The sequence below is a fragment of the Pseudomonas sp. S2_A10 genome (assembly GCF_054668465.1).
On the sequence record NZ_CP162773.1, the window covers coordinates 1,318,608 to 1,778,993 of the forward strand.

The 460,386-nt window shown below is 60.7% G+C and carries 411 protein-coding genes, 1 tRNA gene, 1 other RNA gene, 7 pseudogenes and 1 riboswitch (2 of these 421 running past the window's edge); of the genes and pseudogenes, 207 read left to right on the forward strand and 213 right to left on the reverse strand.

Translation table 11 applies throughout. The features are described 5' to 3' along the window. A protein-coding gene (gene murU / locus AB4N41_RS06145) for an N-acetylmuramate alpha-1-phosphate uridylyltransferase MurU (protein ID WP_252876998.1) crosses the window boundary here: on the reverse strand, positions 1–575 show its 5' portion. The gene continues 97 nt to the left of window position 1, outside the view; the window shows 575 of its 672 coding nt (coding positions 1–575); it begins with the start codon at positions 573–575; the stop codon falls past the left edge of the window. After that, positions 572–1,591, reverse strand: a complete 1,020-nt coding sequence (locus tag AB4N41_RS06150; protein ID WP_095181413.1) for an aminoglycoside phosphotransferase family protein — start codon at positions 1,589–1,591, stop codon at positions 572–574. The genes murU and AB4N41_RS06150 overlap by 4 nt, the downstream gene beginning before the upstream one ends. Positions 1,592–1,721: 130 nt before the next feature. Here AB4N41_RS06150 and AB4N41_RS06155 point away from each other — a divergent pair, with 130 nt between their 5' ends. The 11 genes from AB4N41_RS06155 (at position 1,722) to AB4N41_RS06205 (ending at position 15,818) form a co-directional block, all read left to right on the forward strand. Further along, the gene (locus AB4N41_RS06155) at positions 1,722–4,520 is read left to right on the forward strand and encodes an LPS-assembly protein LptD (RefSeq protein ID WP_095181412.1); all 2,799 of its coding nucleotides are present in this window, start codon (positions 1,722–1,724) and stop codon (positions 4,518–4,520) included. Further along, positions 4,495–5,817, forward strand: a complete 1,323-nt coding sequence (surA, locus tag AB4N41_RS06160; protein WP_177342713.1) for a peptidylprolyl isomerase SurA — start codon at positions 4,495–4,497, stop codon at positions 5,815–5,817. Before AB4N41_RS06155 ends, surA begins: the two co-directional genes overlap by 26 nt. Then, on the forward strand, positions 5,814–6,803 hold the full coding sequence (pdxA, locus tag AB4N41_RS06165; RefSeq protein ID WP_136493051.1) for a 4-hydroxythreonine-4-phosphate dehydrogenase PdxA: 990 nt from the start codon (positions 5,814–5,816) through the stop codon (positions 6,801–6,803). The genes surA and pdxA overlap by 4 nt, the downstream gene beginning before the upstream one ends. Next, positions 6,800–7,618 carry a 16S rRNA (adenine(1518)-N(6)/adenine(1519)-N(6))-dimethyltransferase RsmA gene (gene rsmA / locus AB4N41_RS06170; RefSeq protein ID WP_039757718.1) on the forward strand — a complete coding sequence of 273 codons (819 nt, stop codon included), beginning with the start codon at positions 6,800–6,802 and terminating at the stop codon, positions 7,616–7,618. Before pdxA ends, rsmA begins: the two co-directional genes overlap by 4 nt. A 113-nt stretch (positions 7,619–7,731) precedes the next feature. Beyond that, positions 7,732–8,112 carry a Co2+/Mg2+ efflux protein ApaG gene (gene apaG, locus AB4N41_RS06175; RefSeq protein WP_095181410.1) on the forward strand — a complete coding sequence of 127 codons (381 nt, stop codon included), beginning with the start codon at positions 7,732–7,734 and terminating at the stop codon, positions 8,110–8,112. Beyond that, entirely contained in the window at positions 8,112–8,993 is an 882-nt protein-coding gene (locus AB4N41_RS06180) for a symmetrical bis(5'-nucleosyl)-tetraphosphatase (RefSeq protein ID WP_056786666.1), read from the forward strand. Before apaG ends, AB4N41_RS06180 begins: the two co-directional genes overlap by 1 nt. A gap of 34 nt (positions 8,994–9,027) precedes the next feature. Then, a complete protein-coding gene (gene glpE, locus AB4N41_RS06185) occupies positions 9,028–9,357 on the forward strand; it encodes a thiosulfate sulfurtransferase GlpE (protein WP_095181409.1) in 330 nt (109 codons plus the stop codon). A gap of 295 nt (positions 9,358–9,652) precedes the next feature. After that, positions 9,653–11,575 (forward strand): PrkA family serine protein kinase, encoded by a 1,923-nt coding sequence (locus AB4N41_RS06190; protein WP_016772892.1) that lies wholly within the window; start codon positions 9,653–9,655, stop codon positions 11,573–11,575. A gap of 119 nt (positions 11,576–11,694) precedes the next feature. Beyond that, a complete protein-coding gene (locus AB4N41_RS06195; RefSeq protein WP_039757709.1) occupies positions 11,695–12,966 on the forward strand; it encodes a YeaH/YhbH family protein in 1,272 nt (423 codons plus the stop codon). Next, positions 12,963–14,525, forward strand: coding sequence for a SpoVR family protein (locus AB4N41_RS06200; protein ID WP_024014545.1), 1,563 nt, complete (start codon positions 12,963–12,965; stop codon positions 14,523–14,525). The genes AB4N41_RS06195 and AB4N41_RS06200 overlap by 4 nt, the downstream gene beginning before the upstream one ends. Before the next feature lie 63 nt (positions 14,526–14,588). After that, positions 14,589–15,818, forward strand: coding sequence for a multifunctional CCA addition/repair protein (locus tag AB4N41_RS06205; protein ID WP_252876999.1), 1,230 nt, complete (start codon positions 14,589–14,591; stop codon positions 15,816–15,818). Between the two features lie 85 nt (positions 15,819–15,903). Here the strand turns inward: AB4N41_RS06205 and folK are convergent, their stop codons facing one another. Continuing rightward, the gene (folK, locus tag AB4N41_RS06210) at positions 15,904–16,422 is read right to left on the reverse strand and encodes a 2-amino-4-hydroxy-6-hydroxymethyldihydropteridine diphosphokinase (RefSeq protein WP_122699657.1); all 519 of its coding nucleotides are present in this window, start codon (positions 16,420–16,422) and stop codon (positions 15,904–15,906) included. Continuing rightward, positions 16,413–16,769 (reverse strand): dihydroneopterin aldolase, encoded by a 357-nt coding sequence (gene folB, locus AB4N41_RS06215; RefSeq protein ID WP_016772885.1) that lies wholly within the window; start codon positions 16,767–16,769, stop codon positions 16,413–16,415. The genes folK and folB overlap by 10 nt, the downstream gene beginning before the upstream one ends. Before the next feature lie 74 nt (positions 16,770–16,843). Between folB and plsY the strand changes: the two genes are divergently transcribed. Beyond that, complete coding sequence (gene plsY, locus AB4N41_RS06220; protein WP_041476705.1) at positions 16,844–17,413, forward strand: glycerol-3-phosphate 1-O-acyltransferase PlsY; 570 nt, start codon at positions 16,844–16,846, stop codon at positions 17,411–17,413. 23 nt (positions 17,414–17,436) lie between these two features. On the opposite strand, the gene tsaD is transcribed toward plsY, so the two are convergent. After that, the gene (gene tsaD, locus AB4N41_RS06225; RefSeq protein ID WP_039757706.1) at positions 17,437–18,462 is read right to left on the reverse strand and encodes a tRNA (adenosine(37)-N6)-threonylcarbamoyltransferase complex transferase subunit TsaD; all 1,026 of its coding nucleotides are present in this window, start codon (positions 18,460–18,462) and stop codon (positions 17,437–17,439) included. Between the two features lie 199 nt (positions 18,463–18,661). Between tsaD and rpsU the strand changes: the two genes are divergently transcribed. From rpsU to AB4N41_RS06300, 15 genes are all read left to right on the forward strand, one after another. Then, positions 18,662–18,877 (forward strand): 30S ribosomal protein S21, encoded by a 216-nt coding sequence (gene rpsU, locus AB4N41_RS06230; protein WP_002551877.1) that lies wholly within the window; start codon positions 18,662–18,664, stop codon positions 18,875–18,877. 486 nt (positions 18,878–19,363) lie between these two features. Next, positions 19,364–21,328 carry a DNA primase gene (gene dnaG, locus AB4N41_RS06235; protein WP_150743558.1) on the forward strand — a complete coding sequence of 655 codons (1,965 nt, stop codon included), beginning with the start codon at positions 19,364–19,366 and terminating at the stop codon, positions 21,326–21,328. A gap of 67 nt (positions 21,329–21,395) precedes the next feature. Beyond that, positions 21,396–23,243 (forward strand): RNA polymerase sigma factor RpoD, encoded by a 1,848-nt coding sequence (gene rpoD / locus AB4N41_RS06240; protein ID WP_024014550.1) that lies wholly within the window; start codon positions 21,396–21,398, stop codon positions 23,241–23,243. 125 nt (positions 23,244–23,368) lie between these two features. After that, positions 23,369–27,115: a bifunctional diguanylate cyclase/phosphodiesterase gene (locus AB4N41_RS06245; RefSeq protein WP_252877000.1), complete on the forward strand. Its 3,747-nt coding sequence runs from the start codon at positions 23,369–23,371 to the stop codon at positions 27,113–27,115. A gap of 15 nt (positions 27,116–27,130) precedes the next feature. Then, positions 27,131–27,207: transfer RNA gene (locus AB4N41_RS06250), tRNA-Ile, on the forward strand. Between the two features lie 454 nt (positions 27,208–27,661). After that, positions 27,662–28,123, forward strand: coding sequence for an Lrp/AsnC family transcriptional regulator (locus tag AB4N41_RS06255; protein WP_041476707.1), 462 nt, complete (start codon positions 27,662–27,664; stop codon positions 28,121–28,123). A gap of 223 nt (positions 28,124–28,346) precedes the next feature. Continuing rightward, positions 28,347–30,029: a flavin monoamine oxidase family protein gene (locus tag AB4N41_RS06260; protein WP_024014552.1), complete on the forward strand. Its 1,683-nt coding sequence runs from the start codon at positions 28,347–28,349 to the stop codon at positions 30,027–30,029. Between the two features lie 12 nt (positions 30,030–30,041). Then, a complete protein-coding gene (locus AB4N41_RS06265; RefSeq protein ID WP_252877002.1) occupies positions 30,042–30,836 on the forward strand; it encodes a carbon-nitrogen hydrolase family protein in 795 nt (264 codons plus the stop codon). 38 nt (positions 30,837–30,874) lie between these two features. Beyond that, entirely contained in the window at positions 30,875–33,286 is a 2,412-nt protein-coding gene (gene pqqF, locus AB4N41_RS06270; RefSeq protein ID WP_252877003.1) for a pyrroloquinoline quinone biosynthesis protein PqqF, read from the forward strand. Positions 33,287–33,442: 156 nt separating this feature from the next. Beyond that, positions 33,443–33,517: a pyrroloquinoline quinone precursor peptide PqqA gene (pqqA, locus tag AB4N41_RS06275; RefSeq protein ID WP_003444522.1), complete on the forward strand. Its 75-nt coding sequence runs from the start codon at positions 33,443–33,445 to the stop codon at positions 33,515–33,517. A gap of 81 nt (positions 33,518–33,598) precedes the next feature. Beyond that, complete coding sequence (gene pqqB / locus AB4N41_RS06280; RefSeq protein WP_252877004.1) at positions 33,599–34,510, forward strand: pyrroloquinoline quinone biosynthesis protein PqqB; 912 nt, start codon at positions 33,599–33,601, stop codon at positions 34,508–34,510. Positions 34,511–34,649: 139 nt separating this feature from the next. Further along, a complete protein-coding gene (gene pqqC / locus AB4N41_RS06285) occupies positions 34,650–35,402 on the forward strand; it encodes a pyrroloquinoline-quinone synthase PqqC (protein ID WP_039757691.1) in 753 nt (250 codons plus the stop codon). After that, positions 35,399–35,674, forward strand: coding sequence for a pyrroloquinoline quinone biosynthesis peptide chaperone PqqD (pqqD, locus tag AB4N41_RS06290; RefSeq protein ID WP_056786642.1), 276 nt, complete (start codon positions 35,399–35,401; stop codon positions 35,672–35,674). The genes pqqC and pqqD overlap by 4 nt, the downstream gene beginning before the upstream one ends. After that, positions 35,646–36,818 carry a pyrroloquinoline quinone biosynthesis protein PqqE gene (gene pqqE, locus AB4N41_RS06295; RefSeq protein WP_095181401.1) on the forward strand — a complete coding sequence of 391 codons (1,173 nt, stop codon included), beginning with the start codon at positions 35,646–35,648 and terminating at the stop codon, positions 36,816–36,818. The genes pqqD and pqqE overlap by 29 nt, the downstream gene beginning before the upstream one ends. Further along, on the forward strand, positions 36,784–38,583 hold the full coding sequence (locus AB4N41_RS06300) for an alpha/beta hydrolase family protein (RefSeq protein ID WP_252877005.1): 1,800 nt from the start codon (positions 36,784–36,786) through the stop codon (positions 38,581–38,583). Before pqqE ends, AB4N41_RS06300 begins: the two co-directional genes overlap by 35 nt. A 142-nt stretch (positions 38,584–38,725) precedes the next feature. On the opposite strand, the gene AB4N41_RS06305 is transcribed toward AB4N41_RS06300, so the two are convergent. Continuing rightward, positions 38,726–38,884 carry a YqaE/Pmp3 family membrane protein gene (locus AB4N41_RS06305; protein ID WP_003228885.1) on the reverse strand — a complete coding sequence of 53 codons (159 nt, stop codon included), beginning with the start codon at positions 38,882–38,884 and terminating at the stop codon, positions 38,726–38,728. 192 nt (positions 38,885–39,076) lie between these two features. Beyond that, on the reverse strand, positions 39,077–40,303 hold the full coding sequence (locus AB4N41_RS06310) for an aspartate aminotransferase family protein (protein WP_252877006.1): 1,227 nt from the start codon (positions 40,301–40,303) through the stop codon (positions 39,077–39,079). Positions 40,304–40,472: 169 nt separating this feature from the next. Here AB4N41_RS06310 and AB4N41_RS06315 point away from each other — a divergent pair, with 169 nt between their 5' ends. Further along, a complete protein-coding gene (locus tag AB4N41_RS06315; protein ID WP_150743545.1) occupies positions 40,473–41,387 on the forward strand; it encodes a LysR family transcriptional regulator in 915 nt (304 codons plus the stop codon). 228 nt (positions 41,388–41,615) lie between these two features. Here AB4N41_RS06315 and AB4N41_RS06320 read toward each other — a convergent pair whose 3' ends face one another. From AB4N41_RS06320 to bioB, 10 genes are all read right to left on the reverse strand, one after another. Next, positions 41,616–43,394, reverse strand: coding sequence for an acyl-CoA dehydrogenase C-terminal domain-containing protein (locus AB4N41_RS06320; protein ID WP_041476717.1), 1,779 nt, complete (start codon positions 43,392–43,394; stop codon positions 41,616–41,618). A gap of 157 nt (positions 43,395–43,551) precedes the next feature. Then, the gene (locus AB4N41_RS06325; RefSeq protein ID WP_252877007.1) at positions 43,552–45,348 is read right to left on the reverse strand and encodes an acyl-CoA dehydrogenase C-terminal domain-containing protein; all 1,797 of its coding nucleotides are present in this window, start codon (positions 45,346–45,348) and stop codon (positions 43,552–43,554) included. Positions 45,349–45,438: 90 nt separating this feature from the next. Beyond that, complete coding sequence (locus AB4N41_RS06330) at positions 45,439–46,728, reverse strand: GGDEF domain-containing protein (RefSeq protein WP_039757672.1); 1,290 nt, start codon at positions 46,726–46,728, stop codon at positions 45,439–45,441. A gap of 191 nt (positions 46,729–46,919) precedes the next feature. Continuing rightward, positions 46,920–48,725, reverse strand: a complete 1,806-nt coding sequence (locus AB4N41_RS06335) for a phenylacyl-CoA dehydrogenase (protein WP_024014564.1) — start codon at positions 48,723–48,725, stop codon at positions 46,920–46,922. 274 nt (positions 48,726–48,999) lie between these two features. Beyond that, on the reverse strand, positions 49,000–49,296 hold the full coding sequence (locus AB4N41_RS06340; protein WP_016772865.1) for a hypothetical protein: 297 nt from the start codon (positions 49,294–49,296) through the stop codon (positions 49,000–49,002). Positions 49,297–49,404: 108 nt separating this feature from the next. After that, a complete protein-coding gene (bioD, locus tag AB4N41_RS06345) occupies positions 49,405–50,085 on the reverse strand; it encodes a dethiobiotin synthase (protein WP_041476721.1) in 681 nt (226 codons plus the stop codon). Continuing rightward, positions 50,082–50,891, reverse strand: a complete 810-nt coding sequence (bioC, locus tag AB4N41_RS06350; RefSeq protein ID WP_252877008.1) for a malonyl-ACP O-methyltransferase BioC — start codon at positions 50,889–50,891, stop codon at positions 50,082–50,084. The genes bioD and bioC overlap by 4 nt, the downstream gene beginning before the upstream one ends. Beyond that, positions 50,884–51,615, reverse strand: coding sequence for an alpha/beta fold hydrolase (locus tag AB4N41_RS06355; RefSeq protein WP_236167663.1), 732 nt, complete (start codon positions 51,613–51,615; stop codon positions 50,884–50,886). Before AB4N41_RS06355 ends, bioC begins: the two co-directional genes overlap by 8 nt. Further along, positions 51,608–52,786, reverse strand: a complete 1,179-nt coding sequence (gene bioF / locus AB4N41_RS06360; RefSeq protein WP_252877009.1) for an 8-amino-7-oxononanoate synthase — start codon at positions 52,784–52,786, stop codon at positions 51,608–51,610. The genes AB4N41_RS06355 and bioF overlap by 8 nt, the downstream gene beginning before the upstream one ends. Positions 52,787–52,945: 159 nt before the next feature. Next, complete coding sequence (gene bioB, locus AB4N41_RS06365; RefSeq protein WP_056786610.1) at positions 52,946–54,001, reverse strand: biotin synthase BioB; 1,056 nt, start codon at positions 53,999–54,001, stop codon at positions 52,946–52,948. A 91-nt stretch (positions 54,002–54,092) separates the two neighbouring features. Here bioB and AB4N41_RS06370 point away from each other — a divergent pair, with 91 nt between their 5' ends. From AB4N41_RS06370 to rarD, 5 genes are all read left to right on the forward strand, one after another. Then, on the forward strand, positions 54,093–54,827 hold the full coding sequence (locus AB4N41_RS06370; protein WP_236167665.1) for a ComF family protein: 735 nt from the start codon (positions 54,093–54,095) through the stop codon (positions 54,825–54,827). Positions 54,828–55,013: 186 nt separating this feature from the next. Further along, complete coding sequence (locus tag AB4N41_RS06375) at positions 55,014–55,778, forward strand: TOBE domain-containing protein (RefSeq protein WP_252877010.1); 765 nt, start codon at positions 55,014–55,016, stop codon at positions 55,776–55,778. Between the two features lie 69 nt (positions 55,779–55,847). Continuing rightward, positions 55,848–57,749 carry a PhoX family protein gene (locus tag AB4N41_RS06380; protein WP_064361248.1) on the forward strand — a complete coding sequence of 634 codons (1,902 nt, stop codon included), beginning with the start codon at positions 55,848–55,850 and terminating at the stop codon, positions 57,747–57,749. Between the two features lie 162 nt (positions 57,750–57,911). Then, a complete protein-coding gene (locus tag AB4N41_RS06385; protein WP_252877011.1) occupies positions 57,912–58,886 on the forward strand; it encodes a serine/threonine protein kinase in 975 nt (324 codons plus the stop codon). Positions 58,887–59,080: 194 nt separating this feature from the next. Then, positions 59,081–59,968, forward strand: coding sequence for an EamA family transporter RarD (gene rarD, locus AB4N41_RS06390; RefSeq protein WP_016772855.1), 888 nt, complete (start codon positions 59,081–59,083; stop codon positions 59,966–59,968). A 223-nt stretch (positions 59,969–60,191) separates the two neighbouring features. Here the strand turns inward: rarD and AB4N41_RS06395 are convergent, their stop codons facing one another. After that, complete coding sequence (locus AB4N41_RS06395) at positions 60,192–60,710, reverse strand: glycine cleavage system transcriptional repressor (RefSeq protein ID WP_016772854.1); 519 nt, start codon at positions 60,708–60,710, stop codon at positions 60,192–60,194. Positions 60,711–61,350: 640 nt separating this feature from the next. Here AB4N41_RS06395 and AB4N41_RS06400 point away from each other — a divergent pair. Then, a complete protein-coding gene (locus AB4N41_RS06400; RefSeq protein WP_460138362.1) occupies positions 61,351–63,528 on the forward strand; it encodes a malate synthase G in 2,178 nt (725 codons plus the stop codon). A 264-nt stretch (positions 63,529–63,792) separates the two neighbouring features. Here the strand turns inward: AB4N41_RS06400 and AB4N41_RS06405 are convergent, their stop codons facing one another. Further along, complete coding sequence (locus tag AB4N41_RS06405; protein WP_016772851.1) at positions 63,793–64,239, reverse strand: response regulator; 447 nt, start codon at positions 64,237–64,239, stop codon at positions 63,793–63,795. A gap of 255 nt (positions 64,240–64,494) precedes the next feature. On the opposite strand from AB4N41_RS06405, the gene AB4N41_RS06410 reads away from it, so the two are divergent. From AB4N41_RS06410 to AB4N41_RS06445, 8 genes are all read left to right on the forward strand, one after another. Then, a complete protein-coding gene (locus tag AB4N41_RS06410; protein WP_317633866.1) occupies positions 64,495–66,429 on the forward strand; it encodes a putative nucleotidyltransferase substrate binding domain-containing protein in 1,935 nt (644 codons plus the stop codon). Further along, entirely contained in the window at positions 66,426–67,133 is a 708-nt protein-coding gene (locus AB4N41_RS06415) for a 3'-5' exonuclease (RefSeq protein WP_252877015.1), read from the forward strand. The genes AB4N41_RS06410 and AB4N41_RS06415 overlap by 4 nt, the downstream gene beginning before the upstream one ends. A 347-nt stretch (positions 67,134–67,480) precedes the next feature. Further along, positions 67,481–67,957, forward strand: coding sequence for an RNA polymerase sigma factor (locus AB4N41_RS06420; protein WP_231507548.1), 477 nt, complete (start codon positions 67,481–67,483; stop codon positions 67,955–67,957). Continuing rightward, positions 67,954–68,928, forward strand: coding sequence for a FecR domain-containing protein (locus AB4N41_RS06425; protein WP_252877016.1), 975 nt, complete (start codon positions 67,954–67,956; stop codon positions 68,926–68,928). Before AB4N41_RS06420 ends, AB4N41_RS06425 begins: the two co-directional genes overlap by 4 nt. A 205-nt stretch (positions 68,929–69,133) precedes the next feature. Continuing rightward, complete coding sequence (locus AB4N41_RS06430) at positions 69,134–71,560, forward strand: TonB-dependent siderophore receptor (RefSeq protein ID WP_252877017.1); 2,427 nt, start codon at positions 69,134–69,136, stop codon at positions 71,558–71,560. Between the two features lie 74 nt (positions 71,561–71,634). After that, the gene (locus tag AB4N41_RS06435) at positions 71,635–72,765 is read left to right on the forward strand and encodes a PepSY-associated TM helix domain-containing protein (protein ID WP_150743473.1); all 1,131 of its coding nucleotides are present in this window, start codon (positions 71,635–71,637) and stop codon (positions 72,763–72,765) included. Next, complete coding sequence (locus AB4N41_RS06440) at positions 72,762–72,941, forward strand: hypothetical protein (RefSeq protein WP_041476738.1); 180 nt, start codon at positions 72,762–72,764, stop codon at positions 72,939–72,941. The genes AB4N41_RS06435 and AB4N41_RS06440 overlap by 4 nt, the downstream gene beginning before the upstream one ends. Before the next feature lie 162 nt (positions 72,942–73,103). Beyond that, positions 73,104–73,733, forward strand: coding sequence for a glutathione S-transferase (locus tag AB4N41_RS06445; protein ID WP_252877018.1), 630 nt, complete (start codon positions 73,104–73,106; stop codon positions 73,731–73,733). Between the two features lie 181 nt (positions 73,734–73,914). On the opposite strand, the gene creD is transcribed toward AB4N41_RS06445, so the two are convergent. From creD to rloA2, 4 genes are all read right to left on the reverse strand, one after another. Beyond that, a complete protein-coding gene (gene creD / locus AB4N41_RS06450; protein ID WP_252877019.1) occupies positions 73,915–75,282 on the reverse strand; it encodes a cell envelope integrity protein CreD in 1,368 nt (455 codons plus the stop codon). A 132-nt stretch (positions 75,283–75,414) separates the two neighbouring features. After that, positions 75,415–76,833, reverse strand: coding sequence for a two-component system sensor histidine kinase CreC (gene creC, locus AB4N41_RS06455; RefSeq protein WP_252877020.1), 1,419 nt, complete (start codon positions 76,831–76,833; stop codon positions 75,415–75,417). After that, the gene (creB, locus tag AB4N41_RS06460; protein WP_252877021.1) at positions 76,833–77,513 is read right to left on the reverse strand and encodes a two-component system response regulator CreB; all 681 of its coding nucleotides are present in this window, start codon (positions 77,511–77,513) and stop codon (positions 76,833–76,835) included. The genes creC and creB overlap by 1 nt, the downstream gene beginning before the upstream one ends. 69 nt (positions 77,514–77,582) lie before the next feature. Then, complete coding sequence (gene rloA2 / locus AB4N41_RS06465; protein WP_041476742.1) at positions 77,583–78,089, reverse strand: retropepsin-like aspartic peptidase RloA2; 507 nt, start codon at positions 78,087–78,089, stop codon at positions 77,583–77,585. Positions 78,090–78,368: 279 nt separating this feature from the next. Between rloA2 and AB4N41_RS06470 the strand changes: the two genes are divergently transcribed. Further along, positions 78,369–79,256, forward strand: a complete 888-nt coding sequence (locus AB4N41_RS06470; protein WP_252877022.1) for an acyltransferase — start codon at positions 78,369–78,371, stop codon at positions 79,254–79,256. A gap of 1 nt (position 79,257) precedes the next feature. Here the strand turns inward: AB4N41_RS06470 and AB4N41_RS06475 are convergent, their stop codons facing one another. Continuing rightward, entirely contained in the window at positions 79,258–79,815 is a 558-nt protein-coding gene (locus AB4N41_RS06475) for a DUF2780 domain-containing protein (protein WP_016772837.1), read from the reverse strand. 281 nt (positions 79,816–80,096) lie between these two features. Between AB4N41_RS06475 and AB4N41_RS06480 the strand changes: the two genes are divergently transcribed. After that, positions 80,097–80,405 (forward strand): hypothetical protein, encoded by a 309-nt coding sequence (locus tag AB4N41_RS06480; protein ID WP_056786558.1) that lies wholly within the window; start codon positions 80,097–80,099, stop codon positions 80,403–80,405. A gap of 62 nt (positions 80,406–80,467) precedes the next feature. On the opposite strand, the gene fdhA is transcribed toward AB4N41_RS06480, so the two are convergent. From fdhA to AB4N41_RS06520, 8 genes and pseudogenes are all read right to left on the reverse strand, one after another. Beyond that, complete coding sequence (gene fdhA, locus AB4N41_RS06485) at positions 80,468–81,667, reverse strand: formaldehyde dehydrogenase, glutathione-independent (RefSeq protein WP_016772834.1); 1,200 nt, start codon at positions 81,665–81,667, stop codon at positions 80,468–80,470. A gap of 174 nt (positions 81,668–81,841) precedes the next feature. Continuing rightward, positions 81,842–82,699 (reverse strand): formyltetrahydrofolate deformylase, encoded by an 858-nt coding sequence (purU, locus tag AB4N41_RS06490; RefSeq protein WP_039757644.1) that lies wholly within the window; start codon positions 82,697–82,699, stop codon positions 81,842–81,844. A 215-nt stretch (positions 82,700–82,914) separates the two neighbouring features. Further along, entirely contained in the window at positions 82,915–83,547 is a 633-nt protein-coding gene (locus tag AB4N41_RS06495) for a sarcosine oxidase subunit gamma (RefSeq protein ID WP_126367130.1), read from the reverse strand. A gap of 142 nt (positions 83,548–83,689) precedes the next feature. Beyond that, positions 83,690–86,707, reverse strand: a complete 3,018-nt coding sequence (locus AB4N41_RS06500) for a sarcosine oxidase subunit alpha (protein ID WP_460138363.1) — start codon at positions 86,705–86,707, stop codon at positions 83,690–83,692. Continuing rightward, positions 86,704–87,033 carry a sarcosine oxidase subunit delta gene (locus AB4N41_RS06505; RefSeq protein WP_016772830.1) on the reverse strand — a complete coding sequence of 110 codons (330 nt, stop codon included), beginning with the start codon at positions 87,031–87,033 and terminating at the stop codon, positions 86,704–86,706. The genes AB4N41_RS06500 and AB4N41_RS06505 overlap by 4 nt, the downstream gene beginning before the upstream one ends. A gap of 14 nt (positions 87,034–87,047) precedes the next feature. Next, positions 87,048–88,297 (reverse strand): annotated as a pseudogene (locus AB4N41_RS06510) (sarcosine oxidase subunit beta family protein). A gap of 21 nt (positions 88,298–88,318) precedes the next feature. After that, a complete protein-coding gene (glyA, locus tag AB4N41_RS06515) occupies positions 88,319–89,572 on the reverse strand; it encodes a serine hydroxymethyltransferase (protein ID WP_024014589.1) in 1,254 nt (417 codons plus the stop codon). A 273-nt stretch (positions 89,573–89,845) separates the two neighbouring features. After that, the gene (locus tag AB4N41_RS06520) at positions 89,846–90,556 is read right to left on the reverse strand and encodes a TraX family protein (protein ID WP_252877023.1); all 711 of its coding nucleotides are present in this window, start codon (positions 90,554–90,556) and stop codon (positions 89,846–89,848) included. Positions 90,557–90,682: 126 nt separating this feature from the next. Between AB4N41_RS06520 and AB4N41_RS06525 the strand changes: the two genes are divergently transcribed. The 3 genes from AB4N41_RS06525 to AB4N41_RS06535 all read left to right on the forward strand — a co-directional run bounded on the left by AB4N41_RS06525 (position 90,683) and on the right by AB4N41_RS06535 (position 93,830). Next, the gene (locus AB4N41_RS06525) at positions 90,683–91,723 is read left to right on the forward strand and encodes a threonine aldolase family protein (protein WP_016772826.1); all 1,041 of its coding nucleotides are present in this window, start codon (positions 90,683–90,685) and stop codon (positions 91,721–91,723) included. A 158-nt stretch (positions 91,724–91,881) separates the two neighbouring features. Continuing rightward, positions 91,882–92,367, forward strand: a complete 486-nt coding sequence (locus AB4N41_RS06530; protein WP_056786550.1) for an Hcp family type VI secretion system effector — start codon at positions 91,882–91,884, stop codon at positions 92,365–92,367. A gap of 104 nt (positions 92,368–92,471) precedes the next feature. Next, entirely contained in the window at positions 92,472–93,830 is a 1,359-nt protein-coding gene (locus AB4N41_RS06535; protein ID WP_252877024.1) for a hypothetical protein, read from the forward strand. A gap of 631 nt (positions 93,831–94,461) precedes the next feature. On the opposite strand, the gene gbcB is transcribed toward AB4N41_RS06535, so the two are convergent. Next, complete coding sequence (gene gbcB, locus AB4N41_RS06540) at positions 94,462–95,562, reverse strand: glycine-betaine demethylase subunit GbcB (protein ID WP_016772824.1); 1,101 nt, start codon at positions 95,560–95,562, stop codon at positions 94,462–94,464. Between the two features lie 296 nt (positions 95,563–95,858). Here gbcB and gbcA point away from each other — a divergent pair, with 296 nt between their 5' ends. Continuing rightward, positions 95,859–97,154, forward strand: a complete 1,296-nt coding sequence (gene gbcA / locus AB4N41_RS06545; protein WP_016772823.1) for a glycine-betaine demethylase subunit GbcA — start codon at positions 95,859–95,861, stop codon at positions 97,152–97,154. Between the two features lie 876 nt (positions 97,155–98,030). Here gbcA and etfB read toward each other — a convergent pair. The 6 genes from etfB to AB4N41_RS06575 all read right to left on the reverse strand — a co-directional run bounded on the left by etfB (position 98,031) and on the right by AB4N41_RS06575 (position 105,823). Then, on the reverse strand, positions 98,031–98,801 hold the full coding sequence (gene etfB / locus AB4N41_RS06550) for an electron transfer flavoprotein subunit beta (protein ID WP_095181374.1): 771 nt from the start codon (positions 98,799–98,801) through the stop codon (positions 98,031–98,033). A 9-nt stretch (positions 98,802–98,810) separates the two neighbouring features. After that, positions 98,811–100,031, reverse strand: coding sequence for an electron transfer flavoprotein subunit alpha (gene etfA / locus AB4N41_RS06555; protein WP_252877025.1), 1,221 nt, complete (start codon positions 100,029–100,031; stop codon positions 98,811–98,813). Continuing rightward, complete coding sequence (gene dgcB / locus AB4N41_RS06560; RefSeq protein ID WP_252877026.1) at positions 100,031–101,980, reverse strand: dimethylglycine demethylation protein DgcB; 1,950 nt, start codon at positions 101,978–101,980, stop codon at positions 100,031–100,033. Before dgcB ends, etfA begins: the two co-directional genes overlap by 1 nt. A 153-nt stretch (positions 101,981–102,133) precedes the next feature. Further along, positions 102,134–104,194 (reverse strand): dimethylglycine demethylation protein DgcA, encoded by a 2,061-nt coding sequence (gene dgcA / locus AB4N41_RS06565; RefSeq protein ID WP_252877027.1) that lies wholly within the window; start codon positions 104,192–104,194, stop codon positions 102,134–102,136. A 15-nt stretch (positions 104,195–104,209) separates the two neighbouring features. Continuing rightward, on the reverse strand, positions 104,210–104,740 hold the full coding sequence (locus AB4N41_RS06570) for a 4-vinyl reductase (RefSeq protein WP_039757633.1): 531 nt from the start codon (positions 104,738–104,740) through the stop codon (positions 104,210–104,212). Between the two features lie 105 nt (positions 104,741–104,845). Then, positions 104,846–105,823 carry a dipeptidase gene (locus AB4N41_RS06575; protein WP_024014597.1) on the reverse strand — a complete coding sequence of 326 codons (978 nt, stop codon included), beginning with the start codon at positions 105,821–105,823 and terminating at the stop codon, positions 104,846–104,848. A 231-nt stretch (positions 105,824–106,054) separates the two neighbouring features. Here AB4N41_RS06575 and AB4N41_RS06580 point away from each other — a divergent pair, with 231 nt between their 5' ends. Continuing rightward, entirely contained in the window at positions 106,055–106,456 is a 402-nt protein-coding gene (locus tag AB4N41_RS06580; protein WP_039757631.1) for a lysozyme inhibitor LprI family protein, read from the forward strand. A gap of 47 nt (positions 106,457–106,503) precedes the next feature. Continuing rightward, positions 106,504–106,920: a DUF3010 family protein gene (locus AB4N41_RS06585; RefSeq protein WP_016772815.1), complete on the forward strand. Its 417-nt coding sequence runs from the start codon at positions 106,504–106,506 to the stop codon at positions 106,918–106,920. A gap of 134 nt (positions 106,921–107,054) precedes the next feature. On the opposite strand, the gene AB4N41_RS06590 is transcribed toward AB4N41_RS06585, so the two are convergent. After that, positions 107,055–107,999 carry a GlxA family transcriptional regulator gene (locus AB4N41_RS06590; RefSeq protein ID WP_041476759.1) on the reverse strand — a complete coding sequence of 315 codons (945 nt, stop codon included), beginning with the start codon at positions 107,997–107,999 and terminating at the stop codon, positions 107,055–107,057. A 191-nt stretch (positions 108,000–108,190) separates the two neighbouring features. Between AB4N41_RS06590 and AB4N41_RS06595 the strand changes: the two genes are divergently transcribed. The 6 genes from AB4N41_RS06595 to AB4N41_RS06620 all read left to right on the forward strand — a co-directional run bounded on the left by AB4N41_RS06595 (position 108,191) and on the right by AB4N41_RS06620 (position 113,689). Next, on the forward strand, positions 108,191–109,135 hold the full coding sequence (locus AB4N41_RS06595) for a choline ABC transporter substrate-binding protein (protein WP_024014601.1): 945 nt from the start codon (positions 108,191–108,193) through the stop codon (positions 109,133–109,135). A gap of 120 nt (positions 109,136–109,255) precedes the next feature. Further along, positions 109,256–110,143 (forward strand): beta-keto acid cleavage family enzyme, encoded by an 888-nt coding sequence (locus AB4N41_RS06600; protein ID WP_056786525.1) that lies wholly within the window; start codon positions 109,256–109,258, stop codon positions 110,141–110,143. A gap of 133 nt (positions 110,144–110,276) precedes the next feature. Further along, positions 110,277–111,242 (forward strand): L-carnitine dehydrogenase, encoded by a 966-nt coding sequence (locus AB4N41_RS06605; RefSeq protein WP_460138364.1) that lies wholly within the window; start codon positions 110,277–110,279, stop codon positions 111,240–111,242. Positions 111,243–111,369: 127 nt separating this feature from the next. Further along, positions 111,370–111,846: a thioesterase family protein gene (locus tag AB4N41_RS06610; protein WP_056786520.1), complete on the forward strand. Its 477-nt coding sequence runs from the start codon at positions 111,370–111,372 to the stop codon at positions 111,844–111,846. A gap of 26 nt (positions 111,847–111,872) precedes the next feature. Beyond that, positions 111,873–113,036 (forward strand): gamma-butyrobetaine dioxygenase, encoded by a 1,164-nt coding sequence (locus AB4N41_RS06615; RefSeq protein WP_460138365.1) that lies wholly within the window; start codon positions 111,873–111,875, stop codon positions 113,034–113,036. Between the two features lie 389 nt (positions 113,037–113,425). Beyond that, on the forward strand, positions 113,426–113,689 hold the full coding sequence (locus tag AB4N41_RS06620) for a hypothetical protein (RefSeq protein WP_016772808.1): 264 nt from the start codon (positions 113,426–113,428) through the stop codon (positions 113,687–113,689). 89 nt (positions 113,690–113,778) lie between these two features. Here the strand turns inward: AB4N41_RS06620 and gbdR are convergent, their stop codons facing one another. Both gbdR and AB4N41_RS06630 read right to left on the reverse strand, forming a co-directional pair. Beyond that, a complete protein-coding gene (gene gbdR / locus AB4N41_RS06625; RefSeq protein WP_007949927.1) occupies positions 113,779–114,882 on the reverse strand; it encodes a choline metabolism transcriptional regulator GbdR in 1,104 nt (367 codons plus the stop codon). 547 nt (positions 114,883–115,429) lie between these two features. Continuing rightward, positions 115,430–116,806, reverse strand: a complete 1,377-nt coding sequence (locus AB4N41_RS06630; protein WP_460138366.1) for an L-serine ammonia-lyase — start codon at positions 116,804–116,806, stop codon at positions 115,430–115,432. 435 nt (positions 116,807–117,241) lie between these two features. Here AB4N41_RS06630 and AB4N41_RS06635 point away from each other — a divergent pair, with 435 nt between their 5' ends. The 3 genes from AB4N41_RS06635 (at position 117,242) to choV (ending at position 120,287) form a co-directional block, all read left to right on the forward strand. After that, a complete protein-coding gene (locus AB4N41_RS06635; RefSeq protein WP_016772806.1) occupies positions 117,242–118,189 on the forward strand; it encodes a choline ABC transporter substrate-binding protein in 948 nt (315 codons plus the stop codon). Between the two features lie 77 nt (positions 118,190–118,266). Beyond that, complete coding sequence (gene choW / locus AB4N41_RS06640) at positions 118,267–119,112, forward strand: choline ABC transporter permease subunit (RefSeq protein ID WP_016772805.1); 846 nt, start codon at positions 118,267–118,269, stop codon at positions 119,110–119,112. Beyond that, the gene (choV, locus tag AB4N41_RS06645; RefSeq protein WP_016772804.1) at positions 119,109–120,287 is read left to right on the forward strand and encodes a choline ABC transporter ATP-binding protein; all 1,179 of its coding nucleotides are present in this window, start codon (positions 119,109–119,111) and stop codon (positions 120,285–120,287) included. The genes choW and choV overlap by 4 nt, the downstream gene beginning before the upstream one ends. 269 nt (positions 120,288–120,556) lie before the next feature. Here the strand turns inward: choV and AB4N41_RS06650 are convergent, their stop codons facing one another. Continuing rightward, complete coding sequence (locus AB4N41_RS06650) at positions 120,557–122,497, reverse strand: BCCT family transporter (RefSeq protein ID WP_252878194.1); 1,941 nt, start codon at positions 122,495–122,497, stop codon at positions 120,557–120,559. A 486-nt stretch (positions 122,498–122,983) separates the two neighbouring features. On the opposite strand from AB4N41_RS06650, the gene betI reads away from it, so the two are divergent. From betI to yccS, 9 genes are all read left to right on the forward strand, one after another. Further along, the gene (gene betI, locus AB4N41_RS06655) at positions 122,984–123,577 is read left to right on the forward strand and encodes a transcriptional regulator BetI (RefSeq protein ID WP_008085771.1); all 594 of its coding nucleotides are present in this window, start codon (positions 122,984–122,986) and stop codon (positions 123,575–123,577) included. Between the two features lie 88 nt (positions 123,578–123,665). Then, a complete protein-coding gene (gene betB, locus AB4N41_RS06660; protein ID WP_039757620.1) occupies positions 123,666–125,138 on the forward strand; it encodes a betaine-aldehyde dehydrogenase in 1,473 nt (490 codons plus the stop codon). A 180-nt stretch (positions 125,139–125,318) separates the two neighbouring features. Then, a complete protein-coding gene (gene betA / locus AB4N41_RS06665) occupies positions 125,319–127,022 on the forward strand; it encodes a choline dehydrogenase (protein WP_150636870.1) in 1,704 nt (567 codons plus the stop codon). A 261-nt stretch (positions 127,023–127,283) separates the two neighbouring features. Then, positions 127,284–128,726, forward strand: coding sequence for a TldD/PmbA family protein (locus AB4N41_RS06670; RefSeq protein WP_315434625.1), 1,443 nt, complete (start codon positions 127,284–127,286; stop codon positions 128,724–128,726). Then, positions 128,726–130,063, forward strand: a complete 1,338-nt coding sequence (locus AB4N41_RS06675; RefSeq protein WP_056786510.1) for a TldD/PmbA family protein — start codon at positions 128,726–128,728, stop codon at positions 130,061–130,063. The genes AB4N41_RS06670 and AB4N41_RS06675 overlap by 1 nt, the downstream gene beginning before the upstream one ends. Before the next feature lie 144 nt (positions 130,064–130,207). After that, on the forward strand, positions 130,208–131,635 hold the full coding sequence (gene mdtD / locus AB4N41_RS06680) for a multidrug transporter subunit MdtD (RefSeq protein WP_041476772.1): 1,428 nt from the start codon (positions 130,208–130,210) through the stop codon (positions 131,633–131,635). A 292-nt stretch (positions 131,636–131,927) separates the two neighbouring features. Further along, positions 131,928–133,313: an ATP-dependent RNA helicase DbpA gene (gene dbpA, locus AB4N41_RS06685; protein WP_024014613.1), complete on the forward strand. Its 1,386-nt coding sequence runs from the start codon at positions 131,928–131,930 to the stop codon at positions 133,311–133,313. A gap of 131 nt (positions 133,314–133,444) precedes the next feature. Then, a complete protein-coding gene (locus AB4N41_RS06690) occupies positions 133,445–134,623 on the forward strand; it encodes a BaiN/RdsA family NAD(P)/FAD-dependent oxidoreductase (protein WP_252877032.1) in 1,179 nt (392 codons plus the stop codon). 217 nt (positions 134,624–134,840) lie between these two features. After that, positions 134,841–137,033 carry a YccS family putative transporter gene (gene yccS, locus AB4N41_RS06695; protein WP_095181360.1) on the forward strand — a complete coding sequence of 731 codons (2,193 nt, stop codon included), beginning with the start codon at positions 134,841–134,843 and terminating at the stop codon, positions 137,031–137,033. Positions 137,034–137,144: 111 nt separating this feature from the next. Here yccS and AB4N41_RS06700 read toward each other — a convergent pair whose 3' ends face one another. Beyond that, complete coding sequence (locus AB4N41_RS06700; protein ID WP_041476775.1) at positions 137,145–137,882, reverse strand: substrate-binding periplasmic protein; 738 nt, start codon at positions 137,880–137,882, stop codon at positions 137,145–137,147. Between the two features lie 255 nt (positions 137,883–138,137). Between AB4N41_RS06700 and AB4N41_RS06705 the strand changes: the two genes are divergently transcribed. Further along, entirely contained in the window at positions 138,138–138,590 is a 453-nt protein-coding gene (locus AB4N41_RS06705) for a GNAT family N-acetyltransferase (RefSeq protein WP_150743452.1), read from the forward strand. 123 nt (positions 138,591–138,713) lie between these two features. On the opposite strand, the gene AB4N41_RS06710 is transcribed toward AB4N41_RS06705, so the two are convergent. The 3 genes from AB4N41_RS06710 to AB4N41_RS06720 are packed head-to-tail and all read right to left on the reverse strand — an operon-like array spanning position 138,714 to position 141,691. After that, positions 138,714–139,010, reverse strand: coding sequence for a winged helix-turn-helix domain-containing protein (locus AB4N41_RS06710; RefSeq protein ID WP_016772794.1), 297 nt, complete (start codon positions 139,008–139,010; stop codon positions 138,714–138,716). Between the two features lie 18 nt (positions 139,011–139,028). Next, positions 139,029–139,523 carry a YgjP-like metallopeptidase domain-containing protein gene (locus AB4N41_RS06715; protein WP_252886918.1) on the reverse strand — a complete coding sequence of 165 codons (495 nt, stop codon included), beginning with the start codon at positions 139,521–139,523 and terminating at the stop codon, positions 139,029–139,031. A 44-nt stretch (positions 139,524–139,567) separates the two neighbouring features. Next, positions 139,568–141,691, reverse strand: a complete 2,124-nt coding sequence (locus tag AB4N41_RS06720; RefSeq protein WP_252877034.1) for a putative bifunctional diguanylate cyclase/phosphodiesterase — start codon at positions 141,689–141,691, stop codon at positions 139,568–139,570. 312 nt (positions 141,692–142,003) lie between these two features. Here AB4N41_RS06720 and AB4N41_RS06725 point away from each other — a divergent pair, with 312 nt between their 5' ends. Further along, positions 142,004–142,672, forward strand: coding sequence for a polysaccharide lyase family 7 protein (locus AB4N41_RS06725; protein WP_460138367.1), 669 nt, complete (start codon positions 142,004–142,006; stop codon positions 142,670–142,672). Positions 142,673–142,933: 261 nt separating this feature from the next. Here the strand turns inward: AB4N41_RS06725 and AB4N41_RS06730 are convergent, their stop codons facing one another. The 8 genes from AB4N41_RS06730 to tkt form a co-directional block, all read right to left on the reverse strand. Beyond that, positions 142,934–144,220, reverse strand: coding sequence for a type II toxin-antitoxin system HipA family toxin (locus tag AB4N41_RS06730; protein ID WP_252877035.1), 1,287 nt, complete (start codon positions 144,218–144,220; stop codon positions 142,934–142,936). Next, entirely contained in the window at positions 144,213–144,476 is a 264-nt protein-coding gene (locus AB4N41_RS06735) for a helix-turn-helix transcriptional regulator (protein WP_024014619.1), read from the reverse strand. The genes AB4N41_RS06730 and AB4N41_RS06735 overlap by 8 nt, the downstream gene beginning before the upstream one ends. Positions 144,477–144,622: 146 nt before the next feature. Beyond that, positions 144,623–145,687 carry a class II fructose-bisphosphate aldolase gene (gene fba, locus AB4N41_RS06740; protein ID WP_008081027.1) on the reverse strand — a complete coding sequence of 355 codons (1,065 nt, stop codon included), beginning with the start codon at positions 145,685–145,687 and terminating at the stop codon, positions 144,623–144,625. Positions 145,688–145,938: 251 nt separating this feature from the next. Next, a complete protein-coding gene (locus AB4N41_RS06745) occupies positions 145,939–146,271 on the reverse strand; it encodes an MliC family protein (RefSeq protein WP_460138368.1) in 333 nt (110 codons plus the stop codon). A 57-nt stretch (positions 146,272–146,328) separates the two neighbouring features. Beyond that, positions 146,329–146,550: a hypothetical protein gene (locus tag AB4N41_RS06750; RefSeq protein WP_016772786.1), complete on the reverse strand. Its 222-nt coding sequence runs from the start codon at positions 146,548–146,550 to the stop codon at positions 146,329–146,331. Between the two features lie 34 nt (positions 146,551–146,584). After that, complete coding sequence (locus tag AB4N41_RS06755; RefSeq protein ID WP_016772785.1) at positions 146,585–147,748, reverse strand: phosphoglycerate kinase; 1,164 nt, start codon at positions 147,746–147,748, stop codon at positions 146,585–146,587. Between the two features lie 12 nt (positions 147,749–147,760). After that, complete coding sequence (gene epd / locus AB4N41_RS06760) at positions 147,761–148,813, reverse strand: erythrose-4-phosphate dehydrogenase (protein WP_042606605.1); 1,053 nt, start codon at positions 148,811–148,813, stop codon at positions 147,761–147,763. 166 nt (positions 148,814–148,979) lie between these two features. Beyond that, the gene (gene tkt, locus AB4N41_RS06765) at positions 148,980–150,977 is read right to left on the reverse strand and encodes a transketolase (RefSeq protein WP_150636886.1); all 1,998 of its coding nucleotides are present in this window, start codon (positions 150,975–150,977) and stop codon (positions 148,980–148,982) included. 259 nt (positions 150,978–151,236) lie between these two features. Here tkt and AB4N41_RS06770 point away from each other — a divergent pair, with 259 nt between their 5' ends. From AB4N41_RS06770 to AB4N41_RS06785, 4 genes are all read left to right on the forward strand, one after another. Then, positions 151,237–152,232 carry an ArsR/SmtB family transcription factor gene (locus AB4N41_RS06770; protein ID WP_217849546.1) on the forward strand — a complete coding sequence of 332 codons (996 nt, stop codon included), beginning with the start codon at positions 151,237–151,239 and terminating at the stop codon, positions 152,230–152,232. 18 nt (positions 152,233–152,250) lie between these two features. Further along, complete coding sequence (gene metK, locus AB4N41_RS06775) at positions 152,251–153,441, forward strand: methionine adenosyltransferase (RefSeq protein WP_024014624.1); 1,191 nt, start codon at positions 152,251–152,253, stop codon at positions 153,439–153,441. A gap of 221 nt (positions 153,442–153,662) precedes the next feature. Then, complete coding sequence (gene ligB, locus AB4N41_RS06780; RefSeq protein ID WP_460138369.1) at positions 153,663–155,339, forward strand: NAD-dependent DNA ligase LigB; 1,677 nt, start codon at positions 153,663–153,665, stop codon at positions 155,337–155,339. A gap of 97 nt (positions 155,340–155,436) precedes the next feature. Beyond that, positions 155,437–155,832, forward strand: coding sequence for a DUF1090 domain-containing protein (locus AB4N41_RS06785; protein WP_016772779.1), 396 nt, complete (start codon positions 155,437–155,439; stop codon positions 155,830–155,832). Between the two features lie 165 nt (positions 155,833–155,997). Here the strand turns inward: AB4N41_RS06785 and AB4N41_RS06790 are convergent, their stop codons facing one another. Next, complete coding sequence (locus AB4N41_RS06790) at positions 155,998–156,447, reverse strand: c-type cytochrome (RefSeq protein WP_095181353.1); 450 nt, start codon at positions 156,445–156,447, stop codon at positions 155,998–156,000. Positions 156,448–156,575: 128 nt separating this feature from the next. Here AB4N41_RS06790 and mltA point away from each other — a divergent pair, with 128 nt between their 5' ends. After that, the gene (gene mltA, locus AB4N41_RS06795) at positions 156,576–157,748 is read left to right on the forward strand and encodes a murein transglycosylase A (protein WP_252868409.1); all 1,173 of its coding nucleotides are present in this window, start codon (positions 156,576–156,578) and stop codon (positions 157,746–157,748) included. Positions 157,749–157,838: 90 nt separating this feature from the next. Here the strand turns inward: mltA and AB4N41_RS06800 are convergent, their stop codons facing one another. After that, entirely contained in the window at positions 157,839–158,222 is a 384-nt protein-coding gene (locus AB4N41_RS06800; protein WP_024014628.1) for an MAPEG family protein, read from the reverse strand. Positions 158,223–158,569: 347 nt separating this feature from the next. On the opposite strand from AB4N41_RS06800, the gene AB4N41_RS06805 reads away from it, so the two are divergent. Together AB4N41_RS06805 and AB4N41_RS06810 are read left to right on the forward strand one after the other, a co-directional pair. Further along, positions 158,570–159,739 (forward strand): MFS transporter, encoded by a 1,170-nt coding sequence (locus AB4N41_RS06805; RefSeq protein WP_252877038.1) that lies wholly within the window; start codon positions 158,570–158,572, stop codon positions 159,737–159,739. Positions 159,740–159,963: 224 nt separating this feature from the next. Continuing rightward, complete coding sequence (locus tag AB4N41_RS06810; protein WP_024014630.1) at positions 159,964–161,229, forward strand: cation:proton antiporter; 1,266 nt, start codon at positions 159,964–159,966, stop codon at positions 161,227–161,229. Here the strand turns inward: AB4N41_RS06810 and AB4N41_RS06815 are convergent, their stop codons facing one another. Beyond that, complete coding sequence (locus AB4N41_RS06815) at positions 161,230–162,117, reverse strand: formate/nitrite transporter family protein (RefSeq protein WP_041476959.1); 888 nt, start codon at positions 162,115–162,117, stop codon at positions 161,230–161,232. A 193-nt stretch (positions 162,118–162,310) separates the two neighbouring features. Beyond that, complete coding sequence (locus AB4N41_RS06820) at positions 162,311–162,718, reverse strand: acyl-CoA thioesterase (protein ID WP_071173389.1); 408 nt, start codon at positions 162,716–162,718, stop codon at positions 162,311–162,313. Positions 162,719–162,916: 198 nt separating this feature from the next. After that, positions 162,917–163,015: riboswitch (S-adenosyl-L-homocysteine riboswitch) on the forward strand. 23 nt (positions 163,016–163,038) lie between these two features. Between AB4N41_RS06820 and ahcY the strand changes: the two genes are divergently transcribed. From ahcY to AB4N41_RS06845, 5 genes are all read left to right on the forward strand, one after another. After that, positions 163,039–164,448 (forward strand): adenosylhomocysteinase, encoded by a 1,410-nt coding sequence (gene ahcY / locus AB4N41_RS06825; protein ID WP_016772771.1) that lies wholly within the window; start codon positions 163,039–163,041, stop codon positions 164,446–164,448. A gap of 159 nt (positions 164,449–164,607) precedes the next feature. Then, positions 164,608–165,453, forward strand: coding sequence for a methylenetetrahydrofolate reductase [NAD(P)H] (gene metF, locus AB4N41_RS06830; RefSeq protein ID WP_056786871.1), 846 nt, complete (start codon positions 164,608–164,610; stop codon positions 165,451–165,453). A gap of 73 nt (positions 165,454–165,526) precedes the next feature. After that, complete coding sequence (locus tag AB4N41_RS06835) at positions 165,527–166,609, forward strand: hypothetical protein (protein WP_056786451.1); 1,083 nt, start codon at positions 165,527–165,529, stop codon at positions 166,607–166,609. Positions 166,610–166,696: 87 nt separating this feature from the next. Further along, positions 166,697–167,509, forward strand: coding sequence for a substrate-binding periplasmic protein (locus tag AB4N41_RS06840; RefSeq protein WP_252868412.1), 813 nt, complete (start codon positions 166,697–166,699; stop codon positions 167,507–167,509). A 221-nt stretch (positions 167,510–167,730) separates the two neighbouring features. Continuing rightward, positions 167,731–169,593, forward strand: a complete 1,863-nt coding sequence (locus AB4N41_RS06845; RefSeq protein WP_016772767.1) for a DEAD/DEAH box helicase — start codon at positions 167,731–167,733, stop codon at positions 169,591–169,593. A gap of 250 nt (positions 169,594–169,843) precedes the next feature. Here the strand turns inward: AB4N41_RS06845 and AB4N41_RS06850 are convergent, their stop codons facing one another. After that, a complete protein-coding gene (locus AB4N41_RS06850; protein ID WP_039757580.1) occupies positions 169,844–170,422 on the reverse strand; it encodes a YceI family protein in 579 nt (192 codons plus the stop codon). A 31-nt stretch (positions 170,423–170,453) separates the two neighbouring features. Continuing rightward, positions 170,454–171,005, reverse strand: coding sequence for a cytochrome b (locus tag AB4N41_RS06855; protein ID WP_252877039.1), 552 nt, complete (start codon positions 171,003–171,005; stop codon positions 170,454–170,456). 300 nt (positions 171,006–171,305) lie between these two features. On the opposite strand from AB4N41_RS06855, the gene llpB reads away from it, so the two are divergent. Next, a complete protein-coding gene (gene llpB / locus AB4N41_RS06860; protein WP_252877040.1) occupies positions 171,306–171,803 on the forward strand; it encodes a lectin-like bacteriocin LlpB in 498 nt (165 codons plus the stop codon). A 363-nt stretch (positions 171,804–172,166) separates the two neighbouring features. On the opposite strand, the gene AB4N41_RS06865 is transcribed toward llpB, so the two are convergent. Continuing rightward, a complete protein-coding gene (locus AB4N41_RS06865) occupies positions 172,167–173,930 on the reverse strand; it encodes a flavin monoamine oxidase family protein (protein ID WP_252877041.1) in 1,764 nt (587 codons plus the stop codon). A 224-nt stretch (positions 173,931–174,154) separates the two neighbouring features. Here AB4N41_RS06865 and AB4N41_RS06870 point away from each other — a divergent pair, with 224 nt between their 5' ends. Together AB4N41_RS06870 and AB4N41_RS06875 are read left to right on the forward strand one after the other, a co-directional pair. Further along, the gene (locus tag AB4N41_RS06870; RefSeq protein ID WP_252877042.1) at positions 174,155–175,561 is read left to right on the forward strand and encodes an adenosylmethionine--8-amino-7-oxononanoate transaminase; all 1,407 of its coding nucleotides are present in this window, start codon (positions 174,155–174,157) and stop codon (positions 175,559–175,561) included. Between the two features lie 144 nt (positions 175,562–175,705). Continuing rightward, positions 175,706–176,425 (forward strand): 16S rRNA (uracil(1498)-N(3))-methyltransferase, encoded by a 720-nt coding sequence (locus AB4N41_RS06875; RefSeq protein WP_056786439.1) that lies wholly within the window; start codon positions 175,706–175,708, stop codon positions 176,423–176,425. Between the two features lie 136 nt (positions 176,426–176,561). Here the strand turns inward: AB4N41_RS06875 and trhA are convergent, their stop codons facing one another. Continuing rightward, positions 176,562–177,179, reverse strand: coding sequence for a PAQR family membrane homeostasis protein TrhA (trhA, locus tag AB4N41_RS06880; protein ID WP_039757573.1), 618 nt, complete (start codon positions 177,177–177,179; stop codon positions 176,562–176,564). 141 nt (positions 177,180–177,320) lie between these two features. On the opposite strand from trhA, the gene AB4N41_RS06885 reads away from it, so the two are divergent. Continuing rightward, the gene (locus tag AB4N41_RS06885; protein WP_056786436.1) at positions 177,321–178,241 is read left to right on the forward strand and encodes a LysR family transcriptional regulator; all 921 of its coding nucleotides are present in this window, start codon (positions 177,321–177,323) and stop codon (positions 178,239–178,241) included. Positions 178,242–178,440: 199 nt separating this feature from the next. Here AB4N41_RS06885 and madM read toward each other — a convergent pair whose 3' ends face one another. The 15 genes from madM to pilG form a co-directional block, all read right to left on the reverse strand. Next, positions 178,441–179,205, reverse strand: coding sequence for a malonate transporter subunit MadM (gene madM, locus AB4N41_RS06890; RefSeq protein ID WP_041476796.1), 765 nt, complete (start codon positions 179,203–179,205; stop codon positions 178,441–178,443). Between the two features lie 5 nt (positions 179,206–179,210). Further along, entirely contained in the window at positions 179,211–179,603 is a 393-nt protein-coding gene (gene madL / locus AB4N41_RS06895; protein ID WP_016772756.1) for a malonate transporter subunit MadL, read from the reverse strand. A gap of 67 nt (positions 179,604–179,670) precedes the next feature. Then, positions 179,671–180,591: a malonate decarboxylase subunit epsilon gene (mdcH, locus tag AB4N41_RS06900; RefSeq protein ID WP_252877043.1), complete on the reverse strand. Its 921-nt coding sequence runs from the start codon at positions 180,589–180,591 to the stop codon at positions 179,671–179,673. Continuing rightward, complete coding sequence (locus AB4N41_RS06905) at positions 180,588–181,208, reverse strand: malonate decarboxylase holo-ACP synthase (protein ID WP_252877044.1); 621 nt, start codon at positions 181,206–181,208, stop codon at positions 180,588–180,590. Before AB4N41_RS06905 ends, mdcH begins: the two co-directional genes overlap by 4 nt. Beyond that, on the reverse strand, positions 181,202–181,987 hold the full coding sequence (gene mdcE, locus AB4N41_RS06910; RefSeq protein WP_252877045.1) for a biotin-independent malonate decarboxylase subunit gamma: 786 nt from the start codon (positions 181,985–181,987) through the stop codon (positions 181,202–181,204). Before mdcE ends, AB4N41_RS06905 begins: the two co-directional genes overlap by 7 nt. After that, entirely contained in the window at positions 181,984–182,835 is an 852-nt protein-coding gene (locus AB4N41_RS06915) for a biotin-independent malonate decarboxylase subunit beta (RefSeq protein WP_252877046.1), read from the reverse strand. Before AB4N41_RS06915 ends, mdcE begins: the two co-directional genes overlap by 4 nt. After that, on the reverse strand, positions 182,828–183,127 hold the full coding sequence (locus AB4N41_RS06920) for a malonate decarboxylase subunit delta (RefSeq protein WP_056786420.1): 300 nt from the start codon (positions 183,125–183,127) through the stop codon (positions 182,828–182,830). The genes AB4N41_RS06915 and AB4N41_RS06920 overlap by 8 nt, the downstream gene beginning before the upstream one ends. Beyond that, positions 183,127–183,984, reverse strand: coding sequence for a triphosphoribosyl-dephospho-CoA synthase (locus AB4N41_RS06925; protein WP_252877047.1), 858 nt, complete (start codon positions 183,982–183,984; stop codon positions 183,127–183,129). Before AB4N41_RS06925 ends, AB4N41_RS06920 begins: the two co-directional genes overlap by 1 nt. Continuing rightward, positions 183,984–185,654, reverse strand: coding sequence for a malonate decarboxylase subunit alpha (gene mdcA / locus AB4N41_RS06930; protein ID WP_016772750.1), 1,671 nt, complete (start codon positions 185,652–185,654; stop codon positions 183,984–183,986). Before mdcA ends, AB4N41_RS06925 begins: the two co-directional genes overlap by 1 nt. A gap of 415 nt (positions 185,655–186,069) precedes the next feature. Next, positions 186,070–186,540 (reverse strand): chemotaxis protein CheW, encoded by a 471-nt coding sequence (locus tag AB4N41_RS06935; RefSeq protein ID WP_041476805.1) that lies wholly within the window; start codon positions 186,538–186,540, stop codon positions 186,070–186,072. Next, on the reverse strand, positions 186,533–192,442 hold the full coding sequence (locus tag AB4N41_RS06940; RefSeq protein ID WP_252877048.1) for an Hpt domain-containing protein: 5,910 nt from the start codon (positions 192,440–192,442) through the stop codon (positions 186,533–186,535). Before AB4N41_RS06940 ends, AB4N41_RS06935 begins: the two co-directional genes overlap by 8 nt. 11 nt (positions 192,443–192,453) lie before the next feature. Beyond that, a complete protein-coding gene (locus AB4N41_RS06945) occupies positions 192,454–194,502 on the reverse strand; it encodes a methyl-accepting chemotaxis protein (protein WP_041476807.1) in 2,049 nt (682 codons plus the stop codon). Positions 194,503–194,711: 209 nt separating this feature from the next. Then, complete coding sequence (locus AB4N41_RS06950; RefSeq protein WP_016772745.1) at positions 194,712–195,251, reverse strand: chemotaxis protein CheW; 540 nt, start codon at positions 195,249–195,251, stop codon at positions 194,712–194,714. A 10-nt stretch (positions 195,252–195,261) separates the two neighbouring features. Beyond that, positions 195,262–195,627: a twitching motility response regulator PilH gene (gene pilH / locus AB4N41_RS06955; protein ID WP_016772744.1), complete on the reverse strand. Its 366-nt coding sequence runs from the start codon at positions 195,625–195,627 to the stop codon at positions 195,262–195,264. A gap of 60 nt (positions 195,628–195,687) precedes the next feature. After that, positions 195,688–196,092 carry a twitching motility response regulator PilG gene (gene pilG, locus AB4N41_RS06960; RefSeq protein ID WP_016772743.1) on the reverse strand — a complete coding sequence of 135 codons (405 nt, stop codon included), beginning with the start codon at positions 196,090–196,092 and terminating at the stop codon, positions 195,688–195,690. Between the two features lie 225 nt (positions 196,093–196,317). On the opposite strand from pilG, the gene gshB reads away from it, so the two are divergent. The 7 genes from gshB to AB4N41_RS06995 all read left to right on the forward strand — a co-directional run bounded on the left by gshB (position 196,318) and on the right by AB4N41_RS06995 (position 202,329). Next, a complete protein-coding gene (gene gshB, locus AB4N41_RS06965) occupies positions 196,318–197,289 on the forward strand; it encodes a glutathione synthase (RefSeq protein ID WP_460138370.1) in 972 nt (323 codons plus the stop codon). A 107-nt stretch (positions 197,290–197,396) separates the two neighbouring features. Continuing rightward, positions 197,397–198,296: an energy transducer TonB gene (locus AB4N41_RS06970; RefSeq protein ID WP_024014654.1), complete on the forward strand. Its 900-nt coding sequence runs from the start codon at positions 197,397–197,399 to the stop codon at positions 198,294–198,296. A 135-nt stretch (positions 198,297–198,431) separates the two neighbouring features. Continuing rightward, complete coding sequence (locus AB4N41_RS06975) at positions 198,432–199,004, forward strand: YqgE/AlgH family protein (RefSeq protein ID WP_016772739.1); 573 nt, start codon at positions 198,432–198,434, stop codon at positions 199,002–199,004. After that, the gene (gene ruvX / locus AB4N41_RS06980) at positions 199,004–199,441 is read left to right on the forward strand and encodes a Holliday junction resolvase RuvX (RefSeq protein ID WP_041476809.1); all 438 of its coding nucleotides are present in this window, start codon (positions 199,004–199,006) and stop codon (positions 199,439–199,441) included. Before AB4N41_RS06975 ends, ruvX begins: the two co-directional genes overlap by 1 nt. A gap of 81 nt (positions 199,442–199,522) precedes the next feature. Continuing rightward, positions 199,523–200,029 carry a bifunctional pyr operon transcriptional regulator/uracil phosphoribosyltransferase PyrR gene (pyrR, locus tag AB4N41_RS06985; RefSeq protein WP_016772737.1) on the forward strand — a complete coding sequence of 169 codons (507 nt, stop codon included), beginning with the start codon at positions 199,523–199,525 and terminating at the stop codon, positions 200,027–200,029. Positions 200,030–200,056: 27 nt separating this feature from the next. Beyond that, on the forward strand, positions 200,057–201,061 hold the full coding sequence (locus AB4N41_RS06990; RefSeq protein WP_016772736.1) for an aspartate carbamoyltransferase catalytic subunit: 1,005 nt from the start codon (positions 200,057–200,059) through the stop codon (positions 201,059–201,061). Then, positions 201,058–202,329: a dihydroorotase gene (locus AB4N41_RS06995; protein ID WP_150743563.1), complete on the forward strand. Its 1,272-nt coding sequence runs from the start codon at positions 201,058–201,060 to the stop codon at positions 202,327–202,329. The genes AB4N41_RS06990 and AB4N41_RS06995 overlap by 4 nt, the downstream gene beginning before the upstream one ends. Positions 202,330–202,412: 83 nt before the next feature. On the opposite strand, the gene AB4N41_RS07000 is transcribed toward AB4N41_RS06995, so the two are convergent. After that, positions 202,413–202,847 (reverse strand): NINE protein, encoded by a 435-nt coding sequence (locus AB4N41_RS07000; protein ID WP_016772734.1) that lies wholly within the window; start codon positions 202,845–202,847, stop codon positions 202,413–202,415. 248 nt (positions 202,848–203,095) lie between these two features. On the opposite strand from AB4N41_RS07000, the gene AB4N41_RS07005 reads away from it, so the two are divergent. Beyond that, entirely contained in the window at positions 203,096–203,713 is a 618-nt protein-coding gene (locus AB4N41_RS07005; RefSeq protein ID WP_024014657.1) for a C40 family peptidase, read from the forward strand. 149 nt (positions 203,714–203,862) lie between these two features. On the opposite strand, the gene AB4N41_RS07010 is transcribed toward AB4N41_RS07005, so the two are convergent. Next, positions 203,863–204,897 (reverse strand): type IV pilus twitching motility protein PilT, encoded by a 1,035-nt coding sequence (locus AB4N41_RS07010; protein ID WP_016772732.1) that lies wholly within the window; start codon positions 204,895–204,897, stop codon positions 203,863–203,865. A gap of 56 nt (positions 204,898–204,953) precedes the next feature. Between AB4N41_RS07010 and AB4N41_RS07015 the strand changes: the two genes are divergently transcribed. From AB4N41_RS07015 to AB4N41_RS07060, 10 genes are all read left to right on the forward strand, one after another. Further along, positions 204,954–205,640, forward strand: coding sequence for a YggS family pyridoxal phosphate-dependent enzyme (locus AB4N41_RS07015; RefSeq protein WP_071172225.1), 687 nt, complete (start codon positions 204,954–204,956; stop codon positions 205,638–205,640). A 23-nt stretch (positions 205,641–205,663) separates the two neighbouring features. After that, on the forward strand, positions 205,664–206,482 hold the full coding sequence (gene proC / locus AB4N41_RS07020; protein WP_041476815.1) for a pyrroline-5-carboxylate reductase: 819 nt from the start codon (positions 205,664–205,666) through the stop codon (positions 206,480–206,482). Between the two features lie 11 nt (positions 206,483–206,493). After that, positions 206,494–207,084 carry a YggT family protein gene (locus AB4N41_RS07025; protein WP_039757546.1) on the forward strand — a complete coding sequence of 197 codons (591 nt, stop codon included), beginning with the start codon at positions 206,494–206,496 and terminating at the stop codon, positions 207,082–207,084. Between the two features lie 254 nt (positions 207,085–207,338). Next, positions 207,339–208,478, forward strand: a complete 1,140-nt coding sequence (gene metX / locus AB4N41_RS07030) for a homoserine O-succinyltransferase MetX (protein WP_252877050.1) — start codon at positions 207,339–207,341, stop codon at positions 208,476–208,478. A gap of 7 nt (positions 208,479–208,485) precedes the next feature. Next, entirely contained in the window at positions 208,486–209,106 is a 621-nt protein-coding gene (gene metW, locus AB4N41_RS07035) for a methionine biosynthesis protein MetW (protein ID WP_056786380.1), read from the forward strand. A 26-nt stretch (positions 209,107–209,132) separates the two neighbouring features. Then, positions 209,133–209,567, forward strand: coding sequence for a DUF4426 domain-containing protein (locus AB4N41_RS07040; protein WP_110644428.1), 435 nt, complete (start codon positions 209,133–209,135; stop codon positions 209,565–209,567). Beyond that, positions 209,564–210,160 carry an RdgB/HAM1 family non-canonical purine NTP pyrophosphatase gene (rdgB, locus tag AB4N41_RS07045; protein WP_024014661.1) on the forward strand — a complete coding sequence of 199 codons (597 nt, stop codon included), beginning with the start codon at positions 209,564–209,566 and terminating at the stop codon, positions 210,158–210,160. The genes AB4N41_RS07040 and rdgB overlap by 4 nt, the downstream gene beginning before the upstream one ends. After that, positions 210,157–211,362 carry a radical SAM family heme chaperone HemW gene (gene hemW / locus AB4N41_RS07050; protein WP_056786374.1) on the forward strand — a complete coding sequence of 402 codons (1,206 nt, stop codon included), beginning with the start codon at positions 210,157–210,159 and terminating at the stop codon, positions 211,360–211,362. Before rdgB ends, hemW begins: the two co-directional genes overlap by 4 nt. A 22-nt stretch (positions 211,363–211,384) precedes the next feature. Then, entirely contained in the window at positions 211,385–211,708 is a 324-nt protein-coding gene (locus AB4N41_RS07055; protein ID WP_008083808.1) for a DUF3392 domain-containing protein, read from the forward strand. Positions 211,709–211,846: 138 nt separating this feature from the next. Further along, entirely contained in the window at positions 211,847–212,395 is a 549-nt protein-coding gene (locus AB4N41_RS07060; protein WP_150636923.1) for an RNA 2'-phosphotransferase, read from the forward strand. Positions 212,396–212,524: 129 nt separating this feature from the next. Here AB4N41_RS07060 and trmB read toward each other — a convergent pair whose 3' ends face one another. From trmB to AB4N41_RS07080, 4 genes are all read right to left on the reverse strand, one after another. Next, complete coding sequence (gene trmB / locus AB4N41_RS07065) at positions 212,525–213,250, reverse strand: tRNA (guanosine(46)-N7)-methyltransferase TrmB (protein WP_252877051.1); 726 nt, start codon at positions 213,248–213,250, stop codon at positions 212,525–212,527. Between the two features lie 9 nt (positions 213,251–213,259). After that, the gene (locus AB4N41_RS07070; protein WP_041476820.1) at positions 213,260–214,054 is read right to left on the reverse strand and encodes a thiazole synthase; all 795 of its coding nucleotides are present in this window, start codon (positions 214,052–214,054) and stop codon (positions 213,260–213,262) included. Positions 214,055–214,115: 61 nt separating this feature from the next. Next, positions 214,116–214,316 carry a sulfur carrier protein ThiS gene (gene thiS / locus AB4N41_RS07075; protein ID WP_038861193.1) on the reverse strand — a complete coding sequence of 67 codons (201 nt, stop codon included), beginning with the start codon at positions 214,314–214,316 and terminating at the stop codon, positions 214,116–214,118. A gap of 71 nt (positions 214,317–214,387) precedes the next feature. Beyond that, on the reverse strand, positions 214,388–214,768 hold the full coding sequence (locus AB4N41_RS07080; protein WP_056786365.1) for a DUF423 domain-containing protein: 381 nt from the start codon (positions 214,766–214,768) through the stop codon (positions 214,388–214,390). A gap of 74 nt (positions 214,769–214,842) precedes the next feature. Between AB4N41_RS07080 and mtgA the strand changes: the two genes are divergently transcribed. Continuing rightward, positions 214,843–215,565: a monofunctional biosynthetic peptidoglycan transglycosylase gene (mtgA, locus tag AB4N41_RS07085; protein WP_056786362.1), complete on the forward strand. Its 723-nt coding sequence runs from the start codon at positions 214,843–214,845 to the stop codon at positions 215,563–215,565. A 179-nt stretch (positions 215,566–215,744) separates the two neighbouring features. Here the strand turns inward: mtgA and rpoH are convergent, their stop codons facing one another. From rpoH to ftsY, 4 genes are all read right to left on the reverse strand, one after another. Continuing rightward, complete coding sequence (gene rpoH, locus AB4N41_RS07090; protein WP_016772717.1) at positions 215,745–216,599, reverse strand: RNA polymerase sigma factor RpoH; 855 nt, start codon at positions 216,597–216,599, stop codon at positions 215,745–215,747. Positions 216,600–216,714: 115 nt separating this feature from the next. Continuing rightward, positions 216,715–217,740 (reverse strand): permease-like cell division protein FtsX, encoded by a 1,026-nt coding sequence (gene ftsX / locus AB4N41_RS07095; RefSeq protein ID WP_016772716.1) that lies wholly within the window; start codon positions 217,738–217,740, stop codon positions 216,715–216,717. Then, the gene (ftsE, locus tag AB4N41_RS07100; protein WP_016772715.1) at positions 217,737–218,408 is read right to left on the reverse strand and encodes a cell division ATP-binding protein FtsE; all 672 of its coding nucleotides are present in this window, start codon (positions 218,406–218,408) and stop codon (positions 217,737–217,739) included. Before ftsE ends, ftsX begins: the two co-directional genes overlap by 4 nt. Next, positions 218,405–219,883 (reverse strand): signal recognition particle-docking protein FtsY, encoded by a 1,479-nt coding sequence (gene ftsY / locus AB4N41_RS07105; RefSeq protein ID WP_252877052.1) that lies wholly within the window; start codon positions 219,881–219,883, stop codon positions 218,405–218,407. The genes ftsE and ftsY overlap by 4 nt, the downstream gene beginning before the upstream one ends. A gap of 608 nt (positions 219,884–220,491) precedes the next feature. Here ftsY and AB4N41_RS07110 point away from each other — a divergent pair. From AB4N41_RS07110 to AB4N41_RS07135, 6 genes are all read left to right on the forward strand, one after another. Next, the gene (locus AB4N41_RS07110) at positions 220,492–221,847 is read left to right on the forward strand and encodes a M16 family metallopeptidase (protein ID WP_041476824.1); all 1,356 of its coding nucleotides are present in this window, start codon (positions 220,492–220,494) and stop codon (positions 221,845–221,847) included. After that, on the forward strand, positions 221,840–223,330 hold the full coding sequence (locus AB4N41_RS07115; protein WP_252877053.1) for a M16 family metallopeptidase: 1,491 nt from the start codon (positions 221,840–221,842) through the stop codon (positions 223,328–223,330). Before AB4N41_RS07110 ends, AB4N41_RS07115 begins: the two co-directional genes overlap by 8 nt. Continuing rightward, positions 223,330–223,932: a 16S rRNA (guanine(966)-N(2))-methyltransferase RsmD gene (rsmD, locus tag AB4N41_RS07120; protein WP_212617362.1), complete on the forward strand. Its 603-nt coding sequence runs from the start codon at positions 223,330–223,332 to the stop codon at positions 223,930–223,932. Before AB4N41_RS07115 ends, rsmD begins: the two co-directional genes overlap by 1 nt. A gap of 108 nt (positions 223,933–224,040) precedes the next feature. Continuing rightward, positions 224,041–225,381, forward strand: a complete 1,341-nt coding sequence (locus AB4N41_RS07125; RefSeq protein WP_252877054.1) for a M16 family metallopeptidase — start codon at positions 224,041–224,043, stop codon at positions 225,379–225,381. Then, the gene (locus AB4N41_RS07130) at positions 225,378–226,850 is read left to right on the forward strand and encodes a M16 family metallopeptidase (RefSeq protein ID WP_252877055.1); all 1,473 of its coding nucleotides are present in this window, start codon (positions 225,378–225,380) and stop codon (positions 226,848–226,850) included. Before AB4N41_RS07125 ends, AB4N41_RS07130 begins: the two co-directional genes overlap by 4 nt. A 71-nt stretch (positions 226,851–226,921) precedes the next feature. Beyond that, on the forward strand, positions 226,922–227,929 hold the full coding sequence (locus AB4N41_RS07135; RefSeq protein ID WP_252877056.1) for a hydrolase: 1,008 nt from the start codon (positions 226,922–226,924) through the stop codon (positions 227,927–227,929). A 252-nt stretch (positions 227,930–228,181) separates the two neighbouring features. On the opposite strand, the gene AB4N41_RS07140 is transcribed toward AB4N41_RS07135, so the two are convergent. Together AB4N41_RS07140 and AB4N41_RS07145 are read right to left on the reverse strand one after the other, a co-directional pair. Further along, the gene (locus tag AB4N41_RS07140) at positions 228,182–229,036 is read right to left on the reverse strand and encodes a sulfurtransferase (RefSeq protein ID WP_252877057.1); all 855 of its coding nucleotides are present in this window, start codon (positions 229,034–229,036) and stop codon (positions 228,182–228,184) included. Positions 229,037–229,067: 31 nt separating this feature from the next. Then, complete coding sequence (locus tag AB4N41_RS07145; RefSeq protein WP_252877058.1) at positions 229,068–229,739, reverse strand: TetR/AcrR family transcriptional regulator; 672 nt, start codon at positions 229,737–229,739, stop codon at positions 229,068–229,070. A 147-nt stretch (positions 229,740–229,886) separates the two neighbouring features. Here AB4N41_RS07145 and AB4N41_RS07150 point away from each other — a divergent pair, with 147 nt between their 5' ends. From AB4N41_RS07150 to AB4N41_RS07170, 5 genes are all read left to right on the forward strand, one after another. Beyond that, a complete protein-coding gene (locus AB4N41_RS07150; RefSeq protein WP_252877059.1) occupies positions 229,887–231,317 on the forward strand; it encodes a coniferyl aldehyde dehydrogenase in 1,431 nt (476 codons plus the stop codon). Between the two features lie 29 nt (positions 231,318–231,346). Beyond that, the gene (locus AB4N41_RS07155) at positions 231,347–231,892 is read left to right on the forward strand and encodes a twin-arginine translocation pathway signal protein (RefSeq protein ID WP_150636939.1); all 546 of its coding nucleotides are present in this window, start codon (positions 231,347–231,349) and stop codon (positions 231,890–231,892) included. Between the two features lie 131 nt (positions 231,893–232,023). Then, positions 232,024–233,619, forward strand: coding sequence for a GMC family oxidoreductase (locus AB4N41_RS07160; protein ID WP_252877060.1), 1,596 nt, complete (start codon positions 232,024–232,026; stop codon positions 233,617–233,619). A gap of 115 nt (positions 233,620–233,734) precedes the next feature. Next, the gene (coaD, locus tag AB4N41_RS07165; RefSeq protein ID WP_003229157.1) at positions 233,735–234,214 is read left to right on the forward strand and encodes a pantetheine-phosphate adenylyltransferase; all 480 of its coding nucleotides are present in this window, start codon (positions 233,735–233,737) and stop codon (positions 234,212–234,214) included. A gap of 148 nt (positions 234,215–234,362) precedes the next feature. Beyond that, positions 234,363–234,614 (forward strand): YfhL family 4Fe-4S dicluster ferredoxin, encoded by a 252-nt coding sequence (locus tag AB4N41_RS07170; protein WP_003195146.1) that lies wholly within the window; start codon positions 234,363–234,365, stop codon positions 234,612–234,614. 125 nt (positions 234,615–234,739) lie between these two features. Here the strand turns inward: AB4N41_RS07170 and AB4N41_RS07175 are convergent, their stop codons facing one another. From AB4N41_RS07175 to AB4N41_RS07185, 3 genes are read right to left on the reverse strand one after another with little or no spacing between them, the layout of a single operon-like run. After that, complete coding sequence (locus AB4N41_RS07175; RefSeq protein ID WP_252877061.1) at positions 234,740–235,063, reverse strand: multidrug transporter; 324 nt, start codon at positions 235,061–235,063, stop codon at positions 234,740–234,742. Between the two features lie 56 nt (positions 235,064–235,119). After that, entirely contained in the window at positions 235,120–235,932 is an 813-nt protein-coding gene (gene mutM / locus AB4N41_RS07180; protein ID WP_252877062.1) for a bifunctional DNA-formamidopyrimidine glycosylase/DNA-(apurinic or apyrimidinic site) lyase, read from the reverse strand. A gap of 12 nt (positions 235,933–235,944) precedes the next feature. Then, positions 235,945–236,757, reverse strand: coding sequence for an HDOD domain-containing protein (locus AB4N41_RS07185; RefSeq protein WP_164558347.1), 813 nt, complete (start codon positions 236,755–236,757; stop codon positions 235,945–235,947). A 228-nt stretch (positions 236,758–236,985) separates the two neighbouring features. On the opposite strand from AB4N41_RS07185, the gene AB4N41_RS07190 reads away from it, so the two are divergent. From AB4N41_RS07190 to ilvD, 6 genes are all read left to right on the forward strand, one after another. Further along, entirely contained in the window at positions 236,986–237,525 is a 540-nt protein-coding gene (locus tag AB4N41_RS07190) for a type 1 glutamine amidotransferase domain-containing protein (protein ID WP_064364734.1), read from the forward strand. 163 nt (positions 237,526–237,688) lie between these two features. Beyond that, positions 237,689–238,885 (forward strand): class I SAM-dependent rRNA methyltransferase, encoded by a 1,197-nt coding sequence (locus tag AB4N41_RS07195; RefSeq protein ID WP_236167725.1) that lies wholly within the window; start codon positions 237,689–237,691, stop codon positions 238,883–238,885. Positions 238,886–239,338: 453 nt separating this feature from the next. Next, positions 239,339–240,412, forward strand: a complete 1,074-nt coding sequence (locus tag AB4N41_RS07200; RefSeq protein WP_252877063.1) for a SagB family peptide dehydrogenase — start codon at positions 239,339–239,341, stop codon at positions 240,410–240,412. Further along, complete coding sequence (locus AB4N41_RS07205) at positions 240,409–241,386, forward strand: diiron oxygenase (protein WP_095181321.1); 978 nt, start codon at positions 240,409–240,411, stop codon at positions 241,384–241,386. Before AB4N41_RS07200 ends, AB4N41_RS07205 begins: the two co-directional genes overlap by 4 nt. After that, positions 241,379–242,611 carry an MFS transporter gene (locus tag AB4N41_RS07210; protein ID WP_252877064.1) on the forward strand — a complete coding sequence of 411 codons (1,233 nt, stop codon included), beginning with the start codon at positions 241,379–241,381 and terminating at the stop codon, positions 242,609–242,611. The genes AB4N41_RS07205 and AB4N41_RS07210 overlap by 8 nt, the downstream gene beginning before the upstream one ends. 256 nt (positions 242,612–242,867) lie before the next feature. Next, positions 242,868–244,709: a dihydroxy-acid dehydratase gene (ilvD, locus tag AB4N41_RS07215; RefSeq protein WP_024014684.1), complete on the forward strand. Its 1,842-nt coding sequence runs from the start codon at positions 242,868–242,870 to the stop codon at positions 244,707–244,709. 200 nt (positions 244,710–244,909) lie between these two features. Here ilvD and AB4N41_RS07220 read toward each other — a convergent pair whose 3' ends face one another. After that, positions 244,910–245,965, reverse strand: a complete 1,056-nt coding sequence (locus tag AB4N41_RS07220) for an HAD family hydrolase (protein ID WP_095181319.1) — start codon at positions 245,963–245,965, stop codon at positions 244,910–244,912. A 239-nt stretch (positions 245,966–246,204) separates the two neighbouring features. Here AB4N41_RS07220 and AB4N41_RS07225 point away from each other — a divergent pair, with 239 nt between their 5' ends. After that, complete coding sequence (locus AB4N41_RS07225) at positions 246,205–247,596, forward strand: L-cystine transporter (RefSeq protein WP_150636952.1); 1,392 nt, start codon at positions 246,205–246,207, stop codon at positions 247,594–247,596. A gap of 93 nt (positions 247,597–247,689) precedes the next feature. On the opposite strand, the gene AB4N41_RS07230 is transcribed toward AB4N41_RS07225, so the two are convergent. Beyond that, positions 247,690–248,202, reverse strand: coding sequence for a dihydrofolate reductase (locus AB4N41_RS07230; RefSeq protein WP_095181318.1), 513 nt, complete (start codon positions 248,200–248,202; stop codon positions 247,690–247,692). Between the two features lie 85 nt (positions 248,203–248,287). On the opposite strand from AB4N41_RS07230, the gene AB4N41_RS07235 reads away from it, so the two are divergent. Both AB4N41_RS07235 and AB4N41_RS07240 read left to right on the forward strand, forming a co-directional pair. Continuing rightward, a complete protein-coding gene (locus tag AB4N41_RS07235) occupies positions 248,288–249,661 on the forward strand; it encodes a DUF2868 domain-containing protein (RefSeq protein ID WP_252877066.1) in 1,374 nt (457 codons plus the stop codon). Further along, positions 249,654–251,039 (forward strand): GTPase/DUF3482 domain-containing protein, encoded by a 1,386-nt coding sequence (locus AB4N41_RS07240; RefSeq protein WP_095181316.1) that lies wholly within the window; start codon positions 249,654–249,656, stop codon positions 251,037–251,039. The genes AB4N41_RS07235 and AB4N41_RS07240 overlap by 8 nt, the downstream gene beginning before the upstream one ends. A 162-nt stretch (positions 251,040–251,201) precedes the next feature. Here AB4N41_RS07240 and AB4N41_RS07245 read toward each other — a convergent pair whose 3' ends face one another. The 7 genes from AB4N41_RS07245 to AB4N41_RS07275 form a co-directional block, all read right to left on the reverse strand. Beyond that, positions 251,202–251,759 (reverse strand): phosphonate degradation HD-domain oxygenase, encoded by a 558-nt coding sequence (locus tag AB4N41_RS07245; RefSeq protein WP_016772691.1) that lies wholly within the window; start codon positions 251,757–251,759, stop codon positions 251,202–251,204. After that, positions 251,756–252,889 (reverse strand): TIGR03364 family FAD-dependent oxidoreductase, encoded by a 1,134-nt coding sequence (locus tag AB4N41_RS07250; RefSeq protein ID WP_252877067.1) that lies wholly within the window; start codon positions 252,887–252,889, stop codon positions 251,756–251,758. Before AB4N41_RS07250 ends, AB4N41_RS07245 begins: the two co-directional genes overlap by 4 nt. A 118-nt stretch (positions 252,890–253,007) precedes the next feature. Next, complete coding sequence (locus AB4N41_RS07255) at positions 253,008–254,033, reverse strand: putative 2-aminoethylphosphonate ABC transporter substrate-binding protein (RefSeq protein ID WP_460138371.1); 1,026 nt, start codon at positions 254,031–254,033, stop codon at positions 253,008–253,010. A gap of 37 nt (positions 254,034–254,070) precedes the next feature. After that, positions 254,071–255,795, reverse strand: a complete 1,725-nt coding sequence (locus AB4N41_RS07260; protein ID WP_252877068.1) for a putative 2-aminoethylphosphonate ABC transporter permease subunit — start codon at positions 255,793–255,795, stop codon at positions 254,071–254,073. Beyond that, positions 255,795–256,871: a putative 2-aminoethylphosphonate ABC transporter ATP-binding protein gene (locus AB4N41_RS07265; RefSeq protein WP_252877069.1), complete on the reverse strand. Its 1,077-nt coding sequence runs from the start codon at positions 256,869–256,871 to the stop codon at positions 255,795–255,797. The genes AB4N41_RS07260 and AB4N41_RS07265 overlap by 1 nt, the downstream gene beginning before the upstream one ends. Before the next feature lie 221 nt (positions 256,872–257,092). After that, positions 257,093–257,956, reverse strand: a complete 864-nt coding sequence (locus AB4N41_RS07270; RefSeq protein WP_024014693.1) for a LysR family transcriptional regulator — start codon at positions 257,954–257,956, stop codon at positions 257,093–257,095. 13 nt (positions 257,957–257,969) lie between these two features. After that, positions 257,970–260,225: a heavy metal translocating P-type ATPase gene (locus tag AB4N41_RS07275; protein WP_252877070.1), complete on the reverse strand. Its 2,256-nt coding sequence runs from the start codon at positions 260,223–260,225 to the stop codon at positions 257,970–257,972. An 84-nt stretch (positions 260,226–260,309) separates the two neighbouring features. Between AB4N41_RS07275 and cadR the strand changes: the two genes are divergently transcribed. Continuing rightward, positions 260,310–260,759, forward strand: coding sequence for a Cd(II)/Pb(II)-responsive transcriptional regulator (gene cadR, locus AB4N41_RS07280; RefSeq protein WP_016772685.1), 450 nt, complete (start codon positions 260,310–260,312; stop codon positions 260,757–260,759). Positions 260,760–260,884: 125 nt separating this feature from the next. On the opposite strand, the gene AB4N41_RS07285 is transcribed toward cadR, so the two are convergent. From AB4N41_RS07285 to AB4N41_RS07295, 3 genes are all read right to left on the reverse strand, one after another. Then, on the reverse strand, positions 260,885–261,856 hold the full coding sequence (locus AB4N41_RS07285) for a thymidylate synthase (protein ID WP_122705641.1): 972 nt from the start codon (positions 261,854–261,856) through the stop codon (positions 260,885–260,887). A gap of 50 nt (positions 261,857–261,906) precedes the next feature. Then, entirely contained in the window at positions 261,907–262,722 is an 816-nt protein-coding gene (gene lgt / locus AB4N41_RS07290; protein WP_016772683.1) for a prolipoprotein diacylglyceryl transferase, read from the reverse strand. Positions 262,723–262,801: 79 nt separating this feature from the next. Next, positions 262,802–263,584, reverse strand: a complete 783-nt coding sequence (locus AB4N41_RS07295) for a sulfite exporter TauE/SafE family protein (protein WP_016772682.1) — start codon at positions 263,582–263,584, stop codon at positions 262,802–262,804. A gap of 130 nt (positions 263,585–263,714) precedes the next feature. Here AB4N41_RS07295 and AB4N41_RS07300 point away from each other — a divergent pair, with 130 nt between their 5' ends. Further along, complete coding sequence (locus AB4N41_RS07300) at positions 263,715–264,461, forward strand: NRDE family protein (protein ID WP_252877071.1); 747 nt, start codon at positions 263,715–263,717, stop codon at positions 264,459–264,461. A gap of 209 nt (positions 264,462–264,670) precedes the next feature. Here AB4N41_RS07300 and ptsP read toward each other — a convergent pair whose 3' ends face one another. Further along, on the reverse strand, positions 264,671–266,950 hold the full coding sequence (gene ptsP, locus AB4N41_RS07305; protein WP_041476855.1) for a phosphoenolpyruvate--protein phosphotransferase: 2,280 nt from the start codon (positions 266,948–266,950) through the stop codon (positions 264,671–264,673). 22 nt (positions 266,951–266,972) lie between these two features. Beyond that, positions 266,973–267,452 (reverse strand): RNA pyrophosphohydrolase, encoded by a 480-nt coding sequence (locus AB4N41_RS07310; protein ID WP_003229203.1) that lies wholly within the window; start codon positions 267,450–267,452, stop codon positions 266,973–266,975. A 143-nt stretch (positions 267,453–267,595) separates the two neighbouring features. Here AB4N41_RS07310 and AB4N41_RS07315 point away from each other — a divergent pair, with 143 nt between their 5' ends. Further along, positions 267,596–268,252 carry a histidinol-phosphatase gene (locus AB4N41_RS07315; RefSeq protein WP_252877072.1) on the forward strand — a complete coding sequence of 219 codons (657 nt, stop codon included), beginning with the start codon at positions 267,596–267,598 and terminating at the stop codon, positions 268,250–268,252. Positions 268,253–268,372: 120 nt separating this feature from the next. On the opposite strand, the gene AB4N41_RS07320 is transcribed toward AB4N41_RS07315, so the two are convergent. Then, a complete protein-coding gene (locus tag AB4N41_RS07320; RefSeq protein ID WP_076564472.1) occupies positions 268,373–268,786 on the reverse strand; it encodes a DUF2269 family protein in 414 nt (137 codons plus the stop codon). 41 nt (positions 268,787–268,827) lie between these two features. Continuing rightward, the gene (gene ilvA, locus AB4N41_RS07325; protein ID WP_071172186.1) at positions 268,828–270,342 is read right to left on the reverse strand and encodes a threonine ammonia-lyase, biosynthetic; all 1,515 of its coding nucleotides are present in this window, start codon (positions 270,340–270,342) and stop codon (positions 268,828–268,830) included. 318 nt (positions 270,343–270,660) lie between these two features. On the opposite strand from ilvA, the gene rpiA reads away from it, so the two are divergent. Further along, the gene (gene rpiA, locus AB4N41_RS07330; RefSeq protein ID WP_007913886.1) at positions 270,661–271,335 is read left to right on the forward strand and encodes a ribose-5-phosphate isomerase RpiA; all 675 of its coding nucleotides are present in this window, start codon (positions 270,661–270,663) and stop codon (positions 271,333–271,335) included. Positions 271,336–271,478: 143 nt separating this feature from the next. Here the strand turns inward: rpiA and AB4N41_RS07335 are convergent, their stop codons facing one another. From AB4N41_RS07335 to AB4N41_RS07350, 4 genes are all read right to left on the reverse strand, one after another. Continuing rightward, positions 271,479–272,396 carry an SdiA-regulated domain-containing protein gene (locus AB4N41_RS07335; RefSeq protein WP_056786260.1) on the reverse strand — a complete coding sequence of 306 codons (918 nt, stop codon included), beginning with the start codon at positions 272,394–272,396 and terminating at the stop codon, positions 271,479–271,481. A 183-nt stretch (positions 272,397–272,579) separates the two neighbouring features. Continuing rightward, positions 272,580–273,503 (reverse strand): SdiA-regulated domain-containing protein, encoded by a 924-nt coding sequence (locus AB4N41_RS07340; protein ID WP_252877073.1) that lies wholly within the window; start codon positions 273,501–273,503, stop codon positions 272,580–272,582. A 277-nt stretch (positions 273,504–273,780) separates the two neighbouring features. Continuing rightward, positions 273,781–274,446, reverse strand: a complete 666-nt coding sequence (locus AB4N41_RS07345) for a fumarylacetoacetate hydrolase family protein (RefSeq protein WP_252877074.1) — start codon at positions 274,444–274,446, stop codon at positions 273,781–273,783. Between the two features lie 41 nt (positions 274,447–274,487). After that, entirely contained in the window at positions 274,488–275,882 is a 1,395-nt protein-coding gene (locus AB4N41_RS07350; protein ID WP_024014706.1) for an FAD-binding oxidoreductase, read from the reverse strand. Positions 275,883–276,087: 205 nt separating this feature from the next. Here AB4N41_RS07350 and serA point away from each other — a divergent pair, with 205 nt between their 5' ends. Further along, a complete protein-coding gene (gene serA / locus AB4N41_RS07355) occupies positions 276,088–277,317 on the forward strand; it encodes a phosphoglycerate dehydrogenase (protein WP_024014707.1) in 1,230 nt (409 codons plus the stop codon). 118 nt (positions 277,318–277,435) lie between these two features. Here serA and AB4N41_RS07360 read toward each other — a convergent pair whose 3' ends face one another. Then, positions 277,436–277,861: a DUF4399 domain-containing protein gene (locus tag AB4N41_RS07360; protein WP_039757489.1), complete on the reverse strand. Its 426-nt coding sequence runs from the start codon at positions 277,859–277,861 to the stop codon at positions 277,436–277,438. 135 nt (positions 277,862–277,996) lie between these two features. Here AB4N41_RS07360 and AB4N41_RS07365 point away from each other — a divergent pair, with 135 nt between their 5' ends. Beyond that, the gene (locus AB4N41_RS07365) at positions 277,997–278,560 is read left to right on the forward strand and encodes a transporter substrate-binding domain-containing protein (RefSeq protein ID WP_095181303.1); all 564 of its coding nucleotides are present in this window, start codon (positions 277,997–277,999) and stop codon (positions 278,558–278,560) included. A 224-nt stretch (positions 278,561–278,784) separates the two neighbouring features. Here the strand turns inward: AB4N41_RS07365 and AB4N41_RS07370 are convergent, their stop codons facing one another. Continuing rightward, positions 278,785–279,270, reverse strand: coding sequence for a 2-thiouracil desulfurase family protein (locus tag AB4N41_RS07370; protein WP_236167736.1), 486 nt, complete (start codon positions 279,268–279,270; stop codon positions 278,785–278,787). 2 nt (positions 279,271–279,272) lie between these two features. Next, complete coding sequence (locus AB4N41_RS07375) at positions 279,273–279,905, reverse strand: 2OG-Fe(II) oxygenase (protein WP_252868443.1); 633 nt, start codon at positions 279,903–279,905, stop codon at positions 279,273–279,275. Positions 279,906–280,013: 108 nt separating this feature from the next. Here AB4N41_RS07375 and AB4N41_RS07380 point away from each other — a divergent pair, with 108 nt between their 5' ends. Continuing rightward, positions 280,014–280,745, forward strand: a complete 732-nt coding sequence (locus AB4N41_RS07380; protein WP_024014712.1) for a DUF2059 domain-containing protein — start codon at positions 280,014–280,016, stop codon at positions 280,743–280,745. Between the two features lie 104 nt (positions 280,746–280,849). On the opposite strand, the pseudogene bipL reads toward AB4N41_RS07380, so the two are convergent. Next, positions 280,850–281,796: pseudogene (bipL, locus tag AB4N41_RS07385) on the reverse strand (phospholipase BipL). Positions 281,797–281,895: 99 nt separating this feature from the next. On the opposite strand from bipL, the gene AB4N41_RS07390 reads away from it, so the two are divergent. Together AB4N41_RS07390 and AB4N41_RS07395 are read left to right on the forward strand one after the other, a co-directional pair. Further along, positions 281,896–282,474, forward strand: coding sequence for a DUF6436 domain-containing protein (locus tag AB4N41_RS07390; RefSeq protein WP_150637045.1), 579 nt, complete (start codon positions 281,896–281,898; stop codon positions 282,472–282,474). A gap of 102 nt (positions 282,475–282,576) precedes the next feature. Continuing rightward, positions 282,577–284,988 carry a penicillin acylase family protein gene (locus AB4N41_RS07395; RefSeq protein WP_460138372.1) on the forward strand — a complete coding sequence of 804 codons (2,412 nt, stop codon included), beginning with the start codon at positions 282,577–282,579 and terminating at the stop codon, positions 284,986–284,988. A 200-nt stretch (positions 284,989–285,188) separates the two neighbouring features. Here the strand turns inward: AB4N41_RS07395 and AB4N41_RS07400 are convergent, their stop codons facing one another. The 8 genes from AB4N41_RS07400 to AB4N41_RS07435 form a co-directional block, all read right to left on the reverse strand. Further along, the gene (locus tag AB4N41_RS07400) at positions 285,189–286,079 is read right to left on the reverse strand and encodes an ABC transporter permease subunit (protein ID WP_150742954.1); all 891 of its coding nucleotides are present in this window, start codon (positions 286,077–286,079) and stop codon (positions 285,189–285,191) included. Beyond that, complete coding sequence (locus AB4N41_RS07405) at positions 286,076–286,957, reverse strand: ABC transporter permease subunit (RefSeq protein WP_460138412.1); 882 nt, start codon at positions 286,955–286,957, stop codon at positions 286,076–286,078. The genes AB4N41_RS07400 and AB4N41_RS07405 overlap by 4 nt, the downstream gene beginning before the upstream one ends. A 35-nt stretch (positions 286,958–286,992) precedes the next feature. Next, positions 286,993–288,135, reverse strand: coding sequence for an ABC transporter ATP-binding protein (locus AB4N41_RS07410; RefSeq protein WP_016772662.1), 1,143 nt, complete (start codon positions 288,133–288,135; stop codon positions 286,993–286,995). Positions 288,136–288,198: 63 nt separating this feature from the next. Next, on the reverse strand, positions 288,199–289,296 hold the full coding sequence (locus AB4N41_RS07415) for a polyamine ABC transporter substrate-binding protein (protein ID WP_038860901.1): 1,098 nt from the start codon (positions 289,294–289,296) through the stop codon (positions 288,199–288,201). A gap of 186 nt (positions 289,297–289,482) precedes the next feature. Next, positions 289,483–290,595, reverse strand: a complete 1,113-nt coding sequence (locus tag AB4N41_RS07420) for a polyamine ABC transporter substrate-binding protein (RefSeq protein WP_039757472.1) — start codon at positions 290,593–290,595, stop codon at positions 289,483–289,485. 171 nt (positions 290,596–290,766) lie between these two features. Further along, on the reverse strand, positions 290,767–292,131 hold the full coding sequence (locus tag AB4N41_RS07425) for an aspartate aminotransferase family protein (protein WP_236167738.1): 1,365 nt from the start codon (positions 292,129–292,131) through the stop codon (positions 290,767–290,769). 56 nt (positions 292,132–292,187) lie between these two features. Next, positions 292,188–293,546: a glutamine synthetase family protein gene (locus AB4N41_RS07430; protein ID WP_016772658.1), complete on the reverse strand. Its 1,359-nt coding sequence runs from the start codon at positions 293,544–293,546 to the stop codon at positions 292,188–292,190. A 93-nt stretch (positions 293,547–293,639) separates the two neighbouring features. After that, the gene (locus tag AB4N41_RS07435; RefSeq protein ID WP_252877077.1) at positions 293,640–293,996 is read right to left on the reverse strand and encodes a glutamine amidotransferase; all 357 of its coding nucleotides are present in this window, start codon (positions 293,994–293,996) and stop codon (positions 293,640–293,642) included. 278 nt (positions 293,997–294,274) lie between these two features. Here AB4N41_RS07435 and AB4N41_RS07440 point away from each other — a divergent pair, with 278 nt between their 5' ends. Further along, positions 294,275–295,651, forward strand: coding sequence for a glutamine synthetase family protein (locus AB4N41_RS07440; RefSeq protein WP_016772657.1), 1,377 nt, complete (start codon positions 294,275–294,277; stop codon positions 295,649–295,651). A 284-nt stretch (positions 295,652–295,935) separates the two neighbouring features. Beyond that, positions 295,936–296,568, forward strand: coding sequence for a TetR/AcrR family transcriptional regulator (locus AB4N41_RS07445; RefSeq protein WP_041476873.1), 633 nt, complete (start codon positions 295,936–295,938; stop codon positions 296,566–296,568). A 161-nt stretch (positions 296,569–296,729) separates the two neighbouring features. Here the strand turns inward: AB4N41_RS07445 and AB4N41_RS07450 are convergent, their stop codons facing one another. The 8 genes from AB4N41_RS07450 to AB4N41_RS07485 all read right to left on the reverse strand — a co-directional run bounded on the left by AB4N41_RS07450 (position 296,730) and on the right by AB4N41_RS07485 (position 304,006). Then, positions 296,730–296,945: a TOBE domain-containing protein gene (locus AB4N41_RS07450; RefSeq protein WP_003229256.1), complete on the reverse strand. Its 216-nt coding sequence runs from the start codon at positions 296,943–296,945 to the stop codon at positions 296,730–296,732. Between the two features lie 29 nt (positions 296,946–296,974). Further along, the gene (gene ssuB / locus AB4N41_RS07455) at positions 296,975–297,781 is read right to left on the reverse strand and encodes an aliphatic sulfonates ABC transporter ATP-binding protein (protein WP_252877078.1); all 807 of its coding nucleotides are present in this window, start codon (positions 297,779–297,781) and stop codon (positions 296,975–296,977) included. Then, positions 297,778–298,560: an aliphatic sulfonate ABC transporter permease SsuC gene (ssuC, locus tag AB4N41_RS07460; RefSeq protein WP_027610511.1), complete on the reverse strand. Its 783-nt coding sequence runs from the start codon at positions 298,558–298,560 to the stop codon at positions 297,778–297,780. Before ssuC ends, ssuB begins: the two co-directional genes overlap by 4 nt. 9 nt (positions 298,561–298,569) lie before the next feature. Next, positions 298,570–299,718 (reverse strand): FMNH2-dependent alkanesulfonate monooxygenase, encoded by a 1,149-nt coding sequence (ssuD, locus tag AB4N41_RS07465; RefSeq protein ID WP_016772653.1) that lies wholly within the window; start codon positions 299,716–299,718, stop codon positions 298,570–298,572. A gap of 25 nt (positions 299,719–299,743) precedes the next feature. Then, on the reverse strand, positions 299,744–300,718 hold the full coding sequence (locus tag AB4N41_RS07470) for a sulfonate ABC transporter substrate-binding protein (protein ID WP_252877079.1): 975 nt from the start codon (positions 300,716–300,718) through the stop codon (positions 299,744–299,746). Between the two features lie 89 nt (positions 300,719–300,807). Continuing rightward, on the reverse strand, positions 300,808–301,401 hold the full coding sequence (gene ssuE, locus AB4N41_RS07475; protein WP_041476877.1) for an NADPH-dependent FMN reductase: 594 nt from the start codon (positions 301,399–301,401) through the stop codon (positions 300,808–300,810). A gap of 315 nt (positions 301,402–301,716) precedes the next feature. Then, entirely contained in the window at positions 301,717–302,355 is a 639-nt protein-coding gene (locus AB4N41_RS07480) for a peroxiredoxin (protein WP_041476878.1), read from the reverse strand. Between the two features lie 292 nt (positions 302,356–302,647). After that, a complete protein-coding gene (locus tag AB4N41_RS07485; protein WP_095181290.1) occupies positions 302,648–304,006 on the reverse strand; it encodes an OprD family porin in 1,359 nt (452 codons plus the stop codon). A 363-nt stretch (positions 304,007–304,369) separates the two neighbouring features. Between AB4N41_RS07485 and tauA the strand changes: the two genes are divergently transcribed. Then, positions 304,370–305,359, forward strand: a complete 990-nt coding sequence (gene tauA / locus AB4N41_RS07490; protein WP_150637059.1) for a taurine ABC transporter substrate-binding protein — start codon at positions 304,370–304,372, stop codon at positions 305,357–305,359. 133 nt (positions 305,360–305,492) lie between these two features. Here tauA and argA read toward each other — a convergent pair whose 3' ends face one another. Both argA and argE read right to left on the reverse strand, forming a co-directional pair. Further along, positions 305,493–306,794: an amino-acid N-acetyltransferase gene (gene argA / locus AB4N41_RS07495; protein WP_016772647.1), complete on the reverse strand. Its 1,302-nt coding sequence runs from the start codon at positions 306,792–306,794 to the stop codon at positions 305,493–305,495. Between the two features lie 262 nt (positions 306,795–307,056). Next, positions 307,057–308,211 (reverse strand): acetylornithine deacetylase, encoded by a 1,155-nt coding sequence (gene argE, locus AB4N41_RS07500; protein ID WP_252877080.1) that lies wholly within the window; start codon positions 308,209–308,211, stop codon positions 307,057–307,059. A gap of 156 nt (positions 308,212–308,367) precedes the next feature. Between argE and AB4N41_RS07505 the strand changes: the two genes are divergently transcribed. Continuing rightward, entirely contained in the window at positions 308,368–309,738 is a 1,371-nt protein-coding gene (locus AB4N41_RS07505) for a CYTH domain-containing protein (RefSeq protein ID WP_041476882.1), read from the forward strand. A 106-nt stretch (positions 309,739–309,844) separates the two neighbouring features. On the opposite strand, the gene AB4N41_RS07510 is transcribed toward AB4N41_RS07505, so the two are convergent. After that, a complete protein-coding gene (locus AB4N41_RS07510) occupies positions 309,845–310,309 on the reverse strand; it encodes an Lrp/AsnC family transcriptional regulator (RefSeq protein WP_024014730.1) in 465 nt (154 codons plus the stop codon). A gap of 125 nt (positions 310,310–310,434) precedes the next feature. On the opposite strand from AB4N41_RS07510, the gene AB4N41_RS07515 reads away from it, so the two are divergent. The 3 genes from AB4N41_RS07515 to AB4N41_RS07525 all read left to right on the forward strand — a co-directional run bounded on the left by AB4N41_RS07515 (position 310,435) and on the right by AB4N41_RS07525 (position 313,036). After that, entirely contained in the window at positions 310,435–310,773 is a 339-nt protein-coding gene (locus AB4N41_RS07515) for a hypothetical protein (RefSeq protein WP_460138373.1), read from the forward strand. Between the two features lie 92 nt (positions 310,774–310,865). Then, complete coding sequence (locus AB4N41_RS07520) at positions 310,866–312,650, forward strand: GspE/PulE family protein (RefSeq protein WP_024014732.1); 1,785 nt, start codon at positions 310,866–310,868, stop codon at positions 312,648–312,650. A 65-nt stretch (positions 312,651–312,715) separates the two neighbouring features. Next, entirely contained in the window at positions 312,716–313,036 is a 321-nt protein-coding gene (locus AB4N41_RS07525) for a DUF2388 domain-containing protein (protein ID WP_172667868.1), read from the forward strand. A 186-nt stretch (positions 313,037–313,222) separates the two neighbouring features. On the opposite strand, the gene gcvP is transcribed toward AB4N41_RS07525, so the two are convergent. From gcvP to AB4N41_RS07575, 10 genes are all read right to left on the reverse strand, one after another. Beyond that, positions 313,223–316,096 (reverse strand): aminomethyl-transferring glycine dehydrogenase, encoded by a 2,874-nt coding sequence (gcvP, locus tag AB4N41_RS07530; RefSeq protein WP_252877081.1) that lies wholly within the window; start codon positions 316,094–316,096, stop codon positions 313,223–313,225. Positions 316,097–316,296: 200 nt separating this feature from the next. Next, positions 316,297–316,680: a glycine cleavage system protein GcvH gene (gene gcvH / locus AB4N41_RS07535; RefSeq protein ID WP_252877082.1), complete on the reverse strand. Its 384-nt coding sequence runs from the start codon at positions 316,678–316,680 to the stop codon at positions 316,297–316,299. Between the two features lie 47 nt (positions 316,681–316,727). Then, positions 316,728–317,810, reverse strand: coding sequence for a glycine cleavage system aminomethyltransferase GcvT (gcvT, locus tag AB4N41_RS07540; RefSeq protein WP_460138374.1), 1,083 nt, complete (start codon positions 317,808–317,810; stop codon positions 316,728–316,730). A 155-nt stretch (positions 317,811–317,965) separates the two neighbouring features. Continuing rightward, a complete protein-coding gene (locus tag AB4N41_RS07545; RefSeq protein ID WP_252877083.1) occupies positions 317,966–319,582 on the reverse strand; it encodes an ABC transporter permease in 1,617 nt (538 codons plus the stop codon). Between the two features lie 242 nt (positions 319,583–319,824). Then, on the reverse strand, positions 319,825–320,829 hold the full coding sequence (locus AB4N41_RS07550; protein ID WP_110599906.1) for an extracellular solute-binding protein: 1,005 nt from the start codon (positions 320,827–320,829) through the stop codon (positions 319,825–319,827). 245 nt (positions 320,830–321,074) lie between these two features. Beyond that, positions 321,075–322,292 (reverse strand): 2-octaprenyl-3-methyl-6-methoxy-1,4-benzoquinol hydroxylase, encoded by a 1,218-nt coding sequence (locus tag AB4N41_RS07555; protein ID WP_236167917.1) that lies wholly within the window; start codon positions 322,290–322,292, stop codon positions 321,075–321,077. Between the two features lie 9 nt (positions 322,293–322,301). Next, positions 322,302–322,787, reverse strand: coding sequence for a DUF4442 domain-containing protein (locus AB4N41_RS07560; protein WP_252877084.1), 486 nt, complete (start codon positions 322,785–322,787; stop codon positions 322,302–322,304). Continuing rightward, entirely contained in the window at positions 322,780–323,967 is a 1,188-nt protein-coding gene (gene ubiH / locus AB4N41_RS07565) for a 2-octaprenyl-6-methoxyphenyl hydroxylase (RefSeq protein WP_252877085.1), read from the reverse strand. Before ubiH ends, AB4N41_RS07560 begins: the two co-directional genes overlap by 8 nt. Continuing rightward, on the reverse strand, positions 323,964–325,298 hold the full coding sequence (pepP, locus tag AB4N41_RS07570; protein WP_041476895.1) for a Xaa-Pro aminopeptidase: 1,335 nt from the start codon (positions 325,296–325,298) through the stop codon (positions 323,964–323,966). The genes ubiH and pepP overlap by 4 nt, the downstream gene beginning before the upstream one ends. Before the next feature lie 27 nt (positions 325,299–325,325). Next, positions 325,326–325,886: a YecA/YgfB family protein gene (locus AB4N41_RS07575; RefSeq protein WP_252877086.1), complete on the reverse strand. Its 561-nt coding sequence runs from the start codon at positions 325,884–325,886 to the stop codon at positions 325,326–325,328. Between the two features lie 125 nt (positions 325,887–326,011). Between AB4N41_RS07575 and AB4N41_RS07580 the strand changes: the two genes are divergently transcribed. From AB4N41_RS07580 to AB4N41_RS07595, 4 genes are all read left to right on the forward strand, one after another. Next, positions 326,012–326,221: a TIGR02449 family protein gene (locus AB4N41_RS07580; RefSeq protein ID WP_007911197.1), complete on the forward strand. Its 210-nt coding sequence runs from the start codon at positions 326,012–326,014 to the stop codon at positions 326,219–326,221. Beyond that, on the forward strand, positions 326,218–326,535 hold the full coding sequence (locus tag AB4N41_RS07585; RefSeq protein WP_056791703.1) for a cell division protein ZapA: 318 nt from the start codon (positions 326,218–326,220) through the stop codon (positions 326,533–326,535). Before AB4N41_RS07580 ends, AB4N41_RS07585 begins: the two co-directional genes overlap by 4 nt. Before the next feature lie 30 nt (positions 326,536–326,565). Next, positions 326,566–326,744: non-coding RNA, 6S RNA (gene ssrS, locus AB4N41_RS07590), on the forward strand. Between the two features lie 80 nt (positions 326,745–326,824). Then, positions 326,825–327,430: a 5-formyltetrahydrofolate cyclo-ligase gene (locus AB4N41_RS07595; protein WP_024014742.1), complete on the forward strand. Its 606-nt coding sequence runs from the start codon at positions 326,825–326,827 to the stop codon at positions 327,428–327,430. A gap of 35 nt (positions 327,431–327,465) precedes the next feature. On the opposite strand, the gene AB4N41_RS07600 is transcribed toward AB4N41_RS07595, so the two are convergent. Further along, positions 327,466–327,621, reverse strand: a complete 156-nt coding sequence (locus tag AB4N41_RS07600; RefSeq protein WP_024014743.1) for a hypothetical protein — start codon at positions 327,619–327,621, stop codon at positions 327,466–327,468. 197 nt (positions 327,622–327,818) lie between these two features. On the opposite strand from AB4N41_RS07600, the gene AB4N41_RS07605 reads away from it, so the two are divergent. After that, positions 327,819–328,271, forward strand: a complete 453-nt coding sequence (locus AB4N41_RS07605; protein WP_041476899.1) for an EVE domain-containing protein — start codon at positions 327,819–327,821, stop codon at positions 328,269–328,271. A gap of 141 nt (positions 328,272–328,412) precedes the next feature. Here the strand turns inward: AB4N41_RS07605 and AB4N41_RS07610 are convergent, their stop codons facing one another. Further along, positions 328,413–328,820 carry a flagellar basal body-associated protein FliL gene (locus AB4N41_RS07610; RefSeq protein ID WP_252877087.1) on the reverse strand — a complete coding sequence of 136 codons (408 nt, stop codon included), beginning with the start codon at positions 328,818–328,820 and terminating at the stop codon, positions 328,413–328,415. A 150-nt stretch (positions 328,821–328,970) separates the two neighbouring features. Between AB4N41_RS07610 and AB4N41_RS07615 the strand changes: the two are divergent. The 3 genes and pseudogenes from AB4N41_RS07615 to glpT form a co-directional block, all read left to right on the forward strand. Further along, a pseudogene (locus AB4N41_RS07615) lies at positions 328,971–329,717 on the forward strand (NADPH:quinone oxidoreductase family protein); the annotation flags it as partial. 41 nt (positions 329,718–329,758) lie between these two features. Next, positions 329,759–329,947: a zinc-binding dehydrogenase gene (locus AB4N41_RS07620; RefSeq protein ID WP_460138413.1), complete on the forward strand. Its 189-nt coding sequence runs from the start codon at positions 329,759–329,761 to the stop codon at positions 329,945–329,947. A gap of 257 nt (positions 329,948–330,204) precedes the next feature. Beyond that, positions 330,205–331,554, forward strand: coding sequence for a glycerol-3-phosphate transporter (gene glpT / locus AB4N41_RS07625; protein ID WP_252877089.1), 1,350 nt, complete (start codon positions 330,205–330,207; stop codon positions 331,552–331,554). Here the strand turns inward: glpT and AB4N41_RS07630 are convergent. From AB4N41_RS07630 to AB4N41_RS07655, 6 genes are all read right to left on the reverse strand, one after another. Continuing rightward, positions 331,530–332,198: a gamma-glutamylcyclotransferase gene (locus tag AB4N41_RS07630; RefSeq protein ID WP_024014748.1), complete on the reverse strand. Its 669-nt coding sequence runs from the start codon at positions 332,196–332,198 to the stop codon at positions 331,530–331,532. The genes glpT and AB4N41_RS07630 overlap by 25 nt on opposite strands. A 184-nt stretch (positions 332,199–332,382) precedes the next feature. After that, positions 332,383–333,351 (reverse strand): CDP-6-deoxy-delta-3,4-glucoseen reductase, encoded by a 969-nt coding sequence (locus tag AB4N41_RS07635; RefSeq protein ID WP_056791686.1) that lies wholly within the window; start codon positions 333,349–333,351, stop codon positions 332,383–332,385. Further along, positions 333,351–334,817 carry a 4-hydroxy-3-polyprenylbenzoate decarboxylase gene (gene ubiD, locus AB4N41_RS07640; RefSeq protein WP_039757427.1) on the reverse strand — a complete coding sequence of 489 codons (1,467 nt, stop codon included), beginning with the start codon at positions 334,815–334,817 and terminating at the stop codon, positions 333,351–333,353. Before ubiD ends, AB4N41_RS07635 begins: the two co-directional genes overlap by 1 nt. A gap of 239 nt (positions 334,818–335,056) precedes the next feature. Then, on the reverse strand, positions 335,057–336,316 hold the full coding sequence (gene rho, locus AB4N41_RS07645; protein ID WP_003229334.1) for a transcription termination factor Rho: 1,260 nt from the start codon (positions 336,314–336,316) through the stop codon (positions 335,057–335,059). 247 nt (positions 336,317–336,563) lie between these two features. Continuing rightward, positions 336,564–336,893: a thioredoxin TrxA gene (gene trxA, locus AB4N41_RS07650; RefSeq protein ID WP_003206727.1), complete on the reverse strand. Its 330-nt coding sequence runs from the start codon at positions 336,891–336,893 to the stop codon at positions 336,564–336,566. Positions 336,894–337,013: 120 nt separating this feature from the next. Then, positions 337,014–337,721: a FadR/GntR family transcriptional regulator gene (locus AB4N41_RS07655; RefSeq protein ID WP_056791723.1), complete on the reverse strand. Its 708-nt coding sequence runs from the start codon at positions 337,719–337,721 to the stop codon at positions 337,014–337,016. Positions 337,722–337,977: 256 nt separating this feature from the next. Between AB4N41_RS07655 and AB4N41_RS07660 the strand changes: the two genes are divergently transcribed. From AB4N41_RS07660 to ppx, 5 genes are all read left to right on the forward strand, one after another. After that, the gene (locus AB4N41_RS07660) at positions 337,978–338,763 is read left to right on the forward strand and encodes a transporter substrate-binding domain-containing protein (RefSeq protein WP_016772623.1); all 786 of its coding nucleotides are present in this window, start codon (positions 337,978–337,980) and stop codon (positions 338,761–338,763) included. Between the two features lie 21 nt (positions 338,764–338,784). Continuing rightward, on the forward strand, positions 338,785–339,453 hold the full coding sequence (locus AB4N41_RS07665; RefSeq protein WP_024014752.1) for an amino acid ABC transporter permease: 669 nt from the start codon (positions 338,785–338,787) through the stop codon (positions 339,451–339,453). Then, positions 339,450–340,100 (forward strand): amino acid ABC transporter permease, encoded by a 651-nt coding sequence (locus tag AB4N41_RS07670; protein ID WP_016772621.1) that lies wholly within the window; start codon positions 339,450–339,452, stop codon positions 340,098–340,100. The genes AB4N41_RS07665 and AB4N41_RS07670 overlap by 4 nt, the downstream gene beginning before the upstream one ends. Then, positions 340,087–340,824: an amino acid ABC transporter ATP-binding protein gene (locus tag AB4N41_RS07675; RefSeq protein ID WP_007911148.1), complete on the forward strand. Its 738-nt coding sequence runs from the start codon at positions 340,087–340,089 to the stop codon at positions 340,822–340,824. The genes AB4N41_RS07670 and AB4N41_RS07675 overlap by 14 nt, the downstream gene beginning before the upstream one ends. 122 nt (positions 340,825–340,946) lie before the next feature. Further along, the gene (gene ppx / locus AB4N41_RS07680; RefSeq protein ID WP_460138375.1) at positions 340,947–342,449 is read left to right on the forward strand and encodes an exopolyphosphatase; all 1,503 of its coding nucleotides are present in this window, start codon (positions 340,947–340,949) and stop codon (positions 342,447–342,449) included. A gap of 245 nt (positions 342,450–342,694) precedes the next feature. Here the strand turns inward: ppx and ppk1 are convergent, their stop codons facing one another. Further along, on the reverse strand, positions 342,695–344,920 hold the full coding sequence (gene ppk1 / locus AB4N41_RS07685) for a polyphosphate kinase 1 (RefSeq protein ID WP_101161521.1): 2,226 nt from the start codon (positions 344,918–344,920) through the stop codon (positions 342,695–342,697). Between the two features lie 18 nt (positions 344,921–344,938). Then, the gene (gene hemB, locus AB4N41_RS07690; RefSeq protein WP_041476908.1) at positions 344,939–345,952 is read right to left on the reverse strand and encodes a porphobilinogen synthase; all 1,014 of its coding nucleotides are present in this window, start codon (positions 345,950–345,952) and stop codon (positions 344,939–344,941) included. Positions 345,953–346,159: 207 nt separating this feature from the next. Between hemB and AB4N41_RS07695 the strand changes: the two genes are divergently transcribed. After that, positions 346,160–346,819 carry a DedA family protein gene (locus AB4N41_RS07695; protein ID WP_056791681.1) on the forward strand — a complete coding sequence of 220 codons (660 nt, stop codon included), beginning with the start codon at positions 346,160–346,162 and terminating at the stop codon, positions 346,817–346,819. A 167-nt stretch (positions 346,820–346,986) separates the two neighbouring features. Beyond that, positions 346,987–347,655 carry an isoprenoid biosynthesis glyoxalase ElbB gene (gene elbB, locus AB4N41_RS07700; protein ID WP_460138376.1) on the forward strand — a complete coding sequence of 223 codons (669 nt, stop codon included), beginning with the start codon at positions 346,987–346,989 and terminating at the stop codon, positions 347,653–347,655. Between the two features lie 104 nt (positions 347,656–347,759). On the opposite strand, the gene AB4N41_RS07705 is transcribed toward elbB, so the two are convergent. Both AB4N41_RS07705 and AB4N41_RS07710 read right to left on the reverse strand, forming a co-directional pair. Continuing rightward, complete coding sequence (locus tag AB4N41_RS07705) at positions 347,760–348,215, reverse strand: YaiI/YqxD family protein (protein WP_041476910.1); 456 nt, start codon at positions 348,213–348,215, stop codon at positions 347,760–347,762. A gap of 102 nt (positions 348,216–348,317) precedes the next feature. Continuing rightward, the gene (locus tag AB4N41_RS07710; protein WP_095181268.1) at positions 348,318–350,216 is read right to left on the reverse strand and encodes an FTR1 family protein; all 1,899 of its coding nucleotides are present in this window, start codon (positions 350,214–350,216) and stop codon (positions 348,318–348,320) included. 242 nt (positions 350,217–350,458) lie between these two features. Here AB4N41_RS07710 and AB4N41_RS07715 point away from each other — a divergent pair, with 242 nt between their 5' ends. The 5 genes from AB4N41_RS07715 (at position 350,459) to AB4N41_RS07735 (ending at position 355,228) form a co-directional block, all read left to right on the forward strand. Next, positions 350,459–351,865 carry a COG3014 family protein gene (locus tag AB4N41_RS07715; protein WP_150637080.1) on the forward strand — a complete coding sequence of 469 codons (1,407 nt, stop codon included), beginning with the start codon at positions 350,459–350,461 and terminating at the stop codon, positions 351,863–351,865. Positions 351,866–352,071: 206 nt separating this feature from the next. Next, positions 352,072–353,466, forward strand: coding sequence for a COG3014 family protein (locus AB4N41_RS07720; protein WP_056791673.1), 1,395 nt, complete (start codon positions 352,072–352,074; stop codon positions 353,464–353,466). A gap of 16 nt (positions 353,467–353,482) precedes the next feature. Then, positions 353,483–353,854 carry a YcfL family protein gene (locus tag AB4N41_RS07725; RefSeq protein WP_016772611.1) on the forward strand — a complete coding sequence of 124 codons (372 nt, stop codon included), beginning with the start codon at positions 353,483–353,485 and terminating at the stop codon, positions 353,852–353,854. Between the two features lie 36 nt (positions 353,855–353,890). Continuing rightward, a complete protein-coding gene (lpoB, locus tag AB4N41_RS07730; protein ID WP_016772610.1) occupies positions 353,891–354,478 on the forward strand; it encodes a penicillin-binding protein activator LpoB in 588 nt (195 codons plus the stop codon). Between the two features lie 3 nt (positions 354,479–354,481). Then, positions 354,482–355,228: a penicillin-binding protein activator LpoB gene (locus AB4N41_RS07735; RefSeq protein ID WP_236167750.1), complete on the forward strand. Its 747-nt coding sequence runs from the start codon at positions 354,482–354,484 to the stop codon at positions 355,226–355,228. Between the two features lie 169 nt (positions 355,229–355,397). Here the strand turns inward: AB4N41_RS07735 and rhtB are convergent, their stop codons facing one another. The 3 genes from rhtB to AB4N41_RS07750 form a co-directional block, all read right to left on the reverse strand. Further along, the gene (rhtB, locus tag AB4N41_RS07740; protein ID WP_024014759.1) at positions 355,398–356,030 is read right to left on the reverse strand and encodes a homoserine/homoserine lactone efflux protein; all 633 of its coding nucleotides are present in this window, start codon (positions 356,028–356,030) and stop codon (positions 355,398–355,400) included. Between the two features lie 154 nt (positions 356,031–356,184). Continuing rightward, on the reverse strand, positions 356,185–356,766 hold the full coding sequence (locus tag AB4N41_RS07745; RefSeq protein ID WP_056791670.1) for a mechanosensitive ion channel family protein: 582 nt from the start codon (positions 356,764–356,766) through the stop codon (positions 356,185–356,187). Beyond that, the gene (locus AB4N41_RS07750; protein ID WP_056791667.1) at positions 356,766–358,676 is read right to left on the reverse strand and encodes an ATP-binding cassette domain-containing protein; all 1,911 of its coding nucleotides are present in this window, start codon (positions 358,674–358,676) and stop codon (positions 356,766–356,768) included. Before AB4N41_RS07750 ends, AB4N41_RS07745 begins: the two co-directional genes overlap by 1 nt. Positions 358,677–358,726: 50 nt before the next feature. On the opposite strand from AB4N41_RS07750, the gene AB4N41_RS07755 reads away from it, so the two are divergent. Next, on the forward strand, positions 358,727–359,188 hold the full coding sequence (locus tag AB4N41_RS07755; protein ID WP_236167753.1) for a TIGR02444 family protein: 462 nt from the start codon (positions 358,727–358,729) through the stop codon (positions 359,186–359,188). Here AB4N41_RS07755 and AB4N41_RS07760 read toward each other — a convergent pair. Next, positions 359,185–360,363 carry an AlgP family protein gene (locus AB4N41_RS07760; RefSeq protein ID WP_252877092.1) on the reverse strand — a complete coding sequence of 393 codons (1,179 nt, stop codon included), beginning with the start codon at positions 360,361–360,363 and terminating at the stop codon, positions 359,185–359,187. The genes AB4N41_RS07755 and AB4N41_RS07760 overlap by 4 nt on opposite strands. Before the next feature lie 192 nt (positions 360,364–360,555). Here AB4N41_RS07760 and AB4N41_RS07765 point away from each other — a divergent pair, with 192 nt between their 5' ends. Further along, the gene (locus tag AB4N41_RS07765) at positions 360,556–361,221 is read left to right on the forward strand and encodes an FKBP-type peptidyl-prolyl cis-trans isomerase (RefSeq protein WP_095181262.1); all 666 of its coding nucleotides are present in this window, start codon (positions 360,556–360,558) and stop codon (positions 361,219–361,221) included. Positions 361,222–361,278: 57 nt separating this feature from the next. Here the strand turns inward: AB4N41_RS07765 and AB4N41_RS07770 are convergent, their stop codons facing one another. From AB4N41_RS07770 to AB4N41_RS07805, 8 genes and pseudogenes are all read right to left on the reverse strand, one after another. Beyond that, positions 361,279–361,737: an Rsd/AlgQ family anti-sigma factor gene (locus AB4N41_RS07770; protein WP_056791659.1), complete on the reverse strand. Its 459-nt coding sequence runs from the start codon at positions 361,735–361,737 to the stop codon at positions 361,279–361,281. Positions 361,738–361,918: 181 nt separating this feature from the next. Continuing rightward, entirely contained in the window at positions 361,919–362,470 is a 552-nt protein-coding gene (locus AB4N41_RS07775; RefSeq protein ID WP_041476921.1) for a disulfide bond formation protein B, read from the reverse strand. Positions 362,471–362,686: 216 nt separating this feature from the next. Beyond that, positions 362,687–363,925, reverse strand: a complete 1,239-nt coding sequence (locus tag AB4N41_RS07780) for a heme biosynthesis protein HemY (RefSeq protein ID WP_252877093.1) — start codon at positions 363,923–363,925, stop codon at positions 362,687–362,689. Then, a complete protein-coding gene (locus AB4N41_RS07785; protein ID WP_056791721.1) occupies positions 363,922–365,064 on the reverse strand; it encodes a uroporphyrinogen-III C-methyltransferase in 1,143 nt (380 codons plus the stop codon). Before AB4N41_RS07785 ends, AB4N41_RS07780 begins: the two co-directional genes overlap by 4 nt. Before the next feature lie 84 nt (positions 365,065–365,148). Then, positions 365,149–365,847: pseudogene (locus tag AB4N41_RS07790) on the reverse strand (uroporphyrinogen-III synthase); the annotation flags it as partial. Then, the gene (gene hemC / locus AB4N41_RS07795) at positions 365,844–366,785 is read right to left on the reverse strand and encodes a hydroxymethylbilane synthase (RefSeq protein ID WP_252877094.1); all 942 of its coding nucleotides are present in this window, start codon (positions 366,783–366,785) and stop codon (positions 365,844–365,846) included. The pseudogene AB4N41_RS07790 and the gene hemC, both read right to left, overlap by 4 nt. 137 nt (positions 366,786–366,922) lie before the next feature. After that, positions 366,923–367,669, reverse strand: a complete 747-nt coding sequence (locus AB4N41_RS07800) for a LytR/AlgR family response regulator transcription factor (RefSeq protein WP_016772598.1) — start codon at positions 367,667–367,669, stop codon at positions 366,923–366,925. Next, positions 367,666–367,821 (reverse strand): annotated as a pseudogene (locus AB4N41_RS07805) (sensor histidine kinase); the annotation flags it as partial. The gene AB4N41_RS07800 and the pseudogene AB4N41_RS07805, both read right to left, overlap by 4 nt. Positions 367,822–368,138: 317 nt before the next feature. Here AB4N41_RS07805 and argH point away from each other — a divergent pair. Next, positions 368,139–369,533: an argininosuccinate lyase gene (gene argH / locus AB4N41_RS07810; RefSeq protein WP_130901957.1), complete on the forward strand. Its 1,395-nt coding sequence runs from the start codon at positions 368,139–368,141 to the stop codon at positions 369,531–369,533. A gap of 127 nt (positions 369,534–369,660) precedes the next feature. On the opposite strand, the gene AB4N41_RS07815 is transcribed toward argH, so the two are convergent. Beyond that, entirely contained in the window at positions 369,661–370,320 is a 660-nt protein-coding gene (locus tag AB4N41_RS07815) for a glutathione S-transferase family protein (RefSeq protein ID WP_056791651.1), read from the reverse strand. 123 nt (positions 370,321–370,443) lie between these two features. Here AB4N41_RS07815 and AB4N41_RS07820 point away from each other — a divergent pair. From AB4N41_RS07820 to AB4N41_RS07830, 3 genes and pseudogenes are all read left to right on the forward strand, one after another. Further along, positions 370,444–370,733 (forward strand): annotated as a pseudogene (locus AB4N41_RS07820) (hypothetical protein). Positions 370,734–370,930: 197 nt separating this feature from the next. After that, the gene (locus tag AB4N41_RS07825; protein WP_003229392.1) at positions 370,931–371,176 is read left to right on the forward strand and encodes a TIGR02647 family protein; all 246 of its coding nucleotides are present in this window, start codon (positions 370,931–370,933) and stop codon (positions 371,174–371,176) included. A 182-nt stretch (positions 371,177–371,358) separates the two neighbouring features. Continuing rightward, entirely contained in the window at positions 371,359–374,202 is a 2,844-nt protein-coding gene (locus AB4N41_RS07830; protein WP_252877095.1) for a class I adenylate cyclase, read from the forward strand. Positions 374,203–374,211: 9 nt separating this feature from the next. Here the strand turns inward: AB4N41_RS07830 and rnk are convergent, their stop codons facing one another. The 3 genes from rnk to cyaY form a co-directional block, all read right to left on the reverse strand. Next, positions 374,212–374,631, reverse strand: coding sequence for a nucleoside diphosphate kinase regulator (rnk, locus tag AB4N41_RS07835; RefSeq protein WP_024014769.1), 420 nt, complete (start codon positions 374,629–374,631; stop codon positions 374,212–374,214). Between the two features lie 254 nt (positions 374,632–374,885). Next, complete coding sequence (locus AB4N41_RS07840) at positions 374,886–375,107, reverse strand: DUF1289 domain-containing protein (protein WP_076564524.1); 222 nt, start codon at positions 375,105–375,107, stop codon at positions 374,886–374,888. Positions 375,108–375,110: 3 nt separating this feature from the next. Beyond that, on the reverse strand, positions 375,111–375,443 hold the full coding sequence (gene cyaY, locus AB4N41_RS07845; RefSeq protein WP_056791639.1) for an iron donor protein CyaY: 333 nt from the start codon (positions 375,441–375,443) through the stop codon (positions 375,111–375,113). A 314-nt stretch (positions 375,444–375,757) separates the two neighbouring features. On the opposite strand from cyaY, the gene lptM reads away from it, so the two are divergent. Genes lptM through AB4N41_RS07875 form a run of 6 tightly spaced genes read left to right on the forward strand, consistent with a single transcriptional unit; the run spans position 375,758 to position 380,364 of the window. After that, positions 375,758–375,928, forward strand: coding sequence for an LPS translocon maturation chaperone LptM (gene lptM, locus AB4N41_RS07850; protein WP_016772589.1), 171 nt, complete (start codon positions 375,758–375,760; stop codon positions 375,926–375,928). A 9-nt stretch (positions 375,929–375,937) separates the two neighbouring features. Continuing rightward, a complete protein-coding gene (lysA, locus tag AB4N41_RS07855) occupies positions 375,938–377,185 on the forward strand; it encodes a diaminopimelate decarboxylase (protein ID WP_056791636.1) in 1,248 nt (415 codons plus the stop codon). Between the two features lie 3 nt (positions 377,186–377,188). Next, the gene (gene dapF / locus AB4N41_RS07860) at positions 377,189–378,019 is read left to right on the forward strand and encodes a diaminopimelate epimerase (protein ID WP_041476933.1); all 831 of its coding nucleotides are present in this window, start codon (positions 377,189–377,191) and stop codon (positions 378,017–378,019) included. A gap of 13 nt (positions 378,020–378,032) precedes the next feature. Next, positions 378,033–378,758 (forward strand): DUF484 family protein, encoded by a 726-nt coding sequence (locus tag AB4N41_RS07865; protein WP_252877096.1) that lies wholly within the window; start codon positions 378,033–378,035, stop codon positions 378,756–378,758. Between the two features lie 2 nt (positions 378,759–378,760). Then, positions 378,761–379,660 carry a tyrosine recombinase XerC gene (gene xerC, locus AB4N41_RS07870; RefSeq protein WP_252877097.1) on the forward strand — a complete coding sequence of 300 codons (900 nt, stop codon included), beginning with the start codon at positions 378,761–378,763 and terminating at the stop codon, positions 379,658–379,660. Continuing rightward, complete coding sequence (locus AB4N41_RS07875) at positions 379,657–380,364, forward strand: HAD family hydrolase (RefSeq protein WP_252877098.1); 708 nt, start codon at positions 379,657–379,659, stop codon at positions 380,362–380,364. The genes xerC and AB4N41_RS07875 overlap by 4 nt, the downstream gene beginning before the upstream one ends. A gap of 190 nt (positions 380,365–380,554) precedes the next feature. Here the strand turns inward: AB4N41_RS07875 and sutA are convergent, their stop codons facing one another. The 4 genes from sutA to glnK form a co-directional block, all read right to left on the reverse strand. After that, complete coding sequence (gene sutA, locus AB4N41_RS07880; RefSeq protein WP_056791627.1) at positions 380,555–380,881, reverse strand: transcriptional regulator SutA; 327 nt, start codon at positions 380,879–380,881, stop codon at positions 380,555–380,557. Between the two features lie 101 nt (positions 380,882–380,982). Then, the gene (locus AB4N41_RS07885) at positions 380,983–381,408 is read right to left on the reverse strand and encodes a secondary thiamine-phosphate synthase enzyme YjbQ (RefSeq protein ID WP_110644492.1); all 426 of its coding nucleotides are present in this window, start codon (positions 381,406–381,408) and stop codon (positions 380,983–380,985) included. A 215-nt stretch (positions 381,409–381,623) separates the two neighbouring features. After that, positions 381,624–382,961, reverse strand: a complete 1,338-nt coding sequence (locus AB4N41_RS07890; RefSeq protein ID WP_041476939.1) for an ammonium transporter — start codon at positions 382,959–382,961, stop codon at positions 381,624–381,626. 37 nt (positions 382,962–382,998) lie between these two features. Next, positions 382,999–383,337: a P-II family nitrogen regulator gene (gene glnK / locus AB4N41_RS07895; RefSeq protein ID WP_002555808.1), complete on the reverse strand. Its 339-nt coding sequence runs from the start codon at positions 383,335–383,337 to the stop codon at positions 382,999–383,001. A gap of 394 nt (positions 383,338–383,731) precedes the next feature. Here glnK and AB4N41_RS07900 point away from each other — a divergent pair, with 394 nt between their 5' ends. The 4 genes from AB4N41_RS07900 (at position 383,732) to AB4N41_RS07915 (ending at position 387,698) form a co-directional block, all read left to right on the forward strand. Beyond that, a complete protein-coding gene (locus AB4N41_RS07900; protein WP_007920416.1) occupies positions 383,732–383,992 on the forward strand; it encodes an accessory factor UbiK family protein in 261 nt (86 codons plus the stop codon). A 364-nt stretch (positions 383,993–384,356) separates the two neighbouring features. After that, a complete protein-coding gene (locus tag AB4N41_RS07905) occupies positions 384,357–384,869 on the forward strand; it encodes a BRO-N domain-containing protein (protein WP_252877099.1) in 513 nt (170 codons plus the stop codon). A gap of 194 nt (positions 384,870–385,063) precedes the next feature. Beyond that, a complete protein-coding gene (locus AB4N41_RS07910) occupies positions 385,064–385,609 on the forward strand; it encodes an N-acetyltransferase (RefSeq protein WP_353956558.1) in 546 nt (181 codons plus the stop codon). Between the two features lie 595 nt (positions 385,610–386,204). Continuing rightward, on the forward strand, positions 386,205–387,698 hold the full coding sequence (locus AB4N41_RS07915; RefSeq protein WP_252877100.1) for a YifB family Mg chelatase-like AAA ATPase: 1,494 nt from the start codon (positions 386,205–386,207) through the stop codon (positions 387,696–387,698). On the opposite strand, the gene AB4N41_RS07920 is transcribed toward AB4N41_RS07915, so the two are convergent. From AB4N41_RS07920 to AB4N41_RS07930, 3 genes are all read right to left on the reverse strand, one after another. Next, positions 387,695–388,909, reverse strand: coding sequence for an aldose 1-epimerase family protein (locus AB4N41_RS07920; RefSeq protein ID WP_252877101.1), 1,215 nt, complete (start codon positions 388,907–388,909; stop codon positions 387,695–387,697). The two genes, AB4N41_RS07915 and AB4N41_RS07920, sit on opposite strands and share 4 nt — an antisense overlap. Positions 388,910–389,104: 195 nt before the next feature. Next, complete coding sequence (locus AB4N41_RS07925; RefSeq protein WP_016772578.1) at positions 389,105–391,081, reverse strand: methyl-accepting chemotaxis protein; 1,977 nt, start codon at positions 391,079–391,081, stop codon at positions 389,105–389,107. A 188-nt stretch (positions 391,082–391,269) separates the two neighbouring features. Continuing rightward, on the reverse strand, positions 391,270–392,190 hold the full coding sequence (locus AB4N41_RS07930) for a LysR substrate-binding domain-containing protein (protein ID WP_122698699.1): 921 nt from the start codon (positions 392,188–392,190) through the stop codon (positions 391,270–391,272). 160 nt (positions 392,191–392,350) lie between these two features. Between AB4N41_RS07930 and AB4N41_RS07935 the strand changes: the two genes are divergently transcribed. Then, complete coding sequence (locus AB4N41_RS07935) at positions 392,351–393,745, forward strand: NorM family multidrug efflux MATE transporter (protein ID WP_252877102.1); 1,395 nt, start codon at positions 392,351–392,353, stop codon at positions 393,743–393,745. Between the two features lie 128 nt (positions 393,746–393,873). On the opposite strand, the gene AB4N41_RS07940 is transcribed toward AB4N41_RS07935, so the two are convergent. Next, a complete protein-coding gene (locus AB4N41_RS07940; protein ID WP_056791613.1) occupies positions 393,874–395,547 on the reverse strand; it encodes a putative bifunctional diguanylate cyclase/phosphodiesterase in 1,674 nt (557 codons plus the stop codon). Between the two features lie 272 nt (positions 395,548–395,819). On the opposite strand from AB4N41_RS07940, the gene rep reads away from it, so the two are divergent. Both rep and AB4N41_RS07950 read left to right on the forward strand, forming a co-directional pair. Continuing rightward, entirely contained in the window at positions 395,820–397,829 is a 2,010-nt protein-coding gene (gene rep / locus AB4N41_RS07945) for a DNA helicase Rep (RefSeq protein ID WP_016772574.1), read from the forward strand. Positions 397,830–397,886: 57 nt separating this feature from the next. Then, entirely contained in the window at positions 397,887–398,459 is a 573-nt protein-coding gene (locus AB4N41_RS07950) for a xanthine phosphoribosyltransferase (RefSeq protein WP_016772573.1), read from the forward strand. Between the two features lie 131 nt (positions 398,460–398,590). Here AB4N41_RS07950 and AB4N41_RS07955 read toward each other — a convergent pair whose 3' ends face one another. The 6 genes from AB4N41_RS07955 to dadA all read right to left on the reverse strand — a co-directional run bounded on the left by AB4N41_RS07955 (position 398,591) and on the right by dadA (position 404,712). After that, the gene (locus tag AB4N41_RS07955; protein ID WP_056791610.1) at positions 398,591–400,513 is read right to left on the reverse strand and encodes an acetyl-CoA hydrolase/transferase C-terminal domain-containing protein; all 1,923 of its coding nucleotides are present in this window, start codon (positions 400,511–400,513) and stop codon (positions 398,591–398,593) included. Positions 400,514–400,683: 170 nt separating this feature from the next. Then, positions 400,684–401,097 carry a c-type cytochrome gene (locus AB4N41_RS07960; RefSeq protein ID WP_039757383.1) on the reverse strand — a complete coding sequence of 138 codons (414 nt, stop codon included), beginning with the start codon at positions 401,095–401,097 and terminating at the stop codon, positions 400,684–400,686. Positions 401,098–401,278: 181 nt separating this feature from the next. Next, a complete protein-coding gene (locus AB4N41_RS07965) occupies positions 401,279–401,827 on the reverse strand; it encodes a cupin domain-containing protein (protein ID WP_016772566.1) in 549 nt (182 codons plus the stop codon). 88 nt (positions 401,828–401,915) lie between these two features. Further along, entirely contained in the window at positions 401,916–402,989 is a 1,074-nt protein-coding gene (gene alr / locus AB4N41_RS07970; RefSeq protein ID WP_252877104.1) for an alanine racemase, read from the reverse strand. 93 nt (positions 402,990–403,082) lie between these two features. Next, a complete protein-coding gene (locus AB4N41_RS07975) occupies positions 403,083–403,436 on the reverse strand; it encodes a RidA family protein (protein ID WP_041476645.1) in 354 nt (117 codons plus the stop codon). Continuing rightward, the gene (gene dadA, locus AB4N41_RS07980; protein ID WP_056791607.1) at positions 403,408–404,712 is read right to left on the reverse strand and encodes a D-amino acid dehydrogenase; all 1,305 of its coding nucleotides are present in this window, start codon (positions 404,710–404,712) and stop codon (positions 403,408–403,410) included. The genes AB4N41_RS07975 and dadA overlap by 29 nt, the downstream gene beginning before the upstream one ends. Positions 404,713–404,865: 153 nt before the next feature. Between dadA and AB4N41_RS07985 the strand changes: the two genes are divergently transcribed. Next, positions 404,866–405,354, forward strand: coding sequence for an Lrp/AsnC ligand binding domain-containing protein (locus AB4N41_RS07985; protein WP_010465173.1), 489 nt, complete (start codon positions 404,866–404,868; stop codon positions 405,352–405,354). A 120-nt stretch (positions 405,355–405,474) separates the two neighbouring features. On the opposite strand, the gene AB4N41_RS07990 is transcribed toward AB4N41_RS07985, so the two are convergent. Further along, positions 405,475–405,828 carry a YkgJ family cysteine cluster protein gene (locus AB4N41_RS07990; RefSeq protein ID WP_041476668.1) on the reverse strand — a complete coding sequence of 118 codons (354 nt, stop codon included), beginning with the start codon at positions 405,826–405,828 and terminating at the stop codon, positions 405,475–405,477. Between the two features lie 146 nt (positions 405,829–405,974). On the opposite strand from AB4N41_RS07990, the gene AB4N41_RS07995 reads away from it, so the two are divergent. After that, positions 405,975–407,285 (forward strand): NAD(P)/FAD-dependent oxidoreductase, encoded by a 1,311-nt coding sequence (locus tag AB4N41_RS07995; protein WP_236167768.1) that lies wholly within the window; start codon positions 405,975–405,977, stop codon positions 407,283–407,285. 120 nt (positions 407,286–407,405) lie between these two features. Here the strand turns inward: AB4N41_RS07995 and AB4N41_RS08000 are convergent, their stop codons facing one another. Continuing rightward, on the reverse strand, positions 407,406–407,648 hold the full coding sequence (locus tag AB4N41_RS08000; RefSeq protein WP_041476642.1) for a DUF1127 domain-containing protein: 243 nt from the start codon (positions 407,646–407,648) through the stop codon (positions 407,406–407,408). Positions 407,649–407,823: 175 nt separating this feature from the next. Here AB4N41_RS08000 and AB4N41_RS08005 point away from each other — a divergent pair, with 175 nt between their 5' ends. Both AB4N41_RS08005 and AB4N41_RS08010 read left to right on the forward strand, forming a co-directional pair. Continuing rightward, positions 407,824–409,245, forward strand: a complete 1,422-nt coding sequence (locus tag AB4N41_RS08005) for an aminotransferase-like domain-containing protein (protein ID WP_460138377.1) — start codon at positions 407,824–407,826, stop codon at positions 409,243–409,245. A 61-nt stretch (positions 409,246–409,306) separates the two neighbouring features. Further along, positions 409,307–410,875 carry a phospholipase D family protein gene (locus tag AB4N41_RS08010; RefSeq protein ID WP_217864871.1) on the forward strand — a complete coding sequence of 523 codons (1,569 nt, stop codon included), beginning with the start codon at positions 409,307–409,309 and terminating at the stop codon, positions 410,873–410,875. A gap of 87 nt (positions 410,876–410,962) precedes the next feature. Here the strand turns inward: AB4N41_RS08010 and AB4N41_RS08015 are convergent, their stop codons facing one another. Further along, complete coding sequence (locus AB4N41_RS08015; RefSeq protein WP_252868468.1) at positions 410,963–412,105, reverse strand: MFS transporter; 1,143 nt, start codon at positions 412,103–412,105, stop codon at positions 410,963–410,965. A gap of 260 nt (positions 412,106–412,365) precedes the next feature. Then, the gene (locus tag AB4N41_RS08020) at positions 412,366–413,859 is read right to left on the reverse strand and encodes an aldehyde dehydrogenase (protein ID WP_252877105.1); all 1,494 of its coding nucleotides are present in this window, start codon (positions 413,857–413,859) and stop codon (positions 412,366–412,368) included. Between the two features lie 236 nt (positions 413,860–414,095). On the opposite strand from AB4N41_RS08020, the gene AB4N41_RS08025 reads away from it, so the two are divergent. Beyond that, a complete protein-coding gene (locus AB4N41_RS08025) occupies positions 414,096–414,458 on the forward strand; it encodes a cupin domain-containing protein (protein WP_056791593.1) in 363 nt (120 codons plus the stop codon). 203 nt (positions 414,459–414,661) lie between these two features. Here the strand turns inward: AB4N41_RS08025 and rpmG are convergent, their stop codons facing one another. Beyond that, positions 414,662–414,817, reverse strand: a complete 156-nt coding sequence (gene rpmG / locus AB4N41_RS08030) for a 50S ribosomal protein L33 (protein ID WP_016772554.1) — start codon at positions 414,815–414,817, stop codon at positions 414,662–414,664. A gap of 11 nt (positions 414,818–414,828) precedes the next feature. Continuing rightward, the gene (gene rpmB, locus AB4N41_RS08035) at positions 414,829–415,062 is read right to left on the reverse strand and encodes a 50S ribosomal protein L28 (protein WP_007920377.1); all 234 of its coding nucleotides are present in this window, start codon (positions 415,060–415,062) and stop codon (positions 414,829–414,831) included. A gap of 446 nt (positions 415,063–415,508) precedes the next feature. On the opposite strand from rpmB, the gene AB4N41_RS08040 reads away from it, so the two are divergent. Then, entirely contained in the window at positions 415,509–417,095 is a 1,587-nt protein-coding gene (locus AB4N41_RS08040; RefSeq protein WP_133335679.1) for an ABC transporter substrate-binding protein, read from the forward strand. Between the two features lie 145 nt (positions 417,096–417,240). On the opposite strand, the gene radC is transcribed toward AB4N41_RS08040, so the two are convergent. Next, positions 417,241–417,915, reverse strand: coding sequence for a RadC family protein (gene radC / locus AB4N41_RS08045; protein WP_041476636.1), 675 nt, complete (start codon positions 417,913–417,915; stop codon positions 417,241–417,243). Between the two features lie 133 nt (positions 417,916–418,048). On the opposite strand from radC, the gene coaBC reads away from it, so the two are divergent. The 6 genes and pseudogenes from coaBC to AB4N41_RS08075 all read left to right on the forward strand — a co-directional run bounded on the left by coaBC (position 418,049) and on the right by AB4N41_RS08075 (position 423,723). Next, positions 418,049–419,257: a bifunctional phosphopantothenoylcysteine decarboxylase/phosphopantothenate--cysteine ligase CoaBC gene (gene coaBC, locus AB4N41_RS08050; RefSeq protein WP_016772551.1), complete on the forward strand. Its 1,209-nt coding sequence runs from the start codon at positions 418,049–418,051 to the stop codon at positions 419,255–419,257. 5 nt (positions 419,258–419,262) lie between these two features. Beyond that, positions 419,263–419,718 carry a dUTP diphosphatase gene (gene dut, locus AB4N41_RS08055; RefSeq protein ID WP_041476635.1) on the forward strand — a complete coding sequence of 152 codons (456 nt, stop codon included), beginning with the start codon at positions 419,263–419,265 and terminating at the stop codon, positions 419,716–419,718. A 302-nt stretch (positions 419,719–420,020) separates the two neighbouring features. Beyond that, a pseudogene (locus AB4N41_RS08060) lies at positions 420,021–421,424 on the forward strand (phosphomannomutase/phosphoglucomutase); the annotation flags it as partial. Positions 421,425–421,441: 17 nt separating this feature from the next. Then, positions 421,442–422,347 (forward strand): acetylglutamate kinase, encoded by a 906-nt coding sequence (argB, locus tag AB4N41_RS08065; protein WP_016772548.1) that lies wholly within the window; start codon positions 421,442–421,444, stop codon positions 422,345–422,347. Positions 422,348–422,771: 424 nt separating this feature from the next. Then, complete coding sequence (locus tag AB4N41_RS08070) at positions 422,772–423,344, forward strand: hypothetical protein (RefSeq protein WP_016772546.1); 573 nt, start codon at positions 422,772–422,774, stop codon at positions 423,342–423,344. Beyond that, positions 423,331–423,723: a hypothetical protein gene (locus AB4N41_RS08075; protein ID WP_252877107.1), complete on the forward strand. Its 393-nt coding sequence runs from the start codon at positions 423,331–423,333 to the stop codon at positions 423,721–423,723. Before AB4N41_RS08070 ends, AB4N41_RS08075 begins: the two co-directional genes overlap by 14 nt. 102 nt (positions 423,724–423,825) lie before the next feature. Here the strand turns inward: AB4N41_RS08075 and pyrE are convergent, their stop codons facing one another. Next, positions 423,826–424,470, reverse strand: a complete 645-nt coding sequence (gene pyrE, locus AB4N41_RS08080) for an orotate phosphoribosyltransferase (protein WP_056791572.1) — start codon at positions 424,468–424,470, stop codon at positions 423,826–423,828. Positions 424,471–424,552: 82 nt separating this feature from the next. Here pyrE and AB4N41_RS08085 point away from each other — a divergent pair, with 82 nt between their 5' ends. Further along, positions 424,553–425,332 carry an exodeoxyribonuclease III gene (locus tag AB4N41_RS08085; RefSeq protein ID WP_016772543.1) on the forward strand — a complete coding sequence of 260 codons (780 nt, stop codon included), beginning with the start codon at positions 424,553–424,555 and terminating at the stop codon, positions 425,330–425,332. Positions 425,333–425,400: 68 nt separating this feature from the next. Here AB4N41_RS08085 and gltS read toward each other — a convergent pair whose 3' ends face one another. The 3 genes from gltS to rph form a co-directional block, all read right to left on the reverse strand. Continuing rightward, entirely contained in the window at positions 425,401–426,609 is a 1,209-nt protein-coding gene (gltS, locus tag AB4N41_RS08090; protein WP_056791569.1) for a sodium/glutamate symporter, read from the reverse strand. Between the two features lie 370 nt (positions 426,610–426,979). Next, positions 426,980–427,348, reverse strand: a complete 369-nt coding sequence (locus AB4N41_RS08095) for a DUF4870 domain-containing protein (protein WP_016772541.1) — start codon at positions 427,346–427,348, stop codon at positions 426,980–426,982. Between the two features lie 25 nt (positions 427,349–427,373). After that, positions 427,374–428,096 (reverse strand): ribonuclease PH, encoded by a 723-nt coding sequence (gene rph, locus AB4N41_RS08100; protein WP_027610407.1) that lies wholly within the window; start codon positions 428,094–428,096, stop codon positions 427,374–427,376. 268 nt (positions 428,097–428,364) lie between these two features. Here rph and AB4N41_RS08105 point away from each other — a divergent pair, with 268 nt between their 5' ends. From AB4N41_RS08105 to AB4N41_RS08130, 6 genes are all read left to right on the forward strand, one after another. Then, complete coding sequence (locus tag AB4N41_RS08105; RefSeq protein WP_016770639.1) at positions 428,365–429,228, forward strand: YicC/YloC family endoribonuclease; 864 nt, start codon at positions 428,365–428,367, stop codon at positions 429,226–429,228. Positions 429,229–429,240: 12 nt separating this feature from the next. Further along, entirely contained in the window at positions 429,241–429,861 is a 621-nt protein-coding gene (gmk, locus tag AB4N41_RS08110; RefSeq protein WP_039757364.1) for a guanylate kinase, read from the forward strand. 168 nt (positions 429,862–430,029) lie between these two features. Continuing rightward, entirely contained in the window at positions 430,030–430,293 is a 264-nt protein-coding gene (rpoZ, locus tag AB4N41_RS08115; RefSeq protein ID WP_008030604.1) for a DNA-directed RNA polymerase subunit omega, read from the forward strand. A 57-nt stretch (positions 430,294–430,350) separates the two neighbouring features. Further along, on the forward strand, positions 430,351–432,456 hold the full coding sequence (gene spoT, locus AB4N41_RS08120; protein ID WP_007920338.1) for a bifunctional GTP diphosphokinase/guanosine-3',5'-bis pyrophosphate 3'-pyrophosphohydrolase: 2,106 nt from the start codon (positions 430,351–430,353) through the stop codon (positions 432,454–432,456). A 24-nt stretch (positions 432,457–432,480) separates the two neighbouring features. Further along, positions 432,481–432,861: a RidA family protein gene (locus AB4N41_RS08125; RefSeq protein ID WP_014340863.1), complete on the forward strand. Its 381-nt coding sequence runs from the start codon at positions 432,481–432,483 to the stop codon at positions 432,859–432,861. A gap of 65 nt (positions 432,862–432,926) precedes the next feature. Next, positions 432,927–433,667: a hypothetical protein gene (locus tag AB4N41_RS08130; RefSeq protein ID WP_252868469.1), complete on the forward strand. Its 741-nt coding sequence runs from the start codon at positions 432,927–432,929 to the stop codon at positions 433,665–433,667. Between the two features lie 140 nt (positions 433,668–433,807). Here the strand turns inward: AB4N41_RS08130 and AB4N41_RS08135 are convergent, their stop codons facing one another. Next, the gene (locus AB4N41_RS08135) at positions 433,808–434,665 is read right to left on the reverse strand and encodes an SDR family oxidoreductase (RefSeq protein WP_252877108.1); all 858 of its coding nucleotides are present in this window, start codon (positions 434,663–434,665) and stop codon (positions 433,808–433,810) included. A 188-nt stretch (positions 434,666–434,853) separates the two neighbouring features. On the opposite strand from AB4N41_RS08135, the gene exbB reads away from it, so the two are divergent. From exbB to AB4N41_RS08165, 6 genes are all read left to right on the forward strand, one after another. After that, positions 434,854–435,807 carry a tonB-system energizer ExbB gene (exbB, locus tag AB4N41_RS08140; protein WP_041476629.1) on the forward strand — a complete coding sequence of 318 codons (954 nt, stop codon included), beginning with the start codon at positions 434,854–434,856 and terminating at the stop codon, positions 435,805–435,807. 6 nt (positions 435,808–435,813) lie between these two features. After that, positions 435,814–436,242: a TonB system transport protein ExbD gene (gene exbD, locus AB4N41_RS08145; protein ID WP_016772535.1), complete on the forward strand. Its 429-nt coding sequence runs from the start codon at positions 435,814–435,816 to the stop codon at positions 436,240–436,242. Then, positions 436,239–436,985, forward strand: coding sequence for a TonB family protein (locus AB4N41_RS08150; RefSeq protein ID WP_041476628.1), 747 nt, complete (start codon positions 436,239–436,241; stop codon positions 436,983–436,985). Before exbD ends, AB4N41_RS08150 begins: the two co-directional genes overlap by 4 nt. A 216-nt stretch (positions 436,986–437,201) precedes the next feature. After that, positions 437,202–438,131 (forward strand): hydrogen peroxide-inducible genes activator, encoded by a 930-nt coding sequence (locus tag AB4N41_RS08155; protein WP_024014805.1) that lies wholly within the window; start codon positions 437,202–437,204, stop codon positions 438,129–438,131. 9 nt (positions 438,132–438,140) lie between these two features. After that, complete coding sequence (recG, locus tag AB4N41_RS08160; RefSeq protein WP_252877110.1) at positions 438,141–440,216, forward strand: ATP-dependent DNA helicase RecG; 2,076 nt, start codon at positions 438,141–438,143, stop codon at positions 440,214–440,216. Between the two features lie 79 nt (positions 440,217–440,295). Continuing rightward, positions 440,296–441,696, forward strand: coding sequence for an aminoacyl-tRNA deacylase and HDOD domain-containing protein (locus AB4N41_RS08165; RefSeq protein ID WP_252877111.1), 1,401 nt, complete (start codon positions 440,296–440,298; stop codon positions 441,694–441,696). Positions 441,697–441,784: 88 nt separating this feature from the next. Here AB4N41_RS08165 and AB4N41_RS08170 read toward each other — a convergent pair whose 3' ends face one another. Next, complete coding sequence (locus AB4N41_RS08170; RefSeq protein WP_252877112.1) at positions 441,785–444,349, reverse strand: hypothetical protein; 2,565 nt, start codon at positions 444,347–444,349, stop codon at positions 441,785–441,787. A 188-nt stretch (positions 444,350–444,537) separates the two neighbouring features. Further along, on the reverse strand, positions 444,538–444,921 hold the full coding sequence (locus AB4N41_RS08175) for a hypothetical protein (RefSeq protein WP_056790828.1): 384 nt from the start codon (positions 444,919–444,921) through the stop codon (positions 444,538–444,540). A 368-nt stretch (positions 444,922–445,289) separates the two neighbouring features. On the opposite strand from AB4N41_RS08175, the gene AB4N41_RS08180 reads away from it, so the two are divergent. Then, positions 445,290–445,652 (forward strand): DUF6124 family protein, encoded by a 363-nt coding sequence (locus AB4N41_RS08180; protein ID WP_252877113.1) that lies wholly within the window; start codon positions 445,290–445,292, stop codon positions 445,650–445,652. Positions 445,653–445,711: 59 nt separating this feature from the next. Here the strand turns inward: AB4N41_RS08180 and AB4N41_RS08185 are convergent, their stop codons facing one another. The 4 genes from AB4N41_RS08185 to AB4N41_RS08200 all read right to left on the reverse strand — a co-directional run bounded on the left by AB4N41_RS08185 (position 445,712) and on the right by AB4N41_RS08200 (position 448,707). Then, positions 445,712–446,143, reverse strand: a complete 432-nt coding sequence (locus tag AB4N41_RS08185; protein ID WP_252877114.1) for a hypothetical protein — start codon at positions 446,141–446,143, stop codon at positions 445,712–445,714. 13 nt (positions 446,144–446,156) lie between these two features. Further along, positions 446,157–446,744, reverse strand: coding sequence for a lysozyme inhibitor LprI family protein (locus AB4N41_RS08190; protein WP_252877115.1), 588 nt, complete (start codon positions 446,742–446,744; stop codon positions 446,157–446,159). A gap of 4 nt (positions 446,745–446,748) precedes the next feature. Further along, a complete protein-coding gene (locus AB4N41_RS08195) occupies positions 446,749–447,204 on the reverse strand; it encodes a cell division protein (protein ID WP_252877116.1) in 456 nt (151 codons plus the stop codon). A gap of 138 nt (positions 447,205–447,342) precedes the next feature. Continuing rightward, positions 447,343–448,707 (reverse strand): lysozyme inhibitor LprI family protein, encoded by a 1,365-nt coding sequence (locus tag AB4N41_RS08200; protein ID WP_252877117.1) that lies wholly within the window; start codon positions 448,705–448,707, stop codon positions 447,343–447,345. An 11-nt stretch (positions 448,708–448,718) separates the two neighbouring features. On the opposite strand from AB4N41_RS08200, the gene AB4N41_RS08205 reads away from it, so the two are divergent. Continuing rightward, a complete protein-coding gene (locus AB4N41_RS08205; RefSeq protein ID WP_252877118.1) occupies positions 448,719–448,991 on the forward strand; it encodes a hypothetical protein in 273 nt (90 codons plus the stop codon). Between the two features lie 173 nt (positions 448,992–449,164). Here the strand turns inward: AB4N41_RS08205 and AB4N41_RS08210 are convergent, their stop codons facing one another. The 7 genes in view from AB4N41_RS08210 to tssM are tightly spaced (at most 28 nt apart) and all read right to left on the reverse strand, a layout consistent with a single transcriptional unit that may run on beyond the window. Then, positions 449,165–449,674 (reverse strand): hypothetical protein, encoded by a 510-nt coding sequence (locus AB4N41_RS08210; RefSeq protein ID WP_252877119.1) that lies wholly within the window; start codon positions 449,672–449,674, stop codon positions 449,165–449,167. After that, a complete protein-coding gene (locus AB4N41_RS08215) occupies positions 449,664–452,699 on the reverse strand; it encodes a hypothetical protein (RefSeq protein ID WP_252877120.1) in 3,036 nt (1,011 codons plus the stop codon). The genes AB4N41_RS08210 and AB4N41_RS08215 overlap by 11 nt, the downstream gene beginning before the upstream one ends. Before the next feature lie 16 nt (positions 452,700–452,715). Further along, the gene (locus AB4N41_RS08220) at positions 452,716–453,735 is read right to left on the reverse strand and encodes a tetratricopeptide repeat protein (protein ID WP_252877121.1); all 1,020 of its coding nucleotides are present in this window, start codon (positions 453,733–453,735) and stop codon (positions 452,716–452,718) included. A gap of 5 nt (positions 453,736–453,740) precedes the next feature. Further along, positions 453,741–455,777 (reverse strand): type VI secretion system Vgr family protein, encoded by a 2,037-nt coding sequence (locus tag AB4N41_RS08225; RefSeq protein ID WP_252877122.1) that lies wholly within the window; start codon positions 455,775–455,777, stop codon positions 453,741–453,743. Positions 455,778–455,805: 28 nt separating this feature from the next. Next, the gene (locus tag AB4N41_RS08230; protein WP_236167781.1) at positions 455,806–456,807 is read right to left on the reverse strand and encodes a serine/threonine-protein kinase; all 1,002 of its coding nucleotides are present in this window, start codon (positions 456,805–456,807) and stop codon (positions 455,806–455,808) included. Continuing rightward, positions 456,804–457,532: a PP2C family protein-serine/threonine phosphatase gene (locus AB4N41_RS08235; protein ID WP_041476618.1), complete on the reverse strand. Its 729-nt coding sequence runs from the start codon at positions 457,530–457,532 to the stop codon at positions 456,804–456,806. The genes AB4N41_RS08230 and AB4N41_RS08235 overlap by 4 nt, the downstream gene beginning before the upstream one ends. Further along, on the reverse strand, positions 457,532–460,386 hold the 3' portion of the coding sequence (gene tssM, locus AB4N41_RS08240) for a type VI secretion system membrane subunit TssM (RefSeq protein ID WP_016772512.1). It continues 685 nt past the right edge of the window; only the last 2,855 of its 3,540 coding nucleotides appear in the window; the start codon falls outside the window, past its right edge — the gene reads right to left on this strand; it ends in the stop codon at positions 457,532–457,534. Before tssM ends, AB4N41_RS08235 begins: the two co-directional genes overlap by 1 nt.

Consider the following 460,386-nt stretch of genomic DNA (forward strand, 5'->3'; position numbering starts at 1 on the left):
TCTTTGTCCATGGCCTTGCGCAGCAGAGGCGCGAGCTTGAAGGCGCCATCGCTGCAACCATCGAACAACTGCGGATGCAGCACGGCGATGCCGCTGTAGGTCAGCGTCTGCGCATCAGGCTCGCCGTCCTGCACTTTGCCGTCGATGAGAGTGAAGTCGCCTTTCGGGTGATGCGCCGGATTGTCCGCCAGCACCAGATGCGCCAGGCCATTGATCGGCTGGTGCAGCACGCTGAAGTCGTAATCGGTCCAGATGTCGCCGTTGACCACCAGAAACGCATCGTCACCAAGTAACGGCAGCGCACGGAAAATCCCGCCACCGGTTTCCAGCGGCTCGCCTTCCGGCGAGTACTGGATACTCAGGCCGAAACGCGAACCGTCACCCAGATGATCCTCGATCTGCTGACCAAGCCAGGCGTGGTTGATGACGACTTCGTTGAAACCTGCAGCCGCGAGGGCGTGCAGGTGATACTCGATCAGCGGCACGCCAGCGGCCTGCACCAGCGGTTTCGGCGTGGTCAGGGTCAGCGGGCGCATACGCTCGCCTTTGCCCGCCGCCAGAATCATTGCCTTCATGCCGTCGCTCCAGCACGCAAGCTGCTGAACAGCGCTTGCAGCTCCGCCAGTTCAGGACGGCGGGCGATCACTGCTTCTATATAAGAGAAGAAGCGCGGCACATCGGCCAGATAACGCGGCTTGCCATCGCGATGGCAGATACGCGCGAAGATGCCGATGACTTTCAGGTGACGTTGCACGCCCATCAAGTCGCTGGCGCGCAGGAAGTCTTCGAAATCAGCTTGCACCGGAATGTCCAGTGCCGAGGCTTGCTGCCAATAACTTTCCAGCCAGCCGCGTACACGTTCTTCCGGCCAGCTGAGGAAAGCGTCCTTGAACAGGCAAGTCACGTCGTAGGTCACCGGGCCGTACACCGCGTCCTGGAAGTCCAGCACGCCAGGGTTCGGCTCGCTGAGCATCAGGTTGCGCGGCATGTAGTCGCGGTGCACCAGCACTTTCGGCTGCGCCAGCGCGCTGTCGATCAAGAGCTCGCTGATGTGCTGCCACTGTTGCTGCTGGGCCGCATCGAACTCGACGCCCAGCTCATGCTTGACGTACCACTCGGGGAACAACTCAAGCTCACGACGCAACAAGGCGACGTCGTAACTGGGCAACGGCGCAACCATCGGCAACTGTTGAAAAGCCAACAGCGCTTGCAGGGCATCGTGGAATAACGCGTCGGCATTTTCGCCATCGATGACGTCGAGATAGGTCTTGTTGCCCAGGTCATTGAGCAAAAGAAAACCGCGTTCGAGGTCTTCGGCGTAAATTTTCGGCACATTAATTCCGGATTTCGCCAGCAAAAAAGCGATATCCACGAACGGTTTGCAGTTTTCCTGGGGTGGCGGCGCGTCCATCACGACGAAGCTGCGACCATCGCCCTCCCAGCGGAAGTAGCGGCGGAAACTCGCGTCGCTGCTGGCCGCGGTCAACGTGGCCGGGGGCACGGTGCCCCAGCCCTGCTCGGCAAACAACTTTGCCAACTGCTCATCGAGCCAAACTTTCAGGTGTTGCAAGCGTACATCTTGGTCAGGCATTGCAAGGGTCTCCGACGGCGCTAGCCGTCAAGCGGGTCATGCTTTATTATCCAGCATCTTTTTCAGACCATCGAGAGGCGTGCGGCCCACACCGCGGGCAGATGGCACGCAGGAAGCCCGGACTAATAAGATGGCATTGAAATCCCCCGCGTTTCGTAAAAAATTTCCATTGTTGGTAACCGGCAGTCTGCTGGCTATGCAACCTCTGGCCAGTCAATTCGTTGTTGCCGCCGAGCAGTATGACTGCTCCGTCTCGGCTACGGGTGGCTGGGACTGTGCGCCCAAGTCGCCCGCCGCGGCATTGCCGCCGCGTCCGGTGCATGACGGCAGTGCCGTCAGCGCCGCCGGCGAGCCTGCGGCCGACAAGGGTTCCGACGCCGACACTGGCGCGAAAACCGCACTGGTCACCGAGTCCAAGGGCCGTGGCCTGAAATCCCGTAGCGAAGACTACAGTCACCTCGACTGGGTTCCGCGCGAGAAGCTCACCGCCGCGCAATTGGCCGAGACCGGTCCTTACTGCTCTGGTTCCTATATCGAACCGATTCGTCCTGGCATGAATGACAAGACGAATAAAAGTGACGCGCCGACCTTCATCGGTGCCAAAGCGTCGCGTTACGAGCAGGACACCCAGGTCGCCAGCCTTGCCGGTGACGTGATCATGCGTCAGGGCAGCATGCAGGTCGAAGCCGACGAGGCCAATCTGTATCAGGCCGAGAGCCGTGGCGAACTGGCCGGCAACGTGCGCATCCGCGACAACGGCGCGCTGATCGTCGGCGACCACGCCGATGTACAGCTCGACACTGGTGAAGCCAAGGTCGACAACGCCGAATACGTGATGCACAAATCGCGCATCCGCGGTAACGCGCTGTATGCCAAGCGTGCCGAAAACGCGATCATCCGCTTGAAGGACGGCACGTACACCACGTGCGAACCGAACAGCAACGCGTGGCAGCTCAAGGGCAACAACATCACCTTGAACCCGGCGACCGGTTTCGGCACCGCGACCAACGTGACGTTGCGCGTCAAAGACATCCCGATTCTGTACACCCCGTACATCTACTTCCCGATCGACGACCGTCGCCAGTCAGGCTTCCTGCCGCCGACCATCGGTTCGGGCAGCGACACCGGCTTCATGCTGGTCACCCCGTACTACTTCAACCTGGCGCCGAACTATGACGCCACGTTGTACCCGCGTTACATGAGCAAGCGCGGCATGCTGGTGGAGGGTGAGTTCCGCTACCTGACCAAGTCGAGTGAAGGTCAGTTCGGTGCGGCGTACCTCAATGATGAGAACGACGATCGCAAGCTTCAGTCCGACTACAAAGACACTCGCTATATGTACAACTGGCAGCACAAGGGCGGGCTCGATTCCCGTGTGCTCACAGAAGTTGATTACACCAAGATCAGCGATCCGTATTACTTCCAGGATCTGCAGACCGATCAGATTGGTGTGAAGAGCGATGATTTCGTCAATCAGCAGGGTGCGGTCAGCTACCGTGGCGACAACTACACCGCACGCCTGAATGCTCAGCAATATCAGCTGGCTACCGTTTCCAACATCACACCGTATGGTCGTCTGCCGCAGATCACCTTCAATGGTCAGCTGCCGTACCATCCGGAAGGTCTGAATTTCGATTACGAGACCGAGCTGGTTCGTTTCGATCGCGATCTACGTGATGGCGACTTCATCAATGAAGATGGCATTGCCGAGCGTCGTCTGGACACAAACATCAGCGGTCTGGCCCGCGCTAACGGTGATCGCCTGAATCTGAAGCCGGGCGTCAGCCTGCCGATGAACTGGACCTATGGTTTCCTCAAACCATCGTTGAAGTATCAGTACACGCAGTATCAGCTTGATCTGGATAACACCGGCAAATCCCAGATTGATGCGCTGTCGCCGGAAAACCAGAAGCTTTACGGCAAGTTCGACAGCAACCAGAGCCGCGGCGTCCCGATTGCCAGCATCGACAGCGGCCTGTATTTCGATCGCGATACTTCCTACTTCGGCAAGAATTACCGCCAGACTCTGGAACCACGCCTGTTCTACCTCTATGTTCCCGAGACAGATCAGGAAGACATTCCAGTATTCGACACCAGCGAATATACCTTCAATTACTCTTCGCTGTTCCGCGACAACCGCTTCTCCGGCGCCGACCGTGTAGGCGACGAGAACAAACTATCGCTGGGCGTTACCAGTCGCTGGATCGAAGAAAACGGGTTTGAACGTCAGCGCATCAGCGTGGGCCAGGCGTACTACTTCAAGAACCGCGAAGTGCAATTGCCTGGTATCGATGCGAAAACTCGTGAAGACTCCAAATCCAGTGTTTCGCCGTACGCGCTCGAATATGAATACCGCTGGAACCGTGACTGGCGCGCCACTGCCGATTACAACTGGGATCCGGACAGCCGCAGCCCGCGCTCCGGCAGCGCGATGTTCCATTACCAGCCTGCGGACAACCCGAACAAGGTCATCAACGCCGGTTACCGCTATCGCAACGACCAGGTTCGATACGACCAGAATACTGGTCAATGGTCGGTGGGCGGCGGCGACTACGGCACCCCGGGTCAACCTGGCTACGTGAAGGACTACTACAAGATCCAGCAGCATGACTTCTCGGTCATCTGGCCGATCGTTCCGCAGTGGAACGCCATCAGTCGCTGGCAGTACGACTACAACCGCAATCGCACGCTGGAAGCCTTCGGTGGTTTCGAATACGACAACTGCTGCTGGAAACTGCGCCTGATCAACCGTTACTGGGTCGCCTATGACGAAAACAGTCAGAACGCCCCGGAAAACGAAAAAGGCGACCATGGCATCTTCCTCCAAATTGTTCTGAAGGGACTCGGCGGCCTGACTGGCGCCAAGGTAGAGAGCTTCCTCGACAAAGGCATTCAAGGTTATCGTGAACGTGAAGACCAAGCTTTCTGATTGTCTGCGCCCGGTGCTGCTGGGCGCGCTGTTCCTGGGTACGGCGGCCAACGCCGCCGTACAGTCCATCGATAAAGTGGTGGCGATCGTCGATAACGACGTGGTCATGCAGAGCCAACTGGACCAACGCGTTCACGAAGTTCAGCAGACCATCGCCAAGCGCGGTGGCGGTCTGCCGCCTCCGGGTGTGCTCGATCAGCAAGTGCTCGAGCGTCTGATCGTCGAAAACCTGCAACTGCAGATCGGCGAACGCTCGGGCATCCGCATCACTGACGAAGAGTTGAACCAGGCTGTCGGCACCATTGCTCAGCGCAACAACATGAGTGTCGATCAGTTTCGTGCTGCACTGGCTCGTGACGGCCTGAACTATGACGACGCCCGTGATCAGATCAAGCGCGAAATGATCATCAGCCGTGTGCGTCAGCGTCGTGTGGCGGAGCGTATCCAGGTGTCCGAGCAGGAAGTGAAGAACTTCCTCGCCTCCGACCTCGGTAAGATGCAGCTGTCCGAAGAACTGCACTTGGCCAACATCCTGATTCCGACCCCGGAAAGCGCCAACTCTGAAGCCATTCAGAGCGCTTATCGTCAGGCGATGGATGTATACCAGCAGCTCAAGCAAGGCGCCGACTTCGGTCAGATGGCCGTGGCCAAATCCGGTAGCGACAACGCGCTGGAAGGCGGCGAGATGGGCTGGCGTAAAGCCGCACAACTGCCACCTCCGTTCGATCGTGAGCTGAGCAGCATGGCGGTTGGCGACATCACTCAGCCTGCGCGCACGCCGGGCGGCTTCATTATTCTGAAGCTGCTGGGCAAACGTGGCGGCGAAGCGCAGATGCGCGACGAAGTGCATGTCCGCCACATCCTGGTCAAGCCGAGCCCGATCCGCGACGAAGCCAAGACCAAGGCACTGGTGCAATCGTTGTATGAACGCATCACCGCCGGCGAAGATTTTGCCGAACTGGCGAAAAACTACTCGGAAGACCCGGGATCCGCCCTCAACGGCGGCGACCTGAACTGGATCGACCCGAACGTGCTGGTACCGGAATTCCGCGAAGTGATGGCTTCGACCCCACAAGGTCAACTGTCCAAGCCATTCCAGACCCAATACGGCTGGCACGTGCTGGAAGTCCTTGGCCGTCGCGCCACTGACGGCACCGAACAGGCCCGTGAGCAGCAAGCGATGTCCGTACTGCGTAACCGCAAATACGATGAAGAGCTGCAAACCTGGCTGCGTCAGATCCGTGACGAAGCATACGTAGAGATCAAACTCCCTGGTGCAGACCAGGCAGCGCAGTGAAACCCAAGCGTTTCGCGCTGACACCCGGCGAACCAGCCGGCATCGGTCCCGACCTGTGCCTGCTGCTCGCCTCGCAAGCCCAGCCACATCCCCTGATTGCCATCACCAGCCGCGACCTGCTCCTTGAGCGGGCCGCGCAGTTGGGGCTGGCCGTCAATCTGCTGGATGTCGCGCCGGGGCAGTGGCCAGATGTTCCAGCACCGGCCAACAGCCTGTACGTCTGGGACACGCCGCTCAGCGCACCGGTAATCGCCGGGCAACTGGACAAGGCCAACGCTGCATTCGTCCTCGAAACCCTGACCCGCGCCGGCAACGGCTGCCTGAACGGCGATTTCGCCGGGATGATCACCGCGCCGGTGCACAAAGGTGTGATCAACGAGTCGGGCATCGCGTTCTCTGGACACACTGAATTTCTCGCCGACCTGACGCACACCGCGCAGGTAGTGATGATGCTGGCCACTCGCGGTTTGCGCGTGGCGCTGGTCACCACCCACCTGCCCCTGCGCGAGATTGCCGACGCGATCACCCCTGAACGGCTCGAGCGAGTGACGCGAATCCTGCACGCCGACCTGCAAGACAAATTCGGCATCGCCCGGCCACGCATCCTGGTCTGCGGTCTCAACCCGCATGCCGGTGAAGGCGGCCACCTGGGCCATGAAGAAATCGACATCATCGAACCGACATTAGAGCGCCTGCGCGGCGAGGGCATGGACCTTCGTGGCCCGCTGCCTGCCGACACTCTGTTTACCCCCAAATATCTGGAGCACTGCGACGCAGTGCTGGCGATGTACCACGACCAGGGCCTGCCCGTGCTCAAGTACAAAGGCTTCGGCGCTGCCGTCAACGTGACGCTGGGCCTGCCGATCATCCGCACCTCGGTCGACCATGGCACCGCCCTGGATCTGGCCGGCAGCGGCAGGATCGACACCGGCAGCCTGCAAGTCGCCCTGGAAACCGCCTACCAGATGGCCGAGACCCGTTTATGAACGAGCAATATCAACACAAGGCGCGCAAACGCTTTGGTCAGAACTTCCTCCACGATGCCGGTGTTATCGACCGCATCCTGCGCTCTATCCATGCCAAGGCTGACGATCGCCTGCTGGAAATCGGCCCGGGCCAAGGTGCCCTGACCCAAGGCTTGCTTGGCTCTGGCGCGCAACTCGACGTGGTGGAGCTGGACAAGGATCTGATCCCGATCCTCAACCAGCAGTTCGCCGGCATGAGCAATTTCAACCTGCATCAGGGCGATGCGCTGAAGTTCGACTTCAATACGCTGAACGCCGCACCGAACAGCCTGCGGGTGGTTGGCAACCTGCCGTACAACATCTCCACGCCGCTGATTTTTCATCTGCTGAACAACGCCGGCATCATTCGTGACATGCACTTCATGTTGCAGAAAGAAGTGGTCGAGCGCCTGGCCGCAGGCCCGGGTGGCGGCGACTGGGGTCGTCTGTCGATCATGGTTCAGTACCATTGCCGCGTGGAACATCTGTTCAACGTCGGCCCGGGCGCATTCAATCCGCCGCCGAAAGTCGATTCGGCGATCGTTCGTCTGGTGCCCCACGCGGTTCTGCCGCACCCGGCCAAGGATCACAAGTTGCTGGAGCGCGTGGTACGCGAAGCCTTCAATCAGCGCCGCAAAACCTTGCGCAATACCCTCAAGCAATTGCTCAGCAACGCCGAGATCGAAGCCGCTGGCGTTGATGGCAGCCTGCGTCCCGAGCAACTGGATCTGGCCGCATTCGTGCGCCTGGCCGACCAGCTCGCGATACAGGTCCCGGCAGCTCCCGCCGCCGACTGACTCGCGATGAACGCTATCGGGCAGCACACCACTCTGGTTTACTGCCCGATACTTGCCTAGACTGATTCCCCATCAGCTACGCCCCGCGTTCCGCTTCGTTAAGGCCTTCTTGCATGTCCGATTCCCGTTATCAGGTCGATGTCAGCGTCGTCACCCGCTATCTGCCAGACCAATCGCAACCCGAACACGACCGTTTCGCCTTCGCCTACACCATCACCGTACAGAACAACGGCAAGGTTGCGGCCAAGCTTCTGTCCCGGCACTGGGTGATCACCGATGGTGACGGCCATGTCGAACACGTGCGCGGTGAAGGCGTCGTCGGCCAGCAACCGTCGATCGATGTAGGCAAGAGCCATGTCTACACCAGCGGCACAGTGATGACCACCAAGGTCGGCACCATGCAGGGCACTTATCAAATGCTCGCCGACGACGGCAAACATTTCGATGCAATCATTGAACCGTTTCGCCTCGCCGTGCCCGGAGCCCTGCACTGATGACGACGTATGCCGTCGGTGACCTGCAAGGCTGCCTCGAACCGCTCAAGTGCCTGCTCAAACAAGTTGCCTTCGACCCGGCGCTTGACCGGCTGTGGCTGGTCGGCGATCTGGTCAACCGTGGCCCGCAGTCGTTGGAAACCCTGCGTTTTCTCTTTGGCATGCGTGAGTCGCTGGTCTGCGTGCTCGGCAATCACGACCTGCACCTGCTGGCCGCCGCGAAGAAGATCGAGCGCCTGAAGAAAAGCGACACACTGCGCGAAATCATCGAGGCCCCCGATGGGCCGCAACTGATGGAATGGCTGCGCCAGCAAAAGCTGATGCATTACGACGAAACACGCGATGTTGCGATGGTCCATGCCGGCATCCCGCCGCAGTGGTCGCTGCGCCGTGCGTTGAAGTGCGCCGCCGAAGTCGAGACCGCCCTGCGTGACGACAACGTATTCCCCGCCTACCTTGACGGTATGTACGGCAACGAGCCGGCAAAATGGGACAACGACCTCAAAGGCATTGATCGTCTGCGAGTGATCACCAATTACTTCACACGCATGCGCTTTTGCACCGCCGAGGGCAAGCTCGACCTCAAAAGCAAGGAAGGCCTCGACAGCGCCCCACCCGGCTACAAGCCGTGGTTTCAGCACAAGGAGCGCAAGACCAAAGGCCTGCGCATCATCTTCGGTCACTGGGCGGCGCTCGAGGGCAATATCCACGAGCCGGGCATTTCCGCGCTGGACACCGGATGCGTCTGGGGCGGCAGCCTGACGCTGATGAACGTCGACAGCGGCGAACGCCTGTCATGCAAATGCGACGAGCACGGCGGACTTGCGCCATCAGTCGCCCCACTCACCCCCAACGATTCGCCCGTCAACGCCTCGCGTTAGACTGCGCCTTCAGTAGAGCAACAGGTACTTTGTCATGACCGAATTCAAACGAATCCCCCCGGAACAGGCGCAGGCCCTGCGTGAACAGGGCGCAGTCGTAGTCGACGTACGCGATCCGGCGACCTTTGCCGCGCTGCACATCAGCGGCTCCAAACATCTCGACAACCATTCCCTGCACGCTTTCATTCAAGGCGCCGACCTCGATGCACCGACCGTCGTGGTCTGCTACCACGGCAATTCCAGCCAGGGCGCAGCCGCCTATCTGGTCAGCCAAGGCTTCTCCGACGTTTACAGCATGGACGGCGGCTTTGAGCTGTGGCGTACGACTTATCCGTCGGAAACCGCGCAAGGCACCGCCGAATAATTTTTTGCGCAGCGCAGGCCCCGGCTGCCGTGGGCCTGCGCGCGGCAGACGAACGGTCTGCCACAACTAATTACGTATCTCGCCTTTACCTCTCGAATTCCCAACTATCCTTAAGCGCAGGCCATCCAAAACAGGGGAGAGCCGGTACACCGGCGCGCGGGTCATCGGGAGTAGCTTTCGCGGTTTGTCGACCGTGGGAGAATTCTGGGGGGTAAACAGCAGCTGCCACAGCGACTGCTGCCAGCATCGACTGAGTGATCCGGCGTCGGCTCCACGTATCGAGCGAGGTGACGTCATGAGTATCTTTAGCCACTTCCAACAACGCTTCGAATCCACACGCCAGGAAGAACTCTCTCTGCAGGAGTACCTGGAGCTGTGCAAAAACGATCGCAGCGCCTACGTTTCCGCCGCCGAACGTCTGTTGATGGCGATCGGCGAACCGGAACTGCTCGACACTTCGACCAATTCGAGGCTGTCGCGCATCTTCTCCAACAAGGTGATCCGCCGCTATCCAGCCTTTGAAGACTTCCACGGGATGGAAGAATGCATCGACCAGATCGTCTCGTATTTCCGCCACGCCGCCCAAGGCCTGGAAGAGAAGAAACAGATTCTTTATCTGCTCGGCCCCGTCGGTGGCGGTAAATCGTCCCTGGCCGAGAAGCTGAAACAACTGATGGAGAAAGTGCCCTTTTATGCCATCAAGGGCTCGCCGGTCTTCGAGTCGCCTCTGGGTCTGTTCAACGCCACCGAAGATGGCGCGATCCTCGAGGAAGATTTCGGCATTCCACGGCGCTACCTGAACACCATCATGTCGCCCTGGGCGACCAAGCGCCTGGCCGAATTCGGCGGCGACATCAGCCAGTTCCGCGTGGTCAAGCTGTACCCGTCGATCCTCAATCAGATTGCCGTGGCCAAGACCGAACCCGGTGACGAGAACAACCAGGACATCTCGGCTCTGGTCGGCAAGGTCGATATCCGCAAACTCGAAGAATTCCCACAGAACGACGCTGACGCCTATAGCTACTCCGGTGCGCTGTGCCGGGCCAACCAGGGCTTGATGGAATTCGTCGAAATGTTCAAGGCGCCGATCAAGGTGCTGCACCCATTGCTGACTGCTACCCAGGAGGGCAACTACAACAGTACCGAAGGCCTCGGCGCGATTCCGTTTACCGGCATCCTGCTGGCTCACTCCAATGAATCTGAGTGGCACACCTTCCGCAACAACAAGAACAACGAGGCGTTCATCGACCGGATCTACATCGTCAAAGTGCCGTACTGCCTGCGCGTCAGCGACGAAGTGAAGATCTACGACAAACTGCTTTTCAACAGTTCCCTGTCCAAGGCGCACTGCGCACCGGACACCCTGAAAATGCTCGCGCAGTTCACTGTGCTGTCGCGCCTCAAGGAGCCGGAAAACTCCAACATCTATTCGAAGATGCGCGTCTACGACGGCGAAAACCTGAAAGACACCGATCCGAAGGCCAAGTCGATTCAGGAGTACCGCGATTCGGCCGGTGTCGACGAAGGCATGAACGGACTGTCGACCCGCTTCGCCTTCAAGATCCTCTCCAAGGTGTTCAACTTCGACCCGCATGAAATCGCCGCCAACCCGGTGCACCTGCTCTATGTGCTGGAGCAGCAGATCGAACAGGAACAGTTCCAGGCCGAAACCCGCGAACGCTACCTGCGCTATCTGAAGGAATACCTGGCGCCGCGCTACATCGAGTTCATCGGCAAGGAAATCCAGACTGCTTATCTGGAGTCCTACAGCGAATACGGTCAGAACATCTTCGACCGCTACGTGCTGTACGCGGATTTCTGGATCCAGGACCAGGAGTATCGCGACCCGGAAACCGGCGAGATCCTCAACCGCGTGGCCCTGAACGAAGAGCTGGAAAAAATCGAAAAACCGGCCGGAATCAGCAATCCGAAGGATTTCCGCAACGAGATCGTCAACTTCGTCCTGCGCGCCCGGGCCAACAACAACGGCAAGAACCCGACCTGGCTCAGCTACGAAAAACTGCGGGTGGTCATCGAGAAGAAAATGTTCTCCAACACCGAAGACCTGCTGCCCGTCATCAGCTTCAACGCCAAGGCCAGCAAGGAGGATCAGCAAAAACACAACGACTTCGTTACGCGAATGGTTGAACGTGGCTACACCGATAAACAGGTACGCCTGCTGTCCGAATGGTACCTGCGGGTCCGCAAGTCGCAGTGAGGCAGCTGCAAGCTACAAGCCACAAGCTGCAAGGAGAACGCGCGTGAATCCCCATCCGGGTGAATCGGCCTCTACTTGCAGCTTGCAGCTCAAAACTTGAAGCTCCCCGGAGGGGCCTTATGAGCTATGTGATCGACCGACGCCTCAATGGCAAAAACAAGAGCACGGTGAACCGCCAGCGTTTTCTGCGGCGTTACCGTGACCACATCAAAAAGGCTGTCGAAGAGGCAGTCAGTCGCCGTTCCATCACCGATATGGAGCACGGTGAACAGATCAGCATTCCCGGTCGCGACATCGACGAACCGGTGCTCCATCACGGACGCGGCGGCAAACAGACCGTGGTGCATCCCGGTAACAAAGAGTTCACGGCCGGTGAACATATCGCCCGTCCACCGGGCGGCGGCGGTGGGCGCGGCCCGGGCAAGGCCGGCAATTCAGGCGAAGGAATGGACGAGTTCGTCTTCCAGATCACTCAGGAAGAATTTCTCGAATTCATGTTCGAAGACCTGGAACTGCCGAACCTGGTCAAACGCAACCTGACCGGCACCGACACATTCAAAACCGTACGCGCCGGGATCAGCAATGAGGGCAATCCGTCGCGGATCAACATCATCCGCACCCTGCGCTCAGCACATGCGCGTCGCATTGCCCTGTCTGGCAGCAGCCGCGCAAAGCTTCGCGAAGCCAAAGAAGAACTGGCGCGGCTCAAGCGCGAAGAACCGGACAACTTCGGCGATATTCAGGAACTCGAAGCTGAAATCGAGAAACTCAGCGCGCGCATTCACCGCGTGCCGTTCCTCGACACCTTCGACTTGAAATACAACCTGTTGGTCAAGCAACCCAATCCCAGTTCCAAAGCAGTGATGTTCTGCCTGATGGACGTGTCCGGTTCTATGACGCAGGCCACCAAGGACATCGCCAAGCGCTTTTTCATCCTGCTGTACCTGTTTCTCAAGCGTAACTACGACAAGATCGACGTGGTGTTCATCCGTCACCACACCAGCGCCCGGGAAGTGGACGAAGAGGAGTTTTTCTATTCTCGTGAGACCGGCGGCACCATTGTTTCCAGCGCCCTGAAGCTGATGCAGGAAATCATGGCCGAGCGCTATCCGAGCAACGAGTGGAACATCTACGCCGCTCAGGCCTCCGACGGCGACAACTGGAACGACGATTCGCCGATCTGCCGCGACATCCTGATCAATCAGATCATGCCGTTTGTGCAGTACTACACTTACGTGGAGATCACCCCGCGCGAACATCAGGCCCTGTGGTACGAGTACGAACGCATCGCCGAAGCCTTCTCTGACACGTTTGCCCAGCAGCAACTGGTCTCGGCCGGAGATATCTATCCGGTCTTCCGTGAACTCTTCCAGCGCAGGTTAGTGACATGACCGCCAAAGAGCAGAAGCGCCAACCCATATCCACCGGCTCCGAATGGACATTCGAGCTGATCCAGACCTACGACCGCGAAATCGCCCGGATCGCGGCCCGTTACGCGCTGGATACCTATCCCAACCAGATCGAAGTGATTACCGCCGAGCAGATGATGGACGCCTATGCCTCGGTGGGCATGCCGTTGGGTTACCACCACTGGTCCTACGGCAAACACTTCCTCAGCACAGAGAAATCCTACAGTCGCGGGCAAATGGGCCTGGCTTACGAGATCGTGATCAACTCCGACCCGTGCATCGCCTATCTGATGGAAGAAAACACCATCTGCATGCAGGCGCTGGTGGTGGCTCACGCCTGCTATGGCCACAACAGTTTTTTCAAGGGCAACTACCTGTTCCGCACCTGGACCGATGCCAGTTCAATCATCGATTACCTAGTGTTCGCCAAGCAGTACATCATGCAGTGCGAGGAGCGCCATGGCATCGATGCCGTGGAAGATCTGCTCGACTCCTGCCATGCCCTGATGAATTACGGTGTCGACCGTTACAAACGCCCGTATCCGATTTCCGCCGAAGAAGAGCGCCGGCGGCAGAAGGATCGCGAAGAGCACATGCAGAAGCAGATCAATGATCTGTGGCGCACCATTCCCAAAGGCGCTGACAAATACAGCGACAAGGACAACGCCCGCTTCCCGGCCGAACCGCAGGAAAACATCCTCTATTTCATCGAGAAACACGCGCCGCTGCTGGAACCCTGGCAGCGCGAGATCGTGCGCATCGTGCGCAAGATCGCCCAGTACTTCTATCCGCAGCGCCAGACCCAAGTCATGAACGAAGGCTGGGCAACGTTCTGGCATTACACGCTGATGAATGACCTGTATGACGAAGGCCTGGTGACCGACGGTTTCATGATGGAGTTCCTCACCTCGCACACCAGCGTGGTGTTTCAGCCTGGCTTTGACAGTCCGTACTACAGCGGCATCAACCCCTATGCATTGGGTTTCGCCATGTACCGCGACATTCGGCGCATGTGCGAAGAGCCTACCGAAGAGGATCGCCGCTGGTTCCCGGACATCGCCGGTTCCGACTGGCTGTCGACCATCAAGTTCGCCATGAGCAGTTTCAAGGATGAGAGCTTCATCCTGCAGTACCTGTCGCCCAAGGTGATCCGTGATCTAAAGCTGTTCAGCATTCTCGATGACGACCAGAAAGACGACTTGCTGGTGCCGGCCATTCATGATGAGGGCGGCTACCGCATCATCCGTGAAACCCTGGCAGCGCAATACAACCTCGGCAATCGTGAGCCGAACGTGCAGATTTACAGCATCGATCGGCGCGGTGATCGCTCGCTGACCCTGCGCCATCAGCAGCACGACCGCAAACCCTTGGGCGACTCCACCGAAGAAGTCCTCAAGCACCTGCACCGGCTCTGGGGCTTCGACATTCATCTGGAAACCCTGCAAGGCGACCAGATCATGAAAACCCATCACGTGCCGCCACGCAGTGAACACAGCGAAGGCGATTACGGCCGGCTCGATCTGGCCGTGATTCATCTTTGATCCGGTTCCGGCCTCCGAAAGTCTGACGCAAGGGTTATCCTGTCGGACTGACGGAGGTTTTTTATGCAGGTTTACAAGGTTGGCGGCGCAGTACGTGATCGCCTGTTGGGGTTGCCGGTCGCTGACATCGACAGGGTCGTGGTGGGCGCCACCACGGAGGAAATGCTCGCCAAGGGATACCGCCCGGTTGGCGCCGACTTTCCGGTGTTTCTGCACCCCAAAACCGGTGAGGAATATGCCCTCGCCCGTACGGAACGCAAGAGTGGCCGGGGTTACGGCGGCTTCACCTTCTACGCAAGTCCCGAAGTGACGCTTGAAGAAGACCTGATTCGCCGCGACCTGACGATCAATGCCATGGCCGAGGACGATCAGCTCAACCTGACCGATCCGTACCATGGTCAGCGCGATCTCGAAGCACGAATCCTGCGCCATGTATCCCCGGCATTCGCCGAAGATCCGCTCCGTGTCCTGCGTGTTGCCCGTTTTGCTGCGCGCTACGCAGGATTGGGGTTTACGGTCGCCGATGAGACCATGGACTTGATGCGCCAGCTCAGTGAGTCCGGCGAATTGCAGGCGCTGACTGCCGAACGTAGCTGGAAGGAGATTTCCCGGGCACTGATGGAAGACCACCCGCAGGTGTTCATCCAGGTCTTGCGCGACTGTGGCGCACTCAAAGAGCTAATGCCGGAAGTCGACGCCTTGTTCGGCGTGCCACAGCCAGAGACCCACCACCCGGAAATCGACACAGGCCTGCACACCCTGAGCGTGCTGGAGCAATCAGCCCTGCACAAACAACCACTGACGGTGCGCTGGGCCTGCCTGCTGCATGACCTTGGTAAAGGCCTGACGCCGGAAGAAGAATGGCCCAGGCATATCGCCCATGAGCACACCGGGCTGAAGCTGATCAAAGCGGTCAACGAGCGCTTCAAGGTCCCCAAGGACTGTCAGGAACTGGCGCTGCTGGTCGGCCAGTATCACACCCATGGGCATCGGGCGCTCGAGTTGAAAGCCTCGACGCTGCTGGAGTTGCTGCAAAGTTTCGATATCTATCGCCGGCCACAGCGATTCGAAGAGTTTATCGCCGCGTGCGAGATGGATGCCCGTGGCCGCAAGGGCCTGGAGCAGCGCAGTTATCCACACGCGGATTATTTGCGCGGAGCGGCGAAAGCTGCGCGAGCGGTGGCGGTGCAGCCTTTGCTGGAGCAGGGATTCAAGGGGCCGGAACTGGGCGAAGCGCTGAAGCGGGAACGACTGAAGGCGTTGAAAGCCTACAAAGAGGCGGCGACAGCCTGATAAAAAACTTCGCGAGCAGGCTCGCTCCCACATGAGACCTCGATCCAATGTGGGAGCGAGCCTGCTCGCGAAAGCGCATTTGATATCACCGCAAATCCGAAGGCGTGAGCTGCTCCCCCCGCCATTCGAACGCAACCGGCGCCAACACCTGATCAATCTGCGCCTCGGCCCACAACGTCGCAAAGCTCTTGCCCACCCCCGGATGCACCCGATCCGGCGCAATCAACGACAGCGGCCACAGCACAAAGGCATTTTTCAGGATTTCAGCACGCGGCAGCATCAATCCATCGAAATTACCCACCAGATCGCCATACAGCAGCACGTCGATATCCAGCGGCAGACCTTTGCGATCCGGGGCATAACGACCGTTGTCCGCCTCGATGAATTTCAAGCGGCGGTCAAGCTCCATCAACGGCAGATCGGTGTAGGCCGAGACCACAAAATTGAAGAACGGCCCGCTCTTGATGCCCACCGGTTGGCTCTCGAACACCGCCGAACAACGGATATCCACCAGGAACGTGGCCAGCGCATCGAGACCGGCGCGCAAATGGGTTTCACGCTCGATATTGCTACCGAGCCCGAGGTAGACCTGAGTCAGCGACATCCGCGCTCGATCTCCACACCCACACCACCCTTGGCCGCTGGAACGGCGCCCGGCTTGGTCAGTTTCAGTCGCACCCAAGTGATCTTGAATTCGGCCATGAGCACTTCAACCAGACGCTCGGCGAAGGTTTCGACCAGCTGGAACTGCGCCTGCTCGGCGAAGGCCTGAATGCGCGTGGAAACACTGGCGTAATCGAGCGCCAGGGTCAGGTCGTCACCGGCGGCGGCCGGGCGATTGTCCCAGGCGAAGCTCAGATCAAGACGCAGGCACTGACGGATGCCGCGCTCCCAGTCGTAGGCACCGATCACGGTGTCGACTTCCAGGCCCTCGATAAACACTCTGTCCAAGCACTTCTCTCCGCTGCACGACAAGGGCGCGATGCGCCGTTAGAATCAGGGCGTCCTCGCCCGGAATAGTTAGCATGTTTTGGTTACTGGCGATTCTCGCCTACCTGCTCGGCTCGCTGTCCTTTGCCATTTTGCTCAGCCGCCTGACCGGAAATCCGGATCCGCGAATGAGTGGCTCGGGTAATGCCGGCGCCACCAACATGCTGCGCCTGGCCGGTCGCAAACTGGCGATCCTGACCCTGCTCGGTGATCTGTGCAAAGGCCTGCTGCCGGTGCTGATCGCCTCGGGCGCGGGCCTTTCAGTGCAGGATCAGGCCTGGATCGGCGTGTGCGCCGTGATCGGTCACCTGTTCCCTTTGTACTTTCGCTTTCGCGGCGGCAAAGGCGTTGCCACTGCCGCAGGCATGCTGCTCGGCCTGTATCCACCCGCCGCGCTGCTGGCAGTATGTGCCTGGCTACTGACGTTTTACCTGACCCGCACCAGCTCGCTGGCGGCGCTGATTGCCACGCCACTGACCCTGCCATTGCTGGCCTGGCAGGAGCCGGAAGCCTTGCTGCCAATGAGCGCGCTGACCTTGCTGATTGTCTGGCGCCATCGCGGCAATCTACGCGACCTGTTTGCCGGGCGCGAACGGCATTTCTGACTGCCGTCCATGAGCGTCGCTCATTACAGCGCCGACAACTGCTCCATTGGCCAGCGTGCCTGCACGGTGATTGCCAGACTTTCCTGCTGGCCGGCCTTCAGGCGCTGGCAACCGGCAAATGCGATCATCGCGCCATTGTCGGTGCAGAACTCCGGGCGCGCATAGAACACATCACCCTTCATATCGCCGAGCATTTTTTCCAGCGAAACCCGCAACGCCTTGTTGGCGCTGACGCCGCCGGCAATCACCAGTCGCTTCATGCCCGCCTGTTTCAGGGCGCGCTTGCACTTGATGGTCAAAGTCTCCACCACGGCCTGCTGGAACGCCAGCGCGATGTCGCAACGGGCTTGCTCGCCGTCGTCCCCGGCGCTGACGCATTGCTGCCAGGTATTGAGGGCGAAGGTTTTCAAGCCGCTGAAACTGAAGTCCAGACCCGGGCGATCACACATCGGACGCGGAAAGGTGAAACGTCCTGCGACGCCCTTCTCGGCCAGCTTGGCGATTTCCGGCCCGCCGGGGTAATTGAGGCCCATCATCTTCGCGGTTTTGTCGAAAGCTTCGCCGGCCGCATCGTCGAGCGTCTCGCCGAGCAGACTGTATTGGCCAATGCCGTCGACCTGAACCAACTGCGTATGGCCACCGGAAACCAACAAAGCGACGAACGGGAATTCCGGCGGTTTCGGTTCCAGCATCGGCGCCAGCAAGTGGCCTTCCATGTGGTGCACGCCAAGCGCCGGAATGCCCCAGGCAAACGCCAGCGCCTGCGCGCAGGATGCACCGACCAGCAGCGCGCCGACCAGGCCAGGACCTGCGGTGTAGGCGATTGCGTCGATCTCGGTCGGCACACAGTCGGCCTCGGCCAACACCTGACGGATCAAGGGCAGCATGCGTTTGACGTGGTCACGCGACGCCAGCTCCGGCACCACACCGCCATAGACGCGGTGCAGGTCGATCTGACTGAACAGCGCGTCGGCCAGCAGACCGCGTTCACTGTCATACAATGCGACGCCGGTTTCGTCGCAGGAGGTTTCTAATCCCAGTACTAGCATGGGTTTGCGCCTTGTTTAGGCTGAATTCGAAGGCGCGCATAATAGTCGCCACGTGATGCCCCGACCAGCGGTTTTCGATCAGAGGCTTTGCATTCCGAGCGATGAGGGGTTAACATCCGCAACCCTTAAAAACCGACGTCTTCAAGTGCTCTTTTGCCGCGAGGATGTTGACCCCGGTAATGAATGAAGGTAGCTCTGGATGCCAGCCGTCAAAGTAAAAGAGAACGAACCCTTCGACGTAGCTCTGCGTCGTTTCAAGCGCTCCTGCGAAAAAGCCGGTGTACTGGCTGAAGTTCGTAGCCGCGAATTTTACGAGAAGCCAACTTCTGAGCGTAAGCGCAAGGCAGCAGCCGCTGTTAAGCGTCACGCCAAGAAAGTTCAGCGCGAACAGCGCCGCGCCGTTCGTCTGTACTAATCCACAGACGTTCGTAGCAAGCTTCTTGCCTAAGCCCGGCCCTCAGCCGGGCTAATGGCATTTGCGTAAAACGCTTGATGCTTCACCGTCGACGCCGCCGATGCGACCGAGACAAATCTGCTTCACCGCGTCAGGCCTGGCTCTTTTGCCAGCGGTGCACGTCTTTTCTGACGAGCCTTTCAAGGCTACTGACGAGCACACCCACTGATTCCTCTTACGACGATCAGCCCAAGGCACCTGCATGCGTGCCCGCTTTATTGAGCTATCCGAGGTCGACAACCGGCCGTCAGCGGATTCAGCGCAACACTTTCACATAGTCGAAGACTGATAGGTACTAACGTCAGTGGATTTTCGGCAGATACACTTCCCGACAGCGATCACGCAGACGACACCGGTCGAGCCGCACTTTTTGTGCGTTTCCAGCAATGGCCCGCGTCCGACGGCCTGTCGCAACGGATTTATTGCAGCGCAGACGACGAGAACGCCATGGCCGGGCTGATTCCCCAGAGCTTCATTGACGACCTGCTGAACCGCACCGACATCGTCGACGTGGTCAGCTCGCGCGTGCAATTGAAGAAGGCCGGCAAGAACTACACCGCCTGCTGCCCGTTCCATAAAGAGAAAACCCCGTCGTTCAGCGTCAGCCCCGACAAACAGTTCTATTACTGCTTCGGTTGCGGCGCCGGCGGCAACGCCCTCGGCTTTCTCATGGATCACGACAATCTGGATTTCCCCCAGGCTGTCGAAGATCTGGCAAAAGCCGCCGGCATGGAAATCCCCCGCGAAGAAAGCGGTCGCGAGCGCAAGCCGCGCCAGCCGACCGATTCGCCGCTGTACCCGCTGCTGACCGCCGCCGCTGATTTTTACCGGCAGGCACTCAAGAGTCATCCGTCGCGCAAGGCTGCGGTGGATTACCTCAAGGGGCGCGGGCTGACGGGCGAGATCGCTCGGGATTTCGGCCTCGGTTTTGCGCCGCCGGGCTGGGACAACCTGCTCAAGCATCTGAGCAGCGACACGTTGCAACAGAAGGCCATGATCGAAGCTGGCCTGCTGATCGAGAACGCCGAAACCGGCAAACGCTATGACCGCTTCCGCGATCGCGTGATGTTCCCGATTCGCGATACCCGCGGACGGATCATCGCCTTCGGCGGTCGCGTACTGGGCGACGACAAGCCCAAGTACCTGAACTCACCGGAAACCCCGGTATTCCATAAAGGCCAGGAACTCTACGGCCTTTATGAAGCACGCAAGAACAATCGCAACCTCGACGAAATCATCGTCGTCGAGGGTTACATGGACGTCATAGCCCTCGCCCAGCAAGGCTTGCGCAATGCCGTCGCCACGCTGGGTACCGCGACCAGCGAAGAACACCTCAAGCGCTTGTTCCGCGTCGTCCCGAACGTGTTGTTCTGCTTCGACGGCGACCAGGCCGGCCGCAACGCAGCCTGGCGTGCACTGGAAGCGACCCTGCCGTGTCTGCAGGACGGTCGTCGCGCGCGGTTCCTGTTTTTGCCCGAAGGCGAAGACCCGGACACCCTGGTTCGCGCCGAAGGCACCGATGCTTTCAAGGCGCGCATCAATCAGCACGCGCAGCCGCTGGCCGATTATTTTTTCCAGCAACTGACCGAAGAAGCCGACCCGCGCTCACTTGAGGGCAAGGCGCACATGGCCACCCTCGCCGCGCCATTGATCGACAAGGTGCCGGGAGCGAACCTGCGCATCCTCATGCGTCAGCGCCTGACCGAGATTACCGGCCTGAGCAGCGAGACCGTCAGCCAATTGGTTCAGAGTGCGCCGCAGGAAGCACCGCCCGCCTACGATCCGGGCTTCGATTACGACGCCATGCCGGACTACAGCGACTACCATCAGCCGCAGGCACAGGACATGTATGTGCCGCAGCAGGAATGGACGCCGAAGAAACCCGGCGCCGGCGGCAAGAAGTGGGACAAGAAACCGTGGGACAAGAACGGCAAACGTGGTGGCGATCGCGAACAGCAGCGCCCGCGTACGCCGATTGGCGTTGAATCGCCAACCCTGACGGCACTGCGAACATTGCTCCATCATCCGCAACTGGCCAAGCGCGTCGAAGACGCCGGGCACATTGCCGATGAAAATCAGACCAACGCCCAGCTGCTTGTGGCCCTGCTCGAAGCCGTACAGAAGAATCCCAAGCTAAACTCATTTCAGCTGATCGCGCGATGGCACGGTACTGAACAGGGTCGCTTGCTCAAGGCGCTGGCAGAAAAGGAATGGCTGATTGACGGAGATAACCTTGAACAACAGTTTTTCGACACCATTACTAGCTTGTCCGCCCGCCAACGCGAGCGAAATCTCGAACAGTTACTCAGGAAAGCGCGGCAAAGCGAACTGAGCGTCGAAGAGAAAAATCAACTGCGCGACCTTTTAAGTCGCAATGTTTCCGCATCAAACCCGACCTCAACTGGCGCGTGAGGTCATAGCTCAGGTATAATCCTCGGCTTGTTTTTTGCCCGCCAAGACCTTCAGTGGATAGGGTGTTATGTCCGGAAAAGCGCAACAGCAGTCTCGTATTATTGAGTTGATCAAACTGGGTCGTGAGCAGAAGTATCTGACTTACGCCGAGGTCAACGACCACCTGCCCGAGGATATTTCAGATCCGGAGCAGGTGGAAGACATCATCCGCATGATTAACGACATGGGGATCCCCGTACACGAGAGTGCTCCGGATGCGGACGCCCTTATGTTGGCCGACGCCGATACCGACGAGGCCGCTGCGGAAGAAGCAGCCGCTGCGTTGGCGGCGGTGGAGACCGATATCGGTCGCACCACTGACCCGGTGCGCATGTACATGCGTGAAATGGGTACGGTCGAGCTTCTGACCCGTGAAGGCGAAATCGAAATCGCCAAGCGGATCGAAGAAGGCATTCGTGAAGTGATGAGCGCGATTGCGCACTTCCCAGGCACGGTTGACCACATTCTCTCCGAGTACACCCGCGTCACCACCGAAGGTGGTCGCCTGTCCGACGTCCTGAGCGGTTATATCGACCCGGACGACGGCATCGCGCCGCCTGCGGCAGAAGTGCCGCCGCCGGTTGACCCGAAAGCCGTCAAGGCCGACGACGATACCGACGACGATGATGCCGAATCTTCCGACGATGAAGAAGAAGCCGAAAGCGGTCCGGATCCGGTCATCGCTGCGCAGCGCTTCGGTGCCGTCGCCGACCAGATGGAAATCACCCGCAAGGCCCTGAAAAAGCACGGTCGTCACAACAAGGCAGCCGTTGCCGAGTTGCTGGCCCTGGCCGAGCTGTTCATGCCGATCAAACTGGTGCCGAAGCAATTCGAAGCCCTGGTCGAGCGTGTACGCAGTGCCCTGGATCGCCTGCGTCAGCAAGAGCGCGCGATCATGCAGCTGTGCGTACGTGATGCACGTATGCCGCGCGCCGATTTCCTGCGTCAGTTCCCGGGCAACGAAGTCGACGAAAGCTGGTCCGACGCCCTGGCCAAAGGCAAGAGCAAGTACGCCGAAGCCATCGGTCGCGTGCAGCCGGACATCATCCGTTGCCAGCAGAAGCTGATTGCGCTGGAAACCGAGACCGGCCTGACCATCGCAGAAATCAAGGACATCAACCGTCGCATGTCGATCGGTGAGGCCAAGGCCCGCCGCGCGAAAAAAGAGATGGTTGAAGCCAACCTGCGTCTGGTGATCTCGATCGCCAAGAAGTACACCAACCGCGGTCTGCAATTCCTCGATCTGATCCAGGAAGGCAACATCGGTCTGATGAAGGCGGTGGACAAGTTCGAATACCGTCGTGGTTACAAGTTCTCGACTTATGCCACCTGGTGGATCCGTCAGGCGATCACTCGCTCGATCGCCGACCAGGCGCGCACCATCCGTATCCCGGTGCACATGATCGAGACGATCAACAAGCTCAACCGTATTTCCCGGCAGATGTTGCAGGAAATGGGTCGCGAACCGACTCCGGAAGAGCTGGGCGAACGCATGGAAATGCCTGAGGACAAGATCCGCAAGGTACTGAAGATCGCCAAAGAGCCGATCTCCATGGAAACCCCGATCGGTGATGACGAAGACTCCCATCTGGGCGACTTCATCGAAGACTCGACCATGCAGTCGCCAATCGATGTCGCCACAGTGGAAAGCCTGAAGGAAGCGACTCGCGAAGTGCTGTCCGGCCTCACTGCCCGTGAAGCCAAGGTACTACGCATGCGTTTCGGTATCGACATGAACACCGACCACACGCTCGAAGAGGTGGGCAAACAGTTTGACGTAACGCGTGAGCGGATCCGTCAGATCGAAGCCAAGGCGCTGCGCAAGCTGCGCCACCCGACGCGAAGCGAGCATCTGCGTTCCTTCCTCGACGAGTGATACCAGAACCCCCGGCCCAGGCCGGGGGTTTTGTTTTATGGCAGATTAAATTCCCCGCTCCGCCCTCCCCGTCGCGTACCCCGTCTACACTCGAAACAATCATCCCAAGCCCTGACGAGAGCGTTATGCCCAGACTGGCGCCCGTGCTTTTTCTGCTGTCATTGATGATCTGCACCGCCACGGCTGACGCGCTGACTCTCACCGATGAAGAACGCAGCTGGCTGGCGGCTCACCCTGACTTGCGCCTGGGTGTTGATGCATCGTGGCCGCCTTTCGAATTTCGTGACGACCAGAACCGCTATCAGGGTCTCGCCGCTGACTATATCGACGTGATTCGCCAACGTTTGGCGATCAAGCTGACGCCCATCGAACCGGCAAGCTGGACGGTGGTGCTGGAGCAGGTCAAAAAAGGCAAGATCGATTTGCTGCCGGGAATCATGTCCACGCCGGAACGCCAGAATTACCTGTCATTTACCCGGCCGTACCTCGACTTCCCGATCGTCATTCTGGCCCATGTCGGCGGGGCCCAGCCGCGCAAACTCGACGACCTGTACGGTCTGAAAATCGCCGTAGTGGAAAACTACGCTCCCCACGAACTGCTGCGCACTCACCATCCCGATCTGAATCTGGTGGCCATGCCCAATGTTAGTTCGGCGCTGCAAGCCCTGGCGACCGATGAAGTGGACGCGGTGGTCGGCGATCTGGCTTCCAGCGTCTGGAGCCTGCGCCAGCTCAAACTCGACGGCCTCTACGTCAGCGGCGAAACCCCGTATCGCTATCAACTGGCGATGGCCGTGCCCCGCGACAACAAGATGTTGGTGGGCATTCTCGATAAAGTCCTGGCCGACATGACACCGGCGGAAATCAGCAGCATTCAGGAACATTGGGTCGGTAATGTGCTCGACCACCGCACGTTCTGGTCGGACCTGCTGATGTATGGCCTGCCCGGTCTGTTGTTGTTGATGACGGTGCTGGCCGTGGTGATTCGCATCAACCGTCGCCTGAGCTCGGAAATCTCCCGGCGCATCGACCTCGAACAGGAATTGCGCAGCAGCGAATATCACTACCGTGGCCTGGTGGAGAGTTTGTCGGCGATCGCCTGGGAAGCGCGGATGAGCGACTTCACCTACAGCTATGTTTCGCCCCATGCTGAAGACCTGCTCGGGTATCCACAGTCTCACTGGCTGATTCCGGGTTTCTGGCACAACATCATTCACCCGGCCGACCTGACCCGCACGCAGAACTATTGCAGGGAAGCGCTGCGCCAGGGCCGCGATCACATCGTCGATTATCGCGTGATCACCGCCGACGGCCGCTGCCTGTGGGTGCGCGACATTGTCAGCCTGATCGAGCATGGCCACGAACCGGTGATGCGCGGGTTGATGATCGATATCAGCGAAATCAAACGCACCGAAGAGGCGCTGCGCCTGTCCGAGCAGAAGTTCGCTTCGGTGTTTGAGCAATGCCCGGACATTCTGGTGATTGCGCGCCTGTCCGACGGCTGCCTGCTGGAGGTTAACGAGGCCTTCGAAGAGCAGATCGGCCTCAGGGCCGAGGAGGTGATCGGCCAGACCGCCACCAACCTCAATATCTGGGGCATCCCCGGGGTGGGGCCGGGCCTCTTGCAGCGTTTGCAGGCCGGCAGCATCCGTAATCTGGAAATGCCCTTTCGCCGCAACAACGGCCAATTGTTCACCGGGCTGATTTCCGCCGAGCCTTTCGACCTCGACACCACCCCGGCGCTGGTGGTGGTAGTTCGCGACATCAGCCAGCTCAAGGAAACCCAACAGCAACTGCAAACCTCTGAAGAGAAGTTCGCCAAGGCTTTCCATGCGTCGCCGGATGGCCTGTTGCTGTCGCGCCAGAGCGACGGCCTGCTGTTGGAGGTCAACGAAGGTTTTAGTCGTATCACTGGTTTCAACAGCGCCATGTCGGTGGATCGTTCAACGCTGGATCTGGGCATCTGGGTCAACCTCAACGAACGCAAGCAGATGCTCGATCTGCTAAAGCGCGACGGGTTTGTCCGCGACTTCACTTGCCACATCCGTCGCAGCGACGGGCAGATTCGCCTGTGCGAAGTGTCCAGTCGACCGCTGCCGATCGGCGACGAGGATTGCATGCTGACCATCGCCCGCGACATCACCGAACGCCATCTCATGCAGGAAAAACTGCAGCAGGCCGCGACCGTTTTCGAGAGCACCGCCGAGGGCGTGTTGATCACCGATACTCAACAACACATCAGCGCCGTCAATCGCGCTTTCACCGAAATCACCGGTTACAGCGAAAGTGAAGCGCTGGGCCACACGCCACGCTTGCTGGCGTCAGGGCTGCATGACAGCGCTTTCTACGCGGCGATGTGGCACCAATTGACTGACGAAGGCCACTGGCAAGGCGAGATTTCCAACCGGCGCAAGAACGGCGAGCTGTACCCGAGCTGGCTGACCATCAGCGCCGTGCGCAATCGCGACAAGTTCATCACTCACTTCGTCGCGGTGTTCGCCGATATTTCCAGCCTCAAGCATGCCCAGGCCAAGCTCGATTACCAGGCTCACCACGACCCCCTCACCGGTTTGCCCAACCGCACCTTGTTCGAGAGTCGCCTGCAAATGGCCCTGACCAGCCAGCAGGAAAATGGCGGCCAGGGCGCGGTGCTGTTTCTCGATCTCGACCGCTTCAAACACATCAACGACAGCCTCGGCCACCCGGTCGGCGACCTGTTGCTCAAGGGCATTGCCGTGCGCTTGAAAGAACAATTGCGCGATATCGACACGGTCGCGCGATTGGGCGGTGACGAATTCATCATCCTGTTGCCAGGCTTGCAGCAAGCCAGTGACGCCGACAACATCGCGACGAAACTGCTCAACTGCTTCGGTGCGCCGTTCCAGGCCGGCGAACACGAGTTTTTTATCAGCGCGAGCATCGGCACCAGCCTTTATCCCCGCGACGGCTGCGATGTCGCCACACTGGTGAAAAACGCCGACGCGGCGATGTACCGCTCCAAAGCCAAGGGGCGTAACCGCGTCGAAAGCTACACCCGCGACCTCACCGCCCAGGCCAGCGAGCGCGTAGCGCTGGAACACGAACTGCGCCGCGCCATCGAGCGCGATGAGCTGTTTCTCTGTTACCAACCGAAAATCAGCCTGGTCGACCACAGTCTGGTCGGTGCAGAGGCGCTGATTCGCTGGCGCCACCCAACCTTCGGCGACGTGCCGCCCGAGCATTTCATTCCGCTGGCCGAAGAGAACGGCATGATCCTGCAGATCGGTGACTGGGTGCTCGAAACCGCTTGCCGGCAAATGTTCGAGTGGAGCCGGATCTACCAACCGCTCGGGCCGCTCTCGGTAAACCTCGCTGGCGCGCAGCTGCGTCAGCCGAACCTGTTGGTGCGCATCGAGCAACTGCTCAAGGACAACCGCCTCAGGCCGGATTTACTGCAACTGGAAATTACCGAGAATTTCATCATGAGTCAGGCCGAAGAGGCGCTGGCAGTGCTGCACCAGCTCAAACACCTCGGCGTGCAACTGGCGATCGATGACTTCGGCACCGGCTACTCCTCGCTCAGCTATCTCAAACGCCTGCCGCTGGACATCCTCAAGATCGACCAGTCCTTCGTCCGCGGACTGCCTGACGACCCCCACGACGCGGCCATTGTGCGCGCCATCATCGCGCTCGGCCGCAGCATGCAATTCACCGTGATTGCCGAAGGCGTGGAAACCCAGGCGCAACAACAATTCCTCGCCGCAGAAGGTTGTGAACAGATCCAGGGCTACATCGTCAGCCTGCCGCTGCCCCCGGACGAATTCGCCGCGACGTTTCTGCATATAACCGTATCGGATTTTTCGGATAGCACAGCCGCGAAACCGTCGCTATAATCCGCGGCCTACTGAGGGCCTATAGCTCAGTTGGTTAGAGCAGAGGACTCATAATCCTTTGGTCCACGGTTCGAGTCCGTGTGGGCCCACCAAATTGAAAAGCCGCGCTTGATGCGCGGCTTTTTTGTGGGCGAGTGGTTGGGTTTCGTCTCGGCGGGCGCAATGTTCGGAAGACCTAACCAGAGCTGTAGGAAAGATCCTAAGCTGCGGTTTTGAGCGGTTAGACAAAAATCCGTGTGAGAGAAAGCAAAAAGCCCCGATGCTTGCGCAACGGGGCTTTCTGTAAATCTGAAATATCGGCCTGTCCTTTTACGGTTTCCCGCTTATCCCGCTCACTGGCTAGGAGTGGCTTGCGCCACCGAAATCAACACCCTTTGCTTACAAAGTTCCGGTCTGTGCTGACGTACCGATCATAGCCCTTGAACCTGACAAGAGCAACCGTCACAGCCGTTATCCCTCTCATCGAGCGATGGGTTCCAAATATGCCCCAATGCGCTTGACCCTGTACCATCGGCAATCTCATCGCCCACGCCATCGGAGCCCACCTTGCCAGACACCCGCCAACCCATCCTCGACGAAATCGACCGCCAGCTAATCGCCGCGCTGCAAATCAACGCCCGCGAAAGCGTGGCCATGCTCGCCCGTCAGCTAGGCATTGCTCGCACGACGGTGACGTCGCGCCTGGCCCGGCTGGAAAAGGCCAGAGTGATCACCGGTTATGGCGTGCGTCTTGGTCAGCGTGTGGTCGATGGTGGCTTGCAGGCGTACGTCGGGATCAAGGTGCAGCCGCGTTCCGGCAAGGACGTGTTGCGGCGTTTGAGTGCGATGGCGCAGGTGCAGCAGTTGTGTGCAGTGAGTGGCGAGTTTGATTATGTGGCGTGGTTGCGCACCGACTCGCCGGAGCAGCTCGATCAGCTGCTGGATCAGATTGGCAGTGTCGATGGGGTGGAGAAGACCACGACTTCTATCATTCTGAGTAGCAAGATAGATCGGGGTCAGCCGGTTTAAGATTTTGATCGAGCTTCTCGGGTGAATTTCAGAGCATCTTCGCGAGCAGGCTCGCCCCCACATTTTGGTCGGTATGCAGCCTGCAATCGTCAGTCTGCACAGCAATCAGGCAAAACGACGACACATTGCGTCTTATTAACGCGCTCCACGCTCCCTAGAATGGCTGACATCTTTTCCTATACTCAGACGCGAATCCTGCGTCGGGTCGTCAACAAGGTCAGCCATGAACAAGAACAACCGCCATCCTGCAGACGGAAAAAAACCAGTCACCATTTTCGGTCCGGACTTTCCGTTCGCGTTTGACGACTGGATCGAGCATCCCGCCGGCCTGGGGAGCATTCCCGAGCAGCACCATGGCGCTGAGGTGGCGATTGTCGGGGCGGGCATTGCCGGTCTGGTGGCTGCGTATGAACTGATGAAACTCGGTTTGAAACCGGTGGTGTACGAGGCGTCGAAACTCGGCGGTCGTCTGCGCTCGCAAGCCTTCAACGGTACCGACGCCATCGTCGCGGAGCTTGGCGGCATGCGCTTTCCAGTGTCCTCCACGGCGTTCTATCACTACGTGGACAAGCTCGGCCTCGAAACCAAGCCTTTCCCCAACCCGCTGACCGGTGCTTCGGGCAGTACCGTGATCGATCTGGAAGGCGAAACCTATTACGCCGAAAGCCTGAAGGATCTTCCTGCTTTGTTCCAGGAAGTGGCTGACGCCTGGGCGGATGCGCTGGAAGCAGGTTCGCAGTTCTCCGACATCCAGCAAGCCATCCGTGATCGCGATGTGCCGCGCCTGAAAGAGCTGTGGAACAAGCTGGTGCCGCTGTGGGACGACCGGACCTTTTATGACTTCGTCGCCACCTCGAAAGCCTTCGCCAAATTGTCGTTCCAGCATCGCGAAGTGTTCGGGCAGGTCGGTTTCGGCACCGGCGGCTGGGATTCGGACTTCCCCAATTCGATGCTGGAAATCTTCCGCGTGGTGATGACCAATTGCGACGATCACCAACACCTGGTGGTCGGTGGCGTCGAACAGGTGCCACAGGGCATCTGGCGCCATGTGCCGGAGCGCTGCGTGCACTGGCCGGCCGGCACCAGCCTGAAATCCCTGCACCGTGGCGCACCGCGTTCCGGTGTGAAGAAAATTGCTCATGCACCGGAGGGCCGTTTCGCCGTTACCGACAACAACGGTGACACCCGCGAATACGCCGCCGTCCTGACAACCTGCCAGAGCTGGCTGCTGACCACTCAGATCGAATGCGATGAAACCCTGTTCTCGCAGAAGATGTGGATGGCCCTCGACCGCACGCGCTACATGCAGTCGTCGAAAACCTTCGTGATGGTCGACCGGCCATTCTGGAAAGACAAGGATCCGGAGACCGGCCGCGACGTGATGAGCATGACCCTCACCGATCGCCTGACCCGTGGCACCTATCTGTTCGACAACGGCGACGACAAGCCGGGGGTGATCTGCCTGTCGTACTCGTGGATGAGCGACGCGTTGAAAATGCTCCCGCATCCGGTGGAGAAACGTGTTGAGCTGGCGTTGAACGCGCTGAAGAAGATCTACCCGAAAGTCGACATCGCCGCGCGGATCATCGGCGATCCGATCACCGTGTCGTGGGAAGCCGATCCGTATTTCCTCGGTGCCTTCAAAGGCGCCCTGCCCGGCCATTACCGCTACAACCAGCGCATGTATGCGCACTTCATGCAGGACGACATGCCGGCCGAACAGCGCGGGATTTTCATCGCCGGCGACGACGTGTCGTGGACACCGGCGTGGGTCGAAGGCGCGGTGCAGACTTCGCTCAACGCGGTGTGGGGCATCATGAAACATTTCGGCGGATCCACACATAAAGAGAACCCCGGCCCGGGTGATGTGTTCAAAGACATCGGCCCTATCGCCCTGCCCGAGTAAGAGGATTCCCCGATGCGCGTAGCCGTTTACCAATGTCCACCGCTGCCACTGGACCCCGCCGCCAACCTGCATCGCCTGCATCAAGTAGCGATGGAGGCCAAAGGCGCCGATCTGCTGGTGCTGCCGGAGATGTTCATGACCGGCTACAACATCGGCGCCGAAGCGGTCGGCACGCTGGCCGAGGTCTATAACGGTGAATGGGCGCAGCAGATCGGCCGGATTGCCAAGGCTGCCGGTCTGGCGATTGTCTACGGCTACCCGGAGCGCACCGCCGACGGGCAGATCTACAACGCCGTGCAACTGATCGACGCCCACGGCGAGCGCCTGTGCAACTATCGAAAGTCGCATCTGTTCGGCGACCTCGATCGGTCGATGTTCAGCCCCGGTGACTCCGACTTGCCGGTGGTTGAATTGAACGGCTGGAAGCTCGGCTTCCTGATCTGCTACGACCTGGAGTTTCCGGAAAACGCGCGGCGCCTGGCCTTGGCCGGCGCCGAGCTGATCGTGGTGCCGACGGCCAACATGATTCCGTTCGATTTCGTTGCCGATGTCACCGTGCGTGCCCGCGCCTTCGAAAACCAGTGCTACGTGGCTTACGCCAATTACTGCGGACATGAAGGCGATATCCAGTATTGCGGGCAAAGCAGCATTGCCGCGCCGGACGGCAGCCGCATCGCTCTGGCAGGTCTGGACGAGGCGTTGATCGTCGGCGAACTGGACCGACAACTGATGAACGATTCACGCCAGGCCAATCGCTATCTCAGCGATCGCCGCCCGGAGCTTTACGGCGCGCTCAACCGCCGCTAATCCGCTAGCATGAGCACTTCATTGTTCTGGAAGTGCCCATGCCCGCGCCGACTCATCTCCGCCCCCACTCTGAAACCCTGGCCAACGGCCTGCGCGTGAACCTGCACCACGTGCCCGGTCTCAAGCGCAGCGCTGCCGCGTTGCGCGTGGCGGCCGGCAGCCATGACGTGCCGGTGGCATGGCCGGGGCTGGCGCACTTTCTTGAGCACTTGCTGTTTCTCGGCACCGAGCGTTTTCCCACAGACGAAGGGCTGATGGCCTACGTGCAACGTCACGGCGGGCAGGTGAATGCCAGCACCCGCGAGCGCACCACGGACTTTTTCTTCGAGTTGCCTGTGTCGTCCTTCAGCGCGGGGCTCGAGCGTCTGTCAGACATGCTCGCCCGGCCACGGATGAATCTGGACGATCAACTGCGTGAACGGGAAGTGCTGCAGGCGGAATTTGTCGCCTGGTCGCAGGATCCGACAGCACAGCAGCAGTTTGCCCTGTATGAAGGTTTACCCGCGCAGCACCCGTTGCGTGGGTTTCATGCGGGCAATCGGGACAGCTTGCAGGTCGAATCGCCAGGGTTTCAGTCGGCGCTGCAAGACTTCCATCAGCGCTTTTATCGAACCGGGCAAATGAGCCTGAGTCTGGTCGGGCCACAAAGTATCGATGAGCTTCGGGAGCTGGCGCAGCAATTCGCAGCAGTGTTGCCGATTGGGGATAAAGTTGCCCAGGCCGCACCGCCACCGTTGGCAGTGAAAAGTTATCAACAGGTCGGCGCTCACTCGAACCTGTTATTCGCTTTCGACGCGTTGCCCGAGTCATCCGCCGAGGCGATGGCTTTTCTCTGTCATTGGTTGAATAGCGCAAAACCTGGTGGATTGCTCGCATACCTGCATCAACAGAATCTGGCTGACAGCCTGAAAGCCACGCCGCTCTACCAGTTCGCCGGCCAAGCGCTGCTGCATCTTCAATTCAATGCTGGCGGCGACCGCCTGGATACCATTCGCGAACACCTGCTGGACTGGCTGAGCTTCTTCGCCCGTCAGGACTGGACGCCGTTGCGCGAGGAATACGCCGCCCTGCTTCAGCGCCAGCAGCAAGTCAGCGGCGCATTGCAACTGGCGCGAACCGACATCGAGCAGCAAGCATTCGGCCTGTCCGAATCCGGCGCTGCCGCACTTGAGCACATCCTTCGCGAAATCGGCGTTGTGGATAACTTCAGCGATCATTGGCATCTGCCCGCCGCGAATCCTTTCTTGCGCGCCAGTGAACCGCTGGCCAACGCCGGGCTGATTCGCGGCCAGACCAGCGCCCACCGTGGCCTGCGCACCTTCGCCCAGGATCGCTCGCGCAGTCGTCGCGAGCGATCGCCGATGCAGTTCAGCCAGGCGCTGCCGGACAACAGCGATGAGGGCGCGATTTACCTGCGCTGGCAGGTCGAGACGGCGGCCAGCGCCGATCTGCGCTCAAGATTGCAGCGCAGTCTGCGCCAGACCCGACAGGATGCGTCCGAAGCCGGAGTGGACTTGTCTTTCAGCGCCGCAGGCAACCAATGCCTGCTGAAAATGACCGGACTACAGGAACCGATGCCCAGCATCCTCGAGCATGCGCTGAAATGTCTGACGATGATCGGCGCCGATTCGCCGCGCGACGAGGTGCAGATACCGTCGATGCCGATCCGCCAACTACTCGAAGCGTTGCCAGAGAAATCCCTGCCCACGATTGAAACCAGCGATGACGCCAATCAGCTGTGGACAACTTCGCGCTGGGACGGCCTGGCTCTAGGCCTTAACCAACAAACCCAATCAGCCTTGGGCCTGGCGCTGAGCCGCATTCCCGGCACACCGGACAATCAGCTACCGCAGATACCGATCACCCAAGCCCAGTACCACTGGAGCCAGATCAACACCGCCTCCAGCGAACACGCGTTGCTGCTGATCTGCCCGACAGCCAGCCGCGATATTGCTGACGAAGCGGCGTGGCGCCTTGTGGCTCAGTTGTGCCAGACGCCTTTCTATCAGCGCCTGCGCGTCGAACTGCAATTGGGGTACGCCGTGTTCAGCGCGCTGCGTCAGTTGCACGGCATGACCGCGATTGTCTTTGGCGTGCAATCGCCGACGAACCCGGCGGGCAAGTTGCTCGAATACATGCAGGAGTTCTTCAACAGCATTCCCGCGTTGATCGAAACGCTCGATGAAGCAAACCTCGAGCAACAGCGTCAAAGCCTCGCCGATCAGTTCGACGACACCACACTGTCCACCAAGGATGCCGCCGAACACCTCTGGCAAGGCAAGCTTGCCGGCCATTCGTCGGATTACCGGGAGCAGTTGGTCACGGCGATCCGGCAACTCGATCGCCAGGCTTTGCTGGCCGCTGCGCAGCGCCTGATCAATGCCGAGGGTGGCTGGCATTGCCTGGCCAATGAATCGATGCCGGGCACACCGTGGCAAGCGGCAAACTGATCATTACCGAGGCTGCAAGGAGCTTTCTCAAAGATTCACGGGTCACGGCGTTGAAATTTTGAGTAACATAGCCGCCTAACTAATTGGAACATCACCGTGCTGCCGTGGACTATAACTATGGATAGCGCTATCCCAACCCTCAGAAGGAGACATCTCATGGCCTGGACCAAACCTGCTTACACCGACCTGCGTATCGGCTTCGAAGTCACCATGTACTTCGCAAGCCGCTGAGTTCTGCCTACGCAGAATCGCAGTGCAACGCCTCGGCTCGCCGAGGCGTTTTATTTTCCGCGTTGAAATGATGGAGCGTTCATGTTCGTCCAGATTCTGGGTTCGGCCGCCGGTGGCGGTTTTCCGCAGTGGAACTGCAACTGCGTCAACTGCGCAGGCTTTCGCGACGGCAGCCTGAATGCCAAGGCCCGCACCCAATCGTCCATCGCCATTTCCGATGACGGCGTGAACTGGGTGCTGTGCAATGCCTCGCCGGACATCCGCGCGCAACTGCAAAGCTTCGCCCCGATGCAACCGGGCCGGGCCCTGCGCGACACCGGCATCAGCGCGATCATCCTGATGGACAGCCAGATCGACCACACCACCGGCCTGCTGAGTCTGCGCGAAGGCTGCCCGCATCAGGTGTGGTGCACGGACATGGTTCACGAAGACCTGAGCACCGGTTTTCCCCTGTTCAAGATGCTCACCCACTGGAACGGCGGGCTGGACTGGAACCGTATCGAGCTCGACCAGAGCTTCACCGTAGCCGCCTGCCCGAATCTGCGTTTCACCCCGTTGCCGTTGCGCAGCGCCGCGCCGCCGTATTCGCCGCACCGTTTCGATCCGCATCCGGGCGACAACATCGGTTTGATCGTTGAAGACCTCAACACTGGCGGCAAGCTGTTCTACGCGCCAGGGCTGGGCAAGGTCGATGCGCCGTTGCTGGAAATCATGGCGGGCAGCGATTGCCTGCTGGTCGACGGCACGCTGTGGGATGACGATGAAATGCAGCGCCGTGGCGTCGGCACCCGCACCGGTCGCGAGATGGGCCATCTGGCGCAGAACGGCCCCGGCGGTATGCTCGAAGTGCTGGAGCAGTTGCCCGAGCAGCGCAAGGTACTTATCCACATCAACAACACCAACCCGATCCTCGACGAGGATTCGCCGGAGCGTGCCGAACTGGCGCGGCGTGACGTTGAAGTAGCGTTTGATGGCATGAGTATCGTGCTTTAAGCAATCGAGACCGCTGCGCGGTCTATCGCGAGCAGGCTCACTCCTACAATGGAATGCGATCAACTGTGGGAGCGAGCCTGCTCGCGAAGAGGCCAGCACAGACACCAGAGATTTCCAGGGTTGTTCCCGGAGAACAGACATGACCGACACCCCGCTGTCCCCCGCCGAATTCGAAGCGGCCCTGCGCGCCAAGGGCGCCTACTACCACATCTACCACCCTTACCACGTGGCGATGTACGAAGGCCGTGCGACCCGCGAGCAGATTCAGGGCTGGGTCGCCAACCGCTTCTACTATCAGGTGAACATTCCCCTGAAGGACGCAGCGATCCTCGCCAATTGCCCGGATCGGGAAATCCGCCGCGAGTGGATTCAGCGCCTGCTCGACCACGACGGCGCACCCGGTGAAGATGGCGGCATCGAAGCCTGGCTGCGTCTGGGCCAGGCTGTTGGCCTCGATCCGGACCAATTGCGCTCCCAGGAACTGGTGCTGCCCGGCGTGCGTTTCGCCGTCGATGCCTACGTCAACTTCGCCCGTCGCGCCAGTTGGCAGGAGGCCGCCAGCAGCTCGCTGACCGAACTGTTCGCGCCGCAGATCCACCAGTCGCGTCTGGACAGTTGGCCGCAGCATTACCCATGGATCGACCCGGCCGGTTATGAATATTTCCGCACCCGCCTCGGTCAGGCGCGGCGTGACGTCGAACATGGGCTGGCGATCACCCTCGAGCACTACAAGACCCGCGAAGGCCAGGAGCGCATGCTGGAAATTCTCCAGTTCAAACTGGACATTCTTTGGAGCATGCTCGATGCCATGAGCATGGCCTACGAACTGAACCGTCCGCCGTATCACAGCGTGACCGAACAACGGGTCTGGCATAAAGGAATCATCTTATGAGTTTCGACCGCAGCAAAGTGCCGAGCTGGCGCCCGGGCTATCGCTTCCAATACGAGCCGGCGCAAAAGGGTCACGTGCTGCTCTACCCTGAAGGCATGATCAAACTCAACGACAGCGCCGCACTGATCGGCGGCTTGATTGATGGTGAACGCGATGTCGCGGCGATCATTGCCAAACTCGACGAGCAGTTCCCCGGCGTGCCCGAGCTCGGTGACGACATCGAGCAATTCATGGAGGTTGCCCGTGCGCAGCACTGGATCGAACTTGCCTGATTCGTCAGTGCAAGTACCGCCGAAACCTGAAGTCGGCCTGCCCCTTTGGTTGCTCGCCGAGCTGACCTACCGCTGCCCGCTGCAATGCCCGTATTGCTCGAACCCACTGGATTTCGCCGAGCAGGGCAAAGAGCTGACCACCGAGCAATGGATCAAGGTGTTCCGCGAAGCGCGGGAGATGGGCGCGGCGCAATTGGGCTTTTCCGGGGGCGAACCGCTGGTGCGTCAGGACTTGGCCGAACTGATCCATGAAGCGCGGCAGCTGGGTTTCTACACCAACCTGATCACCTCCGGCATTGGCCTGACCGAGCAGAAAATCAGCGACTTCAAAAAGGCCGGGCTCGATCACATCCAGATCAGTTTTCAGGCCAGCGACGAGCAAGTGAACAACCTGCTCGCCGGTTCGAAAAAGGCCTTTGCGCAAAAGCTGGAAATGGCTCGCGCAGTCAAGGCCCACGGTTATCCGATGGTGCTGAACTTCGTCACCCATCGGCACAACATCGACAAGATCGACCGCATTATCGAACTGTGCATTGCGCTGGAGGCCGACTTCGTCGAACTCGCCACTTGCCAGTTCTACGGCTGGGCGCAGCTCAACCGTGTTGGCCTGCTGCCGACCAAGGAGCAACTGGTGCGCGCCGAACGCATCACCAACGAATACCGCGCCAGACTGGAAGCCGAAGGGCATCCGTGCAAGCTGATTTTCGTCACTCCGGACTATTACGAAGAACGCCCGAAAGCCTGCATGAACGGCTGGGGCAGCATCTTCCTGACCGTCACCCCGGACGGCACCGCCCTGCCCTGCCATGGTGCCCGCCAGATGCCGGTGCAGTTTCCCAACGTGCGCGATCACAGCATGCAACACATCTGGTATGACTCGTTCGGCTTCAACCGTTTTCGCGGTTACGACTGGATGCCCGAGCCATGCCGCTCTTGCGACGAGAAAGAAAAAGACTTCGGCGGCTGCCGCTGCCAGGCGTTCATGCTCACCGGCGACGCCAGTAATGCCGACCCGGTGTGCAGCAAGTCCGAACATCACGGCGTGATCCTCAAGGCCCGCGAAGAAGCCGAGACCGCCACTCAAACCATCGAACAATTGGCCTTTCGCAATGAACGAAACTCACGCCTCATCGCCAAGGGCTGAGCCTTTCAGCGCCGCCCAGGCCGTCGCCGCCGGAACCGACTTCGCCGAACTGCAGCTCGGCGCCCATGGCGTGTTCTGGAATGAATACCGCCCCGAGGATGCCGCGTGCCGAATCTGGCATTGGCGCGATGGCGCAGCGAAACGTCTGACGCCGGACGGTTTCAGCGTGCGTAGCCGCGTTTACGAATATGGCGGTGGTGCGTTTTGTCTGGCGCCTGACGGGGTGGTTTTCGTCAATGAAGCGGATCAGCAGATGTATCGGCAGGCGCTGGATGGCGAGCCGGTTGCGCTGACGTCGACTGACTGCCGCTACGGCGATCTGCAATTCGCCGCTGGCCGGGTATTGGCGGTTGAAGAGCAGCAGGATCGGCATCGCCTGGTGGCAATTGATCTGGCGACCGGTACGCGACAGGTGCTGGCCGAGGGTGCGGATTTTTATGCGTCACCAACGCTCAGCCCCGATGGCCAGCGGCTGGCGTGGATCGAGTGGAGTCGCCCGCATCAGCCGTGGACCTCGACGCGCTTGATGGTCGCGCAAGGCGATTTTTCTGCGCCTCGCTGTGTTGCCGGTACGCAGATGGAGGAGTCGATCCAGCAGCCGCGATTCGACGCTGATGGGCGGCTCTATTGCCTGACGGACCGTGACGGCTACTGGCAGCCGTGGGGCGAAACGACCGATGGCCTGAAAGCGCTGGCCAGCGTCGCGGCCGATCACGCGCCCGCGCCGTGGCAGCTAGGCGGCTGCACGTGGCTGCCTGTCGGTGATCAATTTTTAGCCAGTTGGAGCGAGGATGGTTTCGGTCGCCTGGCCCTTGGAAGTGAAGATTTCAGCGGTGACTACAGCCGCTTCCGCCACTTGGCGATGGATCAACAATTCATCTATTGCATCGCTGCATCGCCGACCAGCCCGTCGGCAGTGATCGCCATTGATCGTGTCTCGCATGCCGTGAAAATCCTCGCTGGCGGCGTGGCTCCATTGCCTGCCGAAGGCATCAGCCGTCCGCAGACCTTGCGTTATCCGAGCGGCTCCGGCGAGGCGCATGGTTTCTTCTACCCGGCCATGAGCGGTGAAGCGAAACCGCCGCTGGTGGTGTTTATCCACGGCGGCCCGACGTCGGCGTGCTATCCGATCCTCGATCCGCGCATCCAGTACTGGACCCAGCGCGGCTTTGCTGTCGCCGACCTCAACTATCGCGGCAGCAGTGGCTATGGTCGCGAATATCGCCAAGCGCTGCATCTGCGCTGGGGCGAGGTGGATGTCGAGGATGCCTGCGCGGTGGTCAGCTATCTCGCTGGCCAAGGTTTGATCGATGGTGACCGCGCGTTCATTCGCGGTGGCAGTGCAGGTGGTTACACCACGTTGTGTGCACTGGCGTTCAGGCAGGTTTTCCGCGCAGGCGCCAGCCTCTACGGCGTCAGCGATCCGGTCGCGTTGGCCCGGGCCACGCACAAGTTCGAGGGCGATTATCTGGATTGGCTGATCGGCGATCCCGAAGGAGATGCCGAACGCTATGCCTCCCGCACGCCACTGCTGCACGCAGACAACATTCGCGTGCCGGTGATTTTCTTTCAAGGTGAACTGGACGCGGTGGTCGTGCCGCAACAAACCCGCGACATGGTCGCGGCGCTGGAGCACAACGGCATCCCGGTCGAGGCGCATTACTACCCTGACGAACGCCACGGCTTCCGCCGCGCGGCCAACCAGGCACATGCGCTGGAGCAGGAGTGGACGTTTTATCGGCGGGTGATGGGGCTAACTGACTGAGCCCTCACTTTGAGACTGCGTCGCTCCAATCGCGGGCAAGCCCGCTCCCACAGGTTATTTGGTGTACACAAAAATTGTGATCACTCATAACACTGTGGGAGCGGGCTTGCCCGCGATAGCTATTGATCAGACGCCACTGGACTCAACGCTTGGCGATGATATACACCGCATGCACGATCCCTGGAATGTAGCCGCACAGCGTCAGCAGAATGTTCAGCCAGAACGCCCCGCCAAACCCGACCTGCAGAAACACGCCCAGTGGCGGCAACAGAATAGCGATGATGATACGAATGAAATCCATGGGGCAGCTCCTGAATGGGGGTTGGCTCACTTGAGCCATACAAGCTAATCGACACGCGCCGTTCGTCAGGGTTCATTACGCTTGCTATTTGATCGCCAGCACCACAAAAAAACGCCCCACGCCAAAAGAATCAGGCGTGGGGCGTGCGTTATACCGCGAGACGGTTCGGGTAATCGGTTGGGGCTGCTCAGCTCACACGGCAATGCCCTTGCGACATTGCACTTGGGCGGTGCGCACTCGCGAGAAGGCGCGGCCCAGGCGCAGGAGCATTTCGTCGATGTTGGCTTTGCTGACAGTGAGGGCCGGGGTGAAGCGCAGGCAGTCAGGCTGCGCGGCGTTCAATATCAGGCCTTCGTGAAGTGCGGCATGGACGACGGCGTCGGCGCATTCGTCGGACAGCGTCAACCCGTAAAACAGGCCTTGGCCGCGCAACTCGCCGTGGCCGTAGCGGTGCGCCAGTCGCGCAAGGCCTTCGCGCAAATGCTGGCCGCTGTCGTTAACCTGCTGGAGAAAGCTGCGGTCATGGATGCTGTCGAGCACTACCAGACCGGCCGCCGTCATTAGTGCATTACCGTGATGAGTGCCGCCCAATTCGCCAACGCCGAAACAGCAGGCCGTGCCCCGCGCCAGCAAAGCCGCCAATGGCAAGCCGCCGCCAAGGCCTTTGCCGAGCACGACGATATCGCCGCGAATGCCGTAGGACTGTTCGGCGAGCAAGCTGCCGCAGCGGCCGATACCGGTCTGCACTTCGTCGAGAATCAGCAGAATGCCCAGGTCACGACACAGTCGCTCGACCCCTTTGAGGTAGTGCCCGGTCGCGGGAATGACCCCGGCATCGCTCTGGATCGGCTCCAGCATGATCGCCACGGTCTGCGCGTCCACCGCCGCATGCAGCGCCGGCAGGTCGTTGAATGGCACTCGATCAATCGTCGCCAGACTGCGGCCATGACAACCCTGCTCAGCCATGATGATCCGCGAGGCGCCGCCGCGATGCAGCTGCCCCCATTTGCGCGCCAGTTTGATCGCCGCCTCACAAGCCTCGCTGCTACTGTTGAGCAGGTACGCCTGATCGCTGGACGTGCTGGCACACAAACGTTCGGCGAGGCTGAGCATGCCGCGATTACGCAGATTGAAGCCTGGATTGATCAGCGCCTGGGCCTGATTGGCGATGGCCTTGACCAGCGCCGTGGGGCTGTGGCCAAGGCTGTTGGCGCCGCCGGCCTGGGAAAAGTCGAGGTAGGCGCGATCGTTGCTGTCCCATAGCCATGAACCCTGGCCGCGAACGAACACTTGATGCGGCCGCTCGACACTGGGCATCAGGCGTTGGGCATTGAGATGGTCGGTCATAGCGGATGGCCCCGCCTCGAAGCAGAGGTCATCCAGACTCGGCGTCTGACGCCGCAAACTGAACAGATTCATGCGGAAAAACCTCGCTGGAGGTTTTTTGAACTGCCTATGTAATCACGAACGAAGCAAATGGAATTCGTCACGCTTTCTGGCCCTGCAAGCCTTGTGAATGCGGTTAGACTAGGCGCGCAAACGGCTTCAGGCCATTTCGATTTCTCAGCCATTTCGATAAGCGCTACTTATGGATTTCAAACAACTGCGTTATTTCGTCGCGGTCTACGAAGAAGGCCATGTCGGCCGTGCGGCTGAGCGCTTGTCGATCTCGCAACCGGCGCTGTCGCAACAGATCCGTCAGCTGGAGCAGAACCTCGACGTAACCCTGTTCGAACGCAGCAGTAAACGCCTGCTGCCGACCCTCGCTGCGCATACGCTGTACAACCACGCGTTGCCATTGCTCGATGGCTTGCAGCGGGCGCGCGAGGCGTTGGGTAGTTTCAAGGGTCAGGCACTGCGCACACTGGCGATCGGTGTGTTGCAAACGGTGCACACCAGCCTTGTGCCGCAGATGCTCGAGCGTGTGCGCAAGGCGCAGCCGCATCTGGTGGTACAAATCTATGAACTGACCGGGCTGGAAATCGAACGGCGTCTGCTCAATGGTTCCCTGGACATCGGCATCAGCTATCTGCCACCGCGCCAACCCGGTCTGCACGGTGTGTTGCTGTACGAAGATGAACTGACGCTGGTCATCCCGGCGGACCATCCCTTGCGCGAGTTCAAGAAGGTCTCGATGCGCCAGGCTGCTGAGCTGCCCATGTTGCTGCTCGGCGAAGAGTTCCAGATCCGACAGATCTGGCAGGCACAACTGACCAGCCTCGGACGACGCCCGCAGGTGCAGGCCGAGTTGAACACTATGCTGGGGATTCTCGATAGCCTGCCGCACACCAGGCTGGCAACGGTGCTGCCGGGACGTTCGCAAAAGGAATATGACGATGAAGATCTGCTATGGAAACCGCTGAGCGAACCACGGGTGCCGTTGCAAGTTGGCCTGGTGTGCCGTGATGTGCAACGCCAGCAGGCCTCGTTGGCATTGCTGCGGACATTGCTTGAAGAGGTGATCGACCGCGAAACGAAGCCGCCCCTTGATCCGCTCGCCTGAAACTTTTCTTCAGGCAAAAGAAAACCCCGCCGAAGCGGGGCTTTGCAGACTGTTTCCCTGACATCCATTTCACTCCGCCACCCTGGCAGAATCCTACGTGTCCGTGTTGTTTACTTTGCGCTTCCTGCGCGACGTCCATGAAATGTAGATTAGCCGTGGATCCAATATACGGATATGGGAGAACAGCAGCACGTCACGTAAGCAAATGCTTACATGACGTCTACAGGATCAAAACTGTGCCGCATCCAGCAGGAACAGCGACTCGCTACCGGCCTTGACCGACGCGCTCAACGAGTGGATACGCGGCAGCAGACGGGCGAAATAGAAGCGCGCGGTGCCCAGCTTGCTCGCGTAGAAATCCTCCTGCGCTTCCTTGCCCAGCGCGGCTTTGGCCATCAACGCCCACATGTAGGCGTAAGCGGTGTAGCCGAACGCTTGCAAATATTCGACCGAGGCCGCGCCGATTTCGTTCGGATTGTTTTTCGCCCGGTCCAGCAGCCACGCGGTCAACTCGTCGAGGGTGTCGACGGCATCGTTCAACGGCTTGGTGAACTCGCCCAGATCAGCACTGGCGGTTGCGGTGAAATGGCGGATCTCGTCAGCGAACAGCTGGTAGAACGCGCCGCCACTGCCAACGATCTTGCGCCCGACCAGGTCCAGCGCCTGAATACCGTTGGTGCCTTCGTAGATCTGGGTGATGCGCACGTCACGCACCAGTTGCTCCTGGCCCCACTCGCGGATGTAGCCGTGGCCGCCGAAGATCTGCTGGCCGTGGACAGTGGTTTCCAGACCCAGGTCGGTCAGGAAAGCTTTCGCTACCGGCGTCAGCAGCGCCACCAGATCTTCCGCGCGCTTGCGGGTGGTCGCGTCTTCACTGAACTTGGCGGTGTCCAGTTGCATCGCCACATACGTGGAGAACGCACGGCCGCCTTCGTTCGAGGCTTTCATGGTCAGCAGCATGCGTCGCACGTCCGGGTGGACGATGATCGGGTCGGCGACTTTGTCCTTGTTCTGCGCGCCGGTCGGCGAACGGCTCTGCAGACGGTCGCGCGCATATTCAACAGCGTTCTGATAAGAGCGCTCGCCCGTGGCCAGGCCCTGAATACCAACGCCCAGGCGCTCGTAGTTCATCATGGTGAACATCGCCGCCAGGCCTTTGTTCGGCTCGCCGACCAGATAGCCGACGGCTTCGTCGAAGTTCATCACGCAGGTCGCCGAAGCCTGGATGCCCATCTTGTGCTCGATCGAACCGCAGTTGGCCGGGTTGCGCGCACCGAGGCTGCCGTCGGCATTGACCATGAACTTCGGTACCAGGAACAGCGAAATGCCTTTTGGACCGGCCGGGGCATCAGGCAGCTTGGCCAGTACCAGATGAATGATGTTTTCGGTGAGGTCGTGCTCGCCACCAGTGATGAAGATCTTGGTGCCGCTGACCTTGTAGGAACCGTCGGCCTGAGGTTCGGCTTTGGTGCGGATGATGCCCAGGTCGGTGCCGGCGTGCGGCTCGGTCAGGCACATGGAACCGGCCCAGATGCCGGCGTACATGTTCGGCAGGTACGCAGCTTTCAGTTCTTCACTGGCGTGGGCATTGATCGACAGGCAGGCGCCGGCGGTCAGCATCGGGTACAGACCGAACGCCAGGCTGGCGGAGTTGACCATTTCTTCGACCTGCGCCGACACGGCTTTGGGCATGCCCATGCCGCCGTAGGCCGGATCGCCGCCAACACCGACCCAGCCGCCTTCAGCATAAGTCTGATAGGCCTGTGGGAAACCGGCCGGCGTGGTGACGGCACCGTCCGCCCAATGGCAACCTTCCTCGTCAGCAGCACGGCTCAGTGGCGCGATGCTTTTGCTGGTGACCTTGCCGGCCTCTTCGAGAATCGCTTCAACGGTTTCGGCATCGACGGTCTCGGCCAGCGCCGGCAGCTCGGCCCAGAGTTTGGCGACTTCGAACACTTCATTGAGGACGAAGCGCATATCGCGCAGCGGCGCTTTGTAGTCAGCCATGGCAAACCTCGCAAGATCTAAACAGGTGGTTCGTGGAATGATGTTTTCGTTGATCCGGAGTGTACCTCAACAACTTTTGCGACACATAGGGTCAACCGGTGACTGATTTGTTATTTTTGGTCACCGGAAAAAGATCGCCGCGATCTTTCGATCTGCTCTACAAAGCAAACGCCTGCGCCGGCAGATTCATCAAACAATCACTCCCCGCCTCGATCGCCGCCTGATGCGCAGCCGTACGCGGCAGCAAGCGCTTGAAGTAGAACTCGCACGTCGCCAGTTTGCCCTTGAGGAAATCAGCCTCACCCTCGCCCGCCTCCAGCTGTGCCTGAGCAACCAACGCCATGCGCAGCCACAGGTAGCCCAGGATGATGTAGCCGCTGTACATCAGATAATCCACCGACGCAGCACCGACTTCGTCCGGGTTCTTCATGGCCGCCATGCCGACCTTCATGGTCAGGTCGCCCCACTGTTGGTTGAGCCCGTTGAGTTGCGCGACGAAGCGGCCCAGCTGCGCATGTTCGGCGTTCGCTGCGCAGAACTTGTGGACGATTTTGGTAAAGCCGCGCAGCAGCTTGCCCTGACTGCCCAGCACCTTGCGCCCGAGCAGGTCGAGCGCTTGAATGCCATTGGTGCCTTCGTAGATCGGCGCAATCCGGCAATCGCGCACCAGTTGCTCCATGCCCCACTCACGAATGAAGCCGTGGCCGCCGAATACCTGCATGCCGTGATTGGTCACTTCCAGCCCGGTGTCGGTCATGAACGCCTTGCAGATCGGCGTGAGGAACGCCAGCAGGTCTTCGGCCTCCTGACGCGCATCGGCATCGCTGCTCAGGTGCGCAACATCGAGCATCTGCGCAGTGAAATAGGTCAGCGCGCGGTTGCCTTCGTTGAAGGCTTTCATGGTCAGCAACATGCGCCGCACATCGGGGTGGACGATGATCGGATCGGCAGGTTTTTCCGGGGCCTTGGCGCCGGTCAGCGCGCGCATCTGCAGGCGGTCGTTGGCGTACTTGATCGCACCCTGAAAACTCGCCTCGCCCAGACACAGCCCCTGCATGCCGGTGCCGAGCCGCGCGTGGTTCATCATGGTGAACATGCAGTTGAGGCCCTTGTTCGGCTCGCCGATCAGGTAACCGGTGGCGGCATCGAAGTTCAGCACGCAGGTGGCTGAAGCCTTGATGCCCATCTTGTGCTCGATCGAGCCGCAGGAAACGCCATTGCGCTCTCCCGCTTCGCCTGCTGCATCGGGCAGGAACTTGGGCACGATAAACAGGGAAATGCCCTTGGTTCCGGCCGGTGCGTCCGGCAGCTTGGCCAGGACCAGATGGATGATGTTGTCGCTCAGGTCATGCTCGCCGGCGGAAATGAAAATCTTGCTGCCGGTGATCGCGTAGCTGCCGTCGGCCCGTGGCACCGCGCGGGTCTTGATGATGCCCAGATCGGTGCCGCAGTGGGCTTCGGTCAGGCACATGGTGCCGGTCCACTGGCCAGCGGTGAGTTTGCTCAGGTAGGTGTCTTTCTGTTCGGCGGTACCGTGAGCGTGAATCGCCGACATCGCGCCATGGGTCAGGCCCGGGTACATGCCCCAGGACGTGTTACTGGAACCGACCATTTCGCTGATCACCAGCCCCAGCGAGCTCGGCAACCCTTGGCCACCGTAAGCCGGATCGGCCGCCAACCCATGCCAGCCGCCCTCGACATATTGTGCGAAGGCCTGCTTGAAGCCTGTAGGCGTTGTAACCACGCCGTTGTCGAAATGGCAGCCCTCTTCGTCGCCGCTGCGATTGAGCGGGGCCAGCACGTTCTCGCAGAACTTCGCGCCTTCTTCGAGGATCGCGCTGATCATGTCCGGGCTGGCGTCATGCGCGCCGAGAGTGGCGTAGTTGGTATGGAAGTCGAAGACGTGATCGATCAGAAAGCGCATGTCGCGCAGGGGAGCTTTGTACTCGGGCATGGTGGCTTCTCCGTCAGCAGATTTGTTCAACCTACTGCTGGCCACCACCCGCGGCAATCACTGTGCAGGCGCTGAATGCGCCGTCATCACTCAACCCGCAGCAGCGTCCATGCGCACCGCGCCACGGCGGTTCTGCCCGAACGCCATGACACAGTTACGCCCGGCGCCCTTGGCGCTGTACAACGCCTGGTCGGCGGACTTGAGCACTTCTTCAGGGGTGCGCTGCTCGACACGTTCGGCGACGCCGATACTCACCGTCACCGACACCGCCGAAGCCCCGGAACCGCTGCGCCGCTGGCGACCTTGCTGATCATCCTGCGGGCGGTTTTCCTGGTTGCGTAACTGAATGCTGTAAGACGCAATCGATTCACGGATCACTTCCAGGTGCGGCATGCACTCCTCAAGGGTCTTGCCTGCGAACACCAAGGCAAATTCCTCACCGCCGTAGCGATACGCCCTACCGCCACCGCTGATTTTCGACAGTTTGCTGGCGACCAGGCGCAGCACCTGGTCACCGACATCGTGGCCATGGGTGTCGTTGAATTTCTTGAAGTGATCGACGTCGCTCATCGCCAGCACATAGTTGCGCCCCAGGCGCTGCATACGTTCGTTGAGCGCACGTCGTCCCGGCAGGCCGGTGAGCTCGTCGCGGAAGGCCATTTGATAGGCCTCATGCGCAACGGCGGCGGCGATCATCAGCATCACCTGGCTGCACATGATGTTCAGGGTGAACGGCAGAATGAAGGTCTTCGGCAGCATCCAGAACACACCGAGCAAGCCAACCAGTTGCGCCGCGTGCAACGGGCGCGGGTTGCGCCAGTATTGCCAGGCCAGAAGCAGGAAGGCCGAGATGAACACCGGATAGGACAACTGGATGAGACTCATCCATGCCCCATGCAGCGCCGGCCAGCGGATCTCCGACAACCACAGCAGCAGCGCCTGTGGGTAACTTTGCTCCAGTCCCAGCGCCACGCTGCCAAATGCCAGCAGCACGGCAAAGCGCGCGACCATGTCCTGAAACAGATGGGTACGTTCCTGCCATGCGGCGAATAATCCGAACAACAACGGCAGCAGCAGGCAGACCAGATGAAACACCACCGCAGCGTCTTCGCGGACCTTGCCGTTGTCGCGGTAGAAATCTGTCTGGGTGTCCAGCAGAAAGTAGGCGATGTACACCGTCAGCATCAGAAACAGTTCGCGCTGACGTCGATACACCGCGCAATACGCGCCACCGAGGAGCAGAACCAATGTCGGCAGGACGTTGAACAGCGATGTGAAGAATACGCTGAGGTCTTTGACGTACGCAGCCGCCAGCCCCGCAAGCAATAACAGCAGTGATGGCAGGAAATGGCTGAAACGTACAGCGGAAGAACGCGGCAAGGGTAAGCTCCGACCCGTCATAGCAAAGAGATGGCATTGTGCCTGCAAAGTGCGGCCAAGCCCATACAATGTGATCCAGATCACACACGGTCTCTGTAACGGCCGGAAGCTCGACTATCTGAGCGATCCGCAAACAAAAAAACCGCTGCCCCCTAACGGGAGCAGCGGTTTTCGTCAGACTGCGTTAAGGCTTAGTAGCCCAGCGCGAAGTCTTCTTCCTTCATGTCCATCAGGTTGCCAGCACCCGACAGCATAGTGGCCACGTGCGTACGGGTACGCGGCAGGATGCGCTGGAAGTAGAAGCGCGCGGTTTGCAGCTTGGCGGTGTAGAACGCCTCGTCGCTGGTGCCGGCAGCCAGTTTTTCCGCAGCCAGACGTGCCATGTCTGCCCAGAAGTAGGCCAGGCAGGCATAACCGGAGTACATCAGGTAATCCACGGAGGCCGCGCCGACTTCTTCGCGATCTTTCATGGCAGCCATACCGACCTTCATGGTTAGCTCGCCCCACTCTTTATTCAGTGCAGCCAGCGGCGCGACGAATTCCTGGACGGCTTCGTTGCCTTCGTTGGTCTGGCAGAACTTGTGGACGATCTTGGTGAAGCCTTTCAGAGCCTCGCCTTGAGTCATCAGCACTTTGCGGCCGAGCAGGTCGAGGGCCTGGATGCCGGTGGTGCCTTCGTACAGCATCGAAATGCGGCTGTCGCGAACGTTCTGCTCCATGCCCCACTCGGCGATGAAGCCGTGGCCGCCGTAGATCTGCACGCCGTGGTTGGCGGCTTCGAAACCGACTTCGGTCATGAACGCTTTGGCGATCGGGGTCATGAACGCCAGCAGTGCGTCGGCCTTCTTCTTCTCTTCTTCATCAACGCCGTATTTGACGATGTCGACCTGCTTCGCAGTGAAGTAGACCATCGCGCGGTTGCCTTCGGCGAACGCCTTCATGGTCAACAGCATACGGCGCACGTCCGGGTGGACGATGATCGGGTCAGCGGCTTTGTCCGGCGCTTTCGGGCCAGTCAGCGAGCGCATTTGCAGGCGATCACGAGCGTATTTCAGACCGCCCTGGAAGCCGATTTCGGCGTGAGCCAGACCTTGCAGTGCGGTACCGAGGCGAGCGGTGTTCATAAAGGTGAACATGCAGTTCAGACCTTTGTTCGCCGGGCCGATCAGGTAACCGGTGGCGCCGTCGAAGTTCATCACGCAAGTGGCGTTGCCGTGGATGCCCATCTTGTGTTCCAGCGAACCGCAGCTCACTGCGTTGCGCGCGCCAATGGTGCCATCGGCGTTTGGCAGGAACTTTGGAACGATGAACAGCGAGATGCCTTTGGTGCCAGCCGGAGCATCCGGCAGACGCGCCAGTACGATGTGGACGATGTTGTCGGCCATGTCGTGTTCACCGGCCGAGATGAAGATCTTGGTGCCGGAAACTTTGTAGGAACCGTCGGCCTGAGGCTCGGCCTTGGTGCGCAGCATGCCCAGGTCGGTGCCGCAGTGCGGTTCGGTCAGGCACATGGTGCCGGTCCATTCGCCGGAGACCAGTTTGGTCAGATAGGCTTCCTGCTGCTCTGGGGTGCCGTGCTCGGAGATGGTGTTCATCGCACCGTGCGACAGACCTGGGTACATGCCCCAAGACCAGTTGGCTTCGCCGACCATTTCGCTCACCGCCAGACCCAGCGACTCAGGCAGGCCCTGACCGCCGTGCTCAACGTCGTGCGCCAGGCTTGGCCAGCCGCCTTCGACGAATTGCTTGTACGCCTCTTTGAAGCCAGTCGGGGTTTTCACGCCGGACTCGCTCCAGGTGCAGCCTTCGATGTCGCCCACGCGGTTCAGCGGCGCCAGTACCTGCTCACAAAACTTGGCGCCTTCCTCGAGGATGGCGTCAACCATGTCCGGCGTGGCGTCTGCGCACGCTGGCAGGCTCTGATAGTGCGCTTCGTAGCCGAGCAGTTCGTCACGAACGAAGCGAATATCACGCAAGGGGGCCTTGTAGTCAGGCATAGCGATAAACCTCTGCTGATGTAACCGGGAATGAACGACCGTGTTGAATTGTTGTGACGGTCAAACAGTTGTTTGAAACATACGTTTACGCCGAAATCTTGTCAAGCATCGATCTTTTGCCGTTCGTCATCACGCTCTCCAAATGCCGGAGACGAGAAATCGCCGCGACTTCACGTAAGCCACGGGCGTTGTAAAAAGATTAGTTGAGCAAGAAGGACTTAAACGAAAAACGCCGCGACAGGGCGCGGCGTTTCGGGGTCTACAACAAATTCGATCAGGCGAAGGTATCGATGATCGTCCCGAGCACTTCGTCGGATGCCTTGGCCACCTTCACACCCAACTCTGCCTGGATCTTGCCCTGCGACAGCTCGACGATATTGCTCGCTAGATCCGATTCTTGTGCGCGATCCACACCGCGCAGGCGATTGACCTGCACTTCGGACGACTGGCTGGTCACCGAACGTTCGATAGTGTTGTTGGCGATCTGGCTGGCGGCCTGATCGACGCGGTTCTGCCCGGACTGAATCGAGCTCAGCCCCGCATAAAAAGCTGTGTTACCGGAGATTTCCATAGTCGCTCTCATCCTTGCAAAGGATCAATGCTCGCCATTGAAGCAGACGCGCCAGCAAAACACCCGTCAAAAACACTAATGGCACAGTGCCTGTTCATAGCGAGAAACTTAATCGAGCAAGTCCAGTTGCAAATGCTCGGCCACCGCTTCGGCGCTCAACGCCTTGAGTTTCGGCACCCGGCCCAAGCACGGCGCGGGGATGCGCTCGGCCAGGGTCGCGAGGTTTTCCTCCAGCCGCGAAGTTTTCGGATCGATGATATTCGCCACCCACCCCGCCAATTGCAGACCATCGCGGGCAATCGCCTCGGCGGTCAGCAACGCATGACTGATGCACCCCAGCCTCACGCCCACCACCAGAATCACCGGCAGCTTCAGCGCAATCGCCAGGTCCGAGAGATTGTCCTGATCCGCCAACGGCACCCGCCAGCCGCCCGCGCCTTCGATCAGGGTGAAATCGGCGTTCATCGCCAGAATCCCGCGCATCGGCGCCAGCAGCGATTGCACCGTCAGCGCCACTCCTGCTTCGCGCGCCGCCAGATGCGGAGCGATCGCTGGCTCGAACGCCACCGGGTTGACCTGTTGATAAGTCAGCGGCAACGAACATTCGGCCAGCAGCGCCAGGGCGTCGGAATTGCGCAAGCCCTTGGGCGTGACGTCGCAACCCGATGCCACCGGTTTGCCCGCCGCCGTGCTCAAGCCTGCCGACCGCGCCGCATGGAGCAATCCGGCAGCAACGGTGGTTTTGCCGACATCGGTGTCGGTACCGGTGACGAAATAGGCTGCGCTCATAGAGGTTTCTCCAACACGGCGTATACCACCTGATACGTTACCGGCAGCCCCGACGCCTGACGGAACCGCTCATACGCGTCGATCAGCCCGAGAATCCGCGCCCGTCCGGTCAAACCGCCCGGCCGCCCGGGATTCAGATTGTGTGCGCCCAACGCCTTCAGCTCATGGGTCAGGCTGCGCACATCCGGGTAATGCAACACGTGCGGCTGATTCTCCAGCGCCAAAATGCGCATGCCACTGCCGGCACATAACTGCTCATAGCGGGCGAAGGCGCGGAAGCGATTGACGTGCACCAGCCCGTCGACCTGCTGCCAACTCTCACGCAACTCGAACAGCGTCCCTGTACAGAGACTAGCAAACGCAAAAATCCCGCCCGGTTTAAGCACGCGCAAGGCTTCGCCGAGCACCGCCTCGAAGTCGGCGCACCACTGCACCGCGAGACTGGAGAAAATCAGATCGAAGCTAGCATCCTGCAACGGCAGCCTTTCGGCATCGCCAGCGATGAAATGCTCAGCGCCACCCAACGGCCGTGCGTGATTGAGCATGCCCTCGGCGATGTCCAGCGCGACACCGCTGCCCTGGGTGAAACGCGAGGCCAGCCCGCGGGTGAAGTAGCCGGTGCCGCAACCGAGATCGAGCCAACGCGACGGCGTGAAGCTCGCCGGCAAGCGCCCGAGCAACTGTGTGCCGACGTCACGCTGAAACTCCGCGACACTGTCGTAACTGGCCGCAGCGCGGGAAAAAGACGCCGCCACCTGGCGCTTGTCGGGCAAGCCCTCAGGCAGCACAAGGGACAGATCAGTCATCAGCGCACTCATGTAGAAAAGCCTGGATCGCGCCCGCGACTCCATGCGGGTCTTCCAGCAGAAAAGCATGGCTGGCCTGTTCGATCAGACCAATTTCGATATCCGGCAAAAGCGCGAACAATGCGCCGGCCGCTTCCGCCGGTACCAGCGCGTCCTGCCCGCCGAACAGATGAAACTGCGGGCCGCGAAACCCCTGCAACGCCTGGCGTGTATCCAGCTGCGCGAGTAGCTCCAACCCTGCCATCAGCGCGGTCGGCGCGGTGGCCGGCGCGCCAGCGAGCAGCAAGCGCGACAAGCCGCGCGGGTCTGGTGAACCTTGCGCACATAGCAGAGCGAAGCGCTTGAGCGTGGTACGCGGGTCGGCCTGACAACCGGCAAGAAACGCATCGAACGTCTCGCCAGGCATCGCGTTCGGCCACTGCTCATGGGCGACAAACGCAGGGTTGCTCGCCAGCGTCAGCAGCCCGCAGCACGCCTCGCCGCGTCGTGCCGCCAACTCAGACGCGAGCATGCCGCCCAGCGACCAGCCACCAAGCCAGACTTCCTGCGGAATGCGCGCATCGAGTTCGTCGAGCCAGTCTTCAAGGTCAGCGGAGTCCAGCTCCGGCAGCGGTTCGATCTCGACTTGCAGATGTTCGTCGAGGCCGCGCAATGCTGCGGCCAGCGGTTCCAGCGGCGACACGCCGAGGCCCCAGCCGGGCAGCAGGATCAGACGATTACGCATGGCTTGGCTCCAACGACAATCGGGCGAAACAATCTGCCAACCCTTCCAGCAACTGTTGCACCTGTGCCTCGCTGTGGGCGGCGGTCAGAGTGACGCGCAACCGCGCGCTGCCGGCCGGCACGGTCGGTGGGCGAATTGCGGTCACCATCAAGCCGCGCTCGCGGAGCATTTGCGACAGCCGCACCGCGCGGCCGGCATCGCCGATCATGATCGGCTGGATCGGCGTGAAGCTGTCCATCAGCTCCAGCCCGATCTGCTCGGCGCCGTGGCGGAACTGGCGGACCAGTGTCTGCAAATGCTCACGGCGCCAGTGTTCACTGCGCAACAGCTCGAGGCTTTTCAGCGTCGCGCAGGCCAGCGCCGGCGGTTGGCTGGTGGTGTAGATGTACGGGCGGGCGAACTGGATCAGGCTTTCGATCAACTCTTCGCTGCCAGCGACAAAGGCCCCGGCGGTGCCGAAGGCTTTGCCGAGGGTGCCGACCAGCACCGGCACATCGTCCTGGCTCAAGCCGAAATGCTCGACGATACCGCCACCGTTGGCGCCCAACGGGCCGAAGCCGTGGGCATCGTCGACCATCAGCCACGCGCCTTTGGCCTTGGCCGCGCGGGCCAGTGCCGGCAAATTGGCGATGTCACCGTCCATGCTGAATACGCCATCGGTCACCACCAGTGTGTTGCCAGTGGCTTTCTCCAGGCGTTTGCCCAGGCTTTCGGCGTCGTTGTGCAGATAGCGGTTGAAACGCGCGCCGGACAACAGGCCTGCGTCCAGCAACGAGGCATGATTGAGCCGGTCTTCGAGCACCGTATCGCCCTGCCCGACCAGCGCGGTGACCGCGCCGAGGTTGGCCATGTAGCCGGTGGTGAACAGCAGCGCGCGTGGGCGCCCGGTCAGATCGGCGAGCGCTTCTTCCAGCGCGTGATGCGGGCTGCTGTGGCCGATCACCAGATGGGACGCGCCACCGCCGACACCCCAACGTTCAGCGCCGGCGCGCCAGGCTTCGATCACCTGCGGATGATTGGCCAGGCCCAGATAGTCGTTGTTGCAGAAAGCGAGCAGCGGCTGGCCGTCAACCACGACTTGCGGGCCTTGCGGCGAGTCGAGCAGCGGGCGGTGGCGATAAAGGTTGTCGGCACGACGGGCAGCAAGGCGTGCGGCGAGATCGAATGACATGCAGGCCTCGATTTTCAAATGACACAGATCCCCTGTGGGAGCGAGCCTGCTCGCGAATGGGCGTCACATCCAACATGGATATTCGCGGCCAAACCGCTTTCGCGAGCAGGCTCGCTCCCACAGGGGTTTTGCATTCCTTCAGCGCAATCCGTGCAGCTTTTAGATGGCAGCGTTATAGAACTGCTCGCTGCTCTTCTGCTCCACCAGCGCCTGCTCGATCGCCGCTTGGTGCACTTCATCCGCGTGCTCTTCGCGAGCCTCCGGCTGGATACCGAGGCGCGCGAACAGCTGCATGTCCTTGTCCGCCTGCGGGTTGGCGGTGGTGAGCAATTTGTCGCCGTAGAAAATCGAGTTGGCGCCAGCGAAAAATGCCAGGGCCTGCATCTGCTCGTTCATCGCTTCGCGACCGGCGGACAGGCGCACGTGGGATTGCGGCATGAGGATGCGCGCGACGGCGAGCATGCGGATGAAGTCGAACGGGTCGATGTCTTCGGCGTTTTCCAGCGGCGTGCCGGCGACTTTCACCAGCATGTTGATTGGCACCGATTCCGGGTGCTCCGGCAGGTTGGCCAACTGGATCAGCAGATTGGCGCGATCGTCCAGCGATTCGCCCATGCCGAGAATGCCGCCGGAGCAGATTTTCATTCCCGACTCGCGTACATAGGCCAGCGTCTGCAGACGTTCGCTGTAAGTACGGGTGGTGATGATGCTGCCGTAGAACTCCGGCGAGGTGTCGAGGTTGTGGTTGTAGTAATCGAGACCGGCCTTGGCCAGCGCTTCGGTCTGCTCCTGATCGAGACGTCCGAGGGTCATGCAGGTTTCCAGGCCGAGGGCTTTCACTCCTTCAACCATCTTCAACACATACGGCATGTCTTTGGCGGATGGATGTTTCCACGCCGCGCCCATGCAGAACCGCGTTGAACCAATGGCTTTCGCGCGGGCCGCCTCTTCGAGGACCTTCTGCACTTCCATCAGTTTTTCTTTTTCCAGCCCGGTGTTGTAGTGCCCGGACTGCGGGCAGTACTTGCAGTCTTCCGGGCAGGCACCGGTCTTGATCGACAACAGTGTCGAGACCTGCACGCGGTTGGCGTTGAAATGTGCGCGGTGCACCGTTTGCGCCTGGAACAGCAAGTCGTTGAATGGCTGTACGAAGAGTGCTTTGACTTCGGCCAGAGACCAATCGTGACGCAGGGTGGCGGTGGTGCTCGCGCTCATGGGCAATTCCTTGGTTATGCTTGGCTGGCGCTGGGGGAAACGGAATACCCACAGGCGCTACACGGATGTTCGGCATATTTAAGGAAGAGCGATGCGCTGTCAACCGCAATACAAGGAGCAGGTTTACATCTGTTTAAAAATCGTACAGACCTGTTTGCTGTGCGATGAGCCCGCAGAAGCACAAATGCCAATGTGCGAGGCCTGTGAAACCGAGCTGCCCTGGCTCGGCAGCCATTGTCAGAGCTGCGCTTTGCCACTGGCGGCGGATGGCCTGACTTGCGGCGAATGCCTGCTAGAGCCTCCGGCCTTCGAACAGGTCGCCGTGCCCTGGGTTTATGGCTTCCCCGTGGACAGTCTGATTACACGGTTTAAACACAACGCGAAATGGCCGTTTGGTCACCTGCTCGCCGACGTTCTCGGCCAATACCTGCAGCATCGCTTCGCCGAGGACTTACCGCGACCTGATGTGTTGCTACCGGTGCCGTTGGCGAATAAACGACTGCGTCGGCGAGGATTCAATCAAGCGGCGATGCTCGCGCGCTGGTTGAGTGTTTCTCTGGATCTGCCCTGTGAAGAACAGCTTCTAAGGCGAGTCATGGACACCGACGCCCAGCAGGATCTCGACGCCAAGGCGCGCAAACGCAATTTGCGCAATGCCTTTGCGCTGGTGCCTGACGCGCAGGTCAGTGGCCGCCATTTCGCGCTGGTTGACGACGTCCTGACTACTGGCGCAACCGCTCAGGCTTTGGCGCGGTTGTTGATGAATGCAGGGGCGGCGCGGGTCGATGTGTATTGCCTGGCCCGTACGCCGAAGCCCGGTACCTGAAGCGAATACAGATATCGTGTGGGAGCGAGCCTGCTCGCGAATGGGCATCACATTCAACAAAGCTGTTGTTGGTCAAACCGCTTTCGCGAGCAGGCTCGCTCCCACAGGGGGCTTTGCGTCAGGCTTGACTCATGCGTTGCAAGTGGCCAACGTCCCTCTCATCGCCCGAGCCAGAAGCGTTCTGATATGTCCCTGCCCACCCTGCTCTCCCAACACATCGTCCGCCGTCCGCAGCGCATTGCCCTGCTGCAACACATCGCCGAGCAGGGCTCGATCACCCGTGCGGCGAAAAGCGCGGGGCTTAGTTACAAGGCGGCATGGGATGCGATTGATGAGCTGAACAATCTGGCGCAGAAGCCTTTGGTCGAGCGCGTGGTGGGCGGCAAGGGTGGTGGCGGCGCCAGACTGTCCAGCGAGGGCGAGCGGGTGCTGCGCCTGTATCAGAAATTGCAGGCGTTGCAGGCGCAGGTGCTGGAAGCGGCGGAAGACGCCAGCGATCTCGACCTGCTCGGGCGCCTGATGCTCAGGACCAGCGCGCGTAATCAGCTGCATGGCACGGTGGCAGCGATTCAGGCGCAGGGTCGCAATGACTTGATCCGCCTTGAACTGGCCGAAGGCATTGCTCTGGAGGCGCAGATCACCCACGACAGCACCGTGCATCTGGAATTGCAGATCGGTACCGAAGTGATGGCGCTGATCAAGGCTGGCTGGCTTGAGTTGCTCGGCGCCGATCAGTCGGCAACGCCCGGACACAATGTCCTGCGCGGCACCATCGAAGCGATCCTCGATGCCGAGGACGGACCCAGCGAAGTGCGCATTTCCCTGCCCAACGGCCAGACACTTTGCGCCTTGGCCGAACCGCTGCACTTGCGCAGCCACGGGCTGGAGGTCGGCAATCCGGTGCAGGTGCAATGTGCGCCGTCCAACGTGCTGATCGGCACGCCGCTCTGATTTGTCTTGCCACAAAAGCGTCATCGACCCGCATTAAGGTGTTGCCCATAACCAAGCAGGGAGCCTGATGTGAGCCTATTAGAAGAAAACCAATCCACTGATCTGGAAAAAATGGTCGGCCTCAGCCGTCGCGGTTTCATCAGCGCCGGTGCCTTGTGCGGCGCGGCGATGTTCCTCGGCGGCAACCTGCTGAGCCGCAGCGTCATGGCCGCCAGCGTCAGCGCCGGCAACAGCCGCCTGCTCGGTTTCGAGAGCATTCCGGCGGCGACCACCGACGCCATCAGCCTGCCCAAGGGCTACAAGTCTTCGGTGCTGATCAGTTGGGGCCAGCCGTTGCACAAGAACGGCCCGGCCTTCGACCCGAGCGGTAACGGCACCGCTGCCGCACAGGAAGTGCAGTTCGGCGACAACAATGACGGCATGAGCCTGTTCGCCTTCCCGGACGACAAGAACCGCGCGCTGATGGCGATCAACAACGAATACACCAACTACCGCTACCTGTATCCACATGGCGGCATGCCGCAGTCGGCTGAGGATGTGCGCAAGGCATTGGCCTGCGAAGGCGTGTCGGTGATCGAAGTGCAGCGCAAGAACGGCCAGTGGCAATTCGTCCAGGGCTCGCGCTATAACCGCCGCATCCACGGCAACTCGCCGCTGCGCATCAGCGGTCCGGCCCGCGGCCACGACTTGATGAAAACCGCTGCCGACAAGCACGGCAAGAAAGTCCTCGGCACGTTCCAGAACTGCGCCAACGGCAAGACGCCGTGGGGTACCTACCTGACCTGCGAAGAAAACTTCACCGACTGCTTCGGCAGCAGCAACGCCCAGCAGCAATTCGATGCCGCGCAAAAGCGCTACGGCGTTGTCGCCAGCAGCAAGGACATCAACTGGCACCCGCACGACCCGCGCTTCGACATGGCCAAGAACCCCAACGAGCTCAACCGTCACGGCTGGGTGGTCGAGATCGACCCATTCGATCCGCAATCGACTCCGGTCAAACGCACCGCGCTGGGCCGCTTCAAGCATGAAAACGCCGCACTCGCCGAGACCGACGATGGTCGCGCTGTGGTGTACATGGGCGACGACGAACGTGGCGAGTTCATCTACAAATTCGTCAGCCGCGATCGCATCAACCATCGCAATCAGAAGGCCAACCGCGACATCCTCGATCACGGCACGTTGTATGTGGCCAAATTCGATGCCGGCGACGGCAACCCTGATCACCCGAAAGGCCGGGGCCAGTGGATCGAACTGACCCACGGCAAGAACGGCATCGACGCCAGCAGCGGATTTGCCGATCAGGCGGAAGTGCTGATTCACGCGCGCCTTGCCGCCAGCGTCGTCGGCGCAACACGCATGGACCGCCCGGAGTGGATCGTCGTCAGCCCCAAGGACGGCCAGGTTTATTGCACCCTGACCAACAACGCCAAACGTGGCGAAGACGGTCAACCGGTGGGCGGGCCGAACCCGCGCGAGAAGAACGTCTATGGGCAAATTCTGCGCTGGCGCACCGACCGCGATGACCATGCCTCGAAGACATTTGCCTGGGATCTGTTTGTGGTCGCCGGCAACCCGGGCGTGCATGCCGGGACGCCGAAGGGTGGCTCATCGAACATCACCCCGCAGAACATGTTCAACAGCCCCGACGGTCTGGGTTTCGACAAGGCCGGACGCCTGTGGATTCTCACCGACGGCGACTCGAGCAACGCTGGCGACTTCGCCGGCATGGGCAACAACCAGATGCTCTGCGCCGATCCTGCGACCGGTGAGATTCGCCGTTTCATGGTCGGGCCGGTGGGTTGTGAAGTGACCGGGATCAGCTTCTCGCCGGATCAGAAAACCCTGTTTGTCGGGATTCAGCATCCAGGCGAGAACGGCGGTTCGACCTTCCCCGAGCATCTGCCCAATGGCAAGCCAAGGTCTTCGGTGATGGCTATTACGCGCGAGGATGGTGGGATCGTCGGCGCCTGATAAACCCTCATCGCTGGCAAGCCAGCTCCCACAGGTCTTGCGCAAAACCTGTGGGAGCCGGCTTGCCAGCGATGGCATCAGCAATGACACCAACCACCTCCGCCGCCATCTGCGCTACCATGCCGAGCCGGACGCAGCAGCCTGCTGCGCGCAGGAGTCAGCATGGCCCACCCGTTTGAAACCCTCACCCCCGATCTCGTCCTGGATGCCGTTGAAAGCATCGGTTTCCTCAGCGACGCGCGCATTCTGGCGCTCAACAGCTACGAAAACCGTGTGTATCAGGTCGGTATCGAAGACTCCGAGCCGCTGATTGCCAAGTTCTATCGTCCGCAGCGCTGGACCAACGAGGCCATACTCGAAGAGCACCAGTTCACTTTCGAACTGGCCAACATCGACATTCCGGTGGTAGCGCCGCTGATCCATAACGGTGAAACCCTGCATGAGCACGCCGGTTTCCGCTTCACCCTGTTCCCGCGCCGTGGGGGCCGCGCGCCGGAGCCGGGCAACCTTGATCAGCTGTATCGCCTCGGCCAGTTGCTCGGGCGCATGCATGCGGTGGGCGGTACCAAGCCGTTCAAGCACCGCGAAGCCCTCGCGGTGCAAAACTTCGGCCATGCCTCGCTGAACACCCTGCTTGAGGGCAATTTCATTCCCAAGAGCCTGCTGCCGGCGTACGAGTCGGTTGCCCGCGACCTGCTCAAACGCGTCGAAGATGTCTACGCCGCTACGCCGCACCAGAACATCCGCATGCATGGTGACTGCCACCCCGGCAACATGATGTGCCGCGACGAGATGTTCCACATCGTCGACCTCGACGATTGCCGCATGGGCCCGGCGGTGCAGGACATCTGGATGATGCTCGCCGGCGATCGTCAGGAGTGTCTTGGGCAGTTGTCGGAATTGATGGACGGCTACAACGAATTCCATGATTTCGACCCGCGCGAACTGGCGCTGATCGAACCGTTGCGCGCCCTGCGCCTGATGCACTACAGCGCCTGGCTGGCGCGGCGCTGGGACGACCCGGCATTCCCGCGCAGCTTTCCGTGGTTTGGCACGGAGCGGTATTGGGGCGACCAGGTGCTGGCCTTGCGTGAGCAGCTGGCGGCACTGAATGAAGAGCCGCTGAAACTCTTCTGATTCAAACCTGAACCCTGTGGGAGCGAGCCTGCTCGCGATAGCGGACGGACATTCAACTTTGATGTTGGCTGACCCAACGCTATCGCGAGCAGGCTCACTCCTACATTTGTCCGGTGTTCACAAATTCACAACTCACTTGCAGACAAATCTCCTTACAATCCCTCCTTTGTCAGCTGCCTGAGCAAGGATTCTGCATGCAAGCCGCCAACCCGCGTCGCGGGTACATTCTGGGCCTGAGCGCCTACATCATCTGGGGCCTGTTCCCGATCTATTTCAAAGCCATCGCCGAAGTCCCGGCCGTCGAGATCATCATCCATCGGGTGCTGTGGTCGGCGCTGTTCGGTGCGTTGCTGCTGATGGTGTGGAAACACCCGGGCTGGCTGCGCGAGTTGCTCGACAATCCCAAGCGCCTGGCGATTCTGGCTCTGAGCGGCACGCTGATCGCGGCCAACTGGCTGACCTACGTGTGGTCGGTGAACAACGGCCGCATGCTCGAGGCGAGTCTGGGTTATTACATTAATCCGCTGGTCAACGTGCTGTTGGGCATGGTGCTGCTCGGCGAACGACTGCGGCGCATGCAGTGGGTGGCGGTCGGGCTGGCTGCCATCGGCGTGGCGCAGCAGGTGTGGCAGGTCGGCAGTCTGCCATGGGTGTCGCTGGCGCTGGCGCTGACCTTCGGTTTCTATGGCCTGATCCGCAAGCAGGCGCCGGTCAAGGCGTTGCCGGGACTGGTGGTGGAAACCTGGATGCTGGTGCCGATCGCGATTGCATGGTTGCTGTTCAATCAGACTGCCACGAGTGTGCAGCCGGCCTTCTGGACCACCTCCGAAGCCTGGTGGCTCGTGGCTGCCGGCCCGGTGACGCTGGTGCCATTGGTGTGTTTCAACGCCGCCACCCGCCACTTGCCCTACACCACCATCGGCTTCCTGCAATACATCGCGCCGACGCTGGTGTTGCTGCAAGCCGTGCTGCTATTTGGCGAGCATTTGTCGTCCAGCACGCTGGTCGCGTTCATGTTTATCTGGGCCGGTCTGGCGGTCTACAGCGTTGATGCGTGGATAAGTTTGCGCCGACGGGCCTGATCAAAAAACGCACAAAGCTCCGCAGGCCACGGTTCTCGTGGCCTGCATCGTTCCTTCCCAAGCTTATCCACAGCGTGATCCCCGCCGTTTGTGCGCAAGTCACTGAATGTTGGCGGTTTTTTGATCAACGGGCGCAAAGCCACGGCCGGCGTGGCGTGGCGGTCTGTCTCTACAGGTTATCCACAGGCAGGTGCACGTTAAACCTGAATAACGCTGTGAACGTTTAAACCTCTGTGCGTAACACCAGTTCGACCATCAGATCATCGGCCAGGGTTTCCAGGCGCGCCTGCAACACATCCAGCGACAGCGTCAGTGGTACCGCGAGAATCGCCTCGGCGTGAAACAGCGGCTCGCTGCTCATCGGCGCCGGGCGCACCTCAGTTACCAGTCGCTCCAGGTTTACGCCCTGCTCGCTCAACAGCCGAGTGATATCGCGGACGATACCCGGCCGGTCATTGCCGACCAGTTCCATGGCGATCGGTTTCCACGTGCAGGACTGCTCCACTCCGCTTTCGGCAATCAATACCCGAATGCCATGGGCCGACAGCGCTTGCAGGGCATCGACCAGTTCGTCGTAAGCCTCCGCCGGCACGCCCACGCGCAGAATCCCGGCGAACTGCCCGGCCATGCGTGACATGCGGCTTTCCAGCCAATTGCCGCCGTGCTCGGCAATGCATTGGGCGATGCGCTCGACCTGCCCGGGCTTGTCCGGGGCGAAAACGGTGAGTACGAGATGGTCCATGGCGCAGCCCTCTTGTCATGACTTTTGTTATCGAAGGGCAAGTATAGGCAAGCGGCTTGATTCAGCCTGACCCAGTGCTGGCAGATGATGACCTGTGGCGAGGGGATTTATCCCCGTCCGGCTGCGCAGCAGTCGTGAGTCCTGCCAATTGGGTCTGCCAGCCGGACCGCAGGGGGCGGCTTCGCCACCCAAACGGGGATAAATCCCCTCGCCACAGATTCGCTCATCGCAAAGGGGGAGACGCCAAATCGCGCCATAGCAGTCAAACAGTAATTATGTGTACAACTTTCGATATTTAGCTGGAACAATCCAATGCTTTTTTGAGAACATCCCGTTCCGCGACGTGACCGCAATGCGTCATGAGGTCGCAGAACGACGTAATTAGTCTGATTTTCACAAGCGCAACTCATCATGTAGTATGCCGCAGCGCGCACTACATAACGCTGGATCGATGTCTGCCCAAGGCCCTTCGCAACCCTGAAAGCCCCGTCAGCAAGGCCTCCAAGCCGTTGATTGGTCCTAGCCCAGCCGCCAGCAATGGCATGTACTGGTCCGCAGGTTTGTGGTTTAAATGGCCGGAAGCTTCATTGTTAAATTGACGAGCTGAAAAGCGAAATAGCTGAGCAGAGTGAGGCAAGCAATGACTGAACACGTTCAAGTCGGTGGCCTGCAGGTCGCCAAAGTCCTGTTCGACTTCGTGAACAACGAAGCCATTCCCGGTACCGGCCTCACCGCCGAACAATTCTGGGAAGGTGCCGACAAGGTCATTCATGACCTGGCGCCGAAGAACAAAGCCCTACTCGCCAAACGCGATGACTTCCAGGCGCGCATCGATGCCTGGCATCAGCAGCATGCCGGCCAGGCGCACGACGCCGTGGCCTACAAAGCTTTCCTGCAAGAGATCGGTTATCTGCTGCCAGAAGCGGCTGATTTCCAGGCGACGACGCAAAACGTCGATGATGAAATTGCCCGCACCGCCGGCCCGCAATTGGTCGTGCCGGTGATGAATGCGCGCTTCGCGCTCAATGCTTCGAACGCCCGCTGGGGCTCGCTGTACGACGCTCTCTACGGCACCGACGCGATCAGCGAAGACGGCGGCGCGGAAAAAGGCAAAGGCTACAACAAGGTGCGTGGCGACAAAGTCATCGCCTTCGCCCGCGCCTTCCTCGACGAAGCCGCGCCATTGGCCGCAGGCTCCCACGTCGATTCGACCGGCTACAGGATCGCTGACGGCAAACTGGTCGTGACGCTCAAGGGCGGCAGCAACAGCGGCCTGCGCGATGACGCTCAGTTGATCGGTTTCCAGGGTGACGCAAACGCGCCGATCGCCGTTCTGCTCAAGCACAACGGCCTGCACTTCGAAATCCAGATCGATGCCAGCACTCCGGTCGGCCAGACCGATGCCGCCGGGGTCAAAGACATCCTCATGGAAGCGGCGCTGACCACGATCATGGACTGCGAAGACTCCGTGGCCGCCGTCGATGCCGACGACAAAGTGGTGATCTACCGCAACTGGCTCGGCCTGATGAAGGGCGACCTCGCGGAATCCGTGTCCAAGGGCGGCCAGACCTTCACCCGCACCATGAACCCGGATCGCACCTACACCGCGCCCAATGGCGGAGAAGTGACCCTGCACGGTCGTTCGCTGTTGTTCGTGCGCAACGTCGGCCACCTGATGACCATCGATGCGATCCTCGACAGCCAAGGCAACGAAGTACCGGAAGGTATCCTCGATGGTCTGGTGACCTGTCTGGCGGCAATGCACAACCTCAACGGCAACACCTCGCGGCGCAACACCCGCACCGGTTCGGTGTACATCGTCAAACCGAAGATGCACGGCCCGGTAGAAGCGGCGTTCACCAACGAGCTGTTCGGGCGCATCGAAGATGTCCTGCGCTTGCCGCGCAACACCCTGAAAGTCGGGATCATGGACGAGGAGCGCCGCACCACGGTCAACCTCAAGGCTTGCATCAAGGCCGCCAGCGAGCGCGTGGTGTTCATCAACACCGGTTTCCTCGACCGTACCGGCGACGAAATCCACACGTCCATGGAGGCCGGCCCAGTGGTGCGCAAGGCGGACATGAAGGCCGAGAAGTGGATCGGCGCCTACGAGAACTGGAACGTCGATATCGGTCTGAGCACTGGCCTGCAAGGTCGTGCGCAAATCGGTAAAGGCATGTGGGCCATGCCGGATCTGATGGCAGCGATGCTCGAGCAGAAAATCGATCACCCACTCGCCGGCGCCAACACTGCCTGGGTGCCATCGCCGACTGCCGCTGCGCTGCACGCGCTGCACTACCACAAGGTTGACGTGTTTGCGCGTCAGGCCGAACTGGCCAAACGTGCCCGTGCCTCGGTGGATGACATCCTGACCATCCCGCTGGCGGTCAACCCGAACTGGACACCAGAGCAGATCAAGAACGAACTGGACAACAACGCCCAGGGCATTCTCGGTTACGTGGTGCGCTGGATCGACCAGGGTGTCGGTTGCTCCAAAGTGCCGGACATCAACGACGTCGGCCTGATGGAAGACCGTGCGACGCTGCGGATCTCCAGCCAGCACATCGCCAACTGGCTGCGCCACGGTATCGTCAGCCAAGAGCAAGTGATGGAAAGCCTCAAGCGCATGGCGCCAGTGGTTGACCGCCAGAACGCCAACGACCCGCTGTATCGCCCGCTGGCACCGGACTTCGACAGCAACATCGCCTTCCAGGCGGCGGTCGAACTGGTGATCGAAGGCACCAGGCAACCGAACGGCTACACCGAGCCGGTGCTGCACCGTCGTCGTCGCGAGTTCAAGGCCGCGAATGGTCTGTAATTTGCGCTGACGCTGGAAGTGAAAAAGGCCCTGATCGAGAGATCAGGGCCTTTTTGTTTGTGAGGTGGGTTGGATTGTTGTGGTGGGCTTGAGATCCATCCCCCCTCACCCCAGCCCTCTCCCCCAAGGGGTAGAGGGGAAAGGGAGCAGATTGGGGAAGTTTCAATTCCTGAGTTCGACTCATGAAATTCAGGTCGGTGTACCTCCAACATTCACCGCGGTCAGTCCCCTCTCCCTCTGGGAGAGGGTTAGGGTGAGGGGCTTCTAGGGCTCAATGCCCAATTCATGCTTCACCAACTCAAGCAACTTGCCCGTATCAATCGGCTTGAGCAGAAAATCCACCACGCTCAAATGCATCGCTTCGATCGCATCTTTCACGTCGGCATCGCCGGAGACGATGATGATTGGCATCGCTGCCCGTACCGATTCACGCACCTGGCGAATCAGCTCGAGGCCGTCGACATTGCCCATGCGCAGGTCGGTAATCACCAGACCGATCGAAGGCTTTTCATCGAGCATTTTCAGCGCGGTTTCACCGCTGGCTGCGGTCATGCAGCGAATGCCGTCCAGCGCGAGTATCTCCGACAACAGCTCGCGGGCGTCCTTGTCGTCGTCGACGATCAGGACACGCTGCGGCGGCAGATCAGGTTCGAGCATGACTGCGCTGAGCGCTTCTCGCTCGGCGTCGCTCAAAATATCGTGGTCGGACATGGCGCTCTCTAAATGTTCAAACAATCCCTGGCAAGTCGTCAGACATCACCGGACAGCGCTTCAATGTGCACTTCGTCGGAATTTTTTCCAAGTGGCTAGCGCAAGCTTTTCCGAGCTTTTGCGTAGGTTATTTCCGAAAATCGGCCAATGGTGGCAAAACCTAGACTTACGTCCAATGGGCACCCTGCCCGCCGGGGTCGACCATGGTGGCAACGATCCGACAACAACAATTCGAAAAAGACTGCGGTAATGGTTATGAGCAAAGCGGACGCCTTCACCCAGGCAGGGAAAACCGCGGTGTTGCAGAACATTCAGGGCACCCTGCAATTCCTCCAGCGCTTCCCGCCCTTCAATCAGATGGAACACGCCCACCTCGCCTATCTGGTGGAGCAATGTCAGCTGCGTTTTTTTGCCCAGGGCGAGAGCATCATCAAACCGGCCGACGGCCCGGTGGAGCACTTTTATATCGTCAAACAGGGTCGGGTGGTCGGCGAACGTCAGCACATCACCAAACCCGGCACCGAAACCACGTTCGAAATCACCACCGGCGAATGCTTTCCGCTGGCGGCGCTGCTCGGTGAACGCGCCACTCGCACCGAACATCTGGCGGGCGAAGACACCTTCTGCCTGCAACTGAACAAACTGGCGTTCATCAAACTGTTCGCCCTTTCCAGCGCCTTCCGCGATTTCGCCTTGCGTGGGGTGAGCAGCCTGCTCGATCAGGTCAACCAGCAAGTCCAGCAAAAAGCCGTGGAGACCCTCGGCACTCAATACTCGCTGAACACCCGTCTCGGTGAACTTGCGATGCGCCATCCGGTGACTTGCAGCGCCGAGACGCCGTTGCGTGAAGCGGTGAAGCTGATGCACGAGCAACAGGTCGGCAGCATCGTCGCAGTGGATGAGCACAAGGCGCCGCTGGGGATTTTCACCCTGCGCGATTTGCGCCATGTGGTCGCCGAAGGTGTCGGTGATTTCAGCGACGCCATCGAACAGCACATGACCCGTTCACCGTTTTATCTGTCGCCGGATCACAGCGCATTCGATGCGGCGATCGCCATGACCGAGCGGCACATCGCTCACGTCTGTCTGGTCAAGGATCAACGCCTGTGCGGTGTGGTGTCCGAGCGTGACCTGTTCTCCCTGCAACGGGTCGATCTGGTCCACCTCGCCCGGACCATCCGCAGCGCGCAACGGATCGAGCAACTGGTGACCTTGCGCGGCGAGATCGGCCAACTGGTCGAGCGCATGCTCGCCCACGGCGCGTCATCGACGCAGATCACCCACATCATCACACTGCTCAACGATCACACGGTGTGTCGGGTCATTGAACTGACCCTCGCCGAAAAGGGCGACCCGGGCGTGCCGTTCAGCTGGCTGTGTTTCGGCAGCGAGGGCCGGCGCGAACAGACGCTGCACACCGATCAGGACAACGGCATCCTGTTCGATGCACGCGATGCCGCGCACGCAGCAGAAATACGCGGCAAGCTGCTGCCGATTGCCCAGCAGATCAACCAGAGCCTGGCGCAGTGCGGCTTTACACTGTGCAAGGGCAACATCATGGCCGGCAATCCCGAGCTGTGTCTGTCGCGGGCCGAATGGGCACGACGCTTCGCGGCGTTCATCCGCGAAGCCACGCCGGAGAACCTGCTGGGCTCGAGCATTTATTTCGACCTGCGCGTGGTCTGGGGCGATGAGCAAGGCTGCGAGCAATTGCGCCGGGGCATCCTCGATCAGGTCGCTGACAACCGTCTGTTCCAGCGCATGCTCGCCGAAAATGCGCTGCGCAATCGCCCTCCCGTTGGGCGCTTCCGTGAATTCGTGCTCGCCCGCAAGAACGGTGAGAAGGCCACGCTGGATCTGAAAATCCAGGGCCTGACGCCGTTCGTGGACGGCGCCCGTCTGCTGGCGCTGGCCAACGGAATCGACGCCAATAACACCCTCGAACGCTTTCGCCAACTGGTCGATAAAGAGGTCATCGAGCCGCTCGACGGCGCGGCGTATGAAGAGGCCTATCACTTCATTCAACAAACGCGGATGCAGCAGCATCAGTTGCAAACCCGGGAGAACCAGCCGTACTCCAACCGCGTCGATCCCGACAGCCTCAATCACCTTGACCGGCGCATCCTGCGTGAATCCCTGCGCCAAGCGCAGCGCCTGCAAAGCAGCCTGACCTTGCGGTATCAGCTATGAGCCTGTTCTCCTGGCTGCGCCCGGCCAGCCCCGTGGTGTCGGCGGACTTGCAGCAGCGGCTGGCGAAGCTGCCGGCGCTTGCCGAGCTGAGCGAATGCAGCCTGCGCGAGCAGCGCTGGGTGGTGCTGGACCTGGAGACCACCGGCCTGAATATGAGCAAGGATCGGGTTCTGTCGATCGGCGCGGTGGTGATCGAGGACGGCGCGATCGATTTCCGTCAGCAGTTCGAACGCACCTTGCAATGCCGCGAATTGAAGCTCAGCCCCAGCGTGCTGATTCATGGCCTCGGCCCTAGTGCAATTGCCGCAGGCAGCGACCCGGCGGAAGCGTTGCTGGAGTTGCTGGAGTTCATCGGCGACAGCCCGGTGCTGGCGTTTCATGCGCCGTTCGATCAGCACATGCTCGGGCGTGCAGTTAAGGAACACTTGGGGCATAAGCTGCAGCATGTGTTTCTGGATGTGGCGGACATTGCGCCGCTGTTATGTCCGCAGGCGCAGATTCGCGAGGCCGGTCTGGATGAGTGGATCGAATGGTTCCGGCTTGAAGTGTTCGAGCGGCATAACGCGAGTGCCGATGCGCTGGCCACGGCGGAGTTGGCATTGATTCTGTTCAGCCGCGCGCGGGCGCAGCAGATTTACAGTCCGTTGCAGTTGCAGCAGCGGTTGAGCCAGTGGAAGCGCAGGCAGCAGGCGCCGTCCTTTTAGAATCATTCAGATCAAAAGCCCCTCACCCCAGCCCTCTCCCGGAGGGGAGAGGGAGCCGATCGTGGTGTCTGAAGCCTTATATCGACCTGAAAGACCGAGTCGATTGAGGAATCGCTGAAAATCGTTCAGGTCGGTGTACCTCCAGAATATCCCCCGATCAGTCCCCTCTCCTTCCGGGAGAGGGCTAGGGTGAGGGGCTGCCCTTGATTCATCACCTGACCAGTGGCCAATTGCTAACCATTCCCACCTCTGCCAGAATCGCGAACTATTCTCGTTAGTTAACATTTCCCAATCGGTGATGTCCGGTGTCGTCAGTGCCCAACCCCCACAGTGAGCTCGTCGGTGCGATGTATCGCGACCATCGCGGTTGGCTGCTGGCGTGGTTGCGGCGCAATGTTGCGTGTCCGCAGCGTGCCGAAGACCTGAGCCAGGACACCTTCGTGCGCCTGCTCAACCGCGACGAACTGGTGACGCCGCGCGAACCTCGGGCGTTTCTGGTGGCGATCGCCAAAGGCCTGTTGTTCGACTACTTCCGCCGCGCCGCGCTGGAACAGGCCTACCTCACCGAACTGATGCTGATCCCCGAAGACGAGCAGCCGTCGGTGGAAGAACAGCAAATGATCCTCGACGACCTCAAAGCCATCGATCGCCTGCTCGGCAGGTTGTCGACCAAGGCCCGCGCAGCCTTTCTGTATAACCGCCTCGACGGCCTCAGCCACGCCGAAATCGCAGACAAACTCGGTGTCTCGGTACCGCGTGTGCGGCAGTATCTGGCCCAAGGCCTGCGCCAGTGCTACATCGCCCTGTACGGTGAGCCGACATGACCGCGGCCAGTTCGCGCCCGGTGCCGGCGCATGTGCTGGACGCGGCGATTGCCTGGCAATTGACCCTCGATTCGAGCACCGCACTGGAGCGCGAGGAATTCGCCAAATGGCACGCGGCCCATGAAGAACATGCCCGCGCCTGGCGTCAGTTGGGCATGCTCGATCACCGCTTCAGCGTCGCCAGGGGCCCGGCCCGAAGTGCGTTGCTGCAATCGCGCGAAGGCATCCGTCGGCGCATGCGAAAACTCGGCAGTGGGCTGGCCAGTGTCGTGGTGATCATCGGGCTAGGGCTGTTTGCCAGCGAGCGCTATCTGCCGCTGGATTACTGGCTCGCCGATCAACGCACCGCCACCGGCGAACAGCGCACCGTGCGCCTGTCCGACGGCACCCTGCTCAACCTCAATACCCACAGCGCGGTCGACGTACGCTTCGATGACAAGCGCCGCTTGATCGTGTTGCAGGAAGGCGAAATCCTCGTCGAGACCGGGCATGGCGATGCGCGGCCGTTTATCGTCGAAACCCGCGAAGGCAGCATGCGCGCGCTGGGCACGCGGTTTCTGGTCAAACGCGAGGACGATGGCACACGGCTGAGCGTGTTGCAGTCAGCGGTGGCGGCACATGCCCAAGCCAACCCGCAAGAACAGATTCTGCGCGAAGGCCAGCAGGTGTTGCTGCGCAGTGACGGGTTGGGCTCGATTGCCGCCCTCGCCCCCGGCGCCGATGCCTGGACCCGGGGCATGCTGGTGGTGGATAACGCGCGGCTGGGCGATCTGCTGCATGAATTGGGGCGCTACCGTCGCGGGCATCTCGGCGTGGCGCCGGAAGTGGCCGATCTGCGCATTACCGGCAGCTTTCCATTGCATGACACCGACAAGGCCCTGAGCGCTTTGCTGCCGACCTTGCCGGTGCAGATCGAGCGGCATACGCCGTATTGGGTCACCGTGGCGAAGGCTGATATCAAGCCTGAGTAATGCGTCGGCAGGAAAATCGCCTTCGCGAACAGGCTCGCTCCCACTTAGGCATGCGATCACCTGTGGGAGCGAGCCTGCTCGCGAAGGCGCCATCAGCCGCACAACCATTTCCAACAAAAAAAGAATTTCCACCCACCCCTATCACTTTTCCAATCTCGTCCGGCACACAGGCAATTGAGAAATATTTCCATTCAGGAGCCGCCGTATGTCCCGTTCGCCAGACACCTTGTTGCGCCCCAGTCTGCTGGCTTTTGCCATCGCTTTCGGCACGCCGCTGATCAGCAGCCCGTTGCTCGCCGCTGAGCAAGCGTCCAGCGTGCGCGCCTACAACCTGCCGGCGGCGCCGCTGTCGACCACCCTGAACCAGATCGCCAGCCAGGGCGGCCTCGCCCTGTCGCTCAATCCTGCGCTGGCCGCCGGCAAAAACTCGGCGCCGGTCAACGGCCAGTACGACGCCGCCGGTGCCCTGCGCGCGGCTTTGCGCGGCACTGGTCTGCAGCTGGAACAGAGCAGCGCCGGCACTTACACCCTGGTGGCCGTGCCGGAAGGCACGCTGGCCCTGCCGGAGACTTCGGTCATCGGCGTGGAAAACTTTGAAAGCGCCTGGGGCCCGGTCGAAGGCTACACCGCGACCCGCACCGCCGCCGGCACCAAGACCGACACCGCCCTGGTCGAAGCACCGCGTTCGATTTCGGTGGCAACCCGTCAGCAAATGGACGACCGCAGCGTGCACAGCCTCGACGACGCGGTGCGCTACATGCCGGGCATCACCGCCAGCAGCTACGGCAGCGACACCCGCGCCGACTGGCTGCGCGTGCGCGGTTTCGAACCGACCCAGTTCCTCGATGGCCTGCCGCTGCCCAAAGGCGTGTACGCCAACCCGAAACAGGAAACCTGGAACCTCGACCGCCTCGCCCTGCTGCGTGGCCCGGCCTCGTCGGTGTACGGCCAGACCCCGCCGGGCGGTTTGCTCGACATGGTCAGCCGCCGTCCGAGCGCTGAGGCCAGCAGCGAAATCCAGCTGCAATACGGCAGCGACAATCACCGCCAGATCAACTTCGCCAGCACCGGCAAGATCGATGAGGCCGGGCAGTTTCTCTATGGCCTCAGCGGCGTGGTGCGCGACAGCGGCACCCAGGTCGATCACGTCGACAACAAGCGCTACAACATCGCGCCGAGCCTGACCTGGAACATCGATGACGACACCAAACTCACCCTGCTGAGCCAGTTCACCCGCGACGACACCGGCATCACCAGCCAGTTTCTGCCGATCCAGGGCACGAAGATCAAATCGCCGCTCGGTGATATTTCCCATCACAAGAATCTCGGCGATCCGGATTGGGAATACTACGACCGCACCTACTACGCGTTGGGTTATGCCTTCGAACATCGGTTGAACGATGTCTGGCAGTTCAAACAGAACCTGCGCTACACCAAGTCGGACCTGTCGTTCCAGTCGCTGACACCCGGTTCCTACCCGTTTACCACCGTGGATGCAGAGGGCAACGTCGGCCGCACCAGCACCAGCGTCGACGAAGACATCAGCCAGTTTGCCGTGGACAACAACTTCCAGGCCGACTTCGCCACGGGTGAGGTTCGCCACACCTTGCTGCTGGGTCTGGATCACCAGCGCAGCAACACCAACTACACCTCGATCTTTGGCGATGGTCTGCAAACCAACGTCATCAACCCGATCTACGGCCAGCCGATCGTACGTCCAGCACGCTCCACCGCGTTTTACGACTACAACCAGAAGACCTACCAGACCGGTCTCTACGTGCAGGACCAAATGGCCCTCGATCAGTGGCGCCTGACCCTCGGCGGCCGTGAAGACTGGGTGCACACCAGCACTGAATTCTTCAACAAGGGCGATGCGACCAACACCCAGCGTGACAAGAAATTCAGCGGCAACGCGGCGCTCAGCTACGTCTTCGATAACGGCTTCGTGCCGTACCTGTCCTACGCCGAATCCTTCCAGCCGACCACCGGCGCCGATGCCACCTCGACCGGCTCGCTCAAGCCAACCGAAGGCAAGCAGTGGGAACTGGGCATCAAATACCAGCCTCCGGGCAGCAAGACCCTGCTGACCGCCGCCGTGTATGACCTGACCCAGAAGAACGTCGCGGTGAACACCTTCGTCAACAACGTTTCGGTGACCAGCCAGACCGGCGAAGTGAAGGTCAAAGGCCTGGAACTCGAGGCCGTGTCGGATGTGACCGACAACCTCAAGGTCATCGCCGCCTACACCCTGGCCAAGTCCGAAGTGCAGAAAGGCGTCGACAAGGGCAATCGTCTGCAACTGATGCCCAACCAACAAGCCTCGCTGTGGACCGACTACACCTGGCACGCCGGCGTGCTCGACGGTTTCGGCATTGGCGCCGGCGTGCGCTACACCGGCAATACCTACGGCGACAAGGCCAACACCTGGCTGGGCAAGGCTGACGCCTACACCGTGTTCGACGCCAGCGTGCATTATGATCTCGGCCGTCTGGACAACAGTCTCAAAGGTGCATCGCTGGCGGTGAACGCGACCAACCTGTTCGACAAGGACTACATTTCCACCTGCGACAGCTTCTACTGCTACTACGGCGACCAGCGCAGTGTCGTCGCCAGCGCCACTTACAAGTGGTAAGCCAGTGAGCTGAAACAGGCCCTGTTCCCAGGCCGTCCGTACCGGACGGCTTTGGTGTTTTTGAAGGTCATGCAATGAAAAGTAAAACCATCCGCCGCTGGTCGTTCATCCACACCTGGACCAGCCTGATCTGCACGGTGTTTCTGCTGATGCTCGCACTGACCGGTCTGCCGCTGATTTTCAGCCACGAGATCGATCATTTGCTCGGCAACGCCCCGGAGCTGCGCGAGATGCCGGCCGACACGCCGCAACTCAACCTGCAGCAACTGGTCGATGCCGCGCAGAAACATCGCCCGGGCGAAGTCATGCAGTACTTCGGTTATGACGACGAAGAGCCGAACGCGGCGTTCGCGATCATGGCCAGGACGGCCGACACCGAGCCGAACTCTTCGCACACCTTCATGCTCGATGCGCGTACTGGCGAAGCGCTGGAAACCCCTTCGGCAAATGGCGGTTTGATGCTGTTCATCCTGCGTCTGCACGTCGACATGTTCGCCGGGCTGCCGGGCAAGCTGCTGCTGGCGTTCATGGGGCTGCTGTTTGTCGTGGCGATCGTCTCCGGCACGGTGCTGTACCTGCCGTTCATGCGCCGCTTGAAATTTGGCACCGTGCGCCAGGACAAGTCGACAAGACTGCGCTGGCTCGATCTGCACAACCTGATCGGCGTCGTCACTTTGACCTGGTGCCTGGTGGTGGGCGTGACCGGGGTGATCAGCGCCTGCGCCGACCTGCTCATCGCCGCCTGGCGCAACGATGCACTGACCACCCTGATCGCGCCGTATCGCGATGCGCCGCCGCTGACTCAACTGGCGCCGGCTACGCGGCTGCTCGACATCGCCGAGGAAGTCGCACCGGGGATGAAGCCGGATTTCATCGCCTTCCCCGGCACACGCTTTTCCAGCGAGCACCATTACTCGGTGTTCATGAAGGGCGGCACGCACCTGACCTCGCACCTGCTGACGCCGGTGCTGATCGACGCCACGACCTTGCAGGTCACCGCCGTGGCCGAACGGCCGTGGTACATGGACGCCATGGGCATGTCGCAGCCGCTGCACTTTGGTGACTACGGCGGCATGCCGATGAAGATTCTCTGGGCGACGCTGGATGTGCTGACGATCATCGTGCTGGCCAGTGGTGTGTATTTGTGGGTGGTGCGGCGCAAGGCGGCCAAGCCTGTATTGGAAGCGGCGGAGGCCTCGGCATGAAGCCGCGTCAGTCGAGTTTCTGGAAGGTTTTCAGCACACCGATCGTGATCGCCTTGCTCAGTGCGGCGGGGCTGTTTGCGGCCTTGCTGGGGGATGGAATCTGGGATGCGTTGAGCTGGGTCGGGCTTGGCGTGCCGGCATTTCTGGCGATAAAAGGTTTTCTGCCGCGAAGCTGAGAATCCCTTGTGGGAGCGAGCCTGCTCGCGAAAGCGCCCGGACATTCAACATCAAAGTCGACTGTCACGACGCCTTCGCGAGCAGGCTCGCTCCCACATGGGTTCTGCGCCGGACGCGAGCAGGCTATGCTGCCCGATCATTGTCCTGATCGAGACCTTGCCATGTCCGCCCCCAGCATGACCCTGTACCACAACACCCTGTCGCCCTTTGTCCGCAAAGTCATGGTGCTGCTGCACGAAACCGGTCAGCAGGATCGTGTCGCGCTGCAGGACTGTGTGCTCAGCCCGGTCAGCCCGAACCCGGCGCTGATTGCCGACAACCCGCTGAGCAAGATCCCCGCCCTGCGCCTGGCCGACGGCAATGTCATCCATGACAGCCGCGTCATCCTCGAATACCTCGATCAGCAGCACGTCGGCAATCCGCTGATCCCCCGGGAAGGTGCGGCGCGCTGGCGGCGCCTGACCCTGGCGTCGATGGCTGACGGGATCATGGATGCCTCGGTGATGGTGCGTTATGAAACTGTGCTGCGCCCGGTGGAAAAACACTGGGACGAATGGCTCGACGCCCAGCGCGACAAGATCCGCCGCGCCCTCGCCGTGCTGGAAAACGAAGCAATTGCCGAGCTGACCAGCCATTTCGATGTCGCGGCGATCAGCGTGGCCTGCGCACTGGGCTATCTGGATCTGCGCTTCCCGGACATGGACTGGCGCGCGGCCAATCCGCAACTGGCCAACTGGTATTTTGAAGTGAGTCAGCGACCGTCCATGGTGGCGACGATGCCCAAGTCTTAGATCTGGGCTGCCTGTTCCGGCCTCTTCGCGAGCAGGCTCGCTCCCACAGTTGACCACATTCCAATGTGGGAGCGAGCTTGCTCGCGAATGCACCAACTCGGTTTCGGAGGTAGTGACGCAATAAGCAGCGTCACCAAAACCTCCGCTTCCCGCTGTTCCTCGCGTAACCCAAGCCACCCGCTCATTGCATCGCCTCCACGTCAAACTCCAGCGGCCTGGCCGGCTTCAAACCAATCCCGTACCAGTCCAGTTTGCGCGTCAGCACCATGAACACGCCGAGCAGACCGAACAGCATCAGCGAGCCCATCAGCAGCGCGTAGTCCTCGGCACTGAGCAAGCCGTACAGCAAGCCATACAGCGCCGCCAGCCCCGCCGAAAAACTCAAGCCATGCCGCGCGCTGCGCAGGACGTGGCTGACATAGAAGCCGATCAGCAACACACAGCCACTCGCCGACAACAGATACGCCAGCGCAAAACCGATGTGTTCCGACAGCGACAACAGCAGCAGGTAAAAGAACGCCAGCGCGACACCGACCAAGGCATATTGCACCGGGTGCACCGCCAGGCTCTTGAGCACTTCGAAGAGGAAGAAACCGGCGAAGGTGAGGACGATGAACAGCAGCGCATATTTGATCGCCCGATCGCTCTTCAGGTACTGATCCACCGGATCGATGAAGCTCACGCCGAAGCTGCGCCCGTTGAGTGCATCACAGTCGCCAGCGACGCAGCGCTCCATCGCCTCTTGCAGGTTGGTGGAGAAAAACGAGGTCTGCCAGTCGGCGCTGAACCCCTGATCGTTGATCTCGCGCTTGGCCGGCAGGAAGTTGCCGACGAAGCTGGGGTGCGGCCAGTTGGCGGCGAGGCTGACACTGCTGGTCTTGCCCACCGGCACCACACGCAGCGAGCCGGTGCCTTGCAGGCGCAGGTCGAAACCGAAGGTCAGTTGCGTGGCTTTGCTGGCGTCCAGCGCCGGCAGGGTCACGTGTACGCCCTCGCCGATCCAGGCCACTTCGCTGCCTGGCACGAAGTCCAGTTGCTGGCCGCCGAGCTCGAGTTTCAGCGCGTTCTCGATGCCGCGAATATCGCTGATCCCCACAGCCAGGAACGGCGCATCGAACTGATAATCGGCAAAATTTTCCTTGATGCCCAACTGCGCCGGCAGGGAAAAATGCCCGTCGATACGGTTATCGGCGTGAAACAGCCGCGCCTCGTAAATACCGCGTTTGCGCAGCTCGGTCTGCACCTGGCCATCGAGCTCGAAACGCTCCGGCAGAAAGTACAGACGCCCGCGCGCTTCGCTGACTTCTTCGTAGCGCTTGTTGGTTTTTTCATTGGTCTTCCAGGTGCGCACCACCTTGCGATACGGCACCACCATCACCGGTCCGGTCAGCTGCTGGCTGTAACTGGAACTGCGCGCGATGTCTTCGAGCACACCGTCGCGCAGTTGCTGACGCTCATCGATGATGCCGTCGATCATCAGCAAGGGGATCAGCAACAGCAGGATCAACAAGGCGATCGCGCCGAGTTTGATGGACAGATTCTTGTTCATGGGACTCTCCCTGTTTGGATGGGAAGAGTCTGGGGATGCGCTGTGGTGGGAGTGTGGGGGGAATATGGAGATTGTGTGGAGAATGCATTCTCCTGTGGGAGCGAGCCTGCTCGCGAAGGCAGCAACTGGGTCTCACGGCAAGCGCAATACCACCTCAACCCCGCCCTCGACATTGCCAATGCGCATCACCCCGCCATGCAACTTGACCACTTCTTCAACGAAGTTCAGCCCCAGCCCGGTGCTCTTGCGTCCGCTGTCCGGGCGCGGCAACGAGTAGAAGCGTTCGGTCAGACGCGGCAAGGCGTAATCGGGAATCGGCGTGGTCTGGTTGAACAGGCGGAACTCGATCTGCTCGCCAACCCGCTCGGCACGCAAGCGCAACAAGCCCTGCGCCGGAGTGAAATCAAGCGCGTTTTCCAGCAGGTTGCCCAACGCCTGGCGCAGCAGAAACGGCTCGCCAATCAACAGCAGATCCTCGCCGATCGCTTGCTCGACACGCAGTTGTTTGCCCTCGATCCGCGCGGCCTGCGCCTTGAGCAGTTCTGCGACCAACAGCGCCAGCGGTACTGCCACCCGTTCTTCCAGCCCTTGGCGCTGTTCGACCTGCGCCAGGTTGAGCAGGCGCTCGATCAACTGCTGCATCCGCGCGCTTTCGCTGTCGATGTTGCTGACAAAGCGCAAACGCTGGACGGCCGGCATCTCGCTTTGCAGCAACTCCGCCGCGCCCCGAATGGCCGCTAGCGGACTTTTCAATTCATGGGTCAGGGTGTGCACGTAGCGCTCGACGTAGGCCTTGCCTTCGAGCTGCGTGCGCATCTGCTCGACCGCCGTCGCCAGTTGCTCCAGCTCGCCGCCGCGATAATGCGGCACTTCCACGCGCCGGCCTTCGCTGACCGCTTGGGCATAACCGGTCAAACGATGTAGCGCACGGCTCAGCCACCATGAGAGCAAAGCGCCGAACAGCAGACCGAGGCCGATCAGTCCGGCGCCGTAAAACAGCAAGCGCCGCTCGGTGCGATCGACGTAGGGTTGCAACGAACTGTTGGGCTTGGCCACGGTGACCACGCCGATGATCTTGCCGTTGTCGCGGATCGGCGCACCGACGTGCATCACTGAAGAGCTCGGATCGTCAGGATCACTGCGGCTGGAGCGCGCGCCGTACTCGCCACGCAGGGTCAGATAGACGTCGTTCCAGCGCGAATAATCCTGGCCGACCGCGACGCCGCTGGAGTCGAGCACGACGATGCCCTTGGCGTCGGTGACGTAGATGCGGTGGTTGACCTGATTTTTCGGCAAACCCCAGATCGTCGCTTGCGGCTGCCGCTCGCCATAGGCGCGGAGCAATTGCGGCCAGCGGTTCTCGCTGAGGGTGCCGGCCTTGAAATCGTCGCGCAGGATTTCTGCCATCAGGTTGGCGGTGTCCACCAGCGTCTCTTCGGTGGACTGACGCACGCCGGGGCGGATTTCTTCCATCACCGTGTTGAGGACGAAATAGCCGGTCAGGCCGACAAACAGCACGTACACCAGAAAAATCCGCAGCCCCAGCGACATCAGCTGTGCCCCGGGCTGTAGCTGTAACCGAGGCCGCGATGGGTCTGGATCGGCTCGGCCTCGGCGCGCACCAGGCGCAACTTGGCGCGCAGGCTTTTGATGTGGCTGTCGATGCTGCGCTCGTAACCGGCATCGGCCGCTACGCCCAGCGCATCGAGCAATTGCTCGCGGCTGAACACCCGCTCGGGTTGTTCGAGCAAGCATTGCAACAAGCGGAATTCATGGCGGGTCAGGCTCAGCGGCTGGCCGCGATAGCTGATCTGTACGCGTTCGGCATCGATGCGAAACAGCGTTGAGCCTGCTTCCAGGGTTGCGCGCGGCGCCATGCGTTTGAGGATGGCTTTGACCCGCGCTGCCACTTCACGCGGGCTGAACGGCTTGACCACGTAATCGTCGGCACCGATCTCCAGACCCACCACGCGGTCGATCTCGGCGTCGCGGGCGCTGAGAAACAGCACCGGCACTTCCGTGAAGCGCCGCAATTGCTTGCAGGTCTCGAAGCCACTGATGTCCGGCAGACCGATATCGAGAATGATCAGGTCGGACGGGGTTTGCCGCTGATGCTCCAGCGCCGCCGCGCCGAGGTTCAGCCACGTGGTGCTGAACCCCTCGCCCTGCAAGGCAAAAATCAGTGTGTCGGCAATCGCCGCTTCGTCTTCGACAATCAGGATGTGCGGCATGGCGTCCGAGCCCGTGGCAGTTAGTGCGCGAACGGTGCCCCAAGCCCGGGGTTACGTCAATCAGACCACTTAGCAGTCAGGCTTGTCGGCGGTGTAACGCCGTGCCGGGTTGACCGCCGCGCCGAACTCACGCAAAGCCTTGGCGCCGATCAGCAGCGGATAGTTGAAGTGGCTGCGGTCGGTCAGATTGACCTCGACGGTGCGCTTGACGTTGCCCAGGCACAGTTCCAGATCGACCACCGGGCGCTTGGCGACATCGCTGCTGTCGCGCTCTTCATCGTCCTCGTCGGAACGGCTTTTGATCTTGCTGATCCGCGCGACCTTGTGCTCGAAAACCTTGTTGCTGGCGTCCTTGGTGGCGAGGCGGAAACGCACCCAGTCGTCGCCATCACGGGTGAAGGTCTCGATGTCCTTGGCCGACAGCGAGGCGGTCAGCGCGCCGGTGTCCATCTTGGCCTTGAGCACTTCGCCACCGATTTCCGGCAGCGCGATGTATTCGTAGCGACCGTACAGCGTCGGCTCGGCGGCCATGACCGGAAGCGCGACGAGGGCAAACAGAGCAAGGAGGGATTTCACGTAAGGGGCTTCCTTGGAAATTGAGGGCGGCAAACTGGGATTTTAGACACGCACCAAGTTATTCGTTCGCTTCTCGGCCCCCTTCGCGAGCAGGCTCGCTCCCACATTGAAATGCATTGCCCTGTGGGAGCGAGCCTGCTCGCGAAGAGGCCAGTGCATTCAGATCCAATCTTGAGCGAAGCATACCCGGCGAAAAGTGAAACATTCGTCAGCGCCGATTTGGCCTGTCGCGCGAAGCTGCTTATCATGGCTCGCCCCTGCCACTTCATAGAGTTGCTTATGCGCCGCCTGCTCACCGGCTGTTTCGTCACCCTGCTGCTGTTGCTCAACACCCTGGTCCTGATCGGGCCATTGATGGTGTTTGCCCTGCTCAAACTGGTCGCACCCGGGCGCTGGCGGGATTACGCATCGGGGGCGGTGATGTGGATTGCCGAGACCTGGGCCGAGATCGACAAGCTGATCTTCCGGCTGTGCATCCCGACGCAATGGGACATTCGCGGCGGCGACGATCTGCGCCGCGACACGTCCTATCTGGTGGTCAGCAACCATCAATCGTGGGTCGACATTCCAGCACTGATCCAGACCCTCAACCGACGCACGCCGTTCTTCAAGTTCTTCCTGAAGAAAGAGCTGATCTGGGTGCCGTTCCTCGGCTTGGCGTGGTGGGCGCTGGATTACCCGTTCATGAAGCGCTACACCAAAGCCTTTCTGGCAAAGAACCCCGAGCTGGCAGGCAAGGATCTGGAAATCACCAAAGCGGCGTGCGAGCTGTTCAAGCGCCAGCCGGTGACGGTGGTGAATTATCTGGAAGGCACGCGCTACACCCTGGCGAAAAGCACCCAGCAGGAATCACCGTTCAGCCACCTGCTCAAACCCAAGGCCGGCGGCGTGGCGTTCGTGCTGGCGGCGATGGGCGAACAGCTCGACGCGATGCTCGATGTGACGGTGGTGTATCCGCAGGAAAAAATCCCGGGCTTCTGGGACCTGATCAGCGGCAACGTGCCGCGAGTGATCATCGACATCAGGACCCGCGAACTCGACCCGACGCTGTGGCAGGGCGATTACGAGAAGGATCCGGCCTTTCGCCAACACGTCCAGAACTGGGTCAACCAGCTCTGGACCGAGAAGGATCAGCGCATCGTCGAGCTGCGCAACGAGCGCGGCTGACTCAAGTGCCGGTGCCGGTGCCCCAGATGCTGCCCAGGCTGCTCAACAGCGAACCACCGACGCCCTGCTGACCGAGATATTGCAGCAACACCGGGGCAAACTGGCCGATCATGCCGCTGTCCATGCCCAGCGCGCTGAACGCGTTGTTCAGGTCGTTAGTGTCTTTGACATTGCCCAGCGCATTTTCAAGACCTGCGGACTTGCCGGACGAACCGAGCAAAGCCCCGAGCGCCGCCAGATTGCCGCTGCCACCGGACAGTTTGTCGATGCCCGGCACTTCCTTGGCCAGTTGCGAGTAGTCGGTGCTGCTCAACTGATTCTTCGCCAGCCCAAGCATCGCACTGGTACCGCCAACGGCCTGCTCCGGCGTGACGTCCAGCGCACTCAAAGCACTCAACAAACCAGCGGTCTCCGAAGTCGGCGCTGCAGCGGCCGCCTTGTCACCACCTTGCATCCCCGCTACCGCACCGGCCACGTCGTTCAAACTGAACCCGGCAAACACCGGCCCGGCGGCCAGGGTCAGGAGCGATGCCAAGGCAAAACCGCGTGAAATCTTCATTCAGACATCCTCTTGGGAAAAGCAGCCGCCGGACAACGGCGACGAAACTGCCGGTTTGACCGGGTATCGGGCGGCATGTTCCTCGCCGCGCATCCCCTTCTCTACGCACTCACCTAAATGAATTGTTCAATCGTTGAATAGCCACTTCACTATTCGACTTCACACTGAAAACCCGACTATTTATTTCGATTGGAACTAACCAACTGTCAGATCTGACAGTTGGCAGTCATAACGATGCAAGTGAATATCTCCACTCCAATTACGTAACGGAGTACGAAAAGATGAAGTTGAAAATTGTCACTGGCGCCCTGCTTGGTCTGACCATGATGAGTACTGCCTATGCTGCAACCTGCCCAACGATATCAGTGACTCATGCGCAAGGCGCCGAAGATGTAACCTTCACTTCTGCCCGACTTAAAGATAAAGACACTGCTAATTCAGTTGTCATCTGCCGATACGAAGGTGAGGCAGACCTTGGCGTCTCGGCTGGCTACAGAAACGACACTCCGGTTCAAGCCACCGGTAGCAATTGGAATGGTGATGAGTGTGCAACCAAGGATGGTGACGCCCGCAAATGCGCCTTTAAATAACTGATCGTGTTCAGAACAAAAAAGGGCAGCCCGATCGGCTGCCCTTCTTACATGGGTAGAACTTACGCCGCACTGAACAACTTATGCGGATCAATCACAAACTTCTTCGGCACGCCCGCATCGAACTCGCCGTAACCTTCTGGCGCCTGATCGAGGCTGATCACTTGCACGCCGACTACTTCAGCGATGTTGATGCGATCCCACATGATCGCCTGCATCAGTTGGCGGTTGTACTTCATCACTGGAGTTTGCCCAGTGTGGAAGCTGTGGGATTTCGCCCAGCCCAAGCCGAAGCGAATGCTCAGGCTGCCCATTTTCGCGGCAGCGTCGACGGCGCCCGGATCTTCGGTGACGTACAGGCCGGGGATACCGATCTTGCCGGCAACGCGCACCACGCCCATCAGTGAGTTGAGCACCGTGGCCGGGGCTTCGGCCTTGACGCCGTCGTGGCCGTGGCCGCGTGCTTCAAAGCCAACGCAGTCCACCGCGCAATCGACTTCCGGCTCGCCCAGCAGCGCGGCGATCTGTTCGTGCAGCGGGGTGTCTTTGGACAGGTCGACGACCTCAAAGCCCTGGGCCTTGGCGTGGGCCAGGCGGATGGTGTTGACGTCGCCGACAATCACCACCGCAGCACCGAGCAAACGTGCGGAAGCGGCAGCGGCCAGGCCGACCGGACCGGCGCCGGCGATGTAAACGCTGCTGCCCGGACCGACGCCGGCAGTAACCGCGCCGTGATAGCCGGTCGGGAGGATGTCGGAGAGGCAGGTCAGGTCGCGGATTTTCTCCATGGCCTTGTCGCGATCCGGCAGTTTCAGCAGGTTGAAGTCGGCGTACGGCACTAGCACGTATTCAGCCTGGCCACCGGTCCAGTCGCCCATGTCGACGTAACCGTATGCGCCGCCGGCACGGGCCGGGTTGACGGTCAGGCAGACGCCGGTGTGTTGCTCTTTGCAGGAACGGCAGCGCCCGCAAGCCACGTTGAACGGAACGGAGACCAGATCGCCGATCTTCAGGTTTTCGACGTCGGAGCCCTTTTCGATCACCTCACCGGTGATCTCGTGCCCCAGCACCAGACCGGTCTGCGCCGTGGTCCGGCCGCGCACCATGTGCTGGTCGGAGCCGCAGATATTGGTCGAGACCACTTTGAGAATGACCCCGTGCTCGATCTTGCGACCGCGCGGGTCCTGCATTTTCGGGTAGTCGATTTTCTGTACTTCGACCTTGCCAGCGCCGAGATACACCACACCACGATTGCCAGACATGCTTTCACCTCGCTGTTGTTTTTATGGAACTGCGTTGCCCCGGTTGGGCAGCGCGTTGAGTGCTCGGGTATTGCTTGTTGGTCTTGCGTTGTTTGTTACGGCCCCTTCGCGAGCAGGCTCGCTCCCACATTGGAATGCATACCCTGTGGGAGCGAGCCTGCTCGCGAAAGCGATCTAGAGAACGACGGTTCTGTTGGCGTTCAAAAAAACTCGTCTTTCGATGTGATACCCAACCGCCCGCGCCAAGGTCAGGCCTTCGATATCCCGCCCTTTGGCAATCAGGTCTTCGGGGTAATGACTGTGATCCACCGCCTCGACGCCTTGGGCAATGATCGGCCCTTCATCGAGGTCGTTGTTGATGTAATGCGCCGTCGCGCCCACCAGTTTCACGCCCTTGTTGTAAGCCTGGTGATAAGGCTTGGCGCCCTTGAAGCCCGGCAACAGCGAGTGATGAATGTTGATCGCCTTGCCGTCGAGCTTGCGGCACAGCTCCGGCGATAGCACCTGCATGTAGCGGGCGAGGATCACCAGTTCGGCGCCGGCTTCTTCGATCACCTGCCAGACCTGACGCTCCTGCGCCGGCTTGTCATTGGGGTCGAGAGGGAAATGGTAGTAGGGAATCTGGTGCCAGTCGGCCAACGGCTTGAGATCCGGATGGTTGGACACCACCGCCGCGACGTCCATCGACAACTGGCCGATGCGCTGGCGATAGAGCAAGTCGTTGAGGCAGTGATCGGCCTTGGAGACCATGATCACCACTTTCGGCCGGTAGTTCGGTGCGGTCAGTTCGAAGAGCATGCCGAACGCCTGCCCGCGCTCGGCCAGCCCGGCGCGGAAGGATTGTTCGTCGAAGCCGTCGGGCTGACGGAATTCCACGCGAATGAAGAAACGCCCGGAGAGGCGGTCATCGAACGAGTGGTGCTCGGTGACGTAACAGCCCTGCTCGAACAGAAAACGCGTGACCGCGTCCACCGTGCCGAGGACGCTGGGGCAGTCGGCGGTCAGAATCCATGTGTCTGGGGCGCGGCTCATGGTGCGGTGACTCCTGTTCGTTGTGCGGGGTGTCAGGTTTTCCCTCACCCTAGCCCTCTCCCAGAGGGAGAGGGGACTGACCGAGGTGTTCTTTCGAGCTACGCCGACCTGAAATAGCGCGTCGAACTCAGGCTCGAAAAACACACAAATCTGCTCCCTTTCCCCCTCTCCCCCTCAGGGGGAGAGGGCTGGGGTGAGGGGGTGGCTTTTGATCTTCAGGCCTGAACGCTCAGCCCGTACTCGGCCGAAGCATCCTGCAACCACAACCACCAGTAATCCGAGAAGCTGCGACGGATCAGCAATTCCCAGGTGTCTTCCGCCGTATGACGGATCATCAACTGCGACTTGGCGAACACCGTGCCCACCGCTTTGCCGACCGGGAAGCTGTTCGGGTGCACGTCGTAGCTGGTCGACTTCATCAGCACCTGACGCACGTTCGGGCCGCTTAATTCGAGAATCTGCTGGCCGCCGCTGACGTTCACGATAGCAATGTGCAGATCACCCAGCGCTTCGCGCAGTTTCTGCTCGGCGGCGAACTCTTCACCGCTTGGCACGATCAGCAGCCACTCGTCCGGGCCCATCCATTGCAGGCTGGTTTCGCCTTTGACGATTACGCTCAGCGCACCGGGCAATTCAATGCCAAGCGCCTTGTGCACACCGGCCGCGAATGCGGCATCGTGGCCATCGCCACGAATAGTCAGGTGGCCGAGGAGTTTCTTTTCCCGCACGATCACGCCGGCGTTCTTGCGGCCCTTGCCGACCAGGCTGGCGAGGTCGGCATGGTGCAGCGACGACTCGGCACGGGCGCCGGTGGTCGGGCGTTGCTGGTAAACATTGGCTGTGGTCATAAAGCACCTTCTGAATTCTGTTGGTTCCTGTGGTTGCTGTGCCGCCGCCTTCGCGAGCAGGCTCGCTCCCACAGGGGAACGCGATCGAATGTGGGAGCGAGCCTGCTCGCGAATAGCCGCCCGCCCACCGCTCCCGAGGTTGTCAGATGTTCTGCCGCTCACCCTTCGGATCGAAGAACACCGAAGAAACAATCTCCGCCTCGATCACGCTGCCATCGGCCAGCGGTGCGAACACCCGCTCGCCCATGCGCTTGAGACCGCCCTTGACCACACCCATGGCAAATGAATAACCGAGGGAGTTGTGCGCGTAGCTGGAGGTCACGTGGCCGACCATGGTCATCGGGATCGCCTGCTTGGTGTTGAACACCAGCTGCGCACCTTCCGGCAGCCATTTGGTCGGATCGATCGGCTTCAGGCCCACCAGTTGTTTGCGCTGTTCCTTGACGCAATCTTCGCGGTTCATGCCACGCTGGCCGATCCACGAGAACGGTTTGGTGCGACCGACACACCAGCCCATGTTCAGGTCGTCCGGGGTCATCGAGCCGTCGGTGTCCTGACCGACGATGATGAAACCCTTCTCGGCCCGCAGCACGTGCATGGTTTCAGTGCCGTACGGGGTCAGGTTGTACTGCTTGCCGGCCTCGACGATTTTCTCCAGCACGCCCATCGCGTAGTCGGCCTGCACGTTGACTTCGTACGACAGCTCACCGGTAAACGAGATACGAAACACCCGCGCCGGCACGTCGCCGACCAGACCTTCTTTCCAGGTCATGAACGGGAACGCTTCGTTGCTCAGATCAATGTCGGTCACGGCGCTGAGCAGCTTGCGGCTGTTCGGCCCGGAGAGGGTCATGGTCGCCCAGTGGTCGGTGACCGACGTGAAGTACACCTTCAGCTCCGGCCATTCAGTCTGGTGGTACAGCTCCAGCCACTGCAGTACGCGCGCGGCGCCGCCGGTGGTGGTGGTCATGACGAAATGGTTGTCGGCCAGACACGCGGTCACACCGTCGTCGAAGACCATGCCGTCTTCCTTACACATCAGACCGTAGCGAGCCTTGCCCACGTCGAGCTTGGTCCAGGCGTTGGTGTACACGCGGTTGAGAAACTCGCGGGCATCCGGGCCTTGAATGTCGATCTTGCCGAGGGTCGAAGCATCGAGCAGGCCAACGCTGTCGCGCACGGCTTTGCATTCGCGCTTGACCGCCGCGTGCAGGTCTTCACCGTTTTTCGGGAAGTACCAGGGACGTTTCCACTGACCGACGTCTTCAAACTCGGCGCCGTTCTTCACATGCCAGGCATGCAGCGCGGTGTAGCGCACCGGTTCGAAGATGTGCCCGCAGTGTCGACCGGCCACGGCGCCGAAGGTCACCGGCGTGTAGTTCGGACGGAACATGGTGGTGCCCATCTGCGGGATGGTCACGTTCAGCGAACGGGCGGCAATGGCCAGACCGTTGACGTTGCCGAGCTTGCCCTGATCGGTGCCGAAGCCCAGCGCGGTGTAGCGTTTGACGTGCTCGACCGACTCGAAACCTTCACGGGTCGCCAATTCGATACCACCGGCGGTGACGTCGTTCTGGAAGTCGACGAATTGCTTCGGTGCACGCGCCGAGTTCTTCTCGTGCGGCACTTGGAACAGCGCCAGGGTCGGCTCTTCGAGACGGCTCAGGGCTTTCGGCAACACGCCTTCGACGGTCTGGAAACCGGCTTCAGCGGCAGCGCGCACGCCACCTTCGAAACCGTCGGCCAGCGAATCGCCCAGCGCGTAGACGCCATTGATGCCACCGACGCACACGCGCTTCTGCGGTGCTTCGCCCGGTACGAAACCGAGAATGTCTTCGCGCCAGACCGGTTTGCCACCGAGGTGCGAAGCCAAGTGAACCACCGGGCTGTAACCACCGGAGCTGGCCACCAGGTCGCAGTCGAGCCATTCGCCCGGACTGGTCACGGCGTGGGCCTTTACGTCAATCGCGGCGACGCGGGCAGCGGTCACACGCTTGCTGCCACGCACTTCGATGACGGCGCTGCCGGTGAGGATGCGAATGCCTTTGGCGCGCGCTTCTTCGACCAATGCACCGCGCGGATTGCTGCGCGCGTCGGCGATGGCGACGACTGGCAGACTGGCATCGAGCCAATCCAGAGCGACGCGATAGGCGTGATCGTTGTTGGTCGACAGCACCAGTTTTTTGCCCGGCGCTACGCCATAACGACGCACGTAAGTCGACACCGCGCCAGCGAGCATGTTGCCCGGCACGTCGTTGTTGCCGTACACCAGCGGACGCTCGTGGGCGCCGGTCGCCAGCACCACGCGCTTGGCGCGGACACGGTGGATGCGCTGCCGCACCTGACCGATTGGCGCGCGGTCACCAAGGTGATCGGTGAGGCGTTCGTGAATGGTCAGGAAGTTGTGGTCGTGGTAACCGTTGACCGTGGCGCGCGGCAACAGCAGCACGTCCGGAGTGTTCTTCAATTCAGCGATGACACTGGCGACCCATTCCATCGCCGGTTTGCCGTCGAGGCTTTCGCGCGAGTCGAGCAGGCTGCCGCCGAACTCTTCCTGCTCATCGGCCAGAATCACGCGGGCACCGCTGCGCGCAGCGGCCAGGGCTGCGGCGAGACCGGCCGGGCCGGCACCGACGATCAGCACGTCGCAGTGCTGGTTCATGTAGTCGTAGGTGTCCGGATCGTTCTCGGTCGGCGAACGGCCGAGGCCGGCAGCCTTGCGGATGTACTTCTCGTAAGTCATCCAGAACGATTGCGGGTACATGAAGGTTTTGTAGTAGAAACCCGGCGGCATCAGCTTGCCGCCGACCTTGCCGAGAATCCCCATCATGTCGTTGTTGACGCTCGGCCAGCCATTGGTGCTGGTGGCGACCAGGCCCTGATACAACGCCTGTTGCGTGGCGCGCACGTTGGGAATCTGCGTGGCTTCGGTGGCACCGATCTGCAGCACGGCGTTCGGTTCTTCGGAACCGGCCGCGAAGATGCCGCGAGGACGCGAATACTTGAAGCTGCGGCCGATGATATCGACGCCGTTGGCAATCAGTGCAGCAGCCAGCGAGTCGCCTTCATAGCCTTTGTAGGTCTGGCCGTTGAAGGTGAAGCTCAGCACTTTGTTGCGGTCGATCCGTCCACCGTTGGACAGGCGATTGGTCTGGCTCATACCTTCTCTCCCAGCGCCGTCGTGGCTGTTTTCGCAGTGCCAGCCTTGTCGGTGAATTGCGGCTTTTCGCCGATCTTGTAGCTCTCGAGAATCTCGTAGGTCACGGTATCGCGGGTGACGTTGAAGTACTGGCGGCAACCGGCAACGTGGTCCCACAACTCGTGGTGCAGACCGCGCGGGTTATCGCGGAAGAACATGTAGTCGCCCCACTCTTCATCGGTGCAGGCGTTCGGATCCAGCGGACGCGGGATGTGCGCCTGACCGGATGCATGGAATTCCTCTTCGGAGCGCAGTTCGCCGCAGTGAGGACAGAAGATGTGCAACATAGGGATTTCTCCTGTTAGTGGGCGACGGCAGCAGCGCCGTGTTCGTCGATGAGCGCGCCGTTGTGGAAACGGTCGATGGAAAACGGTGCGGCCAGCGGGTGCATTTCACCCTTGGCCAGACTCGCGGCAAACACGTTGCCCGAACCCGGTGTGGCCTTGAAGCCGCCGGTGCCCCAACCGCAGTTGAAGAACATGTTCGGTACCGGCGTCTTGGAAATGATCGGGCAGGCGTCCGGGGTGGTGTCGACGATGCCGCCCCACTGGCGGTTCATGCGTACGCGGGACAACACCGGGAACATCTCGACGATGGCCTGGATGGTGTGTTCGATTACCGGGTACGAACCACGCTGGCCGTAGCCGTTGTAGCCGTCGATACCGGCGCCGATCACCAGGTCGCCCTTGTCGGACTGGCTGATGTAACCGTGTACGGCGTTGGACATGATCACGCTGTCGATAATCGGCTTGATCGGCTCGGACACCAGCGCTTGCAGCGGGTGGGATTCGATCGGCAGGCGGAAACCGGCAAGCTTGGCCATGTGCCCGGAGTTACCGGCCGTCACCACGCCGACGCGCTTGGCGCCGATGAAACCCTTGTTGGTTTCGACGCCGATGCACACGCCGTTTTCCTTGCGGAAGCCGATCACTTCGGTCTGCTGGATCAGGTCCACGCCCAAGGCATCGGCGGCACGCGCGAAGCCCCAGGCCACGGCATCGTGTCGGGCGACGCCGCCGCGACGCTGCACGGTCGCGCCCATGATCGGGTAGCGGGTGTTTTTCGAGCAGTCCAGGTACGGAATTTCGTCCGCAACCTGCTTAGCGTCGAGCAGTTCGCCGTCGACGCCGTTGAGGCGGTTGGCGCTGACCCGACGCTCCGAATCACGGATGTCCTGCAGGGTGTGGCACAGGTTGTAGACGCCGCGCTGGGAGAACATCACGTTGTAGTTGAGATCCTGCGACAGGCCTTCCCACAATTTCATCGCGTGCTCGTAGAGGTGCGCCGACTCGTCCCACAGGTAGTTGGAGCGCACGATGGTGGTGTTGCGTGCGGTGTTACCGCCGCCCAGCCAACCCTTCTCGACCACGGCGACATTGGTGATGCCGTGCTCCTTGGCCAGATAGTAGGCCGTCGCCAGGCCGTGCCCGCCGCCGCCGACGATGACCACGTCGTAGACTTTTTCGGGGTGGGCGTGCGCCACATGCGCTGCCAGTTTTCGTGGTGGCTGAGCGAGTGTTTGAACAGGCCGAAGCCGGAATAGCGTTGCATAGTCATTACTCCAAAACCGACTCAGCGATAAACCGGGAAGTCTGCGCACAGGGCCGAGACCTGCTGGGCGACATTGGCCTCGACATCGGCGTCGCCGAGGTTGTCGAGGATGTCGCAGATCCAGCCGGCGAGGGTTTCGCACTGGCTGACCTTGAAGCCGCGCGTGGTCACCGCCGGGGTGCCGATGCGCAGGCCCGAGGTCACGAACGGCGACTGCGGGTCGTTCGGCACGGCGTTCTTGTTCACGGTGATGTGGGCACGGCCCAGCGCGGCGTCGGCGTCCTTGCCGGTCAGGCCCTGACGGATCAGGCTGACCAGGAACAGATGGTTGTCGGTGCCGCCGGACACAACATCGTAGCCGCGCTTGATGAACACGCTGGCCATCGCCTGGGCGTTGTCGATCACTTGTTGCTGATAAGCCTTGAAGCCAGGCTCCAGTGCTTCCTTGAAGCACACCGCTTTACCGGCGATGACGTGCATCAGCGGGCCGCCCTGGGCACCGGGAAAAACGGCGGCGTTGAGCTTCTTCTCGATCTCTTCGTTGGACTTGGCCAGGATCAGCCCGCCACGCGGACCGCGCAGGGTCTTGTGCGTGGTGGTGGTGACCACGTCGGCGTACGGCAGCGGGTTCGGATACAGGCCGGCAGCGACCAGACCGGCGACGTGGGCCATGTCGACGAACAGCAGTGCACCGACCTTGTCGGCGATCTGACGGAAGCGCGGGAAATCCAGAGTCTTCGAGTAAGCGGAGAAACCGGCAACGATCATTTTCGGTTTGCACTCGACGGCCAGACGCTCGACTTCGTCGTAGTCGATCAGCCCGGTGTCGGTGTTGATGCCGTACTGCACGGCGTTGTAGAGCTTGCCCGAGGACGACACTTTGGCGCCGTGGGTCAGGTGACCGCCGTGGGCCAGGCTCATGCCGAGGATAGTGTCGCCCGGCTGGATCAGCGCCAGATACACGGCGCTGTTGGCCGAAGAACCGGAGTGCGGCTGGACGTTGGCGTAATCGGCGCCGAACAGTTGCTTGGCGCGTTCGATGGCCAGCGCTTCGACCTTGTCCACATGCTCGCAGCCACCGTAGTAGCGCTTGCCCGGATAGCCTTCGGCGTATTTGTTGGTCAGGCCGCTGCCTTGCGCCTGCATGACGCGTTTGCTGGTGTAGTTCTCCGACGCGATCAGCTCGATGTGATCTTCCTGACGTTGCTCCTCGGCATTCATCGCCGCCAGCAGTGCATCGTCGTAACCCTGGATCTGGTCTTGCTTGCTGAACATCGCGTCTCTCCCAGCGGCATCTGTGCGCCATTCGTCTCGGTAAGGCACTGGCAATGATGGCAGTGCCCTTTGATGCGATGGTATGACCGGCACAGACAGCTCAAATGCCTGCGCGCGCCACGCAAAGGTGCGTTTACGACATGGCTGGAAATGCTCTCTTCGAAACGCCGGAGATCCACTGTGGGAGCGAGCCTGCTCGCGAAGAGGCCGGCACATCCGACATAGAAGTTGACTGGCAGACCGCTTTCGCGAGCAGGCTCGCTCCCACAGGGGTCAGGCGATGATTTGGCGGATGGCAAGCAGCAGGAAGAAATGCGCGGGATACAGCGCATATGCCCAGCGCCGCATCGGTGGAGGCCGGACATGTCGCCCATGTCGCAACAAGAACATTCCGAGCATCGGCGCAAACACACAGGCCGCCAGCCCAAGCATCGCCACGCTGTTGCCGAAACGCGCCGATTCGAGCAGCACCTGCCATTGGTTCGCCGCCAGACACACCAGCCCCGGCAACAGGCTGAAATACCAGGGTCGGCGGAACACCAGCAGCAGCGCCAACGGCAACAATACGCCGAAGAAACCGAACATCAGTCGTTCTGAAAAAACCGCCGCAACCACCAGCGCGGCCAGCGCGAGCAACCGAGGCACCGACGCTGAGTCCTGCCAGCCGCGCGCCACCAGCAAGCCCAGCGCCAGCGTCGGCATTACGTTGAACGTGTCAGGGTCGGGGATGTAAAAGCGATAAGGGATTTCGCTGATGGCGCTGAACAGCACCAGCCAGCCCAGATAGCGCCATTCCATCTTGCGCGAACCGTCCCGGGCCAGATTCGCCGCCATCGCCAGGCAAAACCACGGAAATGCCAGGCGACCGGGCACATAAAGCCAGTCGGCGGAGAAGCCGACATATCGCAGGTGATCGAGCAACATGCTCAACAGCGCCAGCCACTTGAGCAGATCCAGGGCACCGTCGCGTTGGCTCAGGTGCATAATCGGCCCATAAACTGGTAATTTTCCCCACCCGACATCGCATGTGCTCCCCGGAAGATCTTCGGTAAAGTGCGCATCCTCATTGACCACGAGCCTTCACAAGAGTCTCGATTACGGAAGCCGGCCATGACCGACAAGAGCCAACAATTCGCCAGCGACAACTATTCCGGGATCTGCCCGGAAGCCTGGGCCGCCATGGAACAGGCCAACCACGGCCACCAGCGCGCTTACGGCGACGATGAATGGACCGCCCGCGCGGCCGATCATTTCCGCAAACTGTTCGAAACCGACTGCGAAGTGTTCTTCGCCTTCAACGGCACCGCCGCCAACTCGCTGGCCCTGTCGTCGCTGTGCCAGAGTTACCACAGCGTGATCTGCTCGGAAACCGCCCACGTCGAAACCGACGAATGCGGCGCTCCGGAATTCTTCTCCAACGGCTCGAAGCTGCTGATCGCCGGCACCGAAAACGGCAAGATCACCCCGCAATCGATCCGTGAAGTCGCGCTCAAGCGTCAGGACATCCATTACCCGAAACCGCGCGTGGTGACCCTGACTCAAGCAACCGAAGTCGGCAGTGTGTACACCCCGGAAGAAGTCCGCGCCATCAGCGCAACCTGCAAAGAACTGGGCCTGCACCTGCACATGGACGGCGCGCGGTTCTCCAACGCCTGCGCATTCCTCGGCTGCTCGCCCGCCGACCTGACCTGGAAAGCCGGCGTCGACGTGCTGTGTTTCGGCGGCACCAAGAACGGCATGGCGGTGGGTGAAGCGATCCTGTTCTTCAACCACAAACTGGCCGAAGACTTCGACTACCGCTGCAAGCAGGCCGGGCAACTGGCGTCGAAGATGCGCTTTCTGTCGGCACCGTGGGTCGGCATTCTGGAAAACGACGCCTGGCTCAAATACGCCCGCCACGCCAACCACTGCGCGCAACTGCTGGCAGAACTGGTCAGCGACATTCCCGGGGTCGAACTGATGTTCCCGGTGCAGGCCAACGGCGTGTTCCTGCAACTGTCCGAGCCGGCCATCGCCGCGTTGACTGCAAAGAACTGGCGCTTCTACACCTTCATCGGCAAGGGCGGCGCACGCTTCATGTGCTCCTGGGACACCGAAGAAGAGCGCGTGCGCGAACTGGCGCGCGATATTCGCGAGGTCATGTCGGCCTGATTCCCTCCCAAGTTGCATTCCCATGCTCAGCACGGGAATGCAACCCAGAGGCTGCGCGTCGCGGACCTGCATTTTCAGAATCGGCCTACACCAAGGCCTACAGAAAGCACAAAAATCCCGCCATAGACTGCTTGCTCCCGATTCAAGGAGCGCACGCGATGGCAATTCCCGGCTACATGACGATCACGGGCAAGACCCAAGGGCTGATTTCGGCAGGCTGCTCAACGCCTGATTCGGTGGGCAACAGATATCAGGCGGCACACACCGATGAAATCATGGTGCTGTCGTACAGCCACAACCTCGCCAACCTCGACAACTCTCACCGAGCCACCCACGCGCCGGTCATTGTCACCAAAGTCGTCGACAAATCTTCACCGCTGCTGGCCCAGGCACTGGCCAACCGTGAAGAGATCGACTGCAAGATCAACTTCTACCGAACCTCCCCTCAGGGTCAGCAGGAAAAATACTTTTCTGTCTCGATCGACGGTGCGGTGCTCACCGAACTGAACCTGGATATGCCCCACGTCATTCTGCACAACGACGCGGAACCTCAGGAGCAGGTCGCCATTCGTTATCGTGGCATCAGTTGGGTGCATCACCTCGCCGGGACCAGCGGCCATGCCTCGTGGGGCGAAGAAGGTTGAGCGATCGGCGCCATGGTCTCAGCGACGTTCGACACGTTGCCGGCAAGCTGCTCGCACAGGCACAGACAGTCGGCTCACCTCATCTGGCATTCGGCAGTGCGCGCGTGCAGTTCAATCAGGAGGTCGCGCGCTTCGCCAAGGGCATTGTCGATGATGTCGCCAGCGGCCGCCTTTCAGCGGACATGGGCCTTGACGCCTTTGCACAGGAACAGCGTCATCTTCTGAACCAATCCAGAGTTCTGGTACGCGGCACCAAAGGTGCCGTTCCTGAAGCGGTGAAAAAACGCCCGTTATCGATGCTCAGGCAGCCTGCCTCGCGCTCCGATCCAGACAGGTTGCTGCGCGCGATTCATCAGCAGAACCTCAGGGTGGCGCGCGTTAATAACAGCAGCACCGCGCGCAGCCCTCACCCCGTCAACGACTTGAAGTTCTTCCCCAGCGAGCACTGGCCGCAAGATCGCCCGGCCCCATCTGAGCCGGGGTTTTACATCGTGCCGAAAAGCATTGTCGCCGAGAAGCTTGAGGCACAACTGCTCCCCTCCGCCAACCCGAATGTCATCGCCAGATTCAGAAGTTTGAATCCGACCCCGGACATGATTAAAGCCGGTTCGATGATAGTGCTGAGCGACCCTGACAATCAGCAATGCACATACGAAGAAGCGTTGCTGATGCAGACCGCCCGTTTCGTCAGTGCGACGCTGGAACCACTGACCGTGGAAGAAGCGGATTTCATGGCGCAGCACTATGGCGTGATCCAGACCGCACTCGCCTATGAATCAAAAGTGATCGGGGTCGTCACGGCCATGGCGGCCAATCATCTGGATGGCATAAAAAATGTCCTCGCGGATCTTGAGAAGCTGCATGTTCATACGCTGGACGCAAATGGCAGCCTGAACTCGAAGCCGTTCAAAAAACAACGTGCGCAGTTGCTGGAGAAACTGGACGTCCATCTCAACCGGTTCACGCGGCAAAGCATTGGTCTCCCGGATCACCCGAGCCTCAAGACCGCTCTCGGCATCGATCATCCTCACCTTGTGCACCGCTGGAGAAAGGCTGGCGGCATCGGCCAGAACCCAGGTTATGCCACACATATTCGGGCTATCAGCCAAGCGTCACAGTACGTCAAATATGGCGGCTGGATCGGCACAGCAGTAGGCGGTGGCGCCTCGGCCTTGAAGGTGCAGGATGTGTGCCTGCATGGGAATACCGAGGCGTGTGAAAAGGTGAAATTCACGGAAACCGGAAGCTTTATGGGTGGCATGGTTGGAGGAGCAATCAGCAGTCGCCTCTTGACTGCGCCACTAGCAGCGAAAATTTGTCTGGGAATAGGCGTTCCGACAGGAGGAGTTGGCACCTTGGTCTGCGGTGCAGTAGCGGTGGGAGTCGGATCTCTTGCAGCGGTAATAATAGGTGAAACATTGGGCGAAGATGCTGCTGAGATAATTTACCAAGATACTCGATGAGTCGCCTGACCAAACATTGCCCAGGACAAAACCAGCGAACACTCCAAGCAGAACTAAATAGCGTCTTTCTTTATGAAACCACGAACAAAAATATGCAAAACATGCAGCGCCAAAAATAAAAAGACACTTTCCAAATGTCATGTTTGTGGCTGCAGGTTTGAAAAACGCCTGCCGCAGCCAAGAAAATGGTTTGCCCTTACACCGAGAAGGCGTGGACTTCTGATATGCGACCTGACGACCCTATGCTTGTTTATCGTTGCTGCTCGCGCAATTTACAAACAGAGCATTCAATTACCTTACAGAATTCAGAGAAAAACCCAGTGGTACGAATTTAACGGATTGGAAATAGCAGCCCCCTTGTCAGCAATGTTTATGCTTGCGGTTTTGATGACGACTTTTTCAATCATCATTGGAGACCAAGGCAAACATTTCAATTCAAAGCCATTTGATCGCGTCTTGATTTTCAGCTTCGTCACAACTCCACTGCTTTATTTCAGCGCGTCGTTTTTTGGACACCCCGTCCGGTAGCTCTGGCGCGTAAAAGCGGTAGAACTTCACACAGATACAACATCGATAAAAAACTGCCATGACTTGTCCGTCATGGCAATTAGGAAGCCTTTACTTTTCTTCATTAAAACTCAATCCGCACATCCCCCTTCGGCACGCTGCAGCACGACAGGATAAACCCTTCCGCCTCGTCATCCTCGGTAATCCCGCCGTTGTGTTCCATCTCCACTTCGCCGCCCAGTTTCATCACCTTGCATGTCCCGCAAATGCCCATGCCGCAGGCTTTCGGGATCATCAGGCCGAGCTTGGCGGCGGCGGCGTGTACGGTTTCGCCCGGGCCGACGCGGATGCTTTTACCGGAGGCGGTGAATTCGACCTGGTGCAGATCCGCTGCGTCGATTTCCGGCGCATCGGCGGCTTGTTCGGCCTGTTCCACCGCGTCGGCGCGGGCCTCGGGTGGCGTGGCGCCGAAGGATTCTTCGTGGTAGCGCGACATGTCGTAGCCGGCCGCTTCCAGCAGGCGTTTGACCGCGGTCATGTACGGCGTCGGGCCGCAGCAGAACACTTCGCGCTCGAGGAAATCCGGGACCATCAGTTCGAGCATCTTGTGATTCAGATAACCGCGATAACCGGCCCATGGCTCACCGAGGCCGTGCTTTTCACAAATCAGGTGCAGGCTGAAATTGTCGATCCGCGATGCCATGTGCTCAAGCTCGCGGTGGTAAATGATGTCTTTCGGCGACCGCGCGCTGTGCACGAACGTCATGTCGACGTTGGCGTTGGTGTCGTAGAACCAGCGCGCCATCGACATGCACGGCGTGATGCCGACGCCACCGCTCAGATACAGGACCTTCGGGCTCGGGAAGTCGATCGCGTTGAACAGCCCGACCGGGCCATGCACCGCCAGCTCCTGACCTTCATGCAAAGTGTCGTGCAACCAGTTGGAGACCTTGCCACCCGGCACGCGCTTGATCGTCACCGAGAAGCTGTACGGCACCGACGGCGAGCTTGAAATGGTGTACGAGCGCATGATCGGCTGGCCTTCGATTTCCAGCTCCAGAGTGACGAACTGCCCCGGCTTGAAGAAGAACAGGATCGGCTGGTCGGCCATAAAGCAGAAGGTGCGCACATCCCAGGTTTCCTGGATGACTTTGACGCAACGGACAATGTGTCGGCCATTGGCCCAGGTCTGGGTGGTGACCGGATTCAGGAAGCTGTTGGACATGCTGTTCTCCACGGCCGACTGTCGGCCTCTTGTCGGCGATTCTGCGTATAGCGCAGACCGTGCGTTTACCTATCCGCGACATTGACATACTTATCGCGACCAGCCCTTGAACACCGGGGCTTGCGCGTCGGGAACAGATTGCGCCATGTCGCGCATGGATAAGGTTCCCCCCAGCGCCGGCCCCACACTCGCCCCAACACAAGACGACTTCTTTACACCTTGCGTAGCAACCGTTTTGCAGCACACCTGATCAGCCACTTTCGCCGGCCACGCAGAGGGCCATGAGGATTACATCGATGGACGTCACCGCAAAAATAAGCCTGGGCGATCCGCTGGAACCCGCACGCAAGGCCACCGCACAAATGCTGCAGGAGCGCGAGCGCACCTTTTCCCTGCCGCAACCGTTCTACAGCGACGAGCGCCTGTTCGATATCGATATGCAGGAGATCTTCCAAAAGGAATGGTTGATCGCCGGCATGACCTGCGAGATCCCGGCCAAGGGCAACTACCTGACCCTGCAGGTCGGCAAGAACCCGATCATCGTCATTCGTGGCGCCGAGGGCGTTGTGCACGCGTTCCACAACGTCTGCCGCCACCGTGGCTCGCGCCTGTGCACCAGTGAAAAAGGCAAAGTCGCCAAACTGGTCTGCCATTACCACCAGTGGACTTACGAACTGGACGGTCGCCTGCTGTTCGCCGGCACCGAGATGGGCGCCGACTTCGACATGAAGCAGTACGGCCTGAAACCGGTGAACGTGAAAACCGCTGGCGGATACATCTTCATCAGCCTGGCAGAGAACCCCCCGGCCATCGATGACTTCCTGTCGACGCTTAACCATTACATGGAACCGTACGACATGGAGAACACCAAGGTGGCGATCACCACCACCTTGATGGAAAAGGCCAACTGGAAACTGGTGCTGGAAAACAACCGCGAGTGCTACCACTGCAACGCATCGCACCCGGAACTGTTGAAAACCCTGCTGGAATGGGACGACGTCACCGACCCGCGCGCCGATCAGGCGTTCAAGGATCACGTCGCCGCTTCCGCCGCTGCCTGGGAAGCGGAAAAGATCCCTTACGCTCACGCCAGTTTCGGCTTGCGCAACCGTATCGTGCGCATGCCGCTGCTCAAGGGCACCGTGTCGATGACCCTCGACGGCAAACAGGGCTGCGCCAAACTGATGGGCCGCATCAAGAACCCGGACCTGGGCTCGATGCGCATCCTGCATCTGCCGCACTCGTGGAACCACTGCATGGGCGATCACATTATCGTCTTCACCGTGTGGCCGATCAGCGCCCAGGAAACCATGGTCACCACCAAGTGGCTGGTGCACAAGGACGCCGTGGAAGGTGTCGATTACGACGTCGAGCGCATGCGCCAGGTGTGGGATGCGACCAACGATCAGGACCGCCGTCTGGCTGAGGAAAACCAGCGCGGGATCAACTCCACCGCTTACCAGCCGGGGCCTTACTCCAAAACCTATGAATTCGGCGTGGTCAACTTCGTCGACTGGTACAGCGAGCGGATGTTGAACAACCTCGGGGCAGAGCCTGCGCCTTACCTCAAAGGCGTACCGGTTCAGGGCTGATCAAGAGCAAAAGATCGCAGCCTGCGGCAGCTCCTACAGGTGGAATGCATTCCCCTGTGGGAGCGAGCCTGCTCGCGAAGACGCCCTGACCCACGCTACATCTTCCAGCTGATCAATTTCCGATCAACCACCCTCGCACCCATACCCACCAAGCCCTCCAGCCTTCCGCAAACAAGTTATCCACATACCCGCCCACAGCAAATGGGGGTAACTGTGGATGACTCAAAAAATATCCTGCTGATTTGCAAAGAAAAATCGTGACTTATGCTGAATCGCGGTTTCTCAAAACAATTGATCGTTTTTTGATCACACTCGTACACAACACGTATTCAGAGGCCTGTAGCGGGTAGCGAACATGTTATCCACAGAAGCGCCAACAGAGATCGGGGACAACTTTCAATCTCCTGTGGAAAAACACCTGTGACTGGGGAAAAACCCTTCGCGTTAACAGCTCTTGGCCCCCGGGGATCACATTTGATCAATAATTGATCAAACCCATGTAAGGCCTGCTCCATATGGCGTACAGCTGATAGCGAACATCTTATCCACAGAAGCGCCAACAGAGATTGGGGGCAACTTCTCGATTAATACCGAGGGAAAAGCCCGTTAAATCCAAGAGTTACGCTGATCGTTTTTTGATCTTATGGCTGGAAGGCTTGAATGGCGTAGGGTACGAGCAAGGGCGAACACGTTATCCACAGCTTCGCCAACAGGGATTGTGGGTAAGCAGTACAGATTGGCGGTGAAGAAATGCCAATGTGGGAGCGAGCCTGCTCGCGAATGCGTCGGGTCAGTCGATGCATGTGTCGGCTGACAGTGCGCTTTCGCGAGCAGGCTCGCTCCCACAGGAGTTATTCCATGCCTGGAAGAGGGTGACTAGCGGACAACGCCCTCTTCAATCAGCAGCTTCAGAATCGCCTCCGCCCCAGCCTGCGCGGTAACGCCCTTGAGCACCTGCCCACCGCCACCACTGGCTTTGGCCGTAGCGGCCTTCATCCGGTCGGCGCCGCTCTTCGCCTTGATCACCTTCAAGCGCTTGGGTCGTGGCTTGGCCGGTTGCAGCGTGGCGACGGCCAACAATTGGTCCTCAACAACTTCAACGTCATCGGCGGCCAATTCGCCCCGTCGCGCCGGGCCGTACGCGCTCTGCCGAGGCTTCGGGGCGGCGTTATCCACAGTCGCCAGAAACGGCAGTTTCACCTTCAAGCGGCGTCGCTGCCCGCGCGGCAACGCTTGCAGGACCAGCGCCGAACCGTCATTGATTGATTCGACCTGCGCCAGGCCCACCACCAGCGGCCAGCCCAGGCCTTCGGCCAGGAGGAACGGCAACATCCCCGAACCTTCCCCGGTTTCCGCTTGGCTGCCGGTCAGCACCACTTGCGCCCCGGCGTCGCGCAGGTACGCGGTCAGCGCCGGCAATGCATCGGCGCCAACGGGTTGTTCCAGCACATGCAGCTGTTCCAGGCCCATGCCCAGATAGGCACGCAGGGCCGGTTCGGCAACATCACCGGCATGCAGCACTTGCAGGTTATCCCCAGCCAATTGCAGGCCCAGTTCCACCGCGCGCGCATCCTGATCGGCGCGCCGTGGCCGACCTGAGGTCGGGTGAGCGCCGATTGAAACCAGACTGATAACGTTCGTGTTCATAGGGTTTCCTTACGCCGCATCGCGCTTGGCTTCGTTGCGGTAAGCCGCGACCGCTTCGATCAACGCTTGCAGAATTTCTGCGCTTTCGCCGATCACCGAGAGGTCGGCACGCTTGATCATGTCGCAACCCGGATCGAGGTTGATTGCCACCACCTTGTCGCAGGCGCCAATGCCTTGCAGGTGCTGGATTGCGCCAGATATACCCACAGCCACATAGACCCGCGCAGTGACCCAGGTGCCGGACGCGCCGACCTGGCGATCCCGCGCCATGAAGCCGTCGTCCACCGCAACCCGCGAAGCGCCTTCGGTGGCGCCGAGGGCCGCCGCTGTTTCGTGAAACAGCTGCCAATCCTTGACGCCGTTGCCGCCGGAGAAAATGAACTCCGCTTCGGCCATCGGGATCGCTGCCGGATCCACCGCCACGGCACCAAGATCTTCGATTCGCGACAAGCTGCGCGCGACGCTTGTGAATAACTCCACTGGCAACGCTTCGTGACGAGTTTCGCTGACCGGTTCTGCGCATTCGGCAGCGGCGAGAATCAACCGCGCCACCGGACGCGCCAGATCTTGCAATCCGGCCCCGGCGCGGCCGATGCACTCCTGATCCTTGACCTGCCAGACCCGCGTGGCCGGGCGCTCGCCCAGTGCAGCAGCAAAGCGCCGGCCGAGTTCGCCGCCACCGCTGCGGCTGTCCGGCAGCAACCAGTGACGCGGGTTGAATTGGTTATCCACAGCGCGCAACCCCTGCACCCGTTGCTCCGGTGCATAACCGCTGAATTCCTCGCCTTCAAGCACCAGCAAGCGATCAACGCCCGCGGTTTCGAAAGCGCTTTCCTTGTGCTCGCCGAACACCACGGCGAGCACCGCACCATCGGTGCCGGCCAGTTGGTGAGCAAGGCCGAGCAGATCGCGGTCGTGGCTGCTCAGGCGACCACCGACCATATCCGGCACCACACTGATGTAGAACGCCGGGGCCGGTACCTGATGCAGCGGCAACTGCACTTCAACAGCAGCCGAGCGTTTGACCGCCCCACCCTGCTGCGCGCCGCTGCGGTCAATGCGTTTGATGCCGTTGGGGCCGATAAAACCCATGCCGTGCAGATTCTTGCGGATGACGCCATTGGGACCCATCCAGCTGTGCTGCGCCGGTTGCATCGCCGCGTGCAGCGGATGCAGGCGGTTGCGCGCAATCCATTCGGCGCGCGGGTCGCGGCGGATAATGTCGCTCATCAGTGCACCTCCGCAGGTTCACGTTTGGCCGGGGTGGCAGGCTTGCTTGGCGCGGCGTCTTCGAGCAACGCGTCGGCGACCAGTTCGGCGATGTCCTTGATCAGCGGACGCGGCTCGACCACGCCTTCGAGCATCGCCGTGCACTGTGGACAACCCACCGCCACCAGTTCGGCGCCGGTTTCGCGGATGTCTTCCATGCGCATGTCGGGGATGCGCTGCTTGCCCGGAATGTCGGTGATCGGCGCGCCGCCACCGCCGCCGCAGCAGCGCGAGCGGAAGCCGGACCGTTGCATCTCTTTGACTTCAATGCCGAGGGCACGCAGCACTTCGCGCGGCGCTTCGTACTCGCCGTTGTAGCGGCCCAGGTAGCACGGATCGTGATAGGTCACGCTGTTGCCTTTGTGCTGCCCGAGGTTGAGCGCGCCGGCCTGAATGATCTCGGCCATGTAAGTGCTGTGGTGCTGCACCAGATAGTTGCCGTCGAAGGCGCCGTACTCGTTTTTCAGCACATGGAAACTGTGCGGATCGCAGGTGACGATGCGGTTGAAACTGTATTTGGCCAATGTCTGGATATTGCGTTTGGCGAGCTGCTGGAACGTTGCTTCGTCGCCGAGACGCCGCGCCACATCTCCGCTGTCGCGCTCCTCAAGACCGAGTACAGCGAAGTCGACTTTCGCTGCCTTCAGCACTTTGACGAAGGCACGCAGGGTGCGCTGGTTGCGCATGTCGAAGGCGCCGTCGCCGACCCAGAAGAGCACGTCGGTGGATTTCTTTTCGCTGAGCAGAGTGAGGTTCAGGTCCGCTGCCCAGTTCATCCGCCCGCCCGGGGCGAAACCGCCGGGGTTGTCGGTTGCAATAAGGTTCTCGAGAACTTCGGCACCCTTGTTCGGCGTCGCGCCTTTTTCCAGGGTCAGATGCCGGCGCATGTCGACGATCGCATCGACGTGCTCGATCATCATCGGGCACTCCTCGACGCAGGCGCGGCACGTGGTGCATGACCACAGGGTTTCAGCATCGACCAGACCGTTGACGATTGGTTGATGCGGATTGCCGGAATGCTCGCCGATTGGTTTGCCCGGATACGGGCTGCCGGCGAACTTAGCGTCAGTGCCGCCGGCGAGGCCGACGACCATGTCCTGAATCAGTTTTTTCGGGTTCAGCGGCTGGCCGGCGGCGAAAGCCGGGCACGCTGCTTCGCACTTGCCGCACTGCACGCAGGCGTCGAAACCGAGCAACTGGTTCCAAGTGAAATCCTGGGGTTTTTCCACGCCCAGCGGCGCATCGGGATTGTTCAGGTCCAGCGGTTTCAGACCGGTCGAGCGCCCGCCGCCAAAGCGTTCCGGGCGACGGTGCCAGGCCAGGTGCAGAGCACCGGCAAAGGCGTGTTTCATCGGCCCGCCCCAGGTCATGCCGAAGAACAGCTCCGACACGCCCCACAGCACGCCAACACCGAGGATGACTGCGAGCAGCCAGCCGCCGAAGTTTTCCGGCAGGATCCCGGCAACCGGCAGGGTCACCAGGAAAAACGACGCGGAGAAGGCCAGCAGGCTTTTCGGCAGGCGCATCCACGGGCCTTTCGACAGACGTGCAGGCGGATTGACCCGGCGCAGGTACATGAAGATCGCGCCGACGAACATCACCGCCGACATCAGCAGCAAGGCGTAGCCGAGGATGCGGTTATGCAGGCCAAAACCGTGCACCAGAATGGCCAGCACAATCGACGCCACCGCACCGCCCGCCGTGGCGACGTGGGTGTTGGCAATGTATTTGTCCCGCGCGACGACGTGGTGCAGGTCGACCATGTAGCGCTTGGGCATGGCCAGCAGACCGCCGAGCAGATCGACCTTCGCCGCCCGCCCCCGGCGCCACATGTTCATCCGCCGCAACGCGCCGAGGACAGCAAGGCCCAGGGCTGCGAACAACAGGATTGGAAGAAGGGTGTTCAACATGGTGAAGCTCCCACCAGACAGCCTGGAGAAACACGATCCGCTTTACTGTGGGAGCGAGCCTGCTCGCGAAAGCGCTGGGTCAGTCGACATCAGCGTCAACTGACAGATAGCATTCGCGAGCAGGCTCGCTCCCACAGGGTTTGGTGCAAGCCGTCAGAAATCCTTGCACAACCGCAGGGCGTCATAGATCGCGGCGTGGGTATTACGCTGCGCCACGCAGTCGCCGATGCGGAACAGCAAGTAGCCGTCGCCCGCTTCGCTCAGCGAAGGTTGCGGCTGGATCGCGAACAGCGCTTCGACGTCGATCTGGCCCTTGTTGCGCGAGCCGTCCTTGAGCGCGTAGTAGATTTCCTCGTCCGGGCGTACGCCGTTTTCGACGACCACCTGATCGACCACCCGCTCCTCTTTCGCGCCGGTGTATTCGTTCTCCAGCACCGCGATCAGCTTGTCGCCTTCGCGGTAGACCTTCTCCAGCATCATGTCGCCGGTCATGATCACTTCTTTCGGGTACATGCTGCGGTAATAGGTCGGGAACGACGTGCCGCCGATGGCCACGCCCGGTTTGATGTCGTCGGTGACGATCTCGACCTGGCTGCCCTTGTCGGCGAGGAAGTCGGCCACCGACATGCCGGTGAACTCGCAGATGGTGTCGTAGACCAGCACGTTCTTGCCCGGCGCAACCTTGCCGTCGAGCACGTCCCAGCTGCTGACCACCAGCCCTTCGGCCGCGCCCCAGTGTTCGTTCTGCTCAAGGTACGGATGACCGCCGACCGCCAGCACCACCACGTCCGGACGCAGGTCCATGATGGTGTCGGCATCCGCCGCCGTGCCCAGGCGCAGATCGACTTTCAGCCGCGCCAGTTCCAGCTGGAACCAGCGAGTGATGCCGGCGATCTGGTCACGCTGCGGTGCTTTCGATGCGGTGGTGATCTGCCCGCCGATGAAGTCTTTTTTCTCGAACAGTGTGACGTCGTGGCCCCGCTCGGCAGCCACGCGTGCTGCTTCCATCCCGGCCGGGCCGGCACCAACGATCACCACTTTGCGTTTCGGCCCGGTGGATTTCTCGATGATGTGCGGCACGCCCATGTATTCACGGGAGGTCGCGGCGTTCTGGATGCACAGCACGTCCAGGCCCTGATACTGGCGGTCGATGCAATAGTTGGCGCCGACGCACTGCTTGATCTGGTCGATCTGGCCCATCTTGATCTTGGCGATCAGGTGCGGGTCGGCGATGTGCGCGCGGGTCATGCCGACCATGTCGACGTAACCGCCTTCAAGGATGCGCGTGGCCTGGTTCGGGTCCTTGATGTTCTGCGCGTGCAACACCGGCACCTTGACCACTTCCTTGATCCCGGCGGCCAGATGCAGGAACGGCTCCGGTGGATAACTCATGTTCGGAATCACGTTGGCCAGGGTGTTGTGCGTATCGCAACCCGAGCCGACCACGCCGATGAAATCGAGCATGCCGGTGTCGTCGTAATACTTGGCGATCTGCTTCATGTCCTCGTGGGACAAGCCGTCCGGGTGGAACTCGTCACCGCAGATGCGCATGCCCACGCAGAAGTCGTCACCGACCTCGGCGCGCACGGCTTTGAGCACTTCCAGGCCGAACTTCATCCGCCCTTCGAAGCTGCCGCCCCATTCATCGGTGCGCTTGTTGACGCGCGGGCTCCAGAACTGGTCGATCATGTGCTGGTGCACGGCCGACAGTTCGACGCCATCGAGGCCACCGGCCTTGGCCCGGCGCGCGGCCTGGGCGTAGTTGCCGATCACCCGCCAGATCTCTTCCGGCTCGATGGTTTTGCAAGTGGCGCGGTGCACCGGTTCACGGATGCCCGACGGCGACATCAGGGTCGGCCAGTTGAAGCCGTCCCAGCGCGAGCGCCGGCCCATGTGGGTAATCTGGATCATGATCTTGGCGCCATGCTTGTGCATGGCGTCGGCCAGATTCTGGAAGTGCGGAATGATCCGGTCGGTGGACAGATTGACCGAACTCCACCATTCCTGCGGGCTGTCGATCGCCACCACGGACGAACCGCCACAGATGGCCAGGCCGATGCCGCCCTTGGCTTTCTCTTCGTAGTATTTGACGTAGCGGTCGGTGGTCATGCCACCGTCAGTCGCATAGACCTCGGCGTGCGCGGTGCTGAGCACGCGGTTGCGGATGGTCAGTTTGCCGATCTGGATCGGCTGGAACATTGCTTCGAAAGCCATGGCACGGTCCTCGGCTTACAACGGCTTGACGATAAACAAGCCGTCATCGTGGCCCTCTTCGGAGCCCCCGTAGACTTGTTCGGCCACAGTACGAATCTTGCTGCCACGGGCTTCGAGGATCTGATCCATGGCGCCGGCGAACCAGCCGGTGAACATGTAGTCGACCTTGCGCCCGACCTTGCCGTAGACATAGACAAACGCCGAGTGCTCGAGCTTGACGCTGGCGGTGCCTTTGTCGAGGTCGATGTCCTGGATCTTGAACAGGCCCCAGCCGCGCTGCGACAGGCGTTTCATGTAGTGCTCGAACACCGCGACGCCTTCCAGGCCGTGGCATTCGGCTTCCTTTTCACACCAGTGCCAGGCGGATTTGTAGCCGGCCTTGTAGAGGATCTCGGCGTAGGCTTCAGCGCCGAGCACTTCCTCGATGCCCATGTGGTTGTTGACGAAAAAGTGACGCGGCACATAGAGCATTGGCAGGGCGTCTGAGGTCCAGACACCGGTCTCGCTGTCGACTTCGATTGGCAATTGCGGGGCGATCTTGGCCATGGAAACTTAACTCCAGAAAAATGATGGTTCAGTGTTGGCCGCGGCCCTCACCCCAGCCCTCTCCCGCAGGAGAGGGGGCAGATCGGCGGCGGTCTTGAGAAAGCGTTATTCGCCCCAGACGTTCTTAAGAACGCTTACCCAGTTCTCACCCATGATCTTGCGCACCACACGCTCGGAATGGCCGCGCTTGAGCAGGGTTTCGGTGAGGTTGGGGAATTCGCCGACGGTGCGGATGCCCAGCGGGTTGATGATCTTGCCGAAGCTGGTCAGGCGGCGGGCGTAGCCCTTGTCGTGGGTCAGGTATTCGAAGAAGTCCTGGCCGTGACCCTGAGTGAAATCGGTGCCGATACCGATGGCGTCTTCGCCGACGATGTTCATGGTGTATTCGATGGCTTCGGCGTAATCGTCGATGGTCGAATCAATGCCCTTGGCGAGGAACGGCGCGAACATGGTCACACCGACGAAACCGCCGTGGTCGGCAATGAACTTCAACTCTGCGTCGGACTTGTTGCGCGGATGTTCTTTGAGACCCGACGGCAGGCAGTGCGAGTAGCAGACCGGTTTTTTCGATTCGAGAATGACTTCTTCGGAGGTCTTGGAACCGACGTGGGACAGGTCGCACATGACGCCGACGCGGTTCATCTCGGCAACGATTTCGCGACCGAAACCTGACAGACCGCCGTCACGCTCGTAGCAACCGGTGCCGACCAGATTCTGGGTGTTGTAGCACATCTGCACGATACCGACGCCGAGCTGCTTGAACACCTCGACATAGCCGATCTGGTCTTCGAACGCGTGGGCATTCTGGAAGCCGAAGAGGATGCCGGTCTTGCCCTGCTCCTTGGCGCGACGGATGTCGGCGGTGGTGCGCACCGGCATCACCAGGTCGCTGTTTTCGCGGATCAGTTTCTGGCTGGCAGCGATGTTGTTCACGGTCGCCTGAAAGCCTTCCCACACCGACACAGTGCAGTTGGCTGCCGTCAGACCGCCCTTGCGCATGTCTTCGAACAGCTCGCGGTTCCATTTGGCAATGATCAGACCGTCGATAACGATGCTGTCGGCGTGTAATTCGGCTGGGCTCATCAGGCGTCCCCTTATTGGCGATTCATGCGCCGAATCGTCTGCCGGCGCTTTGGGGCCAGCATATGCCTCGGTGCCGGGGCGACCGGGTGCAAAAACGACAGGGGAATTGCCGAAAGCGTCAATCCGCGACAAAGGGTCGTCAGCCGCCCTCATCGGCTGGCTGTTCAAGCCCGCGCGCTTGCGCCAGAATCTGCCGCAGCCTGCACCTACCAACGGATTAGAGCGACCCCAATGAAATCAATAATCCTCGCCCTGGCACTGATTGCGACCGGCGCCCACGCCGCCGAAGAATCCGAGAACAACCCGTGCGACGCGGTGGAAAACGACATCCAGACCCTGGAATGCTCCGCCTACAGCCGCAGCACCGCCGAAGACCTGCTCAAAGACAACTACGCCAGCCTCAACGAACGCATGCAGACCGCCTACGGCAAGAACCCGACGCAACTGGCCGACATCACCGCCAAACTGAAAACCGCCCAGCAGCAGTGGTTGAAGACGCGGGATGCGGATTGCGCGGTGGAAGCGTTCCCGGCAACGGCGGGGAGCAAGGCGTTCACCATTGCGCAGAATGATTGCGTGGCGCGGATGAGTGATGAACGGTCGGAGTTTTTGGAGTCGATTGGGCAGGAGTGAGTGTTTGAGCTGTAAGCTGAACCTCTTAAGCCAGTCTAAGGATTCCCATGAACATCTGCGGCATTGAAATCAAAGGCAGCGAAGCGATCATCGCCGTGGCGGCGCTCGACGGTTCGACGTTGAGCCACGTCCCTCTCGCCACGAAGAAGATTGCTCTGGATGACGATGACGAGGCGGCGAACGTGCGGCGGTTCGCGGCGCAGGTGGCGTCGTTTGTGCGGGAAAACTCGGTGGACCGGATCGCGATCAAGAAGCGCAGCAAAAAGGGCGAGTTTGCCGGTGGGCCGACGACGTTCAAGATCGAGGGCGTGTTTCAGTTGCTTGATGGTTGTGAGGTGACGCTGCTGTCGCCGCAGACGATCAATGCCCAGGCCAAGAAGCACAATTTCGAGCTGCCCGGGACGTTGAACAAATATCAGCATGAGGCTTACAAGGCGGCGTGTTCGGCGTTGGTGAAGAAATAAGCCTCTCTCAGGCGCCGGAAATTATGTGGGAGCGAGCCTGCTCGCGAATGCAATGTGTCAGGCAACATCAGTGTTGGATGACAGACCGCTTTCGCGAGCAGGCTCGCTCCCACATTGCTTTCATGCAAGCCCATTCACGCCTGCGCGGTACGCCGGTCTTCCCGGGGGCAGCGGGCGAAACGTGCGCGATAGCTGCGGGTGAAGTACGACGGTGATTCAAACCCGCAGGCAATGCTGACTTCGAGCACGCTCATGTCGGTCTGGCGCAGCAACTGCCGGGCCTTTTCCAGCCTTAACCGCAGATAGAAATTGCTCGGCGTATCGTTCAGATGCAGCCGGAACAAGCGCTCCAGTTGCCGCCGGGTCACCTTGATCGACTCCGCCAGTTGCAGCGTGGTCAGCGGTGGTTCGCTGTGCTGTTCCATCTCGCCGATCACCTGCACCAGTTTCTTGTTGCTGATGCCGTAACGCGTGGCGACTTCCATGCGCTGGTGATCCTTGCGCGGGCGTATGCGCCCGAGCACAAACTGCTCGCTGACCTGAATCGCCAGTTGCGGGCCGTGGGCCTGGGCGATCAGGTCGAGCATCAGATCAATCGAGGCCGTACCTCCCGCCGAGGTGATCCGCCGCCGGTCGATCTCGAACAGCTCCTGGGTGACGCTGAGCTGTGGATAAGATTCCTTGAAGGCATCGATCGCCTCCCAGTGCAGGGTCAGGCGATGGCCGTCGAGCAGGCCTGCTTCGGCAAGGACGAAGCTGCCGGTGTCGATCGCACCGAGGGTTACGCCGTCGTTGTCCAGCCTGCGCAACCAGTGTTCCAGCGTCGGCGTGATGAACTTCAGCGGTTCGAAGCCGGCCACCACCAGCAAGGTCGCGCCTTTCTTCAGCGGCTCCAGCGCTGCATCGGCGTTGACCGACATGCCGTTGCTCGCCAATACCGCGCCGCCATCGGCGCTGAGCACATGCCAGCGGTACAACTCGCCGCGAAAACGGTTGGCCACGCGCAACGGTTCGATCGCGGAAATAAAGCCGATGGCGGAGAACCCCGGCATCAGCAAAAAGTAGAAATCCTGGGACATAGGCGCACTCGGTTGGCGGGTCGCGTGGCTCGTTGATACGCCGATTATCGGCGGCGTTCAAGCGCGCAGGTCGCTACAGTGCAAATGCCAGTCGCCGCAGTGCGCTTTCACGGGCCTATAGCTGCGTAACTTGGCCTCACCGGCGCGCAGATGCCGGGAACCACAATAATCGAACTGCCGAGGAACCCGACATGAAACGACTGATCAGCAGCTGCGTTCTTGCACTCAGCGGTACCGCTTTCTTCAGCACCGGCGTGATGGCGGCCGAACCGGCCTCCTGCAAGAACGTACGCATGGGCGTGGTCAACTGGACTGACGTGATCGCCACCAGTGCCATGACCCAGGTCCTGCTCGATGGCCTCGGCTACAGCACCAAACAGACCAGCGCCTCCCAGCAGATCATCTTCGCCGGGATTCGCGATCAGCGCCTGGACCTGTTCCTCGGCTACTGGAACCCGCTGATGACCCAGACCATCACGCCATTCGTCGAGGCCAATCAGGTGAAAGTGCTCGAAGCACCGAGCCTGAAAGATGCCCGCGCCACTCTCGCCGTGCCGACGTACCTGGCCGACAAGGGGCTGAAAACCTTCGCCGACATCGCCAAATTCGAGAAGGAATTGGGCGGCAAGATCTACGGCATCGAGCCAGGCTCGGGCGCCAACACGCAGATCAAAGCGATGATCGCCAAGAACCAGTTTGGCCTCGGTAAGTTCCAGCTCGTCGAATCAAGCGAGGCCGGCATGCTCGCCGCCGTCGACCGCGCCGTACGGCGCAAGGAAGCCGTAGTGTTCTTCGGTTGGGCGCCGCACCCGATGAACGTCAACATTCAGATGACCTATCTGACCGGCAGCGAAGACGCCCTCGGCCCGAACGAAGGCATGGCCACGGTGTGGACGGTCACATCACCGAAGTACGCCGAACAATGCCCGAACATCGGCCGCCTGCTGGCCAACCTGACTTTCACCGCCGAATCCGAGAGCCGGATGATGCAGCCGCTGCTCGATCACAAGGATGCCTTCGAGTCGGCGAAGCAGTGGCTCAAGGATCACCCCGAAGACAAACAGCGCTGGCTTGAAGGTGTGACGACTTTCGATGGCAAACCGGCTGCTGAAAATCTGCAACTGACCAGCAAATAACCCCTCGATTGAAGAGCCCCTCACCCTGACCCTCTCCCCAAGGGAGAGGGGAATTTGACGACGCTTCGCAGCCCCGCAACGGGCTGCGGACAGACCCATCTCGCCTGAAGGAAACGCACCATGAACCACGACGTCATCATCACCTGCGCACTTACCGGTGCTGGCGACACGACCGCCAAAAGTCCACATGTGCCGATCACCCCGAAACAGATTGCCGCTGCAGCGGTGGAAGCGGCCAAGGCTGGCGCCACCGTGGTGCACTGCCATGTGCGCGATCCGCAGACCGGCAAGTTCAGCCGTGACGTGGCGCTGTACCGCGAAGTGATGGAGCGCATCCGCGAGGCGGACGTCGACATCATCGTCAACCTGACCGCCGGGATGGGCGGCGACCTGGAAATCGGACCTGGCGAGAAGCCGATGGAGTTCGGCCCGAACACCGATCTGGTCGGTCCGCTGACCCGTCTCGCCCACGTTGAACAGTTGCTGCCGGAAATCTGCACCCTCGATTGCGGCACGCTGAACTTCGGCGACGGCGACACCATTTACGTCTCCACCCCGGCGCAACTACGCGCCGGCGCCAAGCGCATCACCGAACTGGGGGTGAAGGCCGAACTGGAGATTTTCGACACCGGGCATCTGTGGTTCGCCAAGCAGATGATCAAGGAAGGCTTGCTCGACAACCCGCTGTTCCAGCTGTGCCTGGGCATCCCGTGGGGCGCACCGGCCGACACCACCACGATGAAAGCCATGGTCGACAACCTGCCCGCCGACGCGGTGTGGGCCGGCTTCGGCATCGGCCGCATGCAGATGCCGATGGCGGCGCAAGCGGTGCTGCTCGGCGGCAACGTGCGGGTCGGCCTGGAAGACAATTTGTGGCTGGACAAAGGTGTGCTGGCGACCAATGGCCAATTGGTTGAGCGCGCCACGGAGATCCTCAGCCGCCTCGGTGCCCGGGTGCTCACACCGGCAGAAGGCCGGAAGAAAATGGGCCTGACCCAGCGCGGCTGATCCATCACCCATTTCACCTGTAGGAGCTGCCGAAGGCTGCGATCTTTTGACTTTGATTTTTTAGAAGCAAGATCAAAAGATCGCAGCCTTCGGCAGCTCCTACAGGGCTCTTCGAACTCTTCAGGACATCACCATGCGCTTTATCACCGAAATCAAAACCTTCGCCGCTCTCGGTAGCGGTGTCATCGGCAGTGGTTGGGTCGCCCGTGCCCTCGCACACGGCCTCGATGTAGTGGCCTGGGATCCGGCGCCCGGCGCCAAGGCGGCATTGCGCCAACGCGTGGCCAATGCCTGGGGCGCGCTGGAGAAAAACGGCCTGGCGCCGGGTGCTTCGCAGGATCGTCTGCGCTTTGTCGCGACCATCGAGGAATGCGTGCGTGACGCCGACTTCATCCAGGAAAGCGCCCCGGAGCGGCTGGAACTGAAACTTGATCTGCACAGCAAAATCAGCGCCGCGGCCAAGCCCGATGCGCTGATCGGCTCCAGCACTTCAGGCCTGTTGCCCAGCGAGTTCTACGAGAGTTCGACGCACCCTGAACGCTGCGTGGTCGGGCATCCGTTCAACCCGGTTTATCTGTTGCCACTGGTCGAAGTCGTCGGCGGCAAAAATACCGCGCCGGAAGCGGTGCAAGCGGCGATGCAAGTCTACGAATCCCTCGGCATGCGCCCGTTGCATGTGCGCAAGGAAGTGCCGGGTTTCATCGCCGATCGCTTGCTTGAAGCGCTGTGGCGTGAGGCGTTGCACCTGGTCAACGACGGTGTCGCGACGACCGGCGAGATCGACGATGCAATCCGTTTTGGCGCTGGTCTGCGCTGGTCGTTCATGGGTACGTTCCTGACCTACACCCTGGCCGGCGGCGATGCCGGCATGCGCCACTTCATGTCGCAATTCGGTCCGGCGTTGCAGTTGCCGTGGACGTATCTGCCGGCACCGGAGCTGACCGACAAGCTGATCGATGACGTGGTCGATGGCACGACTGATCAGCTCGGTCGGCACAGCATTTCGGCGCTAGAGCGCTATCGTGATGATTGTTTGCTGGCGGTGCTTGAAGCGGTGAAGACCACCAAAGAGAAGCACGGAATGAGTTTCAGCGAATAGACCTTGCAAAGCGCTTCCGGCCCCTTCGCGAGCAGGCTCGCTCCCACAGGTAAACGCATTTCAATGTGGGAGCGAGCCTGCTCGCGAAGACGGCAGTCCAGTCATCATCAATGTTGGAACCGAAACCATGCCCCACCTCACCACCTACCAAACCACCATCATCCCCGACTGGGTCGACTACAACGGCCACCTGCGCGACGCCTTCTACCTGCTGATCTTCAGCTACGCCACCGACGCGCTGATGGACCGCCTCGGCATGGACAGCAGCAACCGCGAGGCCAGCGGCCACTCGCTGTTCACCCTCGAACTGCACCTCAATTATCTGCACGAAGTGAAACTCGACACCGAGGTGGAAGTGCGCACGCAAATCATCGGCCATGACAGCAAGCGCCTGCACCTCTACCACAGCCTGCACAAGGTCGGCGATGAGCAAGAGTTGGCCGGCAATGAACAGATGCTTTTGCACGTCGACCTCGCCGGCCCGCGCTCGGCACCGTTCAGCCCCGATACGTTGCATCGCTTGCAGACCATCGTCGCGGATCAGACCGACCTGCCCGCTCCCGCTTACATCGGCCGCGTGATCGCGCTGCCACCCGCTCGGTAAATCCCCCCCATCGCCAAGGAGCCGCCATGAACACCGCCGTCGCTGTTGCCGATTTTCGTACTTATCCGTTGATCAGCGCGCTCGGTGGCGTGCAGGGTCTGGCGGATCGCGTTGTCATCGAATGGGCTGACGGACGTGTCAGCCCGTTTCACCACGTATGGCTGCGCGACAATTGCCCATGTGATCAATGCGTCTACAGCGTCACTCGCGAACAGGTCTTCGAGAGCGTCGATGCCGCCGAGGATTTGCAACCGCTGGCCACGCGCATCGACACCGATGGCTGCCTGCGCATCGACTGGCAGGACGGTCACCTCAGCCGCTTCGATCCGGGCTGGCTGCGCGCACATGCCTATGACGATGAGTCCCGCGCCGAACGCCTGGCCGGCAGACCGCAGCCCCGTTTGTGGCACAGCGATCTGCAGTTGCCGGTGTTCGACTACATCGCGCTGATGAACGACAACGCCGCGCTGCTGCAATGGTTGCTCGCCGTGCGCGACATCGGCCTGACCCAAGTGCGCGGCGTGCCCACCGAGCCGGGCTCGCTGAAGCTCATCGCGCAACGAATTTCGTTCATCCGCGAAAGCAACTTCGGCGTGCTGTTCAATGTGCAATCCAAAGCCGACGCCGACAGCAACGCCTACACCGCTTTCAACCTGCCATTGCACACGGATTTGCCGACTCGCGAGCTGCAACCGGGGCTGCAATTTCTGCATTGCCTGGTGAATGATGCCGAGGGTGGCGAGAGTATTTTCGTCGATGGTTTTGCGATCGCCGAAGCCTTGCGTCTGGAGGAGCCGCAGCTGTTTGAGGCCCTGTGTGAAATACCCGTGGAGTTCCGCAACAAGGACCGGCACAGCGACTATCGCTGCCTGGCGCCGGTCATCGCTTTGGATGCGCTGGGCCGGGTGACGGAGATTCGCATGGCCAACTTTCTGCGCGGAGCGTTCGATACGTCGGTGGCGCAGATGCCGTTGCTGTATCGCGCCTATCGGCGCTTGATTGCGATGACCCGCGAGCCGCGATTCCGGCTGATGCAGCGGCTCAAGCCGGGCGAATTGTGGTGCTTTGACAACCGCCGCACGCTGCATGCGCGCAATGCCTTTGATCCAGCGACCGGGGCGCGGCATTTTCAGGGCTGCTATGTCGACCGGGATGAGTTGTTGTCGCGGATTCTGGTGTTGCAACGTTGAACCGCGTCATCGTTCTTCGCGAGCAGGCTCGCTCCCACTATTAACCGCATTCCCCTGAATGAACGCGGTCTTCTGTGGGAGCGAGCCTGCTCGCGAAAGCGCCAGCGGGAACAACAAATCTCTGGCTGATTCACAGGCAAAAAAAACTCCGATCAAGCCGTGACAGGATCGGAGCTGAGGAGGGTACTGTTGAGGAGCTGCCAGTCGAGGGTGACCAAACCTTCGTGAAGCGAGCTGGGGCCAGTGTGCCTAGTCGACAATCCAGTCGGTTAGCCGAAAACGACCTGTTCATAGTCGTCCCGGCCACCGCGACAAAACGCCCTTGCCGCGTCCGGTCGGGGCCACCAGAATCGAGCCAAGACCTCCGTTGCCACAGAAGGATTTGCGTAATGATGTACGCCGATTTGATTGACCAGGAAGATCTGTTGGGCCAGCTCAAGGCCTTGGGTATTCAGGTGCCGAGCGGTACCACCGCCGAGCAGGCCTGTGAGTGCGCGGTGCGTGGCCTGGATAATGTTCGCGCATTCGAACTGCGCAAGATGGTCAAGGACATGTACACCAGCGGCGCCAGCATTCAGCCGGCGGTGCGTCAGGCGATCGACAAGCAATTGTTGCCGGCCCTCTCGGATTATCAGCAGTCCCACAGCGCCTGAGAAAAGATCAAAAGATCGCAGCCTTCGGCAGCTCCTACAGGGGAACGTATTCCAAATGTAGGAGCTGCCGAAGGCTGCGATCTTTTGCTTTACAGCCTTACGCTGGCAAACGTCGACTCATTGCGCGCCTGACTCAGCGCCGACATCGGCCCCGACAGCGGCGACATCACGATGGCCTGCGGCAGCGGCAGCATGGCTACCTGCTGGGTGGTGTTGGAGCCCACGCGCTCGTCACGTGGCGGAATGCCGAAGTACTCGCGATAGCACTTGGAGAAGTGCGGCGTGGAGACGAAACCACACACCGACGCCACTTCGATGATCGACATCGGCGTCTGCTTGAGCAGTTGCCGGGCGCGGATCAGGCGCAGCTTCAGGTAGTAGCGCGACGGCGAGCAGTGCAGGTATTTCTGGAACAACCGCTCCAGCTGTCGACGCGACACCGCGACATACACTGCCAGCTCATCAAGGTCGATCGGCTCTTCCAGATTGGCTTCCATCAACGCGACGATTTCCTGCAGCTTCGGCTGGTTGGTGCCGAGCATGTGCTTGAGCGGCACACGCTGGTGATCCTGTTCGTTGCGAATGCGCTCGTAGACGAACATTTCCGAGATCGCTGCCGACAGTTCACGACCGTGATCGCGGCTGATCAGGTGCAGCATCATGTCCAGCGGCGCGGTACCGCCGGAACTGGTGAAGCGGTTACGGTCGAGGGTGAACAGACGTGTGCTCATGGCCACGCGCGGAAAAGCTTCCTGCATCGCCGCCAGACATTCCCAGTGCACGCTGCAATCGAAGCCATCGAGCAGACCGGCGCAGGCCAGCGCCCAACTACCGGTGCACACCGCGCCCAGACGCTTGGACTGGCGCGCCTGACTTTGCAGCCAAGAGACGTGTTCACGGGTCACGGTGCGTTGAATGCCGATGCCGCCGCAGACAATCACCGTGTCCAGGGGCGGGGCTTTGTGCATGGAGGCGTCGGGAGTGATCTGCAGACCGTCACTGGCCCAGACCTGGCCGCCATCGACGGTGAGGGTGCTCCAGCGATACAGCTCGCGACCGGACAACTGGTTGGCCATGCGCAGCGGCTCAACGGCGGACGCCAGGGAAATCAGCGTGAAATTGTCCAGCAGCAGAAAGCCGATGGATTGAGGCGCACGGTTCTGGGGTTGGGCCCCGGAGTTGAACGACGTCATCGCGGTATCTCCTCACACAAAGCGGGTGGCGGCCTCAGGCGGAGGCTCTTGTTATTGCCCGCGTCTCACAGAGAAAGCAGGCTTTGTTATGACAGAGCAATTGCCGTGCCTGAAATTGGACGGCCATTCAATAACTCCTGAAAACGACCTCGCGACGCGTCTATACGAGACCTCGGAACACGCCATTTCGAAGTGCCATCAGATGCCGCGAGAGCCCTGCCGCGCAGCCCGTGAGCAGATCGGTAGCACTTGTGGGAACTGGCCTGCAGAGGATTTGCACAGAGTGTCACCGCAAGCACGGACGACGGACGGTCAGGTAACGACTGACAAGTCACGACTGACAATGACGCTTGTCTGATTGCGACGCGCCAAAAGGTGGCGCGGCTGGATTGGGGTGTTCTTTTGTTGAGCAGTTTTGACTGGTCTGGCGCCTTCGCGAGCAGGCTCGCTCCCACATTGGAATCTGGGGTCCACAAATATTGTGTTCACTGGAGATCTATTGTGGGAGCGAGCCTGCTCGCGAAGCATTCACCCCGGTGTGGCTGGCTCAGCACTCAACAGCACTGACCGCCAAGCCACCGCGCGAAGTTTCCTTATATTTGTCATGCATATCGGCGCCGGTATCACGCATGGTGCGGATCACCCGGTCCAGCGAGATGAAGTGCTGCCCGTCGCCGCGCAGGGCCATTTGCGCCGCGTTGATGGCTTTCACTGCCGCGATTGCATTGCGCTCGATGCACGGCACCTGCACCAGGCCACCGACCGGATCGCAGGTCAGGCCCAGATTGTGCTCCAGGCCGATTTCCGCCGCGTTGCACAATTGCTCGGGCGTGGCGCCGAGAATCTCCGCCAGCCCTGCCGCCGCCATGGCGCAGGCCGAACCGACCTCGCCCTGGCAACCGACCTCGGCCCCAGAGATCGACGCATTCTTTTTGCAAAGAATGCCCACCGCCGCCGCGCCGAGGAAATAGTCAACGACATTGGCGTCGGTGACCGCTTCGCTGAACTTCATGAAATAGTGCAGCACCGCCGGGATGATCCCCGCCGCGCCGTTGGTCGGTGCAGTGACCATGCGCCCGCCGGCAGCATTCTCTTCATTGACGGCCAGGGCGAACAGGTTGACCCACTCCATCGCGCTCAGGGTCGAGCCGATGACATTGGGTTTATTCAGCTCTTGCAGGCTGCGGTGCAACTTCGCCGCCCGCCGCCGCACGTTCAGGCCGCCGGGCAGAATGCCTTCGTGCTTGAGGCCTTGCTCGACGCAATCCTGCATCGCCCGCCACAGTTTCATCAGCCCGGCACGGATCTCTTCTTCGCTGCGCCAGACCTTTTCGTTGGCCAGCATCAGTTCGGCGACGCGCAGGTTGTGCGTTTTGCACAACTGCAGCAGCTCGACCGCACTGGAGAAGTCGTACGGCAATTCGGTGCGATCCAGATCGACCACACCGCTGGCCGCTTGCGCCTCATCAACGACGAAGCCGCCGCCGACTGAATAGTAGGTGTCACGATGCAGCTCACCGAATTCGCCTTCGGCCACCAGGGTCATGGCGTTGGGATGGAATGGCAGGTTTTCGTCGATCAGGCGCATGTCCCGCGCCCACACAAACGGCACAGCCAGACGGCCATCCAATAAAAGCGTATGGGTTTCGCGCAGCGCCTGAATGCGCGGGCCGATCTGCGCCGGGTCGATTGCGTCCGGCCACTCGCCCATCAGGCCCATGATCACCGCGTTGTCGCTGCCGTGGCCGATGCCGGTGGCCGATAGCGATCCGAACAACTGCACCTCGATGCGCCGCACCTGCTCCAGTTGATGCTTGCCGCGCAGCGACTCGACAAATAGTGCGGCGGCGCGCATCGGGCCGACGGTGTGGGAACTGGAAGGGCCGATGCCGATTTTGAACAGGTCGAAAACGCTGATAGCCATTGCTGCGAAGCTCCTGAGAATACCGGTCCGGGCGGCAAAAGCGCCCGCTGGCGGAGCTGCTACGCTCAAGCTGCGATCCGCCGAATGCCGGCATCATCGGGCTTTTGTCGGCGCGCACGGCGTCTGACACCGACGCAGTCATGTCCAGCAGCGTCGTCACGTTTTCGCCCCGCAAATACGCCGTTTTTATGCAGTCGAGCAGGTCATCGGGGGCGGAAAAAAGCTGTAAGCGACGTCACCGACACTGGAAGCGACCATCCCTGTACTGGATACGACCCTCCCTGTAGGCGTCAGATTTTCACTGGTACATGATCGGGATGACTCGATTGCAAGGCGCTGCGGTAGAGCTGTCTCAAAAACGCCACCAACCGCAACCCATAAGTGCGGTGGTCCACAGTCGGAACACTGCCAAAAAAAACACCAAGGAGTCCATCCATGAAAGGTTCCCCGTCGTTGTTGTTGGCCGCCCTGCTGAGTCTGCCGTTACTGGCGCAAGCCGCAGAACCGGCACAGTGCAGCCTCGTTAACTTCTCCGATGTCGGCTGGACCGACATCACTGCAACCACCGCCACCACTTCCGTTGTTCTCAACGCCCTCGGCTACAAGACCAAAACCACCATGATCTCCGTGCCCGTGACCTACAAGTCGCTGGCCGACGGCAAGAACATGGACGTGTTTCTCGGTAACTGGATGCCGACCATGGAGAACGACATCAAGCCGTATCGCGATGCCGGCACCGTCGACACCGTGCGCACCAACCTCAAGGGTGCCAAATACACCCTCGCCGTGCCGCAAGCCCTGTACGACAAAGGCCTGCATGACTTCGCCGACATCGCCAAATTCAAGAAAGAACTCGACGGCAAGATCTACGGCATCGAGCCGGGCAACGACGGCAACCGGCTGATCCAGAGCATGATCGACAAGGATGCCTTCGGCCTGAAAACCGCTGGCTTCAAGATCGTCGAATCTTCCGAGGCCGGCATGCTCTCGCAAGTCGACCGGGCGCAGAAGCGCGACACCGCCGTGGTCTTCCTCGGCTGGGCACCGCACCCGATGAACAAGCGCTTCAAGATTCAATACCTGACCGGCGGCGACGACTTCTTCGGCCCCGATTTCGGCGCAGCCACCGTAGCGACCAACACCCGCAAGGGTTACGCCGAAGAATGCAGCAATGTCGGTCAGCTGTTGAAAAACCTGGAGTTCACCGTCGACATGGAAAGTGAACTGATGGGCAACATTCTCGACGACAAGATGAAGCCTGACGCGGCCGCCAAGGCCTGGCTGAAAAAGAATCCACAGGTGCTCGATACCTGGCTCGCTGGCGTGACCACCATTGACGGTAAACCAGGCCTGGAGGCCGTGAAAGCCAAGCTCGCGCCTTGATTTGAGGGGCATCGCTTATGCCGGGCAGGCGTGCCTGCCCGGGCTGTTAATTTCCTTGCATGCGGACGTTCACTACCATGCTGATTGATCAGAAAATACCTTTAGGCCAGTACATCGCGGGCTTCGTCGAATGGTTGACGCAACACGGCGCCAACACCTTCGACGCAATCGCCGTGACACTGGAAACGATGATCCACGGCGTGACGTTTGCGCTGACCTGGTTCAACCCACTGGTGCTGATTGGCCTGATTGCCATCATCGCCCATCTGATTCAACGCAAGTGGGGCCTGACCGCGTTCGTGGTCGCCTCGTTCCTGCTGATCCTCAACCTGGGGTACTGGCAGGAAACCATGGAAACCCTCGCCCAGGTGCTGTTCGCCACCCTGGTCTGCGTGTTGATCGGCGTGCCGCTGGGCATCGTCGCCGCGCACAAACCGATGTTCTACACCATGATGCGGCCGGTGCTCGATCTGATGCAGACCGTGCCGACCTTCGTTTACCTCATTCCTACCCTGACCCTCTTCGGGCTGGGTGTGGTCCCGGGCCTGATCTCCACGGTGGTCTTCGCCATCGCGGCGCCGATCCGCCTGACCTACCTGGGCATCCGTGATGTCCCGCAAGAACTGATGGACGCCGGCAAGGCCTTCGGCTGCTCGCGTCGCCAATTGCTCTCAAGGATCGAATTGCCGCACGCCATGCCGAGCATCGCGGCCGGCATCACCCAGTGCATCATGCTGTCGCTGTCGATGGTGGTGATCGCGGCACTGGTCGGCGCCGACGGACTCGGCAAACCGGTGGTCAACGCACTGAACACTGCTGATATCGCGCTGGGCTTCGAAGCAGGCCTGGCAATCGTACTGCTGGCGATCATGCTCGACCGTATCTGCAAACAACCCGACGCCAAAGTAGGGGGTGACGCATGAGCATAATTCGCTTCGAAGACGTCGACGTAATCTTCTCCAAGGATCCGCGCGAGGCACTCAAGCTGCTCGATCAGGGCATGACCCGCAACGAGATCCTGAAGAAGACCGGTCAGATCGTCGGCGTGGAAAAAGCCACGCTGGACATCAACAAAGGCGAGATCTGCGTGCTGATGGGCCTGTCCGGCTCGGGCAAATCGAGCCTGCTGCGCTGCATCAACGGCCTCAACACCGTGAGCCGTGGCAAGCTGTTCGTCGAGCATGAAAACCGCCAGATCGACATCGCCTCCTGCACGCCCGCCGAGCTGAAAATGATGCGCACCAAGCGCATTGCCATGGTCTTTCAGAAATTCGCTCTGATGCCGTGGCTGACGGTGCGCGAGAACATCAGTTTCGGTCTGGAGATGCAGGGCCGACCGGAGAAGGAACGCAAGAAACTGGTCGATGAGAAACTCGAACTGGTCGGCCTGACCCAATGGCGCAACAAGAAGCCTGATGAGCTATCCGGCGGCATGCAGCAGCGCGTCGGCCTCGCCCGCGCGCTGGCCATGGACGCCGACATTCTGCTGATGGACGAACCGTTCTCGGCCCTCGACCCGTTGATCCGCCAGGGTCTGCAGGATGAACTGCTGGAGCTGCAACGCAAGCTGAGCAAGACCATCGTGTTTGTGAGCCACGACCTCGATGAAGCACTCAAATTGGGTAGCCGCATCGCGATCATGAAGGACGGTCGGATCATCCAGTACAGCGTGCCGGAGGAAATCGTCCTCAACCCGGCGGACGACTATGTGCGCACCTTTGTCGCCCACACCAACCCGCTCAACGTGCTCTGCGGCCGCAGCCTGATGCGCACGCTGGACAAGTGCAAACGCATCAACGGCTCGGTGTGCCTCGATCCGGGCGGCGACTCGTGGCTGGACCTGGCCGAAGGCAACACCATCAAAGGCGCACGGCAGAACGGCTCGGTGCTGAACCTGCAGAACTGGGCACCGGGGCAAGCGGTGGAAGGCCTGGAGCGCAAACCGACGCTGGTGGACTCGAACATCGGCATGCGTGACGCGCTGCAGATCCGTTATCAGACCGGCAACAAGCTGGTGCTGCACGATAACAATCATGTGGTGGGGATTCTCGGCGACAGCGAGTTGTATCACGCGTTGTTGGGCAAGAATCTGGGGTAATGCGCCAGGTGGGATAAAAAAAGGGATCGCGGTGAGCGATCCCTTTTTGTTGGGTCAGGAATAGCCCCTCACCCTAGCCCTCTCCCAGAGGGAGAGGGGACCGATCGGGGGATGCTGCAGATCTGCACCGACCTGATCTTGCTTTACCGAATCCATAATCGACTCGATCTTTCAGGTCAATGTACAACGCCAGACACCTCAGTCGGCTCCCTCTCCCTACGGGCGGTCCGACGTTTCGGGAGGGCTGGGGTGAGGGTCAGCTTTTGACTTTAGCTATAAACCCGCCCCAACAACTGCCGATGGCTTTCAAACTGATCCAGCACATCCCGCGTAATCTGCTCCGGGGTGAAGCCCATCAAGTCATAGTCCTGACTGCCATTGTGCAAATACACCTCAGCGCGGTAATAACGCTGACGCGCTTCATCGGACTGCGCCGATTCGGTCGGGGTCGCCAGATAACCATCCAGGCTCACTTCGTAAACGAAAGGGTTGCCCTCTTCCATCTCGACCCGCACACCCATGCAACGCTTGGCTTTGCCCAGCAGCGTCTGCACTTCAATGCCCTGATTGCGCAATTGCGCCGCTGCATCTTCCAGCGCCGGAGTGACGTGCTTGTCCATGAAGCGCTGCACCACCGATTGGCTCGGCTGCAGATCCAGTTGCGTCAGGCGCTCACTGAAACCACGGCGTCCGCGCTCGGCCAGTTGTGCTTGCTCCTGTTCGATCCGCACGTCCTGGCGCATCGCCTTGTGCAGGCCGAACATGAAGCAGATCAGCACCACCGAGAACGGCAGGCCGGCCAGCACGACCATGGTCTGCATGGCTTCGAAGTTGCCGGCGAACAGCAGGCCGATGGTCACCAGCGTGATCACCACCGACCAGAAGATCCGCAGCCAGTGCGGCGCGTCTTCATCGACGTTACCGCCCTTGCAGGAAAGATTCGCCATCATCACCGCGCCGGAGTCGGCCGGGGTCAGGAACAGCACGAAGCCGACGAAGATCGACACACCAATCACGACTTTCGACGCCGGATAATGCTCAAGCAACTGATAGATCGCCATCGACGGCTGTTCCAGCGCCGTCTTGCCCAGCTCCACCGCGCCCTGATTCATCACCAGATCCAGCGCCGAGTTGCCGAAGATCGACAGCCACGCCAAGGTGAAGCCCAGCGGAATCAGCAGCACGCCAGCGACCAGTTCACGCACGCTGCGGCCACGGGAAATCCGCGCAATGAACATGCCCACGAATGGCGCCCAGGAAATCCACCAGGCCCAGTAGAACAGGGTCCACAGGCCCAACCAGCGATCGGACTTGGCGCTGTCGCCTTCATAGACGTACAGGTCGAAGGTCTTCAGCACCACGCCGTTGAGATAGTCGCCAATGTTCTGCACGAAGCCGTTGAGCAGATGCAGGGTCGGGCCGAACAGCAGGACGAAAATCAGCAGGCCGCTGAACAGCACGATGTTCAGGTTGGACAGACGACGGATGCCGTTTTCCACACCGGACACAGCGGCGATGGTCGCCACGGTGCTCATGACGATGATGACGATCAGCAGGTTGGTGTTGCTGTGCTCCATGCCGAACAGGTTTTCCAGCCCGGACGACACTTGCAGCGAGCCAATCCCCAGGTTGGTCACCAGACCCAGCAGGGTCACGAACATGCCGAAGCCATCCACCGCGTGCCCGGCAGCGCCTTTGACCCAACGCTCGCCGACCAATGGATACAGCGCCGAACGCAGGGCCAGCGGCTGGTTATGCCGATAGGCAAAATACGCCACGGCAAGGCCGACCAAAGCGTAGATCGCCCAGCCGTGCAGGCCCCAGTGCAGGAAGGTCAGTTGCACTGCCTGACGCGCGGCCATGTTGCTGGCCGAGGTGCCTTCCGGCGGATTGAAGTAGTGATCCAGCGGCTCGGACGCGCCGAAGTACAGCAGCGAAATGCCGATGCCCGACGAGAACAGCATCCCCGCCCAGGCGCCGTAACTGAAATCCGGGGTGTCGTCCTTGCTGCCCAGTTTGAGTTTGCCGTACGAGGAAAACGCCAGGCCGACCACGAACACCAGGTAGGCGGCGATCACCACCATGTAGTACCAGCCGAAGCTGCGCGACAACCAGGCCTGGGCCATGCCCAACATTCTGCCGGCCTCTTGCGGGGCGATGATCAGAATGGCGGTCAACAACAGAATCAGCGCGGTCGAGGTGTAGAACACCCAACCGTTGACCGTCACCTTCTCGGGCGGGGTCTTTATTAGCGAGGCAGAACTCATGGCACAAATGCTCCAGGCAGTGCGAGAGAAGAACACAAGGCATCACGGAACCCGACCAATCGGTTAGTTGGCAGCCGACCGGCGGGTGATATAAAGACACTCCGAAAAAAGCCCGAACCTGTCGAAATGGCGTTGCGTATTCGCTTTCGTGGCCAGAGGCGACGGACGTTCATCCGAAACCTGGCCCCGAGCGTCTTGCCCTTTCAACACGTCCATCGAATCGCGAACCGCGCCATGCCCCACGCAGGTTTCGAGCCGTTTCAGGTGTCGGTTTTTATCGTCATTACACGTAGGAATTTTCTGTAGGCAGCGACGAATTGTCGCAGATCTTATTCTTTGTTGATTGAACGTTCAATCAAAACAAAATAGACTGGCCCTCAATCCGATCGGCGTCATTCGCCTCTCGGAAGGCCTAAGGAGATGTGCAAGATGCCCAAGGTCGGTATGCAACCCATCCGCCGCCAACAACTGATCGAAGCCACTTTGCAAGCGGTCGATCAGGTCGGAATGGGGGACGCCAGCATTGCGCTGATCGCCCGTTTGGCCGGTGTCTCGAATGGCATCATCAGTCATTACTTTCAGGACAAGAACGGCCTGATCGCCGCCACGATGCGGTACCTGATGACCGCCCTCAGCGAGAGCGTCACCGCGCGCCGTCAGGCGCTGGCAGATGACAGCCCACGGGCGCATCTGCAGGTGATCATCGAAGGCAACTTCGACGCCAGCCAGGTCAATGGCCCGGCAATGAAAACCTGGCTGGCCTTCTGGGCCACCAGCATGCACCAGCCGTCTTTGCACAGGTTGCAGCGGATCAACGATCACCGTCTGTATTCCAACCTGTGCTGCCAGTTCCGTCGTGTGCTGCCGCTCGAAGATGCGCGCAGCGCCGCCCGGGGTCTGGCAGCGTTGATTGACGGCTTGTGGTTGCGCGGCGCGCTGTCGGGAGACGCTTTCGACACCGCTCAGGCGCAACAGATCGCTTACGAATACATGGATTTCCAATTGGCCAAGAAGGTGAGCTAGAGCACACAGAAAATGCTCGGCCCCTGAACTCCACCGCAGCGTGATCGCGGTGGTCAACGCCAACCACCAATGCACTTGCGAGGACACTATGGCCCGTTTCGAACTGCAAAAACTCTACATCGATGGCGCGTACACCGACGCCGGCAGCGACGCCACCTTCGAAGCCATCAACCCGGCGAACGGTGAAGTCCTCGCACTGGTGCAACGTGCGACCAAAGACGACGTCGAGCGCGCCGTGGTCAGCGCCGAAAAGGGCCAGAAAATCTGGGCCGCGATGACGGCCATGGAGCGTTCGCGCATCCTGCGTCGCGCCGTCGACATCCTGCGCGAGCGCAACGATGAGCTGGCCGCGCTGGAAACCCTGGACACCGGCAAATCCTTCTCCGAAACCAAGTACGTCGACATCGTCACCGGCGCTGACGTGCTGGAATACTACGCAGGCCTGGTGCCCGCCATCGAAGGCGAGCAGATTCCGCTGCGTGACACCTCTTTCGTTTACACCCGTCGCGAACCGCTGGGCGTGGTCGCCGGTATCGGCGCGTGGAACTACCCGATCCAGATCGCCCTGTGGAAATCCGCTCCAGCCCTGGCCGCCGGTAACGCGATGATCTTCAAGCCAAGCGAAGTCACCTCGCTGACCACCCTGAAACTGGCTGAGATCTACACCGAAGCCGGCGTGCCGAACGGCGTGTTCAACGTGCTGACCGGCAGCGGCCGCGAAGTCGGCACCTGGCTGACCGAGCACCCGCGCATCGAGAAAATCTCCTTCACCGGTGGCACCGACACTGGCAAGAAAGTCATGGCCAGCGCTTCGGCTTCGTCGCTCAAAGACGTGACCATGGAACTGGGCGGCAAGTCGCCGCTGATCATCTGCGACGACGCCGACCTCGATCGCGCCGCCGACACGGCGATGATGGCCAACTTCTACAGCTCCGGTCAGGTCTGCACCAACGGCACTCGCGTATTCGTACCGGCGCATCTGAAAGCCGCGTTCGAGGCCAAGATCGTTGAGCGCGTTGCGCGCATCCGCGTCGGCAACCCGGAAGACGAAAACACCAACTTCGGTCCGCTGGTCAGCTTCGCCCACATGGAAAGCGTGCTGGCCTACATCGAAAAAGGTAAGGAACAAGGTGCCCGCGTCCTGTGCGGCGGTGGTCGCCTGACCGACGGCGAATTCGCCAAAGGCGCATTCGTTGCGCCCACCGTGTTCACCGACTGCACCGACGACATGACCATCGTTCGTGAAGAGATCTTTGGCCCGGTGATGGCGATCCTCTCCTACGAAACCGAAGAAGAAGTGATCCGCCGCGCCAACGACACCGACTTCGGCCTGGCCGCCGGTATCGTCACCAAAGACCTGAACCGCGCCCACCGCGTGATTCATCAACTGGAAGCCGGTATCTGCTGGATCAACGCCTGGGGCGAGTCCGACGCAAAAATGCCGGTCGGCGGCTACAAGCAGTCGGGTGTGGGCCGTGAGAACGGGATCAGCTCGCTGAATAACTTCACGCGCATCAAATCGGTACAGGTCGAACTGGGCGATTACGTTTCGGTGTTCTAAGACCCGAGATTTGCATTGCTCGCGAAGGCCTCTTCGCGGGCAAGCCCGCTCCCACAGGTTTGGAGTCGTCCACCCAATTTGTGGCAGCCCCCAATCCCTGTGGGAGCTGGCTTGCCAGCGATTCGAGTGCACAGCGCTCGCCAAGGTCCGACCTGACCACTATCAAAGAGGGTGCATTCAATGTCCCAAGAATTCGATTACATCATCATCGGTGCCGGCTCGGCCGGTAACACCCTGGCGACCCGTCTGACTGAAGACGAAGGCGTCACCGTTCTGCTGCTCGAAGCCGGGGGGCCGGACTACCGCCTCGACTTCCGTACCCAGATGCCCGCCGCGCTGGCGTTCCCGCTGCAGGGTCGTCGCTACAACTGGGCCTACGAAACCGATCCAGAGCCACACATGGACGGTCGCCGGATGGAATGCGGTCGCGGCAAGGGCCTTGGCGGCTCTTCGCTGATCAACGGCATGTGCTACATCCGTGGCAACGCGATGGACTACGACGGCTGGGCGAAACTGCCGGGCCTGGAAGACTGGTCGTACCTCGATTGCCTGCCGTATTTCCGCAAAGCCGAAACCCGTGACATCGGCCCGAACGATTACCACGGTGGCGACGGCCCGGTCAGCGTGACCACACCGAAAGCCGGCAACAACCCGCTGTTCCACGCCATGGTTGAAGCTGGCGTGCAGGCCGGTTACCCGCGTACCGAAGACCTCAACGGTTACCAGCAGGAAGGCTTCGGCCCGATGGACCGCACCGTGACGCCGAACGGCCGCCGTGCTTCCACCGCCCGTGGCTACCTCGACATCGCCAAAAAACGTTCGACCCTGACCATCGTCACCCACGCCCTGACCGACAAGATTCTCTTTGAAGGCAAGCGTGCGGTCGGCGTGCGTTACCTGATCGGCGACGCTGAAGAACGTGTTGAAGCCAAGGCGCGCAAGGAAGTCCTGCTGTGCTCCGGCGCCATCGCTTCGCCGCAGATTCTGCAGCGCTCCGGTGTCGGCCCGGCGAAACTGCTGGAAAGCCTCGACATCCCGGTGGTCCACGATCTGCCGGGCGTCGGTGAAAACCTGCAGGATCACCTCGAGCTGTACCTGCAATACGCCTGCACCCAACCGGTTTCGCTGTACCCGTCGCTGCTTTGGTACAACCAGCCGGCGATCGGTGCCGAGTGGCTGTTCAACGGCACCGGCATCGGCGCCAGCAACCAGTTCGAGGCCGGCGGTTTCATTCGTTCGCGTCCGGAATTCGAATGGCCGAACATCCAGTACCACTTCCTGCCGGTGGCGATTAACTACAACGGCAGCAACGGCGTGAAAGAACACGGTTTCCAAGCGCACATGGGTTCCATGCGCTCGCCGAGCCGTGGCCGCATCCAGGTCAAATCCAAGGACCCGCGCCAGCACCCGAGCATCCTCTTCAACTACATGGCCACCGAGCAGGACTGGCAGGAATTTCGCGACGGCATCCGCCTGACCCGCGAGATCATGCAGCAGCCGGCCCTCGACGCCTTCCGTGGCCGCGAAATCAGCCCGGGCATCGACGTGCAAACCGATGAGCAGCTCGACAAGTTCATCCGCGAGCACGCCGAAACCGCGTTCCACCCGTCCTGCTCGTGCAAGATGGGCACCGACGAGATGGCCGTGGTCGATGGCGAAGGTCGTGTGCACGGCATGCAGAGCCTGCGCGTGGTCGATGCCTCGATCATGCCGATCATCACCACCGGCAACCTCAACGCGCCGACGATCATGATGGCCGAGAAAATCGCCGACAAGATCCGTGGCCGCAAGCCGCTGCCGCGCAGCACCGCTGCTTATTACGTCGCGAACGGCGCGCCGGTCAAAGGCAAGCCGATGCGGGATATCACCCCGGTTACGCAGTAAGTCGTAGTACCGAGGCGCCGCCTTCGCGAGCAGGCTCGCTCCCACACTGGATCTGTGGCATTCACAAATCCCCTGTGGGAGCGAGCCTGCTCGCGAAGAGGCCCTCACAGCAACACACACTTCCCCGCTGCACAGTAAATCCCCCTACACCCCCTCTTCACTTGATCCTACCCCCACGCAGGCCTACTCTAGACCTCGCGCAACCGTTTCACCCCTCCCCGCTGTCGCCATGCCGCTACTCCATTACAAGGAGGTTCCCGAATGTTCGATTTCCACCCCCAGCTCAAGCAGCGCTTTGCTGCCTTGCGCACGGGCGCTGAATTCTTTTCCCTGCGGTATGTGCGCGAGTCCGGGCAGTTTCTGTCGGTGCGCAAGAACGTCGCCGAACCGCCGAGTTTGAGCCGCGATGAAGGGGCGATGCTCACCGTGCGCGTGAATGGCGTCGAAGCCTATGCGGCGACCAATGACCTCTCGCAACAAGGCCTGCAAGCCGCTCTCGAGCGCGCTGAGCAACAGGCCCGCCGGCTCAAGCCGCACGCCTTGCTCGATCTGCGCGAGCAGCCGCTTTCCAGCGATCGCGCTGATTATTTTTCACCCAATCTCGAACAGCCCTTCCCGTCCCTGAGCGAATGCTTCGATCTGCTCGGCGCGGAATCCGCCTCGGTGCCCAAGGATGAGCGCCTGGTCAATTGGCAGGTAAGCATCGGCATCACCCATGTCGAGCAGATCTACCTGAGCAGCGCCGGCGCCGAATTGCGTCAGGCCCAGCGCTTTGTCTATCCGAGCCTCGACGTCACCGCCTACGACGGCAACGACAGCCAGACCCGCAGCCTCGGCCGCGAGAACTTCGGCCAGCAGGGTGGCGCCGACGTCATCAGCCGTTGCGGCCTGGTCGGTGCCGGCCCGCAAGTCGCCGATCAGGCCCTGCAACTGCTGCTCGCGCCGAACACCCCGCAAGGCCCGCGCGACCTGCTGCTGATGCCCGATCAGATGATGCTGCAGATCCACGAGTCCATCGGTCACCCGCTGGAGCTCGACCGCATCCTCGGCGATGAGCGCAATTACGCCGGCACCAGTTTCGTCAAGACCAGCGATTTCGGCAGCCTGCAATACGGCTCGAATTTGCTCAACGTGACTTTCGACCCCGGCATCCCGGAAGAACTCGCCAGCTACGGCCATGACGACGACGGCACCGCGGCGAGCAAACAATTCCTGATTCGCGACGGCCTGTTGCTGCGGCCACTGGGCGGAGCGCTGTCGCAATATCGCGCCGGCCTCGATGGCGTTGCCAACAGCCGCGCCTGCGGTTGGAACCGGCCGCCGATCGACCGCATGGCCAACCTCAACATCGAACCGGGTGATCAAACGCTGGAGCAGATGATCGGCGGTATCGAGCACGGCATTCTGATGAGCACCAACCGTTCGTGGTCGATCGACGATGCGCGCAACAAATTCCAGTTCGGCTGCGAATGGGGCCAGTTGATCGAGAATGGTGAACTGAAAGGCGTGGTAAAAAACCCCAACTACCGGGCGATTTCCGCGCACTTCTGGAAGAGCCTGCGCGCCGTCGGCGATGCCAGCACCGTCAAGGTGCTGGGCACGCCGAACTGCGGCAAGGGCGAACCGAACCAGGTGATTCGCGTCGGCCATGCTTCGCCGGCCTGCGTATTCAGCAACATTGATGTGTTTGGGGGAGACGCCTGATGAGCATTTCGAAGCGTCAGTCCGACGCCTTCAAGGTCATGGTCAACTGGCTGCGCGACAGCGTGCGCGAGCCGGAACAGTTCACGCTCAGCTACGCCGCCGAAGCCTCGGCGTTCGTGCGCTTCAATCACGCCAAGGTGCGCCAGGCCGGGCAAGTGCAGCAGGCCAACGTCGGCCTGAAACTGATCAACGACGGTCGCCACGCCGACCTGCAGATCACCTTGTCCGGGGATCAGGAAGCCGATCTGCAACGGCTCGCCGAAGGCCTGCAACAATTGCGCGAAACCTTGCCGCTGCTGCCGCAGGACCCGTACTTGCTGCTCAATCACAACAGCTGGCAGAGCACGCACGTACAAGCGCATCCACTGCCGGACACCGAAGATGTCGTCGGGCAAATCTGCGCCGCCGCTGAAGGTCTCGATCTGGTCGGTTTTTATGCTGCCGGTCCGATCAGCCGCGGTTTCGCCAGCTCCGCTGGCGCGTTCGGCTGGCATGAAGCCAACAGCTTCAATTTCGACTTCAGCCTGTTCCACGAAAACGGCGAAGCGGTGAAGGCCAGCTATGCCGGCCACGATTGGAGCGACGAGGGCTTCGCCCGGCGTTTCGCCCAGGCACGCGAACAGCTTGAGTTTCTCGGCCGACCGTTACGCACCCTGGCACCGGGGCAGTACCGCGCCTATCTGGCACCGGCGGCACTGGAAGAAATCATGGGCATGCTCAGTTGGGGCGGGTTCTCGGCGCAATCGATCGCCAGCAAGAGCAGCCCGTTGCAGAAGCTCTACGTCGGCGATCAGGCGTTCAGCCCGTTGCTGTCGCTGGACGAAAAAGTCAGCGAGTCCCTGAGCCCGGCGTTTTCCGCCGAGGGTTATCCGCGCAGCGATCTGCGTCTGATCATCGAGGGCAAGGCCGGCGATCAACTGGTCGGCTCGCGCAGCGCCGCCGAATATGGTCTGGCGGCGAACGGTGCGGGCGGCGGCGAGATGCCCAGTGCGTTGAACATGGCCGCCGGTGATCTGTCGCAGCAAGAGATCCTCAAGCAGTTGGGCACCGGGCTGTATATCAGCAACCTGTGGTATCTGAACTACTCGGATCAACCGGCGGCGCGCATGACCGGCATGACCCGCTTCGCGACCTTCTGGGTCGAGAACGGCGAAATCCAGGCGCCGGTCAGCACCATGCGCTTTGACGATAGCGCCTACAACCTGCTCGGTTCGCAGTTGGAGGCACTGACCACCGAGCGTGAGCTGCTGCTCTCGGCGAGTACGTACAGCCAGCGCAATACCTCGTCATCGCTGTTGCCGGGGGCGCTGGTCAGCCGACTCACGCTGACGCTGTAAATGCAAAACCTGTGGGAGCGAGCCTGCTCGCGAAAGCGGTAGATCAATCGACATCAATGTTGAATGAAATGGCCTCTTCGCGAGCAGGCTCGCTCCCACACTGACCGCGCTCGACTCTGAATATGCACTGACACAAGAGGTTCCATGCCCAACCGCCCGCCTCTCGACGCCATCACCGCCCGCTGGTTGCCGTGGGTCGTCGCCATTGCGTTCTTCATGCAGTCCCTCGACGGGACCATCCTCAATACCGCGCTGCCGGCCATGGCCAGCGATCTGGCCGAAGACCCGTTGCGCATGCAGGGCGTGATCATCGCCTACATGCTTACCGTGGCCCTGCTGATCCCGGCCTCTGGCTGGATCGCCGACCGCTTCGGCACCAAGAAAATCTTCTTCGGCGCGATTCTGCTGTTCAGCTTGGGCTCGTTGCTATGCGCGTTATCCAGCAGCCTGAGCATGCTCATCGGTGCGCGGGTGATTCAGGGCCTCGGCGGTGCGCTGATGTTGCCGGTCGGGCGACTGGTGGTGCTGCGTGCCTACCCGCGCTCGGAACTGGTGCGGATCATGGGTTTCATCACCATTCCCGGCCTGCTCGGCCCGCTGATCGGCCCGACCATGGGCGGCTGGATGGTGGAATACGTGACGTGGCACTGGATCTTCCTGATCAATCTGCCGGTCGGGGTGATCGGCTGTTATGCGGTGTGGAAGTTCATTCCCGACCTGCGCGGCACGGAGCGCACGCGCTTCGATAGCCTCGGTTTTCTACTGTTCGGCGCGGCGATGATCCTCATCACCATCGCCATGGAAGGCCTTGGCGAACTGCACCTGCCGCACTTGCGGGTGATGTTGCTGCTGTTCGCCGGCATGGCCTGTCTGGCGGCGTACTGGCTGCGCGCCGGGCATATCGAGAATCCGCTGTTCGCGCCTTCGCTGTTCAAGACCCGCACGTTCGCCGTGGGCATTCTCGGCAACCTGTTCGCGCGACTGGGCAGCGGTGCTCTGCCATTTCTGGTTCCGCTGCTGTTGCAAGTGGCGTTGGGCTATTCGCCGTCGCAAGCCGGGATGAGCATGTTGCCGCTGGCCGCTGCGGCGATGGTCGCCAAGTGGGTCGCGCGGCCGCTGATCGAACGCCTCGGCTATCGCATCGTCCTCACCGGCAACACCCTGGCACTGGGGATCATGCTGGCGAGCATGGGCCTGGTCAGCGAGCAGACGCCGTACTGGCTACTGCTGTGCCTGCTGGCCGTGCTGGGGGCAATCAACTCGCTGCAATTCACCGCGATGAATACGGTGACGCTGATCGACCTCGACGATGCCAGTGCCAGCAGCGGCAACAGTTTGCTGTCGGTGGTCGCGCAATTGTCGCTGAGCCTCGGCGTGGCCTGCGCCGGCGCGCTGCTTGGTGGCTTCACTGCGAAGGTCGGCAACGATGGCGTGGAAACCGTACTCGGTGCGTTCCAACTGACCTTCGTCACGGTCGGCGTGATGGCGATGCTGGCGGCGACGATCTTCTCGCAGTTGTCCAAGGAAGACGGGCGCCGGGCGAAACGGCCGCAGGAGCACATCGAACACTGATTCTGCTGAAAAACTTCTGTGGCTGCTGAAGGACTTCCGTGGCGAGGGGATTTATCCCCGCTGGGTTGCGCAGCAGCCCCAAAAAGGTTGGATGCGGTCAGCCTGATGAATCGAGGTGGCAGGTATTGGGGGTGCTGCGCACCCCATCGGGGATAAATCCCCTCGCCACAGATAAATCCCCTCGCCACAGGTAATCCCTGCCTCGGGTTCAATCGCTGTTCGTCCAGAACTGTCGAGGAAACCGGCACGGGGCTGCTACACTGCGCGACATTTTGTTTTGCAGGCCAGTCCCGTGACCACCATCGCCACCGCTTTTAATACTCTGCCGCTGTCCGCCGCCATGCTGGCTAACCTCGAATCACTCGGTTATGCCCAGATGACGCCGATCCAGGCGCAGAGCTTGCCGGTGATCCTCAAGGGGATGGACCTGATCGCCCAGGCCAAGACCGGCAGCGGCAAGACCGCCGCGTTCGGCATCGGCCTGCTCAACCCGATCAACCCGCGCTACTTCGGGTGCCAGGCGCTGGTGATCTGCCCGACCCGTGAGCTGGCCGACCAGGTGGCCAAGGAAGTCCGCCGTCTGGCCCGCGCCGAAGACAACATCAAGGTCCTGACCCTGTGCGGTGGCGTGTCGTTCGGCCCGCAGATCGCTTCGCTGGAGCACGGCGCGCACATCATCGTCGGCACCCCGGGGCGCATTCAGCAGCATTTGCGCAAGGGTTCGCTGGTGCTCGATGGCCTGAACACGCTGATCCTCGACGAAGCCGACCGCATGCTCGACATGGGCTTCTACGACGCCATCGAAGACATCATCATCAAGACCCCGGAGCGCCGCCAGACTCTGCTGTTCTCCGCGACCTACCCGGTGGGCATCAAGCAACTGGCTTCGAAATTCATGCGCGATCCGCAGACCGTCAAGGCTGAAGCCTTCCACGACGACACGCAGATCGAGCAGCGCTTCTACGAGATTTCCCCGGAAGAGCGCATGAGCGCGGTGACCAAGGTCCTGCACCACTTCCGTCCGGCGTCCTGCGTGGCGTTCTGCTTCACCAAGCAGCAAGTGCAGGAAACCGTCGATCACCTGACCGCCAAAGGCATTTCCGCTGTTGGCCTGCACGGCGATCTGGAACAGCGTGACCGCGATCAAGTACTGGCGATGTTCGCCAACCGCAGCACCTCGGTGCTGGTCGCCACCGACGTCGCCGCCCGTGGTCTGGATATCGATGCGCTGGACATGGTGATCAACGTCGAGCTGGCTCGCGATTCGGAAATCCACATCCACCGCGTTGGCCGTACCGGTCGTGCCGGCGAGAAAGGCATCGCCATCAGTCTGGTCGCGCCGTCCGAAGCTCATCGTGCGCAAGCCATCGAACAACTGCAGAAAGCGCCCCTGAACTGGGATCAGATCGACAACCTCAAGTCCCAGGGCCTGGCGCCGCTGCAACCGCCGATGACCACCCTGTGCATCGGCGCTGGCCGCAAAGACAAAGTGCGCCCGGGCGACATTCTTGGCGCACTGACCGGCGAAGCGGGCATTCCCGGCGCGCAGGTTGGCAAAATCGCCATCTTCGATTTCCAGGCCTATGTCGCTGTCGAGCGCACCGTGGCCATGCAGGCCTTGCAGCGCCTGAACGACGGCAAGATCAAGGGCCGCTCGTTGCGCGTACGCATTCTCTGACCTGATCGTTCCCACGCTCTGCGTGGGAATGCATCCCGTGACGCTCCGCGTCACATAACAACGGACGCAGAGCGTCCATGGCGGCATTCCCACGCAGAGCGTGGGAACGATCATTGTGTGAGGACACCGTTTTGCGCTCTACCGAAGTCGTGATCATTGGCGCTGGCGCGGCCGGCTTGATGTGTGCCCTGACCGCCGCCGGGCGCGGGCGTCAGGTGTTGCTGCTCGACCACGCGAACAAGGCCGGCAAGAAAATCCTCATGTCCGGCGGCGGTCGCTGCAATTTCACCAACATGTACACCGAACCGGGCAATTTCCTCTCGCAGAATCCGCATTTCTGCAAATCGGCGCTGGCGCGTTACACCCAGTGGGATTTCATCGGCCTGGTCGGCAAGCACGGCGTGCCGTACCACGAGAAGAAACTCGGCCAACTGTTTTGCGATAACAAGTCCAGCGACATCCTCGGCATGCTCCTTGATGAATGCGATCAGGCCGGCGTCGAGCTGCACCTGGACACCTCGATCCAGACCATCGAAAAAACCGACAGCGGCTACCTGCTCGACACCACCCTCGGTCAGGTCCAGTGCCAATCGCTGGTGATCGCCACCGGCGGCTTGTCGATTCCGACCCTGGGCGCTACCGGTTTCGGTTACCAGGTCGCCAAACAGTTCGGCCATGAACTGCTGCCGACCCGCGCCGGGCTGGTGCCGTTCACCATCACCGACCAGCTGAAGGAGTTGTGCACAGAGCTGTCCGGCACTTCGGTGGATTGTCTGGTCAGCTGCAACGAGCAGAGCTTTCGCGAGAACATCCTGTTCACCCATCGTGGCCTCAGTGGCCCGGCGATCTTGCAGATCAGTTCGTTCTGGGAGCCCGGCGACACGGTGGAGATCAACCTGCTGCCGGATCACGACGCCGCGAGCTGGTTGCAACAGCAAGTCGCCGAGCGTCCGAACAGCGAGTTGAAAACTTTGCTTGGCGAGATCTTCACCAAGAAGATGGCCAATCTGCTGGCGGACAACTGGTTTGTCTCCAAACCGATGAAGCAGTACACCCACGCCGAACTGGCGGAGATTGCCGAGAAGCTCGGCAGCTGGAAAGTCGTGCCGGCGGGGACTGAAGGCTATCGCACGGCTGAGGTGACCCTGGGCGGCGTCGACACCCGCGAGGTGTCGTCGAAGACCATGGAGTCGCTGAAAAGCCCGGGCCTGTACTTTATTGGGGAAGTGCTCGACGTCACTGGGCATCTGGGCGGCTTCAATTTCCAGTGGGCCTGGGCCTCGGGCTACGCTGCTGCGCAGTTCGTCTGACCGGAACAACACTCCCCGTGTAGGAGCTGCCGAAGGCTGCGATCTTTTGATCTTGTTTTTACACATCAAAGTCAAAAGATCGCAGCCTTCGGCAGCTCCTACAGGGGGGGCGGGCGATCAAGGAACACTTTTTGCTGTCAGATGTGCTCGGCGCCATTGCGTCGGCGTCATTACTGGCTCAATTTAGCGGCATCGCCTCGGAAGGCCTTCGCACTTCATGTCCTCGACCTCGTTTCGTCAGTCTTTGCGGCGCCTGTGGGCGCTGGATAAATTCAGCTACAGCGTGCGGGTATTCATCGCCCTGACCGGCAGCATGGCGCTGTGCTGGTATCAGGATGAAATGGGCCTGCTGATCCCGTTGTTCCTCGGCATCATCGCCAGCGCCCTGGCCGAGACCGACGACAGTTGGCAGGGTCGTCTCAACGCCCTCGCGGTGACACTGGTGTGTTTCAGCATCGCCGCGCTGTCGGTGGAATTGCTGTTTCCCTACCCGATCATTTTCGCCGTGGCCCTGGCGCTGGCCAGTTTCGGCCTGACCATGCTCGGTGCGCTGGGCGAGCGTTACGGCGCGATCGCTTCGGCGACGCTGATTCTGTCGGTGTACACGATGATCGGCGTTGATCAGCGCGGCGGCGCGGTCACTGATTTCTGGCACGAACCGATGCTGCTGGTCGCCGGCGCGGCGTGGTACGGCCTGCTCTCGGTGCTGTGGCAGGCGCTGTTTTCCAATCAACCGGTGCAGCAGAGTCTGGCGCGGCTGTTCCGCGAGCTGGGCCTTTATCTGAAGCTGAAATCTTCGCTGTTCGAGCCGATCCGGCAGATGGACGTCGAAGCCCGCCGCCTCGAACTGGCGCAGCAGAATGGCCGGGTGGTCGCCGCCCTGAACACGGCCAAGGAAATCATCCTGCATCGGGTCGGCAACGGTCGACCCGGCTCGAAAGTCAGCCGTTATCTGAAGCTGTATTTCCTCGCGCAGGACATTCACGAACGCGCCAGCTCTTCGCACTATCCTTACAACGCGCTGGCCGAGGCGTTCTTCCACAGCGACGTGCTGTTCCGCTGCCAGCGCCTGCTGCGCCAGCAAGGCAAGGCCTGCCGGGCGTTGGCCGAATCGATCCAGATGCGCCAGCCGTTCATCTATGACGCCAGTTTCGCCGAAGCCCTGAACGACCTGCATGCCTCCCTCGAACATTTACGCATCCAGAGCAACCCGGCATGGCGCGGCCTGCTGCGCTCGCTGCGCGCCTTGGCGGCCAACCTCGGCACCCTCGACCGACTGCTCAGCGATGCCAGCAACCCCGATGCCCTGGCGGACGCCACCGACAGCAGCCTGCTCGACCGCTCACCGCGTAATCTCAAGGACGTGTGGATTCGCCTGCGTACGCAACTGACGCCGACCTCGCTGCTGTTCCGCCATGCCCTGCGCCTACCGCTGGCACTGAGCATCGGCTACGGCATGGTGCACCTGATCCACCCGTCGCAAGGCTACTGGATCATCCTCACCACGCTGTTCGTCTGCCAGCCGAACTACGGCGCGACCCGGCGCAAACTCGGCCAGCGGATCATCGGCACGGCCATTGGCCTGACGGTGGCCTGGGCGCTGTTCGATCTGTTCCCCAACCCGGTGGTGCAATCGTGCTTCGCCATCGCTGCCGGTGTGGTGTTCTTTACCAACCGCACCACCCGCTACACCCTGGCAACGGCGGCGATCACGATCATGGTGCTGTTCTGCTTCAATCAGGTCGGCGATGGCTACGGGCTGTTCCTGCCACGGCTGTTCGATACCCTGCTGGGCAGCCTGATCGCAGGTCTGGCGGTGTTCCTGTTCCTGCCGGACTGGCAGGGTCGGCGCCTGAACAAAGTGCTGGCCAACACCCTGACCTGCAACAGCATCTACCTGCGCCAGATCATGCAGCAATACGCCGCCGGCAAAAGCGATGACCTCGCTTATCGCCTGGCCCGACGCAACGCCCATAACGCTGACGCGGCGCTGTCGACGACACTGGCGAACATGCTCATGGAGCCGGGGCATTTCCGTAAGGAGGCGGATGTCGGCTTCCGTTTCCTAGTGCTGTCGCACACGTTGCTCAGCTATTTGTCAGGGCTCGGCGCGCACCGTGAAACACAGTTGCCAGCGGAGGTGCGGGAGCATCTGATCGAAGGCGCCGGGGTGAAACTGGCGACCAGCATCGACGAAATCGCTCATGGTTTGGCGAGCAAGCAGCCGATTGCGATTCAGAGTGATGACGAGGAAGCGCTGGCCAATGAGCTGGAACAGATGCCGGATGAAATCGATGAAGGGCAACGGTTGGTGCAGACGCAGCTGGCGCTGATTTGCCGGCAGTTGGGGCCGCTTCGGACGTTGGCGGCGCATTTGATCAAGGACACTGCCGAAATCAGCGGCGCCTGAGACGACGCGTTCGCGAGCAGGCTCGCTCCCACAGGGTATGCATTTCAAATTGTGGGAGCGAGCCTGCTCGCGAAGAGGTCATCAGCCACAAAGAAATTGCCGGATCACCCTTCACATTCCATGCCGCCGCAATAACTTCTCATAAGTCCCGTCAGCCTTCATCGCCTCGATCGCTCGATCAAACCCGGCGACGATCTGCTCATGCTGCGGGTTCTTCAGGCTGACCAGAATATGCAGGCTATTCTCACTCAACGGCTTGGGTAAAAACTCCACCGAATTGCGTACCTTGGCCGATTCCCGTGCCAGGTAATACTTGGCCACGTACTCATCCTCCAGGGTCAGCTTGACCCGGTCCGCCGCGAGCATGCGCACGCCCATGGCGAAGTTGTGCACAGGGACTTTCTGCATCGCCGTATCGGCATCGAAAGGTGCGGAATAGGCGTACCCGCGCACCACGGCAATCGGGTAAGTGTGCAGTTGCTCGAGGTTGCTGTAGTCGATGGGTGCGTCTTTGCGCTTGAGGAAGCGGATGCGGTTGATCAGGTACTCACCGGAAAACTGACCGATCTGCGTGCGTTCGTCGTTGTACCAAGCGTTGACCAATACGTCGTAACGCCCCTCGCCAATCCCCAGCAATGCTCGCGCCCACGGCACTTGTTCGTAACCGCTGGCATAACCGGCGCGAGCCAGTGCGGTGCTGACAATGTCGGTGGCCAGTCCACCGTTGACCAGTGCATCGTCGGTAAACGGCGGCCAATTATCGAACGCCAGCCGCAGCTTCTGCGCCGCAGCATCCTGGCCCAGCACCAGCAGTCCGATCAAAGCAACGGCTTGAAGCAATCGCAGCATGCTTGAACATCCTCAGCGGGCAACCGCCCGACGTGGTTTCACGTCAAAACCAAAGGCCCCTTACCGGCAAAACCCAAGCATTGAACATTAGCTCATGGGAACCAGTGCGCAGTGCTCTTGAGCAGATTACACAAAGTCTCGGCGGGCGCGAGAAAGGAATGGTGGCATTTTGACCTTTATCACAGACTGTTGCGCCATACAGACATATGGCGCAGCTGCGCTTAGTATCGGGCGACATGGTCAAGGAATCGAAAAATGACAATCGAGTGGATCTGCAAACATCATCGCGATCTGGGCAAAGAGCAGTTGTACGCCTCGTTGAAGCTGCGCTCTGATGTATTCGTGGTCGAACAGAAATGCGCCTACCCGGATCTCGACGGCCAGGATCTGGAGGGCGATACCCATCACCTGATGGGTTGGGAGGATGATCAGTTGATGGCTTACCTGCGCCTGCTGGATCCGGAATCCCAGGGCGGCGACGTGGTGATTGGCCGCGTGGTGACCGCGCCCGCCGGCCGTGGCAAAGGGTTGGGCCACGCGATGATGGAACAGGCGCTGAAGCAGGCCGAAAAGCACTGGCCGCAGGTACCGATCTATCTGTCGGCGCAGGCACACTTGCAGGGGTATTACGGCAGGTACGGGTTTGTCGTGGTGGGTGAGGAATATCTCGAGGATGACATTCCACATATCGGCATGCGTCGTTCTTGAGGGCCTCATCGCTGGCAAGCCAGCTCCCACAGGTTCATCGCTCGTTCACGAAAACCGTGTTCGCTGGAGATCCCTGTGGGAGCTGGCTTGCCAGCGATTGCGTCAGTTCAGGCGCCGCAGGAATCAGGGGTATTCCAGCACCGCTTTTATCTGCCGCAAATTGCGCTCGATCCATCCGCGATCAATCGCTCCCCACTCACGAATCCGATAGCGCCCGGCATGATTGCGTGCGCCCTCTTCCTGTTCGAACTCGCAGATGATGTCCAGATCGGCCAGCGCGGCAATCGTGTCCTGCGCCGTGCGTCGCGGCATGCCGGTGACTTCGGTCAGCGTCGGCACACTCGGCGCCAGGCCGCTATCGATGAGATAAGCCACGTACAAACGGCGATAGAAACTGCTTTTGGTCTTGCTGACGTCCATCCACACCTTCCTGATTGGTCAAGCCTGCATATCCCGCCACGTCAGGTACACACGCAGATCGAACTCGATCTGGTGATACCCCGGCAGCATGTGCTCGCACAGTTTATAGAACGCCTTGTTGTGATCCGATTCCTTGAAGTGCGCCAGCTCGTGCACCACGATCATCTTCAGAAAATCCGGCGCGGCGTCCTTGAACAGCGCGGCGATGCGGATTTCCTTGTTGGCCTTGAGCTTGCCGCCCTGCACCCGTGACACCGTGGTGTGCAGACCGAGCGCGCGGTGGGTCAGGTCGAGGCGGTTGTCGAACAGCACTTTGTCGATCGCCGGCGCATTACGCATGTACTGCTGCTTGAGATCCAGCGCGTAGCTGTACAAGGCCTTGTCGCTCTGCACGTCGTGTCGCCCTGAATAGCGCTGATTCAGGTATTCACCCAGACGCCCATCGGCAATCAGTTGGCGCACCTGATCCTGCAATTGCGCGGGGTAGGCCTGGAGGTACTTCAACACAGTCATGGACAAGCGACGCGGTTCGAAAAAGGTCCGCCAGTGTAGCGAATTCAACCGGGCAGCGCGCTCCAGTCAAACGGCTCGACGAAGCTGACCGCGTCTTCGGCGATCAACGGCCGCGCGACGAGGAAGCCCTGCACGTATTCGCAGCCATGGGCTTGCAGCCACTGATATTGCTCGAGGGTTTCCACTCCTTCGGCGATCACCAGCAGACCGTATTGCTTGCACAGGTCGATGACCATGCGCACCAGCGCCGCATCACGTGGCGAGTCCGGCAGGCGCGCGATCAAGTGGCGGTCGAGCTTCAGCGTGTCCAGTTCCAGATCGCGCAGATGCGCCAGCGAGCACGGCCCCGAACCAAAATCATCCAGCGCCACGCGCACCCCGAGATGACGCAGCAGCCGCAGTTGCTTGCGGGTTTCGTCCGGGTCTTGCATCAACGCTTCTTCGGTGACTTCGACTTCCAGTTGCCGCGGTTGCAGCGCATGGCGTTCCATGACTTGACGCAATTCAGTGACCAGATTCGGCAGGCCGAACTGGGTATTGCTCAGGCTCACGCCGAGCACCAGATCTTCAGCGAACAAGGTTTCCCAGGCTTTGCGCTGACCGGCGCCACGGTGATAGATCCAGCTGCCGAGGCGACTGATCAAGCGCGCCTCTTCCAGCAACGGCAGAAACAACCCCGGCGGCACATCGCCGACGCTCGGATGCTGCCAGCGCAGCAACGCTTCGAACCCACGGATCTGTCCGCTGCCGATCGCCACCTGCGGCTGATAGACCAGATTGAAATCGCGATTCTCGATGGCCTCGCGCACGCTGTCTTCCAGCATCAGACGCGAGCGTGCGCGGCCGTTCATTTCAGGGTCATAGAAACGATATTGCTGACGCCCGGCGCGCTTGGCCTCGTACATAGCGATGTCCGAGGCGCGCAGCAAGCCGTCGAGATTGCGCCCGCAGTCAGGATAGGTGGCGATGCCGATACTGGCGCCAAGGACGATATCCAGACCTTCGATCTGCTGACACACCGATACCCGTTCGATGAGTTTTTCGGCAATCTTCGCCGCTTGCTCGGGGAATTCCAGATCCAGCAGCGCGGTGAATTCATCGCCGCCCATGCGCGCGAGAATATCGAACGGCCGCAGGCACGCTTTCAATTGCTCGGAAACCCAGCGCAACACGCGGTCGCCGGCATCGTGACCGAGGGAATCATTGACCCGCTTGAAGCCATCGAGATCGAGGTAGAGCAGCACCCAGCTGCTGTCGCTGCGCTCGCCGCGCAACAGCAGGTTTTCGACGGTCTGGTAGAACCCGCGCCGGTTGAGCAGCCCGGTCAGCGGATCGGTCACCGCCTGGAATTCCAGTTGCTGGTGCAAGTGACGCACCACCGACATGTCCAGCACCGTCACCACCATCGCATGCTGCTCCGAGGACAGCGGCGCACAGGACAATGCCACCGGCACTTGCTGCCCGGGCGCCGTGCGCAGCAACGCATCATGCAGGCGCAGGGTTTCACCGCGCTGGTAACCGGCGTAGAACTCGGAATCGGCCCACAGGGGAATGTGTGGCTTCTGCAGGAAATCGAGAAACTCCTTGCCTTGCAGATCCTTCACCGGCGCATTGAGCAACCGCGAAATCGCCGGGTTGGCGAAGCGGATCACACCGTCCTCGCTCAACACCAGAATGCCTTCGGCGGCGTTGTCCAGCACTGAGGCATTAAAGGCGCGCGCCACTTCCAGGTCATGACTCAGGCGTTGCAAGGCACGGCGATTGCGCTGGTGCTCGAGCAACGCCTGGACCTTGGGCTTGAGGATTTGCGGATCGAACGGCTTGAACAGGTAATCCACCGCGCCGCTGGCATAGCCCTTGATCACGGCGTCCTGAGATTGCTCGTTGGCGGTGAGGAAAATGATCGGCGTCAGCCGCGTGCGCTGGCTGCCGCGCATCAGCCGCGCGACCTCGTAACCGTCCATGCCGGGCATCTGCACATCGAGCAGGACCAGGTCGATGTCGTGTTCGAGCAAAAGGTTCAACGCCTCGAAACCAGAGGCGGCGGTCATCACGTGCCAATCCTGACGCTGCAGCAACGCGCGCATGCTGATCAGATTTTCGGGGTAATCATCGACGATCAAAAGGACCGAGCTGCCTTCACCTGGCTGGGGTTGCGCGCATTCCATGCTGCTTCTCTTATCGGGACCGGTTGCCGGCAAAACCATAGACGTACTGAGCCTTCACTCTAGACGCGGATCAGTGAAAGCAGAAGCTGTCATCCCGCCATCATTTAAACAATGCTCAACCTAGCCGACTAACGGTCACCGCTACAGCCCCCGAGAACCGGGCGAGATGGCATTTCGACAGGATGTTGACGTCAAGTAATCGCCGGACGGGCATTAACAAAAATTGCCGCTACGCTTATAAAGACGCCCGAAAACGCGCGGGCTAGAGCTTCTGGCACCGGCGTTCCGGATGAATTGATTGGAAGAACCGTCATGATCGACCTCGCAAGCTGGAACCTCAGCGTTCCTGTTGGCAGCCCGCCGTACACCGTCGAAACCTCGAAACTGGTGGATGGCTTCAAGGATCAGTACTTCCATTCCGACACCGGCACCCTGTTCTTCTGGTCCCCGGTGACTGGCTCGAAAACCGAAAACGCCATCTACCCGCGTACCGAACTGCGCGAAACCTACAGCAACGGCACCCTGCGCAACTGGTACTACCCGGACGCCGACAACCTGCTGCGCGCCACCCTCGCGGTGAACAAGGTGCCGAGCTCGGGCAAGATCGTCATCGGCCAGATTCACGCGTACGAAAGCCAGCGGCCGATGGTCAAGCTCGAATACCAGTACAAGGAAAAAACCCAGACCGGCAATCTGGTGATCAAAGTGCGCATGCGCCCGGACGACGCCGAAAGCCGCGTCATCACCCTCGCCACCGGCGTCAAGCTTGATCGCGAATTCAACTATCTCATCCACTTGAGCCCCGGCGGTGCGCTGGGCGTGAGTGCGGCGGGCTATCAGTGGGACTCCCAGATCAGCGCGACCTGGCGCGACAAGCCGCTGTACTTCAAGGCCGGCGTGTATGTGCAGGACAACACCGGCTATACCAGTGAAGGTGGGCAGGTGACGTTTACCAAACTGGATATTGATCACGACAAGTAGCTAGCCGCCAAAATGACAAACAACCCATAACTTGCAGACCACACTCGCTCCAATTGTAGGAGTGGGCCTGCTCGCGATAACGGTGTGTCATTCAATATTCATGTGTCTGAAACTCCGCTATCGCGAGCAGGCTCACTCCTGCAAGGGCTTCAGGGGTGGGCTGCGGACTGCGCCACCTCCAAATGCGGGCCGCTGCCTTGGCGAAATGTCGCGTATACGCGACTTTGAGTAGCAAATGTCACCGTAGCGGTACACCGCTTATCATTTATCAGCCTTTTCCTTTCTACCGCTTGATAAAGGATGACGCTTCAAACCCGAACCGACCGAGTCATTCAACGCAACCATGCGCCCGATGTCCCATTCGCGTTGCATCCTTGCAAACAACTCAACGTCTATCCGTGGTCGGTGAATCAAAAGCGCCTGACTCATTGCCTCGGCTATCCGGTCGACGATCAGTGCTGGCTTATCCACAGCGCAGTGTTTACGACCAAACTCAATCAACTGCTGACGATCCGGATAAGCTTTGGCCTTGTTCATCTTGATGGCGAGAGTACGGTCAACCAGCGATCGCCCGGTCCTGGGGTTGTAGTTCTCGTATACGGTTGTCGTCGTGACATCGTATACCGGCGCCAACTGCACCGTTTCAGAGGCCGCGGGGTGCGTGTAGGTCACCCCGAAGTTTTTCAAATGCGCATCGCCGTTACGCACCATGACCGAAAGACAGACGGATGAAAAAAATCGTTCCAGTTCTCGTATCGGGTCGGCATGCCTGCATACCTGACGGATCACTGCAGCAAGGGTTTCGTAGCTCTGCGAATATTTATAGTTGTCGTGGGGATCCTTGTTTAACCCCAGCAGCACCGCCATGTCTTCAAAGCCAAGGCGATCAGACGCTGTCAGATCAAAACGCTCCATGACAAACAGCTCACCGTTATCGGAAAGCCAGAAAGGCGGCGTGTACAGTCCAGCCAGCCGCGCTGCTTCCAGACACAGAAACTCGTTTTGAGCCAGGTGCTCATACTCTTCCGCTCCTGATTTGACGATAAGGTCGGAGCTGATCACTGTTTTTCGGCTACCAGTCAGTTTGTCCAGATCGGGCACCAGAACCTTGGGCTGAACACCTGAAATCCCCGATTCGAAGTAGGTTTCGACCAAAAAACCGAAAACATGCTGAGAGGTGTCCGCCGACAGGATCTCCTGCAGGCCGACCTGCGCACGAACAGAGCCTGAAGGTTCTACCGGATTCTCATACGTGGGGCGACCGATCTGATTACCGCCAATGACGGACAACAGGCGCATTTCATCCACTTGCATATGCTTGGCCATGCGCCGCTTGATTTGGTCGGCCAGATATCCCTCAGGCACATTCATATCGAAGATGGGCTGCAATACGCTGCTCACCGACGGTGTCGGGTCATAGGGCATGACCAGGGAAACTTCCTTGAGTGGCGACGCTGACTGGTAAGCGAATGAAAACTGCGAACCTTTGGACAACTCGCCGGAATGGCCCTGAGGCGTCATGACATTCAGTCGTTTCACCTTACTCATCATGCTCTACCAATTCGGCGAGTGATTTGAGATCGATTCGGTTATCGACAATCTCCAACGCCATGCCTAACGCGGCAATAACTCTAAACACCGTATAAAAAGCGACGTTTTCGCCTGCTTCTAGATCGATGATGGTTTTGCGGCTGCAATGAGCCCTATGCGCAAGCAGCGCTTGACTGTAGCCCTTGGCTTTGCGCAATTGGCGAATACGCTGGGCAAACGTTGCTGGATTATCGAGAAGCAAAATGTCACCCATATCGGACTTTAAATAGATTATTACCAGTAAAGTCCCCTTTAGGTGACATTTCAAGCAAAAGGATGCCGATGTCTTGTCACAACGCTTCCACCACAAAAAAACCCGCCTCTCGGCGGGTTTCTTTTTAATCAGCTCAACGCTCAGGCTCAGTTAACCTTGGCGTTCAACTCACCCTTCAGATAACGCTGGTACATCGCTTCCAGCGAGATCGGTTTGATCTTCGAGGCATTACCGGCAGTACCGAACGCTTCATAACGAGCGATACATACATCGCGCATTGCGGTCACGGTGGCGCCGAAGAATTTACGTGGGTCGAATTCGCTCGGGTTGGTGGCCATCAGGCGACGCATGGCGCCAGTGGAGGCCAGGCGCAGGTCGGTGTCGATGTTGACCTTGCGCACGCCGTGCTTGATGCCTTCGACGATCTCTTCAACCGGGACGCCGTAGGTTTCTTTGATGTCGCCGCCGTACTGGTTGATGATCGCCAGCCACTCTTGTGGCACGGAGGACGAACCGTGCATCACCAAGTGGGTGTTCGGGATGCGCTTGTGGATTTCCTTGATGCGGTCGATCGCCAGCACGTCGCCGGTTGGTGGCTTGGTGAACTTGTAGGCACCGTGGCTGGTGCCGATGGCGATGGCCAGGGCATCGACCTGGGTGCGCTTGACGAAGTCAGCGGCTTCTTCCGGGTCGGTCAGCATCTGGCTGTGATCCAGAACGCCTTCAGCGCCGATGCCGTCTTCTTCACCGGCCATACCGGTTTCCAGCGAACCCAGGCAACCCAGCTCGCCCTCTACCGAAACGCCGCAGGCGTGAGCCATGGCCACGGTTTGTTGGGTAACGCGGACGTTGTAGTCGTAGTCGGTCGGGGTCTTGCCGTCTTCGCCCAGCGAGCCGTCCATCATTACCGAGCTGAAGCCCAGTTGAATCGAGCGCTGGCAAACGTCAGGGCTGGTGCCATGGTCCTGGTGCATGCACACCGGGATGTGCGGGAATTCTTCGATCGCGGCCAGGATCAAGTGACGCAGGAACGGTGCGCCGGCGTATTTGCGGGCGCCGGCCGAAGCCTGGACGATCACCGGGGAGTCAGTCTTGTCAGCGGCTTCCATGATGGCGCGCATCTGCTCAAGGTTGTTGACGTTGAAGGCTGGAACGCCGTAGCCGAACTCGGCTGCGTGGTCCAGCATCTGGCGCATGCTGATAAGTGCCATTGTGTGTGTCTCTCCCGGTTGAGGGTCGTTGATCGTGCCAGCCTGCCGAAGCGGCGGCGGCTATTCAAGTTAATGCAGATCGGGGGTTGAGGCCCGACCTGGTGATTCGGTAAAGCAAATTCCAAGAACTACACAGATCCCCTGTGGGAGCGAGCCTGCTCGCGAAAGCAATCTTGCAGTCGCTGATGCAGTGCCTGCCAGGCCGCTTTCGCGAGCAGGCTCGCTCCCACAGTAGAACTGTGGTGTGTCAATTACTGCGCCTTGCAACCACGGCCAATCAGGTCATTGGTGGCGACCCAGTACACCAGGCCTTCGTCACCCTTGACGTGAAACGCCAGCATGCCGTCGCTGTACAGCGTGCCCGAGGCGCCCGGCTCTTCTTTCAGACGATAGACCTGATCACCGCCGCCGAGGCGAACGTCGACTTCCTTCTGTCCGACATCGGCGTAACGCCACAACACCTTGGCCTGACTGTCGCAGGTCCAGGTCGTCCAGTTGTCTGCCGGGGCCGACGACTGAAACAGGTTCAACTGCGCGCAACCACCCAACAATGCCAACGCCGCAATGGCGATCAAGCCTTTCATCCGTGTTCCTCGACTGACGACGCATGCCGCCAGCCCTGAGTTAAAGAGTCAGACCCGTCAAGGACAACCATGTTCCTTGACCGGGGTTTGCGTCTCGTATTTGTCCAGGCCGTCCGGGCCCGAGCGCTTGTTCAGCACCGGGTTGGTTTCGGCCTGCCAGTCGGCCTGATAACAGCCCTTCTGCGGCTCGCTCGGTGCTGGCGTCGCGTCAGCCTTCGGGGTGCTCCCGCAGGCCGCCAGCGTACCGGTCAGCAACAACAGCGCTAACGACTTGACCATGTGAACACTCCTTTGCCTGGCCAAACGGGCGGCCTCAGGCCTTGGCCCGGCTTTCCAGGACTTCAACGGCAGGCAGCACCTTGCCCTCGACGAATTCGAGGAACGCGCCACCACCGGTGGAAATGTAGGAGATCTGCTCAGCCACGCCATATTTATCGATCGCCGCCAGGGTGTCGCCACCGCCCGCGATGGAGAATGCCGAGCTTTCGGCGATAGCCTGGGCCAGCACTTTGGTGCCGTTGCCGAACTGATCGAACTCGAACACGCCAACCGGGCCGTTCCACAGAATGGTTTTCGACGATTTCAGCAGCTCGGCGAAATTGGCTGCAGTTTGCGGACCGATGTCGAGAATCATGTCGTCAGCCGCCACGTCAGCGATCAGCTTGACGGTCGCTTCAGCGCTTTCGGCAAATTCCTTGGCGACCACAACGTCAACCGGCAACGGTACGCTGACTTTGGCAGCGATTTCACGCGCGGTGTCGAGCAGGTCCGGTTCGTACAGCGACTTGCCGACCGGGTGACCAGCCGCCGCGAGGAAGGTGTTGGCGATGCCGCCGCCGACGATCAGTTGATCGCAGATCTGGCTCAGGCTGTTGAGCACGTCGAGTTTGGTCGACACCTTGGAGCCGGCAACGATGGCTGCCATTGGCTTGGCCGGCGCGCCGAGGGCTTTGCCCAGTGCATCCAGCTCAGCGGCCAGCAACGGGCCGGCGGCAGCGACTTTGGCGAACTTGGCTACACCATGGGTCGAACCCTCGGCGCGGTGAGCAGTACCGAAAGCATCCATCACGAACACATCGCACAGGGCTGCGTATTGCTGGGCCAGGTCGTCGGCGTTCTTCTTCTCGCCCTTGTTGAAGCGTACGTTTTCGAACAGCACGATGTCGCCAGCCTTGACCTCCACGCCACCGAGGTAGTCAGCCACCAGCGGCACTTCGCGGCCCAGCGCTTTGCTCAGGTAGTCGGCGACAGGTTTCAGGCTGTTTTCGGCGGAGAACTCGCCTTCGGTCGGACGGCCCAGGTGCGAGCAGACCATCACCGCCGCGCCTTTTTCCAGGGCCAGCTTGATGGTCGGCAGCGAAGCCAGGATGCGCGCGTCGCTGGTGACAACACCGTCCTTGACGGGGACGTTGAGGTCTTCGCGGATCAATACGCGCTTACCTTGCAGATCGAGGTCGGACATCTTCAACACGGTCATGGGTCGCACTTCCTACGGTTTTTTTGAAGTTGCTGTTTGCAGATAGTGGTCTGCTACGTCCAGCATTCGGTTGGCAAAACCCCATTCGTTGTCGAACCAGGCCAGGATGTTCACCAGTTTGGGGCCGGAAACTCGGGTCTGGCTGGCATCGACGATGGCCGAATGTGGGTCATGGTTGAAATCACAGCTGGCGTGCGGCAACTCGGTATAGGCCAGAAGGCCTTTGAGCGGGCCACTGGTGGCGGCTTCGCGCAGGATCCGGTTGACCTCATTGGCGTCAGTCGCCGTGGCGGTCTGCATCGTGATGTCGAGGCAGGACACGTTGACTGTCGGCACGCGCACGGCTTTGGCCTGAATTCGCCCGGCAAGTTCCGGCAGCAGGCGCTCGATACCGCGCGCCAGACCAGTGGACACCGGGATCACCGACTGGAACGCCGAACGCGTGCGGCGCAGGTCTTCGTGGTGATAGGCGTCGATCACTGGCTGATCGTTCATCGCCGAGTGAATCGTGGTGATCGACACGTAATCGAGGCCGATCGCCTGATCGAGCAGGCGCAGCAGCGGCACGCCGCAATTTGTCGTGCAGGAGGCATTGGACACCAGCAGTTCGTCGCCGGTCAGGCAGTCCTGATTGACGCCGTAGACGATGGTGGCGTCGACATCCGCTTCGCTGGCCATCGGCTGCGAAAACAGCACGCGCGGTGCGCCGGCGTCGAGAAAACGCTGGCCATCGGCACGGGTGTGGTAAGCGCCGGAGCACTCAAGCACCAGATCGACGCCCAGCGACGCCCAATCGATGCCTTCGGGGGTGGCACTGCGCAGGACCTTCACGCAGTCGCCATTGATATGCAGACAATCGCCTTCAACCCGCACTTCGCCGGGAAAGCGGCCGTGGGTGGAGTCGAAGCGTGTCAGGTATTCGATGCTGGCCATGTCGGCCAGATCGTTGATCGCGACAATTTCAAACCCGGCCTTCGCGCCGCGCTCGAACAACGCCCGCAAGACGCAACGACCAATGCGGCCGTAGCCGTTGAGTGCAACTTTGTAGGGACGCGGTTGAGGCATGGGGTTCTCGATAGATTCGCTAACAACACAACCCCATGTAGGAGCTGACGAGTGAAACGAGGCTGCGATCTTTTGATCTTGTTTTTAAGATCAAGATCAAAAGATCGCAGCCTTCGGCAGCTCCTACAGGGGAACGCGGCGGCCAGGGCCACCGCATTCGTACTGCTTAGTCTTCCAGCAGCTCTTCAGCCTGACCGAGGATGTTTTCCAGGGTGAAGCCGAACTCTTCGAACAATGCCGAAGCCGGCGCCGACTCACCGTAGGTGGTCATGCCGATCACACGACCTTCCAGACCCACGTACTTGAACCAGAAATCGGCGTGGGCCGCTTCGATGGCAATACGCGCGCTGACCTGCAACGGCAGAACCGACTGCTTGTACTCCGCGTCCTGAGCATCGAACGCGCTGGTGCAAGGCATCGAAACCACGCGAACCTTGCGGCCCTGCTCGGTCAGTTTGTCGAAGGCCTGTACGGCCAGACCGACTTCCGAACCGGTGGCGATCAGGATCAGCTCAGGCTCGCCTGCGCAGTCCTTGAGCACATAACCACCACGGCTGATGTTGGCAATCTGGCCAGCGTCGCGTTCCTGGTGCTGCAGGTTCTGCCGGGAGAAGATCAGCGCCGACGGGCCGTCCTTGCGCTCCAGCGCGTTTTTCCAGGCCACTGCCGATTCCACGGCATCGGCTGGACGCCAGGTATCGAGGTTCGGCGTGCTGCGCAGGCTGGTCAATTGCTCGATTGGCTGGTGCGTCGGGCCGTCCTCGCCCAGACCGATGGAGTCGTGGGTGTACACGTGAATCACGCGCTTCTTCATCAAAGCCGACATACGTACGGCGTTGCGTGCGTATTCCATGAACATCAGGAAGGTCGCGCCGTAAGGCACCAGACCGCCGTGCAGGGCGACGCCGTTCATGATCGCGGTCATGCCGAACTCGCGCACGCCGTAGTACATGTAGTTGCCGCTGGCGTCTTCAGCGCTGACGCCTTTGCAGCCTTTCCACAGGGTCAGGTTGGAGCCGGCGAGGTCAGCCGAACCGCCGAGCATTTCCGGCAGCAGCGGGCCGAAAGCGTTGAGGGTGTTCTGGCTGGCTTTGCGGCTGGCGATGGTTTCGCCCTTGGCGGCGACTTCGGCGATGTAAGCCGAGGCTTTTTCCGAGAAGTCGGCCGGCAGTTCGCCGCTCAGACGACGAATCAGCTCGTTGGCTTCAGTCGGGAATGCAGCGGAGTAAGCGGCGAAACGCTGATCCCACTCGGCTTCGACCGCGCGGCCAGCTTCTTTGGCATCCCACTCGGCATAGATGTCGGCCGGGATTTCGAACGGGCCGTAGTTCCAGTTCAGCGCCTGACGGGTCAGGGCGATTTCTGCGTCACCCAATGGGGCGCCGTGGCAATCTTCCTTGCCCTGCTTGTTCGGCGAACCGAAACCGATGGTGGTCTTGCAGCAGATCAGCGTCGGTTGAGCGCTCTTGCGTGCGGTTTCGATGGCGGTCTTGATCTCTTCCGGATCATGGCCGTCGACGTTGCGGATCACCTGCCAGTTGTAGGCTTCGAAACGCTTCGGCGTGTCATCGGTGAACCAGCCTTCGACTTCACCGTCGATGGAAATGCCGTTGTCATCGTAGAAGGCAATCAGCTTGCCCAGGCCCAGCGTGCCGGCCAGGGAGGCGACTTCGTGGGAAATGCCTTCCATCATGCAGCCATCACCGAGGAACACGTAGGTGTGGTGGTCAACGATGTTGTGGCCGGGACGGTTGAACTGCGCGCCCATGACTTTTTCAGCCAGAGCGAAACCGACGGCGTTGGCCAGACCCTGACCCAGCGGGCCGGTGGTGGTTTCGACGCCCGGGGTGTAACCGAATTCCGGGTGGCCTGGAGTGCGGCTGTGCAGTTGACGGAACTGCTTGAGGTCGTCGATCGACAGGTCGTAGCCGGTCAGGTGCAGCAGCGAGTAGATCAACATCGAGCCGTGGCCGTTGGACAGCACGAAGCGGTCACGGTCGGCGAACGACGGGTTGCTCGGGTTGTGCTTGAGGTAGTCGCGCCACAGCACTTCGGCAATATCTGCCATACCCATAGGGGCACCGGGATGGCCGCTGTTGGCTTTTTGCACGGCATCCATGCTGAGGGCACGAATGGCGTTGGCACGCTCACGACGGCTAGGCATCGCTGATCTCCTGGGTGTGAATAGACTGAAACGGAAAAAAGGAGGGCATTTTCCCTCACCCATGCGCCTCGGGGCAATGACAGATAGTCATCGGCAGGCGTTTTTCCAATCGATAGCACAGGTTTCGCTTGGTGAAACCTTTCCGCTATTCGTTTGTAGAGACTGCCGTGCGCTGAGAAGTGCCATTTATCGAGCAATATCAAAACTTTTTGATATTGGCCTTGCGGTGCCTTGCCCCCGTCTCTAGACTGCCAGCCCTATGAACTTACGCGTGCCTTCCATTCGCCATGACGATTGCGACGAGCTGGCGGCCCTGTGCAAGGCCGGCGGCGATCCGCTGCGGCTGAATGTATTGCGCGCGCTGGCCAACGATTCGTTTGGCGTGCTGGAGCTGGCGCAGATTTTCGGCATCGGCCAGTCGGGCATGAGCCACCACCTCAAGGTGCTGGCGCAAGCCGATCTGGTGGCGACACGCCGTGAGGGCAACGCGATTTTCTATCGTCGCGCCCTGCCCCACAGCGGATTGCTCGGCGGCAAGCTGCACGCGGCATTGCTGGAAGAAGTCGACAATCTGGATCTGCCTGATGAAGTGCAAGCACGCATCGAGCAGGTTCACGGCCAGCGTGCCGCCGCCAGCCGGGACTTTTTCGCCCGGGTCGCGGAAAAATTCCGTGCCCAGCAGGATTTGATCGCAGGCCTGCCGCAGTACCGTGACAGCGTGCTGGCCCTGCTCGACAAACTGAACTTCGATGGTGCAGCCACGGCCATTGAAGTCGGCCCCGGCGATGGTGCTTTTCTGCCGGAACTGGCCCGTCGCTTCGGCACCGTAACCGCGCTGGACAACAGCCCGGCGATGCTCGAACTGGCGCGTCAGGTGTGTGAACGTGAACAGCTGGCTAACGTCAGCCTGCAATTGGCCGATGCATTGAACGGCACAAGCCTCAAGGCCCATTGCGTGGTGTTGAACATGGTCCTGCACCATTTCGCCGCTCCGGCCGATGCGCTCAGGCACATGGCCGATCTGCTGCAACCGGGCGGTAGCCTGCTCGTGACAGAGTTATGTAGCCACAACCAGAGTTGGGCCAGGGAGGCCTGCGGTGATCTCTGGTTGGGGTTTGAACAGGACGATCTGGCCCGTTGGGCCACCGCTGCGGGACTCGTTCCCGGGGAAAGCCTCTATGTAGGCTTACGTAATGGTTTCCAGATCCAGGTTCGCCACTTTCAGCGACCGGCTGGCGACACTCACCATCGGTAAATTCAGGAAAACATCGAGATGAGCGAATACTCCCTCTTCACCTCCGAGTCCGTGTCTGAAGGACATCCGGACAAAATCGCCGACCAGATTTCCGATGCGGTGCTGGACGCCATTATTGCCCAGGACAAACACGCTCGCGTGGCCGTGGAAACCCTGGTCAAGACCGGCGTGGCCATCGTTGCTGGTGAAGTGACCACCAGCGCCTGGGTCGACCTGGAGCAGATCGTTCGTGACGTGATTTGCGACATTGGCTACACCAGCTCCGAAGTCGGCTTCGACGGCGCGACCTGCGGCGTGATGAACATCATCGGCAAGCAGTCCCCTGACATCAACCAGGGTGTCGACCGCGCCAAGCCTGAAGATCAGGGCGCCGGCGACCAGGGCCTGATGTTCGGTTACGCCAGCAACGAAACCGACGTTTTGATGCCAGCACCGATCACCTTCTCGCACCAGCTGGTGCAGCGTCAGGCTGAAGCACGCAAGTCGGGCCTGCTGCCGTGGCTGCGTCCGGACGCCAAGTCGCAAGTGACCTGCCGTTACGAAGGCGGCAAGGTTGTCGGTATCGACGCTGTTGTTCTGTCGACCCAGCACAACCCGGAAGTGTCGTACAAAGACCTGCGCGAAGGCGTGATGGAGCTGATCGTCAAGCACGTACTGCCTGCCGAACTGCTGAGCAAGGACACCCAGTTCCACATCAACCCGACCGGCCAGTTCATCATTGGCGGCCCGGTAGGTGACTGCGGTCTGACCGGCCGCAAGATCATCGTCGACAGCTACGGCGGCATGGCCCGTCACGGCGGCGGCGCGTTCTCCGGCAAGGACCCTTCGAAGGTTGACCGTTCGGCTGCCTACGCTGGCCGTTACGTAGCCAAGAACATCGTTGCGGCCGGCCTGGCCGAGCGTTGCGAGATCCAGGTGTCCTACGCGATCGGTGTGGCCCAGCCTACCTCGATCTCGCTGAACACCTTCGGCACCGGCAAGATCAGCGATGACAAGATCATCAAACTGGTGCGTGAAGTGTTCGACCTGCGTCCATACGCGATCACCACCATGCTCGACCTGCTGCACCCGATGTACCAGGAAACCGCAGCCTACGGCCACTTCGGTCGTGCGCCGCAGACCAAGACCGTTGGCGAAGACAGCTTCACCACGTTCACCTGGGAAAAAACCGACCGCGCCGACGCCCTGCGTTCCGCCGCTGGCCTGTAATTCCCTGGCTGCTAGAAAGCCCCGCACGGTTCGCGCCGTGTGGGGCTTTTTCATGCCTGACAGATTGTTGAGATCCCTGTGGGAGCGAGCCTGCTCGCGAAGGCGCCCGCCCATGCAACGTCAATTCAGAATCCGGAAACACCTCGAAAAACACCCCCGGTAACGCATTTCGAATCCTCACCTACCCTTCAAATATTACCCCCGAGCAAGGACGCTCAACGATGCTCTTCACACTGCGCCTGTTGCTGGCTTTCCTGCTGGCACTCATCACCCTTGTCAGCCAAGCCAACTGTCCGAACTGGGATCATTCCCAAGCCCAACGCGAAATCACCAGCCTGCAAAACCGGATCGACCAATGGGACGACGCCTATCACCGCGAAGGCCGTTCATTGATCAGCGACGAACTCTATGACCAGTCCCGACTGCGGCTGAAAGAATGGCAAGCCTGTTTCAACCAACCCACATCCCCGCAGCCGTTGCGCACCGCGTCCGGCACGGTCACCCACCCCATCGCACACACCGGTCTGGACAAGCTGCACAAAGTCGAAGACGTCGCCCACTGGCTGCGCGATCGCCAGAACGTCTGGGTGCAGCCCAAAGTCGACGGCGTGGCTGTCACGCTGATCTACCGCCAGGGGATATTGCAGCAGGCGATCAGTCGCGGTGACGGGGTCAACGGCCAGGACTGGACAGCCTCCGCGCGCAGGATTGCAGCCATTCCGCAACGTTTGAGGCAGCCACGGGATCTGCTGGTACAGGGCGAACTCTATTGGCGCCTGAGCGCGCATGTTCAATCACAGTCCGGCAGCGTCAATGCCCGCGCCACCGTTGCCGGGCTGATGGGGCGCAAATCCCTCGATGCCGAACAGGCCGCCGGGATCGGCCTGTTTGTCTGGGACTGGCCGCAAGGTCCTGTGCGGCTGCCGGAAAGATTGTCCGAACTTCAGACATTGGGGTTCGCCACAACCGAGCCCTATACCCAGCCCGTCACCCGATTCGAAGGCGCGCAAAAATGGCGCGAGCACTGGTATCGCTCGCCACTGCCCTTTGCCAGCGACGGCGTGGTGCTGCGCCAGAGCCAACGGCCACCCGCCGAACGCTGGCAGGCTCGCGCGCCGTATTGGGCGATCGCCTGGAAATACCCTTTCGCCCAGGCATTGGCCGAAGTGCGCAAGGTCAATTTCAAGATCGGCCGCACCGGGCGGATCACGCCGGTGCTGGAACTGCTGCCGGTCAGACTCGATGACCGCGAAATCAAACGGGTCAGTGTCAGCTCACTCAAGCGCTGGCAAACCCTCGACATCCGTCCCGGCGATCAGGTGGCAATCAGTCTGGCCGGGCTGACCATTCCGCGCCTCGACAGTGTCGTGCTGCGCACCAGCGAACGGGCGGACATCAACATCCCCGATGCTGGCGACTACCACGCCCTGAGCTGCTGGCAACCGACGCCGGGGTGTGAAAGCCAGTTTCTCGCGCGTCTGACCTGGCTCAGTGGCAAGCAGGGCCTGGCCATGCAGCATGTCGGTCGCGGCACTTGGGAGAAACTTTTGGAAACAGGCCGTCTGAAACACCTGCTGGATTGGCTGACCCTCGATGCGTCAGAGCTTGCTAACATTGCCGGCCTCGGCGAGCGCAGCAGCGCACGGCTGATCGACAGTTTTCAGGGCGCGCAGCAACAGCCGTTCGCTCGATGGTTGAAAGCGCTGGGCATGCCGCCGACCGGACAGGCACAACTGGACGATTCGTGGCAGGCCCTGGCACAACGCGACACTGAACAATGGCAGGCAGAAGCCGGTATCGGCCCGGGACGCGCGGCGCAACTGAGCGCATTCTTTCGCGACCCGCAGGTACTGGCTTTGAGTGACACCCTGAAAGCCGCCGGAATCGACGGCTTCTGAACCTGCAATCCCCGCCCGGCGGGAACCCAACGGCCGGCCAGACGCTCCAACAGCGCAGTGCCCTCCCACCCCGATTGCCTTTGCACATGGAGCTTTTATGAAATTTCTCGCACCGCTCGCCCTGCTTACTCTTTGCGGCGTCATGGCCGCCCCGGTCATGGCCGAAGAAGACGGCCCGGGCCTGACCGGTTGCGCTGCCAAGAAGCAGGGCATCATCAATCAGATCGAACAGGCCAAGTCGCGCGGCAACATGGAGCAGCAGGCAGGCCTGGAAACCGCACTGCGTGAAGTGAACGAACATTGCACCGACGCCGGGCTGAAAAAAGAACGTGAAAACAAGGTGCTTGAGGCCAAGCATGAGGTGAGCCAGCGTCAGGCGGACCTCGACAAGGCCATGAAGAAGGGCGATCCGGAGAAGATCAACAAGCGCAAGGAAAAGCTCGCCGAGTCGCGCAAGGAACTGCAGGAAGCGCTGGACGAGATCGATAAGTAACCCAAGCCCTGTGGTGAGGGGATTTATCCCCGTCCGGCGGCGAAGCTGTCGCAAATTCGACTGGTCGGGTCCGACTGAAAAAACCCGGCTGTATGGTTTTGGGGCTGCTTCGCAGCCCATCGGGGATAAATCCCCTCGCCACAAGGTACTCAGCAGCCTCAGGAATCAATGATCGCGAAACTCTTTATGGCAAGCACTGCAGGCATCCTCGACTTTCTGCACTGCCGGTCCGAGATTGCTGGCCTTGTACGGCTGAACCTGACTGGCGACCACCAGTTCACCGGTAGCCGCTTCGAGGGCGCGGGCCAGTTGCTGAAAACGCGCCTGTTTCTGCCAGACATCGTCCTTGGCGCTGGTGTGATCTTCCTCGCGCACCTGCGGAAAATGCTTCCACGGTTCATGGGCCAACGCATCAAGTCTGACCGCGCCCTCGGCAAATTTCGGTCCGTCGAAGGCAATGCGCCCGCGCAACATGCCGCCGAGGTCTTCGCTGGTCTTGAGCATCTGCTTGAAGATGGCCTTGCGCTGGCCCAGCGGCGAATTCGGGTCGACGCCGCCACAGGCGGACAAGGTCAGACAGGCCAGCAATACAACAGCAATTGGTTTCAGAGTCATGATGGCTTCAGGTCGCGGAAATCGGCGGCCAGTATCCTCGGCTCACCGCCAAACACCAATAGCCCTATTAAAAATACGGGTTGGTCGAGCGCATGGAGCTCTCGGCCAACCGGCACAGGAATCACTCCATGAACAGCCGCTTCACGGCCTGGCGTCACCCGCTTATCGTCACCCTTCCACTGCTCGCCATCCTCGCCGGTTGCACAGGCGGCGACAGCGCCAAACCAAAAACCCATGCGCTGGCCACCTATTCCAGCGCGACCTGGGAAGCCTTGCCCGCGGTCTCCGACAGCGATCTGGTCGCCGGTTTCGGCTCGTGGCGCAGCGCCTGCACACGACTCAAAGCCGACGCAGTCTGGGGGCCGACCTGCGCTGCGGCGGTGAATGTGCCGCAAAGCGCCGCCGAGATTCGTGCATTCCTCAAGCAGAATCTCGATGTCTACGGCCTGCGCGCCGAGAACGACAACCCCAACGGTCTGATCACCGGCTACTACGAACCGGTGTACCCCGGCAGCCTGACGCCAACCGCAACGGCGAACGTGCCGGTGTATGGCGTGCCGGAAGACATGATCATCGTCTCGCTCGACAGCATTTACCCGGAATTGAAGGGCAAGCGCCTGCGCGGCCGCCTCGAAGGACGCGTGCTCAAGCCTTACGACGACGCGGCGACCATTGAATCCAAAGGTGTGAAAGCGCCAGTGGTCGCCTATCTGACTGATCCGATGAATCTGCAATTTCTGCAGATCCAGGGCTCGGGCCGGATCCAGACCGAGGACGGCAAACAGTTGCGCATCGCCTACGCCGATCAGAACGGCCACCCGTACCGACCGATCGGTCGCTGGCTCGTCGAGCAAGGCGAGCTGAAGAAAGAAGACGTGACCATGACCGCGATCAGCAACTGGGCCAAGGCCAACCCCACGCGCATTCCGCAACTGCTGGCCAGCAACCCGAGCTACGTGTTCTTCACCCGCAACCCGGACAGCAACGAAGGCCCGCGCGGCTCGCTGAACGTGCCGTTGACCGCCGGCTACAGCGCGGCAGTGGATCGCAAGGTGATTCCGTTGGGCAGTCTGTTATGGCTGTCGACCACCAAACCGGATGGCACCCCACTGGTGCGCCCGGTCGCGGCGCAGGACACCGGCGGCGCGATTGCCGGCGAGGTGCGCGCGGATCTGTTCTGGGGCACAGGCGATGCGGCCGGGCAACTGGCCGGGGACATGAAACAGCAGGGGCAGATCTGGATGCTCTGGCCTAAAGGAAAAGAGCTGCCGCAAGTGCCGCAGGTGGCTGACAAACCCTAAAGGCAAAAGATCGCAGCCTTCGGCAGCTCCTACAGGAGTATGCATTCCTCTGTAGGAGCTGCCGCAGGCTGCGATCTTTTGAGCCTGCTTTCAGATGGACACAAAGAAAAACGAAGCAATCAGCCCCATCCCGATAAACCACACCACCGAACGCAGTGCAGCCCAGTCAGCCAGGTAGCAAATGATGTACAGCAGGCGGCTGGTGATAAACAGCACGGCCAGCACATTGACCGTCACCAGCTCCGCAGTGCCGACCAGATGCGCAACGATCACCGCAGCGGCAAACGCGGGCGTTACTTCAAAACTGTTCAGTTGCGCGGCGTGGGCGCGACGGGCGACGCCATCGACGCTGTCGAGAAAGTCCCGTGGATCGTAATTGTCCTTGAGGCGGAAACCGCCGGTGGCCTTTGCCACGATCGTGCACACGTACGGCAGGAAAATCGCGATCAACACACACCACAGAGCCACTGTCATAACGTCGTCCTTTTTTCGATTGGAGAAATTGGCGAGCGGTCAGAACTTCATCACCAGCATGCCGATCAGCACCTGCCCACAGGCTAAGAGCAGCGCCCGGCCGAAAGGTTCTTTCAGGCGGATATTTCACGACAGCGTCTACGGTGAACATCCGAATCCGGAACCGATTAGTCAGATTATTGATTCGCCATGTGTCAGCAGCTGTTTATACTGCAACCCACCACGCCGTACTCAGCTGCACACCAAAAAACTCCAATAAAAGCTGCCTGCTCCGCTTTCTTCGAAAACGGTCGCTGGCACGCGTATGCCTGATCAAAGCGTCAAGACTACCGACAGAGACCTTGCGCATGCCCCTCGCTTTACTTGCACTCGCCGTTGCCGCATTCGGCATCGGCACCACCGAATTCGTCATCATGGGCCTGCTGCCCGACGTTGCCCGCGATCTGGCGGTGAGCATTCCTCATGCCGGGCTGCTGATCACCGGTTACGCCCTGGGCGTGGTGTTCGGCGCACCGATCCTGGCGATCGGCACCGCCAATATGCCGCGCAAAGCAACACTGCTGGGCATGACGCTGATGTTCATCCTCGGCAACGTGCTCTGCGCGCTCGCGCCGAACTACGCGACGCTGATGGCGGCGCGCGTGGTCACGGCGCTGTGTCATGGCGCGTTTTTCGGCATTGGCTCGGTGGTTGCCGCCGGCCTGGTTGCGCCGAACAAACGCGCGCAAGCCATTGCCATGATGTTCACCGGCCTGACCCTGGCCAACGTGCTTGGCGTGCCACTCGGCACAGCGCTGGGCCAATACGCTGGCTGGCGCTCGACCTTCTGGGCGGTGTCGGTGATTGGCATTGTGGCGGCGTTGGCGCAATGGTTGTGGTTGCCCAAACACATCGCGATGGACAAGGCCAATCTCGCCAGCGAATTCAAGGTGCTGGGCAAGGCCAACGTCTTGTTGGCGCTGGGCATGAGCGTGCTGGCCTCGACCAGCCTGTTCAGCGTGTTCACGTATATCGCACCGATCCTGCAAGACATCACTGGCGTCAGCCCCCACGGCGTGACGGTGATGCTGCTGTTGTTCGGCGTCGGCCTGACAGCGGGCAGCATGCTCGGCGGGCGTCTGGCCGATAGCCGCTTGCTGCCGTCACTGGTCGGCGTGGCACTGGCAGTTGTGGTGATTCTCGCAGCGTTCAGCCAGACCAGCCGTGCGGTGATTCCGGCGGCGATTACCCTGGTGCTATGGGGGATTTTCGCTTTTGCGCTGTGCCCGATTCTGCAGCTGCTGATCATCGATCAGGCGCATGAAGCGCCGAATCTGGGTTCGACGCTGAACCAGAGCGCGTTCAACCTTGGCAACGCAGCAGGTGCCTGGATCGGTGGACTGGTGGTTGCCAGCGGCGCGGATCTGACGGATCTGCCGTGGACCGGGGCGCTGGTCGGCGTGCTGACGGTGCTGACGGCGCTGTTGTTCATTTACCTGCAACGTCGGCAGGCGAGTGCGGTCAATGTGTCTGGCTGAGACCTCTATTTATCCCCCTTGGGCTGCGCAGCAGCCCCAAAACCTTCAATCGGGTTTTGTCAGGAATAATCGATAAACCGGATTGCGACGGCTTCGCCGCCGAGCGGGGATAAATCCCCTCGCCACAATGAACTGTGGTGTGTCCCATGTCGCTGTTCGCCCATCAAACCCCTGCGTCCAACCTCCGGTCGCGCTCCATTCACCCCTCATCCAAAGGACCCCGGATGCTTGAACTTGTCGCCGCTTTCATCTGCCTCACCACCCTCCTGACCTTCGTCAATTTCCGCTTTATCGGCCTGCCGCCGACCATCGGCGTGATGGTTACCGCCCTGCTGTTCTCATTGCTCCTGCAAGGCCTCAGCGTCCTCGGCTTTCCCGGCCTCGAAGATCGCGTGCAGCAACTGATCGGCCAGATCGATTTCGGCGATCTGCTGATGAACTGGATGCTCTCGTTCCTGCTTTTCGCCGGCGCCCTGCACGTCAACTTGAATGACTTGCGCAGCTACCGCTGGCCGATCGGCCTGCTGGCGACCTTCGGCGTGTTGATCGCCACCGTGGTGATCGGCAGCCTGGCCTTCTACATTTTTGCCCTGTTCGGCTGGCACGTGAGTTTCCTCTACTGCCTGTTGTTCGGCGCGCTGATCTCACCGACCGACCCGATTGCGGTACTCGGCGTGTTGCGTACCGCCAATGCTTCGAAGCCACTGAAAACCACCATCGTCGGCGAATCACTGTTCAACGACGGCACGGCGGTGGTGGTCTTCACCGTGCTGCTGGGCATCGCGCAACTGGGCGAAACCCCGACCGTCAGCGCCACGGCCATGCTCTTCGTCCATGAGGCGATTGGCGGTGTGTTGTTCGGCGGGCTGATCGGTTATCTGGTCTATCGGATGATCAAAAGCGTCGAGCAGCATCAGATCACCGTGATGCTGACCCTGGCCCTGGTGATCGGTGGCTCGGCGATGTCCACCGAGTTGCACGTCTCGGCGCCGATTGCGATGGTGGTGGCCGGTCTGATCATCGGTAACCTCGGGCGCAATCTGGCAATGAACGACATGACCCGCCGTTATCTGGACGGTTTCTGGGAGTTGCTCGATGACATGCTCAACGCGCTGCTGTTTGCGCTGATCGGCATGGAGTTGTTGCTGCTGCCGTTCAACTGGCTGCACATGGCCGCCGCAGGTCTGCTGGCGGTGGCGATTCTGTTGTCGCGCCTGCTTACCGTGGCGCCGGCGATCCTGCTGCTGCGGCGCTGGCGCTCAGTGCCGGCCGGCACCATCCGCATCCTCACTTGGGGCGGTTTGCGCGGCGGTGTTTCGGTGGCACTGGCGCTGGCGCTGCCGCTGGGCCCGGAGCGCGATCTGCTGCTGAGCATCACCTACATCGTCGTGCTGTCGTCGATCCTGCTGCAGGGCCTGACCATCGGCAAACTGGTCAAGCACGCGACGCGCAACGAGCCCGCGAGCGTGGCTGAGCCAGCCCACCACTGATCATTTCTTGATCGACTGCGGATCGGGCTTAACAGCCTGATCCGCAGATTCCTTCGGCGCACCGCTTTCGCTGCGAATCTGCGCATGGCTGATCAGCGCGAAGATAAAGCTGCCGCCGATGATATTTCCTGCCAGCGTCGGCCCGGCGAACACCGCCCAGAAATCACTCCACGGCAACTCGCCGGCAAACACCAGATAGGACACTTCCGCCGATCCGACGACGATATGGGTGAAGTCGCCCAGCGCCATGAAGTAGGTGATGAGGATGATGATCCACATCTTCGCGCTCTCCATGGAGGGGATCATCCAGACCATGGTGGCGATCATCCAGCCGGAGACGATGCCCTTGGCGAACATCTGACTGGCGCTGTGTTCCATGACCTTGCGGCCGATCTCGAGGAAGGCGACGTCGGTCTTGCTGTCGAAAATCGGCAGTTCCAGCATCACGTAGGCGACCAGAATCGTCCCGCAGAGGTTGCCGACCAGTACCACCGTCCACAGACGGATCAGTCGCAGAAAATTCTTCAGCGTCGGCTTGGTCATCACCGGCAGCACGGCGGTCAAGGTGTTCTCGGTGAACAGCTGCTGGCGGGCAAGGATCACCGCGAGGAAACCGGCGCAGTAGCCGAAACTGGCGATCACCTTGAATTCGTCTCCGTCGGGCAGGCGCGAATTGAGCAGGCCCATGCCCATCAGGGACAGGCCCATGGTCAATCCTGCCGCCAGCGCCGACCACCACAGCGCGGCAATGCTGCGCTCCAGTTCCTGGTCGCCCTGGGTGCGGATGATTTCATGCAGAACGGCCGCGCGCGGCGGCTGGCTCTTCTCGACTTCGTGCTGCTCCTTGGCCGAGAGGTCGGGGGTCTTTTCGCTGGTGGGGGTGGTCATGGCGTGGCAACCGGTGGGGGGGCGATGTAGCTACGACCGTTGCGCTTGGGAATACGTTCTGTAGGCGCGGCGCAAATCTCTGGATGCACGCCAATCCAGGGTAGGAGCTGCCGAAGGCTGCGATCTTTTGATTTTGATTTTCAGAAACAAGATCAAAAGATCGCAGCCTTCGGCAGCTCCTACAGGGCTCGCATTACTCGCTGACGGCTTCGTCATCCTTGAACTGGTCTTTCACGTATTTGATCTCGGTCCGCCCGTGCGGCGCCGGCAGGCCGTCTTCGCCGAGATTGACGAACACCATTTTCTCGACGGTGAGGATGCTCTTGCGGGTGATTTTGTTGCGCACTTCGCAGGTCAGGGTGATCGAGGTGCGGCCGAATTCGGTGGCGGTGATGCCCAGTTCGATGATGTCGCCCTGGCGCGAGGCGCTGACGAAGTTGATTTCCGAGATGTACTTGGTCACCACGCGCTGGTTGCCCAGTTGCACGATGGCGTAGATCGCCGCTTCTTCATCGATCCAGCGCAGCAGGCTGCCGCCGAACAGGGTGCCGTTGGGGTTGAGGTCTTCAGGTTTAACCCATTTGCGGGTGTGGAAATTCATGTTCACTCCTGAGCGCTTGCCGAAAGATGCGCCCATCTTGGCAGACTGCTCAGTCAGGCTCCAGGCAGCTGCGACTATGGTCGCCATTGGCGATCTTCATCTGGCCGACAGAAACCCTTTGGAAGATCAGCCCGGGCGGCTATAATCGCCCCCGTTTCAAAAAACGGTAACGTTCATTGGCTACCGTTTTCCCGCCACCTGTCCGAGGGGCGCTGCAGCAGGTTCGACCTGTCAGGCTCGGATGGGGCGTTGACCGGCTCACGCCGGACACTAAACGCACAACGGCGCCCATTCGCATACATTACGAATGGAGGCTCTTCATGAGCGCTGTCAACACGCCTGCCGATTTTACCGATTACAAAGTTGCCGACATGTCCCTGGCTGCCTGGGGCCGTCGCGAAACCATCATCGCCGAATCGGAAATGCCTGCCCTGATGGGTCTGCGCCGCAAATACGCTGCCGAACAGCCGCTCAAGGGCGCGAAAATCCTCGGCTGCATCCACATGACCATTCAGACTGCCGTGCTGATCGAAACCCTGGTTGCCCTGGGTGCCGAAGTGCGCTGGTCGTCCTGCAACATTTTCTCCACTCAGGATCAGGCCGCTGCCGCTATCGCTGCCGCCGGTATCCCGGTGTTCGCCTGGAAAGGCGAGACTGAAGAAGAGTACGAGTGGTGCCTGGAGCAGACCATCCTCAAGGATGGCCAGCCATGGGACGCCAACATGATCCTCGACGACGGCGGCGACCTGACCGAGCTGCTGCACAAGAAATACCCGCAAGTGCTGGATCGTGTTCACGGCGTGACCGAAGAAACCACCACTGGTGTACACCGTCTGCTGGACATGCTGGCCAAGGGCGAGCTGAAGATCCCGGCGATCAACGTCAACGACTCGGTGACCAAGTCCAAGAACGACAACAAGTACGGCTGCCGTCACAGCCTGAACGATGCGATCAAGCGCGGCACCGACCACCTGCTGTCCGGCAAGCAAGCGCTGGTCATCGGTTACGGTGACGTGGGCAAGGGCTCGGCCCAGTCCCTGCGTCAGGAAGGCATGATCGTTAAAGTCTCCGAAGTTGACCCGATCTGCGCCATGCAAGCCTGCATGGACGGCTTCGAACTGGTGTCGCCGTTCATCGACGGTATCAACGACGGTTCCGAAGCGAGCATCGACAAAGCGCTGCTGGGCAAGATCGACCTGATCGTGACCACCACCGGCAACGTCAATGTTTGCGACGCGAACATGCTCAAAGCCCTGAAGAAGCGCGCCGTGGTCTGCAACATTGGTCACTTCGACAACGAAATCGACACCGCTTTCATGCGCAAGAACTGGGCATGGGAAGAAGTGAAGCCACAGGTGCACAAGGTTCACCGCACCGGTGCCGGCAGCTTCGATCCACAGAACGACGATTACCTGATCCTGCTGGCCGAAGGCCGTCTGGTGAACCTGGGCAACGCCACCGGTCACCCGAGCCGCATCATGGATGGTTCGTTCGCCAACCAGGTTCTGGCACAGATCTTCCTGTTCGGTCAGAAGTACGCCGACCTGTCGCCAGCGCAGAAAGCCGAGCGTCTGACCGTTGAAGTGCTGCCGAAGAAACTCGACGAAGAAGTGGCCCTGGAAATGGTTCGCGGCTTCGGCGGCGTGGTCACCCAACTGACCAAGCAACAGGCTGACTACATCGGCGTCACCGTCGAAGGCCCGTTCAAGCCGCACGCCTACCGCTACTAACAGGCGCTGAAAGCTCGCTCTCCCTGTGGGAGCGAGCTTGCTCGCGAAGGCGGCTTATCATTCAACATCCGTGTTGTCTGACCCTGCGCTTTCGCGAGCAGGCTCGCTCCCACACCGGATTGCAGCGCCTCGAAGGTACTTGTTTCCAAGGGTATGACCATGTCCCAAGACCGTCGCTACAGCTTCGAGTTTTTCCCGACCAAGACCGATGCCGGGCAAGAAAAGCTGCTCGCCACTGCCCGCCAGTTGGCCACCTACAATCCTGATTTCTTTTCCTGCACCTACGGCGCTGGCGGTTCGACCCGTGATCGCACGCTCAACACCGTGTTGCAGCTGGAAAGCGAGGTCAAAGTACCCGCCGCACCGCACCTGTCGTGCGTCGGTGACAGCAAGGACGACCTGCGCGGCCTGCTGAACGAATACAAGGCTGCCGGCATCAAGCGCATCGTTGCCCTGCGTGGCGACCTGCCGTCCGGCATGGGCATGACCAGCGGTGAGCTGCGTCACGCCAATGAACTGGTGGAATTCATTCGTGAAGAAACCGCCGATCATTTCCATATCGAAGTCGCGGCTTACCCGGAGATGCATCCGCAAGCACGCAACTACGAAGACGATCTCGCCAACTTCGTGCGCAAGGCAAAGGCCGGTGCCGACAGCGCGATCACCCAGTACTTCTTCAACGCCGACAGCTACTTCTACTTCGTCGACCGTTTGCAGGCGCTGGGCGTGGATCTGCCGATCGTGCCGGGGATCATGCCGATCACCAACTACAGCAAACTCGCGCGCTTCTCCGATGCCTGCGGTGCGGAAATCCCGCGCTGGATCCGCAAGCAACTGGAAGCCTACGGCGATGACACGCGAAGCATTCAAAGCTTTGGCGAACAAGTCGTCAGCGAAATGTGCGAACGCCTGCTGCAGGGCGGCGCACCGGGGCTGCACTTCTACTCGATGAACCAGGCCGAACCTAGCCTGGCGATCTGGAACAACCTGAAGCTGCCGCGCTGAAGGTTTTCCATGCGATAAAAAAGGCCCTCACCGGGCCTTTTCACTGAAAAGCACAAATGGAATATTGTCGTCGATGATCTGCGCGCAAACAAAAACACGCCCTCAACTGGTCTATCTGGTTTTCGGTGCCGAGACTTACCATCAGGAAGCTGTTTTCAGCATCGCCAGTGCTCTGGCGTGGTTGCGCGAGACACCGGATGCCCCGATCGATATCCAGGTCTTCAGCGACAATCCGCAACCCTATGCACATCTCCCCGTACGCGTTCGCCCGCTGGACGCCGAAACGCGCCAGAAATGGAGCGAGCCCCACGGTTATCATTTCCGCATCAAACATGTCGCTTTGCGCTCGGTACTTGAAGAGCATGAAACGGCGCTGTTGATCGACACCGACACGTTCTTCCACTGCTCGCCGCTCAAACTGTTCGAGCGGGTGCAGCCCGGCACCCTGCTGTGCAACGACTACTACGCCCGCTATGGCGACAACAAGATGAGCCTGCTCTATCGCACGCTGTCGGCAACACTGCTGGACAAAGGCCTGACTGACGATCACATGCGCCTGCTCAACTCCGGCGTCATCGGCTTGCACCGCCAGGACGCTCACGTGCTCGACCGCTCCATCGCTTTGATCGATGAGCTGTTCCCGTCGGCACAGGGCGCCTACACCCTCGAAGAGTTCTGCCTGTCAGTGGCCGCCTACCGCACGCTGGACGTCAACAAGTGCCCGGATCTGATTCACCATTACTGGAGCCGCAAGCACCTGTTCAGGGCCAAGGTTCAGGCCTGGGTCGCCAAACATGGCGACAACCCGACCGGCGAGGCTGCACTGGACGACACCCGACGTGTATCACCGCAACTGCCTCGACCACCGCGACTGCAGCGGATGTTCTACAAGCTCGTCACGTTGCTGCTGCCGGCACATCTGCGTCAGTTCATTCGCGAAATCCTTTACGGCTGCTATGAACATCCCAACGAGTTCGATCAGGCGTGTGCAGCGGTCTGGTGGGACAAGGCGCTGGAAAACCAGCAGCAACGCATCGGCAAGCCGGTTTGCAGGCACTTGCTCAGGGACTGGTTCAGTCGCGGCCTGGTCAAGCGGATCCTTGGTTCGCGTCACGCGAAGGTCCACCAACACCTGCTGAAAACCGCAAGCAAATAAGGCCATCGCGGCCATTGCGCCCGGGGTCTGCGCGAAACATGCATGCCAGAGCTTCTCATCAGGCGTTTCGCGTACTAACCTCAGGCCATGCCCCTTATTGCCCAACTGCTGAGCGTTATTCTTCTGACTTGCCTGAGCGTCGCCGCTCGGGGGGAGAAGTTGCGTATTGTCACCGAGCCGTGGGCGCCTTACGTCTACGAACAGGGTGGTAAAAACCTCGGTCTTGACTACGAAACCACCGCCATCGTGTTCCAGCGCCTGGGCATTGAAGTGGAATGGCAGTTCCTGCCGTGGAAGCGCTGCCTGTCGATGCTCGAGACCGGTCAAGCCGACGGTGCGCTGGACATCTTTCACAGCGCCGAACGCGACGCCACTCTGCTCTACCCCAGCGAACCGCTGTCCGACGTCGAATTCGTGATGTTCTACGCCAACGAGCGGCCGCATCCATTCAACACCCTCGAACAACTCAAAGGCCTGACCATCGGCACCTCGCCGGGTTATCTGTACAGCCCTGACTTCAGCCAGTCGGACCTGTTTACCCGTGAGCCGGCGCCAACTCATGAAGCCAATTTCGGCAAACTGGTGCGCGGGCGGATCGACCTGCTGATCACCGATCGCCGCGTCGGTCAGCATTTGCTCGATGAGCTGAATATTCGCGATCTGATCACGGAAAACCCGACGGTTATCAGCCGCCAGAGCCAGTTTCTAGCAGTTCGGCGCAATGCCGGCATGGATTTGCTGGTGCAGCGTTTCGGTGCCGAGCTCAAGCGTTTCAAGCGCGAACCGGCCTACGCCGAGCTCAGCGCGCGCTACGGTGCCGCGCCTGTCGATAGCGCATCACTGCGCTCGGCCACGGCCAGCGGCGAAACCGTTGAGCAGCAGGAAAGCAGCGCGCAGTGATTGCTCTGTTATACTCCGGCGTTCCCGCCAGGCTCACGCCCGGACGCCCGGAACCGTAACAGGCCTCTCGACCCGCTACAGCGCAGCTTTCAGCCCGCGCGAGCGCTCCTGACGTGCCTTCGGAACCGCCGCTGGACCGGACGGGATTGCGTCCTCTTAAACGTGATTCGCGCCAGGCAAGACTCCCATTGGGCCAAGCCCTAACTAAAACAGGATTACTCATGTCCTTTGCTTCCCTCGGTCTCTCCGAGGCTTTAGTCCGTGCCATCGAAGATGCGGGCTATACCGAGCCTACTCCGGTGCAACAGCGGGCCATTCCCGCCGTGTTGCAAGGTCGCGACCTGATGGTGGCGGCTCAGACAGGTACCGGTAAAACCGGCGGCTTCGCCCTCCCGATTCTGGAGCGGTTGTTCCCCAACGGTCACCCGGACAAATCCCAGCGTCACGGCCCGCGCCAACCGCGCGTGCTGGTCCTGACCCCGACCCGCGAACTCGCGGCCCAGGTGCACGAGAGCTTCAAGATCTACGCCCGTGACCTGAAATTCGTCAGCGCCTGCATCTTCGGCGGCGTCGGCATGAACCCGCAGGTCCAGGCCATGTCCCGTGGCGTCGACGTTCTCGTCGCCTGCCCGGGTCGCTTGCTCGACCTCGCCGGCCAGGGCAGCGTCGATCTGTCCCACGTGGAAATTCTCGTTCTCGACGAAGCCGACCGCATGCTCGACATGGGTTTTGTCCACGACGTGAAGAAAGTCCTCGCGCGTCTGCCGGCCAAGCGTCAGAACCTGCTGTTCTCGGCGACCTTCTCCAAAGACATCACCGACCTCGCCGGCAAGCTGCTGCACAACCCGGAACGCATCGAAGTGACGCCGCCAAACACCACGGTCGAGCGCATCGAACAACGCGTGTTCCGCCTGCCGGCCAGCCACAAGCGTGCGCTGCTGGCGCACCTGATCACCGCCGGCGCGTGGGAACAGGTACTGGTTTTTACCCGCACCAAGCACGGCGCCAACCGTCTCGCTGAATACCTGGACAAACACGGCCTGCCGGCTGTGGCAATCCACGGTAACAAGAGCCAGAACGCGCGCACCAAAGCCCTGGCCGACTTCAAGGCCGGCGAAGTACGCATTCTGGTTGCCACCGACATCGCTGCCCGTGGCCTGGACATCGATCAGTTGCCGCATGTGGTCAACTTCGAGCTGCCGAACGTCGATGAAGACTATGTGCACCGTATCGGCCGTACCGGCCGCGCCGGTCGTTCGGGCGAGGCGATCTCGCTGGTCGCGCCGGACGAAGAAAAACTGCTGAAAAGCATCGAGCGCATGACCAAGCAGAAGATTGCCGACGGCGATCTGATGGGCTTCGACTCCAGCACCATCGAAGCCGAGAAGCCGGAAGCCCGCGAGCGTCCGGACATCCGCAACCCGCGCAATTCCCGTGGCCCGCGTGGCGACGGCCCGAATGGCGGCGGCGGTGGCGGCGGTCGCAAGGACAAAGGCAAAGACAAGGGCAAGGAAAAGCCGGCCGGTGAACGTGGCGAGCGCCCTGCCCGTCAGCAGAAACCGCGCGAAGGCACCCCGAGCCGCGAACAGCGCCCGAGCCAGCCACCGCGTGCAGCGGCTGACCGTGCCCCGGACGAATTCCTTGACGACGATATCGATAACTTCGGTAACCGCGTCGACTACGTGCCGAAAGCCGCTCCTGCCGGTGGCCGTGGCCGTCGTCCGGGCGCACCGGCGCAAGGCGCGGGCGCACCACGCGGTGGTCAGCCACAGGGTCGCCAGAACGGTCCGCGCAACAGCAACGGTTCGAGCACCGGCACGCCACCGGCCAAACGCAGCGGCCCGCGCAATGGCGCTCCGCGTGACGGTCAGGGTCGTCGCGACGAATCCGCGCCGCGCAATCGCCGCCCGGCCCGTGACGATCAGCCTCGCAGCGAACCGGCCGTGCAGAATCCGCGCAGCAACGGTCCGAAGATCATGCACAAGGAATCGAAAGCCGACCGCTTCCCGACGCCTGAGCAACTCGATCAACTGCCAAGCCGCCCGCGTGGCGAGAAACCAGCACTGCTGACCCGCAATCGCTGAGTTTCATACCGTCATGAAAAATGCCCCGACTCGAAAGAGCCGGGGCATTTTTTTACCTCGATTATCTCTGCCACACCGCAATACCCCTGTGGGAGCGAGCCTGCTCGCGAAGGCGGCGGGTCAGCTGAATCTTTGCCGATTGACACACCGCTTTCGCGAGCAGGCTCGCTCCCACACGGAATAGCGTGTTACAGCAATAAAAAACGCCCCCGGCCTTTCGACCGGGGGCGTTTTCATGTGGCGGCGAAGTTTATTTCGCTTTCACACCTTCGAACGAAACATACAACTCGACCGCGTCGGACTTCGGACCGAGGTCTTTCTGCTTGCCGAAATCGGAACGCTTGATGGTGGTGGTGCCTTCGAAGCCGGCACGGTAGCCGCCCCATGGATCCTTGCCTTCGCCCAGGAAGGTGGCCTTGACGACAACTGGCTTGGTCACGCCCAGCAGGGTCAGGTCGCCGGTCACGTCAGCGGTGTTCGCACCGGTGGACTTGACGCTGGTGGATACGAAAGTAGCCTTGCCGAACTTGCTGGCGTTGAGGAAGTCAGCGCTGGCGATGTGCTTGTCGCGCTCGGCGTGGTTGGTGAACACGCTGGCAGTGTTGACGTTGAACTCGATCTTGCTGTCTTCAGGCTTGGCAGCGTCGAAGCTGAACTTGCCGTCGATGTCCTTGAAGGTACCGGTGATGTAGCTGTAGCCCAAGTGGCTGATCTTGAAGTCGACGAAGGCGTGCTGGCCTTCCTTGTCTACTACATAGTCAGCAGCCATTACGTTGGCGGACAGCACGGCCGAACCGATTGCCAGAGCGGCCAGAGTCTTTTTCAACATGCTTTCTTTTCCTTTGAGTCGAGGTTGAATTTCAGGCTTTGCGACCGAGCATTCGAGTGAGGGTCGCATCACGATCGATAAAGTGGTGCTTCAATGCTGCCAACGCATGGAGACCGGAAAAAATTACCAGTGCCCACGCCAGCCACAGATGAATCACCCCAGCGGTATCTGCCTGATCCGGTAGTCCGGAGAGCAGAGCAGGTACTTCAAACAGGCCAAACACCGGGATCCCGACACCGTCTGCGGTGGAAATCAGGTAACCGGCAATCATCACAGCGAACAGCGCCAGATACAGAAACCCGTGGCCGAATTTAGCGCCGATACGGGTCATGCGGCTGTAGCTTTGCAGCGTTGGCGGCGGTGGGCTGATGAAGCGCCACAGCACCCGCAACACCATCACACCAAGCAGCACCAGACCGATGCTCTTGTGCAGGTCCGGCGCGTCTTTGCGCCAAGTGCTGTAGTAATCCAGCCCAACCATCCACAGACCCAGCGCAAACAGCCCGAAGGCCGCCAGCGCCACGCCCCAGTGCATGAAGATGCTGACCCAACCATAGCGCGAAGAAGAGTTACGTAGCTGCATTGCCCAAATCCTGTGAGAACTGCGAACCAAGACTAGCGAGTTATCTATCGAATTAAAGCGGAAAATTTTGCTTTGAAATATCGATAAATACGATCAAGAGTCTGCGAGCGGGGTGTTAAGGAAGCATTAAAGGCGATTCCTGCGTAGAGCGCTTGTACAAATGACGGGGGCTGCATTGACCATCGTCATCTCTGCACACGCATACGGCGAAACTCGACCCTGATAACTATGTACCGCTGATGCGCAATTCAAACCTGCTCGAATGATGCTTCTTTTCATTATTCAAACAGGCACGAAAACATGGCTCTGCGATATACGCCCTTTCAAGCAAGTGGTTCTTCTGTACTGCCGCCCAATCAAACGATGTCTGCGGGCCAATTCCTGCAATCCGAGAACGGTCGATTTCGTCTGATGCTGCAAAGCGACGGGAACCTCGTGCTCAAGGACGGTGAGGCGATCATCTGGATCGCCGACGCCAATCAACCTTACAGCGCAACTTTGCACCCGAAGAAGATGCGCGAGCCGCTGCAGTTTGTGATCAGCAACAGCGGCTTTCTTTATGACCCCTCCAGGCGACGATTATGGATCGCGGAAAGCACGCACAGCACCGACAAGTCGCTTTGGTACAACACATACATGACTGTGCAGGACGATGGAAACCTGGTGATTTACGACCAGCGCACGGGCAGTCTGCGCTGGGCGCGTTTCGGTTTCATTCCCGGGCGCCTGCGCAAACCCAAGCAAAAGTGGCTGAGGAAACTGCCGAACGGGACAGAATTCTTCAAGTGGGAGTTTTGACTGACCAGCCATTCATGGCCGATCAGTTATGGAGTACTGCCGGCGGTTGCAGGCATTCGGCACTGTAGGGGTCTATGTGGCACTTGTGCGCCAGTTCAGAACCATAGCCGCCGGGGAAAAATTGCCCGTTGCTACATCCGGAAAGTGCAATCAAAACCAGTATCGCGATAAGCGTTTTCATAGCATGCCTCCAATTTTTTCCAGCATAAAATTGGCGCGCTGGCAGCGGCTATCACCTCATTCCGAGCATCTTGTGGGAAGGCTCCGGTACGCCGGTAAGTCCCGTAACCGGATGACGAAGGACTGAAATGCGGGGCAAAAAAAAACGCGACCGGAGGGTCGCGTTTTCATGTGAACAAAGCCTTACTGCGCCTTGGTCTCGGTCGTTGCAGCAGGCTTGGCCGCTGGCTTCTTCGCCGGTTCAGCCTTCTTCGCCGCCGGTTTGGCCGCCGGCTTTTTCGTTTCGGTTTTTGCCGCAGGCTTCTTCGCTGCTGGCTTGGCCGCTGCTTTCTTCGCTGGCTCGGCTTTTACCGGGGCCGCTGGCTTCGGTGCTTCCACCGGCGCAGGTGCCGGGGTCGGCGCAGGCGCTGGAGCAACCGGAGCAGGTGCTGGCTCTGGCGCTTTCACAGGCTCTGGCTTCTTCTCGTCATCCGAACCGCCGAACAGGTTGCTGAAGAAGTTGCCCTTCTTCGCCGCCACGGCACCCGCCGCGCCTGCCGCAGCTGCAGCCGGAACCACTTTGGCCGGTTCGAACGACTTGCCTGCCGCCAGATCTTCAACCTGGCTAGCCGCGCGCTGGCCGGTGCGCAGTGCGCCTTCCAAGGTGCCCGGGTACAAGGTGTCGGTGTGTTCGCCGGCGAACGCTACGCGTTGCAGCGGACGTTCCCACAGGCGCCAGAACTTGCTGATCTGCCCCGGGCCGTAAGCCAGATAGGCGCCGCCCATCGACGGGTCGGTGCTGTAGCGACGGATTTCATAACCGGTGAACGAGCCACGGGCCTGTGGGTAAAACGCGTGCAGACGGATCAGCACCTGATCGACCATCTGCTTGTCGCCGAACGCCTGCATCACACGGGCGTTATCGCCGGACAGGTTGATCACCACGTTGGCGCCGCCCTTCAGTGCCGGTTCGATCCAGAGCATGCCCAGACCGGTATTGCTGTAGATCTCGCCGGACATGCGCGATTTGCTTTCCCACACTGGCGTCTTGAACTTCAGCATGATCTGGTCGCGCCAGCCGTAGTTGGTGCCTTTGATCGCCGCCAGATGCTGGGCATCCAGCGCAGGGGTCAGGGCGATTTTGTTCAGCGCGCGCAGCGGTACCGCCAGCACAACGTAGTCGGCCTGATAGCCGACGCTGCCGACTTTGACGGTCACACCGTCCTTGTCCTGGATGATGGCCGAGACCGGCGAGCTGGTCTTGATGGTCTTGATCTGTTTGACGAAGGCCTGGGCCAGGACCTGGCTGCCGCCGACCAGACGCGAGGCGCGCAGGTCGCGGTCGGAAACGCCGCGATAGACGCGGTTCTGCTGAGCGAAATACAGCAGCGACAGACGCGAAGGTTCGTCGTAGTGGGTGCGAATGTCCTGGTTGATCAACTGACGCGCGGTGGCCGGCAGGTTCTGCTTGTCGAGCCAGCTCGATACGGTGATCTGGTCCAGTGCATGCAGGGTGGCGGTCGCCGCCGGGTTCTGCGGGTCGTCGATCGAGCGCGCCAGATCGTCGAGGGTTTTCTGGTAGCGCTTGAGCGCATCGGCGGTGGCTGGCTGTTTAGTGGCGAGATCAGCGGCGGAGAAATAATCGCCGTCGATCAGATAACCCGGCGTACGCACAAATTCCGGCGCCGGCGTGGTGCCGAGCTTGAAGGTCGAAACGTACTTGTTCAGCACCGGCTGAGTCTTGTCGTTGCCGATCCACTCGCTGGTGGCCATGCCCGAGCGCCCGCCCAGGCTCGGTTTGGCTTCCAGCAGGGTGACCTGCCAGCCTTTGTTCTGCAGTTCGTAAGCAGCGGTCAGACCCGAGAGGCCGCCGCCGATCACGATTGCGGTTTTATCCTTGGCCAGCGCCGTAACGCTGAACAGCCCCAACATCACCAGCGCACAGGCGCGCAGCCAACCGACAGACATTCAGCGAACTCCGGAAAAACATGTGGGAAAAAAGCAGTTTTGCGAGTCAGACGACTCAAAGAACCGCGAAGAATACGTTAGCCATCAAAACGCCGCCAGCGACGTCTATCGGCTCAGACAAAGTAGCTCAATCGACACAATGGGTTGTTCCCGCGCGATGCATTGCATAGGCTTGCGCGATTGTTCGCCCGCGCCTGACGCGAGCCGCCTCGAGGAGACTGTAAATGGGCCTGAATAACCAGTGGATGCAACGCGATCTCGCGGTGTTGTGGCATCCCTGCACCCAGATGAAAGACCACGAACAGCTGCCGCTGATCCCGATCAAGCGCGGCGAAGGCGTCTGGCTCGAAGACTTCGAAGGCAAGCGCTACCTCGACGCAGTCAGTTCCTGGTGGGTCAACGTGTTCGGCCACGCCAACCCGCGCATCAACCAGCGCATCAAGGATCAGGTCGATCAACTCGAACACGTGATCCTTGCCGGTTTCAGCCACCAGCCGGTGATCGAGCTGTCCGAGCGCCTGGTGAAGATGACCCCGCAAGGCCTGAACCGGGTGTTCTACGCCGATAACGGCTCGTCCTGCATCGAAGTCGCGCTGAAGATGAGCTTTCACTACTGGCTCAATCGCGGCCAGCCGAACAAGAAGCGCTTCGTCACCCTGACCAACAGCTACCACGGCGAGACCATGGCGGCGATGGCGGTCGGCGATGTGCCGCTGTTCACCGAGACCTACAAAGCGCTGCTGATGGACACCATCAAAGTGCCGAGCCCGGATTGCTACGGCCGGCCCGACGGCATGAGCTGGGAAGAACACTCACGCAATATGTTCGCGGCCATGGAACAGACGCTGGCAGAGAATCATGACAGCGTCGCGGCAGTAATCGTCGAGCCGTTGATTCAGGGCGCGGGCGGCATGCGCATGTATCACCCGGTCTACCTCAAGCTGTTGCGCGAGGCCTGCGACCGTTACGGCGTGCACCTGATCCACGACGAAATCGCCGTCGGCTTCGGCCGCACCGGAACGATGTTCGCCTGCGAACAGGCCGGCATCCGCCCGGACTTCCTCTGCCTGTCGAAAGCCCTCACCGGCGGCTACCTGCCGCTGGCCGCGTGCCTGACCACCGACGAGGTCTACAGCGCCTTCTACGACGACTACCCGACCCTGCGCGCCTTCCTCCATTCGCACAGCTACACCGGCAACCCGCTGGCCTGCGCTGCGGCACTGGCGACCCTGGACATCTTCGAGCAGGACAACGTCATCGCGAACAACCAGGCGCTGGCTCAGCGCATGGCCTCGGCGACTGCGCATCTGGTGGATCACCCGAACGTCTCCGAAGTGCGCCAGACCGGCATGGTCCTGGCCATCGAGATGGTCAAGGATAAAGCCACGAAAGAGGCCTACCCTTGGCAGGAGCGTCGTGGCTTGAAGGTTTTCCAGCATGCACTGGAACGTGGTGCGTTGTTGCGGCCGCTGGGCAGCGTGGTGTATTTCCTGCCGCCGTATGTGATCACCCCGGAGCAGATCGACTTCCTCGCCGAAGTGGCCAGTGAAGGTATTGATATTGCTACGCGTGACAGCGTCAGTGTTGCGGTGCCGAAAGACTTCCATCCCGGCTTCCGCGATCCGGGCTGATCTATTTCACTTAAGCTTCAGCGGTGAACGGACTACCGTCATCGCTGGCAAGCCAGCTCCCACAGGTCCTGCGCAAGTCCTTGTGGGAGCTGGCTTGCCAGCGATAGGGCCGCCAGACTTTTACACTTTTTACAGAGACCCCGCATGAGACTGTCCCGCTTCTTTATCGACGCCCCGCTGAGCACTGGCGAACACGAACTGCCGGAGGCTCAGGCGCATTACATCAGCCGCGTCCTGCGCATGGCCGAAGGCGATGCGGTGCAGTTGTTCGACGGTTCCGGCCATGAGTTTCGCGGATCGCTCGTCGAAGTCGGCAAGAAGCGCGTGGTCGTGCAGATCGACGAGCAGTTCGCCGGACAAATCGAATCGCCGCTGCAGATCCACCTCGGCCAGGGCCTGTCCCGGGGCGAGCGCATGGACTGGGCGATTCAGAAAGCCACTGAACTCGGCGTGACGCAAATCACCCCGATCTTCAGCGAACGCTGCGAAGTGCGGCTCAAGGACGAACGCGCCGACAAGCGCTTGCTGCATTGGCGCCAAGTGGCAATCAGTGCCTGCGAACAGTGCGGGCGTTCACGGGTGCCGGTGATTCATCCACCAGTATTGCTGGCGGACTGGCTCAAGCAGACCGAAGCCGAATTGAAACTGGTGCTGCATCCGGTCGCAGAACCGCTGGTCAGCCATGCCAAACCGGCGACGCTGGCGTTTCTGATCGGACCGGAAGGTGGGTTGACGGATGGCGAAGTCGAGCAGGCCAAAGGCAATGGCTTCCACGCCGCCCGCCTCGGCCCGCGCGTGTTGCGCACCGAGACCGCGCCGGTGGTGGCGTTGGCGGTGGCCCAGCAACTGTGGGGTGATTTCTAAACCTTTTTGCCGGACTGATCGTTCCCACGCTCTGCGTGGGAATGCAGCCCGGGACGCTCCGCGTCCCAAAAAGCGTGACGCAGAGCGTCACAGGAGGCGTTACCACGCAGAGCGTGGGAACGATCAGTCACCCGGGCTACAGGACATAAAACAGAATCGCCACAAAGTGCAGCAGACTTCCCGCGATCACAAACAGATGCCAGATGCCATGGGCATGCCGCAGGCGGTGATCGAGGGCAAAAAAGATAATCCCCACCGTATACAAAACCCCGCCCGATGCCAGCCAGGCAAACCCCGCTGTGCCCAGTGCGGCAATCAGCGGTTTGACCGCGACCAGCACGATCCAGCCCATCACCGCGTAAATCACGATCGACAGAATCCGCGCCTCGGAACGCGGTTTGATCTCTTGCAGGATGCCGATCAGCGCCAGCCCCCAGACAATCCCGAACAGCGTCCAGCCCCACGGCCCGCGTAACGTCACCAGACAGAACGGCGTGTAGCTGCCGGCGATCAACAGGTAGATCGAGAAATGATCGACCTTCTTCATAATCGCTTTCTTGCGCCCGCGCACGCTGTGGTACACGGTCGAGGCGCTGTAGAGCACCAGCAAAGTGAAGGCGTAAATGGCTACGCTGACGATCTTCCACGGACTGCCGTCGAGGCTGGCAATCACCAGCATCCACACGCCGCCGATAAACGCGGCGATGGCCCCGACCAGATGGGTCCAGGCGTTGAGTTTTTCCCCGTGATACATGTATTGCTCACCTCACATTCGTTACCGCAGCTCGCAAGGCTCGGGCCTTGAGCGTAAAAGCGCAATGTTTCTGTTCAACCTCGCCTGCGCGGCCCGCGGGAATTGGGCACAATCGGCGCATTAAAAAAAAGAGTCCGCGCCATGCTGATCGACGAAGAATTGACCCTGAAAAAACTCGAGGTGTTCCTCGCCTTCATGCGCACCGGCAACCTCGCCCGCGCCGCCGCTGAACTGCAGACCAGCAACGTCAGCGTGCACCGCGCCATTCACTCTTTGGAAAATGCTCTGCGCTGCCCGCTGTTCAAACACGAAGGGCGCAACCTGACGCCGCTGGAAAGCGCTTATGTGCTGGAAGAACGTGCGCAGAAGCTGATCAACGACGTCGTCGACAGCGTGCGCCTGACCCGCGAAGCCGCCGGGTTCTCCGCCGAGCGCTTCAAGCTCGGCTCGCTGTATTCGCTGACGGTGAAAACCGTGCCGCAGCTGATCATGGGCCTGAAAATCCGCCGCAGCGAACTCAACATCGACCTGATCCTCGGCTCGAACATCGACCTGCTCTACAAGCTGAAAAACATGGAAGTCGACGCGATTCTGGTGTCGCTGGACGACAGCATCAACGACCCCGATTGCGAACAGATTGCGCTGTTCTCCGACGACATCTTCCTCGCCACCCCGGCCGATTCAAAATTCGCTCAGCGCAGTGAAGTCGATCTGGCGGAAGTGCGCGATGAAACCTTCATCACCCTGACCCAGGGCTTCGCCACGCATCAGGATGGTGTGCGGGTATTCAAGCAAGCGGGGTTCGAACCGAAGGTGGCGATGCAGGTCAATGACATCTTCACCCTGCTGAGCATGGTCAGCTCAGGGGTGGGGTACGCCTTGTTGCCGGGGCGGATTGCGGCGGTGTACGAGAATCGGGTGAAGCTGATTCCGTTGCAGGAGAAGTACCGGTTGCAGCAGCACATTGGCGTGGTGTTTCTGAAGGCCAAGGAGCGTGACCCGAATTTGCTGGCGTTGCTGGCAGAGTGTCGGATGTATGCCAATCGGCAGGCTGGGGTTTAGATCAAGATCAAAATCAAGAGCTACCCCCTCACCCCAGCCCTCTCCCCCAAGGGGTAGAGGGGGAAAGGGAGCAGATCGGGGGCTTTTTCAGAACCTGAGTTCGACTTAGAAATTTCAGGTCGATGTATAACGCCAAAACAACTCGGTCAGTCCCCTCTCCCCTCCGGGAGAGGGTTAGGGTGAGGGCAGCTTAAATTGACTAACCCATCAACCCGCGCATCGCCAGAAACAACAGCGAAGGCCCCAGCAGACACCCGAGCGCGGTGTAGAACGCCGCCGTCAGGCAACCGTACGGCACCAGCTTCGGATCGGTGGCCGCCAGACCTCCGGCAACGCCGCTGGAGGTGCCCATCAACCCACCGAAAATCACCGCGCTGCGCGGATTGTTCAGGCCGATCATCGGTGCCACGAACGGTGTCATCACCATCACCAGAATCGCCTTGATCAGCCCCGCCGCAATCGACAGCGCCATCACCTCGGAACTGGCACCAATCGCCGCGCCGGTCACCGGGCCGACAATGTAAGTCACGGCACCCGCGCCAATGGTGGTCAGGCTCACCGCATCGGTGTAGCCGAACGCCATCGCCACGCCGACCCCGGCGACGAACGAGGTGCCAACGCCGACAAACAGCGCCAGCACACCGACGAATCCGGCGCGTTTGAGCTCATCGACACTCACCCCAAACGCCGTCGCCACAATCGCGAAATCCCGCAGCATCGCACCACCGAGCAGGCCGATGCCGGACAGCAGGGGAATATCCACCACGCCTTTTTGCCCACCGGTCAGTGCGCCGCCGATATACGACAGCACCAGCCCGAGCAGAATGGCGATCGCCGAACCGTGCAGACGGCCCTTGGTGAAAGTGTTGGACATCCAGTAGGACACCCACATGGTCAGCCCGACAATCAAAAAGCCGCTGATCAGACCGTAGCCGGTGATCACTTTCATCATTGATTCGTACATGGCGATTACCCCGCAGTCTTGGCAGGAGCAATCGGCGTCTCTTGCTTGTTGCCCATGCGCGTCAGCACCGGCACCAGGGCAAAAGCGATCACTACGGCGAGGGTGCCGGCGAGAATCGCCATCGGCCCGCCCTTCAGCGCACCGTAGACATTCTGCTGCGCGGCCATGGCGACCACGATGGGGATGTAGATCGCGCTCCAGAACTCCACGCCCTGCTCGGTCTTGCCCTTGAGCCAGCCGCTCTTGTAGAGATAGCTGCCCAGGCCGATCAACAGCAGCATCGCAATACCGACACCGCCGACATTGGCCGGCACTCCGATCAGCTTGCCGAGCAATTCACCGACCCAGATACCGACCAGCGTGCAAAAGGCGAGAAATGCCACACCGTAAATAATCATTGTTGTAGTCCTCAAAGTGCATCGTCGAATGTTGTTTTTGTTGTTCGAAGCTTGAGTCGCGGCGGTTTTAGAGTTGGCGGCCACCCTCCTCGCGCAACAGCGCTTGCAGGGTATCGAGGCGGGCACTGTCGAAGGCAGTGACGGTGCCCTGCTCGAACACCCGGCGCGCCAGCCCGGTCAGCACCGCACCGGGCGGCAGTTCGATCTGTAGACGTACGCCGCGCTCGTAGGCGCTTTGCACGGTGCCGCGCCAGTCCACCACGCGGCACATGTTGAAAGCGAGGTCGTCACGCAGCGCTTCGACTTTGCTCACAGGGCGGGCGCGGCTGCCGCTGAGATAGCCGATCCGTGGCGTTTTAAGTTCGACCCTGGCGAAGGCTTCGGCAAGCGCCTGCGCCGGTTTTTCCAGCAATGGGCAATGCGACGGCACGCTCACCGCCAGCCGTTTCGCCACTCCGGCGCCGCGACTGCGTGCCAGTTCGGCCACCGCGTGCATGGCCTTGTCGCTGCCGGCAATCACCACTTGGTTATCGGCGTTGATGTTGGCCAGATACACCGGCGCATCTTCGCTGTGCACTTGCGCCAGCAGGGTTTCGACTGTGGACAACTGCAAGCCGATGATCGCGGTCATGCCGTAGCCCTGTGGATAGGCTTGTTGCATCAGCTCACCGCGCAGACTGACCAGATGCAGCGCATCGCTGAAACTCAAGACCCCCGCCACCACCGCCGCCGGATAAGCGCCGATGGACAGGCCGGCGACGTAATCCGCAGTCAGTTCATCCTGCAATAACTGCCGCGAAGCAGCGACACCGGCGATCAGCAGGCACAGCTGAACCGCTCGTGTCGTGCGCAATGCCTCGGCTGAATCCAGCAGCGCAACATCTTCGCCCAGTACATCACTGGCCTCGACCAGCGTTTCCCTTGGCAAACGCTGGAGCATGCCCGCTTGCTGCGCGCCCTGGCCGGGAAACACCAACAGGCTGCTCACGCTGCCTGCTCCTGCGGGTTCCACGGATCCGTCACCAGACAGGCCTGATAAGCATTTTTCAGCAGCACTCGGAACGAACCGCTGGCCCATTCCCGCAACGCCACAGCGCCGAACGGCGTCTGCAATTGCATGTCGACCCGGCACACAGTTTGATCTAAAAGCGCGACCAGTTCGCGCGCCTGATCACGGCCGATCATCTGCGGCGCACGCAGAATCAGATCGAGATCACTGGCCGCATGCATTGCTCTGAAACCACTGGCCAATTCAAACCCGACACTGCCGCTGACACCCCAGACCCAACGGCAGTCATCGAGCATCGGCCGCAGTTGTTTGAGCGCCTGCATCACCGGCAGATCTCGCTCACACTCAACATGACAAAGGGCTTCGGGACTGACTCGACAGGCAATCGAATCCAGCGCCATAAATGCCGCCAGCCGTTGTTGACGCAACACACCGCGCACGCCGACCGCGACAAAACCGTCAGCACTCACCGCCCGGCGCACCACCACCGGTTGCCCGGCCGCCAGCGCCGCGACCGCCCACTGCGGCGCATCCGCCGGCAACTGCGCCGGGGTCATGCCCCAGAGCAGATCGTGGGCCAGGGGCAGGTTCACCACTGCGCCCTCAGCAGTTCGCGGACGCGGCTGGAGGCGGCACGATTACTCGCACCAAGGCGCCCTTTCAAATCACTGCTGGCCACGTCGTTGATCGCTTGCTTGAGGCACTCACTCACGCGCGTCAGATCTTCCGCCGTCGGTTGTTCGATCTGCTGCACCGAGAGGGTTTCCCAGAGCAGGCCGAGGCTGGCGTAGCTGTCGATGTCGTAGGCCATCGGCGGCACGCTCGAGGCCAGCGCTTCCAGTTCCTCGACACTGCGCAAGGTCACCCGCGCCGCCGAGGCTTTGCCCATCGCGTGGACCATCACGCCGGGGTCGCGCAGCGCGATCAGGCGATTGGCCTGATAACCATGGGCGAGAAACGCACCCGACATGGCCTTGCCCACCAGCAGCGCAATCACCGGATGGCCGGCCAAGCGTGCACGGGCATAACTGTCCGCAGCGCCGGCGAGCGCCTGATGAATGCCGAGGGCTTCTTCGCGGCGGCCATACGCCTGGCTCGGTACATCGACGATGGCGATGATCGGGCGCTTCTTCGCGTTGTCGCGGTCGGCGCTGATCGCGTCATCCACAGCCTTGGCCAGCCCCCAGCCTTCGAGCAAACCGACTTCGCCGTTTCGGGCGCGGGGGAAACGATTGTCCGGGTCGGCGACCACGGCGATAAAACGCCCGAGCTCAGCGTCGGCCGCTTTCAATGACGGCGGCAACCCTTCGACGCTTTCAGCGCCGGTGCTCAAGGCGTTGAACCAGTGCAAACCGCGCAATGAATAACCGCTCATGAGCGCACTCCTTGATACAGATCGCGAACCACCGACGGTTCGATTTGCTGGTCAGTGTTCAGCTTGCCGAGGCGTTGCAGGAACCACTCGGCGCGTTGACTGCGTGCCTGTGCCGGCAAGCCTTGCTGGAGCAATTCACCGACCTGCTGGCGAATCTGCGCCACATCATCGCCGACATAACGGTCCACTAGTCCCGTGTTGAAACGCTGTTCGCCGCCGGTCAGGCTCCAGATGAAGGGCCGGTCGCGGGAGTCGTATTCCTCGATCCCGGCTTCCTGCTCGATCACCTGCGGGCCGTTCAGGCCGAGACGTGCTTCCTGGGTCACCAGCAAATAACTGCACAGCGCCGCAGCAATCGACATGCCGCCGAAGCAACCGACGCTGCCGGCGACCACGCCGACCACCGGTTGGTATTGCTGCAGATCGACAATCGCCGCGTGAATATCGGCAATCGCCGCCAGCCCTAGATTGGCTTCCTGCAAGCGCACGCCACCGGTTTCCAGCAGCAATACCGCGCGGGTGGGGATGCCGTTGCGGTTGTCTTCGGCAGCCAGTTCCAGCGCACCGGCAATCTTCGCCCCGCCGACTTCGCCAAGGCTGCCGCCCTGAAACGCACCTTCAATCGCTGCGATGACCACCGGCAAACCGTCGAGGCTGCCCTTGGCGATGATCACGCCGTCGTCGGCTTGCGGCACCACACCTTGGCGCTCAAGCCATGGCGACATGACCCGTTGAAACGGATCAAGCAGTTCGCGAAAGGTCCCGGCGTCGAGCAAGGCTTTCGCCCGCTGCCGTGCGCCAAGTTCAACGAAACTGTGTTTGTTCAGCAACGCTGCGCTGTCAGTCATGGCCGATCTCCTCGAAACCCTGTTCCAGACGCAAGCGCACCACCCCCGGCGTCGCGCCGAAATCGTGGATATCGATGGCCATCGCCGGTGGCGTGGTGCCGTCGAACATCCGCGCAAACAGGTGCTGCCAGCGCTGCTGCGCGCCGTTGACCGAGGTCTGCACGTTGATCGTCAGCTTGCCGGCCAGACCCGGTTCGATCAGCACTTCCAGATCACCCGAGCCGACACAACCGACCAGCGCCCGCCCGCGTGGCGGCTGCCCGGCGGGGAATTCAAACGATAGGCTTTCCATCAAAACGCTCCCTGAACAATGCCGTCGCGCTCGATGCGATCGAGCAGCAGCGTGGCCGCGAGCAAGTCAGCGGCGCCACCGGGCGAGGCATTCAATGCGATGAGTTGTTGATCGAGTTCGTGCAGGCGCCGGCGACCGCTGAGGCTGGCGCTGCCGCCGGCATCGAGTACCGCTTGCGCGCCGGCCTGCATGGCGTGCAGACCGGGCTCGCCGGCGCGGTAGAGCACGCAGGTGTCGGCCAGCTCGGTCATGATCGCCAGCAACGCATCGAGCCGGGCGTTCTGCTCGCCGTGGCCGTTGGCGCGGCTTTTGTGCAGTTGCGGCAGGCCGCGTTGCAGCACGGACGGGAAGCCCAGTTGCGCTTCTTCGCGAGCACCGCGTGCGCCGTAACGCTGGGCGACTTGTGCGCCGTGGCTGAGCGGTGTCGGTGCGTAGCGGTCGTCGAGCAGTGCCAGGCGTGCGGCACACAGGGCGATGGATTTCGGTTGCAGCGCGGCGGCCGTCACCAACAGCCCCAATGCCCAGATCGCACCGCGATGGGTGTTGACGCCGTTGGTGGTCACGAGCATGGCTTGCTCGCCCTCGCGGCCGATGCGGCCAATCGCTTCGCGTAACGGCACACCGACTTCGCCCAGCTCCAGCGCCACCTCAGCCATTTCCTTGAACGCTGGCCACAAGGCCAACGCCGACGCGTGCATCAGGCCCAGGTGCAGATCGGTGTGCGCGCCGTTGCCACGACGGTCGACCAGCGCCGGTTTCGGCGACAGATCGGCTTCGTCGATCAACGCGTCCACTGCCAGATCGGCCAGTCGATCAGCCAGAGAAAGCGGTTTCGCTTGCAGGTTGAATGCGTGCATTACCAGCTCCTGAATTTGGCGGGCGGGTTGTACAGGCCACCAGACCACTCGACCAGATCGGCGACGCTTTTCGCCGCGAGCAATTCGCGGGTGGCGTCGGTGCGGCGGATGCCGAGGTCTTCGGGCAAGGCGATCAGGCCTTCGCGGCGCATGCGTTCGGTGTCTTTCGGGTTGTGCCGCAGGCCGATGGCGGTAACCCCGGCAACCGCCGCGATCATCGCCTGGCGCTCTTCCAGCGAGCGCGCCTTGTACAGGTAGGCGATGCCTTCTTCGGTGAGCAGGTGGGTGACGTCGTCGCCGTAGATCATGATCGGCGCCAGCGGCATGCCGCTTTTCTTCGCCACTTCCACCGCGTCGAGCGTTTCGACAAAGGTCGGTTTGCCGCCCTCCTGGAAGGTCTCGACCATTTGCACCACGAGTTTCTTGCCGCGTTCGAGCATCGGTTGCGGCCCGTCGGCGTGGCGCATGTCCAGCCACGCCGGGGTGCCGTGACGGCGGCCGCGCGGGTCGTGGCCCATGTTTGGCGCACCACCGAAACCGGCGAGACGGCCCCGAGTCACCGTCGAGGAATGGCCGTCGCCGTCGACTTGCAACGTCGCGCCGATAAACAGATCCACCGCGTATTGCCCGGCCAGTTGGCAGACCATGCGGTTGGAACGCAGCGAGCCGTCGCGGCCAGTGAAGAACACATCCGGCCGAGCGGCAATGTAGTTTTCCATGCCCAGTTCGGTGCCGAAGCAATGCACGCTCTCGACCCAGCCGCTTTCAATCGCCGGGATCAGCGTCGGGTGCGGGTTGAGCGTCCAGTTGCGGCAGATCTTGCCTTTCAAACCGAGGGATTCGCCGTAGGTCGGCAGGATCAGTTCGATGGCGGCGGTGTTGAAACCGATGCCGTGGTTGAGTGACTGCACATTGTGTTTTTCGTAGATCCCGCGAATCGCCATCATCGCCATCAGCACGTGCACAGGCTTGATGTGGCGTGGGTCGCGGGTGAACAGCGGTTCGATGTAGAACGGCTTGTCGGCGACCACAACGAAATCGACCCACGACGCCGGGATGTCTACGCGAGGCAGCTCGCTGACGTCATCGACCAATTGGTTGACCTGGACGATAACGATACCGTCGCTGAACGCCGCCGGTTCGATCAGTGCGGGGGTGTCTTCAGTGCTCGGGCCGGTGTAGATGTTGCCGGCGCGGTCGGCCATGAAACCGGCCGAGAGCACAACGTTGGGGATCAGGTCCACGACGAGGCGGGCGTAGAGTTCGATGTACGTGTGAATGGCGCCGACTTCGAGCAAGCCATCTTCGAGCAACTGGCTGATGCGCAGGCTCTGGGTGCCGGCGAAGGAGAAATCGAGCTTGCGGGCAATGCCACGTTCGAACAGATCAAGGTGCTCGGAGCGGCCGACGCTGGGCATGATCATGTGCAGATCGTGGAGCTTGGCCGGGTCGGCCTTGGCCAGCGAACGCGAGAGGAAATCCGCCTGCTTCTGGTTGTTGCCCTCCAGCACCACACGGTCGCCGGGATGGATCAGCGCTTCGAGCGCGGCGACGATCTTGTCGCTGGGCAACACCGCGCCATCGGCGAGCCCGCGCACCTTGTCGAGCCGGCGCTGCTTCTCGTCACGCCGCCGCGTCCAGCGCGAGTCGGGGGAAATTGTTGTTGTCATGCTCACTCCACGGGGTTCGCTGTCGTGGAGCCAAGTTAGGCGTGTGCGGTGAGGGCATCAATCAAGCTGGGCGGTGAATCATTACGCTGAGCGTAACGTTCAAAAGCTACCCTCACCCTAGCCCTCTCCCGGAGGGAGAGGGAACCGATTGGGGGATGCTTGGGAATGACGCTGACCTGAGCCCGTTGTAGTGAATCCATAATCGACTCGGTCATTCAGGTCGATGTAGGACGCGAGACACCTCGGTCGGCTCCCTCTCCCTTTGGGAGAGGGCTGGGGTGAGGGGCTTTTGATCGTTCCCACGCTCTCCGTGGGAATGCCTCCACGGACGCTCCGCGTTCGGCTCTTGATGGGACGCGGAGCGTCCGGGCTGCATTCCCACGCGGAGCGTGGGAATGATCAGTCAAGCCTTGGATCAGCGGGCCAATCCCGCATCCACCAGTAACTTCTCCAGCCCCAACAAATCCGGCACCTTCGCCACCTGCTCGCCGACCTGCACCGCCGCCTGCTCCAGCGCACACAACGGCACATCGACATAACTCAACTGACTGTCCAGCTTGTACGACCGAGGAATCCCCTGCACCAACAGGGCGATGAATCTCAGCTCGGGCAAGCCGCCCAGCGCATTCAGGATGACGATCCGCGCCCGTTCGCCGATGACGATTTTCTGCCCGCAGGCCGATTCGAAACTGATCAGCGGAATCTGCCGCTCACGCCAGGTCACCCGGCCCAGGTACCACGGCGGCGTGTCGAGATCGAAGGCGCTGGCCTGGTAGTCGATCAGCTCGGCAATGGCGACATTGGGCAGGATCAGGTTGCGATCGGCCAGCGGCAGCAACAGCCCGGTGAGCTGGCTGGTGCGCGGGTTGTGCCGGTGCTCATGCATGTTTCTTGCTCCACTGGGCGATGCTCTCCAGCAACACCGATTCCTGATACGGCTTGCCGAGGTAGTCGTTGACGCCGATGGCCATGGCGCGGTCGCGGTGTTTCTGCCCGGTGCGCGAGGTGATCATGATGATTGGCAAGTGGCGCAGGCGTTCGTCGGCGCGCACCTGGGTGGCGACTTCGAAGCCGTCCATGCGCGGCATTTCGATGTCGAGCAGCATCAGGTCGGGCAGGTGCTCTTCGAGGAGCAGCATCGCATCGACGCCGTCCTTGGCGGTCAGCACGTTCATGCCGTGACGCTCGAGCAAACGGCTGGTGACCTTGCGCACCGTCACCGAGTCATCGACGACCATGATCAGCAGCGGCTTGTGCGGTTCGCTGTCGATGTCCGTGCGCGCCGGCTCTTGCGCCAGGCGCGCCTGCATCGCGCGGATCGGTGCGAGCAGATCCAGAATCAGCACCACCCGGCCGTCGCCGAGAATCGTCGCCCCCGACACGCCCTGCACCGCCGCGAACTGCGGGCCGAGGCTCTTGACCACGATCTCGCGAGTGCCGGCCATGGCGTCGACCAGCACGGCAATGTGGCGGTCGTTGCAATGCACCAGCAGCACCGGCAACGGCAGGTTCTGCCCGAGCAGTTTTGGCCGTGGCGCAGTCTTCAACAGCTCGCCGAGATAGCACAGCTCATACCGCTGGCCGCCGTATTGATAACTCGGTGGATCGTGACGGAAATGCCCTTCCAGATCATTCGGCAACACACGCACGATGCCTTCGATGGTGTTCAGCGGAATCGCGTACTGATCCTCGCCGCACTGCACCATCAGCGCGCGGTTGACCGACACGGTGAACGGCAGGCGAATGCGGAAATGCACGCCCTGCCCCGGCACCGAATCGATACTCATGCTGCCGCCGAGCTGACGCACCTCTTCGTGGACTACGTCCATGCCGACGCCACGCCCGGAAATCTGGGTGATCTTTTCCGCCGTGGAGAAACCCGGCTGGAGGATGAACTGCAACACGTCGCGGTCGCTGATCTCGGCGTCGGGCGCCAGCAAGCCGCGTTTGATCGCCTTGCGCCGCACGGCTTCCAGCGGCACCCCGGCGCCGTCGTCGCGGATGTCGAAAACGATGTCACCGCCTTCGCGGGACAGATCAAGGGTGATCTGCCCTTGCGCCGGTTTGCCTGCCGCCAGCCGCACATCGGCGGGTTCGAGGCCATGGTCGACGGCGTTGCGCAGCATGTGTTCCAGCGGCGCGGCCATGCGTTCCAGCACATTGCGATCCATCTCGCCATCGGCATTGCCGACGACAAAAGCGACATCCTTGCCCAGCTCTTCGGCGACCTGACGAACGATGCGTTTCAGACGCGGCACCATGCGTTCGAACGGCACCATGCGCGTGCGCATCAGGCCTTCCTGCAATTCGGTGTTGATCCGCCCCTGTTGCTGCAACAGGTTCTCCGCATCGTGATTGCGGCGGTCGAGGGTTTCCTTGAGGTCGAGCAGGTCCGAGGCGGATTCGAACAGCGCCCGCGACAATTGCTGCAACTGCGAATGGCGATCCATTTCCAGCGGATCGAAGTCTTCATAACCGAGGCGTTCGCCATCGACTTGCTGGCGGCTGAGAATGCGCCCCTGGGTTTCGGTGTCGAGGCGGCGCAACTGATCGCGCATACGCTCGATGGTGGTTTCCATCTCGTTGAGGGCAATCTGCGCATCGTTGACCTGCTGCTCGATCCGTCCACGAAAGATCGAGGTTTCCCCGGCCAGATTGACCAGCTCATCGAGCAGTTCGGACGAGACCTTGACCATGTCCGCGCCAGCATCGGCGCTCGGCGGCGCGGCCTCGGGCTTGATGACTGGAGCCGGCGCTGGCGGCGCTTCAACCTGCACCGGGTGACTGAAATTCTGGATCGCATTGATCAGCCGATCGGCCGGTGGGCACGGCTGCCCGGCGCGCACACCATCGAGCATTTGCGCCAGTCGGTCATGGCCGCGCTGCACCAGCGCGAACAGTTCGGCGGACGGTTGCAGCACACCGCTAGAGAGACTTTCGTAGAGAAATTCCAGCTCATGGGCGAGGTCGCCGATCGGGCCGATTTCGACCATCCGCGCACCACCCTTGAGGGTGTGCAGATCGCGCAGCAGGGTTTCGATTTCCTGCCGGTTGCCCGGCTCGACCTGCCAGCGCAACAGCGCGGCGCCGGAGCTTTCGATGATGTCGAAACCTTCTTCGAGGAAGATCTCCAGCAACTCCGGATCATGCCCGGCGTTGTCGTGTTCGACCGCTGCGGGGGCAGATTCGCTGGCGGCCTGGCCCTGACGCAACTGACGGATCGCGTCGATCAAATCCTGCGCCGGGGTCAGCGCTTGATGCGCTTGCAGTTGCTCCAGCATCAGCGCCAACCGCTCATGACTGCGCTGCAACAAACCTTCGAGCGCAGCGCTGTGGTTGTAGCGTCGATCGACCAGCCCTTCGTAGAGATTTTCCAGTTCCTGGGCGAGGTCGCCGACGGCCTCCACCTCGGCCATGCGCGCGCCGCCCTTCAGCGTGTGCAAGTCGCGCTGCAATGACGACAGCGGCGCGGCGTTGTCCGGGTCCTTGAGCCAGCGCTGCAAGGCTTGCCCGGCGCTGTCGAGAATGTCCACCGCCTCTTCGAGGAAGATTTCGACAATCTCGTCGTCAGGTTCGAGGGCGGCAACCGATTGCTGCAATTGCGCGGTGGCGCTGCCCAGTTCGCGAATGTCCAGGGTGCGGCTGCCGTCGCTGCGGATCAGGCCCATCGCCGCCGGGTCGAGACCTTCGTCAAGCAGATCCTGCAAGGCGCGAATCCGCTCCGGCTGCGCGGTGATTTCCTGGCCGGCAGCGAGCTCGTCGAGCATGTTGATCAGCGCTTCGTGGGCCAGTTGCGCCTCGTGGAAAAACCGCTCACTGACCGCCAGGCTGCTTTCTTCCACCGCGCCATACAGGTCGAGCAAAGCTTCGCAGAGGCCATCGACCGGAAGCAGATCGGCAAGGTGCGCGCCCTCGCCCAGAGTGGTCAGCTCATCGAGCAAGGCGCTGAGTTCCTGGCGTTCGCCGGGGTGTTGCTGCCAGCGCTGCAAAAGGTTTTCGGCGTCGAGGAGGATGTCCATGCCCTGGGCGAGGAAGTTGTTGATCAGTTGCGGATCGCGCTTGAGGCGCAGGCCGCTGTCAGCGCCATCGGAGCTGGCTTGCAGGCGCTCGGCGAGCAGCGCCTCGGTGCGTTTGATCAGCGACTGCGCACCGACAATCGGCGCCAGCGGATCGTGTTTGAGCTGACGCAGGCCGACGCGGAACAAGCCCTCGGCTTCGAGCAGCAATTCGACCTCGTCCAGATCCAGCGGCAACTGGTGCGCCTTGAACTCGCGGGCCAGTTGATCCAGCGAAGCCGCCAGTTCGGCCATCGGCAATACGCCGGCCATCGAGGCACTGCCCTTGAGCGTGTGCAGCGCCCGTTGCAGCTCGTCGCTGGCCGGTAACGGCACCTGTTCGGCGGCCTGATCGAGGAAACGGTTGAGGCTGGCGAGGTGGGTTTCGGCTTCTTTGCGGAAGATTTCCAGCAGCAGCGGATCAAGCGCAGCGACATCGTCGGTGTCTTCGGCAGCCAGCGGCTCATCGCCTTTGGCCAACGCGTGGGCGCGGGCGGCGAGTTGGTCGACATCGTTGCGCTGGCGCTGACGCTGGGTGGCGAATTCGTTGATCAGCTCGGGCAGCAGCAACACGGTGTCGCCGAGCAACTGGCGCAGCACTGCGCCGGGCTCGACGCTTTGTTCGAGCACGCGGTTGAGCAGGTTTTCCACGGCCCAGGCCAGTTCGCCAAGGACCAACGCGCGGACCATGCGCCCGCTGCCCTTCAAGGTATGGAAGGCCCGACGCAGTTCGGTCAGCGCGGCGCGGTCCTGGGGATTGGCGGTCCAGCGCGGCAGGTATTCGTGGAGGACCGCGAGAACTTCGTCGGTCTCTTCGAGGAACACTTCGCGCAGCTCATCGTCGACCGGTTCTTCATCCGCTGGCGGCGGCATCAGGCTGTCGGGGCTGTTGCGCGCCGGCGGGTTGAGCGCCGACAGCGGGCTGGCCAGCACCTCGGCCAGCGACTGCACGACGTCAGGGTCGTCGAGGGTTTGCAGATCCTGCATGAGCTGCGCTTCGCTGGGGCTGAGCACCTCATCGAGCAACGGCACTTGCGCTTCGCCGGGCTGCTCGTTAGCGAAGAAGCCGAGGCTGGCGAGGCTGTTTTGCGCGACATCGAGCAGATGCTCGGCGGGCGCCTGCGGGTCGTCGCTCAGGCGTTCGAGGTAATACTCCAGGCTGCTGATCACATCGGCCAGATGATCGAGTTGTTCCCAGCCCGGTTCGTGGGCATCGAGCATCAAATGCTCGCGAATGAAACCGTTGCAGGCCTCGACCAGACTCGCCGCGCGGGCCAGCGGAATCATCGCCAGCGCGCCGCGCACCTGCGTCAGCAGTTCGGGCAGCGGTTGCAGATGCTGGCGGTCCCAATCGGCGTCGATGTAATCGACGATCATGTCCTTGGCCTGTTGCAGGCAGATGCGCGCTTCCTTGATCACGATCTGATGGATCTGCGTCAGGTCGGTGGTCGGCAGGCGCGCGTCTTCGGCGCTTTGCGTCTCCACCGTGCCGACCATGCCGGCCAGCGTCGCTTCGACGTAGAGCAAGGCCCCGGCGACGTCCATGAGGATCGCGTCGTTCGGTTCGCGCTGGCCTTGGGCGAGGCTGAGCACCACTGCCAGTTGGTCGATGATGACTTTGCGCGGCTGGCCGAAACCAAGCACCGCGAGGGTGTCGGCAATCTGCCGCAGCGGCGCGAGCAGGCTGTCCAGATCCGAGGCGTGCTGGCGGTCACTGCGCACGAACAGATCGAGGCGCTCCTTGACCCGCACCAGCTCTTCGCACAGCGCCGCCAGCACCGAGCGCATGGCATCGCGGTCGGGGCCGGCGAGGCGTGCGCGTTCTTCATCGACCATCGCGCTGTCGGGCAACGCGTCGTCCAGGGAGTAGTGATCTTTCATGGTCAGCATCTGCCCGGTGGGATGTTCGGCTTTGGCAATATAGAACAACAGGCTTTTCAGCAGCTCGGCCGGCGCCGGTTGATTGAGCCCGACGACGCCTTGCTCGAGCAGGCGCTTGAGCTCTTGGTCGGCGTCCTTGAACAGGCTGCGCAGCGCCGGACTGTTGGCGATGACGCCCTCGCGCATGCCCTCGACCAATGCCGAGGCGATTTGCCACAAAGGGCTCAACGGCGCATCGCCGCTCAGCGCTTCGAGACGGCTGAAGACTTTGGCCAGATAGCCAAGATGCGTCTGGTCGTCCTGTTCGCGCAGCAGCCCGACCAGAGCCATTTGCAGCATCTGCCGCAGTTTGCGCAGCACGTTCGGCAGATCGGGCGGTTCCAGCGCGGCGAGTGCCGCGTCGCCGAGCGGCGCCAGCTCGGGCAGTGGCGGGCTGAACAGACTGGTTTCCGCCAGCAGGCTTTCACCACGGGCGCTGCGCAGATCGTTGATCAGCGGCAACACCACCAGCGGCAGGTCGCGGCGGGCGCTCTGCACGCGATCGAGGTAAAGCGGCAATTGCCCCAAGGCTTGCAGCATCAGGTGCAGGGCTTCGTCGCGGTGCGGTACACGATCATGTTGCAGGGCTTCGACCAAGTGCTCCATTTCTTCGGCGAGTAACGCTGCGCCGTAGAACTCGACCATTTGCAGACTGCCGTGCACCTGATGAATGTAGGCCAGGCATTCGTCCAGCCCGGGGAAGGCCTGCGGATCGTCGAGCACGGCTTCGATCGCCTGATGCGCCAGCTTCAGCGTTTCGGCAATTTCGCCCTTGACCCATTCCAGGGCCACGTAGTCGTGCCGATCACCCATAACCACTCCACTCACGCTTTATCTGTCGCCGCCGGCAAGGTGAAACCGGACACCGAACGGCGCAACTGACTGGCCATTTTCGCCAGGTTGCCGATGCTCTCGGCGGTGGCCGTGGACCCCGACGAAGTCTGCGAGGTGATCTGCTGGATCACATTCATCGTCAGCGAGATCTGTCCGGCCGAAGACGTCTGCTGTTGCGCCGCGTTGGAAATGCTCTGGATCAGCGCGGCGAGGGTCTTGGACACGCCTTCGATTTCTTCCAGGGCCACACCGGCATCCTGCGCCAGTCGCGCGCCGCGCACCACTTCGGTGGTGGTCTGCTCCATGGAAATCACCGCTTCGTTGGTGTCGGCCTGAATCGCCCGCACCAGGGTTTCGATCTGCCGGGTCGCGGCGGACGAACGCTCGGCCAGCCGCTGCACTTCGTCGGCAACCACGGCAAAACCGCGCCCGGCGTCGCCCGCCATCGATGCCTGGATCGCCGCGTTGAGGGCGAGAATGTTGGTCTGGTCGGCGATGTCATCGATCAGGCTGACGATGTCGCCGATTTCCTGGGACGACTCGCCGAGGCGCTTGATGCGCTTGGCGGTGTCCTGAATCTGTTCGCGAATGTTGTCCATGCCGTGGATGGTGTTGTGCACAACTTCGTTACCCTTGTTGGCGATTTCCACGGAACGCTCGGCCACCGCCGACGATTCGGCAGCGTTGGCCGAGACCTGATCGATGGACTCGGCCATGTCGCTGATCGCTGTCGAGGCTTCGGAAATCTGCTGGGCCTGTTGCTCAGACGCTTGGGCCAGATGCATGGCGGTGGCCTGGGTTTCCTGCACAGCGGCGGCAACCTGGCCGGCGGTGAGGTTGATGGTGGCGACCAGATCGCGCAATTGGTCGACGGAATAGTTGATCGAGTCGGCGATGGTGCCGGTGAAGTCTTCGGTCACCGAAGCGGTCACGGTGAGGTCGCCATCGGCGAGGTCTTCGATTTCGTCGAGCAGGCGCATGATCGCGTTCTGGTTGCGCTCGTTCTTCTCGGCGGTTTCACGCAACTGGCGATTGGTTTCGCGGACCATGACCAGACCGATGAGGATGATCGAGGCCAGCGCCAGCAAGCCCAGCACATAGCCGCCAATGGTGTCGGTGTTGCGCCCGCCGGCCAGATGCTCGAACCCGGTGGCCAGATGCGAGGCTTCGTCGAGCAGGGTTTGCGACAGGGTGAAGATGTTGCTGGCCGACTCGCGCACCTTGAACAGCTCAGGCGAGGTTTCGAGGATTTCGTCCACGGAGCCGGAAACGAACTGGAACAGCTCGGAAATTTCGCTCAAACGCGCACGGGCGTCGCGGTCTTCGACCTGGCTGATTTTCAGCGCCGGGTTGCCTTGCAACATGCCGTTAAGCACCAGGCCGAAACGCGCGGCATCGCGGCCAAAGGCGTCGGCGGCCTGCTGCGAGTTTTCGTCACCGGCAAGCACGGTGTTGACGGCACCGAGGATGCGTTCGGCAAGCAACGATTGCCGTTGCGCCATTGCCACCTGCGCCGCCGGGGCGCCGCGCTGGAGCAGGATTTCCACGACTTTTTCGTATTCGATCTGCAACTGCGGTACGGTTTCGGCCAGCGTCGCGGCGACTTGATGCAGCGACAGCACGGTCTGTTCGCTGCTGAGGATCGCATCGGTGTTTTTCAACAGGCGCTCCCAGTCCATCTGCACCGCGCGCATTTCCGGGCGCACCGCGACGGGTGCCGGCGGCAGGCCGGTGTTCGGGTCACCCTTCTTCAGGTAGCCCCAGCGCTGGGCAAAATCGTTGCGCGCATCACTGAGCAGCTTGAACGCCGCAGCCTTGCCCGCCGCCGCTTCGGTGGCGTTCTTGGCAATGCGTTGCGAGAGCACGCGCAGTTCGCCGGCATGGCCGATGTACTGCTTGTCGTAGTTCGCCTGGGTGTTGAGGTACGCGAAGTTGGCGAACAGCAGCATGATGAACACGATCAGTGCGATAAACAGCACGATGATCTGTGCGCGACTGCGCGATGCTTCTGCCGACTTGCCTGTTTTTGCTTTTGTCATCGGTCCTCGCCTATGAAACCTGCCATGGCCCTTGTGGGAGCGAGCCTTGTGGCGAGGGGATTTATCCCCGTTCGGCTGCGAAGCAGTCGCAAAAATATCGCATGCGCTGACGGTGTCAGGCATTGCAGTTTTTGGGGCCGCTGCGCGACCCAACGGGGATAAATCCCCTCGCCACATGGCCCGCGTCCACATGGGTTCTGTTGTTCGTGCTATAGAGCCACACCCATGAACACCGGAGACCTGGCCAGTGCGAACAGGCTGAACACCCGCCAGTTCTGTTCACGGCGGAAATAGCCTTTGACGAATTCGGCCTTGGAGCCCTGGCGCTTGCTGATCGACAGAGGCTCGAAACTGCCCTGTTCGAAATGCTGCAAGCCGATGACTTCGTCGACCATTACCCCGGCGAACACGTCTTCATGTTCCACCACCAATACCCGCCGTTGTTTGCGCAGCGGCGACAGCTCATGGCCGAAGAAGCCGCACAGGTCCATGATCGGCAGCAGCCGCCCGCGCAGATTGGCGACACCCTTGACCCACGGCTTGACCCCGGGCAACTGGGTGAAGCGCGGTTCATGCAGGACTTCGCTGACTTCGCCCATCGGCGCCACATACCAATGTTCGCCGAGGCGAAAGCCGATGCCGCTCCAGCGATCCGGGCGCGCCGCTTGCGACGGCAGGTCCGCTGCCAGCAGGCGGCAGCGCTGGTCGATCTGCCAGAGCAGTTCGAACGCGGTCAGCGATTCGTTCATGATCGCGCGATCAGCCGTTGAGTACGTTGTTCAGGGTCTTGATCAGGGTGTCTTCGTCGACCGGTTTGGTCAGGTAATCCTTGGCGCCCTGGCGGGTGCCCCAGACCTTGTCGGTCTCCTGATCCTTGGTGGTGATGATGATCACCGGGATGTGCGCCGTGTCGGCATCCTTGGTCAACTGCCGGGTCGCCTGAAAACCGTTGAGGCCAGGCATGACGATGTCCATCAGCACCGCGTCGGGTTTTTCCTGACGGGCCAAGGCCACGCCGTCGGCGCCGTTCTCGGCCTTGAGCACTTCATGGCCGTGCTTTTCGAGCATGCCGGTGAGTTTGTACATTTCAGTCGGCGAATCATCGACGATCAGGATACGTGCCATGGTCTTCCCCATTTTTCTGGTCGACTGCCGGCCCGCTGGCCGAGCGTCACTGTGCGTGTCTTACTGCGGCAAAACGGCGGCGAAGCCCGGAACATGGGCCTGGATCGCGTTGAGCAGTTCTTCTTTGCTGAACGGCTTGGTCAGAAATTGATCAGAACCGACAATCCGCCCCTTGGCCTTGTCGAACAGACCGTCCCTGGACGACAGCATGATCACCGGCGTCGCCTTGAAGGCGCTGTTGTTCTTGATCAGGGCGCAGGTCTGATAACCGTCCAGACGCGGCATCATGATGTCGACAAAGATGATCCCGGGATGGTGGTCGGCAATCTTCGCCAGCGCATCGAAACCGTCGATGGCGGTGATCACTTCGCAACCGACATTCTTCAACAATGTTTCGGCGGTGCGGCGAATCGTTTTCGAGTCGTCGATCACCATGACCTTCAAGGCGCTGGACTGCTGTTCCATAAGAGGGTTCTACCGTCGCCTTTGCGAATCAAATTGTCCGTTTTGCTGTGAATAATGGCCTGAAACCCTTGAAACCCATGGGGCGGCGCGATCTGCCAGCCTTTTTAGCACAGTCTCCAGATGCAATCTATCGACGGGTTTTTCCTTGACCCGAAACCCGCCCGGCGCCACTCTGGCGGCACTTTTTCAATACCGATCCGGTAGCCAAATTTCGAGGAAAACCCAATGAGCGTTCGCGTCGGGATTGTCATGGACCCTATCGCCAGCATCTCCTATAAAAAGGATAGCTCGCTGGCCATGCTGCTGGCCGCGCAGAAGCGTGGCTGGGAACTGTTCTACATGGAACAGAAAGACCTGTATCAGGCCGAAGGCCAGGCGCGGGCGCGGATGAGCCCGCTGAAAGTCTTCGCCAACCCGGACAAATGGTTCGAGCTGGACGCCGAACAGGACAAGCTGCTAAGCGACCTGGACGTGATCCTGATGCGCAAGGATCCGCCGTTCGACATGGAGTTCGTCTACTCCACTTACTTGCTGGAACAGGCCGAAGCCGCCGGCGTGCTGGTGGTGAACAAGCCGCAGAGCCTGCGCGACTGCAATGAAAAGCTGTTCGCCACGCTGTTTCCGCAGTGCACGCCGCCGACCATCGTCAGCCGCCGCCCGGACGTATTGCGTGAGTTCGCCGACCATCACGGTGACGTGATCCTCAAGCCGCTGGACGGCATGGGCGGTTCGTCGATCTTCCGCCACACCGCCGGCCACCCGAACCTCTCGGTGATCCTCGAAACCCTGACCCTGCACGGCAAGCAGCAGATCATGATTCAGGCTTACCTGCCGGCGATCGTCGATGGCGACAAGCGCATCCTGATGATCGATGGCGAGCCGGTGGATTACTGCCTGGCGCGGATTCCGGCGCTGGGCGAAACCCGTGGCAACCTCGCCGCCGGTGGCCGTGGCGAAGCGCGTCCGCTGACCGAGAAGGATCGCTGGATCGCCGCCCAGGTCGGCCCGACCTTGCGCGAGAAAGGCTTGCTGTTTGTCGGCCTCGACGTGATCGGCGAGCACCTGACCGAAATCAACGTCACCAGCCCGACCTGCATCCGTGAAATCGACAATGCGTTCGGCACTGATATCGGCGGCATGCTGATGGATGCGATCGATAAAAAGCTGCAAGCGGCCGGCAAAAAGCCACAAGCTTGATGTACGTCACATGCAGCCTGTCGCTTGAAGCGTGAAGCCCAAGGCGCGAAACCAACATTGCGTTATCATGCGCAGCCTCTGAAAAACGCGATGTTGGTTTTCTTGTCATGACCCTCCCGTCCGATCTGCCCGCTGAACTCGCCCATCGTGGCGTGCGCCCGGCCGATCGCCTCGGTTTTACCCTGTTTCTGGCAGCGCTGATTCACCTGGCGCTGCTGCTAGGCGTCGGCTTCACCATGGTCGAGCCGCAGCAGATCAGCAAAACCCTGGAAATCACCCTGGCCACCTTCAAGGCCGAGAAGAAGCCGGAAAAGGCAGATTTTCTCGCTCAGGAAAACCAGGAAGGCAGCGGCACGCTGGACAAGAAAGCCCTGCCCAAGACCACCGAAGTCGCGCCATTCCAGGACAATCAGGTCAAAAAGGTCACCCCGCCGCCCGCCGCCAAGCCAGTGGTGCAGGAAGCCGCCCCGAAGGCAGCGGTGACCACCGTTGCGCCGAAACCGAAAAAGGCGCCGACCAAGAAAGAAGAAAGCAAAACCGAAGTCAAACCGACCGTCGACGCGCCGGCGTTCGACAGCTCGCAGCTGTCCAGCGACATCGCCAGCCTCGAAGCGGAACTGGCCAAGGAACAACAGCTGTACGCCAAACGCCCGCGCATCCACCGCTTGAGCGCGGCTTCGACCATGCGCGACAAGGGCGCCTGGTACAAGGATGACTGGCGCAAGAAGGTCGAGCGCATCGGCAACCTCAACTACCCCGAAGAAGCCCGACGCAAGCAGATCTACGGCAATTTGCGCCTGATGGTCTCGATCAATCGCGACGGCTCGCTGTATGAGGTGCTGGTGCTGGAATCCTCCGGTCAGCCGCTGCTCGATCAGGCGGCGCAGCGCATCGTCCGCCTGGCCGCGCCGTTTGCACCGTTTACCGGCGATCTGTCGGACATCGACCGCCTGGAAATCATTCGCACCTGGAAATTTGCCCGGGGCGACAAGCTCTCAAGCAATTAAGAGCAAAATCAAAAGATCGCAGCCTTCGGCAGCTCCTACAGTGGGCCTGCGTACACCCTGCAGGAGCTGCCGAAGGCTGCGATCTTTTAAAGCCTCAGCTTGTCAGTTCGCCCTTGCGACGCCACACTAGCGCTCATGAAAAACGTCAGCCCCAGCTACCTCAAGCATCACTTCCTGATCGCCATGCCACACATGGCCGACCCGAACTTTGCCCACACCTTGACCTACATCGTCGAGCACACGGCCAATGGCGCGATGGGGCTGGTGGTCAACAGGCCGCAAGACTTGAACCTGGCCGACATCCTCGAACAGTTGCGCCCGGACATCGAGCCGCCGGCACGCTGCCAGGATGTGCCGATCTTCATCGGCGGGCCGGTGCAGACCGATCGCGGTTTCGTCCTGCACCCGGCGGGCCAGACCTTCCAGGCCACGGCGCAGCTGGACGGCGACCTGGCCCTGTCGACTTCGCAGGACGTGCTGTTCGCCATCGCTGACGGCGTCGGCCCCGCGCAGAGCCTGATCACCCTCGGTTACGCCGGCTGGGAAGCCGGGCAACTGGAAGCCGAACTGGCCGACAACGCCTGGCTGACCTGCCCTTTCAACGCCGACATACTGTTCAACACCCGCAGCGAATTGCGCCTGGAAGCGGCAGCGCGGCACTTGGGCATCGATCTCAATCTGCTCACCAGCCAGGCAGGTCACGCCTGATGGCCCTGCGCCTGATTCTCGGCTTCGACTACGGCACCAAACAGATCGGCGTCGCGGTCGGCCAGGTCATCACCGGCCAGGCCCGCGAGCTGTGCACTTTGAAAGCGCAGAACGGCGTGCCGAACTGGGATCAGGTCGAAGCGCTAATAAAAGAATGGAAACCCGACGCCGTGGTGGTCGGCCTGCCGCTGAACATGGACGGCACGCCCAGCGACATGTGCGTACGCGCCGAGAAATTCGCCCGCCGCCTCAACGGCCGCTACAACCTGCCCTTCTATACCCACGACGAACGCCTGACCACTTTCGAAGCCAAGGGCGAGCGACTGGTGCGTGGCGGGCAGAAAGGCAGTTACCGCGACAACCCGGTGGACGCCATCGCCGCTGCCCTGCTGCTGCAGGGCTGGCTCGATGAAAACACTGCATTGTTTGAATCCTGACAAGCGCTTCGGCGCTTTTCTTTTGGTTATAAACCGAGCTTCGTCCAGCAGGACGCAGCGCGGAATCACGAAGGAGCAACCATGAGCCTGCCCAATCCCGCCGATCTGATCAGCCAGATGGCGACCCGCCTCAAGGCGCACCTTGCCCAGCGTGACATCAGCGAACCGCGTTACATCGGTATCCGCACCGGCGGCATCTGGGTCGCGCAGGCGCTGCTCAAGGAACTGAACAGCGATGCGCCACTGGGCACGCTGGATGTGTCCTTCTATCGCGATGACTTCAGCCAGAACGGCCTGCACCCGCAAGTGCGCCCGTCCGCCCTGCCCTTCGAGATCGAAGGCCAGCATCTGGTGCTGATCGACGACGTGCTGATGAGCGGTCGGACCATCCGCGCCGCCATGAATGAACTGTTCGATTACGGCCGCCCGGCCAGCGTCACCCTGGTCTGCCTGCTGGACCTGGACGCCGGCGAGCTGCCGATCCGCCCGAACGTGGTCGGTGCCACCCTGACCCTGGCCGGCAACCAGCGGGTCAAGTTGTCCGGCCCCGAGCCGCTGACGCTCGAACTGCAAGACGTCACCCTTTAATCCGCCCTATTGAGAGTCCCCCTCGCGATGACGCCTCTAGATACCAAGCGCCCGCTGCAGCTCAATGATCAGGGCCAGCTGCGCCACTTCCTCTCGCTCGACGGTTTGCGCCGCGAGTTGCTGACGGAAATCCTCGACACTGCCGACTCGTTCCTTGAAGTCGGTGCCCGGGCGGTGAAGAAGGTCCCGTTGCTGCGCGGCAAGACCGTGTGCAACGTGTTCTTCGAGAACTCCACGCGCACCCGCACCACGTTTGAACTGGCGGCCCAGCGGCTGTCGGCGGACGTGATCACCCTGAACGTGTCGACATCGTCGGCGAGCAAGGGCGAAACGCTGCTCGATACCTTGCGCAACCTTGAAGCGATGGCTGCCGACATGTTCGTCGTGCGCCACGGCGACTCGGGCGCGGCGCACTTCATCGCCGAGCATGTCTGCCCGCAGGTGGCGATCATCAACGGCGGCGACGGCCGGCATGCGCACCCGACCCAAGGCATGCTCGACATGCTCACCATCCGTCGGCACAAGGGCGGTTTCGAAAACCTTTCGGTGGCGATCGTCGGCGACATCCTGCATTCGCGTGTGGCGCGCTCGAACATGCTCGCGCTGAAAACCCTCGGCTGCCCGGATATCCGCGTGATCGCGCCGAAAACCCTGCTGCCGATCGGCATCGAGCAATACGGCGTCAAGGTCTACACCGACATGGCTGAAGGCCTCAAGGACGTCGACGTGGTGATCATGCTGCGCCTGCAACGTGAGCGCATGACCGGCGGCCTGCTGCCCAGCGAAGGCGAGTTCTATCGCCTGTTCGGCCTGACCACCGCACGTCTGGCCGGAGCCAAACCCGATTGCATCGTCATGCACCCGGGGCCGATCAACCGTGGTGTGGAGATCGAGTCGGCGGTGGCCGACGGCCCGCACTCGGTGATCCTCAATCAAGTGACCTACGGCATCGCGATTCGTATGGCTGTGCTGTCCATGGCCATGAGCGGGCAGACTGCGCAACGTCAATTCGAGCAGGAGAACGCCCAGTGAAGCTCAGCATTCTCGGCGCACGCGTTATCGATCCCAGCAGCGGCCTGGATCAAATCACCGACATCCACGTTGAAGCCTGCAAGATCGTCGCCCTCGGCGCCGCACCGGCCGGTTTCAGCGCAGTAGAAACCATCGATGCCCAAGGCCTGGTCGCCGCGCCTGGCCTGGTCGACCTCAACGTTGCCCTGCGCGAGCCGGGTTACAGCCGCAAAGGCTCGATCGTCAGCGAAACCCGCGCCGCCGCTGCCGGTGGCGTGACCAGCCTGTGCTGCCCACCGAAGACCAGACCGGTGCTCGACACCTCAGCCGTCGCCGAACTGATCCTCGACCGCGCCCGCGAAGCCGGCAACACCAAGGTGTTCCCGATCGGCGCGCTGAGCAAAGGTCTCGACGGTGAGCAATTGGCCGAACTGGTGGCCTTGCGCGACGCCGGATGCGTGGCGTTCGGCAACGGTCTGGAGAGCTTTCGCAACAGCCGCACCCTGTGCCGGGCGCTGGAATATGCGGCGACTTTCGACCTGACGGTGATCTTCAACTCGCAGGATCACGATCTGGCCGAGGGCGGTCTGGCCCACGAAGGCGCGGTCGCCAGTTTCCTTGGCCTGCCGGGCATCCCGGAAACCGCCGAAACCGTGGCGCTGGCTCGCGATCTGCTGCTGGTCGAGCAGACCGGCGTGCGTGCGCATTTCAGCCAGCTGACCAGTGCGCGCGGTGTGGCGCTGATTGCCCAGGCCCAGGCCCGTGGCTTGAAGGTAACGGCGGATGTTGCGCTGTATCAGCTGATCCTGACTGACGAAGCGCTGATCGACTTCAACAGCCTCTACCACGTGCAACCGCCGCTGCGCACCCGCGCCGATCGCGATGGCCTGCGTGAGGCAGTGAAGTCCGGGGTGGTCTCGGCCATTTCCAGCCATCACCAGCCCCACGAGCGCGACGCCAAACTGGCCCCGTTCGGCGCCACCGAGCCGGGCATCAGCAGTGTTGAGTTGCTGCTGCCGCTGGCGATGACGCTGGTTGAGGATGGTTTGCTCGACTTGCCGACGCTATTGGCTCGGTTGAGCGCAGGCCCGGCCGAAGCGCTGCGCCTGCCGGCGGGCAAACTGGCGGTAGGCGGCGCGGCGGATATCGTGCTGTTCGATCCGAAGTCTTCGACGGTGGCCGGTGAACACTGGCTGTCGAAGGGCGAGAACTGCCCGTTCATCGGCCACAGTCTGCCGGGCGTGGTGCGCTATACGCTGGTAGATGGGCGGATTACGCACCAGGCTTGATAGCCAGTTGACCCCTTCGCGAGCAGGCTCGCTCCCACAGGTATTGCGGTGATTCCTGTGGGAGCGAGCCTGCTCGCGAAAGCTTACTGGAAGGCGCCGCGATTCTGCGCGTTGCGCACCGACACCTGATCGTTCAGCGTCCAGAAGTCATACAGCACGCCAATAAAGAACAACCCGCCGGTCAGCAGATACAGCAAGCCGCTGATCCATTTGCCCTGATACATCCGGTGCACGCCGAACACACCGAGGAAGGTCAGCAGAATCCACGCGACGTTGTACTCGATCGGCCCGGCGGCAAAGCGCAGGTCCGCTTCGCGATCCATCGCCGGGATCAGAAACAGGTCGATCAGCCAGCCAATCCCCAGCAAACCGAAGGTGAAGAACCAGATCGTCCCGGTCACCGGTTTGCCGTAATAAAAGCGGTGCGCGCCAGTGAATCCGAAAATCCACAGCAGGTAGCCGATGACTTTGCTGTGAGTGTCTTTTTCTTTCACGCGGGGTAGCTGATAGCTGTTCATTAAGACCTCATTGCACTCGATAGATAAATATTCTTCATTTCTTTGTGACTTTTTTACAGGTGGCCGACGTATGGCAAATGTTACCGTTGCTAGCGCGAAACCCTTGTAGAACCTGACTTCTGTCGGACAATTGCGTACTTTTTGAGCGTTTTTGGTTCCGTAGCCAGCCGAATGAATCGATGAACGGCCTCGGAACGGCAAAAAAAGCTGTTATAAAGTTGCGCGCTATCACTTATGAGCCACGCCTAATGCGACCATTTTTCAAGACATGGCTGACTATTTGCCTATTAATGCCACTGGCCGCCCACGCCACCAATCGTGAGCAACGTCTTCCTAACGTCAACGGCTTCACCCCAAAATCCCATGCTTCGGCTCCTTCGAGCAAAAGCAGCAAGAGCAAGACCACCACGCTGAGCAGCAAGAGCCGCAGCAAGCTGGTGCCACCGATGGCGAGCAAGGAAAGCAGCAATGTGCTGAGCCGTGCGGTAAACGTCCTCGGTACACCTTATCGTTGGGGCGGCAGCAGCCCAAGTAAAGGCTTCGATTGCAGCGGTCTGGTGAAATACGCGTTCAACGACGCTACGTTCGACCTGCCACGCACCTCCAACGCCATGGCCAGCGGTCACGGCGAGAAAGTCGAGCGCAAGGATCTGAAGCCGGGCGATCTGATTTTCTTCAACATCAAGAGCCGTCGGGTCAACCACGTTGCCATCTACCTGGGCAACGACCGCTTCATCCACGCCCCGCGCCGTGGCAAAGCGGTGAGCATCGACACGCTGAACAAGCCGTACTGGGAAAAGCATTACGTCGTCGCCAAGCGCGTATTGCCGAAAGAGCAACAGCAGCTGCGCGTAGTCCAGCGCTGAGCTGACTGATCCGGAAATCTGCTCAAGCAGTACCGCCACCTTCGCGAGCAGGCTCGCTCCCACAGAAGAATGCATTCCAGCTGAAGGAATGCGGTTTGATGTGGGAGCGAGCCTGCTCGCGAAGGGGCCGGCAGCCGCACCACCGACCCTCAGAAGTTATCCGGGGTGCGCGCCTTCTCCCGCGCATGCTCGCGGCTGATCAGGCCCTTGGTCACCAGATCCTTCAGGCACATATCGAGTGTCTGCATCCCCAGCGACCCACCGGTCTGAATCGCCGAATACATCTGCGCCACCTTGTCCTCGCGGATCAGGTTACGAATCGCCGATGTCCCGAGCATGATTTCATGAGCTGCCACCCGCCCGCCGCCGATCTTCTTGATCAACGTCTGCGACACCACCGCCAGCAACGACTCCGACAGCATCGAACGGACCATCGACTTCTCGTCTCCGGGAAACACGTCAACCACGCGATCGATGGTCTTCGCCGCCGAGGTCGTGTGCAGCGTGCCGAACACCAGATGCCCGGTCTCAGCGGCGGTCAGCGCCAGGCGAATGGTTTCCAGATCACGCATTTCGCCGACCAGAATCACGTCCGGGTCTTCACGCAGCGCCGAGCGCAGTGCGGTGGCGAAGCTGCGCGTATCGCGATGGACTTCGCGCTGATTGATCAGGCATTTGCGCGATTCATGGACGAACTCGATGGGGTCCTCAATGGTGAGGATGTGGTGATGGCGATGGGTGTTGAGGTAATCGATCATCGCCGCCAGCGTGGTCGATTTGCCGGAGCCGGTCGGCCCGGTGACCAGCACCAGCCCGCGCGGCGCGTCGGTGATCTTGCGAAAAACATCGCCCATGGCGAGGTCTTCCATGCTCAGCACTTTCGACGGAATGGTGCGGAACACGGCGCCGGCGCCACGGTTCTGGTTGAATGCGTTGACCCGAAAGCGCGCCACGCCGGGTACATCGAAGGAAAAATCCGTTTCCAGATTTTTCTCGAATTCGATGCGCTGGGTGTCGTTCATGATGTCGTAGATCAGATCGTGCACTTGCTTGTGATCCAGCGCCGGCAGATTGATCCGTCGTACGTCGCCATCGACACGGATCATCGGCGGCAGGCCGGCCGACAGGTGCAGGTCGGAAGCGCCCTGTTTGGCGCTGAAGGCCAGCAGTTCAGTGATATCCATAGCGTCCCTCAATTCCAGTAGAATGCCGCGAACCTACAGACCGCCGGCGCCTCTTGATGTCCACGATAGCAGACAACATCCTTCAGGTTAGTTCGCGCATCCAGGCAGCGGCGAAAGCTGCGCACCGCGACGAAAACAGCATCCATTTGCTCGCCGTGAGCAAGACCAAACCCGCCCAGGCCCTGCGTGAAGCCTATGCCGCCGGCCTGCGCGACTTCGGCGAGAACTACTTGCAGGAAGCTTTGGGCAAACAGCTGGAGCTGGCCGACCTGCCCTTGATCTGGCACTTCATCGGCCCCATTCAATCGAACAAGACTCGCGCGATTGCCGAGCATTTCGACTGGGTGCACTCCGTGGATCGTCTGAAAATTGCCCAACGCCTGTCCGAGCAGCGCCCGGCCGAACTGCCGCCCCTGAACATCTGCATTCAGGTCAATGTCAGCGGCGAGGCGAGCAAATCCGGTTGCACCCCGGCCGATCTGCCGGCGCTGGCCGAGGCCATCAGCGCCCTGCCCCGGCTGAAATTGCGCGGACTGATGGCGATTCCCGAGCCGACCGAAGAGCGCGCTGAACAGGACGCTGCCTTCGCCGCCGTGCAGACATTGCAGGCGAGCCTCGCTCTGCCGCTCGACACATTGTCCATGGGCATGAGCCACGACCTCGAGTCGGCCATTGCCCAAGGCGCCACCTGGGTGCGGATCGGTACCGCGCTGTTTGGCGCCAGAGATTATTCCCAGTCTTGAACGTTTCCAGATAAGGACCACACATGAGCAACACACGTATTGCGTTTATCGGTGCGGGCAACATGGCGGCCAGTCTGATTGGCGGCTTGCGCGCCAAAGGTCTGGAAGCGGCGCAGATCCGCGCCAGCGATCCGGGCGAAGACACCCGCGCCAAAGTCAGCGCCGAACACGGCATCGAAACCTTCGCTGACAACGCCCAGGCCATCGACGGCGTCGATGTCATCGTGCTGGCGGTCAAGCCACAGGCGATGAAAGCCGTGTGCGAGGCGATTCGCCCAAGCCTGAAACCGAATCAACTGGTGGTGTCGATCGCCGCCGGCATTACCTGCGCGAGCATGACCGCGTGGCTCGGCGAACAGCCAATCGTGCGCTGCATGCCGAACACCCCGGCGCTGCTGCGTCAGGGTGTCAGCGGTTTGTACGCGACCAGCGAAGTAACCGCCGAGCAGCGTCAGCAAGCCGAAGAGCTGCTGTCCGCCGTAGGCATCGCCCTGTGGCTGGAAGAAGAACAGCAACTGGACGCAGTCACCGCAGTGTCCGGCTCCGGCCCGGCGTACTTCTTCCTGCTGATCGAAGCGATGACCGCCGCCGGCGTCAAACTTGGCCTGCCAAAAGAGATCGCTGAGCAACTGACCGTGCAGACTGCTCTGGGCGCCGCGCACATGGCGGTGTCCAGCGATGTCGATGCAGCCGAACTGCGCCGCCGCGTGACCTCGCCGAATGGCACCACGGAAGCTGCGATCAAATCATTCCAGGCTGGCGGCTTCGAAGCGCTGGTTGAAACCGCACTCGGCGCCGCCGCGCACCGCTCGGCCGAAATGGCCGAACAACTGGGCAAATAAAGGAGCCTTACATGATCGGATTGAACACCGCAGCGGTTTACGTGCTGCAAACCCTCGGCAGCCTGTACCTGCTGATCGTGCTGCTGCGCTTCGTCCTGCAACTGGTGCGGGCGAACTTCTACAACCCGCTGTGCCAGTTCGTGGTCAAGGCCACTCAGCCGCTGCTCAAGCCTTTGCGCCGGATCATCCCAAGCCTGTTCGGCCTCGACATGTCGTCGCTGGTGCTGGCGATTCTGGTGCAACTGCTGCTGATGGCGCTGACCCTGCTGCTGACCTACGGCACCACCGGCAACCCGCTGCAACTGTTGATCTGGTCGCTGATCGGCGTCACTGCACTGTTCCTGAAGATCTTCTTCTTCGCTCTGATCATCAGCGTGATTCTGTCGTGGGTCGCACCGGGCAGCCACAATCCGGGCGCTGAGCTGGTCAACCAGATCTGCGAACCGGCGCTGGCACCGTTCCGCCGCTTCCTGCCGAACCTTGGTGGCCTGGATCTGTCGCCGATCTTCGCCTTCCTTGCGCTTAAATTGATCGACATGCTGGTGATCAACAATCTGGCGGCGATGACAATGATGCCGGAAATCCTGCGCTTGCTGATGTGAGGTGAGAGGGATTGGCGCTCGGCTTGATATGGCGTCGTCTGCGCCCCCTCACCCCAGCCCTCTCCCGAGGGAGAGGGAGCCGATCGGGTTGTTTTCAAGGCCTGAGTTCGACTCGATATCTCAGGTCAGCATCACTCTGAAGATCGCCGCGGTCAGTCCCCTCTCCCCTCCGGGAGAGGGTTAGGGTGAGGGCCGCTTGCCGCTACCCCCCACGGTCTTTAGACTTACGCCTCATTTCAACGAGAGCAGGGTCGATGCCAACTGCCTTTCCCGCCGATTCTGTTGGTCTGGTAACGCCGCAAACCGCGCATTTCAGCGAACCGCTGACGCTGGCCTGTGGCCGTTCGCTGGCCGCTTATGACCTGATTTATGAAACCTACGGCACGCTGAACGCCCAGGCGAGCAACGCCGTGCTGATCTGCCACGCGCTGTCCGGTCATCATCACGCCGCTGGTTATCACAGCGTCGACGACCGCAAGCCCGGTTGGTGGGACAGCTGCATCGGCCCCGGCAAGCCGATCGACACCAACAAGTTCTACGTGGTCAGCCTGAACAACCTCGGCGGCTGCAACGGCTCCACCGGCCCGAGCAGCGTCAACCCGGAGACCGGCAAGCCGTTCGGCGCCGACTTCCCGGTGCTCACCGTCGAAGACTGGGTGCACAGCCAGGCGCGCCTGGCTGACCTGCTCGGCATCGGCCAGTGGGCGGCGGTGATCGGCGGCAGCCTCGGCGGCATGCAGGCGTTGCAATGGACCATCACCTACCCCGATCGCGTGCGGCACTGCCTGGCCATCGCCTCGGCACCAAAACTGTCGGCGCAGAACATCGCCTTCAACGAAGTCGCGCGCCAGGCGATCCTCACCGATCCGGAATTCCACGGTGGTTCGTTCCAGGAAGCCGGCGTGATCCCCAAGCGCGGGCTGATGCTGGCGCGCATGGTCGGGCACATTACCTATCTGTCCGACGACTCCATGGGTGAGAAATTCGGCCGTGGCCTGAAGAGCGAAAAGCTCAACTACGACTTCCACAGTGTCGAGTTCCAGGTCGAAAGCTACCTGCGTTATCAGGGCGAAGAGTTCTCCGGGCGCTTCGATGCCAACACTTATCTGTTGATGACCAAAGCGCTGGACTACTTCGATCCGGCGGCGAACTTCGACGATGATCTGGCGAAAACCTTCGAAAACGCCACGGCCAAGTTCTGCGTGATGTCGTTCACCACCGACTGGCGCTTCTCCCCGGCGCGCTCGCGGGAACTGGTGGATGCGCTGATGGCCGCGCGCAAGGACGTCAGTTATCTGGAAATCGATGCGCCCCAGGGCCACGACGCCTTCCTGATTCCGATCCCGCGTTATTTGCAGGCGTTCGGCAATTACATGAACCGCATTTCGTTGTGAGAAAGCCATGAGAGCTGATCTGGAAATCATCCAGGAATGGATCCCCGCCGGCAGCCGCGTCCTCGACCTCGGTTGCGGTGACGGCGAGCTGCTGACCTGGCTGCGCGACAACAAGAACGTCACCGGTTATGGCCTGGAAAACGACGCCGACAACATCGCCGAGTGCGTGGCCAAGGGCATCAACGTCATCGAGCAGGATCTGGACAAAGGCCTGGGCAACTTCGCCAGCAACAGTTTCGACATCGTCGTCATGACCCAGGCCCTGCAAGCGGTGCATTACCCGGACAAGATCCTCGACGAAATGCTTCGGGTCGGTCGCCAGTGCATCATTACCTTCCCCAACTTCGGCCACTGGCGCTGCCGCTGGTATCTGGCGAGCAAGGGCCGCATGCCGGTCTCGGAATTCCTGCCTTACACCTGGTACAACACGCCGAACATTCACTTCTGCACCTTCGAGGACTTCGAAGAGTTGTGCCGCGAACGTGACGCCAAGGTCATTGATCGGCTTGCCGTGGATCAACAGCACCGCCACGGGTGGGCCAGTAAGCTATGGCCTAATCTGTTAGGTGAAATCGGTATCTACCGCGTCAGCAGTCCGCAGTTGGCGGACGCCCGAGTCGCGGTCTGAGCCTGGGCATTTGAAGGAGCATGAACATGAGCCGTCTAGCGTTGCTGTTATTCACCGCCTGCCTGAGCGCCAGCACCATGGCGGCGGACGTCATCAAAGGTGAGCGCAAGGAAACCTTCGGCGACATCACGGTGCACTACAACACCTTCAACTCGACGTTCCTGCAACCGGACATCGCCAAGGCTGCCGAGCTGATCCGCAGCAAGAACCAAGGCGTGATCAACGTCTCGGTGGTCAAGGACGGCAAACCGGTGATCGCCAGCGTCACCGGCACGATCAAGGATCTGACCAGCAACAGCGTGCCGCTGAACTTCCGCCAGGTCACCGAACAGGGCGCGATCTACTACATCGCCCAGTACCCGGTGCCGCAGCAGGAAACCCGCACCTTTGAAATCAAGGTGCAGAACGGCGACAAGATCAACACTATCAATTTCAACCAAGAACTCTTTCCCGGCGAATGATGAACATCAAGCAGCTCGTACTGGCCAGCCATAACGCCGGCAAACTCAAAGAACTCCAGGCCATGCTCGGCGACTCGGTGCAGCTGCGCTCGATTGGCGAGTGGAGCAAGGTCGAGCCGGAAGAAACCGGCCTGTCGTTTGTCGAGAACGCGATCCTCAAGGCCCGCAATGCCGCGCGTATTTCCGGGCTGCCGGCACTGGCCGATGATTCCGGGCTGGCGGTGGATTTCCTTGGCGGTGCGCCGGGTATCTACTCGGCGCGTTACGCCGACGGCCAGGGCGATGCGGCGAACAACGCCAAACTGCTCGATGCGCTGAAGGACGTACCGCAAGCCGAGCGCGGCGCGCAGTTCGTCTGCGTATTGGCACTGGTGCGCCACGCCGATGATCCGCTGCCGATTCTCTGCGAAGGCCTGTGGCACGGGCGCATCCTCACCGCTGCCAGCGGCGAGCACGGCTTCGGTTATGACCCACTGTTCTGGGTGCCGGAGCGCGATTGCTCCAGCGCCGAGCTGAGCCCGGCCGACAAGAACCAGATCAGCCATCGCGCCCGTGCAATGGATCTGCTGCGCCAGCGTCTGGGCTTGAAATGACCACTGATTCTTCCGCGTCGTCGCTGATCATCGGCGGCGCCGCGTCCTCGCCTCGGGCGCCGCTGCCAACTCTGCCGCCCCTGGCGCTGTACATCCACATTCCGTGGTGTGTGCGCAAATGCCCGTATTGCGATTTCAACTCGCACACCGCCAGCCCGGTGCTGCCGGAGCAGGAATACGTCGACGCGCTGCTGGCCGATCTCGATCAGGATCTGCATGCGGTGTATGGCCGTGAGCTGACTTCGATTTTCTTCGGTGGCGGGACGCCCAGCCTGTTCAGCGCCGAAGCCCTCGGGCGTTTGTTGAAGGGCGTCGAACAACGCATCCCGTTCGCTGCCGACATCGAAATCACCCTTGAGGCCAATCCGGGCACCTTCGAGCAAGAGAAGTTTGTCGCCTATCGCAAGCTGGGGATCAATCGGCTGTCGATCGGTATCCAGAGCTTTCAGCAGGAGAAGCTTGAGGCCCTTGGCCGCATCCACAACGGTGACGAAGCCGTGCGTGCGGCGGGCATGGCGCGACAGGCAGGGTTCGATAACTTCAACCTGGACTTGATGCACGGTTTGCCCGATCAGTCGCTGGACGATGCCCTGAGCGATCTGCGCCAGGCCATCGCGCTGAAGCCGACGCACATTTCCTGGTATCAACTGACGCTGGAGCCGAATACGGTGTTCTGGAATCAGCCGCCAGTGCTGCCGGAAGACGATACGCTGTGGGACATTCAGGAAGCCGGCCAGGCGCTGCTGGCCGAGCACGGTTACGCGCAGTACGAAGTGTCGGCGTATGCCCAGGCCGGTCGACCGGCGCGGCATAACCTTAATTACTGGAGCTTCGGCGACTTCATCGGCATCGGCGCCGGCGCCCATGGCAAGTTGAGCCACCCGGACGGGCGCATCGTGCGCACATGGAAAACCCGCCTGCCGAAGGATTATCTGAACCCGGCGAAAAGCTTTCAGGCCGGCGAGAAATCGCTGAGCAATGACGAGATGCCGTTCGAGTTCCTGATGAACGCCCTGCGCCTGACTGCCGGGGTCGAATCGCGCCTGTATCCGGAACGCACCGGCCTGTCGCTGGACACCCTCGCCGAAGGCCGGCGCGAGGCCGAACAAAGCGGCCTGTTGCAGGTCGAACCGTCACGCCTGGCGGCGACCGAACGCGGCCAACTGTTCCTCAACGATTTGCTGCAACAATTTCTGAACTGACTTCAGCTCAAAGGGAAAACGCATGGATTTGATACTCGACCTGCTGGCCACCGTCTCCCGCTGGAGCCGCAGCAATCTCTCGGAAATCGCCCTGGCGCTGGTCGGTTGCCTGCTGGTGCTGTTCGGCGCTGACTTCAAAGGCTGGGTCGAGCAACGCCTGGGCAGCATCGCCGGCGCCCTGCGCGTGCCCCTGATGGCCCTGCTCTGCCTGATCGGCAGCGGCGCCGCGCTGATCTACGCCACGCCATGGGTGATCAAAGGCCTGAGCCAGTTCAACAACTACAGCCTGGCGCCGGTGCTGCTGGTGGTACTGGTGCTGATCGGCGTGGTTGCTGATCGCCGCTGATCTTTCGGCACACCCAAAACGAATGTAGGAGTGAGCCTGCTCGCGATAGTGGTCTGACATTCAACCTCTTCGGTGACTGTCAGTCCGCAATCGCGAGCAGGCTCACTCCCACAGTTGATCGCAATGAAAGGGAAGTTCATGAGTAAAAAACTACTGGATGAGACGAGCAAATTTCTTAGCTTCGTGTTGCGTCACGAGCCTCAGGCGATCGGACTGAATCTGAATTCGGAAGGCTGGGCAAATATCGAAGCACTGATCAGCGGCGCGGCGCGTGATGGCAGGCATTTAAGTCGTGAGCTGATTGAAAACGTCGTGACCAGCAGTGACAAGAAGCGTTTTACGATTTCCGCTGATGGCCACTGTATACGCGCTGTTCAAGGCCACTCGACGAAAAGCGTTGATCTGCAATTCGAGCAGAAACAGCCACCGCAAACGCTCTACCACGGAACAGCGACGCGTTTTCTCGACTCGATCCACAGACAAGGCTTGATTCCAGGACAACGCCATCAGGTGCATCTGTCCGACGAGATCGCCACCGCGTCGGCCGTGGGTCAACGCTACGGAACGCCAGTCGTTCTGAAGGTTGCCGCGAAGCAGATGGAAGAACAGGGCTTCAAGTTCTATCAGGCCGAAAATGGCGTCTGGTTGACAGAGCAGGTGCCCGCTCGATTTCTTGCCCCCCTGTAATCTCCTCATACACAAAACAATTGTGGGAGCGAGCCTGCTCGCGAAGGCGTCTTGACATCCAACATCATCGTTGAACGTCAGACCGCTTTCGCGAGCAGGCTCGCTCCCACAGTTTTTTTTGCGTGATGCTTAAGCGATCTTTTCGAACTTCAGATCCCACACGCCATGGCCAAGACGTTCGCCACGGCGTTCGAACTTGGTGATCGGGCGTTCGGCCGGGCGTGGGACGCATTTGCCGTCTTCGGCGAGGTTGCGGTAGCCGGGGACGACGTTCATCACTTCCAGCATGTACTCGGCGTAAGGCTCCCAGTCGGTGGCCATGTGCAGAATGCCGCCGACCTTCAACTTGCTGCGCACCAGTTCAGCGAACGAGGCCTGGACGATGCGGCGCTTGTGGTGGCGGCTCTTGTGCCACGGATCCGGGAAAAACAGCATCAGGCGATCGAGGCTGTTGTCGGCGATGCAGCGGTTGAGCACTTCGATCGCGTCGCAATCGTAGACCCGCAGGTTGGTCAGCCCTTGGGTCAACACGCCATTGAGCAGCGCGCCGACACCCGGACGGTGCACTTCAACACCGATGAAATCCTGCTCTGGAGCGGCCGCGGCCATTTCCAGCAGCGAGTGGCCCATGCCGAAACCGATTTCCAGCGAGCGCGGCGCCGAGCGGCCGAACACCTGGTCGTAATCGACCGGCGCATCGGCCAGCGGCAGCACGTACAGCGGCGCGCCCTGGTCCAGGCCGCGTTGCTGGCCTTCGGTCATGCGCCCGGCGCGCATCACGAAGCTCTTGATGCGGCGGTGTTGGCGCTCGTCGCCTTCGTCCGGCTGGACAGGCGTGTCGTTCGATTCAGTCATCAATGGCTCTTACTTGATCAGACCATCCAGCGGCGAAGAGGCGCTGGCATAGAGTTTTTTCGGCATGCGGCCGGCGAGGTACGCCAGGCGACCGGCGACGATGGCGTGCTGCATGGCTTGCGCCATCATGACCGGTTGCTGGGCGTGGGCGATGGCCGAGTTCATCAGTACAGCGTCGCAACCCAGTTCCATGGCGATGGTCGCGTCGGAAGCGGTACCGACGCCAGCATCCACCAGCACCGGGATCCTGGCTTCTTCGAGGATGATCTGCAGGTTGTACGGATTGCAGATACCCAGACCGGAGCCGATCAGACCGGCTAGCGGCATCACGGCGATGCAGCCGATTTCCGCCAACTGGCGAGCGATAATCGGGTCATCGCTGGTGTAGACCATCACGTCGAAGCCTTCCTTGACCAGGGTTTCGGCGGCCTTGAGGGTTTCGATCACGTTGGGGAACAGGGTTTTCTGGTCGGCCAGCACTTCCAGCTTCACCAGATTGTGGCCGTCGAGCAGTTCACGCGCCAGGCGGCAGGTGCGCACGGCTTCGATGGCGTCGTAGCAACCGGCGGTGTTCGGCAGGAAGGTGTAGCGATCCGGCGACAGCACTTCGAGCAGGTTCGGCTCGCCTTCGATCTGGCCCAGGTTGGTGCGGCGCACGGCGAAGGTGACGATTTCGGCACCCGAGGCTTCGATGGCCTGGCGGGTTTCTTCCATGTCACGGTACTTGCCGGTACCGACCAGCAAACGCGACTGGTAAGTACGACCGGCCAGCACAAAAGGCTTGTCGCTACGAACGATGCTCATGGGGAATCCTCTTTAAGGGTGAGGGTCTTGCAGAATTCTGTGCCCTTGCGGGCCGGGACAATCAGCCGCCGCCGATGGCGTGGACCACTTCGACGTTGTCGCCGTCGTTCAACGTGGTGTCGGCATGCTGGCTGCGCGGGACGATGTCCAGATTGAGCTCGACCGCCACCCGACGTCCGGCCAGATCCAGACGGGTGATCAGGCCCGCAACGGTTTCACCGTCGGGCAATTCAAAGGACTCACCGTTCAACTGAATGCGCATGCACAACGCCGCCATCATTTTTAGGGGCTGGCATTCTAGCCCGATCATGACCTAAAGGTCAGTACCAAGCGTCAAGCGGTTAGCTGCAAGCGCCAGGCGGCGAGGCCGAGGCAAACCCAACCGATGAGAAACGCGAGGCCACCAAAAGGGGTAATGATGCCGAGCTTGCTGATGCCGGTGGTGGTCAGCAGATACAGGCTGCCGGAGAACAACACAATGCCGACGGTGAAGGACACGCCGGCCCAAGTGACCAGCCGCCCTGGAATCTGCGTGGCCAGCAGCGCAACGCCGAACAGTGCGAGCGTGTGCACCAGTTGGTAGGTGACGCCAGTGTGGAAGATCGTCAGGTATTCCGGCGTCAGGCGGTTTTTCAGGCCGTGGGCGGCAAACGCGCCCAGCGCAACACCGGTGAATCCGAAAAAAGCGGCCAGCATCAAAAAGCCACGCAGCATGGGGAACTCCAGTCAGACGCCATCGGCAGGGTCTGTATAATGGCCCGCTCCACGGGTTCGGCCAAGCCATCTCTATGCTGCGTTCAATTTTCCGTCGTCTCACGAAGGCCCTGCTCTGGTTCGCCGGCGGCAGTGTCTTGCTGGTGCTGGTGTTTCGCTTTGTGCCACCGCCGGGCACGGCGTTGATGGTCGAGCGCAAGGTCGAATCCTGGGTCGACGGCGAGCCGATTGACCTGCAGCGCAGCTGGAAACCGTGGAACGAGATCTCCGATGACCTGAAAGTGGCGGTGATTGCCGGCGAAGACCAGAAATTCCCTGAGCACTGGGGTTTCGATCTGCGCGCGATTCAGGCTGCTCTGGCCCACAACGAACTGGGCGGTTCGATTCGCGGTGCCAGCACCTTGAGCCAACAGGTGTCGAAAAACCTCTTTCTGTGGTCGGGCCGCAGTTATCTGCGCAAAGGCCTGGAGGCGTGGTTTACCGCGCTGATCGAGGTGTTCTGGCCCAAGCAGCGAATTCTCGAGGTGTACCTGAACAGCGTCGAGTGGGATGACGGCGTATTTGGCGCTGAAGCGGCGGCCCGCCATCACTTTGGTGTGAGCGCAAAGTCGTTGTCGCGCCAGCAGGCGAGTTATCTGGCTGCCGTACTGCCCAATCCACGGGTGTGGAGCGCGAGTCATCCGACCGGTTATGTATCGCGCCGGGCTGGGTGGATTCGGCAGCAGATGAGTCAGTTGGGCGGGGACAGTTACTTGCTCGGGCTGAACGATTCGCGGCGGGCGCCTTGGGCTGAATAACACCGAAATTCCAATGTGGGAGCGAGCCTGCTCGCGAAAGCGGTGTGTCAGCTTGCATTGATGGCACTGATAAACCGCTTTCGCGAGCGGGCTCGCTCCCACAGGGATTTGTGTTGAAACAGAAATGAAAACGCCCCGATCATCGCTGATCGGGGCGTTTTTTATTGCGGATTCGCCAGTTAAGCGGCGATCGACAACTTGAGCTTGTTCATCGCGCTCTTTTCGAGCTGACGGATTCGCTCGGCCGACACGTTGTACTTCTGCGCCAGATCGTGCAGCGTGGCTTTCTCTTCCGCCAGCCAGCGCTGGTAGAGGATGTCACGGCTGCGCTCGTCCAGCACTTCCAGTGCTTCGTGCAGGTTGGTGTTGGAGTTGTCGCTCCAGTCGGCATCTTCCAGTTGACGCGCCGGGTCGTACCGGTGGTCTTCCAGGTAGTTGGCCGGAGACTGGAAAGCACTGTCGTCGTCGGCTTCGGCAGCCGGGTCGAAGGCCATGTCGTGACCGGTCAGACGACTTTCCATCTCGCGCACTTCACGTGGTTCGACGCCAAGGCTTTCCGCCACACGGTGGACTTCCTCGTTATTCAGCCACGCCAGGCGCTTCTTCTGGCTGCGCAGGTTGAAGAACAGCTTGCGCTGGGCCTTGGTGGTCGCGACTTTCACAATGCGCCAGTTGCGCAGGATGAACTCGTGAATTTCCGCCTTGATCCAGTGCACGGCGAACGACACCAGACGCACGCCCATTTCCGGGTTGAAGCGCTTGACGGCCTTCATCAGGCCGACGTTACCTTCCTGGATCAGGTCAGCCTGAGCCAGACCGTAGCCGGAATAGCTACGGGCAATGTGTACGACAAAACGCAGGTGGGCGAGCACCATCTGCCGAGCCGCCCCCAAATCCTGCTCATAGTAGAGACTCTCGGCCAGTTCACGCTCCTGCTCCGGCGTCAGCAATGGAATGCTGTTGACGGTGTGCACATAGGCTTCCAGGTTCGCACCCGGAACCAGCGCATACGCAGGTTGCAAAGAATTGGTCATACGAAAAAACCTCCCACTCACATACTAGTGCCTCTCGGCACTGCGAAAAATTGACCGGGAACTCAGGTACAAGTTCCCATAAAAACCGCAAGGTCAATCACGCGCAAAAAAGATTCTACTTCGGCGCCAGCTCCCTGAGATGACGTGCGACTGCAATCCATGCACCGATATAACCCAACAGCACCGCGCCAAGCAAGAGCGACAGACCGTCGGCCACTGGCACACCGGCCAGGGCGAAATCACTGCCGTACAAGCCGGCCAGTCCGACCACCGCATCGTTAAGCCAGTTCAGGCCGAACGCCAATACGCCCCAGGACAACAGCCCTGCACCGAAGCCATACAACGCGCCCATATAAAGGAAAGGGCGGCGCACATAACTGTCAGTGCCGCCGACGAGTTTAATCACTTCTATCTCGGTGCGGCGGTTTTCAATATGAAGACGAATGGTATTGCCTATCACCAAAAGTAATGCAGACACCAAAAGCACCGTCAGACCGAAGACAAAGCGGTCGCCAAGCTTGAGGATGGCGGCCAGACGCTCGACCCAGACTAGATCAAGTTGCGCCTGTTGTACCTTCGGCAGCTCGGAAAGTTTTTGTCTTAATGCTTCGAGTGTCGGCTTGTCGACTTCGTTCGGTGTCACCAGCACCACACCCGGCAAAGGGTTGTCAGGCAGCTCACGCAGGGCCTCGCCCAGGCCGGACTGCTGCTGGAATTCTTCCAGCGCCTGATCGCGGCCGACATATTCGGCATCAGCGACGCCCGGCATGCCTTTGATCTGCTCACGCAGCGCTTCGCCTTGTTCCGGGCTGGCGTCGAGTTGCAAGTACAGTGAAATCTGCGCCGCGCGCTGCCAGGAACCGCCGAGACGTTCGACGTTATTGAGCAACAGCGACAACCCCATCGGCAGACTCAACGCCACGGCCATCACCATGCAGGTGAAGAAGCTGCCGATCGGCTGTTTGCCGAGACGGCGCAGACTGTCGAGCAGGCTGGCGCGATGGCTTTCGATCCAGGCGCGAAACAGCGTGGCGAAGTCCGGGCCGTCGTCATCGTCGTGCTTTTTCTTTTTCTGCGGTTGCGGATCGGCGGCTTTCGGGGCCACGCGCTCGGAAACCTTCGGACTGCGTGTCGCACTCATACCCCGGCCTCCCCGTCGCCGATCAAGCGGCCGCGTTGCAGGGTCAGCATGCGATGACGCATGCGCGCGATCAGTGCCAGGTCGTGACTGGCGATCAGCACGCTGGTGCCCAGACGGTTGATGTCTTCGAACACGCCCATGATTTCCGCCGCCAGACGCGGGTCGAGGTTACCGGTCGGTTCGTCCGCCAGCAGCAAGGCCGGGCGGTGGACGATGGCGCGGGCAATGCCGACGCGCTGTTGCTGACCGGTGGACAGATCGCCCGGGTACAGATCGGATTTGTCCGACAGCGCCACGCGTTCCAGCGCCGAATCGACGCGCTTGGCGATCTCGACCTTGGACAGGCCGAGGATCTGCAGCGGCAATGCGACGTTGTTGAACACCGTGCGATCGAACAGCAACTGGTGATTCTGGAACACCACGCCGATCTGCCGACGCAGAAATGGAATCTGCGCATTGCTGATGGTGCTCAGGTCTTGCCCGGCGAGCAGCAATTTGCCGCTGGTCGGCCGTTCCATTGCCAGCAACAGGCGCAACAGCGTGGATTTACCGGCACCGGAGTGGCCGGTGACAAACAAGAACTCGCCACGACGGACTCGAAAGCTCAGCTCATGCAAGCCGACGTGACCGTTCGGGTAGCGTTTACCGACCTGTTCGAAACGAATCATGAACGCTCCCGCTCGGCAAACAGTGCCTGGACAAAGGGTTCGGCTTCAAAGGTACGCAAATCGTCGATGCCCTCACCGACGCCGATGTAGCGGATCGGCAGACCAAATTGCTTGGCCAGGGCGAAAATCACCCCGCCCTTGGCGGTACCGTCGAGCTTGGTCAGCGCCAGGCCGGTCAGTTCGACGGTCTGGTTGAACTGCTTGGCCTGGTTGATCGCGTTCTGGCCAGTGCCGGCGTCGAGCACCAACAGCACTTCATGCGGCGCGTCGGCATCGAGCTTGCCGATCACCCGGCGAACCTTTTTCAGCTCTTCCATCAGGTTGTCTTTGGTGTGCAGGCGACCGGCGGTATCAGCGATCAGCACGTCGATGCCACGGGCCTTGGCCGCTTGCACGGCGTCGAAGATCACCGAAGCGGAATCGGCGCCGGTGTGCTGAGCGATCACCGGAATCTTGTTGCGCTCGCCCCAGACCTGCAATTGCTCTACCGCCGCAGCACGGAAGGTGTCACCAGCGGCGAGCATGACTTTCTTGCCTTCCAGTTGCAGCTTCTTCGCCAGTTTGCCGATGGTGGTGGTTTTGCCGGCGCCGTTGACGCCTACCACCAGAATCACGAACGGCTTGTTCTGCGAGGCGATTTTCAGCGGTTGTTCGACCGGTTTGAGCATTGCGGCCAGTTCGGCCTGCAGGGATTTGTACAGGGCGTCGGCGTCTGCCAGTTCCTTGCGTGCAACCTTCTGGGTCAGACGCTGAATGATCTGCGTCGTAGCCTCGACACCGACGTCGGCGGTCAGCAGTCGGGTTTCGAGGTCATCGAGCAGGTCATCGTCGATGGTCTTGCGCCCGAGGAACAGGCTGGCCATGCCCTCGCCGATGCTGGCGCTGGTCTTCGACAGGCCTTGCTTGAGGCGGGCGAAGAAACCGGCTTTGGTTTCTTCGGTGCGCGGGGTTTCGACTGGCGCTTCTACAGGGACTTCGACCGGCACGACCGGAGCGACAACCGGCGCAGCGGCAATCGGTGCAGGCTCCGACGGCGAGACAACCGGGGCGGCGGGTTCAGAAATGACCGGCGCTGGCTCGACAACCGGTTCAGGCACAGGCTGCGCCGCAACCTCGGCAACCGGCGCAGGAATCACTGGCGTCACATGCGGCGCCGCTTCTTCAACCAGGGCCACCGGCTCTTCTGCCACCGGCAAGGTCAGCCACGGCTCGGCAGCGGGCGTCAGCGGCAGTTCGGGAGCGGCGGGCGCTTCCGGCTCGGCTTCAACCTCCGGTTGCAGCACCGGCTCGGCGATCGGCAGCACAATCGGCGCCGGCTCTTCTTCTATTACAGGTGCATGCGCAGGGGCCGGCTCAGGAATCGCGGGCGGCTGTTCGACGACGGGTTCCTGCGGTTTCTTCCGCAGCCATCCGAACAGGCTTTTCTTCTCGCCAGCCGCAGCTGGGCTCTTCTTGTCGTCGTTGGAACCAAACATGGAGGACGGCTATCTCACGGTAGCGACGCGCCAACAGGGCGCCCCGGCAAATAAATATTCGATGCAGAACAGACTGTGTTTCACCCAGCTTGTTCACGCGCAACATTTTGTCGAGGCACCGAAGGCACCTCAAGGATCGTATTAACGTTGATCTAAACCGGCAAAGATCGGCGAAAACGCGGAGTTTAGTGGGGAAAACACAGCTTTTCGCCGCAAACCTATACAGCCTTATCAAACCCTGAAGCCTGATAGGCGTGGCCGCCAGTAAAACGGATCAGTATCCTAGGGCGTGTCATTGATCATTACCAGTACCGCGTGGCCGCCTGAAAACGGGCCAGACAAGGCGCAGGCCGCAGGGAATGTGCTTTCCTTGCCAAGGACTGCAACGCAGTATGGCCCGTTTTCAGGCGCCACCCGGAGGGCCGGGCCTGATAGTGTGCAGGGCTGCGTTGCTCGGAGTTTATTTGGAACAACCAAACCACACTCCTCGCGCCTTGCCCTGCACACTATCAGGCGCCGGCGCGGTACTGGTAATGATCAATGACACGCCCTACCTCTCGCCCGCCGACGCTAAGACCAAGCGGGCAGCCCAACAGGTTGAAAAACGAATGAATGCTCTAGCCCGCCGCGCTGCTGGCCTGCTGCTCAGCGCAGTCTGCCTGCCCCTTTCGGCCTTGGCGGCCGACCCGCAACCGACCCATGAATTCACCCTCGACAACGGCCTCAAGGTCGTCGTGCGCGAAGACCATCGTGCGCCGGTGGTCGTTTCGCAGATCTGGTACAAGGTCGGCTCCAGCTACGAGACTCCGGGGCAGACCGGTCTGTCCCACGCGCTTGAGCACATGATGTTCAAGGGCAGCGAAAAAGTCGGCCCCGGCGAAGCCTCGCTGATCCTGCGCGACCTCGGCGCCGAAGAGAACGCGTTCACCAGCGACGACTTCACTGCTTATTACCAGGTGCTGGCCCGTGACCGTCTCGGCGTGGCCTTTGAGCTGGAAGCCGACCGCATGGCCAATCTGCGCCTGCCGGCCGACGAGTTCGCCAAGGAAATCGAAGTCATCAAGGAAGAGCGCCGCCTGCGCACCGATGACAAGCCGATGTCCAAGGCCTACGAGCGCTACAAGGCCATGGCCTACCCGGCCAGCGGTTATCACACGCCGACCATCGGCTGGATGGCTGACCTCGACCGTATGAAAGTCGAGGAACTGCGCCACTGGTACCAATCCTGGTACGCGCCGAACAACGCCACGCTGGTGGTGGTCGGTGACGTCACTCCGGACGAAGTGAAAACCCTCGCCCAGCGCTACTTCGGCCCGGTCGCCAAACGCGACGTGCCACCGGCGAAAAAACCGCTGGAACTGGCCGAGCCCGGCGAACGCCAGATCACCCTGCGCGTGCAGACCCAACTGCCGAGCCTGATGCTTGGCTTCAACGTGCCGAGCATTGCTACCGCTGAAGACAAACGCTCGGTCAACGCCCTGCGCCTGATCTCCGCGCTGCTCGATGGCGGCTACAGCGGGCGCATCCCGACGCAGCTGGAACGTGGCGAAGAGCTGGTCTCCGGCGGCTCGTCGGACTATGACGCCTACACCCGTGGTGACAGCCTGTTCACCCTGTCGGCCACGCCAAATACGCAGAAGAAAAAGACCATCGCCCAGGCCGAAGCCGGCTTGTGGAAACTGCTTGAGCAACTGAAAACCACCGCGCCGTCTGCCGAAGAGCTGGAACGCGTCCGCGCTCAAGTCATCGCCGGCCTGGTCTACGAGCGTGACTCGATCACCAGCCAGGCCACCGCGATCGGTCAACTGGAAACGGTCGGTCTGTCGTGGAAGCTGATGGACACCGAACTGGCCGATCTGGAAAGCGTGACCCCGCAAGACATCCAGAACGCCGCGAAAAAGTATTTCACCCGCGAACGTCTCAGCGTCGCCCACGTCCTGCCTTTGGAGACGACTCATGAGTGAGCGCAAAACCCCACGCCTGATGCTGCTTGGCCTGATTGCTGTCGCGGTGATCGGCTCGGCGGCTGTGTATCTGTCGCCCGGCGCTGACAGCCACGCCAGCGAAGCCTTGGATAACGCCAAGTCCAGCCAGAAATTGCAATCGCTGGCCGAACTCGATGGCAAGGCCCCGGCCAGCCGCAAGCTCGATGTGCAGACCTGGAACACCGCTGAAGGCGCCAAAGTGCTGTTCGTCGAAGCGCATGAGCTGCCGATGTTCGACATGCGCCTGATCTTCGCCGCTGGCAGCAGCCAGGATGGCAACGTCCCCGGCCTCGCAGTGCTGACCAACGCCATGCTCAACGAAGGCATCGCCGGCAAAGACGTCGGCGCCATCGCCCAGGGTTTTGAAGGCCTTGGGGCCGACTTCGGCAACGGTGCGTTCAAGGACATGGCGCTGGCCTCGTTGCGCAGCCTGAGCGCACCTGAGCAGCGTGAACCGGCGTTGAAGCTGTTCGCCGATGTGGTCGGCAAACCGACCTTCCCCGCCGATTCCTTCGCGCGCATCAAGAACCAACTGCTCGCCGGTTTCGAATATCAGAAACAGAACCCCGGCAAACTCGCCAGCCTGGAGCTGATGAAGCGTCTGTATGGCGATCACCCGTACGCGCATTCCAGCGATGGCAATGCCCAAAGCGTGCCGAAGATCACCGTCGCGCAATTACGCGAGTTCCATGCCAAGGCCTACGCCGCCGGCAATGCGGTGATTGCGCTGGTTGGTGATTTGTCGCGAGCCGAAGCCGAGGCGATCGCCAATCAGGTCTCCTCTGCCCTGCCGAAAGGCCCGGCACTGGCGAAAATCGCTGCGCCGCAGGAACCGCAAGCCAGCGTCAACCACATCGAGTTTCCGTCGAAACAGACCAACCTGATGCTCGCGCAACTGGGCATCGATCGCGATGATCCGGATTACGCCGCGCTGTCGCTGGGCAACCAGATCCTCGGCGGCGGTGGTTTCGGTACGCGCCTGATGAGCGAAGTGCGCGAGAAGCGCGGCCTGACCTACGGCGTGTATTCGGCGTTCAGCCCGATGCAGGCCCGTGGCCCGTTCATGATCAACCTGCAGACCCGCGCCGAGATGAGCGAAGGCACCCTGAAACTGGTGCAGGACGTGCTCGCCGACTACCTGAAAACCGGGCCGACACAGAAAGAACTCGACGATGCCAAGCGCGAACTGGCCGGCAGCTTCCCGCTGTCCACCGCGAGCAACGCCGACATCGTTGGCCAATTGGGCGCGATGGGCTTCTATAATCTGCCACTGAGCTATCTCGACGATTTCATGCGGCAGTCGCAGAGCCTGACCGTAGAGCAGGTCCGCGATGCGCTGAACAAACACCTGAGCACGGAGAAAATGGTCATCGTCACCGCTGGCCCGACCGTGCCGCAAAAGCCGTTACCGGCCCCATCTGATAAACCTGCCGAGCAACCGCTCGGGGTTCCGGAGCATTAATGGCCACTCGAGCACCGAAAAAACCTGTGCAAAACGTGCACAACGGCGTCAATCAGCTGCGCATCATTGGCGGCCAGTGGCGCAGCCGCAAGCTGAGCTTCCCCGACGCACCGGGCCTGCGCCCGACCCCGGATCGCGTGCGTGAAACCCTGTTCAACTGGCTCGCGCCCTATGTCGAAGGGGCGAAAGTGCTCGACCCGTTCGCCGGCAGCGGCGCGCTGTTTCTCGAAGCGCTGTCCCGAGGCGCGGCCACGGCCCAGGCGCTGGACGCCAGCAACGTTGCGGTTTCCAGCCTGAAAGAGCACCTCGGCACCCTGCGTTGCAGCAACGGCCAGGTGCAAACTGCCGATGCGCTGCGCTACCTGGAAACCCAGACCGCGACGCCGTTCGATCTGGTGTTCCTCGACCCGCCGTTCAACCAGAACCTGTTGCCAGCGGTTTGTACTTTGCTGGAAGAGCGCCAATGGCTCGCGGCCGATTCATGGATCTACACGGAAAGCGAAACAGCGCCATCGACGCTGGGCCTGCCGGGCAACTGGCGCCTGCACCGCGAACAGAAATCCGGTCGTGTGTATTACGCGTTGTGGCAGCGCAGCGCCTGAACCATCCGCACTGCGCTTTAGCGTGCGGTAGATAGTTACCGCACCCAGTGCCTCGCAGTCAGCCACAGTGGTTGCCGCAATCTGCGTTAACCACTGAGGATTTCGCGTATGGATACGCTCTGCAGCCGGATGCTGCTTTTTCTTGGCCTCGCGCCGTTCATGACGCTGGCCGCCACGCCCCCGCCGACTCATCAATTCACCCTGGAAAACGGTTTGCAGGTACTGGTGCGCGAGGATCACCGTGCGCCGCTGGTCACTTCGCATTTGTGGTTCAAGGTCGGCTCGGCAGACGAGGCGCCGGGGCAAGCCGGGCTATCGCACGTTCTTGAACACATGCTCTACAAAGGCAGCCGCAAGACCTGCGCCGGTGAGGCTTCGCGTCTTTTGGAATCCCTGGGTGCCGAAGAAAATGCCTTCACCGCCGAGGACGTCACCGGCTACTACCAGACCTTGTCGCCGCGCTATCTGGGCGTGGTTTTCGAGCTGATGGCCGACCTGATGACGACTGCTGATTTGCACGTCGACGACCTGGAAACCGAACTGGCAGTCATCCGCGAAGAGCGCCAGCTGCGCATTGACGACGATGTTGACGCCGCTGTGCTGGAACACTTCACCAGCCAGGCGCATGTCGCCAACAGCTATCGCACGCCAGTCATCGGCTGGATGCACGACCTGCAGCACGTGGACGCCAAGGAACTTCGCCATTGGTATCAAAGCCGTTATGCGCCGGGCAACGCCGTACTGGTGATCGTCGGCGATGTCACGCTCGCACACGTGCAGCCTCTGGCCGAGCGCTATTTTGGCGCGCTCACAAATCGTCCCGTGCCGCGCCTGTTACGGCCCGTGGAGCTGAAAGTGCCGGGCGAACGCAGACTGACCTTGCAGCGCCATGTCCCAGCAGAGCGGTTGCTGATGGCTTTCAATCTGCCCGGACTGGCCACGGCCAAAGACCTGCACACCGTGCACGCCCTGCGCCTGATCAACGCGATACTCGGCGGCGCACATGGCGCGCGCCTGCAAAAGAAATTGATTTTCACCGACCGCGTTCTCAATCGTGTCGACACTCACTACGACGAACGGACGCGCGGCGACAGCCTGCTGCTGTTGACTGCCGAGCTGGCCGATCCGCCGCTGACCGATCTTGAAGGTGCGCAAGCGCGGGTGTGGGAGCAGATCGAAACGTTGCGCACCACACCACCGTCGGCAGAAGAGCTCGAGCGGGCACGCACGCAACTGATCGCGCAGCAGGTGTATGCCCGCGATTCGATTCAGGAACAGGCGCGTCAGCTGGCCAGGCTCCAGGCCATCGGCTTGCCTTGGCGAATACTCGATGAAGATGCAGCTGCATTGGCGAAAGTGACGCCGCAACAGATCCGCGAAGTGGCCGCCACGTGGCTGACCCCCGAGCGTCTCAGCGTTGCCCACGTACGCAAGGTGGACGTCCGATGAGCAGGTCCTCAAGGCGCACGGGGTTGGTCCTGATGTGGCTGTCGGCTGCGGCGGCTTGCGCTGATGGTCAGCCTGAACAAGCGCGGACATCGCGCCTGCAATCGCTCAGCGAAGTCCAAGCGCTGGAAATCAAGCCGCGCGCATTGCAGATCAGGGGCTGGAAAACCCTGACCGGCACCAAGGTGCTGTTCGTGCGCACGAGCGATCTGCCGATGTTCGATATTCACGTCAGCTTCGCCGCAGGCAGCGCCCGCGACGGTAGCCTGCCGGGCCTGGCTGCCACGACCTTTTCCATGCTCAATGAAGGTATCCCCGGCAAGGATTTGTCCGCCATCGTCGAAACCTTCGACGGGCTCGGCGCGCAATGGGAAATGGACATCGATCACGACCGCGCCGTGTTCTCCCTGCGCAGCCTCAGCGATCCGGCCAAGCGCCTACCGGCGATGGATCTGTTGACGCGAATATTCAGCGAGCCATCGCTCAGCGCCCAGCGCCTGCCGCCAGTGAAAGACGAACTGCGCGCCGCGCTCATCGCAGAGCAAGGCGATGCCGCGGGTCTGGCCTCGCAGAGCATCAAGGCACTGCTTGCGCCGGACAGCCCGTACAGCCTTCCGGTCTATGGCACGCAATGGGGCCTCAATGCCGTGACCCGCGCCGCCGTGGAGGATTTCCATCGCCGCTATTACGCTGCCCGACATGCGCAAATTACCCTCGTCGGCGACCTCACTCTGGACCAGGCACAAGCGATCAGCCTGCAGATCAGCAATGCCCTGCCCAAGCCTCCTGACGCGCTGGTGTCTTCAGCAATGGCAACACCCGGAAACGTCCAGTCCAGTCACCTGGAACTGAATCAACTGCAGACCCACATTACCTTTGCCCAAATCAGCGTGCCGCGACGACATGCCGATCACACCGCCTTGTACGCCGCCAGTCAGATTCTCGCCGGAGGCAGCAACAGTCGGTTGATGAATGAACTGCGGCACAAACGCGGACAGGTTTATGACGTGTATGGCGCCAGCGTCAATTGGGCTGGTGGCGCCGGGTTGCTGACCGTCACCTTGCAGACCGGTAGCTCCATGAGCGACAGCACCGTCGCTTTGGTGCGCTCGATGCTCAATGATTTTCTTCGGGAAGGGCCGACCGCCCCGGAACTCGAGCACCTCAAGCGCAGGCTGGCCAACAGAAATGTGCTCACCAGCGCCAGCAACCGGCACATTCTGGCCAGACTCGTGGAGATCAACCGCTACGACTTGCCGCTCGATCTGGATTACACAATGCAACAAGTGCAGAGGCTGACGGTGGACGACATCAAACTCGCTATGAACCGTCACTTGTCTGTTGATCGCTGGGTGTCGGTTACGGTCGGCCCCAGTGTCGAGCAACAGCCACTGCCTGGACCGGAGGTTGCGCCGATCGGTCAGGCTGAAGAGGACATGTGTCGCGCCGACCCGGGCTTTGTGGCAAGTTAGGCGCTTTCGTTGAGAAGCGACAGCCCGCCCTGTGCGCCGGTCGCTTTACGCAAGACCTGTCGAGATTTGCCGTGCAATCACCGTCCCCGCTTCCCGCCTCGCGTTTCGTTCCGGCCTTCGGCCTCGGCAATCCGCATCTGCAAACCCTGTGGGGTCCGCTGTGGCGCAAGACCGTGCACATCGAGCGCGAACGCGAACGCCTGTGGCTCGAGGACGGCGACTTCCTCGACCTCGACTGGCACGGCCCGCACAGCGCCGAGGCGCCGTTGGTACTGGTGCTGCACGGTTTGACCGGCTCATCCAATTCGCCCTATGTGGCGGGCATTCAAAAGGCCTTGGCCGAGCAGGGCTGGGCCAGCGTCGCGCTGAACTGGCGCGGTTGTTCCGGCGAGCCGAATCTGTTGCCGCGCAGCTACCACTCCGGCGCCAGCGAAGACCTTGCCGAAGCCATCCAGCACCTGCGCGCGAAACGACCGTTGGCGCCGTTGTACGCGGTCGGCTATTCACTGGGCGGCAACGTGCTGCTCAAACATCTTGGCGAAACCGGCAGCAACAGCGGTGTGCTCGGCGCGGTGGCGGTGTCGGTACCGTTCCGCCTCGATCAATGTGCCGATCGTATCGGCCAGGGGTTTTCGCGGGTTTACCAGGCGCATTTCATGCGCGAAATGGTCGCCTACATCAAGAACAAGCAGCGCCAGTTCCAGCATGACGGGCGCGAAGACGGCCTGGCGAAACTGGCCGCGCTCGGCTCGCTGGAAAACATGCGTACGTTCTGGGATTTCGACGGCCGGGTCACCGCGCCGCTGCATGGTTTCACCGATGCCGAGGATTACTACCGCCGCGCCTCGAGCCGCTACTACCTAGGCGAGATCCGCACGCCGACGCTGATCATTCAGGCAGCGGATGATCCGTTCGTATTTCCCCACAGCCTGCCGCAAGCCGATGAGTTGTCAGCCTGCACCCAGTTCGAATTGCAAACGCGTGGCGGTCATGTCGGTTTCGTCGACGGCTCGTTTCGCCAGCCCGGGTATTACCTGGAGCGGCGCATACCACAATGGCTGGCCGCACTCGCTCAATGAACGCCGCATATCCCTTGCAGGAGTGAGCCTGCTCGCGATGGCGGTGGGTCAGTCTGGAAATTCAATGCCTGACAGGACGCCTTCGCGAGCAGGCTCGCTCCCACAGGGATTTGTGTCGGCATCAAAATGCATGGCACAACCTGGTTCAATGTGGGAGCGAGCCTGCTCGCGAAAGCGGTGAGTCAGTTGGCATTTAACTCACAGACCCACCGCCATCGCGAGCAGGCTCACTCCTACAGGAGATCGCTGTGTTTATTCGCCCGTGGCAATCCCGCGCGACGGTTCGTTGATCCACTCGCTCCACGATCCGGCATACAGCGCCCCCAGCGGATACCCAGCCAGGCACAGTGCGAACAGGTTATGGCACGCCGTCACCCCGGAGCCGCAGTAGGCGACCAGTTCCGACGGTGAGCGATCACCCAGCTTCGCCGCAAAGCGCTGCTTGAGCTGCTCCGCCGGCAAAAAACGTCCATCACTGCCGAGGTTGTCGGTGAACGCCGCGCACTGCGCGCCGGGAATGTGCCCGGCGACCGGATCGATCGGTTCCACTTCGCCCTTGAAGCGCGGCAAGGCGCGGGCGTCGAGCAGGGTCAGGGTTGGCTGGCCGAGACGTTGTAGCAGTTGCTCGGCGCTGAGCAGCAGGCTCATGTCCGGCTGACCGCTGAAGTGGCCGGGCGTCATGCTCGGCGGATCCAGGCTCAGCGGCAGGCCGGCCGCGTGCCAGGCCTTGAGCCCGCCGTCGAGAATGAACACGCCGTCGCGCTTGCCCAGCCATGCCAGCAACCACCACGCCCGCGCCGCATACGCACCCGGGCCGTCGTCGTACAAAACCACATCGCTGTCGTTGCTGATGCCCCAGGCTTGCAGGCGCTCGATCAACACCGCCGGCTCGGGCAACGGATGACGCCCGGTCACGCCCTTCTCGACTTTACCGCTCAGATCCCGTTCCAGATCGGCGAAACTCGCCCCGGCAATATGCCCTTCGGCGTAGCTGCGCTGGCCGTAATCCGGATCTTCGAGGGCGAAACGACAATCGAGAATCACCAGCCCCGGCTGCTCTTTGCGAGCGTCCAAAGCTTGTGGGCTGATCAACTGCGCAATCGACATAACGGGCTCCTGTGGAATTCGGCTGAACGGTTTATTTCACGTCTTCAAGGGCCTGCGCCAGCGGCACATAGAACTCGTCGAACAGTGCGTTGACTTCATCCCGCGCCTGATCGGTGACAAACCCTGACTCAAGCACCAGCACCTGATACACGCCACGCTTCACGGCCTGTTCGCTGAGGTGGTTGGAGTTTTCCCGGGTGGTGCACAGAAAACGCACCCACGACGTCAGGATGATCCACGCATTGAGGGTCAGCGATTCGATCTGCACACGGTCCATTTTCAGGATGCCGGCGGCGACGAAGCCTTCGTAGATCGCTGCGCCCTGGATCACGCAGCGCTGGGAAAAACGCCGATAGCGCGCGGCCAGTTCCGCATCGCTGTCGAGCAGATGCTCAAGGTCACGATGCAGGAAACGGTAGCGCCACATGGCCGAGAGCAGTTCCTTGAGATAGAAACGCTTGTCCTCGACGGTCGCCGGGCGACCCTGAGGCGGACGCAAAAAGCTGTCCACCAGGGCTTCGTACTCACTGAACAACACGGCGATGATCGCCTGCTTGTTGGGGAAGTGGTAGTACAGGTTGCCCGGAGAAATCTCCATGTGCGCGGCGATGTGGTTGGTGCTGACGCTGCGCTCGCCCTGCTGATTGAACAGCTCCAGGCTGTTCTGAACGATGCGCTCGCTGGTTTTTATTCGTGGGGCCATGGCTTGAGCTTTAATTCAGAGTGCGTAGACGGCGCATCTTACGACCTAACCGGAAATGGATAAAACCTTGCCGTGCACGGAAGTCGTTTGACTTTCTAGAGCTTAGACTCTAAAAAGTGCCCATTACAATAAAATCCGGAGCCCGCGATGACTGCCGACATTGCCTACCTGCAAACCCTGCAACAGCCTCTTGAAACCCTCGATCGGCAGTTCCAGGCACAACGGGCCGCATATGCCGCCAACCCGATGCCGCCGGCCGCACAGCGGCAACAATGGCTCAAGGCTTTGCGCGATTTGCTCAGCGCTGAGCGGCAGGCATTGATCGAGGCGATCAGCGCCGATTTCAGTCACCGCAGCGTCGACGAAACCCTGCTCGCCGAACTGATGCCGAGCCTGCACGGCATTCACTACGCCAGCCGTCATCTGAAGAACTGGATGAAGCCATCGCGGCGCAAGGTCGGCATGGCCTTCCAGCCTGCTTCGGCAAAGGTGGTTTACCAGCCGCTGGGCGTGGTCGGTGTGATCGTGCCGTGGAACTACCCGCTGTATCTGGCCGTAGGGCCGATGGTCGGCGCCCTGGCGGCGGGCAATCGGGTGATGCTCAAGCTCAGCGAATCGACCCCGGCCACCGGCCTGTTGCTCAAAGAGCTGCTCGCGCGGATCTTTCCCGAAGACCTGGTTTGTGTAGTGCTGGGCGAAGCGGATGTCGGCGTAGCGTTCTCGCGTCTACCGTTCGATCACTTGCTGTTCACCGGTTCCACCAGCGTCGGCAAACACGTCATGCGCGCTGCGGCGGAAAACCTCACGCCGGTCACCCTGGAACTGGGCGGCAAGTCGCCGGCCATCGTCTCCAGAGACGTACCGCTCAAGGACGCCGCCGAACGCATCGCCTTCGGCAAAACCCTCAACGCCGGGCAGACCTGCGTCGCGCCCGACTATGTGCTGGTGCCGGAAGACCGCGTCGGCGCCTTCGTCGAGGCCTACCGTCAGGCTGTGAAAGGCTTCTACCCGACACTGGCCGACAACGCCGACTACACCGCGATCATCAACGAACGCCAGATGGCCCGACTGAACGGTTACGTCAGCGACGCGACCAGCAAGGGCGCGCTGCTGATCCCACTGTTCGAACAAGGCCAGGGCCGACGCATGCCGCACAGCGTGCTGCTCAATGTCAGCGATGAGATGACGGTGATGCAGGACGAGATTTTCGGCCCGTTGCTGCCGATCGTGCCCTATCGCGATCTGGAGCAGGCATTCGCTTACATCAATCAGCGGCCTCGTCCTCTGGCTCTTTACTACTTTGGCTACGACAAACGCGAACAGCATCGCGTGCTGCACGAGACCCATTCCGGCGGCGTATGCCTGAACGACACCTTGTTGCATGTCGCTCAGGACGATATGCCCTTCGGTGGCATCGGCCCCTCGGGCATGGGCCATTACCACGGCCACGAAGGTTTCCTGACCTTCAGCAAGGCCAAGGGCGTGCTGATCAAACAGCGCTTCAACGCGGCCCGGCTTATCTACCCGCCCTACGGCACATCGATTCAGAAACTGATTCAGAAGCTGTTCATTCGCTAAACGTTCGTCGACGCCGGGTAATAAAAACAATGCACCCAAGCCTGACCGAAACACCTGCCCTGTCGCGCCGTGGCCTGCTGAAATTCAGCCTCGGCGCCAGCGCGTTTCTCGCCACCGCCGGCCTTGGCGCCAGCCTCACTGGCTGCTCGTCGAGCGTCAGCGCCAACGGCTTCGTCAGTTTGCGCGACGGCGATCTACTGTTCCTGCGTGCGCTGATCCCGGTGATGCTCGACGGCGCCGTTGCCACCGGGGAAATGCCCGCTGCGCTCGACGGCACGCTGAAGTCACTGGACTACAGCCTTGATCACGTGTCGCCGGAAATGCTCAAGCTCACTCGGCAACTCTTCGATGTGCTCGGCATGGCCGTGACCCGTGGCCCGCTCACCGGCATCTGGGGCAGTTGGGAAAACGCCAGCCCTGAAGCGATGCGGCATTTCCTTGAACGCTGGGAGAACAGTTCACTGAGCTTGTTGCGCATGGGCCACAGCTCGTTGCAGCAGATGGTGATGATGGCCTGGTACACCCGCGCCGAGTCCTGGGCGCATTGCGGTTATCCCGGGCCGCCTAAGGTCTGAAACCAGGGCGCGGCCTTCGCGAGCAGGCTCGCTCCCACATTTGAAATGCATCCCCCTGTGGGAGCGAGCCTGCTCGCGAAGGGGCCTGCTGCATCACCTCAGCATCCAGAACAATAAAGAGAACCTGACCGATGCCCGTACCCGATCCCTTCCGCGAAGGCCTCGCCCGAGGCTGGAAAACCTACAACGGCGCGCAATTGAGCGACGACCTCACCCTCGAAGCCGACGTGGCGATCATCGGCAGTGGCGCCGGCGGCGGCACCACGGCAGAGATCCTCAGCGCGGCCGGCTACAAAGTCCTGCTGATCGAAGAAGGCCCGCTGAAGACCAGCTCGGATTTCAAACTGCTCGAAGACGAGGCCTATAGCAGCCTCTACCAGGAAGGCATCGGGCGCATGAGCAAGGACGGCGCGATCACGATCCTGCAGGGCCGCGCGGTCGGCGGTACGACGCTGATCAACTGGACCTCGAGCTTCCGCACGCCCGAGCCGACCCTCGAACACTGGGCCAGCGAGCACAACGTCACAGGCCATAGCCCGGCAGAGATGGCGCCGTGGTTCGAAAAAATGGAGCAGCGCCTGGGCGTCGCGCCGTGGATGGTGCCACCCAACGCCAATAACGACGTGATCCGCAAAGGCTGCGAGCACCTCGGCTACAGCTGGCACGTGATCCCGCGCAACGTTCGCGGTTGTTGGAATCTGGGCTATTGCGGCATGGGCTGCCCGAGCAACGCCAAGCAATCGATGATGGTCACGACCATCCCGGCGACGCTGGAAAAGGGCGGCGAGCTGCTGTATCTGGCGCGGGTGGAGAAGCTGCTGATCAGCGGCGACAAGGTTACCGGGCTGCATTGCGTGGCGATGGACGAACGCTGCGTCGAGCCGACCGGGCGCAGCATCACCGTCAAGGCGCGGCATTATGTGCTGGCCGGCGGCGGCATCAACAGCCCGGCGCTGTTGCTGCGCTCCGACGCGCCGGATCCGCATGAGCGCATAGGCAAGCGCACCTTTTTGCATCCGGTGAACATGTCCGCCGCGCGTTTCGCCGAGGTGGTCAATCCGTTCTACGGCGCGCCGCAGTCGATCTACTCCGACCATTTTCAGTGGAAGGACGGCACCACCGGGCCGATGGCTTTCAAACTCGAAGTGCCGCCGCTGCACCCGGCGCTGGCCGCCACACTGCTCGGCGGTTTCGGTCAAGAGAACGCGCAACACATGGCTGATCTGCCGCACACCCACGCGATGCTGGCGCTGCTGCGCGATGGCTTCCATCCGGACAGCAGCGGTGGCTCGGTGGAGCTGCGCGGTGATGGCTCGCCGGTGCTCGACTATCAGGTTTCGCAGTACGCCTGGGACGGTTTGCGCCGGGCCTTTCACGTCATGGCCGAAATCCAGTTCGCCGGCGGCGCGCAATCGGTCATGCCGATGCACGCCGACGGTCGCTATGTGAAGACACTGGCTGAGGCGCGCTCGCTGATCGACGGATTGAGCCTGGAGCTGTACCGCACGCGACTGGGCAGTGCCCACGTGATGGGTGGTTGTGCGATGGGTGAAGATCCGAAAAGCGCGGTCGCCGACAGCCTCGGTCGCCATCATCAACTGCGCAATCTGTCGATTCACGACGGCTCGCTGTTCCCCACCAGCATCGGCGCCAACCCGCAGTTGTCGGTGTATGGCCTGACCGCGCAACTGGCGACAGCCTTGGCTGACCGACTGAAAAATCCATGAAAAAGCGGAATATTCCTATCGTCTATAGTGCTTTCTTACCCAACAGGCGACTTGGCCGACCGGGAAGGCTGCGATACCATCCGACTCCCCAACGGACTCCCGCCAGGACGACGCGATGAACCGAGTGTTGTACCCAGGTACCTTCGACCCTATTACCAAGGGCCATGGCGATCTGGTCGAACGCGCCTCGCGCCTGTTCGATCACGTGATCATTGCGGTCGCCGCCAGCCCGAAAAAGAACCCGCTGTTCCCGCTGGAACAACGGGTGGAACTGGCTCGCGAGGTCACCAAACACCTGCCTAACGTGGAAGTGGTCGGTTTCTCGACGCTGCTCGCGCATTTCGCCAAAGAGCAGAACGCCAATGTGTTCCTGCGTGGTCTGCGCGCGGTCTCGGACTTCGAATACGAATTCCAGCTGGCCAACATGAACCGCCAACTGGCACCGGATGTGGAGAGCCTGTTTCTCACACCGTCGGAGCGTTATTCTTTCATTTCCTCGACGCTGGTGAGGGAGATTGCCGCGCTGGGCGGCGATATCAGCAAGTTCGTCCACCCGGCCGTGGCCGACGCGCTGACCCTGCGCTTCAAGAAGTAGGAGCTGCCGCAGGCTGCGATCCTTTCGTTTCTGGATCGCAGCCAAAGAGTGCCCTTGATCGCCCCCGCGTGCACTGCGAGCGTCAATGCGGCACAATTGCGCGCATTGATTTATAGCGCCCGGGCCTGCCGCCCCGGCTGGAGTTAGCATGTCCCTGATCATCACCGACGATTGCATCAACTGCGACGTCTGCGAACCCGAGTGCCCGAACGCCGCCATTTCCCAAGGCGAAGAGATCTACGTGATCGACCCGAACCTGTGCACCCAGTGCGTCGGCCACTACGACGAGCCGCAGTGCCAGCAGGTCTGCCCGGTGGATTGCATTCCACTGGACGAAGCCCATCCGGAAACTGAAGAACAGTTGATGGAGAAGTACCGCAAGATTACCGGCAAGGCCTGATCTCTTCAGTGCCCGTCCGGCCCTCTTCGCGAGCAGGCTCGCTCCCACATTTGCAATGCATTCTCCTGTGGGAGCGAGCCTGCTCGCGAATGGGCCATCAGCCACACCCCTGAAACCCGATTAGCTCACTCGCGCTGCTCGAACCCCTCCCCTGTACACCCCAGGCACCGCACAAACGCCGCTTTCGCCGGGTCTACCACCAGCGCCTGACCGGCATCGCCAACACCGCCGCCGAGCGCGGTAAACGGCAACGACACCACAAACGCTCCCGCACCGATCACCGTTGCCACCACCAGCAAAGGTCGGGCAATCAGCAGGTCGCCGAGCATGGCGTAGGCCGGGGGATTCTGGATGGTGTATCGCGGGTCACCGCTGCCGTTTTCCGAGGCGTGAGCAGCCAGACTGGAACACAGCAGCAGCGTGACGAAGAAGACTTGCAGGAGTTTCATGGCACGATCCTTCGGGCTGAACAGTGAGACTTCTCACTATAGACCCAAGGATTTTTTCAGGTCTGGCAGCGCGGGCAAAACACGCTGGCGCGCTGACCGAGCTTCACTTCACGCAGACCGGTGCCGCAGACCTTGCAGTGCTGCCCTACCCGGCCGTAGACAAACAGTTCCTGCTGAAAGTATCCCGGCTGACCGTCGCCGCCAATGAAATCGCGCAATGTCGTGCCGCCACGCTCGATGGCGGCGGCGAGGATGCGTTTGATCTCGATTGCCAGTTTCAAGTAACGCCCGCGGGAGATGCCCCCGGCTTCGCGGCGCGGATCGATGCCGGCGGCGAACAGCGCTTCGGTCGCGTAGATATTGCCGACCCCGACCACCACCGCGTTGTCCATGATGAACGGCTTGACCGCCATCGAACGTCCGCGTGACAGCTTGAACAATCTTTCGCCATCGAACAGATCGGTCAGCGGCTCAGGCCCGAGGCGAATCAGCAGTTCGTGATTGAGCGGGTCGTTGCTCCACAGCATCGCACCGAAGCGTCGCGGGTCGGTGTAGCGCAGGGCCAGACCCGATTCCAGTTCGATGTCGACGTGCTCGTGCTTCAACGCCGGCAACCCGGCCTCGACCAGACGCAGATTGCCCGACATGCCCAGATGGCTGATCAGCGTGCCGATCTCGGCGTTGATCAACAGGTATTTGGCGCGCCGCTCCACCAGCACGATGCGCTGCCCGGACAGGCGCACATCGAGGTCTTCGGGGATCGGCCAGCGCAGGCGCCGGTCGCGGACGATGACGCGGCTGACCCGCTGGCCTTCCAGGTGCGGGGCGATCCCGCGACGGGTGGTTTCGACTTCCGGCAGTTCAGGCATGGTGTCCTCGGATCAATGCGCGCCGAGGTCGCGAATCGTTTGTTTGAGTGTTTCGAAGTCGTAGTCCGACAGACCGACGTAATCGAGCACCAGCGGGCCGACCGCGTTCCACTCGAAATCTTCGGTCTGGTTACCCAGCACCCGATACGAGGCGCAGATGTGCTCGGCCATTTTCAGAATCGCCAGCAAGTTTTTCAGCTGGCTGTTCTTCGACGATTCGTCGCTGAAAATCGCCAGCGCGTTGTGGTGGTTGGCGATGGCGGCGCTGACATGCTCCGGCAGGCGCCAGGACTTGGCAGTGTAGTAACCGACCACGGCGTGGTTGGTGTTGAACACACGGTTTTCCGTATCGACCACACGGCATTCCGGGCTGGCGCTGGCATAGGCCTCTTCCAGCACGGTCATGTAATTGGGGAACCGCTGCAGCATCAATGGCACGCCGCAATCGTGGAACAGGCCCAACGCATAGGCTTCGTCACCCGCCTGGGTACCGATGCGCTTGGCCAGGGTCAGGCAGGTCATCGCCACGTCCTGCGCGGTGTCCCAGAAACGGTTGAGGGTGACGATGGTGTCGTCGTTCATCTCGCCCTTGATCGACTGCGCGTTGATCAGGTTGATGATCGAGCGGCTGCCCAACAGGTTTACCGCACGCTGGATCGAGGTGATCTTGTTGCTCAGGCCGTAATACGGCGAGTTGACGATTTTCAGCAGCGCGCCGGACAGGCCGGGATCCTGGGAGATCAGCTTGGCGATCACCTCCAGGTCCGGATCGGGCATGTACTGCTCCATTTGCAGATCCACCATGATCTGCGGTTGCGCCGGCACACTGATGCCTTGCAGCGATTGTTGAATCTGTTCGGTGGTCAGCTCTTGGGACATAAGTACACACTCCGGGGCAGGCGGCGATTCTAACCGCTGGAACGGCAGGGCGACACACCGATGGGCACATCGTCGGAACTTTCATCTGCGTCCAGGCTTCGGAATCTGTAGGGCGCATCGGACCTCAACGGTTCGCTGCGAAGGCAAAATCTCCACAGACTCAGGAGCTTACCGATGGCAACTTCCCTCAATGGCAAACGCGTCGCTATTTTGGTTACCGATGGTTTCGAACAGGTCGAACTGACCGGCCCCAAGGATGCCCTGGAGCAGGCCGGCGTGCAGGTGGATATTCTTTCCGCCGAGGCTGGCACGGTCAAAGGCTGGAACCATGACAAACCGGCGGACGACTTTCCGGTCGCCAACACTTTTCAGGCCGTGAGCATCGATCAATACGATGCCGTGCTGCTGCCGGGTGGTGTGCAGAATTCCGACACCATCCGTATCGACCAGGATGCTCAGCATCTGGTCAAGACTGCCGCTTCGGCGGGCAAGCCGATTGCCGTGATCTGTCATGGCAGCTGGCTGCTGATTTCCGCAGGGCTGGTCAATGGCAAGACCATGACCAGCTACAAAACGGTCAAGGACGATCTGGTCAATGCCGGGGTCAACTGGGTCGACCAGGAAGTAGTCAAGGACGGCAACCTGATCAGCAGCCGCCAACCGGATGATGTGCCGGCGTTCAGTCAGGCCCTGATTGACGCACTGGCTGCATAAGAGCTGAAATCGCTTTCGCGAGCAGGCTCGCTCCCACAGGTGAATGCATTCCAAGTGCGGGAGCGAGCCTGCTCGCGAAGGCATCATCAGCGTTTCATCGCATCCTCAGCCCGGCGCAAACCTCAACACGCTATACTCCCGCTCTTTTTTCCGGAGCGACGTCATGTCCCTGCCTAGCCTGCGCCTCAAAGCCAACGCCGACCGTCGCCTGCGCAACGGCCACTTGTGGGTCTACAGCAACGAAATCGACGTGGCCGCCACGCCTCTGCACGGCTTCAAGGCCGGCGATCAGGCGGTGCTCGAAGCCGCCGGCGGCAAGCCGTTGGGCATCGTCGCCATGAGCCCGAACAACCTGATCTGCGCGCGCCTGCTGTCGCGCGACATCAAACTGGCACTCGACAAGTCGCTGCTGGTGCACCGTCTGAACGTCGCGCTATCGTTGCGCGAGCGTCTGTTCGACAAGCCGTTCTATCGTCTGGTCTACGGCGACTCCGACCTGCTGCCGGGTCTGGTGGTCGATCGTTTCGGCGACATCCTCGTGGTGCAGATCGCTTCGGCGACCATGGAAGCGCACAAGGACGACGTGATCGCCGCGTTGACCCAGGTGCTCAAGCCAAGCGGCATCCTGTTCAAGAACGACTCCGCAGCCCGCGACGCCGAAGGCCTCAACCGTTATGTCGAAACCGTGTTCGGTCTGGTGCCGGAGTGGGTAGCGCTGGAAGAAAACGGCGTGAAGTTCGAGGCACCCGTCATTCAAGGTCAGAAAACCGGCTGGTTCTACGACCACCGCATGAACCGCGCGCGCCTGGCACCCTACGCCAAAGGCAAACGCGTGCTCGACCTCTATAGCTATATCGGTGGCTGGGGCGTGCAGGCCGCCGCGTTCGGCGCCAGCGAAGTGTTCTGCGTCGACGCCTCCGCATTCGCCCTCGACGGTGTAGAGCGCAACGCTGCGCTGAACGGTTTCGCTGACAAGATGACCTGCATCGAAGGCGATGTCTTTGAAGCGCTGAAGGAACTGAAAGCCAGCGAAGAGCGTTTCGACGTGATCGTTGCCGATCCGCCAGCGTTCATCAAACGCAAGAAAGACATGAAGAATGGCGAAGGCGCCTACCGTCGTCTGAACGAGCAAGCCATGCGCCTGCTGACCAAGGACGGCATTCTGGTCAGTGCTTCGTGCTCCATGCACCTGCCGGAAGATGATCTGCAGAACATCCTGCTGACCAGCGCCCGTCACCTGGACCGCAATATCCAGATGCTCGAGCGTGGCGGTCAGGGTCCGGATCATCCGGTGCATCCGGCCATCGCTGAAACCCGTTACATCAAAAGCCTCACCTGCCGTCTGCTGCCCAACAGCTGATTGCGCTTGCACACCGGGGAGCCACTGAGCTCCCCGTTTTTTTTGCGCGCCCTCCCCCCGTTTTTTCACACTCGACATGAGTGTCCTGCCCTCTTCCTACAACTTCTTTCTCGCTGCCTTGCAGGAAGTTTCGTCATGCCTGTTATTTATGGAAATTAAACCTACACAGTAAGCCTCCTGCAAAAGATCACTCCGACAAAATTACTGGAATATTCCTACTTAATATCCGCTTGCCAATATTCGATTACAAACTAATATGAAGTTGTCGCAACGAAGCGACTCCAACTACCAACGAACAAGGAGTTCACATCATGAAAACCATTTATCTCGAAGCAAACACACTCGCCAACCTGGCCTTTCTGGTTGCAGCCACCGGCCGCTAAGTAAGCCTGGACGCCGGAGAGTGCCGGCACTCTGGCGTCCATCAGACTTTTTCCCGAGTGACCTGAGCCCATGTATATCAATCCTTTTCTTTTTATATTGCCGCGCCCGCCCGGACAAGTTGTCTGGAACTACAAGAACCATACTCAACACGAACTTGATCTTGAATACTCCCATCGCCTCGCCAGCCTTATACACAACCCTGATATATTTGACCCGAACAACATAATAGACAGACAACTTCTGGACGCCGGCATTTTAATAACTTCAAAAATAGACAGTCCGAATTGGGGCTGGGATGAATTGTCGAAGATCTATCACATCGGCACACAAAACATACCTTGCGCACATACGCCTCGGAATATCCACGAGTGGTCCAGCCAATATCTGGCGCACTGCAGCGAAGTGCTGGCGAAGCCAGAACCTGCAGACACCCGGGCGCGGCGATCAGTGCAGCCCCTGATTACCCTGCCCGTACCGGGCGCCATTGATGATGACAGCCTGACTCAGGCCCTGATGAGGCGCAAAACCTGTCGTTCCTACACCGGTGCAGCGGTGACACTGGATGAGGTCGGCACGCTGCTGTATTTGACCCTCGGCTATCTTCCCCCACGCGACAATGCCCACGACGATCCGGTCGCACCGGGTCTCGAGGCACGCCGAAGCTGCCCGTCCGGCGGCGGATTGAACGCCTGTGAGGGATTTGTCCTGGCGCAAAATGTCAGCGGACTGGAACCCGGCATCTACGCCTATCACCCTGCCGAACACGCCCTGAGTCGGATCAATGCGCTGCCGGATCCCGAGCTGGGTCAATTGCTCGGCGGCCAGCATTTCATCAACAACCTGCCACTGGGCGTGTTCATCACTGCAAGGTTTGATCGTCTCTGGTGGAAGTACGAGCACTCGCGTGCCTATCGCATGGCCTTCATCGAAGCCGGTCATCTCTCGCAAACCTTTCAACTGGTAGCGACGACGCTGGGGTTGAACACCTGGTTGACCGGCGCGTTTGCCGACGCACAGATTGAAACCCTGCTCGGCATCGCGGACAGCGCCGAGCAACCGTTGTTCTTCGTCGGTTGCGGACAAAGCGATGGCCAGGCCATGTGCCAGGAAATGCGTGATCTGCTCAGCGGAGCACAGTCATGATTCCCACGGCTATGGACGAGAGCGAAGCCCCGGTGTCATGGTCGCTCAAATTCACGCTTCCAGGCTGGGAGAACCGTGCATCGGTACGCAGCAGTGTCCACGACTATCGATTACCGGGCGATGTCGAGCAGCAATTGCAAACCCGCTACTGGTTACCCCCGGCCTTTGTGCCCTATCTGGCGCATCCGGCCATCCAGGCCAAAGGTCGCGAAACCCTGCACCGCCTTACCGCCAATCATCTGGTGTATTTCCTCGACTACACCACCCTGCTCGAACACCGCATCGTCAACCGCGCGGTGGAAGTCATCGTGCACCGCGAACTGCCCATTTATATACCGCTACCGATGAAACATGCGGCACTGCAGCTGTATACCGACGAGGGCTACCACGCGCTGTTTTCCAACCAGATTGCCGAGCAGATCGCTGCGCTCTACGGCATCACCCGGCGACCGGTCATTCCGAAGCGGATCAGCCGCATGAACGCTTTGATCGCGCGCACGCCGGAGAAAAACCGTGCATTGGCCTGGTTCCTGCTGGGATTTGTCTCGGAAACCATCATTGCCCGCGAGTTGCTGGAGGTCTGCCGCGACACGCTGGTATCCAGTGTGAGTGACATGTTGCGTGATCACCTTGCCGACGAAGCCCGGCACAGCCGCTATTTCGCCGAAGCCTTCCATTACTTCTGGATTGCGATGAACAGTCGTCAACGCCTGTTCGCCAGCAAGACCCTCGTGGAGATCATTTCCATCTTCTTCGAAGCAGATGAAGGCTGGCTGCAACAAAGCCTGCGTTCGGCCGGTATTGCCGAGATCGACGTGATGGAGATTGTCGGCGGCACGGCAACGGTGCAGGCCAACCGCGCCCGTGCACGCGTTGGCTGCAAACCTACTGTGGAGGCCCTGCACAAGGCCGGCTTCTTTGCATTGCCCCATAACCAGACACTCTTCGCCAAAGCAGGATTGATCGATGGATAAACACAGCCGTGCAACCACCCGCCGACAACAGCGCGGAGCAATCAGCCTGCTGCTGGCGATGATCCTGCTTGGCGTGTTTCCGCTGGATGTGCTGCTGCCTTCCTTTCCGGCATTGGCAGCCCACTTTGGCCGATCGGCAAACGACATCGCGCTGTCGATCAGTCTGTTTGCCGTGGGCATCGCATTTGCCCAGTTATTGATCGGCCCGCTGTCAGATGTGATCGGGCGCAAAGGTCTGCTGCTTGCCGGCATGAGCGTGTCGCTGCTCGGCGCACTGGGCTGCGTGCTGAGCAATGACTACACGCTGTTCCTGATTTTCCGGGTGATGCAGGCGCTGGGATGCGGTTGCTTCGTGCTGTCCCAGGCACTGGTGCAAGACCTGTTCGAAGGCAACGAGCGTGATCGCCTGCGGATCCTGATGGTCACCGCAACGGGCATCTTCATTTCGATATCACCATTGGCGGGCACGTTTCTGCAAGCCACGCTCGGCTGGCGCGGCAGCTTCTGGGTCTTCATCGCCCTGGCCGCAGCAGTTCTGATCAAGACCTGGCGATTGCTCGATAACAGCCGTCCTCCTCATGATCCCACCCGCCTTGGCTTCATCCAGTCCTATCAGCGCGTCCTGGGCAATTTCGAATTTGTCGGCTGTTGGCTGATTTCCGCATTCGCTTTCGCTTGCCACTTTTCCTTCATCGTCATCTCCCCGCTGATCTTCATGGAGCAGCTGCAGATGGCACCTTACGATTTCGCCTTGATCCTGCTGATCTACGGCGCCGCCTATGTCTTTGGCGGCGTGCTCGCCAGCGTGCTGAACCGGCATATCAATGCGCAACAGCAGATTTTTACCGGGCTGAGTCTGATCCTGCTCTCGGGACTGGTAATGCTCTATCTGGCCGCCAACCATGATTTGTCAGCTGCGACTGTGCTGATTCCAATGCTCATCTGCACGGTGGGCACGACCATTTCCCGGCCACCGGCTACCTCCCGCGCCATGAGCCTGTTTGCCGAAAATGCCGGCGCATCGGCGTCTGCCGGCAGCACCATCATCTTTATCTGTGGCGGGCTGGTCAGCGCCTTGATCAGCCTCGGCCCGGCCAACCTGCAAGCGACGCTGGGCTACGGTTTCGTCCTGTTGAGCGGCATATCCCTGTTGCTCAACAGCGTGATTGGCCGCCGCGTCAGCAACCTGCGCAGCAACAGGTTGATGCCCGGAGGCGACCATTGACCCTGCCAGTCGTCATCCCGCGCACCGCATCAGCAAGTCAACGATGCTTTGCGCCATTCCCTCGCGGCGTCAGCGGTGTAGAATCGCCTCATTCATCGCCATTCATCCCCGGCGGGTTTATGAGCTCAGGCTGAGACCAGCGGCGATCCCGCAACGTCATCGGCAGCTTCCGGACACACGGCCATTTTTCGGGTGTTTCAGAGGTCAACAGAAGCTCACTCCCCTTTAGTACGTGATTAGCCGCCCGGAGTGCTCCATGCCAGATTACCGCTCGAAAACATCCACCCACGGCCGCAACATGGCCGGCGCCCGCGCACTGTGGCGCGCCACCGGCATGAAAGATGACGACTTCAAGAAGCCGATCATTGCCATCGCCAACTCGTTCACCCAGTTCGTCCCGGGGCATGTGCACCTGAAGGACCTGGGTCAACTGGTCGCCCGCGAAATCGAACGCGCCGGTGGCGTGGCCAAGGAATTCAACACCATCGCCGTCGATGACGGCATCGCCATGGGCCACGACGGCATGCTGTATTCGCTGCCGAGTCGCGAGATCATCGCCGACTCCGTCGAGTACATGGTCAATGCCCACTGCGCCGACGCTATCGTGTGCATTTCCAACTGCGACAAGATCACCCCGGGCATGCTGATGGCCGCGCTGCGCCTGAACATTCCGGTGATCTTCGTTTCCGGCGGTCCGATGGAAGCGGGCAAGACCAAACTCGCCTCCCACGGCCTCGACCTCGTCGACGCCATGGTGATCGCCGCCGACTCCAGCGCTTCTGACGAGAAAGTCGCCGAGTACGAGCGTAGCGCCTGCCCGACCTGCGGTTCGTGCTCCGGCATGTTCACCGCCAACTCGATGAACTGCCTGACTGAAGCACTGGGTCTGGCCTTGCCGGGTAACGGCTCCACTCTGGCCACTCACAGCGACCGCGAGCAGCTGTTCCTGCAGGCCGGTCGCACCATCGTCGAGCTGTGCAAGCGTTACTACGGCGAGAACGATGACTCCGTGCTGCCGCGCAACATCGCCAACTTCAAGGCGTTCGAGAACGCGATGATGCTCGACATCGCCATGGGCGGTTCGACCAACACCATCCTGCACTTGCTCGCAGCTGCCCAGGAAGCCGAGATCGATTTCGACCTGCGCGACATCGACCGCCTCTCGCGCAGCGTGCCGCAGCTGTGCAAAGTCGCGCCGAACATCCAGAAGTACCACATGGAAGACGTGCACCGCGCCGGCGGCATTTTCAGCATCCTCGGTTCGCTGGCCCGTGGCGGCCTGCTGCACACCGACCTGCCGACCGTACACAGCCGCAGCATGGAAGAAGCCATCGCCAAGTGGGACATCACCCAGACCAGCGACGAAGCCGTGCATCACTTCTTCAAGGCAGGTCCTGCGGGCATTCCGACCCAGACCGCGTTCAGCCAGTCGACCCGCTGGGAAACCCTCGACGACGACCGTGAAAACGGCTGCATCCGCAGCTTCGAGCACGCCTATTCGAAAGAAGGCGGCCTCGCCGTGCTGTACGGCAACATCGCGCAGGACGGCTGCGTGGTGAAAACCGCCGGGGTCGATGAGTCGATCCACGTCTTCGAAGGCAACGCGAAAATCTTCGAAAGCCAGGACAGCGCCGTGCGCGGCATCCTCGCCGACGAAGTGAAGGAAGGCGACATCGTCATCATTCGCTACGAAGGCCCGAAAGGCGGCCCGGGCATGCAGGAAATGCTCTACCCGACGTCCTACCTGAAATCCAAAGGTCTGGGCAAAGCCTGTGCGCTGCTCACCGACGGGCGTTTCTCCGGCGGTACTTCCGGCCTGTCGATTGGTCACGCTTCGCCAGAAGCTGCGGCCGGCGGCGCGATTGGTCTGGTGCAGGATGGCGACAAGGTGCTGATCGACATTCCGAACCGCTCGATCAACCTGTTGGTCAGCGACGAAGAACTGGCGGCACGCCGTGCCGAGCAGGACAAGAAAGGCTGGAAACCGGTCGAGGTGCGTCCACGCAAAGTGACCACCGCGCTCAAGGCCTACGCCCTGCTGGCGACCAGTGCCGACAAGGGCGCGGTGCGCAACAAAGCGATGCTCGACGGGCTGTAACCGTCAAATCGCCGATGCAAAAATGCCCTGCCATGTGCGGGGCTGATCGTTCCCACGCTCTGCGTGGGAATGTCTCAAGGGACGCTCCGCGTCCAGTGACGCGGAGCGTCACGGGCTGCATTCCCACGCAGAGCGTGGGAACGATCCAAAACAAGATCAAAAGATCGTAACCTTCGGCAGCTCCTACATGCGATCGTGGCTTACTGGATGTCTTCCGGTTTGACGATCACCCAGTTCTTGTCCGCCGTCACCGGCAAGCCTTCCTTGGCCTGCGCCGCCGCGTGCCTGGCCATCATGCCGTTGATTTGCGTCATGTACTTGTCCTTGCGGTTGATCCACAAGTGAATGCCGCCCTTGGCCACATCGACATCGTGGAACAGCATGTAACCGTCGCTCGTCGGGGTATCGCCGCCGACCAGTACCGGTTTTTTCCATTCATCGATATAGGTCAGGATCGCTGCGTGCTTGCCGGCCATCCACGTTGCCGGGGTCCACAGGTACGGCGTCAGCTCCAGGCCGAGGTTGGCCTTCTCGTCATATTTGCCAGCAGTGATCTGTTTGCGCGCAGTGGTCAGCTCGCCGGTCTTCTGATCCTTGAGCAGCAGTGAAACGCCAATGACGTTCTGCGGTTTGACGTTGTAACCGTACTTGGGATCCGCCGCGACCATGCGTACCAGCTCCTCTGAAGCGGCGGTCATCACGTAGACCTCGATGCCGTTCTCCATCAGCTTGTTGTACAGCTCCTGCTGGCCAGTGAAGATCTTCGGCGGATTGACATCAAGCTTCTTCACCACATCGCCTTCGTAATACGTCGCCGGCACCGGTTTGCCCGAAGCCATCAGCTCGTCAACGTAGCCCTTGAGTTCCTTGAGGGTGAAGCCAGAGAACACCTGCGCCACCCACGGGTAGCAGACCATGTCGTCGACTTCGCAGAGCCGGTAGTAATAACTGAACAGGCTTTCCTTGTGCTCGGCGGTGTCCTTGAAGGGCATCAGTTTCAGCGAGGGGTCGAGCTTGTCGCGGGTAATAAGGCCTTTGTTTTCCATGAACGGCAGCAAGGATTCTTCGAGGTCGTAGCGGTAACTGGTGTTGTCCATGTCGAACACCGCGTAATTACCCTTGTTGGCGTTGGCGGCAATCATCGCGTCCAGCGCCTTGGCCTGATCCGCCGGCCAATGCTTGAGGTCCGTGGCCAATGCCTGGCCAGCAAGGCCAGCCGCCAGTGCCATAGCCAACAACGTGCGTGCAATTCTCATAGCGCTACTCCCCGATGCAAAGAGTTCGACGCTAACAAATCATTGTGACAAGCCTCGCCTGTCAGCGACCGCTTACGTCCCCTGCGCGTCAGTTGCATTGCCGACAGCGACACGCGCTTATTCCAAAAACGACGGTTGCCCAGCCATTTTGGTATTAAATCATTGCAAATCAAGCTGTTAGGCTTGCCGGTTCGCAGCAGCCCCGGATGGCTGTTGGCACAGTCTTTACTGGAGTTCTCATGAATCTACCGCTGATTCTCAACCTGCTGGTGTTCCTCGCCCTGCTCTTCGGTCTGGCGCAGACCCGCCACACCACCTGGAGCCTGGCGAAAAAAGTCCTGCTCGCACTGGTCCTCGGCGTGGCGTTCGGCGTCGCGCTGCACACGATTTACGGTGCCGGCAATCCGGTGCTGAAAGCCTCGATCGGCTGGTTCGATCTGGTCGGCAACGGTTACGTGCAGTTGCTGCAAATGATCGTGATCCCGCTGGTGTTCGCTTCGATCCTCAGCGCCGTCGCCCGCCTGCACAACGCCTCGTCGCTGGGCAAGATCAGTTTCCTGACCATCGGCACGCTTCTGTTCACCACCGCCATCGCGGCGTTGATCGGCATCGGCCTGACCAACCTGTTCGGCCTCAGCGCTGAAGGTCTGATCGCCGGCACTCAGGAAATGGCGCGCCTGCAAACCATTCAGAACGACTACGCCGGCAAGGTCGCCGACCTCAATGTGCCGCAACTGCTGCTGTCGTTCATTCCGCAGAACCCGTTTGCCGACCTGGCCCGGGCCAAGCCGACCTCGATCATCAGTGTGGTGATCTTCGCCGCGTTCCTCGGGGTTGCCGCGCTGCAACTGCTCAAGGACGACGTCGAGAAAGGTCAGAAAGTGATCAACGCCATCGACACCCTGCAAGCCTGGGTGATGCGTCTGGTGCGTCTGGTGATGAAGCTGACCCCGTACGGTGTGCTGGCGCTGATGACCAAAGTGGTCGCCGGTTCCAACCTGCAGGACATCATCAAGCTGGGCAGTTTCGTCGTGGTCTCGTATATCGGCCTGGGCCTGATGTTCGTCGTGCACGGCGTGCTGGTGTCGGCCGCCGGGATCAACCCGCTGCGCTTCTTCCGCAAGATCTGGCCGGTGCTGACCTTCGCCTTCACCAGCCGCTCCAGCGCGGCAACCATTCCGCTGAGCATCGAAGCGCAGACCCGTCGTCTGGGCATTCCGTCGTCAGTCGCCAGTTTCGCTGCCTCGTTCGGTGCGACCATCGGCCAGAACGGGTGTGCCGGCCTGTACCCCGCGATGTTGGCGGTGATGGTGGCACCAACGGTCGGCATCAACCCGCTGGATCCGCTGTGGATCGCGACGCTGGTAGCGATTGTCACGTTGAGTTCGGCCGGTGTCGCCGGAGTGGGTGGAGGCGCGACGTTCGCCGCACTGATCGTGCTGCCAGCGATGGGCCTGCCGGTGTCACTGGTGGCGTTGCTGATTTCGGTCGAGCCGCTGATCGATATGGGCCGCACCGCGTTGAACGTGAGTGGCTCGATTACCGCAGGGGCGATTACCAGTCAGGTCATGCAGCAGACTGATAAAGCGTTGCTGGATGCCGATGAACACGCAGAGTTGGCCCAGGCTTAAGCTTCTCAGCGACTGAGCGGGCCTCTTCGCGAGCAGGCTCGCTCCCACACTGAAATGCGTTCCCCTGTGGGAGCGAGCCTGCTCGCGAAGCTGTTAGGCTTTCTCCCAAACCTCAAAGCTATATGCAGGTTTATCGCCCTCTGCCGGATTCGGTACATCCGACACCAGCTTCCATTCGCTCAGATCAAACTCCGGAAACCACGCATCCCCTTCCGGGCTCAGCGCTACGCGGGTCAGGTACAGCCGATCGGCCTGCGCCAGCCCTTGCGCATACAACTGCGCGCCGCCAATCAGCATCAGTTCATCAACGCCCTGGGCTTTCGCCCATTCCTCGGCGCGGGCCACGGCGGCTTCCAGCGACGGATAGACCTCGGCGCCTTCGAGCTGCAGATCAGGCTGACGGCTGACCACGATGTTCAAGCGCCCCGGCAACGGCCGGCCGAGCGAATCCCAGGTCTTTCGGCCCATGATGATCGGCTTGCCGAGCGTGGTCGCCTTGAAGTATTTGAAGTCCCCCGGCAGGTGCCAGGGCATGCTGTTGTCGACGCCGATCACGCGGTTTTCACCGAGGGCTGCGATCAGGCTGAGGGGCAGTGATTTAGTCATGCCGGCGAGGATACCAGAGCCGCGCTTACCCCGATAAGCGCCACAGCGGTTATGCTCAGCGCTCGATTTAGCGACGGGACGCCGCGTGACTGAACTGACTCCACTGCAAAACCTCTGGCTCACCGAAACCATCCGCCTGCGCGAAGAACACGCGGGGCCGCTGGATGATCTGGAAGCCAATCGTCTGGCCCGCGCCGCTGGCGGCGATCTGCCGAGCCGCATTGCACGCCGGGCGCTATGGCTGGCCGAGCGTGACGGGCTGACCGCCGCCCTCAAGCACTGGCTGCAAGGCGCGCGTCTGGCGCTGGTGCTGTTGATGATTTTCGCCGTGCTCAGCGGCGCCGGTCTGGCTTTCGCCGCACTTGGGCAGACGCCGGTGAATGTGTTCTGGGCGCTGGGCAGTCTGCTCGGGATCAATCTGATTTTGCTGCTGAGTTGGGCGCTGGGCTTGATTTTCGCAGGCGAACACGGCGCCACCCTCGGGCGCTTGTGGCTGTGGCTCAGCGAAAAATTCGCCCGCGATGCCAAAGCCGCGCAACTGGCGCCGGCCCTGCTGTTGCTGCTGCAACGCAAGAAACTCAACCGCTGGGCGCTCGGCGCGTTGGTCAATGGCCTGTGGCTGCTGGCGATGCTCAGCGCGCTGATTCTGTTGCTGACGCTGATGGCCACGCGGCGCTACGGCTTTGTCTGGGAAACCACGATCCTCGGCGCCGACACCTTTATCCATGTCACCCAGGCCCTTGGCTATCTGCCGTCGCTGCTCGGCTTCAATGTGCCGACCGAGGAAATGATCCGCGCCAGCGGCGACGGCGCACTGGATATTGAAAGCGCACGACAAGCCTGGGCGACCTGGCTGGTCGGTGTGCTGGTGGTCTACGGCGTGCTGCCGCGCCTGCTGCTCGCGATGTTCTGCCTGTGGCGCTGGAACAGCGGCAAAGCGGCGCTGCGCCTGGATCTGAACCTGCCCGGCTACGCGCAACTGCGCGAACGGTTGATGCCGACCAGCGAACGCCTTGGTGTCAACGACCCGGAGCCGGCGCAACTGCATCGCATCGAAAGCAACGTCGGCGAACGCGCCAGCGAAGGCGCGCTGCTGGTGGCGATCGAGTTGGACGAACAGCGTCCGTGGCCACCCGCGCTGCCGAAAAACGTCAGCAACGCGGGCATCCTCGACAGTCGCGAATCGCGGCACAAACTGCTCGAGCAACTCAGTCGCTTCCCGCCAGCGCGGCTGGCCATCGCCTGTGATCCGCGACGTTCGCCGGATCGCGGCAGCCTCGCGCTGATCGCCGAACTCGCGCGCAACGCCGGCGCCACTCGCATCTGGCTGCTGCAAGCGCCACCCGGCGAAGCGCTGGACGGGCAACGTCTGGGTGACTGGCACGCGGCGCTGCAACAGCTGGAACTGCCATTCGCCGATTGCGCGCCGATGAACTGGCTGGAGAGCGGACATGACTGATGCACGCAAGGCCCCGCTGAAACTGGCAGTGGTTGGCCACACCAACGTCGGCAAGACCTCGCTGCTGCGCACGCTGACCCGTGACGTCGGCTTCGGCGAAGTCTCGCACAGGCCGAGCACCACCCGGCATGTCGAAGGCGCGCGGTTGTCGGTGGATGGCGAGCCGTTGCTCGATCTGTACGACACGCCGGGGCTGGAAGATGCGATCGCCCTGCTGGATTTTCTCGAGCGTCTGGAACGCCCCGGCGAACGCCTCGACGGCCCGGCACGGCTGGCACGGTTTCTCGACGGCAGCGAGGCGCGCCAGCGTTTCGAACAGGAAGCCAAGGTACTGCGACAACTGCTGGCCTCCGATGCCGGTCTGTATGTGATCGACGCCCGTGAACCGGTGCTGGCCAAGTACCGCGACGAGCTGGAAGTGCTCGCCAGTTGCGGCAAACCGCTGCTGCCGGTGCTGAATTTCGTCAGCAGCGCCAACCATCGCGAACCCGATTGGCGTGAAGCGCTGGCGCGGTTGGGGCTGCATGCGTTGGTACGTTTCGACAGCGTCGCGCCGCCCGAGGATGGCGAGCGGCGCTTGTACGAGAGCCTCGCCCTTCTATTGGAAAACGCCCGGCCGCAACTGGAGCGGTTGATCGCCGACCAGCAGGCGCAGCGCCTCGCCCGTCAGCAAAGCGCCGCGCGCCTGATTGCCGAATTGCTGATCGATTGCGCCGCGTGCCGACGCAGTGTGGTCAGCGAAGCCGAGCAGGAACAGCAGGCGATCAGCGAGCTGCGCAAAGCCGTACGTCAGCGTGAGCAGAAGTGCGTTGAGGCGCTGCTCAAGCTCTACGCGTTTCGCCCGCAGGACGCGGCGGCCAGTGACTTGCCGTTGCTCGACGGGCGCTGGGGCGATGATCTGTTCAACCCGGAAACCCTGAAGCAACTCGGCGTGCGCGTCGGCGGCGGCATTGCTGCCGGTGCAGCGGCCGGGGCTGGGGTGGATTTGCTGGTCGGCGGGATTACCCTTGGCGCGGCGGCACTGGCCGGCGCGATTGCCGGTGGCGCACTGCAAACCGCGCGCAGTTATGGCAGTCGCCTGCTCGGCAAGATCAAAGGCCAGCGGGAATTGACAGTGGATGACGCCGTGCTGCGCCTGTTGGCGTTGCGCCAGCGCCAGTTGCTGCTGGCCCTGGATCAGCGCGGGCATGCGGCGATGGACAGCATTCAGGTGGCCACGCCTCTGGACAAGACCTGGCGCGAAGGCAAGTTGCCGGAAGCGCTGAACAAGGCGCGCGCGCATCCGCAGTGGTCGTCGCTCAATCCGCAGGCGAAGTTGAATCAGGCGGAAAGGCAGGAGCAGGTTGAGGCGTTGGTTGATCGGGTGCTTGAGCTTTAGATCGCTACCCCCTCACCCCAGCCCTCTCCCGGAGGGAGAGGGGGCCGACTGTGTTGCTCTTGGGTCATACACCGACCTGAGATATCCAGTCGAACTCAGGTTTGAAAAGCATGGAGATCAGCTCCCTCTCCCTCCGGGAGAGGGCTGGGGTGAGGGCTGCAATCACTCAGCCGACAACAATTTCTCAGCCTTGCGCTTTAACACACTCAGATCCACCAGCGGCACTGCAACCTCCTTCGCCAACTCATCCCAGCGCCGCATGCGCAAACTCAGCGCACACAAAGGATCAGCCTCGAACGCATCCGCCTCAGCCGCGCTCATTATCCCGCCCTGATATTCCAGCGTCCTGCGACTCGCCTCACTCAACCGCGCGTAATAGCCCGGCTCGCGTAAGGTCAGATAGCGCTTGGCCTGGACGTGATATTCCACCAGTCGCGCCAGCCGTTCGCTGAAACCTGCCTCACGCAGATAATCGGCCCCGAGCCGTTCATGGCTGACCACGCCATAACCGCCCATGTTTTCCGCACCCTCGGCACACAAATGGCCGATGTCATGAAAGAACGCCGCCAGCACCACTTCATCGTCGCAGCCTTCAGCCATAGCCAGTTCTGCGGCCTGGGACATGTGCTCGAGCTGCGACACCGGTTCGCCGATGTAATCGCTGGCGCCGAAGCGTTCATACAGGCCGAACACCCGGGCGATCACCTGTTCGTGATTCATGCCTCCTCCAGTAATTGCGCGATGTTGCGTTCGGCCAGCGCCGGGCCGACGCTCATGCCGACGCCGGTGTGCATCAGCGCCACGCTCAGGCCCGGTGCCGGGCGCAGGAAAGAAAACGGACCAGGCCCACGAGCACCATAGACGCCCTGCCAGCGTTCGACCACTTGCACCCGGCAGCCCAGCGTCTGCTCGGCGAGTTCGAGCATCCAGTTGTCGACCTGCTCGGCGTTGAACGGCGACGCATCGCTGCCGTAATGATGCGAATCGCCGATGATCAGTTCGCCATACGGTGTCGGGCTGATCAGCAAGTGAATGCCGTTGGCGTGCAGGTGCGGTTGTTCACGTAGGATCTGCGCCTGCACCGCTGCGGCTTCCGGCAGATCGGCGAAAGCGCCGTAGTGCACGCAGCTCAGGCCGGTGAGCACGGCGTGTTGCAGATCGAGATCGACCTGCGGTTTGGCCCGCAGCATTTGCAGACGACAGATCTGCGGATTGAGCGCAGCAATCGGCTCGGCCAGTAGGGTCTGATAATCGTGGCCGGAGCAGATGATGATCTGCTTGGCGGTAAAACTGCCGGCGGTGCTGTGCAGATGCCCCGGCTCGACATCGCGCACCAGTGTGGAAAAGTGAAACTCGACACCCAGGTCGCGGCGCAAATAATCGATCAGCGCCGGAATCGCTTCGCGCGAGTACAACTGCTGATCATCGATACCGTGCAACGCGGCGCGGTGATGGCTGAACTGGCCGCCATAGAGATCACGCAACGCCGCGCCGCGCAGCAGCTCGACGTTGTAGCCATGCTCGACCGCGCGGTCGGCGCAGAAGGCTTCGAGCAGGTGTTCTTCGGCCTCGCTGCGGGCGAACAGGTACGAACCGTTGCGCTTGATCTGCACACCGGCAAGTTGCGCCCAGTCGCCCCAGATTTCGCGGCTGGCCCTGGCCAGGTCGAGCATGGTGCCGGGCGGCTGACCGGTGACCAGTGCCTGGCCGAAATTGCGCACCGAAGCGCCAAGGGGCGTGGCTGTGCGTTCGAATACCGCGACTTTCAGGCCGCGTTTGGCGGCGGCATAGGCGTGGGACAGACCGAGAATGCCGGCGCCGATGATGAGCAGGTCTTTGGGTTGTGTCATGTAGAGGTGCTCTGAATGAGAAACCGCTTTCGCGAGCAGGCTCGCTCCCACAGGGGACAGCATTGCAACTGTGGGAGCGAGCCTGCTCGCGAAGGGGCCTTGTCAGTCGATAAAGATCTTACTTGGCGACAACTTCCTCGGACTTGCCGTCATACCGCTTGCGCCATTCAGCCAGGATCTCGTCGCGATTCTTTGAGGCCCAGGCAAAGTCGTTCTTGATCAGGCGCTGCTCATAGTCGGCTGGCAATTCGGTTTGCGGCTTGGCAATCCCCGGCTGGGCGAGCACGGCGAAGTTCTCCTTGTACAGATCCATCGCCTCGGCGCTGGCGGAGAAATCAGCGAGTTTCTTCGCCGCTTCTTCGTGCGGCGTGCCTTTGATCACCGCCGTCGCTTCGATCTCCCAGCCCAGACCTTCCTTCGGCAGAATGATGTCCAGCGGCGCGCCCTGGCGTTTCAACTGTACGGCTGGATATTCAAAGGAAATCCCTATCGGAAACTCCCCCGCCGCCGCCAGTTTGCACGGCTTGGAACCGGAGTGAACGTACTGGCCGATGTTCTGGTGCAAGCCGTCCATGTAGGCCCAGCCCTGTTTCTCGCCGAAGGTTTGCAGCCAGGCGCTGACGTCGAGGAAACCGGTGCCGGACGACGCCGGATTGGGCATGACGATCTTGCCCTTGTACTCAGGCTTGGTCAGGTCCTGCCAACTGACCGGTTTGCTCAGACCCTGCTTCTCAGCCTCGACGGTGTTGAAGCAAATGGTCGCGGCCCACACATCCATGCCTACCCAGGCTGGCGGGTTGGCGGCGTCGCGGTAGTTCGCGCCGATCTTGCCGAGATCCTTCGGTGCATAGCTTTGCAGCATGCCTTGCTGGTCGAGAATCGCCAGGCTCGACGCGGCCAGGCCCCACACCGCGTCAGCCTGCGGACGAGCCTTTTCGGCGAGCAGTTTGGCGGTGATGATCCCGGTGGAATCGCGCACCCATTTGATCTCGACGTCCGGGTTGGCCTTTTCGAAAGCGTCCTTGTAGGACTTCAGCTGTTCGGCTTCGAGTGCGGTGTACACCGTCAACTCGGTTTTTGCCGCGAAGGCATTCAGGCTGAAAGTCGCGAGCACAGCAGCGGCCAGGGCCATAGGCTTGAACATGAGCGTTTTCCTGTAGATGAGTTGATCGGGTTTGCAATCAGTGACCGGGCGCGGTTTGCCGCCAGGCCTGGGAACGGCGCAACAGGCCGCGCGAAGCCCACGCCAGCAGCAGCGACACGCCGGCCGAAGTGAACAGAATCAGGGTCGACATTGCCGCCGCACCGCCGACGTTGCCGGCATCGTCCATATTCAGCACCGCCACCGCCGCGAGGATGGTGTCGGGGCTGTAGAGGAAGATCGCGGCGGAAACCGTGGTCATTGCCGAGACGAACAGGTAGCGCACGATGTCCAGCAGCGCCGGCAAGCAGATCGGCACAGTCACGCGCAGGTAATGCCGGTACAGCGGCGCCTTCAGCGACAGCGCCGCAGCCTCGAACTCACCATCGAGCTGGCGCAGCGCGGTGGTCGCGGTCATTTGTGCGGTGGTCAGGTAGTGCGCAATGGTGCAGACGATCAGCAGCGTCATCGTCCCGTACAGCACGTGCAGCGGATTGCCGCTGAGGTTGAAGAAGAAGACGTAACCCAGGCCCAGCACCAGCCCCGGCACCGCCATCGGCACGAAGCTGAGCATGCGCAAAGCCAGGTTCAGCCCGCGCTGAGTGCGGGTTTTCTCCATCAGATAGGCGCCAGTGAAAATCAGCACGCTGCCAATCAGCGCCGTGCCCAGAGCCATCTTCAGACTGTTGCCGTAGGCGAGCCAGCCACCGCCGGCGGTCTCGTTGAACTGATAGTGGTTGAGCGACAGCGACAGGTTGTACGGCCAGAACTTCACCAGCGACGAAAACACCGCCATGCCGAACACCAGAATCAACGCCGCGCTGATCAGCAAAACAATGGCCAGATAGCAGCCGTCGCGCAGCTTGCACGGTAGCGGTTTGAACACCTGCGCGCGCCCGCTCATCGAGTCACCATGGCGGCGACGCAACCAGGCATCGACACCGAAACTGAACAGCGCCGGCAGCAACAGCACCATGCCGATCAACGCGCCGCGACCGAATTGCTGCTGACCGACCACGGCTTTGTAGGCCTCCAGCGCCAGCACTTGATAGTCGCCACCGACCACCACCGGCACACCAAAATCGGTAATGGTCAGGGTGAACACCAGACAGAACGCGGCGAACACCGCCTGGCGGGTCGCCGGCCAGGTAATGCTGCGAAACGCCTTGGCCGGACTGGCGCCCATGCTCGATGCGGCATCGAACAGCCGCGCATCGGCCAGCGACAATGCCGAGAGCAAAATCATCAGCGCATGGGGGAAGGTGTAGATCACCTCGCCCAGCACAATGCCCCAGAACCCATAGATATTGTCCGAGAGCAGCCCACGCAGCATGCCCTGGTTGCCGAACAGATAGACCAGCGCAATGCCCGGCAGCATCGACGGCGCCATCAGCGGCAGCAGGGAAATCCCGCGCCAGATGCCTTTGCCCGGAATCAGCGTGCGTTGCAGCGCGTAGGCAAACAGGTAGGCCAGCGGTACGACAATGGCCGCCACGCTGAGGGACACTTTCAGGCTGTTGCCGAGCAGCCAATGGAAATTGGCACTGGTCACCAACTCCTTCGCCGCGAGCCATCCACCGCCCTGCCCGGCGTCGTTGCTGAAGCCGCGCCAGAAGATCGCCAGCAACGGCAGCAGCACCGCGAGGCCGAGCAACACCAGCAGGAGGACTTTGCCGCCGACCACGAACAGGCGATCGCCGATCTCGGCTTTCGAGGACTGTCGCACCTGCTTGTGCGGTAGCGGCAGCGCGAGGTTGCTGTTCATCAGGCGAACACCTGCAAACTGCGCGGCGGCAAGGCGACCATGATCTGCTGGGCGCCGAGGCGCGGCATGGCTTCTGGCGCGATTTCGGCGAGCAGTGCGTGGCCCGGCAATTGATCAAGTTCGAAGCTCATCCGGCAGCGATTGCCGAGGAAAGTGATTTCGCGGACCTTGGCCGGGAACAGGTTCTCTTCGTGCACCAGCGGATTGACGTTGATCGCCTCCGGGCGGCAGAACAGTCGACCCGAAGCGCCGTGTACGCTGCCCTCGGCCAGGCGCAGATTCATCCCACCGACCCGGGCGTGACTGTCGCTGCTGCGCTGAAACGGCAGCCAGTTGCCCTGGCCGACAAACTCGGCCACGAACGGCGTGGCCGGGCGGTTGTAGATTTCCTGCGGGGTGGCGTACTGCTCGACGCGGCCGTTATTCATGACCGCGATGCGATCGGCCATCAGCATCGCTTCGTCCTGATTGTGCGTGACCATCAGCGTGGTGATGCCGAGGTTGCGTTGCAGCTGACGCAGCTCGGTGCACAAGTGCTCGCGCACCCGCGCGTCGAGGGCCGACATCGGTTCGTCGAGCAACAGCAGCGACGGCGCCGGCGCCAATGCGCGAGCGAGCGCTACTCGCTGTTGCTGACCGCCGGACAATTGGCCTGGGTACTTTTTCTCACTGCCGCTGAGGCCGACCAGTTCCAGCATCTGACCGACACGCCGGCGCACTTCATCGCGGCCGCTGCCAGCGAGGCCGTAGGCAATGTTCGCCTCGACCGTCAGATTGGGGAACAGCGCGTAGGACTGGAACAGAATCCCGTAATCCCGCGCTTGCGGGGCGAGGTGCGAGACATCGCGATCGTCCAGATACAGCTCGCCGCTGTCCTGCTGCTCCAGCCCGGCAATGCAGCGCAACAATGTGGTCTTGCCACAGCCCGACGGACCGAGCAGGCACACCAGTTCGCCGGCGGCGACATCGAGGGAGACGTTATCCAGCGCAGTGAACGCACCGAAACGCTTGTGCACGCCGCGCACTTTCATCGGCGCGCCGGGGTTGGTCAGGGCAGTTGCGATGGCAGGATTCATGGACGGACCTCAGCAAACGGATGAGGCCAATCCTAGAGTTGTAATGCGTCCGTCATGTGGCAACGAGGCAAAAACGGCTGATAGTGGTATTCGGGGATTTTGGTTCACTGCAGATCGTTCCCACGCTCTGCGTGGGAATGCCTCATCGGACGCTCCGCGTTCGGCTTTTGGGACGCAGAGCGTCCCGGGCTGCATTCCCACGCGGAGCGTGGGAACGATCATTACGCAGGAGACATCTCTTGTGCCAAGCCGAGGAACGCCGCCGGCAGACGCGCACCCTTGCGCTCTTTGAGGCAATACAGATACTCCGGAATCTGCGGCGCATTCTCGATGGTCAGCACGCGCAACTGCGGATCATGCGGCACCTCCTGCCGGGCAATGATGCTGATGCCGATATTGCGCAACACCGCCTCGCGAATGGACTCGCGGCTGCCGATTTCCAGCAACGGCCCGAAACTGACCCCGGCGCTGGCCAGCAACTCTTCGGTCAACCGCCGCGTGGTCGAACCCGGCTCGCGCATCAACAACGTATGCCCGGCCAGCGCATTCAACGTCACATGCTCCAGCGAGGCCAACGGATGATTGCGATGCACCGCCAGCACCAGCGGATCGGTGCCGAGCACCCGGCGAATCAACCTTGCATCGTCGAGCAACTGCGACGATGCCGCGACATCCACGCGGTAATCCTCCAGCGCTTCCAGGACCTGCTGCGAGTTGCCGATTTCCACCGACACTTCCACCTGCGGCAAACGCTCGCGGAAGGTCTTCACCAGATCGAGGATGTAATACGGCGCCGTCGCGGCAATGCGCAGCGTGCCCTGCACTTGCCCGCTATTGCGCAGAAAGAACTCGATGTCGGCCTCTTGCTGCAATAGGGTCTTGACCATCGGCAGCAAGCGCGCGCCTTCGTCACTGACGCTTAAGCGGCGCCCGCCACGGTAGAACAGTTCCACCGAATACTGACTCTCCAGATTGCGGATTTGCGTGGTCACGGTCGGTTGGCTGAGGCCGAGTTTTTTCGCCGCCAGCGTAATGCTGCCCAGGCGGGCGACCATGTAAAACGCTTTCAGCTCGGCACTCAGCACACTCTTTCCTCATCTATTTGCGCAGCAGGCGCAAACCGTTGAACACCACCAGCAGGCTCACACCCATATCGGCAAACACCGCCATCCACATGGTGGCAAGCCCGGCAAAGGTTACCGCAAGAAAGATCGCCTTGATCACCAGCGCCAGTGCGATGTTCTGTTTCAGGATGCTGGCGGTGTTGCGCGACAGGCTGATGAACGCGGGGATCTTGCGCAGATCGTCGTCCATCAGGGCGACATCGGCGGTTTCGATCGCGGTATCGGTGCCGGCGGCGGCCATGGCGAAACCGATCTCGGCGCGGGCCAGTGCCGGGGCGTCGTTGATGCCATCGCCGACCATACCGACCCGGTGGCCCTGCTTGTACAGATCTTCAATCGCTTGCAGCTTGTCGGTCGGCAGCAAGTCGCCGCGCGCCTCGTCGATGCCGACCTGGGCGGCAATCGCTTGCGCGGTGTGGACGTTGTCGCCGGTCAGCATCAGGGTTTTCACGCCGAGTTCATGCAACTGACGAATCGCTTCGCGGCTGGTTTCCTTGACCGTGTCGGCCACGGCGAACAGCGCCAGCGGGCCTGATTTGTCGAGCAGCAACACCACGGATTTGCCCTGCTTTTCCAGGGCGAACAGCTTCTCTTCCAGCTGCGGTGAGCACAGGCCAAGCTCTTCGACCAGACGATGGTTGCCCAAGTGATAAGTCTGGCCGTTGATGTCGCCTTTGACGCCCCGCCCGCCCAGCGCGGCGAAGTTATCCACAGTCAGCGCGGCGAGGTTTTTATCCACAGCGGCGTTGGCAATCGCCAGCGACACCGGGTGATCGGAGCGCCCGGCCAGCGCGGCGGCGATTGCCGGTGCGCTGGCATCGGCTGTCGGGTCGAGTGACAGGTAATCGGTCTGCACCGGTTTGCCGTGGGTGATCGTGCCGGTCTTGTCCAGCGCCAGATAATCAAGCTTGAAGCCGCCCTCCAGATACACGCCGCCCTTGACCAGAATGCCCTTGCGCGCGGCTGCCGCGAGGCCGCTGACGATGGTCACCGGGGTGGAAATCACCAGTGCGCACGGGCAGGCAACCACCAGCAACACCAGCGCGCGGTAGATCCAGTCGAACCACGCCGCGCCCATGAACAACGGCGGGATGATCGCCACGGCCAAGGCGAAGACGAAGACCGCCGGGGTGTAGATTTTCGAGAATTGGTCAACGAAACGCTGCGTCGGCGCCCGCGCGCCCTGGGCCTGTTCGACGGCGTGAATGATCCGCGCCAGGGTCGAATTGTTCGCCGCAGCGGTCACCGTGTATTCCAGCGAACCGGCCTGATTGATGGTGCCCGCGAAGACTTTGTCACCGACGGTTTTTTCCACCGGCAGGCTTTCGCCGGTGATCGGCGCTTGGTCGATGGTCGAGCTGCCGCTGACCACCGCGCCGTCCAGCGCGATGCGCTCGCCGGGTTTCACCCGCACGCGGGCGCCGAGATCGACGCTTTTTACCTCTTGTTCGCGCCAGTTGCCGTCAGCCTGCAATACCGTGGCCTGCTCCGGGGTCATCTGCATCAAGCCGCTGATCGCATTGCGTGCACGATCCAGCGAGCGCGCCTCAATCAGCTCGGCGACGGTGAACAGGAACATCACCATCGCCGCTTCCGGCCACTGGCCGATGAGGATCGCGCCCGTCACGGCGATGCTCATCAGCGCATTGATGTTGAGATTGCGGTTCTTCAGGGCGATCCAGCCCTTTTTATAAGTGCCGAGGCCGCCGCTGAGGATCGACACCAGCGCAACGACTGCCACCACCCAGTCCGGCGCGGCGCTGGTGAAATGAATGACTTCGGCGCCCAGCGCGGTCAAGCCGGACAGCGCCAATGGCCACCAGTGTTTTTTCACCGCTGCCGGTGCCGGCGCATCGACGCCCTCCTCCAGCGGCTCGGCGTGCATGCCGAGGGAGTTGATCGCTTCGGTGATCGGCTCGGTGCCCGGCAGATTGTGGGTCACGCCAAGCACGCGGTTAATCAGATTGAATTCCAGCTGCTGCACGCCGGCCAGTTTGCCGAGCTTGTTCTGGATCAGCGTCTGCTCGGTCGGGCAGTCCATCGCCTCGATGCGGAAGCTGCTCAGGCGCGCGTCGGCGCTGGTCTTTTCGCTCAGTTGCACCCGCGCAGGTGCGGCGGCTTTTGACGAGCAGCAGGAATCGCCGCCATGCGCATGTTTATGCACGGGCTGCAATTTATGACTGTGATCGTGACCGTCGCCGGGCTTGTGGGTGTGCAGGGAATCGCTCATTGGTCGCGTCCATGAAGGTGCCTGTTGCCAAGTAAAGACCCTGTAGCCACTATAGGGTCAAGCACCCTTTTGGAGATGGCGGTCATGAAGATCGGCGAACTGGCGAAACTCACCGACTGTGCGGTTGAAACCATCCGCTACTACGAGCGCGAAAACCTCCTGCCGGAACCGGCGCGCAGCGACGGCAACTACCGCGTCTACACCCAGGCCCACGCCGAGCGCCTGACCTTCATCCGCAACTGCCGCACCCTCGACATGACCCTCGAAGAAATCCGCAGCCTGCTCGCCCTACGCGACAGCCCGCAGGATCAGTGCGAGAGCGTCAATGCGCTGATCGACGAACATATTCAGCATGTGAAGGCGCGGATTGATGGCTTGCTGGCCTTGCAGACACAACTGCTCGACCTGCGCCAACGCTGTGGCGAAGGGCCGGAGGCGGATCAATGCGGGATCTTGCAGCGGCTGGAGGTGAGTGGCGGGGTTGTCGCGACCGAAGTCGAACACTCCCACGTAGGCCGTAGCCACGGCCACTAAGCACACCGCAAAAACAAATGTGGGAGCGAGCCTGCTCGCGAAAGCGGTGTATCAGTCGACACATCTGTGACTGACACGCCCTCTTCGCGAGCAGGCTCGCTCCCACAGGGATATTGCGGTGTGGTTTAGACCGCCATCGGCGCGGTCATTGGTGGGTGGTGCTCGTAGCCTTCCAGCGAGAAATCGCTCGGTTCCACCAGCTCCAGCCACTCCGGCTGATATACACCAGTCTTGGCAAACTCCGGCACGCGGTCGGAGATTTTCAGTTTCGGCATGGCAAACGGCTCGCGCTTGAGCTGTTCGTTGAGCATGTCCAGGTGGTTTTCGTAGACGTGCGCATCGCCGATGAAATAGGTGAACCAGCGCGGCGTGTAACCGGTCAGGCGACCGATCAGGCTCAGCAGTGCGGCGCCTTCGGTGAGGTTGAACGGCGTGCCCAGGCCCAGATCATTGGAGCGGATGTACAGGGTCAGCGAGATCTCTTTGGTCTCGACATTCGGGTGGAACTGGTACAGCAGATGGCATGGCGGCAGGGCCATTTCATCGAGCTGGGCGACGTTCCAGCCGTGGAACAGGATGCGGCGGCTGCCCGGATCGTTGATGATCGTGTCGACGCACTGGCGCACCTGATCGATCGCCTTGTACAGCACGACGTAAGCCTGGCCGTCTTCTTCGCCCTGAGCGATCTGCTTGTAGCCGTTGGCCAGGGTTTGTTCAATGGCGGCGGTGTTGCTCAGCGGGATCTGCTTGTACGCCGGCCATTTGCGCCATTGCACGCCGTAGATTTCACCGAGGTCGTCGTCGCCCTGGCGGAACGGATTGGCCAGCCACTGCGCGTTTTCGTTGGCGTTCTGGTCCCAGACCTTGCAGCCCAGCGCGCGGAATTCAGCGGCGTTGTTCACGCCACGGAGAAACCCGCACATCTCGCCGATGGCCGATTTGAAGGCCATTTTGCGCGTGGTGATCGCCGGGAAGCCTTCCTGCAGATCGAAACGCAGCATCGCTCCCGGGAAACTGATGGTGTTGATACCGGTGCGGTTGGCCTGTTTGGTGCCGTTCTGAATGACGTGCGAGACCAGTTCGAGATATTGCTTCATGAGTTACCTGTGTCCTTGGAGCCCCGGCGTCGCGCGCCGGGGTTCGTAGTTTAAGCCGTCGGCGCGAGCGGCGCTGCCGGGGCGCGACGATAGGCCAGCCAGATCAGCAACAGCCCGCCGACAATCATCGGCACGCAGAGCACCTGGCCCATGGTCAGCCAGTTCCACGCCAAGTAGCCGAGCTGAGCATCCGGGACGCGGACGAACTCGACGATGAAACGGAAGATGCCGTAGAACAGCGCGAACATGCCGGAGACCGCCATGGTCGGACGCGGTTTGCGCGAGAAGATCCACAGGATCAGGAACAGCGCCACGCCTTCGAGGGCGAACTGATACAGCTGCGACGGGTGGCGCGGCAACTGCGCCGGATCGCTGAACGGCGGGAACACCATTGCCCACGGCACGTCGGTGGCCTTGCCCCACAACTCGGCGTTGATGAAGTTGCCGATGCGCCCGGCGCCCAGACCGATCGGCACCATCGGCGCGACGAAGTCCATGAGCTGGAAGAACGACTTGCCATTGCGCTTGCCGAACCACAAGGCCGCGAGCATCACGCCGATGAATCCGCCGTGGAACGACATGCCGCCCTTCCACACTTCGAAAATCAGCGTCGGGTTGGCCAGGTACGCGCTCAGATCATAGAACAGCACGTAACCCAGACGGCCGCCAACGATCACGCCCATCGATAGCCAGAACACCAGATCGGAGAGTTTCTCCTTGGTCCAGGTCGGGTCGAAGCGGTTGAGCCGGCGCGACGCCAACAGCCACGCGCCGCCGATGCCGATCAGGTACATCAGACCGTACCAGTGGATTTTCAGCGGACCGATGGCCAGGGCCACCGGGTCGATCTGCGGGTAAGGCAGCATTGCGACTCCTTGTTAGAGTTGAAAGCAAAATTCCCGGGTGACGCTGCCACCTCAGGATTAAGCCAGGATTGCCACGCGGTCAGAGCAGAAAGCTCAATCCCACGCAGAACAGCAAAGCGGCGAACAGCCTTTTCAGCAAGCGCGGCGACAACCTGTGTGCCAGACGCGCACCGAGCCGAGCGAAGACCATGCTGGTCAGGGCGATGCCCAACAATGCCGGCAAATACACAAAACCGAGACTATGGGCCGGCAACAACGGATCGTGCCACCCCAGAATCATGAAACTTGCTGCACTGGCCAAAGCGATCGGCAGGCCACAGGCCGATGAGGTCGCCACGGCCTGCTGCATCGGCACGCTGCGCCAGGTCAGAAACGGCACGGTCAGCGAGCCGCCGCCTATACCGAAAATCGCCGAGGCCCAGCCAATCACCGTACCGGCGGCAGTCAGACCGAGTTTGCCCGGTACCGTTCGGCTGGCCTTGGGTTTGACGTCCAGCGCCAGTTGCACGGCGATCACCAGAGCAAATACGCCGATGATCTTTTGCAGGTTCGGCCCGGAGATCGCTTCAGCAGTCAGCGCCCCGAAACCGGCGCCGAGCAGAATGCCCACGGTCATCCAGCGAAAAATCGCCCAGCGCACCGCGCCGCGACGGTGATGTTCACGCACGGCGTTGACCGAGGTGAATATGATCGTCGCCAGCGACGTCCCTACTGCCAAATGCGTAAGAATCGACTGATCGAAGCCCTGCAAAGTGAAGCTGAACACCAGCACCGGGACGATGATGATCCCGCCGCCAACGCCAAACAGCCCGGCGAGCACGCCCGCACAGGCACCGAGCGCCAGGTAGAGCAGAAATTCCATGACCGTCTCCAGCACGCATCGGCAAAACAGGAGCGGCATGTTAACGGATGCGCAGCCTTCTGCTCCACTGGCGATGGATGCACGGACGCCGGATGCGTAGAGTGGGCAAAAAACACACAAGGACCACCTTATGTGCCTGATTGTTTTCGCTTGGCGCCCGGACCATGCCCAGCCGCTGATCGTCGCGGCCAACCGCGACGAATTCTACGCCCGCCCCAGCCTGCCATTGGCGCCGTGGCCCGAGGCGCCGCATGTGCATGCCGGGCGCGATCTTGAAGCCGGCGGCACGTGGCTGGGGATCGGCAGCAACGGACGCTTCGCCGCGCTGACCAATATCCGCGATCCGCAACAGCCGCCCGCGACCAAATCCCGGGGCGAGCTGGTGGCGCGGTTTCTTGCGGGCGATCTGTCGATTGATGATTATTTGAGCGATGTGGTGGGTCGTGCCGCCGAATATGCCGGGTTCAATCTGCTGCTGGGCAATGCCCATGAGTTGTGGCACTTCAATGCGCGGGCGTCAGAGCCGGTGATGTTGCAGCCTGGAGTTTATGGGTTATCCAACGCGGGGCTGGATACGCCGTGGCCGAAACTGCTCAAGGCCAGGGCGGCGTTGAGCGCGGTACTGGATGATCCGCAGCCTGAGCGCTTGTTGACCCTGCTCAGCGATGCACAGACCGCCCCCGAGGCGGAGTTGCCGGATACCGGGGTGGGCATGGCGACGGAAGCATTGTTGTCGAGCGTGTTTATTGCCAGCCAGAGTTATGGCACGCGGGCGAGTACAGCGTTGGTTGTGCAGGCGGACGGAACGCGGCGGATGGTGGAGCGCAGTTTTGGGCCGTATGGCGGGCATCTCGGGGAAGTTGAGGTTTGTGTCTAACAGCAGCCCCTCACCCCAGCCCTCTCCCGGAGGGAGAGGGGGCCGACCGAAGTGCCTTGCGGTATACATCGACCTGAGAGATCGAGTCGATTATGGATTCAGCAAAGCACTTACAGGTCGACGGAGTTCTGCAGCATCCCCCAATCAGTCCCCTCTCCCTCTGGGCGGTCCGACGTCTCGGGAGGGCTAGGGTGAGGGGCCTTTGATCTTTAGAGAGCCTTGGTCACCACCGGCGAATTCATCTTGGCCAACCCGAGATTCTTCAGCGCCAGTTGCAGCGAGCTGTGGATAACCTGCGGGTTATCGATCTTCATCAGTTCGGCCAGCATCTCCTGGGCCTTGCTCAGGTTCACCTGACGCAACATCCACTTCACCTTCGGCAGGTTGGTGGCGTTCATCGACAGGCTGTCGAAACCCATCGCCATCAACAGCACCGCCGCCGCCGGATCACCGGCCATCTCGCCGCAGATGCTCACCGGTTTGCCTTCGGCGTGGGCGTCAGTGACCACGGTTTGCAGGGCTTGCAGCACCGCCGGGTGCAGATAGTCGTAGAGGTCGGCGACGCGCGGGTTGTTGCGGTCTACCGCCAGCAGGTACTGGGTCAGGTCGTTGGAGCCGACCGAAAGGAAATCGACCATCCGCGCCAGTTCCTTGGTCTGGTACACCGCTGCCGGGATCTCGATCATCACGCCGATCGGCGGCATCGGCACGTCGGTGCCTTCGTCGCGCACTTCGCCCCAGGCGCGGTGGATCAGGTGCAGGGCCTCTTCGAGTTCGTGAGTGCCGGAGATCATCGGCAGCAGAATCCGCAGGTTGTTCAGGCCTTCGCTGGCCTTGAGCATCGCGCGGGTCTGCACGAGGAAGATTTCCGGGTGGTCGAGGGTGACGCGGATACCGCGCCAGCCGAGGAACGGGTTGTCTTCCTTGATCGGGAAGTACGACAGCGATTTGTCACCGCCGATGTCGAGGCTGCGCATGGTCACCGGTTGCGGGTGGAACGCGGCGAGCTGTTCGCGGTAGATCGCCAGCTGTTCCTTCTCGCTCGGGAAGCGCTGGTTGATCATGAACGGCACTTCGGTGCGGTACAGACCGACCCCTTCGGCGCCACGCTTCTGCGCCCGCGCCACATCGGCGAGCAGGCCGGTGTTGACCCACAGCGGCATGCGGTGGCCATCGAGGGTCACGCACGGCAGGTCGCGCAGGGTGTCGAGGCCCAGCGCCAGTTGTTTCTCTTCTTCGACGACTTCGGCGAACTGCTTGCGCAGCACTTCGCTCGGGTTGGTGTAGACCTCGCCACGGGTGCCGTCGACGATCATTTCGATGCCGTCGACCTTGGCGTACGGCAGATCGACCAGGCCCATCACTGTCGGAATGCCCATGGCTCGGGCGAGAATCGCGACGTGAGAGTTACCCGAACCGAGTACCGAAACCAGACCGACCAGCGTGCCTTCCGGCACCTCGCCGAGCATCGCCGGCGTCAGCTCTTCGCTGACCAGAATGGTTTTTTCCGGGTAGACCAGATTCTGCTGGCGCTCTTCCTGCAGATAGGCGAGCAGACGGCGGCCAAGGTCTTTGACGTCCGAGGCGCGTTCGCGCAGGTAGGCGTCGTCCATCAGTTCGAAACGGTTGACGTGCTCAGTGACCACCTGACGCAGCGCGCCCTGAGCCCACTGCCCCGTCTTGATCACGGTGGTGATTTCGCTGCCCAGCGAGGCATCGTCGAGCATCATCAGGTAGACGTCGAACAACGCGCGCTCTTCCGGGCGCAGTTGGGTCGCGAGTTTGGCGGACAAGGCGCGCATGTCGGCGCGCACGCCTTCGATGGCAGTCTTGAACAGCGCCAGCTCAGCGTCGATGTCGGTGATGGTCTTGTCCGGCACCACGTCCAGATCCGCCGGCGGCAGCATGACCACGGCGGTACCGACGGCAGCACCCGGCGAACCCGGTACGCCGACGAACTTGGCTTCCTGAATGCCCTTGCCCTGCCGGCCCAGACCACGGATCGAACCGGTGGCCTCGGCGTGGGCGATCACACCGGCAAGCTGCGCGCTCATGGTCACGAGGAAGGCTTCTTCACCTTCGTCGAACTGGCGGCGTTCTTTCTGCTGGATGACCAACACGCCGACGACGCGGCGGTGGTGGATGATCGGTGCACCGAGGAACGAGGCGTAACGCTCTTCACCGGTTTCGGCGAAGTAGCGATAGCGCGGGTGAACCGACGCGTTTTCCAGATTCAGGGGTTCTTCACGCGTGCCGACCAGACCGACCAGACCCTCGTTGGGGGCCATGCTGACCTTGCCGATCGAGCGCTTGTTCAAGCCCTCGGTGGCCATCAGGACGAAGCGATTGGTTTCCGGATCAAGCAGGTAGACCGAGCAGACCTGGCTGCCCATGGCCTCTTTGACGCGCAACACAATAATCCCCAACGCCGCCTTGAGATCCTTGGCGGAGTTAACTTCCTGGACGATCTTGCGCAGCGTATTGAGCATGGCTCGGGGTCGAACTCCGTCGTCAGTCGCGCGCTAAAAGGCGCGGGGCAAGCTCTTTGAGAGCGCGTCGATACACCTCGCGCTTGAATGTCACCACCTGGCCCAACGGATACCAATAGCTGACCCAGCGCCAGCCATCGAACTCCGGTTTACCGGTCAGATCCATCCGCACCCGCTGCTCGTTGGAGATCAGGCGCAGGAGGAACCATTTCTGTTTCTGGCCGATGCACAGCGGTTGGCTGTGGGTACGCACCAGGCGTTGCGGCAAACGATAGCGCAACCAGCCCCGGGTACAGGCCAGTATTTCAACATCTTCACGTTCCAGGCCAACTTCTTCGTTCAGCTCGCGGTACAAGGCGTCTTCCGGCGTCTCCTCGGGGTTGATCCCCCCTTGCGGAAACTGCCAGGCGTCCTGATTGATACGGCGAGCCCATAGCACCTGGCCGGCGTCATTCGTCAGAATGATCCCGACATTGGGGCGGAAACCATCGGGGTCGATCACGGCAACAACCTCGCAAACGCATGTCGCCGCATTGTTCCACAAAGCTTGATCAGGCGGCAACGAAGGTTCCTACCTTATGTGCACTCTTGTGAAAAGACCGTATTCTTGTCGCCTTTTTACTGACTTTTCAGCGGGTAACTGCAATGCGCCTGGCTCTATTCGATTTGGACAACACCCTACTGGGCGGCGACAGCGATCACGCCTGGGGCGATTATCTGTGCGAGCGCGGCTTCCTCGACCCGATCGCCTACAAGGCGCGCAACGACCAGTTCTATCAGGATTACCTGGCCGGCAAGCTGGACAACGCTGCCTACCTGAACTTCTGTCTGGAAATTCTCGGCCGCACGGAAATGGCCGTGCTTGAGCAATGGCACAGCGATTACATGCGCGACTGCATCGAGCCGATCGTGCTGCCCAAGGCACTGGAGCTGCTGAAGAAGCACCGCGATGCCGGCGACAAACTAGTGATCATCACCGCCACCAACCGTTTCGTGACGGCACCGATCGCCGTGCGCCTGGGCGTGGAAACCCTGATTGCCACCGAATGCGAAATGATCGACGGCCGCTACAGCGGGCGCAGCACCGACATCCCGTGCTTCCGCGAAGGCAAGGTCACGCGCCTCAATCGCTGGCTGGAAGAGACCGGCTATTCGCTCGAGGACAGCTATTTCTATAGCGATTCGATGAATGATCTGCCGCTGCTGGAGCAGGTGGCGAATCCGGTGGCGGTGGACCCGGATCCGAATCTGCGGGCCGAGGCCGAGAAGCGTGGCTGGCCGGTGATTTCGTTGCGCGGCTGATATTGCTATCGCTGGCAAGCCAGCTCCCACAGGGTTGTCAGTGTCCACTTAATCTGTGTTCACTGAATACCCCTGTGGGAGCTGGCTTGCCAGCGATGGGGGTCAACTCGGCCTCAAGCCTTAAACCGGCTTCGCCCCCATCAACGCCGCTATGGCGACAAATCCGACGCCGCTGACAATCGCCAGGGCCAGATTGAACTTGCGATTGCCCACCCCGCTTGTCCACAGCCGATCCAGCCGGACCAGCAGCCAGACCGCACTGAATGTGGCCACGGCGTAGATCACGCTGGATCCCAGAATCCACAATTGCCCCAGTGGCCAGCCAACCAGATGCACCAGCCACCAGCCGGTGAAAGGCATGCTGAGCATGCCAATCAGCATCAGGCACCAGATAAACAGCCAGGGACGGCGCATCGTACTGGCCGGCCCTTCGCTGCGATTACGCCAGGTCAGGGCGGCGAGCCCCAGCCCGCTCGCGAGGATGACCACGGTCGCCGCAACGTGGAGGACTTTCAGGGTGGTCAGGGTTTCCATGTCGTTCTCTTCCGTAGATCCATGCCCATCAGCGTAGCCGTTCAGCCAAGAAACAGCTGATAGGCCGGGTTGTCGCTTTCATCCCAATACGGGTAGCCGATTTCCGCCAGTGCCGCCGGCACCAGATGACGTTCGTCATGGGGCACTTGCAGGCCGGCGACCACACGCCCGTCCGCTGCGCCGTGGTTGCGGTAGTGGAACATCGAGATATTCCAGCGCCCGCCGAGCTTGTTGAGGAAGTTGAACAACGCGCCCGGACGCTCCGGGAATTCGAAACGCAGCACCACTTCATCGACCACCTGCGCGGCGCGGCCACCGACCATGTGGCGAATGTGCAGCTTGGCCAGTTCGTTGTCGGTCAGGTCGATAACCGGAAAACCCTGCTCGGTCAGGCTCGCCAGCAAGGCGCTGCGCGGATCATTGTCCGGGTGAGTCTGCACGCCAACAAAGATGTGCGCTTCGCTGCCGGTGTTGTAGCGGTAATTGAATTCAGTGATCTGGCGCTTGCCGATGGCTTCGCAGAACGCTTTGAAGCTGCCGGCCTTCTCGGGAATGGTCACGGCGATGATCGCTTCGCGACCTTCCCCAAGTTCGGCGCGCTCGGCGACGTGGCGCAGGCGGTCGAAGTTGACGTTGGCGCCGGAGTCGATGGCGACGAAAGTCTGGCCGCTGACGCCACGCTGCTCGACGTACTTCTTGATCCCGGCCACGCCCAATGCGCCGGCAGGCTCGGTGATTGAGCGGGTATCGTCGTAGATATCCTTGATCGCGGCGCAGATCTCGTCGGTGCTGACAGTAATCACTTCGTCGACGTAATCCTTGCAGATCTCGAAGGTGTACTGGCCGATCTGCGCCACCGCCACGCCGTCGGCGAAGATGCCGACGGTCGGCAGAACCACGCGCTCACCGGCAGCCATCGCTGCTTGCAGACAGTTGGAATCGTCCGGTTCGACGCCAATCACCTTGATGTCCGGACGCAGGTACTTAACGTAAGCCGCGATACCGGCGATCAGCCCGCCACCGCCGACCGGGACGAAGATCGCGTCCAGCGGCTGCGGGTGCTGACGCAGGATTTCCATGGCCACGGTGCCCTGCCCGGCAATGGTGTGCGGATCATCGTACGGGTGGATGTAGACGTAGCCTTTTTCATCGACCAGTTTCAGCGAATAGGCCAGCGCTTCCGGAAACGAGTCACCGTGCAGCACCACTTTGCCGCCGCGCGAACGCACGCCTTCGACTTTGATTTCCGGGGTGGTCTTGGGCATGACGATGGTGGCTTTGACGCCCAACACTTTCGCCGCCAGAGCCAGACCCTGCGCATGATTGCCCGCCGACGCGGTGACCACGCCACGAGCGCGCTCTTCGTCGCTCAATTGCGTCAGCTTGTTGTAGGCGCCGCGAATCTTGAACGAGAACACTGGCTGCAAGTCTTCGCGCTTGAGCCAGATGTCATTGCCCAGCCGCTCGGAGAGCTGACGGGCGTTCTGCAGCGGGGTTTCTACGGCAACGTCATAAACGCGCGAGGTGAGGATCTTTTTGACGTACTGTTCGAGCATCGGAAAGCATCACTGGCGACTGGGCGGGACCAGCGAGTCTAACCCGCCTTTTGCCGAGGCGACCACACTAAACAGGTGGTTTTAAGGTCTGGAAACCCAATCTTGAGTGAGCACCGTTGTGGTGAGGGGATTTATCCCCGCTGGAGTGCGAAGCGCTCCCCTGCTTTTTTTTCAGTCACACCGCGTTCCTGGGTTTTACGACGACTGCGTCGCCGAACGGGGATAAATCCCCTCGCCACAGCTTGTTTCCCCCTGTACCACCGCGAGGCCTATAATGCCGGCCTTTCTGCCCAACCCTTGCCCGCTTCCGGAGCCCGCATGACCCAGGATCAACTCAAACAGGCCGTGGCCCAGGCCGCCGTCGACTTCATCCTGCCGAAACTCGACGACAAGAGCATCGTCGGCGTCGGCACCGGCTCCACCGCCAATTGCTTCATCGACGCCCTGGCCCAGCACAAGGGCGCGTTCGATGGCGCGGTCGCCAGCTCCGAAGCCACCGCCGCGCGCCTCAAGGGCCATGGGATTCCGGTGTATGAGCTGAATACCGTCAGCGATCTGGAGTTCTACGTCGACGGCGCCGATGAGAGCGATGCGCACCTGAACCTGATCAAGGGCGGCGGCGCGGCCCTGACCCGCGAGAAGATTGTCGCCGCCGTGGCCAAGACCTTCATCTGCATCGCCGACGCCAGCAAACTGGTGCCGGTGCTCGGCGAGTTCCCGCTGCCGGTGGAAGTCATCCCGATGGCCCGCAGCCACGTAGCCCGCCAACTGGTGAAACTGGGCGGCGACCCGGTGTACCGCGAAGGCGTGCTGACCGACAACGGCAACATCATCCTCGACGTGTTCAACCTGCAGATCACCAACCCGGTGGAGCTGGAAGCACAGATCAATGCCATCGTCGGCGTGGTCACCAACGGCCTGTTCGCCGCGCGTCCGGCGGATCTGTTGTTGCTGGGCACCAGTGAAGGCGTGAAGACGCTGAAGGCTGAGTAACAGACTGCCCACTTGCCATGGGCTGATAAATAAACCTGTGGGAGCGAGCCTGCTCGCGAAAGCGTCGGGTCAGTCAACATATTCAGAGACTGATCAACCGCCTTCGCGAGCAGGCTCGCTCCCACAGTGTTTTGTGATGTCAGTTAGTTTGGTGTGGGTTTCTTGAACACGTAAAACAGATTCGGCTCGCTCACCAGGTACAACGTGCCGTCATCATCCATTGCAATTCCCTCCGCCTGCGGCACGGTTTTCTGCAAACCCTGGCGCCCGCCGCTGATCGACATGGTGCTCAACGGGCGCCCGTCGACATCCAGTTCGATAATCAACCGCGACTCGTCCGACAGCGCCAGCAAGTGCCCGCTGCGCTCGTCGTACTGCAGACTCGACAGATCACGCACAAACATTCCGGCATCGCGCTTGGGGTTGTTGATCACGTGCACCGCGTAGGTCTTGTCCGGTTTGAAATGCGGGAAGCCGTGGACTTCGTAGATCAGCATCGGGTCGCGTTCTTTCGCCACGAACAGCCGCTTGCCCACAGAATCATAAGCAAGCCCTTCGAAACCCTTGTTGCCGGACATGTGCACGCCAAGGGTCATTTGCTCGGCATCCTCGGCATCGAGAAAAGTGGTGTCGGCCTCGAGGTGGATCTTGATCAGGCGTTGCTGACGCTCGTCGGTGATCACGTAGGTGTCGGCACTGATGTACTCGACGGCTTCCGGATCGCCAAACCCCACCAGAGCGATGCGCCGCAGAATCTTGCCTTCCAGGGACAATTCGACCAGTTCGGAATTCTTGTTGGTCACGGTGAACAGGCTTTTACGCACCGGATCGTAGGTCAGCGCCGAGACGTCATCGTCGAGCCCCTCGATCGGCCGCGCCTCGATCGTCACCCGATACTGGTCGAGCCCGATCGCCTCGCTGCTCACCGGTTGCCACAGCGTGTGCAGGTTGAACCAGGCGCGCTCGAACAGACGCAGGTATTGGCCGATCGCGATCAACGCAATCAGGACAATCATCAACAGGACGAGAATCAGCGGTTTGGGGCGGGCAAGTCGACGCATTCAGGCAGGCTCGGATTCATGACAGGCCGATGAAATATCACGCCCGTCTGAATTGAAGCTTAATGGCCACTTGCCTCAGATCACAAGCCAAGCGCCGTAGGAGCTGCCGAAGGCTGCGATTTTTTGACTTTCATAAGCAAGATCAAAAGATCGCAGCCTGCGGCAGCTCCTACAGGGAAGGCATCACCGGTGTTTTTCGAATCGGTAGAACAGGTTCGGTTCGCTGACCATGTACAGCGTGCCGTCCGCATCCATGGTCATGCCTTCGGCGCGGGGAATGGTGTCTTTCAGACCGTTGAAATTCCCAAGCAACGTCATGAAGCTGACTTGCTTGCCATCCTCGTCGAGTTCAAGCAACAGATGTGAATCCGCCGACAGCACCAGCAGATGGCCAGTGCGCGGATCGACAGCCAGCGCCGACAGGTTGCGCAGATCCAGCTGATCGCTGGCCAGCTTCTGCTTGTCGCCCTGCAGGGTCTGGCCGCCATCGCTTTTCCAGGTGAACAGCGCCGGTGGGCGTTCCTCCCCCAGAATCAATCGCTGATTGCGCGGATCCCACGTGATGGCCTCAAACGCCTTGTTCTGATCTTTCGACGGCCCGAGGTCGTATTTGGGGAAATCGGCGATGTTCAGCTCACGAGTCGCGGCGTCGATCTTGACGATCGACAAGGTATGCTCACGCTCATCGACAATGGCCAGCAAGCCGTTTTCCATGACCGTCAGGCCTTCCGGATTGCTCCAGCCCACCAACGGCATCTTGCGCAACACGTCGCCCTCAAGCGTCAGCTCGACCAGGAAGGCATTCTTGCCCATCACCGCGAACAGGGTCTTGGTCTGCGGGTTATAGGCCAGATCCGAAGCTTCGTCCTTTTCCATACCCGGCAGCGGTTTGGCATCGATCACCACCTGATAATCCGGCAGCCACACACTCTCCTTTTGCTCGGCCTTGCTCTCGAAGCGCTCCAGCACCCACAGCACGCCGCGATCATCCCAATGCATGGCGAACGCCAGCCCATAGGCTGCGGCGATGACCAGCAACAGCCAGACATACCAGCGCAGGACGAAGCGCGAACGGGAGGGGGATTTCTGCTGAGTTCGAGATGCCATCGAGGGATGCGTTCCGTTAATTCAGGCCAAGGGTAATAGCACAAAGAGGCCGGCTGAGACGCCAGAATCGCGGGAATTATCCAGAGAGGATGTGAAAAAAACGGGAAATGGCGGGATTGGCGTATGCGTTTGCCAGCAGCACACTTGTGGCGAGGGGATTCATCCCCGTTGGCGCGCGAAGCGCGCCCCTCTTGATCTTGAAGAGGGGCCTGCTGCGCAGTCCAACGGGGATAAATCCCCTCACCACAAAGCTCACCCCCTGCAAGGGCTTCTGCGGTTAGCGCACGCTGCTGCTGAAGCTGCTCGCCCCCGGCAGTTCGAGGACGATTTCATCGCCGACGTTCAGCGGGCCGACGCCCACTGGCGTGCCGGTGAGGATCACGTCACCGGCCTGCAGCGAGAAGCAGCCAGCCATGTGCTGGATCATCGGCACGATCGGGTTGAGCATCGCGCTGCTGTTGCCGTCCTGGCGCACTTCGCCGTTGATGGTCAGGCGGATGCCGATGTCGGTCAGGTCAGCGAAGGTGCTGCCGACCACGAACGGCGCGATCACCGCCGCGCCGTCGAACGACTTGGCGATTTCCCACGGTAGGCCCTTGGATTTGAGCTCGGCCTGCTTGTCGCGCAGGGTCAGGTCCAGCGCCGGGGCGAAACCGGAGATCGCATCGAGGACTTCTTCGCGGCTTGGTTTGGTCGACAGCGGTTTGCCGATCAACACAGCGATTTCCGCTTCGTAGTGCACCGAACCGCGCTCGGTCGGAATGCTGAAACCGCCTTCCAGCGGCACCACGCAACTGCCCGGCTTGATGAACAGCAGCGGCTCGGTCGGCACCGGGTTATCCAGTTCCTTGGCGTGCTCGGCGTAATTGCGGCCAATGCACACGACTTTCCCGATCGGGAAGTGAATGCGCGTGCCGTCGACGTACTGGTGCTGATAGCTCATTTACCGACTCCTGCCTTTATTGATTCAACAGAGATTACCGATCAAACCGGGAAAATCTTGCCCGGGTTCATGATGCCGTTCGGGTCGAACACTGCCTTGACCGCTTTCATGTACTCGATCTCGGCCGGCGAGCGGCTGTAGGTCAGGTAATCACGCTTGGTCATACCGACGCCGTGCTCGGCCGAGATCGAGCCGTTGTATTTCTCGACGGTTTCGAACACCCACTTGTTGACGGTGGCGCACTTGGCGAAGAACTCGTCCTTGCTCAGATTTTCCGGCTTAAGGATGTTCAGGTGCAGGTTGCCGTCGCCGATGTGACCGAACCAGACAATTTCAAAATCCGGGTAGTGCTCGCCAACGATCGCGTCGATTTCGCGCAGGAACGCCGGTACTTTCGAGACGGTAACCGAGATGTCGTTCTTGTACGGCGTCCAGTGGGAGATGGTTTCGGAGATGTACTCGCGCAGCTTCCACAAGTTGTGCAACTGGGTTTCGCTCTGGCTCATCACGCCGTCGAGCACCCAGCCCTGTTCAACGCAGTGTTCGAAGGTTTCCAGCGCGCTGTTGGCCACTTCTTCGGTAGTCGCTTCGAATTCCAGCAGGGCGTAGAACGGGCACTCGGTGTCGAATGGCGCCGGCACGTCGCCACGGCCCATGACCTTGGCCAGCGCCTTGTCGGAGAAGAATTCGAACGCCGTCAGGTCGAGTTTGCCCTGGAAGGCATGCAGCACCGGCATGATCGAATCGAAATCGGCGGTGCCGAGGACCATCGCCGTGAGGTTTTTCGGCGCGCGATCAAGGCGCATGGTCGCTTCGACGACGAAACCGAGGGTGCCTTCGGCGCCGATGAACAGCTGACGCAAGTCGTAACCGGTGGCGTTCTTGATCAGGTCCTTGTTCAGTTCGAGCACATCGCCCTTGCCGGTGACGACTTTCATGCCGGCCACCCAGTTGCGGGTCATGCCGTAGCGAATCACTTTGATCCCGCCGGCATTGGTGCCGATATTGCCGCCAATCTGGCTGGAACCTGCCGAGGCGAAGTCGACCGGATAGTACAGGCCGTTTTCTTCGGCGACGTTCTGCAGATGCTCAGTGACCACGCCCGGTTGGCACACGGCAGTGCGGTCGGTGAGGTTGACGTCGAGAATCTGGTTCATGTAATCGAACGAAACCACCACTTCGCCATTGGCCGCCACCGCAGCGGCGGACAACCCGGTGCGCCCGCCGGATGGCACCAGCGCTACCTTGTGAGTGTTGGCCCAACGCACCACGGCCTGCACTTGCTCGATGGTCTTGGGAAACACGATGGCGCTCGGTGCCGGGGCGAAGTGCTTGGTCCAATCCTTGCCGTAAGTGTTCAGGGAGTCGGCGTCGGTAAGGACTTTGCCAGGCTCAACCAGGGTCTTCAGTTCATCAATCAGCGCAGGATTGGTCATCGACAGAACTCTCGAACAATTCATGGTCATCCTGAGAACGCTTCACGTCGCAGGAATGAGTGTTTAGCGGGGTGGCTATGCTAGCATACCGACCCCGCCGGACAGTGCCCAAGGCCAGATCCGCGGTGACGGCTTTGTTGCCGTGCGGGTCAGCTCCAGGCTGCTCCCTCCCTGCCATTTTTCTCCGGGATACAGGTTTACGCAGATGAGCAAGACTTCTCTCGATAAGAGCAAGATCAAGTTCCTTCTTCTCGAAGGCGTCCACCAATCGGCTGTCGACGTCCTCAAGGCGGCGGGCTACACCAGCATCGAATACCTGACTGGTTCCTTGCCGGAAGCCCAGCTCAAGGAAAAGATTGCTGACGCTCACTTCATCGGCATTCGCTCGCGCACGCAACTGACCGAAGAGATCTTCGATCACGCGAAGAAACTGGTCGCGGTCGGCTGTTTCTGCATCGGCACCAACCAGGTTGACCTCAGTGCGGCCCGCGAGCGCGGTATCGCCGTGTTCAACGCGCCGTACTCCAACACCCGTTCCGTAGCCGAGCTGGTACTGGCCGAAGCGATCCTGCTGCTGCGCGGCATCCCTGAGAAAAATGCCTCCTGCCACCGTGGCGGCTGGATCAAGTCCGCTGCCAACTCGTTCGAGATCCGTGGCAAGAAACTGGGCATCGTCGGTTACGGCTCGATCGGCACGCAGCTGTCGGTGCTGGCTGAAGGTCTGGGCATGCAAGTGTTCTTCTATGACACCGTGACCAAGCTGCCGCTGGGCAACGCTACGCAGGTCAACAATCTGCACGAGCTGCTGGGCATGTCCGACATCGTCACCCTGCACGTACCGGAAACCGCCGCCACTCAGTGGATGATCGGCGAGAAGGAAATCCGCGCCATCAAGAAGGGCGGCATCCTGATCAACGCTGCACGTGGCACCGTGGTCGAGCTCGACGCCCTGGCGGACGCGATCAAGGACAAGCACCTGATCGGCGCGGCCATCGACGTGTTCCCGGTGGAGCCCCGCTCCAACGACGAAGAGTTCGAAAGCCCGCTGCGTGGCCTCGACAACGTGATCCTGACCCCGCACATCGGCGGCTCGACCGCCGAAGCGCAAGCCAACATCGGTCTGGAAGTGGCGGAGAAACTGGTCAAGTACAGCGACAACGGTACTTCGGTGTCGTCGGTCAACTTCCCGGAAGTGGCCCTGCCGGCTCACCCTGGCAAGCACCGCCTGCTGCACATCCACGAGAACATCCCGGGTGTGATGAGCGAGATCAACAAGGTCTTCGCCGAAAACGGCATCAACATCTCCGGTCAGTTCCTGCAGACCAACGAGAAGGTCGGTTACGTGGTGATCGACGTCGATGCCGAATACTCGGAGCTGGCGCAAGAGAAGCTGCAACACGTCAACGGTACTATCCGTAGTCGGGTGCTTTTCTAAAAGCAGCTACAAGCCGCAAGTTACAAGCGGCAAGTGAAAGCGCTTTGCCTTTACTTGCCGCTTGCAGCTAGCCACTTGAAGCTGAATAAAAAAGGGAGCCCCGAAAGGCTCCCTTTTTTTATTTCACGTTGACCGTGATTTTTTCGGAAACGATCGATGGGTCGAACGGCATGTGGCCGCTGTCGCCGAGGATCAGTTGCAAGGTGTGCTTGCCGGGGGCCAGTTTGATCGTGGCTTCGGTCTGCGCCTTGCCGAAATGCATGTGGTGAGCGTCCGTCGGGATCGGCGCGCCTTCGGCCGGCAGGTCGTCGACGTCGATCAGCAGGTGATGGTGGCCGGTGTTCTTGGTGGTGTCACCCGCCGGGGCCAGCGCGATGTTCTTGACGCCGAACTTGACCTTGAATTCCTGCGAGACGGTGGCGCCGTCCTCGGGAGAAACGATGAACACTTCAGCATCCTTCGGCGCCGGTGTCGCCGCACTGGCCAGCACCGAAACACCCATCAGCACACCGGCCAACGCTGCACGAGACATAAAGCTTTTCATTTTCTTCTCCAGTTTTTCCGTAAAATCCGCACGGTCATGACAACTTCATGACCATTCGTTGTCGAAGGCACTCGACAACCATAGCAAAGCGAGCCTGAATCAGAGCGTCGCGATAATGATTTCAAAGGAGTGACCATGCGCTTGCTGCCTGGCCTGATCTGCCTGCTACCCCTTCTGAGCCCGCTGGCTCACGCCGAACTGATTGATGACGTCAACGACCGTGGCGAGCTGCGCATAGCCCTTGAGGCTAATACACCGCCCTTCAATTACAAGGAAGGCGACACCCTCACGGGGTTCGAGGTCGAGCTTGGGCAACTTCTGGCCCAGGAGCTGGATGTACGCGCCGACTTCATCGTCACCGACGAGGGCGACCTGCTCCAGGGCGTTGAAAGCGGCAAATACGATGTCGCGCTCAACCACATAGCACTGACACCCGAACTCAAGGATCGTTTCGACTTCAGCGAGCCGTACGGCGAGGTCGACGGGCAGTTGCTGGCAAAGAAGGACGAGACGCCGCGGCCGCTGGTGCTGGTGCAGGCGTTGACCGAAGCGAAGCCGAAAGCGGCAGCGCCGGTCGAGTTGGCGATCCCGTTTCAGAAGGGTAATCCGGCATTTCAGGCCAGCCTCAAGAGCGCGCTGGAACGGATCAAGGCGGATGGGCGGTTGGCGGCGCTGTCCGAGAAGTGGTTGAAACCGTAAGAGCCCCTCACCCTAACCCTCTCCCGGAGGGAGAGGGAACTGATCCGGGGATGCTTTAGAGGTACGCCGACTTGGGATTGCTATAACGAATCCGAAATCGACTGATCATGGCTTTGTCGAATCTCTGGTCGCCAAGGTCTTTCAGGTCGATGGACAGCGCCAGACACCTCGGTCGGCCCCCTCTCCCCCCGGGAGAGGGCTGGGGTGAGGGCAACGATGGCGGATCAGTCCAAAGCCGCCAGAGTCACCGCCGCCTCAACCAGCTCAAGTTCACTGAAAACCCGAACCCCATGACGCTTGAGCAACGCCGCCGTCACCCCTTCGCCACTGACTTTGACCCCACTGAACGTGCCGTCATACGTCAACAGATTCCCGCAAGAGGGGCTGTTGGCCTTGAGCACCGCCACCCGAATGCCGTGCTTTTGCACCAGTTCCAGCGCTTGCCGCGCCCCCTCGAGAAATTGCGCGCTGACATCCTCGCCCTCAGTAGTGATGACTGCGGCAATGCCATCCAGCACCTCACCGCCCTGCCCGCCGGGAATCTCCGCCGCCGCCCGCGGCGTCGGCAATCCACCGGCCACCTCCGGACACAACGGCACCACGCGCCCTTCTTCGATCCACTGCTCGAGCAGATCAAACGGCCCGCTCGCGCCACCGTCATAACGCACGCGATGGCCCAGCAGGCAGCGACTGACCAGGATCTTTTCCATGTTCAGAACGGCTCGTTGCCACGGCGACGGAACCAGCCAGTCAGCGACAGCCGTTCGCGCTGGGCCGGCAATACTTCGTGAGGCACTTCGCCGGAGAGAAACACCACCAGGCAGCCGCCGGTCGGCTGCACGTCGTGCACGCGCTCATCGCCCAGGTACATGCGCAACTGTCCGCCGTCCTCCGGCAGCCAGGCGTCGTTGAGGTAGATCACCGCCGACACCATGCGCCGGTCATCATCGCGAAAGCGGTCGAGGTGCTTGAGGTAAAACGCGCCGGGCGGGTACAGGGCGAAATGGCATTCGAAATCCTCAAGCCCCAGAAACAAGCCGCGATTGAGCGCCTCGCGCAGACTGTCCATCAGGCTCAGGTAGCGGTCAGTGGCGTCGGCCTGACCCGGGTCGATCCACTGGATGTGATCGCCGCGAATACCCTCGCGAATCTCCGAAAACGGCCCGCGACCGACCGCCGCCGGCGCCAGCTCACCCTCGGCTTCACGTTTACGGCACTCAGCCGCCAGCGCCCGGGTCAGATCGGCGGGCAGGAAGATGTTCTGCTGCGACCAGCCGTGTTCGGCCAGGTCGTCGACAATGCGTAACAGCAGCGGGTGTTCAGAGGATATCGGCATGGCGCGCATAGTATGCCGACGGCGATAAATCCGACAGAGCCACGCAGCGCCTTGCTACGAATTCTCGACAAGTACCGGCACCGCACGGACAATAGTCCGCTGCTGACAGGAGTCCCTATGCGCCGTTTGCTTTTTTCACTGTTGATGTTCTGCGTATTGCCCGCCTGGGCGGACGGCCACGATCAGTTGTACAAGGTCGCCGGCTGGCCAGAACAACGCGCGCATTTCAACGATGCCCTGAGCGCCGCCCAGCAGCGCTATCAGAACAGCCTGCCGCCTGCGGTGTTTCAGGCGCTGGTCAACAACAGCAATCAACGCTTTGCCGCGCAGGCCATGGATCAGCGTGCCGAAGCGCAACTGCGGCAGAAACTCGCCGACCCGAAACCGGCGCTGACCTTCTTCCAGTCACCACTGGGCAAGAAAATCGTCGCCGCCGAATTGCTCGCAACCCGTCGCGATCAACTGGCAAAAAATGCCCAGGGCCTGCCGAAGATGCAGGCCAGCGACAGTCGCTTGCTGATCATCGGCCATCTCGCCCAGGCCCTGCCGGCCCGTGAGGCTGGCGCCGAGGTCAGTCTGGCGATTGCCGGCGTAGCGGCGGACAGCTTGAGTTCGATGATCCCGGGATTGCTCGGCGGCGGACAGGCACAGGGCATGTTGAACGGTCAGCGCCAGCGGCTGATGGATCAGATCGGCGCCGATCTGAACAACACGCTGCTCTATGTCTATCGCGACTTGTCGGATGAAGAGCTGGAAGAGTTTGCGACATTTGCCGAGTCGACCGAGGGCAAGGCTTACTACCAGGCGGCACTGGCGGCGATTCGGGCGGGGTTGGCGGTCGGCCAGTGATGTTCGTTACCTGAAAGATCGCATTCGCGAGCAGGCTCGCTCCCACAGTTGTAACGCATTCCCCTGTGGGAGCGAGCCTGCTCGCGAAGAGGCCCTCCCAGGCACTAGAGATTCCGGCCCCTGATCCGCTTGCTCAAGAATTCGAAATACTCCTCACGCATCTCCGCCGTTTCATTGGCCAGGTGATGCCGTGCCTCGGCCAACAGCAGAATCTGCGGCCGGTCGAACTTCCATTTCAACACCTGCAGATTGTGCTGCCAGTCGACAGTCATGTCCGCCTGCCCCTGAATGATCAGCGGCCGTCGCGGACTTTTTTCGCGTGCTCGACGCGGATGATCCAGCGCGACAGCGCGCCCACCCATTTCGTCGGCAGACGTCTTGGCTGCAACGGATCGGCCAGCAGAAACGGCAGAAAATCCGGATCGTTGGAGTTCTCGCTGAAGCGTCGCGCCACACCGCGTACAAACGGCCGCAGCAGGTAATAACTCAGCTGCGACCAGCCCCACGCCCTTGGTCGCACCAACGGCGCCAGCAGAATCACCTGCCCCTGCGCCGGGCTGTTCTCGCCATGATTGAGCAGATGATCGACGACAATCGCGCCACCGGTGCTTTGCCCGCACAAATGCCAAGGCTGCGGCAGCGCGATCGAGTTCGCTTCAGCGAACAGCGCCTGCAACACGTCCTGGTATTCAGCGAAATCACGAATGCTTGCCCGTGGCCCGCTCGACAGACCATGGCCCGGCAAGTCGCAGGCGATCACGGCGAAATCCTGATCCAGCGCCCACTCGATCACATGCCGGTACAGGCCGATGTGGTCGTAATAACCGTGGAGCAGAAACAGCGTCGCCTTGACCTTCTCCGGCCACCAGCAATGGCTGACCAGCTCGTAGCCATCGACTTCGAAACGACCCATGCCGCGCCAGACATCGCGCTCGGCGAAGTCGGTCTTGTAGAAGCGCTGATAATCCTTCGCCTCATCCGATAACGGCTGCCACTCGGCCAATGGCTTGAGGCTCGCGCGTAAATGATCGGGGTCGAAAGTATCAGGCATGCGGACATTCCAAAGCGGTAAACGGACTTTATCGGCCTGCGATATTCATCTGTCGGAGCAAGCATGGCAAGCTAGCCAACCTTTTCAGATTCCGAAATCATGCGTTCGCCCTACCGCACCGCACTGTTCGCCAGCCTGCTCGCGCTGATCTGCGCCGGGGTGCTGTGGGCGGCATATGACTGGTTTCAGGGCCGCTATCTGCGCGCGTTCAGCGAACATACGGCGGTATTTTCCGGTGACCCGCTGCGCCTGCCGGACAACCTCGCCGGGCCGGGAAATATCCGCCTCGTGCACTTCTGGGACCCGGCCTGTCCGTGCAATGTCGGCAATCAACAGCACCTGAGCGAGATGGTCGAACAGTTCGGCGCGCGTGGCGTGGAGTTCTTCGCCGTGCAAAAGCCCGGCAGCCACGGCCAGTTGCCCGCCACCCTCGCCAGCCTGAAAACCATCGTCGTCCTGCCCGGCGCCGAACAGATCCCCGCCAGCCCTGCCGTGGCGATCTGGGATCGCAGCGGCAAACTCGCCTACTTCGGCCCGTACAGCGAAGGCTTGACCTGCAACTCCAGCAACAGCTTTATCGAACCGATCCTGCATGCCCTGACGGAAGATCGCCCGGTCAATGCTACTCACACCTTGGCGGTGGGTTGTTATTGCCCATGGCCGGCGGACGCGAAGTAAGGCATTCCGGACTTTTCAAGGACAGCGCTGCACCACACAGATGCTCTGTGCTAAATGTTTGCAGCCCGACGGGCGGCCTTCCCGCCTGCACAAGGAGTCACCATGAAGCGTGCGTTGATCGTCGTTGCCTTGCTCATCGTTGTCCTGCTCGGCGCCGCCGGCGGGTATATCTACAGCAAGCAGCCGACGCGCCAGGGCCAGGTCGAGCTGCGCAACCTGCAAGGCTCGGTGACCGTGCGCTATGACGAGCGCGGTGTGCCGCATATCCGCGCCGAGAACGAAACCGACCTTTATCGCGCCCTCGGTTATGTGCACGCCCAGGACCGGTTGTTCCAGATGGAAGCCATGCGCCGCCTCGCCCGCGGTGAGCTGGCCGAAGTGCTAGGGCCGAAACTGCTCGACACCGACAAACTGTTTCGCAGCCTGCGCATCCGCGAGCGCGCGGCCAGTTACGTCGCCAGCCTCGACAAGCAGTCGCCGGCATGGAAGGGCCTGCAAGCCTATCTGGATGGCATCAACCAATATCAGAGCAGCCACGCCGCGCCGATCGAGTTCGACGTGCTGGGCATCCCCAAGCGGCCGTTCACGGCCGAAGACAGCATCAGCGTCGCCGGCTACATGGCCTACAGCTTTGCTGCTGCGTTTCGCACCGAGCCGCTGCTGACCTACGTGCGCGATCAGCTCGGCGCCGATTACCTCAATGTCTTCGATCTCGACTGGCAGGCCAAAGGCGTTCTGGCCACCGATCACACCCGGCACGCACCGGCCCTCGCCGCCGGCGACTGGCAGGACCTCACCGCCCTCGCCCGCCTCAGCGAACAGGCGCTGCTCGACAACGGCCTGCCGCAGTTCGAGGGCAGCAACGCCTGGGTGATTGCCGGCAGCCGCAGTCAGAGTGGCAAGCCATTGCTGGCCGGCGATCCGCATATCCGTTTCTCGGTGCCGTCGGTATGGTACGAGGCGCAGTTGTCGGCGCCGGGTTTCGAGTTGTACGGCCATCATCAGGCACTGGTGCCGTTCGCGTTTCTGGGACACAACCTCGATTTCGGCTGGAGCCTGACCATGTTCCAGAACGATGACCTCGATCTGATCGCCGAGAAGGTCAATCCGGCCAACCCCAATCAGGTCTGGTATCGCGGCCAGTGGACCGAGATGCTCGTCACCGAACAACAGATCAAGGTAAAGGGGCAGGCGCCGGTGACCCTCACCTTGCGCCAGTCCCCGCACGGGCCAATCGTCAACGATGCTCTTGGCAGTGCTGCCGGCAAAACCCCGATTGCGATGTGGTGGGCCTTCCTCGAAACACCCAACCCGATCCTCGACGGCTTCTACCAGCTCAACCGCGCCGACACCTTGGCCAAGGCCCGCGCGGCAGCGGCCAAGGTGCAGGCGCCGGGCCTGAATCTGGTGTACGCCAACGCCAAAGGCGATATCGCCTGGTGGGCCTCGGCCCTGCTGCCCAAACGTCCGGCCGGGGTGAAACCGGGCTTCATCCTCGACGGCAGCACGCCCGAGGCGGACAAGGACGGCTACTACCCGTTCAGCGCCAACCCGCAGGAAGAGAACCCGGCGCGCGGCTATATCGTCTCGGCCAACTTCCAGCCCGTGTCGCCGACCGGCATGGAGATTCCCGGTTACTACAACCTTGCCGATCGTGGTCAGCAGCTTGACCGTCAGCTCAGCGACAACCGGGTGAAGTGGAGCAACGAGGCCAACCAGCAACTGCAACTGGGCACGGCGACCGGTTACGGCCCGCGTCTGTTGGCGCCGCTGTTGCCGGTGTTGCGCGAGGTAGTGAGTGATCCGGCGCAGCTGAAACTGGTCGAGCAATTGGCGCAGTGGCCTGGCGACTATCCGCTGAATTCGATCAGCGCGACGGTGTTCAACCAATTCCTCTACGACCTTGCCGATGCGGCGATGCGCGATGAGTTGGGCAATGACTTCTTCGAGACACTGCTGTCGACGCGGGTAATCGACTCCGCGCTGCCACGCCTGGCGGCCAAGGCGGACTCACCGTGGTGGGACAATCGCAGCACGCCGGCCAGAGAAACCCGCGCCGATGTCGTGCGCACGGCGTGGGCGGCAAGCATGGCGCATCTGAAACTGACCCTCGGCGATAACGTGGCCGGTTGGCAGTGGGGCGCGGCGCACACCCTCACCCACGGCCATCCGCTGGGGCAGCAGAAGCCGCTGGATCGCCTGTTCAACGTCGGCCCGTTCGCGGCGCCGGGCAGTCATGAAGTGCCGAACAACCTCTCGGCAAAAATCGGCCCGGCGCCATGGCCGGTGACGTATGGACCGTCGACCCGACGCCTGGTGGACTTCGCCGATCCGGTACATGGCCTGACGATCAATCCGGTCGGCCAGAGTGGCGTGCCGCTGGACAGTCACTATGACGATCAGGCCGAGGCGTATGTGGAGGGGATTTATGTGCAGGCGCATTTCAGCGAGGAAGAGGTGCTGGCGAATACGCGCAGTACTTTGAAGCTGCTGCCTGCGCGGGCTGCGCAATAGATTGATGCAATCTGCACCGGCCCTTTCGCGAGCAAGCTCGCTCCCACAGGAGATTGCATTCCAAATGTGGGAGCGAGCCTGCTCGCGAAAGCGCTGTGTCAGCCGACATCTGAGTCGACTGACACTCCGTCTTCGCGAGCAGGCTCGCTCCCACATTTACAACCAGGTTGGCCGCAGGGTTGAGGCCAACCTGATATTGCTTAGGCCGCTTCCGGCGCTGGCGCGCGGCGTGCGTCCGGTTGTTTCCACGAATCGGCGGCGCTTTCTTCGATGGCTTGCTGGATGGCTTTCTTGCGTGCTTCTTCGGCGCGGCGGCTGAAGAACCAGACGAGGAAGGTCACCAGCGACACCGCCAGCAGAATCAGACTGGCCACGGCGTTGATTTCCGGCTTCACACCCAGGCGCACGGCCGAGAACACTTCCATCGGCAGGGTCGTCGAACCCGGGCCGGACACGAAGCTCGCCAGCACCAGGTCATCCAGCGACAGCGCGAACGACATCATCCCGCCCGCCGCCAGCGACGGCGCGATCATCGGGATGGTGATCAGGAAGAACACCTTCCACGGCCGCGCGCCCAAGTCCATCGCCGCCTCTTCGATCGACAGGTCCAGCTCACGCAAGCGCGCTGACACCACCACCGCCACATACGCGGCGCAGAACGTGGTGTGGGCGATCCAGATGGTGACGATGCCGCGCTCCTGCGGCCAGCCGATCATTTGGGCCATGGCCACGAACAGCAGCAACAGCGACAGACCGGTGATCACTTCCGGCATCACCAACGGCGCAGTCACCAGGCCACCGAACAGCGTGCGGCCCTTGAAGTGAGTGATGCGGGTCAGCACGAACGCTGCCAGGGTACCCAGCGCCACCGCAGCAACCGCGGTGTAGCAGGCGATTTCCAGCGAGCGCAGCACCGAGCCCATCAGTTGCGAGTTGTCGAGCAGGCCGACGTACCACTTGATCGACCAGCCGCCCCATACCGTCACCAGTTTCGAGGCGTTGAACGAGTAGATCACCAGAATCAGCATCGGCAGATAGATGAAGATCAGACCCAGTACCAGCATCAGGCTGGAGAAACGGAAGCGCTTCATTCTTTACCCTCCATTTCCTTGGCCTGACTGCGGTTGAACAGAATGATCGGCACAATCAGGATCGCCAGCATCACCACCGCCAGGGCGGACGCCACCGGCCAGTCGCGGTTGTTGAAGAATTCTTGCCACAGCACCTTACCGATCATCAGGGTTTCCGGGCCGCCGAGCAGTTCCGGGATCACGAACTCGCCGACCACGGGAATGAACACCAGCATGCAGCCGGCAATGATGCCGTTCTTGGACAGCGGAATGGTGATTTTCCAGAAGCTGTTGAAGGTGCTCGAACCCAGATCCGACGCGGCTTCCAGCAGACTCTGATCGTGCTTCACCAGGTTGGCGTAAAGCGGCAGGATCATGAACGGCAGGTACGAATAGACAATCCCGATGTACACCGCCAGGTTGGTGTTGAGGATCTGCAGTGGCTCGTCGATCAGGCCCATGCTCATCAGGAAGCCGTTGAGCAGGCCGTTGTTGCTGAGGATGCCCATCCACGCGTAGACGCGGATCAGGATCGCCGTCCAGGTCGGCATCATGATCAGCAGTACCAGCACCGTTTGCAGCTCTTTCCGGGCAGTGGCGATGGCATAGGCCATCGGGTAACCGATCAGCAGGCAGAGCACGGTGCTGATAAAGGCCATTTTCAGCGAGCCGAGATAGGCGGCGATGTACAGTTCGTCGTCGCCAAGCAACGCGTAGTTGCCCAGGTTCAGCAGCAGTTGCAGCTTCTGCTCGGCGTAGGTGTAGATCTCGGTGTACGGCGGGATCGCCACGTCGGCTTCGGCGAAGCTGATCTTCAGAACGATGAAGAACGGCAGCATGAAGAACAGGAACAGCCAGATGAACGGCACCCCGATGACCAGCTGCCGGCCATTGGGGATGATTCGGTTTATACGGCGTTTGAATTTGCGCATGTTCATGAGCGAAGTACCACGCCGCTATCGTCTTCCCACCACACGTAGACCTGATCGCCCCAGGTCGGACGCGCGCCGCGACGTTCGGCGTTGGCGACGAACGACTGCACCAGTTTGCCGCTCGGCAATTCGACGTAGAACACCGAGTGCCCGCCCAGATAAGCGATGTCGTGGACCTTGCCGCTCGACCAGTTGTACTCGCAGGTCGGCATGTCGGCGGTGACCAGCAGTTTTTCCGGGCGAATCGCGTAGGTGACCGACTTGTCCTGCACCGAGGTACTGATGCCGTGGCCGACGTAGATCTGCCGGTCGAGGTCCTTGCAGGTGATGGTCGCGTGGCCTTCGGCGTCGTCGATCACTTCGCCTTCAAAGATGTTGACGTTGCCGATGAATTCGCAGACCAGACGGCTGGTCGGGGTTTCGTAGATGTCAATCGGGCTACCAATCTGCGCAATCCAGCCCAGGTGCATGATCGCGATGCGCTCGGCCATGGTCATGGCCTCTTCCTGGTCGTGGGTCACCATCACGCAGGTCACGCCGACGCGCTCGATGATTTCCACCAGTTCCAGCTGCATCTGCGAACGCAGCTTTTTGTCCAGTGCGCCCATCGGTTCGTCGAGCAGCAACAGCTTCGGCCGCTTGGCCAGCGAACGGGCCAGGGCCACGCGTTGACGCTGGCCGCCGGACAGTTGATGCGGCTTGCGCTTGGCGTACTGGCTCATCTGCACCAGCTTGAGCATCTCGGCCACGCGGGCGTCGATCTCGGCCTTGGGGATCTTGTCCTGCTGCAAGCCGAAGGCAATGTTCTGCGCCACGGTCATGTGCGGGAACAAAGCGTAGGACTGGAACATCATGTTGATCGGACGGTCGTACGGCGGCATGTCGGTGATGTCGACTCCGTCGAGGAAAATCCGCCCTTCCGTGGGCCGTTCGAAGCCTGCAAGCATCCGTAGCAAGGTGGATTTGCCCGATCCCGAACCGCCGAGCAGAGCAAAAATTTCGCCCTTCTTGATTTCCAGGGACACGTCGTCCACGGCAATCGTCTCGTCGAACTTCTTCGTGACCCGGTCGATTTTGACCAGCACCTGTTTTGGTGTCTGGTCGCCCTCGAGGGCTTTCTTGTAGGCGCCGGAGGCAACTGCCATTTACGAAACTCCCAACAGAAGCAGCAGTTCGCCCCGCAAGACGAACCCTGGATAGTTTGTGCGTTATTTGCCCGACTTGACCTTGGTCCAGCTACGGGTCATCAAACGCTGAATATTGGCTGGCAACTCGGTCGACACGTAGGTCTTGTCGAGGACTGCTTGCGGTGGGTAAACCGCTTCATCGGTGCGAATGGATTGTTCCATCAGCTTGTCCGAACCCGGATTGGGGTTGGCGTAACCGACGTAATCACTGACCTGGGCGATCACCTCAGGTTTCAGCAAATAATTGATGAAGGCGTGGGCCTCTTTGACGTTGGACGAATCCTTGGGGATCGCCAGCATGTCGAACCACAGCGCGCCGCCCTCTTTCGGGATCGAGTAGGCGATGTTGACGCCCTTCTTGGCTTCCTCGGCACGGTTCTTCGCCTGGAAGATATCGCCGGAGAAACCGATGGCCACGCAGATGTCGCCGTTGGCCAGATCGCCGATGTACTTCGACGAATGGAAATAGGTCACGTAGGGACGCACCGCGAGCAGCTTGGCGGTGGCCTTTTCGTAGTCCTTGGTGTTGGTGCTGTTGGCGTTCAGGCCCAGGTAATTGAGCATGGTCGGCATCATCTCGTCAGCCGAATCGAGGAACGCGACACCGCAGCTGTGCAGCTTCTTGATGTTTTCCGGCTCGAACAGCACGGCCCAGGAATCGATCTTGTCGATACCGAGCACGGCCTTGACCTTGTCGACGTTGTAGCCGATGCCGTTGGTGCCCCACAGATACGGCACGGCGTAGAGGTTGCCGGGATCGTTCTGCTCCAGGCGCTTGAGCAGCACCGGGTCGAGGTTGGAATAATTCGGCAACTGCGCCTTGTCGAGCTTCTGGAACGCGCCCGCCTTGATCTGCTTGCCAAGGAAGTGGTTCGACGGCACGACCACGTCATAACCGGTCCGCCCGGCGAGCAGCTTGCCTTCCAGGGTTTCGTTGGAGTCGAAAACGTCGTAGACCGGTTTGATCCCGGTCTCTTTCTCGAAGTCGGCCAGGGTCGACTCGCCGATGTAATCGGACCAGTTATAAATATGCACCGTACCGGCAGCCTGGGCTCCGACAGCGATTGTCAGGCCGGCAGCGGCCAGCAGGGCTTTGCGCAAAGAAGAAAATACAGGCAAGTGGAGGTCCTCTAAATTGATTGGGCCCAAGTTGCCCCGCGCTGCATGACAGCCATGGCTGCCCGACAACAAAACCGGCGCGCAACTTACCCTCGAAAAACCGATCCAGCAAAACTTTCTGTCATTTAATTATCCGCTGGCCGCCGTCGCGACGACGACGGCCAGTGGTTGTGGCGACAAACCGGCTTATTTGCCCGATTTGATCTTGGTCCAGCTGCGGGTGATCAGACGCAGCGTGGCGGCGTCCAGATCGCTGATCGCATAGAGTTGCTTCTTCACTTCAGCCGAAGGATAGATGCTCGGGTCGCTGGTGATGTCCTTGTCCACCAGAGGCGTTGCCGCCTTGTTGCCGTTCGGGAAACGCACGGCGTTGGTGATGCCGGCCATCACTTGCGGCTCCAGCAGGTAGTTCATGAACTTGTAGGCGGCTTCGACGTTTTCGGCATCCTTGGGAATGGCGACCATGTCGTAGAAAGTACCGGCGCCTTCTTTCGGAATGGTGTAGGCCAGCTTGACCTTGTCACCGGCTTCCTGAGCGCGGGTCTTGGATTGCTCCAGGTCACCCGAGTAACCGACGGCGACGCAGATGTTGCCGTTGGCCAGGTCCGAGATGTACTTGGAAGAGTGGAAGTAGGCGACCGAAGGACGGATCTTCAGGAACAGGTCTTCGGCAGCTTTCAGATCAGCCTTGTCCTTGCTGTTGGTCGGCTTGCCCAGATAGTGCAATGCCGCCGGAATCATTTCGGTCGGCGCATCGAGGAAGCTCACGCCGCAGCTTTTGAGCTTCTCGATGTTTTCCGGCTTGAACACCACGTCCCACGAATCGATCTTGTCGATACCCAGCGCAGCCTTGACCTTGGCCGGGTTGTAGCCGATGCCGATCGAGCCCCACATGTACGGGAAGGCGTGTTTGTTGCCCTGGTCGCTGGCATCGCCAACGGCCTTGAGCAGGTCTTCGTCGAGGTTTTTCCAGTTTGGCAGCTTGGACTTGTCCAGCTCCTGGTAAACGCCGGCCTTGATCTGCTTGGCGAGGAAGTTGTTGGAAGGCACCACGATGTCGTAACCGGACTTGCCGGCCAGCAGCTTGGCTTCCAGGGTTTCGTTACTGTCGAAGACGTCGTAGACGACTTTGATCCCGGTGGCTTTTTCGAAGTTGGCCACGGTGTCCGGCGCGATGTAGTCGGACCAGTTGTAGACGTGCAGCACCTTGTCGTCCGCGTGCACCGCACCCGCCATCATGCCCGCCATGGACAGCGCGAGCAGAGTCTTGCCAGCTAGCTTTTTACCTAATGCCTTCATGCGTCATGCTCCAAATTTTTCTTTTTTGAACCACTTTGTTCAGCGGCCGAACCCGGACAACTGGAACCGCGGCTAGTCTGGCAAGATCCGAGGCGGTCTTTCAACAAAAGACCGGCCTTTCTGACAGCTTTGAGCGAGTGCGCCGCAGCTCCCCCGCCCAAAGCCTAGCACCTAGGCCTGCAGCGCATTGAGGGTCAGGTCCAGACACTTGCGTGCTTTTGTAACCAGCTCATCGATTTCGGCTTTGCTGATCACCAGCGGCGGCGCGATGATCATGGTGTCGCCCACCGCGCGCATGATCAGGCCATTGTCGAAGCAGAACTGCCGGCAGATCATGCCCACGCCCTTGCCTTCGTAACGCTTGCGCGTGGCCTTGTCCTGCACCAGCTCGATCGCCCCCAGCAGACCGACGCCGCGAACTTCACCCACCAACGGGTGATCGTTCAGCTCGCGCAGACGTTTCTGCAAATACGGTGCCGTTTCGTTGTGGGCGTTCTCGATAATTTTTTCGTCGCGCAGGATGCGGATGTTTTCCAGGCCCACCGCGGCTGCCACCGGGTGCCCGGAGTAAGTGAAGCCGTGGTTGAAATCGCCGCCTTCGTTGAGCACGGCCACCACCGAATCACGCACGATCAATCCGCCCATCGGGATGTAGCCGGAGGTCAGGCCCTTGGCGATGGTCATCATGTCAGGCGCAAGGTCGTAGAAATCGCTACCGAACCACTCACCGGTACGGCCGAAACCGCAGATCACTTCATCGGCGACGAAGAGGATGTCGTACTTGGCGAGGATTTCCTTGATGCGCGGCCAGTAGGTGTCGGGCGGAATGATCACGCCGCCGGCACCCTGAATAGGCTCGGCAATAAAGGCACCGACGTTGTCGACGCCGACTTCGAGAATCTTTTCTTCGAGCTGATTGGCCGCCCAGATGCCGAACTCTTCCGGCGACATGTCACCGCCTTCGGCAAACCAGTACGGCTGGGCGATGTGGACGATGCCCGGAATCGGCAGGTCGCCCTGCTCGTGCATATAAGTCATGCCGCCGAGGCTCGCGCCGGCCACGGTAGAACCGTGATAACCGTTCTTGCGGCTGATGATGACTTTCTTGTTCGGCTGGCCTTTGATCGCCCAGTAGTGACGGACCATGCGCAACATGGTGTCGTTGCCTTCAGAGCCGGAGCCGGTGAAGAACACGTGGTTCATGCCTTCTGGCGCCACGTCGGCAATCGCCTTGGCCAGTTCCAGTGCCGGCGGGTGTGCGGTCTGGAAGAACAGGTTGTAGTACGGCAGCTCGCGCATCTGCCTGGCGGCGGCATCGGCCAGTTCATCGCGACCGTAACCGATCGCCACGCACCAGAGGCCGGCCATGCCGTCGAGGATCTTGTTGCCTTCGCTGTCCCACAGATAAACGCCCTTGGCGTTGGTGATGATCCGCGGGCCTTTCTCTTTCAGTTGCTTGAAGTCGCTGAACGGGGCCAGGTGGTGATCGCTGCTCAGCGCTTGCCACTCGCGGGTTTGCGGGTTGTTGCTGGTCATGCCAATTCTCCTTGTTATCGGTGAAGGCGCGACGGCTGGCCGCCGCGCCCGGCGTATCAGACGGCGAAGAGCAGGTACTCACGCTCCCAGGAACTGATCACGCGCTTGAAGTTTTCGTGCTCGGCCCGCTTGACCGCGACGTAGCCGGTGATGAAGGTCTTGCCGAGATACTTCTCGATGGTCGCGCTGTTTTCCATACGCTCCAGCGCGTCTTCGATGGTCAGCGGCAGGCGCAGGTTGCGGCGCTCGTAACCACGGCCAACCACTGGCGCGCTCGGGTTCAGGCCCTCAACCATGCCGATGTAACCGCAGAGCAGGCTCGCGGCAATCGCCAGGTATGGGTTGGCGTCGGCGCCCGGCAGGCGGTTTTCCACGCGGCGGTTCTGCGGGCCGGCATCCGGTACGCGCAGGCCGACGGTACGGTTCTCTTCGCCCCACTCGACGTTTACCGGTGCCGAAGTGTCCGGGAGGAAGCGGCGGAACGAGTTGACGTTCGGCGCGAACAGCGGCAACAGCTCGGGAATCAGTTTCTGCAGACCACCGATGTGGTGCAGGAACAACTGGCTCATGGTCCCGTCTTCGTTGGAGAAGACGTTCTTGCCGGTTTGAATGTCGATGATGCTCTGGTGCAGGTGCATCGCGCTGCCCGGCTCGCCGGTCATCGGCTTGGCCATGAAGGTCGCCGCCACGTCGTGCTTGAGCGCGGCTTCGCGCATGGTGCGCTTGAACACCAGAATCTGATCGGCCAGCGACAGGGCGTCACCGTGACGGAAGTTGATTTCCATCTGCGCCGTGCCGTCCTCGTGGATCAGCGTGTCGAGGTCCAGCTCCTGCAATTCGCACCAGTCGTAGACGTCTTCGAACAGCGGGTCGAATTCGTTGGCCGCTTCAATGGAGAACGACTGCCGGCCGATTTCCGGACGGCCCGAGCGGCCGATCGGCGGCTGCAACGGATAGTCGGGGTCGTCGCTGCGCTTGGTCAGGTAGAACTCCATTTCCGGCGCCACGATTGGCTGCCAGCCCTTGTCGGCATACAGCTTCAAGACTTTCTTGAGGACGTTGCGCGGCGACAGCTCGATCGGGTTGCCTTGCTTGTCGTAGGTGTCGTGGATCACCTGCGCGGTCGGCTCGATGGCCCACGGCACCAGGTACACGGCGTTCTGGTCGGGGCGGCAGATCATGTCGATGTCGGCCGGGTCGAGCAGTTCGTAATAGATGTCGTCTTCGACGTAATCGCCGGTCACGGTCTGCAGCAGCACGCTCTCCGGCAGACGCATGCCTTTCTCGGCGATGAACTTGTTGGTCGGCGAAATCTTGCCCCGGGTAATGCCGGTCAAGTCGCCGATCATGCATTCGACTTCTGTGATCTTGCGGTCTTTCAACCAATCGGTGAGCTGGTCGAGGTTGTTACTCATAAATGCCTCTGGGCTGAGTCTCCTGACGCGATGTCAGGCAATTTTGACGCTTGCGGCGTCGCGTTAAAGGGGGCTTGCTCGCGCAGTGCCGGCTTACGCCTGGCACCGCGCATAGACAATGAAAGAGGAGCTTACCTGCCCTTGACGCTGGCGTTGCATTTCCCGTGCACTTTGCAAACGTGCAGAATCAAAAGCACGGCGCCAAGTGCGGCACGGGCTTTGAGCGGGAAAGAGTTCTATAGTGGAAGGAGACGCCATAAAGCGGATGCTGTGCCCGACGTCCAGAATATCGGACGCTGCCGTTTTGCCGGATTTTGACGAGAGTCTCGTCAACAGGCTGCGCGCCTTGCTGGCTGCGCTACGGACGGATTGATCGCCACTGATGTGATGAGCATGCAGACCGGACTGTTGCGAGCAGTCGGTGATGCCGATTAACGGCAGGCGAGACATGAAGCACCCCGGTATTATTGCTGTTATGGGTTTGACCGGAGCTTAGCCTTGTTCATTTTTTTACACAACACCCCCGTAAAAAATACAACACGGCCTGCTCAAGCCCGCAGCAGAGCAACGTTCAAGGTTGGAAAAAATGCCCCAAAGTGCCCCATAAATGCCCTCCAAGCGCTTTTTCGGGGCAAAAAAGGCCTCGCTTGACTTCGGCAGGCCGTTCGGGTTGACTGAAACCAGAAAAGATCAATGATTGATATTTTTAACAACAAAGGTGTTGCATCATGTCGGTACCCCCGCGTGCCGTTCAGCTTAACGAAGCGAACGCGTTCCTTAAGGAACATCCTGAGGTTCTGTACGTTGACCTTCTGATTGCGGATATGAATGGTGTGGTGCGCGGCAAGCGCATCGAACGCACCAGCCTCCACAAGGTTTACGAGAAAGGCATCAACCTGCCGGCCTCTCTATTTGCTCTGGATATCAATGGCTCCACGGTGGAAAGCACCGGTCTGGGCCTGGACATCGGCGACGCCGATCGCATCTGCTATCCGATCCCCGATACCCTGTGCAACGAGCCATGGCAGAAACGCCCGACCGCGCAGCTGTTGATGACCATGCACGAACTCGAAGGCGATCCGTTCTTCGCCGATCCCCGTGAAGTGCTGCGCCAGGTGGTGACCAAGTTCGACGAGCTCGGCCTGACCATCTGCGCCGCCTTCGAACTCGAGTTTTACCTGATCGACCAGGAAAACGTGAACGGCCGTCCACAGCCGCCACGCTCGCCGATCTCCGGCAAACGCCCGCACTCGACGCAGGTCTACCTGATCGACGACCTCGACGAATACGTCGACTGCCTCCAGGACATTCTGGAAGGTGCCAAAGAGCAAGGCATCCCGGCCGATGCGATCGTCAAGGAAAGTGCCCCGGCGCAGTTCGAAGTGAACCTGCACCACGTCGCCGATCCGATCAAGGCCTGCGACTACGCGGTCCTGCTCAAGCGTCTGATCAAGAACATCGCCTACGACCATGAAATGGACACCACCTTCATGGCCAAGCCGTATCCGGGCCAGGCGGGCAATGGTCTGCACGTACATATTTCGATTCTGGACAAAGCCGGCAAAAACATTTTTGCCAGCGAGGATCCCGAGCAGAACGCCGCGCTGCGTCACGCGATCGGCGGTGTGCTCGAGACCCTGCCGGCGCAGATGGCTTTTCTCTGCCCGAACGTCAACTCCTACCGTCGCTTCGGCGCGCAGTTCTACGTACCGAACTCGCCGTGCTGGGGCCTGGACAACCGCACCGTGGCGATTCGCGTACCGACCGGCTCTGCCGATGCCGTACGTATCGAACACCGCGTGGCCGGCGCCGACGCCAACCCGTACCTGCTGATGGCTTCGGTACTGGCCGGCGTGCACCACGGCCTGGTCAACAAGATCGAACCGGGCGCGCCTGTCGAAGGCAACAGCTACGAGCAGAACGAACAGAGCCTGCCGAACAACTTGCGCGATGCCCTGCGCGAGCTGGACGACAGCGAGGTGATGGCCAAGTACATCGATCCGAAGTACATCGATATCTTCGTCGCCTGCAAGGAAAGCGAGCTGGAGGAGTTCGAACACTCCATCTCCGACCTTGAGTACAACTGGTATCTGCATACCGTTTAAACGGTTTGCAGCTTCAAAAAACGCCGTTGGCTGATTCAGCCACCGGCGTTTTTTTATGGCCGAACACAAAACCTGTGGCGAGGGGATTTATCCCCGTTGGGTTGCGAAGCAGCCCCAAATCCATTCCACTCGGTGTGTCAGGAATACCCGGCTCTCAGGGTTTACGACTGCTGCGCAGCCGAACGGGGCGGTGCGACGTTTCGCTAAATCCCCTCGCCACAGGGTACTGGCAGACAACACCTGAACCGCCTCGTACAATGCCCGCTGCCCCGCAGGAGACTTCCATGACGCGTCCCGCCACCGTCCGCAAACCCCGTGCCCGCAGTCAGGCGCGGATCGATTCGATCCTCGATGCCGCGCGCACGTTGCTGGCGGCCGAGGGCGTGGCCAGTCTGTCGATTTACAGCGTGGCCGAGCGCGCGCAGATTCCGCCCTCCTCCGTGTATCACTTTTTCGCCAGCGTCCCGGCGCTGCTCGAAGCGCTGACCGCCGATGTCCACGCAGCCTTCCGCGCCTGCCTGCAAGCGCCGATCGATCACGATGCCTTGCGTGACTGGCGAGATCTGTCGCGACTGGTCGAACAGCGCATGCTGGAGATCTACGACGAAGACGCAGCCGCGCGGCAATTGATCCTGGCGCAACATGGCCTGACCGAAGTCACCCAGGCCGACCGCCAGCACGACCTCGAACTGGGCGACCTGATGCACAAGCTGTTCGACCAGCATTTCGAGTTGCCGAGGCTGCCGGACGATGTCGATGTGTTTGCCCTGGCGATGGAACTGGGCGACCGGGTCTATGCACGTTCGGTGCAGCAGCACGGGCAGATCACCCCGCGCATGGCCGAGGAAGGGATGCGCGTGTTTGATGCCTATATCGGGTTGTACCTTCCGCCGTATCTACCCAAAAGAAATCTCTAGCGCATGCACCGGCCCTTTCGCGAGCAGGCTCGCTCCCACATTTGAAATGCGTTCCCCTGTGGGAGCGAGCCTGCTCGCGAAAGCCGCGCCGCCGAATCCGCGACAGGCACAAAAAACCCCGAAGGGCTCACACCCTCCGGGGTTGTTTTTTGCTCACCGGCTCACAACTTGGCGATGGACACCTCGGTGGACTTCACAAAGGCGATCACCTCACTGCCGACCACCAGCTCCAGCTCTTTCACAGAGCGGGTAGTGATCACCGAAGTGACGATGCCCGAAGCGGTCTGCACGTCGATTTCCGACAGCACGTCGCCGAGGACGATTTCCTTGATCGAGCCTTTGAACTGGTTGCGCACGTTGATGGCTTTGATAGTCATGGCATTGATTCCTGTCGTTGATAAAGGTGTTATTGCGCCCAGCGCAATTGCGTAGGCAGGGGTGAAACGGGTTCCGGCGCCGGCGGTTCGCCGGGCTGGGACAGAACACGGTTGAGCACTTCGGTTTCCAGTGCGGCGAGGCGATGCGAGCCACGCACCCTGGGGCGCGGCAGTTCGACGTGCAGGTCGAGGCCGACTTCGCCGTCCTCGATCAGGATCACCCGATCGGCGATCGCCACCGCTTCACTGACGTCATGGGTCACCAGCAGCACGGTAAAACCGTGTTGCTGCCACAGCCGTTCGATCAATTGCTGCATCTCGATGCGGGTCAGGGCATCCAGTGCGCCGAGTGGTTCGTCGAGCAGCAGCAGACGCGGCTGGTGAATCAGCGCCCGGGCCAGCGCGACGCGCTGCTTCTGGCCACCGGACAACGCCGCCGGCCATTCATTGGCGCGATCGGCCAGGCCCACTGCTTCCAGTGCGTCCAGCGCTTGCTGGCGCCAGTTGCCCTTGAGGCCGAGACCGACGTTGTCGATGATCTTTTTCCACGGCAGCAGCCGCGCTTCCTGGAACATCAGCCGCGTATCGTCGCGCGCCTGGCTGAGCGGCGCGGAACCGGCCAGCAGCTCGCCGCCAGTCGGTTGATCGAGGCCGGCGAGCAGGCGCAAAAACGTGCTCTTGCCGCAACCGCTGCGCCCGACCACGGCGACAAATTGCCCCGCCGGAATGTGCAGATCGATGTCGCGCAACACTTGGCGTGAGCCGAAGGTTTTCTGCAGATTGCGCACCGCCAGCGGAATCCCGCGCAACAGGCGTGGAGGTTGTTGAGCGGTCATGCCGCACCTCCCTTGGCAACCTGATAGGCCGGGTGCCAGCGCAGCCACACACGCTCAAGTCCACGGGCGGCGAGGTCGGCAAGTTTGCCGAGCACCGCGTAAAGCAGGATCGCCAGCACTACCACATCGGTCTGCAAGAACTCGCGGGCGTTCATCGCCAGATAGCCGATACCGGAGCTGGCCGAGATGGTTTCAGCGACGATCAGCGTCAGCCACATGAAGCCCAACGCGAAGCGCACGCCAACCAGAATCGACGGCAACGCACCCGGCAGAATCACCTGCCAGAACAGGCTGAAACCGCTCAGACCATAACTGCGCGCCATCTCCACCAACGCCGGGTCGACGTTGCGGATGCCGTGGTAAGTGTTGAGGTAAATCGGGAACAAGGTGCCCAGCGCCACGAGGAAAATCTTCGCTGACTCGTCAATGCCGAACCACAGGATCACCAGCGGAATCAGCGCCAGGTGCGGCACGTTGCGGATCATCTGCACCGAGCTGTCGAGCAGGCGTTCGCCCCACTTCGACAGGCCGGTGATGAAGCCCAGCACCAGACCAATGCTGCCGCCAATGGTGAAACCGAGTGCCGCGCGCCAGCCGCTGATCGCCAGGTGCGTCCAGATCTCGCCGCTGCGCACCAGGCTGACGCCGGCTTCGATCACCGCCACCGGTGCCGGCAGAATCCGCGTCGACAACCAACCGGCCGACACCGACAACTGCCACACCGCCAGCAGCAACACCGGCAACGCCCAAGGCGCGAGGCTGTGGATAAATTTGTTCATGGCCGCGCCTCAGCTCTGCGATGCGGCTTTGGGCAGAATGTCGTTGGCGACCATCTCGCCGAACGGGCTGACATAGCCAGCGCTCTTCGGCAGTTCCGGGCGCTCGACGTCGAGGTGCGGGAACAGCAGCTCGGCCACCCGATACGATTCTTCGAGGTGTGGATAACCGGAGAAGATGAAGGTGTCGATGCCCAGATCCGCATATTCCTTGACCCGCGCTGCCACGGTCGGGCCATCGCCGACCAGCGCCGTACCGGCACCGCCACGTACCAGACCGACACCAGCCCAGAGGTTCGGGCTGACTTCGAGGTTGTCGCGGCTGCCGCCGTGCAGCGCGGCCATGCGTTGCTGGCCGACCGAATCGAAGCGCGCCAGCGAAGCCTGGGCACGTTGGATGGTGTCGTCGTCCAGATGCGAGATCAGCCGGTCCGCTGCCTGCCAGGCTTCGGCGTTGGTTTCACGGACGATCACATGCAGACGAATGCCGAAGCGCACGGTGCGGCCGAGCTTGGCGGCTTTGGCGCGCACTTGTGCGATCTTCTCGGCCACCGCGGCCGGCGGCTCGCCCCAGGTCAGGACCATTTCCACTTGCTCGGCGGCCAGATCCTGCGCCGCTTCCGAAGAGCCACCGAAATACAGCGGCGGACGCGGTTGCTGGATCGGTGGATAGAGCAGCTTCGCGCCTTTCACGCTGATGTGCTCGCCATCGTAATCGACGGTTTCGCCTTCCAGAACACGGCGCCAGATGCGGGTGAACTCCACCGAGGCCTGATAGCGTTCTTCATGGTTGAGGAACAGACCATCGCCAGCCAGTTCCTCCGGATCGCCACCGGTGACCAGATTGAACAGCGCACGCCCGCCGGACAAACGATCCAGCGTCGCTGCCTGGCGCGCCGCGACCGTCGGGGAGATGATCCCGGGGCGCAGGGCGACCAGAAACTTCAGACGCTGGGTCACTGGAATCAGCGAGGCCGCGACAAGCCATGAGTCTTCGCAGGAACGCCCGGTCGGAATCAGCACCCCGCCAAAACCCAGACGGTCCGCCGCTTGCGCGACTTGCTGCAAATAACCGTGATCAACCGCGCGGGCGCCTTCGGCGGTGCCAAGGTAATGGCCGTCGCCGTGGGTCGGCAGGAACCAGAAGATGTTGAGGCTCATGGAGTGGTCTCCTTGTGGATTCGAATTACTGGGCTTGGGAGCTTTGGGCCACAGCGGCCGGCGGGGTCCAGATCACATCCTTGATGCTCAACGGCTTGGGAATCAGCTTGAGCTGGAAGAACGTGTCGGCGATTTTCTGTTGCGCAGCGACCACTTCCGGGGTCAGGAACAGCGCGCCGTAGCCCTGGCGTTTCACCGAGGTCAGGGTGATGTCCGCCGGCAGGCCAAGCAGTGGCGCGACCTGTTGCGTCACGTCTTCGGGATTGGATTTCGACCATTCACCCACCGCGCGCACCTCTTCGACGAGGGTCTTGATCACCTCGGGATTTTTCTGCGCGTAAGGTTTTGTGGCCAGATAGAACTGGTGGTTGTCGACGATGCCTTTGCCGTCACGCAGGGTGAGCGCTTGCAGTTGTTTCTCGGCAGCGGCCTGATACGGATCCCAGATGACCCAGGCGTCAACGCTGCCACGTTCGAACGCAGCGCGGGCATCGGCCGGCGGCAGGAACACGGTCTGAATATCGCTGTACTTGAGGCCGGCGTCTTCCAGCGCGCGCACCAGCAGGTAGTGGACGTTGGAGCCTTTGTTCAGGGCGACTTTCTTGCCTTTGAGATCGGCCACCGATTTGATCGGCGAGTCTTTCGGTACGAGGATCGCTTCGCTGTTCGGTGCTGGCGGTTCATAGGCGACGTAGAGCAGATCCGCGCCAGCGGCCTGGGCGAAAACCGGTGGAGTTTCGCCGGTCACGCCGAAATCGATCGAGCCAACGTTGAGGCCTTCGAGCAGCTGCGGGCCGCCGGGGAATTCCGTCCATTGCACGTCGACGCCTTGCGCCGCCAGACGTTTTTCCAGCGTGCCTTTGGCTTTGAGCAGCACCAGCGTGCCGTACTTCTGATAACCGATCCGCAATGTCTCGGCTTGAGCTTGGGTGATGGCGCCGAAGGTGACAGCCGCAGCAAACAGAGCGACCAGACCACGACGCAAAAATACAGTGCGCATAGCGCTCTCCTTTTTGCTGTTGGGTTGTGGCTGCACCTGCTTGCCCGTTGGCGGGCGAGTAAGGCCAGTACTTCAAATTTCGATGAGGCTTAAATGCTCCAGCGAGCACTCAACAAACGTTCGTTCAGCAGGCCTGGCTCCAGCGGTTTCGGCCGGCGCGCCATGGCGCCGATGAACTGATCCAGGGCCTCGTGCAAGCGCTGCTCCAGGGCCGGCGCCAGTTGCGCGGCGGCACTGCCTTCGCCGTAAGCGATCTGGCTGTCCTCGGCGAAAATGCCCTGAAGCATCTCTTGGGCCTTGAGTGCCGACAGCACAGGCTTGAGGGCGTAATCGACCACCAGCATGTGGGCGATGCTGCCGCCCGTGGCCATCGGCAAGACAATCTTGTGGTTCAAGGCACGCTCGGGGAGCAGATCCAGCAGGGTCTTCAGCGCTCCGGAAAACGAGGCCTTGTACACCGGCGTGGCGATCAGCAGGCCATCGGCGTTTGCGATCTGTTGCAGCAGGTCGAGGACCTTCGGACTGTCGAAGCGCGCGTGGAGCAGATCCTCGGCCGGGAAGTCCCGCACCTGATAACTCACCACTTCCACCCCTTGCTGTTGCAACCAGCGTTGCGAACGCTCCAGCAGCACCCCGGAACGGGAGCGCAGGCTGGGGCTGCCACCGAGTGAGACGACCAGCATTGCAGATTCCTTTAAGCGTTACAGGCGATTCGCAGGCTGCGATCTCGCTTCAATGGCAGTGACCTTACCAGCTGATTTATATATCCATAAATCATATTTATTCATTTGGTTATGCGTTTAAGAAATATGAAGATAAGCAGAATCCAGGCGAAAAAAAAGGCCGTCGAAACGGCCGAAATTCCCCTGCGTTGTGATTCTGGATTCTCAAGTGCCTGGACTGACGCCTTCGCGAGCAGGCTCGCTCCCACAGGGGAATGCATTGCAAATGTGGGAGCGAGCCTGCTCGCGAAAGCGGCGGTGACTGCACCACAAATCTTATTTGTTCGGCTGCGGCGTCAGGCGCAGGTACGGCTTCACCGCGCGATAGCCTTTGGGGAAGCGCTGCTTGATCTCGTCTTCGTCCTTGAGCGACGGCACGATCACCACCTCTTCACCGTCCTGCCAGTTGGCCGGGGTGGCGACTTTGTAATTGTCGGTGAGCTGCAGCGAGTCGATCACCCGCAGGATCTCGTGAAAGTTGCGCCCGGTGCTCGCCGGGTAGGTGATGGTCAGGCGGATCTTCTTGTTCGGGTCGATGACGAACAGCGAACGCACGGTCAGCGTGTCATTGGCGTTCGGGTGGATCAGGTCGTAGAGATCGGAGACCTTGCGATCGGCATCGGCCAGGATCGGGAAATTGACGATGGTGTTCTGGGTTTCGTTAATGTCCTCGATCCACTTGTGGTGCGAGTCCACCGGGTCGACCGACAGCGCGATGGCCTTGACGCCGCGTCGGCTGAATTCATCCTTGAGCTTGGCGGTGAAACCCAGCTCGGTGGTGCACACAGGAGTGAAGTCCGCCGGATGGGAAAACAGCACACCCCAGCTATCGCCCAGCCATTCGTGGAAACGAATCTTGCCGGCGCTGGAGTCCTGTTCGAAATCGGGGGCGATGTCGCCGAGTCTGAGGCTCATGGTGCTGCTCCTGATGAGGGATGGGAGGCAACAACTGTAGCTCGGGATCGATCAGCGTGAAAAAGAATAAATAACTAGATATCTAGATCATTAATGAATATTAAACATCTGTTCATTGGACACCGACCCGCATCGCGACGAACATCCAACGCAAGGTTCGAGAAGGCCTTGAGTTGCAGCAAAGAGGGAAATCGAGAAAGGCTTACGGGGGTGAGCCTGACTCGAAACGCAAAAGCCCCGTCCGGCGCGATGCCGGACGGGGCTTTTTTTTGCTTCAGTTGCTCGAGCGCTATTACAGCAGCGGGATCGAGTAGCTGAGGATCAGGCGGTTTTCGTCCTGGTCGCGTTGACCAGCGATGTCGGTGCGCCACGAAGCGTTTTTCCACATGAAGCCGACGTTCTTCAACGGGCCTTCCGGAACCACGTACGCCACGGTCAGATCGCGTTCCCACTCGGAAGCGCCATTGGAGGTTTGCACACGACTCGCGTAGGTATCGACATTGTCGCCACGCAGGTAAACCATGCCTGCGGTCAGGCCAGGCACGCCAACCTTGGCGAAATCATAGGAGTAACGTGCTTGCCAGGTGCGCTCGCCGGCACGGTTGAACTTCTGGATCTGCATGTCGGTGATGGTGTAGTTCGACGAACCGTCGCCCTGGTTCAGCCAAGGGAAGTCGCTGCTGCCGTTGCTCACCTGATAGCCGCCACCAAAGGTGTGACCGGCAACGGTGTACAGGAACAGGCCGCTGTACAGATTGTTGTCGACCTTGCCTTTGCCGTTACCCAGCGAACTGTTGCCGTAGGCACCGTTGCTGAAATAGGCAGATTCATCGCCATTACGGCCGTCGTCGGAGCTATTGAAGTAACGGAAGTCGGACTTCAACACACCTGGACCGATCGACCAGTTATGCACCAGACCCAGGAAATGCTGCTTGTAGAAGTTTTCCAGATTGCCGTAGTAGTACTGGGCAGTCAGGTCCTTGGTGATTTTGTAATCACCACCGGCGTAGATGAACTTGTTGCTGTTCGCGGTGCGTGCGTTTGCACCACCGATCGACAGCTGTTCATTGTTGCTGGAGTTACGACCTTTCACGTGCTCGATCTGGCCACCGACCAGAGTCAGGTCCTTGATCTCGCCGGAAGTGATCTGGCCACCCTGCCAGGTTTGCGGCAGCAAACGACCGTCGTTGGTGACGATGACCGGGTTCTTCGGCTGCAGAGTACCCAGCTTCAGTTCGGTCTGGGAGATCTTCGCTTTGGCTGTCAGGCCCAGGCTGGAGAAGTTATCAACTGCCTGACCGTTGGATTCGCTTGGGAAAACAGTGCCGCCGTAAGCAGTGCCTGGGGTGCCGTTGGAGGCAACGTTACCGTTGGTGCCGCCGCCCGAATCCAGACGTACGCCCAACAGGCCGATGGCATCGATACCGAAGCCGACAGTGCCTTGGGTGTAACCGGAAATGAAACGCAGATCGAAGCCTTGGCCCCACTCTTCGTTGCGGCTTGGTTCGGCAGTGCCGTTACGGTTGTCAGTGTTGATGTAGAAGTTGCGCAGACCCAGAGTAGCCTTGCTGTCTTCGATGAAACCGGCGGCGCCTGCCTGCTGCGCCATAACCCCAACGGCCACAGCCAGGGCCAAGGTGGACTTGTTCATGTATCGCTCCTCTCGTTCTAATTCTTGTGTTCCTGGTTCGGGGTCGATTTGCCCTGAATCCTAAGATTCGCGATTAGCGCCAGACCGTGACTGCCAAGTCAATCGTAACCTTGTATGTCTACGACCATCGTCTAATCGCGAGTGATTTGGTCCCTGCAGCGTAAAGACTTCCTGATAATCCCAAAAGAATTTATTCGTCCTTTTTCATGCCATTCAGGCATATGGCCCATTAATGGCCATCCGCGCCGGGAAACAGCGTATCGGCGCCTAAGCTCATTCCTAAATGGTATTTGCTGACCTTTTTTTAGATCGATTAGCTTTGCCGTACTCCCAACACGGCAAATCCCATCGAAAAGGCGACGCATCATGGCGAAACGCGCACTATCAAGTCAATTTGTTACAGTTTGTGTGTCGGCACTGTTTTCTTTTTCCGCACATGCCGCCGGTCTGACGGTCGGCTACCAGACCGGGATCGATCCGAGCAAAGTGCCGCAGGCCGATGGTGTCTATGAAAAAACCATCGGCGAGAAGATCGACTGGCGTCGTTTCAACAGCGGCCCGGAAGTCGTCACTGCCATTGCTTCTGGCGACGTACAGATAGGCAACCTTGGCTCAAGTCCCCTGGCAGCAGCTGCTTCACGCAATCTGCCGATCGTGGCGTTCATCGTTTCGGCACAGATCAATGCCGCCGAAGCATTGGTGGTGCGCAACGGCAGCGGCATCGACAAACCGCAGGACCTGATCGGTAAAACCATCGCCACACCGTTCGTGTCCACCTCGCACTACAGTCTGCTTGGGGCGCTGAAGCACTGGGGCCTGAATACCTCGCAAGTCAAAGTGGTCAACCTGCAACCGGCGGAAATCGCCGCCGCGTGGAAGCGTGGCGACATTGATGGTGCGTTTGTCTGGTCGCCGGCGCTAGGCGAGATCCGCAAGACCGGCAAGACCCTGACCGACGCCGCCCAGGTCGGCCAGTGGGGTGCGCCAACCTTCGAGGTGTGGGTGGCGCGCAAGGACTTTGCCGAGAAGCATCCCGAGGTCGTGGCGAAATTCGCCAAGGTCACCCTGGATTCGTTCGCTGATTACGCCGCACACAAAGACAGCTGGACGGCCGACTCGGTGCCTGTGCAGAAAATCGCCAAATTGACCGGTGCCAACGCAGCAGATGTACCGGAACTGCTGGCCGGTTCGGCGTTCCCGGATGCCAAGGCGCAGCAAAGCACGGCGCTGCTGGACGGCGGCACCGCCGAGGCCATTGCCGAAACGGCGAAATTCTTGAAGGAACAGGGCAAGGTCGAGACAGTGCTGGCGGATTATTCGCCGTACGTCAGCGCCAAATTCATCACTGACTGAATGCAGAAAGTGGCGAGGGGATTTATCCCCGTTGGACTGCACAGCAGTGCCCCAGCGATTCCAAGTGAAACCACAGGGGGCCGCTACGCGACCCAGCGGGGATAAATCCCCTCGCCACAGACCTCGCTGTTGTTCAGAGGGTCTTTTCGAAGATCTTCGAATTACGCTGATAGTTGTACAGCGACGCCCGCGCCGCTGGCAGGCGTTCGACGCTGCTTGGCTCGAAACCGCGCTCGCGGAACCAGTGCGCGGTGCGCGTGGTGAGTACGAACAGGGTTTTCAAACCCTGCGCCCGCGCGCGGGTTTCGATGCGTTCGAGCAACTCGTCGCCGCGTCCGCCGTGGCGGTATTCCGGATTCACCGCCAGACACGCCAGTTCGCCAGCATCGGAATCGGCAATCTGATACAGCGCCGCACAGGCGATGATCATGCCTTCGCGCTCGACCACGCTGAACTGCTCGATCTCGCGCTCCAGCACTTCCCGCGAGCGGCGTACCAGAATGCCCTGCTCTTCCAGCGGACTGATCAGGTCGAGCAAACCGCCGACGTCTTCAATCGCCGCTTCGCGCACCAGTTCGAACTGCTCCTGCGCCACCAGCGTACCGCCACCGTCACGGGTGAACAGCTCGGTCAGCAGCGCACCATCTTCGGCGTAACTGACGATATGGCTGCGCGCAACGCCGCCTCGACAGGCTTCGGCGGCGGCATCGAGCAATTCCGCTTGATAGTTGCTCATGCCCAGACGCTGCAAATGTGCCGGCACTTGTTGCGGGCGCAGTTCGCGCACCAGTTTGCCGTTTTCGTCGATCAGGCCGAGCTCGGCGCCAAACAACAGCAGCTTGTCCGCGCCCAGATCAATCGCAGCGCGGGTGGCGACGTCTTCGCAGGCAAGGTTGAAGATCTCGCCGGTCGGCGAATAGCCCAGCGGCGACAACAGCACGATCGAGCGCTCATCGAGCAGGCGATTGATGCCTTTGCGGTCAACCCGACGCACTTCACCGGTGTGGTGATAGTCGACACCTTCCAGCACACCGATCGGCCGCGCGGTGACGAGGTTGCCGCTGGCCACGCGCAGACGCGAGCCCTGCATCGGCGACGAGGCCATGTCCATCGACAGCCGCGCTTCGATGGCGATGCGCAACTGGCCGACCGCATCGATCACACACTCAAGCGTCGCGGCATCGGTAATGCGCATGCCGTGATGATAATGCGGGGTCAGGCCACGGGCGGCGAGACGGGTTTCGATCTGCGGGCGCGAGCCGTGCACCAGCACCAGACGCACGCCCAGACTGTGCAGCAAGACCAGGTCGTGGACGATATTGCCGAAATTCGGATGCTCGACGCCGTCGCCGGGAAGCATGACGACGAAGGTGCAATCGCGGTGGGCATTGATGTAGGGAGACGCGTGGCGAAGCCAATTAACGTATTCGGGCATAAACCTGGGCCTGTAATAAAGAGCAGCCGAAAAAAGGGGCGAAACGAAAAACGCACAGCGGGCTGATGGTTATCGTCGGAACAGGCTTGGCGACACGCGCGCTCTCCTCATGAATACGGGTTGTGGTGCAGGCAATTTACCGGGTTGATGCAAGACATTTAACCCTGTGGGAGCGAGCCTGCTCGCGAAAGCGGTGGACCAGGTTCATCAATGGCGACTGACAAAACGCTTTCGCGAGCAGGCTCGCTCCCACACAGGGCCGTCATCGTTCGTCTGTCGTCAGGCAGTAATGTTCAATCAACTGCCGAATCAGATGCACGGTAGGCTGCAAACGTGACATTTCAAGGTACTCGCCGGGTTGATGCGCGCAGGCAATGTCGCCGGGGCCGAGGACGATGGTTTCGCAGCCGAGGCGCTGAAGATAAGGCGCTTCGGTGCCGAACGCTACTGCTTCGGCGCGATGGCCGGTGAGCTTTTCAGCGATGCGCACCAGTTCGGCATCTTCGGACTGCTCGAACGGCGGCACTTCCGGGAACAGCGGTTTGTAATCGATTTTCACCTTATGCCGCTCGGCCACCGGGTTGAGCTTGCGCAGGATTTCCGCGCGCAGCAGGCTCGGGTCCATGCCCGGCAGCGGCCGCAGGTCGAATTCCAGCGAGCACTGGCCGCAGATGCGATTGGGATTGTCGCCGCCATGAATGCAGCCGAAGTTCATCGTCGGTTGCGGCACGCTGAACTGTGGGTTGCTGAATTCACGCTGCCACAACAGACGCAGACCGCGCAGTTCGCCGATGGCATCGTGCATCGCTTCAAGGGCGCTGTGGCCCAGGCGCGGATCCGAGGAGTGGCCGCTCTGCCCGAGGATGTCGATGCGCTCCATCATGATGCCTTTGTGCATGCGAATCGGCTTGAGCCCGGTCGGCTCGCCGATCACCGCCGCGCGGCCCAGCGGCTGCCCGGCCTCGGCCAGTGCGCGGGCGCCGGACATCGAGCTTTCTTCGTCGCAGGTGGCGAGGATCAGCAGCGGTTGCTTGAACGGCTGATCGAGCAGCGGCCGCACGGCTTCGATGATCAGCGCGAAGAAGCCCTTCATGTCACAACTGCCCAGCCCGACCCAGCGACCGTCGACTTCGGTGAGCTTCAGCGGGTCGGTCTGCCACAACGCGTCGTCATAAGGTACGGTGTCGCTGTGCCCGGCCAGCACCAGGCCGCCGGGGCCGCTGCCGATACTGGCAAGCAGATTGAATTTGCCGGGGCTGACCTGCTGTATATCGCAGCTGAAACCCAGGTCACCGAGCCAGCACGCCAGCAGATCGATGACGGCGCGGTTGGACTGGTCCAGGTTCGGTTGGGTACAGCTGACCGATGGCGCGGCAATCAGCGCGGCGAACTGGTCTTGCATGGACGGCAATGGCATCACTGACTCCAGGTCCCGGATTGAGGCCCACTATAGAACCATCCGGCGCGCGGAATAAACCGCCGCAGGGCGTAGGAAGTTTGACTCCTGTACACTGCACGGCCTTGGCAGCCACACATTCCCCCGGCTGCGCTCCCGATTCTGGATGTTCCGGCCATGCAAAAAGAAACTGAAATCAAACTCCGCGTCAGCCGCGAAACCCTCGCTGCCCTGCGCGAGCACCCGCTGCTGAAGAAACGCAACAAAAGTGGCTGGGAACGCCGTGAGTTGATGAACCAGTACTTCGACACCCCCGAGCGCGACCTCGCCCAGGCCAAGGTCGCCCTGCGCCTGCGCAAGGACGGTGACGAAGTGATTCAAACTCTCAAGACCCGTGGCCAGAGCGTCGCCGGTCTGTCCGAGCGTAACGAGTACGACTGGAAACTGCCGAAAGCCAAGCTCGACGTGAAGAAACTCGACGGCGAATGCTGGCCAGAGTCGCTCGCCGAGCTGGACAAGAAAACCCTCAAGCCGATCTTCACCACCGATTTCGTCCGCGAGCGCGCCGAAATCGCCTGGGGCCGTGGCAAGACCAAAGTAGTCATTGAAGCCGCGCTGGATCTCGGTCACGTGGTGGTCGGCAAGCAGAAAGAAGAAATCTGCGAGCTGGAACTGGAATTGCGCGAAGGCGAGCCTGCCGCGTTGCTGGAACTGGCTGCCGAACTGGCCGAAACCCTGGCGCTGATGCCATGCGATATCAGCAAGGCCGAGCGTGGTTATCGCCTGCACGACGCCAACAGCTACTCGCTGAGCCTGCCAGCGCCGCAGCTGACCACCGAAACCCGTCTCGACGACGCCTTCGCCGCGCTGAGCTGGCATCTGCTCGGCAGCAGCCAGCGTCTGGCCGAACAATATCGCTTCAACGGCCACTGGCGTCTGCTGCAGGACTGGGTCGAGAACCTCGCGGAAATGCGCGCCCTGCTCAGCAGCCTCGGCCAGGCCGCGCCGCGTCAGTCGACCCACGATTTGCGCGTGGCCCTCGATGCCTTGCTGGAAGACTGGCGTCCGCTGGTACAGGTCGGTATCGAAGACGAAGACGTGCGCAAGGCCGCGCCGGAGCAGTTCCTCGAAGAACTGGAAGACCCGCGCTGGGGCCAGTTCTCGCTGAACGCTTCACGCTGGCTGCTGGCCCGCACCTGGACCGCCGACCGCAACACTCGCGGTAATCGTCAGGGTGACGCGCAACTGCACAGCTGGCTGCCGCGTCTGCTCGGCGAAGAAGCCACTGCTCTGCAGCTGCAACGCTATCAGCAGCAGCCGGAAGATCTCGCTGAACAACTGCCGCGTATCGAACGCATTCAGGTCTGGTTGCACCATGCGCGCAACGTGCTGGACATCCCGGAAATGGATCGCCTGTACGGTGAGCTGAACAAACTGGCGCAACTGGCCAACGAGCCGACCATCACCGACGAACTGCTCGATGCACGCAAGCATCAGGCGATTGCGGTGTACCAGAATCGCGCCTGGAAAATCCTCCTGCGCAGCTAAACACCTTCCCACCTGATCGTTCCCACGCTCTGCGTGGGAACGATCAAGCGGGGACTGCTGCACAGCCCAGCGGGGATAAATCCCCTCGCCACAAAGGCCATCCGCACTAGACCGGCAGGCTCGTGGTGGACTTGATTTCAGAAAGCGCCACAATCGAATTCACTTCCTGTATCCCCGGCACCAGCGACAGCTTCTCGAAGAAGAATCGCTCGTACGCCTCGATGTCCGCCGCGACTATGCGCAACATGAAATCCACCGCGCCCATCAGCACATAACACTCCAGCACTTCCGGAAAGCCGCGAATCGCCTCGGTGAATTCAGTGAAGTTCGAACGCCCATGAGCGTTGAGTTTGATCTCGGCAAAGATCTGCGTGTTCAGGCCGATCTTCTTGCGATCCAGCAAGGTCACCTGGCCGCGAATGATGCCCTCCTCCTTCATCCGCTGAATCCGCCGCCAGCACGGCGATTGCGACAGGCCGACCTGTTCGGCGATCTGCGCGCTCGACAGCGAAGCGTCTTCCTGCAGCAAGGCGAGGATCTTGCGGTCGTAGGCATCCAGCTCGCTGTGCATAAAAAATCCTCAAAGATCAGCTTTCACGAATCAATTCTTTCGATAAATCTGTACAGGCGCCGATCATAGCCAAGAAATACCCCGCACCGAATGCAAAAATTTCTCCACTGATCTGGAGATTTGCCATGCCGCATCTTGAAGCCGTGAACAGCACCCCCACCCGCGCCGATGTCTGGAACGTCAACAACGCTCACTGCCTGGCGCAGTACCGAATCCTTGCCGAGGCCGAGCCGGACCTGCTGGTGCGCGTGCTGAATCTGTTCGCCTTGCAGTTTCTGACCCCGGAGCAGGTCAACGTCCAGCGCCAGGACGATCTGCTGTCGATCGACCTCCTCATGAGCGGCCTGAGCTGGCATCGCGCGCAAGTGATCGCGGAAAAACTGCGCAACCTGATCAGCGTCTGCACAGTGGACCTGCACAACGCCGACGCAGCGTGGCAGGCGCCCGCACAGGCTGCCGGCTGACAAATCCGGCAACGGCTTCGTCGGGTAGTGGCCCAACGGTCAGCAGAGCCACGACTATCCTTTTGCGCATGACGCTTAAAAAGGAAAGCCGCATGTCCGTTCAATTTGTCACTCAGGACCGCTGGCTGGACCTCAACGATGTATTACGGGAACTGGTCGCCCAAGGCTTCATCTGCCAGGACGCGGCGGAACAGGCGCTCAATGCCCGCCGTCGCCATGCTGCTCACGGGCAGATGCATCCGCTGGAATTCATCGCCAGCCAGCAACTCGACGACCTCAGCCGTCCGGGCAAACATCTGGATCTGGAAAGCCTGACCCTGTGGCTGGCGCAACAGGCCGGTCAGCCGTATTTGCGCATTGATCCGCTGAAAATCAATGTCGCGGCGATCACGCCGCTGATGTCCTATGCCTTCGCCCAGCGCCACAAGATTCTCGCCGTCGCCGTGGACCGCGATTCGGTCACCGTGGCCAGCGCTCAGCCCTACGTCAGCGGTTGGGAAGCCGACCTGACCCACGTGTTGAAGCTGCCGATCAAACGCGTTGTGGCCAACCCGGTCGACATCCAGCGCTTCAGCGTCGAATTCTTTCGTCTGGCCAAATCGGTCAGCGGCGCCAGCAATGCCGACGCCCAGGGCGGCAACCTCGGCAATTTCGAACAACTGCTCAATCTCGGCGCCAGCGACCAGGAACCGGACGCCAACGACGCGCACATCGTCAACATCGTCGACTGGCTGTTCCAGTACGCCTTCCAGCAGCGCGCCAGCGACATCCACATCGAACCGCGCCGTGAGCACGGCACCGTGCGCTTTCGCATCGACGGCGTGTTGCACAACGTCTATCAATTCCCGCCGCAGGTGACCATGGCGATTGTCAGTCGCCTGAAAAGCCTCGGTCGCATGAACGTCGCGGAAAAGCGCAAACCCCAGGATGGCCGGGTCAAGACCAAGACCCCGGACGGCGGCGAAGTGGAATTGCGTCTGTCGACCTTGCCGACGGCGTTCGGCGAAAAAATGGTCATGCGGATTTTCGACCCGGAAGTGCTGCTGAAAAACTTCGACCAGTTGGGTTTCAGCGCCGACGACCTGCGCCGCTGGCAGGACATGACCCGCCAGCCCAACGGCATCATTCTGGTCACCGGGCCGACCGGTTCGGGCAAGACCACCACCCTGTACACCACGCTGAAAAAACTTGCGACGCCGGAGGTCAACCTCTGCACCATCGAGGACCCGATCGAAATGGTCGAGCCGGCCTTCAACCAGATGCAGGTGCAGCACAACATCGAACTGACCTTCGCCGCTGGAGTGCGCGCGCTGATGCGACAGGACCCGGACATCATCATGATCGGCGAGATCCGCGATCTGGAAACTGCGGAAATGGCGATTCAGGCCGCACTCACCGGCCACTTGGTCTTGTCCACCCTGCACACCAACGATGCACCAAGCGCCATCAGCCGTTTGCTCGAACTCGGTGTGCCGCATTACCTGATCAAAGCCACCGTGCTCGGCGTTATGGCTCAGCGTCTGGTGCGCACGTTATGCCCGCACTGCAAGGCGCCACTGACGCTCGAGGATGAAGACTGGCAAACCCTGACCCGGCCCTGGCAAGCGCCGCTGCCGAGCAATGCGCAGCGAGCGATCGGTTGCCTGGAATGCCGCGACACCGGCTATCGCGGCCGCGCCGGGGTCTACGAAATCATGCAACTGAGCGACAGCCTCAAAGCGCTGATCACCCCGGATACCGACCTCACCGCGATCAGGCGTCAGGCATTCAAGGAAGGCATGCGCAGCCTGCGCCTGTCCGGCGCGCAGAAAGTCGCGGCGGGGCTGACCACGGTGGAAGAAGTGCTGCGGGTGACGCCGCAAAGTGAGTTGAAATAATTCAGCACGGAACTGGATCGGGGGATCGGCTATCCAACGCCGTAGTCAATCCCAGGAGTCACCTCATCATGCGTCTCAAACTTGCTGTCGCCACCTTGGCCCTGCTGTCGCTTCCCGTTGGTTCGGCCATGGCGGACAGCTTTTGGCGTAACGTCATCTCCTCCGGTGCCACCACCGGCTCGACCTACCTGACGTTCAAGGATCACAAGCTGATCGTCGCCGCCCAGGACGACGCCGGCAGCTTCGTCGCCAGCGACGGCGGCATCCGTGGCCCGTACCTGGAAGCAGCCATGCAGAAAGTCCGCGCCGACAACCCGGGCCTGCAGGCTTCGGACATGGAACTGGCGAACGCGATTCTGGCGAAGAACGCCGTGGCTTCCGAGTAAACGTTGCGCCGATGAAAATGCCGCTCGATCGAGCGGCATTTTTTTGCCCGTCTTCTGAAACCGATACAAAACCCTGTGGGAGCGAGCCTGCTCGCGAAAGCGGTGAGCCAGTCACCGAAAATGCTGGCTGGACGATTGCTTTCGCAAGCAGGCTCGCTCCCACAGGGACGGCGGTGGATTTAGAGATCAGCGGTAATCATCCACCGGGACACACGCGCAATACAGGTTGCGATCCCCGTAAACGTTATCCACCCGATTCACCGCCGGCCAATATTTGTGCAATCGGGTGTGCGCATCCGGGGTAATGCCCTGTTCGACACTATAGGGCCGTTCCCAGATCCCAGTGACATCGGCCAGCGTATGCGGCGCGCGTTTGAGCGGGTTGTCTTCGCCCGGCCAGTTGCCCTTCTGCACTTCATTGATCTCTGCGCGAATGCTCAGCATCGCCGCGATGAAGCGGTCGAGTTCTGCCTTGGATTCGCTCTCGGTCGGCTCGACCATCAACGTACCGGGCACCGGGAAGGACATGGTCGGCGCGTGGAAGCCGTAATCCATCAGCCGCTTGGCAACGTCTTCCTCGCTGATGCCGGTCTGAGCCTTCAGTGGGCGCAAATCAAGAATGCATTCATGCGCCACCCGGCCGTTGCGCCCGGCGTAAAGCACCGGGAATGCCCCGGATAGATGCTGCGCCAGATAATTTGCCGCCAGAATCGCCACCTCGCTGGCGTCCGCCAGTTGCGGGCCCATCATGGCGATGTACATCCAACTGATCGGCAAAATGCTCGCACTGCCCCACGGTGCTGCGCTGACTGCGCCGTTCTGCGCCAGCGGCCCGTCAATCGGCACCACCGGATGGTTGGCGACGAACGGCGCCAGATGCGCACGAACGCCGATCGGCCCCATGCCCGGCCCGCCGCCGCCATGGGGAATGCAGAAGGTCTTGTGCAGATTCATGTGCGACACGTCGGCGCCAATGTCCGCCGGTCTGGCCAAGCCGACCTGGGCATTGAGATTGGCGCCATCCATGTACACCTGGCCGCCGTGATGGTGAATCACTGCGCAAATTTCGCTGATGCCTTCCTCGTAAACGCCATGGGTCGACGGATAGGTCGCCATCAGGCACGACAACTTGTTCCCGGCCTCGGCGGCTTTCAGCTGCAAATCATCCAGATCGACGTTGCCCGCCTCATCGCATTCGACAATGACAACACGCATTCCGGCCATCTGCGCCGAGGCCGGGTTGGTGCCATGGGCCGATGACGGAATCAGGCAGATATCCCGCGCGCCCTCCCCCCGGCTCTCGTGATATTTACGGATCGCCAAAAGCCCGGCGTATTCGCCCTGGGCGCCGGAATTGGGCTGCATGCAGATAGCATCGAAACCGGTAATCGCGCAGAGCCAACCCTCAAGTTCTTCGATCATCAGTGTGTAACCGACAGCCTGCTCCCTCGGCACGAACGGATGCAGATTGGCGAACTGCGGCCAGGTGATCGGGATCATTTCGCTGGTGGCGTTGAGCTTCATCGTGCAGGAACCGAGCGGAATCATCGACTGATTGAGCGCCAGATCCTTGTTTTCCAGTTGTTTGAGGTAACGCAGCATCTCGGTTTCGCTGTGGTGAGCGTTGAACACCGGATGTTGCAGGTACGGCGTGCTGCGCTGGAGTTCGTCGGGAATTCCCGAGGCGATGTCCTGCGCATCAAGCGCATCAACGCTCAGGCCGTGATCGGCGCCGAGCAGCACATCGAACAGCTTCGCCACGGTGTGTTCATCACAGGTCTCGTCCAGACTCAGACCGACGCGGCCGCGACCAAGAATGCGCAGGTTGATCTGCGCCGCCTGAGCGCTTTCGATGATCGCCGTTTGCGCACCGCCGACCTCCAGGGTCAGGGTGTCGAAGAACTGCTCGTTGAGCCGTTTGATACCGTTGCGCTTGAGTCCCGCGGCGAGGAGGCAGGTCAGGCGATGCACGCGCTGGGCGATACGCTTCAAGCCCTCGGGGCCGTGATACACCGCATAACAGCTGGCGATATTGGCCAGCAGCACCTGCGCGGTGCAGATGTTCGAATTGGCTTTCTCGCGGCGGATGTGTTGCTCGCGGGTTTGCAGGGCCATGCGCAGCGCGACGTTGCCGCGAGCATCTTTCGATACACCGATGATCCGCCCCGGAATCGCTCGTTTGTACTCCTCGCGGCTGGCGAAGAACGCCGCGTGCGGGCCGCCATAACCCATCGGCACACCGAAACGCTGGGACGAACCGAACACCACGTCGGCACCCAACTCACCCGGCGGCGTCAACAAAAGCAGGCTGAGCAGGTCGGTGGCGACGCAGGCCAGGGCCTGTTGCGCGTGCAGGTGATTGATCAAGGGTTTGAGATCGCGGATTTCGCCGTGGGTGTCGGGGTATTGCAGCAGCGCGCCGAACACCTCGTGCTGCGCCAGGTTATCCACCGCGTCGACGACCAGCTCGAAGCCGAAACCTTCGGCGCGGGTCTGCACCACGGAGAGGGTTTGCGGATGGCAGTTTTCATCAACAAAAAACAGATTGCTCTTCGACTTCGCCACGCGCCTGGCCAACGCCATGGCTTCGGCCGCTGCGGTGGCCTCATCGAGCAGCGAGGCGTTGGCCAGTTCCAGGCCGGTGAGGTCGATGGTCAGTTGCTGAAAATTGAGCAGCGCTTCGAGCCGGCCTTGAGCGATTTCTGGTTGGTATGGGGTGTACGCGGTGTACCAGCCGGGATTTTCCAGCACGTTGCGCAGAATGACGGTCGGCGTCACGGTGCCGTGATAACCCATGCCGATCAGGCTGGTGAACAGCTGATTCTGCTCGGCATAACCGCGCAGTTTCGCCAGCGCAGCCTGTTCGTCGAGTGCCGGCGGCAGATCCAGTGCGCGATTGAAGCGAATGCCCGGCGGCACGGTCTGCTCGATCAGCTCGGCACGACTGCCCAGGCCCAGGCTGTCGAGCATCGCCTGCTGCTCGGCGGCATCCGGGCCAAGGTGGCGGCGCAGAAAGGCTTCGGGATCGCGTAACTGGCTCAGGGACGGCGACTGGGACATGACGGGCTCTCCTGGCTGGCGCTTGGCGTCAATCGACACGGTCAAACCAGCATAGCAGTGCCCTCGAAGATCAAAAGATCGCAGCCTTCGGCAGCTCCTACAGGGGAATGTATTTCAAAGGTAGGAGCTGCCGAAGGCTGCGATCTTTTGATTCTGAAAAAAAGCCCCGACGAATCGGGGCTTTGGGTGTTGCCGGCAACTTACTCGCCGATTGCAGCCTTGTACCCAGCAGCATCCAGCAGCTTGTCCAGCTCGGCCTTGTCGCTTGGCTTGAGCTTGAAGATCCACGCGCCGTACGGGTCGGAGTTCAGCAGTTCAGGCGAGCTGCCCAGATCTTCGTTGATCGCGATGACTTCACCGCTGACCGGGGCGTAGATGTCGGAGGCGGCTTTCACCGACTCGACCACGCCGGATTGATCACCGGCGGCGAACACCTTGCCGACTTCGGTCAGCTCGACGAACACCACGTCGCCCAGCGCTTCCTGCGCGTGATCGCTGATGCCCACGGTGACAGTGCCGTCAGCTTCCAGACGCGCCCATTCATGACTTTCGGCAAAACGCAGTTCGGCAGGGATATCGCTCATCTTCGGTTCCTCGGAAATTGGTCAGCGGTCATGCCCGCCAGAAAAGGTTAGATCAAGGTTTTGCCATGGCGCACGAAGGTCGGTTTGACCACTCGCACCGGATACCACTTGCCACGGATTTCCACTTCGGCGCGGTCAGCGGTTGCCATCGGTACACGCGCCAGGGCAATCGATTTGCTCAGCGTAGGAGAGAAACTACCACTGGTGATCTCCCCTTCGCCAACATCGGCGATGCGCACCACCTGGTGAGCGCGCAAAACCCCGCGTTCTTCCAGCACCAGACCGACCAGTTTGTGCGCCACGCCGGCGGTTTTTTCCGCCTCCAGCGCCGCGCGGCCGATGAACTGCCGCGAGGCCGGCTCCCAGGCGATGCTCCAGGCCATGTTCGAGGCCAGCGGTGAAACGTCCTGATGAATGTCCTGACCGTACAGGTTCATTCCGGCCTCGACACGCAAGGTGTCGCGAGCGCCAAGGCCGATCGGCGAAATACCGGCACCGACCAGGTCGTTGAAGAAACCCGGCGCCTGATTGGCCGGCAGACAGATTTCCAGGCCATCCTCGCCGGTGTAACCGGTACGCGCGATGAACCAGTCGCCGTCGATGGCGCCTTCGAAAGGTTTGAGTTGCTGGATCAGCGTGGCGCGCGACTGGGTCACCAGTTCGGCAATCTTGTGCCGGGCCTGCGGGCCTTGGATGGCAAGCATCGCCAGCTCCGCGCGCTCGTGCAGTTGCACGTCGTAGGCGCCGAGCTGGGCGTTCATCCAGGCCAGATCCTGATCGCGGGTCGAGGCGTTGAACACCAGCCGGTACGCGTCGTCGAGGCGATAGACGATCATGTCGTCGACGATGCCACCGCGCTCATTGAGCATGGTGCTGTACAACGCCCGGCCGGGGCGGTGCAGACGTTCGACGTCGTTGGCCAGCAGATGCTGGAGCCAGGCCTTGGCCTGGGCGCCGGTGACATCGATCACGGTCATATGGGAAACATCGAACACCCCGCAATCGCCGCGCACTTCGTGGTGCTCCTCGACCTGCGAGCCGTAATGCAGTGGCATGTCCCAACCGCCAAAATCGACCATCTTCGCGCCGAGCGCGAGGTGCAGGTCATACAGAGGCGTACGCTGTCCCATGGGTTTCTCCTTCCGGGCGTGGCGAGGGTGCGGACCGCCGCTATACGGCTGAAAGCCTTGATGAATAAGGCTTGCAGCCGATTCCAGCGCACGGGTCTGTCAGACGAACCGCACCGAATGCCGCGCATTGTAGCCGCATGATGTAGGACTGACGACTAAGTGTTTCGGTGCGCCGAACGTCGAATCAATCCGATCACCGGCAACAGGCCAACCAGCACCAGGGTCAATGCCGGCAAGGACGCCCTCGCCCATTCGCCTTCACTGGTCATTTCAAAGATGCGCACCGCCAGCGTGTCCCAGCCAAACGGGCGCATCAGCAGGGTCGCAGGCATTTCCTTGAGCACATCGACGAACACCAGCAACGCGGCGCTCAAGGTGCCGGGCAGCAACAGCGGCAGATACACTTTGAAAAACAGTCGCGGCCCACTGACACCCAGGCTACGTGCCGCTTCGGGCAAAGATGGCCGTATACGCGCCAGACTGCTTTCCAGCGGCCCGTAAGCGACAGCGATAAAGCGCACCAGATACGCCATCAGCAAAGCTGCGAGGCTGCCGAGCAGCAATGGTTTGCCGGCACCACCGAGCCAGGCGGAGAGCGGAATCACCAGTTCACGATCCAGATAACTGAAGGCAAGCATGATCGACACCGCCAGCACCGAACCGGGCAACGCGTAGCCGAGATTGGCCAGGCCGACCCCGGAGTTGATCGCTTGGGTCGGTGCCAGACGCCGGGCAAACGCCAGCAACAGCGCAACGCTGACGGTGATCAGCGCCGCCATGGCACCCAGGTACAGCGTGTGCAGAATCAGTCCGGCGTAGCGCTCATCCAGATCGAAGCGTCCACGCTGCCAGAACCACACGATCAGTTGCAGCACCGGGATGACGAAGGCGCAGGCGAACACCAATCCACACCAGCCCGTCGCCGCGAAGGCCTTGATTCCCCGCAGGTGATACAGCGCTTTCACCCGAGGCCGCTCGTTGCTGGCTCGATTCGCCCCGCGTGCACGGCGTTCACCGTACAGCACCAGCATCACCACCAGCAGCAACAGACTGGCCAGTTGCGCGGCGCTGGGCAGGCTGAAGAAGCCGTACCAGGTTTTGTAGATGGCCGTGGTGAAGGTGTCGAAGTTGAACACCGACACCGCGCCAAAATCGGCGAGGGTTTCCATCAGCGCCAGCGCCACGCCCGCGCCGATCGCCGGACGCGCCATCGGCAGCGCAACCCGCCAGAACGCCTGCCACGGCGACTGGCCCAGCACCCGCGCCGCTTCCATCAAACCTTTGCCCTGAGCCAGAAACGCGGTGCGCGCCAGCAGATAAACGTAGGGATAAAACACCAGCACCAGCACCACGATCACCCCGCCGGTGGACCGTACCCGAGGCAGGCGCAGGCCGGTGCCGAACCATTCGCGCAACAGGGACTGCACGGGCCCGGCGAAATCCAGCAGGCCGACGAAAACGAACGCCAGTACATACGCTGGAATGGCGAAGGGCAGCATCAGCGCCCAGTCGAGCCAGCGCCGACCGGGAAATTCGCAGAGGCTGGTCAGCCAGGCCAGGCTGACACCCAGCAGAGTCACGCCGACACCGACGCCGAGGATCAGCGTCAGGGTATTGCCGAGCAGACGCGGCATCTGGGTTTGCCACAGGTGCGACCAGATCTGCTGATCGATGGTCTGCCACGACAGCAGCAACACGCTCAGGGGCAACAACACCAGTGCGGCGATGGCGAAGACGATGGGGTACCAGCGGCGTTGGGCGGGGTGGGCCACTTTTGGGTCTCTGGAGGGATTGGGGTGTTCTTGGAATGCGTATTTCAGGTTGGGATTGCTGCCCTCACCCTAGCCCTCTCCCGGAGGGAGAGGGAACTGACCGAGGTGCTCATGCAAACTACATCGACCTGAGATATTGAGTCGAACTCAAGTTTCGAAAACAACACAAGTTGGCTCCCTCTCCCTCCGGGAGAGGGCTGGGGTGAGGGAGCGATCTTAGATCAACAGTTACACGAAACGCCTCAGTTCCACCCCGCCCGATCCATCATCCGGATCGCCTCAGCCTGACGTTTACCCGCCACCTCAACCGGCAACGTATCAGCAACAAACTTGCCCCACGCCGCCACTTCTTCCGATGGCGCCACCGCCGGGTTGGCCGGGAATTCCTGATTCACATCAGCAAAAATCTTCTGCGCCTCAGGCGTGGTCATCCATTCGACCAGCGCCTTGGCCGCTTCCGGGTGCGGTGCATGCTTGGTCAGGCCGATGCCCGACAGGTTCACGTGCACACCACGATCGGCCTGATTCGGCCAGAACAGCTTCACCGGCAGTTCAGGCTTTTGCTTGTGCAGGCGACCGTAGTAGTAGGTGTTGACGATGCCGACATCGCACTGCCCGGCGTTGATCGCTTCCAGCACTGCAACGTCATCGGAGAACACGTCAGTGGACAGGTTGTTGACCCAGCCCTTGAGGATTTTCTCGGTCTTCTCGGCGCCGTGGACTTCGATCATGGTCGCAGTCAACGACTGGTTGTAGACCTTCTTCGCCGTGCGCAGGCACAGGCGGCCTTCCCAGTTCTTGTCGGCCAGCGCTTCGTAGGTGGTCAGTTCGCCCGGCTTCACTCGCTCGGTGGAATAGGCGATGGTCCGTGCGCGCAGGCTCAGGCCGGTCCAGGCGTGGGTGGACGAGCGATATTGCTGAGGAATATTGGCGTCGATGGTTTTCGAGGTGAAAGGCTGCAGAATGCCCATCTGCTCGGCCTGCCACAGGTTACCGGCATCGACGGTGAGCAGCAGGTCGGCGGTGGCGTTTTCGCCCTCGGCCTTGATGCGCTGCATCAGCGGCGCTTCCTTGTCGGTGATGAACTTGATCTTCACCCCGGTCTTGGCGGTATAGGCATCGAATACCGGTTTGATCAGCTCATCAATGCGCGACGAGTACACCACCACCTCATCGGCGGCCTGGGCAGTGGTGCTGCCGATCAGGGTCAAGGCCAGTGCGGTCAGAAGACGCTTGGGTGCCAACATGGGAGTGGTCTCACGGTCGGGAAAGGTGGGCCAAATGATAAGGACTCACATTTACCACCACAATCGAACACTGGGGGAAGGCGTTACCAGATGTTGCACAGCGTTTTTTTGTGTCGGGTTTGCCGACGCCATCGCTGGCAAGCCAGCTCCCACAAAGTTTTCGGTGTGTCCAACATTAATGCTTCACACCGACCACTGTGGGAGCGGGCTTGCCCGCGATGAGGTCAGCAGCAACAACGAACATCTCAGGGTTTGGCCAAGGCCGGAAGGTCCCCCGTCAACCCCAGCGCCTCGCGCACAAACAACGCCTTCGCCTCGGGCATCTGCTCGACCAGTTTCAATCCGGCATTGCGCAACCAGCGCAGCGGCAGGGGGTCGGCCTGGAACAACCGCTCGAAGCCTTCCATCGCCGCCATCAGCGCCAGATTGTGCGGCATGCGCCGACGCTCGTAGCGGCTCAGCACCTTCACGTCCGCCAGTCGCTCACCGCGCTGATGCGCTTGCAGGAGCACTTCCGCCAGCACGGCGGCATCGAGGAATCCAAGGTTCACACCCTGCCCGGCCAAGGGGTGAATGGTGTGCGCCGCATCACCGATCAAGGCCAGCCCCTCAGCGACGTAGCGCTTGGCATGGCGCTGACGCAGCGGCACGCACAGACGCGGATCGGCGCTGATCACTTCACCGAGGCGCCCTTCGAAGGCTCGCTCCAGCTCAGCGCAAAACGCAGTCTCCTCGAGCGCCATCAAGCGCTCGGCTTCAGCCGGTGTGGTCGACCAGACGATCGAGCACCAGTCCTGCTGACCATCACGCTCCAGTGGCAAAAACGCCAGCGGCCCGTGATCGGTAAAGCGCTGCCAGGCGGTTTTGCGGTGCGGCTGGCTGCAGCGCACGCTGGTGACGATGGCGTGATGCAGATAATCCCACTCGCGAGTCGCCACGCCGGTCAGACGGCGCACAGCAGAATTGGCGCCATCGGCCGCGATCACCAGCGGCGCGCGCAAGGTGCGGCCATCGGCCAGGGTCAGCAGCCAGTCATCGCCGGAGCGACGCATCTGCTCCAGCCGCGCATTGGCCAACATGCCGAGGTCGCAATCATGCAAACGCTCGAGCAGCGCATCCTGGACCACGCGATTTTCGACGATGTGGCCGAGCACATCGGCATGCACGCTGCTCGCCGAGAAATGAATCTGCCCGGTGCCGCTGCCGTCCCACACGTGCATGTCGGTGTACGGGCTGCTGCGCCGCTGGGCGATGCCGTCCCAGACACCGAGGCGCTCGAGAATACGCTGGCTCGCCGCCGACAATGCACTGACGCGCGGTTCGAACGCCGCTTCGGCAGCGAAGGGTTTGACACTCAGCGGGCTACCGTCGAGCAACAGCACTTCCAGCCCACTGTCCTGTAACGCCAGCGCCAGGGCGCTGCCGACCATTCCGGCTCCGACAATCAGCACATCTGCGCGCATTTCCATGCTTTAGGCCTGTCTCGCTTGCGGCTTGAGCCGCACGTAAAGGGTTTTACCGACCCGCGCCACAAGGTTGCCAGCGCCGTCATGAATGTCGACCTGCAACTGCGGCAGGTATTTGTCGCCGTTGGCGGTCTGCCGGCGGATCTCGTCGAGCAGGGTCTGGTCGATGTTGAACCGGGCGAACACCGGGCCTTTGCCCGGCGCATTGAAATCGATGTCGGCGGCCTTGTCCCAGACGATGTATTTCGGACCGAGGTTTTCCATGAGCATCAACATGAAGAACGGGTCGACCATCGAATACAGACTGCCGCCAAACTGGGTGCCGACATAGTTGCGGTTGTACCAGCCCAACCCCATGGACACCTGCACATCGCGAAAGTCATCGCTGATGTGGCGCACCCGCACACCCGCGCCGAGATATGGCGGGTAGCAGGTCATTACCCAGCGCATCAATCGTGCCTTGCCGAATGTGTTGCTCAGCCACTCAAGCATCCGGACGGGTTCCCAGGCCCATCGCCTGCCGGGCGAACCAGCGCTTGGCCGGTGGCAGCAGGTCGAGGCCGAGCAGGCCGAGGTTGCGCCCCAGCGACACCAGCGGCTGGGTGCTGCCGAACAGGCGCGTGACCTGATCGGAGAAGCCCACCGTCAGGTCCTGATCGAGGCGCTGCCGTTCGCGATAGGCCTGCAACGTGGCGAAGTCGCCCAGCGGCTTGTCGCTGGCCAGCAGCGCGGCAGCCAAGGCGTCGGCGTCACGCAGCGACAGGTTGAAGCCCTGGCCGGCAATCGGGTGCAGGCTGTGTGCGGCGTTGCCGAGCACGGCCAGATGCGAGCGCACCTGTTCTTCAGCTTCGATCAGCGACAGCGGATACAGATGCCGTGCGCCGACCTGTTTCAAAGTGCCGAGGCGGTAACCGAATACGCCTTGCAGCTCGCTGAGAAAATCACGCTCGCTCAACTCGGTCAGACGCTGCGCGTCCATGCCCAGACGGGTCCAGACCAAGGCGCAGCGATTGTCCGGCAGCGGCAGCAGGGCCATCGGCCCCTCATCGGTAAAGCGCTCGAAGGCCATGCCGTTGTGCGCTTCGCTCGGGGTGATGTTGGCAATCAGCGCGCTCTGGTTGTAAGGGCGCTTGCGCACGTTGATGCCCAACTGTTCGCGCAACCCGGAGCGGCCGCCATCGGCGAGCACTGCGAGATCGCATTCCAGCGTGGTTTCATCGTTGAGGGTCAGGCGATAGCCATCGGCCAACGGCTCCATGCGCGTGACTTCCGCCGGGCAGCGCCACGTGATCACGTCTTTGTCGAGGTGCTGCCACAGGCACTGGCCGAGCCAGGCGTTCTCCACCACGTAACCGAGCGCTGGCACACCCTCTTCCATCGCCGACAAGCGCGCGGTGGAGAAGCGGCCACGGTCGGAGACATGAATCTGTTTGATCGGCTCGGCGCGGCGGGAAATTTCCTGCCACACGCCCAGGCGCTGATAAATCTGCCGCGAGCCGAACGACAACGCCGAGGAGCGGGCGTCGTAGCTCGGCTGCCAGCTGTCGCCGGGGGCGAACGGTTCGATCAGGACGATCTTCCAGCCCTGCGTCTTGGCCCCGGCCTGCAACGCCAACGCCAGACTTGCGCCGACCAGACCGCCACCGATGATTGCCAGATTGACTCGACTCATGCTGCGTGTGTCCTTGCTTGTGCCATCAGCGCCTCGATCTCGGCGACGGTTTTCGGCACGCCGCTGGTGAGGATTTCACAACCGGATCGGGTCACGACCACGTCATCCTCGATGCGCACGCCAATGCCGCGCCATTTCTTCGCCACGTTCTGATTGTCCGCCGCGATGTAGATACCCGGCTCCACGGTCAGCGCCATGCCGACTTCCAGCACGCGCCATTCGCCGCCGACCTTGTACTCGCCGACGTCATGCACATCCATGCCCAGCCAGTGGCCGGCGCGGTGCATATAAAAAGCCTTGTAGGCTTCGCTGGCGATCAACTCGTCAACCTCGCCCTGCAACAAGCCAAGCTTGACCAGACCTGCGGTGATCACCCGCACCGTGGCTTCGTGCGCCTGGTTCCAGTGCTTGTTGGGGGCAATCTCGGCGAATGCCGCTTCCTGCGAAGCCAGCACCAACTCGTATATCGCCTTCTGCTCTGGCGAGAACCTGCCATTGACCGGCCAGGTGCGGGTGATGTCGCTGGCGTAGCAATCGATCTCGCAACCGGCGTCTATCAACACCAGGTCGCCGTCCTTGAGCAGCGCGTCATTCTGCTGGTAATGCAGGATGCAGCTGTTGCGCCCGGCGGCGACGATCGAACCGTAGGCCGGCATCTTCGCCCCGCCCTTGCGGAATTCGTAATCCAGTTCGGCTTCGAGGCTGTATTCATACAGCCCCGGACGACTGGCCTGCATCGCGCGGATATGCGCCTGCGCCGAAATCCGCGCGGCTTCGCGCATCACCTTCACTTCTGCCGCCGATTTATACAGGCGCATGTCGTGCAGGAGGTGATCCAGGGCAACGAATTCATTCGGCGGCTGCGCACCGAGGTGCGCCTTGGAGCGGATCACGTTGATCCAGTCCATCAGGTGTCGATCGAATTCGGGATTGCTGCCCATCGCCGAATACACCCGGTCGCGGCCTTCGATCAGGCCGGGGAGAATGTCGTCGATGTCAGTAATCGGAAAGGCGTCGTCGGCGCCGTACTCGCGGATCGCGCCTTCCTGCCCGGCGCGCAGGCCATCCCACAATTCGCGCTCGGCATTGCGTTCACGGCAGAACAGGATGTACTCGCCGTGCTCGCGGCCGGGCATCAGGACGATGACGGCCTGTGGCTCGGGAAAACCGCTGAGGTACTGGAAGTCGCTGTCCTGACGGTAGACGTGCTCGACGTCGCGGTTGCGGATGGCCACCGCGGCGGCGGGCAGGATCGCGATGCTGTTGGGTTCCATCTGCGCCATCAGGGCCTTGCGGCGACGGCTGTATTCCGCTTTGGGGATATGGGTCATGGGCAGATGGCTTTCCCTGGCACGCGATTAATGCAGCGAAGGTTTGGCCGCTGGCGGCACATCGGACTTCTTGGTTTCCGAGAACAGCAGCAACGGCGCGACGCGCAGGTATTCCATGACTTCCATGTAGTCGGATTCGCCGTCTTCGGATTCTTCCAGCGCGTCCTGCACCTGGGAAATGGCTGCCAGATCCTGCAGCACTTCGGTGGCTTCGGTGCTGAGCATGCTGCTGTCGCGGCAGTTCAGGCCGAAACCGCTGAGGAAGCCCTGGCACCACTCGCCCAGCGCAGCAGCGCGGTCGGCCAGCGGTGCATCGTCGATCGGCAGCAGCAGAACGACGGTGACGTCGTCGCCGGTCAGCTCGCCTTTGACCATCTCCTGCAGGCCGATCAGGGCGTTGCGGACGTTGTCCTGGATATCGCCTTCGAGCAGTTCGGCGGCGTCGATCAGCCAGCCTTCGTGATCGAAGCCGGCCCCGGCGCAACTGCGCCCGAGCAGCACGCCGTGCAGTTCGGCAGGCGAGACGTTGTGGCCGCTGGCAGTCAGCAGGGTGGCAAAGGCTTGGTACGGGGAATTCGCAATGGTCATGGGCAGCTAGGCGCCAGACGGCGCTATGTCTAGAATGAAGGCCTTGTATCCTACATCGACAGCCCCGCCAAGACCATTAAAGGCTGTCCGCCAGTCACCACCCATCAGACGAACACGTGGACCCAATGGAAGACACCGACCTGCAAGCGCTGATGGCCAGACTCGAACTGCTGATTGGCCGAGTCGAGCAACTTAAGAGTCAAAACGCACTCTTACTAGCTCAGGAAAAAACCTGGCGCGAGGAACGCGCTCACCTCATTGAAAAAAACGAAATCGCCCGGCGTAAGGTCGAATCGATGATTTCGCGCCTCAAGGCCCTGGAGCAAGACTCATGAGTTCAAGCAATAGCGTTACCGTGCAGATCCTCGACAAAGAGTATTCGATCATCTGCCCGCCGGAAGAACGCAGCAATCTGGTCAGTGCCGCGCGCTACCTGGACGGCAAGATGCGCGAGATCCGCAGCAGCGGCAAAGTCATCGGTGCCGACCGCATTGCCGTGATGGCCGCGCTGAACATCACCCACGACCTGTTGCACAAAGAAGAGCGCCCGGACATCCAGGCCAGCGGTTCGACCCGCGAACAGGTGCGCGACTTGCTCGATCGTGTCGATCTGGTCCTGGCCGACGATCAGAACACCGTCAAGGGCTGATTCGCCTGACAGCTTGAGGTATACTCGCGGCACTCCCTGGGGTGCTTGCCAGTTGACGATGTCCCGGAGCCGATTCGCACTACCCTGGAAGTTGCACGTTGGGCTGGTGTGCATGTCCGCTAGACGGAAAGCCTTAAAGTCTACTGCTTCTTCCACCTTGAACTTTCGGGTTCAAGGGCTGAGTTGACAGCGGTTCATCCGGGGAGCCTGATTCGAATCCGATGTCGGTGTATGCCGACATCGGATTTTTTATGCGTACGTTTTTGCATCCACCTGCCGAAGCCGAACCATGACCGAACCCGCGCTGCTGCCCCGTCCGCAACTCCGCCGTCTGCTGCGCAAGGCACGCCGCGCACTGACGCCAGGCGAACAACGCCAGGCGGCCAAAGGCCTGTTCCGCCAATTGGCGCAAGACCCGCACTTTCGCCGGGCGAAACATATCTCTCTGTATTTGCCCACCGACGGTGAAATCGATCCGCGCCTGCTCCTGCGCGAAGCCCAGCGTCGCGGCAAGGCGACTTATCTGCCGGTACTCAGCGCGTGGCCACGAACGAAAATGGTCTTCCAGCGCATCCGCCCCGGCGAAAAGCTCACCCCCAATCGCTTCCGCATCCTCGAGCCCCGGGCCAATCTGGCTCGGCAACGCAAGGTCTGGGCGCTGGATCTGGTGCTGTTGCCGCTGGTAGGGTTTGACGATGTCGGCGGGCGCCTGGGCATGGGCGGCGGATTTTATGATCGCAGCCTCGCCTATCTGGCCCGGCGCAAGAACTGGCGCAAGCCGACGCTGCTGGGCCTGGCCCATGAGTGTCAGAAGGTCGAACGTCTGGCGCAGGCGAGCTGGGATGTTCCGTTACAAGGCACGGTCACCGACAAGGCGTGGTATTTCGCAGAGTAGACGCCGCATGGAACAGCGGCGTCGAAGAGACAGGTTCAGCGTTTGAAAGCGGTCGACTGTTGCACCTGTTGCGCCACTTCAATCGGCGCGTCGGTCTTGTTCGCCCACAGGCTCTGCGCGTAACCGGTGGTCACCACGCCCAGGCCAAACAAAATTACCAAAGTCCATAGCAAATCCGGTTTGCGTTTCATCGATTGCCCCCCTCAAGGCACATCATCACGATGACAGCAGCGGTTTCCGTTCGTAGGCCGTGCAGCAGCGTCAAGCTTTAAAGGCCGGCATTTTGCGGCAACGTGAACCTGTGCGCAAACGCTGACGTCAACCGACTGTCGGTTTGTCATAAAATTGCCCGACAACCTGCCCAATGACCGCTTCAGGAGCACACGACATGGCCTACTGGCTGATGAAATCAGAGCCCGACGAACTCTCGATCAAGGGTCTGGAAAAGCTCGGCAAGGCGCGCTGGGACGGGGTTCGCAACTATCAGGCGCGCAATTTCCTGCGGGCGATGGCGGTCGGTGACGAGTTCTTTTTCTACCATTCCAGCTGCCCCGAGCCGGGGATTGCCGGGATTGGCAAAATTATCGAAGCAGCGTATCCCGATCCGACGGCGCTGGAGCCAGACAGTCACTACTTCGATCCGAAAGCTACGCCGGAGAAAAATGCCTGGAGCGCGATCGATGTCGAGCATGTCGAGACGTTTGCGCGGGTGTTGAAGCTCGATTATCTGAAGCAGCAGACGGCGCTGGCAGAAATGCCACTGGTGCAGAAGGGCTCGCGGTTGTCGGTGATGCCGGTGACGACGGAGCAGTGGGCGGCAGTTATCGCGCTCAAACCCTGATTCATTTTTGCCTGATAAATAGCTTTCGCGAGCAGGCTCGCTCCCACAGTGGATTGGTGGTGATGCACATTTTTGCATTCACCGAATAACCCTGTGGGAGCGAGCCTGCTCGCGAAGGGGCCTGCCCGGACAGCGAATGACTTACTGAATGATCAGGTTGTTGAACAACAGATCCTCAACAACAGGCTTGCCGGTCTCGTCATTCATGACCTGCTGGGTCTGCTTCAACGCTTCCTGACGCAGCTTTTCCTTGCCCTCGATGCTGCCCATCGCCTCGGTCGACTGCTGAGTGAACAACGCCACCAGCTGATTGCGGATCAGCGGCTCGTTGGCCTTGACCAGTTTGGTCGCCTCCTCACCAGTCACACGCAATGCCACATCGGCCTTGTAGACCTTGAGCTTGGCGGTGCCGTCCAGGCCATAGTTGCCGACGAACGGCGGGCTCAGGGTGATGTAATTGACCTTCGGCGCCTCGCCTTCGTTGGCTTCTTCGGCCAGTGCTGCCACAGGCAGAGACAGGGCCAGCAACAACATGATCCACGCTTTCACAATTCGCTCCTTATCCGGTTTGCGGCCTAGCATAACGACCCGCCGCGCAAGCACAAGCTTATGGCTGACTATCAGGGCCGGGCATGCTCGTTGACCCGTTGATTCACACACCTACACTTATCGGCCATCACTCCCAAAGGAATAGCCCTGATGAAAGCCGTGCTGTGCAAAGCCTTCGGCCCTGCCGAATCGCTGGTGCTGGAAGACGTCGCCAGTCCTGTCGCGAAGAAGAATGAAATCCTGCTGGACGTGCACGCTGCCGGAGTCAATTTCCCGGACACGCTGATCATCGAGGGCAAGTACCAGTTCAAACCGCCCTTCCCGTTTTCGCCGGGCGGTGAAGCGGCGGGCGTGGTGCGTGAAGTCGGGGAAAAGGTCAGCCATCTGAAAGTCGGCGACCGGGTCATGGCCCTGACTGGCTGGGGCAGTTTTGCCGAGCAGGTGGCGGTGCCGGGCTACAACGTCCTGCCGATTCCGCCGTCGATGGATTTCAGCATCGCCGCTGCATTCAGCATGACCTACGGCACCTCGATGCACGCGCTCAAGCAACGCGCCAACCTGCAACCGGGCGAAACCCTGCTGGTGCTCGGCGCATCGGGCGGCGTCGGCCTCGCCGCCGTGGAGATTGGCAAAGCCATGGGCGCCCGCGTGATCGCCGCCGCCAGCAGCGCCGAAAAACTCGCGGTGGCCAAGGCTGCCGGCGCCGATGAGCTGATCAATTACAGCGAAGCCAGCCTCAAGGAGGAGATCAAGCGCCTCACCGACGGCCAGGGCGCCGACGTGATCTACGACCCGGTCGGCGGCGACCTGTTCGACCAGGCCATCCGCGCCATCGCCTGGAACGGCCGCCTGCTGGTGGTCGGCTTCGCCAGCGGACGCATCCCGGAACTGTCGGTCAACCTCGCCCTGCTCAAGGGCGCGGCGGTACTCGGCGTGTTCTGGGGTTCTTTGCCCAACGCCAGCCACAGGACAATGCAGCCAACTTCCAGCAGCTGTTCGCCTGGTTTGCCGAGGGCAAGCTCAAACCGCTGGTGTCGCAGGTGTATCCGCTGAGCAATGCCGCGCAGGCAATCGATGATCTCGGTCAGCGCAAGGCTGTGGGCAAGGTTGTCGTTCAGGTTCGTTAACAACATGGAGCGATCCGGAGCAACCATCCGGATCGCTTTAGCGTTGAGGTCTGCCTCTCCCATGCGCAAAACCGCAGAAACCCACCCGAGCCACCATTCCCTCAGCGCCGCGTACTTGTCTCAGAGCGACATGTTCAGAAAGGAACGTTCATCTGCCCAAATTTCCGCTGTTTTGCCGACGTGAAGCGATGCTATTTTCGGTAACGAAACTGTAACATTCGCATCCGCAGTCAAAACAAGAAAACTGGAGCTCTTGAATGTTTGCTTTCTTTCGTCCTGCCGCACATCAGGCTCCATTGCCTGAAGAAAAAATAGACAGCACCTACCGCCGCCTGCGCTGGCAGATCTTCGCCGGTATCTTTATCGGCTACGCCGGTTACTACCTGCTGCGCAAGAACTTCTCCCTGGCCATGCCGTACTTGATCGATGAAGGCTACAGCCGTGGCGACCTCGGCCTGGCGATGTCGGCGATCGCCATTGCGTATGGTTTGTCGAAGTTCCTCATGGGCCTGGTGTCCGACCGTTCCAACCCGCGCTTCTTCCTGCCGTTCGGTCTGCTGGTCTCGGCCGGGGTGATGTTCATTTTCGGTTTCGCGCCGTGGGCAACGTCCAGCGTGACGATGATGTTCATCCTCCTGTTCATCAACGGCTGGGCGCAGGGCATGGGCTGGCCGCCGAGCGGGCGGATCATGGTGCACTGGTGGTCGCAGAAGGAACGCGGTGGCGTGGTGTCGGTGTGGAACGTGGCGCATAACGTCGGCGGCGGTCTGATCGGCCCGCTGTTCCTGATCGGCATGGGCCTGTTCAACGACTGGCACGCGGCGTTTTACGTCCCGGCAGCAGTCGCACTGGGCGTAGCGGTATTCGCCTTCATCACCATGCGTGACACCCCGCAATCGGTCGGCCTGCCGCCGATCGAGCAGTACAAGAACGACTACCCGGAAGGCTACGACGCCAGCCACGAAGACGAATTCAGCGCCAAGGAAATCTTCGTCAAATACGTGCTGCGCAACAAAATGCTCTGGTACATCGCTCTGGCCAACGTCTTCGTCTACTTGCTGCGCTACGGCGTGCTGGACTGGGCGCCGACGTACCTGAAGGAAGCCAAGGGCTTCACCGTGGATAAAACCTCGTGGGCCTATTTCTTCTACGAGTGGGCGGGCATTCCGGGCACGCTGCTGTGCGGCTGGATGTCGGACAAGATCTTCCGTGGCAACCGTGGCCTGACCGGCATGGTGTTCATGGCCCTGGTGACTGTCGCGACCCTGGTTTACTGGCTCAATCCGGCCGGCAATCCGATGGTCGACATGATCGCCCTGCTGTCGATCGGCTTCCTGATCTACGGCCCGGTGATGCTGATCGGCCTGCAAGCGCTGGAACTGGCGCCGAAGAAAGCCGCCGGTACCGCAGCGGGCTTCACCGGTCTGTTCGGTTATCTGGGGGGTTCGGTCGCGGCCAGTGCGGCGATGGGCTACACCGTTGACCACTTCGGCTGGGATGGCGGTTTCGTGCTGTTGGTCGGCGCTTGCCTGCTGGCGATGGCCTTCCTTGCGCCAACGCTGTGGCACAAGCAAGTCGCCAGTCAGAGCCGTGAAGCGGTCGCCTGATCGCTGTGTGATTTACAGCGCTTGAGCCGCGCCTCCAGATTTCGATCCGGCATGGCGTGGCTGCGCAGGGCGTGCGCGGTCTGCTCGACATAATCGCGAGTGGTGCCGTAACGCCCGCTGGCGCTGGCGAACACCTGGCTGAGCACATGATCCGGCAAGTTGCCGGCGTAGCTCGGCAGGTGGCGCTCCAGAACGAAGCCCAAGGCCTGCACCTGAGTGCCATCTTCGAGCCGGCAATTGAGCCAGTGCGGGCGATACGAGGGAAACGGCATCTCGCGTTTCCACAGCGCGTACAGCGCGGTATCGAGATTGTCTTCCGGCAAGCGGTAGGCAAAACCGCTGCATGAACCGCCGCGATCCAGACCGAACACCAGGCCGGGCATTTCCGGCGTACCCCGATGCTCGTGGGACCACAGGTACAAGCCGCGATGGTAGCCATGCACCCGACCGCGCATGCGCTCGACTGCCGTGCATTCCGGCCGCCAGATCAGCGAACCATAGGCGAACAGCCACACCGGCCCGCCCTTGTGGCGCGCCATGGTCGATTGCATGGAAGCGAGAAGTTGTTCGTGCGTCAGCTGCGGCCCAAGATCGAGCCGCGGAGGGTAAGCCAGGTTCAGGATTGCGTTTTCAATGGCGCTCATGGCGAATAGCGTTCAGCTCCCCGCGGGTGAAGAATTACTTAATAGAACGCACCGTTGTAACAATAAGGCACATATGTTTTAAGGCAAATTAAGTGCCACTGATTAATTGCCTGATTCATATATAACCTAGCGATATTTACTGTTTAAGGTAAATACCGATCGGCTATATACCAAGTTATAAGTCTCAGGAGCGCGGCGCGTAGGCGAACACATCAGCGCGCATCTGATGCGCATCCATCCCCGCCTCGACCAGCGCGTCCAGCGTGCCGTAAACCATCGCCGGCGAACCGCTGGCATAGACATGCAGCGGCTTCAGATCGGGGAAATCCTCGCAAACCGCTTCGTGCAACATCCCGCAGCGCCCTTCCCAGCCGCACTGGTCGCTGACCACTTTGTGCAGGAACAGATTGGGCAGCTTCAGCCATTCGTCCCAGTGCTCGATCTGATAAAAGTCTTCTGGACGGCGTACGCCCCAATACAGATGCACTGGATGCTTGAAGCCTTCGGCGCGGCAATGTTCGATCAGGCTGTGAATCTGGCCCATGCCGGTGCCGGCGGCGATCAACACCAGCGGACCGTCGGGTAGTTCCGCAAGATGTGTGTCACCGAACGGCAGCTCGACACGCACCAGCGGGTTGCGTTGCAGCTGCTCGATCAGGCTCAACGCACTGGTTTCGCGCGCCAGCACATGGATTTCCAGATCACGTCCGCCGTGGGGCGCCGAAGCCATGGAGAACGCCGATTTCTCGCCGTTCTCACGCTCGATCATCAAATATTGCCCGGCGTGATAGCGCGGCGGCTTGCCCGCCGGTGCACGCAGACGCACGCGCCAGGTGTCGCCGCCGACCTCGCGGCACTCGATGACCTGACACGATAGGCTGCGCACCGGCAATTCACCGAGTGCGAGCACGCCATCCCACAACAGCACGCAGTCTTCCAGCGGTGCGGCGATGCAGGTGTAGAACTCGCCATGGTCGTGGACTTTGCCGGCCTGCTCGACGCGGCCCTCCACCAGCAGCGCTGCACACACGTGGCAATTGCCGTTGCGGCAGCTTTGCGGGCAGTCATAGCCCAGGCGCCGCGCACCGTCGAGAATCCGCTCACCGGGCTGTATCTCGAGCACTGCTCCGGAAGGCTGCAGGGTTACACGCATCAATCTATTCCTAACTGATTCCAGATGGCATCGATCCGTTGGGTGACGGCGTCGTCCTTGACGATCACGCGGCCCCACTCGCGAGTGGTTTCGCCCGGCCACTTGTGGGTGGCATCCAGGCCCATTTTCGAGCCCAGGCCGGAGATCGGCGAGGCGAAGTCGAGGTAGTCGATCGGCGTGTTATCGATCATCACCGTATCGCGCTTGGGATCCATGCGCGTGGTGATAGCCCAGATCACGTCGTTCCAGTCGCGGGCGTTGATATCGTCGTCAGTGACGATAACGAACTTGGTGTACATGAACTGTCGCAAAAACGACCAGACACCGAGCATCACGCGCTTGGCATGCCCCGGATACGACTTCTTCATCGTCACCACGGCCATGCGGTACGAGCAGCCTTCCGGCGGCAGGTAGAAGTCGGTGATTTCCGGGAACTGCTTCTGCAGGATCGGCACGAACACTTCGTTCAGCGCCACGCCGAGAATCGCCGGCTCATCCGGCGGCCGCCCGGTGTAGGTGCTGTGATAGATCGGCTTGATCCGGTGGGTGATGCGCTCGACGGTGAACACCGGGAAGCTGTCGACTTCGTTGTAGTAACCGGTGTGGTCGCCATAAGGGCCTTCGTCGGCCATTTCGCCCGGATGAATCACGCCTTCAAGGATGATTTCGGCGGTGGCCGGTACTTGCAGATCGTTGCCACGGCACTTGACCAGTTCGGTACGGTTGCCGCGCAAGAGCCCTGCGAAAGCATATTCGGAGAGGCTGTCCGGCACCGGCGTTACGGCACCGAGAATCGTCGCCGGATCGGCGCCAAGGGCCACGGACACCGGGAACGGCTGGCCCGGGTGCTTCTCGCACCACTCGCGGAAGTCGAGAGCGCCGCCACGATGGCTGAGCCAGCGCATGATCACCTTGTTGCGGCCGATCACTTGCTGGCGGTAGATACCGAGGTTCTGGCGTTCCTTGTTCGGGCCTTTGGTGACCGTCAGGCCCCAAGTGATCAGCGGGCCGACGTCGCCGGGCCAGCAGGTCTGCACCGGCAACATCGCCAGATCGACATCGTCGCCTTCGATGACCACTTCCTGGCATACCGCGTCTTTGACGACTTTCGGCGCCATCGAAATGATCTTGCGGAAGATCGGCAGTTTCGACCACGCGTCCTTCAAGCCCTTCGGCGGCTCCGGCTCCTTGAGGAAGGCCAGCAGCTTGCCGATTTCGCGCAGCTCGCTGACCGACTCGGCGCCCATGCCCATGGCCACGCGCTCGGGGGTGCCGAACAGGTTGCCGAGCACCGGAATGTCGTAACCGGTAGGCTTCTCGAACAGCAGTGCCGGGCCTTTGGCCCGCAACGTGCGGTCGCACACCTCAGTCATCTCCAGCACCGGCGAGACGGGAATCTGGATGCGTTTCAACTCTCCGCGCTGCTCAAGCTGCTGCACGAAATCCCGAAGATCCTTGAATTTCATTGACGATGGCACCCTCAAAATAGGCGTACATCCTACCTGCTCTGAGGAGCAAACAGCAGCCCGTCATTGCTCGATTGTGGCCCCCGCGCTGCGGCGAAGGGGCAAGCCTGGGACTCAGCAGTGCGCTGCCGACGCCGCAATATCGGCCCATCAACAGATATCCGTGACGGGTGCGAGATTTTTCGGGGCAAAAAAAAACGCCCCCTCTCGGGAGCGTCCTTTGTTGAAACGCCAGCGTATTACTTGCGTTTCATCGACAAGAAGAACTCGTCGTTGGTCTTGGTCGTTTTCAGCTTGTCGACCAGGAACTCGATGGCGGCGACTTCGTCCATCGGGTGCAGCAGCTTGCGCAGAATCCACATGCGCTGCAGTTCGTCGTCGGCGGTCAGCAACTCTTCGCGGCGGGTGCCGGAGCGGTTGATGTTGATGGCCGGGAACACACGCTTCTCGGCGATCTTGCGATCCAGAGGCAGTTCCATGTTGCCGGTACCCTTGAACTCTTCGTAGATCACTTCGTCCATCTTCGAGCCGGTTTCAACCAGCGCGGTGGCGATAATGGTCAGCGAGCCGCCTTCTTCGATGTTACGCGCGGCACCGAAGAAACGCTTCGGCTTCTCCAGGGCGTGGGCATCGACACCACCGGTCAATACCTTGCCGGAGCTCGGGATCACGGTGTTGTAGGCACGGGCCAGACGGGTGATGGAGTCGAGCAGGATCACCACGTCTTTCTTGTGTTCGACCAGGCGTTTGGCCTTCTCGATCACCATTTCAGCAACCTGCACGTGACGGGTCGGCGGCTCGTCGAAGGTCGAGGCAACCACTTCGCCGCGCACGGTGCGCTGCATTTCGGTCACTTCTTCCGGACGCTCGTCGATCAACAGCACGATCAGGTGAACTTCAGGATTGTTACGGGCGATGTTCGCTGCGATGTTCTGCAGCATGATCGTTTTACCGGCTTTCGGCGGTGCGACGATCAGACCACGCTGGCCTTTGCCGATCGGTGCACACAGGTCGATCACGCGACCGGTGAGGTCTTCGGTGGAACCGTTGCCGGCTTCCATCTTCATGCGCACCGTCGGGAACAGCGGCGTCAGGTTCTCGAAGAGAATCTTGTTTTTCGCGTTCTCCGGACGATCGAAGTTGATCGTGTCGACCTTGAGCAGGGCGAAGTACCGCTCGCCTTCCTTCGGAGGCCGGATCTTGCCAACGATGGTGTCACCGGTGCGCAAGTTGAAGCGGCGGATCTGGCTCGGCGAGACGTAGATGTCGTCAGGGCCGGCGAGGTAGGAAGCGTCTGCGGAGCGCAGGAAGCCGAAGCCGTCCTGGAGAATCTCCAGCACGCCATCACCGGAGATTTCCTCGCCGCTTTTCGCGTGCTTTTTCAGCAGGGAGAAAATCACGTCCTGCTTGCGCGAACGGGCCATATTTTCTATGCCCATCTGTTCGGCCAATTCGAGCAGTTCGGTAATCGGCTTTTGCTTGAGTTCAGTCAGATTCATATAGGAATGACGTAATCATTTATGGAGGGGGGAAATTAAGCTTTTGGCTTAATGAGGCCGCGCCGCGGAGAAGGCGACAGGATCGCGAACTAATTCGAAAAGGAGTGCGTCGGCGACGGCTAGCAGGGGGCATTGGAGAAACCAGTGCGGGGCCGAATGTACCACCTGAGTTTCGGAGCGTCTAGCCCTGAATACGCAAAAAGCCCCGCGATTTGCGGGGCTTTTTTTCAGCGTTTTACTGCGACGCTCAGATGTTGGCGTCGAGGAAAGCCGCCAGCTGCGACTTCGACAGTGCGCCGACCTTGGTCGCTTCAACGTTGCCGTTCTTGAACAGCATCAGCGTAGGGATACCACGCACGCCATGCTTGGCCGGGGTTTCCTGGTTTTCGTCGATGTTCAGTTTGGCGACAGTCAGCTTGCCTTTGTAAGTCTCGGCAATCTCGTCCAGAACCGGTGCGATCATTTTGCAAGGGCCGCACCATTCAGCCCAGTAGTCGACCAGGACAGCGCCTTCGGCCTTGAGTACGTCGGCTTCGAAGCTAGCGTCGCTAACGTGTTTGATCAGATCGCTGCTCATGGAATTCTCCAGGTTGTAAGCAAAAAAACGTGGCCCATCATAGCCGCCCTTCCCTTGTTCAGGAAGCCGCAGATGATTGAGTGTTGCTATGGCCCTTGATGAGTTTGGGTATAGCTCAAGTCACGCCGTGGCGGGAGCGATGAAGGCGATTCCGGTGCGCAGGGCGGCGTTGCGCACATGTTCCTGCATGGCTTTCTGCGCCGCCGCCGAAGCGCGGCGCGCCAGTGCGCGGAGGATCTTGCGGTGTTCCTGCCAGGTTTCCATGGCGCGCTCGGCGCGGATGAACGGCAGTTTCTGGCTCTCGAGAAAGATCTCGGCGCTGGCGGTGAGGATGCTCAGCATCGCCTGATTGCCGCTGGCGAGAAGGATGCGCCGGTGAAATTCGAAGTCGAGTTTCGCCGCTGCCTCAAAGTCGCCGAGCTTCAATTGCTCGCGCATGGCCGCAACGTTGTCTTCCAGCGCATCCAGATCGAACGTGCTCAACGTCACTGCCGCCAAACCTGCTGCAAACCCTTCGAGCGCATAGCGCAATTGAAAGATATCCAGCGGCGATGCCTGCGCCGCAAACGACCAGCCTGGCGCGTTGTCGCCGCGCGACAATTCGACCGGTGACTGCACGAACACGCCCTTGCCCGGCTGAATGCTGACCACGCCCAGTGCACTGAGCGACGACAGCGCTTCACGCAACGATGCCCGACTGACGCCCAGTTGCAGCGCCAGATCCCGTTGCGAAGGCAACGCGTCGCCGGCACCGAAGCCCTGTTCGGTGATCAGTTTGCGGATCGCTTGCAGCGCCACTTCGGGTACGGCGCGGGAGATCGAATTCATGATGTGCGGACGCGTCAGGGCCAAGGTGCGGCTAGTTGTAAAGCTATTCGTCGAGTCCGGCAAGTCGTGCCCCAGCGGGGTTCGGCGCGCACTGCCGATGCGCCATCGCAGTGCGAAAACCGAGTTGACTGTTCAGACCAGTAAGACCGAACCAAGCCGCTGATGCCGCGGCCTGCCGGGGCGAAATCCGCCTGTTGGCACGGCCCATGCTCTGTCCGATCGCAGCAACCACTTCCCGCCGATCCGGAGATTGTCCATGACCCAGCGTTACAGCGCCCTCCTCGCTTCCCTGTTTGCCGGCCTGCTGCTGTGCCAGGCCCCCGCTCACGCCGACGGTCTGGACGACGTGGTCAAACGCGGCACGCTGAAAGTCGCCGTGCCCCAGGACTTCCCGCCGTTCGGCTCGGTCGGCCCGGACATGAAGCCGCGCGGCCTGGATATCGACACGGCGAAACTGCTCGCTGACCAACTCAAGGTCAAACTCGAACTGACCCCGGTCAACAGCACCAACCGCATCCCGTTCCTCACCACCGGCAAAGTCGATCTGGTGATTTCCAGCCTCGGCAAAAACGCCGAGCGCGAGAAGGTCATCGACTTCTCCCGCGCCTATGCGCCGTTCTACCTCGCCGTGTTCGGTCCGCCAGACGCTGCGATCACCAGCCTCGACGACCTCAAGGGCAAGACCATCAGCGTCACCCGGGGCGCCATCGAAGACATCGAGCTGAGCAAAGTCGCCCCCGAAGGCGTGACCATCAAACGTTTCGAAGACAACAACTCGACCATCGCTGCTTATCTGGCAGGCCAGGTCGATCTGATCGCCAGCGGCAACGTGGTGATGGTGGCCATCAGCGAGAAGAACCCCAAGCGCGTGCCGGCGCTGAAGGTGAAGCTCAAGGATTCCCCGGTCTACGTGGGCGTGAACAAGAACGAAGCGGCGTTGCTGGCCAAGGTCAACGACATCCTCAACACCGCCAAGGCTGACGGCGCACTGGAAAAGAACTCGCAGACCTGGCTGAAAGAGCCGCTGCCGGCCGATCTCTGATCGACTGCGCGGGAGACGTTCATGGCTTATCAGTTCGATTTTATGCCGGTGGTGGAAAACACCGACCTGCTGCTGCGCGGCGCACTGTTCACGCTGGAGCTGACCGCCATCGGCGCGCTGCTCGGGGTCGGCGTGGGCATTGTCGGCGCGCTGGTGCGAGCGTGGCAGATCCGCCCGTTCTCAGCGATCTTCGGCGTCTACGTCGAGTTGATCCGCAACACGCCGTTTCTGGTGCAACTGTTCTTCATCTTCTTCGGCCTGCCGTCGCTCGGCGTGCAGATTTCCGAGTGGCAGGCGGCAGTGCTGGCGATGGTGATCAACCTTGGCGCCTATTCGACCGAGATCATCCGCGCCGGCATCCAGGCGATTCCGCGCGGGCAGCTGGAAGCGGCTGCGGCATTGGCGATGACGCGCTTCGAAGCGTTCCGCCACGTCGTCCTGCTGCCCGCGCTGGGCAAGGTCTGGCCGGCGCTGAGCAGCCAGATCATCATCGTCATGCTCGGTTCGGCGGTGTGTTCGCAGATCGCCACGGAAGAATTGAGCTTCGCCGCCAACTTCATTCAGTCGCGCAACTTCCGCGCCTTTGAAACCTATGCGCTGACCACCCTGATCTATCTGTGCATGGCGCTGCTGATCCGCCAGTTGCTCAACTGGTTCGGGCGTCGGTTCATTGCGAGGAGCAGCCAATGAGCGATTTCACTTTCTGGGACATCCTGCGCAACCTGCTCACCGGCCTGCAATGGACCCTGGCGCTGTCACTGGTGGCGTTCATTGGCGGCGGCCTCGTCGGGCTGCTGATTCTGGTGATGCGCATCTCCAAGAACACGCTGCCAAGCAGCATCGCCCGCACCTGGATCGAGCTGTTTCAGGGCACGCCCCTGTTGATGCAACTGTTTCTGGTGTTCTTCGGCGTGGCGCTGGCCGGCATCGAGATTTCGCCGTGGATGGCCGCGGCGATCGCTTTGACCTTGTTCACCAGCGCCTATCTGGCGGAGATCTGGCGCGGTTGCGTCGAGGCCATTCCCCACGGTCAGTGGGAAGCCTCGTCGAGCCTGGCGCTCAATCCGCTTGAGCAGTTGCGCTACGTGATCCTGCCGCAAGCGCTGCGCATCGCCGTGGCGCCGACCGTGGGCTTCTCGGTGCAAGTGGTCAAAGGCACAGCGGTGACCTCGATCATCGGCTTCACCGAACTGACCAAGACCGGCGGCATGCTCGCCAATGCCACGTTCGAACCGTTCATGGTCTACGGCCTCGTCGCCCTCGGCTACTTCCTGCTCTGCTACCCCTTGTCCCTCAGTGCGCGCTACCTGGAAAGGAGACTGCATGCCTCTGCTTAGAATTTCCGCCCTGCATAAATACTACGGCGATCACCACGTACTCAAAGGCATCGATCTCAGCGTCGAGGAAGGCCAGGTCGTGGCGATCATCGGCCGCAGCGGCTCGGGCAAATCGACCCTGTTGCGCACGCTCAACGGCCTGGAATCGATCAACGATGGCGTGATCGAAGTCGACGGCGAATACCTCGACGCCGCCCGCGCCGATCTGCGCAGCCTGCGACAGAAGGTTGGCATGGTCTTCCAGCAGTTCAACCTGTTCCCGCACCTGACCGTCGGCGAAAACGTCATGCTCGCGCCGCAAGTGGTGCAGAAAGTACCCAAGGCCAAGGCAGCCGAACTGGCGCGCGAAATGCTCGAGCGAGTCGGGCTCGGGGAGAAATTCGATGCCTTCCCGGACCGTTTGTCCGGTGGTCAGCAGCAACGGGTGGCGATCGCCCGGGCTTTGGCGATGTCGCCGAAGGTGCTGCTGTGCGATGAAATCACCTCGGCGCTGGACCCTGAGCTGGTCAATGAAGTGCTCAGCGTGGTGCGGCAATTGGCCAAGGAAGGCATGACGCTGATCATGGTCACCCACGAGATGCGCTTTGCCCGGGAAGTCGGCGACAAACTGGTGTTCATGCACCATGGCAAGGTGCATGAGGTGGGCGATCCAAAGGTGTTGTTTGCCAATCCGCAGACGGCCGAGCTGGCGAACTTTATTGGCACGGTGGAAGCGACAGCCTGAAGCAGCCTCATCCTGATCGTTCCCACGCAGAGCGTAGGAACGATCAGGTTTGAACCATGCGCGTTGGCGCCAGCGTTTGATCGTGGCACGATGTCGGGGTTATCGACCGAGACCCCCTGACCATGCCGCAATCCCAAGCCAAGAATCTGTCCCTGATCGCCGCAATCGACCTGGGCTCCAACAGCTTTCACATGGTCGTGGCCAAGGCCCAGAACGGCGAAATCCGCATCCTCGAGCGCCTCGGCGAGAAGGTGCAACTGGCCGCCGGCATCGACGACGCGCGCCAGCTCAACGAAGAATCGATGCAGCGCGGCCTCGATTGCCTCAAGCGCTTTGCGCAACTGATCAACGGTATGCCGCTCGGCGCCGTGCGCATCGTCGGCACCAACGCCCTGCGTGAAGCGCGCAATCGTGGCGAATTCATCCGCCGCGCCGAAGAAATCCTCGGCCACACGGTAGAAGTCATTTCCGGCCGTGAAGAAGCGCGCCTGATCTATCTCGGCGTTTCGCACACGCTCGCCGATACCCCTGGCAAACGTTTGGTCGCCGACATCGGCGGCGGCAGCACCGAATTCATCATCGGCCAGCGCTTCGAGCCTTTATTGCGCGAAAGCCTGCAAATGGGCTGCGTGAGTTTCACTCAGCGTTATTTCAAGGACGGCAAGATCACCCCGGCGCGCTACGCCCAGGCCTACACGGCGGCGCGCCTGGAGATCATGAGCATTGAGCACGCCCTGCATCGCCTGACCTGGGATGAAGCCATCGGCTCCTCCGGTACGATTCGCGCCATCGGCCTGGCCTTGAAGGCTGGCGGCCACGGCAGCGGCGAGGTCAACGCCGAAGGCCTGGCGTGGCTCAAGCGCAAGCTGTTCAAGCTCGGCGACGCCGACAAGATCGATTTCGAAGGCATCAAGCCTGACCGCCGGGCGATCTTTCCGGCGGGCCTGGCGATTCTCGAAGCAATCTTCGACGCCCTCGAACTGCAACGCATGGACCATTGCGAAGGCGCGCTGCGCGAAGGCGTGCTCTACGACCTGCTCGGCCGCCATCACCATGAAGACGTGCGCGAACGCACCCTGACCTCGCTGATGGAGCGCTATCACGTCGACCTGGAACAGGCAGCGCGGGTCGAGCGCAAGGCCCTGCACGCGTTCGATCAGGTTGCTGCCGACTGGGAACTGGATGACGGCATCTGGCGCGAACTGCTCGGCTGGGCGGCGAAGGTCCACGAAGTCGGCCTCGACATCGCTCACTATCACTACCACAAGCATGGCGCCTACCTCATCGAGCACTCCGACCTGGCAGGCTTCTCGCGAGAAGACCAGCAGATGCTCGCGCTATTGGTGCGCGGGCACCGGCGCAATATTCCCAAGGACAAGTTTGCCGAATTCGGCGATGACGGCATCAAACTGATTCGCCTGTGCGTGCTGCTGCGGTTTGCCATTCTGTTCCATCACATTCGCGGAACCCAGGCGATGCCGCAGGTGGCGCTGCATGCCAATGGCGACCATCTCGATGTGGAATTCCCGGAGAACTGGCTGGATGAAAATCAGCTGACCCAGGCGGATTTCGGCCTGGAAGCGGATTGGCTGACGCGGGTTGGAATTGTCCTCACGGTGCACTGAGTAACTGGCTGGCACAAAAAAGGCGATCCGTTAGGATCGCCTTTTTATTGGGTTTGGCTTGAGAGCGGCGGTGTAGCTCTCCCCTCACCCCAGCCCTCTCCCGAGGGAGAGGGAGCCGATTTGTACTAGCGTTGAGGCCAGAGTTCGATCAGGTATTTCAGGTCAGTGTATGACGCAAGACACCTCGGTCAGTCCCCTCTCCCTCCGGGAGAGGGTTAGGGTGAGGGGCTTTTGACCTTCGGCACTTAACTGCTGACAGGCAATATCGGGCTGCCCAGCCGCTCCAGCAACGTCGCCTGGGCACTGCGCGGGTTCTGGTTGCCGGTGGGTGTGTTGCGGATGTAGCGGCCGTCCGACTGCAAACTCCAGCTGTGGGTGTTGTCGGTCAGGTACAGCTCCAGCTCCTTCTTGACCCGAGTCAGCAGTTTCTTGCCTTCCACCGGGAAGCAGGTCTCGACGCGCTTGTCGAGGTTGCGCTCCATCCAGTCGGCGCTGGAGAGGAACATCTGCTCGTCGCCGCCGTTGAGGAAGTAGAACACCCGCGTGTGCTCAAGGAAGCGGCCAATGATCGAGCGCACATGAATGTTGTGCGAGACCCCGGCGATGCCCGGACGCAGGCAGCACATGCCGCGCACCACCAGATCGATGCGCACGCCGGACTGGCTGGCCTTGTACAGCGCGCGGATGATCTTCGGATCGGTCAGCGAGTTGAACTTGGCGATGATGTGCGCCGGTTTGCCTTCGAGGGCAAACTGGGTTTCGCGGGCAATCATGTCGAGCATGCCCTTCTTCAGGGTGAACGGCGCATGCAGCAGCTTTTTCATGCGCAGCGTCTTGCCCATGCCGATCAACTGGCTGAACAGTTTGCCGACGTCCTCACACAAGGCGTCGTCGGAGGTCAGCAGGCTGTAGTCGGTGTAGAGCTTGGCATTACCGGCGTGGTAGTTGCCGGTACCGAGATGCGCATAACGGACGATCTCGCCAGCCTCACGGCGCAGGATCAGCATCATCTTGGCGTGGGTCTTGAAGCCGACCACGCCGTAGATCACCACTGCGCCCGCCGCTTGCAGACGGCTGGCCAGTTGCAGGTTGGATTCCTCGTCAAAGCGCGCACGCAGCTCGATCACCGCGGTGACCTCCTTGCCGTTACGCGCGGCGTCGACCAGCGCATCGACGATCTCCGAGTTGGCGCCGGAGCGGTACAGCGTTTGCCGTACGGCCAATACATGCGGGTCTTTCGCGGCCTGACGCAGCAGGTCGACCACCGGCGTGAACGACTCGAACGGGTGCAGCAAGAGGATGTCCTGCTTGCTGACCACACTGAAGATGTTTTCGCTGTTCTGCAGCAGTTTCGGGATCTGCGGGGTGAACGGCGTGTATTGCAGCTCTGGATGGCTGTCCAGACCGGTGATGCTGAACAGGCGAGTCAGGTTGACCGGGCCGTTGACCTGATACAGCTCGGTCTCGCTCAGGTTGAACTGCTTGAGCAGATAGTCCGAGAGGTGTTTCGGGCAGGTGTCGGCAACTTCCAGACGCACCGCGTCACCGTAGCGCCGCGAGAACAACTCGCCACGCAGGGCGCGGGCCAGGTCTTCGACGTCTTCGGAGTCGAGCGCCAGGTCGGCGTTTCGGGTCAGACGGAACTGGTAGCAGCCTTTGACCTTCATGCCCTGGAACAGGTCATCGGCGTGGGCGTGGATCATCGACGACAGGAATACATAGTTGTCGCCAGCGCCGCCGACTTCTTCCGGGACCTTGATGATCCGCGGCAGCAGACGTGGCGCCGGAATGATCGCCAGACCGGAGTCGCGCCCGAAGGCGTCGATGCCTTCGAGCTCGACGATGAAGTTCAGACTCTTGTTCACCAGCAGCGGGAACGGGTGCGTCGGGTCGAGGCCGATCGGGGTGATGATCGGCGCGATCTCGTCGCGGAAATAGCGGCGTACCCAAGTCTTGAGCTTGGTCGTCCAGTTGCGCCGACGGATGAAGCGCACCTGATGCTTTTCCAGCTCGGGCAGCAGAATATCGTTAAGGATCGCGTACTGGCGGTCGACGTGACCGTGGACCAGCTCGCTGATCCGCGCCAGCGCCTGATGCGGCTGCAAGCCGTCAGCACCGGCCTGTTCGCGGGCAAAAGTGATCTGCTTTTTCAGCCCGGCGACGCGGATCTCGAAGAATTCGTCGAGGTTGCTGGAGAAGATCAGCAGGAACTTCAGCCGCTCCAGCAACGGGTAGGACTCGTCCAGCGCCTGTTCCAGCACGCGGATGTTGAACTGCAATTGCGAAAGCTCGCGGTGGATGTACAGGCTGCTGTCATCCAGGCCGGGGATGGCGATCGCCGGCACCGCCGCAGCGGTTTCGGCAACCGGCGCGGGTGGCGCAGGCTCCAGTTCCGGCGGGGTTTCGGTGATTTGCTCGACCACCGGCTGAGCTTCTTTTACGGCAACTTCAGTGAGTCCTTCGGTATTCATGGAATGTTCCTGGGAGGGCTATTTCTGCTCTCGTAACAATTGAGCGGCACGAACGGCAAAGTAAGTCAGGATGCCATCTGCACCGGCACGTTTAAAGGCGGTCAGTGACTCGAGGATCACCGCTTCGCTCAACCAGCCATTCTGGATAGCGGCCATGTGCATGGCGTATTCGCCACTGACCTGATAGACGAAGGTCGGCACCTTGAAGGCATCTTTGACGCGAAAAAGAATGTCCAGGTAGGGCATGCCCGGTTTGACCATGACCATGTCCGCGCCTTCGGACAAGTCCGCACCGACTTCGTGCAGCGCTTCGTCGCTGTTGGCCGGGTCCATCTGATAAGAGGCCTTGTTGGCCTTGCCGAGGTTCGACGCCGAACCCACGGCATCGCGGAAAGGGCCGTAGTAGGCGCTGGCGTATTTGGCCGAGTAGGCCATGATGCGCACGTTGACGTGGCCGGCAATTTCCAGCGCCTCACGTATCGCCTGGATGCGGCCGTCCATCATGTCCGATGGCGCCACCACCTGCGCGCCGGCTTCGGCGTGGGACAACGCCTGACGCACCAGCGCATCGACGGTGATGTCGTTCTGCACGTAGCCGTCTTCGTCGAGAATGCCGTCCTGACCGTGGGTGGTGAACGGGTCCAGCGCCACGTCAGTGATCACGCCCAGCTCCGGGAACCGCTCACGCAGGGCGCGAGTGGCGCGCTGGGCGATGCCTTCGGGATTCCACGCTTCGGCAGCATCGAGGGATTTCAGTTCAGGCGGCGTGACCGGGAACAGCGCCAGCGCCGGAATGCCCAGCTCGACCCATTTCGCCGCTTCTTCAAGCAGCAGATCAATGGTCAGTCGCTCGACGCCCGGCATCGAGGCCACGGCTTCGCGGCGGTTTTCACCGTCGAGCACGAACACCGGCAGGATCAGGTCATCGACCGTCAATACGTTTTCACGCACCAGCCGCCGCGAAAAATCATCACGACGATTGCGACGCAGACGAGTGGCTGGGAACAGACGATTGGCGGGGGTAAAGCTCACGGCAGACTCCTGAGCCCGGGCAAACGGGCGAGCGTGACAGTTATAGACGGCCATTATGACTAACAGATGACAGTTATGTGTGCTCTGTGACAGGTAGCCGCAATCCATTGTCGATGTAGGAAATGTTCACGTCGAGACACATTTGGACACTTTCATGAATGTGCCCGAAGGGTTAGGCTGCGCGTTCATTTCGCCAGCACCCAGACAATGCTCCAACAATTTCTGCACGACTTTGGCTACTTTGCCTTGTTCCTCGGCACGTTCTTCGAAGGCGAAACCATTCTGGTGCTCGCAGGCTTCCTTGCGTTCCGTGGATACATGGACATCAACCTGGTGGTGGTTGTGGCGTTCTTCGGCAGCTATGCCGGCGATCAGCTGTGGTACTTCCTGGGGCGCAAGCACGGGCGCAAATTGCTTGCGCGCAAGCCGCGCTGGCAGATGATGGGCGACCGCGCGCTGGAGCACATCCGCAAACATCCGGACATCTGGGTCCTGAGCTTCCGCTTCGTTTATGGCCTGCGCACCGTGATGCCGGTGGCGATCGGCCTGTCCGGTTATCCACCGGGACGTTACCTGCTGCTCAACGGTATCGGCGCGGCGATCTGGGCCACCGCACTGGCTGCGGCGGCTTACCACTTCGGCGCAGTGCTGGAAGGCATGCTCGGCAGCATCAAGAAGTACGAGCTGTGGGTGCTCGGCGCCTTGCTGATCCTCGGGCTGGGCCTGTGGCTGCGGCGCCGCTTCAAGAATGCGCAACTGGCAAAGAAAATCTATCAGGACGAGCAGCTCGCCAAGGCCGCCGAGGCCGAGCAATTGCGTCAGGCCGAAGCGACCCCTCCTGCCGGACCGAAAACGCCAGCCGAATAAGCCATTCGCTGGCGGCTGCCACGCGCATTCCAGGCAAATAATGAACACCCCGCCGCCGTTGCGATCCATTGAGAGAGCGCTCTGTTCCCGCGCGCGTCAGCCATGCCCCTATGGCCACGCGCGACGATTTAAGGGACATTGAGCGCCATGAATCTGGAGAGAAGCCCATGAGCAAAAAAGTTGCAGTGATCCTGTCCGGCAGTGGCGTGTACGACGGCGCCGAAATCCAGGAAAGTGTCATCACCCTGCTGCGCCTCGACCAGCGCGGCGCACAGGTGCAGTGCTTCGCGCCAAACATCGCGCAATTGCATGTGATCAACCACCTGACCGGCGAAGAAATGCCGGAATCGCGCAACGTACTGGTGGAATCGGCGCGGATTACCCGGGGCAACGTCAAGGATATCCGCGACGCCGATGTCGAGGATTTCGACGCACTGATCGTGCCCGGCGGTTTCGGCGCGGCAAAGAACCTGTCGAACTTCGCGATCGAAGGCGCCGGCTGCACCGTGCAACCTGAAGTGCTGGCCCTGGCCGAAGCATTTGCCGAAGCGGGCAAACCGGTCGGGCTGATCTGCATCTCCCCGGCGCTGGCGGCGAAAATCTATGGCCCGGGCGTGACCTGCACAATCGGCAACGACGCCGACACCGCTGCGGCCATGAACAAGATGGGCGCCACCCACGAAGAGTGCGCCGTCACCGAAATCGTCGAAGACAAGGCGCGCAAACTGGTCACCACCCCGGCGTACATGCTGGCGCAGACCATCAGTGAAGCGGCTTCGGGGATCAACAAACTGGTCGACCGCGTGCTCGAACTGACCCACGAAAACGACGCTTGAAATCAAAAGATCGCAGCCTTCGGCAGCTCCTACAGGTTTCGTGTCGCGCCGTGATATTGCGGCATACACCGCCCCTGTAGGAGCTGCCGCAGGCTGCGATCTTTTCAGGGCTTGCGGGTGAGCCGGGTGAGAATCCGATCCAGCGCATTGGCAAACGCCTGCTTCTCGCGCTCGCCAAACGGCGCCGGGCCGCCGCTCATCTGGCCCTGCTCCCTGAGATCGGTGAACAGATTCCGCACCGCCAGCCGCTCGCCCATGTTCTGCGCATCGAACTCCTTGCCGCGCGGATCCAGTGCCGCCACGCCCTTCTTGACCAGCCGATCGGCCAGCGGAATATCGCTGCAGATCACCAGCTCGCCCGGCACGGCGTGCTCGACCAGATAATCATCCGCCGCATCCGGCCCGCTCGGCACCACGATCAGTTTGACGATGGCCAGCCCCGGCTTGGTCTGCGGCTGCCCGGCTACCAGCACCACTTCGAACTGGCGCTTGAGGGCGAATTTCACTACAAGATCCTTCGCCGCCCGTGGACAGGCGTCGGCATCAATCCATACACGCATGTTCTTGCCTCCAAAAAATTCGCGAGCAGGCTCGCTCCCACAGGATACATACCGAACCTGTGGGAGCGAGCCTGCTCGCGAATATGAGCGCAGCGAATGCCTTTATGCAGCCGAAACCCGACGCTTCTCCGCCACCCAACTGCGCCCATACAGCACAGCAATCGCCACAATCGCCACCACCTGCGCGGTCAGCGAATAGGCATCGGCATGGATCCCCAGCCAGTCGAATTCAAAGAACGCGACCGGCCGTGTGCCGAAGATCCCGGCTTCCTGCAAGGCCTTCACGCCATGCCCGGCAAACACCACCGACAGCGCGCACAACAGCGCGGCGTTGATGCTGAAGAACAGCGTCAGCGGCAGTTTCGCCGAGCCGCGCAGAATCACCCAGGCCAGGCCGACCAGCAGCACCAGCGCCGTCGCGCCGCCGGCCAGCACGGCGTTGTGCCCGGCTGGACCGGCCTGCAGCCACAGGGTTTCGTAGAACAGGATCACTTCAAACAACTCGCGATAGACCGAGAAGAACGCCAGGATCGCAAAGCCGAAACGTCCACCGCCGCCGACCAGACTGCTTTTGATGTAATCCTGCCAGGCCGCCGCATGACGGCGGTCATGCATCCACACGCCGAGCCACAACACCATGACGCTGGCAAACAGCGCGGTGGCGCCTTCCAGCAACTCACGCTGCGAACCGCTGACGTCGATGACGTACGCCGCCAGTGCCCAGGTACCCAGACCTGCCAGCAGTGCCAGACCCCAGCCAACGTTGACACTGCGTACTGCCGATTGCTGACCGGTATTGCGCAGGAAGGCGAGGATCGCCGCCAGCACCAGAATCGCTTCCAGGCCTTCGCGCAGCAGAATCAGCAGGCCGGAGATGAAGCTCAGCGACCAGCTCAGACCATCGCTGCCCAGCAGGCCGGCGGATTCCTTGAGTTTGGCTTTGGCCGCGTCCAGACGCTGTTCGGCCTGCTCGACCGGCAGACCATCCTGCAATGACTGCCGATACGCCATCAGCGATTTTTCGGTGTCCTTGCGCACGTTGGCATCGACGTTATCCAGCGAGCTTTCGACCAGTTCGAAGCCTTCCAGATACGCCGCCACCGACAGGTCATAGGCCTGATCGTGTTCACCGGCGCGGTAGGCCGCGAGGCTTTTGTCCAGCGTGGCGGCGGTGTAATCGAGCAACTGCGCCGGACCGCGCTTGACCTGCGGCGGTTGCGCGCGCTGGGCACGGAACGTCGCCGCGACCTCTGCGCCCTCGGCAGCCTGCACCTCGGCCGGGGTCTGGCGGGCCAGGTCGGCGATGTTGTAGACCTTGTCGGACTTGGCGGCCGCCGCATCGGCGCTGAAGCCGGCGATGTAGGTGGCCAGATCCCAGCGCTGGCGATCATCGAGCTGATCGGCGAACGCCGGCATGTCGGTGCCTTCGACGCCCTGGCCGAGGGTGCTGTAGATCGCGTACAGACTCAGGTGATCCATCCGCGCAGCGTCGCGCAGGTTGGCTGGCGCAGGGGTCAGACCGACACCGGCCGGGCCGTCGCCAGCACCAGTGTCGCCGTGGCACACCGAGCAATTTTGCGCATACAGCGGCGCACCGCGTGTCGGGTCCGGAGTGATGATCGGTGCCTGGCTGACTTCATAAGCCACCGCCAGTTTCGCCCCCAGCTGTCGGGCCTGACGGGCGACATCAGCACCGTCCTGCTTCGCAGTGATGGCGGCGTGCAAAGATTCGACGCCCTGTTCCAGCGCGGCTTTTTCCGGTTTGGCTGGCAATGCAGTGATCAAGCCTTGCAGAACCTGGGTGAATTCCAGCTGCTCGCGGTATTCGCCATCGTCGATGACTTTGCCTGCCGCGACCGTCGGCGGGTAATCGGCACTGATGTAATCGAGCAGGTGCAACGCTTGCGGCGCGCCTTCCACGGTATCGGCCAGCAGCGGCAGGCTGCTCAGGGACAATAACGGGAACAGCAGCCAGGCCAGCAATCGGGACGAGGCAGTCATGAACGAATCTCAAATGGAAATGCGAAGTTACATATTGTTCACTTCGAAGACATTTCTCTCAAGCTTTGTCGGCGTTTCGCTTTGATTGGCAGGAAATACCCGGCAGACGGCAGCAGCGTTTGTCGCCGAGTATTGCCGCACTGCCCGCTGCCGATTGACGCTCGATCAAGATCGCAGCCATTTGCCACCATCCACTTTATACTGCCCGCCCCAGAGCATTTGCGCGCAAGGAATCAACCTCAATGCGGAGTCTTCCGTTCGTTTTGCTGCTTTGCGTCGCTGTTCAGTTGAGCGGTTGTGCCGCCTATCGCAACTACGATCTTGAAATGCAGCAGACCACCGAGCAAATGACCCGGGGCAATCTGACCGGGGCTCTGGCACTGGTGGAAATGAACAACCCGTGGGAAGACAAGGATCTGCTGTATTACCTGGAAAAAGGCGCGATCCTCAGCGCTGGCAGTGCCCTGCCCGACAGCCAGGACGCCTGGCGCAATGCCGACCGCATGATCTTCCAGCGCGAGGAAGCCAACCCGTCCGGCGCGATGAAATTACTGGCCCGTTTCGGTGATGAAATGGGCACGATGCTGGTCAACGACAAGCTGCGGCGCTATGAAGGCTACGATTACGAAAAGGTCATGTTGACTACGCAAATGGCCTTGAACCAGCTATCCGTCAATGACTTTGCCGGCGCCCGCGCAGACATCAGGAAAACCCACGAACGCGAAGCATTGATCGCCCGCCAGCGTGAAAAGCAATACGAAGCGGCCGAGGAACAGGCAAAAGCTCAAGGCAAAGTTCTCCATTACAAGGAACTGGAAGGCTACCCGGTCGCCTTGCTTGATGCGCCGCAGGTCGTTGAGCTGAAAAACGGCTATCAGAGTGCGTTCAGCCACTATCTGGCCGGATTCACCTATGAAGCCCTCGGCGAACGCGCCCTCGCGGCGGCCGGTTATCGTCAGGCGATCGAACTGCGGCCGGATATGCCCTTGCTGCAAAAGGCCCTGCGCAATCTCGACAAACCGCCAGCGAAAGCCGATGAAAGCGATGTGTTGCTGATTATCCAGAGTGGCCTGGCCCCGGCTCGCAGCTCCGTGCAGGTGCCGATCCCGGTTCGTCTGAACGAAACGCTGGTCATCATTGCGCCCATTTCATTCCCGGTGATGGTGCCGGACGCGGTCACACCCAACTTCAGCCATATCACCGTAGACGGTCGCAAACAGCCGTTGGTAGTGATCAATAGCGTGACCGATATGTCCATGCGCACACTGCGCGACGACATGCCGCAAATCATCTCGCGGGCGATGTTCCGCGCCAACATGGCCGCCATCGGTCAAGCGCAGGAAAACGAGCGCAACCCGGCGAAAGCCTCGTTGATCGTCACTCAGCATGATCCGTTCGAAGAAGCCGACACCCGCACATGGCGAGCGTTGCCGGACAAGACGCTGGTCGCCCGCCTGCGCTTGAAAAAAGGCCTGCATACCTTCCGTTTTGCGCCTGCGTCCATCGACCACCCTTTTGAAATGCGCGTCGACCAGGACCGCCAGATTCTGCACCTGCGGGTATTCCGGGATCAGGTCTATACCGTCGGATCAGCCTTTGTACCGAATCAAAAACCCGCGTCGGATACACCCGCTTCTGCGGAGAAGTGATGGCACCGCATCTGAAAATGCACCCAAAAAGCTATTACATAGCCATCACCCCACGTTTATAATGCCGCGCCCTCGCCCAGCGAGCCGGCATCAAAAGCTCCTCACGCATGAGGAATTGGCAGGAGGCCAGCGCCACCGTCGATAGGTCACACCAGCCCGACCAGCACACGCGGCTGCAAGTTTTGTTACTCAGGGAAGAAGTACCCATGGCATTCCGCGCTCCCATGCTGCTCGCGCTCAGCGCCGTCACGCTGTTGTCCGGCTGCGCAGCGTTTCGCAACTACGATTCCGAACTGGCCCAGACCAATCAGCAACTGGCATCCGGCAACGTCGACGCCGCGCTGACCCTGCTGGAAAAGAACAACACCGGCACCGACAAAGACCTGCTCTATTACTTCGAGAAAGGCGAACTGCTGCGCGCCAAGGGCGACCTGTCAGGCAGCCAGAACGCGTGGGGCAGCGCCGATCAGGTGGTCGGTCAATGGGAAGACGCGGTCAAGCTCGACTCGGCCAAGTACCTGGCGCAGTTCGGCAGCTTCATCGTCAACGACAAGGTGCGTCGCTACGAAGGCTATGACTACGAAAAAGTCATGCTGACCACGCAGATGGCTCTGAACCTGTTGGCGGTCAACGATTTCGATGGTGCCCGCACGGCGATCAAAAAGACTCACGAACGCGAAGCAGTGATCGCTGACCTGCGCGACAAGGAATACCTCAAGAGCGAAGAACAGGCCGAGAAAGAAGGCATCAAGACCCAGTACAAGGATCTGCAGGGTTATCCGGTGGCCAGCCTCGACGCGCCGGAAGTGGTCGGCCTGAAAAACAGCTACCAGAGTGCGTTCAGCCATTACCTGGCCGGTTTCGTTTACGAAGCCCTGGGCGAGAAGGATCTGGCCGCGCCGGGTTATCGCAAGGCTGCCGAATTGCGCCCGAACACGCCGCTGCTCGAGCAGGCGCTGGTCAACCTCGACAAGCCTTCCAAATCCGATGACAGCGACATTCTCATCGTCGTGCAGAGCGGTCTGGCCCCGGCCCGTGACTCGATTCGCGTACCGCTGCCGCTGCCGATTTCCAACAACGTGGTGATCACCCCGTTGTCGTTCCCGATCATCAAACCGGACACCTCCACCGCGCCTTTTGCGCAGATCGGCGTCGACGGCAAGCAGGTCGACCTGACCGCACTGAACAGCACCACCGCCATGTCCCGCCGCGCTCTGCGTGATGACATGCCGGGGATCATCGTGCGCACCACCGTGCGCGCGATCACCAAAGGCGTGGCGCAGAAGCAGATCAACGAAACCAATCCGCTGGCCGGTCTCGCTGTGGGTATTTCTTCAGCAGTGCTCGAAGGTGCCGATACCCGTACATGGCGCACCCTGCCGGACAACACCCAAGTGGTGCGTCTGCGCCTGAAAAAAGGTGAGCATCAGGTTACCCTGCCGAGCGCCGTCGGCGGCTCGGTGGTCAAGGTCACCGTCGACCAGCGTTACCAAGTGATCAGCCTGCGTGCCGTGGGCAACCAGGTATTCGCTGGCGGCATCGCTGCTCACGTAATGCCGAGCGCTGCCGCGACCAACGTCGCCAGCCTCAAACAACCTTAAGAACGGAGTCTTTGCAATGCGCTTGAAGATCATCGCCGTCGCCGCCCTCGCCTTGCTGGCAGGCTGCGCCACCCCGCCACCACCTGAGCCGGGCAGCGCCGCGAGCAAAGTCGTGGCCATGGGCCCGCAGAAACACATCGTCGTCGGCGCCATGCGCGTGGCTCGTGAAAACGGCTTCATGACCGTCAACGTGCAGTTGAGCAACACCCTTAACAGCAACAAGATTTTCTACTACCGCTTCGCCTGGCTCGGCGCCGAAGGTTTCCCGGTTGCCGAAGAAGAAGTGTGGAAAAGCCAGATGATGTACGGCGCCCAGACCAGCTTCATTCAGGCCATCGCCCCGACCCCGAAAGCCGTGGATTTCCGTCTGGAAATCAAGACGCCTTAAGCCCGCCACCCTATTTCTGATTGAGAGAGCTTTCTCATGTTTGCACGCTTTTCCTGCATCGCCGTCATCGCCCTGCTCGCCTCCGGTTGCGCCAACACCTCGCCGACCCTGGGCAGCAAGAACATCAGCTACGGCGACACCAAAGCGGTTGAAACCGTGACCAACGAATTCGGTTCGACCGACCTGCAAATGATCGCCGAGTCGATGACCCGCTCGCTGGCCCAGTCCGGCATTCTGCAGGGCCGTCCGGTGGTTCAGGTCTACGATGTGAAGAACAAGACCAGCGAGTACATCGACACCCGCGAAATCACCACCAGCATCAAGACCCAACTGATGAAAACCGGTGTTGCGCGCTTCGCCAGCGACAACAATGCAATGCAGAGCCAGGTCGACCAGCTCAAGCTGCAAAACCAGAGCGGCCTGTACAAGAAAAGCACCGTGGCCAAGACCGGCAACATGGTTGCCGCCAAGTACCGCATCGAAGGCTCGATCAGCTCGATCGTCAAGCGCAGCAGCGACTACAAGGACGTCTTCTACAAATTCAGCCTGCAGTTGATCGACGTCGAAAGCGGTCTGGCCGAGTGGATGGACGAAAAAGAGATCCGCAAAACCACGGAGCGTTAATCGATGCGCACATGGATTGGCATGATGGCCCTGGCTTGCGCGTTCAGCGCGCAGGCGGCCCCGAAGGTAGCGGTGACGGATCTGGCGTATCAGGAGCGCGTGGAGCAATACATCCACATCGTTTCGGCGCAGAGCAATCACCGCGAGAGTTACTACAGCGCCAGCGGTTCTTCGAGCTACAACGAGATCGAAGCGACCACCAGCTACATCGAACAGGGCGAGTTGCGCAAATTCACCGGCGACATCAAGGGTGAAATCCTGCGTACCGGCATGTTCCAGCTGGTGCAGGGCACGCCGTATACCGCCTCATCCAAAGGCGACGTGTATGACATGATCAAGCGCATCAAGGCCGGCAACTTCAAAGGCGCCGACTACGTGCTGTTCGGCACCGTGTCCGACATCGATTTCACCCAGGACATCAACGAGCTGGCGCACACCGACAGCTACTCGGCAGTGCTGGGCCTGACGCTGGTGGCGGATTTCAGCCTGATCAATACCAAGACCTACGAGATCACCTCGGCCTTCACGGCGATGGGCGAAGCGCAGGACACCAAACTGGTGAACCATCGCGACATCAAGATCTCGCTGAACCGTCCGCGGGTGGTGCGTGAGGTGTCGAAGGCCTTGGGCGAAGACGTGGCCGGGCAACTGAGCATGCAACTCGGTGGCGGTGACGGTTATGAGCAGCCGCGTGAAGCGCCGCAGCGCAATAATCTGCCGCGTGATACGGCGCCGGTGATTTTACGCTGAGCCGATCTGAGGACTTTTGTGGCGAAGGGCTCTGTGGCGAGGGGATTTATCCCCGTTGGGTCGCGAAGCGGCCCTCGCTATTGATTCAAGAAAAGCTCGCTTGCCCCGATGTCTCGGTAGAAATGAAAAAGGCGACCTCTTGAGGTCGCCTTTTTTCTGTCCGAGCGGTTTACGCCGCCGCTTTGCGCAACGTCGCCATGAACGCCGCCGCGCCAATGAATAACCCGGCAAAGGTGCGGTTCATGCGTTTCTGCTGCTTGGGCGTGCGCAACAGGCGCAGCACCTTCGACGCCAGTCCGGTGTAGCCGGCCATGACAATCAGATCGACGAAAACCATGGTCACGCCGATCACCACATACTGAATCAGCAGCGGCGCATGGGGATTGATGAACTGCGGCAACACCGCGAGCATGAACACCAACGCCTTGGGGTTGCTGATGTTCACCAGAAAGCCGCGAAACACCAAAGCCAGCGGCTTGCCGATCGGCCGCACTGCGGCGTCATCGCTCATGTCCATGGGCAGCGCCCGCCATTGCTTGATCGCCAGGTAAACCAGATAGGCGACACCGAACCATTTGATCGCATGGAATGCTGTGGCCGAAGCGGTGAGCACAGCGCCAACACCCGCGCCGACAATCGCGATCTGCACCGCCAGACCGATCTGCAGGCCCAGTGCGTTCCAGTAGCCGCGCCAGAATCCGTACTGCAGACCGCTGGACATCGACGCGATGGCGCCCGCGCCCGGGGACAGGCTGATCACCCAGCAGGCGGCAAAAAATGCCAGCCATGTTTGAAGCTCCATCGCACACCTCGGCTGATGCTTGTGACAAGTCGTCAAAACTAATGCTGTTTGGGGCTAAAAGCAAAAGATCGCAGCCTTCGGCAGCTCCTACAGGGATCGTATTCCAAATGTAGGAGCTGCCGAAGGCTGCGATCTTTTGATCTTGCTGGAAAAGCTACTTCTCAAAGCCACTCGACGGAAACACATCTGTCCCGCGCCAACGCCGCACCGAACGCTGGAAGAACAGGCTGTTCGGCACCTGCACCATGGCGCTGCCGGTGCCCAACTCTTCGGCCTCGACCAGCGTGGTGTAGAGCAGATTGATCGCGATCACCCGGCCTTTGACGCCAGGCTTGTCGGTGGTATCCACGAGCTCGACTACGTCGCCGAGGCGGAACGGCCCGACGGTGAAGATCAGAATCGCGCAGAGCAGGTTCGACAGCACGCTCCACATGGCGAAGAACGCCACCGCCGCCACCGCGACAAATCCCGACAGCGCCGTCCACAGCACCGTGGCCGAAACGCCGAGGCGCTCAAGCACGAAAAGCAGCGCGCTGCCCATGATCAGCCAGCGCAACACGCCGCGTAGCGGCATCAGCAACTGCGGCGGAAACGGATAGCGCTCACCCAGGCGAGTGAGGCCTTTGGCGACGAAACGCTGGGTCAGGTAACCGGCCAGCAGAATCAGCAGAATCTGCGCGGTGAACCACAGCGGTTCGACCCACACCGCCGAGAAAGGCAGCTTGAAGGCTTCCATCAGGACAACGCCTCCAGCTCCGCCTGCATGCTTTCCAGGGTTTCCAGCGCTTCCATCCAGGCTTCTTCCAGCTCGGCTTCACGCACCTTCAATTTGGCCTGTTCGGCGAGCAGATCACGCAATTCATTCTTGCGCGCCGGCTCGTAAATATCGCTGTCACCGAGGCTGGCATCGACCTTGGCCAGTTTCTCGTGGAGCTTGCCCAGCTCGGCTTCGAGCTTGTCGGCCTCGCGCTTGTGCGGCGCCAGTTGCTGACGCAACGCTGCCGCCGCCTGGCGCTGCGCTTTCTTGTCGGTCTTGTCCGGGTTGACCGGCGTGTTGCTGACCGGCGCATTGCGCTGACGGTATTCCACCAGCCAGCGCGCGTAGTCTTCGAGATCGCCGTCGAACTCTTCGACCTTGCCGTCAGCGACCAGATAGAAGTTGTCGGTGGTGCTCTTGAGCAAGTGCCGATCGTGAGAAACCACTAGCACCGCACCGCTGAATTCCTGCAGGGCCATGGTCAGCGCCAGACGCATTTCCAGGTCGAGGTGGTTGGTCGGTTCGTCGAGCAGCAGCAGGTTCGGCCGTTCCCAGGCGATCAACGCGAGGGCCAGACGCGCCTTCTCGCCACCGGAGAAATTCAGCACCGGCTCATCGATGCGCGCACCCCGGAAGTCGAAGCCGCCAAGGAAGTCGCGCAAGGTCTGCTCGCGCTCACCCGGCGCGAGGCGCTGCAAGTGCAGCAACGGGCTGGCCTTGGAGTCCAGCGAATCGAGCTGATGCTGGGCGAAGTAGCCGACCACGGTGTTTTCGCCACGGGTCAGGCGCCCGGCCAGCGGTTCGAGCTCGCCGGCGAGGTTCTTGATCAGCGTCGATTTACCCGCACCGTTCGGCCCAAGCAGACCGATCCGCGCACCCGGGGTCAGTTGCAGCTTGACCTTCTCGAGGATGGTCTTGTCGCCATAACCCAGGCGTGCATCGGACAGGTCGATCAGCGGACTGGAGATCTTGGTCGACTCGCGGAAGACAAAGTCGAACGGCGAATCGACGTGGGCCGCCGACAATTCTTCCATGCGCTCCAGCGCCTTGATCCGGCTCTGCGCCTGACGGGCCTTGGTCGCTTGCGCCTTGAAGCGAGCGATGTAGCTTTCCATGTGCGCACGCTGCGCCTGCTGCTTCTCGTAGGCCTGTTGCTGCTGGGCCAGACGCTCGGCACGGGCGCGTTCGAAGGCGGTGTAGCCGCCGCGGTAGAGGGTCAGTTTGCGCTGATCGACATGGGCGACGTGATCGACCACTTCGTCGAGGAAATCCCGGTCGTGGGAAATCAGCAGCAAGGTGCCCGGATAACTCTTCAGCCACTCTTCGAGCCAGATGATCGCGTCGAGATCCAAGTGGTTGGTCGGTTCATCGAGCAGCAGCAGATCCGACGGGCACATCAGTGCCTGCGCCAGATTCAGACGCATCCGCCAGCCACCGGAGAAATCTCCTACCTGACGATCCATCTGCTCATTGGTGAACCCAAGACCGGCGAGCAGCTTGCGCGCCCGCGCATCGGCGGTGTAGCCGTCGGCGCTGTCGAGTTCAGCGTGCAGGCGCGCCAGTGCGGTGCCGTCATGGGCCTGCTCGGCGGCGGCAAGCTCGCGTTGCACCTCGCGCAGACGCAGGTCGCCATCGAGCACATAATCGACCGCCAGGCGTTCGAGGGTGTCGACCTCCTGGCGCATGTGCGCGATACGCCAGTCGGCCGGCAGCAGGCAGTCGCCCGAATCCGGGTGCAACTCGCCGCGCAGCAGGGCGAACAGGCTGGATTTGCCGGCACCGTTGGCACCGATAAGGCCGGCTTTGTGGCCGGCGTGCAGGGTCAGCTCGGCGTCTTCTAGCAGACGTTGCGGGCCACGCTGTAAAGTCAGGTTCTGAAGTCGGATCATAATGGCGGCGGAGTCTACCAGCTTCGCTCACAACTGGCGCGAGTAGCACGATGTCCTCTGACCTGTGGAGCTTTGCCCTTGATGTCTACGCCCGCCCGGGTGTGGAAGATGCCTGCCTGCAATTGCAAACGGCGGGCGCCAATGTCTGCCTGCTGCTGTGCGGTTTGTGGCTGGAGCAGCGCGCGGTGGCCTGCGATCAGCCGCGCGTACGCCTGCTCAAGGCTCTCACCGCGCCATGGGATATCGAAGTGGTGCAGCCGCTGCGAACCCTGCGCCTGCAATGGAAAGCGCGGGCCATCGACGATGCGGTGGTGGCCGGCATGCGCGAGCAGATCAAATCACTGGAGCTTGAAGCTGAGCGCACCTTGCTTTCACGCCTTGAAGGTGTGGCGCAGGAGTGGACGCGCAACGATGCAGGTTCGGTGACCTGGCTTGAAGACCTGGCCGGCAATGCCGCCAGCCTGAACCGCGACGCGCTGCAAGTGCTGCGCGTCGCGGCAACCGGCACTTAGGAAGCGCTGGTCGGGGTGCTGCTGACGTTCGACGAAGCAGCTGGCGCTGGCGCAGTCGAAGGGGTCGAGTGGGCGGCGGACGACGGTGCCGACGCAGCTGGAGCAGCCGGGGTAGCGGCAGTGACAGGCTTGGCCGCTGGAGCGGTGGCCGGTTTGGTCGCGGCTGGTTTGGCAGCTGCAGGCTTTTTCACCGCTGGTTTTGCGGCTGGCTTGGCGGCCGGTTTTGCAGCAGCGGTCGCAGGCTTGGCAGCAGGCTTGGCGGCCGGTTTCGCAGCGGTTTTTGCCGCAGGTTTTGCTGCCGATGTTGCGGCTGGTTTGGCAGCCGGTTTTACCGTCACTTTCGCAGCAGGTTTGGCGCCGGCCGGCTTGGCCGCAGTCCTGGCAGCAGGCTTCGCAGCGGCAGTCTTGGCAGCAGGTTTTGCTGCTGGTTTCGCTGCTGCTTTGGCAGCAGGTTTGGCGGCTGCGGTTTTCGCCGGTGCAGCTTTGCTCGCGGCCGGTTTTGCAGCGGCTTTGGCAGGGGTGGCTTTCACTGCTGGCCTGGCTGCAGCAGGTTTGGCTGCGGTGGTTTTAGCCGCCGGTTTTGCCGCGCTCGCCGCCGGCTTCTTCGCTGCAGTTTTCGCCGCTGGTTTGGCAGCCGCTTTCACTGGCGCCTTGGCCGCTGGTTTGGTGGCGGTTTTCGCAACAGCAGGTTTCGCCGCAGCGGTCTTCGCCGGGGCTTTGCTTGCAGCAGGTTTAGCAGCGACTTTCTTCGCTGGTGCTGCTGCCGGTTTGGCCGAACGCGACGACAGAACTTTGCCCACTGCTTCCTGAACGCGGCCAACACCCTGGGCCAGTTTCAGGCTTTCCTGAGCATCGCGCTTGAGTTGCAGAATGTAGCTGCGGGTTTCGGACTGACGATCTTTCAAAGCGTCCAGCAGGTCTTCGAGTTCTTTCACGGAAGACTTGGCTTTGTTCTGAGCCTTGGCTTTGCCGGCAGTGGCGGCGTCCTGCAACTTGGTGCGCGATTTGTGCAGTTTTTCCTGCGCCTTGCCACGCTGTTTTTCCAGCTTGGCGAGCAGTTTTTCAGCATCAGCCAAGGCTTGCGAGCAAGCGTTTTCCAAATGCTCGAGCAGGCTGCCCGACAATTGTTGGAGTAAGTGCAACGGAGTATTTACAGGCTTCTTGGTGGCCGACATGGTTTACCTCCTGGCTGACGTGAGTGCGGCTCATACTAGACCTCTGCTGATACCGCCGCTAGGGCATGTTGACAGTATCTGCACCGTTGCGTTGCACCGCAGCCGAAATGTTCTGCGCCGAGGAAAAAGCAGTTCACCGATGCAGACGTTTGCACTGGCATAATCCCCCGCATCTCAGGTCGGAGAGTGCCCATGTCGCGCTACTTTATTTTGTCCCTCTGCGTGTTTTTTTCGGCGGCGTATGCCGATGAAAAAACCACGGCGAACGATGCTCATGATCTGGCTTACAGCCTCGGTGCCAGCCTCGGCGAACGGCTGCGCCAGGAGGTGCCCCAATTGCAGATTCAGGCGCTGATCGAAGGTCTGCAACAGGCATATCAGGGCAAGCCACTGGCGCTGAGTGAAGCGCGTATCGAACAGATTCTGGCCGACCATGAATCGCAAAATGCCGAGCAGGCTTCACGGCAGTCGAGCGATGCTGCGATGGAAAACGAGCAACGCTTTCTCAGCACAGAAAAAGCCAAACCGGGGGTGAAGGAACTGGCCGATGGCATCCTCCTGACTGAACTGGTTCCGGGCACTGGCACCAAGGCCGGCCCGGACGGCAAAGTGCAGGTGCTGTATGTCGGCAAGCTGCCGGACGGCACCGTGTTCGATCAGAACACCCAGCCGCAATGGTTCAACCTCGACAGCGTGATTGCCGGTTGGCGCACCGCCTTGCAGAACATGCCGGTGGGGGCGAAATGGCGGCTGGTGATTCCATCGGATCAGGCCTATGGCGCCGACGGTGCCGGCGACCTGATTGCGCCGTTCACGCCTCTGGTTTTTGAAGTGGAGTTGCGTGGTGCGACGAGCTGATCAGGCATAAAAAAACGGTGCGCTTGCGGGCGCACCGTTTTTCATGAAGGACGTGGATCAGGCCTGAACCGAATATTCTTCCTTGTGTGCCGTGTGCAGCACTTCGATCAGGCAATCCTCAAGTTCAAAGCGCTCATGCAGCAAGCCGCCCAATTCCTTGAATTTCTCCGCAACGCATTTGCCTTCGTCGCACAGATCATTGAATGCGAGCAGCTTCTCGGTAATGACGTCGATGCGCGGGTAGATGGTCTCGGCGAGTTCCAGGCCGCGCTTGTCGTTGAACGCCTTGGCTTCGCCGGTCAGCTGTTCATAGATTTCGAAGTGACCCGCCGATACGTAATCGACCAGTACACCGCAGAACTCCAATAAGGGTTTGCGGCTTTCGGACAGCGAATCAGGCTGCGCACCGAGCTTGTCGTAGGCGACGATCAGCTCTTCACGCTCCTGCAACCAGCGGTCGATCAGCAGATGAACCCCACCCCAACGTTCCTGAGCATTCTGACAACTTTCGAGCATGGCGATCTCTCTTCCCTTGTGGGTCATGCTGCTCTACACCCGCGCCCCTGTTCTGATTTGACTGGTGGACGATCGGGCAGAGCGTCATCGAGCAACATAAATCCAATGACACGTGCCGGCCAGATTATGCCCGCACGCCTATGGCTTCAAGGTACGCAGGAGATAAAGTTCATACAAGTGTTTAATCCCTGACCAGCATGTGGTGCGACGCTTCGTCGCTGACCGGTCGTTGCAGAGCACTCCAGATCAGACGCAGCAACTGATAAACCGCAAGGATCGACACACCGACAAAAAACAGCAGGCTCCATTCGGGGATGCTCAAATCGAACAGTGTCCAGGAAATATCCGCACAATCAGCGCCGCCGTTGAACATCCGTTGCAAGGCGCAGATCCACGGCAGTTCGCTGAACAGTGACTCCACGGTGGGCGAGCATTTGACCAGTTGCAGCATGGAGTCACTCTGAATCAACACCTGCCGCCACGCAGCGGTGGTTCCCCCCAGACTGGCGCCGAGCGCAAACAGCCAGTACCACCATAAGCCAACGCGCCGGGGGCCATGCACCGCCGCCACGCCGCAGCCGATGCACAGCAATGTGAGGAACAACCGCTGCACCAGGCACAGACTGCAAGGCGTCAGTCCGACCGCGTATTCGAGGTAATAGGAAGCTCCCAGAGCAAAGGCCCCCGCAATGAAAGCCATGAAGAACAAGGAGCGTGAGCAGGCCAACGACATGGCTTTTCCGTAACAGTAGAGACAGACGGTTACGGTAGAGGAAAGCGTGTCAGCCTTTCAAGGCAAGGGCCTGGCGACAGTTCACCACAGGTGTAGGGAAAACCCGACAGGCTCGATAGGAAACGGTGAAGCGCTTTGTAGGACTTTGTCTCTCGAGCGCAAAGAAGGGGAATTTTCGGTCATCGAAGTTCACGAGGGAGCATCCTCCCTCGCTTTTCAGACCTTCGCCGGGACTGGCAGAGGCGCCGCCAGCAGGCGCTCATCAAGCAGCCCCAGACCTTCCTGGAACAACTGATTGCTGCGCTCGGTATCGCCAAGCTGTGCAAGCAGACGGGCCAACTCCGCACAGGTCTCCGGATTGCGCTGCACGCGCAGACTGCTTTCCAGATAGTCACGGGCCTTGCCCCAAAGGCTGGTTTGCAGACACAGGCGTCCAAGGGTCAGCAGCAGGCTCGGATCGGCCGGGTGCTCCTTGAGCCAGCCTTCGGCCGTCTGCAACTGACGCGCAGGATCACTGCCACGAACCAGACCATAAAGCCGCGCCAGATGGCTGTCGTATTTGCGCTTGAGCGCTGCTCGCAGGACCTCTTCGGCCTCGACCTGAGCGCCCAGCTGGCGCAATTGCTCGGCATAGGCCAGTACCAAAGGTGCTTCCTGACGCTGCGCCGAAGTCAGCTGTTCCCACGCCCGCTTGAGCGATTGCAGACCCACCGTACCGTCTTCTTCACGATGCGCTGCCAGCGAGAGGTTCTCACCCCAGGCGCGCCGTTCGAGCTCGGCCAGTTCTGCTGGCGGCAGCACTTTGTCCTTGCGCAACTCAGGCAGCAAACGAATCACCGCCGACCATTCGCCACGCTGCTGATGCAGACGTTGCAATTGACGCAACGTCTGCGCGCTGCGCGGATGCCGCTCATGCATTGCCTGCAAGGTCACCAGCGCACCGTCGGTGTCGCCACGATCGGTTTGCAGTTGTGCGTGACTGAGGGCAATTGCCAATTCGGCTTGCGGCTGACGCTCCAGCGCACGCTCGAGCAAACGATCGCTTTCTTCGTACTGGCCTTGCTCGTTCGCCGCACGTGCGGCGCCGAGGTAATAAAGCAATGGCTGGCGCTCGGCTTCCGCCGCGCGGGTCAGATGCCGTTGCGCGCTGGCCCAGCGACCTTCAGCCAGATCCAGCTGCCCGTGCTCGATCGCCACTTGCACGCGGCGGCTGCGATTGCGTCGCGACCACGGATTGACCACGCCGGTTGAGGTCATCACCAGCTCGACCAGCACCTTGATGCCCCAGAACAGCAGCCACAGCACCGCTATCAGCGCCAAGGTCGCCCACAGGCTCGATTCGTAGCGGAAGCTCTTGTACGCCACCAGCACGTAACCGGAATGCTCGGCAATCGCCAGGCCCAGCGCTGCCGTCGCGGCGATGACCAGAAACACGATTACATAGAGGCGCTTCATGGGGTCGCCTCCTGCGCAGCATTGGCGGCAGGCTTGGCGAACGGTTTCACCGATTCTTCAGCATTGACGTTACGCCGCTCCAGATACCCCTGCACCGCACTCAAGGTGCCGGTCAGATCCGGCGTCTTGACGGTGACCGGTTCCTTGCTCAGCTCGGAGACCTGTTCCAGCATGACTTTGCTTTGCGGATTGTCCGGGTTGAAATTGCCCTTGAGCACATCGCGTGCCTCGGCCAGCGCCTGGGTGTACACCGCCGCCTGACCGTTGAGCGCCGCCCACTGCGCTTGCTCCAGCGCCAGGCTCAGGGCCAGGCGCACCTGGCTCAGGCTTTGCCCGGCCAGCAGCGGTTTGACGTTTTTGTCAGCGTTGAAATCGATGCGGATATAGCGCGACACCTTGTCCCACCACTGCGCCCAGCGACCGGCGCCATCGCCATCGGCGGTCAGCCCCAGCAGGGACTCGCCGCGATCCTTGTACTCCGGCGCCAGCTCGGTGAGGTCGATGACCTGATCGCGCAGCGCGCCGAGACGCAGGAACAGCCCGGTGCGATCCGGCTGTTCGGTGCTGCGCAAGGCGACCAGGGTTTTCGCCACTTGCTCGCGCGCGGCGAAGGAACCCGGATCGTTCTGCTCACGGAGAATTTCATCGGCGCCCTGCACCAGTGCCTGGGCGCTGCTGATGTCCTGCAGCGCTGAAAGGCGCAGGCTGGCCAGACGCAGCAAGTGTTCGGCCTCGGCCAGACGCCAGTCCTTGCGGCTGGCGCCGAGGACGGTTTCCAGACGTTGATTGAGGCGCTGCTGATCGCCCTGCAATTGCGTGACCAGACGCTGGCGCTCGGCGAGCTCGTCAGCACCGGGCAGCTGCGCCAGGCGTTCGGTCAGACGCTGTTCGTTGAGCTTCAGACTCTGCGCCTGATCGTTCAGCGCCTGCACCTGACTCGACTGTTGCTGCGTGTTGTTCTGCAGGTGGCGCACCTGCCAGACACCCCAGCCGCCAATGGCGACACCGGCGGCGCCGAGCAGCAGGGCGACAATTGCCAGTCCATTGCCTCGGCGCGGCTCTTTGGCCGGTGGTGGAGTTTCAACCTGGGCATCGAGCGCAGGCTGGACGTCATCTTTTGGCAAGGCTGTTTCGCTCACGTATCCATCCTTTGCATTAGAAAACGGCACGGGACATTCCCGTAACGCCGTCAGCAAAGCCGCGGCACTCGCGCCGCGGCAATCCACAACTGTTTGAGCCCCGGCGGCACGTGCCAGCTCGGCGACTCTCGGACTTGGAACAAACAACGGCAACGGCGCGATCTTCGGCCAGGCATCGCCGGCCATCTGCCGCAGGTGCTCGAAACCCTGTCCACTGCTGACCACCAGCCCGTTCAAGCGTTCCGCTTCGATCCGCCGTGGCAGCTCGTTCAGCGGATAGGCTGGCAGTTCACGGCGATACAACTCCAGATACTCGACACTAGCACCAAGCGCGCGCAGGCGCTCGGCGAGCAGTTCACGACCGCCCTCGCCGCGCAGGATCATCACCTGCGCGCCGGGCTGGCTGACCGCCTCGCGCAGACGCGGCAATTGCAACAAGGCTTCACTGTCATCGCCGTCAACCGGAAAGCTCACATCGAGACCGTGTTCGCGAAGAATGCCTGCGGTCGCCGCGCCGACGCTGAACCACGGCATGCTCAATGGCGGCGCACCTTCAGACTTGAGCAAGTCCACCGCGATCCGCGCCGCCGGTTTGCTGACCACGATCACTGCGCTGCAAGCGGGCAATCGCGAAATCGCTTGGCGAATAGTGTCAGAGACCGGCAGCGGAACAATGTCCAAAAGCGGCAGACAACTGCTGAAAATCCCGTGCCCGGCCAGCTGTTCGGCCAGCGCCGCGCAGTCGTCTGCCGGGCGCGTCAGCAGCAGGCGCCAGGCTGTCACTCGTGACCCGCCTCGCCGTAGACAGCTTTGAGAATGTCGTCAGCGCCTTGCTTGAGCAAGTCTTCAGCGACCTGCACACCCAAGGTTTCCGCGTCGGCACGCGGCGCCCGGGCTTGGGCACTGAGAAGCTTGCCACCGCTCGGCTCACCGACCAGACCGCGCAACCACAACTGCTCGCCTTCAAGCACGGCGTAGCAGGCGATCGGCACTTGGCAGCCGCCGTTCAAATGTTTGTTGAGGGCGCGTTCCGCATTCACCCGCGAAGCGGTATCGGCGTGATGCAAAGGCGCGAGCAAGGCGTGGATTTCGTGGTCGGCGCTGCGGCATTCGATGCCGACCGCGCCCTGGCCACCGGCCGGCAGGCTGTCATCGACACTGATCGCCGATGTGATGCGCTCTTCGAAACCCAGGCGGATCAGGCCGGCAGCGGCGAGGATGATCGCGTCGTACTCGCCGGCGTCGAGCTTGGCCAGACGGGTGTTGACGTTGCCACGCAGGAACCGGATCTGCAGATCCGGGCGACGCGCCAGCAATTGCGTCTGCCGACGCAGGCTCGAGGTGCCGACGATGGCACCGGTAGGCAGCCCTTCAAGACTGGCGTAGGTGTTGGAGACGAAAGCATCGCGCGGGTCTTCACGCTCGCAGATGCAAAACAGACCCAAGCCTTGCGGGAAGTCCATCGGCACGTCTTTCATCGAATGCACGGCGATATCAGCTTCGTTTTCCAGCAGCGCGGTTTCCAGTTCCTTGACGAACAGGCCCTTGCCGCCGATCTTCGACAGTGGCGAGTCGAGCAGCTTGTCACCGCGACTGACCATGGGCACCAGCGTCACCAGCAGGCCCGGGTGGGCCGCCTCGAGACGGGCTTTGACGTATTCGGCCTGCCAGAGGGCCAGCGCACTTTTACGGGTGGCGATGCGGATTTCGCGAGGGGACATGGAACAATCCGTACTGAATAGATACGGCGGATAATAACAGCTCAGCCAATTTCACTTTGACCTGAATCAGAACCGGCGCGGCCTCCCTGGCCTGCCATGCCGGGTAAAAGAACTCGAAAGGCCCGGCGAAGACCGGGTCACAGCCCCTGCATCATCTTGCGCACACCGGCAACATGCCGCCGACTGACAATCAGCGCATCGCCATTGAGGCCTTTGAGGAACAACTGGAAATGTCCCAGTGGTGTGCGTTGCAAGCGCTCGATGCGGTCGCGAGCGACCAGCGCGTTGCGGTGGATACGCACAAAGCGTTCGCCGAATTCGTCTTCGAGGGCTTTGAGGGGTTCGTCGAGCAGCACCTCGCCGGCTTCATGACGCAGGGTCACGTATTTGTGGTCGGCGATGAAGTAGACCACCTGATCCAGCGGAATCAGCTCGATGCCTTTACGGGTCCGTGCGCTGATGTGGCTGCGTGGGCCGTTGCCACTTTCGGCAGCGGGACGGGTCAGGGCCGAGAGTTGCGCCCGGTTGGGACGTTCAGCCCGCTTCAGGGCTTCATTCAAGTGTTCGGTTCGCACAGGTTTCACCACATAGCCCACGGCGCTGGCCTGCAGGGCTTCCACGGCAAATTCATCGGGACTGGTGCAAAACACCACGGCCGGCGGCGTCTCTCGTTCGCACAGTCGGGCAGCAACCTGCAGGCCATCGAGGCCCGGCATGCGGATATCGAGCAGCACGATATCCGGCTTGTGGCTGTCGATCAGCGCTAACGCCTCCTCGCCATTCGTGGCACTGGGCTCCAGGACTGTGTAACCCTCGAGCTCGCTCACCATACGGCTTAGGCGCTCGCGAGCCAGGGGTTCGTCATCAACGATCAGGACATTCATATTGCGCTGGATTCCTGCGTGAGTCTCGCACAAGGATAGCGTAGACAGGTGTAGTGACCTCCGTCACCGCGATCCACGCTAAGACTAGCCCGAGCGCCAAAAAGTGCCGTACGTCGGCCAGCAATATTTGCCAGCGTCCGGGTCGAACGGCTCAGAGCCCAGTGTTTCCTGCGTTTCTCGCGGTGGGTGACCGTTGTACAACTCACCCGCCCCCTCTTCTTATAGCCAGTGGCCGGACCTTTGCATGATCCGCATTCGCACCGACCCTTATGTCCACTGTAGACGTTCGTCGGAACGATATTGCTCAATCAAAAAATATCCTTTTGTAAATTCCTTGCAGACCGCGCCGGACATGCCTGACACATCCGCGAAAAAACGTATCGACCGGTGTCAGCGACAGGATTGGCAACCCTGTTATTATCCGCGCCAGCGTTTCACGCCATTTCTTCAAGCCGATACGAGCGAATTCATGAGCACTGACAAGACCAATCAGTCCTGGGGCGGCCGCTTCAGTGAACCCGTCGACGCCTTCGTCGCCCGCTTCACCGCCTCCGTCACTTTCGACCAGCGCCTGTATCGCCACGACATCATGGGCTCGATCGCCCACGCCACCATGCTGGCCAAGGTCGGCGTGCTGACCGATGCCGAGCGCGACAGCATCATCGATGGCCTGAAGACCATTCAGGGCGAAATCGAGGCCGGCCAGTTCGACTGGCGCGTCGACCTCGAAGACGTGCACATGAACATCGAAGCACGCCTGACCGACCGCATCGGCGTCACCGGTAAAAAGCTCCACACCGGGCGCAGCCGCAACGACCAGGTCGCCACCGACATCCGCCTGTGGCTGCGCGATGAAATCGACCTGATCCTCGCCGAGATCACCCGCCTGCAAAAAGGCCTGCTGGAGCAAGCCGAGCGTGAGGCCGCAAGCATCATGCCGGGCTTCACCCACTTGCAGACCGCGCAGCCGGTAACTTTCGGGCACCACATGCTGGCCTGGTTCGAAATGCTCAGCCGCGACTACGAGCGTCTGGTCGACTGCCGCAAGCGCACCAACCGCATGCCATTGGGCAGCGCCGCGCTGGCCGGCACCACCTACCCGATCGACCGCGAATACACCGCGCAACTGCTCGGCTTCGACGCCGTCGGCGGCAACTCGCTGGACAACGTTTCCGATCGCGACTTCGCCATCGAATTCTGCTCGGCCGCGAGCATCGCGATGATGCACCTGTCGCGCTTCTCCGAAGAGCTGGTGCTGTGGACCAGCGCGCAGTTCCAGTTCATCGATCTGCCGGATCGTTTCTGCACTGGCAGCTCGATCATGCCGCAGAAGAAAAACCCTGACGTGCCCGAACTGGTACGCGGCAAGACCGGCCGCGTCTTCGGCGCGCTGATGGGCCTGCTGACCCTGATGAAGGGCCAGCCGCTGGCCTACAACAAGGACAATCAGGAAGACAAGGAGCCGCTGTTCGACGCCGCCGACACCCTGCGCGATTCGCTGCGCGCGTTTGCCGACATGATCCCGGCGATCAAGCCGAAACACGCGATCATGCGTGAAGCGGCACTGCGCGGTTTCTCCACTGCGACTGACCTGGCGGATTATCTGGTGCGCCGTGGCCTGCCGTTCCGTGATTGCCATGAAATCGTTGGCCACGCGGTGAAATACGGCGTCGACACCGGCAAGGATCTGGCCGAGATGAGCCTCGAAGAACTGCGTCAGTTCAGCGATCAGATCGAGCAGGACGTGTTTGCCGTGCTGACCCTGGAAGGCTCGGTGAATGCCCGCGATCATATCGGCGGGACTGCGCCGGCGCAGGTCAGGGCTGCGGTGGCGCGCGGTCAGGCCCTAATCGCCAGCCGCTAAAAGCCAAGAGCTTCGCGAGCAGGCTCGCTCCCACCGGGATTCTGGATGTTCACAAAATTGTGTTCACCACCGACTCAATGTGGGAGCGAGCCTGCTCGCGAAGGCGTCCTTCAGAGCGCTATATAATTCACTTTTTGGCAGCAATCATCGCCAAAAACGCCGGCATCGCCGCGTCTTTATCCGCCGCAATCTTCTGCACGTGCGGATTCTGCTCTAACCGCTCCAGCAGCGCCTTCGCCTGCGGCATCTCGGCCAGCAGATCAATCCCGAACAGCTTCTGCCCGACCGCACAGGCCAGCGGCACGCTGTAGAGGAAATACAAATCGGCAATGCTCAGGCTGTCACCCGCCACATACGGGGCGAACTGGCCATGACGGCCCAGCGCGGCGAAGCCCAGCAGCAGCTCGGTCCGGGTCTTCTCCTTGATCGCCTCCGGCAACGTCATACCGAAAAACGCCTCGCCATAGCAGGCACGCCCCGGCAACTCGATGTACAACTCGATCTCCTTGGCAATCGCCAATACCTGCGCGCGCTCGAACGGATCGCTGGGCAGGAGCGGCGTGCCCTTTTGTGATTGTTCGAGGTATTCGAGGATGATCGCGGTTTCGTTGATATAACCGGCGTCGACACCCAGCACCGGGACCTTGCCGCGCGGGCTGATCGCCAGTGACTCCGGGGTTTGCGCCGGATAGAAAGTTACCTCTTCGAAGGGCAGGCCTTTTTCCAGCAGCGCCAGTTTGACCATGTTGTAGTAGTTGCTGACAGCAAATCCGTAGAGCTTGAACATCACAGAGCCTCCAGGCCGTGCGGGGTGGGCAGTGCCTGTTTATAGATCGCCGCGACGTTTCCCGCCAGCAGCATCACGCCGCTGAATGCGGGTAAACTGGCGCCTTTCCCTGAGGAGCCTGCCATGAGCGAGCCGACAGATATCGTCAACGATGACGACGAAGAAGCATTCACCGAAGCGACGCTGATCGAAGCCATCGAGAACCAAATCGAAAGCGACACCCCCCAGCGGCCAAGGCGACATTGAACAAGCTGACTCTGGTCGGTATGGAGCGCGAAGAGATCCTCAACCTCATGGCTCACGTGCTTGCCTATGAGATTGACGCGATGCTCGATGAAGACCGCGCGTTCAACACCGAATGGTATGAAGCGGCCTTGCGCGCATTGCCAGAGCTGCCACCGGAAAAGCTCTAAAATCAAAAGATCGCAGCCTTCGGCAGCTCCTGCACCAATCTCCTGTAGGAGCTGCCGAAGGCTGCGATCTTTTTTATGCGGACTACACTGGAATTCGCCTCAAGACAAAATCCCCTGATCCGAGCACTGGACATGCTGCACCAGCGGGTTCACCTTAGGGGCGCTGTCGTCCAATTCCTAGAAAGTCTGGAGTCCTTATGTCGCTTACCCCTGAGTTGGTTGCCGAACTGGAAGTCCTTGCACTCTTCAACCTGGACAGTTCCCAGGAAGGTCTGAAAATTCATCAGACCGCTGCCCCGAAACACATAGCCGCCGCCAAACGCCTCTTCGAAAAAGAACTCACCGACCAGCCCGATGGCGGTTATCTGACCAGCCTCGGCCGCGATGCCGCGCAAAACGTGCAGACCGTACTGACGATTCTGAGAGAGCAGGAAACCGCCTGACTTTTTCCGACTTTGCCCACGGAAACTCCTGCCACGGGATTTCCGCGGGCCAGCCTGATCACTGCCGATGAAAATCTGACGTCAAAAAACAAATTCAGCTTAAACCTCCTGCTGCGCAGAGGCTAAACTGCGGCCATTCCGAGACCCTCTACGTCCGAGCCTGCAAGCCGGTTTGAGCTGACATGACGCGCACCCACGAAATCCGCCCCGACCTGGACGAAGGCATCGACCGCAAGGTACTCAGCCAACTGCGCGCCCGTTTTCTCAAACTCAATGAAGGCCGCCTCGGCCGCGCCCTCGAAGGTTTGTCGACGCGCCAGCAAAGCGTGCTGACGCTGTTGCCGCTGTTCTTTCACGTCAATCATCCGTTGCTGCCCGGCTATGTCTCGGGCAGTACGCCGGCCGGTCTCTCGAATTATGAGCCGGACGCCAATGCGCTGACCGAGGCGCAGCGCCTGACCCGCTCGTTTTCTTACAAACCGCGCCATGGCAGCAACCCGCCGCGACCGATTCACGGTTTGTTCCTGATGGGCAGCCTCGGCACGCTGGCACAGGCCGATCAGAGCGACATGGATGTGTGGGTCTGCCATGCCCCAGATCTGAGCGAAAGCGAACTCGCCGAGCTACGCAAGAAATGCCAGTTGCTGGAAACCTGGGCCGCGAGCCAGGGTGCCGAAGCGCATTTCTTCCTGATCGACCCGGCGCGCTTCGTCAAAGGCGAACGTGATGCTCAGCTCAGTTCGGAAAACTGCGGCAGCACCCAGCACTATCTGCTGCTCGACGAGTTTTATCGCACGGCGATCTGGCTGGCCGGGCGCACGCCGATCTGGTGGCTGGTGCCAGTCTATGAAGAAACAGCCTACGACGCTTACACCCACACCCTGCTGTCCAAACGCTTTATTCGCGCCGACGAAACCCTGGATCTCGGGCCGATGGCGACCATTCCGCCCGGGGAATTCATCGGTGCCGGATTGTGGCAGTTGTTCAAAGGCATCGAGTCGCCCTACAAGTCGGTGCTCAAACTGCTGCTGACCGAGGTGTACGCCAGCGAACATCCGCAAGTGCAGTGCCTGAGCCTGCGCTTCAAGAAAGCCGTGTTCGCCAATCAGCTCGATCTCGATGAGCTTGACCCGTACATGGTCGTGTACCGGCGTATCGAGGAATACCTGCTCGCCCGCAACGAACCGGAGCGTCTTGAGCTGGTGCGCCGCGCGCTGTATCTGAAGGTCAACCGCAAGCTCACCGGCAACAGCCGCAGCCAGGGTTGGCAACGCGCACTGCTCGAACGCCTGGCCGGCGAGTGGCACTGGGATCAGCGGCAACTGGCGCTGCTCGACAGCCGCAGTCAGTGGAAAGTCCGCCAGGTCAGCGCCGAGCGCCGCGCGCTGGTCAACGAACTCAACTACAGCTATCGCTTCCTGACCCAGTTCGCCCGCAGCGAACAGACTGTCAGCCTGATCAACAAGCGCGACCTCAATGTGCTCGGCCGGCGCCTGTATGCGGCTTTCGAGCGCAAGGCCGACAAGGTCGAGTTCATCAATCCGGGCATCGCCCCGGACCTGGCCGAAGACACCCTGACCCTGGTGCAGTCGCCGAACAAAAAGGAGCCGGGGCAGACCCAGTGGGGTTTGTACAACGGCAGCCTGACGGCGCTGGAGTGGGAACATTTCGCGCCGATCAAGCGCAGTCGCGAGCTACTTGAACTGCTGACCTGGTGCCACCGCAACGGCGTGATCGACAGCAGCACCCGCCTGGCCCTGCATCCGGGCACCAGCGACTTGAGCGAGTTCGAGCTGTTCAACCTGCTCGGCAGCCTGCAGCAGTGCATCGCCCTGCCCTTGTCCACCGTCGCCGAAGAGCCCTTGCTGCGCGCCGCCGTGCCCAGCGAAGTGCTGCTGCTGATCAACGTCGGCGTCGATCCGCTCAAGCATCACCGTGATCTGAATATTTTGATGACCACCGAACGCACCGACTCGCTGAGCTATGCCGGCGTGCGCGAGAACCTGGTGCTGACCCTCGATCAGGTCACGCTCAACAGCTGGAACGAAGTGCTGGTCAATCGTTTCGACGGCCCGCATGCGCTGCTCGACTGCCTGCGCGATTACCTCAACAACCTGCCGCGCGGCCCGGTGCAGCCGTCGCTGAAAGTGCGCTGCTTCTGCCACAACCGCGCGCAATTCATTGCCCGCCGCGTCGAAGAAATCGTCGACACCGCGCAGACCCTGTTGCTCAGCGAGCTGAATCACCGCTACCTGATTCAGGTGCAGCAGCACTATCACGTGCTGGAGCTGGTGCCGGGTCAGGTCAACCATGTCGCCCTCGCCACCCTGCCGGCACTGCTCGATTATCTGGGCGAAGAACAACCGCGCTACAGCCCGCTGCACCTCGACCCGATGGCGCTGGAAGATCACGACCTCGCGCTGATCCTGCCGATGGGTCAGCCGGAGTGCATTCAGGTGTTCTATCGCATCAGCGAACAGCAGGCGGAGCTGTACGTGCTGGATGAATTCAATGCGCTGTGGCAACAGCAGCTGCCATACCACGACGAGCAGAGTCTGCTGGTGCCGCTGCAGCGTTTTCTGCAATCGATCCAGTACCGCCGTGAAGCGCAATTGCCGATGGACGGTGGCCCTGCGGGCAGCCCCGAGACTTTGTATTACCAGCTGTTGCCGTCAGGCCCGGGGCGCTCGCGCAGGGTCGAAACCCGACCAGCACCGCAGACCCCGGTGAACAAACCGTTCTACGACGTGCAGGCAATCATCGGCAAAGCCGCACCCGGCGAAGTGCAGGTCACCTTGTACTGCAATCAGCGGGAATTCAGCGAGCTGGAGCATGGCGACCAGTTGTTCAGCGTGGTCGCCCGGGAGATCGTCGAGCAGCGTCGCGAGACCGAGCGTTATCGCTGCTACATCACCGACCTCGACCTGTCGGGTCTGCTCGGTGACGGGCACAGTTCAAGCAATCTGTATCTGCGCTACAAGGCGGACCTGGAGCGCTCGTTGAATGAAGCGCTCGAACAGGTTTGAAGCGGGGATTTATTCGGGAAAGGCGCCGCCGTTGACCGGTTGCGATTCCACTTCCAGCAAGGTCAGTTTCAGCGATTTGCCGCCCGGCGCCGGCCAATCGATATGCTGACCGACCTTCAGGCCCAGCAGCGCACTGCCGACCGGCGCCAGAATGGAAATTTTGCCTTCGTCGGCGTTGGCGTCCTTGGGATAGACCAGCGTCAGGTGGTAATCCTTGCCACTGCCTTCTTCGCGGCAATGCACGCGGGAATTCATGGTCACGACATCGGCGGGCACTTCATCGTGGCCGACCACGGTATCGGCGCGGTCCAGCTCGGTTTGCAGCGCAATCACGCCCGGCGCAGCCTGGTCTTTGTCGCTCAGGCTGTCGATCAGGCGCTCCAGACGTTGCACGTCCAGACGGGTAAGGGTGATGGAAGGTGCGGTCATGATCCAGGCAGACTCCTTTCTTCTGCACAAAAAAAGCAAAACCCCGCCAAAAAAGACGGGGTTTTCACCGTGCCTCGGTGGTTTGAGGCGTTCGCGGACACTATCACAGCTCAAAAAATATACAAGTCACGCCCTTTTTTGCCTGGGTGAAACCCTTGTGGCGAGGGGATTTATCCCCGTTCGGCTGCGCAGCAGCCGTATAGATTTTGGGGCCGCTACGCGACCCAACGGGGATAAATCCCCTCGCCACGATATCAACAGGCTTGGGATTTTCGTGCGGTAGCCTGCTGGCAAATCACCCGGCGCCGCTGATCATCCGCCGAGCGCCACTCGCGAATGTCCTCGACGTGGCGCGCACAGCCGAGACAGACTTTCTGTTCGTCCAGTCGGCATACGCCCGTGCACGGCGAAGGCACCGCCGGGCTGACGTTGCTGTAGAGCGGTTTCGGCGGGCGAACAGGCGCGGCATCCGTCACGAATCACAGACCTTCGAAATCGAATTCGGCGCCAGCCTGCTGCTTTACGAGGCGCTGAAGCATTTCGCCCAATTGCTCTTCGCTCTTGTCGCACATCCAGCGCTCGCTTTCTTCGTCGTAGTCGAAGTGGAAACCACCGGACACGGCCGCCAGCCACAGCTGACGCAACGGCTCCTGGCGGCTGAAGATCAGCTGCGAGCCATTTTCGAACTTGACGGTCAAGACACCTGCCGAGCTCTCCAGGTCGATATCCAGGTCGCTGTCATCAAAGATATCTTCCAGCGTCTGCTGGGTAGCATCGACCAGATCGTGGAAACGGGCTTCGGACAAACTCATTGCGGCAACCTCAAAAATGTCTGATCAGGCTCAAGCGCCGAAAGATACGGACGCTGCCGACCGATTGCAAAGATTAACGACCAAGCACCTGTCGGCCCATCCAGCACCGCCCCCGTGGGAGCGAGCCTGCTCGCGAAAGCGGTGTGTCAGGCAACGAGCCTGTTGAATTTGCCGACGCCTTCGCGAGCAGGCTCGCTCCCACAGGGATGATGCGCATCACAGGAGCCCCGCCGGACGGGAACCCCCTCGCATAGGCAAGCTGCCGGGTGGCCGGTATACTCCGGCGCAATTAACGCATTTTCAAGGATTTCGCCATGAAGCGCCTGATCTCTTCCCTTGCTGCGCTCGTCGCGGTTGCCTGCCTCGTTTCGGCCTGTGGTCAAAAAGGCCCGCTGTACCTGCCGGATGACGATCAGGACCCGGCCGAACAAGCCCAGTCTTCGCAGAAGCAGCCATCCAAGGCTCACAAGCACGACGTTTACTAAGGGATCGCCATGGACGCTTTTAACTACCGTGGCGGGGAGCTGTTCGCGGAAGGTGTGGCGCTGTCCGCCATCGCCGACCGCTTCGGCACGCCCACCTATGTCTACTCGCGCGCGCACATCGAAGCGCAGTATCTGGCCTACGCCGATGCGCTGGCCGGCATGCCGCATCTGGTCTGCTTCGCGGTCAAAGCCAACTCCAACCTCGGTGTGCTGAATGTCCTGGCCCGTCTCGGCGCCGGTTTCGACATCGTTTCCCGTGGTGAGCTGGAACGTGTACTGGCCGCAGGTGGCAGCGCCGACAAGATCGTTTTCTCCGGCGTCGGCAAGACCCGTGACGACATGCGCCGCGCCCTCGAAGTCGGCGTGCACTGCTTCAACGTCGAGTCCACCGATGAGCTTGAGCGCCTGCAAGTAGTCGCCGCCGAGCTGGGTGTTCGCGCCCCGGTTTCGCTGCGCGTGAACCCGGACGTCGATGCCGGCACCCACCCGTACATTTCCACCGGTCTGAAAGAGAACAAGTTCGGCATCGCCATTGCCGATGCCGAAGACGTGTACGTGCGCGCCGCGCATCTACCGAACCTGGAAGTGGTGGGCGTTGACTGCCATATCGGTTCGCAACTGACCACCCTGCCGCCGTTCATTGATGCACTCGATCGCCTGCTGGATCTGGTCGACCGCCTCGGCGATTGCGGCATTCACCTGCGCCACATCGATCTCGGTGGTGGTTTGGGCGTGCGTTATCGCGATGAAGAGCCGCCATTGGCTGCCGATTACATCAAGGCTGTGCGCGAACGTCTCGACGGGCGTGATCTGGCGCTGGTGTTCGAGCCAGGCCGCTTCATCGTTGCCAATGGCGGCGTGTTGCTGACACAGGTCGAATACCTCAAGCACACCGAGCACAAGGATTTCGCCATCGTCGACGCGGCGATGAACGACCTGATCCGTCCGGCGCTGTATCAGGCGTGGATGGACGTCACGGCGGTGAAACCGCGCGACAGCGCTGCACGCAAGTACGACATCGTCGGCCCGATCTGCGAAACCGGCGACTTCCTCGCCAAGGACCGCGAGCTGGCGCTGGAAGAAGGCGATCTGCTGGCCGTGCATTCGGCTGGCGCCTACGGTTTTGTGATGAGCTCCAACTACAACACTCGCGGCCGTGCCGCTGAAGTGCTGGTGGATGGTGATCAGGTTTTTGAAGTGCGTCGCCGCGAAACCGTGGCCGAGCTGTTTGCCGGCGAAAGCCTGCTGCCGGAGTAACCCATGCTGCTGCGTTTTACCAAAATGCACGGCCTGGGCAACGACTTCATGGTCCTCGACCTGGTCAGCCAGCACGCGCACATTCAGCCCAAACACGCCAAGCAATGGGGCGATCGCCACACCGGTATCGGTTTCGACCAGTTGCTGATCGTCGAAGCGCCGAGCAACCCGGACGTGGACTTTCGCTACCGGATCTTCAACTCCGACGGCTCGGAAGTGGAGCAGTGCGGCAACGGTGCGCGCTGCTTCGCCCGCTTCGTGCTCGACAAGCGCCTGACCGCCAAGCGGCAGATCCGCGTCGAGACCAAGGGCGGCATCATCGAACTGGACGTGCGTAACGACGGCCAGATCGGCGTCAACATGGGCGCGCCGCGCCTGGTGCCGGCAGACATTCCATTCCAGGCGCCGGCCCAGGCCAGCAGCTATCAGCTGGAAGTCGATGGCACCACGGTCGAACTGGCCGCCGTGTCGATGGGCAATCCCCATGCGGTCATTCGCGTGGACGACATCAACAGCGCACCGGTGCATGAACTGGGGCCGAAGATCGAACACCACCCGCGCTTTCCGGCGCGGGTCAATGTCGGCTTCCTTCAGGTCATCGATCGCCATCGCGCGCAACTGCGTGTTTGGGAGCGCGGCGCCGGGGAAACCCAGGCCTGCGGCACCGGCGCCTGTGCCGCGGCGGTGGCGGCCATCAGTCAGGGGTGGATGGATTCGCCGCTGTTGATCGACCTGCCCGGCGGACGCCTGTCCATCGAGTGGGCCGGCCCGGGCGAACCGGTATTGATGACCGGTCCGGCAGTGCGTGTATACGAAGGACAAGTGCGTCTTTGAGCGAGCAGAAATCATGACCGACAAGCCACAGGTACCCGCCCGACCAGCCGACGAATCAGCGCCCGAGAGCCTCGAGGCAGCCGCGGTAGCCGCCTACCTGGAGGCTCATCCGGACTTCTTCGTCGAGCACGAAGAGCTGCTGCCGTCGTTGCGCATTCCGCACCGACGCGGCGACACCGTGTCGCTGGTCGAGCGGCAGATGACCATCCTGCGCGACCGCAATATCGAGATGCGCCATCGCCTTTCGCATCTGATGGACGTGGCCCGCGACAACGATCGCCTGTTTGAAAAGACCCGCCGCCTGATTCTCGCGCTGATGGATGCATCGACCCTGGAAGACGTGGTCATCAGCGTTGAGGACAGCCTGCGTCAGGATTTCCAGGTGCCTTTCGTCAGCCTGATCCTGCTCGGCGACAACCCGGCACCGGTCGGCCGCTGGGTGACTCACGCCGACGCGCAAACCGCGATCGGTGGCCTGCTCACCGAAGGCAAAAGCGTCAGCGGCAGCCTGCGTGAACATGAGCTGGATTTCCTCTTCGGCGAAGAACAGCGCCAGCAGATCGGCTCGACCGCCGTGGTTGCCATCAGCCATCAGGGCATTCACGGCATTCTGGCCATCGCCAGCCGTGACCCGCAGCACTACAAGAGCTCGGTCGGCACCCTGTTCCTGAGCTACATCGCCGAGGTCATGGGCCGCGTGCTGCCACGGGTCAACAGCTCGCTGCGCTCGGTACGCTGACCATGGAACGACAACTGGACGCTTACTGCGAACATCTGCGCAGTGAGCGACAGGTGTCGCCGCACACCCTGTCGGCTTATCGCCGCGACCTCGATAAAGTCCTTGGCTGGTGCATCAAGCAGAACATCGGCAGTTGGGCCGCGCTGGATATCCAGCGCCTGCGCAGCCTGATCGCCCGGTTGCATGCGCAAGGCCAGTCCTCGCGCAGCCTCGCCCGCCTGCTCTCGGCGGTGCGCGGGCTCTATCACTACTTGAATCGCGAAGGCCTGTGCGACCACGACCCGGCCACCGGCCTGGCCCCGCCGAAAGGCGAACGACGCCTGCCGAAAACCCTTGATACCGATCGCGCATTGCAGCTGCTGGAAGGTGCGGTCGAGGACGATTTTCTCGCCCGGCGCGATCAGGCGATTCTGGAGCTGTTCTATTCCTCTGGCCTGCGCCTGTCCGAGCTGACCGGGCTCAATCTCGATCAACTCGACCTCGCCGACGGCATGGTTCAGGTGCTCGGCAAGGGCAGCAAGACCCGGCTGCTGCCAGTCGGCGCCAAGGCCCGCGAAGCCCTCGAACACTGGTTGCCGCTACGCGCAATGACCAACCCGGCAGACGATGCCGTATTTGTCAGCCAGCAGGGCCGACGCCTTGGCCCGCGCGCGATTCAGGTGCGGGTCAAACTGGCTGGCGAGCGCGAACTGGGGCAGAACCTGCACCCGCACATGCTCCGGCACTCCTTCGCCAGCCATTTGCTCGAGTCCTCGCAGGATCTGCGCGCGGTGCAGGAATTGCTCGGCCACTCCGATATCAAAACCACACAGATCTATACCCACCTCGACTTCCAGCATCTGGCGGCGATCTACGACAGCGCCCATCCCCGGGCCAAACGCATGAAAGGCGATGATTCATGAGCATTCAGTTGATCACCTTCGACCTCGACGACACCCTGTGGGACACCGCTCCGGTGATCGCCAGCGCCGAAACCGTGTTGCGCGAATGGCTGAGCGAACATGCCTCGGGTCTGGGCGCGGTGCCGGTGGAGCATTTGTGGTCGATTCGCGAGCGTGTGCTGGCGGGCGAACCGGGGCTCAAGCACCGCATCAGCGCGCTGCGTCGACGTGTGCTGTTCCATGCGCTGGAAGAAGCCGGATATGCCCACGGCGAGGCCTCGGAGCTGGCTGACAAGGCTTTTGAAGTGTTCCTGCATGCGCGGCATCAGATCGAGGTGTTCCCGGAGGTCGAGCCGCTGCTGGAGCTGCTCGCCAATCATTACGCCCTCGGCGTGGTCACCAATGGCAATGCCGACGTGCGCCGGCTGGGGCTGGCGGATTACTTCAGGTTCGCCTTGTGCGCCGAAGACATCGGCATCGCCAAACCGGATGCACGGCTGTTTCATGAAGCGTTACAGCGCGGTGGTGTGGGTGCTGAAGCGGCGGTGCATGTTGGCGATCATCCCGGCGATGACATCGCCGGGGCGCAGCAGGCGGGGTTGCGCGCGGTGTGGTTCAACCCGACAGGCAAGGTCTGGGAGGCGGAGCGCTTGCCGGATGCGGAAATTCGCAGCCTGACCGAATTGCCCGTCGTCCTCTCCCGCTGGAATGCCACCTCGAAATAATCCACAAACCCTGTGGGAGCGAGCCTGCTCGCGAATGCGGTGTGTCATTCAACATGTATGTCGGCTGACATGCCCTCTTCGCGAGCAGGCTCGCTCCCACAGAGGACTGCATTTGCTTTCAACGGATTTATTTCAGGCATAAAAAAGCCCGCAGCGACGGCGGGCTTTTTCAGCAAGCGAGCGACGCGCCTCAGATAGGGCGGCTGCCGTACTTGTTATCCGGCTTCTTGGGCGGATCGGCGACCACGTTGGCCTCCACTTCCTGCACCTTGCCGCCGCGCGCAAGGAATTCTTCCATGGCCTTGGCCAGGGCGTCGCGCTCCTTGTTCTTGGCTTCGATGCTCGGCAACTCGTCGACCGAGACCGCAGCCTTGGCTTTGCCTTTGGCAGCCGGGGCCGGCGTGTCGTCACCGCCATCGTCTTCGGTAACGTCTTCCGCTGCCGCTTCCAGGCCTTCCTCGGCCTCGTCTTCGTCGCCTACTTCGAGGTCGTCGTTTTCCAGATCATCGTCGCTCATGTTCTACCTCATGACTTGCCAAAAGCAGATTAGTTATAGACCAGCTTTGGCGGCTGTCGAAGCCGCCGTTGAAAAATCTTCTGCCGCTGCCCGGCAGCGGCTCATGCCTGTTCACCGTGCAAGGTGGCGAGGACTTTACGGGCACCGCCATGATCACGGTGCTCGCCCAGATAAATCCCTTGCCAGGTACCCAGTGCCAGCCGCCCTGCCGCAACCGGCAGACTGACCTGGCAACCGAGCACGCTGGCCTTGAAGTGCGCCGGGAGATCATCCGGGCCTTCGTCGTTGTGCTCGTAGCCGTCTGTTCCTTGTGGGATCAGACGATTGAAAAATCGTTCGAAGTCGCGACGAACTGCCGGATCGGCGTTCTCGTTGATGGTCAACGATGCCGACGTGTGCTGCAGCCACAAATGCAACAGACCGACCCGACAGGCCTTGAGTTCAGGCAAGCCTGCGAGCAACTCGTCCGTCACCAGATGAAAGCCCCGGGGCCTTGCCCGCAGGGTTATCAGAGTCTGTTGCCACATACAGTTCTCCGCTCGTTCGGGGCGCATTCTAGCGTGCTCTGAAAAAAAACAAAGGCCCTAATATTCCTGCAGCGATGTAAGCGATTGCCCGCAGAAAAAGCCTCGTCGTAAAGACGACCAAAGCCGTAAGAAAAATCCTTTCAGCCGCACCTTGAATGACAAATCCCGGACAAAAAAATGCCCGGCGAACCGGGCAGTTTTTTTATCGCGCGTACTTACAGGTTGTAGCCGCGTTCGTTGTGTTGTGCCAGATCGAGGCCGACCGACTCTTCTTCCTCGGTTACGCGCAGACCCATGACGGCGTCCAGCACCTTGAGGATGATGAAAGTCACGATCGCGGTGTAGATCACCGTGAAGCCGACGCCTTTGATCTGAATCCAGACCTGCGCGCCGATGTCAGTCACGGTGCCGAAGCCGCCCAGTGCCGGTGCGGCAAACACACCAGTGAGGATCGCGCCGAGGATACCGCCGATACCGTGCACGCCGAAGGCATCCAGGGAGTCGTCATAGCCGAGTTTGCGTTTCAGGGTGGTGGCGCAGAAGAAGCACACCACGCCTGCGGCCAGACCGATCACCAGTGCACCCATCGGGCCTACAGTGCCAGCGGCCGGAGTGATCGCGACCAGACCGGCGACCACACCCGAAGCAATACCCAGTGCGCTTGGCTTGCCGTGGGTGACCCACTCGGCAAACATCCAGCCCAGTGCCGCAGCGGCGGTGGCGATCTGAGTAACCAGCATGGCCATACCGGCAGTGCCGTTGGCGGCAGCAGCGGAACCAGCGTTGAAGCCGAACCAGCCGACCCACAGCATCGCCGCGCCCATCAGGGTGTAGCCGAGGTTATGCGGAGCCATCGGTGTGGTCGGGAAGCCTTTGCGCTTGCCCAGTACCAGGCACGCGACCAGGCCGGCGATACCGGCGTTAATGTGCACCACGGTGCCGCCAGCAAAGTCGAGCACGCCCCAGTCCCACATCAGGCCGCCGTTACCGGACCAGACCATGTGCGCGATCGGTGCATAAACCAGCGTGAACCAGATGCCCATGAAAATCAGCATCGCGGAGAACTTCATACGCTCGGCGAACGCACCGACGATCAGCGCCGGGGTGATGATCGCGAAGGTCATCTGGAAGGTGATGAACACCGCCTCAGGGAACAGCGCCGCCGGGCCGGTGATGCTCGAAGGCGTGACACCGGCGAGGAACGCCTTGCCCATGCCGCCGAAGAACGAATTGAAGTTGACGACGCCCTGCTCCATGCCGGTGGTGTCGAAGGCAATGCTGTAGCCATAAATGACCCACAGGATGCTGATCAGACCGGTAATGGCGAAGCACTGCATCAGCACGGAAAGAATGTTTTTCGAGCGAACCATACCGCCGTAGAACAGCGCCAGGCCGGGGATGGTCATGAACAGCACGAGCGCTGTCGAGGTGAGCATCCAGGCGGTGTCGCCGGAATTGAGGACTGGCGCTGCCACTTCGTCTGCCGCCATGGCGATGCCGGGCATTACGATGGACAACAGGGCGCCTAGCCCTGCGAATTTACGCAGAGTCATATTGTTTTCTCCTGGGGCGTTGGGTTTGTGGCAGCGCTTAGATCGCGTCGGTATCGGTTTCGCCGGTACGGATGCGGATCGCCTGTTCCAGATTGACCACGAAGATCTTGCCGTCACCGATCTTGCCGGTGTTGGCCGCTTTGGTTATCGCCTCGATAACCCGATCCAGATCCTTGTCGTCGATGGCCACGTCGATTTTCACCTTGGGCAGAAAATCGACCACATATTCCGCGCCGCGATACAGCTCGGTGTGACCCTTCTGCCGGCCGAAGCCTTTGACTTCAGTGACGGTAATGCCCTGCACGCCGATTTCGGACAGCGACTCGCGCACGTCGTCCAACTTGAACGGCTTGATGATGGCAGTGACTAGCTTCATGAAACTCTCTCCCGAATTGGTGGACTTGCCCCAGGAAAACAAACCCGTCTCAAGTCTAAGCGCAGTGCCTGGCTTTGTAACGCATCGTTGACGCCAGCTAACCGCATCAGACGAAACTCCCCGCTTCGTCTGCCGCACTGCATTCGTCACAGCGACTGCATCAGTGCATGGGTCGAGGGTGACTAAGCAGAAACCTTGCCAGCTCGGCAAAAACCCTGCATTTCAATCGCTTGGCACCTGTTGCAAGCGCTCGGGCAGAAAAGCTTTTGCCGATACGCACAACAACGGTGCGCCACCGTCCGTCCCCCTGCGCGAAAAGCGTGCATCCGTGCAACGGGATTGACTATAGACACTGCGTGATACACTGCCGGCCATTGTTTCCTGGACATTTCCCATGCTCGCGCCCAAAGACTTCCTCGACGCCCTGAGCGGCACCGCCTCCCGCCTCTTCAGCGGCGACACCCCGCTGCCGAAAGCCGAGATCGAAAGCCAGTTCAAAATGCTGCTGCAAAGTGCCTTCAGCAAACTCGATCTGGTCAGCCGGGAAGAGTTCGATAGTCAGATGGTAGTGCTGGCGCGTACTCGCGCCCGCCTCGAAAGCCTCGAAGCCAAGGTTGCCGAGATGGAAGCGAAGCTGACACCGCCCGCTGAATAATTCGCGTCCCCTGTAGGAGCTGCCGAAGGCTGCGATCTTTTGATCTTCAGCCCTTCAACCATCCCCGCAACGTCCTACAACCTGCACCACCGCCGTCCGATTGCGCCGAAAAGCCCAGGTTTCTAAGCTCATCCGATGCTGAATGTTCAGCACCGGGTTTGGCGACCTGGATCGAATTTGACGCAATGCAACTAAACTCACACAGAGGTTTTTTCTCTCAACGAGTTATGGCGGCTTTGCGTGGGAGACCTCAGGGTCTGCCGGTTTCGAATTCACCGGTTCGCCAACCCGCGCATAGCTGCCACCCTTTTCGTTTGGCGACGAACAGAAGCAGTTTTCTTCACTTGAATTCGAGAACTGAACCATGGACGAAAACTACCTGACACCTAGCATCTTCACCCGCCACAAACTCCCCCTCAACGCACTCCTCATTCAGAACCAACCCTGGTTCTGCGCCCGAGACCTGAGCCGCCTGCTGCACATCTACCTCAACGAACGCATGCTGCGAAAACTCGACCCCGACCAATACCAAACCCGCAAAACCCTGATCCACAACCAGATCGAAAACACCCTGCTGATCAGCGAATCAGGCATCTACGCCCTCCTCGTCTACCACTACTGTCCCGAATACCGAGCGCTGCGCGAATGGCTCACCCACCAAGTCATCCCCACCCTGCGCGACGCCCAACTCCCCAGCACAAGCGAACGCCCACATCTCAGCTTGCTCAGTTGGCCGGACATGACGTTGAGTTTGCTGCACTGGAATAACCAGCCGTGGATACGGTTGCAGGATGTACCACACATGGTGACGGAGCGAGAACAAGCAAACCGCACGGTTGTGAACTCATGGTGGAGAAAGGCTCTGCAATTGATCTGAATTTTTGCGCTGCAACCTCACCAACGGTCATTTCAGTGATATCACTGAAATGACCTGTTTTGTGTCTTCGTTAACTCGCCCCCCTACTCCGAAATCCTCCACTCACAGAAGTAACGTCCTACAAAACGCGTCCCCCACGTCTGATTTCGCTGCCCCCTCTCTGCTGGCTATCTTCTGCGACCAGATCCAAACAGATGAAAACAATGAGAAGAAAAGGCAAAGCAACGGATCTTCGCAACCAGACATTCAGATCAAACTCGCGAAAGATCGCCTACAAATTCTTTATAAACAACATTGCCCCGAGAATCCCAAATATTGATGCAGCAGCGGTCAAGTTTGAGCCAATTACCCCAGCAGCGATAAAGCAATACTTTCTCTGGGAGGGGCCAACAATTTTCCCTTGGGATGACGTTGCAGACTGGAAAAGTAAAGATGCGAAAGGTCTGGATTTGGCGATATGGTTCAAACAGATTCTTTGCGGCATGTGCTATGCGACCCCGCGCGCAAGCTCTATCTGCTTAAAGATTATTCTGTTGGAAGGGCATCCGGACAGGGCGCACCCGCTTCGCGGCAGGATCGCGCCGATTGCTCTGCTTGTCGCAGATCACTATGCGCGAGCGCTAGGATGCAAAGAAATCGAAATTCAGGATCCTGATCCGAATGTTGTCTTTTACTACCGGAAACTGGGGTTCGAATTCGACCATACCAACCGGCTTGTCATTTCTGTGAACGGTCAATAACATCGAAATCAACAACCCAATCGTACGAGGTGCGTATGAGCCCAAAAAAGCGAAAGGCAAAGCTTCTTCAGATTGTTGAACTACATCTCGAAGCACTCCGGTTGGCTGGGGATATGTCAGCCAACCAACGGCGATTTATTGAAGTTGCTGTTACGTGTGGGCCAGAGCTTGAGCCAAGCGGCCCGCTGGCCGGTAGAAGATCCTGAGTCAAAAATAAAAAGGCGTCCATAGGACGCCTTTTTTGTGTTTGGAGGAGTAGTCGCAGCGATTCTTTAGCTCCTGGCTTTGCAACCATGGGTTCAGAATCCGACGAGCTGGCCCGTCGTCACTACTTCAGAGAAACCAGCTTTCTCTGCTGCCAAAAATGCGGGGGAGCTTTTACTGGTGCCCAGTCCCAACGAATGCGCAGTTGCAGTCCTCGAGCGGGAGGATCCGTCAATGCCGAGCGAGAGTCAACGCTCCAATTCAGGCAAGCACTGACAGCCCATCGGGTCTTGATACGTCTTGTAAACCTCTATTTCAGCACTGAAACCCGGCTCAACTATCCTTCAAAAACCCGCAGGAAGCGGCCCCCGATTCAACTCAAGGAACGACCATGTCCCTCTCCATTGTCCACAGTCGCGCCCAGATTGGCGTGGAAGCCCCCGCTGTTACCGTCGAAGTCCATCTGGCCAACGGTCTGCCGTCGCTGACCATGGTCGGCCTGCCTGAAGCGGCGGTGAAGGAGAGCAAGGATCGCGTACGCAGCGCGATCATCAATTCCGGACTGCAATTTCCGGCGCGGCGGATCACCTTGAATCTGGCGCCGGCGGACCTGCCCAAGGATGGCGGGCGGTTTGATCTGGCGATTGCTTTGGGGATTCTGTCGGCGAGTGTGCAGGTGCCCTGCCTGACCCTGGACGAGGTGGAATGTCTGGGTGAGTTGGCGCTGTCGGGTGCCGTGCGGCCGGTGCGTGGTGTGCTGCCGGCGGCACTGGCGGCGCGCAAGGCCGGGCGGGCGCTGGTGGTGCCTCGAGCGAATGCAGAAGAGGCGTGCCTGGCATCCGGGCTCAAGGTGTTTGCGGTCGATCATTTGCTGGAAGCGGTGGCGCATTTCAATGGGCACACGCCGGTCGAGCCTTACGTTTCCGATGGTTTGATGCACGCTGCCAAGCCCTATCCCGACCTCAACGAAGTGCAGGGTCAAACAACCGCAAAACGCGCATTGCTGATTGCCGCAGCGGGGGCGCACAACTTGTTGTTCAGCGGGCCTCCGGGAACCGGCAAGACGCTGCTGGCCAGTCGTCTGCCAGGATTACTGCCACCGCTTTCCGAATGTGAGGCGCTGGAAGTGGCAGCGATTCAATCGGTCGCCAGCGGGGTGCCTCTGACTCACTGGCCGCAACGCCCCTTCCGCCAACCACACCATTCGGCTTCAGGGCCGGCATTGGTCGGTGGCAGCTCGAAACCGCAACCCGGCGAGATCACCCTCGCCCACCATGGCGTGCTGTTTCTCGATGAGTTGCCGGAGTTTGATCGCAAGGTGTTGGAAGTTTTACGCGAGCCTTTGGAGTCGGGACATATCGTCATCGCGCGGGCCAAGGATCGCGTACGTTTCCCCGCGCGATTTCAATTGGTTGCCGCGATGAATCCGTGTCCCTGTGGATATCTTGGCGAACCGAGCGGCAAATGCTCGTGCACACCGGACATGGTCCAGCGCTATCGCAACAAGCTGTCAGGGCCGCTGCTGGACCGGATCGATCTGCACCTGACCGTGGCGCGGGAGGCAACCGCGTTGAATCCGGCAGCCAAGCCCGGCGAAAACAGCGCCAGCGCTGCGGCTCTGGTGGCCGAGGCTCGCGAACGACAGCAGAAGCGTCAGGGCTGTGCCAATGCGTTTCTCGATCTGCCGGGGCTCAAGCGTCACTGCAAGTTATCCACAGCTGACGAGAAATGGCTGGAGGCGGCATGCGAGCGACTGATCCTGTCGCTGCGCTCGGCGCATCGCCTGCTCAAGGTCGCGCGCACACTGGCGGATCTTGAGCAGGCCGATGCGATTACCCGCGAGCATCTGGCCGAGGCACTGCAATACCGGCCGGCGACACCTTAATGCTCGGTCAGATCAACCAGCGGTGCCTGACGCACTTCGGTATCACGCCCGGCCTGAATATCGGTCACACGCTTCAAGGCGTTATCCACCGCAGCTTTATCCGCCAACAGGCTGTAGCTGATCTGGAACTGCTTGTGCTGTTTTGGGGCGATGGTCGGCACCAGATTCAACGGCCGCTGATAGCGACGGTTATAGGAAAAACTCGTCCCAGGCTCCAGCCCGGTGACGTAGCCCTGCCCCTGGGTGTCGGTGTTTTTCCACAGCGAGAACACCGGCAACTGCTCGGTGTTGAAGCCAACGGATACGCCGAGACTACCGGCCTTGTTGTGCAACACAGTCAAGGTGTCACCCTTGGCGTCCGCATACGGCACGACGTTGTAGACAGTTTCGTCGTAGTCCTTGGTTGGCGCGCGATAGGTCTGCCAGTCGGGCAGGTCACCCTTGGCCTTGTCGTTGAACGGCGATACCTGCTTCACCGGCGCAGCGAATTTTGCCCCTTGCTCAAGAAACGGCGTGCTGAAATTGCTGTGATACAGCGCCTGATATTCCTTCGCATAGTCGCCGTTGTTGGTCAGAGTGTCGTTAAGGGCGAAGCTTGCGCTGCCCGGTTCGGTGACCAGTTCGGTCGCTACCGAGAAATCGACTTTCTTGAATGCCTGCTCTTTCAGCTCGCCACGCAGCGTGATGGCATACGGCGGCTTCTCGTCGATGTGCAAAGTGACGGTGCTGGCCGGGATGTTGGCGGCGCGACCGTGCAGGGTCAGCAGTTCGCCGTTGTCCATGCCGGGATGGCCAACCCACTCGTAACCGCAACGGGTGACCAGCTCATTGAAGCCTTCCAGCCAGCCCAGACCACCGCGACCGTTGAGTTCGATGAACGCTGGGTTGACCACGTCCTTGACCGGCGAATCCCAGCCCATGCGCACGTCGCCCACCGAAGCCTGCAACACGTTCATGCCACGGGTTGGCACCACCGAGAGTTTCATCGTGCCGTTATCGATGTCGACGATGCTGACGCCCTCCTGACGACCGCCATGCAGAGTACGCAAGGTCACGGAAAACGGTTTGGCGGTTTTTACACCGAGTTGCTCACTGGTGATCGTCCGGTTTTTTGCCGGAGTGTTGGCGTCGAGCAGGACATAGTCCCAAGCCATGGCATGAGAAGCGGCAGAGAATGCGCCGAGGGCGACGAGGAGTTTGAGCGGGGTCATGGCAGCAGCCTTTATTGGAGTTGTGCCATTTTTATAGCGCTGCGGAAACGTTTCAGCAAGTGCAAAGAAGCGGTGGGAGAAAAGCATTCGCGAGCAGGCTCGCTCCCACAGGGACATCGGGCCTTCACAATATTTGTGAATTACGCCGACTACTGTGGGAGCGAGCCTGCTCGCGATAGCTGTTTCAAAGATGCATCAACGGAAGCGGTCAACCTCGGAACGCAGATCCGCCGCCAGCTTCTCCAGCTCTTTCGCGGTGACAGCCAGGTTCGACACCACCTCACGCTGCTCACTGTTGGCCAGTGCGATGCTCTGCAAATTGCTGCTCAGCAACGTAGCAGTGCTGCTCTGCTCCTGAGTGGCGGTGGTGATCGCGGCGAACTGCTGGCCTGCCGAACGGCTCTGCTCGTCGATCCGCGCCAGCGCCGAGGCGACATTGGCGTTGCGCGACAGGCCTTCCTGCATCAGCACGTTGCCCTGTTCCATAGTGCTGATCGCGTTGCCGGTTTCCTGTTGGATGCTGTGGATCATGCTGGAGATTTCATCGGTCGCCTGACGGGTACGCGAGGCGAGGCTGCGCACTTCGTCCGCGACCACGGCAAAACCGCGACCTTGTTCACCGGCACGCGCGGCTTCGATGGCAGCGTTGAGTGCCAGCAGGTTGGTCTGCTCGGCGATCGAGGTGATCACACCGACAATTCCGCCGATTTCCTGAGAGCGCTGCCCCAGCGTGTTGATCACGCTGGCGGTGCTGTTCAGCGCACCGGCGATCTGCTCCAGCGACGACGACGCTTCTTCCATCGAGCTGCGGCCGATCTGCGTTTGCTGAGCGTTTTCCTGCGCCAGGCGCTGGGTCGCGCCCATGTTGTCGGCGATGTTCAACGACGTCGCGCTGAACTCTTCCACGGCGCCGGCCATGCTGGTGATTTCGCCCGACTGCTGCTCCATGCCCTCATACGCACCGCCGGACAAACCGGACAGCGCCTGCGCACGGCTATTGACCTCTTCCGAAGCGCGGCGGATGTGCTCGACCATGGTCGACAGCGCCTGGCTCATCTGGTTGAACGCGCGGGACAGCTGCCCGATTTCATCGTGGCTCGATACGTTCAGACGCACGCTCAGATCACCAGCACCCAAGGCCTCAGCCTGACGCACCAGATCGCCCAGCGGCGCGAGTTTGCTGCGCAGCAGCCAGACCACGGAACCGACCGCGAGCAACATCGCCAGCAGGCTGCCGATCGCCAGTTGCGTACCGACGCTCCAGGTCACCGCGCGGATCTCGGCTTTCGGCATGCTCGCCACCACCGACCAAGGGCCACCTTCGAACGGCACGGCGATGCTGTAGAAGTCCTCGCCCTTGTCGCTCCAGAACTCACCCTTGCCCGGGGTTTTGACCAGATTGTTGATGGTCGGGGCGGCTTGATCCAGGTTTTCGACACCGGCAATCGGCACCAGCCATTTGTTCTGCTCGTCGAGCAGGGCCAGCGAGCCGGTCTTGCCAATGCGGAAGCGCTTGAGATTGGCGAACTGCGCGTTCTGCGCGTCGGTGTAATCGAAACCTACATACAACACGGCGATGATCTTGCCGCCCGCATCGCGCACCGGTGTGTACTGCGACATGTAGTAGCGCTCGAACAGCAACGAGCGGCCGACATAACTCTGCCCTGCCATCAACTTCGCGTAGGCCGGGTTGGCATGATCGAGCACGGTGCCGATGGCACGGGTGCCGTCCTGCTTGCTGACGTTGGTGCTGACGCGAATGAAGTCTTCGCCGCTGCGCACGAATACCGTGGCCACACCGGCAGTCATCTGCTTGAACTCGTCAACTTCCTTGAAGTTGTTGTTCAGCACTTCGTTGCCCAGATGCAGACCCGGGGTCTGCACGCCGGCCACGGTCACTGGCTGATCGGGGTGCACACTCAGGCCACTGCCGAAGCGTTTTTCGAACAGACCGCTCAGGCGCAGGGTGCTTTCGCGCAGCGTACCGTGGAAGGTACTCAGTTGATCGGCCAGCAGCCGGGCCTCACTGGCCAGATGCTCTTCACGGGTGGCGAGGTTGGCGGAATCCAGCGAACGCAAGGCGAACACCGTACTGCCGCTGATGACTATCGCCAGTATCACAGCAAGGGCAAGGCCCAGCTGCGAGGCGATCCGAGCACGAGGTTGAGACATGAACAGCTCCTGGCCGAGCCACCGAATCCTCCTTGATCGCGGTAATTGCCCGGAAAATATTCTAATAGTGGGGTGTAACGCGGAACCGGCACGACGGTTCCACAAGCTCGTAGTCGGCGGTAAAACCGAATACTTGAGCGCATTGCGTGGGTATGGCGCAGTGGTGGCATTGTGCCGGCTCGAACGTTTCAGCTCAAGCGCTCTACCGCCGGCAATTGCATGGCGCGGACTTCGCCTTGGAGAAAATCGCTGAGGCGGCGCAAACGTTCACCTCCCGGGCGCGGCTTTGGCCAGACCAGGTAATAATTCAGGCCACTGGCGACGGCCGTAGGCCACGGCAGGCTCAAGCGCCCTTGCGCAACATCTTCGGCAACCATCAACAGATCCCCCATCGAAACGCCGTAGCCGCGCGCCGCCGCGATCATGCCCAGCTCCAGCGTATCGAACACTTGCCCGCCCTTAAGCGAAACTTGCTCGGACAGACCCATGCGCTCCAGCCAACTGCGCCAGTCACGGCGATCCGGGGTCGGGTGCAGCAGTTCGGCGGTCGCAAGACGCGCTACATCCCAAGGTTGGTCATTGAGCAGGTTCGGCGCGCCGACCGGAATCAATTCCTCGGGAAACAGCAGGCTCGCTTCCCAGTCCGGTGGGAAATGCCCGTCACTGAGCAACACCGCGCAATCGAACGGTTCGTTGTTGAAGTCCACCGAATCAATGTCCATCCACGCGCTGGTCAGTTGCACCTCATTGCCCGGCTGCAAATGGCGGAAGCGACTCAACCGCGCCAGCAGCCAACGCATGGTCAGGGTCGATGGCGCTTTCATGCGCAGGATGTCGTCCTCGGCGCGCAAGGTATTGCAGGCGCGCTCGAGGGCAGCGAAGCCTTCGCGGATACCGGGTAGCAGCAGCCGTGCCGATTCGGTCAGTTGCAGGTTGCGCCCGCTGCGATGAAACAGCCGGCAGGCGAAGTGTTCTTCAAGGGTGCGCATGTGCCGACTGACCGCGCTCTGGGTGATCGACAATTCTTCCGCCGCGCGGGTGAACGAGCTGTGTCGCGCTGCCGCTTCGAATGCGCGCAGGGCATACAACGGCGGAAGGCGTCGGGACATACAAAAAGCTCCAGTAGCGGGGATATAGCCAATTCGGCGGGTACGTTTCAGGATGAGTATTAATCATGCCACCCATCCTTTTTATCCCTTTGTGCAAAGCCTGCCAAGCGCCGAGAATCGACGCTCTTCTGCTTCCTCTGATATTTGGGTGGTGATGACCATGCAGCATCCTGTGCGTACCGAACTCTGGGCCATTCTGCGGCTGGCGGGGCCGCTGATTGCTTCGCAGTTGGCGCACATGCTGATGGTGCTGACCGATACCCTGATGATGGCGCGCCTCAGTCCCGAAGCGCTGGCCGGTGGCGGCCTCGGTGCGGCGAGCTACTCGTTCGTGTCGATTTTCTGCATCGGCGTGATTGCAGCGGTCGGCACACTGGTGGCGATCCGTCAGGGTGCCGGCGACATCATCGGCGCGGCGCGGCTGACGCAGGCCGGGTTGTGGCTGGCGTGGCTGATGGCCCTAGGCGCCGGGCTGCTGATGTGGAACCTCAAACCTGTGTTGCTGCTGTTCGGCCAGACCGAAACCAACGTCAACGCCGCCGGGCAATTCCTCATCGCCCTGCCTTTCGCCCTGCCCGGTTATCTGAGCTTCATGGCGCTGCGCGGCTTTACCAGTGCAATCGGCCGGGCGACGCCAGTGATGGTCATCAGCCTCGCCGGCACGGTGGCCAACTTCCTGCTCAACTACGCGCTGATCACCGGCATGTTCGGCCTGCCGCAACTGGGTCTGACCGGCATCGGTCTGGTCACGGCGATTGTCGCCAACTGCATGGCACTGGCGCTGGCCTGGCATATCCGTCGGCATCCGGCTTATGACGCTTATCCGTTGCGCGCCGGTCTGTCGCGGCCGAACCGGAAATACCTGAAAGAACTCTGGCGCCTGGGCCTGCCGATTGGCGGCACCTATGCGGTGGAAGTCGGGCTGTTTGCCTTTGCCGCGTTGTGCATGGGCACCATGGGCAGTACGCAAATGGGTGCGCATCAGATCGCCCTGCAGATCGTGTCGGTGGCCTTCATGGTCCCGGCCGGGATGTCCTATGCCATCACCATGCGCGTCGGCCAACACTACGGCGCCGGGCAACTGGTCGATGCACGGATGTCCGGGCGTGTCGGTATCGCTTTCGGCGCCGTGGTGATGCTCGGCTTCGCCCTGGTGTTCTGGCTGTGGCCGAACCAGTTGGTCGGCCTGTTCCTGGACCATAATGACCCGGCGTTTGCCGAGGTGATCCGTCTGGCGGTGAGCCTGCTGGCCGTAGCGGCGTGGTTCGAGCTGTTCGACGGCACGCAGACGATTGCCATGGGCTGTATTCGTGGGCTCAAGGATGCCAAAACCACATTTCTGGTCGGACTGGCTTGCTATTGGCTGATTGGCGCACCGGCGGCGTGGTGGATGGCGTTCCACCTCAACTGGGGGCCGACGGGTGTCTGGTGGGGTCTGGCGTTGGGCCTGGCGTGCGCGGCGGTGAGCCTGACGCTGGCGTTCGAATGGAAGATGCAGCGGATGATTCGGCGCGAGCCGCAAGCTCAAGGTTTCAACATCCCCCAGGCCGAATGAGGTTTTCCTTTGTGGGAGCGAGCCTGCTCGCGAAGACCGAGTGTCAGGCCCAGATCATCCAGCTGACATAACGCCTTCGCGAGCAGGCTCGCTCCCACGGGGATTTGCGCCGGCCGCAACAATTGTGATCAACCGACGATTTCCAGGGCCGGCTGCTGGTTCGATCCAGACGTCAGATATTCCACCAGCTCATCCAGCGGCAACGGCCGGCTGATCAGATAACCCTGCACCTGATCGCAGCCGAACCCGCGCAACAACTCCAGTTGCTCCGGCGTCTCGACGCCCTCGGCGACCACTTCCAGATGCAGGTTGTGCGCGAGGTTGATCATCGCGTGCACCAGTTTGCGGTTCTCTTCGCGCTGTTCCATGCCGCCGACAAAACTCTTGTCGATCTTCAGCAATGTGATGGGCAGGCTGTTGAGGTGCACGAACGACGAAAACCCGGTGCCGAAATCGTCCAGGGAGAAGCGCACACCGAGGCGGCCGAGCGCATCCATGGTCTGTTTGACCAGATCGCTGCGCCGCATTACCGCGGTTTCGGTCAGTTCGAATTCCAGCCACTGCGCCTCGACGCCGCGCTCGGCAATCAGACGGCTGAGTGTCGGCAGCAACTGGCTGTCCTGAAACTGGCGGAACGACAGGTTGATCGCCATGTGCAGCGCCGGCAGCCCCTGCTCGCGCAAGGCCTGCATATCGCGCAAGGCGCGGGAAATCACCCAGTAACCCAATGGCACGATCAGACCGCTCTGCTCGGCCAGCGGGACGAACTCGCTCGGTGGCAACAGACCGCGCTCGCCATGACGCCAGCGCACCAGCGCTTCGAGGCCGACAATCTGGCCGTCCTCAAGATTCAGGCGTGGCTGGTAATGCAGTTCCAGCTCATCGCGGCGCAAGGCCCGGCGCAGCTCGCTTTCGAGGTCGGCCATGCTCCGCGCGTTGCGGTTGATGCGTTCGTTGAAGATATGAAAAGTGCAGCCCTGTGTGCTCTTGGCCTGCTGCATGGCGATATGGGCGTGCCACATCAGTGGATCGGCGCCGCCATTGGCGCGGGCATGGGCGATGCCAAGGCTGGAGCCGATCAGCAGGCTCTCGCCGTCGACCCAATAAGGTTCGGCCAACGCCTCAGTGATACGTTCGGCCATCCACTCGGCGCGTTGCGGCGCGCGGCGGGTATCGATCAGCAGAGCGAATTCATCGCTGCCCAGCCGTGCCAGTTGATCGCCGGCCTCCAGCTGACTTTTCAGCCGCGCGACCACTTGCAGGATCAAGCGATCGCCGGCCTGATGACCAAGGGCATCGTTGGCATGGCGGAAGTTGTCGAGATCGAGATGGCCGAGGGCGAGGCCGCGACCGTCGCCTTCGGCAAGACGCGCAGTAAGCAGGGTCTGAAAGCCCTGGCGATTGGCGATGCCAGTCAGCGGGTCCTGTTCGGCAAGGCGCTGGAGAGTGTTTTCCAGCACGCCGCGCTCGCGCACATGGCGCAGGCAACGCTGGAGCATGCCGGCATCGAGGGCGTCGAATACCAGCCAGTCGCTGACACCGACCGGCGCAGTGGCCGGTTCGTGCTCCAGCAGCAGAACGGTCGGCAGGCTGCAGCGACCGGGCGGCGGTTGCAACGCTGGCAGGGTCAGCAGTACCGCGTGGCGGTTGTCCTCGAACAGGCGGCTGACCGAATCCCAGTTCGGCGCACTGATCAGCACCGCCGCGCTCCCCATCGGAGCCAGACACTCACGCAACAACGCTGTCCACGCTGGCTCTTCGGCCAGTAGCAGCAAACGCAAGGGTTCGACAGGCGTAGACAAGCTGACTCCCTAGACTCTGCAATGATGTAGGCGGGGCATTATGCCGGTGTGCTGAACAATGACCAATGCGTTGTCTGATGACAACGGCCTCGAAACGTTATTTTGTGTCACGAATGAGAACATTAGCCGCAAAATCCCCGCGCATCCTGCGTGAAAGTAACAAAACCGGCAAATTTGAATCGCGTGTTGCGTCACAAGTCGGACAGAGCAGCACAAATCGCTGAGCCTGTTAAAATGCCGGCCCATTTCGTCAACGACTCCCGAATTTTCGTATGTCCCGACTCAATCCCCGGCAGCAAGAAGCCGTGAACTACGTCGGCGGCCCTCTATTGGTGCTCGCCGGTGCTGGCTCCGGCAAGACCAGCGTGATCACGCGCAAGATCGCGCACCTGATTCAGAACTGCGGCATCCGCGCCCAGTACATCGTCGCCATGACCTTTACCAACAAGGCCGCGCGCGAAATGAAAGAGCGGGTCGGCACCCTGTTGCGTGCCGGCGAAGGACGCGGCCTGACCGTCTGCACCTTCCACAACCTGGGCTTGAACATTATCCGCAAGGAGCATGCGCGGCTGGGCTACAAACCCGGTTTCTCGATCTTCGACGAGACCGACGTCAAAGCCCTGATGACCGACATCATGCAGAAGGAATACGCGGGCGACGACGGCGTCGACGAGATCAAGAACATGATCGGCGCCTGGAAAAACGATCTGATCCTGCCCGCCCAGGCCCTGGAAAACGCGCGCAATCCCAAGGAACAGACCGCCGCGATCGTCTACACCCACTACCAGCGCACGCTCAAGGCGTTCAACGCGGTGGACTTCGATGACCTGATCCTGCTGCCGGTAAAGCTCTTCGAAGAACACGCCGACATTCTCGAAAAGTGGCAGAACAAGGTGCGGTACCTGCTCGTCGACGAATACCAGGACACCAACGCCAGCCAGTATCTGTTGGTGAAGATGCTCATCGGCAAGCGCAACCAGTTCACCGTGGTGGGCGACGATGACCAGTCGATCTATGCCTGGCGTGGCGCGCGCCCGGAAAACCTGATGCTGCTCAAGGACGACTATCCGTCCTTGAAAGTGGTGATGCTGGAGCAGAACTACCGCTCCACCAGCCGCATCCTGCGCTGCGCCAACGTGCTGATCTCGAACAACCCGCACGAATTCGAAAAACAGCTGTGGAGCGAGATGGGCCACGGCGACGAGATCCGCGTGATCCGCTGCCGCAACGAGGACGCCGAAGCCGAGCGCGTGGCGATGGAAATCCTCAGCCTGCATTTGCGCACCGACCGCCCGTACAGCGATTTTGCGATTCTCTATCGCGGTAACTACCAGGCCAAGCTGATCGAATTGAAGCTGCAACACCACCAGGTGCCGTATCGCCTGAGCGGCGGCAACAGCTTCTTCGGTCGCCAGGAAGTGAAGGACCTGATGGCTTACTTCCGCCTGATCGTCAATCCGGATGACGACAACGCCTTCCTGCGCGTGATCAACGTGCCGCGTCGCGAGATCGGCTCGACCACCCTGGAAAAGCTCGGTAACTACGCTACCGAACGCAAGATCTCGATGTACGCCGCCACCGACGAAATTGGCCTGGGCGAACATCTCGACAGCCGCTTCACCGATCGCCTGGCGCGCTTCAAGCGCTTCATGGACAAGGTCCGCGAGCAGTGCGCCGGCGAAGATCCGATCTCTGCGCTGCGCAGCATGGTCATGGACATCGATTACGAGAACTGGCTGCGCACCAACAGCTCCAGCGACAAGGCGGCGGACTACCGCATGGGCAACGTCTGGTTCCTGATCGAGGCGTTGAAAAACACCCTCGAGAAAGACGAAGACGGCGAAATGACCGTCGAGGACGCCATCGGCAAACTGGTGCTGCGTGACATGCTTGAGCGCCAGCAGGAAGAAGAGGACGGTGCCGAAGGTGTGCAGATGATGACGCTGCATGCGTCCAAAGGGCTGGAATTTCCTTACGTGTTCATCATGGGCATGGAAGAGGAAATCCTCCCGCACCGTTCCAGCATCGAAGCCGACACCATCGAAGAAGAGCGTCGCCTGGCCTACGTGGGCATCACCCGCGCCCGCCAGACCCTGGCCTTCACCTTCGCAGCCAAGCGCAAGCAGTACGGCGAAATCATCGACTGCGCGCCGAGCCGCTTCCTCGATGAACTGCCGCCGGACGATCTGGCCTGGGAAGGCAACGACGACACCCCGACTGAAGTCAAAGCCGTGCGTGGCAATAGCGCATTGGCCGATATACGCGCGATGTTAAAGCGCTAGAATCGACTACTTTTTAATCTACCTTCGGCGCCCATCGCGCCAACAGAGGAAGCTGTTGTGGAAGCACTGCACAAAAAAATCCGCGAAGAAGGCATCGTGCTTTCCGATCAGGTCCTGAAAGTCGACGCTTTTCTGAACCACCAGATCGACCCGGCCCTGATGAAGCTGATCGGTGACGAATTCGCCGCGCTGTTCAAGGACTCCGGGATCACCAAGATCGTCACCATCGAGGCCTCAGGCATCGCCCCGGCGATCATGACCGGTCTGAACCTCGGCGTGCCGGTGATCTTCGCCCGCAAGCAACAGTCGCTGACCCTGACTGAAAACCTGCTCTCGGCGACCGTCTACTCGTTCACCAAGAAGACCGAAAGCACCGTGGCCATTTCCCCGCGCCACCTGACCAGCAGCGACCGCGTGCTGATCATCGACGATTTCCTGGCCAACGGTAAGGCCTCGCAAGCGCTGATCTCGATCATCAAACAGGCCGGCGCCACCGTCGCCGGTCTGGGCATCGTCATCGAAAAGTCGTTCCAGGGCGGCCGCGCCGAACTGGACTCGCAGGGCTACCGCGTTGAGTCGCTGGCCCGGGTGCAATCGCTGAAGGATGGCGTCGTTACCTTCATCGAGTAACCAGCGGCACCGAGTTTCCCCTGTGGGAGCGAGCCTGCTCGCGAATGCATTGTGTCAGTCACCCTGTTGAGTGAATGACACACCGCTTTCGCGAGCAGGCTCGCTCCCACAGTGGGTTCTGGTGTGGGCAGTTATTGCGCGGTAGCTTTGAGGCCTGTGAGCAGCAGGCGTTGGAAAAGGTCCTCCTTCAGGCCCTCCGGATTGGTCAGCTGCATCCGCTCAAGGTGTTCCGGGAACGTTGAGGCCTCCGGCGCATCCAGCGCTGCCTTGCCCAATTCCAGAATCTCAGTCAGCTTGAACTTGCTCTTCAGCCAGTTCAGCGCCCGCAGCAGATCCCGTTCGATCGCGGTGAAATCACAGCCCAGCGGATACTCCGGAAACAGGTTCGGATGTCGCGCGGCAATCGCCTGCAAGCGTTGCGGTGTGTTATCGGCAAACCGTGGATCGATACGGAAATCCTTTGGCAGCTTGCCGACTTTCTGCGCCTGTTCGATCAGTCCCGGCTGGAAGCGAGAATCGCTGATGTTGAGCAGCGCTTCGATCACCGCTGCGTCGGATTTTCCGCGCAGGTCGGCGATGCCGTACTCGGTGACGACGATGTCGCGCAGGTGCCGCGGGATCGTGCAGTGGCCGTAGTCCCAGACGATATTGGAACTGACCTCGCCGCCCGATTCGCGCCAGCTGCGCAGGATCAACATCGATCGCGCGCCCTCCAGCGCATGGCCCTGAGCAACAAAGTTGTACTGGCCGCCAACCCCGCTGAGCACGCGTCCGTCTGCCAATTGATCAGCCACGCCGGCGCCGAGCAGAGTCATGGTGAACACGGTGTTGATGAAGCGCGCATCGATGCGCTGCAAGCGCTTGAGCTCTTCCTGGCCGTACAGCTCGTTGATGTAGCTGATACGGGTCATGTTGAATTCCAGCAGCTTGCTTTGCGGCAACTCGCGCAGCCGTTCATAAAAGCTGCGCGGGCCGAGGAAGAAGCCGCCGTGGACGCAGATACCGTCAGGCTGTGCCGCTTCATCTAGGCTGCCGGCGTTGGCCTGCTCTTGGGTCGGCACATCCGGATAGACCTTGCGCCGGATGATCCCGGCATCCGCCAAAACCAGCAGCCCGTTGACGAACATCTCGCTGCAACCGTAGAGGCCTTTGGCAAATGGCGCGGTGCCGCCCTCGCGCTGAATCAATTGCGCCCATTGGCTGAGGTTGATGTCATCGAGCACCGCCTGATAGCCGGCGTTATCGGCCTGCCGCGCGAGTAGCGCAGCAGTCAACGCATCCCCCATCGAGCCGATACCAATTTGCAATGTACCGCCATCGCGCACCAGCGCACTGGCGTGCAAACCAATGAAATGATCCTGAAAGCCCACCGGCATATTCGGCGTGGAAAACAGCGTGCTGCTGTCCTTTTCGTCGATCAGCAGATCAAACGTGTCGATATCGACTTCCGCATCGCCGGGCATGTACGGCAGATCCGTATGGACCTGGCCGACCAGCACAATGGTCTCCCCCGCTTCGCGGCGCTTGGCGATCATCGGCAGCAGGTCGAGGGTGATGTCCGGGTTGCAGCTCAGGCTCAGACGATCGGGATGCTCACTGTTGCTGGCCAGCAGTTGCGCCACAAGGTTCAGGCCCGCCGCATTGATGTCGCGGGCAGCATGGCTGTAATTGCTGCTGACGTAATCCTGCTGCGCCGGCGCGCTGTTGAGCAGACTGCCCGGCTGCATGAAGAACTGTTGGATTCGGATGTTGGCGGGCAGGCTGTCATGCTGGAGATCGGCGAGAAAATCAAACTCCGGATAATCACCAAACACGCGTTCGACGAAAGGCTCGATAAAGCGCTTCTGCAACCCATCGCCCAGATTCGGCCGACCGAGGCACAGCGCGGTATAGATCGTCAGCTGCCGCTCGGGCAGGTCCTTGATGCGCCGGTATAGCGCGTTAACGAAGTGATTCGGCTTGCCCAACCCCAGCGGCAGGCCCATGTGGATGTGCGCAGGCAAACGCGCCAGCACGTCGTCCACCGCCTGTTCGATCGAACACAACTGCACCATCTGAAGCCTCCCGCCCGTTCTATTGATAGGGGTAGACCGAGATTGCCTTGAGTTTGCTGCAAAGGACAGTGTTTGGTTTGGAGGGATCAGGGCCTGAATGAATCGGAAACCAGAAACCACAGACACAAAAAAACCGTCCGAAGACGGTTTTTTTTCAAAGCCGGCGCTGATTACAGACCGGACATCTCTTTGATCGCGCCCTTGAGCTCTTCATCGGAGCAATCGGCGCAGGTGCCTTTTGGCGGCATGGCGTTGATGCCGGTGATGGCCTTGGCGAGGATGCCGTCCAGACCACCCTGATGATCGGCCCGCTCCTTCCAGGCTGCCTTGTCGCCGATCTTCGGCGCGCCGAGCAGGCCCGTGCCGTGACAAGCGTTGCAGTGCTTGGCGATCACGTCTTTAGGGGCCTTTGCTCCGCCGCCACCGCCAGCGGTAGCAGCCACTTCCATACCCTTGCATTCCTGCCCTTGAACACACACCTGGCCGACGGGCTCGAGGCGTTTGGCGATGTCGTCATTTGTCGCAGCTTGAGCGCTGACAGCCCAGAGGGCCAGTACGGTTGCTGGTGCAGCCAGCATTTTCATAATTAGGTTCACGCGTTCACCCTCAATGGTGGCTATTCACGCCTGCGGCCACGGTTCGCAGGCGGGCGCAAGTATAGCGGGTAGGCCGCTGTACTGAAACAACCCCATGGTTAGAGGGGTCTTGTTGCCCATCGGTAAAACGGTTCTGGGGCCTTTGCCGTATTGGCTTGGCGCCTTCTGCTTAGAAATTCGCCGGCGTGGCTGCGCTGATTAGTCGCGCCGGCACGTCGAACGGGTTACGGAAACGATGCGGCTTGGTACTTTCAAAATAGTAGCTGTCGCCGGCTTCGAGGATAAAAGTTTCCAGACCCACCACCAGTTCGAGGCGGCCTTCGACCAGAATTCCGGTTTCCTCGCCCTCGTGGGTGAGCATTTCTTCGCCAGTGTCGGCGCCCGGCGGATAGATTTCGTTGAGGAAGGCGATGGCGCGGCTCGGGTGGGCGCGGCCGACCAGTTTCATGGTCACGGCGCCGTCGGAGATGTCGATCAGCTCATTGGCCTTGTAGACGATCTGGGTCGGCTGGTCCTGCAGGATCTCTTCGGAAAAGAACTCGACCATCGACATGGGAATGCCGCCGAGCACCTTTCTCAGCGAACTGATCGAAGGGCTGACGCTGTTCTTTTCGATCATCGAAATGGTGCTGTTGGTGACGCCCGCGCGTTTGGCGAGTTCACGCTGGGAAAGCCCTTTGAGCTTGCGGATCGATTGCAGTCGTTCACCGACGTCCAAGGCGGGAGCCTCCTGATGTTGTAAGAATATTGAGCGTTATCATGGCGACAGCGTTCAGTATTTACAACACTTGGCCCCCGCAGCGGCGTCAACCCTCGGAATAGAGCCTTGGCACACGTTTCAGGTTGCAGAAGATCTGATACGGGATGGTATCGGCCCACTTCGCCACATCGCTGGCGAGGATGTTTTTGCCCCACAGTTCGACGTTGGAACCGAGGCCCGCTTCCGGTATGTCGGTCAGGTCGATGCAGAGCATGTCCATCGACACACGCCCCAGCAGGCGGCTGAGTTTGCCGGCCACCAGCACCGGCGTGCCGGTCGGCGCCTGACGCGGGTAACCGTCGGCGTAACCCATGGCGACCACGCCGATGCGCATCGGCTTGTCGGTGATGAATCTGGCGCCATAACCGATCGGTTCGCCGGCCGGCAATTCACGCACGCTGATGACTTTCGATTCGAGGGTCATCACCGGTTGCAGGCGTTCGGCCACGGCGTTGACTTCTTCGAAGGGGGTCGCGCCGTAGAGCATGATGCCCGGGCGTACCCAGTCGCTTTGGATTTCTGGCCAACCGAGCACGGCTGGCGAGTTGCGCAGGCTGACTTCCGCCGCCAGACCCTGACGCGCCGCTTCGAACACCGCGACCTGCTCGGCGCTGCTTTGCGCATGCAGTTCATCGGCGCGGGCGAAGTGGCTCATCAGCACGATTTTCGCCACCTTGCCGCTGGCCAGCAGACGCTGATAGGCCGCTGGATAATCTTTCGGATGCAGGCCGACGCGATGCATGCCGGAATCGAGCTTGAGCCACACCGTGATCGGTTTGCTCAGGACTGCCTGTTCGATCGCTTCGAGCTGCCACAGCGAATGCACCACGCACCAGAAATCATGCTCGACGATCAACGCCAGCTCATCGGCTTCGAAGAAGCCTTCCAGCAGCAGTACCGGCGCGCGAATTCCGGCAGCACGCAGCTCCAATGCTTCTTCGATGCAGGCCACGGCAAAACCATCCGCTTCGGCTTCCAGCGCTTGGGCGCAACGTACCGCGCCATGGCCGTAGGCGTCCGCCTTGATCACGGCGAGCGCCTTGGCGCCGGTGACTTCGCGGGCAATTCGGTAGTTGTGGCGCAGGGCTTGGAGGTCGATCAGGGCACGGGCAGGACGCATGGCGGCAGACTTCTGGGCGGTCATGGGAAGAAAAACCGGCGCTGACTGACGACGTGAACCGCCAACAGCACCGGGAGAGGGATCTGTAAAACGTTATGGCAGCGCGGCGACGATGGATATCTCCACCAGAATGCTTGGCTTGGCCATCTTCGCTTCGACGGTGGCACGGGCCGGTGCGGCGCCTTTTGGCAGCCACTGGTCCCACACCGCGTTCATCCCGGCGAAGTGCGCTTCAATGTCGTTCAGGTAGATCGTCGCCGACAACAGATGCTGCTTGTCCGTCCCGGCCAGATCGAGCAGGCGCTCGATATTGGCGAGCACCTCGCGGGTCTGCTGTTCAATTCCGGCGTCAAAGTCGTCGCCGACCTGCCCGGCCAGATACACGGTGCCGTTGTGGCTGACGATCTGACTCATGCGCTCATTGGTGAGCTGGCGCTGGATTGACATGTTTTGCGGACTCCTGGGTCTGGTTGCCGTAACGGGAAATATCGAGGCCTTCGGCGCTGATCTGCGGCTTTTTCTTCGCCATCAGGTCGGCGAGCAAACGGCCGGAACCGCAGGCCATGGTCCAGCCGAGCGTGCCGTGACCGGTGTTGAGGAACAGATTCTTGAACGGCGTGGCGCCAACGATCGGCGTACCGTCCGGCGTGGTCGGGCGCAGGCCGGTCCAGAAACTCGCCTCGGCCAGATTGCCGCCCTGAGGATAAAGGTCGTTGACGATCATCTCCAGGGTTTCGCGCCGACGCGGGTTCAGCGACAGGTCAAAACCGGCGATCTCGGCCATGCCGCCGACGCGGATGCGGTTGTCGAAACGGGTGATCGCGACCTTGTAGGTCTCGTCGAGAATGGTCGACGTTGGCGCCATGTCCGGGTTGGTGATCGGCACGGTCAGCGAGTAGCCCTTGAGCGGATACACCGGGGCCTTGATGCCCAACGGCTTGAGCAACTGCGGCGAGTAGCTGCCCAGCGCCAGTACGTAGCGATCCGCAGTTTCCAGCTTGCCGTCGATCCACACACCGTTGATGCGGTCACCGGCGTAATCGAGCCTCTGGATGTCCTGGCCGAAACGGAATTCCACACCGAGCTTGCGCGCCATTTCGGCGAGACGGGTGGTGAAGATCTGGCAGTCGCCGGTCTGGTCATTGGGCAGACGCAGCGCGCCAGCGAGAATGTCAGTTACGCCTGCCAGAGCCGGTTCGACGCGGGCAATGCCGGCGCGGTCGAGGACTTCAAAGGGCACGCCGGATTCTTTCAGCACGGCGATGTCTTTGGCGGCGTTATCCAGTTGCGCCTGGGTGCGGAACAACTGCGTGGTGCCGAGGCTGCGGCCTTCGTAGGCGATACCGGTTTCGGCGCGCAATTCATCGAGGCAGTCGCGGCTGTACTCGGACAGACGCACCATGCGCTCCTTGTTCACCGCGTAACGGCTGGCGGTGCAGTTGCGCAGCATTTGCGCCATCCATAGGTATTGGTCGATGTCGGCAGTGGCTTTGATCGCCAGCGGCGCGTGGCGTTGCAGCAGCCACTTGATGGCCTTGAGCGGCACGCCCGGCGCAGCCCACGGCGAGGCGTAACCCGGCGAGACCTGGCCGGCGTTGGCGAAACTGGTCTCCATGGCCGCAGCAGGCTGCCGGTCGACCACCACCACTTCAAACCCGGCACGGGCCAGATAGTAAGCACTGGCGGTACCGATGACGCCGCTACCCAAGACCATGACGCGCATTTTCAATCCCTCATCGCGGCTTTTCGCCGAACTGTTTGTTAGAGCAATGATGGGCGCAGTGTAAAAAAGAAATGCCAGTGCTTTTCACTATATAAGCACCTATATTTGGCGACAATTCTCGGCAAAAACCCTTTTCACGGAGGCGCATCCCCTATGCGTACCAACACTCAGACCAAACGTGAGCTGGACAAGATCGACCGCAACATCCTGCGCATCCTGCAGGCGGACGGGCGGATTTCCTTTACCGAACTCGGGGAAAAGGTCGGCCTCTCGACCACGCCGTGCACCGAGCGCGTGCGGCGTCTGGAGCGCGAGGGGATCATCATGGGCTACAACGCCCGGCTCAATCCGCAGCATTTGAAGGGTAGCCTGCTGGTGTTCGTCGAGATAAGCCTCGACTACAAATCCGGTGACACATTCGAAGAGTTCCGACGCGCGGTGCTGAAGCTGCCGCATGTGCTGGAGTGCCATTTGGTCTCAGGAGATTTCGACTATCTGGTGAAAGCGCGGATTTCCGAGATGGCCTCGTACCGCAAACTGCTCGGCGACATTCTGTTGAAGCTGCCGCATGTGCGTGAATCGAAGAGCTATATCGTCATGGAAGAGGTGAAAGAGAGCCTGTGCCTGCCGATTCCGGACTGATCACCGCAATGATCGTTCCCACGCTCTGCGTGGGAATGCAGCCCGGGACGCTCTGCGTCCCAAAGGCCGAACGCGGAGCGTCCGAAGAGGCATTCCCACGCAGAGCGTGGGAACGATCGCTTACACCAACACCTGCCGATTCGCCGCCATGTACTCGAAAATCTGCTTCTCGACCCGCGGATGAATCAACTCCACCGGCCGCCGCTCGTTCGGGCACGGCAGGGTCTTGGTCGTACCAAACAATCGACAGATCAGCGGCCGCTCTTCATACACCGTGCAGCCATTCGGCCCCAGGTGCACACAGTTGAGTTCTTCCAGCGCGGCATCCTGCTCGGCGCGGGATTTGCGCGGCAGCCGGGCCATTTCCTCGGGCGACGTGGTCACCGGGCCGCAGCAGTCGTGGCAGCCCGGCACGCAGTCGAACGTGGGGATCTGCTGACGCAGGGTGCGGATTTTCTGACTGTTGCAGCTCATCGAAACGGTGACCAAAGTGGCGGGCTGATGATTGTGCCGCAAAAGTCCGGATCCAGACACCGCAGGCCGACCGATGTTGCCCACGTTCGGGCGCGCGGCTTATGCTCCGTCAAATTTTCTCGACACTCAGCCGTTGGATGATGCCCATGACCGCCCGCGCCCCGACCACCGCGAGCCAACCCCACGTTGCCTCTTATTACGCCGCCAGCAGCCTGCCGCAGCCTGACCATCCCGTGCTGCAAGGCGAGGTGGTGGCGGATGTCTGCGTGGTCGGCGGTGGCTTTTCCGGGTTGAACACGGCGCTGGAACTGGCCGAACGCGGTTTCAGCGTAGTGTTGCTGGAAGCGCACCGGATCGGCTGGGGCGCCAGCGGTCGCAACGGCGGGCAGTTGATTCGCGGTGTCGGTCACGGCCTTGACCAGTTCGCCAATGTCATCGGTGCCGAGGGCGTGCGCGAGATGAAACTCATGGGCCTGGAAGCGGTGGAGATTGTCCGTCGGCGCGTTGAGCGTTTCGGCATTGCCTGCGACCTGACCTGGGGCTACTGCGACCTCGCCAACAAGCCTTCCGATCTCGACGGTTTTGCCGAAGATGCCGAAGAACTCCGCAGCCTGGGTTATCGCTACGAAACCCGTCTGTTGCAGGCCAGTGAAATGCACACCGTGGTCGGTTCCAAGCGCTATGTCGGCGGTTTGATCGACATGGGTTCCGGGCATCTGCACCCGCTGAATCTGGCGCTGGGCGAAGCGGCAGCGGCGCAGCAACTGGGCGTGCAATTGTTCGAGCAATCGGCAGTGACGCGCATCGATTACGGCCCCGAAGTGAAGGTGCACACCGCGCTAGGCTCGGTGCGGGCGAAGACTCTGGTGCTGGGCTGCAATGCCTATCTCCATGACCTCAACCCGCAACTGAGCGGCAAGGTCCTGCCCGCCGGCAGCTACATCATCGCCACCGAACCGTTGAGCGCAGAGCAGGCGCACAACCTGCTGCCGCAGAACATGGCGGTCTGCGATCAGCGGGTGGCGCTGGATTACTACCGGCTCTCGGCGGATCGACGCTTGTTGTTTGGCGGCGCATGTCATTACTCGGGACGCGATCCGAAAGACATCGGCGCCTATATGCAACCGAAGATGCTTGAAGTGTTCCCGCAACTGGCCGGGGTGAAAATCGATTATCAGTGGGGCGGGATGATCGGCATCGGTGCCAACCGCTTGCCGCAGATTGGCCGGCTCGCCGACCAGCCGAACGTGTATTACGCCCAGGCCTATTCAGGGCATGGGGTGAATGCCACACACCTGGCCGGCAAGCTGCTGGCCGAGGCGATCAGCGGGCAGCATGGCGGCGGCTTTGATCTGTTCGCCAAGGTGCCGCACATCACCTTCCCCGGCGGTAAGCACTTGCGCTCGCCGTTGTTGGCGTTGGGGATGTTGTGGCATCGGCTGAAAGAGTTGGTCTGACGAATCAGGATCGTTCCCACGCTCCGCGCGGGAATGCATCCAGTGACGCTCTGCGTCACAGCGGACGCAGAGCGTCCGGGCCGGCGTTCCCACGCAGAGCATGGGAACGCTCTGCGGTATTCATATCCGCCAGAACGGCTTCAACCCCTCCTCCCTTGCCTGCTCCCGCGTCAACCCGACATCCTTGAGCTGCTCCGGTGTCAGGCCGAGCAACGCCTTACGCGTGTGCAGACGATGCCAGAACAGATCCCAGCGACTGAGGCCGGACGGCGCGTTACGCAGCAGATTGCGCGCGTTGTCCTTTTGCCCTGCCGCCAGTTCCTGACTGTGTAACGTCAGCCGCACATCGCTCAAGCCGTTCATTTTCGTTGCTCCTGTTTACTTGGGTAGCCAGAGATTCCATGATGCGCGGGCGAGCAAAACCATTACAGACTCAAAGAACGTGTATTAACTCCATACAGATTTGCCGATTCATCGACTGAATGACTGATTTTTGCCGCATCTGTACTGGTTTCCACCGATACGCACTGAGGCCACCATGACTCTGTATGTAAACCTCGCCGAATTGCTCGGCACCCGCATCGAACAAGGCTTCTATCGTCCCGGCGACCGCTTGCCGTCGGTGCGTGCCTTGAGCGTCGAACACGGAGTCAGTCTGAGCACGGTGCAGCAGGCGTATCGCGTGCTTGAAGACAGCGGTCTGGCCACGCCAAAACCCAAGTCCGGCTATTTTGTCCCCGTAGGACGCGAATTGCCGGAGCTGCCCGCAGTAGGCCGCCCCGCGCAACGGCCGGTAGAGATTTCGCAATGGGATCAGGTGCTGGAATTGATCCGCGCCGTACCGCGCAAGGACGTCGTGCAATTGGGTCGGGGCATGCCCGATGTTGGCTCACCTACCATGAAGCCGCTGCTGCGCGGGCTGGCGCGAATCAGCCGCCGGCAGGACATGCCTGGTCTGTATTACGACAACATCCACGGCAACCTCGAACTGCGCGAACAGATCGCACGGCTGATGCTCGATTCCGGCTGTCAGTTGAGCGCCAGCGATCTGGTGATCACCACTGGCTGCCACGAAGCGCTGTCCACCAGCATCCATGCGATCTGCGAGCCGGGCGACATCGTCGCGGTGGACTCGCCGAGTTTTCACGGCGCCATGCAGACCCTCAAAGGCCTGGGCATGAAAGCCCTGGAAATCCCCACCGACCCGCTCACCGGGATCAGCCTCGACGCCCTGGAACTGGCGCTGGAACAGTGGCCGATCAAGGCCATTCAGCTCACCCCAAACTGCAACAACCCGCTCGGCTACGTCATGCCCGAGTCGCGCAAACGCGCGTTGTTGACGCTCGCCCAGCGTTTCGACGTGGCGATCATTGAAGACGATGTGTATGGCGAGCTGGCCTACACCTACCCGCGCCCGCGTACGATCAAATCCTTCGACGAAGACGGCCGCGTGTTGCTCTGCAGCTCGTTCTCCAAGACCCTGGCGCCGGGGCTGCGCATCGGCTGGGTGGCGCCGGGCCGATATCTGGAGCGAGTGCTGCACATGAAATACATCAGCACCGGCTCCACCGCACCACAACCGCAGATAGCTATCGCCGAATTCATCAAGACCGGCCATTTCGAGCCGCACTTGCGGCGTATGCGCATGCAGTACCAACGCAATCGTGACGCGATGATCGACTGGGTGACGCGCTATTTCCCGGCCGGCACCCGCGCCAGTCGCCCGCAGGGCAGCTTCATGCTCTGGGTGGAGCTGCCGGAAGGTTTCGACACGCTGAAACTGAATCGTGCGCTGCACGATCAGGGCGTACAGATTGCCGTTGGCAGCATCTTTTCCGCCTCGGGCAAGTACCGCAATTGTTTGCGGATGAACTACGCTGCCAAACCAACAGCGCAAATCGAAGAAGCGGTGCGCAAGGTCGGTGCTGCGGCAATCAAATTACTCGCCGAGACCGACTGACCTTTTTTGCGCGCCCGGCGTCCAAATTGCCGACCTCAGCCGCCAACCGGAACGACCCTACGTGAGCTTCAGACAGCCCCTACTCGCTTTACTGATACTCGCCTCGTTCCTCAGCGGCTGCGCCAGCCTTGATGTGCCGCGCGAACCAAGCCAGGCCCTGCCGGCGTCGGACTCCAGCTTCGGCCGTTCGATTCAGGCTCAGGCCGCACCCTACAAAGGGCAATCGGGGTTTCGCCTGCTCTCGGACAGTGGCGAGGCCTTTACCGCACGCGCCGAGCTGATTCGCCATGCCCAGGTCAGCCTCGATTTGCAGTACTACATCGTCCACGACGGCATCAGCACGCGGATGCTGGTGGAGGAAGTGTTGAAGGCTGCCGACCGTGGCGTGCGCGTGCGCATCCTGCTCGATGACACCACCAGCGACGGCCTCGACCAGATCATCGCCACCCTTGCGGCACATCCGCAGATCCAGATTCGTTTGTTCAATCCGTTGCACCTGGGACGCAGCACCGGCGTCACGCGTGCGGCCGGGCGACTGTTCAACCTGTCCGTGCAGCACCGGCGCATGCACAACAAACTGTGGCTGGCGGACAACAGCGCGGCTATCGTCGGCGGGCGCAATCTGGGCGATGAATATTTCGATGCCGAAGCCAACCTGAATTTCACCGACATCGACATGCTCAGCATCGGCCCGGTGGCCGAGCAGCTCGGGCACAGTTTCGACCAGTACTGGAACAGCGCGCTGAGCAAGCCGATCGACGAATTCCTCTCCAGCCAACCGACCGCCGCCGACCTGCAAAACACGCGCACGCGCCTGGAAGAGTCGCTGGAAGAAACCCGCAAGCAGAACCACGCGCTGTATCAGCAGTTGATGAAGTTCACCACCGACCCGCGCATGGACATCTGGCGCAGAGAGCTGATCTGGGCCTGGAACCAGGCCTTGTGGGATGCGCCGAGCAAGGTCCTGTCCAAGGGCGAACCCGATCCGCATCTGCTGCTGACCACGCAACTGGCGCCGGAACTGACCGGCGTCAGCAAAGAGCTGATCATGATTTCCGCCTACTTCGTGCCGGGTCAGCCAGGGCTGGTCTATCTGACCGGGCGCGCCGATGCCGGGGTCTCCGTGAGCCTGCTGACCAATTCACTGGAGGCCACTGACGTGCCGGCGGTGCATGGCGGTTACGCGCCCTATCGCAAGGCGTTGCTTGAACACGGGGTGAAACTCTATGAGTTGCGCCGCCAGCCTGGGGATAACTACGGCAGCGGGCCACGCGTGTTCTACAGCAAGTCGTTTCGCGGCTCGGATTCCAGCCTGCACAGCAAGGCGATGATCTTTGATCGACGCAAATCGTTTATCGGTTCGTTCAATTTCGACCCGCGCTCGGTGCTGTGGAACACCGAGGTCGGCGTCCTGGTGGACAGCCCGGAACTGGCCGAGCATGTGCGCGCACTGGCACTGCAAGGCATGGCGCCAACCTTGAGTTATCAGGCGAAACTCGAGGACGGCAAGGTCGTCTGGGTCACCGAGGACAACGGCCAGATGCACACCCTGACCAAGGAGCCGGGGAGCTGGTGGCGGCGCTTCAACTCATGGTTCAGCACCAGCGTCGGCCTGGAGCGGATGCTGTAAAAAGCAAAGATCGCAGCCTTCGGCAGCTCCTACAGTTGGAAATGCGTTTGCCCTGTAAGAGCTGCCGAAGGCTGCGATCTTTTGATCTCAAGCAGTCTGGATTTTGCCGAAGGCGCCCTGGCGCAACAACAGGATAACCAACCCGAAAGCCCCCGCCGCCATCAACAGTGGCAACGCATGCCCGTTGATCCACTGACTCCCCGCCCCCGCCGCCAACGGCCCGACCAGACAACCGACACCCCACAACTGGGCAATATGCGCATTGGCGCGCACCAGCGCATCGTCACGATAACGCTCGCCAATCAGAATCAGCGACAGGGTAAACAAGCCGCCAGCACTGGCGCCGAACAGCACCCAAAGCGGCCAGATCAGCAGCGTGTCGAGCAGCATTGGAATGGCCAGACTCGACAGCATTAACACTACCGCGCACCCGGCAAACAGCGTGCGCCGCGACAGGTAATCGGCCAGGGCGCCAATCGGCAATTGCAGCAGCGCATCGCCGACCACCACGGTGCTGACCATGGCCAGCGCGATTTCGGCGGTGAACCCCTGTTGCAGGCAGTACACCGGCAGCAACGTCAGGATCATCGCTTCGAACGCGGCGAACAATGACACCGCCCAGGCAATCGCCGGCAGCTCACGGGCGAAGCCCCACAGATCACCAAACGTGACGCTGTTGGCCTCGCTGCTCGGCGCGCCGCTGCGCCCCAGCAGCAGGAAAGGCGAGAGCGTCAGCAGACCGACCCCGACCCAGAAACCGTAATCATGCTCGGTACCCAGCGCACCCAGCAGCAACGGACCGGACAGCTGGCTCAGCGCATAGCTGCTGCCATACAGCGCCACCAGACGCCCGCGCCACTGCTCGACCACCAGCTGATTGATCCAGCTCTCGCCAAGAATGAACACGATGGTCAGGATCACACCGATCAGCAACCGCAGCAGCAACCAGATCGGATAACTCGGCAGCAGCGCCAGCAGGCCGATCGACAATGCCCCGGCCCACAGGCACAGGCGCATCAGGTTCGCCGTGCCGAAATACGCAGCGAGATGGCTGGAAACCTTCGCCCCCAGCAACACGCCGATCGCCGGCATGGCTGCCATCACACCGATCGCGAACGAGCCGTAGCCCCAGCCCTCCAGACGCAACGACACCAGCGGCATGCTGACCCCCAGGGCCAGGCCGACACTCAAGACAGACGCCAACACGGCGAAATACGTCGCCCACCGCATGTTCCACGCTCCTGTGGATATTTTTATATGCACCACAAAATCACTGTGGGAGCGAGCCCCTGTGGCGAGGGGATTTATCCCCGTTGGGTCGCGCAGCGGCCCCAAAACCTGCAACCACGATGTACCAGGTACACCGCGTGCAATGGTTTAGCGACTGCTTCGCAGCCGAACGGGGATAAATCCCCTCACCACAGAGGCTCGCTCCCACAGGGGATCTCTGTTTGGTCAGGAAGCCCGGAGTGACCGGGCTCGCTAACGTCTTACAGCTTGATCCACGTCGCCTTCAGCTCGGTGTACTTGTCGAAGGCGTGCAGCGATTTGTCGCGACCGTTACCCGACTGCTTGAAGCCACCGAACGGCGCGGTCATGTCGCCGCCATCGTACTGGTTGACCCACACGCTACCGGCGCGCAGGGCCTTGGCAGTCAGATGCGCCTTGGAGATGTCCTGGGTCCACACCGCTGCGGCCAGACCGTATGGCGTGTCGTTGGCGATCTGGATGGCTTCTTCGGCGCTATCGAAAGTGATCACCGACAACACTGGGCCGAAAATCTCTTCCTGAGCAATCTTCATCGCATTGCTCACACCATCGAAAATGGTTGGCTCGACGTAAGTGCCACCGGTCTCCTGGAGGATGCGCTTGCCGCCGGCGACCAGTTTGGCGCCATCGCTATGGCCGGATTCGATGTACGACAGCACGGTGTTCATCTGCTGGGTATCGACCAGCGCACCGACGTTGGTCGCCGGGTCCAGCGGATTGCCGGGCTTCCAGGTTTTCAGCGCCTCGATCACCATCGGCAGGAATTTGTCCTTGATCGAGCGCTCGACCAGCAGACGCGAACCGGCGGTGCAGACTTCGCCCTGGTTGAAGGCGATGGCGCTGGCGGCGGATTCAGCGGCGGCCTGCAGATCCGGCGCATCGGCGAAGACGATGTTCGGGCTCTTGCCGCCGGCCTCCAGCCAGACGCGCTTCATGTTCGATTCGCCGGCGTAGACCATCAGTTGCTTGGCGATCTTGGTCGAGCCGGTGAAGACCAGCGTGTCGACATCATTATGCAGACCCAGCGCCTTGCCGACGGTGTGGCCATAGCCCGGCAGCACATTGAGCACGCCTTTCGGAATACCGGCTTCAATGGCCAGCGCAGCGATACGGATGGCGGTCAGCGGCGACTTTTCCGACGGCTTGAGGATCACCGAGTTACCGGTCGACAGCGCCGGGCCGAGTTTCCAGCAAGCCATCATCAGCGGGAAGTTCCACGGCACGATAGCGCCGACCACGCCCACCGGCTCGCGAGTCACCAAGCCCAGTTGATCATGTGGGGTCGCGGCGACTTCGTCGTAGATCTTGTCGATCGCTTCACCGCTCCAGCTCAGCGCCTGCGCCGCACCCGGCACGTCGATGTACAGCGAATCGCTGATCGGCTTGCCCATGTCGAGGGTTTCCAGCAGCGCGAGTTCTTCGGCGTGCTGTTTCAGCAGGCTGGCGAAGCGGATCATGGTGGCTTTGCGTTTGGTCGGCGCCAGGCGCGACCAGACGCCGGAGTTGAAGGTGGCGCGGGCGTTTTCTACAGCACGGTCAGCATCGGCGGCGTCGCAGCTGGCGATCTTGCCGAGCAAGCGGCCATCGACCGGGCTGATGCATTCGAAGGTTTCGCCGGAAACGGCGTCGGTGTATTCGCCATTCAAGAAGGCGCGGCCTTCGATTTTCAGATCGCGGGCGCGTTGTTCCCAGTCGGCACGAGTCAGGGTGGTCATTCGGGTGTCCTCCTCTTATTGAATACGAGCACCGCAAGCGCTGCGGCGCTGTTCAAGAATTCTGCCCGGCCAGCCTGCACTTTCGGCCCGAGGCACCCGCCACCCTAAACCAGCGACCGGGTTTGTTTCAATATATTTGACATAAGCTGGCCATACGGCCTTGCGGTGTTCATTTTAATAAACATAGACTTTGGCCCATTCCAGCCAACGCGCCGTCATTAACGGAGAAAACAACAATGAACATCCAGAATGTCGTCGACATCAGCCTCGCCAGCAGCGCAGCCGAGCGTTATCGCCCGGACCCGGCGAAAGTGCTCAAAGGCGACCCTGAGCAAGCGGTGTTTCATCAATACGACAGCCCTTGTGGGCAAATGGGCGTTGGTGTGTGGGAAGGCGCGGTGGGCCAGTGGACGGTGAATTACACCGAGAATGAGTACTGCGAGATTCTGCAGGGGGTTTCGGTATTGCGTGACAGCGATGGCAATGCCAAGACCTTGCGCGTTGGCGATCGCTTCGTGATCCCGGCGGGTTTTCGCGGCACCTGGGAAGTGCTGGAGGCTTGCCGCAAGGTTTATGTGATCTTTGAACAGAAGGCTTGAGATGTTTGCTGGCTGATCGGCCCTCATCGCTGGCAAGCCAGCTCCCACAGGTTTTGTGCATGACACAGGTTCTGTGAAGACCGGCAATCAATGTGGGAGCTGGCTTGCCAGCGATAAGGCCCAACCGGTCACCGCAGAATCCAAGGCAAAAAAAAGGCCCGTATCTCACGATACGGGCCTTTTTCGCAGTCAGGAAAAATCAATTACTTGATTTTGCCTTCCTTGTACATCACGTGCTTGCGAACAACCGGATCATATTTCTTGATCTCGATTTTGTCCGGGGTAGTACGCTTGTTCTTGTCGGTAGTGTAGAAGTGACCAGTACCGGCGCTCGAGATCAAACGAATCAATTCACGCATGATTAGCTCCCTTAAATCTTGCCATCGCGGCGAAGTTCGGCGAGCACGACAGTGATGCCACGCTTGTCGATGATACGCATGCCTTTGGCAGATACGCGCAGACGCACAAAACGTTTCTCTTCTTCAACCCAGAAGCGGTGATGCTGCAGGTTCGGCAGGAAACGACGACGGGTTTTGTTGTTTGCGTGGGAAATGTTATTCCCAGTCACCGGACCCTTACCGGTAACTTGACATACTCTCGACATGCCTCAGCCCTCTAAAACCACATGCCCAACCCGGCATGGGTTGGCCGCTTAATCTCTCAGTCATTTGGCGCCAGGCGCCGCGTTTCTTTAGAGGTCTTACCGGCTACACCTACAGTGAAGGAACCGGGCCCCTAGAAAAGAGCGCTGCTTTATACCAGAAAGACCGGGGTGCAACAACAATCGGTGTGCAATCAATCGGCAAAAGGGCGATTTTTTCCGCCGCAGACGCCTTGGACAAAGGCTGCGGCCAGTTTTGACCACTCGTCGCAGAAATCCCGTCCTACAGGCGATTCAGACTTTTCATCGGGCGGCCCACGCTAGAAACCGCGCAAGAGTGCGCCTGAAAATGCAAAAAGGGGATAGTCATTTGCAATTCAGAGCTCTAGGGTAGGACTTTTCCAGACTGCACTTGCAGATGGGCCTTCGATCTGTAAAGGAAACCGACCATGCGCCTCGCTGCCCTACCCCTGTTGCTCGCCCCGCTCCTGCTGAGCCCCCTTGCCCAGGCCGCCGCGTTGAGCGTGTGCACCGAGGCCAGCCCTGAAGGGTTCGACGTGGTGCAGTACAACTCACTGACCACCACCAATGCTTCGGCTGACGTATTGATGAACCGCCTGGTGGATTTCGACACCGCCAGCGGCAAGGTCATTCCGAGCCTTGCCGACAGCTGGGAAGTCAGCACCGACGGCCTCACCTATGTGTTCAAACTGCACCCGCAGGTGAAATTTCACACAACCGATTACTTCAAGCCGAGCCGCGAGCTGAGTGCCGAAGACGTCAAATTCAGCTTCGACCGCATGCTCGACCCGGCCAACCCGTGGCACAAAGTCGCGCAGAGCGGCTTCCCCCATGCGCAGTCGATGCAACTGCCAACCCTGATCAAGAAGATCGACGCCCTTGACCCGCTCACCGTGCGTTTCACGCTTGATCATCCGGATTCGACCTTCCTCGCGACCCTGAGCATGGGCTTCGCCTCGATCTATTCCGCCGAATACGCCGACAAACTGATGAAGGCCGGCGCCACCGACAAACTCAACAGCCAGCCGATCGGCACCGGTCCGTTCGTGTTCAATCGCTTTCAGAAAGACGCGGCGATTCGCTACAAGGCCAACCCGGATTATTTCCATGGCAAGCCTGCCGTCGACCCGTTGATCTTCGCCATCACGCCGGACGCCAACGTGCGCCTGCAAAAGCTGCGGCGCAATGAATGCCAGATCGCCCTGTCGCCGAAACCATTGGATGTACAGGCCGCGCTGAAGGAACCGACGCTGAAAGTCGAAAAGACTGACGCGTTCATGACCGCTTTCGTGGGCATTAACAGCCAGCATCCGCCGCTGGACAAGCCGGAAGTGCGCCAGGCGATCAACCTCGCTTTCGACAAGGCCAACTACATCAAAGCCGTGTTCGAAGACACCGCCGAGGCAGCCAATGGGCCATACCCACCGAACACCTGGAGCTATGCCAAGAACCTGCCGGGCTATCCGCACGACGTGGCCAAGGCCAAGGCGCTGCTGGCCAAGGCCGGCTTGAAGGACGGCTTCCAGACCACGATCTGGACGCGGCCATCGGGCAGCCTGCTCAACCCGAACCCAAGCCTCGGCGCGCAGATGCTGCAGTCGGATCTGGCCGAGATCGGCATCCAGGCAGAAATTCGTGTGATCGAATGGGGCGAGCTGATTCGTCGCGCCAAGGCCGGCGAACATGATCTGCTGTTCATGGGCTGGGCCGGTGACAACGGCGACCCGGACAACTTCCTCACTCCGCAGTTTTCCTGCGCAGCAGTGAAGTCCGGGACCAACTTCGCGCGGTACTGCAACGCCGATCTGGACAAGCTGATCAGCGCCGGCAAGACCACCAGCGAGCAAGGCGTGCGCACCAAGCTGTATGAGCAGGCACAAGCGCAGATCCAGCAGCAGGCATTGTGGCTGCCACTGGCGCACCCGACGGCCTACGCTTTGACGCGCAAGGATGTTCAGGGTTATTCCGTCAGCCCGTTTGGCCGGCAGGATTACTCCAAGATCAGCCTCAAATAACCTGCCTGACACGCCGGTGGATGGAAACAATCTGTGGGAGCGAGCCCGCTCGCGAAAGCGGTCTTTCAGCAAACAATGATGCTGACTGATAAAACGCCTTCGCGAGCAGGCTCGCTCCCACAAGGTCCAGAATCGGCGCCGAGAACTACATCCAGCCACACTCCGCCATCGACAGCGGTTCGCCGTCTCCGACGATGAAGTGATCGAGCACTCGCACGTCAATCAGCTCCAGCGCTTTCTGCAGGCGCTTGGTCAGCAGCCGATCGGCCTGACTAGGATCGGTGTTGCCGGACGGATGGTTGTGACACAGGATCACCGCCGCCGCGTTATTGGCCAGCGCCCGCTTCACCACCTCCCGTGGGTGCACGCTGGTGTTGTCGATCGAGCCGCGAAACAGCGCCTCGAAATTAAGCACCTGATGCTTTGAATCGAGAAACAGGCAGCCGAACACCTCGTGCGGCTCATGCCGCAGCATCGCCTTGAGGTAATCGCGGACGACCTGAGGGTTCTCCAGTGCCGGTTTCTGTCGTGAGCGCTCGGCCAGATGGCGCTTGCTCATTTCCTGCGCGGCTTGCAGCTGCGCGAACTTGGCGGGGCCGAGGCCCAGTTGTTTGCTGAATGCGTCCTGATCGGCCTCGAGCAGCAAACGCAGGCCACCGAATTGCGTCAGCAGATGTCTGGCGAGGTCCACAGCGCTTTTTCCGGGCAATCCGGTGCGCAGAAAAATCGCCAACAACTCAGCGTCCGAAAGACTCCCTGCGCCGTGTTCCAACAGCCTTTCCCGAGGCCGTTCCGCCGCCGGCCAATCGCGAATACTCATAGCACCTCCTTGTCTGTGGGCGCCGCTGTTCCGTAGCGGTCGCTGTGATATCGTAGCCCATCTTTTTGGCGGTCGATTCAACCCTGGGGAGGGGTATCGCGCCGCCGTCATCAACGAAATGAAAGGCAGACCTATGCAGCGGCTGTATCGGAAACGCATCGTTCTGGGCGTCGGCGGCGGCATTGCGGCCTACAAGAGCGCCGATCTGGTTCGCCGCCTGATCGACCAGGGTGCCGAAGTGCGCGTGGTCATGACCCATGGCGGCGCCGAATTCATTACCCCGCTGACCATGCAGGCCCTGTCGGGCCACCCGGTTCACCTCGACTTGCTCGACCCTGCCGCCGAAGCCGCCATGGGTCATATCGAGCTGGCGAAATGGGCCGATCTGGTGCTGATCGCCCCGGCCACCGCCGACCTGATCGCCCGTCTGGCCCAAGGCATTGCCAACGATCTGCTGACAACCTTGGTGCTGGCCACCGACGCCGTGGTTGCTGTCGCGCCAGCGATGAATCAGGCGATGTGGCGCGACCCGGCGACCCAGGCCAACCTGCAACTGCTGGAAAGCCGTGGCCTGAAGACTTTCGGCCCGGCCTCGGGCAGCCAGGCCTGCGGCGACGTCGGCATGGGCCGCATGATGGAGGCCACCGATCTGGCCCTGCTCGCCGCTGATTGCTTCCAGCGCCAGGCCCTGACCGGCAAGCATGTGGTGATCACCGCCGGCCCGACTCAGGAAAACATCGACCCGGTGCGCTACATCACCAACCACAGCTCCGGCAAAATGGGTTTTGCCCTCGCCGAAGCAGCCGTGGAAGCCGGCGCCCGTGTCACTTTGATCAGCGGCCCGGTGCACTTGCCGACGCCTGATCGCGTGACGCGGATTGATGTGGTCAGCGCCCGCGACATGCTCGCCGCCTGCGAATCGGCCATGCCTTGCGACGTGTTCATCTCGTCTGCAGCGGTGGCGGACTACCGCCCTGAAGTCGTCGCCCCGCATAAACTCAAGAAAGATCCTACGAGCGGTGACGGCTTCGTCCTGCAAATGGTGCGCAACCCGGACATTCTGGCCACCATCGCGACCCGTCCCGACCGTCCGTTCAGTGTCGGCTTCGCCGCCGAAACCGAACACCTGCTCGACTACGCTGCACGCAAGCTGAAGGACAAGAATCTCGATCTGATCGTCGCCAACGACGTCGCCAACCCGAGCATCGGTTTCAACAGCGAAGAAAACGCCTGCAGCGTCATCGACCGTGAGCTGCACGCCACGGTTTTCGCCCAGACCAGCAAGAGCAAGATCGCTCGCCAACTGGTCACTTTTATCGCCGAACGTCTGAACCAGGTTTAATTTACATGCACGCTTTGCAAGCCAAGATCCTCGATCCACGCATCGGTAGCGAATTCCCGCTGCCGCAATACGCCACTCCGGGCTCCGCCGGCCTCGACCTGCGCGCCATGCTGGAACAGGACATCGTGATCAAACCGGGTGAAACCGTGCTGATTCCCACCGGCCTGTCGGTGTACATCGGCGACCCGAATCTCGCCGCGCTGATCCTGCCGCGCTCGGGCATGGGCCACAAACATGGCATCGTGCTGGGCAATCTGGTCGGCCTGATCGACTCCGATTACCAGGGCCCGCTGATGGTCTCCTGCTGGAACCGCGGCCAGAGCGACTTCACCATGACCGTCGGCGAACGCCTGGCGCAATTGGTGCTGGTACCGGTGGTGCAGGCGCATTTCGAAATGGTTGAAGAGTTTGTCGAGACCGAGCGCGGTACCGGCGGCTTTGGCCACACTGGCACCAAATAACCGGATAGAAATTATGGGGTGAGGGGATTTATCCCCGTTGGGCTGCGAAGCGGCCCCAAGATTTTGGGTCTGCTGCGCAGCCCATCGGGGATAAATCCCCTCGCCACAAAAAATGCGCTATATCGGCAGCAGGTTTTAACACCGTAAATCAAGGTTTTGCCGGCCGAAAGCCACGCCAGCCGGGGCGTCATGGCCCTTTCATAGCACGAACTCTCTGTGGAAAACGCCGTCATACCCTTCAGTTTGAGCCTGCCGTCGAATCTTTCGCCGGTCTGTCCCGCCCTTTTCGAGATGGAGCATGTCCACAGATGAGCACCCCCGCCAAGATCGCCCCGACGCTGCCTGACAGCATTTTCCGCGCCTACGACATTCGTGGCACCGTGCCGGAATTCCTCAACGGTGAAACCGCCTACTGGATCGGTCGCGCCATCGGCTCGCAGAGCCTGGCCCAGGGCGAGCCGAACGTGTCGGTCGGTCGTGACGGTCGCCTGTCCGGCCCGGAGCTGGTCGCGGAACTCATTCGCGGCATCGCCGAGAGCGGTTGCCACGTCAGCGATGTCGGCCTGGTGCCAACGCCGGCACTGTACTACGCCGCCAACGTGCTGGCCGGCAAGTCCGGGGTGATGCTCACCGGTAGCCACAATCCGTCGAACTACAACGGCTTCAAAATCGTCATCGCCGGCGACACCCTCGCCAACGAGCAGATTCAGGTGCTGCACGAACGCATCAAGAACAACGACCTGAGCACTGGCCAGGGCAGCGTCACTCAGGTCGAAATCCTCGACCGCTACAACACCGAAATCGTCCAGGACATCAAACTCGCTCGTCGCCTGAAAGTCGTGGTCGACTGCGGCAATGGCGCGGCCGGCGTGATCGCCCCGCAACTGATCGAAGCGCTGAACTGCGAAGTCATCCCGCTGTTCTGCGAAGTCGACGGCAACTTCCCGAACCATCACCCGGATCCGGGCAAACCGGAAAACCTCGTAGACCTGATTGCCAAAGTCAAAGAGACCAACGCCGATATCGGCCTGGCCTTCGACGGTGACGGCGACCGCGTTGGCGTGGTGACCAACACCGGCAGCATCGTCTACCCGGATCGTCTGCTGATGCTGTTCGCTCGCGACGTAGTGGCGCGCAACCCGGACGCGGAAATCATCTTCGACGTCAAATGCACCCGTCGCCTGGTGCCATTGATCAAGGAATACGGTGGTCGGCCGCTAATGTGGAAGACCGGTCACTCGTTGATCAAAAAGAAAATGAAACAATCCGGCGCACTGTTGGCCGGCGAAATGAGCGGGCACATCTTCTTCAAGGAACGCTGGTTCGGTTTCGACGACGGCATCTACAGCGCCGCACGTCTGCTGGAGATCCTCAGCAAGGAAAAATCCACCGCGGAAGAGCTGTTTGCGACCTTCCCGAACGATATTTCCACGCCGGAAATCAATATCCATGTGACCGAAGAGAGCAAATTCAGCATCATTGATGCACTGCACGATGCTCAGTGGGGCGAAGGCGCCGACCTGACCACCATCGACGGCGTGCGTGTCGATTACGCCAAAGGCTGGGGCCTGGTGCGCGCGTCCAACACCACACCGGTGCTGGTGCTGCGCTTCGAGGCCGATGACGAGGCTGAATTGCAGCGCATCAAGGATGTGTTCCACGCCCAACTGAAACGCGTTGCACCTGATCTCCAACTACCGTTCTGATCCACCCGGAGCCCTGAATGACCCTCGAACGCGAAGCCGCCGCCAACACTGCCAAGGTCCTGTCCGAAGCGCTGCCTTACATCCGACGCTATGTCGGCAAGACCCTGGTGATCAAATACGGCGGCAACGCGATGGAAAGCGAGGAGCTGAAAACCGGCTTCGCCCGCGACATCGTGCTGATGAAAGCCGTGGGCATCAACCCGGTGGTCGTGCACGGTGGCGGCCCGCAGATCGGTGATCTGCTCAAGCGCCTGTCGATCGAAAGCCACTTCGTCGACGGCATGCGCGTTACCGACGCGGCGACCATGGACGTGGTGGAAATGGTCCTTGGCGGTCAGGTCAACAAGAGCATCGTCAACCTGATCAACCGCCATGGCGGCAGCGCCATCGGCCTGACCGGTAAGGATGCCGGGCTGATCCGGGCGAAGAAGCTCACCGTCTCCCGCCAGACCCCGGAGATGACCCAGCCGGAAATCATCGACATCGGCCATGTCGGCGAAGTCGTCGGCATCAATACCGAGCTGTTGAATCTGCTGGTCAAAGGCAACTTCATCCCGGTCATCGCGCCGATTGGCGTCGGTGAGAACGGCGAGTCGTACAACATCAACGCCGACCTGGTGGCGGGCAAGGTTGCCGAAGCACTGAAAGCTGAAAAGCTGATGCTGCTGACCAACATTGCCGGCCTGATGGACAAGTCGGGCACCGTGCTGACCGGCCTGAGCACGCAGCAGGTCGACGACCTGATCGCCGATGGCACGATCTACGGCGGCATGCTGCCGAAGATCCGCTGCGCACTGGAAGCGGTTCAGGGTGGCGTAGGTAGTTCGTTGATCATCGACGGTCGTGTGCCGAACGCGATTCTGCTGGAAATCTTCACTGATACTGGCGTGGGTACGCTGATCAGCAATCGCAAGCGTCCTTGATCGCTGATACACCGGAGATCGCAATCTGCGGCAGCGCCTGCAAATTTCGTTGATGCGAAATTTCTGTAGGAGCTGACGAAGGCTGCGATCTTTTTTGTGCGCGCAGGAAACGCCTGACTCGACACAGCGAAACGTCCGACATCCCTTCAGAACAAATCTCCATAGGATCTTCCCCTCATCCAACGGAGATCTTCCCATGCAAAAAAACAGCGTTCCTTACGGCAGTGACATTTCGGCTGGCACTTACGCCTGCGTGGACTGCGGCCGAGAGTATTCAGCCCCTTCGCAGACTTCGATGCCGCCCTGCCCTGACTTCACCGAAGCCTCTCACCCACTCAAGGGCTGGAAAGTGCTCACCGGCCAAGGAGATGCACCCCAGGATCCCTACCCAGCCGCCAGCGACAAATAACCGGAGCGGCGACTCATGCAGATCTCGTTCACGATCGACGCCGATGCTTTCGAGCAGGAACAAAAGGAACCGGTAAAAAAGACCTTGCGCATCGGCGACGCTGAAATCGCCCATGCGCTGGAGCGCATCGCCAAAGCCAGCCTGACCGAATACCTGAAAATGCTGGTTGAGGGCGGCATGCCCAGCCGGGCGGACGAAGCCAAACAGGATCGCCTGCTGTATCTGATTCAGAGTTACTTTGGGCAAACCCTGCCGACCGAATCGCAGATCTCGACGATCTTTCAACTGACCCAGAGCCAAAGCAAAACCCTGCTGAAGAACACCGTTTCGCGTTTTCGCAATCAGCTCGACGACATCCTGCAGCACAGCATGCGCGCCGTAATCCAGTCCGCCGAGCATGCGCAAAACGTGTTTCTGGTGGTGATCAGCTCGGACGTGATCCGCGATGAATTGAACATGCTCATCACCCAGAACGAGCCGACCTTCAAACCCATCACCAAACGCAAGGGCAGCGCCGGGCAATTCGAGATCAGCGAAGATTCCCACGCATTGCTCTGTGCAACGCTGGGTCTGAATGCCGTTCAGTAACATCGTCGCGGTCAGTGGCTTGCTGCTGACCCTGACCACGTTCATGTTCAATCTGGCATGGCCGGCGCTTAATGCAGCGTTGGCTGAGGATGAATTTCAAAAAGGTTCGCAGGGCCGAAAGCGCAGTCGAGACAAGGTGATGGCTGCTTTCTGCTGGCAAGCAGTGCCACTGACGTGCGCGTTTGTGGCGCTGTTTTACGTCAACTTGCCGGCTGCGGTTAGCATCATCGACAGCAGCACGCTGGATTTGTGGGATTTCGATGTGGATCGCACGTTGTACGTGATGGTGGTTGTAGCGCTGCTGGTGTTTGCGCTGGTCAATGCGGGACTGGCGCTGAGACTGCTGATCAAATGGCAAAAACTGCGTAGACCACTGTAGGAGCTGCCGAAGGCTCGGGCCGCGATCGGACGATCTTTTGATCTTGATCCTGAAAAACAAGATCAAAAGATCGCAGCCTTCGGCAGCTCCTACAGGTGCGTATCACACGCCAAATTGGGCGCGGTACGCTTCCACGGCTGGGAGGTGTTGCTTGAGCTGCGGATCGTCGGCGAGGAACTCCAACACCTGATTCAGCGAGACGATGCTGATCACCGGAATGCCGAAGTCACGCTCGACTTCCTGGATGGCCGACAATTCGCCGTTGCCACGCTCCTGGCGGTTCAGCGCGATCAGCACACCGGCGGCTTTGGCGCCGTCTTGGGAAGCGATGATCTGCATCACTTCACGAATGGCGGTGCCGGCGGTGATCACGTCGTCGATGATCAAGACTTCGCCAGTCAGCGGCGCGCCAACCAGGCTGCCGCCCTCGCCGTGGGCCTTGGCTTCCTTACGGTTGAAGCACCACGGCAGGTCACGATCGTGATGCTCGGCCAGCGCAACGGCGGTCGTGGCCGCCAGCGGAATACCTTTATAAGCCGGGCCAAACAGAACGTCGAAGGGGATGCCGCTCTCGGTGATGGCGGCGGCGTAGAAACGCCCCAGCTGCGCCAGGGCCGAACCCGAGTTGAACAGGCCGGCGTTGAAGAAGTAGGGACTGGTGCGCCCGGACTTCAGGGTGAACTCACCGAAGCGCAAAACGCCGCGATCGATGGCAAAACGAATGAAATCGCGCTGATACGCTTGCATGAAAAAAACCCCAAATACCACGGATTTAGCTAATTAGCTTGACGCCGTGTATCATACACGCACGCGATTTTTGGGGCCATTTATGCGGATCATCAGTGTGAACGTCAATGGTATTCAGGCGGCAGTCGAGCGCGGTTTGCTCAGTTGGCTGCAAGCCCAGAATGCCGACGTCATCTGCCTGCAGGACACCCGTGCCTCCGCCTTTGAACTGGATGACCCAGCCTTCCAACTGGATGGCTACTTCCTTTATGCCTGCGATGCTGAAGTCCCTGCCCAAGGCGGCGTGGCTTTGTATTCGCGGTTGCAACCGAAGGCTGTCATCAGCGGTCTCGGTTTCGAGACGGCCGACCGCTACGGGCGCTACCTGCAAGCAGATTTCGACAAAGTCAGTATTGCCACCTTGCTGTTTCCTTCGGGGATGAACGGCGATGAGGACTTGAACCAGAAGTTCAAGCTCATGGACGATTTCGGCAAGTACCTGGACAAACAGCGACGCAAACGTCGCGAGTACATTTATTGTGGCTCGCTGTACGTTGCGCAGCAGAAACTCGACATCAAGAACTGGCGCGACAGCCAGCAATCTCCAGGCTTCCTGGCGCCGGAACGCGCCTGGATGGACGAGATTGTCGGCAACATGGGCTATGTCGATGCGCTGCGCGAAGTCAGCCGAGAAGGCGATCAGTACAGCTGGTGGCCGGATAACGAACAGGCCGAGATGCTCAATCTGGGCTGGCGTTTCGATTATCAGATCCTGACCCCGGGCCTGCGTCGCTCGGTGCGCAGTGCACGCCTGCCGCGTCAGCCACGGTTTTCGCAGCACGCGCCGTTGATCGTCGACTACGACTGGACGCTGACCATCTAAGCGTCGTATCGCAGCCAAAGAAAATGCCCGCATCGTGAGATGCGGGCATTTTTTATGCGCCGTGCTTCCTAAACCGCAGCGAAGAATGGCAAGGCCAGGTACAGCTTGATCACGATGACGTTAACGATATCGATGAAGAACGCTCCTACCATCGGCACCACCAGAAACGCGATTTGCGAAGGGCCATAGCGCTGCGTCACCGCTTGCATGTTGGCAATGGCCGTAGGCGTGGCACCCAGCCCAAAGCCGCAGTGTCCCGCAGCGAGTACGGCGGCATCATAGTTGCTGCCCATCACCCGAAACGTTACGAAAATCGCGAACAGCGCCATGACCAGCGCCTGCACGGCCAGAATGATGAAGATCGGCAATGCCAACGCCGCCAGATCCCAAAGCTTCAGCGACATCAGCGCGATCGCCAGAAACAGCGAGAGGCTGACATTGCCGAGCACGGAAACTTCACGCTCGAACACCTGATACAAGCCAAGTGCTGACAGACTGTTGCGCAACACCACACCTACAAACAGCACGCAAACAAACGTCGGCAGTTCGAACGCAGTGCCATGCAGAACGCCATTCAGAAGGTTGCCAGCGAGCAGGCTGACGGCAATCAGCGCCAGCGTCTCGACGAACGAAAACGGCGTGATTGAGCGTTCCTTGTTTGGCTGTTCAAAACCTCTTGGCAGTCGCGGCGCTTGTTGCGGATTGCAACCCGGCACTTGCACGCGCTTGATCAGCAACCGGGCAACGGGCCCACCGATCAGACCACCCAGCACCAGACCGAACGTCGCTGAGGCCAGCGCCAGCTCTGAAGCCGACGCCAGGCCATATTTCTCGCTGAACACCGCGCCCCATGCAGCGCCAGTGCCGTGGCCGCCGGCCAGCGTGATCGAGCCCGTCAGCAAGCCCATCAAAGGGTCGAGCCCGAGCAGGGTTGCCAACCCGATGCCCATGGCGTTCTGCACCACCAGCAAGCCAATGACCGCCAGCAGGAAGATACCGACAATGCGGCCGCCCTTCTTCAGACTGGCAAGGTCAGCACTCAAGCCAATGGTGGCAAAGAAAGCCAACATCAGGGGGGTTTGCAATGATGTATCGAAGCGGACTTCAATGTCGAAAGTGCGCAATATCAACAGGAGCACGGCAACCACAAGGCCGCCTGCTACCGGTTCAGGAATATTGTAACTTCGCAGAAAGCCGACACGCGTAACAAGTCCGCGTCCGAGCAGCAGTACTAAAGAAGCGGCCACGAGCGTGCCGTAGAAATCGAGCTCAATCATGTGGATTATTCTTGGCTAAGTATTCACGAGGCGAGCGTTTACCTGGGCTCGACGGGTGAACCGGCTGATTTTCTCAACACTGATTACTGGGGAATTCAAGTACCATCGATGGCTTGAACATATCGGAATGTTTCAACCGAAACATTACATCGGGCAACTTTAACAACCAGCTCGCGCCAATAACAAGAACGGGAATAAGCACTGGACCGATCAGTTGTGACCAAAGATGTAATAGAGGAACATCAGCAAATAAATGCCAAACCGCACATCGTTAACAGACTAGTCCTACAACAAAAACCAATTATTAAGTTGCACAAATAAAAATACCCCGATAAGTCGGGGTATTTTCATATTGCGACACAACAGACTTTCACTTGATCAATCGCCAGGTGAACGGATATCTGTATGGGAAACCTTCGTTGGCTTTGACCCCTGCAATGATCGTCAGGACCAGTGCGGCGATCGCCAACAAACCAAACAGGAAGAAACCAATGATCAGCAGCATGAGCAGGAAGCAGATCATTGAGGCTATCGCCACCGTGATCTGAAAATTCAACGCCTCTTTGCCCTGTGCATCGATAAAAGGGTCTTTCTCGCGCTTCATCTGCCATAGGATCAACGGCCCGATCAGATTGCCGAACGGAATCCAGATCCCCAGCAAGGCGGACAGGTGACAGAACATTGCCCACTGGCGAACCTCCTGGCTCGGTTTGGGCAGCAACTCTTGCTCGTCACTCATCATGTCCTCCTTGTGGTCGAAAACCTCAGTCGGCCAGTGCAGCCTTCTGCAGTTCGAAGATCTCGTTCATGCCTTTCTTCGCCAGTTCCAGCATGGCGTTCAAGTCTTCAGGCTGGAACGGCGCGCCTTCAGCAGTGCCCTGCACTTCGATGAAACCGCCGGTGCTGGTCATCACTACGTTCAGGTCGGTTTCAGCAGCGGAATCTTCAAGATAGTCCAGATCCAGCACCGGCTCGCCCTGGTACATGCCCACCGAGACTGCACCGATCATCTGCTTGAGCGGGTCACCGCCTTTCAGGCCGCCGCGCTTCTTGATCACTTTCAGGGCATCGACCAGCGCAACCATGGCGCCGGTGATGGACGCGGTGCGAGTACCGCCATCGGCCTGGATCACGTCGCAATCGACATACAGGGTCACGTCGCCAAGCTTGGACATATCCAGCGCCGCGCGCAGGGAGCGGCCGATCAGACGCTGGATTTCGAGAGTACGACCGCCCTGCTTGCCACGGCTGGCCTCACGCTGGTTACGCTCACCGGTGGCGCGCGGCAGCATGCCGTACTCGGCAGTCAACCAGCCCTGGCCCTGGCCTTTGAGGAAGCGCGGCACGCCATTTTCGACGCTGACGGTGCAGATGACTTTGGTATCACCGAATTCGACCAGTACGGATCCCTCGGCGTGTTTGGTGTAGTTGCGGGTGATGCGGATCGAGCGGAGCTGATCGGCAGCGCGACCACTTGGACGTTTCATAGGGATACCTGTACTGAGGACGGAAAACTGCCGAGCATTATAGAGCCCTGCACCGCGAGTGGGCACTGGTTAAAACCGCCGGCCGACGACCGAAGCCCCTCAAGCGCGCATAACCGACGGGCTGCAGCGCTTTGTCACACCGTGTGTTTGGGCGCATTCGCCGCACTGCGCTACAATCCTGCGCCTTTGCTGCCAGTCGGCTTAAATTCATTGAAATCGCGCCTGCGAAACAGCGTTTCGCGCCGATCTGCATTGCGAGGTCACCGCCATGGTGCACAGCATGACCGCCTTCGCCCGCGTCGAGAAAGCCGGCGTTCAGGGCACCCTGAGCTGGGAACTGCGCTCGGTCAACAGCCGCTATCTGGAACCGCACCTGCGCTTGCCCGAATCGTTTCGCGACCTCGAAGGCGCCGTGCGTGAAGCACTGCGTCAGGGCCTGTCGCGGGGCAAACTGGAATGCACGCTGCGCTTCACCGAAGAAAGCACCGGCAAACCGCTGCAAGTGGACCGCGAGCGCGCCGCGCAACTGGTGGCCGCTGCGGAAACCGTTGCCGGTCTGATCAAGAATCCTGCTGCGCTGAATCCGCTGGAAGTGCTGGCCTGGCCCGGCGTGCTGGTGGCCGATGCGACCGACCCGCAAGCGCTGAACGCCGAAGCGCTGGCGCTGTTCAATCAGGGCTTGAAGGATCTGAAGGCTGGTCGCGAGCGCGAAGGCGCGGAGCTGGCTCGCTTGATCAACGACCGCCTGACTTCCATCGAAGAAGACGTGGTGACCCTGCGTGAACTGGTGCCGCAGATGCTCGCCACCCAGCGCCAGAAGGTTCTCGACCGCTTCGCCGACATGAAGGCTGAGCTCGACCCGCAGCGCCTGGAACAGGAAATGGTCATCCTCGCGCAAAAAAGCGACGTGGCCGAAGAACTGGATCGCCTGAGCACTCACATCATCGAAGTCCGCCGGGTGCTCAAGTCCGGTGGTGCCGCCGGGCGGCGTCTGGACTTCCTGATGCAGGAGCTCAACCGCGAGGCCAACACACTGGGCTCCAAAGCCTTCGACCCGCGCAGCACCCAGGCCGCCGTCAACCTCAAGGTGTTGATCGAGCAGATGCGCGAACAAGTGCAGAATATTGAGTAAGGCTACCCTGACATGACCCAACACACCGGCACCCTGTACATCATTTCCGCGCCATCGGGCGCGGGCAAGAGCAGTCTGGTCAAGGCGTTGACCGACGCCGACCCGGAGATCCGCGTTTCGGTCTCGCACACCACCCGCGCCATGCGCCCGGGCGAAGTGGATGGCGTGAACTACCATTTCGTGACCCGCGAAGAGTTCGTGAAGATGGGCGAGCACGGCGACTTCCTTGAACGCGCCGAAGTCTTCGGCAACTTCTACGGCACCTCGCAAAGCCGCCTGCAGCAGACGCTGGACGAAGGTCACGACCTGATTCTGGAAATCGACTGGCAAGGCGCCGAGCAAGTGCGCAAACTGATGCCGCAGGCGCGCTCGATCTTCATCCTGCCGCCATCGCTGCAAGCCCTGCACCAGCGCCTGACCAACCGCGGCCAGGACAGCGACGAGATCATCGACGGCCGCATGCGCGAAGCGGTCAGCGAGATGAGCCATTACGTCGATTACGATTACCTGATCATCAACGACGATTTCGCCCACGCGCTGGACGATCTGAAAGCGATTTTCCGCGCCAATCAGCTGCAACAGAAACGCCAGCAAGTGCGTTTCGGCAAATTGCTGGCTGAATTGCTCGGCTAAAACAGCACTTCCCAAAATGCCTGCAAGCGCTTTACATTGGTGCTTGCAGCGCGTTGAAGGGTCTGGTCAAAAAATCAGCGCTTCCCTAATCGCTGGTGATTTTTTAAACTGCTCAGTCCGCTCGCCCAACCGGGCAGCGCGCATATTGCATTCGCTCCGAGGAATACCATGGCCCGCGTAACCGTTGAAGACTGCCTAGAACACGTGGAAAACCGCTTTGAGCTGGTCATGCTCTCTACCAAGCGTGCCCGTCAACTGGCCACCGGCGGCAAAGAGCCATTGGTGCAGTGGGAAAACGACAAGCCGACCGTTGTCGCGCTGCGTGAAATTGCTGAAGGCCTGATGAGCTACGAGTTCATCGCCGAGCAGGAAATCGTCCAGGATGAACCGCTGTTCGCAGCGTTCGAGGACGAGTCGAACGAGGCCGTCTAAGCCTATGCCTGGTCGACGTAGCACGGCGCGGGGTCACAGCTTTCGGCAGGAATCATCATGCCGAGCATAGACGCCCTCGCCGATCGCTTATCGACCTACCTCGGCAACGACCAGGTCAACCTGGTCCGCCGAGCGTATTTCTACGCCGAACAAGCCCATGACGGTCAACGCCGTCGCAGCGGCGAGGCGTATGTCACGCATCCTCTTGCCGTGGCCAATATTCTTGCCGACATGCACATGGACCATCAGAGCCTGATGGCCGCGATGCTGCATGACGTGATCGAAGACACCGGTATCGCCAAGGAAGCGCTGCAAGCGCAGTTTGGTGAAACCGTGGCCGAACTGGTCGACGGGGTCAGCAAACTGACCCAGATGAATTTCGAGACCAAGGCCGAAGCCCAGGCGGAAAACTTCCAGAAAATGGCCATGGCCATGGCGCGCGACATCCGGGTGATCCTGGTCAAGCTCGCCGACCGTCTGCACAACATGCGCACGCTGGAAGTGCTGTCCGGCGAAAAACGCCGGCGTATCGCCAAGGAAACCCTCGAGATCTACGCACCCATCGCCAACCGGCTGGGCATGCACGCGATCCGCATCGAATTCGAAGACCTCGGCTTCAAGGCCATGCACCCGATGCGTTCCGCGCGGATCTACCAGGCGGTCAAACGCGCCCGGGGCAACCGCAAGGAAATCGTCAACAAGATCGAAGAATCCCTCGGTCACTGCCTCGCCATCGACGGCATCCAGGGCGAAGTCAGCGGTCGGCAGAAACACCTCTACGGCATCTACAAGAAAATGCGCGGCAAGCGTCGGGCCTTCAACGAGATCATGGACGTTTACGCGTTCCGGATCATCGTCGACAAGGTCGATACCTGCTACCGCGTACTGGGTGCTGTGCATAATTTGTACAAACCGTTGCCAGGGCGCTTCAAGGATTACATCGCGATCCCCAAGGCCAACGGCTATCAGTCGCTGCACACCACGCTGTTCGGCATGCACGGTGTACCGATCGAGATCCAGATCCGCACCCGCGAAATGGAAGAAATGGCCAACAACGGCATCGCCGCCCATTGGCTGTACAAATCCAGCGGCGACGAGCAGCCCAAAGGCACGCACGCCCGCGCTCGCCAGTGGGTCAAAGGCGTGCTGGAAATGCAGCAACGCGCCGGCAACTCGCTGGAATTCATCGAAAGCGTGAAGATCGACCTGTTCCCGGACGAGGTCTACGTGTTCACGCCCAAAGGCCGGATCATGGAGCTGCCAAAAGGCTCCACGGCGGTCGACTTTGCCTACGCAGTGCACACCGATGTCGGCAACAGCTGCATCGCCTGCCGGATCAATCGTCGTCTCGCGCCGCTGTCCGAACCGCTGCAAAGCGGCTCCACGGTCGAGATCGTCAGCGCTCCCGGCGCCCGGCCGAACCCGGCATGGCTCAACTTCGTCGTTACCGGCAAGGCGCGTACGCACATTCGTCATGCGCTGAAGCTACAACGCCGCTCCGAGTCCATCAGTCTTGGCGAACGCCTGCTGAACAAGGTCCTCAACGGTTTCGACAGCTCCCTGGAGAAGATCCCGGCAGAGCGCGTCAAAGCAATGCTTACCGAGTACCGCCTCGAACTGATCGAAGACCTGCTCGAAGACATCGGCCTGGGCAACCGCATGGCGTACGTGGTCGCCCGTCGCCTGCTTGGCGAAGGCGAGCAGCTGCCGAGCCCGGAAGGTCCGCTGGCGATTCGCGGCACCGAAGGCCTGGTGCTCAGCTACGCCAAGTGCTGTACACCGATCCCCGGCGACCCGATTGTCGGACATCTGTCGGCGGGCAAAGGCATGGTCGTGCACCTGGATAACTGCCGCAACATCAGCGAAATCAGGCACAACCCGGAAAAATGCATCCAGCTCTCGTGGGCCAAGGATGTCACCGGCGAATTCAACGTCGAGTTGCGCGTCGAGCTGGAACACCAGCGCGGCCTGATCGCCCTGCTGGCCAGCAGCGTCAACGCGGCCGACGGCAATATCGAGAAAATCAGCATGGACGAACGCGATGGTCGCATCAGCGTCGTGCAGTTGGTGGTCAGCGTCCACGACCGTGTGCACCTGGCCCGCGTGATCAAGAAACTGCGCGCCTTGACCGGGGTGATCCGCATCACCCGCATGCGCGCATAACCTGCCTATTACAAGGAGTCCTACATGACCAAAACCGTCATCACCAGCGACAAGGCCCCGGCCGCCATCGGTACTTACTCCCAGGCGATCAAGGCAGGCAACACCGTGTACATGTCGGGCCAGATTCCTCTGGACCCAAAAACCATGGAACTGGTTGAGGGCTTCGAAGCCCAGACCGTCCAGGTCTTCGAGAACCTCAAAGCCGTGGCCGAAGCTGCCGGCGGTTCGTTCAAGGACATCGTCAAACTGAACATCTTCCTCACCGACCTGAGCCACTTCGCCAAGGTCAACGAGATCATGGGCAAGTACTTCGACCAGCCATACCCTGCCCGCGCCGCCATTGGCGTGGCCGCCCTGCCGAAGGGTGCGCAGGTTGAAATGGATGCCATTCTGGTCATCGAGTGATGCGCACGGCGCGGCCTTCACGCCGCGCCGACTGCCGCAAGAAAAGGTTTTGAAAGGATTTCACCATGCGCAAAGCGCTAGCTCTCTCGCTGCTCGCCCTGTTTCTCGGCGGCTGCGCCAGCGACCCTGCCGACCGTGACATCAGCGGCACCTGGATCAACCAGGTGGCGATCGATGCCGCCGCCAAGGGCGGTCCCCTGCGTGAAGCGCTGCAGGCTTACGGCCCGAATCTGGAGTGGGACGTCAACACCAAGGCCGGTCAGGCCCGCTACACCAACGGTTTTGAGAACGTCGAAGGACGGCTGCTGGGCGGAGAGTCCGGCGCCTGGAAGGTCGACTTCTACGGCAGCTCCGCCAGCGAACTGAAACGCGACGGCGGGCGCCTGCAACAAGCTGCCAGCGACAACGAACCCGAACAAGTCTTCGATCGCGCACAAATCCCCGTGCCGGAAGGCGCGCCAATCGGTGCCAGCTTCGAACGCGCGCTCTACTCAGCATACCTGGGCGGCAACTGGACCATCGCCAGCGGCCAGGGTGAAGGCGGCACCGTGCAGTTCCAGGCCGACGGCCAGGTGACCGGCCTGCCGGGCGTTGACCGTTATGCCTTGTGTCTGGCCGGCGATTGCGCGTCCATGAGCAATGGCAACGACAGCATGTGGCTGCAACTCAATGGCCAGGGCAACAACTGGATCTTTGTGCGCAAGGGCAAGGAGCTGGAGATTCTGCAGGCAGTCAATGCTGCGCTGGCAGATGAGCAACCGCAGTTTGCCGCAGGTGAGCGCAAGTGGTTGCTGGAAAAACAGTAACCTGCTTCCGAAACCTCAGAAGATCAAATGTGGGAGCGAGCCTGCTCGCGAACGCGGTGGGTCAGTCGAACTGATAATGACTGACATACCGCATTCGCGAGCAGGCTCGCTCCCACAGTGGTTTTTGTGTTGCTGAAAATTCAGCACTTACCTTTAAGAATCGCTGCATAGCCTTCGCGGTAACTTGGATACTTCGGCACCCACCCCAACGCTTTCGCCCGCGCATTGCTGCAACGCTTGCTGCCGGTGCGCCGCACACTGGCGTCGTCCGCCCATTCAGTCACACCCAGGTACTCGCGCAACCAGCCCACCACCTCGGCCAATGGCGCTGGCGCGTCATCCACACCGATATAGAGCTCGTCCAGCTTGACGCCCTCGCAGTCTTTTTCCAGCAAGAACGCCAGCAGCCCCGCTGCATCATCGGCATGAATACGATTGCCATACAGCGGTGGCTCCGTAGCTACGCGATACCCGCGACGCACCTGAGTCAGCAGCCACTCGCGGCCCGGGCCGTAAATGCCGGTCAGGCGCAGCACACTTGCCGGAATGCCGCTATTGAGCGCGACCTGCTCGGCCTCGAGCATCAAGCGACCTGAATATCCGGCCGCGACAGTCTCGGAGGTCTCATCCACCCATGCTCCATCCTGCTGGCCGTACACGCTGCTGCTGGACACGAAGATCAGCCGCTCAGGCACTTGCCCATAGTCACCCAGCCAGCTCAGCACATTCTGCAAACCCTGCACGTAAGCTTTGCGATAGCCCTCTTCGTCGTGATCGGTGGCCGCAGCGCAATACACCAGATAATCGACAGCGCCTACCGGCCAGGTCGCCGGGCACTCTTCGCTGAACAGGTCGCCGGCGACGCCGATGACACCCTCCGGCAGCTTGGAAACGTCGCGGCGCAGGCCATGGACTTGCCAGCCAGCCGCCAGCAATTGCGTGGCCAGACGACTGCCGACATCACCACAACCGGCAATCAAAACAGAAGGCGCGGACATCAGAAAACTCCCATCGGAAAGGCACAGACTAGCTCTGGCACAGGACGAACGGCTAGCAATGAAGGAAAAAAAGTTACTCTATTACTTTTGTTAACAAGAATTACTTGCAATAATGCACGCCACTTTTGTTCTCGGCCTCACGAGGCCTGGAAGAGCAACAACGTTTTTCTATCTCAGGTCCGGCCAGCATGACACGTAATCAAACTCCCGCTTCGCCAACCACTCGACCTCGCGCCTGGAGCGCCGTCGCGGCTCTGTTGCTCAGCCTGATGCTGGCACCGACCGCCGCCTTCGCCGACGCCCAAGCGCCCGCCACCCCAGCCGCCACCGAGCAGAGCGCACCCGCTGCCGCTCCGGCTGCACCAGCCGCCACCGATCCGGTGCAGGCTGTCGACGCCGCCGACGCACCTGAAGCCCTCGAAGCCGACAACACCTTGGGCATGGCCCACGACCTTTCGCCGTGGGGTATGTACCAGAACGCCGACATCATCGTGAAAATCGTGATGATCGGTCTGGCCATCGCTTCGATCATCACCTGGACTATCTGGATCGCCAAAGGCTTCGAGCTGATGGGCGCCAAGCGTCGTCTGCGTGGCGAAATCGCTGCACTGAAAAAAGCCACCACCCTCAAGGAAGCCAGCGCCACGGCTGGCAAGGAAGGCACCCTCGCCAACCTGCTGGTGCATGACGCGCTTGAAGAGATGCGCCTGTCGGTCAACAGCCGCGAGAAAGAAGGCATCAAGGAACGCGTCAGCTTCCGCCTCGAGCGCCTCGTTGCTGCCTGCGGTCGCAACATGAGCAGCGGCACCGGCGTCCTCGCCACCATCGGTTCGACCGCACCGTTCGTAGGTCTGTTCGGTACCGTGTGGGGCATCATGAACTCGTTCATCGGCATCGCCAAAACCCAGACGACCAACCTTGCAGTTGTCGCACCGGGTATCGCTGAAGCGCTGCTGGCCACTGCACTGGGTCTGGTTGCGGCGATTCCTGCTGTGGTGATCTACAACGTCTTCGCCCGTTCCATCGCCGGTTACAAGGCGCAGGTCTCCGATGCCTCGGCAGAAGTCCTGTTGCTGGTCAGCCGCGATCTCGACCACCAGCCTGAGCGCAGCTCGCAGCCGCACATGGTTAAAGTGGGGTAATCGGCCATGGGCCTGCATTTGAAAGAAGGCGCAGACGACGATCTGGCCGAGAACCACGAAATCAACGTCACGCCGTTCATCGACGTGATGCTGGTGCTGTTGATCATATTCATGGTGGCCGCGCCGTTGGCCACTGTGGACATCAAAGTCGACCTGCCGGCCTCGACCGCCAAACCGGCGCCGCGGCCAGAGAAGCCGGTGTTCCTCAGTGTGAAAGCGGACCAGCGCCTGTTCCTCGGTGACGACGAAGTGAAAGCCGAAACCCTCGGCGCCACCCTCGACGCCAAGACCCAGGGCAAGAAAGACACCACCATCTTCTTCCAGGCCGACAAAGGCGTGGATTACGGCGACCTGATGAGCGTGATGGACAGCCTGCGCGCCGCCGGTTACCTGAAGGTCGGTCTGGTCGGACTTGAGACGGCAGCCAAGAAATGATCACGACGCGCCATAAGCTGACGCGTTACAGCGGTAGCCTGGCCGTGGTGCTGGGCGTGCACGCGCTGGCCATCGCGCTGGCGCTGAACTGGACCGCCCGCCCGCCCATCGAATTGCCGCCGCAGGCAATGATGGTCGAGCTGGCCCCGTTGCCTGCCCCGCCACCGCCGGCTCCGCCGAAAGTCGTCACACCGCCGCAGCCACCGGCTCCGGTTGAAGAGTTGCCGATCCCGAAACTGGCTGAAGCACCGAAAGCGGAAATCGCGGTACCCAAACCCAAGCCTAAGCCCAAGCCGAAACCGCCAAAGCCGGTGGAGAAGAAGCTGCCTGATCCGCCGAAGGAAAAACCTTCCGAGGAGAAACCGGCCGATACCCAGCCGACCCAGGCACCGACGGAGAAATCCGCCCAGCCTGCACCAGGTCCGTCGCCGGCTCAGTTGGCGGCCAAGGCCAGTTGGCAAGGCACTCTGCTCGCGCATCTGCAGAAGTACAAGAAGTACCCGCAGAGTGCGCAGTCGCGGGGCAAGGAAGGCTTGAATCGTCTGCGTTTCGTGGTCGATGGCGAAGGTAATGTGCTGTCGTTCGAACTGGTGGGCCGCTCTGGCAACGCTGATCTGGACCGGGCCACCCTGGACATGATCCGCCGCGCACAACCGCTGCCCAAGCCGCCGGCCGACATGCTCAACAACGGCTCGATCGAAATTGTTGCGCCGTTTGTTTATTCGCTCGAACGTCGCCGCTAAGCAACACCGCAATACCTGTGGGAGCTGGCTTGCCAGCTCCCACAAGGTTCTCCGCCAGCCGAGAGAACCAAGCCAAGAGGCACCGAAAGGTGCCTTTTGCATATCTGCCAGCGGCAAACCGACCTCGACCGGTGTCGCACTCAGCCCGCAGTCTGATAACGTGCGTCTATCGATTGCAGCCGGTATGCTTGGCGCGCATCTTCATGGACGCTTGCTATGACCCTCACAGAATTACGCTACATCGTTACCCTCGCCCAAGAGCAGCATTTCGGCCATGCCGCCGAGCGTTGCCACGTCAGTCAGCCGACGCTGTCGGTGGGCGTGAAAAAACTTGAAGACGAACTCGGTGTGCTGATTTTCGAGCGCAGCAAAAGCGCCGTGCGCCTGACCCCGGTCGGCGAAGGCATCGTCGCCCAGGCGCAGAAAGTCCTGGAACAAGCCCAGGGCATCCGTGAACTGGCCCAGGCCGGCAAGAACCAGCTGACCGCACCGCTGAAAGTCGGCGCCATCTACACCGTCGGCCCGTACCTGTTCCCGCATCTGATTCCACAACTGCACCGGGTCGCCCCGCAGATGCCGTTGTACATCGAAGAAAACTTTACCCACGTGCTGCGCGACAAACTGCGCAACGGCGAGCTCGACGCGATCATCATCGCCCTGCCGTTCAATGAAGCCGACGTGCTGACCCTGCCGCTTTACGACGAGCCGTTCTACGTGCTCATGCCGGCCCAGCATCCGTGGACCAAGAAAGAATCCATCGACGCCGGCCTGCTCAACGACAAGAGCCTGCTGCTGCTCGGTGAAGGTCACTGTTTCCGCGATCAGGTGCTCGAAGCCTGCCCGACTCTGACCAAGGGCAACGACGGCGCCAAGCACACCACGGTAGAATCCAGCTCGCTGGAAACCATTCGCCACATGGTCGCGTCCGGCCTGGGCATCTCGATCCTGCCGCTGTCGGCGGTGGACAGCCATCACTACGCCCCCGGCGTGATTGAAGTGCGTCCACTGACCGCGCCGGTGCCGTTCCGCACCGTGGCGATCGCCTGGCGCGCCAGCTTCCCACGGCCGAAAGCCATCGAGATCCTCGCCGACTCCATTCGCCTGTGCTCGGTGGCCAAGCCAGCGGCGCCGGTCACGGCCGGTTAAGCGAGCGTCATGACGGAGCTGTCGCAAGTGTCGGTGACGGCACTCAAGGGTGTCGGCGAAGCCATGGCCGAGAAACTGGCCAAGGTCGGCCTCGATAATCTGCAGGACGTGCTCTTCCACTTGCCGCTGCGTTATCAGGATCGCACCCGCGTGGTGCCGATCGGCGCATTGCGACCGGGGCAGGACGCCGTGGTCGAAGGCACCGTCAGCGGTGCCGACGTGGTCATGGGTCGCCGCCGCAGTCTGGTCGTGCGCTTGCAGGACGGCACCGGCGGGCTGAGCCTGCGCTTCTACCATTTCAGCAATGCGCAGAAAGAAGGCCTCAAGCGTGGCACGCGGGTTCGCTGCTACGGTGAAGCCCGGCCCGGCGCCTCAGGCCTGGAAATCTACCACCCCGAATACCGCGCCATCACCGGCGACGAACCGCCGCCAGTGGATGAAACCCTGACCCCGGTCTACCCGCTCACCGAAGGGCTGACCCAGCAGCGCCTGCGCCAGTTGTGCATGCAGACCTTGACGCTGCTCAAGCCGAGCACCCTGCCGGACTGGCTGCCGACCGAACTGGCCCGCGACTACCAACTGGCGCCGCTGGCCGACGCGATCCGTTACCTGCACAACCCGCCCGCCGATGCCGACGTCGATGAACTCGCCCTTGGCCATCACTGGGCGCAGCATCGCCTGGCTTTCGAAGAACTGCTCACGCATCAACTTTCACAGCAGCGTCTGCGCGAAAGCATGCGTTCACTGCGCGCGCCGGCGATGCCGAAAGCCACAAAGCTGCCACCGAAATACCTGAAAAACCTCGGCTTCAACCCGACCGGCGCGCAACAGCGCGTCGGCAACGAAATCGCCTACGACCTCAGTCAGCACGAACCGATGTTGCGCCTGATTCAGGGTGACGTTGGCGCGGGGAAAACCGTGGTTGCCGCCCTCGCCGCCCTGCAAGCGCTGGAGGCCGGTTATCAAGTCGCGCTGATGGCGCCGACCGAGATCCTCGCCGAACAGCACTTCATCACCTTCAAACGCTGGCTCGAACCGCTGGGCATTGAAGTCGCGTGGCTGGCCGGCAAGCTTAAGGGCAAGAACCGCGTCGCCGCGCTGGAACAAATCGCCAGCGGCACACCGATGGTGGTCGGCACCCACGCGCTGTTTCAGGACGAAGTACAGTTCAAGAATCTGGCGCTGGTGATCATCGACGAACAGCACCGCTTCGGCGTGCAGCAGCGTCTGGCGCTGCGGCAGAAAGGCGTCGGCGGGCGCATGTGTCCGCATCAGTTGATCATGACCGCCACACCGATTCCACGCACGCTGGCAATGAGCGCCTACGCCGACCTCGACACCTCGATCCTCGATGAATTGCCGCCCGGGCGAACGCCGGTCAACACCGTGCTGGTCACCGACACCCGCCGCGTCGAAGTCATCGAACGGGTGCGCAGCGCTTGCGCCGAAGGTCGTCAGGCCTATTGGGTGTGCACGTTGATCGAGGAGTCCGAAGAGCTGACCTGCCAGGCCGCCGAAACCACGTTCGAAGACCTCACCGCCGCCCTCGGCGAATTGAAGGTCGGGCTGATTCACGGGCGCATGAAACCGGTAGAGAAAGCCGCCGTCATGGCCGAGTTCAAGGCCGGCAACCTGCAACTGCTGGTCGCGACCACGGTGATCGAAGTCGGCGTCGACGTGCCCAACGCCAGCCTGATGATCATCGAAAACCCCGAGCGCCTCGGCCTCGCACAGTTGCACCAGTTGCGTGGTCGCGTCGGCCGGGGCAGCGCCGCCAGTCATTGCGTGCTGCTCTACCATCCGCCGCTGTCGCAGATCGGCCGCCAGCGCCTGGGCATCATGCGCGAGACCAACGACGGTTTCGTCATCGCCGAAAAAGACCTCGAATTGCGCGGCCCCGGGGAAATGCTCGGCACCCGCCAGACCGGCCTGCTGCAATTCAAGGTCGCCGACCTGATGCGCGACGCCGATTTATTGCCCGCCGTGCGCGATGCTGCCCAGGCTTTGCTGGAGCGCTGGCCGACCCACGTCAGCCCATTGCTTGACCGTTGGCTGCGGCATGGGCAGCAATACGGCCAAGTGTGAGCACCGTCGCAGTTTGTGCAGGATCGTTCCTACAGAGCTGGTTATACTCCTGCCATTGTTTCAAAAACGGATACAGACCATGATCGAAGCTGCTCTCGTCCCCGAATCTCCGCAAGCTCCGTCTGTTATTCGGCTGCTGCTCAACAAGCTGGGCGTTGCCTACGAAGAAGTGCTCGACCACCACGGCCTCAATGCCTCGCGCAAAGTGCAGGCCGTGTTGCTGGACGACGCCGTGGGCGCGTTGATGGTGCTGTTTCCACAGAGCCAGTTGCTGGATCTCAATCGCCTCGCCGAACTCACTGGTCGCCGACTCACAGCCGTGTCCACCGAACGCCTGGAAAAGATGCTCGGCAAACACAATCTGAGCCTGCTCCCAGGCCTGCCGGCGCTAACCAGTTCGCCGTGCCTCTACGAAGAAAGCCTGCTGCGCGAGCCGAAGCTGCTGATCAACTCCGGCGAGCCGGGCCTGCTGCTGGAAATCAGCAGCGAAGACTTCAAATCGATGCTGACCAAGGCCAGCGCCGCCAACTTCGGCGAAGCCCTGAGCAGCATCCGCCCGAACCTCGACCGCCCGGACGATGACCGCGAGGAAATCACCCAGGCCGTGCAGGCGTTCACCGCGCGGCGCATTCAGCAGCGTCTGGAAGCGACCATCGAGATTCCGCCGCTGGCCGAAACCGCGCAAAAAATCATCAAGCTGCGCGTTGACCCCAATGCCACCATCGACGACATCACCGGCGTGGTTGAAACCGACCCGGCGCTGGCCGCGCAAGTGGTGAGCTGGGCGGCGTCGCCGTACTACGCCTCGCCGGGCAAGATTCGTTCGGTGGAAGACGCGATCGTCCGCGTGCTGGGCTTCGATCTGGTGATCAACCTCGCGCTGGGCCTGGCCCTCGGCAAGACCCTGAGCCTGCCCAAAGACCACCCGCAACACACCACGCCGTACTGGCAGCAGTCGATCTACACCGCCGCCGTCATCGAAGGCCTGACCCGCGCCATGCCGCGCGCCCAGCGCCCGGAAGCAGGCCTGACGTATCTGGCCGGTCTGCTGCATAACTTCGGTTACCTGCTGCTGGCCCACGTGTTTCCGCCGCACTTCTCGCTGATCTGCCGCCACCTGGAGGTCAACCCGCACCTGTGCCACAGCTACATCGAGCAACACCTGCTCGGTATCAGCCGTGAACAGATCGGCTCGTGGCTGATGCGCTACTGGGACATGCCGGATGAACTGGCCACCGCCCTGCGCTTCCAGCACGACCCAAGCTACGACGGCGCCTACGCCGAATACCCGAACCTCGTCTGCCTGGCCGTACGCCTGCTACGCAGCCGCGGGATTGGCTCCGGGCCGGATGAAGATATTCCGGATGCCCTGCTTGAACGCGTCGGCCTGAGCCGTGACAAAGCCAACGATGTCGTCAGCAAAGTGCTTGAGGCTGAAGTGCTGCTGCGTGAACTGGCTTCGCAGTTCAGCCAGGCCTGAAAAGCTTCGCGGGCAAGCCCGCTCCCACAAGATCGATGCGATCTTCAGGAGCGGGTGCGTTGCGGCCAACTGTTGATTATTGGCGTAATCAACCGCGGTACCGAATCACCCAGCCCTGCGGATTCGGGAAGCTTCCAATGAAATACCCTCCCACTACAATTCGGCCGTCCCCCAGTACCGTCATGTCATGAAGAGCCTCCAGGACCCCGGCCTCGTCGAAGATGCTGAACCCTGTGCCGTTGAATGACAGGTCCGGTGTTCCGTCCGCCAAAAACTTCGCCGTGATCGCACTCGGATCATCGTCGGTGACTCCGATTCCGGTGTCGCCGCTGACGACGATTGAACCGTCAGGTCGCGCTACACAGCGCAACCATCTCAAACCTTGCGGGACGAAGTCGGATAACAACGGCTTACCATTATTGAATACGAGATTGTAGGAACCTTTGGATGTGAGTACCGCAATCACTCCACGCATGCCACCGTCCCTTACGGCAGCCCCTGCAAGAACAATCTTGCTATCCACAATTGAAATGGCGGACAGGTGGATCTCATCCTCACCAGAGATGATCACGACGCCGTTACCGCTCTCGCCAAACTCCCTGTCGATCTTGCCGTTAGCGTCGAATCGAATGACGTAAGCGCCCGAAGATGGCCCGCTATAGCTGCCACCAACCACCACAGCGCCGTCAGGTTGATGCGCGACCAGCTGCGCAGAACTGTGTTGGTGTGCAATGCCAGCGAGCTCGACAAGCGCGAAACCCGTGCCATTGAACGTGGTGTCGTCGGAGCCATCCGCATTGAGCCGCATGACGACGCCGCTCACACGGCCAGCGTCGTCTTCGACGGATCCGACCAGCAGGATTTTCTCGTCTTGCCGCAAGACATTGTCGCCATGACCCGCGCTCCCCATCTGCGCATAAGGAATGTAACGCACACCCTGGTCAGCAAAGTTGTGATCCAGCCGTCCATCTTTGTCGTGTTTCACGACAACCAGCCCGGCAGAAACATCAGGCCCATTGTTCTGGTACTCGGCACGAACGAGCCAACCGCCATCCGGGAACGGCGTCAACTCGAGCATCGAGTGCATATACAAACCGTCCTTGAGTGAAATCTCGACGAATCCGGTCTTTTCTTCACCAAAACCGAGGTCTAGTTGGCCGTCCTCCAGAAGCCGGGCGATCAGCGTTTCCAGGCCATCCTTGCGTCGACGAACAGCCACCAGCAACTTGTTGTCCGGCAGAGCCAATACCGCTCTTACGTCAAACTCAGACAATCCTCCAAGCGGAAATCTGACAATGCCGTTTTCGCCAAAAGACGGATCAAAATTCAGCGTGCCACTCGTCAGGTTTGCGCTTAGATAGCGAGTGATCCAACCATCCACCCGGGAAGGGTCAGAAAGGCTGGTGTGGGTCATGGACACCACTATCCGACCGTCCTCCATGATTGCCAGATCATGAGGAAACACTGGCCCCGCTACGTTATCGAAGAGCGTATAGCCAATACCGTTGAAGGCCGTGTCCAGCTTGCCGTCTGCGAGAAAGCGCGCGGTAATTACCGCGGAATCACCGGCTCCAACGACAATGATCGAGCCGTCGAGCTGTGATGTATGCCGCCACGTCAATCCGTCTGGCAGTAACGGGGAAAACAGAGGCTGGCCATTATTGAATACAAGATTGGATGCTCCACTGGCGTTCAGCACAACCACCAACCCGCCATGGACGTTCTTTTGCCAGGCGTCACCCACCGCAACGATCCTGCCATCACTTTCGCGCACCGAAACAGCGTTCAAAGAGCTCTCGCCATCCTCGTCGAAAATCAGCTTCGCCTGGCCGTTGTTGAAATCCTTATCCAGCTTCCCCGCTACGTCCAAACGTGCCAGAAAAACTCCGGAGGCTGTCTCACCACTCTGAAAAACGCCGCAAACCAATACTTTGCCATCGGCTTGAACAGCGATAGCGCCGGCGGTGTTCGAGGTGGCACCGACATCCACCAAGACGTACCCCGCGCCGTCAAATGATGGATCGAGCGAGCCGTTCGCCAAAAGACGCATCACGACGGGCGATGGCCATGGCTCATCGATCAGCAGGAAATGGAGCAGGACGATTTTGCCATCGGCCTGCTGAACTGCAGAGACGGTAGAGGCATTTGTAGCGGGGGACTTTTGGCTTGACTTCGCCCCTGCCGACGACGCACGCGTGGAGCCCGGGATCTTGTAGAAAGAAAATAAACTCACGCCTTTATCGCCGAACGAATCGTCCAGCTCACCGTCGCCTTTCAAGCGGATCATTGCTTGGCCGGCATCGACGGCCTTCTGTGTGAAGTATTGAACGCGCACCAGCCAGCCGCCGTCCCGCAACGCATCGAGCCCAAACACGGTGCTGATGCTAGCGCCGTTCAAAGATATCTCGACGAAACCCGTCTCATGACTTCCGAAGGACTTGTCGAGCGTACCGTCTTCGTTCAATCGGGCGATGGCCAGCAGCGCGTCACTTCCTTCCAGAGGAAGAGCGACCAGCAACTTCCCGTCGGGAAGGGCCAAAACGGCCGCAGCCTCATGGCTCGCAATGCCCGGTATCGGTAATTTCAATAAACCATTCAGGGCAAAAGAGGGATCGGGGGTACCTGGCGTGGTCAAGTCCTGAGCCTGAGTCATGTTCTTGCTCCATCAAGTGCGTGGCGTCCTTTACGGGACCGGAGCTTGAGTAGAGCATCGCGAAGATGAGCAAAGCACCTGACAGAAATGACAGTTCGACCGTCTTTACAGGCCTGAATAAAGACTTTGCGAGCCAAAGAACGCACGATTCTTCATTGTGCTTCGCTTGAAGCCAACCCAAAAAAATCTCAAGCCTTGGCCTTTGCCTTCCTCGGCTTCAAATACTTCATCAACCCCTGAAACCACATCACCAGCGCCGGGTTGCCCTTGAGCTGGATCGACTTGTCCTGAATCCCCTGCATAAACGCCAACTGCTTGTTCTTCGCCTGCATCGTGGCAAAGCCATAACCCGCGTCTTTAAACGCAATCGCAAACGCCGGCTCCGGCACCACGCCAGACTTGCTGGTGATGCGCTGATCCTTGACCACGAAATGCCGCGCCACTTTCCCGTCCAGCGTCTGCAGCTGAAACACCAGATCCTTGTCACCCAACTGCTGCTGGAACGCAGGATTTGTCCGGCTGGCCTTACCCATCAACAAACCCATCATCCACAGGAGAAAACGAAATTTCATGCGCACAGCCTCAAAAGGAAAATGAACGGCCGGGGCAGTGTAAGGGATTCGGACGATAACGCCAGTATCTCACGCTGTTGGAAGAGGATGCTGACCATTTCCCGCACGATGACTGCCAAGTCACGATTCCGCAAGCAACGTCCTACACCTGTTGAAACACATCCCTGTAGGAGCTGGCGAAGCCTGCGATCTTTTGATCTTCCGCCCCGCGAATCCATGGGAAGTTTCCTGCAAAGTGCGGGGCTGTCCGTGAACTAGGCGAGCTTGAAGATCACCGATAGGCTTCCTGCGTCATCGGGTATTCGGTGACCGGATGTGCAAGTCCGAATTCGGGAGCAATTTCTTCTTACTCCAAGGGATTTACACCGATGACCAATTCAAATACCAACACCGAGGACACCTCCCCCTACGAATCCTTCGATTCAAGAAAATTACATGAAGCCGCCGAACGCGCCCTCGATCACCACTTCGGCAAATCTGACCTCTCTCAGGCCCCACGCCCTGAAGGCCTGTTCAGCCTGAACCCGGACATCGATGCCGAAGCCCTCCTGGCCAACGCCTCCGAAGACCTCCTGTCCATCAGCGTCATCGCTGCGGACCTTGCGGACGACATAGATGGCTCACGCCGCTCGGTTGCATTGGCATTGAGTAGGATGGCGGACGGGGTCAGATTGATGGTGGAAGGGACGCTTGATCACATTGAAGTGCGAAGCGTGGCGGCCAAGCCGTAGCGAGATTGGTGAATGAAAAAAAAGGGGACGTTAAGTCCCCTTTTTGAATATTCCCTGCTTCACCACTGGCAACCTGTTTCAGGTTTCGCATCCACGTTGTAATCGTTTTCAAACGAATACTTCTTTGCAGACTTGTAATTCGTATACGTCATCGCATCAACCCGGCCACCCTGAGTGACCATCTGATACTCACCTGTCAGTGCGCCATCAACTACTTCAACCCAAGTTGTCGTGTACTGGTAGGGCCGGCCATACACGAGTTCTTCTTGTTCAGTACTGCGATGAACCAGCCCGATTGCCTTTTTCGACTTGCTGTACTTGACGCCAGCACCGCTCCATTTGGCGACAGAGTCGTAATAGGTTCGGAATTCAAAATTTATGGGTTTGCCTTCGTAGGAGCGAAAGCAAAAAACCCCGGTCGTGACCTCGCTATGAGCCGCCAGAGGAATGAAAACGAGCATCGCGGAAAACAATGCAGACGAAAATTTCAAACCAAACATTCCTTTAGCGGTTCATGGGTAATTGAAAGCGCATCCTCACCACGCAGTAGGCGACGTCTTCACGCAACAGACGGCTAGCCATCTGGCAGTGCCCTTCTGCGTACTTCTTCCAAAGCGGATCATCGAATTGATCCCCTCCCAGCCGCTCGATTGAGGCCGCTAAATTTCTCTCACGATCCTTCCCTGCAATCGCGGATGCCGCTTTGTAAAAACCATCCAGCAGTAAACCCGTCTGTAGAGCGATCAACTCTCCCAGCCGAGCATTGGTCGTCTGCACCAGACACCCAAGCCTCTCGATTGGCGCCTCAGCACCCGGCAACGCAGCTTGGTAAAGCTCTTCACAAAACGACTCTTTGAAGCGCACCCAGTTCTTTTGCACATCTCTCAGGTGGCTTTGCTCCGCAGGAGCCAGAGTCGACAGCGCTTTTTTGTATTGCTCGTTCAAGACGCCATCGACTTTCTTGTAGGTTTGCTGGCCGCAGGTGATCAAGTCCGGGTTGGACAAACTGTCTGGGTTGCACGCTTCTCCAGCAAACAATGCGGATGAAGCAGCAGAGAGCAAGCAACCGAGAAGAATCGAAAATACTTTCACGCTGTTACTCCTTCCTTTGACGGTCATGTCTGTACAGCCAAAACAGCGGCGGCAACAACACCAACAGAGCTAAACCATCCAGCCACACGTGCGACCAGACCTGCTGTTGCGCCGAGAGCCACATGTCCTGCGGCGCCCATAACAGGATGCCGGCGATCAACCAGCCCCAGATGGCCGGAGCTTTCAAGCGATTGCCCAAGTGCACCAGCGCGAACATGTACAGCGAATAACTTTGCAACGTCGCGCCGAACAGCGCGAGCCACCAGACTTGTTGTTCGCGGCCGGCGGTGGGAACCGCATCGGCACCCCAGAACGACAGTTCGAGGACTTGCAGGTAGCCATCGAGCAAGCCGGAGTCACCGGCCCAGGTCAGGGTAAGACCGGCGAGGATATGCGTGATCGCAGCGGCATATAGCCAAAGCACCAACGCTGGGCGAAGCGAGGAAGAAGGGGCTGGCATTCCGTGTCCTGAGCGCGTTCCTTGGGGGTGGGGAGTTTAAAGGAAAATCGCGGTCGTCAGATGCTCAAAAACTAAACGTTTTACCGGACGGATTCAGACTCAACGACTGCGAAAACGCATCAGACATGACCCGGCATTTCAGATGCAGTGACTGGCCTTGATCGGCTCAGCGCCTTGTGTTCCCAATCGCCCCACGTTGAAGATGCCCAACTGATTACCTTTGTCAGCCGCCATTTGATAACAGGCTAGCGCCCGCGACATATCCTTCGTTCCAAGCTCGCCACCTTCAAAGGTCGAGGCCAGATAATTCATCGCGTCAGTGGAACCCATGGTGATCGCCCGAATGACCTGCTCTTTCGCCTGCTCGGGATGGAGGCAAGGGCCGTTATAGTCGGTGGAGTTTCCGACACAAAAAAACGTGGCATAGGCCAGCGCGCCACTCGGTATTTTCGAGGCCGCTTTGAACAGCGCCTCTACTTTGCTGGTTTCCAACTGGGATGCCATTTGAGAAAGACTCAGGCTTGCCGCCGAAAGACTTGCCTCTGCATCACCTGACTCCGCAGCACATACATAATTTTCTAGGGACGCTTCAACCAGTTCCACCGTTAGAGGGTATTGCTCAAGCAACCCAAGCCCACCTAAAGCTTCAGCACGCTGATCACAGAAGTTCTCGGCGCGGCTCATTCCTGGATTACGTGTTGCGACAAGATCCTTCTCGCTGACCGACCAATCCTCAATCCCCTCAAGCACCCAGCACGCCTGACGAGAGAAGTTGAAGATCTTGATATTGCTGTTGCCGGCCCGTTTATCCACCACGTTGACGTGACTGTCATCAACCTCTTCAATCTCGACCCCAGGTGTCTTGCCGGGCGTGATTGCAGCCATCAGCGGATAGGTGAAGGTTGTTCCACTGACACCCGAGGTCGAAGGCTCAAAGGTACGTCGATCCTTCCCAGCTACCGGTTTCAACACCAGCGACTTGACCGTCATTGCAGTCAGACGGCGTTGTGATTCGCTGTTGGCGGAAAACGCGGTCAGGAAAGGCGCGAACTCCTCCGAGGGGCAAGCGTCGCTGGTCGGTGCCGTCGAAGCGCTCTTATCGGATGCAAGCGCAGGGACAATCTTGTCCAGATACGCCGAGCGCTCGCGACTCATTCTGGCGATGCACAAGTTAACCGCGAACACATGCGCCGGCATCCCAGTCTCGATCTCGAATGCCTCCAAAGGGCAGTTAGCATCGCGCAATTTCAACCACGCACGTTGCGACTCTTTAACCTTCGCCGCGTACTCCGCACCCAACGCCGGATCTGCTCGATAGTCAGACTCAAGCCGCGACATCAACTGCTTGTAGCTGACGTTCAACTGCGCATCGGCAGCCTTCTTCGCCGCCTCCGAACAGGGCACCATTTCCAGGCTTGAGGTGACATGGCTGCAGTCATCCTGCGCATAGGCCGCTGAAACCGGCAGTAGCACGGCCAGCAGGGTAAAAACAAAACGTTTCACGGGGTTCTTCCTTGAGTCATTCAGGCTTTGCGTTTGGTGAGTCGGGTGATGCATTGATCTGGTCCGTTCATGCCCCAGTAAGTGCTGAGCAACGTCTTACGTTTTTTGTCGACGCGCAGGTTAACGAAGCCATCGCCGCAGTCCGGCTGCAACTCTTCAAACGTGCCGGATTTGGGGCTGATTTCGTGTCGACACCGTTGACGGGACTCAATGTGGTGGTTTCAGCTAACGCCGGCATCGTCCAAGTCAGACCGATTAGTGATGCCGCTAAAGGGTTGAACTGAATTTACCCGCCCTACTCCCACCTGCGCCCGGAATCCCAGGAGTGCAAACGGGTCGTTGCAACATCAGGGATAGTCGATGGCGACAACGCAGGAAATGAACACGCTGGAGAAAGGGGAGGTGCGGACTTAGCCAGAGGCACATCCGTCACCTTTCCCCTTGGAATAAACCAAATTTACTGATCGACAAGTTCGATCAGAGTGAGCTTCTTGCCATCGAACTCGTAGAAGCGCTGCCGGTTACCCTCCTCGAGATCGTTACCCTCTACATCCACTTCCGGATCGGCCGCTACACCCATAATTTCGAGCAATTTGCTGTCTGGCTTGTAGACGGCCGCGTAGGGTGCGGTACCGTCATTTCCGATGATGTAATAAGCATTAGGAAAGGACGTAACAACCTCCCCCGTTTTCACGTCAAGAATTTCGCCACAGATAGACCCGCCGCCACAGCCGTTTGCGTAAACAACATAATGGCCCGCAAAATTTACGGGTTGCTTGATGGCTTTCTTGCGCCCCTCAGCCCAGCTTTTATTTTCATCACTGGCAACAGCGTCGTGATGTTGGCCCTTAAAAATTTCGTCGACTTTATAGTTTTCGAACCGCGGCACATCGGCCTTGGCAAAACACGAGAAGAGAAAAAGCGCGCCCAGCCAAAACAAGCGGGACGCTGATAACTTACTTGCCATTGTTTTTTGACTCCTCGAGAACACGAACCATGTCAGCCGGCAAAATGTGAGCGGTATTGAGACCGTCGCCCGCATAATACGACTGTCCCTCAAAGCTTGCGACCCTCGCGAGCATCACCGGTTTGCCGTCTTTCATTTCGATGTTTCCGTGCTCATCTTTCTTCGGCACCGGGCTAATGGTCTTGCCCTTTCTTACACCTGCCGAGGCGAATTCCAAGGCCCAGGCATAGGCAGCTTTTTCGACGTCGCCATCGCCTTCCAGATACTGGATGAATGCCTTGCGCTTAACTTTTATCAAGTATTCCTCAAAAATCTTATCCTGAGTCTCTTCGTCAAATTTAAGCGTGGAAGCAAGTTCGAGCTTTTTCACAGCACCATTTATCGTGTCAGGAACCATTTGATAGCGACCCGCCGCAAAAATATCCCGGTCCTTCTGTTTCTGCTGTAGTTCAGCGATGGTCAACGTAGTCAAATCAGTTTTATAAAACGCTTTCAGTCCACCCTTGGTCCTGTTGTAAGCAGTGTAATCATTATTCGACTCAACGCTCGCGAGCAAATTGGCAAACGCACTGTGCGCCCAACCTTTTCCAGGCACGGCAAACTTCATGAAATTATTGACGAACGCAATCGGGTGAAAATGATAGACCTGTTTCGGAAGAGGCATCTGTAACGCACCCGCCAGCTCATCCCAAAAAACAAGCTTGTCAATCCGCTCTTTTTCATGTTCCAGTAACTTTGGCGACTCAGCGAGCAATTGATCAAGACGACTCCACTTGGGCTCGGAAGACTTCGCCTGCCACTCGGTGGGGTGGTAAGCAATCAACTTTGTCCATTTATCCCGGAACTCCACATTCTTCAATGCCGAGTTCAAGTCCGCGGAGGTAACTTCACCATCTTTGTCACCCAAAGCGTCGAGTTTCGCATGGAGCTCCTTGAAAAAAGGCGGCATCGAGTCCGGATCAAGAAAACCATCTGAATTCTCATCGCCCTCTTTGACAACTGCATATCCCAACTTTGCCCAATCATGTTGAGATATCAACTGAGCACCTGCAGACGTAAAGGTAACATCTGCCTTTTTGATCAGGCCCGTCAGCTTTTTATCTTTCTCTATAACGGTCGGCTCATACCACTCAACCCCTTTTGAGTCTTTGAACACAGAGACCGATCCCATAGGAACTATATGTTTGGACTCAAGGGTCGCAGGCTGTCCCGTGGTCGCCTTACTGGCAAGTACCGTGCCCGCCGGCAGATTCAGGTAACTCATGCCAATTTTCAGGGCAGCTTCATTCTGCAAGAATTTATCGAGGCCGGTATCACTGGTGAATATCTCAATATGAGCGTGATATTTGCTAGAGATTGAACCCTCAACTTTCCCGAGGTTCTCCTGCAAGCCTAAAAACCCTATTGGATGGCCTGCTTTTATCGCTGCTTCGCAAGCAATTACCTTATCGAATTCGGCAGGTGTGACTTCGGCCCACGTGACCATCCGACCGTTACCGATATCTTCGACGCTCGCCCAGAATGTTGACGGAACCGTTCCTGCGCCTCTCAAACCGCCAGACAGGCAGGTGCACTCAGCCATCCGAACCAGAGAACCTCCAACCTTCAGATTAAATACTTTGGTGCCGTCGAATTTAATTTCACTGTTCAAACAAAGGGCCATTTCTCCCAGCGGTTCACCAGCACTTTCACCGTTAGCAACAGCTTTGGGCGCTGCGAACAACGGCAATCCGTTCGGGGCGCTGACACGAGCCTTAACCAGCCCCTTCCAATAGCCTGGCCGGGTTCGTTCCGGCGGTAATATTGCGCTCCAGATCGCGGTGTCTTTTTTATTCTTGACTGCCACACCATCTTTCTTATAAGCAAACCAGGATTCTTCCCCTAATTTCCTGTTAGGCACCTTGCCACTTAACAACTTACCTCGGGCGTAAGTGATACCGTTGCTGGCAAGCTTTTCTTCTAGAACTTCAAAGACAGAGCCCGCAGAAATCAGCCCATACTTCACGCATTCCGGACCTTCCTCAGAATCACTGCGGGCAGTAAAATCTCCCACCGTGAACTTTATCTTCGGCTTACCCAACTCCTCCTCTGTAGGCAAGTAGCCTTTATAGGGCATCAAGTGCATATAAAGACTGAAAAATACCAGCTTATTTTGTTTCCCTTTGTTCGGGCCTTCTTCCGGGTTAGCGGGCGACTTGTAGTCATGCCGAACCAGGCAGAAAGAATTAGAGTATTTAAGCTTGGCCGGTTTATCTCCAGCGTACTTCGACTGTAAATAATCTTCGTTGAGGCGATAGGCTACAACCACACCATCCGCCATGCATCGTACGGGCTCGTCTTTCACACAGTAGGATGCACTGGCATTGCTAATATGAATGCCACCGTGCCAAAAGTTATAGCTACCCAAAAGGTATTGACCTGAGGTCTCATTTTCGATGGCGGTATACAGTTCATTGGCACTGTCGAACTGTTTCCCATCAGCCTTTCTTATGGGGAATTGAAAGTTTAGAACAGGCTCCGGTCCAGCAGGCGTTGGTGCAGGAGCGGGGGCAGGGGCCGGTTGTTCCGCTGCGCCGGTTCTATACTCTTCTTTAGCCCTGAGAAATTTTGTAGGAATGGGCCAGTAGAAGGCCGGATCTTTAGTGCCAAAGTAAGTAAATGACGGCCCTTTCCTCGTCTGCGCGCCGAAGAACTTGCCTGCAGTACCGGTAGGATTAACGTCAACAACAATACCGGTATGAAATAACTTATCTCCACCACCCAGCGGATCTTCATTAATCCAAAGAGCGATATCGCCTTTCTTGACGTCGGGTGGCACCACGGTTGTGTAGTAAGTGGAGTCCACCATTACACGTGTGTCTTGATACGGGATTTTATAGCCAGCCCCCGTTAGCAACAAATTAACCATGTGCGAGCAGTCGATTAACTTATTACCGGCCGCATTTGTTTTTATGCCATCGCCGCCCATCTTGTACACGTAGCCACGGTTTTCGTAATTACCCGTTAAATCTAATGGTTCTGTCATTTCTGCATCCTGCAAATCAATAGCAATGGCTGGATTCTGTGGCGTCAGCGGTTTGCGATTTCAATCTGGTTAAATTACTCAGGGCGGTGGCATTTCCTTTACTGGCGGCCAAGCGATAGCAATCCAGTGCTCTGGAGGCATCCTTGGTTACCAATCTACCGGTCTCGAATGTATCACCCAGTTTATTTTGAGCATCGGAAGAGCCCATCGATGCGGCGCGAATCAATTCCCTTTCTGCTTCTTCAGGATGCTGACAAGGGCCCTCGGGGTCTGTGTCATTGCCATAACAATAGAATGTGGACAATGCAGAAGCTCCGCTTGCCAGAGTAGTAGCGGCGGCCTTGAACAGGGCTTCGACCTTCTCTGTTTCCAATTGCGATGCCATTCCGGAAAGGCTCAGACTGGCAGCACTGAGACTTGCCTGAGGATCGCCGGAAGCTGCTGCACACAGGTAGTTTTCCAATGCTGCTTCAAAGAGTTCTCCCGTCAGGGAGTATTTGTCCAGGCCACCAAGGCGTCCGTAAGTTCGCGCACGCTGATAGCAAAAGTTCTCGGCGGTACTCAGGGTCGGCGTGGTCCCTTCAACAAGGTCTTTATCATTGATCGACCAGTTCTCGACGCCCTCGAGTACCCAGCATGCCTGACGAGAAAAATTGAAAATCTTGATGTTGCTGTTACCCGCTCGCTTGTCCACAACGTTGACGTGACTGTCGTCGATTATTTCGACTTCAACCCCGTCTGTCTTGTCTGTGGCTAAAGGTGCCATCAGCGGAAACGCCAATGTGGAGCTGTTGATCTCCGCCGTTTGCGGCTCAAGAGTCCGCCCCTCTCCTTCGGGTTTCAACACCAGCGACTTCACCGTCATCGCAGTCAAACGCTGCTGGGTTTCAGCATTCGCAGAAAACGCCGGCAGAAACTGGGAAAAATCCTCGGACGGGCATTCATCCGCATAAGCGCTGCCATGAAACAGGCTCAACAGCGACGCGGTGAAAACCGCTATCGCGATGCCATTGCTCTTCTTCAAAACACCATTCATGTCGATCACTCGGAAAACACAAAAAAAGCCTTCGGCTTAACCTTCTCAGGCACCGCATTCGCCAACGCCTGATCCATCAAACTCCCCGCCTTATCCTTATCCGCCGCCCCCGGCAGCACCGGCGGTTTAATCCCGATGCCAGTCCCCGATCCCGCAGAACCACCCGCATTGATCTTGATCACCGGCCCAACCACCGTCACCCCACCGCCATCCAGCTTGATAAAGCTCCCACCCCCAAGAATGGTCAGCTCTGTCCCCGCCTCGATAACGATCTTGTCCCCAGCCTTGAGGTGAATCTCTTTCCCCACGCTGGTCAGCTGCGCCGTGCCCAACTTCACATGCTGGTTCTGCCCAATCGTCAGGTGATCATCCAGCTTCGCTTCGATCTTGCGGTCGCTGATGGTGGTGCGGTGTTCTTCAGCCTTCAGCTCGGTGTAAGTGTTCTTCACCACCGTGTCGTGACGTTCATTGCCGACCCGAATCTTCTGATCGTGCTCAACGTTTTCATCCCAGTCACGCTGCGCATGAATGTAGATCTGCTCCGCACCTTTCTTGTCTTCGATGCGCAGTTCGTTGTAACCACCGCCTCCCGGTGAGCTAAGCGTTTTGAACACGCTGCGGGTTTTGTTCGCCGGCAGTGCGTACGGCACCGGGTTTTCCTTGTGGTACAGGCAGCCGGTGACGAGGGGTTGGTCGGGGTCGCCTTCGAGGAAGGTGACGAGGACTTCCATGCCGATGCGCGGGATGGAGATGGCGCCGTAGCGGTCACCGGCCCAGGAGCTGGAGACGCGTAACCAGCAGCTGGTTTTGTCGTCGGCCTGGCCTTCGCGGTCCCAGTGGAATTGCACTTTGATGCGGCCGTATTGGTCGCAGTGGATTTCTTCGCCTTTTGGGCCGGTGACCATGGCGGTCTGGCTGCCGAGTACGCGCGGTTTCGGGTGTTCGAGGGCCGGGCGGTAGAACACGTCCCACGGGGTGGCGAGGAAGGTGTTGCGGTAGCCCTGGTGGAAGTCGTCTTTTTCGTCCGTGGTGTCGCTGGTCACGCCTTCTTCGAGGACTTGCGGTTGTTTGCCTTCGTGGAAGATTTCGGTGAGCAGCCACAGGTCGTTCCACTCGCTGCGCGGGTGGTCGGACATTTCCATGAAGTGGCCGCTGACCAGTCTTGTCTGGTCGCCGCGGCCTTCCGCCTGGCGGTAGTCAGCGCGGTGGCGTTCGAGGGCGCGTTGGCTGAGGAACTTGCCGCGCGCGCGGTCGATGAAGCGGCCGGGGTAGTCGTAGTCTTCGAGATCCGGTTCAGTGCTGTCGCCGTCCGGTTTGTATGCGGCTTCCATTCGCAGGCGCGGTTTTTCGAAGTCGTAGTCACGGCGAGTGGTGCGCGTGGTGCGGGTTTCCAAGCGCAGTTTGAAGGCTTTGATTACCGGCTCGTCCGCGACCATGCCGCTGCCCTGCACGTAGGCGGTTGGCTGCCCAAGGTTCTGGAACACGGTCTGGTCGTCGCCGAACACCAGCAGGTGGGCCTTTTCGCTGTGCTGGAAGTGGTAGTGAATGCCCTCTTCTTCGCACAGGCGCTGGACGAAATGCAGGTCGGTTTCGTCGTACTGCACGCAGTAGTCGCGATCCGGGCACGGCTGGCTGAGCTGGAAGCTGTAGGCGTTGCTCTTGATGCCGTGCTCTTCAAGGATCAGCGCGATGATTTTCGGCGCCGACATCTGCTGGTAGATGCGCTGGTTGGTGCGGTGATGCAGGTATTGCAGTTGCGGCACGATCGAGACTTTGTAGCGGGTCAGGCGCTTGCCGGCATCGCCCTGGGCGACGCGGTAGATCTGCCCGTGAATGCCCGAGCCCTGTGGATCGAATGCCAGAAACGCCTGCTTGTGCAGCAGTTGTTCGAGGTCCAGATCGGGGTTTTCGCTGACCAGTTCGAGGTCGAAGCGATACGCCTGGCTGATGCCTTCGGTGCCGGTGAACGACAGCACTTGCAGGTCGCCGACGTAGTCTTCGACCTTTAGGCTGAAGTGGGTTTCGTTAGCTGAGTTGAACATCGTGTGCTCCCTGTTCGAATGTCATCCGTTACGCCCGAAGTCGCAGACGTTGCAGCCAGGACGAAGTGGCGCCCAAGGCGTCACGCAATTGTTGGGCAGTGATGGTGCGTTCTGCCGGGTTGAAGCTCAGCGCGGTTCGCAGCGCTTGCCAGCCGTGCTGGGGTAGATTCGCTGGGGCGCGCAGCTCGCGCTCCAGGTGCTCGTCGCGGGCCTGGGTCGAGGGCAAGCGGCGGAACGGGTGTTTGCCGCCCGCCAGTTCATAGATCACGCAGGCCACGCCGTACACGTCCGCGCTGGCCGACAATGGTTGGCCCTCAAGCAGTTCGGGGGCGGCGTAGCCCGGGGTCCAGGCGTTGAAACGCTCGCGGCTCAGGTGCGGCAGGCCGGGCAAGGTGCCCTCCTCTGCCTGTCCCAGACCGAAGTCGAAAAGGCGCAGGCCGTCTTCGCTGAGCATGACGTTGCTCGGTTTCAGGTCACCGTGCAGCACGCCGCGACCGTGGGCGTAGACCAGCGTGTCGAGCAGCGGCAGGACGATGTCGCGCAGTTCTTTCCACGGCAAGCCGAGGGGCCGCTCGCAGAGCAATTTGTCCAGGGTCAGGCCACGCATGTATTCCATGGTGATGAAGGCCCGCTGGCAGTCGGTGTCGACTTCAAAGGTGTGTGCACGCACGACGTTGTCGTGGCGCAGGCGTCGGGTCAGGGCGAACTCGCTGTAGAGCAAGGCACTGGCGTCCGGCGATTCGGCAAATTCTTCGCTGAGGATTTTCAGCGCAATGTAAGGGTCGGGATCGCCGAACTGCTCATGCAGCAGATCCCGCGCCCGGTAAACGGCGCCCATGCCACCGGCCCCGAGCAGACGCTCGAGGTGGTAGCGACCGGCGAGTACATCTGGCAGCGCACCGATGCTGGCCTTGGTCGGCGCCAGCAACGGTTCGGCCTTGTTGCCCTTGGCGAAGGCGAAGTAGGTCAGGTTGCTGGCCTCTTCTTCGCTGATCAGCAGGTCATCGATGGGCGATTCGAGTTCACTCATTGGCGGATCACCACGGCAGTCAGGTTGTCCCGCGCAGCGCCACGCAGGGCGCCGTCGAACAAACGTTCCAGCGCCACGTGCGGCGCGCTGAGGCTGAGGGCGTTGCCGAGGGCATCGCTGCTCAGGCCCTGATACAAACCATCGCTGCAGAGCAAAAACACATCGCCCGGATAGACCTCGAGTTCCAGCACATCCAGGGTCAGTGTGTCGGCGGCGCCGACGGCTCGGGTGAGTGCCTGAGCCGCCGGGTGCGCTGCCGCCTGTTCGACGCTCATTTGCTGCTCGTCGATCAGTTGCTGTTGCAGCGAATGGTCCTTGGACAGCTGATACAGCCGCTGCCCGCGCCACATGTAGCAACGGCTGTCGCCGGCCCAGATGCAGGCCGCGCGATTGCCTTCCACCAGCAGCGCGACGACGGTGCTGCCCATGATGCTGTCGTGGCGTCCGGCAGTGACGGTCAACTCCTGCCCCAAACGCCGGTTCAGCCAGTGCAGGCACTGGCGGATGGCTTTGAGGCGTTCGTCGAAGTCCTCGTGTTGCGGCAACTCAGCCAGGCTGGCGACGATCAACTGGCTGGCGATGTCGCCACCCTGATGACCGCCCATGCCGTCCGCGACCACCCACAGCCCATGCTGCGGCGAGTCGAGGAAGGCATCTTCGTTGCGCGCCCGCACCTTGCCCGGGTCGGTACGCGCCGCGCTGCGCCAGGGACTGGCCACCAGCATCAGAGCTGCACCGGCATACGGAAGGTGCGCAGCACGCCCATGTCGAACGGATTCGGCGTGCGCTGGCTGGTCAGCAGGTAGTTGGCGCGCAGGCCGCCCACGTCGGCTTTCAGTACCAGCACGTCACGACCGTTCAGGTACTCGGTCTGCATCAGGTCGAACAGACGGAACAGCGACCATGGGCCGGAGTTTTTCTCGATCCCGATCGGACGCCCGGCCATCTTGTCCATGACCAGACTGGTGCGACCGTCTTCAGCATCGGTCGGCCACTTGAAGGTCATCGGCAGGATCGGGCCGTGACGGTATTCCATGGTCTTGTCGCCGAACTTGAATTCGGAGCGGCTGACCGCCGGATCGAGGGTGTAGGGCTCAAGCTTGAACTGCACCGTCGGCTCGGCCGGGTTGATCGAGAAGAAGCTCTGGCGAATGGTCTGCGCCGCCGCCATCTGATCGAGGTAGACCTTCGATACCGGCAGGCTGTGACCGTCGACGCTGCGCATGCGGTAGTTGCCCGGATCGCCGCTGACGAATGGACGCATGTAGCTGTCGAAGAAACGGTCGACGGTACCTTGAGCACGGAAGAACTCACGGAAGTCGCTGATCGCCACGTCGCTGGTGCTGCTGGCGCTGAACGGATAACGCTTGCTGATGGTTTTGCCATACACGCTGTACAGCTCGTTCTGATAACGGCCGTTCAGGTATTGATAGGCATCGTTGAGCACCAGACGCCACGAGTCCTCGGCCAGCACGTTGAACCACACGCTCAGCGGACGCGGCAGACGACCGGAGGCATTGCGCAGGTTGGTCAGCGCATCACGCTGGCCGCTCATGCGCGTCTTGGCCATCTCGAACGCGGCTTGCTCCGGCGTGCTGGAACGGGCCAGACCGGCCAGTTGCAGTTGCAGGTCGTTGAGTGCGCTGAACGCTGGCGTCAGGTCGGCGCCCGGGCCGTTGTTGTCGTCGAGCAGACGATGCAGCGGTTCGAAGCGGCGTTGCAGGGATTTCTTCGCGGTGTCCGGCAGGTTCTTCGCCACGTTCAGCGCCGAAGCCTTGTCGGCGGCAGCGGCGGCGAGTTTGCCGACCTTGCCCAGTTTGCCTTTCTGCCCGGCCAGCGCATCGGCGGCTTCGCCGGCTTCATCGACCGGATCAGCCGCGGCTTCGAAGCGGGTGTTTTCACGCACTTCGGTGAGCAGCGCGAGGACCGGCGAGTTGGCCGAAGTCAGGCCCGCCAGTTGCTCGGCGCCTTCGCCAGCGTCGCTGATCGGCGGCAGTGCGACCTGGCCAACGGCTTCGCTCCAGTAGTTGGCGTAGTCGCGGAAGTACAGCTGCTCAAGCTCGACCATCAGGCGACGCAAATCCATGTCGCTGATGCCCGCGCCTTCGCCCAGCACCCAGTTGTCGCGCAGGATGTCGGTGACCAGCGCCGCGCCCTGCACCGAGAAATACTGCTGATAACCCTGCTGGGTGTAGAAACCCGGGATCACGTATTCAGTGCCGATGAACAACGAACCTTGCGGGCCGAGGTGCTGGCTGAAGCGGTAGTCCGGCAGGTTGCGCGCCTGCTCGCGGAGCATGCGGTAAACCACGTTGGCCAACGACTCGCTGCGCAGGACCTGACGCGCCTGCGTGACCAGTTGATCGTTCAGCGGGTAGATGAACGGCTGCTTGAGCAAACGCTCGAGGTGCGTGTTCAGTCCATTCTGCACAGCGGTGTTGCCGGTGTAGCGCTGCGACCAGTCAGTGGCGACCCAGTCCTTGAGCCACGCCGCGTCGCGACGATCCTTCATGTTCAGCATCAGGTACGCGCGCAGGCTGTTGAGCAGGCGATCGCGGTCCTTCATGTTGGCGCGGATCTGCCCCTCGAGCATGGTCGCCACCCGTGGCAGCAACTGCGCTTCCAGCTCACGCTCGTAGGCGGTTTTCACCACCGGGTTGATCTCTTCGCCCTGATACAGGCCGCCACGCTCGTGGTAAGAGACGTCGCCCTTACTCGGGAACACCTGGGTCGCGGCGTAGCTGGTGTCGAGAACTTTCAGCACACCCATGGCGTCATCGCGCGGCGTTACGGCCGAACGTTGCTGGGTCCAGTTCTGTGCCAGCGTGCGCAGGTTTTCCAGACGCTCGTAGTTGGCCGAAAAACCACCGGCCCAGAGCATGCCGAACAGTGCCAGTGCTGCCAGTGCGCCGACGTACAGCGCACGCTGGCCCCAATGAATGCGGCTGCGCTCGCGCTTGTCCAGACCGGCCAGATCGGCCTCGGGGAAAATCACCTGGCTGAGCAAGTGGTGGATGAATCGCGAACGACCGCTGCGCAGAGTCGGCAGCACGCCGGCGTTCATGCCCAGGCTGGCGCCGATGCCGGCGGTGGTCGAATCCATTTCCTGGGTCAGGTGCGGCGCGCTGGTCAGGTAGAAACCGCGCAGTTGCGTGGCGCGCTGATAGCGGTTGCCGGTGAACGCCATGTCGACGAACAGGCACAGGCGCTCGCCGATCTGCCCGAGCTGATGCGGGAAGTCGAGGATGCGGCCACGGCGCTGAGTGTCGCGCTCGGAGTGCATGCGCATGATCACTTGGCTGTTCAGGCGGCGCAGCAGCTCTTCGAACTCGTTGCGCAGGACCGTGACGTCGGTGCCGACCTGATCCTTGCGGAAACTGGTGCCGAGCACCTGATCGCTTTCTTCGCGGGTCAGTTGATCGAAGAACTCGTCGAAGCCGAGCAGCTTGTCAGCCTTGCTCAGGACCAGATACACCGGCACGTCGACGTGCAGCTTCTGATGCACGTCCTGCAAACGGCTGCGTACCTGCCGCGCGAGTGTCTCGATGTCCTGCTCGCTACCGCCGGTGAGGGTTTCCA

Excerpts from the sequence above, each read along its gene's own strand:
- AB4N41_RS08125 (WP_014340863.1), top strand. The coding sequence starts at position 432,481 with ATGACCAAAACCGTCATCACCAGCGACAAGGCCCCGGCCGCCATCGGT.
- mdcA (WP_016772750.1), bottom strand. The coding sequence starts at position 185,654 with ATGACAACAACAATTTCCCCCGACTCGCGCTGGACGCGGCGGCGTGAC.
- AB4N41_RS07720 (WP_056791673.1), top strand. The coding sequence starts at position 352,072 with ATGGCATTCCGCGCTCCCATGCTGCTCGCGCTCAGCGCCGTCACGCTG.
- AB4N41_RS06440 (WP_041476738.1), top strand. The coding sequence starts at position 72,762 with ATGAAGCCGCGTCAGTCGAGTTTCTGGAAGGTTTTCAGCACACCGATC.
- AB4N41_RS07390 (WP_150637045.1), top strand. The coding sequence starts at position 281,896 with ATGCGTTCGCCCTACCGCACCGCACTGTTCGCCAGCCTGCTCGCGCTG.
- AB4N41_RS06400 (WP_460138362.1), top strand. The coding sequence starts at position 61,351 with ATGACTGAACACGTTCAAGTCGGTGGCCTGCAGGTCGCCAAAGTCCTG.
- AB4N41_RS06475 (WP_016772837.1), bottom strand. The coding sequence starts at position 79,815 with ATGAAGATTTCACGCGGTTTTGCCTTGGCATCGCTCCTGACCCTGGCC.
- AB4N41_RS06355 (WP_236167663.1), bottom strand. The coding sequence starts at position 51,615 with ATGCGTAATCGTCTGATCCTGCTGCCCGGCTGGGGCCTCGGCGTGTCG.
- AB4N41_RS06700 (WP_041476775.1), bottom strand. The coding sequence starts at position 137,882 with ATGCTGCGATTGCTTCAAGCCGTTGCTTTGATCGGACTGCTGGTGCTG.
- AB4N41_RS07155 (WP_150636939.1), top strand. The coding sequence starts at position 231,347 with ATGCACCCAAGCCTGACCGAAACACCTGCCCTGTCGCGCCGTGGCCTG.
- AB4N41_RS08000 (WP_041476642.1), bottom strand. The coding sequence starts at position 407,648 with ATGAACGGCTTGAGCGATGTGCGGCTGACGTTACACAGTCAGGAACTG.
- AB4N41_RS07275 (WP_252877070.1), bottom strand. The coding sequence starts at position 260,225 with ATGAGCGATTCCCTGCACACCCACAAGCCCGGCGACGGTCACGATCAC.
- AB4N41_RS07145 (WP_252877058.1), bottom strand. The coding sequence starts at position 229,739 with ATGGCCCCACGAATAAAAACCAGCGAGCGCATCGTTCAGAACAGCCTG.
- AB4N41_RS07350 (WP_024014706.1), bottom strand. The coding sequence starts at position 275,882 with ATGACCAATCCTGCGCTGATTGATGAACTGAAGACCCTGGTTGAGCCT.
- AB4N41_RS06710 (WP_016772794.1), bottom strand. The coding sequence starts at position 139,010 with ATGGACGTCAGCAAGACCAAAAGCAGTTTCTATCGCCGTTTGTACGTG.
- AB4N41_RS06610 (WP_056786520.1), top strand. The coding sequence starts at position 111,370 with ATGCCCCACCTCACCACCTACCAAACCACCATCATCCCCGACTGGGTC.
- rsmA (WP_039757718.1), top strand. The coding sequence starts at position 6,800 with ATGAACGAGCAATATCAACACAAGGCGCGCAAACGCTTTGGTCAGAAC.
- AB4N41_RS06675 (WP_056786510.1), top strand. The coding sequence starts at position 128,726 with ATGAGCATTTCGAAGCGTCAGTCCGACGCCTTCAAGGTCATGGTCAAC.
- tkt (WP_150636886.1), bottom strand. The coding sequence starts at position 150,977 with ATGCCTAGCCGTCGTGAGCGTGCCAACGCCATTCGTGCCCTCAGCATG.
- AB4N41_RS06315 (WP_150743545.1), top strand. The coding sequence starts at position 40,473 with ATGGATTTCAAACAACTGCGTTATTTCGTCGCGGTCTACGAAGAAGGC.
- AB4N41_RS07170 (WP_003195146.1), top strand. The coding sequence starts at position 234,363 with ATGTCCCTGATCATCACCGACGATTGCATCAACTGCGACGTCTGCGAA.
- AB4N41_RS07160 (WP_252877060.1), top strand. The coding sequence starts at position 232,024 with ATGCCCGTACCCGATCCCTTCCGCGAAGGCCTCGCCCGAGGCTGGAAA.
- AB4N41_RS07250 (WP_252877067.1), bottom strand. The coding sequence starts at position 252,889 with ATGACACAACCCAAAGACCTGCTCATCATCGGCGCCGGCATTCTCGGT.
- AB4N41_RS06785 (WP_016772779.1), top strand. The coding sequence starts at position 155,437 with ATGAAATTTCTCGCACCGCTCGCCCTGCTTACTCTTTGCGGCGTCATG.
- gbcB (WP_016772824.1), bottom strand. The coding sequence starts at position 95,562 with ATGTCCAACAGCTTCCTGAATCCGGTCACCACCCAGACCTGGGCCAAT.
- AB4N41_RS07925 (WP_016772578.1), bottom strand. The coding sequence starts at position 391,081 with ATGTCTCAACCTCGTGCTCGGATCGCCTCGCAGCTGGGCCTTGCCCTT.
- rnk (WP_024014769.1), bottom strand. The coding sequence starts at position 374,631 with ATGACCGCACCTTCCATCACCCTTACCCGTCTGGACGTGCAACGTCTG.
- AB4N41_RS06755 (WP_016772785.1), bottom strand. The coding sequence starts at position 147,748 with ATGACCGTGTTGAAGATGTCCGACCTCGATCTGCAAGGTAAGCGCGTA.
- ssuE (WP_041476877.1), bottom strand. The coding sequence starts at position 301,401 with ATGCTGGTCGTCTCACTCGGTGGCAGCCCCAGCCTGCGCTCCCGTTCC.
- AB4N41_RS07825 (WP_003229392.1), top strand. The coding sequence starts at position 370,931 with ATGTCGCTTACCCCTGAGTTGGTTGCCGAACTGGAAGTCCTTGCACTC.
- AB4N41_RS06405 (WP_016772851.1), bottom strand. The coding sequence starts at position 64,239 with ATGTCCGACCACGATATTTTGAGCGACGCCGAGCGAGAAGCGCTCAGC.
- AB4N41_RS07990 (WP_041476668.1), bottom strand. The coding sequence starts at position 405,828 with ATGAGCTGCAACAGTCAGAAAATCCGCACCCTGCGTCAGCAGATCCCC.
- AB4N41_RS07815 (WP_056791651.1), bottom strand. The coding sequence starts at position 370,320 with ATGTTCAAGCTCTACGGATTTGCTGTCAGCAACTACTACAACATGGTC.
- AB4N41_RS06585 (WP_016772815.1), top strand. The coding sequence starts at position 106,504 with ATGAACATCTGCGGCATTGAAATCAAAGGCAGCGAAGCGATCATCGCC.
- ptsP (WP_041476855.1), bottom strand. The coding sequence starts at position 266,950 with ATGCTCAATACGCTGCGCAAGATCGTCCAGGAAGTTAACTCCGCCAAG.
- AB4N41_RS07775 (WP_041476921.1), bottom strand. The coding sequence starts at position 362,470 with ATGTCGTTGGCCTGCTCACGCTCCTTGTTCTTCATGGCTTTCATTGCG.
- AB4N41_RS07425 (WP_236167738.1), bottom strand. The coding sequence starts at position 292,131 with ATGACCAGCAACAACCCGCAAACCCGCGAGTGGCAAGCGCTGAGCAGC.
- creC (WP_252877020.1), bottom strand. The coding sequence starts at position 76,833 with ATGTCGCTGGGGCTGCGGATTTTTCTGGTGTACGTGCTGTTTGTCGGC.
- alr (WP_252877104.1), bottom strand. The coding sequence starts at position 402,989 with ATGCGTCCTGCCCGTGCCCTGATCGACCTCCAAGCCCTGCGCCACAAC.
- metX (WP_252877050.1), top strand. The coding sequence starts at position 207,339 with ATGCCAACTGCCTTTCCCGCCGATTCTGTTGGTCTGGTAACGCCGCAA.
- AB4N41_RS07520 (WP_024014732.1), top strand. The coding sequence starts at position 310,866 with ATGTCCGTTCAATTTGTCACTCAGGACCGCTGGCTGGACCTCAACGAT.
- pyrE (WP_056791572.1), bottom strand. The coding sequence starts at position 424,470 with ATGCAAGCGTATCAGCGCGATTTCATTCGTTTTGCCATCGATCGCGGC.
- AB4N41_RS07745 (WP_056791670.1), bottom strand. The coding sequence starts at position 356,766 with ATGGAAGCCTTCAAGCTGCCTTTCTCGGCGGTGTGGGTCGAACCGCTG.
- AB4N41_RS07225 (WP_150636952.1), top strand. The coding sequence starts at position 246,205 with ATGAATCTACCGCTGATTCTCAACCTGCTGGTGTTCCTCGCCCTGCTC.
- AB4N41_RS06770 (WP_217849546.1), top strand. The coding sequence starts at position 151,237 with ATGAACTTACGCGTGCCTTCCATTCGCCATGACGATTGCGACGAGCTG.
- ppx (WP_460138375.1), top strand. The coding sequence starts at position 340,947 with ATGCCGCAATCCCAAGCCAAGAATCTGTCCCTGATCGCCGCAATCGAC.
- AB4N41_RS08225 (WP_252877122.1), bottom strand. The coding sequence starts at position 455,777 with ATGTTCAACTCAGCTAACGAAACCCACTTCAGCCTAAAGGTCGAAGAC.
- AB4N41_RS08235 (WP_041476618.1), bottom strand. The coding sequence starts at position 457,532 with ATGCTGGTGGCCAGTCCCTGGCGCAGCGCGGCGCGTACCGACCCGGGC.
- AB4N41_RS07905 (WP_252877099.1), top strand. The coding sequence starts at position 384,357 with ATGGACGAAAACTACCTGACACCTAGCATCTTCACCCGCCACAAACTC.
- AB4N41_RS07080 (WP_056786365.1), bottom strand. The coding sequence starts at position 214,768 with ATGCTGCGTGGCTTTTTGATGCTGGCCGCTTTTTTCGGATTCACCGGT.
- rsmD (WP_212617362.1), top strand. The coding sequence starts at position 223,330 with ATGGCCACTCGAGCACCGAAAAAACCTGTGCAAAACGTGCACAACGGC.
- AB4N41_RS06530 (WP_056786550.1), top strand. The coding sequence starts at position 91,882 with ATGGCAATTCCCGGCTACATGACGATCACGGGCAAGACCCAAGGGCTG.
- AB4N41_RS06935 (WP_041476805.1), bottom strand. The coding sequence starts at position 186,540 with ATGCATGAGCACCGGCACAACCCGCGCACCAGCCAGCTCACCGGGCTG.
- AB4N41_RS06385 (WP_252877011.1), top strand. The coding sequence starts at position 57,912 with ATGGCCCACCCGTTTGAAACCCTCACCCCCGATCTCGTCCTGGATGCC.
- AB4N41_RS06815 (WP_041476959.1), bottom strand. The coding sequence starts at position 162,117 with ATGACCACCCCCACCAGCGAAAAGACCCCCGACCTCTCGGCCAAGGAG.
- AB4N41_RS07260 (WP_252877068.1), bottom strand. The coding sequence starts at position 255,795 with ATGAACAGCAACCTCGCGCTGCCGCTACCGCACAAGCAGGTGCGACAG.
- AB4N41_RS08175 (WP_056790828.1), bottom strand. The coding sequence starts at position 444,921 with ATGAAATTTCGTTTTCTCCTGTGGATGATGGGTTTGTTGATGGGTAAG.
- AB4N41_RS06600 (WP_056786525.1), top strand. The coding sequence starts at position 109,256 with ATGAACCACGACGTCATCATCACCTGCGCACTTACCGGTGCTGGCGAC.
- argH (WP_130901957.1), top strand. The coding sequence starts at position 368,139 with ATGAGCACTGACAAGACCAATCAGTCCTGGGGCGGCCGCTTCAGTGAA.
- AB4N41_RS06150 (WP_095181413.1), bottom strand. The coding sequence starts at position 1,591 with ATGCCTGACCAAGATGTACGCTTGCAACACCTGAAAGTTTGGCTCGAT.
- ubiD (WP_039757427.1), bottom strand. The coding sequence starts at position 334,817 with ATGAAATTCAAGGATCTTCGGGATTTCGTGCAGCAGCTTGAGCAGCGC.
- argE (WP_252877080.1), bottom strand. The coding sequence starts at position 308,211 with ATGCCATTGCCGTCCATGCAAGACCAGTTCGCCGCGCTGATTGCCGCG.
- AB4N41_RS07295 (WP_016772682.1), bottom strand. The coding sequence starts at position 263,584 with ATGGAATTTCTGCTCTACCTGGCGCTCGGTGCCTGTGCGGGCGTGCTC.
- AB4N41_RS07885 (WP_110644492.1), bottom strand. The coding sequence starts at position 381,408 with ATGTGGCAACAGACTCTGATAACCCTGCGGGCAAGGCCCCGGGGCTTT.
- lpoB (WP_016772610.1), top strand. The coding sequence starts at position 353,891 with ATGTTTGCACGCTTTTCCTGCATCGCCGTCATCGCCCTGCTCGCCTCC.
- rho (WP_003229334.1), bottom strand. The coding sequence starts at position 336,316 with ATGAATCTGACTGAACTCAAGCAAAAGCCGATTACCGAACTGCTCGAA.
- AB4N41_RS07515 (WP_460138373.1), top strand. The coding sequence starts at position 310,435 with ATGCCGCATCTTGAAGCCGTGAACAGCACCCCCACCCGCGCCGATGTC.
- gltS (WP_056791569.1), bottom strand. The coding sequence starts at position 426,609 with ATGATTGAGCTCGATTTCTACGGCACGCTCGTGGCCGCTTCTTTAGTA.
- AB4N41_RS07575 (WP_252877086.1), bottom strand. The coding sequence starts at position 325,886 with ATGACCATTGCGAATTCCCCGTACCAAGCCTTTGCCACCCTGCTGACT.
- ruvX (WP_041476809.1), top strand. The coding sequence starts at position 199,004 with ATGGCCCTGCGCCTGATTCTCGGCTTCGACTACGGCACCAAACAGATC.
- AB4N41_RS07930 (WP_122698699.1), bottom strand. The coding sequence starts at position 392,190 with ATGTCCCGACGCCTTCCGCCGTTGTATGCCCTGCGCGCATTCGAAGCG.
- ubiH (WP_252877085.1), bottom strand. The coding sequence starts at position 323,967 with ATGAGTCGAGTCAATCTGGCAATCATCGGTGGCGGTCTGGTCGGCGCA.
- AB4N41_RS06990 (WP_016772736.1), top strand. The coding sequence starts at position 200,057 with ATGACGCCTCTAGATACCAAGCGCCCGCTGCAGCTCAATGATCAGGGC.
- pyrR (WP_016772737.1), top strand. The coding sequence starts at position 199,523 with ATGAGCCTGCCCAATCCCGCCGATCTGATCAGCCAGATGGCGACCCGC.
- AB4N41_RS07370 (WP_236167736.1), bottom strand. The coding sequence starts at position 279,270 with ATGGAAAAGATCCTGGTCAGTCGCTGCCTGCTGGGCCATCGCGTGCGT.
- AB4N41_RS08070 (WP_016772546.1), top strand. The coding sequence starts at position 422,772 with ATGCAGATCTCGTTCACGATCGACGCCGATGCTTTCGAGCAGGAACAA.
- AB4N41_RS06335 (WP_024014564.1), bottom strand. The coding sequence starts at position 48,725 with ATGCCTGACTACAAGGCCCCCTTGCGTGATATTCGCTTCGTTCGTGAC.
- argA (WP_016772647.1), bottom strand. The coding sequence starts at position 306,794 with ATGCCCGAATACGTTAATTGGCTTCGCCACGCGTCTCCCTACATCAAT.
- AB4N41_RS08085 (WP_016772543.1), top strand. The coding sequence starts at position 424,553 with ATGCGGATCATCAGTGTGAACGTCAATGGTATTCAGGCGGCAGTCGAG.
- AB4N41_RS07865 (WP_252877096.1), top strand. The coding sequence starts at position 378,033 with ATGACCGACAAGCCACAGGTACCCGCCCGACCAGCCGACGAATCAGCG.
- lysA (WP_056791636.1), top strand. The coding sequence starts at position 375,938 with ATGGACGCTTTTAACTACCGTGGCGGGGAGCTGTTCGCGGAAGGTGTG.
- choV (WP_016772804.1), top strand. The coding sequence starts at position 119,109 with ATGAGCATAATTCGCTTCGAAGACGTCGACGTAATCTTCTCCAAGGAT.
- AB4N41_RS07920 (WP_252877101.1), bottom strand. The coding sequence starts at position 388,909 with ATGACCCCGCTCAAACTCCTCGTCGCCCTCGGCGCATTCTCTGCCGCT.
- rpiA (WP_007913886.1), top strand. The coding sequence starts at position 270,661 with ATGACCCAGGATCAACTCAAACAGGCCGTGGCCCAGGCCGCCGTCGAC.
- AB4N41_RS06500 (WP_460138363.1), bottom strand. The coding sequence starts at position 86,707 with ATGAGCCAGACCAATCGCCTGTCCAACGGTGGACGGATCGACCGCAAC.
- coaD (WP_003229157.1), top strand. The coding sequence starts at position 233,735 with ATGAACCGAGTGTTGTACCCAGGTACCTTCGACCCTATTACCAAGGGC.
- AB4N41_RS06195 (WP_039757709.1), top strand. The coding sequence starts at position 11,695 with ATGAGCTATGTGATCGACCGACGCCTCAATGGCAAAAACAAGAGCACG.
- AB4N41_RS06425 (WP_252877016.1), top strand. The coding sequence starts at position 67,954 with ATGACCGCGGCCAGTTCGCGCCCGGTGCCGGCGCATGTGCTGGACGCG.
- AB4N41_RS07800 (WP_016772598.1), bottom strand. The coding sequence starts at position 367,669 with ATGAATGTCCTGATCGTTGATGACGAACCCCTGGCTCGCGAGCGCCTA.
- AB4N41_RS07750 (WP_056791667.1), bottom strand. The coding sequence starts at position 358,676 with ATGATCCGACTTCAGAACCTGACTTTACAGCGTGGCCCGCAACGTCTG.
- AB4N41_RS07430 (WP_016772658.1), bottom strand. The coding sequence starts at position 293,546 with ATGAGTAACAACCTCGACCAGCTCACCGATTGGTTGAAAGACCGCAAG.
- pqqF (WP_252877003.1), top strand. The coding sequence starts at position 30,875 with ATGCCCGCGCCGACTCATCTCCGCCCCCACTCTGAAACCCTGGCCAAC.
- AB4N41_RS07130 (WP_252877055.1), top strand. The coding sequence starts at position 225,378 with ATGAGCAGGTCCTCAAGGCGCACGGGGTTGGTCCTGATGTGGCTGTCG.
- AB4N41_RS06470 (WP_252877022.1), top strand. The coding sequence starts at position 78,369 with ATGCGCCGCCTGCTCACCGGCTGTTTCGTCACCCTGCTGCTGTTGCTC.
- mutM (WP_252877062.1), bottom strand. The coding sequence starts at position 235,932 with ATGCCTGAACTGCCGGAAGTCGAAACCACCCGTCGCGGGATCGCCCCG.
- ppk1 (WP_101161521.1), bottom strand. The coding sequence starts at position 344,920 with ATGAATACCGAAGGACTCACTGAAGTTGCCGTAAAAGAAGCTCAGCCG.
- AB4N41_RS07450 (WP_003229256.1), bottom strand. The coding sequence starts at position 296,945 with ATGACTATCAAAGCCATCAACGTGCGCAACCAGTTCAAAGGCTCGATC.
- AB4N41_RS08130 (WP_252868469.1), top strand. The coding sequence starts at position 432,927 with ATGCGCAAAGCGCTAGCTCTCTCGCTGCTCGCCCTGTTTCTCGGCGGC.
- AB4N41_RS07695 (WP_056791681.1), top strand. The coding sequence starts at position 346,160 with ATGCTCCAACAATTTCTGCACGACTTTGGCTACTTTGCCTTGTTCCTC.
- pqqC (WP_039757691.1), top strand. The coding sequence starts at position 34,650 with ATGACCGACACCCCGCTGTCCCCCGCCGAATTCGAAGCGGCCCTGCGC.
- AB4N41_RS07210 (WP_252877064.1), top strand. The coding sequence starts at position 241,379 with ATGGATAAACACAGCCGTGCAACCACCCGCCGACAACAGCGCGGAGCA.
- AB4N41_RS07655 (WP_056791723.1), bottom strand. The coding sequence starts at position 337,721 with ATGAATTCGATCTCCCGCGCCGTACCCGAAGTGGCGCTGCAAGCGATC.
- AB4N41_RS06445 (WP_252877018.1), top strand. The coding sequence starts at position 73,104 with ATGTCCGCCCCCAGCATGACCCTGTACCACAACACCCTGTCGCCCTTT.
- AB4N41_RS06805 (WP_252877038.1), top strand. The coding sequence starts at position 158,570 with ATGCCCCTCGCTTTACTTGCACTCGCCGTTGCCGCATTCGGCATCGGC.
- rep (WP_016772574.1), top strand. The coding sequence starts at position 395,820 with ATGTCCCGACTCAATCCCCGGCAGCAAGAAGCCGTGAACTACGTCGGC.
- AB4N41_RS07265 (WP_252877069.1), bottom strand. The coding sequence starts at position 256,871 with ATGAATCCTGCCATCGCAACTGCCCTGACCAACCCCGGCGCGCCGATG.
- AB4N41_RS06705 (WP_150743452.1), top strand. The coding sequence starts at position 138,138 with ATGACAATCGAGTGGATCTGCAAACATCATCGCGATCTGGGCAAAGAG.
- AB4N41_RS07000 (WP_016772734.1), bottom strand. The coding sequence starts at position 202,847 with ATGAACAGCTATCAGCTACCCCGCGTGAAAGAAAAAGACACTCACAGC.
- AB4N41_RS06430 (WP_252877017.1), top strand. The coding sequence starts at position 69,134 with ATGTCCCGTTCGCCAGACACCTTGTTGCGCCCCAGTCTGCTGGCTTTT.
- tsaD (WP_039757706.1), bottom strand. The coding sequence starts at position 18,462 with ATGCTAGTACTGGGATTAGAAACCTCCTGCGACGAAACCGGCGTCGCA.
- trhA (WP_039757573.1), bottom strand. The coding sequence starts at position 177,179 with ATGTATCACGGGGAAAAACTCAACGCCTGGACCCATCTGGTCGGGGCC.
- AB4N41_RS06835 (WP_056786451.1), top strand. The coding sequence starts at position 165,527 with ATGATCTGCGCGCAAACAAAAACACGCCCTCAACTGGTCTATCTGGTT.
- ilvD (WP_024014684.1), top strand. The coding sequence starts at position 242,868 with ATGCCAGATTACCGCTCGAAAACATCCACCCACGGCCGCAACATGGCC.
- AB4N41_RS07605 (WP_041476899.1), top strand. The coding sequence starts at position 327,819 with ATGGCCTACTGGCTGATGAAATCAGAGCCCGACGAACTCTCGATCAAG.
- mdcE (WP_252877045.1), bottom strand. The coding sequence starts at position 181,987 with ATGAGCGGTTATTCATTGCGCGGTTTGCACTGGTTCAACGCCTTGAGC.
- AB4N41_RS06395 (WP_016772854.1), bottom strand. The coding sequence starts at position 60,710 with ATGGACCATCTCGTACTCACCGTTTTCGCCCCGGACAAGCCCGGGCAG.
- AB4N41_RS07470 (WP_252877079.1), bottom strand. The coding sequence starts at position 300,718 with ATGCGCACTGTATTTTTGCGTCGTGGTCTGGTCGCTCTGTTTGCTGCG.
- AB4N41_RS07300 (WP_252877071.1), top strand. The coding sequence starts at position 263,715 with ATGTGCCTGATTGTTTTCGCTTGGCGCCCGGACCATGCCCAGCCGCTG.
- AB4N41_RS06720 (WP_252877034.1), bottom strand. The coding sequence starts at position 141,691 with ATGGAATGCGCGCAACCCCAGCCAGGTGAAGGCAGCTCGGTCCTTTTG.
- bioF (WP_252877009.1), bottom strand. The coding sequence starts at position 52,786 with ATGTCATTCGATCTCGCCGCACGCCTTGCTGCCCGTCGTGCCGACAAC.
- etfA (WP_252877025.1), bottom strand. The coding sequence starts at position 100,031 with ATGAGCGACATTATCCGCCGCGACCCGCGCGCCGAATGGATTGCGCGC.
- fdhA (WP_016772834.1), bottom strand. The coding sequence starts at position 81,667 with ATGTCTGGCAATCGTGGTGTGGTGTATCTCGGCGCTGGCAAGGTCGAA.
- AB4N41_RS06245 (WP_252877000.1), top strand. The coding sequence starts at position 23,369 with ATGCCCAGACTGGCGCCCGTGCTTTTTCTGCTGTCATTGATGATCTGC.
- cadR (WP_016772685.1), top strand. The coding sequence starts at position 260,310 with ATGAAGATCGGCGAACTGGCGAAACTCACCGACTGTGCGGTTGAAACC.
- AB4N41_RS06310 (WP_252877006.1), bottom strand. The coding sequence starts at position 40,303 with ATGAATCTGTTCAGTTTGCGGCGTCAGACGCCGAGTCTGGATGACCTC.
- AB4N41_RS07830 (WP_252877095.1), top strand. The coding sequence starts at position 371,359 with ATGACGCGCACCCACGAAATCCGCCCCGACCTGGACGAAGGCATCGAC.
- rpmB (WP_007920377.1), bottom strand. The coding sequence starts at position 415,062 with ATGTCGAGAGTATGTCAAGTTACCGGTAAGGGTCCGGTGACTGGGAAT.
- betI (WP_008085771.1), top strand. The coding sequence starts at position 122,984 with ATGCCCAAGGTCGGTATGCAACCCATCCGCCGCCAACAACTGATCGAA.
- ahcY (WP_016772771.1), top strand. The coding sequence starts at position 163,039 with ATGAGCGCTGTCAACACGCCTGCCGATTTTACCGATTACAAAGTTGCC.
- AB4N41_RS07335 (WP_056786260.1), bottom strand. The coding sequence starts at position 272,396 with ATGCGTCGACTTGCCCGCCCCAAACCGCTGATTCTCGTCCTGTTGATG.
- AB4N41_RS07140 (WP_252877057.1), bottom strand. The coding sequence starts at position 229,036 with ATGTCGATTGCGCAGTTGATCAGCCCACAAGCTTTGGACGCTCGCAAA.
- ssuD (WP_016772653.1), bottom strand. The coding sequence starts at position 299,718 with ATGAGCCTCAACATCTTCTGGTTCCTGCCGACCCACGGCGACGGCCAT.
- lgt (WP_016772683.1), bottom strand. The coding sequence starts at position 262,722 with ATGCTGCCTTACCCGCAGATCGACCCGGTGGCCCTGGCCATCGGTCCG.
- AB4N41_RS08025 (WP_056791593.1), top strand. The coding sequence starts at position 414,096 with ATGAACATCCAGAATGTCGTCGACATCAGCCTCGCCAGCAGCGCAGCC.
- AB4N41_RS06340 (WP_016772865.1), bottom strand. The coding sequence starts at position 49,296 with ATGGAAATCTCCGGTAACACAGCTTTTTATGCGGGGCTGAGCTCGATT.
- gshB (WP_460138370.1), top strand. The coding sequence starts at position 196,318 with ATGAGCGTTCGCGTCGGGATTGTCATGGACCCTATCGCCAGCATCTCC.
- gcvH (WP_252877082.1), bottom strand. The coding sequence starts at position 316,680 with ATGAGCGATATCCCTGCCGAACTGCGTTTTGCCGAAAGTCATGAATGG.
- AB4N41_RS07550 (WP_110599906.1), bottom strand. The coding sequence starts at position 320,829 with ATGTTGGCACCCAAGCGTCTTCTGACCGCACTGGCCTTGACCCTGATC.
- AB4N41_RS06190 (WP_016772892.1), top strand. The coding sequence starts at position 9,653 with ATGAGTATCTTTAGCCACTTCCAACAACGCTTCGAATCCACACGCCAG.
- AB4N41_RS06810 (WP_024014630.1), top strand. The coding sequence starts at position 159,964 with ATGCTTGAACTTGTCGCCGCTTTCATCTGCCTCACCACCCTCCTGACC.
- pilG (WP_016772743.1), bottom strand. The coding sequence starts at position 196,092 with ATGGAACAGCAGTCCAGCGCCTTGAAGGTCATGGTGATCGACGACTCG.
- metW (WP_056786380.1), top strand. The coding sequence starts at position 208,486 with ATGAGAGCTGATCTGGAAATCATCCAGGAATGGATCCCCGCCGGCAGC.
- AB4N41_RS07505 (WP_041476882.1), top strand. The coding sequence starts at position 308,368 with ATGCAAAAAGAAACTGAAATCAAACTCCGCGTCAGCCGCGAAACCCTC.
- AB4N41_RS07360 (WP_039757489.1), bottom strand. The coding sequence starts at position 277,861 with ATGAAAAGCTTTATGTCTCGTGCAGCGTTGGCCGGTGTGCTGATGGGT.
- radC (WP_041476636.1), bottom strand. The coding sequence starts at position 417,915 with ATGAGTATTCGCGATTGGCCGGCGGCGGAACGGCCTCGGGAAAGGCTG.
- recG (WP_252877110.1), top strand. The coding sequence starts at position 438,141 with ATGACGGAGCTGTCGCAAGTGTCGGTGACGGCACTCAAGGGTGTCGGC.
- AB4N41_RS06260 (WP_024014552.1), top strand. The coding sequence starts at position 28,347 with ATGAACAAGAACAACCGCCATCCTGCAGACGGAAAAAAACCAGTCACC.
- AB4N41_RS08075 (WP_252877107.1), top strand. The coding sequence starts at position 423,331 with ATGCCGTTCAGTAACATCGTCGCGGTCAGTGGCTTGCTGCTGACCCTG.
- creD (WP_252877019.1), bottom strand. The coding sequence starts at position 75,282 with ATGAACAAGAATCTGTCCATCAAACTCGGCGCGATCGCCTTGTTGATC.
- AB4N41_RS06725 (WP_460138367.1), top strand. The coding sequence starts at position 142,004 with ATGATCGACCTCGCAAGCTGGAACCTCAGCGTTCCTGTTGGCAGCCCG.
- AB4N41_RS07765 (WP_095181262.1), top strand. The coding sequence starts at position 360,556 with ATGTCGCGCTACTTTATTTTGTCCCTCTGCGTGTTTTTTTCGGCGGCG.
- AB4N41_RS06370 (WP_236167665.1), top strand. The coding sequence starts at position 54,093 with ATGCGCTGTCAACCGCAATACAAGGAGCAGGTTTACATCTGTTTAAAA.
- AB4N41_RS06155 (WP_095181412.1), top strand. The coding sequence starts at position 1,722 with ATGGCATTGAAATCCCCCGCGTTTCGTAAAAAATTTCCATTGTTGGTA.
- betB (WP_039757620.1), top strand. The coding sequence starts at position 123,666 with ATGGCCCGTTTCGAACTGCAAAAACTCTACATCGATGGCGCGTACACC.
- gbcA (WP_016772823.1), top strand. The coding sequence starts at position 95,859 with ATGGACGTCACCGCAAAAATAAGCCTGGGCGATCCGCTGGAACCCGCA.
- AB4N41_RS06320 (WP_041476717.1), bottom strand. The coding sequence starts at position 43,394 with ATGGCTGACTACAAAGCGCCGCTGCGCGATATGCGCTTCGTCCTCAAT.
- gcvT (WP_460138374.1), bottom strand. The coding sequence starts at position 317,810 with ATGGGACAGCGTACGCCTCTGTATGACCTGCACCTCGCGCTCGGCGCG.
- AB4N41_RS06855 (WP_252877039.1), bottom strand. The coding sequence starts at position 171,005 with ATGCAGCTACGTAACTCTTCTTCGCGCTATGGTTGGGTCAGCATCTTC.
- AB4N41_RS07580 (WP_007911197.1), top strand. The coding sequence starts at position 326,012 with ATGGAAGACACCGACCTGCAAGCGCTGATGGCCAGACTCGAACTGCTG.
- AB4N41_RS07285 (WP_122705641.1), bottom strand. The coding sequence starts at position 261,856 with ATGAAGCAATATCTCGAACTGGTCTCGCACGTCATTCAGAACGGCACC.
- dut (WP_041476635.1), top strand. The coding sequence starts at position 419,263 with ATGCACGCTTTGCAAGCCAAGATCCTCGATCCACGCATCGGTAGCGAA.
- AB4N41_RS08095 (WP_016772541.1), bottom strand. The coding sequence starts at position 427,348 with ATGAGTGACGAGCAAGAGTTGCTGCCCAAACCGAGCCAGGAGGTTCGC.
- betA (WP_150636870.1), top strand. The coding sequence starts at position 125,319 with ATGTCCCAAGAATTCGATTACATCATCATCGGTGCCGGCTCGGCCGGT.
- AB4N41_RS07420 (WP_039757472.1), bottom strand. The coding sequence starts at position 290,595 with ATGAAGGCATTAGGTAAAAAGCTAGCTGGCAAGACTCTGCTCGCGCTG.
- fba (WP_008081027.1), bottom strand. The coding sequence starts at position 145,687 with ATGGCACTTATCAGCATGCGCCAGATGCTGGACCACGCAGCCGAGTTC.
- AB4N41_RS07660 (WP_016772623.1), top strand. The coding sequence starts at position 337,978 with ATGACCCAGCGTTACAGCGCCCTCCTCGCTTCCCTGTTTGCCGGCCTG.
- AB4N41_RS07975 (WP_041476645.1), bottom strand. The coding sequence starts at position 403,436 with ATGTCAATCCAGCGCCAGCTCACCAATGAGCGCATGAGTCAGATCGTC.
- AB4N41_RS06940 (WP_252877048.1), bottom strand. The coding sequence starts at position 192,442 with ATGGGTGATCGGCACGACTACGTGGCCCTGGAATGGGTCAAGGGCGAA.
- AB4N41_RS07005 (WP_024014657.1), top strand. The coding sequence starts at position 203,096 with ATGCGACCATTTTTCAAGACATGGCTGACTATTTGCCTATTAATGCCA.
- AB4N41_RS08165 (WP_252877111.1), top strand. The coding sequence starts at position 440,296 with ATGATCGAAGCTGCTCTCGTCCCCGAATCTCCGCAAGCTCCGTCTGTT.
- AB4N41_RS06205 (WP_252876999.1), top strand. The coding sequence starts at position 14,589 with ATGCAGGTTTACAAGGTTGGCGGCGCAGTACGTGATCGCCTGTTGGGG.
- AB4N41_RS07705 (WP_041476910.1), bottom strand. The coding sequence starts at position 348,215 with ATGCGTGTATGGATTGATGCCGACGCCTGTCCACGGGCGGCGAAGGAT.
- AB4N41_RS06945 (WP_041476807.1), bottom strand. The coding sequence starts at position 194,502 with ATGACAAAAGCAAAAACAGGCAAGTCGGCAGAAGCATCGCGCAGTCGC.
- glnK (WP_002555808.1), bottom strand. The coding sequence starts at position 383,337 with ATGAAGCTAGTCACTGCCATCATCAAGCCGTTCAAGTTGGACGACGTG.
- AB4N41_RS08015 (WP_252868468.1), bottom strand. The coding sequence starts at position 412,105 with ATGCGGTGGGCGACGTATTTCGCCGTGTTGGCGTCTGTCTTGAGTGTC.
- AB4N41_RS06325 (WP_252877007.1), bottom strand. The coding sequence starts at position 45,348 with ATGCCCGAGTACAAAGCTCCCCTGCGCGACATGCGCTTTCTGATCGAT.
- AB4N41_RS07055 (WP_008083808.1), top strand. The coding sequence starts at position 211,385 with ATGGATTTGATACTCGACCTGCTGGCCACCGTCTCCCGCTGGAGCCGC.
- ilvA (WP_071172186.1), bottom strand. The coding sequence starts at position 270,342 with ATGCTCGAACAGTACGTCAAAAAGATCCTCACCTCGCGCGTTTATGAC.
- AB4N41_RS06800 (WP_024014628.1), bottom strand. The coding sequence starts at position 158,222 with ATGACAGTGGCTCTGTGGTGTGTGTTGATCGCGATTTTCCTGCCGTAC.
- AB4N41_RS07255 (WP_460138371.1), bottom strand. The coding sequence starts at position 254,033 with ATGTTCAAGCCTATGGCCCTGGCCGCTGCTGTGCTCGCGACTTTCAGC.
- AB4N41_RS06845 (WP_016772767.1), top strand. The coding sequence starts at position 167,731 with ATGTCCTTTGCTTCCCTCGGTCTCTCCGAGGCTTTAGTCCGTGCCATC.
- AB4N41_RS08215 (WP_252877120.1), bottom strand. The coding sequence starts at position 452,699 with ATGACAGAACCATTAGATTTAACGGGTAATTACGAAAACCGTGGCTAC.
- AB4N41_RS07230 (WP_095181318.1), bottom strand. The coding sequence starts at position 248,202 with ATGACTAAATCACTGCCCCTCAGCCTGATCGCAGCCCTCGGTGAAAAC.
- AB4N41_RS07755 (WP_236167753.1), top strand. The coding sequence starts at position 358,727 with ATGTCCTCTGACCTGTGGAGCTTTGCCCTTGATGTCTACGCCCGCCCG.
- AB4N41_RS06630 (WP_460138366.1), bottom strand. The coding sequence starts at position 116,806 with ATGGCTATCAGCGTTTTCGACCTGTTCAAAATCGGCATCGGCCCTTCC.
- serA (WP_024014707.1), top strand. The coding sequence starts at position 276,088 with ATGAGCAAGACTTCTCTCGATAAGAGCAAGATCAAGTTCCTTCTTCTC.
- AB4N41_RS07025 (WP_039757546.1), top strand. The coding sequence starts at position 206,494 with ATGATCGGATTGAACACCGCAGCGGTTTACGTGCTGCAAACCCTCGGC.
- apaG (WP_095181410.1), top strand. The coding sequence starts at position 7,732 with ATGTCCGATTCCCGTTATCAGGTCGATGTCAGCGTCGTCACCCGCTAT.
- AB4N41_RS06420 (WP_231507548.1), top strand. The coding sequence starts at position 67,481 with ATGTATCGCGACCATCGCGGTTGGCTGCTGGCGTGGTTGCGGCGCAAT.
- rhtB (WP_024014759.1), bottom strand. The coding sequence starts at position 356,030 with ATGGAGCTTCAAACATGGCTGGCATTTTTTGCCGCCTGCTGGGTGATC.
- dgcA (WP_252877027.1), bottom strand. The coding sequence starts at position 104,194 with ATGGCTTTCGAAGCAATGTTCCAGCCGATCCAGATCGGCAAACTGACC.
- AB4N41_RS06580 (WP_039757631.1), top strand. The coding sequence starts at position 106,055 with ATGAAATCAATAATCCTCGCCCTGGCACTGATTGCGACCGGCGCCCAC.
- gcvP (WP_252877081.1), bottom strand. The coding sequence starts at position 316,096 with ATGTCCCAGTCGCCGTCCCTGAGCCAGTTACGCGATCCCGAAGCCTTT.
- rdgB (WP_024014661.1), top strand. The coding sequence starts at position 209,564 with ATGATGAACATCAAGCAGCTCGTACTGGCCAGCCATAACGCCGGCAAA.
- ftsY (WP_252877052.1), bottom strand. The coding sequence starts at position 219,883 with ATGTTTGGTTCCAACGACGACAAGAAGAGCCCAGCTGCGGCTGGCGAG.
- AB4N41_RS06885 (WP_056786436.1), top strand. The coding sequence starts at position 177,321 with ATGCTGATCGACGAAGAATTGACCCTGAAAAAACTCGAGGTGTTCCTC.
- AB4N41_RS06750 (WP_016772786.1), bottom strand. The coding sequence starts at position 146,550 with ATGGTCAAGTCGTTAGCGCTGTTGTTGCTGACCGGTACGCTGGCGGCC.
- AB4N41_RS06790 (WP_095181353.1), bottom strand. The coding sequence starts at position 156,447 with ATGACTCTGAAACCAATTGCTGTTGTATTGCTGGCCTGTCTGACCTTG.
- AB4N41_RS07915 (WP_252877100.1), top strand. The coding sequence starts at position 386,205 with ATGTCCCTCTCCATTGTCCACAGTCGCGCCCAGATTGGCGTGGAAGCC.
- AB4N41_RS06415 (WP_252877015.1), top strand. The coding sequence starts at position 66,426 with ATGAGCCTGTTCTCCTGGCTGCGCCCGGCCAGCCCCGTGGTGTCGGCG.
- AB4N41_RS07760 (WP_252877092.1), bottom strand. The coding sequence starts at position 360,363 with ATGTCGGCCACCAAGAAGCCTGTAAATACTCCGTTGCACTTACTCCAA.
- AB4N41_RS06915 (WP_252877046.1), bottom strand. The coding sequence starts at position 182,835 with ATGACTGACAGCGCAGCGTTGCTGAACAAACACAGTTTCGTTGAACTT.
- AB4N41_RS06865 (WP_252877041.1), bottom strand. The coding sequence starts at position 173,930 with ATGTCTGTCGGTTGGCTGCGCGCCTGTGCGCTGGTGATGTTGGGGCTG.
- AB4N41_RS08195 (WP_252877116.1), bottom strand. The coding sequence starts at position 447,204 with ATGCCAGCCCCTTCTTCCTCGCTTCGCCCAGCGTTGGTGCTTTGGCTA.
- AB4N41_RS07675 (WP_007911148.1), top strand. The coding sequence starts at position 340,087 with ATGCCTCTGCTTAGAATTTCCGCCCTGCATAAATACTACGGCGATCAC.
- AB4N41_RS08040 (WP_133335679.1), top strand. The coding sequence starts at position 415,509 with ATGCGCCTCGCTGCCCTACCCCTGTTGCTCGCCCCGCTCCTGCTGAGC.
- rpoH (WP_016772717.1), bottom strand. The coding sequence starts at position 216,599 with ATGACCAATTCTTTGCAACCTGCGTATGCGCTGGTTCCGGGTGCGAAC.
- AB4N41_RS08230 (WP_236167781.1), bottom strand. The coding sequence starts at position 456,807 with ATGAGTGAACTCGAATCGCCCATCGATGACCTGCTGATCAGCGAAGAA.
- AB4N41_RS06735 (WP_024014619.1), bottom strand. The coding sequence starts at position 144,476 with ATGGGTGACATTTTGCTTCTCGATAATCCAGCAACGTTTGCCCAGCGT.
- AB4N41_RS06200 (WP_024014545.1), top strand. The coding sequence starts at position 12,963 with ATGACCGCCAAAGAGCAGAAGCGCCAACCCATATCCACCGGCTCCGAA.
- AB4N41_RS07395 (WP_460138372.1), top strand. The coding sequence starts at position 282,577 with ATGAAGCGTGCGTTGATCGTCGTTGCCTTGCTCATCGTTGTCCTGCTC.
- AB4N41_RS07445 (WP_041476873.1), top strand. The coding sequence starts at position 295,936 with ATGACGCGTCCCGCCACCGTCCGCAAACCCCGTGCCCGCAGTCAGGCG.
- rpmG (WP_016772554.1), bottom strand. The coding sequence starts at position 414,817 with ATGCGTGAATTGATTCGTTTGATCTCGAGCGCCGGTACTGGTCACTTC.
- AB4N41_RS07955 (WP_056791610.1), bottom strand. The coding sequence starts at position 400,513 with ATGGTGCAGTTGTGTTCGATCGAACAGGCGGTGGACGACGTGCTGGCG.
- glpT (WP_252877089.1), top strand. The coding sequence starts at position 330,205 with ATGTTTGCTTTCTTTCGTCCTGCCGCACATCAGGCTCCATTGCCTGAA.
- AB4N41_RS07725 (WP_016772611.1), top strand. The coding sequence starts at position 353,483 with ATGCGCTTGAAGATCATCGCCGTCGCCGCCCTCGCCTTGCTGGCAGGC.
- AB4N41_RS08170 (WP_252877112.1), bottom strand. The coding sequence starts at position 444,349 with ATGACTCAGGCTCAGGACTTGACCACGCCAGGTACCCCCGATCCCTCT.
- rph (WP_027610407.1), bottom strand. The coding sequence starts at position 428,096 with ATGAAACGTCCAAGTGGTCGCGCTGCCGATCAGCTCCGCTCGATCCGC.
- AB4N41_RS07555 (WP_236167917.1), bottom strand. The coding sequence starts at position 322,292 with ATGCGCGCAGATGTGCTGATTGTCGGAGCCGGAATGGTCGGCAGCGCC.
- AB4N41_RS07245 (WP_016772691.1), bottom strand. The coding sequence starts at position 251,759 with ATGAATCACGAACAGGTGATCGCCCGGGTGTTCGGCCTGTATGAACGC.
- ligB (WP_460138369.1), top strand. The coding sequence starts at position 153,663 with ATGCTCTTCACACTGCGCCTGTTGCTGGCTTTCCTGCTGGCACTCATC.
- AB4N41_RS07585 (WP_056791703.1), top strand. The coding sequence starts at position 326,218 with ATGAGTTCAAGCAATAGCGTTACCGTGCAGATCCTCGACAAAGAGTAT.
- AB4N41_RS07340 (WP_252877073.1), bottom strand. The coding sequence starts at position 273,503 with ATGGCATCTCGAACTCAGCAGAAATCCCCCTCCCGTTCGCGCTTCGTC.
- gmk (WP_039757364.1), top strand. The coding sequence starts at position 429,241 with ATGACCCAACACACCGGCACCCTGTACATCATTTCCGCGCCATCGGGC.
- AB4N41_RS07770 (WP_056791659.1), bottom strand. The coding sequence starts at position 361,737 with ATGCTCGAAAGTTGTCAGAATGCTCAGGAACGTTGGGGTGGGGTTCAT.
- choW (WP_016772805.1), top strand. The coding sequence starts at position 118,267 with ATGCTGATTGATCAGAAAATACCTTTAGGCCAGTACATCGCGGGCTTC.
- bioD (WP_041476721.1), bottom strand. The coding sequence starts at position 50,085 with ATGAGCGCAGCCTATTTCGTCACCGGTACCGACACCGATGTCGGCAAA.
- mltA (WP_252868409.1), top strand. The coding sequence starts at position 156,576 with ATGAACAGCCGCTTCACGGCCTGGCGTCACCCGCTTATCGTCACCCTT.
- pilH (WP_016772744.1), bottom strand. The coding sequence starts at position 195,627 with ATGGCACGTATCCTGATCGTCGATGATTCGCCGACTGAAATGTACAAA.
- AB4N41_RS06605 (WP_460138364.1), top strand. The coding sequence starts at position 110,277 with ATGCGCTTTATCACCGAAATCAAAACCTTCGCCGCTCTCGGTAGCGGT.
- purU (WP_039757644.1), bottom strand. The coding sequence starts at position 82,699 with ATGAGCCGCGCCCCAGACACATGGATTCTGACCGCCGACTGCCCCAGC.
- AB4N41_RS06305 (WP_003228885.1), bottom strand. The coding sequence starts at position 38,884 with ATGGATTTCATTCGTATCATCATCGCTATTCTGTTGCCGCCACTGGGC.
- AB4N41_RS06615 (WP_460138365.1), top strand. The coding sequence starts at position 111,873 with ATGAACACCGCCGTCGCTGTTGCCGATTTTCGTACTTATCCGTTGATC.
- AB4N41_RS08155 (WP_024014805.1), top strand. The coding sequence starts at position 437,202 with ATGACCCTCACAGAATTACGCTACATCGTTACCCTCGCCCAAGAGCAG.
- AB4N41_RS07410 (WP_016772662.1), bottom strand. The coding sequence starts at position 288,135 with ATGGCAGTTGCCTCCGGCGCCTACAAGAAAGCCCTCGAGGGCGACCAG.
- xerC (WP_252877097.1), top strand. The coding sequence starts at position 378,761 with ATGGAACGACAACTGGACGCTTACTGCGAACATCTGCGCAGTGAGCGA.
- bioC (WP_252877008.1), bottom strand. The coding sequence starts at position 50,891 with ATGACTGATCTGTCCCTTGTGCTGCCTGAGGGCTTGCCCGACAAGCGC.
- AB4N41_RS07670 (WP_016772621.1), top strand. The coding sequence starts at position 339,450 with ATGAGCGATTTCACTTTCTGGGACATCCTGCGCAACCTGCTCACCGGC.
- AB4N41_RS08105 (WP_016770639.1), top strand. The coding sequence starts at position 428,365 with ATGGTGCACAGCATGACCGCCTTCGCCCGCGTCGAGAAAGCCGGCGTT.
- AB4N41_RS06435 (WP_150743473.1), top strand. The coding sequence starts at position 71,635 with ATGAAAAGTAAAACCATCCGCCGCTGGTCGTTCATCCACACCTGGACC.
- AB4N41_RS07115 (WP_252877053.1), top strand. The coding sequence starts at position 221,840 with ATGAGTGAGCGCAAAACCCCACGCCTGATGCTGCTTGGCCTGATTGCT.
- AB4N41_RS06920 (WP_056786420.1), bottom strand. The coding sequence starts at position 183,127 with ATGGAAAGCCTATCGTTTGAATTCCCCGCCGGGCAGCCGCCACGCGGG.
- llpB (WP_252877040.1), top strand. The coding sequence starts at position 171,306 with ATGGCTCTGCGATATACGCCCTTTCAAGCAAGTGGTTCTTCTGTACTG.
- AB4N41_RS06745 (WP_460138368.1), bottom strand. The coding sequence starts at position 146,271 with ATGAAAGGCTTGATCGCCATTGCGGCGTTGGCATTGTTGGGTGGTTGC.
- AB4N41_RS08135 (WP_252877108.1), bottom strand. The coding sequence starts at position 434,665 with ATGTCCGCGCCTTCTGTTTTGATTGCCGGTTGTGGTGATGTCGGCAGT.
- AB4N41_RS07595 (WP_024014742.1), top strand. The coding sequence starts at position 326,825 with ATGACCGAACCCGCGCTGCTGCCCCGTCCGCAACTCCGCCGTCTGCTG.
- ssuB (WP_252877078.1), bottom strand. The coding sequence starts at position 297,781 with ATGACCGCTCAACAACCTCCACGCCTGTTGCGCGGGATTCCGCTGGCG.
- AB4N41_RS08150 (WP_041476628.1), top strand. The coding sequence starts at position 436,239 with ATGATCACGACGCGCCATAAGCTGACGCGTTACAGCGGTAGCCTGGCC.
- AB4N41_RS07440 (WP_016772657.1), top strand. The coding sequence starts at position 294,275 with ATGTCGGTACCCCCGCGTGCCGTTCAGCTTAACGAAGCGAACGCGTTC.
- AB4N41_RS06620 (WP_016772808.1), top strand. The coding sequence starts at position 113,426 with ATGATGTACGCCGATTTGATTGACCAGGAAGATCTGTTGGGCCAGCTC.
- madM (WP_041476796.1), bottom strand. The coding sequence starts at position 179,205 with ATGTACGAATCAATGATGAAAGTGATCACCGGCTACGGTCTGATCAGC.
- AB4N41_RS06975 (WP_016772739.1), top strand. The coding sequence starts at position 198,432 with ATGAAAAACGTCAGCCCCAGCTACCTCAAGCATCACTTCCTGATCGCC.
- AB4N41_RS07510 (WP_024014730.1), bottom strand. The coding sequence starts at position 310,309 with ATGCACAGCGAGCTGGATGCCTACGACCGCAAGATCCTCGCCTTGCTG.
- coaBC (WP_016772551.1), top strand. The coding sequence starts at position 418,049 with ATGCAGCGGCTGTATCGGAAACGCATCGTTCTGGGCGTCGGCGGCGGC.
- AB4N41_RS06715 (WP_252886918.1), bottom strand. The coding sequence starts at position 139,523 with ATGACTGTGTTGAAGTACCTCCAGGCCTACCCCGCGCAATTGCAGGAT.
- AB4N41_RS07665 (WP_024014752.1), top strand. The coding sequence starts at position 338,785 with ATGGCTTATCAGTTCGATTTTATGCCGGTGGTGGAAAACACCGACCTG.
- dapF (WP_041476933.1), top strand. The coding sequence starts at position 377,189 with ATGCTGCTGCGTTTTACCAAAATGCACGGCCTGGGCAACGACTTCATG.
- AB4N41_RS07175 (WP_252877061.1), bottom strand. The coding sequence starts at position 235,063 with ATGAAACTCCTGCAAGTCTTCTTCGTCACGCTGCTGCTGTGTTCCAGT.
- metK (WP_024014624.1), top strand. The coding sequence starts at position 152,251 with ATGAGCGAATACTCCCTCTTCACCTCCGAGTCCGTGTCTGAAGGACAT.
- AB4N41_RS07780 (WP_252877093.1), bottom strand. The coding sequence starts at position 363,925 with ATGAAGCGCCTCTATGTAATCGTGTTTCTGGTCATCGCCGCGACGGCA.
- lptM (WP_016772589.1), top strand. The coding sequence starts at position 375,758 with ATGAAGCGCCTGATCTCTTCCCTTGCTGCGCTCGTCGCGGTTGCCTGC.
- AB4N41_RS07900 (WP_007920416.1), top strand. The coding sequence starts at position 383,732 with ATGCTCGCGCCCAAAGACTTCCTCGACGCCCTGAGCGGCACCGCCTCC.
- proC (WP_041476815.1), top strand. The coding sequence starts at position 205,664 with ATGAGCAACACACGTATTGCGTTTATCGGTGCGGGCAACATGGCGGCC.
- AB4N41_RS07935 (WP_252877102.1), top strand. The coding sequence starts at position 392,351 with ATGCAGCATCCTGTGCGTACCGAACTCTGGGCCATTCTGCGGCTGGCG.
- sutA (WP_056791627.1), bottom strand. The coding sequence starts at position 380,881 with ATGAGCGACGATGATCTGGAAAACGACGACCTCGAAGTAGGCGACGAA.
- etfB (WP_095181374.1), bottom strand. The coding sequence starts at position 98,801 with ATGAACACGAACGTTATCAGTCTGGTTTCAATCGGCGCTCACCCGACC.
- spoT (WP_007920338.1), top strand. The coding sequence starts at position 430,351 with ATGCCGAGCATAGACGCCCTCGCCGATCGCTTATCGACCTACCTCGGC.
- AB4N41_RS06520 (WP_252877023.1), bottom strand. The coding sequence starts at position 90,556 with ATGCACCTGAGCCAACGCGACGGTGCCCTGGATCTGCTCAAGTGGCTG.
- AB4N41_RS06570 (WP_039757633.1), bottom strand. The coding sequence starts at position 104,740 with ATGGCCAAGATCGCCCCGCAATTGCCAATCGAAGTCGACAGCGAGACC.
- hemC (WP_252877094.1), bottom strand. The coding sequence starts at position 366,785 with ATGTCCCCTCGCGAAATCCGCATCGCCACCCGTAAAAGTGCGCTGGCC.
- ftsE (WP_016772715.1), bottom strand. The coding sequence starts at position 218,408 with ATGATTCGTTTCGAACAGGTCGGTAAACGCTACCCGAACGGTCACGTC.
- pqqD (WP_056786642.1), top strand. The coding sequence starts at position 35,399 with ATGAGTTTCGACCGCAGCAAAGTGCCGAGCTGGCGCCCGGGCTATCGC.
- AB4N41_RS07110 (WP_041476824.1), top strand. The coding sequence starts at position 220,492 with ATGAATGCTCTAGCCCGCCGCGCTGCTGGCCTGCTGCTCAGCGCAGTC.
- ssuC (WP_027610511.1), bottom strand. The coding sequence starts at position 298,560 with ATGAACAAATTTATCCACAGCCTCGCGCCTTGGGCGTTGCCGGTGTTG.
- AB4N41_RS06480 (WP_056786558.1), top strand. The coding sequence starts at position 80,097 with ATGAAGTTGAAAATTGTCACTGGCGCCCTGCTTGGTCTGACCATGATG.
- AB4N41_RS07630 (WP_024014748.1), bottom strand. The coding sequence starts at position 332,198 with ATGAGCGCCATTGAAAACGCAATCCTGAACCTGGCTTACCCTCCGCGG.
- AB4N41_RS07070 (WP_041476820.1), bottom strand. The coding sequence starts at position 214,054 with ATGAGCATCGTTCGTAGCGACAAGCCTTTTGTGCTGGCCGGTCGTACT.
- AB4N41_RS07910 (WP_353956558.1), top strand. The coding sequence starts at position 385,064 with ATGAAAACAATGAGAAGAAAAGGCAAAGCAACGGATCTTCGCAACCAG.
- AB4N41_RS07985 (WP_010465173.1), top strand. The coding sequence starts at position 404,866 with ATGCGTACCAACACTCAGACCAAACGTGAGCTGGACAAGATCGACCGC.
- AB4N41_RS06300 (WP_252877005.1), top strand. The coding sequence starts at position 36,784 with ATGAACGAAACTCACGCCTCATCGCCAAGGGCTGAGCCTTTCAGCGCC.
- AB4N41_RS06525 (WP_016772826.1), top strand. The coding sequence starts at position 90,683 with ATGACCGACAAGAGCCAACAATTCGCCAGCGACAACTATTCCGGGATC.
- AB4N41_RS08020 (WP_252877105.1), bottom strand. The coding sequence starts at position 413,859 with ATGACCACCCTGACTCGTGCCGACTGGGAACAACGCGCCCGCGATCTG.
- AB4N41_RS07125 (WP_252877054.1), top strand. The coding sequence starts at position 224,041 with ATGGATACGCTCTGCAGCCGGATGCTGCTTTTTCTTGGCCTCGCGCCG.
- AB4N41_RS07040 (WP_110644428.1), top strand. The coding sequence starts at position 209,133 with ATGAGCCGTCTAGCGTTGCTGTTATTCACCGCCTGCCTGAGCGCCAGC.
- AB4N41_RS06410 (WP_317633866.1), top strand. The coding sequence starts at position 64,495 with ATGAGCAAAGCGGACGCCTTCACCCAGGCAGGGAAAACCGCGGTGTTG.
- AB4N41_RS07715 (WP_150637080.1), top strand. The coding sequence starts at position 350,459 with ATGCGGAGTCTTCCGTTCGTTTTGCTGCTTTGCGTCGCTGTTCAGTTG.
- AB4N41_RS07205 (WP_095181321.1), top strand. The coding sequence starts at position 240,409 with ATGATTCCCACGGCTATGGACGAGAGCGAAGCCCCGGTGTCATGGTCG.
- AB4N41_RS07480 (WP_041476878.1), bottom strand. The coding sequence starts at position 302,355 with ATGAGCCTCAGACTCGGCGACATCGCCCCCGATTTCGAACAGGACTCC.
- rpoZ (WP_008030604.1), top strand. The coding sequence starts at position 430,030 with ATGGCCCGCGTAACCGTTGAAGACTGCCTAGAACACGTGGAAAACCGC.
- epd (WP_042606605.1), bottom strand. The coding sequence starts at position 148,813 with ATGCCTCAACCGCGTCCCTACAAAGTTGCACTCAACGGCTACGGCCGC.
- AB4N41_RS07710 (WP_095181268.1), bottom strand. The coding sequence starts at position 350,216 with ATGACTGCCTCGTCCCGATTGCTGGCCTGGCTGCTGTTCCCGTTATTG.
- AB4N41_RS06970 (WP_024014654.1), top strand. The coding sequence starts at position 197,397 with ATGACCCTCCCGTCCGATCTGCCCGCTGAACTCGCCCATCGTGGCGTG.
- AB4N41_RS06870 (WP_252877042.1), top strand. The coding sequence starts at position 174,155 with ATGGGCCTGAATAACCAGTGGATGCAACGCGATCTCGCGGTGTTGTGG.
- AB4N41_RS07435 (WP_252877077.1), bottom strand. The coding sequence starts at position 293,996 with ATGTCTCGCCTGCCGTTAATCGGCATCACCGACTGCTCGCAACAGTCC.
- AB4N41_RS07060 (WP_150636923.1), top strand. The coding sequence starts at position 211,847 with ATGAGTAAAAAACTACTGGATGAGACGAGCAAATTTCTTAGCTTCGTG.
- AB4N41_RS06820 (WP_071173389.1), bottom strand. The coding sequence starts at position 162,718 with ATGAATTTCCACACCCGCAAATGGGTTAAACCTGAAGACCTCAACCCC.
- AB4N41_RS07200 (WP_252877063.1), top strand. The coding sequence starts at position 239,339 with ATGTATATCAATCCTTTTCTTTTTATATTGCCGCGCCCGCCCGGACAA.
- AB4N41_RS07600 (WP_024014743.1), bottom strand. The coding sequence starts at position 327,621 with ATGAAACGCAAACCGGATTTGCTATGGACTTTGGTAATTTTGTTTGGC.
- trxA (WP_003206727.1), bottom strand. The coding sequence starts at position 336,893 with ATGAGCAGCGATCTGATCAAACACGTTAGCGACGCTAGCTTCGAAGCC.
- AB4N41_RS06950 (WP_016772745.1), bottom strand. The coding sequence starts at position 195,251 with ATGAACGAATCGCTGACCGCGTTCGAACTGCTCTGGCAGATCGACCAG.
- AB4N41_RS06635 (WP_016772806.1), top strand. The coding sequence starts at position 117,242 with ATGAAAGGTTCCCCGTCGTTGTTGTTGGCCGCCCTGCTGAGTCTGCCG.
- AB4N41_RS08180 (WP_252877113.1), top strand. The coding sequence starts at position 445,290 with ATGACCAATTCAAATACCAACACCGAGGACACCTCCCCCTACGAATCC.
- pepP (WP_041476895.1), bottom strand. The coding sequence starts at position 325,298 with ATGACCCATATCCCCAAAGCGGAATACAGCCGTCGCCGCAAGGCCCTG.
- AB4N41_RS08210 (WP_252877119.1), bottom strand. The coding sequence starts at position 449,674 with ATGGCAAGTAAGTTATCAGCGTCCCGCTTGTTTTGGCTGGGCGCGCTT.
- dnaG (WP_150743558.1), top strand. The coding sequence starts at position 19,364 with ATGGCCGGGCTGATTCCCCAGAGCTTCATTGACGACCTGCTGAACCGC.
- AB4N41_RS06850 (WP_039757580.1), bottom strand. The coding sequence starts at position 170,422 with ATGTTGAAAAAGACTCTGGCCGCTCTGGCAATCGGTTCGGCCGTGCTG.
- rarD (WP_016772855.1), top strand. The coding sequence starts at position 59,081 with ATGCAAGCCGCCAACCCGCGTCGCGGGTACATTCTGGGCCTGAGCGCC.
- argB (WP_016772548.1), top strand. The coding sequence starts at position 421,442 with ATGACCCTCGAACGCGAAGCCGCCGCCAACACTGCCAAGGTCCTGTCC.
- glyA (WP_024014589.1), bottom strand. The coding sequence starts at position 89,572 with ATGTTCAGCAAGCAAGACCAGATCCAGGGTTACGACGATGCACTGCTG.
- dadA (WP_056791607.1), bottom strand. The coding sequence starts at position 404,712 with ATGCGCGTCATGGTCTTGGGTAGCGGCGTCATCGGTACCGCCAGTGCT.
- AB4N41_RS07190 (WP_064364734.1), top strand. The coding sequence starts at position 236,986 with ATGGCAACTTCCCTCAATGGCAAACGCGTCGCTATTTTGGTTACCGAT.
- AB4N41_RS07380 (WP_024014712.1), top strand. The coding sequence starts at position 280,014 with ATGCGCCGTTTGCTTTTTTCACTGTTGATGTTCTGCGTATTGCCCGCC.
- AB4N41_RS07015 (WP_071172225.1), top strand. The coding sequence starts at position 204,954 with ATGTCCACGATAGCAGACAACATCCTTCAGGTTAGTTCGCGCATCCAG.
- pqqB (WP_252877004.1), top strand. The coding sequence starts at position 33,599 with ATGTTCGTCCAGATTCTGGGTTCGGCCGCCGGTGGCGGTTTTCCGCAG.
- AB4N41_RS07320 (WP_076564472.1), bottom strand. The coding sequence starts at position 268,786 with ATGGAAACCCTGACCACCCTGAAAGTCCTCCACGTTGCGGCGACCGTG.
- dgcB (WP_252877026.1), bottom strand. The coding sequence starts at position 101,980 with ATGTTGAACACCCTTCTTCCAATCCTGTTGTTCGCAGCCCTGGGCCTT.
- AB4N41_RS06875 (WP_056786439.1), top strand. The coding sequence starts at position 175,706 with ATGAGACTGTCCCGCTTCTTTATCGACGCCCCGCTGAGCACTGGCGAA.
- mtgA (WP_056786362.1), top strand. The coding sequence starts at position 214,843 with ATGCTGCGTTCAATTTTCCGTCGTCTCACGAAGGCCCTGCTCTGGTTC.
- trmB (WP_252877051.1), bottom strand. The coding sequence starts at position 213,250 with ATGACTGAATCGAACGACACGCCTGTCCAGCCGGACGAAGGCGACGAG.
- rpsU (WP_002551877.1), top strand. The coding sequence starts at position 18,662 with ATGCCAGCCGTCAAAGTAAAAGAGAACGAACCCTTCGACGTAGCTCTG.
- AB4N41_RS07010 (WP_016772732.1), bottom strand. The coding sequence starts at position 204,897 with ATGGATATCACTGAACTGCTGGCCTTCAGCGCCAAACAGGGCGCTTCC.
- AB4N41_RS06840 (WP_252868412.1), top strand. The coding sequence starts at position 166,697 with ATGCCCCTTATTGCCCAACTGCTGAGCGTTATTCTTCTGACTTGCCTG.
- metF (WP_056786871.1), top strand. The coding sequence starts at position 164,608 with ATGTCCCAAGACCGTCGCTACAGCTTCGAGTTTTTCCCGACCAAGACC.
- creB (WP_252877021.1), bottom strand. The coding sequence starts at position 77,513 with ATGCCGCACATCCTGATTGTCGAAGACGAAGCGGCGATTGCCGACACA.
- mdtD (WP_041476772.1), top strand. The coding sequence starts at position 130,208 with ATGCCCAACCGCCCGCCTCTCGACGCCATCACCGCCCGCTGGTTGCCG.
- AB4N41_RS07345 (WP_252877074.1), bottom strand. The coding sequence starts at position 274,446 with ATGAGCTATCAGCACCAGTACGTCGACGGCACGCGCATTCACTTCCCG.
- AB4N41_RS07315 (WP_252877072.1), top strand. The coding sequence starts at position 267,596 with ATGCGCCTGGCTCTATTCGATTTGGACAACACCCTACTGGGCGGCGAC.
- AB4N41_RS06595 (WP_024014601.1), top strand. The coding sequence starts at position 108,191 with ATGAAACGACTGATCAGCAGCTGCGTTCTTGCACTCAGCGGTACCGCT.
- rpoD (WP_024014550.1), top strand. The coding sequence starts at position 21,396 with ATGTCCGGAAAAGCGCAACAGCAGTCTCGTATTATTGAGTTGATCAAA.
- AB4N41_RS07560 (WP_252877084.1), bottom strand. The coding sequence starts at position 322,787 with ATGCTTGAGTGGCTGAGCAACACATTCGGCAAGGCACGATTGATGCGC.
- folK (WP_122699657.1), bottom strand. The coding sequence starts at position 16,422 with ATGTCGCTGACTCAGGTCTACCTCGGGCTCGGTAGCAATATCGAGCGT.
- plsY (WP_041476705.1), top strand. The coding sequence starts at position 16,844 with ATGTTTTGGTTACTGGCGATTCTCGCCTACCTGCTCGGCTCGCTGTCC.
- AB4N41_RS06505 (WP_016772830.1), bottom strand. The coding sequence starts at position 87,033 with ATGTTGCACATCTTCTGTCCTCACTGCGGCGAACTGCGCTCCGAAGAG.
- AB4N41_RS07890 (WP_041476939.1), bottom strand. The coding sequence starts at position 382,961 with ATGACTCTGCGTAAATTCGCAGGGCTAGGCGCCCTGTTGTCCATCGTA.
- AB4N41_RS07635 (WP_056791686.1), bottom strand. The coding sequence starts at position 333,351 with ATGCGTGTAACCCTGCAGCCTTCCGGAGCAGTGCTCGAGATACAGCCC.
- AB4N41_RS07365 (WP_095181303.1), top strand. The coding sequence starts at position 277,997 with ATGCGCTTGCTGCCTGGCCTGATCTGCCTGCTACCCCTTCTGAGCCCG.
- gbdR (WP_007949927.1), bottom strand. The coding sequence starts at position 114,882 with ATGACGTCGTTCAACTCCGGGGCCCAACCCCAGAACCGTGCGCCTCAA.
- AB4N41_RS06730 (WP_252877035.1), bottom strand. The coding sequence starts at position 144,220 with ATGAGTAAGGTGAAACGACTGAATGTCATGACGCCTCAGGGCCATTCC.
- AB4N41_RS06925 (WP_252877047.1), bottom strand. The coding sequence starts at position 183,984 with ATGCACGCATTCAACCTGCAAGCGAAACCGCTTTCTCTGGCTGATCGA.
- exbD (WP_016772535.1), top strand. The coding sequence starts at position 435,814 with ATGGGCCTGCATTTGAAAGAAGGCGCAGACGACGATCTGGCCGAGAAC.
- AB4N41_RS08220 (WP_252877121.1), bottom strand. The coding sequence starts at position 453,735 with ATGAATGGTGTTTTGAAGAAGAGCAATGGCATCGCGATAGCGGTTTTC.
- exbB (WP_041476629.1), top strand. The coding sequence starts at position 434,854 with ATGACACGTAATCAAACTCCCGCTTCGCCAACCACTCGACCTCGCGCC.
- madL (WP_016772756.1), bottom strand. The coding sequence starts at position 179,603 with ATGATTATTTACGGTGTGGCATTTCTCGCCTTTTGCACGCTGGTCGGT.
- AB4N41_RS07195 (WP_236167725.1), top strand. The coding sequence starts at position 237,689 with ATGTCCCTGCCTAGCCTGCGCCTCAAAGCCAACGCCGACCGTCGCCTG.
- AB4N41_RS06180 (WP_056786666.1), top strand. The coding sequence starts at position 8,112 with ATGACGACGTATGCCGTCGGTGACCTGCAAGGCTGCCTCGAACCGCTC.
- ftsX (WP_016772716.1), bottom strand. The coding sequence starts at position 217,740 with ATGAGTGCGACACGCAGTCCGAAGGTTTCCGAGCGCGTGGCCCCGAAA.
- AB4N41_RS07150 (WP_252877059.1), top strand. The coding sequence starts at position 229,887 with ATGACTGCCGACATTGCCTACCTGCAAACCCTGCAACAGCCTCTTGAA.
- AB4N41_RS07220 (WP_095181319.1), bottom strand. The coding sequence starts at position 245,965 with ATGAGAATTGCACGCACGTTGTTGGCTATGGCACTGGCGGCTGGCCTT.
- bioB (WP_056786610.1), bottom strand. The coding sequence starts at position 54,001 with ATGAGCGCGAGCACCACCGCCACCCTGCGTCACGATTGGTCTCTGGCC.
- AB4N41_RS07995 (WP_236167768.1), top strand. The coding sequence starts at position 405,975 with ATGACCGCCCGCGCCCCGACCACCGCGAGCCAACCCCACGTTGCCTCT.
- AB4N41_RS06575 (WP_024014597.1), bottom strand. The coding sequence starts at position 105,823 with ATGAGCCCAGCCGAATTACACGCCGACAGCATCGTTATCGACGGTCTG.
- thiS (WP_038861193.1), bottom strand. The coding sequence starts at position 214,316 with ATGCGCATTCAGTTGAACGGTGAGTCCTTTGAATTGCCCGACGGTGAA.
- AB4N41_RS07735 (WP_236167750.1), top strand. The coding sequence starts at position 354,482 with ATGCGCACATGGATTGGCATGATGGCCCTGGCTTGCGCGTTCAGCGCG.
- AB4N41_RS07875 (WP_252877098.1), top strand. The coding sequence starts at position 379,657 with ATGAGCATTCAGTTGATCACCTTCGACCTCGACGACACCCTGTGGGAC.
- AB4N41_RS08005 (WP_460138377.1), top strand. The coding sequence starts at position 407,824 with ATGACTCTGTATGTAAACCTCGCCGAATTGCTCGGCACCCGCATCGAA.
- glpE (WP_095181409.1), top strand. The coding sequence starts at position 9,028 with ATGACCGAATTCAAACGAATCCCCCCGGAACAGGCGCAGGCCCTGCGT.
- AB4N41_RS07960 (WP_039757383.1), bottom strand. The coding sequence starts at position 401,097 with ATGAAAATGCTGGCTGCACCAGCAACCGTACTGGCCCTCTGGGCTGTC.
- yccS (WP_095181360.1), top strand. The coding sequence starts at position 134,841 with ATGTCCTCGACCTCGTTTCGTCAGTCTTTGCGGCGCCTGTGGGCGCTG.
- AB4N41_RS07375 (WP_252868443.1), bottom strand. The coding sequence starts at position 279,905 with ATGCGCGCCATGCCGATATCCTCTGAACACCCGCTGCTGTTACGCATT.
- AB4N41_RS06265 (WP_252877002.1), top strand. The coding sequence starts at position 30,042 with ATGCGCGTAGCCGTTTACCAATGTCCACCGCTGCCACTGGACCCCGCC.
- AB4N41_RS07240 (WP_095181316.1), top strand. The coding sequence starts at position 249,654 with ATGACTGATGCACGCAAGGCCCCGCTGAAACTGGCAGTGGTTGGCCAC.
- AB4N41_RS06590 (WP_041476759.1), bottom strand. The coding sequence starts at position 107,999 with ATGTCCCAGGATTTCTACTTTTTGCTGATGCCGGGGTTCTCCGCCATC.
- cyaY (WP_056791639.1), bottom strand. The coding sequence starts at position 375,443 with ATGAGTTTGTCCGAAGCCCGTTTCCACGATCTGGTCGATGCTACCCAG.
- AB4N41_RS06495 (WP_126367130.1), bottom strand. The coding sequence starts at position 83,547 with ATGACCACAGCCAATGTTTACCAGCAACGCCCGACCACCGGCGCCCGT.
- AB4N41_RS07485 (WP_095181290.1), bottom strand. The coding sequence starts at position 304,006 with ATGAACAAGTCCACCTTGGCCCTGGCTGTGGCCGTTGGGGTTATGGCG.
- hemW (WP_056786374.1), top strand. The coding sequence starts at position 210,157 with ATGACCACTGATTCTTCCGCGTCGTCGCTGATCATCGGCGGCGCCGCG.
- elbB (WP_460138376.1), top strand. The coding sequence starts at position 346,987 with ATGAGCAAAAAAGTTGCAGTGATCCTGTCCGGCAGTGGCGTGTACGAC.
- AB4N41_RS06375 (WP_252877010.1), top strand. The coding sequence starts at position 55,014 with ATGTCCCTGCCCACCCTGCTCTCCCAACACATCGTCCGCCGTCCGCAG.
- AB4N41_RS07400 (WP_150742954.1), bottom strand. The coding sequence starts at position 286,079 with ATGAAGCGCTTCCGTTTCTCCAGCCTGATGCTGGTACTGGGTCTGATC.
- AB4N41_RS06670 (WP_315434625.1), top strand. The coding sequence starts at position 127,284 with ATGTTCGATTTCCACCCCCAGCTCAAGCAGCGCTTTGCTGCCTTGCGC.